Annotated in this window: 427 protein-coding genes, 8 tRNA genes, 1 other RNA gene, 3 pseudogenes and 1 riboswitch (2 of these 440 running past the window's edge); of the genes and pseudogenes, 209 read left to right on the top strand and 230 right to left on the bottom strand. The window is 63.4% G+C overall.

Features of this window, described 5'->3' with window-relative positions; all coding sequences use genetic code 11:
* From AVO45_RS01060 to secG, 13 genes are all read right to left on the bottom strand, one after another.
* Positions 1–504, bottom strand: the 5' end (the start) of a protein-coding gene (locus AVO45_RS01060) for a glutamine synthetase family protein (protein WP_068343510.1). The gene continues 855 nt to the left of window position 1, outside the view; 504 of the gene's 1,359 nt are visible here — the first part of the coding sequence; its start codon is at positions 502–504; the stop codon falls past the left edge of the window.
* Complete coding sequence (locus AVO45_RS01065; protein ID WP_068343512.1) at positions 504–1,184, bottom strand: type 1 glutamine amidotransferase; 681 nt, start codon at positions 1,182–1,184, stop codon at positions 504–506. Before AVO45_RS01065 ends, AVO45_RS01060 begins: the two co-directional genes overlap by 1 nt.
* Positions 1,185–1,243: 59 nt before the next feature.
* Positions 1,244–2,563 carry a glutamine synthetase family protein gene (locus tag AVO45_RS01070; RefSeq protein WP_068343516.1) on the bottom strand — a complete coding sequence of 440 codons (1,320 nt, stop codon included), beginning with the start codon at positions 2,561–2,563 and terminating at the stop codon, positions 1,244–1,246.
* Positions 2,564–2,775: 212 nt separating this feature from the next.
* On the bottom strand, positions 2,776–3,582 hold the full coding sequence (locus tag AVO45_RS01075) for an ABC transporter permease (RefSeq protein WP_068343518.1): 807 nt from the start codon (positions 3,580–3,582) through the stop codon (positions 2,776–2,778).
* Positions 3,579–4,466 (bottom strand): ABC transporter permease, encoded by an 888-nt coding sequence (locus tag AVO45_RS01080; RefSeq protein ID WP_068343520.1) that lies wholly within the window; start codon positions 4,464–4,466, stop codon positions 3,579–3,581. Before AVO45_RS01080 ends, AVO45_RS01075 begins: the two co-directional genes overlap by 4 nt.
* 87 nt (positions 4,467–4,553) lie before the next feature.
* Positions 4,554–5,279: a transporter substrate-binding domain-containing protein gene (locus AVO45_RS01085; protein ID WP_068343523.1), complete on the bottom strand. Its 726-nt coding sequence runs from the start codon at positions 5,277–5,279 to the stop codon at positions 4,554–4,556.
* Positions 5,280–5,311: 32 nt separating this feature from the next.
* Positions 5,312–6,088, bottom strand: coding sequence for an ABC transporter ATP-binding protein (locus AVO45_RS01090; RefSeq protein ID WP_068343525.1), 777 nt, complete (start codon positions 6,086–6,088; stop codon positions 5,312–5,314).
* A 128-nt stretch (positions 6,089–6,216) separates the two neighbouring features.
* On the bottom strand, positions 6,217–6,969 hold the full coding sequence (locus AVO45_RS01095; RefSeq protein ID WP_068343528.1) for a phosphate/phosphite/phosphonate ABC transporter substrate-binding protein: 753 nt from the start codon (positions 6,967–6,969) through the stop codon (positions 6,217–6,219).
* On the bottom strand, positions 6,966–7,403 hold the full coding sequence (locus AVO45_RS01100; RefSeq protein WP_068343531.1) for a tellurite resistance TerB family protein: 438 nt from the start codon (positions 7,401–7,403) through the stop codon (positions 6,966–6,968). Before AVO45_RS01100 ends, AVO45_RS01095 begins: the two co-directional genes overlap by 4 nt.
* A 20-nt stretch (positions 7,404–7,423) precedes the next feature.
* On the bottom strand, positions 7,424–7,873 hold the full coding sequence (locus tag AVO45_RS01105) for a tellurite resistance TerB family protein (RefSeq protein ID WP_068344662.1): 450 nt from the start codon (positions 7,871–7,873) through the stop codon (positions 7,424–7,426).
* 41 nt (positions 7,874–7,914) lie between these two features.
* Positions 7,915–8,208, bottom strand: coding sequence for a DUF1330 domain-containing protein (locus AVO45_RS01110; protein WP_068344663.1), 294 nt, complete (start codon positions 8,206–8,208; stop codon positions 7,915–7,917).
* A 254-nt stretch (positions 8,209–8,462) separates the two neighbouring features.
* Positions 8,463–10,106: a CTP synthase gene (locus AVO45_RS01115; protein ID WP_068343534.1), complete on the bottom strand. Its 1,644-nt coding sequence runs from the start codon at positions 10,104–10,106 to the stop codon at positions 8,463–8,465.
* Positions 10,107–10,264: 158 nt separating this feature from the next.
* Positions 10,265–10,630, bottom strand: coding sequence for a preprotein translocase subunit SecG (gene secG, locus AVO45_RS01120; protein ID WP_068343537.1), 366 nt, complete (start codon positions 10,628–10,630; stop codon positions 10,265–10,267).
* Between the two features lie 150 nt (positions 10,631–10,780).
* Here secG and nthA point away from each other — a divergent pair, with 150 nt between their 5' ends.
* From nthA to AVO45_RS01145, 5 genes are all read left to right on the top strand, one after another.
* Positions 10,781–11,395, top strand: a complete 615-nt coding sequence (gene nthA / locus AVO45_RS01125; RefSeq protein WP_068343539.1) for a nitrile hydratase subunit alpha — start codon at positions 10,781–10,783, stop codon at positions 11,393–11,395.
* A complete protein-coding gene (gene nthB, locus AVO45_RS01130) occupies positions 11,392–12,069 on the top strand; it encodes a nitrile hydratase subunit beta (protein WP_068343542.1) in 678 nt (225 codons plus the stop codon). Before nthA ends, nthB begins: the two co-directional genes overlap by 4 nt.
* Positions 12,066–12,401, top strand: coding sequence for a nitrile hydratase accessory protein (locus AVO45_RS01135; protein ID WP_068343543.1), 336 nt, complete (start codon positions 12,066–12,068; stop codon positions 12,399–12,401). Before nthB ends, AVO45_RS01135 begins: the two co-directional genes overlap by 4 nt.
* A gap of 229 nt (positions 12,402–12,630) precedes the next feature.
* Positions 12,631–13,926: an adenylosuccinate synthase gene (locus AVO45_RS01140; protein WP_068343546.1), complete on the top strand. Its 1,296-nt coding sequence runs from the start codon at positions 12,631–12,633 to the stop codon at positions 13,924–13,926.
* Complete coding sequence (locus tag AVO45_RS01145) at positions 13,926–14,165, top strand: DUF2842 domain-containing protein (RefSeq protein WP_068343549.1); 240 nt, start codon at positions 13,926–13,928, stop codon at positions 14,163–14,165. Before AVO45_RS01140 ends, AVO45_RS01145 begins: the two co-directional genes overlap by 1 nt.
* A gap of 55 nt (positions 14,166–14,220) precedes the next feature.
* On the opposite strand, the gene AVO45_RS01150 is transcribed toward AVO45_RS01145, so the two are convergent.
* Positions 14,221–16,122 carry a hypothetical protein gene (locus AVO45_RS01150; RefSeq protein WP_068343551.1) on the bottom strand — a complete coding sequence of 634 codons (1,902 nt, stop codon included), beginning with the start codon at positions 16,120–16,122 and terminating at the stop codon, positions 14,221–14,223.
* A gap of 102 nt (positions 16,123–16,224) precedes the next feature.
* On the opposite strand from AVO45_RS01150, the gene AVO45_RS01155 reads away from it, so the two are divergent.
* On the top strand, positions 16,225–16,953 hold the full coding sequence (locus tag AVO45_RS01155) for a thiamine diphosphokinase (protein WP_068343553.1): 729 nt from the start codon (positions 16,225–16,227) through the stop codon (positions 16,951–16,953).
* Here AVO45_RS01155 and AVO45_RS01160 read toward each other — a convergent pair.
* Positions 16,898–17,815 carry a DMT family transporter gene (locus tag AVO45_RS01160; RefSeq protein ID WP_068343555.1) on the bottom strand — a complete coding sequence of 306 codons (918 nt, stop codon included), beginning with the start codon at positions 17,813–17,815 and terminating at the stop codon, positions 16,898–16,900. The two genes, AVO45_RS01155 and AVO45_RS01160, sit on opposite strands and share 56 nt — an antisense overlap.
* Positions 17,816–17,928: 113 nt before the next feature.
* Between AVO45_RS01160 and AVO45_RS01165 the strand changes: the two genes are divergently transcribed.
* Positions 17,929–18,762, top strand: a complete 834-nt coding sequence (locus AVO45_RS01165; RefSeq protein WP_157770077.1) for a class I SAM-dependent methyltransferase — start codon at positions 17,929–17,931, stop codon at positions 18,760–18,762.
* Positions 18,763–18,769: 7 nt separating this feature from the next.
* On the opposite strand, the gene AVO45_RS01170 is transcribed toward AVO45_RS01165, so the two are convergent.
* Positions 18,770–20,143, bottom strand: coding sequence for an L-serine ammonia-lyase (locus AVO45_RS01170; RefSeq protein ID WP_068343560.1), 1,374 nt, complete (start codon positions 20,141–20,143; stop codon positions 18,770–18,772).
* Between the two features lie 151 nt (positions 20,144–20,294).
* Positions 20,295–21,071: a methyltransferase domain-containing protein gene (locus tag AVO45_RS01175; protein WP_068343563.1), complete on the bottom strand. Its 777-nt coding sequence runs from the start codon at positions 21,069–21,071 to the stop codon at positions 20,295–20,297.
* Between the two features lie 125 nt (positions 21,072–21,196).
* Here AVO45_RS01175 and rpiA point away from each other — a divergent pair, with 125 nt between their 5' ends.
* The 6 genes from rpiA to AVO45_RS01205 all read left to right on the top strand — a co-directional run bounded on the left by rpiA (position 21,197) and on the right by AVO45_RS01205 (position 27,289).
* Positions 21,197–21,985, top strand: coding sequence for a ribose-5-phosphate isomerase RpiA (gene rpiA, locus AVO45_RS01180; protein ID WP_068343566.1), 789 nt, complete (start codon positions 21,197–21,199; stop codon positions 21,983–21,985).
* An 11-nt stretch (positions 21,986–21,996) separates the two neighbouring features.
* Entirely contained in the window at positions 21,997–23,355 is a 1,359-nt protein-coding gene (gor, locus tag AVO45_RS01185) for a glutathione-disulfide reductase (RefSeq protein WP_068343570.1), read from the top strand.
* Between the two features lie 73 nt (positions 23,356–23,428).
* On the top strand, positions 23,429–24,568 hold the full coding sequence (gene hflK / locus AVO45_RS01190; protein WP_068343573.1) for an FtsH protease activity modulator HflK: 1,140 nt from the start codon (positions 23,429–23,431) through the stop codon (positions 24,566–24,568).
* Entirely contained in the window at positions 24,568–25,443 is an 876-nt protein-coding gene (hflC, locus tag AVO45_RS01195; RefSeq protein ID WP_068343576.1) for a protease modulator HflC, read from the top strand. Before hflK ends, hflC begins: the two co-directional genes overlap by 1 nt.
* Complete coding sequence (locus tag AVO45_RS01200; RefSeq protein WP_068344664.1) at positions 25,443–25,637, top strand: DUF2065 domain-containing protein; 195 nt, start codon at positions 25,443–25,445, stop codon at positions 25,635–25,637. Before hflC ends, AVO45_RS01200 begins: the two co-directional genes overlap by 1 nt.
* 215 nt (positions 25,638–25,852) lie before the next feature.
* The gene (locus AVO45_RS01205; RefSeq protein WP_082688616.1) at positions 25,853–27,289 is read left to right on the top strand and encodes a DegQ family serine endoprotease; all 1,437 of its coding nucleotides are present in this window, start codon (positions 25,853–25,855) and stop codon (positions 27,287–27,289) included.
* 257 nt (positions 27,290–27,546) lie between these two features.
* Here the strand turns inward: AVO45_RS01205 and AVO45_RS01210 are convergent, their stop codons facing one another.
* From AVO45_RS01210 to AVO45_RS01230, 5 genes are all read right to left on the bottom strand, one after another.
* Complete coding sequence (locus AVO45_RS01210) at positions 27,547–28,215, bottom strand: Crp/Fnr family transcriptional regulator (protein WP_068343581.1); 669 nt, start codon at positions 28,213–28,215, stop codon at positions 27,547–27,549.
* Positions 28,216–28,335: 120 nt separating this feature from the next.
* The gene (locus AVO45_RS01215) at positions 28,336–28,941 is read right to left on the bottom strand and encodes an inner membrane-spanning protein YciB (RefSeq protein WP_068343584.1); all 606 of its coding nucleotides are present in this window, start codon (positions 28,939–28,941) and stop codon (positions 28,336–28,338) included.
* Between the two features lie 15 nt (positions 28,942–28,956).
* A complete protein-coding gene (locus AVO45_RS01220) occupies positions 28,957–29,859 on the bottom strand; it encodes an EamA family transporter (protein WP_068343588.1) in 903 nt (300 codons plus the stop codon).
* 79 nt (positions 29,860–29,938) lie between these two features.
* The gene (gene ftsY, locus AVO45_RS01225; RefSeq protein ID WP_068343591.1) at positions 29,939–31,099 is read right to left on the bottom strand and encodes a signal recognition particle-docking protein FtsY; all 1,161 of its coding nucleotides are present in this window, start codon (positions 31,097–31,099) and stop codon (positions 29,939–29,941) included.
* Between the two features lie 58 nt (positions 31,100–31,157).
* Entirely contained in the window at positions 31,158–31,796 is a 639-nt protein-coding gene (locus AVO45_RS01230; RefSeq protein ID WP_068343594.1) for a lysoplasmalogenase, read from the bottom strand.
* Between the two features lie 153 nt (positions 31,797–31,949).
* Between AVO45_RS01230 and AVO45_RS01235 the strand changes: the two genes are divergently transcribed.
* Complete coding sequence (locus tag AVO45_RS01235; RefSeq protein WP_068343597.1) at positions 31,950–32,345, top strand: hypothetical protein; 396 nt, start codon at positions 31,950–31,952, stop codon at positions 32,343–32,345.
* A 12-nt stretch (positions 32,346–32,357) separates the two neighbouring features.
* Here the strand turns inward: AVO45_RS01235 and xseA are convergent, their stop codons facing one another.
* Positions 32,358–33,851 carry an exodeoxyribonuclease VII large subunit gene (gene xseA / locus AVO45_RS01240; protein ID WP_068343600.1) on the bottom strand — a complete coding sequence of 498 codons (1,494 nt, stop codon included), beginning with the start codon at positions 33,849–33,851 and terminating at the stop codon, positions 32,358–32,360.
* Between the two features lie 77 nt (positions 33,852–33,928).
* Here xseA and purD point away from each other — a divergent pair, with 77 nt between their 5' ends.
* Complete coding sequence (gene purD / locus AVO45_RS01245) at positions 33,929–35,191, top strand: phosphoribosylamine--glycine ligase (protein WP_068343603.1); 1,263 nt, start codon at positions 33,929–33,931, stop codon at positions 35,189–35,191.
* A gap of 161 nt (positions 35,192–35,352) precedes the next feature.
* On the top strand, positions 35,353–35,967 hold the full coding sequence (locus tag AVO45_RS01250; protein WP_082688653.1) for a LuxR C-terminal-related transcriptional regulator: 615 nt from the start codon (positions 35,353–35,355) through the stop codon (positions 35,965–35,967).
* A 12-nt stretch (positions 35,968–35,979) separates the two neighbouring features.
* Here AVO45_RS01250 and AVO45_RS01255 read toward each other — a convergent pair whose 3' ends face one another.
* Both AVO45_RS01255 and AVO45_RS01260 read right to left on the bottom strand, forming a co-directional pair.
* Entirely contained in the window at positions 35,980–36,768 is a 789-nt protein-coding gene (locus AVO45_RS01255) for an FG-GAP repeat domain-containing protein (RefSeq protein ID WP_338055940.1), read from the bottom strand.
* Positions 36,768–37,091, bottom strand: a complete 324-nt coding sequence (locus tag AVO45_RS01260; protein WP_068343609.1) for a 2Fe-2S iron-sulfur cluster-binding protein — start codon at positions 37,089–37,091, stop codon at positions 36,768–36,770. Before AVO45_RS01260 ends, AVO45_RS01255 begins: the two co-directional genes overlap by 1 nt.
* Before the next feature lie 126 nt (positions 37,092–37,217).
* Between AVO45_RS01260 and AVO45_RS01265 the strand changes: the two genes are divergently transcribed.
* Together AVO45_RS01265 and AVO45_RS01270 are read left to right on the top strand one after the other, a co-directional pair.
* Positions 37,218–37,604 carry an OB-fold nucleic acid binding domain-containing protein gene (locus tag AVO45_RS01265; protein ID WP_068343612.1) on the top strand — a complete coding sequence of 129 codons (387 nt, stop codon included), beginning with the start codon at positions 37,218–37,220 and terminating at the stop codon, positions 37,602–37,604.
* A gap of 40 nt (positions 37,605–37,644) precedes the next feature.
* Complete coding sequence (locus AVO45_RS01270) at positions 37,645–38,460, top strand: DUF2189 domain-containing protein (protein WP_068343615.1); 816 nt, start codon at positions 37,645–37,647, stop codon at positions 38,458–38,460.
* Positions 38,461–38,589: 129 nt separating this feature from the next.
* Here AVO45_RS01270 and AVO45_RS01275 read toward each other — a convergent pair whose 3' ends face one another.
* Entirely contained in the window at positions 38,590–39,471 is an 882-nt protein-coding gene (locus tag AVO45_RS01275) for a sulfurtransferase (RefSeq protein WP_082688617.1), read from the bottom strand.
* A 96-nt stretch (positions 39,472–39,567) separates the two neighbouring features.
* On the bottom strand, positions 39,568–40,266 hold the full coding sequence (locus AVO45_RS01280; RefSeq protein WP_068343623.1) for a glutathione S-transferase N-terminal domain-containing protein: 699 nt from the start codon (positions 40,264–40,266) through the stop codon (positions 39,568–39,570).
* 112 nt (positions 40,267–40,378) lie between these two features.
* A riboswitch (SAM riboswitch) is annotated at positions 40,379–40,456 on the top strand.
* A 64-nt stretch (positions 40,457–40,520) separates the two neighbouring features.
* On the opposite strand from AVO45_RS01280, the gene metZ reads away from it, so the two are divergent.
* On the top strand, positions 40,521–41,711 hold the full coding sequence (gene metZ / locus AVO45_RS01285) for an O-succinylhomoserine sulfhydrylase (RefSeq protein WP_068343626.1): 1,191 nt from the start codon (positions 40,521–40,523) through the stop codon (positions 41,709–41,711).
* Positions 41,712–41,768: 57 nt separating this feature from the next.
* On the opposite strand, the gene AVO45_RS01290 is transcribed toward metZ, so the two are convergent.
* On the bottom strand, positions 41,769–42,554 hold the full coding sequence (locus AVO45_RS01290; protein ID WP_068344666.1) for a HalD/BesD family halogenase: 786 nt from the start codon (positions 42,552–42,554) through the stop codon (positions 41,769–41,771).
* Positions 42,555–42,785: 231 nt separating this feature from the next.
* On the opposite strand from AVO45_RS01290, the gene folE2 reads away from it, so the two are divergent.
* The 4 genes from folE2 to AVO45_RS01310 all read left to right on the top strand — a co-directional run bounded on the left by folE2 (position 42,786) and on the right by AVO45_RS01310 (position 47,991).
* Entirely contained in the window at positions 42,786–43,889 is a 1,104-nt protein-coding gene (gene folE2 / locus AVO45_RS01295; RefSeq protein ID WP_068343629.1) for a GTP cyclohydrolase FolE2, read from the top strand.
* A gap of 322 nt (positions 43,890–44,211) precedes the next feature.
* The gene (locus AVO45_RS01300) at positions 44,212–44,916 is read left to right on the top strand and encodes a hypothetical protein (protein WP_068343632.1); all 705 of its coding nucleotides are present in this window, start codon (positions 44,212–44,214) and stop codon (positions 44,914–44,916) included.
* Between the two features lie 52 nt (positions 44,917–44,968).
* A complete protein-coding gene (locus AVO45_RS01305) occupies positions 44,969–46,417 on the top strand; it encodes a TrkH family potassium uptake protein (protein WP_068343635.1) in 1,449 nt (482 codons plus the stop codon).
* The gene (locus AVO45_RS01310) at positions 46,417–47,991 is read left to right on the top strand and encodes a 5-guanidino-2-oxopentanoate decarboxylase (protein ID WP_068343639.1); all 1,575 of its coding nucleotides are present in this window, start codon (positions 46,417–46,419) and stop codon (positions 47,989–47,991) included. The genes AVO45_RS01305 and AVO45_RS01310 overlap by 1 nt, the downstream gene beginning before the upstream one ends.
* A gap of 30 nt (positions 47,992–48,021) precedes the next feature.
* Here the strand turns inward: AVO45_RS01310 and AVO45_RS01315 are convergent, their stop codons facing one another.
* The gene (locus tag AVO45_RS01315; protein ID WP_068343642.1) at positions 48,022–49,767 is read right to left on the bottom strand and encodes a serine protease; all 1,746 of its coding nucleotides are present in this window, start codon (positions 49,765–49,767) and stop codon (positions 48,022–48,024) included.
* Positions 49,768–49,974: 207 nt separating this feature from the next.
* On the opposite strand from AVO45_RS01315, the gene AVO45_RS01320 reads away from it, so the two are divergent.
* Positions 49,975–50,904 carry a glycine--tRNA ligase subunit alpha gene (locus tag AVO45_RS01320; RefSeq protein WP_068343645.1) on the top strand — a complete coding sequence of 310 codons (930 nt, stop codon included), beginning with the start codon at positions 49,975–49,977 and terminating at the stop codon, positions 50,902–50,904.
* An 8-nt stretch (positions 50,905–50,912) separates the two neighbouring features.
* Here AVO45_RS01320 and AVO45_RS01325 read toward each other — a convergent pair whose 3' ends face one another.
* A complete protein-coding gene (locus tag AVO45_RS01325; RefSeq protein WP_068343647.1) occupies positions 50,913–51,545 on the bottom strand; it encodes a MarC family protein in 633 nt (210 codons plus the stop codon).
* Positions 51,546–51,639: 94 nt separating this feature from the next.
* Between AVO45_RS01325 and AVO45_RS01330 the strand changes: the two genes are divergently transcribed.
* The 9 genes from AVO45_RS01330 to glmM all read left to right on the top strand — a co-directional run bounded on the left by AVO45_RS01330 (position 51,640) and on the right by glmM (position 63,964).
* On the top strand, positions 51,640–52,164 hold the full coding sequence (locus AVO45_RS01330) for a DUF6446 family protein (protein WP_068344667.1): 525 nt from the start codon (positions 51,640–51,642) through the stop codon (positions 52,162–52,164).
* A 10-nt stretch (positions 52,165–52,174) separates the two neighbouring features.
* The gene (gene gltS, locus AVO45_RS01335; protein ID WP_068343650.1) at positions 52,175–53,389 is read left to right on the top strand and encodes a sodium/glutamate symporter; all 1,215 of its coding nucleotides are present in this window, start codon (positions 52,175–52,177) and stop codon (positions 53,387–53,389) included.
* Positions 53,390–53,398: 9 nt separating this feature from the next.
* On the top strand, positions 53,399–55,657 hold the full coding sequence (gene glyS / locus AVO45_RS01340) for a glycine--tRNA ligase subunit beta (protein ID WP_068343653.1): 2,259 nt from the start codon (positions 53,399–53,401) through the stop codon (positions 55,655–55,657).
* Between the two features lie 92 nt (positions 55,658–55,749).
* Positions 55,750–58,290, top strand: coding sequence for a putative PEP-binding protein (locus AVO45_RS01345; RefSeq protein ID WP_068343656.1), 2,541 nt, complete (start codon positions 55,750–55,752; stop codon positions 58,288–58,290).
* Positions 58,291–58,478: 188 nt separating this feature from the next.
* Positions 58,479–59,117: a cell wall hydrolase gene (locus tag AVO45_RS01350; RefSeq protein ID WP_068343659.1), complete on the top strand. Its 639-nt coding sequence runs from the start codon at positions 58,479–58,481 to the stop codon at positions 59,115–59,117.
* 72 nt (positions 59,118–59,189) lie between these two features.
* Positions 59,190–60,566, top strand: a complete 1,377-nt coding sequence (locus tag AVO45_RS01355) for a multicopper oxidase family protein (protein ID WP_068343662.1) — start codon at positions 59,190–59,192, stop codon at positions 60,564–60,566.
* A gap of 103 nt (positions 60,567–60,669) precedes the next feature.
* Positions 60,670–61,590, top strand: coding sequence for a dihydroneopterin aldolase (locus AVO45_RS01360; protein ID WP_068343665.1), 921 nt, complete (start codon positions 60,670–60,672; stop codon positions 61,588–61,590).
* Entirely contained in the window at positions 61,587–62,585 is a 999-nt protein-coding gene (folP, locus tag AVO45_RS01365) for a dihydropteroate synthase (RefSeq protein ID WP_068343669.1), read from the top strand. Before AVO45_RS01360 ends, folP begins: the two co-directional genes overlap by 4 nt.
* Positions 62,586–62,617: 32 nt before the next feature.
* A complete protein-coding gene (glmM, locus tag AVO45_RS01370; RefSeq protein ID WP_068343673.1) occupies positions 62,618–63,964 on the top strand; it encodes a phosphoglucosamine mutase in 1,347 nt (448 codons plus the stop codon).
* A gap of 7 nt (positions 63,965–63,971) precedes the next feature.
* On the opposite strand, the gene AVO45_RS01375 is transcribed toward glmM, so the two are convergent.
* Together AVO45_RS01375 and ilvC are read right to left on the bottom strand one after the other, a co-directional pair.
* The gene (locus tag AVO45_RS01375) at positions 63,972–64,892 is read right to left on the bottom strand and encodes a DMT family transporter (RefSeq protein ID WP_068343675.1); all 921 of its coding nucleotides are present in this window, start codon (positions 64,890–64,892) and stop codon (positions 63,972–63,974) included.
* A gap of 122 nt (positions 64,893–65,014) precedes the next feature.
* Positions 65,015–66,037: a ketol-acid reductoisomerase gene (ilvC, locus tag AVO45_RS01380; RefSeq protein WP_068343678.1), complete on the bottom strand. Its 1,023-nt coding sequence runs from the start codon at positions 66,035–66,037 to the stop codon at positions 65,015–65,017.
* A gap of 131 nt (positions 66,038–66,168) precedes the next feature.
* On the opposite strand from ilvC, the gene AVO45_RS01385 reads away from it, so the two are divergent.
* Entirely contained in the window at positions 66,169–66,624 is a 456-nt protein-coding gene (locus AVO45_RS01385) for an Lrp/AsnC family transcriptional regulator (RefSeq protein ID WP_068343682.1), read from the top strand.
* Positions 66,621–67,079, top strand: coding sequence for an Lrp/AsnC family transcriptional regulator (locus AVO45_RS01390; protein WP_068343685.1), 459 nt, complete (start codon positions 66,621–66,623; stop codon positions 67,077–67,079). The genes AVO45_RS01385 and AVO45_RS01390 overlap by 4 nt, the downstream gene beginning before the upstream one ends.
* Before the next feature lie 6 nt (positions 67,080–67,085).
* Here the strand turns inward: AVO45_RS01390 and AVO45_RS01395 are convergent, their stop codons facing one another.
* Complete coding sequence (locus AVO45_RS01395) at positions 67,086–67,769, bottom strand: GntR family transcriptional regulator (protein WP_068343687.1); 684 nt, start codon at positions 67,767–67,769, stop codon at positions 67,086–67,088.
* A 257-nt stretch (positions 67,770–68,026) separates the two neighbouring features.
* Between AVO45_RS01395 and AVO45_RS01400 the strand changes: the two genes are divergently transcribed.
* Positions 68,027–69,154 (top strand): aminotransferase class V-fold PLP-dependent enzyme, encoded by a 1,128-nt coding sequence (locus tag AVO45_RS01400; protein WP_068343690.1) that lies wholly within the window; start codon positions 68,027–68,029, stop codon positions 69,152–69,154.
* Between the two features lie 13 nt (positions 69,155–69,167).
* Here the strand turns inward: AVO45_RS01400 and AVO45_RS01405 are convergent, their stop codons facing one another.
* From AVO45_RS01405 to AVO45_RS01415, 3 genes are all read right to left on the bottom strand, one after another.
* Positions 69,168–70,364: a UbiH/UbiF family hydroxylase gene (locus AVO45_RS01405; protein ID WP_068343692.1), complete on the bottom strand. Its 1,197-nt coding sequence runs from the start codon at positions 70,362–70,364 to the stop codon at positions 69,168–69,170.
* 75 nt (positions 70,365–70,439) lie between these two features.
* Positions 70,440–70,688: a hypothetical protein gene (locus AVO45_RS01410; protein WP_068343695.1), complete on the bottom strand. Its 249-nt coding sequence runs from the start codon at positions 70,686–70,688 to the stop codon at positions 70,440–70,442.
* Between the two features lie 85 nt (positions 70,689–70,773).
* Entirely contained in the window at positions 70,774–71,418 is a 645-nt protein-coding gene (locus AVO45_RS01415; RefSeq protein WP_068343698.1) for a pyrimidine 5'-nucleotidase, read from the bottom strand.
* 100 nt (positions 71,419–71,518) lie between these two features.
* On the opposite strand from AVO45_RS01415, the gene AVO45_RS01420 reads away from it, so the two are divergent.
* Positions 71,519–72,169 carry a GntR family transcriptional regulator gene (locus tag AVO45_RS01420; RefSeq protein WP_068343700.1) on the top strand — a complete coding sequence of 217 codons (651 nt, stop codon included), beginning with the start codon at positions 71,519–71,521 and terminating at the stop codon, positions 72,167–72,169.
* A gap of 3 nt (positions 72,170–72,172) precedes the next feature.
* Here AVO45_RS01420 and AVO45_RS01425 read toward each other — a convergent pair whose 3' ends face one another.
* Positions 72,173–74,056: a glycosyltransferase gene (locus AVO45_RS01425; RefSeq protein ID WP_240482034.1), complete on the bottom strand. Its 1,884-nt coding sequence runs from the start codon at positions 74,054–74,056 to the stop codon at positions 72,173–72,175.
* Positions 74,057–74,138: 82 nt separating this feature from the next.
* Positions 74,139–75,305, bottom strand: coding sequence for a glutamine-hydrolyzing carbamoyl-phosphate synthase small subunit (carA, locus tag AVO45_RS01430; RefSeq protein ID WP_068343703.1), 1,167 nt, complete (start codon positions 75,303–75,305; stop codon positions 74,139–74,141).
* Between the two features lie 183 nt (positions 75,306–75,488).
* Here carA and AVO45_RS01435 point away from each other — a divergent pair, with 183 nt between their 5' ends.
* On the top strand, positions 75,489–75,974 hold the full coding sequence (locus tag AVO45_RS01435) for a GatB/YqeY domain-containing protein (protein ID WP_068343706.1): 486 nt from the start codon (positions 75,489–75,491) through the stop codon (positions 75,972–75,974).
* A 36-nt stretch (positions 75,975–76,010) separates the two neighbouring features.
* Here AVO45_RS01435 and AVO45_RS01440 read toward each other — a convergent pair whose 3' ends face one another.
* The 4 genes from AVO45_RS01440 to ctaD form a co-directional block, all read right to left on the bottom strand.
* The gene (locus tag AVO45_RS01440) at positions 76,011–77,117 is read right to left on the bottom strand and encodes an NADase-type glycan-binding domain-containing protein (RefSeq protein ID WP_068343709.1); all 1,107 of its coding nucleotides are present in this window, start codon (positions 77,115–77,117) and stop codon (positions 76,011–76,013) included.
* Between the two features lie 70 nt (positions 77,118–77,187).
* The gene (locus tag AVO45_RS01445) at positions 77,188–77,667 is read right to left on the bottom strand and encodes a DUF2244 domain-containing protein (RefSeq protein WP_068343712.1); all 480 of its coding nucleotides are present in this window, start codon (positions 77,665–77,667) and stop codon (positions 77,188–77,190) included.
* Positions 77,668–77,723: 56 nt separating this feature from the next.
* A complete protein-coding gene (locus AVO45_RS01450; protein WP_068343715.1) occupies positions 77,724–78,323 on the bottom strand; it encodes a 2-hydroxychromene-2-carboxylate isomerase in 600 nt (199 codons plus the stop codon).
* 157 nt (positions 78,324–78,480) lie between these two features.
* Positions 78,481–80,139, bottom strand: a complete 1,659-nt coding sequence (ctaD, locus tag AVO45_RS01455) for a cytochrome c oxidase subunit I (RefSeq protein ID WP_068343717.1) — start codon at positions 80,137–80,139, stop codon at positions 78,481–78,483.
* A 278-nt stretch (positions 80,140–80,417) separates the two neighbouring features.
* On the opposite strand from ctaD, the gene AVO45_RS01460 reads away from it, so the two are divergent.
* Positions 80,418–80,837, top strand: coding sequence for an HIT family protein (locus AVO45_RS01460; RefSeq protein WP_068343720.1), 420 nt, complete (start codon positions 80,418–80,420; stop codon positions 80,835–80,837).
* A 15-nt stretch (positions 80,838–80,852) separates the two neighbouring features.
* On the opposite strand, the gene AVO45_RS01465 is transcribed toward AVO45_RS01460, so the two are convergent.
* The gene (locus tag AVO45_RS01465; protein ID WP_068343723.1) at positions 80,853–81,266 is read right to left on the bottom strand and encodes a MerR family transcriptional regulator; all 414 of its coding nucleotides are present in this window, start codon (positions 81,264–81,266) and stop codon (positions 80,853–80,855) included.
* Positions 81,267–81,343: 77 nt separating this feature from the next.
* Between AVO45_RS01465 and AVO45_RS01470 the strand changes: the two genes are divergently transcribed.
* Positions 81,344–82,273 carry a cation diffusion facilitator family transporter gene (locus tag AVO45_RS01470; protein WP_068343726.1) on the top strand — a complete coding sequence of 310 codons (930 nt, stop codon included), beginning with the start codon at positions 81,344–81,346 and terminating at the stop codon, positions 82,271–82,273.
* A gap of 407 nt (positions 82,274–82,680) precedes the next feature.
* Here the strand turns inward: AVO45_RS01470 and lipB are convergent, their stop codons facing one another.
* Both lipB and AVO45_RS01480 read right to left on the bottom strand, forming a co-directional pair.
* Positions 82,681–83,382, bottom strand: a complete 702-nt coding sequence (gene lipB, locus AVO45_RS01475) for a lipoyl(octanoyl) transferase LipB (protein WP_276202389.1) — start codon at positions 83,380–83,382, stop codon at positions 82,681–82,683.
* Positions 83,379–84,038: a DsbA family oxidoreductase gene (locus tag AVO45_RS01480; RefSeq protein WP_068343731.1), complete on the bottom strand. Its 660-nt coding sequence runs from the start codon at positions 84,036–84,038 to the stop codon at positions 83,379–83,381. The genes lipB and AVO45_RS01480 overlap by 4 nt, the downstream gene beginning before the upstream one ends.
* 142 nt (positions 84,039–84,180) lie before the next feature.
* On the opposite strand from AVO45_RS01480, the gene AVO45_RS01485 reads away from it, so the two are divergent.
* Positions 84,181–84,267, top strand: a tRNA-Leu gene (locus tag AVO45_RS01485).
* A 693-nt stretch (positions 84,268–84,960) separates the two neighbouring features.
* Here AVO45_RS01485 and AVO45_RS01490 read toward each other — a convergent pair.
* The 8 genes from AVO45_RS01490 to AVO45_RS01525 all read right to left on the bottom strand — a co-directional run bounded on the left by AVO45_RS01490 (position 84,961) and on the right by AVO45_RS01525 (position 92,394).
* A complete protein-coding gene (locus AVO45_RS01490) occupies positions 84,961–85,602 on the bottom strand; it encodes a NapC/NirT family cytochrome c (RefSeq protein ID WP_068343735.1) in 642 nt (213 codons plus the stop codon).
* A 32-nt stretch (positions 85,603–85,634) separates the two neighbouring features.
* A complete protein-coding gene (locus AVO45_RS01495) occupies positions 85,635–86,078 on the bottom strand; it encodes a nitrate reductase cytochrome c-type subunit (RefSeq protein ID WP_082688618.1) in 444 nt (147 codons plus the stop codon).
* Between the two features lie 22 nt (positions 86,079–86,100).
* Complete coding sequence (napH, locus tag AVO45_RS01500; RefSeq protein WP_068343737.1) at positions 86,101–87,024, bottom strand: quinol dehydrogenase ferredoxin subunit NapH; 924 nt, start codon at positions 87,022–87,024, stop codon at positions 86,101–86,103.
* Positions 87,021–87,842 (bottom strand): ferredoxin-type protein NapG, encoded by an 822-nt coding sequence (napG, locus tag AVO45_RS01505; protein ID WP_240482035.1) that lies wholly within the window; start codon positions 87,840–87,842, stop codon positions 87,021–87,023. The genes napH and napG overlap by 4 nt, the downstream gene beginning before the upstream one ends.
* Before the next feature lie 25 nt (positions 87,843–87,867).
* Entirely contained in the window at positions 87,868–90,369 is a 2,502-nt protein-coding gene (napA, locus tag AVO45_RS01510) for a nitrate reductase catalytic subunit NapA (protein ID WP_068343743.1), read from the bottom strand.
* A gap of 15 nt (positions 90,370–90,384) precedes the next feature.
* On the bottom strand, positions 90,385–90,654 hold the full coding sequence (locus AVO45_RS01515; RefSeq protein WP_240482036.1) for a chaperone NapD: 270 nt from the start codon (positions 90,652–90,654) through the stop codon (positions 90,385–90,387).
* Positions 90,648–91,151, bottom strand: a complete 504-nt coding sequence (gene napF, locus AVO45_RS01520; RefSeq protein WP_068344671.1) for a ferredoxin-type protein NapF — start codon at positions 91,149–91,151, stop codon at positions 90,648–90,650. The genes AVO45_RS01515 and napF overlap by 7 nt, the downstream gene beginning before the upstream one ends.
* A gap of 316 nt (positions 91,152–91,467) precedes the next feature.
* The gene (locus AVO45_RS01525) at positions 91,468–92,394 is read right to left on the bottom strand and encodes a LysR family transcriptional regulator (protein WP_068343745.1); all 927 of its coding nucleotides are present in this window, start codon (positions 92,392–92,394) and stop codon (positions 91,468–91,470) included.
* A gap of 114 nt (positions 92,395–92,508) precedes the next feature.
* On the opposite strand from AVO45_RS01525, the gene AVO45_RS01530 reads away from it, so the two are divergent.
* The 6 genes from AVO45_RS01530 to AVO45_RS01555 all read left to right on the top strand — a co-directional run bounded on the left by AVO45_RS01530 (position 92,509) and on the right by AVO45_RS01555 (position 98,145).
* On the top strand, positions 92,509–92,979 hold the full coding sequence (locus tag AVO45_RS01530; protein ID WP_068343747.1) for a TRAP transporter small permease: 471 nt from the start codon (positions 92,509–92,511) through the stop codon (positions 92,977–92,979).
* Positions 92,976–94,274, top strand: coding sequence for a TRAP transporter large permease (locus tag AVO45_RS01535; RefSeq protein WP_068343750.1), 1,299 nt, complete (start codon positions 92,976–92,978; stop codon positions 94,272–94,274). The genes AVO45_RS01530 and AVO45_RS01535 overlap by 4 nt, the downstream gene beginning before the upstream one ends.
* Before the next feature lie 40 nt (positions 94,275–94,314).
* On the top strand, positions 94,315–95,307 hold the full coding sequence (dctP, locus tag AVO45_RS01540) for a TRAP transporter substrate-binding protein DctP (RefSeq protein WP_068343753.1): 993 nt from the start codon (positions 94,315–94,317) through the stop codon (positions 95,305–95,307).
* Positions 95,308–95,380: 73 nt separating this feature from the next.
* Complete coding sequence (locus AVO45_RS01545) at positions 95,381–96,481, top strand: NAD(P)/FAD-dependent oxidoreductase (protein WP_068343756.1); 1,101 nt, start codon at positions 95,381–95,383, stop codon at positions 96,479–96,481.
* On the top strand, positions 96,456–96,764 hold the full coding sequence (locus AVO45_RS01550; protein ID WP_068343759.1) for a (2Fe-2S)-binding protein: 309 nt from the start codon (positions 96,456–96,458) through the stop codon (positions 96,762–96,764). The genes AVO45_RS01545 and AVO45_RS01550 overlap by 26 nt, the downstream gene beginning before the upstream one ends.
* Positions 96,751–98,145 (top strand): FAD/NAD(P)-dependent oxidoreductase, encoded by a 1,395-nt coding sequence (locus tag AVO45_RS01555; RefSeq protein WP_068343761.1) that lies wholly within the window; start codon positions 96,751–96,753, stop codon positions 98,143–98,145. Before AVO45_RS01550 ends, AVO45_RS01555 begins: the two co-directional genes overlap by 14 nt.
* Positions 98,146–98,188: 43 nt before the next feature.
* Here the strand turns inward: AVO45_RS01555 and AVO45_RS01560 are convergent, their stop codons facing one another.
* The 3 genes from AVO45_RS01560 to AVO45_RS01570 all read right to left on the bottom strand — a co-directional run bounded on the left by AVO45_RS01560 (position 98,189) and on the right by AVO45_RS01570 (position 104,974).
* Positions 98,189–102,379 carry a response regulator gene (locus tag AVO45_RS01560; RefSeq protein WP_068343764.1) on the bottom strand — a complete coding sequence of 1,397 codons (4,191 nt, stop codon included), beginning with the start codon at positions 102,377–102,379 and terminating at the stop codon, positions 98,189–98,191.
* A 47-nt stretch (positions 102,380–102,426) separates the two neighbouring features.
* On the bottom strand, positions 102,427–104,076 hold the full coding sequence (locus AVO45_RS01565) for a Glu/Leu/Phe/Val dehydrogenase dimerization domain-containing protein (RefSeq protein ID WP_068343766.1): 1,650 nt from the start codon (positions 104,074–104,076) through the stop codon (positions 102,427–102,429).
* Between the two features lie 235 nt (positions 104,077–104,311).
* Positions 104,312–104,974 (bottom strand): TetR family transcriptional regulator C-terminal domain-containing protein, encoded by a 663-nt coding sequence (locus AVO45_RS01570; protein ID WP_068343769.1) that lies wholly within the window; start codon positions 104,972–104,974, stop codon positions 104,312–104,314.
* Between the two features lie 178 nt (positions 104,975–105,152).
* On the opposite strand from AVO45_RS01570, the gene AVO45_RS01575 reads away from it, so the two are divergent.
* The 6 genes from AVO45_RS01575 to AVO45_RS01600 all read left to right on the top strand — a co-directional run bounded on the left by AVO45_RS01575 (position 105,153) and on the right by AVO45_RS01600 (position 112,770).
* On the top strand, positions 105,153–106,016 hold the full coding sequence (locus AVO45_RS01575) for an ABC transporter permease (protein WP_068343809.1): 864 nt from the start codon (positions 105,153–105,155) through the stop codon (positions 106,014–106,016).
* Positions 106,013–106,807, top strand: coding sequence for an ABC transporter permease (locus AVO45_RS01580; protein WP_068343812.1), 795 nt, complete (start codon positions 106,013–106,015; stop codon positions 106,805–106,807). The genes AVO45_RS01575 and AVO45_RS01580 overlap by 4 nt, the downstream gene beginning before the upstream one ends.
* A 16-nt stretch (positions 106,808–106,823) precedes the next feature.
* On the top strand, positions 106,824–107,924 hold the full coding sequence (locus AVO45_RS01585) for an ABC transporter ATP-binding protein (RefSeq protein WP_068343815.1): 1,101 nt from the start codon (positions 106,824–106,826) through the stop codon (positions 107,922–107,924).
* A gap of 19 nt (positions 107,925–107,943) precedes the next feature.
* The gene (locus tag AVO45_RS01590) at positions 107,944–109,002 is read left to right on the top strand and encodes an ABC transporter substrate-binding protein (RefSeq protein ID WP_068343817.1); all 1,059 of its coding nucleotides are present in this window, start codon (positions 107,944–107,946) and stop codon (positions 109,000–109,002) included.
* Between the two features lie 86 nt (positions 109,003–109,088).
* A complete protein-coding gene (locus AVO45_RS01595) occupies positions 109,089–111,218 on the top strand; it encodes an oxidoreductase (RefSeq protein ID WP_082688619.1) in 2,130 nt (709 codons plus the stop codon).
* Positions 111,202–112,770 (top strand): trimethylamine methyltransferase family protein, encoded by a 1,569-nt coding sequence (locus AVO45_RS01600; protein WP_068343821.1) that lies wholly within the window; start codon positions 111,202–111,204, stop codon positions 112,768–112,770. Before AVO45_RS01595 ends, AVO45_RS01600 begins: the two co-directional genes overlap by 17 nt.
* A 117-nt stretch (positions 112,771–112,887) precedes the next feature.
* Here the strand turns inward: AVO45_RS01600 and AVO45_RS01605 are convergent, their stop codons facing one another.
* From AVO45_RS01605 to capB, 7 genes are read right to left on the bottom strand one after another with little or no spacing between them, the layout of a single operon-like run.
* On the bottom strand, positions 112,888–114,057 hold the full coding sequence (locus AVO45_RS01605; protein WP_068343823.1) for an ABC transporter substrate-binding protein: 1,170 nt from the start codon (positions 114,055–114,057) through the stop codon (positions 112,888–112,890).
* A gap of 12 nt (positions 114,058–114,069) precedes the next feature.
* Positions 114,070–115,134: a branched-chain amino acid ABC transporter permease gene (locus AVO45_RS01610; RefSeq protein WP_068343826.1), complete on the bottom strand. Its 1,065-nt coding sequence runs from the start codon at positions 115,132–115,134 to the stop codon at positions 114,070–114,072.
* A gap of 1 nt (position 115,135) precedes the next feature.
* Entirely contained in the window at positions 115,136–116,050 is a 915-nt protein-coding gene (locus AVO45_RS01615) for a branched-chain amino acid ABC transporter permease (RefSeq protein WP_068343829.1), read from the bottom strand.
* The gene (locus AVO45_RS01620; RefSeq protein WP_068343831.1) at positions 116,047–116,787 is read right to left on the bottom strand and encodes an ABC transporter ATP-binding protein; all 741 of its coding nucleotides are present in this window, start codon (positions 116,785–116,787) and stop codon (positions 116,047–116,049) included. Before AVO45_RS01620 ends, AVO45_RS01615 begins: the two co-directional genes overlap by 4 nt.
* Positions 116,787–117,536, bottom strand: a complete 750-nt coding sequence (locus tag AVO45_RS01625; RefSeq protein WP_068343834.1) for an ABC transporter ATP-binding protein — start codon at positions 117,534–117,536, stop codon at positions 116,787–116,789. Before AVO45_RS01625 ends, AVO45_RS01620 begins: the two co-directional genes overlap by 1 nt.
* Before the next feature lie 3 nt (positions 117,537–117,539).
* The gene (gene capA, locus AVO45_RS01630; RefSeq protein ID WP_068343837.1) at positions 117,540–119,660 is read right to left on the bottom strand and encodes a caprolactamase subunit alpha; all 2,121 of its coding nucleotides are present in this window, start codon (positions 119,658–119,660) and stop codon (positions 117,540–117,542) included.
* A 27-nt stretch (positions 119,661–119,687) separates the two neighbouring features.
* Complete coding sequence (capB, locus tag AVO45_RS01635; RefSeq protein ID WP_068343841.1) at positions 119,688–121,439, bottom strand: caprolactamase subunit beta; 1,752 nt, start codon at positions 121,437–121,439, stop codon at positions 119,688–119,690.
* A gap of 275 nt (positions 121,440–121,714) precedes the next feature.
* Here capB and AVO45_RS01640 point away from each other — a divergent pair, with 275 nt between their 5' ends.
* Positions 121,715–122,683 (top strand): AraC-like ligand-binding domain-containing protein, encoded by a 969-nt coding sequence (locus AVO45_RS01640; protein WP_068343843.1) that lies wholly within the window; start codon positions 121,715–121,717, stop codon positions 122,681–122,683.
* Here the strand turns inward: AVO45_RS01640 and AVO45_RS19615 are convergent.
* From AVO45_RS19615 to gabT, 5 genes are all read right to left on the bottom strand, one after another.
* Positions 122,631–122,870, bottom strand: a complete 240-nt coding sequence (locus AVO45_RS19615; protein ID WP_157770078.1) for a hypothetical protein — start codon at positions 122,868–122,870, stop codon at positions 122,631–122,633. The two genes, AVO45_RS01640 and AVO45_RS19615, sit on opposite strands and share 53 nt — an antisense overlap.
* Positions 122,871–122,967: 97 nt before the next feature.
* Positions 122,968–123,882 carry a phosphate acyltransferase gene (locus AVO45_RS01645; RefSeq protein WP_068343846.1) on the bottom strand — a complete coding sequence of 305 codons (915 nt, stop codon included), beginning with the start codon at positions 123,880–123,882 and terminating at the stop codon, positions 122,968–122,970.
* A complete protein-coding gene (gene buk, locus AVO45_RS01650) occupies positions 123,882–124,985 on the bottom strand; it encodes a butyrate kinase (RefSeq protein WP_068343848.1) in 1,104 nt (367 codons plus the stop codon). The genes AVO45_RS01645 and buk overlap by 1 nt, the downstream gene beginning before the upstream one ends.
* Before the next feature lie 4 nt (positions 124,986–124,989).
* Positions 124,990–126,420 (bottom strand): aldehyde dehydrogenase family protein, encoded by a 1,431-nt coding sequence (locus AVO45_RS01655; protein ID WP_068343859.1) that lies wholly within the window; start codon positions 126,418–126,420, stop codon positions 124,990–124,992.
* Between the two features lie 92 nt (positions 126,421–126,512).
* Positions 126,513–127,814, bottom strand: coding sequence for a 4-aminobutyrate--2-oxoglutarate transaminase (gabT, locus tag AVO45_RS01660; RefSeq protein ID WP_068343870.1), 1,302 nt, complete (start codon positions 127,812–127,814; stop codon positions 126,513–126,515).
* 128 nt (positions 127,815–127,942) lie between these two features.
* On the opposite strand from gabT, the pseudogene AVO45_RS20155 reads away from it, so the two are divergent.
* Both AVO45_RS20155 and AVO45_RS01665 read left to right on the top strand, forming a co-directional pair.
* Positions 127,943–128,122 (top strand): annotated as a pseudogene (locus tag AVO45_RS20155) (helix-turn-helix domain-containing protein); the annotation flags it as partial.
* Positions 128,123–128,521: a cupin domain-containing protein gene (locus AVO45_RS01665; protein WP_240482062.1), complete on the top strand. Its 399-nt coding sequence runs from the start codon at positions 128,123–128,125 to the stop codon at positions 128,519–128,521. It abuts the pseudogene before it with no gap.
* A 49-nt stretch (positions 128,522–128,570) separates the two neighbouring features.
* Here the strand turns inward: AVO45_RS01665 and AVO45_RS01670 are convergent, their stop codons facing one another.
* From AVO45_RS01670 to ubiT, 5 genes are read right to left on the bottom strand one after another with little or no spacing between them, the layout of a single operon-like run.
* On the bottom strand, positions 128,571–129,092 hold the full coding sequence (locus AVO45_RS01670) for a DUF2478 domain-containing protein (RefSeq protein WP_068343885.1): 522 nt from the start codon (positions 129,090–129,092) through the stop codon (positions 128,571–128,573).
* A gap of 12 nt (positions 129,093–129,104) precedes the next feature.
* Entirely contained in the window at positions 129,105–130,316 is a 1,212-nt protein-coding gene (locus AVO45_RS01675) for an NnrS family protein (protein WP_068343888.1), read from the bottom strand.
* Positions 130,289–131,194, bottom strand: a complete 906-nt coding sequence (gene ubiV, locus AVO45_RS01680) for a ubiquinone anaerobic biosynthesis protein UbiV (protein WP_068344672.1) — start codon at positions 131,192–131,194, stop codon at positions 130,289–130,291. Before ubiV ends, AVO45_RS01675 begins: the two co-directional genes overlap by 28 nt.
* A gap of 5 nt (positions 131,195–131,199) precedes the next feature.
* Positions 131,200–132,177, bottom strand: coding sequence for a ubiquinone anaerobic biosynthesis protein UbiU (gene ubiU / locus AVO45_RS01685; RefSeq protein WP_068343890.1), 978 nt, complete (start codon positions 132,175–132,177; stop codon positions 131,200–131,202).
* Positions 132,177–132,719 (bottom strand): ubiquinone anaerobic biosynthesis accessory factor UbiT, encoded by a 543-nt coding sequence (ubiT, locus tag AVO45_RS01690; RefSeq protein ID WP_240482037.1) that lies wholly within the window; start codon positions 132,717–132,719, stop codon positions 132,177–132,179. Before ubiT ends, ubiU begins: the two co-directional genes overlap by 1 nt.
* A gap of 133 nt (positions 132,720–132,852) precedes the next feature.
* Between ubiT and AVO45_RS01695 the strand changes: the two genes are divergently transcribed.
* On the top strand, positions 132,853–134,361 hold the full coding sequence (locus tag AVO45_RS01695) for a UbiD family decarboxylase (protein ID WP_068343892.1): 1,509 nt from the start codon (positions 132,853–132,855) through the stop codon (positions 134,359–134,361).
* Entirely contained in the window at positions 134,358–134,924 is a 567-nt protein-coding gene (locus AVO45_RS01700) for a UbiX family flavin prenyltransferase (protein WP_068343894.1), read from the top strand. The genes AVO45_RS01695 and AVO45_RS01700 overlap by 4 nt, the downstream gene beginning before the upstream one ends.
* 96 nt (positions 134,925–135,020) lie before the next feature.
* Here AVO45_RS01700 and AVO45_RS01705 read toward each other — a convergent pair whose 3' ends face one another.
* The 4 genes from AVO45_RS01705 to AVO45_RS01720 all read right to left on the bottom strand — a co-directional run bounded on the left by AVO45_RS01705 (position 135,021) and on the right by AVO45_RS01720 (position 140,085).
* The gene (locus tag AVO45_RS01705) at positions 135,021–136,841 is read right to left on the bottom strand and encodes a PQQ-dependent sugar dehydrogenase (RefSeq protein WP_082688621.1); all 1,821 of its coding nucleotides are present in this window, start codon (positions 136,839–136,841) and stop codon (positions 135,021–135,023) included.
* Between the two features lie 63 nt (positions 136,842–136,904).
* Entirely contained in the window at positions 136,905–138,308 is a 1,404-nt protein-coding gene (locus AVO45_RS01710; RefSeq protein ID WP_068343898.1) for an NAD(P)/FAD-dependent oxidoreductase, read from the bottom strand.
* On the bottom strand, positions 138,305–138,922 hold the full coding sequence (locus AVO45_RS01715; RefSeq protein WP_068343899.1) for a GtrA family protein: 618 nt from the start codon (positions 138,920–138,922) through the stop codon (positions 138,305–138,307). Before AVO45_RS01715 ends, AVO45_RS01710 begins: the two co-directional genes overlap by 4 nt.
* Positions 138,919–140,085, bottom strand: a complete 1,167-nt coding sequence (locus AVO45_RS01720) for a glycosyltransferase (RefSeq protein ID WP_068343902.1) — start codon at positions 140,083–140,085, stop codon at positions 138,919–138,921. Before AVO45_RS01720 ends, AVO45_RS01715 begins: the two co-directional genes overlap by 4 nt.
* A gap of 173 nt (positions 140,086–140,258) precedes the next feature.
* On the opposite strand from AVO45_RS01720, the gene AVO45_RS01725 reads away from it, so the two are divergent.
* On the top strand, positions 140,259–140,465 hold the full coding sequence (locus AVO45_RS01725; RefSeq protein WP_068343904.1) for a hypothetical protein: 207 nt from the start codon (positions 140,259–140,261) through the stop codon (positions 140,463–140,465).
* Between the two features lie 54 nt (positions 140,466–140,519).
* Here the strand turns inward: AVO45_RS01725 and AVO45_RS01730 are convergent, their stop codons facing one another.
* The gene (locus tag AVO45_RS01730; protein WP_157770079.1) at positions 140,520–142,355 is read right to left on the bottom strand and encodes a glycosyltransferase family 39 protein; all 1,836 of its coding nucleotides are present in this window, start codon (positions 142,353–142,355) and stop codon (positions 140,520–140,522) included.
* Positions 142,356–142,532: 177 nt separating this feature from the next.
* Between AVO45_RS01730 and AVO45_RS20170 the strand changes: the two genes are divergently transcribed.
* From AVO45_RS20170 to AVO45_RS01785, 11 genes are all read left to right on the top strand, one after another.
* Positions 142,533–142,886: a YgaP family membrane protein gene (locus AVO45_RS20170; RefSeq protein ID WP_420819923.1), complete on the top strand. Its 354-nt coding sequence runs from the start codon at positions 142,533–142,535 to the stop codon at positions 142,884–142,886.
* A 139-nt stretch (positions 142,887–143,025) separates the two neighbouring features.
* Positions 143,026–144,006: an efflux RND transporter periplasmic adaptor subunit gene (locus tag AVO45_RS01740; RefSeq protein ID WP_068343908.1), complete on the top strand. Its 981-nt coding sequence runs from the start codon at positions 143,026–143,028 to the stop codon at positions 144,004–144,006.
* On the top strand, positions 143,999–147,202 hold the full coding sequence (locus AVO45_RS01745) for an efflux RND transporter permease subunit (RefSeq protein WP_068343910.1): 3,204 nt from the start codon (positions 143,999–144,001) through the stop codon (positions 147,200–147,202). Before AVO45_RS01740 ends, AVO45_RS01745 begins: the two co-directional genes overlap by 8 nt.
* Positions 147,203–147,492: 290 nt before the next feature.
* A complete protein-coding gene (locus tag AVO45_RS01750; protein WP_068344675.1) occupies positions 147,493–148,200 on the top strand; it encodes an ABC transporter ATP-binding protein in 708 nt (235 codons plus the stop codon).
* 7 nt (positions 148,201–148,207) lie between these two features.
* The gene (locus AVO45_RS01755; protein ID WP_068343913.1) at positions 148,208–150,571 is read left to right on the top strand and encodes an ABC transporter permease; all 2,364 of its coding nucleotides are present in this window, start codon (positions 148,208–148,210) and stop codon (positions 150,569–150,571) included.
* Between the two features lie 32 nt (positions 150,572–150,603).
* Entirely contained in the window at positions 150,604–151,818 is a 1,215-nt protein-coding gene (locus AVO45_RS01760) for an efflux RND transporter periplasmic adaptor subunit (RefSeq protein ID WP_068344676.1), read from the top strand.
* A 150-nt stretch (positions 151,819–151,968) separates the two neighbouring features.
* Positions 151,969–152,952: a glycosyltransferase family 2 protein gene (locus AVO45_RS01765; RefSeq protein ID WP_068343915.1), complete on the top strand. Its 984-nt coding sequence runs from the start codon at positions 151,969–151,971 to the stop codon at positions 152,950–152,952.
* 5 nt (positions 152,953–152,957) lie between these two features.
* A complete protein-coding gene (locus tag AVO45_RS01770; RefSeq protein WP_157770080.1) occupies positions 152,958–153,914 on the top strand; it encodes a hypothetical protein in 957 nt (318 codons plus the stop codon).
* A 5-nt stretch (positions 153,915–153,919) separates the two neighbouring features.
* Positions 153,920–155,911 carry a hypothetical protein gene (locus tag AVO45_RS01775; RefSeq protein ID WP_240482063.1) on the top strand — a complete coding sequence of 664 codons (1,992 nt, stop codon included), beginning with the start codon at positions 153,920–153,922 and terminating at the stop codon, positions 155,909–155,911.
* 182 nt (positions 155,912–156,093) lie between these two features.
* Complete coding sequence (locus AVO45_RS01780; protein ID WP_240482038.1) at positions 156,094–157,119, top strand: glycosyltransferase family 2 protein; 1,026 nt, start codon at positions 156,094–156,096, stop codon at positions 157,117–157,119.
* Positions 157,119–158,051, top strand: coding sequence for an ATP-grasp domain-containing protein (locus AVO45_RS01785; RefSeq protein WP_068343923.1), 933 nt, complete (start codon positions 157,119–157,121; stop codon positions 158,049–158,051). Before AVO45_RS01780 ends, AVO45_RS01785 begins: the two co-directional genes overlap by 1 nt.
* 50 nt (positions 158,052–158,101) lie before the next feature.
* Here AVO45_RS01785 and AVO45_RS19620 read toward each other — a convergent pair whose 3' ends face one another.
* Positions 158,102–158,251, bottom strand: a complete 150-nt coding sequence (locus AVO45_RS19620) for a hypothetical protein (protein WP_157770081.1) — start codon at positions 158,249–158,251, stop codon at positions 158,102–158,104.
* Between the two features lie 75 nt (positions 158,252–158,326).
* Between AVO45_RS19620 and AVO45_RS01790 the strand changes: the two genes are divergently transcribed.
* Both AVO45_RS01790 and AVO45_RS01795 read left to right on the top strand, forming a co-directional pair.
* Positions 158,327–159,076, top strand: a complete 750-nt coding sequence (locus AVO45_RS01790) for a Rossmann-fold NAD(P)-binding domain-containing protein (RefSeq protein ID WP_068343925.1) — start codon at positions 158,327–158,329, stop codon at positions 159,074–159,076.
* 69 nt (positions 159,077–159,145) lie between these two features.
* The gene (locus tag AVO45_RS01795; protein ID WP_068343927.1) at positions 159,146–160,141 is read left to right on the top strand and encodes a hypothetical protein; all 996 of its coding nucleotides are present in this window, start codon (positions 159,146–159,148) and stop codon (positions 160,139–160,141) included.
* Between the two features lie 66 nt (positions 160,142–160,207).
* Here the strand turns inward: AVO45_RS01795 and AVO45_RS01800 are convergent, their stop codons facing one another.
* Positions 160,208–160,510 carry a DUF6476 family protein gene (locus AVO45_RS01800; protein WP_068343929.1) on the bottom strand — a complete coding sequence of 101 codons (303 nt, stop codon included), beginning with the start codon at positions 160,508–160,510 and terminating at the stop codon, positions 160,208–160,210.
* On the opposite strand from AVO45_RS01800, the gene AVO45_RS01805 reads away from it, so the two are divergent.
* Both AVO45_RS01805 and rpoH read left to right on the top strand, forming a co-directional pair.
* Entirely contained in the window at positions 160,509–161,543 is a 1,035-nt protein-coding gene (locus AVO45_RS01805; RefSeq protein WP_068343931.1) for an RluA family pseudouridine synthase, read from the top strand. The two genes, AVO45_RS01800 and AVO45_RS01805, sit on opposite strands and share 2 nt — an antisense overlap.
* Positions 161,544–161,690: 147 nt before the next feature.
* Positions 161,691–162,587 (top strand): RNA polymerase sigma factor RpoH, encoded by an 897-nt coding sequence (rpoH, locus tag AVO45_RS01810; RefSeq protein WP_068343932.1) that lies wholly within the window; start codon positions 161,691–161,693, stop codon positions 162,585–162,587.
* Between the two features lie 121 nt (positions 162,588–162,708).
* Here the strand turns inward: rpoH and AVO45_RS01815 are convergent, their stop codons facing one another.
* The gene (locus tag AVO45_RS01815) at positions 162,709–163,887 is read right to left on the bottom strand and encodes a dipeptidase (RefSeq protein ID WP_068344678.1); all 1,179 of its coding nucleotides are present in this window, start codon (positions 163,885–163,887) and stop codon (positions 162,709–162,711) included.
* Between the two features lie 136 nt (positions 163,888–164,023).
* Between AVO45_RS01815 and AVO45_RS01820 the strand changes: the two genes are divergently transcribed.
* Positions 164,024–164,293 (top strand): DksA/TraR family C4-type zinc finger protein, encoded by a 270-nt coding sequence (locus AVO45_RS01820; RefSeq protein WP_068343936.1) that lies wholly within the window; start codon positions 164,024–164,026, stop codon positions 164,291–164,293.
* A 3-nt stretch (positions 164,294–164,296) separates the two neighbouring features.
* Here the strand turns inward: AVO45_RS01820 and AVO45_RS01825 are convergent, their stop codons facing one another.
* From AVO45_RS01825 to AVO45_RS01840, 4 genes are all read right to left on the bottom strand, one after another.
* Positions 164,297–164,533, bottom strand: a complete 237-nt coding sequence (locus AVO45_RS01825; RefSeq protein ID WP_068343939.1) for a hypothetical protein — start codon at positions 164,531–164,533, stop codon at positions 164,297–164,299.
* A 9-nt stretch (positions 164,534–164,542) separates the two neighbouring features.
* A complete protein-coding gene (locus AVO45_RS01830) occupies positions 164,543–166,363 on the bottom strand; it encodes a M3 family oligoendopeptidase (protein ID WP_068343942.1) in 1,821 nt (606 codons plus the stop codon).
* Positions 166,364–166,467: 104 nt separating this feature from the next.
* The gene (locus AVO45_RS01835; protein ID WP_082688624.1) at positions 166,468–167,436 is read right to left on the bottom strand and encodes an alpha/beta hydrolase; all 969 of its coding nucleotides are present in this window, start codon (positions 167,434–167,436) and stop codon (positions 166,468–166,470) included.
* The gene (locus AVO45_RS01840; RefSeq protein ID WP_068343948.1) at positions 167,436–167,726 is read right to left on the bottom strand and encodes an SCP2 sterol-binding domain-containing protein; all 291 of its coding nucleotides are present in this window, start codon (positions 167,724–167,726) and stop codon (positions 167,436–167,438) included. The genes AVO45_RS01835 and AVO45_RS01840 overlap by 1 nt, the downstream gene beginning before the upstream one ends.
* Positions 167,727–167,795: 69 nt before the next feature.
* Here AVO45_RS01840 and AVO45_RS01845 point away from each other — a divergent pair, with 69 nt between their 5' ends.
* From AVO45_RS01845 to AVO45_RS01870, 6 genes are all read left to right on the top strand, one after another.
* Positions 167,796–168,365 (top strand): tetratricopeptide repeat protein, encoded by a 570-nt coding sequence (locus AVO45_RS01845; RefSeq protein ID WP_068343951.1) that lies wholly within the window; start codon positions 167,796–167,798, stop codon positions 168,363–168,365.
* Positions 168,366–168,394: 29 nt separating this feature from the next.
* Positions 168,395–171,211 (top strand): helicase-related protein, encoded by a 2,817-nt coding sequence (locus tag AVO45_RS01850; protein ID WP_068343952.1) that lies wholly within the window; start codon positions 168,395–168,397, stop codon positions 171,209–171,211.
* Positions 171,212–171,217: 6 nt separating this feature from the next.
* On the top strand, positions 171,218–171,589 hold the full coding sequence (locus AVO45_RS01855) for an RNA-binding S4 domain-containing protein (protein ID WP_068343954.1): 372 nt from the start codon (positions 171,218–171,220) through the stop codon (positions 171,587–171,589).
* 66 nt (positions 171,590–171,655) lie between these two features.
* The gene (gene fdxA / locus AVO45_RS01860) at positions 171,656–171,994 is read left to right on the top strand and encodes a ferredoxin FdxA (protein WP_068343956.1); all 339 of its coding nucleotides are present in this window, start codon (positions 171,656–171,658) and stop codon (positions 171,992–171,994) included.
* 280 nt (positions 171,995–172,274) lie between these two features.
* Positions 172,275–172,784: a CarD family transcriptional regulator gene (locus AVO45_RS01865; protein ID WP_068343957.1), complete on the top strand. Its 510-nt coding sequence runs from the start codon at positions 172,275–172,277 to the stop codon at positions 172,782–172,784.
* A gap of 120 nt (positions 172,785–172,904) precedes the next feature.
* The gene (locus tag AVO45_RS01870) at positions 172,905–173,675 is read left to right on the top strand and encodes an ion channel (protein ID WP_068343958.1); all 771 of its coding nucleotides are present in this window, start codon (positions 172,905–172,907) and stop codon (positions 173,673–173,675) included.
* Here the strand turns inward: AVO45_RS01870 and cobS are convergent.
* On the bottom strand, positions 173,672–174,436 hold the full coding sequence (gene cobS / locus AVO45_RS01875) for an adenosylcobinamide-GDP ribazoletransferase (protein ID WP_068343960.1): 765 nt from the start codon (positions 174,434–174,436) through the stop codon (positions 173,672–173,674). The genes AVO45_RS01870 and cobS overlap by 4 nt on opposite strands.
* Before the next feature lie 79 nt (positions 174,437–174,515).
* Here cobS and cobT point away from each other — a divergent pair, with 79 nt between their 5' ends.
* Positions 174,516–175,529: a nicotinate-nucleotide--dimethylbenzimidazole phosphoribosyltransferase gene (gene cobT / locus AVO45_RS01880; RefSeq protein ID WP_068343963.1), complete on the top strand. Its 1,014-nt coding sequence runs from the start codon at positions 174,516–174,518 to the stop codon at positions 175,527–175,529.
* Positions 175,530–175,581: 52 nt separating this feature from the next.
* On the opposite strand, the gene AVO45_RS01885 is transcribed toward cobT, so the two are convergent.
* Positions 175,582–177,465, bottom strand: coding sequence for a monovalent cation:proton antiporter-2 (CPA2) family protein (locus AVO45_RS01885; RefSeq protein WP_068343965.1), 1,884 nt, complete (start codon positions 177,463–177,465; stop codon positions 175,582–175,584).
* Between the two features lie 19 nt (positions 177,466–177,484).
* A complete protein-coding gene (locus tag AVO45_RS01890; RefSeq protein ID WP_068343967.1) occupies positions 177,485–177,940 on the bottom strand; it encodes an Lrp/AsnC family transcriptional regulator in 456 nt (151 codons plus the stop codon).
* 147 nt (positions 177,941–178,087) lie between these two features.
* Between AVO45_RS01890 and hppD the strand changes: the two genes are divergently transcribed.
* Positions 178,088–179,185: a 4-hydroxyphenylpyruvate dioxygenase gene (gene hppD, locus AVO45_RS01895; RefSeq protein ID WP_068343969.1), complete on the top strand. Its 1,098-nt coding sequence runs from the start codon at positions 178,088–178,090 to the stop codon at positions 179,183–179,185.
* A gap of 123 nt (positions 179,186–179,308) precedes the next feature.
* Here the strand turns inward: hppD and AVO45_RS01900 are convergent, their stop codons facing one another.
* Positions 179,309–181,366: a hypothetical protein gene (locus AVO45_RS01900; protein WP_068343972.1), complete on the bottom strand. Its 2,058-nt coding sequence runs from the start codon at positions 181,364–181,366 to the stop codon at positions 179,309–179,311.
* Positions 181,367–181,531: 165 nt separating this feature from the next.
* Here AVO45_RS01900 and AVO45_RS01905 point away from each other — a divergent pair, with 165 nt between their 5' ends.
* Positions 181,532–182,221, top strand: a complete 690-nt coding sequence (locus AVO45_RS01905; protein ID WP_068344679.1) for an SIMPL domain-containing protein — start codon at positions 181,532–181,534, stop codon at positions 182,219–182,221.
* A gap of 12 nt (positions 182,222–182,233) precedes the next feature.
* Here AVO45_RS01905 and AVO45_RS01910 read toward each other — a convergent pair whose 3' ends face one another.
* The 3 genes from AVO45_RS01910 to AVO45_RS01920 form a co-directional block, all read right to left on the bottom strand.
* Entirely contained in the window at positions 182,234–182,944 is a 711-nt protein-coding gene (locus AVO45_RS01910) for a GNAT family N-acetyltransferase (RefSeq protein ID WP_068343974.1), read from the bottom strand.
* A gap of 23 nt (positions 182,945–182,967) precedes the next feature.
* Positions 182,968–184,260, bottom strand: a complete 1,293-nt coding sequence (locus AVO45_RS01915) for an O-acetylhomoserine aminocarboxypropyltransferase/cysteine synthase family protein (RefSeq protein ID WP_068343976.1) — start codon at positions 184,258–184,260, stop codon at positions 182,968–182,970.
* 122 nt (positions 184,261–184,382) lie between these two features.
* Positions 184,383–185,378 (bottom strand): hypothetical protein, encoded by a 996-nt coding sequence (locus tag AVO45_RS01920; protein ID WP_068343978.1) that lies wholly within the window; start codon positions 185,376–185,378, stop codon positions 184,383–184,385.
* A 155-nt stretch (positions 185,379–185,533) separates the two neighbouring features.
* Here AVO45_RS01920 and AVO45_RS01925 point away from each other — a divergent pair, with 155 nt between their 5' ends.
* The 3 genes from AVO45_RS01925 to preA all read left to right on the top strand — a co-directional run bounded on the left by AVO45_RS01925 (position 185,534) and on the right by preA (position 189,032).
* Positions 185,534–186,166, top strand: coding sequence for a cupin domain-containing protein (locus AVO45_RS01925; RefSeq protein ID WP_068343980.1), 633 nt, complete (start codon positions 185,534–185,536; stop codon positions 186,164–186,166).
* Between the two features lie 157 nt (positions 186,167–186,323).
* Positions 186,324–187,658 carry an NAD(P)-dependent oxidoreductase gene (locus AVO45_RS01930; protein ID WP_068343982.1) on the top strand — a complete coding sequence of 445 codons (1,335 nt, stop codon included), beginning with the start codon at positions 186,324–186,326 and terminating at the stop codon, positions 187,656–187,658.
* Between the two features lie 69 nt (positions 187,659–187,727).
* The gene (gene preA / locus AVO45_RS01935) at positions 187,728–189,032 is read left to right on the top strand and encodes an NAD-dependent dihydropyrimidine dehydrogenase subunit PreA (protein WP_068343984.1); all 1,305 of its coding nucleotides are present in this window, start codon (positions 187,728–187,730) and stop codon (positions 189,030–189,032) included.
* A 54-nt stretch (positions 189,033–189,086) separates the two neighbouring features.
* Here the strand turns inward: preA and AVO45_RS01940 are convergent, their stop codons facing one another.
* Positions 189,087–189,680 carry a TetR family transcriptional regulator C-terminal domain-containing protein gene (locus AVO45_RS01940; protein ID WP_240482039.1) on the bottom strand — a complete coding sequence of 198 codons (594 nt, stop codon included), beginning with the start codon at positions 189,678–189,680 and terminating at the stop codon, positions 189,087–189,089.
* Between the two features lie 185 nt (positions 189,681–189,865).
* Between AVO45_RS01940 and AVO45_RS01945 the strand changes: the two genes are divergently transcribed.
* The 9 genes from AVO45_RS01945 (at position 189,866) to AVO45_RS01985 (ending at position 198,831) form a co-directional block, all read left to right on the top strand.
* Positions 189,866–191,116, top strand: a complete 1,251-nt coding sequence (locus tag AVO45_RS01945; RefSeq protein WP_068343988.1) for a Zn-dependent hydrolase — start codon at positions 189,866–189,868, stop codon at positions 191,114–191,116.
* A gap of 120 nt (positions 191,117–191,236) precedes the next feature.
* A complete protein-coding gene (hydA, locus tag AVO45_RS01950) occupies positions 191,237–192,691 on the top strand; it encodes a dihydropyrimidinase (RefSeq protein WP_068344680.1) in 1,455 nt (484 codons plus the stop codon).
* A 57-nt stretch (positions 192,692–192,748) separates the two neighbouring features.
* Positions 192,749–193,543: an ABC transporter ATP-binding protein gene (locus tag AVO45_RS01955; RefSeq protein WP_068343990.1), complete on the top strand. Its 795-nt coding sequence runs from the start codon at positions 192,749–192,751 to the stop codon at positions 193,541–193,543.
* Positions 193,544–193,570: 27 nt separating this feature from the next.
* Positions 193,571–194,488, top strand: coding sequence for an ABC transporter permease (locus AVO45_RS01960; protein ID WP_068343992.1), 918 nt, complete (start codon positions 193,571–193,573; stop codon positions 194,486–194,488).
* Positions 194,485–195,330: an ABC transporter permease gene (locus AVO45_RS01965; protein ID WP_068343994.1), complete on the top strand. Its 846-nt coding sequence runs from the start codon at positions 194,485–194,487 to the stop codon at positions 195,328–195,330. The genes AVO45_RS01960 and AVO45_RS01965 overlap by 4 nt, the downstream gene beginning before the upstream one ends.
* Positions 195,331–195,391: 61 nt before the next feature.
* Positions 195,392–196,381: an ABC transporter substrate-binding protein gene (locus AVO45_RS01970; RefSeq protein ID WP_068344681.1), complete on the top strand. Its 990-nt coding sequence runs from the start codon at positions 195,392–195,394 to the stop codon at positions 196,379–196,381.
* A gap of 175 nt (positions 196,382–196,556) precedes the next feature.
* Positions 196,557–197,270, top strand: coding sequence for an ABC transporter permease (locus tag AVO45_RS01975; protein ID WP_068343996.1), 714 nt, complete (start codon positions 196,557–196,559; stop codon positions 197,268–197,270).
* A complete protein-coding gene (locus AVO45_RS01980; protein ID WP_068343997.1) occupies positions 197,263–197,997 on the top strand; it encodes an ATP-binding cassette domain-containing protein in 735 nt (244 codons plus the stop codon). Before AVO45_RS01975 ends, AVO45_RS01980 begins: the two co-directional genes overlap by 8 nt.
* A 48-nt stretch (positions 197,998–198,045) precedes the next feature.
* Positions 198,046–198,831 (top strand): ABC transporter substrate-binding protein, encoded by a 786-nt coding sequence (locus AVO45_RS01985; RefSeq protein ID WP_240482040.1) that lies wholly within the window; start codon positions 198,046–198,048, stop codon positions 198,829–198,831.
* Positions 198,832–198,894: 63 nt separating this feature from the next.
* Here AVO45_RS01985 and AVO45_RS01990 read toward each other — a convergent pair whose 3' ends face one another.
* From AVO45_RS01990 to AVO45_RS02035, 11 genes are all read right to left on the bottom strand, one after another.
* Positions 198,895–199,767 carry a helix-turn-helix transcriptional regulator gene (locus AVO45_RS01990; RefSeq protein WP_068343999.1) on the bottom strand — a complete coding sequence of 291 codons (873 nt, stop codon included), beginning with the start codon at positions 199,765–199,767 and terminating at the stop codon, positions 198,895–198,897.
* The gene (locus AVO45_RS20100; RefSeq protein WP_276202384.1) at positions 199,768–199,890 is read right to left on the bottom strand and encodes a hypothetical protein; all 123 of its coding nucleotides are present in this window, start codon (positions 199,888–199,890) and stop codon (positions 199,768–199,770) included.
* Positions 199,887–201,158, bottom strand: coding sequence for a c-type cytochrome (locus AVO45_RS01995; protein ID WP_068344000.1), 1,272 nt, complete (start codon positions 201,156–201,158; stop codon positions 199,887–199,889). The genes AVO45_RS20100 and AVO45_RS01995 overlap by 4 nt, the downstream gene beginning before the upstream one ends.
* Positions 201,159–202,349 (bottom strand): formate dehydrogenase subunit gamma, encoded by a 1,191-nt coding sequence (locus AVO45_RS02000; protein ID WP_068344002.1) that lies wholly within the window; start codon positions 202,347–202,349, stop codon positions 201,159–201,161.
* 26 nt (positions 202,350–202,375) lie between these two features.
* Positions 202,376–202,726 carry a putative quinol monooxygenase gene (locus AVO45_RS02005; RefSeq protein WP_068344003.1) on the bottom strand — a complete coding sequence of 117 codons (351 nt, stop codon included), beginning with the start codon at positions 202,724–202,726 and terminating at the stop codon, positions 202,376–202,378.
* A gap of 72 nt (positions 202,727–202,798) precedes the next feature.
* Positions 202,799–203,392: a formate dehydrogenase FDH3 subunit beta gene (gene fdh3B, locus AVO45_RS02010; RefSeq protein WP_068344004.1), complete on the bottom strand. Its 594-nt coding sequence runs from the start codon at positions 203,390–203,392 to the stop codon at positions 202,799–202,801.
* A 12-nt stretch (positions 203,393–203,404) separates the two neighbouring features.
* Entirely contained in the window at positions 203,405–206,299 is a 2,895-nt protein-coding gene (locus AVO45_RS02015; RefSeq protein WP_068344005.1) for a formate dehydrogenase subunit alpha, read from the bottom strand.
* Positions 206,300–206,404: 105 nt separating this feature from the next.
* The gene (locus AVO45_RS02020; protein WP_068344682.1) at positions 206,405–206,593 is read right to left on the bottom strand and encodes a twin-arginine translocation signal domain-containing protein; all 189 of its coding nucleotides are present in this window, start codon (positions 206,591–206,593) and stop codon (positions 206,405–206,407) included.
* A 58-nt stretch (positions 206,594–206,651) separates the two neighbouring features.
* Complete coding sequence (locus AVO45_RS02025; protein ID WP_068344006.1) at positions 206,652–207,263, bottom strand: TorD/DmsD family molecular chaperone; 612 nt, start codon at positions 207,261–207,263, stop codon at positions 206,652–206,654.
* Positions 207,264–207,267: 4 nt separating this feature from the next.
* A complete protein-coding gene (locus AVO45_RS02030) occupies positions 207,268–207,849 on the bottom strand; it encodes a DUF3306 domain-containing protein (protein ID WP_068344007.1) in 582 nt (193 codons plus the stop codon).
* The gene (locus AVO45_RS02035; protein ID WP_082688627.1) at positions 207,846–208,400 is read right to left on the bottom strand and encodes a DUF3305 domain-containing protein; all 555 of its coding nucleotides are present in this window, start codon (positions 208,398–208,400) and stop codon (positions 207,846–207,848) included. Before AVO45_RS02035 ends, AVO45_RS02030 begins: the two co-directional genes overlap by 4 nt.
* Positions 208,401–208,655: 255 nt before the next feature.
* Between AVO45_RS02035 and AVO45_RS02040 the strand changes: the two genes are divergently transcribed.
* Complete coding sequence (locus AVO45_RS02040) at positions 208,656–210,611, top strand: 4Fe-4S binding protein (RefSeq protein WP_068344008.1); 1,956 nt, start codon at positions 208,656–208,658, stop codon at positions 210,609–210,611.
* Here the strand turns inward: AVO45_RS02040 and AVO45_RS02045 are convergent.
* Entirely contained in the window at positions 210,605–211,333 is a 729-nt protein-coding gene (locus AVO45_RS02045) for a cytochrome c family protein (protein WP_068344009.1), read from the bottom strand. The two genes, AVO45_RS02040 and AVO45_RS02045, sit on opposite strands and share 7 nt — an antisense overlap.
* A 64-nt stretch (positions 211,334–211,397) precedes the next feature.
* Here AVO45_RS02045 and AVO45_RS02050 point away from each other — a divergent pair, with 64 nt between their 5' ends.
* Genes AVO45_RS02050 through AVO45_RS02065 form a run of 4 tightly spaced genes read left to right on the top strand, consistent with a single transcriptional unit; the run spans position 211,398 to position 213,833 of the window.
* A complete protein-coding gene (locus tag AVO45_RS02050) occupies positions 211,398–211,595 on the top strand; it encodes a DUF6494 family protein (protein WP_068344010.1) in 198 nt (65 codons plus the stop codon).
* Positions 211,592–212,653, top strand: a complete 1,062-nt coding sequence (locus tag AVO45_RS02055; protein ID WP_068344011.1) for an Mrp/NBP35 family ATP-binding protein — start codon at positions 211,592–211,594, stop codon at positions 212,651–212,653. Before AVO45_RS02050 ends, AVO45_RS02055 begins: the two co-directional genes overlap by 4 nt.
* Complete coding sequence (locus AVO45_RS02060; RefSeq protein WP_068344013.1) at positions 212,650–213,357, top strand: biotin/lipoate--protein ligase family protein; 708 nt, start codon at positions 212,650–212,652, stop codon at positions 213,355–213,357. Before AVO45_RS02055 ends, AVO45_RS02060 begins: the two co-directional genes overlap by 4 nt.
* Complete coding sequence (locus tag AVO45_RS02065; RefSeq protein ID WP_068344015.1) at positions 213,354–213,833, top strand: DUF6505 family protein; 480 nt, start codon at positions 213,354–213,356, stop codon at positions 213,831–213,833. The genes AVO45_RS02060 and AVO45_RS02065 overlap by 4 nt, the downstream gene beginning before the upstream one ends.
* 15 nt (positions 213,834–213,848) lie before the next feature.
* On the opposite strand, the gene AVO45_RS02070 is transcribed toward AVO45_RS02065, so the two are convergent.
* The 8 genes from AVO45_RS02070 to acs form a co-directional block, all read right to left on the bottom strand.
* Entirely contained in the window at positions 213,849–214,349 is a 501-nt protein-coding gene (locus AVO45_RS02070; RefSeq protein WP_068344017.1) for a flavin reductase family protein, read from the bottom strand.
* A 127-nt stretch (positions 214,350–214,476) separates the two neighbouring features.
* Positions 214,477–215,892: a 3'-5' exonuclease gene (locus tag AVO45_RS02075; RefSeq protein WP_068344019.1), complete on the bottom strand. Its 1,416-nt coding sequence runs from the start codon at positions 215,890–215,892 to the stop codon at positions 214,477–214,479.
* Positions 215,889–216,413 carry a hypothetical protein gene (locus AVO45_RS02080; RefSeq protein WP_068344020.1) on the bottom strand — a complete coding sequence of 175 codons (525 nt, stop codon included), beginning with the start codon at positions 216,411–216,413 and terminating at the stop codon, positions 215,889–215,891. Before AVO45_RS02080 ends, AVO45_RS02075 begins: the two co-directional genes overlap by 4 nt.
* A gap of 83 nt (positions 216,414–216,496) precedes the next feature.
* Positions 216,497–218,320 carry a putative nucleotidyltransferase substrate binding domain-containing protein gene (locus AVO45_RS02085; RefSeq protein WP_068344023.1) on the bottom strand — a complete coding sequence of 608 codons (1,824 nt, stop codon included), beginning with the start codon at positions 218,318–218,320 and terminating at the stop codon, positions 216,497–216,499.
* A gap of 115 nt (positions 218,321–218,435) precedes the next feature.
* Complete coding sequence (locus AVO45_RS02090) at positions 218,436–220,220, bottom strand: sodium:solute symporter family protein (RefSeq protein WP_068344025.1); 1,785 nt, start codon at positions 220,218–220,220, stop codon at positions 218,436–218,438.
* Between the two features lie 6 nt (positions 220,221–220,226).
* Positions 220,227–220,508: a DUF4212 domain-containing protein gene (locus AVO45_RS02095; protein ID WP_068344027.1), complete on the bottom strand. Its 282-nt coding sequence runs from the start codon at positions 220,506–220,508 to the stop codon at positions 220,227–220,229.
* 183 nt (positions 220,509–220,691) lie between these two features.
* Complete coding sequence (locus AVO45_RS02100) at positions 220,692–221,375, bottom strand: adenylate kinase (RefSeq protein ID WP_068344029.1); 684 nt, start codon at positions 221,373–221,375, stop codon at positions 220,692–220,694.
* A 7-nt stretch (positions 221,376–221,382) separates the two neighbouring features.
* Complete coding sequence (gene acs, locus AVO45_RS02105) at positions 221,383–223,347, bottom strand: acetate--CoA ligase (RefSeq protein ID WP_068344031.1); 1,965 nt, start codon at positions 223,345–223,347, stop codon at positions 221,383–221,385.
* A 466-nt stretch (positions 223,348–223,813) separates the two neighbouring features.
* Here acs and AVO45_RS02110 point away from each other — a divergent pair, with 466 nt between their 5' ends.
* The 3 genes from AVO45_RS02110 to AVO45_RS02120 all read left to right on the top strand — a co-directional run bounded on the left by AVO45_RS02110 (position 223,814) and on the right by AVO45_RS02120 (position 226,939).
* Entirely contained in the window at positions 223,814–224,830 is a 1,017-nt protein-coding gene (locus AVO45_RS02110; RefSeq protein ID WP_068344033.1) for a C4-dicarboxylate TRAP transporter substrate-binding protein, read from the top strand.
* 71 nt (positions 224,831–224,901) lie between these two features.
* A complete protein-coding gene (locus AVO45_RS02115; protein ID WP_068344035.1) occupies positions 224,902–225,531 on the top strand; it encodes a TRAP transporter small permease in 630 nt (209 codons plus the stop codon).
* Positions 225,532–225,535: 4 nt separating this feature from the next.
* Positions 225,536–226,939, top strand: coding sequence for a TRAP transporter large permease (locus AVO45_RS02120; protein ID WP_068344038.1), 1,404 nt, complete (start codon positions 225,536–225,538; stop codon positions 226,937–226,939).
* Between the two features lie 221 nt (positions 226,940–227,160).
* Here AVO45_RS02120 and AVO45_RS02125 read toward each other — a convergent pair whose 3' ends face one another.
* From AVO45_RS02125 to rocF, 3 genes are read right to left on the bottom strand one after another with little or no spacing between them, the layout of a single operon-like run.
* Positions 227,161–228,201 (bottom strand): ornithine cyclodeaminase, encoded by a 1,041-nt coding sequence (locus tag AVO45_RS02125; protein ID WP_068344040.1) that lies wholly within the window; start codon positions 228,199–228,201, stop codon positions 227,161–227,163.
* 9 nt (positions 228,202–228,210) lie between these two features.
* Positions 228,211–229,131, bottom strand: a complete 921-nt coding sequence (gene ctlX / locus AVO45_RS02130; protein ID WP_068344042.1) for a citrulline utilization hydrolase CtlX — start codon at positions 229,129–229,131, stop codon at positions 228,211–228,213.
* Positions 229,131–230,051, bottom strand: coding sequence for an arginase (gene rocF, locus AVO45_RS02135; protein ID WP_068344044.1), 921 nt, complete (start codon positions 230,049–230,051; stop codon positions 229,131–229,133). Before rocF ends, ctlX begins: the two co-directional genes overlap by 1 nt.
* 87 nt (positions 230,052–230,138) lie before the next feature.
* Here rocF and AVO45_RS02140 point away from each other — a divergent pair, with 87 nt between their 5' ends.
* On the top strand, positions 230,139–230,567 hold the full coding sequence (locus tag AVO45_RS02140; RefSeq protein WP_068344046.1) for an Lrp/AsnC family transcriptional regulator: 429 nt from the start codon (positions 230,139–230,141) through the stop codon (positions 230,565–230,567).
* 59 nt (positions 230,568–230,626) lie between these two features.
* On the opposite strand, the gene AVO45_RS02145 is transcribed toward AVO45_RS02140, so the two are convergent.
* Positions 230,627–230,701, bottom strand: a tRNA-Val gene (locus AVO45_RS02145).
* 188 nt (positions 230,702–230,889) lie between these two features.
* Between AVO45_RS02145 and AVO45_RS02150 the strand changes: the two genes are divergently transcribed.
* From AVO45_RS02150 to AVO45_RS02180, 7 genes are all read left to right on the top strand, one after another.
* Complete coding sequence (locus tag AVO45_RS02150) at positions 230,890–231,564, top strand: phosphatidylserine decarboxylase (protein ID WP_068344048.1); 675 nt, start codon at positions 230,890–230,892, stop codon at positions 231,562–231,564.
* A gap of 14 nt (positions 231,565–231,578) precedes the next feature.
* On the top strand, positions 231,579–232,325 hold the full coding sequence (gene pssA / locus AVO45_RS02155) for a CDP-diacylglycerol--serine O-phosphatidyltransferase (RefSeq protein WP_068344050.1): 747 nt from the start codon (positions 231,579–231,581) through the stop codon (positions 232,323–232,325).
* Between the two features lie 7 nt (positions 232,326–232,332).
* On the top strand, positions 232,333–232,956 hold the full coding sequence (locus AVO45_RS02160; protein ID WP_068344052.1) for a class I SAM-dependent methyltransferase: 624 nt from the start codon (positions 232,333–232,335) through the stop codon (positions 232,954–232,956).
* 188 nt (positions 232,957–233,144) lie between these two features.
* A complete protein-coding gene (locus AVO45_RS02165) occupies positions 233,145–234,083 on the top strand; it encodes a pirin family protein (protein WP_068344054.1) in 939 nt (312 codons plus the stop codon).
* A gap of 21 nt (positions 234,084–234,104) precedes the next feature.
* Positions 234,105–234,602 carry a GNAT family N-acetyltransferase gene (locus AVO45_RS02170; RefSeq protein ID WP_068344056.1) on the top strand — a complete coding sequence of 166 codons (498 nt, stop codon included), beginning with the start codon at positions 234,105–234,107 and terminating at the stop codon, positions 234,600–234,602.
* A gap of 88 nt (positions 234,603–234,690) precedes the next feature.
* Positions 234,691–234,767: transfer RNA gene (locus AVO45_RS02175), tRNA-Asp, on the top strand.
* Between the two features lie 48 nt (positions 234,768–234,815).
* A tRNA-Asp gene (locus AVO45_RS02180) sits at positions 234,816–234,892 on the top strand.
* A gap of 148 nt (positions 234,893–235,040) precedes the next feature.
* Here AVO45_RS02180 and AVO45_RS02185 read toward each other — a convergent pair.
* Positions 235,041–235,400, bottom strand: a complete 360-nt coding sequence (locus tag AVO45_RS02185; protein ID WP_068344684.1) for a rhodanese-like domain-containing protein — start codon at positions 235,398–235,400, stop codon at positions 235,041–235,043.
* A gap of 167 nt (positions 235,401–235,567) precedes the next feature.
* Here AVO45_RS02185 and uvrA point away from each other — a divergent pair, with 167 nt between their 5' ends.
* The 3 genes from uvrA to AVO45_RS02200 all read left to right on the top strand — a co-directional run bounded on the left by uvrA (position 235,568) and on the right by AVO45_RS02200 (position 240,440).
* Positions 235,568–238,426, top strand: coding sequence for an excinuclease ABC subunit UvrA (gene uvrA, locus AVO45_RS02190; protein WP_068344685.1), 2,859 nt, complete (start codon positions 235,568–235,570; stop codon positions 238,424–238,426).
* A 79-nt stretch (positions 238,427–238,505) separates the two neighbouring features.
* On the top strand, positions 238,506–239,621 hold the full coding sequence (locus tag AVO45_RS02195; RefSeq protein WP_068344057.1) for a sugar-transfer associated ATP-grasp domain-containing protein: 1,116 nt from the start codon (positions 238,506–238,508) through the stop codon (positions 239,619–239,621).
* A 234-nt stretch (positions 239,622–239,855) separates the two neighbouring features.
* A complete protein-coding gene (locus AVO45_RS02200) occupies positions 239,856–240,440 on the top strand; it encodes a VOC family protein (protein WP_068344058.1) in 585 nt (194 codons plus the stop codon).
* 2 nt (positions 240,441–240,442) lie between these two features.
* On the opposite strand, the gene AVO45_RS02205 is transcribed toward AVO45_RS02200, so the two are convergent.
* The 4 genes from AVO45_RS02205 to AVO45_RS02220 form a co-directional block, all read right to left on the bottom strand.
* Complete coding sequence (locus tag AVO45_RS02205) at positions 240,443–240,847, bottom strand: hypothetical protein (protein ID WP_068344059.1); 405 nt, start codon at positions 240,845–240,847, stop codon at positions 240,443–240,445.
* 116 nt (positions 240,848–240,963) lie between these two features.
* Positions 240,964–241,836, bottom strand: a complete 873-nt coding sequence (gene mmsB, locus AVO45_RS02210) for a 3-hydroxyisobutyrate dehydrogenase (protein WP_068344061.1) — start codon at positions 241,834–241,836, stop codon at positions 240,964–240,966.
* 3 nt (positions 241,837–241,839) lie between these two features.
* Positions 241,840–242,880, bottom strand: coding sequence for an enoyl-CoA hydratase/isomerase family protein (locus tag AVO45_RS02215; protein WP_068344065.1), 1,041 nt, complete (start codon positions 242,878–242,880; stop codon positions 241,840–241,842).
* 8 nt (positions 242,881–242,888) lie between these two features.
* Positions 242,889–244,031, bottom strand: coding sequence for an acyl-CoA dehydrogenase family protein (locus AVO45_RS02220; protein ID WP_068344067.1), 1,143 nt, complete (start codon positions 244,029–244,031; stop codon positions 242,889–242,891).
* Positions 244,032–244,203: 172 nt separating this feature from the next.
* Between AVO45_RS02220 and AVO45_RS02225 the strand changes: the two genes are divergently transcribed.
* A complete protein-coding gene (locus tag AVO45_RS02225; RefSeq protein WP_068344068.1) occupies positions 244,204–245,061 on the top strand; it encodes an alpha/beta fold hydrolase in 858 nt (285 codons plus the stop codon).
* A 6-nt stretch (positions 245,062–245,067) separates the two neighbouring features.
* Here the strand turns inward: AVO45_RS02225 and AVO45_RS02230 are convergent, their stop codons facing one another.
* Positions 245,068–246,183, bottom strand: a complete 1,116-nt coding sequence (locus AVO45_RS02230; protein ID WP_068344069.1) for a carboxylate-amine ligase — start codon at positions 246,181–246,183, stop codon at positions 245,068–245,070.
* 139 nt (positions 246,184–246,322) lie between these two features.
* Between AVO45_RS02230 and AVO45_RS02235 the strand changes: the two genes are divergently transcribed.
* Positions 246,323–247,168, top strand: a complete 846-nt coding sequence (locus tag AVO45_RS02235) for a class I SAM-dependent methyltransferase (RefSeq protein ID WP_068344070.1) — start codon at positions 246,323–246,325, stop codon at positions 247,166–247,168.
* Positions 247,169–247,246: 78 nt separating this feature from the next.
* Positions 247,247–247,732, top strand: a complete 486-nt coding sequence (locus AVO45_RS02240; protein WP_068344071.1) for a fasciclin domain-containing protein — start codon at positions 247,247–247,249, stop codon at positions 247,730–247,732.
* A 54-nt stretch (positions 247,733–247,786) separates the two neighbouring features.
* Here the strand turns inward: AVO45_RS02240 and AVO45_RS02245 are convergent, their stop codons facing one another.
* Positions 247,787–248,389 (bottom strand): L,D-transpeptidase, encoded by a 603-nt coding sequence (locus tag AVO45_RS02245; protein ID WP_068344072.1) that lies wholly within the window; start codon positions 248,387–248,389, stop codon positions 247,787–247,789.
* A gap of 195 nt (positions 248,390–248,584) precedes the next feature.
* Positions 248,585–250,084, bottom strand: coding sequence for a CoA-acylating methylmalonate-semialdehyde dehydrogenase (locus tag AVO45_RS02250; protein ID WP_068344073.1), 1,500 nt, complete (start codon positions 250,082–250,084; stop codon positions 248,585–248,587).
* A 104-nt stretch (positions 250,085–250,188) separates the two neighbouring features.
* Here AVO45_RS02250 and AVO45_RS02255 point away from each other — a divergent pair, with 104 nt between their 5' ends.
* The 3 genes from AVO45_RS02255 (at position 250,189) to coaD (ending at position 252,189) form a co-directional block, all read left to right on the top strand.
* Complete coding sequence (locus AVO45_RS02255; RefSeq protein ID WP_068344074.1) at positions 250,189–251,091, top strand: LysR family transcriptional regulator; 903 nt, start codon at positions 250,189–250,191, stop codon at positions 251,089–251,091.
* Positions 251,092–251,151: 60 nt separating this feature from the next.
* Positions 251,152–251,589 carry a CBS domain-containing protein gene (locus tag AVO45_RS02260; RefSeq protein ID WP_068344075.1) on the top strand — a complete coding sequence of 146 codons (438 nt, stop codon included), beginning with the start codon at positions 251,152–251,154 and terminating at the stop codon, positions 251,587–251,589.
* Positions 251,590–251,691: 102 nt separating this feature from the next.
* Positions 251,692–252,189 carry a pantetheine-phosphate adenylyltransferase gene (gene coaD, locus AVO45_RS02265; protein ID WP_068344076.1) on the top strand — a complete coding sequence of 166 codons (498 nt, stop codon included), beginning with the start codon at positions 251,692–251,694 and terminating at the stop codon, positions 252,187–252,189.
* Positions 252,190–252,203: 14 nt separating this feature from the next.
* On the opposite strand, the gene AVO45_RS19855 is transcribed toward coaD, so the two are convergent.
* The 3 genes from AVO45_RS19855 to AVO45_RS02280 form a co-directional block, all read right to left on the bottom strand.
* Positions 252,204–252,347 (bottom strand): glyceraldehyde-3-phosphate dehydrogenase, encoded by a 144-nt coding sequence (locus AVO45_RS19855; protein ID WP_068344686.1) that lies wholly within the window; start codon positions 252,345–252,347, stop codon positions 252,204–252,206.
* A 76-nt stretch (positions 252,348–252,423) separates the two neighbouring features.
* Positions 252,424–253,425 carry a type I glyceraldehyde-3-phosphate dehydrogenase gene (gene gap, locus AVO45_RS02275; RefSeq protein WP_068344077.1) on the bottom strand — a complete coding sequence of 334 codons (1,002 nt, stop codon included), beginning with the start codon at positions 253,423–253,425 and terminating at the stop codon, positions 252,424–252,426.
* A gap of 163 nt (positions 253,426–253,588) precedes the next feature.
* The gene (locus AVO45_RS02280; protein ID WP_068344079.1) at positions 253,589–254,140 is read right to left on the bottom strand and encodes an HPF/RaiA family ribosome-associated protein; all 552 of its coding nucleotides are present in this window, start codon (positions 254,138–254,140) and stop codon (positions 253,589–253,591) included.
* Between the two features lie 156 nt (positions 254,141–254,296).
* Between AVO45_RS02280 and AVO45_RS02285 the strand changes: the two genes are divergently transcribed.
* Both AVO45_RS02285 and AVO45_RS02290 read left to right on the top strand, forming a co-directional pair.
* Complete coding sequence (locus tag AVO45_RS02285; RefSeq protein WP_068344081.1) at positions 254,297–254,722, top strand: DUF2267 domain-containing protein; 426 nt, start codon at positions 254,297–254,299, stop codon at positions 254,720–254,722.
* 82 nt (positions 254,723–254,804) lie between these two features.
* On the top strand, positions 254,805–255,776 hold the full coding sequence (locus AVO45_RS02290) for a DUF808 domain-containing protein (protein ID WP_068344083.1): 972 nt from the start codon (positions 254,805–254,807) through the stop codon (positions 255,774–255,776).
* A gap of 79 nt (positions 255,777–255,855) precedes the next feature.
* On the opposite strand, the gene tkt is transcribed toward AVO45_RS02290, so the two are convergent.
* A complete protein-coding gene (gene tkt, locus AVO45_RS02295; RefSeq protein WP_068344084.1) occupies positions 255,856–257,880 on the bottom strand; it encodes a transketolase in 2,025 nt (674 codons plus the stop codon).
* A gap of 238 nt (positions 257,881–258,118) precedes the next feature.
* Between tkt and AVO45_RS02300 the strand changes: the two genes are divergently transcribed.
* The 3 genes from AVO45_RS02300 to AVO45_RS02310 are packed head-to-tail and all read left to right on the top strand — an operon-like array spanning position 258,119 to position 259,601.
* On the top strand, positions 258,119–258,853 hold the full coding sequence (locus AVO45_RS02300; RefSeq protein WP_068344085.1) for a coiled-coil domain-containing protein: 735 nt from the start codon (positions 258,119–258,121) through the stop codon (positions 258,851–258,853).
* Entirely contained in the window at positions 258,853–259,248 is a 396-nt protein-coding gene (locus AVO45_RS02305; protein ID WP_068344086.1) for a cell division protein ZapA, read from the top strand. Before AVO45_RS02300 ends, AVO45_RS02305 begins: the two co-directional genes overlap by 1 nt.
* Positions 259,248–259,601: an MliC family protein gene (locus AVO45_RS02310; protein WP_068344088.1), complete on the top strand. Its 354-nt coding sequence runs from the start codon at positions 259,248–259,250 to the stop codon at positions 259,599–259,601. The genes AVO45_RS02305 and AVO45_RS02310 overlap by 1 nt, the downstream gene beginning before the upstream one ends.
* Positions 259,602–259,607: 6 nt before the next feature.
* Here the strand turns inward: AVO45_RS02310 and grxD are convergent, their stop codons facing one another.
* From grxD to AVO45_RS02345, 7 genes are all read right to left on the bottom strand, one after another.
* Complete coding sequence (gene grxD / locus AVO45_RS02315) at positions 259,608–259,970, bottom strand: Grx4 family monothiol glutaredoxin (RefSeq protein ID WP_068344089.1); 363 nt, start codon at positions 259,968–259,970, stop codon at positions 259,608–259,610.
* 37 nt (positions 259,971–260,007) lie between these two features.
* Positions 260,008–260,250: a hypothetical protein gene (locus AVO45_RS02320; RefSeq protein ID WP_068344091.1), complete on the bottom strand. Its 243-nt coding sequence runs from the start codon at positions 260,248–260,250 to the stop codon at positions 260,008–260,010.
* A gap of 49 nt (positions 260,251–260,299) precedes the next feature.
* A complete protein-coding gene (locus AVO45_RS02325; protein ID WP_068344093.1) occupies positions 260,300–260,536 on the bottom strand; it encodes a BolA/IbaG family iron-sulfur metabolism protein in 237 nt (78 codons plus the stop codon).
* 144 nt (positions 260,537–260,680) lie between these two features.
* Positions 260,681–262,840: a phosphoribosylformylglycinamidine synthase subunit PurL gene (gene purL / locus AVO45_RS02330; RefSeq protein ID WP_068344095.1), complete on the bottom strand. Its 2,160-nt coding sequence runs from the start codon at positions 262,838–262,840 to the stop codon at positions 260,681–260,683.
* Between the two features lie 88 nt (positions 262,841–262,928).
* Entirely contained in the window at positions 262,929–264,026 is a 1,098-nt protein-coding gene (locus AVO45_RS02335) for a BamA/TamA family outer membrane protein (protein ID WP_240482041.1), read from the bottom strand.
* 62 nt (positions 264,027–264,088) lie between these two features.
* On the bottom strand, positions 264,089–266,371 hold the full coding sequence (locus tag AVO45_RS02340; protein ID WP_068344097.1) for a mechanosensitive ion channel family protein: 2,283 nt from the start codon (positions 266,369–266,371) through the stop codon (positions 264,089–264,091).
* A 277-nt stretch (positions 266,372–266,648) separates the two neighbouring features.
* Complete coding sequence (locus AVO45_RS02345) at positions 266,649–267,557, bottom strand: LysR family transcriptional regulator (RefSeq protein WP_068344099.1); 909 nt, start codon at positions 267,555–267,557, stop codon at positions 266,649–266,651.
* A 149-nt stretch (positions 267,558–267,706) separates the two neighbouring features.
* On the opposite strand from AVO45_RS02345, the gene AVO45_RS02350 reads away from it, so the two are divergent.
* The 11 genes from AVO45_RS02350 (at position 267,707) to AVO45_RS02400 (ending at position 280,775) form a co-directional block, all read left to right on the top strand.
* Positions 267,707–271,150, top strand: coding sequence for an indolepyruvate ferredoxin oxidoreductase family protein (locus AVO45_RS02350; RefSeq protein WP_276202390.1), 3,444 nt, complete (start codon positions 267,707–267,709; stop codon positions 271,148–271,150).
* Positions 271,151–271,228: 78 nt separating this feature from the next.
* Positions 271,229–272,107: a lysophospholipid acyltransferase family protein gene (locus tag AVO45_RS02355; RefSeq protein ID WP_068344688.1), complete on the top strand. Its 879-nt coding sequence runs from the start codon at positions 271,229–271,231 to the stop codon at positions 272,105–272,107.
* An 8-nt stretch (positions 272,108–272,115) separates the two neighbouring features.
* Positions 272,116–272,925 (top strand): glutamate racemase, encoded by an 810-nt coding sequence (locus tag AVO45_RS02360; protein ID WP_068344102.1) that lies wholly within the window; start codon positions 272,116–272,118, stop codon positions 272,923–272,925.
* A 93-nt stretch (positions 272,926–273,018) separates the two neighbouring features.
* A complete protein-coding gene (gene argC, locus AVO45_RS02365; RefSeq protein ID WP_068344103.1) occupies positions 273,019–274,047 on the top strand; it encodes an N-acetyl-gamma-glutamyl-phosphate reductase in 1,029 nt (342 codons plus the stop codon).
* Positions 274,048–274,054: 7 nt separating this feature from the next.
* Positions 274,055–274,501: a cytochrome c maturation protein CcmE gene (gene ccmE / locus AVO45_RS02370; protein WP_068344105.1), complete on the top strand. Its 447-nt coding sequence runs from the start codon at positions 274,055–274,057 to the stop codon at positions 274,499–274,501.
* 149 nt (positions 274,502–274,650) lie between these two features.
* Entirely contained in the window at positions 274,651–275,262 is a 612-nt protein-coding gene (locus AVO45_RS02375; RefSeq protein ID WP_068344108.1) for a holin-associated N-acetylmuramidase, read from the top strand.
* A complete protein-coding gene (locus tag AVO45_RS02380; RefSeq protein WP_068344110.1) occupies positions 275,253–275,831 on the top strand; it encodes a holin family protein in 579 nt (192 codons plus the stop codon). Before AVO45_RS02375 ends, AVO45_RS02380 begins: the two co-directional genes overlap by 10 nt.
* A 75-nt stretch (positions 275,832–275,906) precedes the next feature.
* Positions 275,907–277,871, top strand: coding sequence for a heme lyase CcmF/NrfE family subunit (locus AVO45_RS02385; RefSeq protein WP_068344112.1), 1,965 nt, complete (start codon positions 275,907–275,909; stop codon positions 277,869–277,871).
* Positions 277,868–278,323 carry a cytochrome c-type biogenesis protein gene (locus tag AVO45_RS02390; protein WP_068344114.1) on the top strand — a complete coding sequence of 152 codons (456 nt, stop codon included), beginning with the start codon at positions 277,868–277,870 and terminating at the stop codon, positions 278,321–278,323. Before AVO45_RS02385 ends, AVO45_RS02390 begins: the two co-directional genes overlap by 4 nt.
* Before the next feature lie 74 nt (positions 278,324–278,397).
* The gene (locus tag AVO45_RS02395; RefSeq protein ID WP_068344116.1) at positions 278,398–279,174 is read left to right on the top strand and encodes an enoyl-CoA hydratase-related protein; all 777 of its coding nucleotides are present in this window, start codon (positions 278,398–278,400) and stop codon (positions 279,172–279,174) included.
* 41 nt (positions 279,175–279,215) lie between these two features.
* Positions 279,216–280,775 carry a S1 family peptidase gene (locus tag AVO45_RS02400; RefSeq protein WP_082688630.1) on the top strand — a complete coding sequence of 520 codons (1,560 nt, stop codon included), beginning with the start codon at positions 279,216–279,218 and terminating at the stop codon, positions 280,773–280,775.
* A gap of 80 nt (positions 280,776–280,855) precedes the next feature.
* Here the strand turns inward: AVO45_RS02400 and bmt are convergent, their stop codons facing one another.
* Both bmt and AVO45_RS02410 read right to left on the bottom strand, forming a co-directional pair.
* Positions 280,856–281,875, bottom strand: a complete 1,020-nt coding sequence (gene bmt, locus AVO45_RS02405) for a betaine--homocysteine S-methyltransferase (protein ID WP_068344120.1) — start codon at positions 281,873–281,875, stop codon at positions 280,856–280,858.
* Positions 281,876–282,023: 148 nt separating this feature from the next.
* Complete coding sequence (locus AVO45_RS02410; protein WP_068344126.1) at positions 282,024–282,344, bottom strand: DUF1476 domain-containing protein; 321 nt, start codon at positions 282,342–282,344, stop codon at positions 282,024–282,026.
* 160 nt (positions 282,345–282,504) lie between these two features.
* Between AVO45_RS02410 and purC the strand changes: the two genes are divergently transcribed.
* The 6 genes from purC (at position 282,505) to AVO45_RS02440 (ending at position 290,813) form a co-directional block, all read left to right on the top strand.
* Positions 282,505–283,260 (top strand): phosphoribosylaminoimidazolesuccinocarboxamide synthase, encoded by a 756-nt coding sequence (purC, locus tag AVO45_RS02415; RefSeq protein WP_068344127.1) that lies wholly within the window; start codon positions 282,505–282,507, stop codon positions 283,258–283,260.
* Positions 283,261–283,352: 92 nt separating this feature from the next.
* Positions 283,353–283,583 (top strand): phosphoribosylformylglycinamidine synthase subunit PurS, encoded by a 231-nt coding sequence (purS, locus tag AVO45_RS02420; protein WP_068344128.1) that lies wholly within the window; start codon positions 283,353–283,355, stop codon positions 283,581–283,583.
* A 59-nt stretch (positions 283,584–283,642) separates the two neighbouring features.
* Positions 283,643–284,311 (top strand): phosphoribosylformylglycinamidine synthase subunit PurQ, encoded by a 669-nt coding sequence (gene purQ / locus AVO45_RS02425; RefSeq protein WP_068344129.1) that lies wholly within the window; start codon positions 283,643–283,645, stop codon positions 284,309–284,311.
* 36 nt (positions 284,312–284,347) lie between these two features.
* Positions 284,348–286,126, top strand: a complete 1,779-nt coding sequence (locus AVO45_RS02430; protein ID WP_068344130.1) for a sensor histidine kinase — start codon at positions 284,348–284,350, stop codon at positions 286,124–286,126.
* Between the two features lie 12 nt (positions 286,127–286,138).
* Positions 286,139–287,473 carry a sigma-54-dependent transcriptional regulator gene (locus AVO45_RS02435; RefSeq protein WP_068344131.1) on the top strand — a complete coding sequence of 445 codons (1,335 nt, stop codon included), beginning with the start codon at positions 286,139–286,141 and terminating at the stop codon, positions 287,471–287,473.
* Positions 287,474–287,981: 508 nt separating this feature from the next.
* Positions 287,982–290,813, top strand: coding sequence for an Rne/Rng family ribonuclease (locus AVO45_RS02440; protein WP_068344132.1), 2,832 nt, complete (start codon positions 287,982–287,984; stop codon positions 290,811–290,813).
* A 37-nt stretch (positions 290,814–290,850) separates the two neighbouring features.
* Here the strand turns inward: AVO45_RS02440 and tusA are convergent, their stop codons facing one another.
* Entirely contained in the window at positions 290,851–291,084 is a 234-nt protein-coding gene (gene tusA / locus AVO45_RS02445; protein ID WP_068344133.1) for a sulfurtransferase TusA, read from the bottom strand.
* 105 nt (positions 291,085–291,189) lie between these two features.
* Between tusA and AVO45_RS02450 the strand changes: the two genes are divergently transcribed.
* From AVO45_RS02450 to AVO45_RS02465, 4 genes are all read left to right on the top strand, one after another.
* Positions 291,190–291,942 (top strand): cytochrome c biogenesis CcdA family protein, encoded by a 753-nt coding sequence (locus tag AVO45_RS02450; RefSeq protein WP_068344689.1) that lies wholly within the window; start codon positions 291,190–291,192, stop codon positions 291,940–291,942.
* 60 nt (positions 291,943–292,002) lie between these two features.
* A complete protein-coding gene (locus AVO45_RS02455; RefSeq protein ID WP_068344134.1) occupies positions 292,003–293,214 on the top strand; it encodes a hypothetical protein in 1,212 nt (403 codons plus the stop codon).
* Entirely contained in the window at positions 293,211–294,560 is a 1,350-nt protein-coding gene (locus AVO45_RS02460; RefSeq protein ID WP_068344135.1) for a cytochrome P450, read from the top strand. The genes AVO45_RS02455 and AVO45_RS02460 overlap by 4 nt, the downstream gene beginning before the upstream one ends.
* A 72-nt stretch (positions 294,561–294,632) precedes the next feature.
* Positions 294,633–295,520, top strand: a complete 888-nt coding sequence (locus AVO45_RS02465; protein ID WP_068344136.1) for a fructose bisphosphate aldolase — start codon at positions 294,633–294,635, stop codon at positions 295,518–295,520.
* A gap of 28 nt (positions 295,521–295,548) precedes the next feature.
* On the opposite strand, the gene AVO45_RS02470 is transcribed toward AVO45_RS02465, so the two are convergent.
* From AVO45_RS02470 to fumC, 4 genes are read right to left on the bottom strand one after another with little or no spacing between them, the layout of a single operon-like run.
* Positions 295,549–296,157, bottom strand: coding sequence for a DNA-3-methyladenine glycosylase I (locus AVO45_RS02470; protein ID WP_068344137.1), 609 nt, complete (start codon positions 296,155–296,157; stop codon positions 295,549–295,551).
* Positions 296,158–296,216: 59 nt separating this feature from the next.
* Positions 296,217–296,438 (bottom strand): ribbon-helix-helix domain-containing protein, encoded by a 222-nt coding sequence (locus AVO45_RS02475; RefSeq protein ID WP_068344138.1) that lies wholly within the window; start codon positions 296,436–296,438, stop codon positions 296,217–296,219.
* On the bottom strand, positions 296,435–296,611 hold the full coding sequence (locus AVO45_RS02480) for a DUF4169 family protein (RefSeq protein WP_068344139.1): 177 nt from the start codon (positions 296,609–296,611) through the stop codon (positions 296,435–296,437). The genes AVO45_RS02475 and AVO45_RS02480 overlap by 4 nt, the downstream gene beginning before the upstream one ends.
* Positions 296,611–298,005 carry a class II fumarate hydratase gene (gene fumC, locus AVO45_RS02485; protein WP_068344140.1) on the bottom strand — a complete coding sequence of 465 codons (1,395 nt, stop codon included), beginning with the start codon at positions 298,003–298,005 and terminating at the stop codon, positions 296,611–296,613. Before fumC ends, AVO45_RS02480 begins: the two co-directional genes overlap by 1 nt.
* Positions 298,006–298,212: 207 nt before the next feature.
* On the opposite strand from fumC, the gene AVO45_RS02490 reads away from it, so the two are divergent.
* A complete protein-coding gene (locus AVO45_RS02490) occupies positions 298,213–298,776 on the top strand; it encodes a hypothetical protein (RefSeq protein WP_240482042.1) in 564 nt (187 codons plus the stop codon).
* Positions 298,777–298,817: 41 nt separating this feature from the next.
* Here the strand turns inward: AVO45_RS02490 and AVO45_RS02495 are convergent, their stop codons facing one another.
* The 7 genes from AVO45_RS02495 to AVO45_RS02525 all read right to left on the bottom strand — a co-directional run bounded on the left by AVO45_RS02495 (position 298,818) and on the right by AVO45_RS02525 (position 304,770).
* Positions 298,818–299,288 (bottom strand): SspB family protein, encoded by a 471-nt coding sequence (locus AVO45_RS02495; RefSeq protein ID WP_068344142.1) that lies wholly within the window; start codon positions 299,286–299,288, stop codon positions 298,818–298,820.
* A 76-nt stretch (positions 299,289–299,364) separates the two neighbouring features.
* Positions 299,365–300,615: a chromate efflux transporter gene (gene chrA, locus AVO45_RS02500; RefSeq protein WP_068344143.1), complete on the bottom strand. Its 1,251-nt coding sequence runs from the start codon at positions 300,613–300,615 to the stop codon at positions 299,365–299,367.
* A gap of 190 nt (positions 300,616–300,805) precedes the next feature.
* Positions 300,806–301,222 (bottom strand): ester cyclase, encoded by a 417-nt coding sequence (locus AVO45_RS02505; protein WP_068344144.1) that lies wholly within the window; start codon positions 301,220–301,222, stop codon positions 300,806–300,808.
* A gap of 117 nt (positions 301,223–301,339) precedes the next feature.
* Positions 301,340–301,689: a transfer-messenger RNA gene (ssrA, locus tag AVO45_RS02510) on the bottom strand.
* A 154-nt stretch (positions 301,690–301,843) separates the two neighbouring features.
* On the bottom strand, positions 301,844–302,506 hold the full coding sequence (locus AVO45_RS02515) for a hypothetical protein (RefSeq protein WP_068344146.1): 663 nt from the start codon (positions 302,504–302,506) through the stop codon (positions 301,844–301,846).
* Position 302,507: 1 nt separating this feature from the next.
* Positions 302,508–303,908, bottom strand: coding sequence for a selenium-binding protein SBP56-related protein (locus AVO45_RS02520; protein ID WP_068344149.1), 1,401 nt, complete (start codon positions 303,906–303,908; stop codon positions 302,508–302,510).
* 127 nt (positions 303,909–304,035) lie between these two features.
* Positions 304,036–304,770, bottom strand: coding sequence for a FadR/GntR family transcriptional regulator (locus tag AVO45_RS02525; RefSeq protein WP_068344153.1), 735 nt, complete (start codon positions 304,768–304,770; stop codon positions 304,036–304,038).
* A gap of 100 nt (positions 304,771–304,870) precedes the next feature.
* On the opposite strand from AVO45_RS02525, the gene AVO45_RS02530 reads away from it, so the two are divergent.
* The 16 genes from AVO45_RS02530 (at position 304,871) to lpxB (ending at position 320,348) form a co-directional block, all read left to right on the top strand.
* Positions 304,871–305,608, top strand: coding sequence for a DUF2182 domain-containing protein (locus AVO45_RS02530; RefSeq protein WP_068344155.1), 738 nt, complete (start codon positions 304,871–304,873; stop codon positions 305,606–305,608).
* A gap of 17 nt (positions 305,609–305,625) precedes the next feature.
* On the top strand, positions 305,626–306,255 hold the full coding sequence (locus tag AVO45_RS02535) for a DUF1326 domain-containing protein (protein WP_068344156.1): 630 nt from the start codon (positions 305,626–305,628) through the stop codon (positions 306,253–306,255).
* Positions 306,255–306,761: a DinB family protein gene (locus AVO45_RS02540; protein ID WP_068344157.1), complete on the top strand. Its 507-nt coding sequence runs from the start codon at positions 306,255–306,257 to the stop codon at positions 306,759–306,761. The genes AVO45_RS02535 and AVO45_RS02540 overlap by 1 nt, the downstream gene beginning before the upstream one ends.
* Before the next feature lies 1 nt (position 306,762).
* A complete protein-coding gene (locus AVO45_RS02545; RefSeq protein ID WP_068344158.1) occupies positions 306,763–307,857 on the top strand; it encodes a dimethylsulfoniopropionate demethylase in 1,095 nt (364 codons plus the stop codon).
* Positions 307,858–307,952: 95 nt separating this feature from the next.
* Positions 307,953–308,948: an acryloyl-CoA reductase gene (acuI, locus tag AVO45_RS02550; protein ID WP_068344159.1), complete on the top strand. Its 996-nt coding sequence runs from the start codon at positions 307,953–307,955 to the stop codon at positions 308,946–308,948.
* Positions 308,949–309,138: 190 nt separating this feature from the next.
* Positions 309,139–309,702 carry a ribosome recycling factor gene (frr, locus tag AVO45_RS02555; protein ID WP_068344160.1) on the top strand — a complete coding sequence of 188 codons (564 nt, stop codon included), beginning with the start codon at positions 309,139–309,141 and terminating at the stop codon, positions 309,700–309,702.
* A 9-nt stretch (positions 309,703–309,711) separates the two neighbouring features.
* Complete coding sequence (locus AVO45_RS02560; RefSeq protein WP_068344161.1) at positions 309,712–310,443, top strand: isoprenyl transferase; 732 nt, start codon at positions 309,712–309,714, stop codon at positions 310,441–310,443.
* Positions 310,440–311,222 carry a phosphatidate cytidylyltransferase gene (locus AVO45_RS02565; protein ID WP_068344163.1) on the top strand — a complete coding sequence of 261 codons (783 nt, stop codon included), beginning with the start codon at positions 310,440–310,442 and terminating at the stop codon, positions 311,220–311,222. The genes AVO45_RS02560 and AVO45_RS02565 overlap by 4 nt, the downstream gene beginning before the upstream one ends.
* Positions 311,222–312,394: a 1-deoxy-D-xylulose-5-phosphate reductoisomerase gene (dxr, locus tag AVO45_RS02570; RefSeq protein ID WP_068344165.1), complete on the top strand. Its 1,173-nt coding sequence runs from the start codon at positions 311,222–311,224 to the stop codon at positions 312,392–312,394. The genes AVO45_RS02565 and dxr overlap by 1 nt, the downstream gene beginning before the upstream one ends.
* 4 nt (positions 312,395–312,398) lie before the next feature.
* The gene (gene rseP / locus AVO45_RS02575; protein WP_068344168.1) at positions 312,399–313,754 is read left to right on the top strand and encodes an RIP metalloprotease RseP; all 1,356 of its coding nucleotides are present in this window, start codon (positions 312,399–312,401) and stop codon (positions 313,752–313,754) included.
* Positions 313,755–314,160: 406 nt separating this feature from the next.
* A complete protein-coding gene (gene bamA, locus AVO45_RS02580; RefSeq protein ID WP_420819925.1) occupies positions 314,161–316,464 on the top strand; it encodes an outer membrane protein assembly factor BamA in 2,304 nt (767 codons plus the stop codon).
* Positions 316,465–316,470: 6 nt separating this feature from the next.
* Positions 316,471–317,058 carry an OmpH/Skp family outer membrane protein gene (locus AVO45_RS02585; RefSeq protein ID WP_082688631.1) on the top strand — a complete coding sequence of 196 codons (588 nt, stop codon included), beginning with the start codon at positions 316,471–316,473 and terminating at the stop codon, positions 317,056–317,058.
* Between the two features lie 72 nt (positions 317,059–317,130).
* A complete protein-coding gene (gene fabZ / locus AVO45_RS02590) occupies positions 317,131–317,604 on the top strand; it encodes a 3-hydroxyacyl-ACP dehydratase FabZ (protein WP_068344172.1) in 474 nt (157 codons plus the stop codon).
* Positions 317,601–318,386: an acyl-ACP--UDP-N-acetylglucosamine O-acyltransferase gene (gene lpxA / locus AVO45_RS02595; protein WP_068344174.1), complete on the top strand. Its 786-nt coding sequence runs from the start codon at positions 317,601–317,603 to the stop codon at positions 318,384–318,386. Before fabZ ends, lpxA begins: the two co-directional genes overlap by 4 nt.
* 4 nt (positions 318,387–318,390) lie before the next feature.
* Positions 318,391–319,185, top strand: coding sequence for an LpxI family protein (locus AVO45_RS02600; protein WP_068344177.1), 795 nt, complete (start codon positions 318,391–318,393; stop codon positions 319,183–319,185).
* Entirely contained in the window at positions 319,185–320,348 is a 1,164-nt protein-coding gene (lpxB, locus tag AVO45_RS02605; protein WP_068344179.1) for a lipid-A-disaccharide synthase, read from the top strand. The genes AVO45_RS02600 and lpxB overlap by 1 nt, the downstream gene beginning before the upstream one ends.
* Before the next feature lie 32 nt (positions 320,349–320,380).
* Here the strand turns inward: lpxB and mnmA are convergent, their stop codons facing one another.
* On the bottom strand, positions 320,381–321,526 hold the full coding sequence (gene mnmA / locus AVO45_RS02610; protein ID WP_068344182.1) for a tRNA 2-thiouridine(34) synthase MnmA: 1,146 nt from the start codon (positions 321,524–321,526) through the stop codon (positions 320,381–320,383).
* Between the two features lie 130 nt (positions 321,527–321,656).
* Here mnmA and sciP point away from each other — a divergent pair, with 130 nt between their 5' ends.
* The 5 genes from sciP (at position 321,657) to AVO45_RS20105 (ending at position 327,323) form a co-directional block, all read left to right on the top strand.
* Positions 321,657–321,950 (top strand): CtrA inhibitor SciP, encoded by a 294-nt coding sequence (gene sciP, locus AVO45_RS02615; RefSeq protein WP_068344184.1) that lies wholly within the window; start codon positions 321,657–321,659, stop codon positions 321,948–321,950.
* A gap of 84 nt (positions 321,951–322,034) precedes the next feature.
* The gene (gene ctrA / locus AVO45_RS02620; protein ID WP_068344186.1) at positions 322,035–322,751 is read left to right on the top strand and encodes a response regulator transcription factor CtrA; all 717 of its coding nucleotides are present in this window, start codon (positions 322,035–322,037) and stop codon (positions 322,749–322,751) included.
* Between the two features lie 122 nt (positions 322,752–322,873).
* Positions 322,874–325,000: an NAD-dependent DNA ligase LigA gene (gene ligA / locus AVO45_RS02625; RefSeq protein ID WP_068344188.1), complete on the top strand. Its 2,127-nt coding sequence runs from the start codon at positions 322,874–322,876 to the stop codon at positions 324,998–325,000.
* Complete coding sequence (recG, locus tag AVO45_RS02630; RefSeq protein WP_068344190.1) at positions 324,997–327,087, top strand: ATP-dependent DNA helicase RecG; 2,091 nt, start codon at positions 324,997–324,999, stop codon at positions 327,085–327,087. Before ligA ends, recG begins: the two co-directional genes overlap by 4 nt.
* A gap of 113 nt (positions 327,088–327,200) precedes the next feature.
* Complete coding sequence (locus AVO45_RS20105; RefSeq protein WP_276202385.1) at positions 327,201–327,323, top strand: hypothetical protein; 123 nt, start codon at positions 327,201–327,203, stop codon at positions 327,321–327,323.
* Between the two features lie 230 nt (positions 327,324–327,553).
* On the opposite strand, the gene AVO45_RS02635 is transcribed toward AVO45_RS20105, so the two are convergent.
* Positions 327,554–328,006: an iron-sulfur cluster assembly scaffold protein gene (locus tag AVO45_RS02635; RefSeq protein ID WP_068344193.1), complete on the bottom strand. Its 453-nt coding sequence runs from the start codon at positions 328,004–328,006 to the stop codon at positions 327,554–327,556.
* Between the two features lie 67 nt (positions 328,007–328,073).
* Here AVO45_RS02635 and hisI point away from each other — a divergent pair, with 67 nt between their 5' ends.
* Positions 328,074–328,433, top strand: coding sequence for a phosphoribosyl-AMP cyclohydrolase (hisI, locus tag AVO45_RS02640; RefSeq protein WP_068344196.1), 360 nt, complete (start codon positions 328,074–328,076; stop codon positions 328,431–328,433).
* Between the two features lie 60 nt (positions 328,434–328,493).
* Here hisI and gluQRS read toward each other — a convergent pair whose 3' ends face one another.
* The 3 genes from gluQRS to AVO45_RS02655 form a co-directional block, all read right to left on the bottom strand.
* Positions 328,494–329,339 carry a tRNA glutamyl-Q(34) synthetase GluQRS gene (gene gluQRS / locus AVO45_RS02645; protein WP_068344198.1) on the bottom strand — a complete coding sequence of 282 codons (846 nt, stop codon included), beginning with the start codon at positions 329,337–329,339 and terminating at the stop codon, positions 328,494–328,496.
* Positions 329,340–329,514: 175 nt separating this feature from the next.
* Positions 329,515–330,855, bottom strand: coding sequence for a methylenetetrahydrofolate--tRNA-(uracil(54)-C(5))-methyltransferase (FADH(2)-oxidizing) TrmFO (gene trmFO / locus AVO45_RS02650; RefSeq protein ID WP_068344691.1), 1,341 nt, complete (start codon positions 330,853–330,855; stop codon positions 329,515–329,517).
* Positions 330,856–331,152: 297 nt separating this feature from the next.
* Entirely contained in the window at positions 331,153–331,938 is a 786-nt protein-coding gene (locus tag AVO45_RS02655; RefSeq protein WP_068344199.1) for an enoyl-CoA hydratase, read from the bottom strand.
* A gap of 58 nt (positions 331,939–331,996) precedes the next feature.
* On the opposite strand from AVO45_RS02655, the gene AVO45_RS02660 reads away from it, so the two are divergent.
* Complete coding sequence (locus tag AVO45_RS02660; protein ID WP_068344202.1) at positions 331,997–332,440, top strand: PaaI family thioesterase; 444 nt, start codon at positions 331,997–331,999, stop codon at positions 332,438–332,440.
* Positions 332,441–332,506: 66 nt separating this feature from the next.
* Here the strand turns inward: AVO45_RS02660 and AVO45_RS02665 are convergent, their stop codons facing one another.
* A complete protein-coding gene (locus AVO45_RS02665; RefSeq protein WP_068344204.1) occupies positions 332,507–332,731 on the bottom strand; it encodes a DUF1127 domain-containing protein in 225 nt (74 codons plus the stop codon).
* 100 nt (positions 332,732–332,831) lie between these two features.
* Here AVO45_RS02665 and AVO45_RS02670 point away from each other — a divergent pair, with 100 nt between their 5' ends.
* The 3 genes from AVO45_RS02670 to rpsI all read left to right on the top strand — a co-directional run bounded on the left by AVO45_RS02670 (position 332,832) and on the right by rpsI (position 335,357).
* On the top strand, positions 332,832–334,235 hold the full coding sequence (locus AVO45_RS02670; protein WP_068344205.1) for an aminotransferase-like domain-containing protein: 1,404 nt from the start codon (positions 332,832–332,834) through the stop codon (positions 334,233–334,235).
* Between the two features lie 171 nt (positions 334,236–334,406).
* On the top strand, positions 334,407–334,865 hold the full coding sequence (rplM, locus tag AVO45_RS02675) for a 50S ribosomal protein L13 (RefSeq protein ID WP_068344207.1): 459 nt from the start codon (positions 334,407–334,409) through the stop codon (positions 334,863–334,865).
* A 6-nt stretch (positions 334,866–334,871) separates the two neighbouring features.
* The gene (rpsI, locus tag AVO45_RS02680; RefSeq protein ID WP_068344209.1) at positions 334,872–335,357 is read left to right on the top strand and encodes a 30S ribosomal protein S9; all 486 of its coding nucleotides are present in this window, start codon (positions 334,872–334,874) and stop codon (positions 335,355–335,357) included.
* Between the two features lie 90 nt (positions 335,358–335,447).
* On the opposite strand, the gene AVO45_RS02685 is transcribed toward rpsI, so the two are convergent.
* The 10 genes from AVO45_RS02685 to AVO45_RS02730 all read right to left on the bottom strand — a co-directional run bounded on the left by AVO45_RS02685 (position 335,448) and on the right by AVO45_RS02730 (position 345,239).
* The gene (locus AVO45_RS02685) at positions 335,448–336,608 is read right to left on the bottom strand and encodes an ABC transporter substrate-binding protein (RefSeq protein ID WP_068344211.1); all 1,161 of its coding nucleotides are present in this window, start codon (positions 336,606–336,608) and stop codon (positions 335,448–335,450) included.
* Positions 336,609–336,638: 30 nt separating this feature from the next.
* Complete coding sequence (locus AVO45_RS02690; protein ID WP_099045706.1) at positions 336,639–338,525, bottom strand: AMP-dependent synthetase/ligase; 1,887 nt, start codon at positions 338,523–338,525, stop codon at positions 336,639–336,641.
* Positions 338,526–338,530: 5 nt separating this feature from the next.
* Positions 338,531–339,304, bottom strand: a complete 774-nt coding sequence (locus AVO45_RS02695; protein WP_068344215.1) for an ABC transporter ATP-binding protein — start codon at positions 339,302–339,304, stop codon at positions 338,531–338,533.
* Positions 339,301–340,065, bottom strand: a complete 765-nt coding sequence (locus AVO45_RS02700; RefSeq protein WP_068344217.1) for an ABC transporter ATP-binding protein — start codon at positions 340,063–340,065, stop codon at positions 339,301–339,303. The genes AVO45_RS02695 and AVO45_RS02700 overlap by 4 nt, the downstream gene beginning before the upstream one ends.
* Positions 340,062–341,159, bottom strand: coding sequence for a branched-chain amino acid ABC transporter permease (locus tag AVO45_RS02705; RefSeq protein ID WP_068344219.1), 1,098 nt, complete (start codon positions 341,157–341,159; stop codon positions 340,062–340,064). Before AVO45_RS02705 ends, AVO45_RS02700 begins: the two co-directional genes overlap by 4 nt.
* Positions 341,160–341,163: 4 nt before the next feature.
* Positions 341,164–342,039, bottom strand: coding sequence for a branched-chain amino acid ABC transporter permease (locus tag AVO45_RS02710; protein ID WP_068344220.1), 876 nt, complete (start codon positions 342,037–342,039; stop codon positions 341,164–341,166).
* A gap of 77 nt (positions 342,040–342,116) precedes the next feature.
* Positions 342,117–343,145 (bottom strand): zinc-binding dehydrogenase, encoded by a 1,029-nt coding sequence (locus tag AVO45_RS02715; RefSeq protein ID WP_068344222.1) that lies wholly within the window; start codon positions 343,143–343,145, stop codon positions 342,117–342,119.
* 364 nt (positions 343,146–343,509) lie between these two features.
* Entirely contained in the window at positions 343,510–344,037 is a 528-nt protein-coding gene (locus tag AVO45_RS02720; RefSeq protein ID WP_157770082.1) for a hypothetical protein, read from the bottom strand.
* 138 nt (positions 344,038–344,175) lie between these two features.
* Positions 344,176–344,250 (bottom strand) — tRNA-Asn (locus AVO45_RS02725).
* Between the two features lie 74 nt (positions 344,251–344,324).
* Positions 344,325–345,239 carry an MBL fold metallo-hydrolase gene (locus tag AVO45_RS02730; RefSeq protein WP_068344228.1) on the bottom strand — a complete coding sequence of 305 codons (915 nt, stop codon included), beginning with the start codon at positions 345,237–345,239 and terminating at the stop codon, positions 344,325–344,327.
* A gap of 44 nt (positions 345,240–345,283) precedes the next feature.
* Here AVO45_RS02730 and AVO45_RS02735 point away from each other — a divergent pair, with 44 nt between their 5' ends.
* The gene (locus AVO45_RS02735; protein ID WP_068344229.1) at positions 345,284–346,603 is read left to right on the top strand and encodes an ATP-binding protein; all 1,320 of its coding nucleotides are present in this window, start codon (positions 345,284–345,286) and stop codon (positions 346,601–346,603) included.
* 4 nt (positions 346,604–346,607) lie between these two features.
* On the opposite strand, the gene AVO45_RS02740 is transcribed toward AVO45_RS02735, so the two are convergent.
* Positions 346,608–346,684, bottom strand: a tRNA-Ile gene (locus tag AVO45_RS02740).
* A 106-nt stretch (positions 346,685–346,790) separates the two neighbouring features.
* On the opposite strand from AVO45_RS02740, the gene purM reads away from it, so the two are divergent.
* The 3 genes from purM (at position 346,791) to rnd (ending at position 349,704) form a co-directional block, all read left to right on the top strand.
* Positions 346,791–347,837, top strand: a complete 1,047-nt coding sequence (gene purM / locus AVO45_RS02745; protein WP_068344231.1) for a phosphoribosylformylglycinamidine cyclo-ligase — start codon at positions 346,791–346,793, stop codon at positions 347,835–347,837.
* Positions 347,834–348,430 (top strand): phosphoribosylglycinamide formyltransferase, encoded by a 597-nt coding sequence (gene purN, locus AVO45_RS02750; RefSeq protein WP_068344233.1) that lies wholly within the window; start codon positions 347,834–347,836, stop codon positions 348,428–348,430. Before purM ends, purN begins: the two co-directional genes overlap by 4 nt.
* A gap of 116 nt (positions 348,431–348,546) precedes the next feature.
* On the top strand, positions 348,547–349,704 hold the full coding sequence (rnd, locus tag AVO45_RS02755; RefSeq protein WP_068344235.1) for a ribonuclease D: 1,158 nt from the start codon (positions 348,547–348,549) through the stop codon (positions 349,702–349,704).
* A 10-nt stretch (positions 349,705–349,714) separates the two neighbouring features.
* Here the strand turns inward: rnd and AVO45_RS02760 are convergent, their stop codons facing one another.
* Positions 349,715–350,098, bottom strand: a complete 384-nt coding sequence (locus AVO45_RS02760) for a hypothetical protein (RefSeq protein ID WP_338055946.1) — start codon at positions 350,096–350,098, stop codon at positions 349,715–349,717.
* 280 nt (positions 350,099–350,378) lie between these two features.
* Here AVO45_RS02760 and AVO45_RS02765 point away from each other — a divergent pair, with 280 nt between their 5' ends.
* Positions 350,379–350,789 (top strand): SufE family protein, encoded by a 411-nt coding sequence (locus AVO45_RS02765; protein ID WP_068344238.1) that lies wholly within the window; start codon positions 350,379–350,381, stop codon positions 350,787–350,789.
* 40 nt (positions 350,790–350,829) lie between these two features.
* Here AVO45_RS02765 and AVO45_RS02770 read toward each other — a convergent pair whose 3' ends face one another.
* Positions 350,830–351,483, bottom strand: a complete 654-nt coding sequence (locus AVO45_RS02770; RefSeq protein ID WP_068344240.1) for a DUF1638 domain-containing protein — start codon at positions 351,481–351,483, stop codon at positions 350,830–350,832.
* Between the two features lie 138 nt (positions 351,484–351,621).
* The gene (locus AVO45_RS02775; RefSeq protein WP_068344242.1) at positions 351,622–352,320 is read right to left on the bottom strand and encodes a corrinoid protein; all 699 of its coding nucleotides are present in this window, start codon (positions 352,318–352,320) and stop codon (positions 351,622–351,624) included.
* A 280-nt stretch (positions 352,321–352,600) separates the two neighbouring features.
* Between AVO45_RS02775 and AVO45_RS02780 the strand changes: the two genes are divergently transcribed.
* Entirely contained in the window at positions 352,601–353,689 is a 1,089-nt protein-coding gene (locus AVO45_RS02780) for a PA0069 family radical SAM protein (RefSeq protein WP_068344244.1), read from the top strand.
* Positions 353,690–353,739: 50 nt separating this feature from the next.
* On the opposite strand, the gene gltA is transcribed toward AVO45_RS02780, so the two are convergent.
* Both gltA and gltX read right to left on the bottom strand, forming a co-directional pair.
* The gene (gltA, locus tag AVO45_RS02785) at positions 353,740–355,035 is read right to left on the bottom strand and encodes a citrate synthase (protein ID WP_068344246.1); all 1,296 of its coding nucleotides are present in this window, start codon (positions 355,033–355,035) and stop codon (positions 353,740–353,742) included.
* Positions 355,036–355,155: 120 nt separating this feature from the next.
* A complete protein-coding gene (gene gltX / locus AVO45_RS02790; RefSeq protein ID WP_068344247.1) occupies positions 355,156–356,556 on the bottom strand; it encodes a glutamate--tRNA ligase in 1,401 nt (466 codons plus the stop codon).
* A 77-nt stretch (positions 356,557–356,633) separates the two neighbouring features.
* Here gltX and AVO45_RS02795 point away from each other — a divergent pair, with 77 nt between their 5' ends.
* Positions 356,634–358,682, top strand: coding sequence for a ComEC/Rec2 family competence protein (locus AVO45_RS02795; RefSeq protein WP_068344249.1), 2,049 nt, complete (start codon positions 356,634–356,636; stop codon positions 358,680–358,682).
* Here the strand turns inward: AVO45_RS02795 and lexA are convergent.
* The 6 genes from lexA to AVO45_RS02825 all read right to left on the bottom strand — a co-directional run bounded on the left by lexA (position 358,676) and on the right by AVO45_RS02825 (position 363,500).
* Entirely contained in the window at positions 358,676–359,374 is a 699-nt protein-coding gene (gene lexA, locus AVO45_RS02800) for a transcriptional repressor LexA (protein WP_068344251.1), read from the bottom strand. The genes AVO45_RS02795 and lexA overlap by 7 nt on opposite strands.
* 77 nt (positions 359,375–359,451) lie before the next feature.
* Entirely contained in the window at positions 359,452–360,624 is a 1,173-nt protein-coding gene (locus AVO45_RS02805; protein WP_068344252.1) for a molybdopterin molybdotransferase MoeA, read from the bottom strand.
* The gene (gene moaC, locus AVO45_RS02810; protein ID WP_068344254.1) at positions 360,621–361,094 is read right to left on the bottom strand and encodes a cyclic pyranopterin monophosphate synthase MoaC; all 474 of its coding nucleotides are present in this window, start codon (positions 361,092–361,094) and stop codon (positions 360,621–360,623) included. Before moaC ends, AVO45_RS02805 begins: the two co-directional genes overlap by 4 nt.
* A complete protein-coding gene (gene trpC / locus AVO45_RS02815; RefSeq protein WP_068344256.1) occupies positions 361,094–361,906 on the bottom strand; it encodes an indole-3-glycerol phosphate synthase TrpC in 813 nt (270 codons plus the stop codon). The genes moaC and trpC overlap by 1 nt, the downstream gene beginning before the upstream one ends.
* Entirely contained in the window at positions 361,903–362,922 is a 1,020-nt protein-coding gene (gene trpD, locus AVO45_RS02820) for an anthranilate phosphoribosyltransferase (protein WP_068344257.1), read from the bottom strand. Before trpD ends, trpC begins: the two co-directional genes overlap by 4 nt.
* The gene (locus AVO45_RS02825) at positions 362,919–363,500 is read right to left on the bottom strand and encodes an anthranilate synthase component II (protein ID WP_068344258.1); all 582 of its coding nucleotides are present in this window, start codon (positions 363,498–363,500) and stop codon (positions 362,919–362,921) included. Before AVO45_RS02825 ends, trpD begins: the two co-directional genes overlap by 4 nt.
* A gap of 195 nt (positions 363,501–363,695) precedes the next feature.
* Between AVO45_RS02825 and AVO45_RS02830 the strand changes: the two genes are divergently transcribed.
* Positions 363,696–365,165, top strand: a complete 1,470-nt coding sequence (locus AVO45_RS02830; protein WP_068344259.1) for a divergent polysaccharide deacetylase family protein — start codon at positions 363,696–363,698, stop codon at positions 365,163–365,165.
* An 86-nt stretch (positions 365,166–365,251) separates the two neighbouring features.
* On the opposite strand, the gene trpE is transcribed toward AVO45_RS02830, so the two are convergent.
* The 5 genes from trpE to fabI all read right to left on the bottom strand — a co-directional run bounded on the left by trpE (position 365,252) and on the right by fabI (position 371,274).
* Entirely contained in the window at positions 365,252–366,763 is a 1,512-nt protein-coding gene (trpE, locus tag AVO45_RS02835) for an anthranilate synthase component I (RefSeq protein WP_068344260.1), read from the bottom strand.
* Positions 366,764–366,773: 10 nt separating this feature from the next.
* Positions 366,774–368,618: a peptidyl-prolyl cis-trans isomerase gene (locus AVO45_RS02840; RefSeq protein ID WP_068344261.1), complete on the bottom strand. Its 1,845-nt coding sequence runs from the start codon at positions 368,616–368,618 to the stop codon at positions 366,774–366,776.
* An 80-nt stretch (positions 368,619–368,698) separates the two neighbouring features.
* On the bottom strand, positions 368,699–369,874 hold the full coding sequence (locus tag AVO45_RS02845; RefSeq protein WP_068344262.1) for an aminotransferase: 1,176 nt from the start codon (positions 369,872–369,874) through the stop codon (positions 368,699–368,701).
* A 79-nt stretch (positions 369,875–369,953) separates the two neighbouring features.
* Positions 369,954–370,463 (bottom strand): xanthine phosphoribosyltransferase, encoded by a 510-nt coding sequence (gene gpt, locus AVO45_RS02850; RefSeq protein WP_068344263.1) that lies wholly within the window; start codon positions 370,461–370,463, stop codon positions 369,954–369,956.
* Between the two features lie 4 nt (positions 370,464–370,467).
* Positions 370,468–371,274: an enoyl-ACP reductase FabI gene (fabI, locus tag AVO45_RS02855; RefSeq protein WP_068344264.1), complete on the bottom strand. Its 807-nt coding sequence runs from the start codon at positions 371,272–371,274 to the stop codon at positions 370,468–370,470.
* Between the two features lie 140 nt (positions 371,275–371,414).
* On the opposite strand from fabI, the gene pdxH reads away from it, so the two are divergent.
* From pdxH to AVO45_RS02875, 4 genes are all read left to right on the top strand, one after another.
* A complete protein-coding gene (gene pdxH, locus AVO45_RS02860; RefSeq protein WP_068344692.1) occupies positions 371,415–372,020 on the top strand; it encodes a pyridoxamine 5'-phosphate oxidase in 606 nt (201 codons plus the stop codon).
* A gap of 136 nt (positions 372,021–372,156) precedes the next feature.
* On the top strand, positions 372,157–372,666 hold the full coding sequence (locus AVO45_RS02865; protein ID WP_420819926.1) for a cold-shock protein: 510 nt from the start codon (positions 372,157–372,159) through the stop codon (positions 372,664–372,666).
* A 9-nt stretch (positions 372,667–372,675) separates the two neighbouring features.
* On the top strand, positions 372,676–373,143 hold the full coding sequence (locus AVO45_RS02870) for a DUF192 domain-containing protein (protein ID WP_068344265.1): 468 nt from the start codon (positions 372,676–372,678) through the stop codon (positions 373,141–373,143).
* Between the two features lie 43 nt (positions 373,144–373,186).
* Positions 373,187–373,263, top strand: a tRNA-Pro gene (locus tag AVO45_RS02875).
* 8 nt (positions 373,264–373,271) lie between these two features.
* On the opposite strand, the gene AVO45_RS02880 is transcribed toward AVO45_RS02875, so the two are convergent.
* A complete protein-coding gene (locus tag AVO45_RS02880; RefSeq protein WP_240482043.1) occupies positions 373,272–373,763 on the bottom strand; it encodes a hypothetical protein in 492 nt (163 codons plus the stop codon).
* Between the two features lie 497 nt (positions 373,764–374,260).
* Here AVO45_RS02880 and AVO45_RS02885 point away from each other — a divergent pair, with 497 nt between their 5' ends.
* Positions 374,261–377,899 (top strand): vitamin B12-dependent ribonucleotide reductase, encoded by a 3,639-nt coding sequence (locus AVO45_RS02885; protein ID WP_068344266.1) that lies wholly within the window; start codon positions 374,261–374,263, stop codon positions 377,897–377,899.
* A gap of 377 nt (positions 377,900–378,276) precedes the next feature.
* Entirely contained in the window at positions 378,277–378,969 is a 693-nt protein-coding gene (locus AVO45_RS02890; RefSeq protein WP_068344267.1) for a DsbA family oxidoreductase, read from the top strand.
* A 48-nt stretch (positions 378,970–379,017) separates the two neighbouring features.
* Here AVO45_RS02890 and AVO45_RS02895 read toward each other — a convergent pair whose 3' ends face one another.
* Positions 379,018–380,562 (bottom strand): trimethylamine methyltransferase family protein, encoded by a 1,545-nt coding sequence (locus AVO45_RS02895; RefSeq protein WP_068344268.1) that lies wholly within the window; start codon positions 380,560–380,562, stop codon positions 379,018–379,020.
* A gap of 322 nt (positions 380,563–380,884) precedes the next feature.
* Positions 380,885–382,072: a pyridoxal phosphate-dependent aminotransferase gene (locus tag AVO45_RS02900; protein ID WP_068344269.1), complete on the bottom strand. Its 1,188-nt coding sequence runs from the start codon at positions 382,070–382,072 to the stop codon at positions 380,885–380,887.
* Between the two features lie 277 nt (positions 382,073–382,349).
* Between AVO45_RS02900 and cysS the strand changes: the two genes are divergently transcribed.
* The 4 genes from cysS to AVO45_RS02920 are packed head-to-tail and all read left to right on the top strand — an operon-like array spanning position 382,350 to position 386,861.
* Complete coding sequence (cysS, locus tag AVO45_RS02905) at positions 382,350–383,723, top strand: cysteine--tRNA ligase (RefSeq protein WP_068344270.1); 1,374 nt, start codon at positions 382,350–382,352, stop codon at positions 383,721–383,723.
* Complete coding sequence (cimA, locus tag AVO45_RS02910) at positions 383,720–385,369, top strand: citramalate synthase (RefSeq protein WP_068344271.1); 1,650 nt, start codon at positions 383,720–383,722, stop codon at positions 385,367–385,369. The genes cysS and cimA overlap by 4 nt, the downstream gene beginning before the upstream one ends.
* The gene (locus tag AVO45_RS02915) at positions 385,369–386,088 is read left to right on the top strand and encodes a class I SAM-dependent methyltransferase (protein ID WP_068344272.1); all 720 of its coding nucleotides are present in this window, start codon (positions 385,369–385,371) and stop codon (positions 386,086–386,088) included. The genes cimA and AVO45_RS02915 overlap by 1 nt, the downstream gene beginning before the upstream one ends.
* Entirely contained in the window at positions 386,085–386,861 is a 777-nt protein-coding gene (locus AVO45_RS02920; protein ID WP_068344273.1) for a squalene/phytoene synthase family protein, read from the top strand. Before AVO45_RS02915 ends, AVO45_RS02920 begins: the two co-directional genes overlap by 4 nt.
* A 10-nt stretch (positions 386,862–386,871) precedes the next feature.
* On the opposite strand, the gene AVO45_RS02925 is transcribed toward AVO45_RS02920, so the two are convergent.
* The gene (locus AVO45_RS02925; protein WP_068344275.1) at positions 386,872–388,098 is read right to left on the bottom strand and encodes an MFS transporter; all 1,227 of its coding nucleotides are present in this window, start codon (positions 388,096–388,098) and stop codon (positions 386,872–386,874) included.
* A 102-nt stretch (positions 388,099–388,200) separates the two neighbouring features.
* Between AVO45_RS02925 and AVO45_RS02930 the strand changes: the two genes are divergently transcribed.
* Complete coding sequence (locus AVO45_RS02930; protein ID WP_068344277.1) at positions 388,201–388,833, top strand: DNA-3-methyladenine glycosylase family protein; 633 nt, start codon at positions 388,201–388,203, stop codon at positions 388,831–388,833.
* Positions 388,830–389,495 (top strand): alpha/beta hydrolase, encoded by a 666-nt coding sequence (locus tag AVO45_RS02935; protein ID WP_068344279.1) that lies wholly within the window; start codon positions 388,830–388,832, stop codon positions 389,493–389,495. The genes AVO45_RS02930 and AVO45_RS02935 overlap by 4 nt, the downstream gene beginning before the upstream one ends.
* A 27-nt stretch (positions 389,496–389,522) precedes the next feature.
* Here the strand turns inward: AVO45_RS02935 and AVO45_RS02940 are convergent, their stop codons facing one another.
* Positions 389,523–389,948, bottom strand: a complete 426-nt coding sequence (locus AVO45_RS02940) for a VOC family protein (RefSeq protein WP_068344281.1) — start codon at positions 389,946–389,948, stop codon at positions 389,523–389,525.
* A 32-nt stretch (positions 389,949–389,980) separates the two neighbouring features.
* Positions 389,981–390,580 carry a pseudouridine synthase gene (locus AVO45_RS02945; protein WP_068344283.1) on the bottom strand — a complete coding sequence of 200 codons (600 nt, stop codon included), beginning with the start codon at positions 390,578–390,580 and terminating at the stop codon, positions 389,981–389,983.
* Between the two features lie 214 nt (positions 390,581–390,794).
* Between AVO45_RS02945 and AVO45_RS02950 the strand changes: the two genes are divergently transcribed.
* Positions 390,795–391,379, top strand: a complete 585-nt coding sequence (locus AVO45_RS02950; RefSeq protein WP_068344284.1) for an HNH endonuclease — start codon at positions 390,795–390,797, stop codon at positions 391,377–391,379.
* A gap of 10 nt (positions 391,380–391,389) precedes the next feature.
* On the opposite strand, the gene AVO45_RS02955 is transcribed toward AVO45_RS02950, so the two are convergent.
* Together AVO45_RS02955 and AVO45_RS02960 are read right to left on the bottom strand one after the other, a co-directional pair.
* Positions 391,390–391,854, bottom strand: a complete 465-nt coding sequence (locus tag AVO45_RS02955) for a disulfide bond formation protein B (RefSeq protein WP_068344286.1) — start codon at positions 391,852–391,854, stop codon at positions 391,390–391,392.
* Positions 391,851–392,429, bottom strand: coding sequence for a YqaA family protein (locus tag AVO45_RS02960; protein WP_068344288.1), 579 nt, complete (start codon positions 392,427–392,429; stop codon positions 391,851–391,853). The genes AVO45_RS02955 and AVO45_RS02960 overlap by 4 nt, the downstream gene beginning before the upstream one ends.
* A gap of 143 nt (positions 392,430–392,572) precedes the next feature.
* On the opposite strand from AVO45_RS02960, the gene AVO45_RS02965 reads away from it, so the two are divergent.
* The 9 genes from AVO45_RS02965 (at position 392,573) to AVO45_RS19290 (ending at position 408,705) form a co-directional block, all read left to right on the top strand.
* A tRNA-Leu gene (locus AVO45_RS02965) sits at positions 392,573–392,658 on the top strand.
* 589 nt (positions 392,659–393,247) lie between these two features.
* Complete coding sequence (locus AVO45_RS19285; RefSeq protein ID WP_240482044.1) at positions 393,248–393,448, top strand: helix-turn-helix transcriptional regulator; 201 nt, start codon at positions 393,248–393,250, stop codon at positions 393,446–393,448.
* 477 nt (positions 393,449–393,925) lie between these two features.
* Entirely contained in the window at positions 393,926–394,792 is an 867-nt protein-coding gene (locus AVO45_RS02970) for a BrxR family helix-turn-helix transcriptional regulator (RefSeq protein ID WP_068344289.1), read from the top strand.
* Positions 394,793–394,820: 28 nt separating this feature from the next.
* Complete coding sequence (locus AVO45_RS02975) at positions 394,821–397,901, top strand: hypothetical protein (protein WP_068344291.1); 3,081 nt, start codon at positions 394,821–394,823, stop codon at positions 397,899–397,901.
* A gap of 88 nt (positions 397,902–397,989) precedes the next feature.
* A complete protein-coding gene (locus AVO45_RS02980) occupies positions 397,990–403,308 on the top strand; it encodes a DEAD/DEAH box helicase (protein ID WP_276202391.1) in 5,319 nt (1,772 codons plus the stop codon).
* Complete coding sequence (locus AVO45_RS02985; protein WP_068344294.1) at positions 403,308–405,266, top strand: DEAD/DEAH box helicase; 1,959 nt, start codon at positions 403,308–403,310, stop codon at positions 405,264–405,266. The genes AVO45_RS02980 and AVO45_RS02985 overlap by 1 nt, the downstream gene beginning before the upstream one ends.
* A 128-nt stretch (positions 405,267–405,394) precedes the next feature.
* Positions 405,395–406,843, top strand: a complete 1,449-nt coding sequence (locus tag AVO45_RS02990) for a DNA cytosine methyltransferase (protein WP_205627836.1) — start codon at positions 405,395–405,397, stop codon at positions 406,841–406,843.
* The gene (locus tag AVO45_RS02995; RefSeq protein ID WP_068344296.1) at positions 406,836–408,029 is read left to right on the top strand and encodes an MvaI/BcnI family restriction endonuclease; all 1,194 of its coding nucleotides are present in this window, start codon (positions 406,836–406,838) and stop codon (positions 408,027–408,029) included. Before AVO45_RS02990 ends, AVO45_RS02995 begins: the two co-directional genes overlap by 8 nt.
* Complete coding sequence (locus tag AVO45_RS19290; protein ID WP_082688634.1) at positions 408,016–408,705, top strand: HhH-GPD family protein; 690 nt, start codon at positions 408,016–408,018, stop codon at positions 408,703–408,705. Before AVO45_RS02995 ends, AVO45_RS19290 begins: the two co-directional genes overlap by 14 nt.
* Here the strand turns inward: AVO45_RS19290 and AVO45_RS03005 are convergent.
* The 18 genes and pseudogenes from AVO45_RS03005 to AVO45_RS03085 form a co-directional block, all read right to left on the bottom strand.
* Positions 408,656–409,258 carry a hypothetical protein gene (locus tag AVO45_RS03005; RefSeq protein ID WP_068344299.1) on the bottom strand — a complete coding sequence of 201 codons (603 nt, stop codon included), beginning with the start codon at positions 409,256–409,258 and terminating at the stop codon, positions 408,656–408,658. The genes AVO45_RS19290 and AVO45_RS03005 overlap by 50 nt on opposite strands.
* 23 nt (positions 409,259–409,281) lie before the next feature.
* The gene (locus tag AVO45_RS03010) at positions 409,282–410,085 is read right to left on the bottom strand and encodes a hypothetical protein (RefSeq protein ID WP_157770083.1); all 804 of its coding nucleotides are present in this window, start codon (positions 410,083–410,085) and stop codon (positions 409,282–409,284) included.
* 515 nt (positions 410,086–410,600) lie between these two features.
* Positions 410,601–411,677, bottom strand: a complete 1,077-nt coding sequence (locus AVO45_RS03015; protein ID WP_068344304.1) for a DUF2793 domain-containing protein — start codon at positions 411,675–411,677, stop codon at positions 410,601–410,603.
* An 8-nt stretch (positions 411,678–411,685) separates the two neighbouring features.
* Positions 411,686–413,722, bottom strand: a pseudogene (locus tag AVO45_RS20175) (baseplate megatron protein TIM-barrel domain-containing protein); the annotation flags it as partial.
* Between the two features lie 438 nt (positions 413,723–414,160).
* Positions 414,161–416,128: pseudogene (locus tag AVO45_RS20180) on the bottom strand (baseplate multidomain protein megatron); the annotation flags it as partial.
* Positions 416,129–416,131: 3 nt separating this feature from the next.
* A complete protein-coding gene (locus tag AVO45_RS03030) occupies positions 416,132–416,587 on the bottom strand; it encodes an NlpC/P60 family protein (protein ID WP_068344696.1) in 456 nt (151 codons plus the stop codon).
* Positions 416,588–416,625: 38 nt separating this feature from the next.
* Positions 416,626–417,510, bottom strand: a complete 885-nt coding sequence (locus AVO45_RS03035; protein WP_068344306.1) for a DUF2163 domain-containing protein — start codon at positions 417,508–417,510, stop codon at positions 416,626–416,628.
* Positions 417,511–417,636: 126 nt separating this feature from the next.
* Entirely contained in the window at positions 417,637–417,867 is a 231-nt protein-coding gene (locus tag AVO45_RS03040; RefSeq protein WP_068344307.1) for a hypothetical protein, read from the bottom strand.
* Positions 417,860–418,090, bottom strand: coding sequence for a hypothetical protein (locus AVO45_RS03045; protein ID WP_068344309.1), 231 nt, complete (start codon positions 418,088–418,090; stop codon positions 417,860–417,862). The genes AVO45_RS03040 and AVO45_RS03045 overlap by 8 nt, the downstream gene beginning before the upstream one ends.
* A 3-nt stretch (positions 418,091–418,093) precedes the next feature.
* Positions 418,094–418,741, bottom strand: coding sequence for a lysozyme (locus AVO45_RS03050; protein WP_068344311.1), 648 nt, complete (start codon positions 418,739–418,741; stop codon positions 418,094–418,096).
* Between the two features lie 4 nt (positions 418,742–418,745).
* Positions 418,746–418,877 carry a hypothetical protein gene (locus AVO45_RS20110; protein ID WP_276202386.1) on the bottom strand — a complete coding sequence of 44 codons (132 nt, stop codon included), beginning with the start codon at positions 418,875–418,877 and terminating at the stop codon, positions 418,746–418,748.
* On the bottom strand, positions 418,870–419,217 hold the full coding sequence (locus tag AVO45_RS03055) for a Clp protease/crotonase-like domain-containing protein (RefSeq protein ID WP_068344312.1): 348 nt from the start codon (positions 419,215–419,217) through the stop codon (positions 418,870–418,872). The genes AVO45_RS20110 and AVO45_RS03055 overlap by 8 nt, the downstream gene beginning before the upstream one ends.
* On the bottom strand, positions 419,214–419,840 hold the full coding sequence (locus AVO45_RS03060) for a DUF2460 domain-containing protein (protein ID WP_068344313.1): 627 nt from the start codon (positions 419,838–419,840) through the stop codon (positions 419,214–419,216). Before AVO45_RS03060 ends, AVO45_RS03055 begins: the two co-directional genes overlap by 4 nt.
* A 3-nt stretch (positions 419,841–419,843) precedes the next feature.
* Positions 419,844–421,988 (bottom strand): phage tail tape measure C-terminal domain-containing protein, encoded by a 2,145-nt coding sequence (locus AVO45_RS03065; protein WP_068344315.1) that lies wholly within the window; start codon positions 421,986–421,988, stop codon positions 419,844–419,846.
* Positions 421,969–422,139: a DUF7697 family protein gene (locus AVO45_RS03070; RefSeq protein ID WP_240482047.1), complete on the bottom strand. Its 171-nt coding sequence runs from the start codon at positions 422,137–422,139 to the stop codon at positions 421,969–421,971. The genes AVO45_RS03065 and AVO45_RS03070 overlap by 20 nt, the downstream gene beginning before the upstream one ends.
* A gap of 68 nt (positions 422,140–422,207) precedes the next feature.
* Positions 422,208–422,645, bottom strand: a complete 438-nt coding sequence (locus tag AVO45_RS03075) for a hypothetical protein (RefSeq protein ID WP_068344319.1) — start codon at positions 422,643–422,645, stop codon at positions 422,208–422,210.
* A gap of 2 nt (positions 422,646–422,647) precedes the next feature.
* On the bottom strand, positions 422,648–423,586 hold the full coding sequence (locus AVO45_RS03080) for a phage tail tube protein (RefSeq protein ID WP_068344322.1): 939 nt from the start codon (positions 423,584–423,586) through the stop codon (positions 422,648–422,650).
* 21 nt (positions 423,587–423,607) lie between these two features.
* Positions 423,608–424,027 carry an acyl-CoA transferase gene (locus tag AVO45_RS03085; RefSeq protein WP_068344324.1) on the bottom strand — a complete coding sequence of 140 codons (420 nt, stop codon included), beginning with the start codon at positions 424,025–424,027 and terminating at the stop codon, positions 423,608–423,610.
* A 71-nt stretch (positions 424,028–424,098) separates the two neighbouring features.
* Here AVO45_RS03085 and AVO45_RS03090 point away from each other — a divergent pair, with 71 nt between their 5' ends.
* Positions 424,099–424,275, top strand: coding sequence for a hypothetical protein (locus AVO45_RS03090; protein ID WP_157770084.1), 177 nt, complete (start codon positions 424,099–424,101; stop codon positions 424,273–424,275).
* Between the two features lie 98 nt (positions 424,276–424,373).
* On the top strand, positions 424,374–425,753 hold the full coding sequence (locus tag AVO45_RS03095) for a DUF3825 domain-containing protein (protein WP_068344328.1): 1,380 nt from the start codon (positions 424,374–424,376) through the stop codon (positions 425,751–425,753).
* An 18-nt stretch (positions 425,754–425,771) separates the two neighbouring features.
* Here AVO45_RS03095 and AVO45_RS03100 read toward each other — a convergent pair whose 3' ends face one another.
* From AVO45_RS03100 to AVO45_RS03115, 4 genes are all read right to left on the bottom strand, one after another.
* The gene (locus AVO45_RS03100; protein WP_068344329.1) at positions 425,772–426,401 is read right to left on the bottom strand and encodes a DUF6441 family protein; all 630 of its coding nucleotides are present in this window, start codon (positions 426,399–426,401) and stop codon (positions 425,772–425,774) included.
* Positions 426,398–426,709 (bottom strand): head-tail joining protein, encoded by a 312-nt coding sequence (locus tag AVO45_RS03105; RefSeq protein ID WP_068344331.1) that lies wholly within the window; start codon positions 426,707–426,709, stop codon positions 426,398–426,400. Before AVO45_RS03105 ends, AVO45_RS03100 begins: the two co-directional genes overlap by 4 nt.
* Positions 426,709–427,044, bottom strand: a complete 336-nt coding sequence (locus AVO45_RS03110) for a DUF2190 family protein (protein WP_068344333.1) — start codon at positions 427,042–427,044, stop codon at positions 426,709–426,711. The genes AVO45_RS03105 and AVO45_RS03110 overlap by 1 nt, the downstream gene beginning before the upstream one ends.
* Before the next feature lie 79 nt (positions 427,045–427,123).
* Complete coding sequence (locus AVO45_RS03115; RefSeq protein WP_068344697.1) at positions 427,124–429,190, bottom strand: prohead protease/major capsid protein fusion protein; 2,067 nt, start codon at positions 429,188–429,190, stop codon at positions 427,124–427,126.
* Between the two features lie 141 nt (positions 429,191–429,331).
* On the opposite strand from AVO45_RS03115, the gene AVO45_RS19625 reads away from it, so the two are divergent.
* Positions 429,332–429,673 (top strand): hypothetical protein, encoded by a 342-nt coding sequence (locus tag AVO45_RS19625; protein ID WP_157770085.1) that lies wholly within the window; start codon positions 429,332–429,334, stop codon positions 429,671–429,673.
* Here AVO45_RS19625 and AVO45_RS03120 read toward each other — a convergent pair.
* Genes AVO45_RS03120 through AVO45_RS03135 form a run of 4 tightly spaced genes read right to left on the bottom strand, consistent with a single transcriptional unit; the run spans position 429,670 to position 433,868 of the window.
* Positions 429,670–431,160, bottom strand: coding sequence for a phage portal protein (locus AVO45_RS03120; RefSeq protein WP_068344335.1), 1,491 nt, complete (start codon positions 431,158–431,160; stop codon positions 429,670–429,672). The two genes, AVO45_RS19625 and AVO45_RS03120, sit on opposite strands and share 4 nt — an antisense overlap.
* Positions 431,160–431,369 carry a phage head-tail joining protein gene (locus AVO45_RS03125; protein WP_068344336.1) on the bottom strand — a complete coding sequence of 70 codons (210 nt, stop codon included), beginning with the start codon at positions 431,367–431,369 and terminating at the stop codon, positions 431,160–431,162. Before AVO45_RS03125 ends, AVO45_RS03120 begins: the two co-directional genes overlap by 1 nt.
* Entirely contained in the window at positions 431,369–433,360 is a 1,992-nt protein-coding gene (locus AVO45_RS03130) for a phage terminase large subunit family protein (RefSeq protein WP_068344338.1), read from the bottom strand. Before AVO45_RS03130 ends, AVO45_RS03125 begins: the two co-directional genes overlap by 1 nt.
* Positions 433,308–433,868 carry a hypothetical protein gene (locus tag AVO45_RS03135; protein WP_068344340.1) on the bottom strand — a complete coding sequence of 187 codons (561 nt, stop codon included), beginning with the start codon at positions 433,866–433,868 and terminating at the stop codon, positions 433,308–433,310. The genes AVO45_RS03130 and AVO45_RS03135 overlap by 53 nt, the downstream gene beginning before the upstream one ends.
* 111 nt (positions 433,869–433,979) lie before the next feature.
* Between AVO45_RS03135 and AVO45_RS03140 the strand changes: the two genes are divergently transcribed.
* Both AVO45_RS03140 and AVO45_RS03145 read left to right on the top strand, forming a co-directional pair.
* A complete protein-coding gene (locus tag AVO45_RS03140; RefSeq protein WP_068344342.1) occupies positions 433,980–434,249 on the top strand; it encodes a hypothetical protein in 270 nt (89 codons plus the stop codon).
* A 138-nt stretch (positions 434,250–434,387) separates the two neighbouring features.
* The gene (locus tag AVO45_RS03145; RefSeq protein WP_068344344.1) at positions 434,388–434,975 is read left to right on the top strand and encodes a DUF3489 domain-containing protein; all 588 of its coding nucleotides are present in this window, start codon (positions 434,388–434,390) and stop codon (positions 434,973–434,975) included.
* Between the two features lie 66 nt (positions 434,976–435,041).
* On the opposite strand, the gene AVO45_RS03150 is transcribed toward AVO45_RS03145, so the two are convergent.
* The 13 genes from AVO45_RS03150 to AVO45_RS03210 form a co-directional block, all read right to left on the bottom strand.
* Positions 435,042–435,440, bottom strand: coding sequence for a hypothetical protein (locus AVO45_RS03150; RefSeq protein ID WP_068344346.1), 399 nt, complete (start codon positions 435,438–435,440; stop codon positions 435,042–435,044).
* Between the two features lie 49 nt (positions 435,441–435,489).
* On the bottom strand, positions 435,490–435,954 hold the full coding sequence (locus AVO45_RS03155; RefSeq protein ID WP_068344348.1) for a hypothetical protein: 465 nt from the start codon (positions 435,952–435,954) through the stop codon (positions 435,490–435,492).
* A gap of 87 nt (positions 435,955–436,041) precedes the next feature.
* The gene (locus AVO45_RS03160; protein ID WP_068344350.1) at positions 436,042–436,266 is read right to left on the bottom strand and encodes a DUF7220 family protein; all 225 of its coding nucleotides are present in this window, start codon (positions 436,264–436,266) and stop codon (positions 436,042–436,044) included.
* On the bottom strand, positions 436,263–437,600 hold the full coding sequence (locus tag AVO45_RS03165) for a site-specific DNA-methyltransferase (RefSeq protein ID WP_068344352.1): 1,338 nt from the start codon (positions 437,598–437,600) through the stop codon (positions 436,263–436,265). The genes AVO45_RS03160 and AVO45_RS03165 overlap by 4 nt, the downstream gene beginning before the upstream one ends.
* Before the next feature lie 412 nt (positions 437,601–438,012).
* Positions 438,013–438,441, bottom strand: coding sequence for a DUF6362 family protein (locus AVO45_RS03170; RefSeq protein ID WP_068344354.1), 429 nt, complete (start codon positions 438,439–438,441; stop codon positions 438,013–438,015).
* Positions 438,438–438,644, bottom strand: coding sequence for a hypothetical protein (locus tag AVO45_RS03175; protein WP_476707462.1), 207 nt, complete (start codon positions 438,642–438,644; stop codon positions 438,438–438,440). The genes AVO45_RS03170 and AVO45_RS03175 overlap by 4 nt, the downstream gene beginning before the upstream one ends.
* Positions 438,641–439,177: a crossover junction endodeoxyribonuclease RuvC gene (locus tag AVO45_RS03180; RefSeq protein ID WP_068344356.1), complete on the bottom strand. Its 537-nt coding sequence runs from the start codon at positions 439,175–439,177 to the stop codon at positions 438,641–438,643. The genes AVO45_RS03175 and AVO45_RS03180 overlap by 4 nt, the downstream gene beginning before the upstream one ends.
* A gap of 367 nt (positions 439,178–439,544) precedes the next feature.
* A complete protein-coding gene (locus tag AVO45_RS03185; protein ID WP_082688655.1) occupies positions 439,545–441,911 on the bottom strand; it encodes an AAA family ATPase in 2,367 nt (788 codons plus the stop codon).
* On the bottom strand, positions 441,908–442,666 hold the full coding sequence (locus AVO45_RS03190; protein ID WP_068344359.1) for a PD-(D/E)XK nuclease family protein: 759 nt from the start codon (positions 442,664–442,666) through the stop codon (positions 441,908–441,910). Before AVO45_RS03190 ends, AVO45_RS03185 begins: the two co-directional genes overlap by 4 nt.
* On the bottom strand, positions 442,666–443,094 hold the full coding sequence (locus AVO45_RS19940; RefSeq protein WP_205627837.1) for a DUF6511 domain-containing protein: 429 nt from the start codon (positions 443,092–443,094) through the stop codon (positions 442,666–442,668). Before AVO45_RS19940 ends, AVO45_RS03190 begins: the two co-directional genes overlap by 1 nt.
* The gene (locus AVO45_RS03200; RefSeq protein ID WP_068344363.1) at positions 443,091–444,767 is read right to left on the bottom strand and encodes a DEAD/DEAH box helicase; all 1,677 of its coding nucleotides are present in this window, start codon (positions 444,765–444,767) and stop codon (positions 443,091–443,093) included. The genes AVO45_RS19940 and AVO45_RS03200 overlap by 4 nt, the downstream gene beginning before the upstream one ends.
* Positions 444,768–444,777: 10 nt before the next feature.
* On the bottom strand, positions 444,778–445,377 hold the full coding sequence (locus AVO45_RS03205) for a hypothetical protein (RefSeq protein ID WP_068344365.1): 600 nt from the start codon (positions 445,375–445,377) through the stop codon (positions 444,778–444,780).
* Positions 445,378–445,390: 13 nt separating this feature from the next.
* On the bottom strand, positions 445,391–445,515 hold the final stretch of the coding sequence (locus AVO45_RS03210; RefSeq protein ID WP_068344368.1) for an ATP-binding protein. Its footprint extends 754 nt past the window's final position; only the last 125 of its 879 coding nucleotides appear in the window; its start codon lies beyond the right edge, outside the window; the stop codon is at positions 445,391–445,393.

Genomic DNA, 445,515 nt, shown 5'->3' on the forward strand with positions numbered 1-445,515 from the left:
GGCCGGGCGGCCCGAGCGGCCCATCATCGGCTCGATCTCCTTGGCGGGATCGACATTGCGGGCGACTAGATAGAACTCCATCTCGGGCGCCACGATCGGCTCCCACCCCTTGTCGCGATACAGCTGCACGACCCGCTTGAGCACGTTGCGCGGGCTGAAGGGGATCGGGACCTCGTCCCGGTCGTAGGCGTCGTGGATCACCTGCAGCGTCCAGTCGCCGGTCCACGGCGCGGCCGTGGCGGTCGAGAAATCGGGCTTCAGGATCATGTCCCGCTCGATGAACCCGTCCTCGCCGGCGGCCTCGCCCCAGTCGCCGGTGATGGTCTGATAGAAAATGCTGTCCGGAAGGTGGAAATAGGATTGCCGGGCGAATTTCGAGGCGGGCACGGCCTTGCCGCGGGCGATGCCGGGCAGGTCCGAGATGATACATTCCACCTCGTCCAGGCGGCGGTTCTCCAGATAGGCCTTGGCCGCCTCTGGCAGGTTGTCTTTCCAATCGGCCATCAGGCCCTCTCTTTCTTCAAAAAATCGGCCATGAAACGTGCGATTTCCGCGTTGTCATTGGGGCCGTCCTGTCGCTGTGCGGCTTCTTCCAGCAATGCGTCGGGGACCACGCCCTTGCCGCGCGTGCGCATCAGCTCGGTGAGGAATTCGTTCGAGAACTCCGGGTGCGCCTGCACGGTCCAGATGGTGTCGCCATAGGCCACCATGGCGTTGCGGCAGAAGTCGTTGCTGCCCTGCACAACGGCCCCCTCGGGGAGTTCGGTGACCTGATCCTGATGCCACGCGTTCAGCGTGACCGTCTTGCCGTTCAGATCGTATTCGGTGCGCCCGACGGACCACCCGCCGGGGAATTTCTCGACCTTGCCGCCGAGGGCCTGGGCGATGATCTGGTGGCCAAAGCAGACGCCGATCATCGGCTTGCCGCTGTCGCGGGTCTGGCGGATGAGGTCCTCCAGAGGGGGTATCCACGGGTGGTCCTCGTAGGCGCCATGGCGCGAGCCGGTGATCACCCAGCCGTCCGCGGCATCCGCGCTGTCGGGAAAGACTCCGTCAACCACCGAGTAGGTATCAAACGAAAACCCGTTGCCGTCCAGAAGGGAGCGGAACAGCTCGTGATATTCCCCGAATTTCTCGGTCATTGCCTCGGGGGCGTGGCCGGTTTGCAGAATTCCGATTTTCATGGGTCACCAAATTTGATCAAATTGAACCTAGCCGAGTCCGTCCTGACGGGCAAGGGGGGTCATACCGCTTCGAGATAGCTCAGCCAGTGGGTCTCGGGCGGGCGCTCGGCAAAGCGCGCGATTTCCTGCCGCTTGGTCATGGCCATGTAGCGGATCAGGTCGCCGGGCAGAATGCGCGCGATCAAGGGGTCGGTTTCGAAGGCGGTGATGGCCGCGGCCCAGTCGGGGGCCAGCTGGGGCAGCCCGTCGATCTCGTAGGCGTTGCCGCTGATCGGTGCGGGCGGTTGCATCGCGTCCTCAATGCCGACCAGGGCCGCGCCCAGGACGACCGCCAGCATCAGGTAGGGGTTGATGTCGCCGCCCGCGACACGGTGCTCGATCCGGCGCGCGGCGGGCGCGCCGCCGGGAATGCGGATTGCGGCGGTGCGGTTTTCGTAGGCCCAGCAGGCCCCCGTGGGTGCATGGGCGCTGGGAACCAGCCGTTCGTAGGAGTTGCCATGCGGCGCAAAGATCAAGGTGCTGCCCGGCATCGCCGCGAGGCACCCGGCAACGGCCGCGCGCAGCGTGTCGGTCCCCTCGGGGCCGCCATTGTCGAAGACGTTGTTTCCGTCCTTGTCCACGACCGAGAAATGCACATGCATCCCGTTGCCGGCATCGTTGGCATAGGGCTTGGCCATGAAGGTCGCGGCAAAGCCGTGCTTGCGCGCCAGCCCGCGCACCAAGGCCTTGAACAGCCAAGTATCATCGGCGCAGCGCATGGCGCTTTGGTGATTGAGGTTGATCTCGAACTGGCCGATGCCGGATTCGGAAATGGCCGTCTGGGCCGGGATGCCCATCGCGGCGCAGCCGTCGTAAAGCTCGGTGAAAAAGGCATCGAAGGCGTCCATTTCCGCCATGGACAGAACGGCCTCGCCCGCCAGTCGGCGCTTGGTGACCGGGTTCAGCGGCGGTTGCGGGTGGTCGCCCGAGGCGTCCATCAGGGTGAACTCCAGCTCGGTCGCGGCGATCACCGACCAGCCGCGCGCGGCGTAGCGGTCCAGCACTGCGGACAGGGCATGGCGCGGGTCGCCCGCAAAGGGCGTGCCGGCATCGTCATGCAGGGCCATGGGCACGAGCGCGGTCGGCGTTGCCAGCCAGGGCATCGGGACCGGACCCCGGTCGGTCGGCAGCAGAACGCCATCGGCGTCGCCGGATTCGAAGACCAGCGGACTGCCGTCGATATCCGCCCCCCAGAGGTCCACGTTCAGTGCCGAGAACGGCATCCGCACCGCGCCCTTGTCCAGCTTTTCCGCATAGGACGGCGGCACGCGCTTGCCGCGCATCTGGCCGTTGAGATCGCAGGCGGCGACGCGGAATGTGTGCAGGGTGCTGAGGTCCATGAGGGGTCTCCGTTGTTCCTGGAGATGAGATGTAGCCGAGGCGCAAAGACTTGTCATCATATTTGATCAAATTTTCTCGACGCCTGAGATCACATGGCAGGCAGGGAATTGACCGTTTTGTCATGGGTCCGGCGGCGGGTTCTTCCGTTTTGTACAAAAGAAAAAGCCTGCGCGGCCGGGGCCTGCGCAGGCGATTTTCCGGTGGGCGGACCTCAGCGCGCCAGGTTCAGGCGGAACCGCATCCTGGCGCGTCTGGCGGCGGGCAGGTGCCGGTTCAGCCGCTTGTTCACCAGCCCGAACACCCCCACGATCGCCAGCGTCAGCAGGATGAAGTAGAAGGCCAGGATCGGGTAGGGGATGAACGGGTTGAAGGTCTTGTCCGCGAAATAGCTGGCGTAATAGAGCGCATCGCCACGTTGCTGCCAGGCGGGGAAGGCCGAGAAGAAGACCAGCGTGGTGGCGTGGAACAGGAAGATCGCCTCGTTCGTGTAGGCGGGCCAAGCCAGCCGCAGCATGGTGGGCCAGACGATCCGGCGGAAGCGCGACCAGCCGGACATGCCATAGGCGTCCGCGGCCTCGAGGTCACCCTTGGGGATCGAGCGCAGCGCGCCGTAGAAGATCTCGCCCGAATAGGCCGCCGTGTTCAGGAACAGGACGATCAGCGCGCCCAGCCACGCGGCGGTGAAGGCGTCGAACATCGGGTAGGTCTTCTTGAGCGACAGGAAGAAGAAATAGGCGAAGAAGAACTGGATGAAGAGCGGCGAGCCCCGGAACACGAAGATGAACCACTCGGACGGCTTGCGCAGCAGCGGGTTGGCTGACGCCTTGCCCAGGGCCAGCGCGGTGGCCAGGAAAAAGCCGGTGGCCAGCGCCATGACGCCGAAATAGATGTTCCAGATCATCCCCGAGCCGATCAGGGTGAAATGCTCGCACAGGGTGTAGTCGCCCTTGGGCAGCAGCCGCTCGCCGATGCCGATGGAACGCAGGCCGTAGTCCTGGATGGTCTGCAAGCAGCTCATTGGGTGGTCTCCTTGCGCAGCAGTTCACCGGCGGCGGTGGCCTGGCCGTGCGACAGTTTCCGCATCAGCCGTTCCAGCCCGATTTCCGAAACGCGGGTCATGGCCAGGTAGAAGATCAGCAGGAACAGGAAATACCACATGCGCCAGTCGCCATGCGGATAGTCGGTGAAGCGCGAGGTCTTGGTGCCGCCCAGCTCGCGCGCCCAATAGACGATGTCCTCGATCCCCAGCAGGAACAGCAGCGGCGTGGCCTTGATCAGCACCATCCACAGGTTCGACAGGCCGGGCAGGGCATAGACCCACATCTGCGGCACGAGGATGCGCCAGAAGGTCTGGCGGCGGCTCATGCCATAGGCCTCGGCGGTTTCGAGCTGGGCGTGGGGCACGGCGCGCATGCCGCCGAACAGGACGTTGGCGGCAAAGGCGCCGAAGACGATGGAAAAGGTGATGACGGCCAGGAAGAAGCCATAGGTTTCGTGCACCCATTCGGGCGCGGTGCCCAGCGGCAGCTTGGCCTGAGGGCAGACCAGGAAATCGTTGCCCTGCCGGATCGGATCGGTCCAGTCGGGGCAGAACATCTGGTGGCGCGTCCATTCGAACGCCTGGTCCAGCGCGATCACGAAGAACAGGAAAAAGGCGATGTCGGGCACGCCGCGGACGATCGCGATATATCCCTTGCCCAGCCATCCCAGCGGCGGGAAATGCGACCGGGCCGCCATCGCTCCGGCAAAACCGAAGGCCAGGGCCACCGGCGCCGTGACGGCGAGCAGGACCAGGACCTTCACGAAGGACATGTAGAACGACATGTGGACGCCGTTGGTCAGGTAGCACGAGAACCAACGGAAGGTGCCGAGCGTGTCGGGATCAGCGCAGTAGGAGAACATTGGTGGGCCTTTGCGGGCGTCAGATCGGGCCGGATGCGGCGCTCTGATGGTGGGCCCGCCACGGGGGCGGGCCCACACGGGATGGTCTTATTCGTAAACCGGAACCTCGTCGCCGAACCACTTGCGGATCAGTTCGTTCAGCGAGCCGTCTTCCTTCATCGAGGTGATGGCCGCGTCGAACTTGGCGCGCAGTTCGCCGTCGGATTCACGCAGGCCCATGCCGACGCCGCCGCCCAGCGGAACGTCGTCACCCACGAACATCAGCTCGCCGTTCGATTCCTCGACGATCGGCACCAGGTAGTCCTTGTCGGCGAAGACGGCATCGGCCTCGCCGTTGCGGACGGCCGCGATGGTTTCCTCGGGGGTTGCGAATTCCACCAGGGTGGCGCCGCTCTCGGCGATGTAGCCGGCCTGGATGGTCGCGGTCTGGGCTGCGACCACGCCGCCTTTCAGGTCCACGTCCTCAGACGCCGCGGCATAGGCCGAGGCGGTCGGCGGGATGTAGTCCTGCGTGAAGTCGATGACCTCGTCGCGCTCGTCGGTGATCGACATGCCGGCGATGATGGTGTCGTAGTTGCCCGACACCAGGTTCGGAATGATCGAATCCCAGTCGTTCTTGACCCATTCGCAGGTCAGCTCGGCGCGCTTGCACAGCTCGTCGCCCAGTTCACGCTCGAAGCCGTCGATCTCGCCGGCGTCATTGATGAAGTTGTACGGAGGGTAGGCGCCCTCGGTGCCCATGCGCACGGTCTGGGCCATGGCCATGCCCGAGACGAGCGCCAGTGCCGCTGTGGTCAGAATCAGGTTCTTCATTTGTTACTCCCCTGTTTGGTTGTGTTCTGAGGTTATGCCGCCATCGTGGCGGAAAGAAAGCCCTGAAGTCGCTGGGATTCCGGGGCGGTGAAGATGTCTTCGGGCGCGCCTTCTTCTTCGATCAGGCCCTGGTGCAGGAACACGACGTGGCTGGAAATGTCGGCCGCCATCTTCATGTCGTGGGTCACGATGATCATGGTGCGGCCCTCGGCGGCCAGATCCTTGATCACCTTGATCACTTCCTGTTCCAGTTCCGGGTCGAGCGCCGAGGTCGGTTCGTCGAACAGCAGCGCCTCGGGCTCCATGCAGAGCGCGCGGGCGATGGCGGCGCGCTGTTGCTGGCCGCCCGACAGCTGCGCCGGGTAGTTGTCGCACTTGTCGCCGATGCCGACCTTGTCCAGGTAGCGGCGGGCGCTGTCCTCGACCTCGGCGCGGTCGCGGCCCAGCACGGTGACCGGCGCTTCCATCACGTTCTGCAGGATGGTCATGTGCGCCCACAGGTTGAACTGCTGGAACACCATCGACAGGTTGGTGCGGATGCGCAGCACCTGTTTCGGGTCGGCCGGGCGGCGGTTCAGCCCCGAGCCGGTCCAGCGCACCGGTTCGCCCTTGAACAGGATTTCGCCTTCCTGGCTGTCCTCGAGCAGGTTGCAGCAGCGCAGCAGCGTCGATTTGCCCGATCCGGACGAGCCGATCAGCGAGACGACGTCGCCGCGGTGGGCGGTGATGTCCACCCCCTTGAGGACTTCGAGCTGACCAAAGCTTTTGTGGAGGTTCTTGATCTCGATGACGGGTACGGTGTCGGTCACGGTCTGTCCGGGCGTTGTTGGCGTTGTTGGTCCGGTACTAGGACTGAAATTCGAGGTCAATGCAATGCGCAAATGAAAAGAACGGCCGGGGAATTGACCAAATCGGCCAGAGGCGGTGGCCGAAGTGGTCAAGGTTTGGGCAGAAACGCCTCGGGCCCGGGCGGGGTTGGAACGGCCAGGTAGGTTTCCGCAGGGATATCCACCAGTTGCCGGATATGGAGCCTGTCGCGGTGCTGTGGCGGCAGGTCGTCGATGGCCCGGCGGACGGCGTCGGCGACGGCTGTCGCGTCGCGCGCGGGTGACGTGACGTAGGGCAGGGTGGGCGTGGGCGTTGTGCGCCCGGCCTCGCGCAGTTGCGTGCCCAGATCCGTGTGTTCCTTGAGCAGTTCCCATGTCAGCGCGTCGAGCGCGGCCAGGTCGGCGCGGCCGTCGGCCACCGCCTGGGCCGAGCGGGCGTGGCCGCCGGACTGCAGCAGCGCGCGCGGTTTCAGCCCGAGCCCGGCAAGATGCGTGATCGGGGCGGCCCAGCCGGATTGGGACAGCGCCTCGTTATAGGCGAAACTGCCCTGGGCGAGGTCGTTCAGGTCGCGGTCGTCCCCGGCGCGGGCGACGAAGACCGAGCAGTAATAGCCGGGCGGGCAGCCGGGCAGGCCGTAGTCGGGGGTGCCGACCAGTTGCACCCTGCCGTGCAGCCGGGTGCGGTAGGGCATCCCGCAGGTCTGGGCAAAGACCAGATCCGGGTCCTGCCAGATGTCCCAGAAATCGCGGTCGCGGGTCAGGCGAGCGGGGCCGTCGCCCAGATGGGTGCGAATCAACTCCCAGAACCGGTCGTTCGAGGATTGCAGCGGCGGCATGTCATACATGCCCAGCATCGCCGTCATTCGCGGGCCGCCTTTTGCCGCGCCAGCGCCGAATCGCGGTCGTTCACGCCCAGCAGGCTGGCGACCAGCCGCAGCAGCGAATCCTCTTCCTTGGCGCGTTCGCCATCGGCTAGCACCACCGACCACAGAGCCTCGACCACCGCGCGGCGGTCTTCGTAGGGAACGGCGTCCTTGATCGCGCGGGTGAAACGGACCGTGTCGGGGGCCTCGGCCTCGAGTTCCTCGGCGCGGGCGCGCAGGGCGGTGGCCTCGAACGGGCTCAGGCCGTAGCGGCGGGCGGTGATGCGGTCGATCCGGGCCTTCTCGGCATCGGCATAGTCATTGTCCGACCGGGCGATCCGCACCAGCAGGGCGGTCAGGGCAAGCCGGGCGTCCTCGTCGGCCAGAGGCGCGGGCTGGGGCTGGGTCAGCCGGGATATGAAATCGCGAAACATATGAGGGATATAGACCGTGGTCAGCGGGCTTCCAAGCGGGCCTGCACCCGTTCGCGCGCGGCCTGGCTGTCATTGAAGCTGAGACCCATCGCGATGCGGGCCTCTTCGACGATCTTGATCTCGCCCTCGTCGAAATGGCCGTCGGCCAGCACGACCTCCCACAGCGCCTCCAGCGCGGCAAGCCGTTCCTGCAGGTCGGTGGTCTCGCGGATCAGCTTGCCGAAGGTGTCGGTGTCGGGCGCCGCGGCGTGCAGCTTTTCGCAGGTGGCGCGGACCTTGGCGGCCTCGATCGCGTTGTGCTGGTAGAGCCGGGACAGGATCTTGTCGATCAGGCTGATTTCCTCGACCTGGTAGTCGCGGTCGGCCTTGGCGACGCGCACCAGAAGCGCCCCGAGCGCCAGTTCCGCATCCGGGTCGGGCAGAGCGGTCTGCTCGGGCGGGCGGAAGGCCTGAAAGAACTTCTTCAGCAGGGGCATTGTCTGTTCCTCTTCTCGGGGTCCGCCAACCGGGTTTACCCGTCATAGCCTCGGATGATCACCAGATCGCCGGTCGAGACCGGATCGCGCAGGGCCTTGGCGTTCTGATACCCTACGCTGTCATAGCAGGCCAGCGCATCTTCGTAGGAGGGAAACTCGATGACGACGGTCCGTGCGCGGGCCTTGCCTTCCCTGACTTCGCGCTCGCCGCCGCGAACGAGGAATTTGGCACCGTATTCGGCGAAGGGCGCGGCGTTGGCCGCGATGTAGTTCTTGTAGGTGTCCATGTCGTCCACATCTACATGGGCGACCCAATATCCTTTGGCCATGGCATCCTCGTTGTTCGGGGTCCGCGTCAAGGTGACGCGAATTGCGAGAGGGCGCAACCCTGACGGCGGTTTTCCGGCGCTCGTTCGCCCGGCATCGCCCCGAACGGTCTGCGCTTGCGCGGCTACTGGTAGGTTCGGGGGCAGTCAAATCGCTTGAAGATTTGCCGGTAAGGTATTGAAAAAGAAAAAAATCCCGGCCCTTTCGGGCCGGGAGTCGGTCTTGCCGATATCGGCCGTGCCGCCGTAAGGCGGCCTCAGACCAGGCGCGAGGACTCTTTGGCCGCGCGCACGAAATCCTTGAACAGCGGGTGCGGGTCGAAGGGCTTGGACTTCAGTTCGGGGTGATACTGAACGCCGATGAACCACGGGTGGTCCGCCCATTCGACGATCTCGGGCAGGCGGCCGTCGGGGCTCATGCCCGAGAATTTCAGGCCCGCCTTTTCCAGTTGTTCGCGATACTTGATATCCACCTCGTAGCGGTGGCGGTGGCGTTCCTCGATTTCGCAGGTGCCATAGACCTTGGCCACTTTGGAGCCTTCGGTCAGAACCGCATTGTAGGAGCCAAGGCGCATGGTGCCGCCCTTGTCGTCGCCCACCTTGCGTTCGATCTTGGCGTTGCCCTGGACCCATTCCTTGAGGTGATAGACCACCGGTTCGAAGCGTTTCTTGCCGGCCTCGTGGTCAAACTCCTCGGAGCCCGCGCCGGCGATGCCGGCCACGTTGCGGGCGGCCTCGATCACCGCCATCTGCATGCCCAGGCAGATGCCCAGGTAGGGAACCTGATGTTCGCGCGCGTATTGCGCCGCCTTGATCTTGCCCTCGGTGCCGCGCTCGCCAAAGCCGCCGGGCACCAGGATGGCGTGGAAGCCTTCGAGATGCGGGCCGGGGTCCTCGGTGTCGAAGATCTCGGCATCGACCCATTCGACCTTGACCCGGACGCGGTTGGCCATGCCGCCATGGGTCAGCGCCTCGGCGATGGATTTGTAGGCGTCCTCGAGCTGGGTGTATTTGCCGACGATGGCCACCTTCACCTCGCCCTCGGCGTGGTGGATGCGGTCGCTGACGTCTTCCCATTTCGACAGGTCGGGCTTGGGGGCGGGGCTGATCTGGAAGGCGTCCAGAACCGCCTGATCCAGCCCTTCCTTGTGATAGGCCAGCGGCGCGTCATAGATGGTGGACAGGTCCTGCGCGGCGATCACCGCCTCGGGGCGCACGTTGCAGAACAGGGCCAGCTTGGCGCGTTCCTTTTCCGGGATCGGGCCCTCGGAGCGGCAGACCAGGATGTCGGGGGCCAGGCCGATCGATCGCAGTTCCTTGACCGAGTGCTGGGTCGGCTTGGTCTTAAGCTCGCCGGAGGCCTTGATGTAGGGCAGCAGGGTCAGGTGCATGAAGATGCACTGGCCGCGTGGCTTGTCCTGGCTGAACTGGCGGATCGCCTCGAAGAAGGGCAGGCCCTCGATGTCGCCCACGGTGCCGCCGATCTCGCACAGCATGAAATCGACCTCGTCCTCGCCGATGGCGATGAAATCCTTGATCTCGTTGGTGACGTGCGGGATCACCTGGATGGTCTTGCCCAGATAGTCGCCGCGGCGTTCCTTCTCGAGCACGTTCATGTAGATGCGGCCCGAGGAAATGGAATCGGTCTTGCGCGCCGGAACGCCGGTGAAACGCTCGTAGTGCCCAAGGTCCAGGTCGGTTTCCGCGCCGTCATCGGTGACGAAGACCTCGCCGTGCTCGAACGGCGACATGGTGCCGGGATCGACGTTCAGGTAGGGGTCGAGCTTGCGCAGGCGCACCGAATATCCGCGTGCCTGCAGCAACGCGCCCAGTGCGGCCGAGGCCAGCCCCTTGCCCAGCGACGAAACAACACCACCAGTGATGAAAATAAAACGCGCCATGTTTTTCGGCTGCTCCCGTGAGACGTCATTACCAACTGCCCGGCGGCCTGAAAAACCGCAGCATCACGGGACTTCACATATAAAGGATTCGCGCAAACAGCGCAAGAGAACCGCAAGATGCTGTTGCCGTTCTCTTTCAGGTTTCTAGGTTTTGTGGATCAGTCGGCCTGCGGAATCAGCGGCGCGTTGTCGCCCTGTGCCGGGGGCAGCAGGTCCTCTGCCGACGGAACCGCGGGCGTGGGCGCCTCGGTTTCTTCCGCTGCCGGAACGCCAAGCCGATCGATGACCGAGCTGCCGGCCGATTTCTTCGCCGCGATGATGGTCAACGACAGCGAGGTGATGATGAAGCAGATGGCCAGGATCCAGGTCAGCTTACCCAGCGCCGTTGCCGCCGCGCGACCGCTGACGACGCCGCCGCCACCGCCGCCCATGCCAAGCCCGCCTCCTTCGGACCGCTGCATCAGGACAACGGCAATCAGGCCAAGGGCCAGGAGAAGGTGGATGATGAGAACGACGTTTTCCATGGTCTTCCTGCGGAGCGTGGCGTGTACCGCGTGGTATCTATGCAAGTTTGCCCGCAGGGGCAAGGGAGGAGTTGGCGTGTCGCGTCAGGATGGCCGGGACCGCGTCAAAAAGGCTGGACAGGCGGGCCGGGGCTCGCGCAGGCTGGGGCCATGCCACATGACGATCCCGACCACCCGCACGCCCTGCTGCCGCCCGAACCCGCCCTGCGCGTGAAGGCGCTGGAAACGATTCTCACCCGCAAGGGGCTGATCGACCCGGCGGCACTGGACGAGATCATCGACACCTATCAGAACCGCATCGGGCCGCAGAACGGCGCGCGCGTCGTGGCAAAGGCGTGGGCCGATCCGGCGTTCAAGGCCGCGCTGCTGAAGGACGCGACGCCCTTGGTCGCCGATCTGGGCTATTACGGGCGGCAGGGCGAGCACATGGTGGTGGTCGAGAACACGCCGCAGCAGCACAACATGGTCGTCTGCACCCTGTGTAGCTGCTACCCGTGGCCGCTGCTGGGGATCCCGCCCGGCTGGTACAAGTCCGACGCCTATCGCGCCCGCGCGGTGCGCGAGCCGCGCAAGGTTCTGGCCGAGTTCGGCGTGCATCTGCCGCCTGAAACCGCGGTGCGCGTGTGGGATTCGACGGCCGAGATACGCTACCTCGTCCTGCCGATGCGGCCGGCGGGCACCGAGGGGATGAGCGAGGACGAACTGGCGGCGCTGGTCACCCGCGACAGCATGATCGGCACCGGGCTGCCCAAGGTGCCGGCATGACCCGCGTGCACGACATGGGCGGGCGCTTCGGGGATGGCCCGGTCCGGCCCGAGCCGGAAGGGGCCCCCGTCTTCGCCGAGGACTGGCACGCGCGGGCGCTTGCCGTGACACTGGCCGCAGGCGCGCTGGGGCAGTGGAACATCGACATGTCTCGCCATGCGCGCGAGCGCCTGTCACCAAAGGACTATGCGTGCTTTTCCTACTACGAGAAGTGGGTCTCGGCGCTGGCCGACCTGCTGGTCGAAACCGGCGTTCTGACCAAGGGCGATCTGCGCGGGTTTTCGGAAAACGGCGAACATCCCTTGGCGCAAAAGGCTCTGAAGGCCGAGGCCGTGCAGGCCGCGCTTGCCAAAGGCGGTCCCGCCGACCGCCCATCGAACCGGCCCGCCGCCTTCGAAATGGGGCAGGCGGTGCGGACCGTCCGGCCGTCCGCCAACCGGCTGGTCGATGGCGGCCACACGCGGCTGCCTGCCTATGCGGCCGGGGCGCGGGGGCGAATCCTGAAACGGCACGGCGCCCATGTTCTGCCGGACAGCAACGCGCATGGGTTGGGCGAGGCGCCCGAGCCGCTCTATGCCGTTGTCTTCCCGACCTCGGAACTGTGGGCCGCCCCCGAGAACCCGGCAGATGAAGTGGTGCTGGACCTCTGGCAAAGCTACCTGGAGCCCGCATGAGCAGCTGCGCGACACACTCGGCCCCCGAACCGGTCTTTGAACAGCCATGGCATGCGCAGGTCTTTGCCCTGACGGTGGCCCTCAACGAGGCCGGGCGATTTGACTGGCCCGACTGGACCCGGCGGTTTTCGCAAACGCTCAGGCGCAACGGGTTGAGCCGCGAACTTGATGGCGGCGACGACTATTTCAACGCCTGGCTTGAAACGCTGGAGGAGATTCTGGTTTCGGGTGGCACTGCGGAGCCGGCCGAAGTCGCGGCGATGCGCGACGCCTGGGAGGCTGCCTATCTGACAACTCCACATGGAGAGCCGGTGCGCCTGCCGCAAGGGTAGCATGGGGGCTCTGCCCCCGCCGCGCCAGGGCGCGACTCCCCCGGGATATTTCGGGCCAGATGAAGCAATGGGGCCGGTCTTCATCTGGCTGCAAATATCCCCGCCGGAGGCATCGCGCGCAGCGCGATTGAAGGCAGGCTGCCTCGGTGCGTCGAATTTGCGGTTTCCCTGCCTTGTGCTCCTCGTTATATGGGCCCGGGTTTGATGTTTCAGCGCAAAAGGACCGGATATGGCCAACGTGGTTGTTGTCGGCGCCCAATGGGGTGACGAGGGGAAAGGCAAGATCGTTGACTGGCTCAGCGAACGAGCGGATGTGATCGCGCGCTTTCAGGGCGGCCACAATGCCGGGCATACGCTGGTTGTCGAAGGCAAGGTCTACAAGTTGCACGCGCTGCCTTCGGGCGTGGTGCGCGGCGGCAAGCTGAGCGTCATCGGCAATGGCGTGGTGCTGGACCCGTGGCATCTGGTCAAAGAGATCGAGACCATCCGTTCGCAGGGGGTGGAGATCACGCCGGAAACGCTGATGATCGCGGAAAACACGCCGCTGATCCTGCCGATTCACGGTGAACTGGATCGCGCCCGGGAAGAGGCCGCCAGCAAGGGCACCAAGATCGGCACCACCGGACGGGGCATCGGACCGGCCTACGAGGACAAGGTGGGCCGGCGGTCGGTGCGGGTTGCGGATCTGGCGGATGACGCGACGCTGGAGGCGCGCGTGGACCGCGCATTGCAGCACCATGATCCGTTGCGCAAAGGCTTGGGCATCGAAGCGGTCGATCGCGATGCGCTGATTGCTCAGCTCAGGGAGATCGCTCCGCAGATCCTGCCCTATGCAGCGCCGGTCTGGAAGGTGCTGAACGAGAAGCGCAAGGCGGGCAAGCGCATCTTGTTCGAAGGTGCGCAGGGGGCGTTGCTGGACATCGATTTCGGCACCTATCCGTTCGTCACCTCTTCGAACGTGATCGCCGGGCAGGCGGCGACAGGCGTAGGCATCGGCCCGGGCAGCATCGACTATGTGCTGGGGATCGTGAAGGCCTATACCACCCGTGTCGGAGAAGGGCCGTTCCCGACCGAGCTTGACGATGCCGACGGGCAGCGTCTGGGCGAGCGGGGGCATGAATTCGGCACCACGACCGGGCGCAAGCGCCGCTGCGGCTGGTTCGACGCCGCGCTGGTGCGCCAGACCTGCGCCACCTCGGGCGTGAACGGCATTTCGCTGACCAAGCTGGACGTTCTGGACGGGTTCGAGACGCTGAAGATCTGTGTCGGCTACGAGTTGGACGGCGAGCGGCTCGACTACCTGCCGACTGCCGCCGAGCAGCAGGCGCGCTGCATCCCGATCTATGAGGAAATGCCGGGCTGGAGCGAATCCACCGAAGGTGCGCGCAGCTGGGCCGAGTTGCCGGCGAATGCCATCAAGTATGTACGTCGGGTCGAAGAACTGATCGAGTGCCCGGTGGCGCTGCTGTCCACCAGCCCGGAGCGGGACGACACCATCCTGGTGACCGACCCGTTCGCCGACTGATGAGCGGCGAAGGCAAGAAGGGCCTGAGCTACAAGGCCCGGCGCCGCTGGTCGCTGGTGATCCTGCTGGTCGGGCTGCCGGCTTATATCGTTGCGGTGGTGACGGTTCTGAACTGGTTGGACCGGCCGCCGATCTGGCTGGAGCTGCTGGTCTACGTGGTGCTGGGCATCCTGTGGGCCTTGCCGTTCAAGTTCGTGTTCAAGGGCGTGGGCAAGGAAGACCCGGATCAGGGCAAGTAGAACCTGATAGCAAAAGGAAAGGCCGGCGTGGAGCCGGCCTTTGTCATGGTTGGCGTCAGCCCGCCGCGCGCTCGTCGTCCGGGCGGAAACCGATCTCGCTGGAGGCCGCGAAGCGGCCGCCGCCTGCTTTCTCGATCTTGCCGTCGCGCAGAAGCTGGCCGAAGGAGCGCAGGCTTTCTTCGCGGTCGAACTCCTCGAGTTGCAGGGCGCGAACCTTGTTCATCAGCTGCGGGCGCGAGAACTGCTCCTGGCCCTCGACGAAGGACAGGTAGGCGGCGGCGGCCTCGAGCAGGTCGGAGAGCGAGTGGGCGCCCTGTTCTTCGGCAAAACGGGCGAACCCGCCTTCGCGCGCAGCCTTATCGGCATCGATTGCCGAGGACACGCGGCGCGGGTGCACCGGAGTTTTTTCCGTCTCTGCGTCGGAGGTGTCGATCCGCTGCTCGGCGACCAGACGCAGCGGTGCTATCCCCTCGGGCTCGGGGCGGCGGCTGGTGCCGCCCGCCTCGGGGCGGCGCGGGCTGACGACCGAGGCCAGATCTTCGCGGTATTCCTTGTCGGACGACTGCGACAGCTCGTGACTGCCGGCCTTTTTCTCGGCTGCGGCGGCGGCCGCGGCGGCGCGCAGATGCGAGTAGGTCTGGCGGCTGTCGCCGGCGCTGGGGTCGTCCATACGCTCGTCCGCCGCATCCATCAGCCGGGTCAGGTCATCTTTTTTGTCCGTGTCGGGCTGGCCTTCGGCGCGGGCATACAGCGCGGTCTCGACGGCGGCCAGCTTGCGGAGAAGATCGGCCTCGTCCCGAGCGGTGAGCGTGCCCTCCGGCGCATCCCTGTCGTCGGACGATTCCTCCTCTTGGGACAGGACCGCGTCATCGGCTTGCTGGAGCGGCGCCTCGGGTTCGTCGAATTCCTCTTCGAGTTCTGCCTGCGCCAGATCCACGGAGCCTGACTCGGCGTCAGTGGGCCGGAGATCGTCGTCACCGGCAGAGAGATCATTGGCGGCCTGGGCGGGGTGGTCGAGACCGGTGGCCAGCTCGGCCAGCGAAATGGCTTGCGGGCCTTCGGGCTTGGCTTCGGTCTGCAGATCCGATGCGGCGGGGGCCGGTGCTTCCTCTGCTTCGGCGTCCGAAACGGGTGCTTCGGCGCTGGGCTCATCCACGATGGGCTCATCCACGATGGGTTCATCCACGCTGGGCTCATCCACGATGGGTTCAACCGCGGCAGCGGCAGGCTCTTCTTCCTCGTCGGTCAGATCCGCGGCGGGCTCGGGCTGCGCCGGCGGTTGCGTGGCAAAGGCGGCCGAGATCGCGTCCTCGGGCTCTGCGGTCGCGTCGGTCGGAAAGCCGTTCTCTTCGTCCTCGGAGTACTGGCCGGCGCCGTCGTCGGCGCGCGACACGACGGCGCGGATGCGCTGCAGCTTGGCCGCGATGCTGTCGGCGGCAGGCGGGAGAGACTCCTGGGGCGCGGCTTCTTCCTCGTATTCTTCGAACTCGGGTTCGTGCCGGAGGGCGGCGGTGCTCGGGAGTTCATCGGCAGGCTCTGGGGTCAGCGCGGCGAGTTCCGGGGCGGACAGGTCTTCGGGTTCATCGCCTTCATCCTCGGGCATGGCGTTTGGATGGTTGGTGCGGTGTGTCGAGGCGACCGCGATGCCGGGGCGGAGCTCGTGGTGGGGCTGTTCGGGCGTGGGTGCCGGCTCGGCGGCCGTTTCGGTCGCGCGCAGAACGACGCCATCGTCATGCCGGTGCGCTTCGATCCGGCGCGACTGGTCGCGCTGTGCGATACGGGCAAGCATCTCGGCATCCAGCTGGGGCGGTTCCGAGCCGAAGTAGCGATCATCGGCAGCCAGGTCGCGGAAGTATTCGGCGATCGCCTTCATCGTCTCGAAGGAGTCATCGAACCCTTCCAAGGTGCAGGAAAAGGTTCCATAAGAGACCGTCAAAACCTTGTTGTTCTGTACCATGCGACGCTCGTCCTCTACAAACCAGTGCGTTCAGGTTAACCGGCGCCGGGCGTCAATTTCGGCGCGAAACTGTGTAATTCAGCGTATCATTTTGTGGTCGGAATGTGTCTAAAACCCGAGAATGTGACTAATGTGTCTAAAAACAATGTAATTGTCCGGTCCGAAAAGCCAATAACCTTGGTGGGAGGGGGCGAAATCGGCCCGGATGACCTGAATATGACGCTCAACAGCGCCAACCTGCTGGTTGCGGCGGACGGGGGCGCGCATGCGGTTCTGGCCTCGGGGCGGATGCCGGACGTGGTGATCGGCGACTTTGATTCGCTGCAGCCGGGCGAGATGCACCAGATCCCCCAGGAGCGTCTGTTTCCGATTCGGGAACAGGACACGACGGATTTCGACAAGGCGCTGCGCAACGTGGCGGCGCCGCTGGTGTTCGGGGTGGGTTTCACCGGGGCGCGGGTGGATCACCAGCTGGCGGTCTTCAGCTCGATGATCCGCTGGCGGGACCGGCCCTGTCTGATCCTGGGAGAGCGCGAGGTGATCTTTCACGCGCCGCCCTGGATCCGGCTGCCGGTCGAGCCTGGCAGCGTTGTGTCTCTGTTTCCGATGCGCCGCGTCACGGGGCGCAGCGAGGGGCTGGAATGGCCGATCGACGGGCTGGTGCTGGAGCCCGACGGGATGATCGGCACCTCGAACCGCGCCTTGGGAGAGATGGTTCTGGAGGTGGACGGGCCGGGGTTGCTGGTGATGGTGCCGCGCGAGGCGCTGGGCCTGGTCACGCAGGCGTTTCTGACGGGGCAGGCCGGGCGTTGGCCCGCTCGCGCAGAATGACGTAGAGCCCGGCGGCGATGGTGATGCAGATGCCCAGCGCGGCAAGCCCGTCGGGCAGGTCGCGGAAGATCATCCAGCCGATCAGCGTCGCCACGGGGATTTCCAGGTATTGCATCGGCGCCAGCGTGGCCGAGGGCGCATAGCGCAGCGACCATGTCATCAGCAGATGCGCGCCGGTGCCCAGCAGGCCGATGCCCAGCAGCAGCCATGCGGTCGCTGCGTCCTGCGGCGCCGCGAAGGACAGTTCGGGCAGGCCGGCGAAACTGCCGAGGGCCAGCAGGGGCACCAGCACGACCGAGGCCATCACGCCCGAGACGGCCTGCAGCGCGATCGGGTCGGTTTCCTTGGCCATCTGCCGCGTGACCAGCATGAACAGGGCAAAGACGACGGCGACCAGCAGGGGCAGGAGTGCGGGGTAGCCGACCTCGGCAAAGCTGGGCTTGATGACCAGCAGGGTGCCGATGAAACCCACCACGCAGGCGCCGAGGCGGCGGGGGCCGACCTCTTCGCCCAGAACGTATCTGCCCAGAAGAAGCATGATGAAGGGCATGACGAAGGCGATGGCCACCGCGTCTGCCAGCGGCAGGTATTGCAGGGCGGTGAACATGGCGCCGATGCCGATGATGTGCAGCCCGGTGCGGATCGCCGCCAGCCGCAGCATCCTGCCGCGCATCCGCCACGGCCGGTGGGTCAGCACGATCAGCGGGATCAGGGCCGCGGCCTGCACGGCAAAGCGGACCAGCAGAAGCAGTCCGATGGGCGTGGTCTGTCCCAACAGTTTCGCGACCGCGTCGCCCAGCGGGGCGAGCACGCAGAAGCCGAGCATCAGCATGATGCCGAGAACGGGGCGGTCCTGGGTCATTGCGGCAGGCTAGTGTGTCCTTGGGGCAGAGGAAAGCGGCTTTGTTGCCGAAACATATCGCAAAATTTCTATCCTACGATGCGTCTGCCGTGCTATCTGCTGAGGTGGTGAGAGTGAGTGTCGAGAAGAGTTACATGCCCAACGAAAACAGATTCCATCTGTCCGTCGCTGCTGCGCAAACCTACGAAGCCCAGAATGTTCCGGCCATGTTCGAACCGCTGGCAGAGCAGACCCTGGCCGCTGTTTCTCTGCCGCCTGCTGCCCGCGTGCTGGACGTGGCCTGTGGCACGGGCATCGTGGCGCGCAAGCTGGCCGAGCGGCTGGATGCGGCGAGCCGGATCGTCGGGGTGGACGTGAACCCGGCCATGATCGAGGTGGCGCGCAGCCTGTCCGACGTGAATGGTCGCAAGATCGAGTTCGTGACCGCCTCGGCCGAGGCGATGCCCTTTGGCGACGGCGAGTTCGATCTGGTCTTCTGCCAGCAGGGGTTGCAGTTCTTCCCCGATCGGTCTGCGGCGCTGGGCGAGATCCGGCGGGTCATGAGCGCGGGCGGCAAGCTGGTCGTGACATGCTGGGCCGGGGTTCCGCCCCTGTTCAGGATCGCCGCCGAGGCCCTGAACCGCCATCTCGGGCCGGCGGCCGCGGAAAAGGCGTTGGAGCCTTTCGTCTGGAACGACGCCGAGCGGATCCGGGGCCTGATCGTCGAGGCCGGGTTCCATTGCCCCGATCCCGTCAGGCTGGAGATCGAGCGAAGCCTGCCCGCCACGGCAGAGGCCATCCGCGCCGAGCTGCTGGCGACGCCGAACGAGGCGGCCTTGAAGATCGCCGGCGAGGAGGTCATCGGCTGGATGGCCGGCGAAATCCTGTCGGAACTGGCACCCTATGAGCAGGACGGAACGCTGAAGATTCCCCAGCCCGCGCACCTGTTCCAGGCCGTCGCGATCTGAGGTCGGCTCAGCAGTTCGGCACGTGTACCGCCAGCCCGCCCAGCGAGGTTTCCTTGTAGTGCTCGTGCATGTCCTGTCCGGTCTGGCGCATAGTCTCGATGCAGGCGTCGAGCGGCACGAAATGTTGCCCATCCCCGCGCAGCGCCAGTGAGGCCGCCGAAACGGCCTTGATCGCGGCCAGCGCGTTGCGCTCGATGCAGGGCACCTGCACCAGCCCCTTCACCGGATCGCAGGTCATGCCCAGGTGATGTTCCAGCGCGATCTCGGCGGCGTTTTCCACCTGCTCGGGGGTGCCGCCCATCACTGCGCAAAGACCCGCCGCCGCCATGGCCGAGGCGCTGCCCACCTCGGCCTGGCAGCCGGCCTCGGCGCCCGAGATCGAGGCGTTGTATTTCACCAGCCCGCCGATGGCGGCGGCGGTCAGCAGGAAATCCTCGACATGGGCCGGGGAGGCGCCCGGCACATGGTCGAGGTAATAGCGCAGCACCGCCGGCAGCACGCCCGCCGCGCCGTTGGTGGGGGCGGTGACGACCTGGCCCCCGGCGGCGTTTTCCTCGTTCACCGCCATCGCATAGACGCTCATCCAGTCGTTGATCGTGTGCGGGGCGTTCAGGTTCATGCCGCGTTCGGCCAGCAACTGTTCATGGATCGCCTTGGCGCGCCGGCGCACGTTGAGGCCGCCGGGCAAGATGCCGTCGGTGCTGAGGCCGCGCTCGATGCAGTTGTTCATCACCTCCCAGATCCGGGCGGTGCCCTTGGCAAAGCTCTGGGCGCAGCCACGGGCGATCTCGTTGGCGCGTTTCATGTCGGCGATGCTCTTGCCGCTGGTGCGGGCCATTTCCAGCATCTGCGCGGCGGATTCGAATGGAAAGGGCACCGGCGGGCCGTCATTGGTGTCCTTGCCCTCGGCCAGCTCCTGCTCGGTCAGGACGAAGCCGCCGCCCACCGAGTAATAGACCTGCTTGAGGATCACGTCGCCCTGCGCGTCGGTGGCCATCAGGATCATGCCGTTGGCGTGGCCCGGCAGCGCGTGGTCGTAGTCGAAGGTCAGGTCGGTCTTCGGGTCGAACCTGAGCGTCGGCAGACCGTCAGGCGTGACCGTGTGGGTATCGGCGATGGCGGCCAGCGCGGCCTCGGCCTTTTCGTGGTCGTAGGTGTCGGGGGTGAACCCGGCCAGCCCGAGGATGGTGGCCCGGTCCGTGGCGTGGCCGACGCCGGTAAAGGCCAGCGAGCCGTGCAGCGAGGCCCTGAGGCCCGAGAACTCGAAGGGCGAGGCCCGCATCAGGTCGAGAAACCGCGCCCCGGCCACCATCGGACCCATCGTGTGAGAGGAGGACGGGCCGACGCCCACTTTGAACATGTCGAAGACAGAGAGGAACATCTTGAGTAGCGGAGCCTTCAGCAGAGTTTGCGCGGGTTGTTGTCTTCCTATCTAGGACAGGTCTTGGGGTCGGAAATCTCCGATTGCGACGTTTCCTATGGGAAACGCGCATTTTTCCGGCATGTTTGGCGGCTGCGGCGCGCGCAGGGCCTCAGACCTTGTGGGAAATCCACACGAAATGGGTGATCGACATGAAGAAGCGGCCCTGTTCGGCGAGCTTTTCCTGTTCGTGCACCCAAGCTTTCACGTCGTTCGGCGGGAGGTCGGATTTCTGTCTGGCGTAGGCGGAGATCAGTCGAATCATCAGCGCGGCCAGCCCGTCGGCGCGCAGAACCGTGTCGCAGAAGGTTACCGGCTCGATCCGGTCGGCGGCAAAACCGCATTCCCTCAGCCGTTCGGGCAGGAGGGCGGGCACGCATCGCTCGGCGAGGTGCCCGTCCCATATCCGCAGCATATGCTCCATCCGGTCGGGGTGGTCGCTGTGCCAGCACAGCGTGCCCCAGTGCATGTCGCCGATGACGAGGCGGCCGCCGGGGCGAAGGACCCGATGCAACTCGCGCAGGGCCGGGCGCATGTCGTCGAAATACTCGAATACCTGCAGCGAGACGGCTTTGTCGAACTGCCCGGCATCGAATGGCAGGGCCTCGGCCGCGCCTTCCTCCAAGCGGATATTGTCCCGGCCCGCGCAGCGTTCGCGGGCCGAGGACAGCATGTCGTCGCTGGGGTCGATCCCGGTCACCTGACCCTCTGGCCCGACGGCGCGGGACAGTTCCAGCGCCAGCAAGCCGGTGCCGCATCCAAGATCGAGGATGGACTCTCCGGGAACCGGCGCAAGCGCGTCGAAACAGGCGCGGCGGCGGCGCGATATGTCGGCGCCGAGATAGGCATTGTCCAGCACCCGGGCCGTGGCTTCGTCAAACTCGAGCATTCGGGCATCCTTTGGCCAAGGATAGCAAAATACCGGAACTTGCGCGAGAAATGCCGCCCGTTCCCCCTCGCGCCGGTGGAACAGTTTGCCTATAAGGGCGCAAAACATGCATTGGAGATGCTGCCATGACCGGAGAGTTGTCGCCCATCGACCGGGCCAAGTTCGTCGCCGCAAAACGTGCCGCCGACATGGTCGAGGATGGAATGCGCGTGGGGCTGGGCACCGGGTCCACCGCGGCCTGGCTGGTGCGCTGCCTCGGCGAGATGGTCCGCGACGAGGGGCTGAAGATCCAGGGCGTGCCCACTTCGACGCGCACCGCGGCGCTGGCCCGCGAGGTGGGGATCGAGGTCGTCTCGCTGGATCAGGCGGGCTGGCTGGACATCACCATCGACGGGGCCGACGAGTTCGACGGAGACCTGAACCTGATCAAGGGCGGCGGCGGGGCGCTGTTGCAGGAAAAGATCGTGGCCACCGCCAGCGACCAGATGGTCGTGATCGCCGATGCCGGGAAAGAGGTCGAGACCCTGGGCGCCTACCCGTTGCCGGTCGAGGTGATTCCGTTCGGCTGGCAGACCACGCGCAAGCTGATCGAGGAAACGCTGGTGTCGATGGATGTGCTGGGCCGGTCGGCGGCGCTGCGGATGAATGGCGATGCGCCCTTCGTCACCGACGAGGGCAACCACATCTTGGATCTGCACCTTCAGCGCATCGGCAACCCGCGCCAGCTGGCGCTCGTGCTCAATCAGGTGCCGGGCGTGGTTGAAAACGGTCTGTTCATAGATATCTGTGACCGGGTCGTGATCGGGTTCGGCGATGGCCGGGTCGAGGTGCGCGACATCAACGAGGGAACGATTGAGCATGACCGGGTCGATATGGCGGAGAATGACAACCTGTTCACCGACCTGGCGGATTGAGGAAGACCTGCATGAGCTTTGATTATGATCTGTTCGTCATCGGCGGAGGCTCCGGCGGTGTCCGGGCGGCGCGCGTCGCGGCCGGAGAGACCGGCGCCAAGGTGGCGCTGGCCGAGGAGGACCGGTATGGCGGCACCTGCGTGATCCGGGGCTGCGTGCCGAAAAAGCTCATGGTCTTTGCCTCGGAATATTCCGGCATGGTCGAGGATGCGCGCTCTTACGGCTGGGACATCAAGCCGGGCGATTTCAACTGGGGCACGTTCAGGGGCAAGCTGCATGCCGAGCTGGACCGGCTGGAAGGTGTCTATCGCAACATCCTGAAGAACAACGGGGTCGAAAGCTTTGACCAGCGGGCGAAACTGGTCGATCCGCATACGGTCGAGCTGGCCGACGGCACCCGCAAGACGGCCAAGCACATCCTGATCGCCACCGGCGGGCGCCCGGTGGTGCCCGAGTTTCCGGGCTCGGACCTGGCGATCACCTCGAACGAGATCTTCCACTTGGAGAAGCTGCCCGAGACCATGCTGATCGTGGGCGGCGGCTACATCGCCTGCGAGTTTGCCGGGATCATGAACGGCATGGGCGTCAAGACCACCCAGTTCTATCGCGGCGCGCAGATCCTGCGCGGTTTCGACGACGAGGCGCGCGGGCTGATCTGCGAAGAGATGTGCCAGAACGGCGTCGACGTGCATCTGGGCACCAACGTGCTGGAGATGGCGCGCGAGGGCGACAGGATCCGGGTCAAGGCGACCAACGGCACCGAGCGGCTGTTCGACGTGGTGATGTATGCCACCGGCCGGGCGCCGAACGCGGATGATCTGGGGCTCGAGGCGCTGGGCGTCGAGCGGGGCCGCAAGGGCGAGATCATCGTGGATGAATACAGCCAGACGGCGGTGCCCTCGATCTATGCCATCGGCGACGTGACCGACCGGGTGAACCTGACGCCGGTCGCCATCCGCGAGGGAATGGCTTTCGTCGAGACCGTGTTCAAGGGCAACCCCACGCCGGTGGATCACGAGCTGATCCCGACCGCGATTTTCACCCAGCCCGAGATGGGCACCGTGGGGCTGAGCGAGGAAGCCGCCGCCGAGCAGGAGCCGATCGAGGTCTATGCGACCTCGTTCAAGCCGATGCAGCAGTCTTTTGCCGGGCGTTCGCAACGGGTGCTGATGAAGCTGATCGTCAGCAAGGCGACCCGCAAGGTCCTGGGCTGCCACATCGTGGCGCCGGGGGCGGGCGAGATGATCCAGCTGGCCGGAATCGCGGTCAAGATGGGCGCGACCAAGGAAGATTTCGACCGGACCGTGGCCGTGCATCCGGTGATGGCCGAGGAACTGGTCACCATGCGGCATCCCGTGCGCAGTGCTTGATTTGCACCGGCCGGGATACAGGTTAGAACTAACGCCGTGATCACACGGGCTGAATGAAAAGGAAAGAGAACATATGGCGGGCAACAGCGGTGGCCCCTGGGGGGGCGGAGGTTCTTCCGGAGGAGGAAACAAGGGCGGTGGCGGAGGCGGACGGCGTCCGCCCGAGGGTGACGGCCCGCAGATCCCCGAGATCGACGAGCTGGTGAAAAAGGGCCAGGAGCAGCTGCGCGTGCTGATGGGCGGGCGCGGCGGTGGCGGGCGCGGCGGTGATGGCCGCGGCGCCGGCGGCGGTGGCCCCATCTTTACCCGCGGAACCGTGACCTTGGGTCTGCTGGTGGCCGCGGGCCTGTGGGCGGCGGCCAGTTTCTATACCGTCAAACCCGAAGAACAGTCGGTCGAGTTGTTCCTGGGCGAGTTCTCGGCCATCGGGCAGCCGGGTCTGAACTTTGCCCCGTGGCCCTTCGTGACCGCCGAGGTGATCCCGGTCACCCGCGAACAGACCGAGGACATGGGCGGCAATCGCGGCACCCATGACGGCCTGATGCTGACCGGAGACGAGAACGTGGTCGATGTCGATTACCAGGTGGTATGGAACATCTCGGACCCGGCCAAGTTCCTGTTCAACCTGCGCGATCCGCGTCCGACCATCCGGGCGGTTTCGGAATCGGCCATGCGCGAGATCATCGCCCAGTCGGAACTGGCGCCGATCCTGAACCGTGACCGCGGCATCATCGCCGATCGGCTGCAGGAGCTGATCCAGCAGACACTGGACAGCTATGATTCCGGCGTGAACATCATCCGTGTGAACTTTGACAAGGCGGACCCGCCGCAGGAAGTCATCGCGGCCTTCCGCGACGTTCAGGCCGCCGCGCAGGAACGTGACCGTCTGCAGAACGTGGCCGATGCCTATGCCAACCGGGTGCTCGCCGAGGCGCGCGGTGAGGCAGCGCAGATCCTGGAAGAGGCCGAGGCCTACCGGGCGCAGCAGGTCAACGAGGCGCGCGGTGAGGCCAGCCGCTTCAACGCGGTTCTCGAGGAATATCTGAAAGCGCCCGACGTGACGCGCAAGCGTCTGTATCTGGAGCGGATGGAGCAGGTTCTGAGCGAAGTGGACAAGGTCATTCTGGACGAGAGCGGCGACTCCGGTCAGGGCGTCGTGCCTTACCTTCCGCTGAATGAGCTGCGCCGCAACACCACCGAAGGGAGCAACTGATGCGTAAAACGACATTTCTTCTGCCGGTGCTGGTGATCGCCATCGTCGTGGGCCTGTCGTCCATCTTCATCGTGGACGAGCGTGAAAAGGCGCTGGTGCTGCAATTCGGCCGTGTCGTGACCGTGAAGGAAGAGCCGGGTCTGGGCTTCAAGATCCCGCTGATCCAGGAAGTGGTGCGCTATGACGACCGCATCCTGTCCATAGACGTCGAGCCTCTGGAAGTCACGCCGCTGGATGACCGCCGCCTGGTGGTCGATGCCTTCGCCCGCTACCGCATCTCGGATGTGGAGCAGTTCCGTCAGGCCGTCGGCGTCGGCGGCATTCCGGTTGCCGAGGACCGTCTGGACCGGATCCTGCGCGCCGAAACGCGCGAGGTTCTGGGTTCGGTGTCGTCCAAGGACATTCTGAGTTCGGACCGGGCCGCGCTGATGCTGCGCATCCGCAACAGCGCCATCGCCGAGGCCCGTGCGCTGGGCGTCGATGTGATCGACGTGCGCCTGAAGGCGACCGACCTGCCGCAGGCCAACCTGGAAGCCACCTTTGCCCGGATGCAGGCCGAGCGTGAGCGCGAGGCGACGGACGAACGGGCCCGCGGCAACGAAGCCGCGCAGCGTGTGCGCGCGCAGGCCGACCGGACCGTGGTCGAGCTGGTCTCGGAGGCGCGCCGCGAGGCCGAGATCATCCGTGGTGAGGCCGATGCCGAGCGCAACGCCATCTTTGCCGAGGCCTTTGGCCGCGACCCGGAGTTCTTCGAGTTCTACCGGTCGCTGACCGCCTATGAGCGGGCGCTGGACGGCTCGAACAGCTCGCTGGTGATGAGCCCCGACTCGGAGTTCTTCAACTTCCTGAAGTCCTCCGGCGGCAAGGCCGAATGATGGGCCTGATCCTTCTGGCCTTCGGGCTGGTTCTGATCGTCGAGGGGCTGGCCTATGCGCTGGCCCCTTCGCTTGTCGAGCGCATGCTCGAAGCCCTGCGCGCGCTGCCCGAGAGCGCGCGGCGGAATGTCGGCCTGCTGTGCGTGGTGACGGGCCTGATCCTGTTGTGGGGCGCGTATCAGCTGGGGTTCTGACCGCGCGCAGGCCGGGCGGTCGCGGCGCGATAGCAGGCGTCGGCGCTGAATTCCTTGATGTCCCGAGTTGCGGGCTTGGCCAAACTGACTACATTGTTTCTTGAAATTGGCGGCGGGCACTGCGTCCGCCGGGTGGCGGGTTGGCGACAAGGAGATCTCAAGTGCAGGCAAAAGCGCGCAGTATTTCAATCGGGCAGGACGGAATCATCGTGGGAATGAGGCTGGCATGGCTGGCCTTTCTGACCACACTTTTCATGCTGATGCAGGTTCTGGCCGCGAAGGCCTCCCCGGAAAGCCTGGCGCCGCTGGCCGAGCGGATCAGCCCGGCCGTGGTCAACATCACGACCACGACCCTGATCGAAGGCCGCACGGATCTGCCGGGGATCGTGCCCGAGGGATCGCCCTTCGAGGATTTCTTTCGCGAGTTCCAGGACCGCAACGGGGATAACGAAAACCGGCCGCGCCGCAGCAACGCGCTGGGATCGGGCTTCGTCATCTCCGAGGACGGCTATATCGTCACCAACAACCACGTCATCGCCGAGGCCGACGAAATCCTGATAGAGTTCTTTCCAGGAGAGGGGCAGCCATCCAAGGAGTTGCCTGCGAAAGTGGTCGGCCGGGACGAAAAGACCGATATCGCCCTGCTGAAGGTCGAGGCCGAGGGGCCGCTGAAATTCGTCACCTTCGGCGACAGCGACACCGCGCGCGTCGGCGATTGGGTGATCGCCATGGGCAACCCGCTGGGGCAGGGGTTCTCGGTGTCGGCGGGCATCGTGTCGGCGCGCAATCGCGAGCTCAGCGGCACCTATGACGACTACATCCAGACCGACGCGGCGATCAATCGGGGCAACTCGGGCGGGCCGCTGTTCAACATGGATGGCGAGGTGATCGGCGTGAACACCGCGATCCTGTCGCCCAATGGCGGCTCGATCGGCATCGGGTTCTCGATGGCGTCGAACGTCGTGGTCAAGGTCGTGGATCAGCTGCGCGAATTCGGGGAAACCCGTCGTGGCTGGTTGGGCGTGCGCATCCAGGACGTGACCGAGGACATGGCCGAGGCCATGGGGCTGGACAAGCCCGGCGGAGCCCTGATCAGCGATGTCCCGGACGGCCCCGCGAAAGAGGCCGGGCTGCAGGCCGGGGACGTGATCCTGAGCTTTGACGGGGTCGAGGTGGCCGATACCCGTGCGCTGGTGCGTCAGGTCGGCGAGACGGCCGTGGGCAAATCGGTGCGCGTCGTGGTCTTTCGCGACGGGGGGACGCAGACCTTCCTCGTGACACTCGGCCGCCGCGAGGATGCCGAGCGCGCCGAGAATGGCCAGCCCTCTACTTCGCCGGCTCCGGCGGAGAGCGAAAAGGAACTGCTGGGCATGACGGTCGCGCCGTTGACGGACCGGGTACGTTCCGAGCTGGGGCTGGCAGAGGACGCAACCGGTCTGGTCGTTCTGGACCTGGATGAAACCTCGGAAGCCTTCGACAAGGGGCTGCGCGCCGGCGACGTGATCACCGAGGTGGGCCAGCAGAAGGTTATGACGCTGGCCGATCTCGAGGCCCGGATCGAAGAAGCCAGGGAAGCCGGTCGCAAATCTCTGCTGCTGCTGGTCCGGCGGGGCGGCGAGCCGCGTTTCGTGGCGCTGAGCCTGTCCGAGTAAGGCGGGCGCACCAAGATGTGTGAAACGACGGCCGGACCAGTTCCGGCCGTTTTTCCTTTCCGGTGGTTTCAGGCGCAGCCCCGGAAAAGGTAAAGAGCCACATGCCGAGGCATGTGACTCTGTTACGGGGTGAGGTCGGTACGGACAGATATCGGGGATGATCTCCCGGCCCCGCCCCTTTCGGTAACCTTTCGCAGGCTAGTCCCATTTCGAAACCTTGTCTGTGAACTGGGTCACAGACAGCAGCGAGGCCGGGCTCAGATCAGATCGGACGCCGCCAGCCGGCCCAGGGCATCGAAATCCCGGATGACCAGCCCGCCGCGCGACGCCTCGACCACGCCTTCGCGCCTCCAGGCGGACAGGGTCTTGGACACCGCTTCGCGGGTGGCGCCGACGAATTCCGCAAGTTCGCTCTGCGAAAGCCGGATCCGGTCGTTCGGGTCACCCTGCTTCCCCGAGAGAAGCAGAAGTTTCCGTGCCAGCCGGGTGGGCATGGGCAGAAAGACCTGCTCGTTGAGCTGCGACCCCATCCAGCGCATCCTGATGCCCGCCAGCCGGATCATGTCCACGGCCAGTTCCGGGTGCGCCCGGATCTGGGCCATCACATCACGTCTGCGCACCCTCAGGACGCGCGAGGGTTCGGCCGCCGACACGGTTGCCGTGCGCGGGCCACTGTCGAACAGGGCGATTTCGCCAAAGACCTCTCCGGGCCGCATCAAGGCCAGCGACAGCTTGCGTCCGCTGGAGGCGAGGAAGGAGACTTCGAGAGCGCCTTCGAGAAGGGCGTAGAGCGCGTCGCCTTCATCCCCCTGTTGGAACAGGGTTTCGCCGCGGTCGAGCGAGATCTCGGAAGCCTGCGCCGAAAGCATCGCCTTCAGCCGGTCCGAAGCCTCGGACAGGAAACCGGTGTCGGGAAAGGCCGTCATGCGCCTTGGCTTGCTCCTGCAGGAGGTTGAGAGGGTCAGCTATTGTTTCCACAGTCCGCGCCCGTTTCCAAGAGGCAACGGGTTCGGGGCAAACGGTTTTCCCGCATGAAGTGTGGCGGCTCAGTTGCCGTCGGGGTCGTCCATGTAGCCTTGCAGGAGGTTGAACTGCACCATCAGGAAGCCCATGAGGGCCAGGGGGAAGCCGAAGGTTTCGATCTTGACCCAGAGATCGGTCGACAGGGTGCGCCAGACCAGTTCGTTCGCGACGGCCAGCGCGGCAAAGCCGAAGCACAGGCGGCGGGTCAGGATCATCCAGCCCTCGTGGCGCATCGGCAGCATCTCGTCCAGCACGTAGGCCAGGTAGGATTTGCCCTGCAGCAGGCCGATGCCCAGCATGACCGCGAAGAAGCCGTAGACCAGCGTGGTCTTCATCTTGAAGAAGCTTTCGTCGTTGAACCAGGCGGTGAGGCCGCCGAAGAAGACCACCATGAAGGCGGTGAAGATCTGGATCCGGCTGAGCTTGCCGGTCAGGACCCACAGAACGCCCATCGCGGCCAGCATGAGCGGCACGAAGAGGATCGTGGCGACGATGAAGCCCGAATATTCGGTGCCGCCCCAGGTGAACATGTCGTCCCGCAGGTGCAGGTAGATGAAGAAGAAGGCCAAGGGTGGCCCCAGCTCGAGCACCTGTTTCAGGAAGGGGTTGATCTTTTTCGTCTCTGCCATGCCTTGTCCTGCCGACTATCCGCCCATTTCAACTATGACCGCGCCCGACGCAATCAAGGCCATCAGCGCGATTCGCCGCGGCCCCACGGTTTCTTTCAATACCAGCCAGCCGATCAGGGCTGCAAACACCGTGGATGTTTCGCGCAGAACCGCCGCTTCGCCCACCTTGTCCAGGCGGGTGGCCAGCATGATGGCGCCGAAGGAGAGGAAGGCCACGATGCCCCCGGTAAAGCCGCGCAGCATCAGGGGCCCGGGCGCGGGGCGGTGGATCATCGCGCGCCACCGCAGGAAGGCGTAGAAGGGCAGGGCGGCGCCGTCGATCATGAAGAACCACGCGAGGAAGGTGAACGGGTCGGCGGTGGCGCGGATCCCGTAGGCGTCATAGGTGGTGTAGAGCGCCACGAAGAGGCCGGTCGCCACAGCCAGCCCCAGCGCGATGACCAGCGTGTCTCGGTTGGTTTCGAGATGGCGCAGGTTGTAGGCGGCCAGTCCGAAGATGCCCGAGAGCAGCACGGCGACGCCGATCCATTGGGGTGCGGTGAAGACCTCGCCGAACAGAAGGTAGGCGCCGATCACGGTAAAGAGCGGCCCGGTGCCGCGCACCACCGGGTAGACGACGGTGTAGGAGCCCTTGGTGTAGGCCATGGCCTGAAGGCATTTGTAGAGGATGTGGATCACCCATGCGGTCGCAAAGATCGGCCACATATGCGGTTCGGGCCACGGCACCACGAAAAGCGCGAAGGGGGCGGCCATGAGCGCGTAGGAGGCGTCGATCGCGCCGCGCGACAGCCACGGGTCGTGGCGTCCCTTTTGCAGGGCGCCGAAGACCGCGTGCAGGAAGGCCGCCATGAGCGCGAGGCCGAGGGCGAGGGTGTGCCCGGCCTCGGTGCCTTCGAGGGAGATCAGCCAGTCGCTCAAGCTGAGGGTCTTTCGCTGGTGGAGAGGCTGGGGGTTTTCCACCCCCAGACCCCCGAGGATATTTGGGGCCAGATGAAGGTCAGTTGGAGTCGAGGCCGGTCAGGGCGGCGGCGAATTCCTCGGGGTCGAAGGGGGCCAGGTCGTCGATCTGTTCGCCGACGCCGATGGCGTGGATCGGCAGGCCGAACTTGTCGGCCAGCGCCACCAGCACGCCGCCCTTGGCGGTGCCGTCGAGCTTGGTCATCACGAGGCCCGAGACATCGGCCAGCTTGCGGAATGTCTCCACCTGGCTGAGCGCGTTCTGGCCGGTGGTGGCGTCGAGCACCAGGAGCGTGTTGTGCGGGGCGGTTTCGTCGATCTTGCGGATGACGCGGACGATCTTGGCCAATTCCTCCATCAGGTCGGCGCGGTTCTGCAGGCGGCCGGCGGTGTCGATCATCAGCAGGTCGGCGCCGTCTGCCTGCGCCTTGGTCAGGGCGTCGAAGGCCAGCGAGGCGGGGTCGGAGCCTTCGGGTGCGGTCAGGACCGGCACGCCGGCGCGGTCGCCCCAGACCTGCAGCTGTTCGACGGCAGCGGCGCGGAAGGTGTCGCCGGCGGCGATGACCACCTTTTTGCCGGCGGCCTTGAACTGGCTGGCGAGCTTGCCGATGGTCGTGGTCTTGCCCGAGCCGTTGACGCCCACCACCAGCACCACCTGCGGGCGTTTGGGGTAGAGCGGCATCGGTTTGGCGACCGGCTCCATGATGCGGGCGATTTCCTGGGCCAGGAGTTGCTTGATCTCTTCGGTCGACAGTTTCTTGCCGTAGCGCCCCTCGGCCATGTTGGCGGTGACGCGCAGGGCGGTGTCGACGCCCATGTCCGAGGCGATCAGCAGTTCCTCGAGCTGTTCGAGCATGTCGTCGTCCAGCGTGCGGCGAACAACCGTGCGGCCGTCGCCGCGCGCGAACAGGCGGCCCAGCAGGCCGGGGCGCTGCCCGGTTTCCGGCGCCGGTTCCTCGGGCGGCGGCGGAGCGGGCGTGGGATCGGAGGGCATGGGCGAGGGCGTTTCCACCGGCTCGGGCACCGGTGCGGGCTCGGGCAGTTCGGGGACCGGTTGTGGTTCGGGCTCGGGCTGGGGGATCACCGGATCGGGGGTGGGGGCGGTTTCCTCGCCGCCCTCTTCGACGATTGCCTCGAGCCCCTGTTCGAGCCGCGAGGAGGATTTGAACAGCCGGTCCTTGAGCTTTGAGAAAAACGCCATGTGAGGTCTCCGCAGGTATTCCCTTCACCTAATGCGGATTGGCGGCAGTTGCAAAGGGTCAGGCGAAGGCCGCGGCAAAGCCGGCCTGCGCGCCCCAGTAGAGTGGCCAGACGAGGTATGGCGTGACGCGCAGCGCGGGGTGACCTGCGGGCAGCAGGAATTTCTCGGTGGCCAGGATCAGGTCGGAGGCGATGAAGGCAAGAGCGGCCGGAAGGGCCAGGCGCATTGGGCCCGCTTCGGGCAGCGCGAGAACCGCGACACCCATGCCGAGGATGATCGGGATATAGGCCAGCACCGGACCCCTCAGATCACCCGCGCGGGGCCACAGGAGCAGGGCCATGACGACACCCAGCAGGGCAAGCGCGGCGATCGGGGCGGGGTGGGTTGCGATCGCGGATGGATCGCTTGCCTCGTGCGTCAGGAACAGCGCGACATAGGCCAGATGCCCGGCGGCGAAGGCGCCGATCCCGGCCATGAAGGTGGCCTCGGTCTCGCGCGACAGGAGGGCATCGCCGAGGGCGCAGAGCCCGAGGGCCACGGCCAGCAGCGCCGGCCCGCCGTGATATGCGGTCAGCAGGGCAAGCAGCGCGACCGAGCCGGTCTTGAGCAGGGTGCGGTGCGTGCTTGCGGGATGCGTGGTCAGGGGCAGGTAGGCCAGCGCACAGGCGGCTGCGGCCCAGAACAGGAGGTGCGGCATTCGGGTGTTCCTCGGGTGGTTTGCGTCAGGGAGGCAAAGTTTCGGTCTGATTTCAACTGGCCTGGCCTGTGGTTGGGGCGGGGTGACGCGATGTCATCCGCGGGCGGGAGATGACGCGTGGCGGGGAACGGCCCGATCTGACACAATCGGGCCATGCTGACGCGTTGGGTGATTCTTCTGTTGCTGTCGGGGCAGGTGGCCGCGGCCGAAGGGCCGATGACCGCCGAGGAATTCGACGCCTACACGCAGGGGAAAACCCTGTTCTACGGGTTCGACGGGGTGGCCTATGGGGTCGAGCGTTACCTGCCCAACCGGCGCGTGATCTGGTCGTTCCTGGATGGCGATTGCAAAGAGGGTGTCTGGTATGAGCGCGACGGGCAGATCTGTTTCATCTACGAAGACCGGCTGGACCCGCAATGCTGGGTCTTCATCGACTCGCCGACGGGGCTGATCGCCCGGTTCGAGGGAGACCCCGAGGCGACGGAGCTCTACGAGGCCGGGGATATCGACGAAGAGATGATCTGTTACGGGCCGGACGTGGGGGTCTGATCCCGCGAGGCCTCAGAACAGGGAACCCTGGTCCGGGGCGGGTGGCTTGGGCGCCTTTTTCGGAGCGGGCTTGGCCCCGGCGATGGGCCGGGTCGTCAGTTCTCCGTCAGCGAATTCGATCGTCAGAACCTCGTGCTTGCTGGCCTGTGCTTTCGTGGTGACCACGCCGCTGTCGGCACGCACCACGGCGTAGCCGCGTTGGAGGGTGGCCTTGTAGCCGAGGGTTTCTCGCAGCCGGTCGGTGGCGTCGAGCTGCTGCCGCAGCCGGTCCAGCCGCAGGGTCTGGGCGGCGGTCATGCGGTCCGAGAGCCGGTTGATCGCGTCGCGCTGCTGGTCGATCTCGCGCCGGATCGGGCGGACGGACAGGCGCGAGGACAGGTTGTGCAGCCGGTCCTTGCGGGCGGAGATGAGATTCCGAAGGGTCGAGGGGCGCAGGTGCCCCGACAGTTCCACCACTTGCAGGCGGCGGTTCTGGACGCCGCGTTGCAGGGCCGGGGCAAGCCGGTCGGCAATCAGGTCCAGCCGTTGCCGGGGGCTGTCGAGCAGGGTTTCGGGCCGTGGCAGGGCGCGCGAGAGGTCGCGCAGGCGCTGGGCGCGGCGCTGCACGGCGTCCGTGGCCGCGCGGGACAGGCGGGCGCCCTGTTCGCCGGTCCAGGCCAGCAGTTCGAGGCGCACGGGCACGGCCAGTTCGGCGGCGGCGGTGGGCGTGGGCGCGCGGCGGTCCGAGACATAGTCGATCAGCGTGGTGTCGGTTTCGTGCCCCACGGCCGAGATCAGCGGGATCTCGGACGCGGCGGCGGCGCGGGCGACGATTTCCTCGTTGAAACCCCACAGATCCTCGATCGAGCCGCCGCCGCGGGCGACGATGATCAGGTCGGGGCGGGGCAGCGCGCCGCCGGGTGTCAGGCGGTTAAAGCCCTGGATGGCGTTAGCGACCTCGAGCGCGCAGTTGGCGCCCTGCACGGCCACGGGCCAGATCAGCAACTTGCGCGGGAAACGGTCGCGCAGCCGGTGCAGGATGTCGCGGATCACCGCGCCCGAGGGCGAGGTGACGACGCCGATGATCTGCGGCAGGAATGGCAGGGGCTTCTTGCGCCCGGGCGCGAAGAGCCCTTCGGATTCGAGCTGTTTCTTGCGTTTTTCCAGCAGCGCCATCAGCGCGCCCTGACCGGCCACCACGACCTCGTCGACGTTCAGGTTGTATTTCGACTGCGCGCCAAAGGCGGTGAGGCGGCCGGTGACGACGACCTCGAGCCCTTCTTCGGGGATCACCGACAGGCCCGCGATCTGGCCCTTCCACGTGGTGCAGGCCAGCACGTTGCGGTCATCCTTGACGTCGTAATAGAGATGCCCCGAGCGGGCCTTGAACACGCGCCCGACCTCGCCGCGCACGCGGATTCGGCCGAAGGTGCCTTCGAGCGTGCGTTTCACCTCGCCCGAGATCTCCGAGACGGTGTATTCGGGGGTATTCTGGCCGGGAATCGGATCGTCAAGCAGGTCGGACATTTCATCGCCTTGTTTCGTCGGTCCGCGCAGCTTAGAACGCCGCGCAAGCGAGGCCAAGCAGATCGGAGACAGCCCCCATGAACATCCTCATTCTCGGCAGCGGTGGACGCGAGCACAGCCTGGCCTGGGCGGTGATGCAGAACCCCAAATGCGACCGCCTGATCGTGGCGCCGGGCAATGCCGGGATCGCGCAGATCGCCGACTGCGCGGCGCTGGATATCGAGAATGGCGGCGCGGTGGTCAGTTTCGCCGAGGAAAACGCCATCGACTTCGTGATCATCGGCCCCGAGGCACCGCTGGCCGCCGGCGTGGCCGACCGGCTGCGCGAGGCGGGCATCCTGGTGTTCGGCCCCTCGGCCGAGGCAGCGCGGCTGGAGGCCTCGAAAAGCTTTACCAAGGAAATCTGCGATGCGGCCGGGGCGCCCACCGCCGCCTATGCCCGGTTCACCGAGGCCGAGCCGGCCAAGGCCTATATCCGCCAGCAGGGCGCGCCGATCGTGGTCAAGGCCGATGGTTTGGCCGCGGGCAAGGGGGTGATCGTGGCGATGGACGAGGCGACCGCGCTGGAGGCCGTGGACGACATGTTCGGCGGCGCCTTTGGCGGGGCCGGGGCCGAGGTGGTGATCGAGGAGTTCATGGAGGGCGAGGAGGCCTCGCTGTTCGTGCTGTGCGATGGCGAGAACATCCTGTCGGTCGGCACCGCGCAGGACCACAAGCGCGTGGGCGAGGGCGATACCGGCCTGAACACCGGCGGCATGGGGGCCTATTCTCCGGCCCCGGTTCTGAGTCCCGAGGTCGAGGAGCGTGCGATGGAACAGATCGTGCGCCCGACGATGGCCGAGATGGCCCGGCGCGGCACGCCGTTTCAGGGGGTGCTCTATGCCGGGCTGATGATCAGGGACGGCCAGCCGCGGCTGGTGGAATACAACGTGCGCTTTGGCGACCCGGAGTGTCAGGTGCTGATGATGCGGCTGGGGGCGCAGGCGCTGGACCTGATGCATGCGGCGGCCGAGGGGCGGCTGGGCGAGGCGCGGGTGAACTGGGCCGACGATCACGCCATGACGGTGGTAATGGCCGCCAAGGGCTATCCCGGGGCCTATGAGAAGGGGTCCGAGATCAAGGGGCTGGACAAGCTGCCCGAGGACAGCCGGAACATGGTGTTCCACGCCGGCACGAAGGAAGAGGGCGGCGCCATTCTGGCCGTTGGCGGGCGGGTGCTGAACGTGACCGCGCGGGGCGACAGCCTGCAGGAAGCGCGGGACCGGGCCTATGAGATGGTCGAGGCCATCGACTGGCCCGAGGGGTTCTATCGCCGGGATATCGGCTGGCGGGCGCTCTGAGGGAGTGGGCCTCCCGCGCCCCGGCGCCGCATCGCGGATGCGACGCCAAGGGCCTTGGGCCGGGCAGCCCGCCCGTGGCGGGCTGCGGTCGGAAAAGCCCTCATGCGGCGGTTTTCATTTGCCATTCTGACGGACTATGATCGCCGCACAGGAGAAAGATGATGCCCGGACCGATAGACAAATCCGAACTGGATGCTGCCTATGCCGCGCGCGATCTGCGGGGGCTGGCCTTTGACTGGGTGCCGGTCGGGATCGTGGTGACCGAGTCGCGGGTGATCCGCGAGGTGAACCGGCGGTTCTGCCAGATGTTCGGTTATGACCGCGAAGAGCTGCTGGACCAGCTGTTTGCCTTTCTCTACCCCAGCCCCGAGGAGTTCTCGAACATCCTCCACCGCGGCGACAAGGAACTCAGCGAGGGCAACCTCTATTGGGACGAGCGGGTCATGCGGCGCAAGGATGGCGAGCTGTTCTGGTGCCGGGTGCGGGGGCAGACCTTTACGCCCGAAGACCCCTTGGCCCGCGCGGTCTGGAGCTTTGCCGACCTGTCGGCCATCCGGCCCTATCAGCCGCTCACCCGGCGCGAGCGCGAGATTTTCTCGCTGCTCAGCGAGGGGCGGACCAGCAAGGAGATCGCGCGCGAGCTGGATCTGAGCTATCGCACGGTCGAAGTGCACCGGGCGCGGCTGCTGAAGAAATTCGGCGTGAACAACACCGCCGCCCTGTTCCAGTCGCTGGGCGGGATCGAGGGCGACCACGTGGTCCGCTCGGCGCCGTAAGGCGGCTTTCGGTCATTCGCAGTTCAGCGCGCGCGCCATCGCCGAGGGCGAATAAGGGCCGAGTTCGGTTCTGACCCAGCCGTTGGCGTGGCGGACCGAGGTGACATGACGCCAGTCGCCGCTGGCAAGGATCAGCTCCGGCCCCGCGCCGCAGTCGCGCAGGCCGCCCGTGATGAAGTCGTCTCCGATCCGGTGGTTGGTCAGGCCGGGCAGGGTGGTGATCTCGGTCAGGTCACCATCCGCAAAGCGCCAGATGCGCAGGGTCTTGGCCAGGTGCGGGCGATCGACATAGGCGATTTCCATGCGGCCATCGCCGTCCAGGTCGGCTGCGCCCGCCGGTGCGAGCCAGCGAAAGCGGGTGCCGATATGGGGCGTGGCGGCGAGTTTACCTTGGGCAGTGTAGATGGCGAGGCTGGCCCCGGTGCGGGTGTCGCTTTCGACCACGATCACCTCGGGGTGGGTATCGCCGTCCAGATCCCCCAGCCGGGGGGCGAGGTCTTCGAACACGCGGGTGTCGGGCAGGGTGTGGGTGAGCACGCGGCCGTCGGAGAGCGTCAGTTCCAGCGCGCCCCATTCCAGATCGTCACCCAGAACGCCATGGGCATAGCGCGAGGTGGGGTCGGTGAAACGGGCCGAGGCGATGGTGTCGGCCCAAGCGGCAGAGCCGAGCCCGGCCAGCCACAGGCACATGGCCAGCCGCGCGCCGCGGGTGAGGCCGCGCCCAAGGTGCGACCGGTGGCGCGGCGCCTTGTCGGAGGGCCGCATTCCCTTGTCCGGGCAGAGGGGAATGCGGCGGGGCATCAGATCTGCTTTTCCGGCATCTGCACGATCAGCCCGTCCAGTTCGTCCGTCACCTTGATCTGGCAGGTCAGGCGCGAGCGGACCGGGTCGGGCTCGTAGGCGAAATCCAGCATGTCCTCTTCCATGTCGTCCTTGGCGGGCAGCTTCTCGACCCAGTCGGGGTGGATGTAGACATGGCAGGTCGAGCAGGCGCAGGCGCCGCCGCAATCGGCTTCGATGCCGGGAATGTTGTTGTCGCGGGCGCCTTCCATCACGGTCAGGCCGTTGGCGACTTCGACGGTGTGCTCGGTGCCGCCGTGCTCGATGTAAGTGATCTTTGCCATTGCTCGCGTCTTCCTCTTGCGATGTTCCGCATCTTCCTAATCAAGCCATCCAGGTGTTTCCACCCTCATTTGCGACTCGTCGTGGCGCGTCTGGACATTCCTGATACATGTTCTATTTTTGTTCCCATGATCGTCGCCTCGGCATCCCCCACGGTTTCAGGCCAGGACTGGCCGCGCCCGCCTGCCTGCCTGCCGGCCAACCGGCTGCAGGAGCCGCCCGAGGGCGCGCGGGTGACGGTGGCGGGGCTGGTGATCCTGCGGCAGAGGCCCGGGACCGCCAAGGGGGTGATCTTTGTCACGCTCGAGGACGAGACCGGCATCGTGAACGTGATCGTCTGGCGCAAGATCTATGAACGGTTCCGCCGCGCGGTGATCGCGGGGCGGCTGTTGCGTGTCACCGGGCGGATGCAGCGGGCGCATTCGGTGACCCATGTGATCGCGGAAGAGATCGAGGATATCTCGGGGATGCTGGACCTGCTGGTGCGAGGCGATGGGCAGGCCGGCTTGCCCTGATGCCTGACCTGATGCAAACTTTTCCGTGGAGGAGTTTGTCATGGCATCCAAAGCCGAAGGGTCCTCGCCGGGCAACCCGGCGCCGCAGCAAGGGACCGCGCCCAAGGTCAACACGGTCACGGTGGATGATATCAAGGCGTCGCTGAAAGCGGGGTTTTCCGACTTTCTGGCGCGGCCCGTCATGAGCGGCTTTTTCGGCCTGTTCTACGCGCTGTTCGGAATCATGTTCGTGTGGGCCCTGGTCTGGCTGGGCGCGGTCTGGATGGTCATTCCCGCCGCGGTCGGGTTTCCGCTGGTCGCGCCCTTTGCCGCCGCCGGGCTGTATGAAATGTCGCGCCGGATGCAGAAGGGCGAGAGCTTTGGCTGGCGTGACATCCTCACCGTCATGGCCCGTCAGCGCACGCGTGAAATGGGTTGGATGGCCTTTGTCACCCTGTTCATTTCCTGGGTGTGGTTCTACCAGTTCCGGACCGTGATGGTGATCGTCCTGCAGCATTCCTCCTTCTCGGATCTCGAAGGGTTCCTGCACACCGTGTTCTTCACGCCCGAGGGCTGGATCTTTCTTGCCATCGGCACCTGCGTCGGCGCGTTTCTGTCGGCGGTGCTGTTCTCGGTGACCGTCGTCGCCATGCCCCTGCTGCTTGACCGCGAGGTCGATTTCATCACCGCGATGATCACATCCGTTCGAGTCGTCCGGGAAAACCCGGTGGTCATGCTGGGCTGGGCGGCGATCATCGTGGTCACCATGCTGTTGTCGCTGGTTCCGGCATTCCTGGGCCTGATCTTTACCCTGCCGATCCTTGGGCATACCACGTGGCACCTCTATCAGCGGGCCGTGCAGCCGGTCGAGGGGTGAGTTCTGTCGCGCTCGAGGCCGAGGCTGCCGGATCTGTTGGTGCGCGGGAGGACCGGCTTTCACGGCCTTGCCCGGTGCCGATTGTTCGCGCAGCTCTGCCACGGTGGCGGGTAGGCAAGAAGACACGTTTCAGCCAGTTTCCATCGGCAGATCGGGGTCCGTGGCCCATTCACTCATCGAATTGTCGTAGACCGCAATGTTGTCGTGACCGAGTTGATAGAGCCAATAGGCAATGACAGTCGCAAAAATCCCCCCTCCACAATAGGTGAGGTATCTGTCGGCTTGCGTCGCACCCGCAGCGGAGAACAGCTTGTTGATCTCGTCTACCGGTTTGAATTTCATTGACTTGGGATCAACGAGCGAGACCTTGGGAACATTGATGCTGCCGGGCACCCGTCCCGGTCGGCCGTAACGGGGGTTTTCGCCGGAGAAAACGTCGGGCCCGAGCGCGTTTATTGTGCAGGACCTGTTGTCGCCAATGGCGGCAAGCACATCATCTTTGCCGACGAAAAGCCCGGGCCGAATGTTCACGGAAAGCTTGCCGGGGGGATAGGTGCAGGGCAGAGTCGATATCGGTCGACCATCGGCCTGCCACCGTTCAAATCCACCGTCCAGCACGGCGGCCTGATCGAACCCGATCCAACGCAGCATCCACCAGAAACGGGTTGCCCACGAAATGCTTCTGCGGCTGTAGAGAACCACAAAGGAACGGTCGTCTATGCCCGCGCGTTCGAACGACGATGCCACCTTGTCGGCAGTCGCAAGCGTCATTGCATAGGGGCTTTCCTGACGCGAGAAATCCTTTTGAAGGTCCAAATAGCCTGCGCCGGGTATGTGTCCCAAGTCGTGCTCTGCTCTGCAACTGACGACTCGATACGGGCGCTCATCGCCGGTTTGGAAATCAAGAATGGTCGAGCAGTCGAAAATCCGAAGGTTCGGATCACTCAGATTTTGCTCGAGCCAGCTTGCGTCCACAAGAGCTTTCGGATCGTGAAGTTCGACTGTGTTCAACGCGTGTTCCCCCGAGCGGCATGGTGTAGCTTAACACAGCTTCGACTTGGGCAGGCAGTTTTGTTGTTGACTGCCCCTGTTTCGATCAAACACACGTCACCTCTTGAACAAAACCCCCTGCGCCTCTTTGCTGCGATGATCGCCGCGCAGTTCGGCAAACAATGCCCGCCCCGCCTGCACGCCCGGACGCGCGGCCATCAGGTCAAGCCAGCGGGCCATGTGGGGTTTGTCCTCCAAGGTCTGCTGCTGGCCTTCCCACAGGCTGGCCCAGGGCCAGATCGCCATGTCGGCGATGGAGTAGAAATCTCCGGCGACGTATTCGTTTTCCGCCAGCCGCCGGTCCAGAACGCCGTAGAGGCGCGCGACCTCGGTGCGGTAGCGGTCCTTGGCATAGGGGATGTCCTGCGGCGGGTCGAAATGGGGCGCGTATTTCAGGAAATGATGCGCCTGTCCCGCCATCGGGCCGACGCCGCCCATCTGCCACATCAGCCATTCCTCGACCGCGATCCGTTGTCGCTCGGTCTGCCCATAGAACCGCCCGGTCTTGCGCGCCAAGTACATCAGGATCGCGCCGCTTTCGAAGACCGAGACCGGCGCGCCGTCAGGGCCGTCGGGGTCGATGATGGCGGGCATCTTGTTGTTGGGCGCGATTTTCAGGAATTCCGGGTCGTACTGGTCGCCCTTGCCGATGTCGATCAGGTTGACGGTGTAGGGCAGCCCCATCTCCTCGAGCGCGATGGAGATTTTCCAGCCGTTCGGCGTGGGCCAGTAGTAAAGCTCGATCGGGTCCGCCATGTGTCCTCCGTGTCTCGGAAGGAGATCATGAGGCATTTGCGGCGAACGGCAAGGGGCAGGCCGCGGGCCCGTTCAGGCTTGACGCAACGGGACACGAGGCGTATGGGCAAGGCAGGAACCACGTGGCGATTTGTTACCGGATTGCGGGCCACGCTAAACAACACCGCTAAAAGGTCAGGATGAAAGCCCCCTTTCGCTTGACCGCGATTGGGGTTTTTTCTTTGCCCTCGGGTTCCGGGGCGGAAAGGAACGAGATGAGCGACAGCTGGAGCAAGCGCACCAAGGCCGTGCATGGCGGCATCCGCCGCAGTCAATACAAAGAGGTGAGCGAGGCGATCTTCCTGACCCAAGGGTTCGTCTATGACACCGCCGAACAGGCCGAGGCGCGGTTCATCGAATCCGGCCCCGACGAGTTCATCTATGCCCGTTACGGCAACCCGACCGTGTCGATGTTCGAGCAGCGCATCGCGGCGCTGGAAGGGGCCGAGGATGCCTTTGCCACCGCATCCGGCATGGCGGCGGTGAACGGGGCGCTGACCTCGATGCTGAAGGCCGGGGACCATGTGGTTTCAGCCAAGGCGCTGTTCGGGTCGTGCCTGTATATCCTTGAAAACATCCTTGGCCGGTTCGGGGTCGAGGTGACTTTCGTCGACGGCACCGACCTGGAGCAGTGGAAGGCGGCGATCCGGCCCGACACCAAGGCGGTGTTCTTTGAATCCATGTCCAACCCGACGCTCGAGGTCATCGACATTCAGGCGGTGGCCGAGCTGGCCCACGCGGTCGGGGCCACGGTGATCGTGGACAACGTGTTCTCGACCCCGGTCTTTTCCAAGGCCATCGAGCAGGGCGCTGACGTGGTGGTCTATTCGGCGACGAAACATATCGACGGGCAGGGCCGTGCGCTGGGCGGGGTGATCCTCGGCAGCAAGGAGTTCATCCGTGGCACGGTGGAACCCTATCTGAAACATACCGGCGGCGCGCTGAGCCCCTTCAACGCGTGGATCATGCTCAAGGGGCTCGAGACGATGGCGCTGCGGGTCAACGCGCAGGCCGAGACGGCGCAGAGGCTGGCCGAGGCGCTGGAGGGGCACCCGGCGCTGGCGCGGATCCTGTATCCCGGCCTCAGGAGCCATGCGCAGAACGCGCTGGTGCAGCGGCAGTTGGGCGGCAAGGGCGGCACCGTTGTGTCGCTGGACATCAAGGGCGGGAAAGAGGCGGCCTTTGCCTTTCTCAACGCGATGACCGTTCCGGTGATCTCGAACAACCTGGGCGACGCCAAGTCGATCGCCACGCACCCGGCAACCACGACGCATCAGCGCCTGAGCGACGCGCAGCGCGAAGAGCTTGGGATCACGCCGGGGTTGATCCGGCTGTCGGTCGGTCTGGAAGACGCGGGTGACTTGATAAACGACATCAATAATGCCTTGGAAGCGTCTCAAAAATAAAGATTAATTTGCGTTGCGTGTCGCCCGGAAAGACGCCGGGCGTCCCCATGTCCGGGCTCACGAGGCCCGGCCGTAGAACCCCAGCCGTTCGCTTTCCGAGAAGCGGACACCGGGGTGTTCGTAGTAGGAAAACACCGCGATCACCCGTTCCTTGTCGCCCCTGACCGGCGTGACGCGGTGGGCGGTGTTCTTGCCCTTGAACACGTTCAGCGTTCCGGGCGTCAGCCTGATGGTCCTGCTTTCCGGGTCTTCACCCCGCAGCAGCCGCGCCACGCCGTCATGGTTGGGGTTGTCCTCGCTGCGCAGGTCGGTGCGGTATTCGAATTCGCCGCCCGCGTCGGGGGCCTGCAGCAGCAGGGTCGTGGTGAATTCGGACCGGTCGAAATGCCAGTTCAGCGCCTGACCCGGCCCGTAGGACATCACGTTCACCCGCGCCAGCGGATCGTCCATCACATGCAGCTGCGGCTTGCCCATCGTCGCGGCGAGGAAGGTGGCGAATTCCGGCCATTCATACAGGCGCAACAGGGCCGATCCCGCGATCTGGTCTGCGCAGAGCGTCCGGTTGGACGTATGGAACCGGGTCAGGGCCGGATGGTCCGGGGGTAGGTCATCGAGCGTCTTGAAATAGATGTTGTGCATCCGCTCGTGCAGAAAGGCATCCGAGGCGAAACGCGGCGCCATCCGTGACACCTCGGCCGCCGCCACGTGCGGGTGCATCAGGCCCTCGAGGTTGAACATGCCCTGCGCGGCCAGATCGGCACGGCAGCGATCGACCAGCGCCTGCCACTGGGGGCTGTGCGGGCGGTGCAAGGGAAATCGGTCCAGGTCCAGGATATCCTGCATATCACTCCTCTCTCGGCGCAAAGGCTGAAGGCAAACGAAACTGGCCTTCAGTTTCTTCCGTTCGCCGCCCGGAAACCGCCAGAAAACGGCAGAAAGGGCGTAGCCGTGCCGAAAATGACGGTTTTCAGCCACTTTTTTTCATCCGGAATGCTACTTGGCCCGTAATCACGCTAGATTGGAACTTGGGACGAAGTCGTCTATATACCGGCGACCAACCGAGGAAACGCGCCGATGAACTTTCTCTCTCGCAATATTGACGAGACCCCTGACCGAGAAGAAGCCGAAGCCGCGCTGGCGCTGCTGCGGAAATGGGCGGAAGCCGCAAGTGAGGTGGAGATCAGCCAGCTGGACCCGGCGATCGCGCGGCTGGTCCCCGGATTGGTTCCGACCAACTATCCGCCCCTGTCGCGGGACTATGCGGGAGATTTCGTGGTGGATGAGGCTTACAAGGCGTCTCTGCCCGACCTGCAGAACGGCCCGTCGAGCCTGATCCGGGGCGCGAAACAGCAGATCCAGCATGTGGGCATCTCGAATTTCCGCCTGCCGATCCGGTTCCACAGCAAGAACGGCCCCGACCTGACGCTGGAAACCTCGGTGACCGGGACCGTGAGCCTGGAGGCCGAGAAGAAGGGCATCAACATGTCCCGGATCATGCGGTCGTTCTACAAGCATGCCGAACGCACCTTCAGCTTCGAGGTGATGGAGGCGGCGCTGGACGACTACATGACCGATCTGGACAGTTTCGATGCGCGGATCCAGATGCGGTTTTCCTATCCTGTCCGGTTGAAGAGCCTGCGTTCCGGGCTGGAAGGCTACCAGTATTACGACATCGCGCTGGAACTGGTCGAACAGGGTGGGGTGCGCCAGAAGATCATCCACCTGGACTACGTCTATTCCTCGACCTGCCCCTGCTCGCTGGAACTGAGCGAACACGCGCGGTCGCAGCGCGGCCGGCTGGCGACGCCGCATTCGCAGCGGTCGGTGGCGCGGATCTCGGTGGTGGTCGACACCCATGCCGATTGCCTGTGGTTCGAGGATCTGATCGCGCTCTGCCGCCGGGCGGTGCCGACCGAAACGCAGGTGATGGTCAAGCGCGAGGACGAACAGGCCTTTGCCGAACTCAACGCCTCGAACCCGATCTTTGTCGAGGACGCCGCGCGCCTGTTCTGCGCCGAGTTGCAGGCCGATCATCACATCGGTGATTTCCGGGTGATCGCCAGCCATCAGGAAAGCCTGCACAGCCATGACGCGGTCTCGATCCTGACCGAAGGGCCGACCTTTGCGGCCTCCAGTCTGGATCCCAAGCTTTTCAACACGCTGTTCCACGTCGGCTGAAACCGCCCGGCACTCTTTCGGCGGTCACGCCGCGCGGTGGGGTGTGTCTGTAAGTTGACGTTACGTAAGGAAAAATCTGCGCTGCGGCGAAGTTTTGCCGCAGTGCAGAAAGTTTTGCTGCACCTGCGCCCCGATTCGCCCTATGCTTGCTGCAAAGGCAACAGTCGCAACTTGCCGCTTGGGGTGGCAAGGCACCGGACCGAAAGGGGGCCGAGATGCGCGAGGCACATGTCTGCAAGGCGATACCAGCCCGCCCAGCGCGTCGCGGGGGCTGTCTGCCGCACTGTCTTCAAGAAGTCGTTTTTCAAAGGAGCAAGTCGCAATGATTCCGATTTCCCAACCGCTTGAGATTCAGGCCGCAGCCGTCCGCGTCGCGGGCTACGCACTGGCCAACCAACTGAAGATCATGCAGATCATGACACGCTCGGCCATGGATCTGCCGATGTTGCAGGTCCACGCGCTGCACGTCGCGGCAGCGGGACCGTCGAGCGAGACCCGTGCGTTTGAGCCGGTCGAAGAGAAAGCCAAGGCCGTACCGGCAAGGAAAGCATCGGCTGCCCGCGCCAAACCCGCCAGCAGCCGCAGGAAAGCGGCACCGTCCAAGCCTGCACCCGCCAAGCCTGCGTCGGTCAAGGCAGCAGCGAAGTCCGTGAAAGAGGCGACGGTTGCGCCTGTTGCGGCAGAGCCCAAGGCGGTCTCGGTCAAGGCCAAGCCGGAGCCCGTCAAGAAGGTCGCACCGGCCGCCAAGGCCGCGCCGGTCAAAAAGCCTGAAGCCGTTGCCTCCGGGCCGGCCGCCGTTGAGACAAAGACCGTGAAAGTTCGGCCGACGAAGGAAGCCGCGCCCGAGGCGGCCAAACCCGCCCGCAAGGCGAAGGTCTCGGCAGCCGAACCGGCAAAGGCAACGAATCCGGCAGCGCCTCGCGCTTCGGCCAGCAGCAAGGCCGCGCCGAAACCGCGCGCGCGTCGCCCTCGGGCGCCGTCCAAGCCGCCGGCGATGCCGGAACGGAAACCGGAATCCGACAGCTGAGGCAACGCCTTCGGCTTGACAGGGCCTGATCGTCGCGCCAACCCTGCGCGTCATGATGGATCTGCGCCCTGTCGGATATGTGATCGGCCTGCTGGTCGCCCTGCTTGGCGCGACCATGCTGCTGCCGTTGGTCGCCGACCTGCTGGAAGGGCGCGGGGAATGGCCGGTTTTCCTTGAAAGCGCGATCATCACCGTCCTGACAGGCAGCGTTCTGGCGATGAGCTGTGCCAATGGCGTGGGCGAGGGGCTGAAGATCCGGCAGACCTTTCTGGTCACGACCGGCGTGTGGGTCGCCTTGCCGTTCTTTGGGGCGATTCCCTTTGTTTTCGGCGAAACCGAGCTGCGCTTTGTCGATGCCCTGTTCGAGGCGATGTCGGGGCTGACCACCACGGGTTCGACCGTGCTGGCCGGCCTCGACGGCCTGCCGCGCGGCCTGCTGTTGTGGCGCGGGTTGCTGCAATGGCTGGGCGGCATCGGCATCATCGTGTTCGCGATGGTGTTCCTGCCCGAACTGCGCGTGGGCGGGATGCAGATCTTCCGCTCGGAGGGTTTCGAAACCATGGGAAAAATCCTGCCGCGCGCGCAGGAGATCGCGGGCCAGATCGGCTTTATCTACGTTTTCCTGACCATGGTCTGCGCGCTTGTCTATGCAGGCTTGGGCATGAGCTTTTTCGATGCGCTGGTGCATTCGCTGACCACGATGTCCACCGGCGGGTTTTCCAACTATGACGCCTCTTTCGGGGCCTTTTCCGGAGCGCCGGAGTACGCGGCCACCGTCTTCATGATCCTCGCGGCGCTGCCCTTCGCCCGTTATGTCCAGTTCGTTCACGGCAATGCCCGCCCGATCCTGCAGGACAGCCAGATCCGGGTCTTCCTGGCGACCATCGCGGTGCTGGTTGTGGCGACGGCAACGGCGCTCGCGTCCTTTTCGTCTCTGCCCTGGGAGCAGGCCTTTCGCCAGTCGCTGTTCAACATCACCTCGATCATCTCGGGCACCGGTTATGCCAGCGTGGACTACATGGCATGGGGCAGTCTGGCCGTGATGATGTTCTTTTTCATCGGCCTGATCGGAGGCTGCGCCGGATCGACCGTGTGTTCCATCAAGATCTTCCGCTATCAGCTGCTTTTTGCCTCGATCAAGGTTCAGATCCGCCGTATCCGCGCGCCGCATGGGGTGTTCGTCCCGCAATATGACGGCCGCCCGATCGGCCCGGACGTGCTGAGCTCGGTGATGAGCTTTTTCATGTTCTTCGTCGTGACGCTGGGGATCGTATCCTGGGGGCTGGCGCTGACCGGGCTGGATTTCATCACGGCAGTGTCGGGGGCGGCGACCGCGTTGGCCAATGTCGGCCCCGGTTTGGGGCCGCAGATCGGGCCGGCTGGGAATTTTTCCGGTCTCAATGACGCTGCGAAGTGGATGCTGACCGCGGCCATGCTCATCGGCCGACTGGAGCTGATGGCGATCTACGCGCTCTTCACCCTCAAATTCTGGAGAAACTGATGAAAAGGCCGCTTGGCGCGCAGATATCGCACATGCTCAGGGACCGCGGGGTCGAGGTCATTTTCGGCATCCCCGGCGTGCATAACCAAGAGATGTATCGCGGCATCGAAGAGGCCGGCATCACCCATGTTCTGGCGCGTCATGAGCAGGGCGCGGGTTTCATGGCCGATGGCTATGCGCGGGCGACCGGCAAGCCTGGCGTGGCCTATGTGATCACCGGGCCGGGTCTGTGCAACATCATGACGCCGATGGGGCAGGCCTATTCGGATTCGGTGCCGATGCTGGTGATCTCTTCGTGCCTTGACGAGACCGAGGCGCGGCGCGGGCAGTTGCACCAGATGAAGGATCAGCGGGGCGCGGCCGAGACCGTGTGCGACTGGTCCTACCGGGCGGAAACCGCACAGGCGGCCTATGGGCTGGTCGAGCGCGCCTTTGAGGAGTTCGAGCTGTCGCGCCCGCGCCCCAAGCACATTCAGGTGCCGATCGCGCGGCTCGAGGCCGAGGCCGACCCGGCCCCGTTCCCGAACCAGCCCGCCTTGCGCACCAAGGCGTTGCAGCCCGATATCTCGCCCGTCCTGTCGCTGCTGAACACTGCGCGGCGGCCGCTGTTCATCCTGGGCGGCGGGGCGCGGTCGAACCTGTGGCGCCAGATCCTGACCCAGCTGGGCGCGGCCTGTTTCACCACCTATGCGGGACGCGGGCTGGTCGGCACGGGCTATCCGCTGGACTTCGGCGCCATGCTGCCCCGGCCGGGCAGCGCCGAGATCATCGGCTCGGCCGATCTGGTGATTGCCGTGGGCACGGAACTGGCCGAGGTCGATCTGTGGCGCAGCCAACTGGGCCACAAGGCGGTGCTGGTGCGGGTGGATCTCGACCCCGAAGTGCTGTCGGACGAGCATCGCGCCATGGTCAAGCTGCAGGCGGAGGCTGAGAGTTTCGCCTACGCGCTGTGGGAGGCCACCGAGACCGCCAGGCCCGCGACGGGCTGGAGCCCCGGCGAGGTGGCCGAGGCGCGGGCGCGCTGGCGGGCCGAGGTGGATGCTGAGCGCCCCGGCATCGTTCCGGTGATCGACGCCCTGCGCGCAGCGATGCCCGCGGACACGATGATCTATTCCGACATGACCCAGTTCGCCTATGTCGCGAAAGAGGTCTGGGACATGGCCTTTCCCCACCACTGGCATCACCCGACCGGGTTCGGCACGCTGGGCTATGCCCTGCCGGCGGGGATCGGCGGCGCGGTGGCCCGGCGCGGCAGGCCGACGGCGGTGATCGCGGGGGACTATGGCTTTCACTACACGATGCAGGAACTGGGCGTTGCCGTCGAGCTTGGGCTGCCGCTGCCGATCATCCTGTGGGACAATGGCAAGCTGAAAGAGATCGAGGACAGCATGGTGCGCGGCCAGATCGCGCCGAACGCGGTGGTCGCCCGCAACCCGGATTTCTGCAAGCTGGCCGAGGCGTTCGGAGCGGCCTCGGCGGCGCCCGCGACATTGGACGAGATGCAGCAGGTCGTTCGCGCGGCATTCAAGGCGTCGGGGCCGACGCTGATCCGCCTGACACCGGACATCGTGTGAGAAAAGAGCCGGGGTTTTCCCCGGCTCATCTCAATCCCAGCAGCTGACCAGAACGGTCATTTCCGAGGCCCGGTTGTTCAGTTCGTCGGGCGAAATCTCATGCTCGGCCTGGGCCGGTTCAGCGTGCAGGCCGGCATCTGCCAGCAACCCGGCAAGGGCTTCGGCATCGGCGGCAAGGCTGACGTTTTGCGGCAGCGACTTGCCCTTGGACGGCCGGGACAGAAGGATTCCCACCACGCTGCCATTTTCGTCCAGAACAGGCCCTCCCGCGTCACCGGCCTGTGCTTCGAGGTCCAGCCGGGACATGGCGTCCTCGCCATTCAGCCCGCGGACGTCCGAGACCTTGCCGAAGGTCAGGGTCGGAGCCCCCAGTGCGCCCTCGTAGGAGTATCCCGAAACCGCCACTTCGGACGAGATGCGGGGTTCGGCCGTGCCAAGCTGCGCGACGGACATGGGAACGAGGGCCTTAGTCGGACGCAAGAGGGCCACGCCCAGTTGGTCGTCCAGTTTCGCGACCTCGGCGTCGAACCGGTCGTCGATGGTGATCCGCGAGCAGCCCGTGGTCGCCTCGGCCACGGTCAGGACTGCCCCGTCCGGCGCGGCGAAAAAGCCCGAGCGGGACAGGCGCGGCTTGCGGATGCGCAGGCCGGCCAGCAGGTCGATCTGCTGCTCGGCCTGCGCCCCTGCCGTGTCGGGCAGGACGCCATCCAGCCGCCGGAAGCTGGCCTTCATCGCCGCCAAAACGCGGGCGCGCCTGGCCTCGTCGCCTTCGGGCCAGACCAGGGTAAAGCCCTTGATCTCGCCATTCTCAAGCCTGGCCTCGGTGTGGGACACGATGCCGTTGCCTTGTCCCTCGAGGACAAAGCCCGTCTTGCTGCGCGAGCGCGGCCCGTCGAGCGGCACGATTTCCAGAGACTGCATCACCTCGTAGAGGCCGCGCAGCGTGGCCTCGTCGCCCTTCTGGCTGATCAGCAGGACCCGGGCGCCCAGGTCAGACGTGCTTTCGAAATGCGCAAACGGCGCCTCGTGCCGGTCGAACCGGATCACGCCCATGGGCAGTTGCATCTCGATGCCGGCGTCACGGTCCGCGTAGCGCTCCATGCCGACGCTGGTGAGGGGTTCGTTGTAGTCGTCCATCAGGCGTTTGCGCTGCAACGTGGTCAGGACGCCGGTGGCCTCGTACCCGTTGTAGATCTGCCAGTCGGCCATCGAGCGGCGGGTGCCGGGGCCGAAAGCGCCATCGATGGCGGCGTTGTAAAAACCCGCAGCCTGCAGCGCCAGTTGCAGGGCCTTGCGTTCTTGCTGGGTCAGCAGCCGCTCGCTCTGGCGGGCTTCGGCGGGTGTTTCATCCTCGGGCTCGTCGCGATGCACGATCTCGGGTTGTTCCGGCTCGGCCGGTTGCGGCACCGGGGTCACGACGGCCGGCTGGTTCAGAACGTTCGCGCCGATCGGCCAGAACTGAGGCCCCAGCGACCGGGAAAAGGCAAGAAAGCTGTCGCGCGGGATCTGCCCCTCGGCCCGGTAGACGCGCAGGACCTGTTCGGCGTCCGACCGCAGGTAGGGGCCCAGCACGATCGCATACCAGCCGCTGCTCAGCCGGAACCCGTTCACATCGGCCAGCACGTCGGAATAGGCCTGCGCCCGGTCCTGCGCCTGGCGCAGCGTCGGTTGGGCCTCGATCTGGACCCAGACGCCTTCTTCTTGCCCCTGCTGGGCGACGGCGGCCTGCAGGCCGGTGAAGACAAGGAAAACAATTGCCGTGAATGCTCGTATCATCTTTTGTCCCGTAATCCGGAATGTCTTGGTCTTTTGGGAACCATAAGCAGGATTCCGGCGCGATTGCCATGCCCGGAAAGAGGGGACGGGCGGGTGTGGCGATGCGGCGACAGCCTGTGCCATTGGCCCGTTGACGCCCATTGGCCGCTTGCATAGGAAGAGCGCAACCGACCGAAACCGGGCCGGAAAGCGTCCAGAGGAAATGTCATGACCGAACAGTCCAGCGCCCCGCGCTCATTTCAGGAAATCATCCTGCGCCTTCAGACCTACTGGGCGTCCAAGGGCTGCGCCGTGCTGCAGCCCTATGACATGGAGGTCGGCGCGGGCACCTTCCACCCGGCCACGACCCTGCGCGCGCTGGGGTCGAAGCCCTGGGCCGCGGCCTATGTGCAGCCCTCGCGCCGCCCCACCGACGGGCGCTATGGCGAGAACCCCAACCGCCTGCAGCACTATTATCAATACCAGGTGCTGATCAAACCCAGCCCGCCGAACCTGCAGGAACTGTATCTGGGCAGCCTTCAGGCCATCGGCATCGACATGGACCTGCACGACATCCGTTTCGTCGAGGATGACTGGGAAAGCCCGACCCTGGGCGCATGGGGCCTGGGCTGGGAGGTCTGGTGTGACGGCATGGAAGTCAGCCAGTTCACCTATTTCCAGCAGGTCGGCGGCCATGACTGCGCGCCGGTTTCGGGCGAGCTGACCTATGGGCTGGAGCGTCTGGCGATGTACGTGCTGGGCATCGATCATGTGATGGACATGCCTTTCAACGATCCCGACGCGCCGATCCCGCTGACCTATGGCGACGTGTTCAAGCAGACCGAAGAGGAATACGCGCGCTGGAACTTTGACGTGGCCAACACCGAGATGCTGTTGCGCCATTTCGAAGAGGCCGAGGAGGAATGCGCGGCGATCCTCAGCCAGGAGCACGTGGACCCCAAGACCGGCAAGCGCATCATCATGGCGCATCCCGCCTATGACCAGTGCATCAAGGCCAGCCACATCTTCAACCTGCTGGACGCGCGCGGCGTGATCTCGGTGACCGAGCGGCAGGCCTATATCGGACGGGTGCGGGCGCTGGCCAAACGCTGCGCCGATGCCTTCGTGATGACCGAAGCCGGTGGAACCGCGGCCTGATGAGGCTGTCAGGCCAGCCCCGGCAACAGGGTCTTGAGCCCGTCGGTGATCATGCCGATTGCGATGGCGGCCAGGATCATGCCCATGAAGCGGCTCATGATGACGCGGGCGCTGGCCGACAGGTGACGGGCCAGGGTCGAGGCATTCCAGAAGGTCAGGGTGAGCAGGCCCAGCACCAGCGCGAACACGCCCGCGTAGCCGGCCAGGTGGGTCGCGTCGGTGATCTGGTGCGAATAGATGATGAGCGTCGTGATCGTGCCCGGCCCGACGAGGATCGGAAAGGCCAGCGGGTAGAAGGCGACCGTCTCGGGGGCGGGGTAGGCGCTTTTCTCGCCCTCGGTCCCGTGGTGAGAGCTGCTTTCGCTGCCGTTGAGCATGTTGAGCGCGATGAACAGGACAACAAGGCCGCCGGCGACGCGGAAATCGTCCACGCTGATGCCGAACAGGGAAAGGACCTGTGTGCCGACGGCGGCGAAGCCCGCGCCGAGGATCAGGCAGTAGAGGGCGGTCTTGAGCGCGATCTTGCGTTGGTCTTGGGGCGTGGCGCCTTCGGTGACGCTCAGGAAAATGGGCAGGTTCGTCACGGGGTTCATGATGGCGAACAGCGCGCCGAAAAATCCGATGACGAAACTCGTGTCCATTCCGCGCTCTCCGCTAAAACCCTTGCGGGAAAAGACAATGGCCGAATTTCGGTGCACTGGAAAGAGGCAGCATGATCCGGGGAGATCGCACATGATGGGAAGAATTCTGGTCATCGTTCTCGTGCTGTGCGCCACCGTGGCGGCGGCGGCCATGTATTACTTGCAGGTTTACGGGTTCTACTACGAGGTCGAAGCGAGGCCGGGGCAGGATGTCCGGCTCGTGCCGCTGGATGGAGGCGAGGCCCGGCCGATCACCTATTCCGGGTTCCGGGCCATCGACGCCGACAGCTCTCCGATCCGCTACCGGGCCTGTTTCGACACCGATCTGAGCCTGGACGAGCTGTCGGCCACATACACCCCCGCAAAACAGACCGAGCCGCGCACCGCGCCCGGCTGGTTCGACTGTTTCGATGCCGGGGAGATCGGACAGGCGCTGGCCGAGGGCCGCGCGCGCACCTTCATCGGTGAAAAGAACATTCACTACGGGGTGGACCGGATCGTAGCCGTGACGGAGTCCGGCAAGGGCTATGCCTGGCACGAATTGAACAATTGCGGCCAGAAGGCCTATGATGGGACGGTGATCGGGGAAGAGTGTCCGCCCCGTCCGACGGACCAGTAGGAAGTGGCCGATGCTAGCGGAATCCGTGGAAATCCCGGCCTTCTTTTCGATCACATTGGGATTCGCCGTCTATCTCATCGGTGCCGAGATCAACGGCAGGGTCGATGTGCTGCGGCGCTACAACATCCCCGAACCGGTGACCGGCGGGCTGTTGGCCTCGGCGCTGTTGCTGGTGGCCTATCTGTGGTTCGGCCTTGAACTGAACTTTGACCTGGTGCCGCGCGATTTTCTGCTGGTTCTGTTCTTTGCCGGCATCGGTCTCAATGCCCGGTTCTCGGACCTGATCGCCGGGGGCAAGCCGCTGCTGTTGCTTCTGGCGCTGACGATCGCCTGCATCATCCTGCAGAACCTGATCGGGGTCGTGGGCGCGGTGGTGTTCGGGTTTCCCGCCCAGGCCGGCGTTTTGTTCGGTTCGGCATCGCTGATCGGCGGGCATGGCACCGCGATCGCATGGGCGCCGCAGGTGGCCGAGGCGACCGGGCTGGAGGGCGCGCTGGAACTGGGCATAGCGGTCGCCACCCTGGGGCTGGTCCTGGCCGCATTGGTCGGCGGGCCGGTGGCGAAATACCTTGTTGAAAAGCACGACCTGACGCCGGCCCGCCCCGGGGAGGAGCTGACCATCGGCGTGGCCGAGGACGAGGACGAGCCGGACGGCGCGATAGACCACCGCTCGATCATGCGGGTTCTGCTGTATCTGAACATCTCGATCATCCTCGGCTATGGCGTGCATCAGGCCATCGCGGCGGCGGGGCTCATGCTGCCGCTGTTCGTGCCCTGCCTGATCATGGCCATCATCATTGCCAACCTGCGCGCGCTGCTCTTGCCCAAGGCGCCCCCGGTCACGCGCACCCCGGCGCTGGGGCTGATCTCCGAGTTCTCGCTGGGCACCTTTCTGGCCATGTCGCTGATGAGCCTGCAGTTGTGGACCATCGCAGGCGAGGGGGCGGCGATCGTGTCCATCATGGCGGCGCAGGTGGTGTTCACTGTGGTTTTCGTGATCGCGGTCCTTTTCGTCGTGATGGGGCGTGGCTACCGGGCCGCCGTGCTGGCCTCGGGCTTTGCGGGCTTTTCCCTTGGCGCGACACCGACGGCCATTGCCAATATGACCGCCGTGACCAAGCAATATGGTCCATCGCCTATTGCCTTTATCGTGCTCCCCCTTGTATCCGCCTTCTTCGTGGATATCGCCAATGCCATCGTCATCCAGACGATCGTCAATTTCTAAGGACCGACAATGCCCGACCTGCTGATCGAACTGTTTTCCGAGGAAATCCCCGCGCGCATGCAGACCCGCGCCGGCGAGGATCTGAAAAAGCGGATCACCGATGGTCTGGTCGAGGCCGGTCTGACCTATTCCGGCGCCGCCGTTTTCACCACGCCGCGCCGCCTGACGCTGGCGGTCGAGGGGTTGCTGGCTGAAAGCCCAACCATCCGCGAAGAGCGCAAGGGCCCCAAGGTCGGCGCGCCGGAGAAGGCCGTCGAAGGTTTCCTGCGTGGCGCGGGGATCAGCCGCGACCAGCTGGAAGAGCGCGAGACGCCCAAGGGCGCGGTCTATTTCGCCACCATCGAGAAACCGGGCCGCCCGGCCGCCGAGATCGTGGCCGAAGTGCTGGAAGCCACCATTCGCAACTTCCCCTGGCCCAAGTCGATGCGCTGGGGCAGCTCGTCGCTGCGCTGGGTGCGGCCGCTGCATTCGATCCTGTGCATCCTGAGCAACGAGGCGGGCGCCGAGGTCGTGCCGCTGGAGGTCGACGGCATCGTGTCGGGCGACAGCACCGAGGGGCATCGCTTCATGGCGCCGGGCCGGTTTTCGGTCACGTCCTTCGGGGATTACGAGGCCAAGCTCAAGCAGGCCAACGTGATGCTGTCGCCGCAGGAGCGGGCCGAGCATATCTGGAACGACGCGCAGAACCTGGCCTTTGCCGCCGGGCTGGAGGTCGTCGAGGACAAGGGGCTGCTGGCCGAGGTGGCCGGGCTGGTGGAATGGCCGGTGGTGCTGATGGGCGAGATCGGGGCCGAGTTCCTCGACCTGCCGCCCGAGGTGCTGCAGACCTCGATGAAGGAGCATCAGAAATTCTTCTCGGTCCGCAACCCGAAATCGGGGCGGATCGAGCGGTTCATCACCGTGGCCAACCGCGAGACCGCCGATCACGGGGCGACCATCCTGGCCGGCAACCAGAAGGTGCTGTCGGCCCGTCTGGCCGATGCCAAGTTCTTCTGGGAAAACGACCTGCGCGTCGCCCGCTCGGATATCGGCCAGTGGACACGGGCGCTGGAGAACGTGACTTTCCACAACAAGCTGGGATCGCAGGGCGACCGCATCCGCCGCATCGCTGCGCTGGCCCGTGAACTGGCCCCGGTGGCAGGGTCCGACGCCGATCAGGCCGAGAAGGCGGCGCAGCTGGCCAAGGCTGACCTGAGCTCGGAAATGGTCTATGAATTCCCCGAACTTCAGGGGCTTATGGGGCGTTATTACATCGAGGCCGCCGGCGAGGATGCCGCCGTGGCCGCCGTGGCCGAAGAGCATTACTCGCCGCTGGGGCCGTCGGATGACGTGCCGACCGCGCCGCTGTCGGTGACCGTGGCGCTGGCCGACAAGCTGGATACGCTGGCCGGGTTCTGGGCGATCGACGAAAAGCCGACCGGCTCGAAGGATCCGTTCGCGCTGCGCCGCGCGGCGCTGGGGGTGATCCGGTTGATACTGGAAAACGGCCTGCGGCTGGACTTGGAGGAAGCCTGTGCTTGGGCCTATTTCCCGCACGCGCTCAAACGCGACACCTCGGTCGGTGAAACCATCGAGGAAAAGCGTGCGGAATATGCCCGCATCATGGGGGTCGAGGTTGACAAGCTGCATGATCTGGGGATCGAGGCATTGGCGTCGATGATTGCCGAGCGTGGCATTTTCGGCGCGTTGTGGGACACGCTGAGCGACCGGAACTCCAGCTTCCGCGAAGACGCGGTGATCCTGGACGATCTGCTTGCTTTCGTCCACGACCGGCTCAAGGTCTTCCTGCGGGACGAGGGCGTGCGCCATGACGTGATCGACGCCTGCATCGCGATGGAGGGCAATGGCGATCTGAGCCTGCTGGTCAAGCGCGCCCGCGCCCTGAACACCGTGCTGGCGACCGAGGATGGCGAGAACCTGGTGCAGGGGTTCAAGCGCGCCAACAACATCCTGACCCAGGCCGAGGAAAAGGACGGGGTGGAGTATTCCTTTGGCGCCGACATGAAATTCGCCGAGACCGACAGCGAAAAGGCGCTGTTTGCCGCCCTTGAGGCTGCGCAGGCGAAAATCGCTCCGGCGCTGGAGGCCGAGGATTTCCCCGCCGCGATGTCCGCCATGGCCGACCTGCGGGGGCCGATCGACGCCTTCTTCGAAGAGGTTCAGGTGAACACCGACAACGAGGTCGTCCGCCGCAACCGGCTGAACCTGCTGAACCAGATCCGCCAGATCTGTTCGTCGGTCGCCGACCTGACCCGCATCGAGGGTTGATCGCGGCGCAGGCGCGCGCGAGCCGCGCGCCACATCGGTCTTGCGCGACCCGCACAGGCCCTTATGCTGCGGTGTAATCAAAAGGTGCCGCAGTGCAGAATAACCCGAACACGACCCTCATCACTCCAACCGCGCCGGTGGCGACAGCCACCCATGGAGGGCGCGCGAAATGCCTGCAACGGCTGGTCCGCCTGGACCTGCCGGTGCCGCGCACCGTGGCGCTGTCCTTCGAGGCCGTGCATGAGATCGCCGAGGGCCGCCTGCCCGATATCGAGGCCATTCTGAACCAGTTCGACGCCAGCGCGTTGCTGTGCGTGCGGCCCAGTTCCGAAGACCCCGACTGGGGCGGCCCCGGCGCGGTGCTGAACATCGGGATGAACGACGCCCGCTATGTCGAACTGTCCGACAAGATGGGGGCCGAAGCGGCGGCGGCGCTGTACCTGCGCTTCGTGCACAACTTTGCGATCCATGTCGCGCGGCTGGACCCGGATGTCTTTGACGATATCGAGGAAAGCGGGCGCGAAGGCCTGCGCCTGGCCCTGCGCGCCTACGAGGAAGAAACCGACGAGAGCTTTCCGCAGGACCGTGGTGAGCAGCTGAGCGCGGTGTTGCGGTCGATGGCCCGCGCGTGGGAAGGCACCTCGGCGCGGCTGTTGCGTCAGGCCAAGGGCGCGCCGGCTGATGCCGGGCTGGGCCTTGTCGTGCAAGAGATGATTCCCGGTGTCGGGCAGGGCGAATGCGGCTCGGGCGTGCTGCAACTGGTCGATCCGGTGACCGGGCAGCCGCAGATCACCGGGCGCTACCTCAGCCAGAGCCAGGGGCGCGATGCGCTGGGCGAGGGGGTTGCGGCGCTCTACCTGGAAAAGGACCCGCGGGGCAGGTCGCTGGAGGAGGTTGCGCCCGAGGCCTTTGCCGCGCTCAAGGACCATGCCGCGCTGATGCGGCGCAAGCTGCGCGAAGAGATGCAGGTGGAATTCGTGATCGAGAACGGTCACGTTCATATCCTGGACGGCGTGCGGGTGCCGCGCAGCGCCCGCGCCGCGGTGCGCATCGCCGTACGTCTGGCCGAGGACGGGATCATTCCGCCGCAGGAGGCGGTGATGCGGGTCGATCCGCATTCCCTGAACGAGTTGCTGCACCGCCAGGTTCACCCCGATGCCAAACGTGACGTTCTGACCACGGGCATCGCCGCCAGCCCGGGGGCCGCCACCGGCAAGATCGTCTTTACCTCGGCCGAGGCGCAGGCCAGCGCCGCCCGTGGCGAGGCCTGCATTCTGGTGCGCAGCGAAACCGCGCCCGAGGATGTGCGCGGCATGCATGCGGCCGTCGCCGTTCTGACGGAAAAGGGCGGCATGACCAGCCATGCGGCGGTGATCGGGCGCGGCATGGGCCTGCCTTGCATCGTCGGCGCTTCGGAGATGCGGTTCCAGACCAAGAAAGAGCATCTGGTCGCCCCGGACGGACGGGTGTTCAAGGCCGGTGATGTTCTGACCATCGACGGCACGTCGGGGCAGGTTCTGGCCGGAGAGCCGGAAATGCTGGAAGCGGCGCTGGATGATTGTTTCCAGACCCTCATGCGCTGGGCCGACGCGGAACGGGATATCGGCATCCGCGCCAACGCCGACACGCCCGCCGACGCGCAGGTCGCGCGCAATTTCGATGCGCAGGGCATCGGTCTGTGCCGGACCGAACACATGTTCTTTGAACCCGGCCGGCTGACGGTGATGCGCGAGATGATCTTTGCCCAGACCTCTTCGGGGCGCGCGGCCGTGCTGGCGCGTCTGCTGCCGATGCAGCGCGAGGATTTCGTGCAGCTGTTCCGGATCATGGAAGGGCAGCCGGTCTGCATCCGTCTGTTCGACCCGCCGTTGCACGAGTTCCTGCCGACCACGCGGTCCGGGCAGAGGGAGCTTGCCGAGGCGCTGGGTCTGCCGGTTTCGGACGTGGAGCGCCGGGTCGCGGCGATGAGGGAATACAACCCGATGCTGGGCCTGCGCGGCGTGCGTCTGGGCGTGACGGTGCCGGAGATCTATGACATGCAGGCCCGCGCCATTTTCGAGGCGACGCTGGAGGCCAGCGAAGAAGGCGCCCCGGTGGTTCCCGAAGTCATGATCCCGCTGGTCTCGGCAAAGCGTGAGGTCGAGCTGGTCAAGGCCCGGATCGACGCGGTGGCTTCGGCGGTCTCGTCGGAACGCGGCAAGACATTCGATTATCGTCTGGGCGTGATGGTGGAAACGCCCCGGGCCTGCCTGCGCGCCGACGAGATCGCGCCGCACACCGCGTTTCTGAGTTTCGGCACCAACGACCTGACGCAGATGACCTATGGGCTTTCGCGGGACGACGCCGGGCGGTTCATGTCGGCCTATGTGCAACAAGGCGTTTTCGCCGAAGACCCATTCCACGTCCTCGATGCCGACGGGGTGGGTGAGTTGTTGAAACTGGGCGCCGAGCGTGGCCGGCAGGCGAAACCCGGCCTGACCTTGTCGGTCTGCGGCGAACATGGCGGAAACCCCGAATCAATCGGCATCTGCCGGGCCCTGGGGTTCGACTATGTGTCCTGCTCGCCCTTCCGAGTGCCGGTCGCTCGGCTGTCTGCCGCTCAACTGGCGATTTCGGCCAAACTTGGGGGTTGACAAAGGGTCCGGGCCCAAGGTTTTGTATGAAAAACGGAAACCTGCAGTCCCGAAAAAGATCGGGTGCGGGCGGTTTTTTTCTTGCATTTCCAGAAAAACTGGACCTTTCAGCCTGTCTGAGCTATGTGCCTCGTCGCGCCCGCCGGGGGAGGGTAAGGCGCGAAACGTGCCTGTGCGAGGGACAGCTGATGAGACGCTATCTAGCGGCCGCCGCCATTGTGGTGGCAATTGTGTTGCCGAGTGTATCCTATTCAGAGAGGGAAACCGCCTACAATGGTGGGCGTGAGTTGGTGTCCAGATCGGAACTGCCAGGTCAGCGTTTCCGTGAATACATGAAACTTTTCCAGCCAAATCGGGAAAAGCCTCTCGAGGTTAAGTATACCCGCGAGTGGCTGGACCAACTGCCCGAGGCAACGGGTGACGAGGACTGGAAATGCCTGGCCGAAGCCCTGTATTTCGAGGCGCGTGGTGAAAGCGTCAAAGGCCAGTTCGCCGTGGCCGAGGTGATCCTCAACCGCGTGGCGACCAGCCGCTTTCCGGACACGCTGTGCGGCGTGATCAAGCAGGGAACCGGCAAGAAATACCAGTGCCAGTTCACCTATACCTGCGATGGGCTCAAGGAAGTGATCCGCGAGAAGAAAGCCTATGAGCGGGTCGCCAAGGTGGCCCGTCTGGCCATTGATGGTGCGGTGACTGACCTGACCGACGGTGCGACCCACTATCACACCAAGGCTGTGCGCCCGTCCTGGTCGCGGGTCTACAAGGAAACCGCGCGGATCGGTGTGCACATTTTCTATCGGCACAACTATCGGACGGCCAGCAACTGATTGGTGGTCCGGCGCCTTCGCCGGATGGCAATGCCGGGTTGCAGTGCTATGTTGCGGGCCAGGAGGCCCGCAATGGCTTTTACACGACGACAGGTTCTTGTGACTACGGCTGCAGCGGCCTTGCTGCCGACATCCGTGCGGGCCGCGCTGCCGCGTCTGGAAGCGCGCGAAGCGCTACAGCAGATTGCCCCGGAAAACTATGACCCGACCCCGATCTGGGGATATGACGGTGGCGCGCCCGGTCCCGAGATACGGATCGCCCAAGGTGCGCGCGTGCAGCGCCGGTTGGTCAACAACCTGCCCGAGCCGACCACGGTCCACTGGCACGGGATCCGCATCGACAACGCGATGGACGACGTTCCGGGGCTGACCCAGGATGCCGTGCCGCCAGGGCAGGGCTTTGACTATGATTTCGTTGCCCCGGATGCCGGAACCTTCTGGTATCACTCGCATAATCGCACGATGCGGCAGGTGGCGCAGGGCTTGTATGGTCCGTTGATCGTGGAAGAGGCCGCCCCGCCCGACGTGGATCACGACCTGGTGCTGATGCTGGACGATTGGCGTCTGGATCCGGAGACGCTGCGGATCACGCAGGATTTCGACAACAACCATGATCTCAGCCATGCCGGGCGCCTTGGCAATGTTCTGACGGTGAATGGCCGTTTCGATCCTGCCTATCAGGCCCGCCGCCATGACCGGCTGCGGTTGCGGCTGATCAATGCGGCGAATGCGCGGATATTCAATGTCGGGCTTGAGGGGCTGGCGGGCTGGATCGTGGCTTTGGACGGTATGCCGCTCGCGCAGCCCATGGCCGTCGATGGCCCCTTTCCGATTGCGCCCGCGCAGAGGGTTGACCTGATCGTCGATGTGACCGCCGAGGCCGGGCAGACCGCCAGCCTTGTCAGCGTCGAGCGCGACGGCGGCTGGGGGCTGGCCCGTTTCGAAGTGGGTGAGCCGAGTGCCTCTGGCCCGCGGGGTGCCACTTCAGCTTTGCTATCCAACCCCTTGCCGCAAATCGAAAATGCCGGCGATGCACCCCTGCACAGGATGGTCATGCAGGGCGGCGCAATGCGTTGGCTTGAAAAGGCCAGGATCGGGGATACCGAGCTGACCGGCCGGGAGCTGGCCGAGCTGGGCCGGTTCTGGGCGCTGAATGGCTATGCCGAGCGGCCACCCGAGCCGTTTCTGGACGTGCAGCGCGGCAGCCTGCACCGGATCGCATTCGTCAACGAAACGGCCTTTCCGCACGCCATGCATCTGCATGGCCACCATTTCCGCCTGATCCGGCCCGACGGTCAGCTTGGCCCGTGGCGGGATACGGTGCTGGTCGAGCGTGGCGAAACCCGCCAGATCGCGCTGGTTGCCGACAATCCCGGGGACTGGCTGTTGCATTGTCACATGCTTGGCCATGCCGCATCTGGCATGATGAGTTGGTTCCGCGTCGCCTGACGACGCTTTCGGTCACTGGTGTGGCGTTTGCGAAGCTGTTATAGGCCCGCGCAACGTCTAAATTGGGCAGACCCCCTAATTCGAGCCCGAAGAGGCCAATCGCATGAGCTCTGAAATCCGTCTTGCTTTCGCACATCCCTCGGAGAGGTCCGAGGCCACGGCCTCGCACGGTCCGCTGGACCGTATCTCGCTGAGGGACCATATCGTCGAGGTCGAGATCGGCGCCTTTCAGGCCGAACGGGGCACCACCCAGCGCGTCTGTTTCAACGTGGTGGTCGAGGTCCAGCCTCTGACCGGCCCGATCGACGATGACGTGGACCGGATCCTGTCCTATGACCGCGTGACCGAGGCCATCGCCATCGAACTTGCCGCCGAGCGGCTGAACCTGCTGGAAACGCTGGCCGAGCGCGTGGCCGAACGGATCCTGCTCGAGCCGCAGGCCGTGCGCGCCTTTGTCCGCATCGAAAAGCTGGATCGGGGGCCGGGGGCGCTGGGGGTCGAGATCGTGCGGTCCAAGGACGCGATCCATCACGATGTCGCCGCCGAGGAACGTCCGCATCCGCGTCTGGTGTTCCTGTCCAACGAGGCCATCGCCTCGGACAACCTGTCGGCGTGGCTGGATCAGTTGGAAAGCCGCAAGCGCCCGCTGATCCTGTGCGTCGGCGCGTCGGACCTGCCGGTGCCGCAGACGGGGCACGCAATGACCCAGAGGCGGATAGACCTGCTGGCCATCGAACAGAACGCCTGGGTTCTGGCGGCCAGGGATGATCGCTGCGTCGTGGTGTCCACCCGGACGGAACTGGACTGGGCGATGAAGCATCACCAGACCTGTGTCTGGGCGCCCTCGAAAATCGTGCTGGACGCGGTCGATGGCCCCTCGGCCAAGCCTGCGGATGCGGTGGCGCTGGCCGCGTGGTTCGCCGCGACCTTCGAGGCCAGCGAGATGATGGTGATCGGTGGCGATCTGCCGACTGACGCCAGCGTGCCGCTGCGCGCCGTGCCGGTGGAGCAGAGAGACCTGTGACAGAGTATTTCCGCCCGTTGGTTCAGAATGGCCGTGCCCGACCCGGCGGCGCGGTTTCGCTGGCGGGCTCGGGGCTGTGGTTCACCCATGTCGAAGTGCTGTCGCGCGACGCGCCGCCGCGCGTCGTTGAAGCTGGTGATGTTCCTGCTGCCGATCTTCTGCGGCTGACCTCGGCGCGCGCCTCCCTGGCCGGGCTCGACATGAGCCGGCCGCAGATCATGGGCATCCTCAACGCGACCCCTGACAGCTTTTCAGACGGCGGCCGCCACAACAGCGTCGAGGCCGCCCGTGCGGCGGCTGCACAGATGGTGGCGAATGGGGCGTCGATCCTCGACATCGGCGGTGAATCGACCCGTCCGGGCGCGCGGACCGTCCCCGAGGACGAAGAGATGTCCCGCACGGTGCCGGTGATCAAGGCGATCCGCGCGGAAACCAAGGCGCTCATCTCGATCGATACCCGAAAGGCTGCGGTGGCCAAGGCGGCCTTGTCGGCGGGTGCCCGACTTGTCAACGACGTTTCCGGTTTTACCCATGATCCGGCCTTGGCAACGCTGTGCGCCGAGATGCAGGTGCCGGTCTGCGTGATGCATATGCAGGGCGACCCCGAAACCATGCAGGACGACCCGCGATACGACAACGTGCTGCTGGACGTCTATGACTTTCTCGACGCCCAGATCGCCCTGCTCGAGGCGAGGGGCCTGGACCGGTCGAGGATCGTGGTCGATCCGGGCATCGGTTTCGGCAAGACCGAGGAACACAATCTGACCCTGCTGCGCAACATCAGTCTGTTCCACGGGTTGGGTTGCCCGATCCTGCTGGGCGTGTCGCGCAAGGGGTTCATCGGCCGGATCGGCCGGGAACCGCGGGCCGAGGCGCGCGCGCCGGGCTCGATCGCGGTCGCCCTGGCCGCGCTGGCGCAGGGCGTTCAGATCATTCGCGTGCATGACGTCCCGGAAACGGCACAGGCCTTGCGTCTTTGGTCCGCCGTCCGGTAATCGTGGCGCCGGAAAGCCAGTGGAGAGTCGACATGCGCAAACTGTTCGGAACCGACGGGGTGCGGGGAACCGCGAACACCCATCCGATGACCGCCGAGATGGCCTTGCGCATCGGCGCCGCCGTGGGGCGCTATTTCCGCCGCGACGCGACGGGCGTGCACCGCGTGGTGATCGGCAAGGATACCCGCCTGTCGGGCTATATGTTCGAGAATGCGCTGACTGCGGGTCTGACCTCGACCGGGATGAACGTTCTGCTTCTGGGCCCCGTGCCGACGCCGGCGGTAGGCCTGATGACCCGCTCGATGCGGGCCGATCTGGGCGTGATGATTTCGGCCAGTCACAACCCGGCCGATGACAACGGCATCAAGTTCTTCGGGCCGGACGGCTTCAAACTGTCGGATCAGGCCGAGTTGGAAATCGAAAAGCTGATCGAACAGGGCGTGAGCCCGGCGCAGGCGCACAACATCGGGCGCGCCAAGCGCGTTGACGATGCGCGTTTCCGCTATGGCGAGCGGGTCAAGTCGTCGTTGCCGCGCGATCTGCGGCTGGACGGGCTGAAGGTGGTGATCGACTGTGCCAACGGCGCCGCGCACCGGACCGCACCCGAGGTGCTGTGGGAACTCGGCGCGGACGTGATTCCCGTCGGTGTCTCGCCGGACGGCAAGAACATCAACCTGGGCTGCGGCTCGACCCAGCCGCGAGTGGCGGCCGAAACGGTGGTTGCGCATGGCGCCCATGTCGGGATCTGTCTGGATGGCGATGCCGACCGGGTGGTGGTGATCGACGAGAACGGCATGGTGGCAGATGGCGATCAGTTGATGGCGCTGCTGGCCTCACGCTGGGCCTCCGAGGGGCAGCTCAACGGCGGTGCGCTGGTCGCGACGGTCATGTCGAATCTCGGGCTGGAACGCCATCTGCAAGGGCAGGGGCTGCGGCTGGAGCGGACGGCGGTCGGCGACCGTTACGTCGTCGAACGGATGCGCAAGGGCGGCTTCAACCTGGGTGGCGAGCAATCGGGCCATATCGTCATGAGCGACTACGCCACCACGGGCGACGGGCTGATGGCGGGGCTGCATTTCCTGGCCGAGATGGTCTTGTCGGGCCGCAAGGCCTCGGAACTGGCGCGGCAGTTCGAGCCGGTGCCGCAGCTGTTGAGGAACGTGCGCTATGGCGCCGGGCAGGATCCTCTGGGCCTGCCCGAGGTGAAGGCGGCGATTGCGGATGCCGAAAGCGCGCTGAACGGCAAGGGGCGTCTGTTGATCCGCAAGTCCGGCACCGAACCGCTGGTCCGTGTGATGGCGGAATGCGAGGATGAGGGTCTGCTGGAACGCGCCGTGGAGTCGGTCGTCGATGCGGTAAAGGGGGCTGTGACGGCCTGACCAGCCCTTACATCCGGCCAAACAGGCGCCTGAGCGCGCCATATTGGCTGAGGCCCACCCCGCCCAAGATCAGCAAGAGCGCCCAGAGCAGCGCGGGGGGCAGTGGCTCGCCCAGGAAAACCGCGCCCAGAACCACGGACCAGACCGGAACCTGATAGTTGGTCAGGCTCATGAAGACCGGACCGGCCGTTCGCACCACCGTCACGCGCAGCAGATTGGCGGCGGCGGTGGGCACAAGGCCCAGGAAGGCGACCAGGAACAGGGTTCGGTTGTCGGGCAGGGGCGGTGGCCCTTCCACGATCCAGGCCATCGGAATCGCGGCGCAGGCCCCGATCAGCAGCAGAACCGAGGACAGCCCGATCGGATCGACCGGGGGCAGGCGGCGCATCAGGACCGAGGTGACCGCATAGCAGCCGGCGGCCGACAGGCAGGCAAGGCGCCCCGGCAGTTCGCGGACCTGGCCTGAGCTTTCGAATGCCTGTGATCCGATCAGGAGCGCAACGCCGGCAAAGCCCACAAGGAAACCGAAGGTGCGCCGCAGGGTCATGCGCTCGCCGGGCACCAGAAAATGCGAAAGCGGCAGGACCATCAGCGCGATCGAGGCCATCGAGACGCCGGTGAAGCCCGAGGTGACATATTGCTGCCCCCAGGAGATCAGCGCGAAGGGCACGGCCGAACTGAGCAGCGCGATGACGGTCAGCGACGTCAGGGCGCTGCGTGTTGGCGGGGTGACGAACAGGCGTCCGCCCAAGGCCAGCCAGACCGTGCAGCTGAGAAGCGCCCCGAAGCCGATCCGGAAGGCCGCCAGCCAGAACGGCGTCATGTTTTCCAGAACAAGTTCGATGATCAGAAAGGTGCCGCCCCAGACCAAGCCCAGCGTGGCCACCATGAGCCAGCTTTTCGCGGTGATGTCGGGCTGCTGTTCCATGGAACCTCTCGTGTTGCCGCGGCACTGAACAGGTGACGGTGGGGGGCGTCAATGCGGAAGGCTGCCACCCATGAAAAAGGGCGCCTTGGGGCGCCCTTTTCGCGAACCTGTCCCTATGGGGATCAGTTCTTTTCCTGATCGACCAGCTTGCCAGCCGAGATCCAGGGCATCATGGCGCGCAGCTTCTTGCCGACTTCCTCGATCTGGTGCTCGTCGTTGATGCGGCGCGTGCCCTTGAAGAAGGGTTGGCCGACCGCGTTTTCCTGCATGAAGTCACGCACGAACTTGCCGGTCTGGATGTCGGTCAGGATGGCCTTCATCTCTTTCTTGGTCTGCTCGTAGGGCAGAACGCGCGGACCCGAGACGTACTCGCCATATTCGGCGGTGTTCGAGATCGAGTAGTTCATGTTCGCGATGCCGCCTTCGTAGATCAGGTCGACGATCAGCTTCACCTCGTGCAGACATTCGAAATAGGCCATTTCCGGCGCATAGCCGGCCTCGACCAGGGTCTCGAAGCCGCAGCGGATCAGCTCGACCAGACCACCGCACAGAACCGCCTGTTCGCCGAACAGGTCGGTTTCGCATTCCTCGCGGAAATTGGTCTCGATGATGCCCGAGCGGCCGCCGCCGATGGCCGAGCAGTAGGACAGCGCGGTTTCCAGCGCCTTGCCGGTCGCGTCGGTGTGAACCGCCACCAGGCAGGGCACGCCGCCGCCCTTGACGTATTCGCCGCGCACGGTGTGGCCGGGGCCCTTGGGGGCCATCATGATGACGTCCACGCCCTCTTTCGGCTCGATCAGGCCGAAATGCACGTTCAGGCCGTGGGCAAAGGCGATGGCCGCGCCGGGCTTGATGTTGTCATGCACGTATTTCTTGTAGGTCTCGGCCTGAAGCTCGTCGGGCATGGTGAACATGATGACGTCGCACCATGCGGCGGCTTCGGCGATGCCCATCACCTGCAGGCCTTCGGCTTCGGCTTTTTTCGCCGAGGCGGAGCCTTCGCGCAGGGCGACCACGAGGTTCTTGGCGCCCGAGTCGCGCAGGTTCAGCGCGTGGGCGTGGCCCTGGGAACCGTAGCCCAGGATGGCCACTTTCTTGTCCTTGATCAGGTTGATGTCGCAATCGCGATCGTAATAGACGCGCATTTTGCCGGTCCTTTCTGTTTCGATTGATGCGTTTCTATCGGTGGCGTTTGCTATTGGCGAGAGCGTTGGGATTGAGTATTTGGGAAAAAGGTGAAGAGTAATTCTCGAAAATAACAAAAAGTGAAAAAATCATGCTCGATGATATAGACCGCCGCATTCTGCGCCATTTCCAGGCCGAACCGAGCCTGAGCACCGCCGAACTGGCCGAGCGTTGCCGGATCAGCAATGGCGTCTGCTGGCGGCGGATCGAGAAGATGCAGGCCGCCGGGATCATACTGGGACAGGAGGCGGTGATCGACTGGGCCGCCCTGGGCTATGCGGTCGAGGTGTCGTTGCGGGTGACGCTGGACAAGACGCAGGCGCGGGCCTTTGACGAGTTCACCGCGGCGGCCCGAAAGGTGCCCGAGGTGATCGAGATCCAGACCTTTCTGGGCCGCGTGGATGTCCGCCTGTCCGTCATCGCGCGGGACATGTCCCACTATCAGCAGGTGTATCGCGACCGCATACTGACCCTGCCGCATATCGCCGACATCGAGGCGTTGATGCTGATTTCGCGGGTCAAGCGGGACGAGGTGCTGCCGGTATGATCGAACTGGACGATCTTGACCGCAAGCTGCTGCGCGCTTTGGCCCAGGATGCCACGCAAAGCGCGGGTGCCCTGGGGCGGCGGTTCGGGCTGTCGCAACCGGCTACCTGGCGGCGCATAAAGCGGCTGGAGCAGGCCGGTATCATCAAGGGCCGGCGGTTGCGCCTGAATGCCGAGGCGCTTGGCTTTGGCGTGACCGTGTTTCTGGGCGTCAAATTGGCACGCAAGGGGCAGGTCAGCCTTGAGGACTTCGAGCGCGCGGTCAGCGCCATTCCCGAAGTGCAGACGGTTGAGCACGTTCTGGGGCTGTATGACTACCGGTTGCGTGTCGTGGCGCGGGACCTGTCGGATTTCGAAAGGGTGCTCAGGCGACGGATCATGACCCTGCCGGGGGCCGGCGATGTCGAGGCGAATGTTCTGCTCAGCGAAGAGCGCCTGCCCGGGCCGATCGGCTGAGACGGGTCAGTAGGAGGTTCGGATCCGATAGCCCGGGTGGTGGGTCATGCGCGCAAAGGTCACGGGCCGCCCGTTCAGCCGGGTCGTGCGCTCGGTCTGCATCACGGGGATGCCGCGCGTGGTGGCGAGGAACTCGGCCAGCCGACCGTCGGCAGCGGTTGCGAAAAAGGCCACTTCGGCCTCGGTGAATGGAGCCGCCTTCAACAGCCATTCGTGGGGGCTGGTTTGGGTGAGGTCAGCCTGTTCCACGTCCGGCACCACGTCGATGTTGATCCACCGCTCTTCGAGCTGAAAGGGGTGGTTGTTGGCGTAGTGCATGCACAGCACATGCAGGATCCGCGTTTCGGGGGAGACATCGAGTTGCGAGGCCAGCCAGGCCGGGCTGGTCACGACCTTGCGCTCGACCAGGGCGTAACGGTAGGCGGCGTTCTGTGCTTCGACCGTGTGGCGGGGCGGTGCGATCTCCAACCGGGCCTGCTTGGAAGGCGCCATTTTCACCCGCGTTCCGCTTTTCCGTTTGCGCTCGACGAAACCCTGTTCCGCCAGTTCCCGGAGAGCACGGTTGACCGTGGCCCGGGCGCAGTCGAATTCCTGCGCCAACTGAGTTTCGGTCGGCAGGACGGACCCCTGAGGCCAGACGCGACTTTCGATGCGTCGTTTTACTTCGTCGCGAACCACCTGAAAGCTCATCCGCTTTTGCGCTGTCACTGGCAAACCTGTTCTTTCTTGCTTTGGGTGTGTGTATGTGCCCTGAAACACGTCTGAGTGTAAAGGTGCTGCTGACACTGATTGGCGTCATTTCTTGTTTCTGTTGTGCCAGGGCACATATCACGACCGCGCCGGTTGCTCTGGTCATGTCGAACTGCCGGCAGATTTTGTCGGATTGACGCTTTACCAATGCCCCCGGCAGGTCCAAGAATTCGGCAACCAGACAGAAAGGACAGATCATGCCGGCACTGCTTGAAACCGTCGATCCCGGTGGCCTCGAAGAATTCTCGGTCGTTTTCACCGATCGTTCTCTCAACCACATGTCCGCCGCCTTCCAACAGGTGATGCGCGATATCTCGTCCATGCTGCGCGAGGTCTACAACGCGGATGGGGTGGCGGTGATTCCGGGCGGCGGCACCTACGGGATGGAGGCAGTGGCGCGCCAGTTCGCCCGTGGCGCCAACGTGCTGGTGGTTCGCAATGGATGGTTTTCCTACCGCTGGAGCCAGATTTTCGAAACCGGCGGACTGACGGCGAGTGCCACGGTGATGAAGGCGCGTCAGACCGGCAACACCAGCCCGTCGCCCTTTGCCCCGGCCCCGATCGAAGAGGTGGTGTCGGCGATCCGCGAGCAGCGCCCGGATATCGTCTTTGCCCCGCATGTGGAGACGGCCGCGGGGGTGATCCTGCCCGACGACTACGTCTCGGCGATGGCAGAGGCGGCGCATGAGGTGGGCGCGCTGATGGTGCTGGACTGCATCGCCTCGGGCTGTGTCTGGGTGGACATGAAGGCCACCGGCGTCGACGTCCTGATCTCGGCCCCGCAGAAGGGGTGGAGCGCCTCGCCCTGCGCCGGGCTGGTGATGCTGTCCGAGCGCGCCGAGAAGCGGCTGGAGGAGACCACGTCGGACAGTTTCGCGCTGGACCTGAAGAAATGGCGCCAGATCATGCAGGCCTATGAAAACGGTGGTCATGCCTATCACGCCACGATGCCCACCGATGCGCTGCGGATGTTCCGCGACACGATGCAGGAAACCCGCGACTACGGTTTTGATAAGCTGCGCGAGGCGCAATGGGCGCTGGGCAACGGCGTTCGGGCGATGCTCAGGGAAAAGGGTGTCGTATCGGTCGCCGCAGAAGGGTTCGGGGCGCCGGGTGTGGTGGTCAGCTATACCTCGGACCCCGAGATTCAGAACGGCAGGAAATTCGCCGCGCTGGGCATGCAGATCGCAGCCGGCGTGCCGCTGCAATGTGACGAGCCCGAAGGGTTCAGCACCTTCCGTCTGGGCCTGTTCGGGCTCGACAAGCTGTATGACGTGGAGGGCACCATCGCCCGGCTCAAGCGGGTCCTGGACCAGGTGCTGTGATCCAGGCAGGGCCTCAGCGGACGCCGAGGCCCATCTGCATCAGCGTTTTGCGCACCGGGGCCAGCGAGTAGAGCGCGTTCAGCCCCATCGCCCGCGCGTCCCTCAGCGGGCGGGCTTCGACCATCGAGGCGCGGTTCAGCAGGTCGATGCCCCTGACACGCAGTTCGATCTCGGTGTGACGGGCCTTGTGATAGGCGTCGAGCATCTGCGCGTCACCCAGCCCCTCGGGTCGGGCCTGCGCCAGATCCAGCAGGGAGCGCAGGTCGCCCAGCGACATGTTCAGCCCCTGCGCGCCGATGGGCGGGACCACATGCGCGGCCTCGGCCATCAGGGCGATGCGCTCGCCCGACAGGCGTTCGGCGCATTGGCTGATGATCGGCCAGATGGTGCGGCGCGAGGCGAGTTTCAGCGGCCCGAACAGCCCGCAGGAGCGTTCGGTCATCGCCGCCTCGAATTCCGCCTCGGGCAGGTTCAGCAATTCGACCGCGCGTGGCCCGCGCTCCATCCACACGATCGCCGACGAGGGCTGACCCTGCCAGTCGGGTAGGGGAACCAGCGTGAAGGGGCCGCCCGAGCGGTGGATCTCGGTCGAGACGTTGTCATGCGCGATCGGATGCGTGACCGCAAAGGCCAGCGCCTTTTGCCCGTAGCGGGTGGTATGCACGCGAATCCCCGCCGCCTCGCGCATGGGCGAGTTGCGCCCGTCCGCCGCAACGACCAGCTTGCAGCGGATGCGGCTGCCGTCGCCGAGGCCCACCCGCGCTTCGGCGGTGCGGGTGAACAGGCTGGTGGTCGCGGTGCCGGGGCGGAAATCCACGTTGGGCAGATCCGCCAGCCGGGCCACCATTTCACGCCGCAGCAGCCAGTTGGGCAGGTTCCAGCCAAAGGGCTGGTCCGAGATGTCGGCAGCATTGAAATCGCGCACCACGCGCGGTTCGGGCACGTCGCCGCCCGCATCGACGATGCGCATGATCTGCAAGGGGGCCGCGTGTTCGTCCAGTCGTTCCCACAGGCCGCATTGTTCCAGCAACCCGCGCGCAGGTTGCAGAAAGGCGGTGGTGCGCAGGTCGGAGCCTTCGGCGTCGCGCTCGGTCACCGGCGGGGCGGGATCGACGCAGATGACATCGAAGCCCGCCGAACCAAAGGCCGCGGCGGCGGTCAGGCCGGCGATTCCTCCGCCGGAAATCAGGATGTCACAACTGTCTTTCATCGCGTAAGCCTCTAATTCCGGGCAAAGCTTAGATGCCTGTCGCGTTAATCGCCAAGCGACATCCTGTCCCGCAAATTACCCCCGTGAGATCAGCAGCAGCACAAGGAACATCACCGGCACCATGGCCAGCGCCGGGATATAGAGCCCGGGCAGGCCGAACACCATGAACGCGCATCCCCACATGCTGACAAAGGCAATCAGCGCATACCACAGGTTCTCGGACCCGCGGTAGGTCACGTCATAGGCCATCCAGCCAAAGAGGGGGACGGCAAAGAAAAGGCGCTGCCAAAGCGGCAGGCGCCGCGGCATGTCGATCGCGCTCATGGGAATCTCCTACTGTTCGTCGCTGCGGGGCATATAGGGGTGAGGCGCCCGCTCTGGCAGGCGCGGATCGTCGCAGTTGGTGCGTTCAGATCAGGCGGGCCAGAAATCCGGCCAGATCGTCGGTGTGATGGTGGATGTGATCGGCGTCGTGAGGCTCGGGCGCGACATGCACGGTGCGCATGCCCATTTCGTGCGGGGCCGCAAGATTGCGTGGATCGTCTTCGAACATGGCCGCCTTTTTCGAGTCGATCCCGTCACGGCTGAACACCGCCTCGAAGGCGTCGCGTTGGGGTTTCGGGCGATAGCCGGCGTGCTCGACGCCATAGATGGCATCGAACAGCCCGCTCAGGCCGCGTGCTTCGAGAACCTGCTCGGCATAAGGCGCGCTGCCGTTCGTATAGACGATACGGCGTCCCGGCAGGGCGCGGATCTGCGCCGCCAACTCGGAATCCGGCTCCATGTGGGTCATGTCGACCTGATGCACCGCGTGCAGGTAAGGGTCTGGGTCAAGATCATGTTCCGCCATCAGACCGGCCAGTGTCGTGCCGTATTGCCGCCAGTAATGGGAACGCAGCCGATCCGCCTCGGGCCTGTCGACGCCGAGCGCGCGCATGACATAATCCGTCATCAGCACCTCGATCTGATCGAACAGCCGCATGTGCGGCGGGTAGAGGGTGTTGTCCAGATCGAACACCCATTGCGTGACGTGTGAGAAAGCCGGCTTCACCATGCCTCGGGTTTAGGTGCATGTGGCCGGGTTTTCAATGCCGGGCTTGATTGCAGGCCTTGCCGACGGATAGACAGGTTCGAACAGGGAGAAAACGAGAAACATGAGCCAGAGCCGCCAGAGCAACACGGACGCCTACAGCCTGATCCTCGAGGCGATCGACGTCGGCATCTACAAGCCGGGCGACCGCCTGGTGGAAAGCGAACTTGCCGAGCGTTTCGGCGTGTCGCGCACACCGATCCGCGAGGCGCTGCAGCGGCTCGAGACGCAATCCCTGTTGGAAAGGGACGGGCGGTCGCTGATCGTGGCCTCGTTGGATCACAACCAGATGGCCGAACTCTACGTGGTCCGCCGCGAGCTCGAGGGGCTGGCCGCCCGGCTGGCGGCGCGGCACGCCACCGAGGAGGAGATCCGGGTGCTGCGCGAGATGGTCGAGGCCGACGACAAGCTGGTCGGCGACCCCAACGCCCTGTCACGCGCAAACCGTCGGTTCCACGAACAGATTCACCTGGCTTCGCACAACCGCTATCTCGTGCAGCAGCTTGACCTGGTGCACCGGACGATGGCGTTGATGGCAACGACGTCGCTTGCAGCCCAAGGGCGCGGAGAGATCGCACAGAACGAACACAAGGGTATCGTTGACGCGATCGAGGCACGCGACGAGGAAAGGGCGGAAAAGGCGCTCAAGGATCATATCTCGATCGCGTTCATGACCCGCCTGAAACAGGATGCGGACAAGCGCGAGCGAAATTGAACGTCATGCCTCGGCGTGGTCCTCGGCGGCCTGACCGTGCCGGGTCTTGTCCCAGAAATAGGGCTTGATCGCCAGTTCCCACAGCGCCTTGTAGGCGGCAATGACGCCGAAGGGGAAATAGAGCATCATGGTCGGCACCCATGGTATCAGGAAGCGCCGTTGTTTCGATGCGACCGCGGTGAGGCCGACCGCGATGTTGATCAGTTCCGCCAACACGATCAGGCCGGCCAGCGCGGTCACCACCTGAGGGGGCAGCACGGAGCCCAGAGGATGCGGCAGGCCCAGGAACAGCAGCCAGAACGACCAGAGCACGGGCGCCAGCAGGAATTGTCCGAGCGTGCCCAGAAAAAAGGCCTGGAACCCGAGGAAACGCTTGAGGCCGAGATCGGCCAGCAGCCGCCGCGGAGACCGCATATGCACCAGGTAGGTCACCATGAAGCCCTTGAGCCAGCGTGACCGTTGTCGGATCCAGGGCCAGGCGCGGAAATTGGCCTCTTCATGGGTGACGGTATCGACCATTTCCGTCCGGTATCCCGCGCGGCACAGCCTGACGCCCAGATCGGCGTCCTCGGTCACGTTGTGCGCGTCCCAGCGCCCCAGTTCCTCAAGCACTTCGCGGCGAAAGAACAGGGTCGTTCCCCCCAGAGGCACCACGAGCCCCAGCCGGGCTATGCCCGGCAGAACGACCCGGAACCAGCTGCAATATTCGATGGTGAAGCAGCGCGCACGCCAGTTCGTGCGCGGATTGTAGTAGTCGAGTATCCCTTGCAGGCAGACAACCTCGGGCGGCGCCTCGGCAAAGCGGGCCGCGATCCGTTCCAACTGGTCGGGGGCGGGCGCATCCTCGGCGTCCCAGACGCCCACGATCTCGCCGCGGCAGAAGTTCATCGCGAAATTCATCGCGCGCGGTTTGGTGGTCAGCCGGTTCCGGTCCGGCACCCGGATCACCCTGATCCAATGCGGCAGCTTCACGCCGTCCAGTGCTGCGCGGGTTACGTCGTCTTTTTCTTCGAGGACGAGGATCACGTCGAGCAGCGCCTTGGGATAGGTCAGGCGGCAGAGACGGCGGACCAGTGCGCCAGCGATCTCGCGTTCCTTGTAGAGCGGCACGAGGATTGAAATGCTGGGCGACGGGGCGGGCCGGGGCGCGGCGCACGGGACTTGCTTTGCGCGCGGGCGGGGTTTGCGCGCCATATGCGCGGCGAAACCCGCGACCCGCAACGTCGCAAAAAGGAAGAGGGTGAACAGTGCGGCAAGAACCAGCGCCGCAAGACCCCAGCCCGGAAAAAAGGTGGCGAGCAGAATGGACAGGACTGCCAACAGGACGCCGGGCAGCCCCGAGGCGATCTTCCAGTCGCGGCAGCTCAGCCGTGAGGCGACGCAGGTCTCGGCGGCTTCGGCCAGCTGTGCCGAGAAAAGCCGGGCCAGCGCCGAGTGGATATGCTGCTCGGTGGCCAGAACCGGCACAGCGGTCACGTCCGCGGCGGACAATGCCGCCCGAATCGCGTCGAAGCGGTCGGGGCGGGGCGTAGCGACAAGAACGGTCTCTCCGACGCGCATCCAGGGAACGGCGTCGTTTTCCAGCCAGAAACCGACCGGCATCAGCCCGGCCAATTCGGGAGCGGGCGGGTCGGCGGCCAGGTCGGCGATCTGCACCCCCGTCTGTGCCGACATCGCCTTGAGCACGTCATCCGGCTGAGCCCACCCTTCGGCGACGATGATCCGCCCCAAGGGTATCTTGAGCCGCATCTGCAGTTGAAGGGCTTTGAGCCGTTGCGCATTGGTGATCGCGCCCTGCCGAACGAGAAGGCGCCCCAAGGGAAGCCTTGGCCGGACCGCGGGGACCGGCTGTGCTTCGGCAAAGTTCTGAACGATCCGGCGGTTCAATCCGCTGCCCCCGACACGCGTGACATGCGTCAGGGTGACGGACTGCAGTTAACGAAGCGTTAAGCCTGTTCCGAAAGCGCCCTCAGGCGGCCGTCTTGCGCGCCGCCATGGCAGCGGCAAAACGCTCGAACAGATAGAAGCTGTCCTGCGGCCCGGGCGAGGCTTCGGGGTGGTATTGCACCGAGAACACAGGGCGATCGGTCATGCGGATGCCGCAGTTCGAGCCGTCGAACAGCGAGCGGTGGGTCTCGATGACGCCCTCGGGCAGGGATTGGGCGTCCACGGCAAAGCCGTGGTTCATCGAGGTGATCTCGACCTTGCCGGTTTCCAGATCCTTGACCGGGTGGTTCGCGCCGTGGTGGCCGTGGTTCATCTTGACGGTCTGACCGCCAAGCGCCAGCGCCAGCATCTGGTGGCCGAGGCAGATGCCGAAGACCGGCAATTCGGTCGTGTCGAGAATCTCGCGGATCATCGGAACCGCGTATTCACCGGTGGCGGCCGGGTCTCCGGGGCCGTTCGACAGAAACACGCCGTCGGGCTCGTGCGCCAGAACCTCGGCTGCGGTCGCGGTTGCCGGCAAAACGGTGACGTCGCAGCCGGCCGAGGCGAGGCAGCGCAGGATGTTGCGCTTGGCGCCGTAGTCGAGGGCCACGACCTTGTGCGCCGGAGCCTCCTGGCGGGCGTAGCCGTCAGGCCAGGCCCAACGCATCTCGTCCCAGCGATAGCTTTGTGCACAGGTGACCTTCTTGGCCAGATCCATGCCCTCGAGCCCGGCAAAGCCGCGGGCGGCCGCGACCAGCGCCTCGATGTCGAAATTGCCTTCGGGGTCATGCGCCAGCGCCACGTGGGGCGCGCCCTGCTGACGGATGGCGCGGGTCAGGCGGCGGGTGTCGACGCCTCCGATCGCGATGCGGCCGCGCCGCGCCAGCCACTCCTTGAGGTTCTCGGCCGCGCGCCAGTTCGACGGGGCGGTCGGATCCCATTTGACCACCATCCCCTCGGCGACCGGGTCGGCGGTTTCGTCATCGTCGGGGTTCACCCCCACATTGCCCACATGCGGAAAGGTGAAGGTGACGATCTGTCCGGCATAGGAGGGATCGGTCATGATCTCCTGGTAGCCGGTCATCGCGGTGTTGAAGCATAGCTCGGCGACGGTCTGCCCTGTGGCCCCGAAACCCTGCCCGAAAAACAGCGTTCCATCGGCCAGGGCCAGACATGCGGTGGGCTTGGGTGTGGCGTTCTGGACCATGGCGCGACTCTCCTGCAGGGTAAATCGGCGCATACCTAAGAGGGTTGTGCCGCGTGGTCAAGTCTGATCGAATTTTGCACTATCGTTGTTTTTCAAATGGTTAGCTGTATAGCGCTGTTGTTGTATGATCCTTTCGCATTATATATTGTCTAGGTTCGAGTTCCATGGGGATGGGCAGAACAGATGGATATGCGAGCAAGGGTGAACGCAGCCCTAAAGCAAGCGATGAAGGACAAGGCGGCAGATCGCCTTTCGACGTTGCGGCTGATAAATGCGGCGATCAAGGACAGGGATATCGCGACACGCGGGTCCGGCGGCGAAGAAGCCAAGGGCTGCGGCGATGCGGAAGTTCTTGAAATTCTGGGTAAAATGACCAAGCAGCGCAAGGAAAGTGCGCGTGCCTATGAAGAAGGCGGGCGCCTGGATCTGGCCGAGCGCGAGCGTCAGGAAATTGCCGTCATCGAGGAATTCCTGCCCAAGCAGCTGGATGAGGACGAGGTGTCCGCGGCGATCGAGGCGGCGATCTCGGCGACCGGTGCAGAATCGATCCGCGACATGGGCAAGGTCATGGGCGAGCTAAAGTCGCGCTATACCGGGCAGATGGATTTCGGCAAGGTCGGGCCGATGGTCAAGGATCAGCTCTGCGCGGCGTCGAACGGCGGCTGCTGATCGGCCGTTCCCCGCAAACGGCATCCGCGCCGTCAGTCACTCAACGTAAAGTTCGGAAAGTGCCGTGTCGGTCCAGCGGCGCCCGGGATAGACGCTGTCGACGCGCAACATGATCCAGTCCAGCGCCTCGCGGTTGTCGAGGCGTATTTCCTGCCAGTCGGGCGTGTCCGACAGGGTGACCTGCTGCGACGTGCCGTCCGAGGCGAGGATGCCCAGCACCTGAACACGGGCATTGTCCCAATAGGATTTCGAGGACTTCGTGTAACCGTTGCGCAGCACGATGCGCGAGGGCCGAACCGGTTGGTCGAAGGTCAGGGCGACATATTCGCCCTCGCCGTTGCCCGGCACGCCTTCGACCCAGGCGGTGTTGCCGTTGCCGTCGAACAGATGCGTGATACCGTAGCTGTTCGAGCCTTGCGGCGCGAGGGCGGTCGAAGAGCAGGCCGTGGCCGGGCCAAGGTTCAGAAGCAGGCTGCGGCAGGTCTCGCCGGCGCGCACCGGGCGGGTGGCGCTGGCCTGCGGCGCGGGTTGGGCAGGCGACTTTGCCGTGCCTCCGCCCTGCCGGTCGATGTATCGGCTCCAGCCTCTCTCGACCGCGGCAAGCCGTTGGTGCCTTGGCGGATGGGTGGCCGATCCTTCGGCGCCCAAGGTGGACCAGAGCGATTGCGCCTGGCTGAGGGACGCGCCAAGCGCCGCCAGAACAAAGCCCGCATATTCATCCGCCTCCAGCTCGGTCGGAGGCCGCGAGCCATGCCCTGTCAGCGTGTGGCCCTGCAGGTGATGTCCTACCTCGTGGGCCATGATGCCGTATAGCTGCCAGGTGGCCAGCGGGTCGTCCTTGTAGCGGTCGATCCAGATCGGGTTGAAGGCGAGATAGCGTTCATCCTCGATGACCACGGCCGCCGCGTTGCCGACCTCGGTGGTTTCGACCACCTGGAAATTCGGGGCCAGACCGGAAACCGCGAGAATGTCGTTCACGACCGACCAGACCTCCTGCACGGAAAAGCTGTCGGCCGAGCTGAACTTGGGCACATCGATATTCACCGTTTCACACCCAATGACCGTGCAGGCGACCTGCTCGCTGGCCTGAAGCGGAAAGGCGGCAAAGATCGACAATGCGGCCGGAAGGGCAAAACGGAACATGATCTCACTCTTACTGGAACCCGAAGATGATCGAGTGTAGCCAGCCGCCCGAGCCGCGCTCAAGAAAAACCTACGACTTGAAGGCGCGGGTCAGTTCGTCGAACAGGGCAATGCGCTCGTCCTCGGACAGGAAAGAGCCGATCTCGACCTCGCGCCCACCGCCTTTCAGCGTGACGTAGTGCGGGACCGGGCCGCCCTTTTCGTGCATTTCCGCCTGCGCCCAGTAGCGGTTGCAATGCCATTCCTGAATGCGTCCGCCGGGCTCGTGGCGCACCAGCTGGGCCTGGTCGTCGGTCAGGGTCAGCACTTCGATCGTCCGCCGGTGGCGATAGTTCATTTCCAACGCAAGCCAAAGCCCCAGAACCGCCACCAGAAGAAAGGGCAGCAGTCCCCACAGAACGACAGACCCAAGAACCGCCAGAAGCGGAATGCTGCCCAGGGCGAACACGCCCAGCACCACCACCATCACACCTCGTGGCGGCAGAGAGTTGTGGGGCCACAGGTGCAACTCACGCACGGCGCCCGAATTGCGTTTCCAGTCATAGGGCATGTGTTTTCAATTAGCAGCCCGGTCGCTGGTGTCGAGCCGAATCCTGTCCGGGGCGGTCAGACCACATGGCCAACCTTGGCCCAGGACAGGGCGTCCTCCAGCCGGTCGTCGCCCCAGAACAATTCGCCGTTGACGACAAAGCTCGGTGCACCAAACACGCCCGCCGCCACGGCGGCCCTGGTTTCTTCCTCCAGCGCGCGCACGGCCTCGGGCTCGCGGGCGCGGGTCAATACGGGCAGGGGGTCTTGTTCGGTGCGGTGCAGGGCCTCGGACAGGGCCGTTTCACTGCCGGCCTCGACGCCGTCTTCGAACCAGATGCGGTAGAGGTTGCGGGTGAACAATTCGCCCCAACCTGCTCCCATGCCCAGAAGGGCGACCTGGTTGGCCAGGGCAAGATCGGAAATCGGGTAGGGCGCAGGCAGGTTCGCGTGGATCCCGTACTTGGCCGCGCGGCGCTCGATGTCGCGCCACATGTAGGCGGATTTTGCCGGCTTGCCCGCGAAGGGAATGTTGTTCTGCTCGGTCATTACCGTTCGCACGTTGAACGGGCGCCAGCGGACCGAGACGTCGCTTTCGCTGGCCAGATCGGGAAGCCGCATGATGCTGAGGAAGGAATAGGTGCTGCCGATGGAATACCAAAAATCAATCTCGGGCATCTGCGGGCCTCCGGAATATGCGAAACAAAGCCCGATCGAGAATAGCGGATTTTTGAGCCTCTGGCGATTCCCGGAGGCCGCGTCCTGTTGCCGAGCCTTCAAAGAAAAACCCCGCCGAAATCGGCGGGGTTTCATGTCAGTTGCCGTCAGGCCGGGATCAGTGCGCGTGGCCCTTGTCCCAGTCTTCCTGCTTGGGCAGCGTCTCGAACGTGTGTTCGGGCGGCGGCGAGGGCAGGGTCCATTCCAGCGTGTCCGCGTATTCGTTCCAGTAATTGTTCTGGGTCACGCGTGCGCCACGGAACAGGGCATAGAACACGATGCCGAAGAACAGCAGGAACGAGGCGAACGAGATGAACGCGCCGATCGACGAGACATAGTTCCACTGGGCGAAGGCCTCGGGGTAGTCGATGTAGCGGCGCGGCATGCCCTGACGGCCCAGGAAGTGCTGCGGGAAGAAGGTCAGGTTGGCGCCGATGAAGAAGGTCCAGAAGTGAACCTTGCCCCAGAACTCGGAATACTGACGCCCGGTCATCTTGCCGAAGTAGAAGTAGATACCGGCAAAGATCGCGAACACCGCACCCAAGCTCATTACGTAGTGGAAGTGTGCGACCACGTAGTAGGTGTCATGATAGGCACGGTCCACGCCGGCCTGGCTCAGCACCACGCCGGTCACGCCGCCGACGGTGAACAGGAACAGGAAGCCGAAGGCGAACATCATCGGCGTCTTGAACTCGATCGAGCCGCCCCACATGGTGGCGATCCACGAGAAGACCTTGACGCCGGTCGGAACCGCGATGACCATCGTGGCCAGCATGAAATAGGCCTGCTGACGCAGCGACATGCCGACGGTGTACATGTGGTGTGCCCACACGACGAAGCCCAGGAAACCGATCGCGATGATGGCCCAGACCATCGGCAGGTAGCCGAAGATCGGCTTGCGCGAGAAGGTGGCGATGACGTGGCTGATGATGCCGAAGCCCGGCAGGATCACGATGTACACTTCCGGGTGGCCGAAGAACCACAGGATGTGCTGATACAGGACCGGGTCACCGCCGCCTGCCGGATCAAAGAAGGTGAAGCCGAAGTTGCGGTCCATCAGCAGCATGGTGATGGCGCCGGCCAGAACCGGCAGCGACAGCAGGATCAGCCACGAGGTGACGAAGATCGACCACGAGAACAGTGGCACCTTGAACAGGGTCATGCCCGGGGCGCGCATGTTCAGGAAGGTCGTGATCATGTTGATCGCGCCGAGGATCGAGGAGGCGCCCGAAACGTGCACGGCAAAGATCGCAAGGTCCATCGACATGCCGCCTTCGGTCGTCGACAGCGGGGGATAGAGCACCCATCCCACGCCCGAACCCAGCTGGTCATTGCCGCCCGGCGACAGCATCGAGGCAACGCCCAGCGAGGTGCCGGCGACATACAGCCAGAAGGACAGGTTGTTCATCCGCGGGAACGCCATGTCCGGGGCACCGATCTGCAACGGCATGAAATAGTTGCCGAAACCGCCGAACAGGGCCGGGATGACCACGAAGAACATCATCAGGACGCCGTGATAGGTGATCATCACGTTCCAGACGTGCCCGTTGGGGGTGCAGGGGTCGGCCATGAAGCCTTCCATGCACATGTACTGGACGCCCGGATGCATAAGCTCGAGCCGCATGTAAACGGTCATCAGAACCGAGATCAGACCGGCGATTGCCGAGAATACCAGGTAAAGGATCCCGATGTCCTTGTGGTTGGTCGACATGAACCAGCGGGTGAAGAAGCCGCGCTGATCTTCATGCTCGTGACCATGAATGGCTGCGTCTGCCATTTAGGTGCCTCCTGTTGCAACTAAACCGCGCTGCCGGACCTCTCCGGCGCGCGGGGATTCCTGCCGGTTTTAGAATGTGAGGGGCATGCCTTCAATGGTGGAGTTTGATCTAGATCAAGAATTATTGTCGCGGGTGCCCTGAATCCCCTTCGTGGTTGTGGGTCGTGCCGTCGGGAAAAGGACGCCTGTCCGGTCTTTGGTGAGGGGTCTCCTCTGCCTGCTTGACCGCCTCGGCCAGGACGCGCAGAACGGGATCACGCAAGAATGGAGAGGACCCAATGCCCGCATACGATCCCGAAAACATCTTCGCCAAGATCCTCAGGGGCGAAATCCCCGCGACCCGCGTCTACGAGGACGACGAGACGCTGGCCTTCATGGACATCATGCCGCGCGCGGACGGGCATCTGCTGGTGATCCCCAAGACCCCGTGCCGAAACGTGCTGGACGCTTCGCCGGAACAACTGGCTGCGGTCATGAATACCGTTCAGAAACTGAGCCACGCGGTGATGAAGGCCTTTGGAGCCGAAGGCGTGACCATCCAGCAGTTCAACGAGGCCGCCGGCGGGCAGGAGGTGTTTCACATGCATTTCCACGTTCTGCCGCGCCACGAAGGCGACCGCCTGCGCCCGCCGGGTCAGATGGGCGACATGCAGGAAATCGCGGCCCATGCGGAAAAGATCCGGGCGGCGCTGGCCTGAGCGGCCCAGTCGCGTCTAGTGCGACCCTGAACAGGTATCGTGATCGCCAAAGGCGTGCAGCACGGCGCAGACATGGTCGTGCTGCCCGTCGCAAGCGGCGGCAATCCGGGCAAGTTCGGATTCCAGCCGTTGCAGACGGGAGATCCTGTCTCGCAGGTCGGCCAGCTGCCGTTCGGCGATCTCATGCGCACGATCCAACTCGTCGCCCCTTGCCCCCTCAAGAGACAACAGCGCCTCGACATCCGCCAGCGGCAGGCCCAGGTCGCGCGTGTGCTTGATGAATTGCAGCCGGTCCAGCGAGGGTTTGTCATAGCGCCTCTGGTTGCCGGCCGTGCGCTCCGGGGACGGCAGCAGACCCTTGTCCTCGTAGAACCGGATCGTGGGCACCTTGACGCCGGTGCGCCGGGACAGCTCTCCGATCGTGAACATTTTTCACAGACCCCCTTGAACCTCTAGTCACTAGAGGAATTAGGTGTTGGTCATGATCCAGACAAGGACTGCGTTTCATGCCGCATGATCATTCGCACGGGCATCACCACCATCCGATCGCCGCCGATGCCGGGGACGCCCGGGTGGCCTGGGCCATTGCGGTCAACATGTTTCTCACATTGGCGCAGGTGATCGGCGGGATATTCTCGGGCTCGCTGGCGCTGATCGCGGACGCGCTGCACAATTTCTCGGATGCAGTCTCGCTTATCATTGCCTTTGTCGCCCGAAAGATTGCCCGCCGTCTCGCCGACGAGCGGATGAGCTTTGGCTATGGCCGGGCCGAGGTCGTCGCGGCGCTGATCAATTACACCACGCTGGTCGTGCTGTCGCTTTACCTGCTTTACGAAGGTGTCACGCGGTTCTTCGAGCCGGAGACGATCAATGGCTGGCTGGTGGTCTGGGTTGCCGCGCTGGCTCTGGTCGTCGATCTGGTCACGGCGGCGCTGACCTATGCCATGGCCAAGGACAGCATGAACATCCGGGCGGCCTTTCTGCACAACCTGGCCGATGCCTTGGGGTCGGTTGCGGTGATCCTTGCCGGGGGTGCCGTCATCCTGTTCGGCTGGACATGGGTGGATCCGGTGGTGACGATCCTGATCGCCGCCTACATCCTGTGGCATGTCCGGGCAGAGATCGGAGAGGCGATCCGCGTGCTGATGCTGGGCACGCCGCCGGGTCTGGACCCCGAGCAGGTGGCCGGCGCGATCGAGGCCGTGGACGGCGTGCGCGAGGTGCACCATGTCCACCTGTGGAGCATGCAGGAACGCGAGGCGGCGCTGACGGCGCATCTGGTGATCGAGCCGGGCGCATGGGCACGGGCCGACGGGATCAAGGCAAGGGTCAAGGATGAGTTGGAGGAGCAGTTCAGCGTTTCCCACACGACATTGGAACTGGAATGTTCATCGCATGCCTGCGTCGGCCCGGCGCGGTTCGGGCAGGATCGCTAGGTCAGGCCGCCCCGAAAAAGAAAATGCCGTTCCGATATGGGGTCGGAACGGCAAACTCGTACTCAAAACACAATGTCGGGTCTCACGGGTGTGACCATGATGTCCGGCATTTAACCAACCACTCACTCTGGACTGGCAAGTTCAGTATAACCCGGCAGTCGTTTTCCTGTCCTCGGCGCATTCGGGGTTTTATTGAAAACAAAGGAAAATTTCCTGAAAACGCGATTTTCTTCGGCTCTCAAGGTGAAACATAGGGTTGGTTTCGCCGCGATTGTTGACAAAGCCGGAGGAAAGGAATGGGTTTTGGCTGCAAATTCCGAGTCGAAAACCCAAGAAAACTGCGGTTTCGAGAGTCCGCGGGAGCGGATCACCCGTAATCTGTCCCAGTGTCGGAACAGGGACAGGCGTCAGGCATCGAGTGGCTGGAATATCTGGTCGAACGTTTTGCGCAACGCCACGTCCACGTCCGCCATGGTGACGGGCAGGCCGAGATCGACGAGGGACGTCACGCCATAATCCGAAATGCCACAGGGCACGATTCCCGAAAAATGGTCCAGATCCGGTTCGACATTGATCGAGATGCCGTGAAAGCTCACCCATTTCCGCAGGCGGATGCCGATCGCCGCGATCTTGTCTTCGGCGGGCTTGCCGGCTGCGGTCAGCGGCTTGTCCTTGCGCTGCACCCAGACACCGACCCGTCCCTCGCGGATTTCGCCGCGCAGGTTGAATTCGGCCAGTGCCGCGATCACCCATTCCTCGAGTTGCTGCACGAAGCGGCGCACGTCATGGCCGCGCTTGCCCACGTCCAGCATGACATAGACGACGCGTTGCCCGGGGCCGTGATAGGTATATTGGCCGCCGCGCTTGCTTTCGTAGACGGGAAACCGGTCGGGGTCGGTCAGGTCCTCGCGGCGTGCCGAGGTGCCGGCCGTATAGAGCGGCGGATGCTCGAGCAGCCAGATGCATTCCTCGGCCTCGCCTGCCGCTATGGCGGCGACGCGCTCTTCCATGAAGGCAACCGCCTGGTCGTAGTCGGTCAAACCGTCTGTGATCTTCCATTCCATGCTGCGTGAATATCGCGAAGCAGGGGCGGGTGAAAGGGGGGTCAGGCGGCCTCGGACAGGCAGCGTTCGAGGAGTTGCCTGTAGACCTCGGTTCCCTGTGCGCCGGTCACCAGGTATTTGCCGCCGAACACCATGGATGGAACGCCCGAGACGCCGTGGCCGATCCAGAAACGCTGTTTTTCGCGAACCGGGGTGACGTGAGCGCCCGAGGCAAGCGCTTGCCTGGCCTCTTCCGGGTCGAGCCCGGCAGATTGCGCCGCTTCGATCAGGACATCTGTGTCCGAGACATCCTTTTGGTCCGTGAAATAGGCCTTGAACAGCGCCATCTTCAGCGGGTGCTGCCGGCCCTGGCCTTCGGCCCAGTCCAACAGCTGATGCGCCTTGAAGGTGTTCACGATCCGGCTGTCGTCGTCGAAGTTGAAGGTGAACCCCAGATCGGCACCGAGGGCCGTCAGGCGGTCGCGCGCCTGCTGGCTTTGCTCAGCTGTCGATCCGTATTTTTCCATGATGTGTTCACGCAGGTTCTGTCCCTCTGGTCCCATCTCGGGGTTCAGCTCGAACGGGTGCCACCTGAGTCGCGCCAGAACGCCCAGTTCGGCCAGCGCCTGGTCCAGTTGCCGAAAGCCGACGATGCACCAGGGGCAGACAACGTCCGAAACAATGTCGATCTGCACGATCGGGCGGTTGTCCGAGTCAGTCATCAAGGGCTCCTGCAACTCAAGTTTTCCACGCATTGGCACTAGAGATATGGGAGAGCTTGGGGAAATCAATCCAAAGCGATTTTTGCCTCTTCACATCCCCGGCACGAGCGTCTATACGCGCCTCTACCAAGTCACTGGCAGTGCGGTCGTGGCGGAATTGGTAGACGCGCAGCGTTGAGGTCGCTGTGGGGTAACACCCGTGGAAGTTCGAGTCTTCTCGACCGCACCAGATCCCAAGTTTCCAAATGGCTTCTTGGCCGGATGCAATGCTGCCCCATGAGTGCCCTTTGTGGGCGGGGCGCGCCGCCATGGTTGCAGTCCCGACTGAATTTCAGGCAATCATCGTCAGGAAAGATATCGTCGGCCCCCCGGGGTAGTCTGCTTGGATTCCTGCGTGAACGTAGATGACGAGCCCGGACCGGGGCCTTGCAATATCCTTGGCCTCTGCCCGGGATTGAGTACGCGAACATCAAGCTTTTGTTCAGATTGCACGATTCAAGGTGGCAGCCGGCAGATTGCCCAGAGTTTCGGTGTTTTCAGCCGCTCTGGAGAGTGACCGTGCTCCAAGACAACGGGCGATCCTTTTTTTGGCGGCTGGGCCAAGTGATGATTGGGGGACTGTTTGTGCGACGGTTGTTGCAGCAATGTGGGGAGGCGCTCTCTCTTCATCCTCCCCACATCCACGCCTCAAGGCTCTTGCGATTAACAAACCTTTCTCCGAGGGTATGCTGCAAGCGTACTACTTTAAGTAGAGTCAAGTCAACGATGGTGGCGCGGCCCGCCGTGGTTTGGTGAGGCATCCTGCTTCGCTCAAGACACTCACGGCTTTGCGGGGCTGACCGCCGATACCCACGATTGGAACGCAGAACGCCGCCACTTGAAATGGCGGCGTTTGCTGAGCGAGCTAGAAGGGGATCGCCTATTATTTGCCCTCGATCTCGGCCGCGACCTCCTTGTAGGCCTCCAGGTAACCCTCGGGCAGTTCGTGCGCGACGCCCTGGTGGCAGTCGATGCAGGTCTTGCCTTCGTCCAGAGCTTTCTGGTGGTTCTGGGCGGCGCGGTTTTCCTGCTCGGTGAAGTCCATGAACTCGAACTTGTGGCAGTTGCGGCACTCGCGCGAGTCGGTTTTTTTCATCGCCGTCCAGACGCGCGTGGCCAGGTAGAGGCGATGCTCGTCGAACTTCTCGGGCGTGTCCACGACACCGGTCACGAAGTGGCCGTAAAGCTCTCGTGTCGCCTGAATCTTGCGGATAACTTTCGGCCCCCAGGCTTTGGGAACGTGGCAATCCGGGCAGGTCGCGCGTACGCCAGACGAGTTGTTCTGGTGAACGGTGCCCTGATACTCGGCATAGACGTTGTCCCGCATCTCATGGCACGAGACGCAGAATTCCTCGTTGTTGGTCATTTCCATGGCCCAGTGGAAGCCACCCCAGAACAGGATACCGGCCACGAAGCAGATCACCACCAGGAAGCCGAGGCTTATCGCGCCGACCGGGGTTTTCAGCCAGTTCCACAGGCGACCAAAGAAACCGGGGCGCTTTTCTTCAATGTTGTTATCGGTCATCGTTCTGTTCCTCGCTCTCGGTCACACCCGCGTCAGTTGCCGCTGGAGGCCTGGAAGGTGTTGTCGACCAGAGCCGGGGCATCCGCCTGCGGCACGTGGCATTGGGTGCAGAACCAACGGGTTCCGGCGACGCGATCCAGCTGGTTGCCGTCGCGGTCCAGGTAGTGCGTCATCGACAGGGTAGGCGCGTTGCGCTCGCCGGCCGTGGTCCAGTCGTGGCAGCTGAGGCAGCGGTTCGCCTTCAGGTCAACCTGGTACTGGTCCACCGAATGCGGGATCAGCGGAGGCTGCTGGCGGTAATTGCGGGTAAAGCGCTTCTTTTCCTGCGTGAAGTTGTCCGGAACGTTGACCTGTTCGTCGACATCGGCTCCACGCAGCGACTGAACAGGGCCGCCGACGGTCTGGGCGATGGCAAAGCCGGCAAGGGCGAACAAGGCCGTTGCGGCGAGGGCGCTGGTGAAGGCTTGCTTTCTCATTTCTATTTACTCCGTTGCTTGCTCAGGCGGCGCGGCTGGCCCCGGATGCAGGTTGAGTTCTTGTTCGGGTTTCACGTCCCGGTGCGGGCGTGTCGTCGAAACGGTGGGTGAAGCGGAAGACGTCCATGGCGCAGACGTCGATGCAGCGACCGCAGTTCGTGCAGTCGGGGGAAAGGATGAGCGGCGTGTCACCGTCCTGGCCGCGCAGGGCAGGGGCGATCACGTGCATTTCGGGGCAGACGGCAAAGCAATCCATGCAGTCGTCGCATTCGGACCGTTTCGGCGCCGACACGCGCAGCACCGACTTGCTGCCCAGCAGGCCGTAGAACGCGCCCACCGGGCAAAGGTGGCCGCACCAGCCCCGGCGCGAGATGAACAGGTCGAACACGAAGACCGACAGGACGAAGGCCCAGGCAAAGCCCATGCCAAAGATCAGGCCCCGGTGCAGCATGCTGATCGGGTTCACGAATTCCCAGGCGATGGTTCCGGTCAGGGCCGAAACGGCCAGAACCATGGCCAGCACCCAGTAACGCGTCCCGCGTTTCGGTTGCCAGCCTTTCGGCATGCCCAGCTTTTCGTGCAGCCAATGGGCGCCGTCGGTTACCGGGTTGATCGGGCAAACCCAGGAACAATAGACGCGGCCGCCGATCAGGGCGTAGGCGACCCCGACGATGATCGCGCCGATCAGGGCGGTCAGTTCGGGCCAGTGCCCGGCGACCATCGACTGTATCGTGATGAACGGGTCGGTCAGCGGCAGAATGTCAAAGGTCAGCGACCCCGACAGGTTGCCCTTGACCCACCAGATGCCGAACCACGGACCCATCAGGAACAGGCCGAGGAACAGCAGTTGCGAGGCGCGGCGCAGCAGCAGGAACCGGTGCGCGCGCAGCCAGCCGAATTTCTCGATTGCCTCCTGGCCGACAGGGAGCTTTGTCTTGCCGCTCATTGGCCTGCTCCTTCGGTTCCGGGCAGTTTGAACGATGGTTCGAACCCACCCGGCGCCGCAAGATTGTCCGTGCCCGGTCCGGGCAGGCGGTCGGGCAGGTCGATGAGTTCATCGACCAGCGGGTTTCTGTCCTCCCAGCCAAGTTTGTAGTGCTCCGCGGCCTCGGCGCGGGCGATCCGCATCGGAAGAACCTTGATCGCGGACTCGCCTGGCAGAACGCAGGACTTCTCGCACTTGCCGCAGCCGGTGCATTTGTCGGCATGCACCGTGGGCATGAAAATCGCGTGATGGCCCGAGCGTTCGTTATGCGCCAGTTCCAGGGTGATCGCCGCGTCGATCACCGGGCAGACGCGGTAGCAGACGTCACAACGCAGGCCCAGGGCGTTCAGGCAGTTCTCTTCGTCGATCAGAACCGCCACGCCCATCTTGGCGTCGTCGATATTGTCGAGCGACTTGTCGAGCGCCCCCGTCGGGCAGGCGGCGACGCAGGGAATGTCCTCGCACATCTCGCAGGGGACGTCGCGGGCGGTGAAGAACGGCGTTCCGGTCGCCGGGCCGTCTTCGCCCAGTTCGGCCAGCTTCAGCGTGTCATAGGGGCAATCCCGAACGCACAGACCGCAGCGGATGCAGGCGGCGAGAAACTCGTCCTCTTCCAATGCTCCGGGCGGGCGCAGCGCCTGCGCCGGCAGGGCGCGGGCGTCGGAAATCAGGTGTGACAGTCCCATGCCCGCCACCGCGCAGCCCGCGATGCCGCGTGCCGAATCCTGCAGGAAACGGCGCCGATCCATCGACTTGGCTTTGGGTTTTGAGGCGGACACGGGTTTTCTCCTTGTTTACTTCAGCTTATGCGCGCTCGACCTTGCAGGCGCATTTCTTGAAGTCGGTCTCTTTCGAGATCGGGCAGGTCGCGTCGAGCGTCAGCTTGTTGGTCAGCTGACCCTCGTCGAACCACGGATGGAACACGACCCCGCGCGGCATCTTGTTGCGGCCGCGGGTTTCGACCCGGGTCAGAACCTCGCCACGACGGGTCGAGACCGTCACTTCCTGACCGCGGCGCAGACCCCGCTCCTTGGCGTCTTCGGGGTGCATGAACAGCACGGCGGCAGGGAACGACCGGTGGAGTTCCGGCACGCGGCGGGTCATCGAGCCCGAGTGCCAGTGTTCCAGCACGCGGCCGGTGACCAGCCACAGGTCGAATTCGTCATCCGGGCTTTCCGCCGGCGGCTCGTAGGGGGCAAAGATGATGTTCGCCTTGCCGTCCTTCTTGCCGTAGAACTTCACGCCCTCGCCGGGTTTGACATAGGGGTCATAGCCTTCGCGGAAGCGATAGAGCGTTTCCTTGCCGTCAACCACCGGCCAACGCAGCCCGCGCGCCTTGTGGTAGGTGTCGAAATCGGCCAGGTCGTGTGCTTTGCCGCGGCCGAACGAGGCATATTCTTCGAACAGACCCTTCTGGACGTAGAAGCCGAAGTGCTGGCTTTCGTCGTTGTCAAAGCCTTCGGCGGTTTCGCTCAGCGGGAACTTGTCCACGACACCGTTCTTGAACAGCACCTCGAACAGAGTCTTGCCGCGCAGTTCCGGTTTCTGGTCGAGCAGCTCGGCGGGCCAGACCTCGTCGGTGGTGAAGCGCTTGGAGAACTCCATCACCTGCCAGACGTCGGATTTCGCCTCGCCCGGTGCCTTGACCTGCTGGCGCCAGAACTGGGTGCGGCGTTCGGCGTTGCCGTAGGCGCCTTCCTTCTCGACCCACATGGCGGTGGGCAGGATCAGGTCCGCCGACATCGCCGTGACGGTCGGGTAGGGGTCGGAGACAACGATGAAGTTTTCGGGGTTGCGATAGCCCGGCAGGCCTTCCTCGTTGATGTTGGGTGCCGCCTGCATGTTGTTGGTGCACTGCACCCAATAGGCGTTCAGATCCCCGTCTTTCAGCTTGCGGTGCTGCAGCACGGCGTGGAAGCCGGGCTTGGCCGGGATGGTGCCGGCCGGGATGCCCCAGGCCGTTTCGCAGATCTCGCGGTGCTTGTCGTTCATCACGACCATGTCGGCCGGCAGGCGGTGGGCAAAGGTGCCTACCTCGCGCGCGGTGCCGCAGGCCGAAGGTTGACCCGTGAGCGAGAAGGGCGAGTTGCCCGGCTCGGAGATCTTGCCGGTCAGCAGGTGCACGTTGTAGAGCAGCCCGTTCACCCACGAACCGCGCGTGTGCTGGTTGAAGCCCATGGTCCACAGCGACATGACCTTGCGGTTCGGGTCCGCATATTGCTTGGCCAGACGCTCCAGCTGGTTGGCCGGGACGCCGGACATCTCGGACACCTTCTCGAGCGTGTATTCGGAGACCGCTTCGGCGTATTCCTCGAAGGTGATCGGGGTCAGCTTGCCGTGCTTGCCTTCGTGGGCCGGGTTCGCCGCGTTCTGCTCGCGCGGGTCGTTCGGGCGCAGGCCGTAACCGATGTCGGTGGCCGTCTTGGTGATGTTGACGTGGTTCTTGACGAACTCCTCGTTCACCGCGCCGTTCTGGATGATGTAGTTGGCGATGTAGTTGAGGATCGCCAAGTCGGTCTGCGGCGTGAAGATCATGCCGTTGTCGGCCAGTTCGAAACTGCGATGTTCGAAGGTCGAAAGAACGTGCACCTCGCAACCCGGTTTGGTCAGGCGGGTATCGGTCAGGCGCGACCACAGGATCGGGTGCATCTCTGCCATGTTCGAGCCCCAAAGAACGAAGGTGTCTGCGTGCTCGAGGTCGTCATAGCAGCCCATCGGCTCGTCGATGCCGAAGGCGCGGATGAATGCGGCCACGGCCGAGGCCATGCAGTGCCGCGCGTTGGGGTCGATGTTGTTCGAGCGCAGGCCGGCCTTCATGAACTTGGCGGCGGCGTAGCCTTCCCAGACGGTCCACTGGCCGGATCCGAACATGCCGACCGAGGTCGGGCCTTTCTTGGCGAGGGCCTCTTTCCACTTCTCGGCCATGATGTCGAAGGCTTCGTCCCAACTGACCGGCTCAAACTCGCCGTTCTTGTCATAGACGCCGTTCGACTTGCGCAGCAGCGGCGTGGTCAGGCGGTCCTTGCCGTACATGATCTTGGACAGGAAATAGCCCTTGATGCAGTTCAGGCCGCGGTTCACCGGGGCCTCGGGGTCGCCCTGGGTCGCCACGACGTGGCCGTCCTTGACGCCGACGAGGACCGAGCAGCCGGTGCCGCAGAAACGGCAGGCCGCCTTGTCCCAGCGAATGTCAGGTGCCGAGAGTTGGGCTTTGGCGCCGTTCGGCAGGGTGATCCCTGCGGCCGAGGCCGTCGCGGCGGCGGCCGTGGCCTTCAGGAAGGAGCGGCGGGAAGTTGGCAAGGTCATGGGCTGATCTCCCGTTCAGTGAAGAGGTTGGTCGAGGGCTTCGGCGCTTTCGTCCAGTTCCTCGAAATGGTGATAGGTGAGTGTGATCGTCAGCACGCCGGGGATCTGATGCATTTCCATGATCTGATCCGAGGCGCGTTGGGATGGCGTGTCCTCGACGGTGACAACAATGCGTCCGTCTTCGTGGGCGTGAACTTCGCCGCCTTCGGTCGCATTGATGGCCTCGATGACGCTTTCGGTCATTTCCGGCATCGTGTGGACGAGGCATCCGCAGATGTTCAGCATTTGCTGGTCTCCAGTTGCTGGCTTATTTCGGTGAACTCGATGGCGTTGACCGGGCAGGGGGCGGCACATGCTCCGCAGCCGGTACAGAGGTCGGCGTCGAACAGCGGCTGCGAGCTTCCACCCGGCTGCAGGCGGAAGCGAATCGCCTGGGATTCACAGTGGTCCTGACAGGCCCGGCACTGAACGCCGTTCCTGGACAGACAGGAAGCCTTTGCCCGAGCCCTCCAGGGCCAGGCGTTGCCAGCCACAAGGGCGCCGGTGTCGCAGGCGTCGGTGCAGGCGTTGCAGAAGGTGCATTCGCCGCGCCGCAGCTTGACCACTGGGAACCCTTCGCTGTCGCGGAAAATTATTCCTTCCGGGCAGGCGCGTGCGCAGTCCCCGCAACCGGTGCAGACATCCTCGAATTCCATGGCGGGAAGGGCCCCAACCGGCCGCATCGCCGCAGCCCTGTCGAAGGCACCTTTCAGAAAAGACCGCCTGGATGTCTTGTTGCTCACACGCGACTCCGTCTCGAGTGCCCAGCCTTTTGGCCCATTGCTGATACTGATGCGATAGACCAGCAAGCGATCGCGAAAATTGACTTTTGTCATTTGTGCACCAGAAAATTTTCAAACGCGAACGCTTTCAAATGGGTGAATGTTTACAACGTGGAACCCGTAGCCGATCCCGTCGGCCGCACGGCGTGGCAATCACAGGAGTTGCCGCCCCTTCGTGACCTGTGGCGATTAGAATGAGCAGGCTTCAAACCGGGCGAGGTCTTGGTCGTGCCGGGCAGGCACAGGCGCTGCTTGGGCGGTCAGTTCGTTCTGTGTGTCAAAGGGCTCTTTCGATCTCGTCGCGCATGGTCTGAATGGCGCTGGAGAGATGGGATGCAAAGGCCTGCGCCAACAGGGATTGCGTTGCATATCCCGGAGTCAGGATCGAAATGCTGTCGCTCAGGCGTGGGCGGAACCGCTTGATGACAAGCCCGCCGGATGTGTTGCGCTGCACCAGGTGGCTGTAGGCGGTGATCATGTCGCAGACCATATAGCACATCCCGGCGGCGACGAATTGCAGCCCGGGCAGAAATGTGCGCAGTTCCAGGCGTTTGTTCAGCCGGCATCCCTCCGAGCGAAACGCCTCTTCGATCTGGGTGGCGGCGGGATGCCCTGCGAACAGCGTCGCCATGGGCTTGCCGTTCAGATCATCGGGCGTGATCACTGGGGCGGATGCCAACGGGTCGCCGGCCGGAACGAGGCAGACGGATTCGAGATCGAAATCGGTCTGGTCGATCGAGGCGCGCGGCGCGGGGGTTTCGGCAAAGCCGAGATCGAATTGCTGCGAGGCGATCAGATCCTCGATCATCGCCGATGAGCGCATGATCAGCGCGACCTCGACCTCGTCCTTGCCCCTGAGAAACTCGGTCATCAGGCGGGGCATGAATACGCCCGATGCGGCCGGGTGACAGGCGACGCGGAGCTTGCCGGCCTCAAGCGACCTGATCCCGCTGAGCGTCTGCTTGGTGCGGTCGAGACGCGCGATGATGTCTTCGCATTCTTCAAGAAAATAGCGCGCCTCGGGCGTGGGCGTCAGCTTGCCGTGTTCGCGGATGAACAGCGCAAACCCCAACTCGTCCTCCAAGGTGCCGATCATCGTGCTGACGGCCGGTTGCGTTCGACCGACGGTCTTTGCCGCCTGTGAAATCGAGCCGCTTCGCATGACTTCGCGGAAGGTGATGATCTGACGGATCGAGAGGTTCATGGCAGAGTATAAAGTGAATTGATGGCTGCAAAGATATTTTGAAATTGATTTTATGCCGCCTGTCCAGCGATTTTTGCCGGAACTGATAGGGAAACTTCCCGGGCGAAAGGAAGCATGGACACGTTCTCGAAATATCTTCTGACTGGATTGATCAGCATCGTGGCCCTAGGCCAGTTCGTCCAGGTGATCACGCGCTATGTGCTTCAGGTTCCGGTCATGGGGCTGGAAGAGACGATGCTGTATCCGACGGTGTGGCTCTACATGCTGGGCGCGGTGAATGCCTCGCGCGAGAACACGCATATCCGGGCCAACGTGCTCGAGATCTTTCTGACCACCGAGCGCCAGCACATCGTGCTCGCCATCGTCGGCGAGATCATCAGCCTGATCGTCGGGTTGTGGCTGTGGAGCTGGGCATGGGACTACACGCGCTACGCCTGGCGCGTCTGGAAAGAGAGCCCGACGCTCTACATCCCGACCTTTTACTCTGACGTGGCGCTCATCGTGGGGGTGACTTTGATGATGATCTACACCGCCTGGCACCTCTGGGGCCACATCCGCAGCCTGTCGACCGGAGCGGCCAGATGATCGAGATCGCGCTTCTTGCCATTGCAATCCTCGTCATCACCCTGACCCTGGGCGTGCCGCTTCCCTACTGTTTCGGCGCGGCGCTGATGGTGATGTATTTCATCGGCGACGTGACGATGAAGGGCATGATGCTGTGGGGTTTCCAGCAACTCGGCAACCCCGTCCTGCTGGCCATCCCGCTGTTCGTTCTTGCCGGCACGATCATGTCGGAAAGCGGCATCGCGGCCTCGCTTCTGCGTTTCGTCAACGCCTTCATCGGCCATGTGCGCGGCGGCTTGGGTGTGGTGGCCGCGGTATCCTGCGCGGTGATCGGGGCGATCTCGGGCTCGGGCCTGACCGGTATCGCCGCCATCGGTCCGCTGCTGATCCCCGAGATGGAAAAACGCGGCTATCCGCGTGAATACGCCACCGCGCTGATTGCCAACTCTTCGATCCTCGGCCTGCTGATCCCGCCCTCGGTGACGATGATCGTCTATGGCTGGGTGACCGATACCTCGATCCTGGCCTGCTTCCTGGCCACGATGGGGCCGGGCCTGCTGATCATGTTCAACTTCTCGGTCGTGAACCTGATCATGGCCCGCCAGTTCAACCTGCATCTCGACGAGAAACCCAGCTTTGGCGAGCTGTCCAGCGAGGTGGCCAAGCGCGGCTTCAACGCGACGCCTGCATTGCTGATGCCGGTGATGATCCTCGGGGGCATCTACGGCGGGATCATGACCCCGACCGAGGCCGCCGCCCTGTCGGTGATCTATGCCATCCCGGTCGGGTTCTTCGTCTACAAGGGCCTGCGGTGGGACAAGTTCTTGGAAGCCGGGAAAGAGGCCGCGACCGCCGTCGGCGCGATCATGTTCATGATCCTGTTCTCGATGATCCTGGGCCAGATGTTCGTCTATGAAAGCATTCCGCAGCAGCTGGTCAGCGCCATCTTCGGCATCACCGAGAACAAGGTTCTGCTGCTGATCCTCATCAACATCCTGCTGTTCTTGGTCGGCATGGTGGTGAACGACGTGACCGCCATCATCCTGATCGCGCCGCTGCTGCTGCCGCTGATGAACGCGATCGGGGTCAGCCCGGTGCAGTTCGCCGCGATCATGGGCGTCAACACCGCCATGGGCGGCGTGACCCCGCCCTATGCCTCGATCCTGTATCTCGGGGCGCGGATCGGGAACGTGAAGGTCACCAAGGTGATCCCGCCCGCGATGATCCTGATCGTGACGGGTTACGTCCCGGTCGTGTTCCTGACCTCTCTCTGGCCCGACCTGTCGCTCTTCTTGCCGAGCCTGTTCGGCTACTGACCACCACCCTGACATTCCAACAAATCGGAGGAGACTACCCATGAAACACTTTCTGACCGGCACCGCCGCCGCTGCCCTGATGGCCCTGGCCGGCGTGGCATCCGCCGCGGACCTGAAGATGAGCCATGTGCGCCCGCAGGACACCACCATCGACGTCGAACTGCGCGCCTTTGCGGCGGATGTCGCCGAGGCCACCGGCGGTGACGTCAACATCGAGATCTTCCCGGCCTCGGCGCTGGGCGACTACACCACCGTGCAGGAACGCATCAGCGTGGGCGCCATCGACATGGCGACGCAGCCCGCCGCGTCTGCCGCCGACCGCCGCATGCAGATCAGCTCGTTCCCCTTCCTGGCCAGCAACTGGGAAGAAGCGCGCAAGATCTATGGCCCCGGCGGCGCCGTCCGCGAGGTGATGGCCGAGCTCTACGCCAAGCAGGACATCACCATGCTGGCCGCCTATCCGGTTTATTTCGGGGGCATTTCGCTGAACACCGACCCGGTGAATCCGGGCGATCCGTCGCAGTCGAACGGCATCAAGGTGCGCGTGCCGGGTATCAAGAGCTTCCAGTTGACCGGCGAGGCGCTGGGCTACATCCCGGCCCCGATCCCGTTCTCCGAGGCCTTCACCGCCGTTCAGACTGGCGTGGTCGACGGTGTGATCGGTTCGGGCGCCGAGGGCTACTATGCCTCCTTCCGCGACGTGACCAAGGCCTACATCCCGGCCAACACCCATTTCGAGGTGTGGTACATGATCATCTCGAACGGCTCGCTGGCCGAGCTTGACGCCGAGGATCAGGAGGCGCTCAAGGCCGCCGCGGCCGAGTTCGAGGCGCAGCGCTGGACCGTTGCCGAAGAGGATCAGGGCAAATGGGAGCAGCGTCTGGCCGACGAGCTTGGCACCAAGGTCGTCCAGCTGAACGCCGATGAACTCGGCGCAATGGCCGAGAAGGTGCGCGCCGAGGTCTGGCCCGTCGTTCTGGAAGATGTCGGCGTCGAGTGGGGACAGGGCATCCTCGACCAGATCGGCAAGTAAGCGTAACAATGCGCGGGGCGGCCGTCTGGTGCTGCCCCGGGCACCTTGGTTTCATCCCGGGAGAACGGACGACATGGATGCGGATTATGCCATCATCGGCGGCGGCGTCGTCGGTCTGTCGGTGGCCTGGGGGCTGTTGAAACGCGGCAGGCGGGTCATCGTTCTGGATGGCGACGACGGCGCGTTTCGCGCCAGCCGCGGCAATTTCGGCCTGGTCTGGGTGCAGTCCAAGGGGATGAAACAGCCGCGCTATGCGAAATGGTCGCAGCAATCGGCGGCCGCATGGGCGGAGTTCGCCAAGGAATTGGCAGAAAACACCGGCAGCGATGTCGCGCTGGAACAGAAGGGCGGCTATGACCTGCATTTCTCGGAAGAGACGCTGCACGAAACCGTTGCGCAGTACGAAGAACTGAAGGCCAAGCTCGACGGCGATTATCCTTATGACGTGCTGGGCCGGAACGCGTTGCGCAACGAAGAGCCGCATATCGGCCCCAAGGTCGTGGGCGCAATCCTCCATCATCAGGACGGGCACGCCAATCCGCTCAAGCTGCTCAGGGCGCTGGCCCATGATGTGCGGCGGCTGGGCGGACGGGTTCTGAACGGCAAGACGGTAACCGAGGTGACGAAACCCGACGGATTTCGCGTCCGCTGCGAGGACGGCACCGTCATCGGGGCAGACAGGGTGATCCTCTCGGCCGGTCTCGGCGCGACACAGCTTGGCCCGAAACTGGGGTTCAAGGCGCCGATCCGGCCGCAGCGGGGTCAGGTGCTGATTACCGAAAAACTGCCCAGGATGATCCACCGCCCGTCGCTGATCGCGCGTCAGGTGGACGAAGGCGGCATCCAGATCGGGGCCACGAACGAAGAGGTCGGGTTCGATGACCGGGTGACCCAGCCCGGCATCTCGGGGCTGGCGGCCGAGGCGATCGCCGCCTATCCGGCGCTGGCCCGGGCGCAGCTGGTGCGCAGCTGGGGCGCGCTGCGCGTTCTGTCGCCCGATGGCCTGCCGATCTATCAGGAAAGCCGCGACATGCCGGGCGCTTATCTGGTGACCTGCCACAGCGGCATCACGCTTGCCGCGGCCCATGCCCGCTTCCTGCCCGACTGGCTGGAACGGACCGAGGCCGCGCCGGATCTGGAGGTGTTCAGTGAAGACCGCTTCGCCGTTTCTTGAACTGGAAAGCGGCCCCAGGGTTCGGGTCTGGCTGGACGAGGCGCCGCTGGACCTGCCGGAAGGCGCCAACCTTGCCGCCGCCTTGCTGGCCGCGGGGGTCCGTGAGTTCCGCAACACGCCGGTATCCGGGGCCCCTCGCGCACCGTTCTGCATGATGGGCGCGTGTTTCGACTGCCTCGTGGACATTGATGGCGTCACCCGTCAGGCCTGCATGCTGGAGGTTGTCGAAGGCATGCGCATTGCCCGGCCCAATCAACCGGAGGCCGCCGATGAAGCACAGTGATCTCATCGTCATCGGAGCTGGTCCCGCCGGCATGGCCGCAGCGGCGACAGCCGCAGAGGCGGGGCTCAGCGTGACGCTGCTGGACGAACAGCAGCGACTGGGTGGGCAGATCTATCGCGATGTGGATCGTGTAGCGCCCAAACGCGGAGACATTCTGGGCGCGGACTACACGCATGGGGCGACACTGACGGCCGCCATACGCCGCCAGGGCATCGAGCATGTCGAGGGGGCGGTGGTCTGGGCCATCGAGGACGGGTTCCGCGTCTCTTTCACCAAAGACGGTCGCGGCGCGCAGGTGAGCGGCGACCGGGTGATCCTCGCCACCGGCGCGTTGGAGCGACCCATGCCGGTGCCGGGCTGGACCCTGCCGGGCGTGATTACGGCCGGTGCGGCGCAGATCCTGCTGAAACAGTCCGGGGTTCTGCCGCGCCGCGCAGTGTTGGTTGGAAGTGGGCCGCTGTTATACCTGATCGCGGCGCAGATGGTGCGGGCGGGCACGCCTCCACTGGCGCTGGTCGAAACGCAGACGCGGGGCGATCTGTTGGGGGCCGCAAGGCATCTTGGCGGGGCCTTGCGCGGCTGGAACTACCTTGCCAAAGGTCTGGCGATGCTGTCCGAGATCAGGCGCGCGGGCGTTTCGCGCTACGCCGGCGCGACCGCCGTCGCGGTCGAGGGCAGTGACCGGGCCGAGGCGGTTTCTTTCCAATGTGGCGGGACACGCCACAGGATCGACTGCGACACCGTTCTGCTGCACCACGGAGTCGTGCCCAACACGCAGGCCGCGCGGTCTCTGGGCGTGACCCACGAATGGGACGCGGGGCAGAGCTGTTTCTCGCCGGTGCGCGACCGCTGGGGCGCGACGAATGTTGAGGGCGTTTTCATCGCTGGCGACGGTGCCGGGATCGGCGGCGCGAAGGTGGCCGAGATCGCGGGCCGCATCGCTGCCCTGAAAGTTGCGGAAGAACTCGGCAAGCTGTCGGAATCCGAACGGGACCGCAAGGCCGCTCCGCTGCATCGTCAACGTGCCGGCGAATCCGCCGTGAGGCCGTTTCTGGACGCGGCCTATCCGCCGTTCCGCGAGGCGCTTGCGCCCGAAGATGCCACCATCGTCTGCCGGTGCGAGGAGGTCACGGCCGGCGATATCCGGCGCTATGCCAAGCTGGGCTGTCTCGGGCCGAACCAGACCAAGGCCTTTGGCCGGGCTGGAATGGGGCCTTGCCAGGGGAGGTATTGCGGTCTGACCGTGACGGCTCTGCTGGCCCAGGCCAATGGCCTATCCCCGGACGAGACGGGGTACTACCGCATCCGCCCTCCGCTCAAGCCGGTTACTCTGGGAGAGCTGGCGGCAATGGTCGATCATGCCGACGAGGCCGCCGAATGAGGTGATGCCGAGGTGCCGGCGGATGGCCCGCTGCCCTCGGGTTCTACCGGGAACGGGACAGAATTGTCTCCAAGACCGCCGTGCAGCGGTTCAGTTCCTCTTCCAGATCGCGCTGGGCTGGCGGAATCTCGTCAAGTTTGCCGTCGCGCCCGAGGTTTTCCAGGCGTAGCGCCGCCTGTGCCGCTGGAAATGCGCCGACGACGTTGGCGGAGCCTTTCAGCGTGTGCGCGGCGCGGCGCAATTCCTGCGCATCCCCGCTCTGACGGGCCGTTTCGATTGCATCGACCATTTTGGGAAGTTCGGCCAAGAACATTTCGGCCATTTCCCGCAAGAGGCCTTCGTCCCCCAGCCGATCCAGAGCTTCCCGCCAGTTGACGGGATCCGCTGCAGCATCCTCAGCGGTTTCTGGCGCCTTTTCTTCCGGCGCTCCGGCCGCTTCAGGTGGCGCCCGTGACGGTTCAGAGGGCGAGCGGGCGGGTTCAGGCGCCTCTGCGGTGGATTCGGGCGGCAATGGTGCATTCCGGCTGACGACCTCTTCGACCACGCGCAGAAGTTCTTCGGCGCGGAAGGGCTTGCCGACGAAATCATCCATGCCGGCTTTGGCGCAACGTTGTCTGTCCGCCGGCGTGACGCTGGCGGTGCAGGCCACGATGGGTATGCGGCGGCCGCCCTGGGCGCGTTCGCGGGCGCGGATCGCCTCGGTTGCCGTCACGCCATCCATGATCGGCATGTGCATGTCCATCAGGACGATGTCGTAGTCCCTGTGGGCGGTTGCATCGACGGCCTCCTGCCCATTCTCGGCGACCTCCACGGTGTGGCCGCGGCGGCTCAGAAGGTCGATGGCGACCTTCTGGTTGACCAGCCCGTCCTCTGCCAGAAGGATTTTCAGGGGGCGGCTGGTGATGCCTGCGGTCGCCGAGGCGGCAGGCGTCAGTTTGCGCGCGGCGGACCCGATTGCGTTCAACACGGCGTTCAACAGGTCGGACTGCTTGACCGGCTTGACCAGCAGCCGGTGAATGTCCAGTTCCCGAAGCCGGTCCTCCATTCCGCCATAGCCGGTGGACGACATCAGAAGGATGCGCGTGGCATCAAGGGCGGGGCGCTTTCGGATTTCCCGGGCCAGACCGACCCCGTCCATCTCGGGCATCATCATGTCAAGCAGGGCAAGCCGCGGCGGCGCCCCTTCGCGGATCATCGTATCCAGACGCTCGAGCGCGCTGGCGGCGTCCTTGGCGAGGATGGGCGCCATCCCCCAATTTTCGAGAACCTCGGCGAGGATCCGGCGGTTCGTTTCATTGTCATCGACCACCAGAACCGGCATGCCGCGCAATTCGCGGGGCACGGCGGCGCGGGGCAGGTCGTCTTCGCTGGCAAGGCCCAGTTCGACGGTGAACGAGAACTTGCTGCCTTTCCCGGGGGTGCTTTCGAGCGTCATCCCCGAGCCCATCTTTCGGGCCAGTTGAGAGGCGATCGCCAGACCCAGCCCAGTGCCGCCATAGCGTCGCGTCGTCGAGGTGTCGGCCTGTCCGAAGGCTTCGAAGATCCGTTCCTGTTGTTCCTTGGGAATGCCGATGCCGGTGTCGCGCACTTCGACTTCAAGAACGATGCCGCTGTCGTTTCGATCAACCAGCCGGGTGTCCACCACGACCTCGCCGTTGTCGGTGAACTTGATGGCGTTGCCGACGAGGTTGACGATGATCTGCCGCAGCCGCGTCGGATCGCCGACCACGCGGTCCGGGACCTCGGGTGGAATGTGGTGGGCCAGCTCCAGCCCCTTTTCCCCGGCGCGCATCGTCAGCGTCTGCAGCGTATCGCCCAGCAGGTCGCGCAGCCGGAAGGGAACGGACTCCAATTCCAGCCGACCGGCCTCGATCTTGGAGAAATCCAGGATGTCATTGATGAGATCGAGCAGCGTATCACCCGAGCGCATGATGATCTGGGCATACTCTCTCTGCTGCTGCGTGAGATCGGTTCCGCACAGCAATTCGGCCATGCCGATCACGCCATTGAGCGGGGTGCGGATTTCGTGGCTCATGTTGGCAAGGAATTCGCTTTTCGCCACGCTGGCCTGTAGCGCCGCGTCGCGGGCCTTTTCCAGCTCTTCATGAGATCGGCGCAGTTCTTCGGTCCGTTGCTCAAGCTCGGCGGTGCGTTCGGCCACCAGTTCCTCCAGATGGTTCCGGTGTTCCTGCAATTCGGTGATGTCGGTATAGGCGCAGACGGTGCCGCCATCGCGGGTCTTGCGCTCGCTGATCCAGATCCACCGGCCGGTCGTGTGCTCGATCGCGAATGGCTTGCCGGGGTTGCGGTGCAAGTCCAGACGTTTTTCGATCCAATCCTCTTCGGTCTCATCGCCGGTGGACAGCAGCCCGGCATCGAAGGCCGCATGCAGGACCTCGTCGAACGTCATCCCCGGTTCCAGCCTTGTGCCTTCGGGGTAGAACTTTTCCTTGAAGTTCGAGTTGAACAGAACCAGCCGGTCCTGCGCGTCGTACAGAACGAAGCCTTCTTCGACGGACTCGATGGCGTCGATCAGTTGAGTCCGGGCGAATTCGGCTCTTGCGCGGGCCTCCTGAACCTCGGCCTCGGCGCGCTGGCGCGCGACCACGACACCCAACTGCACCCCGATCTGGGCCATGACATCTAGAAGCTGGGGGTTTTCCTCTTCGACTTCGCTGGAGAAGAACTCCATCACCGCGACTACATGGCCGTCGGTCTTGACCGGGAAACCGGCGCCGGTCTTTACCCCGATTTCCTTGGCCATGCTGGCCCGTGGGAAATTCGGGTCGCGGTTCACGTCGGGAATCCAGGCGGGCTCACCGCTCTCAAAAACCCGGCCGGGCAAGCCCACACCGGCGGCGAAACGGGTCTTTTGCGTGACTTCGTGGAATACCCTGAACGCCTCAGGATCCTGCAGATGCCACACGTCCGAGGGGGCCAGATCGCCCTGTTCCTCGTCCAGAAGGTAGACATGGCCCACGGGCCAGCCGGTCAAGGTGCAGATTTCGTCCACGGCCACCCGAAAGGCCGCCTCGATGCTGTCCGCTTCGTTGGCCGCGCGGGTGATGGCCTGGTTGCATCTCAGGAAGGCCGTGCTTTCCCTGAGTGACGCCTCTGCTCGGGTCCGTTCGACGATCTGCCGTGTCAGCGAAGCGAGGAATGCGACCAGGATCACCGTGACCGCCATCCCGCCTGCCAGCGTGATCGTGGCATCCGATATCAGTTGAGGCCGGTAGTAGCCTTGGCCCGGAACCGCGAGGAACGTCCATTTCCGGCCAAGGATGTCGAAATCCTCCAAGTGGCTGATCTCGGACGAGGCCGCCAGTTCGTCCAGGACCTGCGGGGCGCGAGCAACTGCACCGTCTTGCGGCGCGCCCGAGGCCGCGAAACTCGTTCCGCTTTCCGTATCGAACAGGTGGATCTCGATTTTGTCCTGAGGAAAGTGTTCCAGAGTGTCGCTCAGGACATCGCCGACCCGCAAGGTGATCGCCACGATCCCTTTCAACTGCTTTTGCTGCAACGTTTGCCCGGCCCTGCCGAAATAGGGGGCAACGATTGCCACACGGGGTTGATCCCCGTCCATCCCCGGCATCCTGACCGGGGCGGTGACCGCGGCCGACCCGCCGTCGCGCGCATGCCTGATCGCCCTGAGCATGACGGGGTCCGAGGCCAGATCATACCCCAGCGCCTCGCGGGTGGAGCTTCGGCGGGATTCGACGAAGAAGACCGGGAAATGCATGTCTCTGACCTGCGGCGCTACGCGCTGTCCCTCCGCCGTCAATTCGTAAACTTCGTACCGGTCGTCCAGTTGGGCGCGTCCGAGATTTTCCCAAAAGGCAATCAGGTTGTTGGGCACGCTTGGCGCGTAAAGGGCGACCTCGACGTTGGGAAGATCGTTCAGGAAAGGCTGAGAGAAAACATGGAATTCGCTGCGTTCGACAGACCGCGAACTGGCATAGAGGCCGTTCAGCGCCTTGATCATCGACACGCCCTGCAGGATCTGTCGTTTCACGGCCTCGATGCGGCGTGCGGCAACACGATCAAACTCGGCGACGGCGGTGTCGTGCTCTTCCTTCAGCAGCGCCTGCCAGACGATCAGCGTCAGGGCCAGGCTGAGCAGGCCCACGGCGCAGATGAGCCACACCCGCCCGCGCAAAAGGATCCAGTTGACCAGAGACGTTCCCTTCCGCTCGGCAGAGCGGGGCAGTCTGGAGGTTTCACTCGGTCTCGCCATCGGGTCAGTCTCCCTGAACCGTGGGGGTCTTCAGCGGGTTGGCCTGCCTATGGGAACACACCCCGCAGCAACTTGGCCTCGGTCACGCGCTGCACGCCTTCGACCAGCGCCGCCGTGCGCATGTCGATCCCGTCCTTTGCTGCGCGCGCCACCGTGCGGTCGAACGCGTCGAGCATGATCTGCTTGAGGCGGCCGTTGATCTCGTCCAACGTCCAGGTCAGGTTCTGCGTGCCCTGAACCCACTCGAAATAGGATACCGTGACGCCCCCCGCGTTCCCCAGAACGTCGGGCACGATCATGATGCCCTTTTCGTTCAAGGTTTCGTCGGCTTCCAGAGATGTCGGGCCGTTGGCCCCCTCGGCCAGGATCTTGCAGTCGATCCGGTCCGCGTTCTCGGCGGTCACCTGGTTTTGCAACGCGGCCAGGGCCAGCACGTCGCATTTCGTTTCCAGCAGCTCGGCATTGGTCAGATGGTCGGCCTCGGGGTAGTCCTTGAGAACCCGGTTCTCCGCGACATAATCCATCAGCGACCGGATCGAGAGGCCGTTGGGATTGTAGAGACCGGTCGAGACATCGCTGACGGCGATGACCTTGGCGCCTGCCTCTTCCAGAAACTTCGCGGTGAAGCTGCCGACATTGCCGAACCCCTGTACCACGGCCGGCGCGCCGTTCAGGTCCAGTCCGGTGTGCCGCGCCGCGGCCTCGATCATGTAGACCAGCCCGCGGCCCGTCGCCTCGCGGCGTCCCAGCGATCCGCCCAGAACCACCGGCTTGCCGGTGACCACCGTGGGAACCGTGTAGCCGACCTGCTGGCTGTAGGTGTCCATCATCCACGCCATGACCTGTTCGTTGGTCCCCATGTCGGGGGCGGGGATGTCCTTGTCCGGGCCGATGAATTCAATGATTTCGGCAGTATAGCGCCGTGTCAGCCGCTGCAACTCGTTGCTGGACAACACGGTCGGATCGACGCGCACGCCGCCCTTGGCGCCGCCATAGGGCAGGTTCATCAGGGCGCATTTCCAGGTCATCCAGGTGGCCAGCGCCGCCACCTCGCCCAGATCCACGTCTTCGTGATAGCGCACGCCGCCCTTGGTCGGGCCCATCGTCAGCACATGCTGGACGCGGTAGCCGAACACGGTTTCCACCTGTGCCCGGTCGTCCCTGAAAAAGGGGAAGGTCACCACCTGTGTGCGCTGCGGGAACAGCAGCCGCTGGCGGATATTGTCGTCCAGACCCATGATCTGCGCCGCCTTGAGAAATTGCTGCTGCGCCAGGCGGAGCATCGGGGAATCCCACTCGGCCGTGTGGGCCCGCGCACGCGCCAGCGTGTAGCGGATGGCCCGCCCCAGGGCGACGGCGTTCAGGCTCGATTTGACCAGAAACGCGCTGGCCCCCGCTTCCACCGCGGTGGCCGCCAGTTTCAGGTCGTCCATGGCCGTCAGGATGACCACCGGAACCTCCGGAGCCGCCGTATGGACCCGGAAGAACGTCTCGAGTTCCTGGCTGTCGGGAAGCACCAGGTCGAGCAGCACCAGATCGATGCCCCCGGCGTGCAATATCGCAAGGCCGTCCGCCAGAGTCTCTGCGGACTGAAGCGTGCATCTCAGCTGCGGTTCACCCTCGATCAGACGAACGACAAGTTTGGCGTGAAGCGGGTTGTCCTCGATCAGGAGGATATTGACTGCTTGATCGGACATGTGACGTCCTTTCAGTGCGATAGCTGCTAAGCCCCTTCAATGCTGAAGCAATCTCGGGCGCCAGTCATGTGTTTCATGGTCCAATCGCCAAGTTGTGATCGAAACGGGAAGGAAAACTTGCCGCTGACGGCGCGGCGGGCAAATGGCCGACGGCGCGCCTTCAAAGCCCCGCACAGCCTTGCGGCACAGGAGTGCAAAGCTTCATGGTTTCCGAATGCCCCTCACGACCCTGAAGTCATCCATCAACCCGTTTGGATCGGCCATTGGCAATGGCGCCGTTGACGCCGAAATGCTTCGGAAAGAGCGCGCTCAGAAAGCGGAACACGACGCGAACCGACTCCTCGCGGTCGAAGATGTCGGGGTGCAACAGGTAATCCGTCCACATGCCTTCCAGCATCGCTAGCGTGCCATGGGTGGCATCCCGCGCGATATCCGCCGCCTCTGCCGCGCCGGCTTCCTGTGCGATCCTGGAAAAGGCGTCATGGACCATGTTCCGCAGCTTTGCATCGCGCGTATCGGAATAGGCGGCAATCGCGGCTCTGTTGCGGGCCTCGCCCCTGAACGCGTACCAGATGCTGACGTTCCTGCGGTTGAGAACCTCTTCGCTCAGATCCCCGCGAACGATCATCTCGATGCGCTCCTGACCGGTGTCGCCGGCCGCGTTCAGCAAGGCGTAGAGACCCTGGTAGTATTCTTCGGACGAGTGTTTCACGGCCTCGTTCAGCAGGTTGTCCTTGCCGCCGAAATGCAGGTGAATCATGCCGCGCGACAGCCCGGCGCGCTGGATGATTTCGCTGACGCTGGTTTCCGAGATTCCCTTTTCAGCCACGGAATCCAGCACCGCTTCGATCAGGGTCAGTCGATTTTTTTCTCGTGCCTGTTGGCGTTTTCCCGTCATGATGCAGGCTTTCCGTTTGAAAAATCGTTCTTTTCCGTCCGAACCACCAATCCAAAAGGCGCTTTTCCCAAGGCCGCCAAAATATGTGTTGACACAGCTTGGTGGAAAATTCCAGATTTAAATGGACGATTGTCCATTTTGGTGTGGGCGGCGATTGCAACCAGAACAGCGGTAACTCATGGCCACCATTCTCAAGTCAGAGGCCGGCAAGGGAATTGCGCTCAGCGCGCCGGCGTCGCTCTATGTCGGCTTGCTGGTGGCGGCGCCGTTGGGAATTCTGGTCGCCTACAGTTTCTGGACCCAGACCTATGTCGAGATCGACAGGACCTTCACCTGGGCGAACTACAGCGAGGCGGTAAACGACCCGCTGGTGCGGCACCTGCTGATCCGGTCGATCGCCATCGCCGGGGCGGTGACCTTTGCGACCGTGGCGCTGGCCTATCCGATCGCCTATTTCATCGCCTTCCGCACGCAGAAAAAGGCGCTGTGGCTGCTGCTGATCACGATCCCGTTCTGGAGCAGCTACCTGCTGCGGGTGTTCAGCTGGAAACTGATCCTCGGCTTCAACGGGGTGATGAACTCGGCGCTGATCTCGATCGGGGTGATCCAGGAGCCTTTGACCTTTCTGCTCTACAACGAATTCGCGGTGGTCCTGACGCTGGCCCACGCCTGGGCGCCCTTCGCGATCCTGCCGATCTATGTCTCGCTGCAAAAGATCGACCGGTCGCTGCTCGAGGCGGCGACCGATCTGGGGTGCAACCGCCTGGAGCGGTTCATTCGCGTGACGCTGCCGCTGACGGTTCCGGGCATCATCGCCTCCTGCCTGATCATCTTCATTCCGACCGTGGGTGACTATGTGACCCCGGCGCTGGTCGGCGGATCGCAGGGCAAGATGGTGGCCAACCTGATCCAGGTCCAGTTCGGGGCCGCCAACAACTGGCCGCTGGGGGCGACCCTGTCGCTGATGGCGATGGTTTCGGTCGGCATCGTCGCCATCCTGTTCGTTCTGCTCGCCACCGGCCTGGGCAGGAGGATCCGATGACCGCCGTTGCCCGCATCCCCTGGCTGCTGATCTATGCGACCGCGTATCTGATCTTTCTCTACCTGCCGGTGCTGCTGCTGCCGCTGTTTTCCTTCAACGACGGCACCATCGTGGCGTTTCCGATCAAGGGGTTCACCCTGAAATGGTACGCCCAGCTTGGCGAGCAGGAGACCCTGCTGAACGCCATGGTGAACTCTCTGATCGTGGGTTCGGTGACCGCGCTGGCGGCGACCTCACTGGGGCTGTTCGCCGCGCGCGCCTATGTGAGATACCGCTTTGCGGGGCGCGAGCTGTCCGAAGGGCTGGTGATGCTGCCGCTGGTCATTCCCGGCATCATCGTGGCCAGCTCGATGCTTGTTCTGTTCATCAGCATCGGCCTGAAGCCCTCGCTGACGACCGTGATCCTGGGCCATACCTTCGTCGCCCTGCCATTCGCTGTGTCGATCATGAAGTCGGCCTTCGACGACTTCGACCAGTCGCTCGAAGAAGCCGCCTATGACCTGGGAGAAACCGTGGTCGGCACCTTCCGCCGGGTGACCCTGCCGATCGTGGCGCCGGGTATCGTCTCAAGCCTGCTGGTGACCTTCACCGTGTCCTTCGACGAGTTCGTCCTGGCGTTTTTCCTGTCGGGCAACCAGCCGACCCTGCCGGTCTATATCTGGAGCCAGATCCGCTTTCCGGCCAAGCTGCCGAACACCCTGGCGCTGGGCTCGCTGTTGCTTATGTCCTCGGTGATCCTGCTGCTGATCGCCGAATATTTCCGCCGCCGATCCACGAAATCCACGAGCTGAGAAGAGTGCCCGAAAGATGAGCGATCAGAACATCATCGAAATCACCGGCGTCGAGAAACGCTTTGGCAGCTTCGTCGCCGTGTCCGATCTGAACCTGTCGCTGAAAGAGGGCGAGTTCTTTTCGCTGCTGGGGCCGTCGGGCTGCGGCAAAACCACGGCGCTGCGGATGATCGCGGGCTTTCAGGATTATGAAAAGGGCGAGATCCGCATCGGCGGCCAACTGATGGAGGACATTCCGGCCAACAAGCGGCCAACGAACATGGTGTTCCAGTCCTACGCGATCTTTCCGCATCTGGACGTGGGCGACAACGTGGGCTTTGGCCTGCGCAAGCTGGGCCTGTCGCGCAAGGAGATGCGCGAACGTGTGTCCGAGGCGCTGGAGATGGTCGAACTGGGCGGGCTGGAACGGCGCAAGGCCAGCGAGCTTTCGGGCGGCCAGCGGCAGCGGGTGGCACTGGCGCGGGCGCTGGTGATGCGGCCCAAGGTGCTGCTGTTGGACGAGCCGCTGTCGGCGCTCGACAAGAAGCTGCGTGAAAACATGCAGCTTGAAATGCGCCGGCTACAGCAGAAACTCGGCATCACCTTCGTGATGGTCACCCACGACCAGTACGAGGCGATGACGATGTCGGACCGGATCGGTGTGATGTTCGCGGGCCAACTCAAGCAGGTGGACCGGCCCGAGCAGCTCTATGCGCGGCCCTGCAACCGCGAGGTGGCGGCCTTCATCGGCGGCATGAATTTTCTCAACGCCAGGGTCACGGGCGAAAACGGCGACACCCTGTCCGTCGATGTGGACGGGTTCGGGCCGCTGGTCGTTCAGAAAAACCCGAATGTCCTGGCCAGTGGCACCGACATACTGGTCGGGATCCGGCCCGAACAGCTTGAGATCGGGGCGAAACAGCCGGACGGCTATGACGCCTATCTGCAGGGAACGATCTCGGACGTCGCCTTCTATGGCGAGAGCGTCCACTACTATGTCCGATGCGAGGGCCTGGACGATGCGATCGTCGTCGCGGTTCCCAACTATTTCCACACGGTCGATCACAAACCGGGTGAGCCGGTCTGGCTGGGGGTTCAGAACGCCTCGGTGATCGATCTGGGCGCGCGCGAGCAATAATTTTCAGGGAGGAAGGAAAATGAAACTCAAAACCAGCACGATACTCGGGGCACTTGCCATAACTGGCTTGGCGACCTCGGCGCTGGCCGATGCGGCCGACCTGCAGGTCTTTGACTGGTCCGGTTACGAGGATCCGGGCTTTTTCGGCGCGTATGTCGAGAAATACGGCGGCCCGCCCAGCTATACCTATTTCGGCAGCCAGGAAGAGGCCTTCACCAAGCTTCAGTCGGGCTTCGAGGCCGATCTGGCACACCCCTGCAGCGACGCGGTGCGCAAATGGGTCGCGGCGGACCTGTTGCAGCCGATCGACACCTCCAAGCTGACCAACTGGGACAAGCTGCTGCCGCAGATCAAGGAGGTGGACGGGATCACCATCGACGGCACCACCTACATGGTGCCCTTTGAATGGGGCAATACCGGCCTGATCTATCGCACCGACATGATCTCGGGCGATGACATTTCGCTGCAGTTGCTGGCCGATCCGGCCTATCAGGGCAAGATCGCCATTCCGGACGCGGCCTCCAGCGCCTATGCCCTGGCCGCGCTGGCGACCGGCGTGTCCAGCTACACCGACATGAGCGACGAGGAGTTCCAGAAGGCGTCGGACTTCCTGCGCGCGATCCATCCGAACGTGCGGTTCTACTGGTCGGATGCGGGTCAGCTGGATCAGGCCCTTGCAAGCGGCGAGGTCGAGATGGGCTGGGGCTGGAACCAGTCGGAACTGAACCTGATCTGGAATGAAACGCCGGCTGTGATGATGCGCGACGTGAACAAGGGCATTGCCACCTGGGTCTGCGGATACGTGCATCTGAAATCGTCCAAGCAGCCGGTCGAACAGGTCTATGACATGCTCAACGCCCTGACGTCCGAGGCCAGCGGCAAATACATCATCGAAAGCTGGGGCTACGCGCATTCCAACGCCGATGCGTTCAAGAGCGCGGATCAGGAGCTGATCGAAACCTATGGGTTTGCCGATGTGGACAGCTTTTTCGAAGGCAGCCTGTTCTTCGATGCGGTGAAGCCCGAGCTCGAGGCGAAAATGCTCAAGGAGTTCGAGCGCATCAAGGCCGGGTTCTGATCTGGCCGAGCGGGGGCGCCACTCACGCTAGACCCCCGCCCGAATTTCAAAAGGCGAAATGTCAATTTTCTGGAGGAAGCGCTGCCATGTCGGGCGCTAACGGGTATTCCATTCTCTTCGAGCCGGTCCGGATCGGCCCGGTGACGGCGCGCAACCGGTTCTACCAGGTGCCGCATTGCAACGGGCTGGGGCATCTGCGCCCGCAGGCCGAGGCGGCCATGCGCGCCATGAAGGCCGAGGGCGGCTGGGCCGTCGTGTCCACGCAGGAAACCGAGATCCACCCGACCTCCGACCTGTCGCCATACGCGGAGAACCGCATCTGGGACGAACGCGACCTGCCGGCGCTGCGCCTGATGACGGAGGGTGTCCATGAAAAGGGGGCGCTGGCGGCGATCCAGCTGGCCCATAACGGTCACCACGCGCAGAACCACCTGACCCGCGCGCCGGTGCTGGCGCCCTCGGACATGTCGCTCGAGACGCCTTACCCCAAGCAGGCCCGCGCGATGGACAAGTCCGACATCCGCGAGTTCCGGAAATGGCACCGTGACGCGGCCCTGCGCGCCCGCGATGCGGGGTTTGACATCATCTATGTCTATGCCGGCCACCACATGACCCTGCCGCAGCATTTCCTGCTGCCGCAGTTCAATGACCGCTCGGACGAGTATGGCGGCTCGCTGGAAAACCGCGCGCGGCTGATGCGCGAGCTGCTGGAGGAAACGAAAGAGGCCGTGGGCGATACCTGCGCGGTGGCGCTGCGCTTTGCGGTGGACGAGATGATGGGGGGCGACGGCATGCAGGCGCATGAGGAAGGCCGCGCCGTCGTCGAGATGCTGTCCGAGTTGCCCGATCTTTGGGACGTGAACGTCGCCGACTGGAGCAATGACAGCCAGACCACCCGGTTCCAGCCGCAGGACGGCTTTCAGACTGACTACATCAAATTCGTCAAGCAGGTGACCTCCAAGCCCGTGGTGGCCGTCGGGCGGCTCAACTCGCCCGACCTGATGGTGTCGATGGTCCGCAAGAGGATCGTGGATTTCATCGGTGCTGCCCGGCCCTCGATCGCCGACCCGTTCCTGCCGAAAAAGATCGAGGAGGGGCGCATCGACGAGATCCGAGAATGCATCGGCTGCAATATCTGCGTTTCGTCCGACACGCTGGGCATCCCGATCCGCTGCACCCAGAACCCCACCATGGGCGAGGAGTGGCGGCGCAAATGGCACCCCGAGATCATCGCACCGAAGGGCAGGGAAGAGGCGGCGCTGGTGGTCGGGGCAGGTCCGGCCGGGCTGGAATGCGCCATGCAGCTTGCGCGCCGTGGCTACGAGGTGACGCTGGCCGAGGCGTCCCCGGAGTTGGGCGGCCGTGTGCCGCGCGAGGCCTCGCTGCTGGGTCTTTCCGCGTGGAAGCGGGTCTCGGATCACCGCGTCTACGACCTTCAGCAGCGCGGCAATGTGCAAATGTTCACCGACAGCCGGTTGAGCGCCTCTGACGTTGTCGAGCTAGGTATCCCGAATGTCTTCGTCGCCACCGGCTCGCACTGGCGCCGCGACGGGCGCGGGCGGACGGCCAAGCGCGGGGTCGAGATCGCGGCCGGCATGACCGTCCTGACGCCGGATGACATCATGGACGGGACCGTGCCGCCGCAAGGGCCGGTTCTGATCTATGACGACGATCAGGGCTATATCGGCGGTGTGCTGGCCGAGCAGTTGGCCGAGGCAGGGCACGAGGTCATCTTCGCAACGCCTGCGGCGGTCGTCTCGCCCTTCACCGAACTGACGCTGGAACAATCCCGCGTTCAGCGCAGCCTGATCGAGCGTGGGGTGCGCATCGTTCCCCTGCATCGGTTGGCGCGCGTCGGTGCGGAACATGGCGAATTGTCCTGCGTTTACAGCGACAAGCCGCAGAGAGTTGACTGTGCCAGCGTCCTGATGGTGACCGAGCGCCAGCGCAATACCAGCCTTTTCGAAGACTTGCGGCAGTTGCCGGATGCGCCGCTGCGCACGTTGGAACTGATCGGGGATGCCGCCAATCCGGGTCTCATTGCCGATGCCGTTTACGCCGGGCACATGGCCGCCCGGAATTTCGAGCGCGACCCGGCCGAAGTCGCCCAGGACATCTATCGCCGGGAAATCATTTCCCTCGAAACCGCACCGGGCCAAGGGCGCGGCGCTCGCTACAACACCAGACCGGAGTTCGAACATGTCGGAAACAACTGAACGCAGAGTGCGGCGGCGGGGCGGCGGACGCGAGGCCCGGGCCGCGGTGCGCACCAGCAATGCCGCCTCGCAGGCGATCTGGCCTGGCATTCCGGGCGGACGCTACAAGCCGCTGTCCGACGTGGACATGGCGCGTATCCATGACGCTGCGTTGACGATCCTCGAACGTACAGGGGTCGGTGATCCGATCCCGGAACTGCTGGATCTGGTGCTGCCCAAGGGGGCGACGCTGAACGAACACGGGCGGCTGTGCTTTCCGCGCGCCCTGACCGAGGACATGCTGGCACAGGCCGCCAGCGAGTTCTACGTCCACGCCCGCGGCTCGCGCGCGGGCAAGGACGACATGCACTGCACCAAGGAAAAGGTCTATTACGCCAATTCTGGCACGGCGGTGACGACCTTTGATGCGGAAACCCGCAGCTATCGCCCCTCGACCCTCAAGGATATCTACGACTTCACCCGGCTGGTGGACAGGCTCGACAACATCCACATGCTGGGCGACACCGTGCTGGCGACTGACGTGCCCGAGGATTACCAGCACGACATGAGCATGGTCTATTCCATGCTGGCCGCCAGCGAGAAACCCGCCTGCCTGACCTTCCGCACGCGCGAGCACATCAAGCCCGCGATCGAGCTGTTCGACATGGCCTCGGGGGGCGAGGGCAGTTTCCTCAAGAAACCTTCGGTGATCTTCGGTGGCTGCCCCATCGTGTCGCCGCTGCGCTTCGGGCGTGAAAACCTGGAAATCCTGATCGACACCGCCAGGATGGGGCTGGTGGCCGATCTGGCGGTGCCGCCGCAGGCCGGGGCGACGTCTCCTGCGCCGCTGGCCGGCACGCTCGCGCAGGCGGTGGCGGAGACGCTGTCCTGCGTGGTGATAGCCAACCTCATCAATCCCGGCGTGCCCGTGGTGTTTGCCGCCTGGCCCTTCATCACCGACCTGCGCACCGGCTCGTTCACCGGCGGCAGCGGCGAGCAGGCCCTGATCTCGGCCGCCGCGATCCAGATGGGCAATTTCTACAACCTGCCCACCAGCGTCGGCTGCGGCATGACGGATTCGAAAATCCCCGACGCGCAATACGGGTTGGAAAAGGCGCTGACCTTTGCGCTGGCGGCCCATGCCGGGGCCAACAGGCTGTGCGAATTCGGCGGCATGATGGGCAGCCTGATGGGTTGCAGTTTTGAATCGATGGTGGTCGACAATGAGGCGGCGGGCATGATCTCGCGCACCCTGCGCGGTATCGAGGTCAGTGATGACACCCTGTCGGTGGACGTGATCCATGACTGCGCGGTCGATCCGGGGCACTTCCTTGGCAACCCTCAGACGCTGCAATACATGGAGACCGAGTATGTCTATCCCAACCTGATGGATCGGGAGTTGACCGACACCTGGGAAAAGGCGGGCAAGCAGGACCTGTTCGAGCGCAGCCGGGGCGTGGTGAAGGACATCCTTTCAAGCCATTATCCCAACTATTTCGGCAGCAAGCTGGACGAGGAAATCCGCCGCAAGTTCCCGATCATGCTGCCGAAAGAGGCGATGCGGGCTGCCTAGCGGCGTACCTTTCCCGACTGGTGGGACAAGAGCGGAGCGACCGCCACGCCGAAGGCAACGACAAGACGCCCTTCTTTCCAGAAGAAGGGCGTCGTGATGGTCAGTTTTGACGTGAAATCAGTTCAACAGCACGTCCAGCGGAACGGGCTGACTGATCGTCCAGCTGTCAACTGCCGCCGGTTTGCCGTCGGTGATCTCGATGATCTGCATTTCCGCCGCGTTCTGGTGATGAAGCTCTTGGGAAAAGCTGCGCGGGCCAAAGGCGGTGTTCTCGCCCTTCATCTTCTCGAGTTCGGCGGTGACAGCCGCGCCATCCAGCGTGCCGGCCCGCTCGACCGCCTTGGCCCACAGGTCCATCAGGACATAGCCCGGATAGGCGTAGGAACTGGCGGGGCGGGAACCGGTCGCCTTTTCGTAGGCCACGTTGAAGGTCTCGACCTCGGGGCGCGGGTCGTCGCCATAGATCGACCCTTGCACCGGCACCACGAACCCCGACAGGTCCGGCGTGGCATCCAGCCAATAGGACCCGTCCACAGCAGATCCGTTGAGGATCAAAGAGTTGATTCCGGCCGCGCGGATCTGCCGGACCGCCGAGGCGGCGCCGGGAATGTAGGAACACAGCATGATCACGTCCGGTTCTTCCGGCAGGGCCTTGATGCGGGTGATCTGGCTGGCGATCGAAGCGTCGTCATTCTTGAAGGTGTCGCGGCCGACGATCTCCGTGCCGTCGAGTTGCGGAAACATCCAGTCGAACCCGGTGCAGATGCCCTTGTTGTATTCGATCGTCGTATCCAGCAGCACATAGCCGGTCCGGGCCTCTCGCTTGGCGTGGCTCCATTCGGCCATGGTTGCGCCCTGCACTGCGGCCAGAACCGAACCCGAGAACGAGTGCGGCCCCACGCCCTGGATACCCGCCTTGACGTCCTCGGCGCAGAGGAAGAACGACACCATGCCCTCGGTCTCGGCCGACAGCGCGGCAGGCGCGCCGAAGTCGTAGTCGCAGCTCACCACCATCATGTCGGCGCCTTCGTCGATGACCTGCAGCCCGGCGCGTGCCGATTGCTGGCGATCGGTCTTGGTGTCGGCCTCGACCCATTTGATCTGCCGGCCCAGCAGCCCGCCATTGGCGTTGATCTCGTCGATGCGGATCTTCGCGGCGGTGGCGGCGGGGGTGTCATAGGCCTCCAGCCAGCCCGATTGCGCGATGGCGAATCCGACGGTGATGTCGCTTGCCAGGGCAGGCATGGCCAGTACAGAGATGGCTGACGCCAATGCCAGTCGTTTCATGGTTGTCTCTCCTCAGTTGGTTGAAGTTGGCTCTTGCGAGAGCGGGATGCGCGGCACTGACAGCCGCAGCTTGAATTCGCGTCCGCCGGTCAGACCCGCGGGGCGCAGGATCAGGACGACGATCATCGCGACACCGATCAGGATCTCCTGGCTGCCCGAGGGCAGGGCGAACTCGGCGCCGCCCACGGTGATGCCGCGTTCGGCGCGCACCAGCAGCTCGATCAGCAGCGACAACAACAGCACCCCGGTCACGGCGCCGGACAGGCTGCCGATTCCGCCCACGACCAGCATGGCCAGCGAGATGAAGGTGATGCCGAGGTAGAAGCTGTCGGGGTTCAGAACGCCGATGGAATGACCCAGAAGCGCCCCCGAAATGCCGGTGAAAAAGGCCGAGATGACCAGCGACCAAAGCCGGTGGCGGTACATGTCGATGCCCGAGGCACGGGCGGCGACTTCATCTTCACGAGTGGCGCGCAGCGCGAGACCCGAGGCGGAATTCGCGTAGAGATTGGCCGCGACGATCGCCGCTGTCGCCCAGGCCAGCGCCACCCAATGATCGACATAGCGCGCAAGCCCGACAACCGAAGACGTCGCGCCGGTCACGCCTTCCCAGTTGGAATAGACCGTGTTGACGATGGCGAGAAAGGCGAAGGTGGCGATCGAGGCGGCAATCCCGGACAGCCGCAGGATGGCCGCGCCGGACAGCAGCGCGACAAGGGCGGCGAGCAGCCCCGAGGCGATGGCGGCGGGAAAGACCGGCCACTGGGCGTCCATCAGCCAGGGCGGAAGATCGGGCAGGAACAGCGCCTTGCTTTGCGGCTTGAGCGTCAGCCAGGCCGAGCAATAGGCGCCGATCGCCATATAGCCCGCATGACCAAAGCTGATGACACCGGAATTGCCGACGAAGATCCAGAGCCCGACCACCAGCGTCACACGGACGAGGGCCTCGGCAGCGGTGCGGGCCAGCGCCTTGTCGTCGAGGACAACCACCAGCAGGACAAAGGCGAGCAGGACGGCCGACAGGATCAGCGGCGTCGAATAGGCGGCAAGGCGGTTTTGCGCGTGTTGGGATGGCATGTCAGACCCTCGGCTTGGCAGAGGCGGGAACGAACAGGCCCTGCGGGCGAACCAGCAGGCAGACGATCACCAGCGAATAGAGAAAGGCGTCGCGGAAGGGGCGCGCGTCGAGCGGCAGAAAGGCCTGCAACAGCACAGAGGCGGCTCCGATCAGGAACCCGGCGGCCACCGCACCGGGCAGCGAGCCCAGCCCGCCGATCACGGTTGCGATGAAGGCGACCAGCATGATCTGCCCGCCCATCCGCACGTCGGCCACGCCCGTTTGCGTGGCCATGATCAGTGCCACGGCGGCGGCCAGCGCGCCGGACAGGGCGAAGGCTCCGGTGATGACCACATTGGCCTTCACGCCCAGCAGTCGCGCCATGGTGAAGTTCTCGGCCGCCGCCCGCATCTCGAGCCCCAGCCGGGTTTTCTTCAGCAGTCCCGCCAGTCCCGCGACCACCAGGAGCGTGGTCAGAATGACGATGAGTTGCAGCAGCGGCACGTCGGCCCCCACGATCGCGACGGGGGTATTGAGTTCGGGCCAGAGGCTGATCGCCTTGGGGCGCCCGCCATAGATGGCCAGCAGCGCGTTGCGGATCACGAATCCCAGAGCGAAGGACGAGATCATCATCGCCACCGGGTCCGCCCGCCGCAAATGCCGGAACACGGCATATTCCGAAGCGATCGCGATTGCCGCGCCAAGTGAAAGCACCAGCGGCACGAGCAGCAGCGCCGGGGCACGGCCGAGGAGCATAACGGCCACGGCGTCGGTTGACGGGACGATCAGGGCAAAGACGCAGAAGGCGATGTATTCGCCATGAGCGAAATTCACCAGGTTCATCACACCGAAGATCAGCGCGATGCCGAGCGCGGCCATGGCGTAGAGACCGCCCAGCGAAGCCGCGTCGAAAAAGAGTTGGGCGAGATTGGTCATGCCACCTCCTCCGCTTCCGGTTGGGTGTTGCCGAAATAGGCCTGCGCCAGCGCATCGCGGTCAGCCATGTCGGCGGCATTGCCCTCGCCGACGATCCGGCCGCCCCGCATCAGCACCATGCGGCCGCCGACACGGGCCGCGCGCAACGAGCTCTGCTCGACGATGAGCAGGGTCAGGCCGCGTTCCTCCTGCAGCGCGACCAGCGTGTCATAGACCTGATCGACGATTTTCGGGGCCAGCCCCAGCGAAGGCTCGTCCACCATCATCAGTTTGGGATTGGTCATCAGCGCCCGCCCGATGGCGAGCATCTGCTGCTGGCCGCCCGACAGCGCCCCTGCGGCGGCGCGGCGGCGCTCGCCGAGGATCGGGAAGGCGGCAAAGATTTCCTCGATGTCGGTCTCAACGGCCTCGGCGTCCCGGCGGATGCCGGTGCCGACACGCAGGTTTTCCTCTACCGTCAGGCTGCCGAAGATCTCGCGCCCCTCGGGCACCATCGACAGGCCGAGCCGGGCGATGGCCTCGGGTGCGCGGCCGGTCAGCAGGTCGCCGTCCATCTCGATCCGGCCATGGGTGGTGGGCACCCTGCCGCAGATCGCATTGAGGAGGGAGGATTTGCCGGCGCCGTTCGGCCCCGCGATGAAGACCCGCTCGCCCTCTTCGAGGTGAAAGGTCAGGTCGGTGATCGCCGGCACCTTGCCATAGCGCACGGATATGTCGAAAACGCCAAGCTTGGACATCACGCGGCCTCCTGATCGGCGCCGAAATAGGCGTCGCGCACCCGCTGGCTTGCGGTTATGGCTGCGCGGTTGCCCTCTTCGATGAGTTGCCCTGCGTCGAGCACGTAGACATGGCTGGTGACCGACAGGACCAGCTCGACATTGTGCTCGATCAGCAGCACGCCGGTCCCCAGTTCCTCGGCGACCCGGCGGATGAGACCGGCCAGATCGGCGGCCTCGGTCTCGGACATGCCGGCGGCGGGTTCGTCGAGCAGCAGAAAGGCCGGCGCGAACATCAGCGCGCGGGCGATGCCGACGCGGCGCTCGTCGGTATAGGGCAGGCCAGCCGCGGGCTTCTCGGCCAGATGCGGCACTTCCATCCAGTCGAGGATGCGCAGCGCCTCGACCTCGGAAGCATGGCGGGAATGCCCCAGCCCGACACCGGTGACCGCAAGGTTGTCCAGCACGTCGAGCCCGGTGAAAAGCCGCCCGGCCTGAAAGGTGCGGGCGACCCCCTCGCGGCGCAGCGCATGCGCCGCGAGGTTGCCGATGTTGCGTTCACCCAGCTTCACGGTGCCGGTCGTCGGGGCCTGAAACCCGGTCAGCACGTTGACCATGGTGGTCTTTCCGGCACCGTTCGGCCCGATCAGCCCATGCACCGCGCCCGGGGTGATGGTGAGGGAGACATCGGTCAGCGCCTTGAAGCCGCCGAAAGCCACCGTCACCCCGGTCGCGGACAGGGAAGGCCCGTTATGCACCCTGGCGCGCATCTCTCACGCCTCGACCAGTTCTTTCGCCGGCTCCGCCTGCAGCGCAGGCTGATCGACGGTCAGGACATAGGTGCCGGTCTCGTGCAGGCTGACGGTCCAGCCCGGCTCGACGACGATGGTGGTGGTCACTTCTTCGATCACCGCCGGACCGTGCAGCGTGTCGCCCGCGCCCAGCACCGAGCCATCATAGACCGGCGTGTTCTGGGCGATGCCATCGGCGTTGAACACCATCTCGCGATGTCCCTTCAACGCGGCGGCGGCACCCCGGCCGGGGGCGATGTGCATGCGTTCAGGCTTGGCCACGTGGCCGGTGATCGCGCTTTCGACGTTCACCACCTCGACGGCGTTGTGCGGCTCGTCATAGGTGTAGAGTTCCTTGTGACGGGCATGGAACGCGGCCTTGATGTCCTCGAGCGACGCCTCAGTGACCTCGAACGGGCCGATTTCCACGGTGCATTCGTGCACCTGGCCGACATAACGCATATCCAGCGTGCGGCTGATCGAGATTTCCGCATCGGAAAATCCGTCGCCGGCAAGGTCCTCGCGGCCCCGCGCCTCGAGCCCGTTGAAAAGATCATCGAGGGTTTTGGCCGCCTCGGCGCCCTGCAGGCGCAGCGGGGCAGGAGCCATGTAGTTGTACTTCACGTCCGAGATGATCTGGCCGTAGGCGCATAGCCCCGAGGCGAGCTTGTTGATCAGCACCTTCGAGATGCCCATCTCGCGCGCCAGCGCGGTGATGTGCGCCCCCGTGGCGCCGCCTGCGCCCATCAGCACGAAATCGCGCGGGTCGTAGCCCCGTTCGACCGAAACCCGCCGGATCGCGTTCACCATGTTGTTGTTGACGATGGTGAACATGCCATAGGCGGCTTTCTCGACACTGATCCCCAGCGGGTCGGCGAGATGGGTCCTGATCGCCGCGCGGGCCTTTTCCAGATCCAGCGGCAGGCGGCCACCGACAAGGCCGTCGGCGTTGAGATAGCCCAGCACGAGGTTGGCGTCGGTGGTGGTCGGGCGTTCGCCGCCCTGCCCATAGCAGGCCGGGCCAGGCTCGGAGCCCGCCGATTGGGGCCCCATCTGCATCAGTCCCATGTCATCGATCCAGCCGATCGAGCCGCCCCCGGCGCCCAGCGTCTCCACCTGGATCATCGGGATGCCGATGCGATAGCGCAGGAAGTCGATGTTCTTGTTGACGTTGGCCTTGCCGTCCTTGGTCAGGGTGATGTCGAACGAGGTTCCGCCCATGTCGCAGGTGATGATGTTCTGCTCGCCCCAGGGCTTGCCCACGTCCAGCGCCGCCTGCGGCGCCGAGGCCGGGCCGGAGTTGATCGCATAGACGGACTGGTCGGTGACGACCTTGCCCAGCGCCAGACCACCATTCGACTGGAAGTAGCGGACGGGGTGTTTCGAGCCCAGTTCTCGGAAATAGGCGTCGATCGCCTCGACATAGCGTTGCAGGATCGGCGCCAGATAGGCGTTGACGATGGCGGTCGAGGTGCGGGTGTATTCGCGCACCTGCGGATAGAGCTGGCTGCCGATGGTCAGGCGCACATCCGGCATCATCTCGCGCACGATCTCGGCCGCGCGGTTCTCGTGTTCGGGGTGCAGCACCGACCAGACGAAACTGACGGCGACCGATTCGACGCCTTCGGCGATGAAATACCGGCAGGCCTCGCGCACGTCGTCCTCGTTGAGCGGCGCCTTGACCGAACCGTCCGAGATCACCCGCTCGCGGATTCCCTTGCGCAGGTGGCGCGGCACCAGCATGGTCGCGGGCGGATAGTCGGGGTCATAGCGATAGCCGTCTTCCTTGTGGCCCAGGCGGATCTCGATGCTGTCCTCGTGGCCCTTGGTGGCGATGAGGCCGGTCTTGGCCCCGGTATGGGTGATCAGCGCATTGAGGCCGACGGTGGTGCCGTTGATGCAGAGATCGGAGTTCGAGACGATTTCTTCCGCGCTCAGGCCGGTTTCCTCGGTGATCAGCTGCAGGCCGTTGCGGATGGCCTTGGTCGGCTCGGTCGGTGTCGAGAGCACCTTGAAGATCCGGACCGAGCCCTGCGCGTCGGCGAGGATGAAATCGGTAAAGGTGCCTCCGGCGTCGATGCCCAGACGATATTTGCTACGCATGGGGAAATTCCTTTCGTATCAGGTGGTTCAAGCGGCCGCGCGGGCCTTGGCCGTCGCGGCCTCGTCGACGGTGAGGGTTTCGGGGTCGGCAATGACGACGCCGTAATCGAGCCGCGCGCCTTCGATGGAAACGAGTCCGTTTCGGATGTCGGCCACCACCTTCTGCACGTCACGCTCGAACGGGTTGCCATAGCCGCCGCCGCCGGGGTTGATATTCGCCGCGCGCTCGCCCGGACGGATGGTCTCGATCACGTTGTCGGTGATGACCTGCGTCTCGCCATTGCGGGTGACTTCCAGGCGGCCGACCTTCTTCTCGACCATGGCCGACTGCGCGCCAGCCGCGCCCATTGCCGGAATGCGGCGGCCTTCGCCGAAGGTGACCAGCGTCATGTCACGATCCAGCGGCTCGACCTCCCAGCGGGTGCCCGAGCCGCCGCGGAACTTGCCGGCGCCGCCCGAGTCCGTCATCAGCCCGTATTCGTGGATGACGATCGGGTAGGAATGTTCCAGCATCTCGATGTCGCCCGAGGTCAGCGCGCCAAAACAGCATTCCGGGCCGCAGGCGTGCCAGCCATCCTGGCTGGCGGTGGCGCCGGCGCCCGAGATGATCGAGGCGAGCACCATGGTGACGTATTCCTCGTCGTGGCGCGTGTCCCAACCGGCGATGTTGCAGCCATTGGCATGCCCCCACGAGGCCGACACCTTGTGGGGCGCTGCCTGCTCGAAGGCCAGCCGCACGGCGTCGGTCAGCGTCTCCATCGGGGTGGTGGTGCAGTTCATGTGCGGGGCAGGGGGCTTGGCGTTGCACAGTGTGCCCTTGGGCCCCATGTCCACCGTCACGTTGCGATAGAGCCCTTCGTTGTAGGGCGGCGGCAACTGGGCGAACATCATCAGGCCGAGATAGACACCGGAATAGCTGTTGCCCTCGTAGGAGTTGATGAAATAGGGGATCTGCGGCGGGCTCTCGATCTCGATGTGGCAGCTCTCGCCTTTGATCGTGACCGTTGCGGTGATGTCGAAATCGCCAAATCCATGGCCGGCGTCTTCGAGCACCGCCGTGCCCCTGTAGCTGCCGTCGGGCACCTTGGCGATCAGGCTGTTCATGTGCCGGTTCGCCATCGACAGCAGTTCCTCGATGCAGTCCTGCACCGTGTCCTTGCCGTATTTGTCCATCAGCGCGATCAGGTTGCGGGCGCCGACCTGGCAGGCGCCGATCAGCGCGTTGAAGTCGCCCTCCTGATCGCGGCGGGCCCGCATGTTCGTGAGCAACAGGTTCAATACGTCATCGCGCGGCACGCCCTTGTCCCAGATCTTGACCGGCGGGATGCGCAGGCCCTCGGCAAAGATCTCCTTGGCCTCGGGGTTGTAGCCTGCGGGAACCGGGCCGCCGATATCGGTCAGGTGTCCCTTGCACACGGTCCAGAACACCAGCTCGCCCTCGTAGAACACCGGGTAGTACATGCAGGTGTCGATGATGTGGCTGCCCGCATAGTCGGGGTCGTTGTGCAGGATCAGGTCGCCCTCGTGGATGTCGCCTGCAAAGAACTTGTCCACCGCCTTCATCGCCGGGATCAGCGAGCCGAGGTGGATCGGAATGTCCTGCCCCTGCAGGATCATTTCGGGCGTGTGGTTGAACAGCGCGGTCGAATAGTCATGCGCCAGGTTGAAGACGGAACTGCGCGCGGTCTTTTCCAGCGCCAGCGTCATTTCACGTTGCGTTGTCTCCAGAACGCCTCTCACCACCGAAAGCGTGATCGGGTCGACTTGTCTTGCTGTCATCGGTTCTTGGTCCTCTGCTTGGGTGCAAAGGGCCCGCCGGCGGGGTGTTGGACTCTCCTCCCGATCCGGCGTGCTCCTCCTGCACGTCGATCTCGACAAACAGGATTGCCGAACGTCCGCGCAGCGGTCTTGACGATCCGTGCACAAGCGATTGACGGGCGGCGCAGGAAAATTTGTCGCTCAGCGCAGGAAGGTTTGACGGACAGCGCAGCACGGCTGAAATCCTTTGGCCTGCGTGTGGTTTGCAGTTAACCTTGGGTCAGGGAGGACGAGAAATGACCGCCGAGCTTCGCTTCTCGACGGCTGCGACAGAGCCGCAGCACCGTTCCAGTCGTTGGAACGCGGTGATCTGCGAGTCCTATTTTCCCCTGGAGTTGCAGTTCCACGACCCGATGCATTTCAATGGTCGGCTGACCCGGAAATCGCTGGGCCATGTGGGCATGTCGCGCCTGACATCCGATCCGGTGAACTACGAGCGCCGCCGCTCGCACATCCGCGAGGCGCGCGAAGAGGAATACCTGGTGACCCTGCCGCGCACGAGCTCGGTCGAGTTCCGGCAACTGGGCCGGGACGTGCGGTGCGACCCGGGCGGTTTCATCATCGAACGCGGCGACGAGCCCTACCGGTTCTTCTACGAACGGCCCAACGACCTGTTCGTTCTCAAGGTCAGCCGCAAGGCGCTGTCCGAGCGCGTCCGCCAGCCCGACCGGTTCTGCGCCCGGGTGATCGACGCAACGACCGGAACCGCCGGTCTGTTCGCGACGATGGTCAACCACGCGCAAAGCCAGATCGACACGTTGTCGGTCGCGTCCTGCGAGACGATCGGGCGGCAATTGCTGGAATTGCTGGGGTTGGCGCTGAACGATGCAGCCGACGCCGGGGACAGCGGGTTTTCCTCGGTGCGTGCGGCGCATCTGACGCGGGTCGAGCGTTTCATTCGTGAAAATCTGAAGAACCCGGAATTGTCGCCCGACCTGATTTCCGAGGCCTGCGGCATTTCCAAACGGTATCTTCATGACCTGTTCAAGGATGTGAACGGCACCGTCAGCCAGCAGATCCGCGATCAGCGCCTGATCGCGGCGCGCGACCGGCTTGAGGCCTCGCGCGATCTGCCGATCTCTGAGGTTGCCTATCGGTTCAGCTTTGCCGATCAGGCCCAGTTCTCGCGCCTGTTCAAGGCAAAGTTCGGGGTCACGCCGTCCGAGTTCCAGCGCAACCCCAATTGCATTCAACAGCGGGATTGACCGGCACGGTCTCGACCGGGGCCGAACCGCCTTCGCCGGCTGCGGCGGCAGAGCCATCGGCGGCCAGAAGGGTCACGTCGCCCAGGGCCTGGGACCGGGCCTCATCCGTCAACTGGCCCTTGGCGACCTGACGCGCGGTGTCGGGGTCGATCCGCGCCCGTGCCTTGGACGGCGCATCCTGGGACAAGTCGTCGAGGAGGTTCGTCGCCGGACGTCGCAAAGAAAAGACATGTGCGGTGCCATTGCCATCAGCCCGGCGCCGATCACGCCGACGGTCTGGATGGTCATGCCCGTTTTCCCGCCAGAACCGCTGTCGCCAGCAACAGCGCGTTGACCCGGCGCTGGGCCGAGTCCGAGCGGGAGTTCAAAAGAACCGGAACCCTGGCCCCCAGAACGATGGAGCCGGTCCGGGCGTCGCCGTGATATTTCCAGGCCTTGGCAACCGCATTGGCCGCGTCGATGGTCGGGAACAGCAGCAGATCCGCCGATCCGGCGGCGGGCATGTCCTGCAGCCCCTTGGTCCGCGCCGCATCGGGCGAGATGGCCACGTCATAGCCCATTGGCCCCCCGACCTGAAAACCGTTGAGGAGACCGGACCGGCTCTCTCGGGCCAGCGTTTCGGCATCCCGCGTGGCCGGCAGCGCATCCGAGGATTTTTCGGTCGCGCAGACTGCCGCGACCCTGACCGGTGAGACTCCGAGGCCGCGGAACAGCGCCTCGGTATTGAGAACGATCTGCCGTTTCTGGTCCAGATCCGGCACGGGCAGGATGCCGTTGTCAGTCGCGGCGATCAGCCGGTCCATCGAGGGCATCTCGGCCACGGTGACATTCGACAGCACCCCGCCGGTCCTCAGGCCGGTTTCGCGATCGACCACCGCGCGCAGATACGAGGTGCTGTCAACTTGCCCCTTCATCAGAACATCGCCCAGCCCCTCGCGAATTGCCGCGACGGCCTCGCGCGCGCAGGCTTGCGGGCCTTCGGCTCTGCGAAACGTGACGGTGTCGGGCAGCGGTGCGGGGAACAGTGGGGTCATGACATCGGGATCACCGGTGACAACGGCGCTGGCCACCAGCCCGTCGCCGATCAATGTCATGACCGCCGAGGCAATCTCGGGCGCCTCGCCGCCTGCCACCGCCAGACGCAGAGGCCCGCGTTTCAGCGCGGCGGCGCGCAGATCGTCAAAGCTGCGCAGGGTCATCACGCCACCTGCCTTTCTGTAACGACGGGCCATTTCAGAGGCGTTTCGACGCCGGTCACGGCCCGCGCCGCGCCTTCGGCCAGCGCGCGGCATTCATCGCTGCCCGGATAGACATGGATCGGAGCCAGACGCGACAGCTTGTCGGTCAGGTAGCCGGTGACGCGGGCGCTGTTGGACAGGCCGCCGGTCAGGATTATCCCGTCGAGATCGAAGGAGGCGACCGAGGCCATGGCTCCGACCGCCTTGGCGGTCTGATACAGCATGGCTTCGAAGACGAGCGCCGCCTTCTTGTCGCCGCCTTCGATCATCGCCTCGACCCGGCGGATGTCCTTGGTGCCGAGCAGCCCGAAAACACCGCCCCCGCCGTAGAGTTTCGAGAGCAGTTCCTCGCGACTGTACTTGCCCGAGTAGCACAGATCGATCAGAGGCAGAGGCGGCAACCCGCCAGCCCGTTCCGGCGTGAACGGAGAGATTTCCATCCGGTTGGAGCTGTCGACCAGCCGCCCGTTCAGCAGGGCCGCGATGGAAAAGCCCGCCCCGAGATGGGCGACGACCGCGCGCAATTCGTCGAAGGGTTTGTTCAGGTCCCGCGCCAGCCGGCGGCCACAGGCCCGGATGTTCAGCGCGTGAACGAAGGAGAAGCGCGGGATTTCCTCGAAACCCGACTCCCGCGCCACGGGGGACAGTTCATCGACGCTCACCGGGTCCACGACGAAGGCCGGCGCGCCGTGCTGGCTGGCGAGTGTGTAGGCCAGCGGCGCGCCCAGATTGCTGGCATGGTGGTAGACCGGGTTGTGCAGGGCGAACTCGACGAGGGCCGGGTTGACCTCGATGACACCCGCCGGAACCGGCGTCAACATACCGCCACGACCTGCGCAGGCCAGAAGTTCGTAGTTGCCAAGATGTTCTGCGAGGAACGCCTCGACTTGAGCTGCCCGGAACCCGAGTTGCGATGCGATGGTCGGGAAACCTGCCATCATGGATTCGTCATGGTCGAGCGTCTGTTCGGCGATCACCTCGACTTGGCTGCGCGATACCGCGTAGAGCGCGCAGCGGGTCGTTGTGGTGCCGGGATTGATGGCAAGAATGGCGTTCTGAGACATCGGTTCACCCCGCGAACTCGTAGGCCGTCTTGACGGCGGTGTAGAACTCGGCGGCATAGCGCCCCTGTTCGCGCTGGCCGTAGGACGAGCCCTTTCGGCCGCCGAAGGGCACGTGATAGTCCACACCCGCCGTCGGAAGGTTGACCATCACCATCCCCGCGGCGGACCGGCGGCGGAATTCCCGCGCGTGCCTGAGGCTTGTGGTGCAGATGCCCGAGCTCAGACCGAACTCGGTGTCGTTGGCCACCGTCAGGGCCTCGTCGAAATCCTCCACCTTGATGACGCTGGCGCAGGGGCCAAAGATTTCTTCTCGGCTCGACCGCATGGCGTTGGTGGCGTTCAGGAACAGGGCCGGGCGCTGGAAATAGCCCTCGGTTTCCCCGTTCAGACGTTCGCCGCCGATCACCTCGGCGCCTTCGGCGCGGGCGAGCTCGACATAGGCCAGGTTGTTTTGCAACTGGCCCTCGGACACCACCGGCCCGATCTGGGTGTTCGCATCCAGCGGGTTGCCCACCCGCAGGGCCTGCGAATGCGCGGTGAGCTGCTCGACAAAGGCGTCGTGGATGCCCGCCTGCACGATCAGGCGCGACGAGGCGGTGCAGCGCTGACCGGTCGAGTAGAAAGCACCATTCAGGCAGGCCTCGACAGCGACATCCAGATCGGCGTCATCCAGAACCACCATCGGGTTCTTGCCGCCCATTTCAAGCTGGACCTTCTTCAATCCCCTGGCCGCCTCGACCGCCAGCGCCCGCCCGACGGGAACCGAGCCGGTGAAGGAAATCGCGTCGATTTCGGGGTGTTTCACCATGGCGTCGCCGACCACCGATCCGCGGCCCATCACCAGGTTGAACACGCCATTGGGAACCCCGGCCGACTGCAGGATCTCGGCCAGCACATGCGCCGAGCCCGGTGTCAGCTCTGCCGGTTTCATGACGACGGTGTTGCCATAGGCCAGCGCCGGGGCCAGCTTCCAGGCCGGAATGGCGATGGGGAAGTTCCATGGGGTGATCAGGCCGACCACACCCACCGGTTCGCGGGTGACCTCGACCGAGATACCGGGGCGCACGGAATTGACTGCGTCACCGCTGATCCGCAGGGCTTCGCCGGCAAAGAACCGAAAGATCTGCGCCGCGCGGATCGTCTCTCCCCTGGCCTCGGCAAGGGTCTTGCCTTCTTCGCGGGCCAACAGGGTGCCGATCTCCTCGGCGCGGGCCAGCAGTTGCTGGGCGACCGTTTCCAGCAGGTCGGCCCGCACCTGGGGGCTGACCGCCGCCCATCCCGGCAGCGCCGCGCGCGCCGCGTTCGCTGCCTTGTCCACGTCGTCGGCGGTGCCGCGCGCGTAGAGCCCGATGAGATCCGAAATGTCGGACGGGTTGCGATTCTCGGTCACGTCGGACGCGCCAAGCCATTCACCGGCAATGAGGTTCTTCTTCATCACGGAGTCTCCGAAAGTGGGGCGGGGGAAGGTGAGAGCGGAGACCTTCCCCCTGAAGCCTCGCAGGGGCACGGACACCCTGCGGAGGCGTTTCAGGCGGCTTGCGCCGTCTTGGCAATCGCTGCCTCGAGCGAAGCGTCGAGGATATCCAGCGCCTCGTCGACCTGAGCCATGGGCGTGGTCAGCGGCGGCAGCAGACGCACGACATTGGCCCGAGTGCCGCAGGGCAGGATGATCAGGCCGCGCGCCTCGGCCTCGGCCACGATCGCCTGGGTGAGCGCCGGGTCGGGCGCCCGCGTGGCGCGGTCGGTCACCAGTTCGAAGGCAATCATCGCGCCAAGGCCGCGCACATCCCCGATGGCGCTCATGCCCGGACGATCCGCGATCGCGGTCAGGCGATCCTTGATGCGCTGGCCGATTTCCTGGGCGCGGGTGCACAGCCTCTCTTCTGCGATCACGTCAAGCACGGCGTTGGCTGCCGCGACGGCCAGGGGGTTGCCGGCATAGGTGCCGCCGATGCCGCCCACCGGCGCCGCGTCCACGATCTCGGCGCGGCCGGTGACGGCCGACAGCGGGAATCCTCCGGCCAGGCCTTTGGCCATGGTCACCAGATCGGCGGCGACCCCCGCGTGTTCCATCGCGAACAACTTGCCGGTCCGCGCCATGCCGGCCTGAACCTCGTCGGCGATCAGAACGATGCCGTGGTCATCGGCGATCTTGCGCAAGGCACGAAGGAATTCGGGCGGCGCGATGTTGAAGCCGCCTTCGCCCTGAACCGGCTCGATGATGATGGCCGCGACGCGCTCGGGGTCGATGCTGGATTTCAAGAGCTGATCCAGTTGCGCCAGGCTCATTTCCGGCGTGATGCCGTGATAGGCATTCGGGAAGACCGCGTGGTGGATTTCGGGTGGCATGGCGCCGAAGGACTTCTTGTAGGGTGCAACCTTGCCGCACAGCGCCATGCCCATCAGCGTGCGTCCGTGGAACGCACCCGAAAACGCGATGATGCCCGAGCGGCCGGTATGGGCGCGGGCCATCTTGACCGCGTTCTCCACCGCTTCGGCGCCGGTGGTGACCAGCATCGTCTTCTTGTCGAAATCGCCCGGTGTCGCGGCGTTCAGCCTTTCGGCCAGATCCAGATAGGCCTCGAAGGGGGCGACGTGAAAGCAGGTATGGGTAAAGGCCTCGGCCTGAGCGGCCACGGCGGCAACGACCTTGGGGTGCCGGTGCCCCGTGTTGTTGACCGCGATCCCGGCGGCAAAGTCGATGAACCGCCTGCCGTCGACATCCCACAATTCGGCATTCTCGGCCCGCGCCGCGTAAATGCCGCGCGTCGCCACGCCAGTTGCCACGGCAGAGGCCCGGCGTTGTTTGAGTTCATCAGTGCGAGACATTGGCGCCTCCCCCAGAGTTGCGTTGTTTTCTGAGCTTGAATAGCTCAAAATACTGAGCAACACAAAACTTTTATTTTGAGGCAAAGCAGCCTAAATTTGCCGCTGCATATATCAGGGAAGGATAACTGATGGATGAGTTCGACGTTGGGGCGAGGTTGAAAGAACTGCGTTTAAATCAAGGTCTTTCACAAAGGCAACTGGCCGAAGCGGCCGAGGTTCCCCACGGCCAGATCTCGATGGTCGAAACCAACAAGAGCAGTCCGTCGGTTGCGACATTGCGCAAGATTTTGGGCGGTCTTGGGATAACAATGTCCGAATTTTTTGAGCCGGAGGCGAATCAAGGGGGCGAGGTTTTCTTTACACCGGACCAGCTGAAAGACCTGACCTCGAGGATCTATTCGGACCGCGCCGGCACCATTGGGCGCCTGACTCTGAAACAGGTCGGGAATGCCCGCGACCTAGGTCTGCAGATCCTGCACGAAACCTATGAACCGGGCGCGGATACCGGCGCCGACATGCTGTCCCACCCGGCCACCGAAGGGGGGATCGTCATGTCCGGCGAACTGGAAGTAACGGTTGGCGACCAGGTCCGCGTTCTCAAGGCGGGTGACGCCTATCTGTTCAACTCGCTCGAGCCGCACCGGTTCCGCAACATCTCGGACCGCGTGGCAGTGGTGGTATCGGCCTGCACGCCACCTTATCTGTAGGCCCCGTTATCTGTAGGCCCCGTTCCGCAACGGCGCCGTTGGGCAGTGGTCACCGCTCGGCGTTCTCTTGCACGGTGTTCAGACACCAATCGCGGATGGCATCGGCCTCGGCGGGCAGGGTTTCGGCAAAACCGCCGGCGAAGGTGTCGAACTCGGCCCTGCTTGCGGGGCCGACACCCACCAGAACCGGGATGCCGAGTTCCAGCGCCTCACCGATCACGTTGCGGAATCCACGGCCTGCGACCTCTTCGGGGCCGAACTTGTTGAGAATGAAAATCTGGGCCTCGTGTAGCGCGCCGTTTTCGACCTGGGCCACGCTTTCGGCGATTGCGCCGGGGTCCAGCCGGCAGGCGCCCGATCCCTGGCCCAGCGACTGAGTGATCTTGATCACCGGCCCGGCAGGCAAAACGCGGACTTTCATGTCGCAGCCGTTTTCAAACTCGCTGACATGCTCCAGAACCTTGACGATGCCCGACGTGCGGACCCCCGCGGTTTCGAGCGCCTGAGCGGTTTTGCTCAGAAGCCGGTCGGTTTCTCCACGCTCAGGGGCGCTGACAACTCCGATTTTCATTTGTTCCCTCCTTCAGGATTCCGGGGCTTTCAGTGGTGTCTGTGAGCGGCGACCGCTCAGAACTGGTCTGTCGACAGGCCCAAACAGGGCGGGCAGCAGGCGCAGCGTGAAAACTAACCAACCCAGACACCAAAGCGCCCCCGACAGGGTGAGGTTCTCCGGCAGCGCGGCTCGAACACAGGTTGCAAGCCAGATCAATGCGAAACCGGAGGCGAATCCGGGGCCGGCCCGCAGACCTCCCGCTACTCGCCGGGCAGCCGCGCGGCCGGCGATGGCAAAGACCAGCCCGCCCATCGCGCCCACCGTGAGCATGTGCAGGGCATCGGTGTCTGAAATGGGCAGCGGCGCCAGTCGGGCGATGCCTGCCAGCCCAAGACCAAGGGGCAACCACAGGTAGCCCAGATGCAGCGCGACCAGCAGCGGCTCCGACAGGATCGTCGAACTGCGCCAACCGCGCATGTGCCACAGCAACAAGGCCGCGGTGATGACCGGAAGGCCGCCGGTCGGCAAGTCTAGGCCGGTGGCCTGTAATCCCATCGCAGCAACAAGTGCGATCGCGGCCGCAACCGGCAAGCGCGGGACAGGTCTTGCGCCGACATGCCCCGATTGCGCCAGCCAGCTTTCGGTGAAGGCCGGCACCAGCTTGCCGCCGACCAACGACATCAGCAGGGCGAAAACAAAGACGGCGGCATGGACGAACTCGCGCCCCACGGCCAACTCTCCCAAGGCGAGGGCCCGCAACAGCGCCGCGTCCGTGCCGGCCAGGACAATGATCGCTAAAACGAAGCCGAGTTTGGGCCAGCTTCGTGACGCCACGATCTGGCGCGTCAGCAGGGCCGCGAGACACAGGAAGTAGCTTGCCCCGGCGAGGGCCAGAACCGGCGGGGCGAGTTGCCCGGCATTGAAGGCGGCAATGCGCGCCAACAGCCACAGCAGGGTCAGGAACACGAGCGGCCTGCCGCTGACCGGCTGCTTCCCGGTCCAGCTTGGCAGGGCCGTCAACATATAGCCGCCGACAGCCGCGCCGCCGAAGCCGAACAACATCTCGTGGGCGTGCCACAATCCCGGCGATAGGACCTCTGGCGGCAGGCCCAGAGGCCATTGGGCGACGGTGGCGATGGCGCAAAGCGCGGCGGCCAGAAACAACGGTCTGAAGGGGGCGTCCCAGAACTGGCCGACCGCACCCATTTGGCGGCTCAGGCGCTGGCTTGCGCCCCGGACCATTCCGTGCCGCTTGCGCCGGTCAGGAAGCCGTCGCTCAGCCGAATGTCTGGTTGCGCCCGTTGCAGCGCCTCGGCCACGGCGCCTGCGGCCAGTTCCCCGTCCAGCCTCTTGCGCCAGAGCGCGCACAGCCCCGCAAAATCGCCGGTTTGCGGCGACAGGCGCAGGGCGGACACACCCGCATCACGCAGGGTCTCGACCTGATGATCGGCGCAGGCATGCGTATCCGACAGAGTCTGCACCCCGTTCATCGCCAGAAAACTGCGGTTCTCCAGCGTGCGCACATCCAGCCCATCGGGGTCCTCCTCGCAGGCGAACTGGCAATTGTCCTTGGTCCGGCCATGACGGCGCGCGTGATAGCAGCGCCCCGAAATCGCCAGCGGCACCCGGCCATAGCCCCAGACCTCGATCGCGACGCCCAGATCACGACCGGCCTGCGCCAATGTCCTGACTGCCTCCAACGGCAGTTCGGGAGGCAGGCAGACGCGGGTGGCGCCCATCCCCGCCAGCCAGGAAAGCGTGCTCTCGTTATAGACGTTGACCAGCGGTCCTACGGAAAACTTCGCGCCTTCGGGCAACAGGGCCAGAGCGGTCAGGTCGTTGATTTCGACTTCTACCCCCATCTCGGCCAGTTCCGCGGTCATCTTGCGCTCGCGTTTGAGTGTGACCAGCGCGAGGCTGGTCAGAACCGGCTGCTTGCCCGCCTTCTGCAGCGTGGTGATCGCCGCCGGAATGCGGTCCTGGTAGAAGGGCAGCCGTTTGGAACAGACAAGCTCGCCCAGAACGACGCGGTCCACGGGGGCCTGCGCCAGTTGGTCATAGAGAGCGGACCACGGCTCGGGTTTCCAGAAGAACTGGTTGGCTCCGACTGTCAGTTCCATGCCCATTACCTCCAGGTCTTCTTGTAGGCGCCGGTCGTGGTGGCCTGCCCCTCGGAGAGCGAGGCCAGCATGCCCTGCGGGATCGGCTGCCCTGCCGCCTGGGCATCAACCGCCGCGCGGAAATTGCGCACCACCTGCGCCACGTAGGACCGCGACCGCTGCCGACCCTCGATCTTGAGCGCGGTGACCCCCGCCTTGGCCAGTTGCGGGATCAGTTGCTCGGCGTTCAGGCTGACCGGATCCTCGAACAGGTGGCCGGTCTTGCCGCCAGCGGTAAAGCATCCCTTGCACAGGGTCGGGTAGGGGGCCGGTTCATCCCGACCGACCCGGTGGATCGTGTAGCCGCCCAGACGGGCGTCGAGCCCGTCGCCGGTCTCGCGATACTCCACATGGCTGGCCGGAGAGCAGACCCCGTTCATGTTCGGAGACTTGCCCGTCGCGTAGGAGGACAGCGAACACCGGCCTTCGGCCATCACGCACAACCCGCCGAACACGAACACCTCGGTCTCGACATCGGTCTCGGCATTGATCGCGGCGATCTCGGGCACCGACAGAACGCGCGGCAGAACCACCCGCTTCACGCCGAAGGCCCGGGCGTAGAAATTGATGATGTCGGCATTGGCCGCCGCCGCCTGCACCGAGAGGTGGCGACGCAGATCGGGGTGATTGCGCGCGGCATAGTCCAGCAGACCCGGATCGGCTAGGATGACCGCATCGGCCCCGGCAGTTTCCGAATCGGCGACCGCCTGCCGCCAGATCTCTTCCGCTCCGGCGCGCGGATAGGTGTTGATCGCCACCAGCACCTTGGCGCCATGGGCGTGGGCGAAACGCACGCCTTCCTGCATCTCTTCTCGGCTGAAGTTCAGGCCGGGAAAGTTCCGGGCGTTGGTTTCATCGGCGAAACCGCAATAGACGGTGTGCGCGCCTGCCTTGACAGCTGCGCGCAGGGCGGCCGGAGTGCCGGCCGGGCAAACGATCTCCATTACCATGCGAGTTCCTCGGGTGGACGGGACAGGCAGATGCCCATTCGGCGCTCCGTCAGGGTGATGATGCGCCGCAAGGGCGCGGCAAAGGGGCCAGAGAGGCGGGCGGCCTCTTCGGCGAAATCCAGTTCGGCATCGTCGATGGCGTTGCGCAGGGCCAGCGCGGCGGCGGTGTCGCCCTCGATGACCAGATCGCGGGAAAAGAACAGAGCGTCGCCGTCATAGGCGCCGTGAACCAGCCCCAGGAACGCGGCCAGCGGGCCGGCGATCCGGGCGTCGCCCTGCGCCGAGCGGCGCCGGACGGTGACCTTGGGCGCGCCGCCCCTCGGTTCCAGCAGGATGACGAAGGGCAGGTCGGTCGGGTCGAGAACGAATTTGGCGTGCGCGTGTTCCCCGAGACGGCGGAACAGGCCGGGATGGTTGCGCGCCACCGCCCGGGCAAAGGTGTTGAGGGACAGGGACAGCGGCGCCAGAGGCGCCAGCGCCATCGGCCGTGCCAGCAGCGGCGGAACCTCGGGAATGGAAACGTGTGTTTCGTTCAACAGGGGGGCCTTTCTGCCTGTTGGATGTGGTCTTTCCCGGACCTTCTAGGAAACCGTCGGCGGGTAGCACCTGACCAAAGTCAAACTCCCCCCCTCTTTTTACTGATACGCGCTGACAAAAAAGGAGGCGGCCATTCGCGCTTTTCCCCCATATCCCAACCTGCGTGGTTTTCTGGACTGGTGCGCCGGGACGGGGCAGTTCGTATCGATTGCCGAACCCGTCCCCGTTCGTCACCGCATGACCGCCGTGCACAGGGCCGTGCTCGAGCGCGGCGGCCCGGTGCTGCGTTTCGATCATCCGGTTCTGGGCGACGGCAGGCGGTCAGAGATGCCGGTCGTCACCAATCTGTTCGGAACCGCCGAGAGGGTGGCCGCCGGACTGGGCGTGTCAGAGGAGAGTCTAGAGGAATTGGGCGCGTTTCTGGCCGAGTTGCGCTCGCCCTCGCCGCCGGACGGGATGAAGGATGCCCTGTCGCGCTGGCCGATGCTCAAGGCGGCGCTGACCACGCGGCCCAAGGTCTGCCGGTCGGCCCCCGTCCAGCAGGAGGTTCAAGGCGGCGAGGATGTGGACCTGTCGCGCATCCCGGTTCAGACGCACTGGCCGGGGGATGCGGGGCCGCTGATCACATGGCCGGTCGTGCTGACACGGCCTTTCGGGTCCGATGCAGAGGATGCCGGGAAGTACAATGCAGGTGTTTACCGGGTGCAGGTGCTGGACCGCAGCCGGGCAATCATGCGCTGGCTGCCGCATCGGGGTGGTGCCGCGCATCACCGTGGTTGGGCAAGGGCAGGGGAGCCGACACCGGTGGCCATCGTTCTGGGTGCCGACCCGGCCACCTTGCTGTCATCCGCCCTGCCGTTGCCGGAAACCGTGTCGGAACTGACCTTCTCGGGTGTCCTCAGCGGATGCAGGCCGCGACTGGTGCCGGCGAAAACCGTTCCCTTGCTTGTTCCGGCCGAGGCTGAGATCGTGCTGGAGGGTTGGGTATCACCGACCGAGACCGCGCCCGAAGGGCCGTTCGGCGACCACACGGGATACTACAACCCCGCCGAGCCGTTCCCGGTTGTCACCATCACCGCGATCACCCATCGCCGCGACCCGCTGTATCTTTCGACCTATACCGGCCGCCCGCCGGACGAACCGGCAATCATCGGCGGCGTGTTCAACAAACTGGCCCTGCCCACGATCCGCGCGCAGATCCCCGAGATCCGAGACCTCTGGCTGCCGCCTGCGGCCTGCTCCTACCGCATGGCGGTCGTCAGCATCGACAAACGCTATCCTGGGCAGGCAAGGCGGGTAATGATGGCGCTGTGGGGGATGCTGCCACAGTTCAGCTACACCAAGATGATTGTCGTGGTCGATGACGACATCGACCCGTCGAACTGGGATGACATCGCCTGGGCCCTGTCCACGCGGATGGATCCGTCCCGCGACGTCATGATGATAGAGAATACGCCCATGGACTACCTCGATTTCGCCTCGCCGCAGGCCGGTCTGGCCGGGAAGATCGGTTTTGACGCGACTACCAAGATCGGCTCGGAAACCGCGCGGGAATGGGGCGAGGTCATGCGCACGGCCCCGGAGGATGCGGCATTTGCCGACGACCTGCTGAGACGGGTTCTGCCGGAGATGGCCCGATGACCGCGCCGCGGGTGGTGCTGGGGGTTGCCGGTGCTTCGGGTGCCGCGCTGGGCCTGTCCGTTGCGCGGCAACTCCGGGACTTGCAGATCGAAGTCGATCTGGTGGTCAGCCCTGCTGCGGAAAGGACACTGCGCGAGGAATGCGGTCCCGACGCGCCCGAACGGCTGCGTGCCATGGTCACCCGCTCGCACCCGGTCGGGGATATCGGCGCCACCATCGCCTCGGGCTCGGTTCCGGTGGCGGGCATGATCGTCGCGCCTTGCTCGATGCGCAGCCTTGCCTCGATTGCGAACGGTCTTGACGACAACCTCCTGACCCGCGCTGCGGGCGTCCAATTGAAAGAGCGCCGTCGTCTTGTCCTCCTGCCGCGCGAGGCTCCGCTGACACTGGCCCATCTGCGCAACATGACCGCCGTTACCGAGATGGGCGCGATCCTGCTGCCACCTGTTCCGGCATTTTACCTTTTGCCGAATACCGTTCAGGAGATCATCGACCAGATCGCCGCGCGCGCCATCGATCTGCTGGGGCTCTCCAGGCCCGTAGCGCGGCAGTGGTCCGGATGAAACACCGCCCTGACCCGGCCGCTTGCGGCCAAACCGGTTCGGGACCTGCAATGTGGAACAGCCGACGGTCGCTTTGCATTTCGGCGCGCCGCCGTGTCAGAATGCTTTGCTGACTTCTTCGAGATAGGACACAAGTTCTTGAATGACCGCTTCGTCGTGAATACCGGGATCGGGCATTGAGGTGCCCGCGGCAAAAGACTGCGGATCGCGCAGATACTGCGCCAGCTTTTCCTTGGTCCAGCTGCCGCCCCTGTCGAGGAGCGCGGTGGAATAGCCCTGGAAGCTGGTCGAGGCGATGTCCTCTTCAAATATCCTGGCAAGGCTCGGCGACCGCTCATGATCGCCGATCTCGAAGGAATGGCATTCCGCACAGGATTCAATTGCGGATGCCAACTGATCGGCCATTCGATCTGACAGGTTTTTCCGGATCACGAATTTATCAAATAAAACAGATGCATTCAGCCGGTCCCTGCCCGACAGGAAAATCAAGGTCCTGTCGTCGGTCCAGAGCACGATACGCCCGTCGTCGTGCTGATGGATGTCCCGTATCCGGGAGCCGACACGGATCCGTTCGGAATAGACCACGCGCCCCTGTGCGAGCCTGAGCCGGAACAGGCTACCATCCAGCAGCGTGGCGACGAGCAGATCACCATCCCACGCCGGGTGGAAGCCGTCGATCTGAATGACGGAGGACACCGCGATCGACGGCACCCAGGAAAAGAGCGGTCTATCGAAGTTTTCATGTCGCCCGAAGCTCAGTGAGCCGGGAATCGCGCTGGCGTCCCAGTAGGTCAAACCATATGACTCCAGTGGCCAACCGTAGTTGGCGCCATCGCGCACGAGGTTCAATTCGTCTCCGCCCCTTGGGCCGTGCTCGGTCGAGAACAGCCTCCCGTCGGAGGCTAGGGTCAGGCCTTGGGGGTTACGGTGCCCCATTGAAACGATCCTGGAATCGCCCGAGGCGGTGTCGATTGCCAGGATCTTTCCGTATTCCGCCGTGGGATCCTGCGCGATTCCCGGACCGGGTTCCGACCGCATTCCGTCAAAATGAAAATCTCCGCTTGTCATGTACAGCGTGGAGGGGGCCCGGAAGGCCAGTTTTCCTCCGGCCATGTGACCTTCGATCGCGAAATGCCGGCTCTTCAGCGGCAGGCATGGCTTGGTACGGTAGAGTATCCGCCAATCCGCCGGCCCGGCCCGTACCTCGTCGATCGACTGGACCGTCGCGTCCAGCCGCAGAAGTGCAACCGTGTTGGTCACGCATTTTTCTGCCGGATGATACTCGGAATAGGCAATGGCCAGAGCCGGCCCATCCGGGTCAGAGATATGAAGCAGATCGTTGTACCGCAGATACCCCTTTTCGATCCCGAAGTCTGCGAAGTCCGGGTCATCTGCGAGTGCCTCATAGGCTGCGCGGTTCGTGTCGGGGGCGGTGATGTTCGTTGCCCGGATATTCTTGCCCGAACTCGCGGCATAGATGCGTCCGTCATAGGGCAACAGAAGAACATCGCGGCCGAACGAGGCAAGACCTCCACCATTCTCGCTGACGGTGTGAAACGGGCCGGAGCGGTTCAGTGGGACGAGGCCGACATCCGCTTGCAGAATGATGAGGTGGGAATTCAGTTGTTCGAGGTCCAGAGTCCCGGCAGTCTTCGGCAACACGCCTGTCACGGCCTGTTCGAGCTTTCGGTCGACCTTGTCGAAGACCCGGTGTGGAAACCATTTGTGCTTGCCGATCTCAAATCCGGCAAAAACGGAAAGCCCGATGCAGGCGAGAACGACGAGGGCCACGGTGACACGGCCGAGCCACCGAGACAGGCCTGATGGCCGGCGGACCAGCCCAGTGGTTCCGGCTTCTGTGGTTCTGGGTTCCATCTGGTCCCGGCGGTTTGCTACCGTTTCCTGGCCGTGCGGCATGAGTTCCACCTATACATACGGCGGTCGATCAAATTCCCTTGGCCGATGGCGCGAGGCTGTTGCTCAGGCCACGGGCTTGGTTTCCATCAATAAATCAGTCGAATTGGCGCGCTGCTCTGCGTTCTCCGCGGATGCCGCTGTTGAAAGACTCTCCAACAGCATCTCGGCCATCCGGTTTCCATCGCGCACGGCGTAATTCGTACCTCTGTCCATCGGATAGATCTGCGAGAAATTGCACATCAGAACGCCCGGGCATGGTGTCTGATGCGGCACCAGCTTGTTTTCCTCGAAACCGATATCGACAATGTGTTGCGCATTTCGCAGGCGGAAGAGACCGTCGTCCACGACGCTGTTGCGGTCAAAGTCCGGAAAAATGCGCCGGATCTCTTCGTACCAGCGTTCTTTCAGATCGGCAGCTTCCATCGACATGTACTCGTGCTCGCGCGGGACATAGTCGCCGATATAGTAGATGTTCATGCCTCCGAACCTCTCGCTGCCGACAAGGTTGGTGAGACTGAGAAACACCACGAACGGAGCATTGGCCGAGTTGATGTTGTGCCAATAGTATTTCGTGAATTTCTGTGGCGTCGCAAAGACATGCACGACTGCGTCAAGGTAGTCCACGCTCTTGAGGCGCTGAAAGTATTCCGGATCACGCTCTTCGTACGGGGCGATCATCCGGGCCAGAACATGGCTGGGAACCGTCGCCAGCACCCGGTCGAAACGTTCCTGCCCGGCATCGGTTGTCACGATGACTTCGTCCGTCACCGGGTCATGGGCGATCTGCGAAACCGGGGTCCGGAAACGGATATCCGCGCCAGCCTCGCGGACCGGGCGTTCAAGGGCGTCGACGACGATACGGAAACCCCCGTCGAAATAGCCGAGAACCTCGCCGCCGGCCTGCTTGTCCCGACTCTCTACCCGTTGCAGCAGGCGCCCCCACAACCAGGACATCGTCACCTTGTCGTAGTAGCGGTCGAATTTCCCGCGAAGCAGAGGCTCCCAGATCACATCCGTCACCTGGCGACCGGCATATTTTCTCAGCCACTCCAAAGCGGTGGTTCCGCTCAACTTCCGCCAGTCCTTCTCTCGCTGCAGCCAGACTACGCTGACCCCGGCGCGGATGCGGTTGAAAAGGCTCAGCGGTTTGAACCGTATCAGGTCGATCGGCTTCTCCATCGGGTAGAGCGTGCCGTCGTAATAGGTGGACACCGAGGACTTGTGATAGGTGAGGTGGTCGCTCAGCCCGAGTTCCTCGACCAGGGAAAGAATATGGGCATCGGTCTTGTAGAGGAAATGATAGGCCTGCTCCACGCTGTGCCCGGCCAGTTCGAACCCCGCCGCAAGACCGCCCAGCCTGTCCGAGGCCTCGAATATCGTGACGTCCGCGCCTTTTTGCGTGAGCCGGTAAGCGGCGGTCAGACCGGTAAAGCCGCCTCCGATGATGCAGATTCTTGGACGTTTCATCCTGACAGTTCACCTTGTTCTTCGCGTGTGGCGGGTGACGCGGTTTTCTTTGTTTTCCGGAATGTGATGCGCGAATTCAGCAGGTACTGGACGACGAAGACGACCGGCAGAGACAGGATCTTGCCGATGTTCGCATCGAGGCCGACGACCTGCGCGCCATAGATGATCGCATACCCGGTGCCATAGCCGACGGCGCAGACCGCTATGAACGAAATCAACCTGAGGGCCACATAGTCGGTGGTCTTGAAGTTGTGTCTGGTATTGACGAAGAAGCTGAACAATACCGAGGTCGGAACCGAGATCGAGTGGGCCAGAAGGGCGCTTGTGCCGGCCAAGTTGTAGAGAACCAGGAAAAGCAGCACGTCAATCGCGCTCGCCACGCACCCGATCACGAAATACTTGACCAACGTCTCGTGGTTTCGAAGCAGCGCCATGAAGCCCGCCGGGGTGCTTTGTTCCCCGGAGGGGCGCTGCACGGCCGCGCCGGGGTCATTGGTTCTCGGCAAAGCGCCGGCACCATCACCGTGGTGCGCAACGTCCCGAGTGGCAGTGCGCCGTTGCTTGCCTTCGCGCATCGAATCCGTGGGGGCGCTGGTCAAGGAGACATCCGTCATGATTTTACCCTCTCGCTCTTTCGCGATACGAGATCGGGGTATCGCACCCGCCCCCAGACAAAGGCCTGTGTCGCCACATAGTTCCAGACGACCGTGATCAGGGCGCCTGCCATGGCTGGGGCAAGATCAATCAATTCTCCGTATTGGTGGTGCAGCATGGTCGCGACCCCGATATTGGCGAAGATGCCGACCGAGCAGAGCACCGCGAACATCACGAAGCCGACATAGAAATCGACGCCCCTGAGGCGGCGGTCATTGTAGGTGACGGCGTTGTTGACCGTATAGTTGAAGGTCAGAGCGGCCAATGTTGCCACCAGTTGAGCCACCGCGAAGGTGGCGCCGAATAGCCGTTCGACGAAAAGGAAAACCGCAAGGTGACAGAGGATGCCGATACTGTTGATCAATGCGAAGGAGATGAAGCGCGCCGGCAGGGGGACGTACCGGCTGATCTTCTTCTCGATGAAGAAAAGCAGAAATTCATACAGGACGCCGCTGTCCAGCTTTGACTCGCCGTGCAGCCGCTCGCGAAATCGGAACGGCAGTTCCACGACCTTCGGGCGTGGCCGCGAGGCGGCAATGATGTCGAGCAGAACCTTGAACCCGATTTCCGACAGTTCCGGCAGGGCGCGCAGCAAGACCTCTCGCCGCATCACGAAAAATCCCGTCAGCGGATCCGACATGTCGAGATCAAAGAGCCGGTTGGCCAGTTGGATGCCGGTATTGCTGATCTTGACGCGTTGATCGCTGGCCAGACCCTCCGGCCGGTCTTCGTCCAGGAAACGGCTGGCAGAGGCGATCGCCGCCTCGCCGCTGACGACTTTTTCATAGAGTTCGGGGAGGATGGACTCGTCGTGCTGCAGATCCCCATCCATCACCGCGATCACATCGGAAGCCGCAGCCAGGCCGCCCTCGACCACCGCCGAGGAGAGGCCGCGCCGGTTGTGGCGCGAAATCAGGCGAACGCGCTGGTCGGAACGGGCTAACTGCCGGACAGCGTCCGCGGTGCCGTCGGGCGACAGGTCATCGACGAAGATGACCTCCCAAGAGATGCCCGACAGCGCGCTGTCAAGCCTCTTCACGATCTCCGCAACATTGTGAACCTCGTTGAAGGTCGGAATGACGACGGAGAGTTCGATCGGTTTCGGGTCAGGGTCAGCGGGCATCGCTATGTGCCCCCCTTGCTCTCCCCGCCTTTCAACCGAACTGGAACAACGGCAGAAACGCCGGGCAAACCCTTGCGATTGGCAATATCAAGAAATCCATTCACGAATACACACCTCCGGCCCGCTCAAAGACACAAGCCGTACTTAAAAAAACGAGAACTAGGGTACCCGCTTTGCAGGATCAGGTCAAAGGAAATGGCGGGGAAAACACGCAAAGAGCCGATGGAAAAGCGTTGGTCGGGCATCTTGCTGTGGCGCTGGCGGTTCTGCCCTCGCAACAGCTGACCGCGCAGCGACATCTGGCCTGTCGCCAAGGGCCAGATTTTGCCGACCTGCCGACCGTGGTCCCGGCAGCAAGCCGTTTCGAGCCAGGACTTTGATCCGAGAGGATTCCGCCTTGATCCGCCAATCCTATCCCGGGCAGTTGGAAAGCCTCACCGGGGGGTCTGCAGGTCATACATTGTCACCGCCACGCACTCGCTGCGCGCGGGGTAGGAGGTGGTGGTCAGCGGCGCATACGCATCATCAACCGCAGCGCGCAGTTCCCAAACCCGCGAGTATCGCATTTGGCCCTTGTCCTCCAATTCCTTGCAGTTTCCCCCTTCGACCAGCGCCAGGCGCTCGAATCCTTCCCGCGACTTGGCGCGTATCAGTTCCAGCGTTTCTTCGACGGCCTCATCGCGATTCCACATTTCAGCGTAGTCCGCAGGCTTGAAGATGTGGGGGTCTTGCAACCGGGCAAAGCCGAACATGGGTACGTCCAGGTCGCGCGTGTAATAGCCAAAGGTGGGGGCAAGGAAATCCGGGTTGAAAAGGTACAAGGTGTCATCCGGGTCTACGCCGGCCTCGGCCACGAAGGCAGGGATCCCCGATTTCGGAAGGCGGTCCAACGTCGCGAAATCCCAAAGGTAAACCAGCGTCCAGACGAACAGGGCAGCAAGACCGGCGGGAAGCGGCTGAAGCCAACGCCAGCCGCGTTCCTCGGCCAACCGACCGGCCCGGGCCAGCCAGACGCCGAAAAAGGCGCTGGCGATCGGGATGAACGAGAACATGTAGCGACCGGTGAGCGAGAGCCAGGCCAGCAGCAGCACCGGCCCAAGGATGGCAGTGCCAAGAACGAAGGCCCCCCTGATCTCCCGGTCCTCCGCAACGGTGTTGCGGTCGCTTCGAAAGACGCGAAAAACCGAGAAGACGAGCACCGCCAAGGCGATGAGCGTCGCCATCCCGAGCGTAGCCTTTGCAAGAATCGATTTTTCGCCGGTCCAGGGCAACATATAGGCGACGTTCTTGATAACCGCGCGCGGCTGATCCAGCCATTCGTTCTCTGGCGTCCAAGGCGTGCCCGTGGCGAGATGGGCAAAGAAGACCGGGATCCAGGGCAGATAGAGGGCGAATATCGCGACTCCTGCAATCACGTAGGGCAGGGCCGGGATCTCTCGGCGACGCAGGATAACCAGCACGGCCGTAGCAAGCGCAAGAGAGACGAGCAGCATCAGCCCGGTGTACTGGACATAGATGAGCAGGCTGGCGCACAGAACGAAGGCCACGAGATATCCGCCGCGTTGCCGGCTGTCGAAACTCTTCAACAGGAAAAGCGTCACCAGACAAGATAGCAAAGCGGCCAACGTGTTGGGCCGTGCTTCCTGCGCATAGTAGATGCCGACCGGGGACAACGTGGTCAGCGCTGCGGCAAAAAGAGCCGCCGCTCGTGATCCTGCCACTCTGCCAAGCGCGTAGCTGGCCGGGATTGCCAACAGGCCGAAAAGGAAAGGAGCAATCTTGAGCGCAAGTTCCCCGGTGCCGAAGATACCGATCATGAAGTGGGTAATCAGGTAATAGGCGGGCGGGTTGAGTTCGGCGTATTTCACGATCTCGACGACACTTGCCGGGTCGGCGGCCGATGCTTCGAAGAATGTCGAGGCCTCATCCCGCCACAGCCCGAGGTTGAGACCCGGAAGCCGGAGAGCCACGGCTATGACCATGAGGACGGCAAGCAGCCACGCGTCGCGCAGTGCCGGAGACAGTTGGCGGGGTGTTGACCGGTCACCCCTCGCGATCCCGTCGCCGTGGCTGCGGAAAGCGAGGCTCACGAAAACGCAGAAGCCAGATATCAGGACGAGATAGGCAAGTGCGCGTTCGACCGCTCTGGCATAGAACTCCGGCGTCGGAACCGAACCGTTTTCCGAAAAGCCGTGTTTCAGGGAAGGCCAGAACTCCCACTCATGCAACGTCGCAACGATGTGCTCCCCAAAGAGCAGATACGAAATCACGAAAACCGTGCAGACCGCCGCAAATGACAAGGATATCGCGAGGGCGGTCGTAGATTGCGCCGAGCGCAGCGTCCTGAATGAGCCATACCTGTCATACATACTATACCCTGCAAGCTGAAATAGCTTTGGAACCGAAAAATGAATGGCCGCAATAAGTAGGTACTAGGATTATCATGAATGGCAATTTTTCTTCAAGCGTGGCATTCTCAGCCCGGTTCCGATGCCGGAATGACGGAAAAACATATTCTGACTATTGAATGTAAGCGTGACGAGGCGTATATGCGGCTCATGGCCATTCTTGGTTGGCCGGAGATTTTGGAGGAAACTGTCATGTCACTTGATCGAGTCGTAATGATGTTCGCCGGATTCATGGTGTTGCTGAGCGTGCTTCTGACAACGTTCGTTTCACCCTTGTTCGTGTGGTTCACCGTCTTCATTGGCGTGAACATGATCCAGTCATCGATTACCGGTTTCTGCCCCGCCGCAGCCTTCTTCAGAAAGCTCGGCTTCGAGCGCGGCACCGCGTTCTGATGCTTCACGGCAACGCCGGGCGGTAATTTTGCCCGGGTTGTCTGCACGTTCCGTCTGGTCGCACTTGCCGTTGCAGGGCTGAAGGCCGGAGACAGGGGGCGAATTGCTTACTGCCAATACAACAAGGCGAGTTCAGGATATGAAACGAACAGTCTTCGGCGCAATGTGCCTTGCGATACTTCCTGGCGTTGCGGCTTCGGCCGAGCTTTTCCCGGTCGAGGTCGGATCCGTTCCCGAATGGAAAGCGGTTTTCGGACAGATCGAGCCTCGCGACCAGGTCGCGGCGCGATCCCGTCTTGGCGGAACGATCACCCAATTGACGGTCAGCGAGGGCGACCCTGTCAAAAGCGGTCAACGGATCGGCATGGTCGAGGACCAAAAGCTGCTGTTCCAGATTCAGACCATCAACGGACGTATCGAGGCCCAGGAGGCGCAGCTCGAAAACGCGCGCGCCGAGTTGAAACGGGGCGAGGAACTGTTCCAACGCGGGGTGATGTCGAACCAGCAGCTGGACCTGTTGCGCACGAACGTCAACGTGCTGGAAAACCAGATCGCCGCGACCACGGCCGAAAAGCAGGTGATGGAGCAGCGCACGCAGGAGGGGGCCATCCTGGCGCCGCTCGATGGCGTTGTGCTCAGGGTGCCGGTGACCGAAGGGGCGGTCGTCCTTCCGGGCGAGGAAGTCGCCAGAATTGGTGGTGGTGGCCTTTACCTGCGCCTCTCGGTTCCTGAACGACACGCGGTTTCGCTGGAAGAGGGCGACGAGATCCGGATCGAGGGTGCCGAGGGTCCCGGTTCCGGCCGCATAGTCAAGCTCTATCCCGAAATCGAGAATGGCCGGGTGACGGCCGATGTCGAAGTCGAAGGCCTGCAAAGCAGGTACGTCAATGCGCGGGTTCTCATTCGGCTGCCGGTTGGCGAGCAGCCGGGTATTCTGGTTCCCGCCGATGCCGTCACCAGCCGCCGAGGTCTCGATTTCGTGCGGGTCCGGTTGGACAGTGGCGAAACGGTTGAGCGGACCGTGGTGACGGGGCGCGAGATCGCTTTCGAGAACAAGGAAATGGTCGAGGTTCTGAGCGGCCTTGCCGAAGGCGATACCGTGGTGATCGGCGATGAGTGACAAGGAAAACGTGCCGCTCGGGATCGCCGGGGGGCTGACCCGCACCTTCATCCAGTCTGCGCTGACGCCCTTGATGATCATCGTGGCCTTGGCGATGGGGCTTGTGTCCCTCAGTGCCCTGCCGCGCGAGGAAGAGCCGCAGATTTCCGTTCCGCTGGTCGATATCCATGTGCAGGCCCCCGGGCTGAAGGCCGAGGACGCGGTGAAACTGATCACCGAACCACTCGAGACGATCGTCAAGGGCATCAACGACGTCGAGCATATCTACTCGTCGACGAATGACGACCATGTGCTTGTGTCTGCCAGGTTCCTCGTCGGCACCTCGTCCGACGCGGCGATCCTGCGGGTTCACGACAAGGTGCGCGCCAACATGGATCGCATTCCGGTCGGTATTCGGGACCCGCTGATCGTCGGGCGCGGCATTGACGACGTGGCAATCATTTCGCTGACGCTGACCCCGGCCGAGGGCGACGAGACCGTCACCTCAAGCGACCTGACCCGCATCGCACGGGAACTGCAGGTGGAACTCGCCAAGATCGACGAGGTCGGGCTGACCTATATCGTCGGCGAGGCCAACGACGCGATCCGTATTGCGCCCGACCCGGACCGGTTGGCGCTCTATGGCGTGACGCTGCAACAGCTGGCCTACAAGGTGCAGGCGGCGAACCGCTCGTTCCCCACGGGTATGCTGCGCGAGGGCGCAGAGCAGATCAGGCTGGTTGCCGGGGAAACCCTGCAGGCGCCGAAAGAGATCGCGGATCTTCTGCTGACCACGCGGGACAACCGCCCGGTCTACGTCCGCGACGTGGCCGATGTCAGCTTTGTTCCAGACACCTCCGACCGGATCGTGGCGAACGTCACCCGCGGGGAGGATGGAGAAATCATCCGCACCCCGGCCGTCACGCTGGCCCTGGCCAAGCGGTCGGGGGCCAACGCGGTCGTCGTGGCCGAACATATCCTGCACCGTGTGCACCAGCTTGAGGGCGACCTGATCCCCGACAGCGTTCATGTCGAGGTCACCCGCGACTATGGCGAGACGGCGAACGAAAAGGCCAACGAGCTGCTGTTCCACCTGGGGCTGGCAACGGTGTCGATCGTGGGCCTCGTCCTGATCGCGATCGGCTGGCGGGAAAGCATCGTGGTGGCCATCGTCATCCCGGTGACGATCCTGCTGACGCTCTTTTCGGCATGGATCATGGGATACACGCTCAACCGGGTGTCGCTGTTCGCGCTGATCTTCTCGATCGGTATCCTCGTGGATGACGCCATCGTGGTGATCGAGAACATTGCCCGCCACTGGGCGCTGCCCGAGAAGGGAACCCGCGTCGCCAAGGCGATCCACGCGGTCGCCGAAGTGGGCAACCCGACCATCATCGCAACTCTGACCGTGGTTGCGGCGCTGCTGCCCATGCTGTTCGTCTCGGGCATGATGGGCCCCTACATGAGCCCGATCCCGGCCAATGCGTCGGCCGCCATGATCTTTTCCTTCTTCGTGGCCGTGATCATCACGCCCTGGCTGATGATCAAGGTCGCCGGCAAGGCGCCTGCCCATGGTGACGAAGGCGACAGCCAGGGCGGCGTGCTTGGGCGCATCTACAGGATGGTTGCCGTGCCCCTGTTGAAGACCAAGACAGGTTCGCTGCTGTTCCTTCTGGTCACGGCGGTGCTGTCCTTCGGCTCGCTGGGGCTGATCTATACCAAGGACGTGACGGTCAAGCTGCTTCCCTTTGACAACAAGTCGGAACTGGCCGTGGTCATCGACCTGCCCGAAGGGTCGTCGGTAGAGGCGACGGATGCGGTCGCGCAGGATGTGGCGCGCGCGGTTCTGGAACTGCCCGAAGTGATCTCGGTCCAGACCCATGCCGCGGATGCCGCACCGTTCAACTTCAACGGCCTCGTGCGTCACTACTACCTGCGCGAGATGCCGCATATGGGCGACGTGCAGATCAACCTGGCGCCCAAGCATGACCGCGACCGGACCAGCCACGAGATCGCGCTGGAAATCCGCGAGCTGGTCTCGCAACTGGATGTTCCTGCCGGCACCAGCCTCAAGACGGTCGAGCCGCCTCCGGGGCCGCCGGTGCTGTCGACGATGCTGGCCGAAATCTATGGCCCCGACGGGGAAACCCGGCGCGCGGTTGCGGCCAAGGTGCGACAGGCCTTCGAAGAGGTTCCCTTTGTCGTCGATGTCGATGATAGCTTCGGGGTTCAGCCTCGCCGTCTGCGGGCGACGCTCTCGACCGATCAGCTGGAGTATTTCGGCGTGCAGGAGCAGGACGTGCTGGACACGCTCGCCATCCTGGGGACCAGCAACACCGTGGGCTATTCGCACCGGGGCGAAGGGCGCCAGCCGCTGCCCATCGTGGTCGAGCGCGACAAGTCCGACCGGGTCATGGACGAGCGGTTCCTGTCCACGCCGGTTCCCGCCAACACCCTGCCGGGGTCGCGCGGCGTGATCGAGCTGGGCGACGTGGTCGAGATCACCGAGGAGAAGGCCTCGTATCCCGTCTTCCGTCGCAACGGTCGCGCCGCCGAGATGGTGCAGGCCGAACTGGCCGGGGAGTTCGAGTCGCCGGTCTATGGCATGCTGGCGGTTGCCGACCTGATCGAGCAGATGGAATGGGAAGAGGGCACCAAGCCCGAGATCCGTTTCAACGGCCAGCCCGACGACGACGCGCACCCCACCTTGCTGTGGGATGGCGAGTGGGAGGTGACCTGGGTCACGTTCCGCGACATGGGCGCGGCCTTTGCCGTGGCGCTGCTGGGGATCTACGCCCTCGTGGTCGGACAGTTCGGCTCGTTCAAACTGCCGCTGGTGGTCCTGACACCGGTGCCGCTGACCTTCATCGGCATCATGCTGGGCCACTGGTGGTGGGGCGCGCCGTTCTCGGCGCCGTCGATGATCGGCTTCATCGCCCTTGCGGGCATCATCGTGCGGAACTCGATCCTGCTGGTCGATTTCATCCGGCATGCGGACCCCGAGGGGAAATCCAAGGTGGACATCCTGATCGAGGCCGGCTCGATCCGCTTCAAGCCGATCCTGCTGACCGCGGTCGCGGCGATGATCGGCGCGGTGGTGATCCTGGCCGACCCGATCTTCCAGGGGCTGGCGCTGTCGCTGCTGTTCGGGCTTTTGTCCTCGACGCTGCTGACGGTGCTGGTGATCCCGGCGATCTATCGGGTCTTCCGCACCTAGAGGGCCGGATGACGGCTGCCGGGACGACCGGTGGCGATACTGACCTGCACGACCAACCGGGGCTTGTGGCCCCGGTTTTTGTGTCGGCGGCCCGAACCGGGCTGGGGGGGCGATCCGGCGGGCCTTCCAGATCCAGGACGCACCCCTTGGATGGGCTGCCCCGGGTGCCTGCAACCTTGCCGAAGGGTTCAGGATGCGCATAACCTAGGCCCCGGGGCGCGTTTCCGGGAATGCCGGTTTGCCGATGCCGGCGCTTGCCTGTTTGTTCGCATCGGCGCAAAGGTGCTTTGGTGACAGAAAACACGTTCACCACCAGGAACTTGCGCAAGGTCTATGGTGAGGGGGCTGCCGCCGTCCACGCCCTGCGCGGCGTCGATCTGGAAATTCCCGAGGGCGAGTTCGTGGTGTTGCTCGGCGCTTCGGGCAGCGGCAAGTCCACGCTGCTCAACATTCTCGGCGGGCTGGACCGGGCGAGCGAGGGCGAGGTCTTTTTCCGCGACCGGGAACTGTCTGCCATGACCGACACGGAACTGACCCGGTATCGGCGCGACCATGTCGGTTTCGTCTTTCAATTCTACAACCTGATGCCCAGCCTCACTGCGCGCGAGAATGTCGAACTGGTCACCGAGATCGCCCGGAACCCGATGGATCCCGACATGGCGTTGGATCTGGTCGGGCTGTCCAGCCGGGCCGACCATTTCCCCGCGCAGCTTTCCGGCGGCGAGCAGCAGCGTGTTGCCATCGCCCGCGCGGTGGCCAAGCAGCCCGAGGTGCTGTTCTGCGACGAGCCGACCGGCGCGCTGGACAGCGCCACGGGGCGATCCGTTCTGAAGGTCCTGAAGGATGTGAACGAGAAACTGGGGGCGACGGTCCTGATCGTGACCCATGCGGCGTCTCAGGCGGCGATGGCCGACCGGGTGATCCGGTTCGGTGACGGCGCGGTGATCGAGGTCAGGCTGAACGAAACCAAGCTGACGCCCGAGGACATCGAATGGTAGGTGCGCGATGTCTCCGCTGACGAAAAAGCTTGGCCGCGATCTGTGGCGCATCAAGGGGCAGGCCATCGCCATCGCGCTGGTCATCGCCGTCGGTGTGCTGATGCAGGTTATGCAGACCGGCCTTGTCGCCAGCCTGGATGAGACCCGTCGCGCCTATTACGAACGCTACCGCCTTGCCGATGTGTTCGCCCCCGTCACCCGCGCGCCCGAGTGGCTGGCCGCCGATCTGCGCGGGATCCCCGGCGTGGCGGCGGTGCAGACGCGGGTCGTCGGCAATGCCCTGGTGGACTTGCCGGGGATCGATCTTCCATTGCAGGCGCAGGCCGTGTCGCTGCCGGATTCCGGCCAGCCGCGCCTGAACGATGTCTTTCTCACCGACGGGCGCATGTTCGCGGGCGACCGGCCGGGCGAAGTGGTGATCCTGCAGAGTTTCGCCAAGGCGCATGGATTGAAACCCGGCGAAAGCCTCGAAGTCACGATGAACGGCGCAAGGCGCAGTTTCGATATCGTCGGCTTCGCCATGTCGCCCGAGTTTCTCTATACCACCGCCCCCGGCGAGGTCGTCCCGGATGACAGCCGGTTCGCCGTGCTGTGGATGAGCCGAACCGCGCTTTCGGCTGCGTTCGACATGGACGGCGCCTTCAACGAGGCGCTCATTTCGCTAAGCCGGGGCACTGAGCCCGCCGCCGTCATCTCGGCCGTGGATCGCCTGCTGGACCGGTTCGGCGGCATCGGCGCCTACGCGCTCGAGGATCTTCCCTCGGACAAATACATCGCGCAGGAGATCGAGGGGCTGAGACAGACCTCGGCCACGGTTCCCCCGGTGTTCATGGCGGTGGCGGCGTTCCTTCTCTACATCGTCATATCGCGCATGCTGCAGGCCGAGCGCGAAGAGATCGGCCTGATGAAGGCGTTCGGCTATACCAACTGGGAGGTTGGCTCTCACTACCTGCAGATGATCCTTGTCATCGCGGTGGGCGGGGCGGTGTTCGGGGCCTTGCTGGGGATCGCCGCAGGTCGGGCATTGGTCGATGTCTATCTTCTCTACTACAAGTTCCCGTTCCTGGTGTTCCGGCTGGCGCCGTCCAGTTTCGTCATCGGCATCGGCGCCAGCGTTCTGGCGGCCTCGGCGGGTGGTCTGTTCGTCCTGCGCGGCGTCTTTGCCCTGACGCCCGCCGTCGCGATGCGCGCGGCCCCGCCCCCGGATTACAGCCGGTCCCTGCATTTCGGGAAGAAACTGTCTGGCTTTCTCGATCAGCCGACCCGCATGGTTCTGCGCCGCATGACCCGGCAACCGGTCCGCATGTTCGGGGCCATCGTCGGAATAGCGGCGGGGGTGGCCCTGTCGGCGGCAATGGCCGCGATCCTGACAAGCTTTGACGAGATGATCGAACTGACATTCGACGTGACGGACCGCAGCGACGTGACCGTCAGCTTCATCCACCCGATCGAGCGGCAGAGCCTGCACGACATCGAAACCATGACCGGCGTGATCGAGGTCGAGCCGGTTCGCATCGTGCCCGCGATCCTCAGCCATGGCAGGAACAGCTACCGCGGGGCAATCACCGGCATGGTCGAACAGCCGCGCCTGAACCGCGCCGTCGACTCCGACACCCGGCCCATCCGGCTGCGCCGGGACGGGATCATCCTGTCCACGGGGCTTGCCCGCATTCTCGCCATAGCACCGGGTGACTGGCTGACGGTCGATGTTCGCGAAGGCCGCCGCCCAAAGGTGGAGTTGCCGGTGATCGCGGTGGCCGAAAGCCTGATGGGTTCGCCCGCCTACATGGAGATTTCCGCACTGAACCGCGCCCTTAAGGAACCTCTTCGGGTGTCCGGGGCCTTTTTGCGCATGGACCCGGAACATGCGGGGCAGATCTACCGGGAACTCAAGGACATGCCGATGGTTGCCGGGGTCGCGCCCAAAAACGACAGCCGCGAGGCGTTGCAGAGGATGACGGATCAGGGCGCTGGGGCCATGCGTTACATCATGGCGCTGATCGCCGGGGTCATTACCTTCGGCGTGATCTACAACGCCGCCCGGGTGGCCCAGGCCGAGCGTGCCCGGGATCTTGCCGGGCTCAGGGTGCTGGGGTTCACGCGCGGCGAGATCGCCTTTGTCCTGCTGGGGGAACTGGCGGTCGTCACCCTGCTGGCACTGCCGCTGGGCGCGTTGGGCGGGTTCGGCCTGACCTTCGCGATTTCGGCCGGGTTCAGCACAGATCTCTACCAGATTCCGGCCAGTTTCAGCTTTGCCAGTTTCGGGCAGGCGATGGTCGTCGTGCTCGTGGCCGCGCTGCTGTCGGGCTGGGCTGTGAAACGGGACATTGACAGGTCAGACCTGGTTCTGGCCCTGAAAACGAGGGAGTGATCCTCTTGCCGAACAACAAGAAAAATTCCCGGATGATCCTGACGGCAGCGGCGACGGTGCTGGTCGCCGGCGTTCTGGCGGCGGCGTTCTGGCCGCGCCCGGCGCTGGTGGACATGGCAGAGGTCCGCCAGGGAAAAATGATCGTGACGATCAACGAAGAAGGCCGGACGCGGGTCAAGGAACCCTATGTCGTCTCGTCGCCCGTCGCCGGAGAGTTGCAGCGCGTGACCGTTCTGCCGGGCGAAAAAGTGGTTGGCGGCGAAACCGTCGTCGCAAGGATGCGTCCGGCCAACCCCTCGGCGCTGGATGTGCGCACCCGCGAACAGGCCCTGGCGGCGGTGACCGCGGCCGAGGCCGCGCTGCAGGTGGCCCATGCTGATCTCAACGCAGCCGAGGCAAAGAACGAATTCGCGCAAAGCGATCTGGAGCGGGTCCGCAAGCTGGTCGAGCGGGGCGTCGCCAGCAAGGTCACCCTGGAACGGGCAGAACAGGCCGCGAAAGTGGCGCGGGCCAATCTCGACACCGTCCGGGCCGCCATCGCCATGCGCGAGGCCGAACTGGCAAGGGCGCGGGCACAACTGATCGGGTTCGACGACATGGCGCTGGCTGCCGCCTTGGCCGAAAGCGAAGGCCCGACGCACAGCATCCCGCTGTTTGCCCCGATCGACGGGACGATCCTCAAAGTCATCCAGAAAAGCGAAACGACGCTGCCGGCAGGTGAGCCGATACTCGAGATCGGGGATGTCGATGGCGATCTCGAAGTCGTGGCCGAACTGCTGTCCTCGGACGCGGTGCAGGTCAGCGAAGGCGACCGGGTGATCATCACCAACTGGGGCGGGCAGAAGGACCTGTCCGGCATCGTCAGCCGGATCGACCCCTACGGTTACACGAAATATTCGGCCTTGGGCGTCGAGGAGCAAAGGGTCGAAACCACGATCCAGTTCACCGGCCCCGAGGAGGACCGCAGCGAGCTGGGGCATGGCTACAGGGTCGAGGTGCGGATCATCGTCTGGGAGGCGGATGATGCGGTGGTGGTGCCCTCGGCCGCCCTGTTCCGGCAGGGAAGCGACTGGGCGGTTTTCGCGGTCGAAGACGGCCGCGCCGTCCTGCGCAGAATTGAGCTGGGCCGCAACAACGGGGTGGATGCCCAGGTGTTGAGCGGGTTGAAGCCCGGTGAAACGGTGGTTCTGTTTCCGTCCGCCAATCTCGTTGACGGAATGCGGGTCGCGCGACGCCAGCTGGAGTGACGGACAAGGCTGCAATCGTGCAAAACGTTGAAAAATCGACTTCGAAAGCGACGCTGAACAGAAGCTGCGCATCCCGCGCAGATCAAGTCTCGCGGGCCCGTGTCCAGTTGTGTATGAAGAGGTCGGAAAGAAGGCAGGGAAACTGCAGGCGTGACTGAAAAGATTACCGTTTTCACGACGATGAAGAACGAAGGGCCCTACATGCTCGAGTGGGTGGCCTTCCACAGGACACTCGGCGTCGACCACTTCATCATCTTCACCAACAGTTGCGAGGATGGCACCGACGACATCGCGCGGCGGCTGCAGGAACTCGGATTGGCCACGCACGTCACCAACGAGGTCGCCGAGGGCGGCAATCCGCAACACCAGATGCTGAGGCGCGCCCGGCGCCAGCCCAAGGTCAAAAGCGCGGACTGGCTGTTGTGCATGGATGTGGATGAGTTCTGGAACATCCGTTGCGGCGACGGCACCTTTCCGGCGCTGATTTCCGAGGTCGAGGCGCGCGCAGGCCGCCAGGTGGATGCCATCTCATTCGCCTGGAAGCTGTTCGGAAGCTCGGGCAATATCAGCTTCGAAGACCGCCCGGTTACCCAAGCCTTCACCATGGGCGACAATGATTTCCCCTATCACTCGGGGCGCGCGTCGGGGCTGAAGACCCTGTTTCGCAACAATGGCAGGTTCTCGCGGTTCGGCCCGCACCGTCCGAAAGGCATGGAAGAGGGCAAGGAACACGAAATCGCGTGGTCGGATGCCGGCGGCAACCTCTTTCCCGCGGCGGATGTCGGCTGGCGGGCATGGCGCGGCTTTGACCATTCGCTGGGGAGGCTGCATCACTATTCGGTCCGCTCTCTTGATGGCTTCCTGGTCAAGCGGGACCGGGGGCGGACCAACCATATCCGCGTGGATCAGGGCCAGTCCTATTGGCTCGACATGAACGTCAACAAGCAGGCCGATACCTCCATCCAGCCCATGGCCGAGCGGGCCGCGCCCTTGCTCGCCGAACTGAAAGCGGACCCGGAACTGGCGCGCCTTCACCAAGGCGCCTGCGACTGGCACCGCGCCAAGGTGGCCGAGATCAAGCTGCGCCCCGACTGGGTTGCGTTCCGCAGTTGGCTGGCCGACAATCTGATCTGATGGCGATGAGCAAGGATCTGTCCAAAACCCAACTCAAACCCGAGCATCCCGATCGCAAGACCGGGTATGAACGGATCCTGACGGACCCCGCGCCGCCGTGGTTCGTCGAGCTTTACCCAGGCGGTGATGGCCGGGGGTTTCTGCAAAAACTCGACCGCCACGCGGTCAGCTTTCACCATCGCTCGAACGACCGGCTGGTCATCAGCTTTGACAATATCGGCGTGGTCAACGACCTGTCATTCGCCCGCGAGCCCTGGGGGTGGAAGTTTTTCCGGGATCACAACTGGTCGCATATGGGGATTTTCGCGCGGACCAAGGCGTGGTTCCGTGACGAGGAAATCATCGACTACCTCGAAGCCAAGTCGCACGAGGGCTTCTTCGAACAATTCGGTCAGGTGGTGCTGACCGGCTCGTCGATGGGCGCGTTCGGCGCCTTGGCGTTCTCTCCTCTGATCCCGGGCGCGACGGTCATCGCCTTCAACCCACAATCGACGCTGGATGAAAGGCTGGTGCCTTGGGAAAGCCGGTACAATTTCGGCCGCATCCAGAATTGGGATCTGCCCTATGGGGACTGTGCCGAGTCGGTCGCCACGGTCGGTCGGCTTTATGTGCTTTTCGACCCGTTCTTCACCCCTGACAAACTGCACGCGCAGCGCCTTGCTGGGCCGAGCACGATATTTCTCAAGACCTGGTTTTCCAATCACTTCGCAGCACCGATGCTGCGCAAGCTGGGGCTGCTCAAGCCGCTGATGATCGGGGCGATGGACGGCACGCTGACCGAGGCCGAGTATTACCGGATGTTCCGGGCCCGGCGCACTCTGCCCTGGTACATGCGCGGGATCGACGAGCGGGGCCGTGAGGCGCACCCGGCGCTCGTCAAGGCGGCGCGCCGTCGGTTCAAGACCTTGCGGCGCGCGCGCATGCAACAGGCCGAGACCGAAACCGGCGGGTCGAAAACGTGAGCCAAATGCGCGGCGTTTTCATCGGGCAGCGGCGCGACCGTATGGGCGCGCGGCTGCTGATGATGCTGACCTGCATCCGGCTGGCCGAGGATTTCGGCACCGACTACCGGGTGAACTGGTTTCCGCAAGGGGCAGACGCGCCCGAACTGGACAAGCCCGAGGAACTCTTTTCGCAGGCGTGGATGGATCGGCATTTCCTGACCGACCCGGAATTCGAGGAACTCGCCAAAACCGCCGCGCCGATCTGGAGTTTTCAGAATGACAAGACCCCTGACCGCCTGAACGCGCACCTGGCCTCGGGCAAGGCCGTGATCGTCGAGGAAGGGTTCGAGGTGCTTGCCTTCCCGTGGGAGGATCTCGACGAGATCCGGCCGCGATACCGTGCCTTCATCGACCGGATCGGTTTCACGCCGACGCTGCGCGCGATCATGGACCGGGTGAACGACAGGCTTTCGGGGCAGGGGGTTTCGGCCTATCACATTCGCCGGGGCGACATTCTGAATGGGCTGCCCTGGAAACACACGACCTGGCCGGCCAAGATCGAGCCCGAGGAGTATTACGAACGCCACCTTGAGAAGATGGCGGGAAAACCCGCGATCATGTTTTCGGACCAGCCGGAATTGCTGCGGCGGTTTCAGGCCCGCTACCCGCAGCTGCTGCAGATGTCGGACATTGTGGACCTGTCGCAAATGACCCGGGCGCAGCGCGACTTTCTGGAGCTTTATGCCATGTCGCGGGCCGATCAGATCATCGCGCCCATCATCTCCGCATTCTCCATGGCGGCGGCACGGATCTCGGGTCGGCAAAGGTTGGTTTTCAGGGATGTGCTGACGGAACAAGAAATCCGCGAGGCAAACGACCGGGTGGTCGAGCGCGTGCGCGAAGGGCCGAAGGCGTTTCTCAATCCATCCGAAGCGGCGCATATCTATTCCAAGGCGGCTCAGTATCTCAATGCCGAAGGGCGCAGCGAGGATGCCCATGCGCTGGCCCAGCCGATTCTGGAAGCCGGCGCAGACAACGCGTTCCTGCCGTTGTTGCAGGCATTGAACGGTTTCTATCTGGGAAACTGGGGCGAGGCCGAGAAGTTCGCGCGGCAGGGGTTGGAAAACCCGCATCTCTGGCCCGAGGACCATGCCGCCCTGTGTGCCTTGTTCGCGGCCATACTAGGAGCACGACGCAAGCGGTGGGCCGCCGGTCGCTGGTTTCTGCGGGCGTTCTGGGCCAAGCCGATGCGCCCCGACGTGATCGTCTTCGGATCGCGGCTCCTGTATCGTGGCCAGCTGGCAGAACGCCTTTGCCCGCCTGTGGACTGGGATCTTCAGAAACAGCTGCGGCAACGGCGCTTCACGCCATTCAGCAATCTGCATCTGGTGCAATGGAAGGTGATCGCCCGACAACCCTGCAATTTCGACATGGTGCTTCTGGACTGGCATGAACTGGCGCTGGATCAGAAGGCGCGGCGCTTGTTGGAGAGCGGCGACCGCCTGGTCAGGCTGCGGGAAGGGCTTGAGCGCGTCGAGGAAATCGACCCCGAGCATCCCAGCTGCCGCAGCCTGTCGGCGTTGCTCGGCTTTCGGCAGGGCGAGATCTCTGCCGCGCGCGCCATTGACGAATGTCGGAACGTCATCGCAATGAGGCCGGAAAAGGCGCTGTATCACAAGAGATTGGCAGACCTTCTTGAAGCGGACGGCGATGTCGCGGCGGCGCGCTATGCACACGGGGATGCCTTGGCCCTGAGCCCGGACAACCCTTTCCTTACCTACGTGTCCGGGTGTTTCCTGCAACGGAACGGCGCGCAGGACCAGGGCGAGGCGCAGATCCTTCGGGCTGCGGATCTGGATGACGGAACCGCGGCCATACAGGGCGCGGCGGGGCAAATCCTTCTGCGCCGCGGCGAAAAGCAGAAAGCGCGCCCGTATCTGGAGCGCGCGAGACAACTTTGCCCAACATTCCGGCGATTCAGCAATCAGTTGGCCAGAATTGATCGGGCGCGCTAGCAGGGCAGCATTTGGAGTATTTGCTCGCTCGTGTTCCGCCCAAGCATTTCCGCAACGGCCGGCATCTGGAATGTGACCGGAAACGCCGTTTGACTTTCAAATCTTCGCGGTTTGGGGTTAGGCAGGTTCCAAGCGCCGCCTTCACATCACGACCCTTTCAGTGAGCGTGCCAAGGCAAGCACATGCTGAACGCAATCGAAAGCAAGGGAAACATGTCCGAAGAAGAGCCGTTGTTCGTCAGTATCACTCCGATGAAGAACGAGGGTCCGTTCGTTCTGGAATGGGTGGCCCACAATCTGGCGATCGGCATCGACAAGATGGTCGTCATGACCAACGATTGCACCGATGGCACCGATGCGCTGCTGGACAGGCTGGATGCGCGGGGCGTTCTGACCCATGTGAACAACACCTCGCGCCGCCAGAGCAGCCCACAGAAGCGCGCCTACAAACGGTTCCTGAAAATGGGCATGGCGCGTGAGCAGGACTGGGTCATCGTCATTGATGCCGACGAGCATATCAACGTGAAGTCCGGCGACCACACTCTGCGGGCGCTGACCCGTGCGATGCCTCAGGCGCAAATGATCTCGATGACCTGGCGCCTGTTCGGAAATGCCGGGATCGTTTCCTACGAGGATCGCTTCCTGTCCGAGCAGTTCCGGATGGCCGCCCCCGAACACTGCCCCCGCCCGCCACAGGCCTGGGGGCTCAAGACCATGTTCAAACGCCGATTGTGGAGCGCGTTGGGCGTGCACCGACCCAAGCGCCCTCTGGTCGACAGCATGGCCGAATGCCACTGGTACAACGGGTCCGGGCAACCGATGCCCGAGCGATATTTCACAGGCAGCTGGCGCTCGGCCAGGGATTCGGTCGGCTATGATCTGGTCCAGCTCAACCACTATGCGCTGAAATCCTGCGAAAGCTATCTGGTCAAGAAAATGCGCGGCCGCGCCCATCACCTGGGAGAGAGCCTGGGGCTGGAATACTGGAACATGATGAACCAGAACGCGGTCGAAGACAGTTCGATCGACGTGATCGCACCGCGCAAGAAATCCATCTTCGACGAGCTGATGGACGATGCCGAGACGGCCCGACTTCACCACGCCTGCTGCGCCAATCATCGCGCGCAGATCGAGGAGTTGCGCGCCAGGGCCGACATAGCGGAACTGTTCGCGCAGATGACATCCGAACCCACCAGGGAAGGCACCTGATGGCCCGGTTCCAGATCGTTGATTTTGATGAGCCGGGTGTTGTCGCGACCGGAAAGGGATCGCGCAACATTATCAGCCGACTGGCGCGCACCTTGACGAAACTCGGCGTGCCCTCCGAAATCCTGCATTTCTCGGAACTCATGGAGCAAGGCCCGACTGAAGATCCCCAAAGTTACGTTCTGCTTCACTACAACGAGCTTTTCGTCGTTCAGAACAACAAGGTCGGTTGGTTGCGCGCCCGTGAAAGAGAAATGCAAGCTTTGGGTCACAAGCTGCTGCACTCGGTCGAGCAGGGGCAAATCGTCGGCAACAAAGTCCGGCAGAACCAGGTTCTGACGGCGGCCGGCGTGCCCATGCCGACCCTCGTTCGGGTCGGCGACAGGTTCGACACCGTCTTTTCCAACGCAGTCAGCGACGCGCATGTTCCGGTGCAACTGATCAAGCGGGCCGACGAAATCGACACCTCGCGCTACAACACCGAGTATGTCGATTGTCGGCACGAATATGACGGGAAGCTCTGGCATGTTTGCATTCGCGCTCAGGCGATCGGCGGGCAGGTGTTGTTCTCTTGGGTGCGGGCCAGTGATGAGCCGAACGTGCGAACGCGCAACACTCCTGTGGATGCTGGTTTGATCCGGCACTTCCACGAAAGGCTTGTCAGGCCAAATCTGGCCCAGATCCAGGAAATCGCGTTGGGTGTCAAAAAGGCGTTGGGCGTGGGGCTGTTTGCGCATGATATTTTGCCCTGTGCCCAATCGGGGCGGCTGCTGCTGTGTGAGACAAACTTCAAGTTTTACGAGGGTTTCTATCGCTTCCACATGTCCCCCATACGCGCCCAGCATCCCGTGCCGGCCCTGTTTGACGGGCGCAAAGTTGGCCGGCGCATGGCGCGCGCGCTGATTGCCGAATTGGAGTTGAAGAGAAAGGAGTAGTCCTTGCAACGGTTGTGCGGTCGGCTGCCGGGATTTCGCGGGGAAAAGATTCACATCGACAGGCTGAGAAGTGAAACGGGAAGAGAATGACACGCGTAGTCTTTTTGCACCGCCCGGGTCACGCGAACTTCGGCGGCAAGATCATGCGATGCGACCAGCTTGCGGCAATAGCGCAGCGGCATTTGGGTGATCGCTACCATTTCGAGGTTTTGGCTCCGCCACCGAGGCGTTTCCCAGTACGACAACGCCGATTTGCACAGAGTCTGCAAGGCGCTGTGGTCATCCTGTTGAAAAATGCTGCGGCCTCGCTGACACCCCGTGCGCTTGAAATATTGCGCGCACGGGTTCGCGGCCTCTGTATTGATCACCTTGATGTTCCCGCGTCAAACGAAACCTTTGGCCTCGTTGATGTCCATATCGCCGCGTCGTTTCGGGGGAAGGAAATATTGGAGAAAACCCTGGCGGGGCACTCGGACCTGCCTGCCGGTATCGAAATCAAGCATTTGGCGCACCATGCGGATCCCCGCCTCAGCCCATTGGCGCGAGGAGCAGAGCGTTTCAGCATCGGATATTTCGGAAAGCCCTCGAACACGGTCCTGGCGTCTTCTTTGGCTACCAGAATACTTTCTCCGGACTATGGTCGGGACGAGAACTTTGCCTCTGTGGTCGAGGGGATGCAAAGATGCCCAATGCACTATTGCGTCCGGGCTCCGGCAGGTCGGCCAGCAGTAGCCGAGCGTCTGGCCAAACCTTTCACAAAGGGGTTCAACGCCGCAGCTGTGGGAGCCAATGTTTTGGTCAACCGACAAGTCGATGACGCCGTCGCCTATCTGGGAGAGGATTACCCATTCTTGATCGATGACCTGTCGGAAGCGTCAATCAACGAAGCCATTGAAAAGGCTCGTGAGCTTTTTGGCGGGCCGGAATGGGCGCGCGGACTGGATACAATGCGAGAAGTACGCGCTCGCACAGCGCCGGCTGAAATCGCCCGTCAGCTTGGCGACATCCTTGCTTTGTTTGACTGATACTGCGACAGAAAGGCTGCGGAAACGGGTGCTTGGCGAAGGATTTCCATGCTCTGGCTACACATAGGAATGCCCAAAACTGGGACCACGGCACTGCAGGGTTTCCTGCGCGGAAATCGACGGGTGCTGCCGGAGATCGGGTTGCGCTACATGGAGGCCGGACGCCGCCGCCCTGATGGTGCGGGCAATCTGCCCATCAGCCACAACCGGATCGTGTTCGGGATGAACCAAAGGCACGGCAATCTCGATGAGTTCCGGAAAGCCCTGGCCGAAGAATACGCCGCCCATCGCGACAAGACCTGTCTTGTCTCTTCCGAGATGTTCTACACGGTCGACATGGTACGCCTCGCGGAAGTCTTCGCCGACATTCCCGCAGATGAGGTGAAGATCACCTTCTATTGCCGCAGGTACTCGGACTTTTTCGAAGCGGACTACAAGCAACGGGCCAAGAACGGCCGGATACAGGGTGGCGCCACGGGATATGTCCGGCAGCGGCTGGAGGAGATCGAGGCGGCCCCTGAACGGCACAATTTCTCGGGGCGCGTGGAGCAGATCCGCGCGGCCTTTCCGGGGGCAGCCATCGAACCGCGCCTTTATGACCGGCGTCAGATGCGCAACGGCAATGTGATCGACGATTTCTTCGACAGGATGGGAGTGGCCATCCCTGATGGCGTTTCAACCGACATGCCTGCCAACCCGTCCTTGTCGCGTGTGGCGAGCGAAGCCTTCGGCATCGTGACGCGGGCCATGGGCAAGAAGGAAAGCCGCCGGTTGCGCCGGCAGGCCGTGACGGGCCCTGTCATGCTGCGCCGCCGTGACGTGCTGGAAGCTGATGAAAGGGCATGGCTGGACGACTATCTGGCGGCCTCGGATGCGGCCTTTGCGAATGAGTTCTTTCCTGACCGGGACACCCTGTTTCGGCCGGTTGCGCTTTCCGAGGAAGAACGCGCCTTCCGCCGCGACTCACCGGAAGAGGCCGAAGCCTTTCACCGCGCCTGCGAGATCGTGTTCCGGATGGCATTGCTCCGCCAGACGGCTCTGCGTTCGGCGGACGACTCTTCTTGAGTGGACGTCGATTCGGGCGGCGAAGATCTTTCGCGAACATCATGCCCGGCTCCGGGCTGGGTGAGATCACTCGACCTCGATCTCCTGCCGCAGCCGCCCCGTGGTCTTGTCGAAAATCAGGACGCGGTTGTCGTCGGTAACAACGGCATACCAGTTGTTGCCGATGGTCAGCGCCTGCGCCTTTGCGCCGCCCGGCAGCTCGATCTGGTCGGGCAGGGTGGGGGTGCGGTCCGACAGACGGATGACAATCAGTGCGAATGTCACTAGAACGCCGCCAATCATCACCGCGGTCAATGCCATGACCATGCGCCTGAGCAGCTTCAGCTGTGGCGTTTCCTGCGGTTCTTGGGGTTCGGAAGGGACAGTCATGGGCACTCGCCTGGTTGAGTTCGAAATCGCGGCCGCGCCGCCGCCCCGCCTTGATAAGGCGCTTTCGCGGGATGTGCCAGAAGAGGCGAGCCTGTCGCGCACCCGCCTGGCGCGGCTGATCGAAAGCGGTGCGGTCTCGATCGACGGTCAGGTCGTCACCGACGCCAAGGCGCGGGTGGCCGAGGGGGCGCAGGTCGTGATCTCGGTAGAAGAGGCCGAGGACAGCCATATCGGCGCCGAGGCGATTCCCTTGGATGTCGTCTTTGAAGACTCCGACCTGATCGTCATCAACAAGCCGGCCGGCATGGTGGTGCATCCGGCGCCGGGCTCTCCCAGCGGAACGCTGGTCAACGCGCTGCTGCACCATTGCGGGAACGACCTGTCGGGCGTCGGCGGCGTCAAGCGCCCTGGCATCGTGCACCGGATCGACAAGGATACCAGCGGCCTGCTGGTCGTGGCCAAATCAGACGCGGCGCATCAGGGCTTGGCGGAACAGTTTGAAGCGCATAGCGTCGAGCGATACTACCGCGCGGTCTGCTACGGCGTGCCGGATGCCAACGATCCGCGCCTGCGCGGGATCAGGGGGGTGAGTTTCGAGGCCGGCAATATCCTGCGCCTGACCACGCAACTGGCCCGTCACAAGACCGACCGGCAGCGGCAGGCGGTTCTGTTTCACGGCGGTCGCCACGCGGTGACGCGGGCGCGGGTGGTCGAGACCTTCGGCACTCCGGCGGTGCTGGCCCTGCTGGAATGCTGGCTGGAAACCGGGCGCACGCATCAGATCCGCGTGCACATGGCCCATGCCGGGCACGGGCTGGTGGGGGATCCGGTCTATGGCGGAAAGCGGAAGCTGCCGCAGCGGGCGATCAGCGGAGAGGCCGCCGAGGCCGTGCGCGCCTTTCCTCGGCAGGCGCTGCATGCGGCGGTGCTTGGGTTCGTTCACCCGATCAGCGGCGAACGCCTGCGGTTCGAGGCGCCGTTGCCCAAGGATATGGAAGACCTGATTTCCGCCTTGCGGAACCCGCTGTCATGAAATGCAATTCAGCGTGATGAATGCATTCTTACCTTTTCTTTATGAAAGCTTAATATCAGACTGTTACTCCCTGCCCTTGAAAGGGAAACATGGGTGACCCATATCCTATGTTAAAGGGATAAACATTTCACGGAGGTACTACGGTACATGGCAAACTATGCGAACCTCCCTGCACCGACGCCGGAAGGCGGATTGAACCGCTATATGCAGGAAATCCGCAAGTTTCCTCTGCTCGAGCCGGAAGAGGAATACATGCTGGCCAAGCGCTGGGTCGAAGAGCAGGACACCGAGGCGGCGCATAAGTTGGTGACGTCGCACCTGCGTCTGGCGGCCAAGATTGCCATGGGTTACCGCGGATACGGATTGCCGCAGGCCGAAGTGATCTCGGAAGCAAACGTTGGCCTGATGCAGGCCGTCAAGCGGTTCGACCCGGAAAAGGGTTTCCGTCTGGCGACTTATGCGATGTGGTGGATCCGCGCGTCGATCCAGGAATACATCCTGCGGTCGTGGTCGCTGGTGAAGCTGGGCACGACCTCGGCGCAGAAGAAGCTGTTCTTCAACCTGCGCAAGGCCAAGGCGCGTATCGGTGCTTTGGAAGAGGGCGACCTGCGCCCCGAGAACGTCAAGAAGATCGCCGAAGATCTGGGCGTGACCGAAGATGAAGTGATCAGCATGAACCGCCGCATGTCGGGTGGGGACGCGTCGCTCAACGCGACGGTCGGCTCGGACGGGGACAGCACGATGCAGTGGCAGGACTGGCTGGAGGATGAAGATGCCGACCAGGCCAGCGACTATGAAAAGCGCGACGAGTTGGAAGCGCGGCGGGAACTGCTGGCCGAGGCTCTGGACGTGCTCAACGACCGGGAGAAGGACATCCTGACCCAGCGGCGCCTGATGGATCAGCCTGTCACGCTGGAAGAGTTGAGCGGTCAATACAATGTCAGCCGGGAACGGATCCGCCAGATCGAGGTGCGGGCGTTCGAGAAGCTGCAGAAGAAGATGCGCGATCTGGCCCGCGAGAAGGGTATGCTGGCAACGGCGTGACCGGGAAAGCATCGATTTGATTGGCCCCGCTCGGTTTGGACCGGGCGGGGCTTTTTCATGGTGTATGCGAGGGGCCAGCCCCTCGCGCTCCCCGGAGTATTTTTGAAAAGATGAAGATGGCTCAGTTCAGCCTGGCGCGCAGGACGCGCACCATGTTCTCGCCCATGACCTTGCGGATCTGCGCCTCGGTCAGCCCTTCGTCGAGAAGCGCCGACGTCAGCGCGGCAAGTTCCGACGTGTCGAAGGCGGTTTCCACCGAGCCGTCATAGTCGGAACCGAGCGAGACGTGATCCTCGCCTACGGTCTCGATGGCGGCCTTGATCATTTTCGCGATTCCCTTGGGCGTGATGTCGCCGCAGGTCACGTCGGCCCAGTATCCCATGCCGATGACACCGCCGGTGGCCGCGATCTCCTGCATCAGGTCGTCGGGGAAGTTGCGCTTGACCGGGCAGTGGCCGTGCAGGCCGCCATGGCTGACGATCAGGGGAATGTCGGTCATGGCCAGAACGTCGCGGGCAACCTGAGGGCTGGAATGCGCGAGGTCGATCACGACGGGCTTTTTTGCCAGTTCCGCCACGACCGCGCGGCCGAATTCGGTCAGGCCGGAATTGGCCTGGCCATGCAGCGAGCCGCCCAGTTCGTTGTCGAAGAAGTGCTGCAGGCCGAAGACCCGGTGGCCTGCGTCGAAGATCGGGTCGAGATTGGCGATGTCGCCTTCCAGCGGGTGGCCGCCCTCGATACCGAGGATGCCGCCGACCACGTCTTCGCCGCGCGCCTTGGCCTGCAGCACCGTTTCGAGATCGGCCGCGGATTTGATGATCTTGAGGCGTCCGTTCGATTTGGCCTCGAAGTCGTGCAGTTTCTCCGCCTGATAGATCGCCCGTTCGCGCAGGCTGTTCCAGGTGCGTGGGGGCCAGAGTTGCCCGACCGCAAGCAGGGTGATGTTGTCGAAGGCGTCGGCCGAGTTGCTGTCATAGTTCTGGCCGGCCGGGGACTTGGTCACGGCGGTGAAGACCTGAAGAGCCACGTTGCCCTCGATCAGGCGCGGGATGTCCACCTGCCCGCGGGTGCCGCGTTCGGTCAGGTCGCGGCTCCACAGCAGCGGGTCGGCGTGCAGGTCTCCGACGATCAGGGTCTCGTGCAGGGCCGCGGCCTCATCCGAAACCGGGTAGGGTTCGTGATCGATCACGTTGTTGCGGGTGTCTTCGACATAAGGCGGCAGGAAGCCGAAGAAGACCACGGCGCCGACGACCAGTGCGATCAGCACCAGCCGGGTCAGCCAGATTAGAAGTCTGTACATGTTCATTCCTCCCCTTTTGCGTTGCAGACTACGAAATGTGTCAGCTGTGGGAAGGCTGACTTGGCGTCGTTTCGATTGCGGTTTGCAAGGTTTGTCGGGCGTATTATCCTGTGTCGCCTGAACAGGAGGATCAGAGATGGCCGGCGGCTGGGCGCGTGATGGCGCGGTGAGCGAACAGATAGAAGCGACGATCAATGATGAACTGGCGCGCCTGAAGGCAAACAAGCGCCAGGTGGGAGAGAGCCTGACCCATTGCGCCGAATGCGAAGAGCCGATCCCCGAGGCGCGGCGGGTGGCGCTGCCGGGCGTCAAACTGTGCATCGACTGTCAGCAGGAGAGGGATGCGGCCTTCAAACCGCGCGCGGGCATCAACCGGCGTGGGTCCAAGGACAGTCAGTTGAAATAGGCGCTACTTGGGTTTCTGGCGCCGCCGCCAGCGCCGATACAGTTCGATGTCGATGGCGGCGACCGCGATGCCCAGCGGAATCATCCAGAAGCCGAGAATGGGCAGGAACCCGAGGGTTCCGCCCAATATCAGCAGCAGCCCCAGCACCAGCCGCAACCCCGGCGGCACGCGCGTCCGCACCCGGTTCAGAAAGCCTTTGAACCGGTCTCGGACGGTGCGCGATTTCGGTGCCTCGGCCATGATGGGGTATTACTGCTCCATCGCCTCGAGCTCGTCGATGAAGCCCGAGATCATCGACAGGCCCTTGTCCCAGAACTTCGGGTCGCTGGCGTCCAGTCCGAAGGGGGCCAGCAGCTCTTTGTGGTGCTTGGAGCCACCCGCCTTGAGCATCTTGAAATACTTGTCCTCGAACCCTTCGGCGCCGCTGGCGTAGACCGAGTAGAGCGCGTTCACCAGCCCGTCGCCGAAGGCATAGGCATAGACGTAGAAGGGCGAATGCACGAAGTGGGGGATATAGGCCCAGAAGGTCTCGTAGCCCTCCATGAACTCGAATGCGGGGCCAAGCGACTCGGCCTGCACGCTCATCCACAGGGCGTTGATGTCGTCGGGGGTCAGTTCGCCCTCGCGGCGTGCGGTGTGCAGCTTGCATTCAAAGTCGTAGAAGGCGATCTGGCGGACCACCGTGTTGATCATGTCCTCGACCTTGCCGGCCAGCAGCACCTTGCGCTGTTCGGGCGTTTCGGCCTGATCCAGCATCTTGCGGAAGGTCAGCATCTCGCCGAAGACGCTGGCGGTCTCGGCCAGCGTCAGCGGGGTCGATGACAGCATCTCGCCCTGATCGGCGGCCAGAACCTGATGCACGCCGTGGCCGAGCTCGTGGGCCAGGGTCATCACGTCGCGCGGCTTGCCGAGATAGTTGAGCATGACATAGGGGTGTACCTCGGTCACCGTCGGGTGCGCAAAGGCGCCGGGGGCCTTGCCCGGTTTCACGGCGGCGTCGATCCAGCCTTTCGAGAAGAAGGGCGCGGCGACCTCGGCCATGCGCGGGTCAAAGGCTTCGTAGGCATCCATCACCGTCTTTTCGGCCTCGGCCCAGCTGACGATGCGGGTATCCTCCATCGGCAGCGGCGCGTTGCGGTCCCAGACCTGCATCTTGTCGAGACCCAGCCATTTCCGCTTGAGCTCGTAGTAACGGTGGCTGAGTTTCGGATAGGCGGCCACGACCGCCTCGCGCAGGGCTTCGACGACCTCGGGTTCCACGTCGTTGGACAGATGGCGGCCGGTCTGCGGTGTCGGCATCTTGCGCCAGCGGTCGATGATTTCCTTTTCCTTGGCCTGCGTGTTGTGGACGCGGGCGAAGATCTTGATGTTGTCCTGGAATACGCGGGCCAGTTCTCGGGCGGCGGCCTCGCGCTTGGCGCGGTCCTTGTCGGTCAGCAGGTTGAGCGTGCCCTCGATGTTCAGCTCTTCGCCATCGACGGTAAAGCTGAGGCCGGCGATGGTTTCGTCGAAGAGCCGCTCCCAGGCATCGCCCACGACGCCCAGATCGTGCAGGAACCGCTCCAACTCGTCGGACAACTGGTAGGGCTTCATCGCCCGGATGCGGCGGAACACCGAGTCATAGCGGGCCAGTTCGGCATTGGCGGCGAGATGCGCCTTGAGAACGTCATCCTCGATCCGGTTCAGTTCCAGCGTGAAGAACACCAAGGGCGTGGTGAAGACGGTGATCTTTTCCTGCATGTCCGACAGGAACTTGGCGCGCTCGGCATCCGTGGTCAGCTGGTAATAGCGCAGCCCGGCAAAGGACATGATGCGCCCGGCGACGGTGTTGATCTTTTCGTTGCGCTTGACGCAGGTCAGCAGGCCGTCGGCATCCAGATCGGCCAGCTTGCCCTCGTAATCCGCCGCGAAGGCCGCGCATTCCTTTTCCAGCCATTCCAGGTCGCGGGCCAGTTCGGGCGCGTCCTCGGACGTATAGAGATCGGTCAGATCCCACTCGGGCAGATCGCCCAGATCGCCGGGGCCGCTGCTTGCGTTGGCGTCACGAACGGGAAAGGGAAGACGGATCATCGAACACCTCGTGAAATTGCGTTTGCCAACATCTATGCGCGCGCAGAGGCGATCACAAGCTGCGACGCCCGTTTGCGCCGGTCATCCCTCGCTAAGCGGTGGTGTCAGGCGGACTTGAGTTGGCCGTTGGGATGGTTGGCCTGAAACAGGTCCGAGATCTGCAGGTAAACCTGACCTCTGACTTCCGGCCCTTCCATCAGGACTTCATGCTCGCCATCGGGGATTTCCACCAGTTGCCCCTTGGGCCAGTTGGCCATCCGCTTGCGGATCGCCTTGCGGTCGACGATCTGCTCGTGCCCGCCCATGAAGGTCAGGCAGGGCAGGTCGGGGGCAGGCTGGCTCATCAGCCATTTGCATTCGTCCAGGGCCTCGCGCAGCCATATCGTGGACGGGGCGCCAAGCGCCAGTTCGGGATGGGCGGCCAGTTGATCCTTCATCATCCGGTACATGTCCGGATCGCGGGTCAGGACGTTGCCCTCGAACGGCTGGGTGGCGACATAGCTGTCCAGAGACGTCGTGGGCGGCGTCTTGTGCCCGAACCCGAATCGCGGGCCCCAATAGGCGGTGATCTGGCTGAGCGGTTTCATGACCGGCGAGAAAAATATCCCCCACATCGGTCCGGTGAAGGCGCAGGCGCTGAAACCACCCCGTTCGATGACCGCGCGCAGTCCGATGGCTCCGCCCATCGAGTGCCCGATGACATACCAGGGTTTCGGCAGGTCCAGTTCTTCGGCCAGTTGCATGACCGCTGCCACGTCCTTCTGATAGTCGGGAAATTTCTCGACATGGCCGACGCGCGGGTCGGGCAGCAGGCGATCGGCCAGCCCCTGACCTCGCCAATCCACGGCCAGAAAGGCAAAACCGCGCCCGACGAACTCGCGCGCGGCATCGCCGTATTTCTCGACATATTCGGTGCGGCCGGGGAACATCATCACCGTGCCGCCCGTCGCATCCTCGGGGCGCCAATGGCCAACACGGATGCGGATCCCGTCCGCGGTCTGCACCCAATGGGCCTGACCACCGGCGGGGCCGCCGGCCACGTCTTCGAAGAATGGGGCCGGCGTCAGCGTCATCAGGCCAGCACCGATGCCAGTTTCATGGCGATGCCCATGTCACCGTCGATGGTCAGCTTGCCGGACATGAACGCGCCCGTGGGGTTCAGGTCGCCGCTGAGGATCTGTTCGAACGTGTCGGCATCGGCGCTCAGGGTCACGTCGGCGTCATCATCGCTCACGCGCGCGCCGTCGGCGTCCAGAACGATGGCGCCCAGATCGGCGATGGCGAACTTGGCCGAGGCGTCGAATGCTCCACCGGCCAGCTTTTCGTTCAGAGCGGCCGCGGCCTTTTCAAGAATGTCACTCATGGTATTCCTCGTGTTGTTAGGGCGCCGCGATTGGACATCTTTCGGCACCACGCTACAGTGACCCTTGTTATGAGCATTGCATACCCCGATCTCAAAGGTATCGTCGCGGCAATCGCGATGATAGTCACGTTTTCCGGAAGCGGCATCGCCCAAGAGGCGGATTCCCAGGATGAGGCGGCTTTGCTTGAGCAACTGGCGCAGGCCGATCCCGCACAGGCCCTGCGGATCGACCGGCAACTCAAGGCGCTTTGGGGGAAATCCGGCTCTGCCTCGGCGGACCTGCTGCTGGAGCGCGCGAGAAAGGCCATGGACAGCGGCGATATCGAGGCGGCGCTCGACCACCTCACGGCGCTGACGGACCATGCGCCTGATTTCGCCGAGGGCTGGCACGCGCGGGCATCGGTGTTTTTCGCGATCGAGCGTTATGGCATGGCGCTGGCCGATCTCGAACGCACCCTGGCGCTGAACCCGAACCACTATGATGCGATTTTCGGTCTGGGCGCGGTTTTCGAGGCGATGGAGAGGCCTGAACAGGCTTACGAGGCCTATTCCCGCGCGCTGGCTATACATCCCCACCACGAGGAAGTAACCAATGCCGTGAATCGGCTGAAGCCCCAGATCGAGGGCAAGGCACTCTAGGACCCCGAAAGGCGGGGCAGGGGGCAAAGGTGAGCGGGTCATCCCGAATCGTGGCCGTTCTCGGCCCAACCAACACAGGCAAAACCCATTACGCCGTCGAACGGATGCTGGGGCACCGGACCGGCGTCATCGGCCTGCCGCTGCGTCTGCTGGCGCGCGAGATCTATGACAAGATCGTCGCCATCCGCGGCCCCTCGGTCGTGGCGCTGGTGACGGGCGAAGAGCGAATCGTTCCGCCCCGCGCCCAGTATTGGGTCTGCACGGTCGAGGCGATGCCCGAGGGCATGGGCGCCGATTTCGTGGCGGTGGACGAGATCCAGCTTTGCGCCGACCCCGAGCGCGGCCATGTCTTCACCGACCGCCTGCTGCGGATGCGCGGCACGCACGAGACGCTGTTTCTGGGCGCCGACACGATGCGCGGCCCGATCGCGGCCCTTGTCCCCGAGGCGCAGTTCCTGCGCCGCGAGCGGATGTCGCAACTGGTCTATTCCGGCTCGAAAAAGATCAGCCGGATGCCCCCGCGCAGCGCCATCGTCGGGTTTTCTGTTGAAAACGTCTATGCCATCGCCGAACTGCTCCGCCGCCAGAAAGGTGGGGCCGCCGTGGTGATGGGGGCGCTGTCCCCGCGCACGCGCAACGCGCAGGTCGCGCTCTATCAGAATGGCGAGGTCGACTACCTCGTCGCCACCGACGCCATCGGCATGGGGCTGAACCTGGACGTGAACCACGTGGCCTTTTCCTCGCTGACCAAGTTCGACGGCCGGCGGATGCGACCTCTGGCGCCCAACGAACTGGCACAGATCGCTGGCCGCGCCGGCAGGGGCATGTCCGACGGCACCTTCGGCGTCACCGGCGAGGCTCCGCCCTTGGACGAAGGCGTCGCGCAGGCCATCATGGACAGCCGCTTCACCCCGCTGAAAAAGCTCAACTGGCGCAACGCCGCGCTGCGGTTCGGATCTGTCGATGCGCTGATCGACTCGCTCGAGGTCGGCCCCGACGGCGAACATCTGGTCAAGGCGCGCCCCGCCGATGACCTGAACGCGCTGAAATCGCTGGCGCAGGTGGCCGGCGTGGCGGCGCGCGCAAGCGATGGCGCCTCGGTGCGGCTGTTGTGGGATGTCTGCCGCATCCCCGACTTCCGCGGCATCAGCCATGCGGAACATGCCGGGCTGCTCGAAGTGATCTACGAGCATCTGCACGAGCGCGGCGCGATCCCCGAGGACTTCATGGCGCGGCAAATCCGCCGAATCGACCGCGTGGACGGGGATATTGATGCGCTTTCCAAACGCTTGGCCTATATTCGCACGTGGACATATGTCGCGCAGCGGAATGGCTGGGTTCGCGACGAATCCCATTGGCGGGCCGAAACCCGCGCTGTAGAAGACAGGGTGTCGGACGCTTTGCACGAGCGCCTGACGCAACGATTTGTGGACCGGCGCACCTCTGTGCTGTTGCGCCGGCTCAAACAGAAGGAGGCCCTTTTGGCCGAAGTGAACGACAAGGGTGAAGTGACCGTCGAAGGCGAATTCGTCGGTCGTCTGGAAGGGTTCCGGTTCATCCCGGACAAGAGCGCGCAGGGGGCCGAGGCGAAGGCGCTGAAATCGGCGTCTCTGCAGGCGCTGGCGCCGCAATTCCATCTGCGGGCCGACCGGTTCTACAACGCGCCCGATACCGAGATTGATTTTACCGAACAGGGCGGCTTGATGTGGGGCGAACACGCCGTCGGCAAGCTGGTTGCCGGGGCCGAGCCGCTCAAGCCACAGGTCGAGGTTTTCGTGGACGAGGCCGCTGGCCCGGACGTGCAGCAGAAGGTCCAGCGCCGCCTGCAGCATTTCATCGACCGCAAGATCGCCGCGCTGTTCGAACCGCTGCTGAACCTGTCGCGGGACGAGAGCCTGACCGGGTTGGCGCGCGGGTTCGCCTTCCGTCTCGTCGAGGCGATGGGCATTCTTCCCCGCGCCGAAGTGGCGCAGGAAGTGAAGGATCTGGATCAGGACGCCCGCGGCGCCCTGCGCAAGCACGGTGTCCGTTTCGGCCAGTTCACCATTTTCATGCCGCTGCTGCTGAAACCCGCGCCGACGCGCCTGCGTCTGGTGCTGTGGGCCTTGGCGCAGGGCTTGCAGGATTTCCCCGAGGCACCGCCTCCGGGTCTGGTGACCGTCCCGGTCGCCAATGACGCGCCCAAGGGCTATGACACGATGTGCGGCTACCGCAACGCCGGTGAACGTGCCATTCGCATCGACATGCTGGAACGTCTGGCTGACATGCTGCGCTCCGAGGACAGCCGCGGCGGGTTCGAGGCCAAGGCCGACATGCTGTCGATCACCGGCATGACGCTCGAGCAGTTCGCCGACCTGATGCAGGGGCTGGGCTACAACGCCGAGCGCGGCGAGCGCGTCAAGGTCAAGCAGGCCCCGGCGGCAACTGCCGCAGAGGCAGAAAAAGCCGCTACGGGCGAGGCAGAAGCAGCCGACCAACCCGCTGCCGAAACCGCCGCAGAGCCGGAAGCAACGCCCGAGGAGGCCGCCGAAGTCGCAAGCGAGGCAACCACCGAAGAGCCGGCCGCCGATGCGACCGCCGACGAAGCGGCATCCGACGAGCCCGAGATCGAGGTTTTCTATACTTTCACCTGGGGGCGCAACCGTCAGGCCAAGCGCGGCCCGCGCGGTGAACAGCGTCAGGGTCAGGGCAAGGGCAAGCCGCGCGGCAAGCCTCAGGGCAAGAAGCCCGGCAAGCCCAAGCCGCAAGGGGCCAAGACCTTCTCTGCCCGTCCGCCCAAGAAGGAAAAGGCCATCGACCCGGACAACCCCTTTGCCGCGCTGATGGCGTTGAAAGAGGGCAACTGACCGGCCATGGCCGAGGCTCAGGCCAAGCTGCGGATCGACAAATGGCTGTGGCAGGCGCGGTTCTTCAAGACCCGCAGCCTGGCCGCCAAGCAGGTCGGCGGCGGCCATGTGCGCGTGAACGGAAACCGGGTCCTCAAACCTGCTTTTGCGGTGGGGCCCGGTGACGTTCTGACCTTTGCGCAGGGCCGGGTCGTCAGGGTGGTTCGGATCGTGGCGCTGGGCGTTCGGCGAGGTCCGGCGACCGAGGCGCAAACGCTGTATGCCGACCTGACCGAAAAGCGGGAGGAAACTCCGCCAAACCCCAAATTCGAGGGAAAAGGTCGGCCAACCAAGCGCCAACGGCGCACCCTTGATCTTTCTCGCAGAAATGGGGGGTGATCCTCCCTTGAAGAAGAGGCAAGTCTGATTTAGCTAGTCGCCCAAACCGCAAACGGGAAAACGATCATGACCTACGTTGTCACCGAGAACTGCATCGCCTGCAAATACACCGATTGTGTCGAAGTATGCCCGGTGGATTGTTTCTATGAGGGCGAGAACACGCTGGTCATCCATCCCGACGAATGCATCGATTGCGGCGTCTGCGAGCCGGAATGCCCGGCAGACGCGATTCGCCCGGATACCGAGCCGGGGATGGAGCAGTGGGTCGAGTTCAACCGCAAGTATGCGGAGATCTGGCCGGTGATCGTCTCCAAGAAGGATCCTCTGCCCGGCGCCGAAGAGCGTGACGGCGAAGAGGGCAAGATGGAGAAGTATTTCTCCGAGGCGCCCGGCGAAGGTGGCTGAGCGATTCGGTCGCTGTTGAGCTAGCGGTCAAGAACGCTTTGGGCCAGAGTCCCAAGAGAATAGGGCGTTTCTTGCTCATTTACGCTGGGTCAACTTTCGGGCGGCCGTTTTTTGTGGTATTATCCAATCTATATGATGACAGAGATCGGGATGTGCTCCGTGAGTATGCTCACCGTGGGGCTGTAAGCTAGTGATAAATTGACCGCTTGACGGGGCCCGCTCGCCCCGTTGCGGTCGTTTTGGTGCCCGCATTCCGGTTCAAAGTGAAGGAAAGACCTGTATGACCAAGTCGAAAAAGCTTGAGTTCCGCCCGAATGACTACGTGGTTTACCCGGCGCATGGCGTGGGGCAGATCATCTCGATCGAAGAACAGGACGTCGCGGGATTCAAGCTCGAGCTGTTCGTGATTTCCTTTGAAAAGGACAAGATGACCCTGCGGGTCCCGACCAACAAGATCAACGAATCCGGCCTGCGCTCGCTCAGCTCGCCGGACGTGATCGAACAGGCCATGAAGACGCTGAAGGGCAAGGCCAAGGTCAAGCGCGCCATGTGGTCGCGCCGTGCGCAGGAATACGAACAAAAGATCAACTCGGGTGATCTGATCTCGATCGCCGAGGTTGTTCGCGACCTGCACCGCACCGACGACCAGCGGGAACAGAGCTATTCGGAACGTCAGCTGTACGAAGCTGCGCTCGAGCGTCTGACCCGCGAAGTTGCCGCCGTTTCGGGCGGCGACGAGATCTCGGCCGCCAAGCAGGTGGATGAGGTTCTGACCTCGCGCGCAGCCTGATCGAAGGTAGATCCGGACTGAGGCCGCTCCGCACCGGGGCGGCCTTTTTCGTTGCGCTAGCTGTTGCCTTCAAGCCCCCAACCGCGCTTAACTTTTCCGAAAGGGGCGTGGAGGCCGCGCATGTCCAGATTCAAGAAGAGGGTCAGGGTTCTCTACCTGGGGTTCGGCGAAGTGTCGGTTCGTTTCCGGTATGCGCTGATCATCTTCGACGCCGTGACGATCGCCTTCTTCGTCGGCACCGCGCATCTCGAGCATGGCCCCGTTCTGACCTTGGCCAGCATGATGATCGGCCTGATCATCCTGCTGGACTTCTCGGCCCGCATGTGGATCGCCAAGGACAGGTGGAAATTGTTCCGGCAGATTTACACGCTGGCGGATGTCGTCGTGATCGCGGTGCTGCTGCTGGATCCGTTCCTGACGCAAAGCCTGGCGTTTCTCAGGATCCTCAGGGCGCTGCGGCTGATCCACTCCTATCAACTGATGCGCGACCTGCGCCGGGACAGCAACTTTTTCCGCACGCATGAAGACGCGATCATCGCGACGGTCAACCTGATGGTCTTTGTCTTTGCCACGTCATCGGCCGTGCTGGTGTTCTTCGTCTCTGACGTCAGCGAGACGCCCTATATCGACGCGCTGTATTTCACCATGGCGACCCTGACCACGACCGGCTTCGGCGACATCACGCTGTCCACGCCTGCGGGAAAGCTGTTCTCGGTTTTCATCATGGTGGTGGGCGTGGCGCTGTTCGTGCGGCTGGCGCAGGCCATCTTCATGCCGCGCAAGATCCGCTACAAATGCCCGGGATGCGGCCTCTATCGCCATGATCCCGATGCCGTGCATTGCAAACATTGCGGCGGGCTGCTCAACATCGAGACCGGCGGCGCAAGCTAGAGCTGCGCGGCAAGCGCCAGCAGAAATGTGATTTCGCCAACCTGCTGCGTCGCCCCCAGAACGTCGCCTGTCTGACCGCCGATCTTGGCCTTGGCGACGGCGCCCAGGCAAATGGCGGCCAGCGCGGCGAACAGGGCCGATACCGCGCCTGCGGTGCCGGCCAGCAGCGCCACGAGAACCAGTGCCAGCGCCAGACCGGCGGCGCATGTCGTGACATCGGGTGTGCCGACACGATGGCTCAGCCCCGAGCCGCGCGGGTTGGGCAGGGCGGCCATCGTCACCGGCATCAGGGCGCGCGACCAGATCGCGGCGGCCAGAACCACCCACAGCGCGCCCGCGGCGGCCAGCGCGCCGATGGCTGAAATCCGCAGCATCTGCGACAGGATCAGGGCCAGCACGCCATAGGTGCCGATATGGCTGTCCTTCATGATCTCCAGCCTGCGTTCGGGCGTGAATCCGCCCCAGAACCCGTCCACCGTGTCGGCCAGCCCGTCTTCGTGCATGGCTCCGGTCGTTGCGATCAGGGTCGCCACCACCAGAGCCGCGCAGGCCCAGGTCGGAATTCCGGCCTGCAAGCCAAGCCAACCCACGACGCAGGCGACCGTCGCAACCGCCAGGCCGGCGAGGGGAAAGGCCCATGCGGCCCGAGCCTGGCGGGCAAAGGTTCCGTCGGGCAGGCGCGGCAGCGGCAGGCGCGTCAAAAGGACCAGCGCCAGCGGTATGTCCCAGAGGGAAAAGGGTTTTGTGTCGTTTTTGGTCACTCCCAGGCCTTTCCGGGTCTTGTCGCAACGGGTGCATTGGTTAAACACGCAGCACCACTCTGATGCAACGAGGCTTTCCATGCTGCCCGAACTCACAGACCTTTCCACATTCCGAGACCTGCTGGCCGGTGCGCCGGCGCCCGACACCGCCGCCTCTCAGGGCGCCGAAGAGCGCAACGGGCAACTGACCAAGCCGCCGGGGGCGCTGGGGCGTCTCGAGGATCTGGCGATCTGGTATGCCGGCTGGCGCGGCGATGCGCGCCCGCAGATTTCCGCGCCGCAGGTCATCGTGTTCGCGGGCAATCACGGGGTCACCGCGCAGGGCGTGTCCGCCTTTCCGGCAGAGGTCACCGAGCAGATGGTACTGAACTTCCAGCATGGCGGCGCGGCGATCAACCAGCTTGCCCGGTCCGCCGGCGCCAGGATGGACGTGCACGCGCTGGATCTGGACCGGCCCACGGCGGATTTCACCCAAGGCCCGGCGATGAGCGAAGAGGAACTGCTCGCCGCCCTGCAAACCGGCTGGAGCTCGGTCGACCCCGAGGCCGACCTGCTGGTCGTCGGCGAGATGGGGATCGGCAACACGACGCCCGCCGCCGCCATCGCCTGCGCCCTGTTCGGCGGTGAGGCCGCCGACTGGACCGGGCGCGGCACCGGCGTGGACGATGCCGGTCTGGCGAACAAGACCCGCGTCGTGGCCGAGGGCGTGGCCCTGCATGGCGGCAACGGGGACGGGCTGGAGATCCTCCGCCGTCTGGGCGGGCGCGAGATCGCGGCCATGGCCGGGGCCATCGCGGCCGCGCGGCTGCTGCGGATTCCGGTCATCCTCGACGGGTTCATCTGCTCGGCCGCTGCTGCCTGTCTGGAACGTTCCGTGGCCGGGGCGCTGGATCACGCCGTGGCCGGCCACCAGAGCGCCGAGGCCGCGCATCGGGCCGTTCTGGAGAGGCTGAACAAGGAGCCGCTTCTGTCGCTGGGCCTGCGGCTTGGCGAAGGTTCGGGCGCGGCGCTTGCGATCCACATCCTGAAAAGCGCGATCGCCTGCCATTCCGGCATGGCGACCTTTGCCGAGGCCGGGGTCTCGGACGGCTGACAACCGGCCGGGTGCGCAGCACAGACACACGACCTGATCCGTCTCATACGGGTCAGGCCGATTTCTTGGCGTTTTCCTCGGCCAGTTGCAGCAGGGCGGTTTCCAGATCTTTCTCCAGCTTTCGGGACCGCTCGATATATTCCTTGTTTTCCGCCGTCGGAACGCCCGGAATCCACAGTTCCGCCAGATCGCGGATCGTTTGCCGGTCATGGTGATAGAAGGTCTGCTCGGCCTGCGCGGCCTCGTATTCGCTCAGCCCGACATTCTCCAGCACATAGCGCCCGGCCCGCAGCGCGGCGTCGAACACCTCGCGCACGATGTCGTTTGCGCCGGCCTGGTAGAGTTCATAGACATGGTTGCGGTCATAGGCGCGCGCGATGATGTGCAGGTCGGGGCGCTGCCTGCGGGCATAGGCGACCAGCTTGGTGACCTGCTTGGGGTCATCCATGGCCGCCACCAGAACGTCCGCCTTTTCCAGCCCGGCGGCCCTCAGCAACTCGGGCCGTGTCGGATCCCCGAGGAACCCCTTGACGCCAAAGCGCCGCATCAGCTGGATGGTTTCGATATTGTTGTCCAGAACCACGGTCTTGAACCCGCTGGCCTGAACCAGCCGGTTCACGATCTGGCCGAAGCGCCCGATGCCGGCGATGATGACGGGCCCTTTTTCGTCGATCTTGTCCGGCTCGACAGGGGGCTGCTTTTCTCCGATGCGGCGGGACAGCAGGTCGTAGATGATGAAGAGCAGCGGCGTGATCAGCATCGTCAGGGCGATGATCATCAGCAGCTTTTGCGCCAGCGCGGGCGGGACCACGTTCTGCTGGGTCGAGAAAGCCAGCAGAACGAAGCCGAATTCGCCCGCCTGCGCCAGCCCCAGCGTGAACAGCCAGTGGTCGCGGCCCCTGAGGCCAAAGGCACGCCCCACCACGAACAGGATGATGCCCTTGACCAGGATCAGCAGCAGGGCCAGCCCAATCAGGTCCAACGGATCGCGGAGGAAAAACGCCACGTCGATATCTGCGCCGACGGTGATGAAAAAGAGGCCCAGCAACAGCCCCTTGAACGGCTCCAGATCGCTTTCCATCTCGTGGCGGAACTCGGAACTGGCCAGCACCACGCCAGCCAGGAAGGCGCCAAGCGCCGGCGAAAGCCCCACCAGCATCATCAGGAACGAGATGCCCACCACGATCATCAGGGCCAGCGCCGTATACATCTCGCGCAGCCGGGTGGCGTGGATGAAGCGGAACAGCGGCCGGGTCAGATATATGCCCGCCAGAATGACGAAGGCGATGGCGCCGATCGTCACCAGCGTCACCGCCCAGCCGGGCAAACCTTCGACCAGCGACAGGGTTTCGTGATGGCCCCCGACCTCGGTGACGCTGCTCTCGCGCATGATCGAGCCGTCATTGGAAAACTGCACCGGTGGCGCAGCTGCCAGAAGCGGCAACAGCGCCAGAATGGGAATGACCGCGATATCCTGGGTCAGAAGCACCGAAAAGGTCGCCCTGCCGCCATTGGTCTGCATCAACCCTTTTTCTGACAGGGTCTGCAGCACGATCGCCGTCGAGGACAGAGACAAGGAAAGGCCCACGGCCAGCGCGATCGTCCAGGGCTGGTTCGCCATGACCGCGACAAAGGCGATGGCCAGCGTCGACAGGCCGATCTGCAGGCCACCCAGCCCCAGCAGCTTGTCCCGCATGTCCCAAAGCGCCCGGGGCTCCAATTCCAGACCGATGAGAAACAGCATCATCACGACGCCGAATTCGGCCACATGCTGCAGGTTTTCCGTCTCGGCGCCGACCAGTCCCAGAACCGGCCCGATCACGATTCCGGCGGCCAGATACCCCAGAACCGATCCCAGCCCCAGGCGTGCCGACAGCGGTACCGCGATCACCGCAGCCGCCAGATAGATCGACGCCTGATACAGAAACTCTTCCATTTTGATCCTTTCCCGGGAGTCAGGTGGGCAGCGGGGCGTCGCGCTTGAGCTGATCCATCACGATCTGGCTTTGCACTCGTGCCACAGCAGGATGCGGCAGTATCACCTCGTGAAGCAAGCGGTTCAGTGCCGCCAAGTCGTCGCAATAGACATGCAGCAGGTAATCGGCCTCTCCGGTCATCGTCCAGGCGCTGGTGATCTCGGGGCGGGAATTGACCATGCGGGCAAAGCTGGCGGATTGCTCGGGGCCGTGGGTGCCCAGATGCACCTGAATGAATCCCTGCACGTGCAGCCCCAGCTTCAGCGGGTCCAGCTTGGCCGCGTAGCCGGTGATGTACCCCTCGGCCTCAAGCCTCTGCCGCCTGCGCCCGGCCTGGCTGGGCGACAGGTTCAGCAGCTCTCCCAACTGGTGGGCAGTCAGATGCGCGTCCTTCTGCAGCGCGGCCAGCAATCGTGTGTCTGTTGAATCCAGCATGTGCGGTGTTTCCTCGTTTTCTCGCGAAATAGTGCGGAATTCCCGCGTGTAAATAGAGGTTAGCCAAAAAGAACGCGCAGAAACAGCATCAGGTAACAGGTATTTTCGACTCAGCAAAAATTTTCCCTCTGAAACAGGAGACGCGCAATGGGTCCTTTCCCCCACAACGCCCCGAAATCCGTCATCAGCGACGAGAACCCCGCCGGCACCGACGGCTTCGAATTCGTCGAATTCGCCCATCCCGAGCCGCAGGAGCTGCGCGATCTTTTCGCGAAAATGGGTTTCGAAATGGTTGCGCGCCACAAGGACAAGCCCGGGATCGAGCTGTGGCAGCAGGGCGACATCACCTACATCCTGAACGCCGATCCGAACAGCTTTGCCGCGAAATTCGTGGACGAGCACGGCCCCTGTGCCCCGTCGATGGGCTGGCGCGTGGTGGATGCGCAAAAGGCCTATGAACACGCGGTGTCGAAAGGGGCCGAGCCCTATGACGCCGCCGACAAGACGATGGACGTGCCCGCCATCAAGGGCATCGGCGGCTCGCTGATCTATTTCATCGACCAGTATTACGAGACCTCGCCCTACAACGAGGAATTCGAGTGGCTGAAACAGTCCAAGCCGCGCGGCGACGGGTTCTATTACCTCGATCACCTGACCCACAATGTCTACAAGGGCAACATGGACAAGTGGTTCAAGTTCTACGGCGACCTGTTCAACTTCAAGGAAATCCGCTTCTTCGACATCCAGGGCAAGTATACCGGCCTGTTCAGCCGCGCGCTGACTTCGCCCTGCGGCCGGATCCGCATCCCGATCAATGAAGACCGGGGCGAGACCGGCCAGATCGTGTCATACCTGAAGAAATACAAGGGCGAGGGCATCCAGCACATCGCGGTCGGCACCGACGACATCTACGACTCGACCGACGCGATCGCTGAAAAGGGCCTGAAGTTCATGCCCGGCCCGAACGAGACCTACTACGACATGTCCTATGACCGCGTGAAAGGTCATGACGAGCCCAAGGACCGGATGATGAAGCACGGCATCCTGATCGACGGCGAAGGCGTGGTTGACGGCGGTGAAACCAAGATCCTGCTGCAGATCTTCTCGAAAACCGTGATCGGCCCGATCTTCTTCGAGTTCATCCAGCGCAAGGGCGACGACGGCTTTGGCGAGGGCAACTTCAAGGCCCTGTTCGAGTCGATCGAGCGCGAACAGATCGAAACCGGCGAAATCGACGCCGCCTGATCGTTTGATTGGGAGGCCGGCCCGGTTGCGAGCGGGCCGGAATAGGAAAGCGCCGCGCCCCCCTCGCGCGGCGCTTTTTGCGATCCGGGAAACGGGTTTTGAAATGCGCGGGGGTAAAACCCCTCAGCCCTTGGGCATCTTCAGGGTCAGGTTCCGCCCGCCTTTCTGATAGCGCAGCTCGCTGTCTCCGATGGCAATCACCTTGCCGCCGTCCAGCCGGTCGCCGACCGCCACCTTCTTGTAACGTCCGCTGGGCAGGCGGACCAGCGCGCGGCGGTTCGCCGGAGAGCCATACACCCCGATCAGGTTGACCCGCCTGAGGTTGATCGCGTTCTCCAGGGTCGCCTGCCGCGCCACCGATGCGGGCGAGGGGGCCTTGGGCTTGACCGTTCTGGCCGCGAAAGACCCGGGCTCGTCGGATTCGCTGTTGCGCCCCGATCCCGTGGCGGTCCGGCGCGAGCCGCTGCTTGCGGGCGGCTCCTTGACGACCTGAACGGCGATGTTGGCCGGGCGCGGTTTCGGCACCGGAACCCGAACCACGGCCAGGGCCGTCGGGGTCTCGTCCACCTCCGGCTTCGTCTCCAGAGTCGCCGGCCGCAGCTTGGGCCGGATACCCGCCAGTTCCTCGCGCGAGCGTCCGCCAAGGTTCTGCCGTTCATTCTGTTCGACCAGATCGTCAGGTCTGGGGCGCGGGCGCAGGCCGGCCAGCCTTTCCCGGGCCTCATCGACTTCCGGTTCCGGCTCCGTGCGGTCAGGCGTGGCGGGCGGCACCACCTTCGGGCGTCCCAGATAGACCAACACCCCGTCGGGGGTGAGTGTTCCCTCTGCGGTCGCCGCGACAAGGCCCCGATCGTCCAGTTCGAAACGCGCACCGGCGGATACGGGCAAGCTGATCTGGTCGACCGGCGTATCGGTCGCGAATTCCCCTGCCTCGGTCAGGGCGAGGGCGTCCATCGACAGATCCACATGGTCAATGGACGTCAAATAGATTTCGTCGGACGAATCCGCCTGCGGGACATGCGGCGCCTCTGGCGGTTCGGTCAGCACCAGCGCGGCCGAGAAGGCCCGTGGTAATTCCAGTTCGGCATCGGCGGCGCTGTCGGCAATTTCGACCTGCTTCGGTTCCATCCTCAGCGCGTCGAGAACCGCCGTGTCGGTTGCGGACAAGGCCGGCGCGCCGATGCCGTCCTGATCGACCTGTTCGGGCGGTGCGGGCAGAGCGGCCATTTCGCCCTCGACCTCGGCCGCGGGCAACACCGCTATTTGCTCGACAGGTGCCGGAGTGTCGTTGACGGCAGCAGGGCCTTCCTCCTGGGCGACAGTGACAGGGGCTTCGGGTTGGTCCCTCAGGAACCAGACCAGACCGGCCGCCACGGCCACTGCGCCAGCGACCGCGATCGGAACAAGATGGCGCCGCGAACCGGGCGCCTGATCGCGCGCGCCGAAGATGGTCAGCCGTTCGGCCTCGCTTGCCGGGGGCGTGCCGGGAAGTTTCTGTGGCGCAAAGGCGATGGGCGGAGCCTCGGCAATCGGATGTATCGCTGGCGAAGAGGTCTGGGCCGTCTCCTCTGGCTCGGCGGGCGAGGGCGCGTCCGCTTGGGCATCGGCCACGGCTTCTGCCGACTCGGTTTGGCCGTTTGCATCCGATTCCGCGGCGGCGAGGTCGCCTTCGGTTGCGCGGGTCGGCTGGCCTGCTGCCGGATCACCCTGAGGGCTCTGCTCGAACACGGCCACCCCGGGAAAGTCGGTCAGTTCGGGATGCGCCACGAATCCGACCGGCTGGAAACCATGTTCGAGCACAAATCCACGCGCTTCTTCCAGCGTATTCCGCGCGACCGCCGCGACATGGGTGACGTCACCGCTCCGTACGGTGTCGAAGGCGAGTTCCGACAGAGGGTAGGGGGTCGCGCCTGCCAGTTCGGATTCGACCGCCTTGCTCCATTCATCGTCGGAAAGCGTGCCGGTTTCGATCGTTATGCAGCGGATCTGATCGTTGGGAACGATCACCTCGCATCGCGTGTCGTCCGCCAGCGCAAGGGCGCGGTCCCGCAGTCCCCGCATCGCGCCCTTCAGATCGGGGTCATCCACCTGCACGGCGCCGACAGGCTGCCAGCCGCTGTCGCTACGATGCAGCAGCTCGATTCCTTCGATGGACAGGGACAGCGCAAACGCAGGATTCATGAATTCGAAGTAACCGTACTGCTCAGGGTCGGCGCGAACGTCTTGCCGCCCGCGCGGGAAATTTAAAGCAGTATCCGGCCAAGGGAAAGGCAAAGGGCAGTTTTCTGCTTGCCCGGCAAAGCTCCGCGCACTCATCTTGTCGGTGCAACAATGGGAGAAAGCGTTTTGAAGATATTTGCATTTTTCGCGGCCCTGTTCGTCGCGACGGCGACCGGAACGGCACATGCGCAAGATCGTCACATCACGGTCAACGGCACTGGTTCGGTCGAAGCGGCGCCGGACATGGCGACGCTTTCATTGGGCGTGACGACACAGGCGGATGAGGCCGCCGCGGCCATGCGCGCCAATTCACAGGCTGTCGCCGCCGTGCTGTCGCAGCTTGACCAAAAGGGAATTGAACCCCGCGACATCCAGACCCGCAACCTGTCGGTCGCGCCGATCTGGAGCGGCCGGCCGCAAAAAGAAGAAGAGCGCCGGATCACCGGGTTCGTGGCCTCCAACCGGGTGTTCGTCCGCGTTCGTGATCTGGATCATCTGGGCGAAATCCTGGATGCGGTCATCAGCAAGGGCGCCAATGATCTGGGCGGTCTGAGTTTCGCCCTGCAGGAACCAGAGCCGCTGGCCGCCGAGGCCCGCGCCAGGGCTGTTGCCGATGCGAGCGAGAAGGCGCGCCAACTGGCCGAGGCCGCCGGGGTGACGCTGGGCCGGGTGATCTCGATCGACGAGCACGGCGGCGCGCGTCCGGTGATGCGTCGGGCTGAAATGGCGATGGCCGACGCCGGAAACGTGCCGGTCGCGCCCGGTGAAATCAGTGTCGAGGTGTCGGTGTCGATGGTGTTCGAGATCGCCGATTGACGCGCTGGCGGGTCAATCCGTCTGTCGCGCCTTCAAGGGCGTGATCTGCCGGCCCTCCGCATCGAAATTGTCGGGCTTCAGCCAGTGCGTGAAGGCCTCGCGGATCCGGGGCCAGTCCTTGTCGATGATGGCGAACCAGGCGGTGTCGCGATTGCGTCCCTTGTAATGGGTCGCCTGACGGAACACGCCTTCAAAGGTGAACCCCAACCGTTCCGCAGCCCGGCAGGACGGGGCGTTCAGGGCGTCGCATTTCCACTCGTATCGGCGATAGCCCAACTCGTCGAACACCCGCCGCATCATCAGGAACATGGCTTCGGTGGCTTCGGGCCTGCGCTGAAGCAGCGGCGAAAAATGGATGTGCCCCACCTCGATCACGGCGCTGGCCGGGTCGATCCTGAGGTAGGAGGCCAACCCGACCGGAACGCCCCTGGCGTCGAGGATCGTGTGGAACAGCGGGTCGTCCTTCGGGCCGATCTCTCTCAGCCATTCCAGAAAGCCCGCCTCGGTGTCGAAGGGTCCGTAGGGCAGGTAGGTCCAGTTCCTGCCGTCCGCATCCCGGGCGAAGGCCCGGAAAAGCTCTGCCGCATGGGCTTCGACGTCGAGCGGCACCACGGAACAATAGTGACCGCGCATCGGCGTCCTTGGCGGAGCCGGGCGCGGGAAATCCCCCGAAACCGGCTCGCCTATGGGTTGTCCGAAGGCATTGGTTCTTTGGTCCGTCATGGTGCCGCTCGCTGTCATTCGCGTCAGGCGCAGGCCTTGGCGAGGGCCTGGTCCAGATCGGCGATCAGGTCGTCGGCATCCTCGATGCCGATCGAGACGCGCACCACGTTCGGGCCTGCGCCTGCGGCTTCCTGCTGTTCCGGGGTCAGCTGCCGGTGGGTGGTCGAGGCCGAGTGGATGATCAGCGAGCGCGTGTCGCCCAGGTTGGCCACATGGCTGAAGATCTCCAGCGAATTCACCAGCTTGACGCAGGCGTCGTAACCGCCCTTGACCGCAAAGGTGAACAGGGCGCCTGCGCCCTTGGGATACTGCGCCTTGACCCGCTCGTGATAGGGCGACGAGGGCAGGCCGGCATAGGTGACATATTCCACCCGGTCATCCGCCTCGAGCCATGCGGCGATCTTCTCGGCGTTTTCGACATGGCGCTGCATGCGCAGGCTCAGGGTTTCGATGCCCATCAGCGTGTAATGCGCACCCTGCGGGTTCATGGTCATGCCCAGATCGCGCAGGCCGACGGCGATCCCGTGAAAGGTGAATGCCAGCGGGCCGAAGGTCTCGTGGAACTTCAGGCCGTGATAGGCGGGCTCGGGCTCGCTGAGCGAGGGGAACTTGTCGCTGGCCGACCAGTCGAACTTGCCCGAGTCGACGATCGCGCCGCCGGTCACGGTGCCGTTGCCGGTCAGGTACTTGGTGGTCGAATGCACCACCAGCGTCGCGCCCTGCTCGATCGGGCGGCACAGATAGGGCGTGGCCGAGGTGTTGTCGACGATCAGCGGAATGCCGGCCGCATCGGCAATGTCGGCCATCGCGCGGATGTCGGTGACGTAACCGCCGGGGTTGGCGATGGACTCGCAGAAGATGGCGCGGGTGTCATCGTCGATGGCCGCCTTCACCGCCTCCAGGTCGTCGGTATCGACGAATTTCGCCGACCAGCCAAAGCGTTTGATGGTCTGGCTGAACTGCGTGACCGTGCCGCCATAGAGCCGGGTCGAGGCGACGATGTTGCGGCCCGGTGCCATCAGCGGGAACAGCGCCATGATCTGCGCCGCGTGGCCCGACGAACAGCAGACCGCGCCCACGCCACCCTCGAGCGTGGCGATCCGCTCTTGCAGAACGGCAACCGTCGGGTTGGTCAGGCGCGAATAGATGTATCCCACCTCTTGCAGGTTGAAGAGCGCCGCGGCGTGGTCGGCGTCGCGGAACACGTACGCGGTGGTCTGGTAGATCGGCGTCTGCCGCGCGCCGGTCGCCGGATCGGGGCGCGCGCCCGCGTGAATCTGCAACGTGTCAAAGCCGTAGGTGGGGCCGTCGGACATGGTGAAGTCTCCCTTTGGAAAAAGCTTGCGGGAATCTGTAGGACATCGCTCGCCGTCGCACAACGGAGCCCTGCAAAAAGGGAAATCGGACTGCAAGGACGGGGCGGACCGAAACCGGTGTTCTAGCGCAGCCACAATCCGGCGGACTTGATCCGCTTGCGGATGACCTGTTCGCGGCTGGGCAGGTCGTTCTGGTCGAACAGCGCGCGAACCTTGGCTCCCTTGCGCTGAAACACCAGCTTTTTCAGGGGCTCATAGCCTTTCAGCACCTTCTTGATCCGGTTCGGTGTCGCGACCGTTTCAAGCGTCTCGATCACCCGGTCGCTCTCGCGCGCGTAAAGCAGGGGGAACAGGCGATAGTGACAACTGACCGAACCATCCAGCAATCCCGGCGGCAAAGCGTCGCGCCCGCCTCCAAAAGAATGGATCACCAGCGGCAGCGCGACCTGGTCCAGCCAGGGGTCAAGGTTCTGCCCGATCAGTTCGGGGATGTTCTCGTCGCGGATCGCCGTGGCATACTCCAGAAAACGTCGCCCGAAGGCGCGGGGGCAGGCGTAAAAGAAAAACCCCGCATTGAAATAGAGATAGCGCCGCCAATAGTCCCTGGGCTGGCTCGGATCCAGCGAGGATTCGAAATCCAGTCCGAAGCGTTCGTAAAGCGCGCGCCAGATATCCTCGGTGCCCGGGCCATAGAGGGTCGGCTTGGGCCAGGTCCCCTCGACCCTGAGCGAGGCGCCCGGACGGTCGAAATCGAAGGGCACCGATGTCAGGTCGCCGGTGATCAGCGTGTCGGTGTCGAAAAAGACAAAGGGCTCGCCCTCGGGCATCGCCAGCAGCGCCTCGATCTTGTTCCCATAGGGATAGCTTTCGCCGAAAACCTCGTTCTGGAACGGCAGAATCTCGGCATCCAGCTGTTTCAGCGCCTTCAGCACGTCCTCGTTGCGGATGCCGGGGTCCTGGCTCCAGCGCGGCCCGGCCTGCGGGACGGCGACGAACAGTCGGCCTTGGAAATCCGGCGAGGAATGGCGCAGCGAGGCCGCGAACAGGATCGCCTCGTATTGCAGGCGATTGTTCTGCCCGACGATCATGATGTTGAAATTCTGCTGGCTCGCCTGCATCCGTGCTTTCCGGTCGAGGACCATGGATTGGTCCCTGTTTGCCTGTCCCGACCTATATCATCCGCCAATCTGCGTCAAAACCGTTGACGTCGCGTGTTGGAAAATCCGGTGCTGGGGGCCATCTGTCAAACTAACGGCATGTCAGGAGGGCGCGGATGCGGATCAACGCGGATTTCAGCAAAAGGGTGGCGGTTCATTTCGACGAGACGGACTGGGTGGCCTCTCCGTCGGCCGGGGTCGAGCGCAAGATGCTCGACCGCATCGGGGCCGAGGTCGCGCGGGCGACCACCATCGTGCGCTTCGCCCCGGGCAGCGCCTTTGCCCCGCATACCCATGACGGCGGCGAAGAGTTCCTGGTGCTCGACGGTGTGTTTCAGGATGAAACCGGCGACTTCCCGGTTGGCAGCTATGTGCGCAACCCTCCGACCACGTCGCACACGCCCTCGGCGAGCCTGGGGGCGACGATCCTGGTCAAGCTGCATCAGTTCGATCCCGACGACCGCACATCTGTGCGTCGCAGGATCGATGGGAAAGGCGATGTGCAGCTCTTCAAGGATACGAACGAGACGGTCGAGGTTCAGACATGGGCGCCCGGCGAAGAGGTCCTGCTGGACGCTACCGGTGGGCTGGAGCTGTTCGTGATCGAGGGCGGGTTCACCGAAGCCGGCGAAGGTTTCGGGAAATGGGACTGGCTGCGGCTGCCGCCAGGGACGCGCAGTTCGGCGCAAGCAGGCGAGCAGGGGGCTCTCGTCTGGATCAAATCCGGCCATTTGACCGGCATGGTCTGAGGCGTCTGCTCCGAAAATAGGCAGATTTTCGCGGAATCCGGGTCGGTCGGCCCGGATTCTTCAATTTTTGACCATTTGGCAAATTTTACCAATTGATAAAAATTTCGTTTGTGGCAAGCTGGAGGCAATAACAAACATATCTACAGGGAGTAGAGCGATGGCACAGGGCCAGATGGCACCCGGTATCGTGGCCGGGCGGCTTTCCAGCGACGAGTTGGCCTCGAATTTTGCGGATCTTCATCCCGCATTTGCCCCGCACGAGGCGGCGGTGGCGGCGGACAGATGCTATTTCTGCTATGACGCGCCGTGCGTGACGGCTTGTCCGACCGATATCGACATTCCGCTGTTCATCCGCCAGATCCAGACCGGTCAGCCCGAGGCGGCCGGCCGCACCATTCTGGAACAGAACATCCTGGGAGGCATGTGCGCGCGTGTCTGTCCGACTGAAACCCTCTGCGAAGAGGCCTGCGTGCGCGAAACCGCCGAGGGCAAGCCGGTCGAGATCGGCCGCCTGCAGCGCTATGCCACCGACAGCGTGATGGCGAAGAACGGGCATCCGTTCGAAAGGGCCGAGCCGACCGGCAAGACGGTGGCCGTGGTCGGGGCGGGTCCGGCCGGGCTGGCCTGCGCACACCGGCTGGCGATGCTGGGTCATGACGTGGTGATCCACGAGGCGCGCGAGAAATCCGGCGGTCTGAATGAATTCGGCATTGCCGCCTACAAATCCACCGACAACTTTGCCCAGGCCGAGGTGGACTGGCTGCTGCGGATCGGCGGCATCACCATCAAGACCGGGTCGGCGCTTGGCCGGGAATTCACGCTGGACGACCTGCGCGATCAGTATGACGCGGTGTTCCTGTCGATCGGGCTGACGGGCGTGAACGCGCTGCGCGCCGAGGGCGAGGACAAGGACGGCGTGCGCAACGCCGTGGACTTCATCGCCGAACTGCGGCAGGCCAGCGATCTGACCAAGATGCCGGTTGGCCGCAACGTGGTCGTGATCGGCGGCGGCATGACGGCCATCGACGCGGGCGTGCAGGCCAAGCTGCTGGGCGCCGAGAATGTCACGATCGCCTACCGGCGCGACCGCGAGGCGATGGGCGCCAGCCGGTTCGAGCAGGATCTCGCCGCGTCCAAGGGTGTCCGGATCCTGTTCAACCTCCAGCCGGTGGCGGTGCATGGCAACGGCGCGGTTCGGGAAATCGAGCTGGAATACACGACGAACGACAACGGCACCCTGGTCGGCACGGGCGAGACCATTCGCCTTGCGGCAGATCAGGTGTTCAAGGCGATCGGCCAGAGCCTGGAAGGTGCGCCCGAAGGGGTGAAGCTCGACGGGCGCAAGATCGCCGTGACCGGGCCGGGCCGCACGTCGGTGCCGGGTGTCTGGGCGGGTGGCGATTGTGCCGCCGGCGGTGATGACCTGACGGTGACCGCCGTGGCCGAGGGCCGGGATGCCGCGATGGACATCCACGCCAGCCTGAGCGCCTGAGGCCCGCGTCGGGACATGAGTATTTGTGAAAAGATGAAGATGCAGAACCGCATCAGGGAGGCCGGATAAATGGCTGATTTGAAAACGAACTTCCTCGGGATAGAAAGCCCCAACCCGTTCTGGCTGGCCTCGGCCCCGCCAACGGACAAGGAATACAACGTGCGCCGCGCCTTCGAGGCCGGATGGGGCGGCGTGGTCTGGAAGACGCTTGGGGCTGAAGGGCCGCCGGTGGTCAATGTGAACGGCCCGCGCTATGGCGCGATCTACGGGGCCGACCGGCGTCTGCTGGGGCTCAACAACATCGAGCTGATCACCGACCGGCCGCTGGAAGTGAACCTCGAGGAAATCGCGCGGGTGAAGTCGGACTATCCCGACCGCGCGGTGATCGTGTCGCTGATGGTGCCCTGCGAGGAAGCCGAGTGGAAAGCGATCCTCCCGCGGGTGGCCGAAACCGGGGCCGACGGGATCGAGCTCAATTTCGGCTGCCCGCACGGGATGAGCGAGCGCGGCATGGGCGCGGCCGTTGGGCAGGTGCCGGAATATATCGAGATGGTCACGCGCTGGTGCAAGGAGAACTACGACAAGCCGGTGATCGTGAAGCTGACCCCGAACATCACCGACATCCGCTATCCCGCCCGCGCGGCGAAGAATGGTGGCGCGGACGCGGTGTCGCTGATCAACACGATCAGTTCGATCACCGGCGTCGATCTCGACACGTTCAGCCCCGAGCCGTCGATCGACGGCAAGGGCAGCCATGGCGGCTATTGCGGGCCGGCGGTCAAGCCGATCGCCATGAACATGGTGGCGGAAATCGCGCGCGACCCGGAAACGCGCGGCCTGCCGATCTCGGGCATCGGGGGGGTGACCACCTGGCGCGACGCGGCCGAGTTCATGAGCCTTGGCTGCGGCACCGTGCAGGTCTGCACCGCCGCGATGACCTATGGCTTCCGCGTCGTCGAAGAGATGAAGGCCGGTCTGAGCAAGTGGATGGACGACAAGGGCTATGCCAGCATCGACGATTTCGTCGGCCGCGCCGTGCCCAACGTGACCGACTGGCAGTATCTGAACCTCAACTACGTCGCCAAGGCGAAGATCGACCAGGACCAGTGCATCAAGTGCGGCCGTTGCTACGCCGCCTGCGAAGATACCAGCCACCAGGCGATCTCGATGTCGGACGACCGGGTGTTCGAGGTGATCGACGAGGAATGCGTGGCCTGCAACCTCTGCGTCGATGTCTGCCCGATCGAGGGCTGCATCTCGATGGTGCCGATGAAGCCGGGCGAGGTGGACCCGCGCACCGGCAAGGTGGTCGAGGCGGAATACGCCAACTGGACCACGCACCCCAACAACCCGATGGCGAAAGCCGCCGAGTGATCGGGGCGATCTGATGTGAAAGCATTTCGGGCGGCGCGAAGGTGCCGCCCTTTTTCATGGCGCCAGCAGCTTGCGATAGACCGTGTCGATGAAGGGGCCGGCGCCCTCGAAGGGATCTTCGTCCCCCAGAACCGCGCGGACCTGGACGTCGAAATCGGCGTAATGCTGCGTCAGCGACCAGATCGAGAAGATCAGGTGATAGGGGTGGACCCGGGCGATCCTGCCCTGATCCATCCAGCGTTCCAGCAGGGCGGCCTTTTCATCCACCAGCGCCTTGAGGTCGCTGGACAGCGTGTCGTGGATGCGCGGCGCGCCCTGCACCAGCTCGTTGGCGAACAGGCGGCTTTCGCGCGGCAGCTCCTTGCTCATCTGCAACTTGCGGCGGACATAGGCCAGGATCTCTTCGAGCGGGTCGCCATTCTCATCCAGCGCCCGCAGCGGATCGAGCCAGGTGTCCAGCAGGCCCGACAGAAGGGCCGCGTGAATCGCCTCTTTCGAAGGGAAGTAGTACAGCAGGTTGGGTTTGCTCAGCCCCGCCTCGGCGGCGATCTGGTCGACCGTGGCCCCCCGGAATCCATGTGCCGAGAACACGTTCAGGGCCGCTTCAAGAATGGCGGCGCGGTTCTTTTTCTGGATTCGTGTCGGCATCCGCTCTTTCGCCTTGGGCTTCATTTGTCTCGTTCTTCGGGCACCGCGCGCGGAAATCGCGCAAATTTCCGGCGTCGTGATGCAATTTCTTGACTGATGTCTTGCCCGTGATAGCGTGAGTTTGACCAGATGGTCAAATCACCAGTGAACAAGCGGGCAAACTCGCGAAAAACAGGGGGAGAGACATGGCAGCTCCGGCGCAGAACCTCAGGATCAATTCAGACAGGCTGTGGGACAGCCTGATGGAGATGGCCAAGATCGGCCCCGGCGTGGCCGGGGGCAACAATCGCCAGACCTTGACGGACGAGGATGGCGAAGGCAGGGCGCTGTTCCAGAAATGGTGCGAAGAGGCCGGGTGCACGATGGGCCTCGACCAGATGGGCAACATGTTCGCCCGCCGCGAAGGCACCGACCCCGAGGCGCTGCCGGTCTATGTGGGATCGCACCTGGATACCCAGCCCACCGGCGGCAAATACGACGGGGTGCTGGGCGTGCTTGGCGGGCTCGAGATCATCCGCACGCTGAACGACCTGAACATCAAGACGAAACACCCGATCGTGGTGACCAACTGGACCAACGAGGAGGGCACGCGCTTTGCCCCCGCCATGCTGGCCTCGGGCGTGTTCGCGGGCATGCACACGCAGGACTGGGCCTATGACCGCGAGGATGCCGAGGGAAAGAAGTTCGGCGACGAGTTGCAGCGCATCGGCTGGCGCGGAGAAGAAGAAGTCGGGGCCCGCAAGATGCACGCGTTCTTTGAATTGCATATCGAACAGGGGCCGATCCTCGAGGCAGAAGGCAAGGATATCGGCGTCGTCACGCATGGGCAGGGTCTCAGCTGGACGCAGGTGACGATCACAGGCAAGGACGCGCATACCGGCTCGACCCCGATGCCGATGCGCAGGAACGCGGGCCTCGGCATGGCGCGGGTGCTGGAGAAGGTGGACGAGATCGCCTGGTCGCACGCGCCTCATGCGGTCGGTGCGGCGGGGCATATCGACGTCTATCCGAACTCGCGCAACGTGATCCCCGGCAAGGTGGTGTTCACGGTCGATTTCCGCTCGCCCGAGCTGTCGGTGATCGAGGACATGGAAAACCGCCTGCGCGTCGAGGGGCAAAAGATCGCCGATGCGATGGGGCTTGAAATCGAGTTCGAAAAGGTCGGCGGTTTCGATCCGGTGAAGTTCGACGAGGGCTGCGTCGAGGCGGTGCGGAGGGCGGCCGAGCGGCTGGGCTATTCGCATCGCGACATCATCTCGGGCGCCGGGCATGATGCCTGCTGGATCAACCGGGTGGCGCCGACGGCGATGGTGATGTGCCCCTGCGTGGACGGGCTGAGCCACAACGAGGCCGAGGAGATCAGCAAGGACTGGGCGGCGGCCGGGGCCGACGTTCTGTTCCATGCGGTCGTCGAGACGGCGGAGATCGTGGAGTGAGCGGGATTTCCGGAAACGCTCGGGTAGAGCGTTTCCGCCGGGGGCTCTGCCCCCGGACCCCCGGAGTATTTGGAAAAAGATGAAGAAAGGCGCGTGCGCCGCGTCCGCAGGGAGATGAAAATGAGCACAGTCATCAAGAACGGAACCATTGTGACCGCCGATTTGACCTACAAGGCGGATGTGCTGATCGAGGGCGGGGTGATCACCCAGATCGGCCCTGATCTGAAGGGGGACGAACAGTTGGATGCGACCGGCTGTTACGTGATGCCCGGCGGGATCGACCCGCATACCCATCTGGAGATGCCCTTCATGGGCACCTACAGTTCGGACGATTTCGAAAGCGGCACCCGGGCGGGGTTGGCCGGCGGCACCACGATGGTGGTGGATTTCGCGCTGCCCAATCCGGGCGAGAGCCTGCTGGACGCGCTCAAGCGGTGGGACAACAAGTCGACCCGCGCCAATTGCGACTATTCCTTCCACATGGCGGTGACCTGGTGGGGCGAGCAGGTGTTCGATGACATGAAGACCGTCATCGAGCAGCGCGGCATCAACACCTTCAAGCATTTCATGGCCTACAAGGGCGCGTTGATGGTGAATGACGACGAGATGTATGCCTCGTTCAAGCGGCTGGCCGAGCTGGGCGGCATCGCGCTGGTGCATGCCGAGAACGGCGACGTGGTGGCCGAGTTGCAGGCCAAGCTGATGGCCGAGGGCAATTGCGGCCCCGAGGCCCATGCCTATTCGCGTCCGCCGCAGGTGGAAGGCGAGGCCACCAACCGCGCCATCATGATCGCCGACATGGCGGGCGTGCCGCTCTATGTGGTGCATACCTCGTGCGAGGAGTCGCATGAGGCGATCCGCCGAGCCCGGATGCAGGGCAAGCGCGTCTGGGGCGAGCCGCTGATCCAGCACCTGACGCTGGACGAAAGCGAATATTTCAACCCCGACTGGGATCACGCCGCCCGGCGGGTGATGTCGCCGCCCTTCCGCAACAAGCAGCACCAGGACAGCCTGTGGGCCGGTTTGCAGTCTGGTTCGCTGTCGGTGGTGGCCACGGATCACTGCGCCTTCACCACCGAGCAGAAACGCTATGGCGTGGGCGATTTCACCAAGATCCCGAACGGCACCGGCGGGCTGGAGGACCGGATGCCGATGCTGTGGACGCATGGGGTGAATACCGGCCGTCTGACGCCGAACGAATTCGTGGCGGTCACGTCAACAAACATCGCCAAGATATTGAATTGCTATCCGAAAAAGGGCGCGGTTCTGGTCGGGGCGGATGCCGATCTGGTGGTCTGGGATCCGGAGAAGACCAAGACGATCACCGCCTCCACCCAGCAATCCTCGATCGACTACAACGTGTTCGAGGGGCACGAGGTCAAGGGCTTGCCGCGCTTTACCCTGACGCGCGGGCAAGTGGCGGTGCATGATGGTGAGATCCGCACGCAGGAGGGCCACGGCAAGTTCGTGGCGCGCGAGGCGAACACGGTCGTGAACAAGGCGCTCAGCACCTGGAAGGAACTGACCGCGCCGCGCCCGGTCGAGCGCAGCGGCATCCCGGCAACCGGCGTGTAACGCGAAGGCGGGTGGCCCGGTTGGCCGCCCGAAACTTCAGCTTTTCAAGGCGATAGAATGAACACTGAAAGCAATACCCAGCCCGTCATCGAGGCAAGGCAGTTGGATCTGGTGTTCCAGACCAATGACGGGCCGGTCCAGGCGCTACGGGACGTGAACCTGACGGTGAACAAGGGCGATTTCGTCAGCTTCATCGGCCCGTCGGGCTGCGGCAAGACGACCTTTCTGCGCTGTGTCGCGGCGCTGGAAACGCCGACGGGCGGCAGCCTGTCGGTCAATGGCATGACCCCTGACGAGGCGCGGCGCAACCGGGCCTATGGCTACGTTTTTCAGGCGGCGGGCCTTTATCCGTGGCGGACCATCGCAAAGAACATCAAGCTGCCGCTCGAGATCATGGGATATTCTCGGGACGAGCAGGAAGAGCGCGTCAGGAAGGTTTTGGAACTCGTTGATCTGAAAGGGTTTGGTGAGAAATTCCCCTGGCAGCTCTCGGGTGGGATGCAGCAGCGGGCCTCGATCGCTCGCGCGCTGGCCTTCGACGCCGACATCCTGCTGATGGACGAGCCCTTCGGCGCGCTGGACGAGATCGTGCGCGACCATCTGAACGAGCAGCTTCTGGCGCTGTGGGCGCGCACGGAAAAGACCATCGGCTTCGTCACGCACTCGATCCCCGAGGCGGTGTATCTCAGCACCAAGATCGTGGTGATGAGCCCGCGACCGGGGCGGATCACCGACGTGATCGACAGTCCGTTGCCCAAGGAAAGGCCGCTGGATATCCGCGACACGCCGGAGTTCATCGAGGTGGCGCACCGGGTGCGCGAGGGCCTGCGTGCGGGGCATCTCGATGACTGATCGCGGCACGAAAACCGGAGGGGTGGCATGAAGCAGGTTCTTGCCGTTCTGGCCGTCGTCGCGGCCATCGTCGCGATCTGGTATGCGGCCTGTATTCCCATGAATATCAAGGGCGTGCTGACCGAAGTTGAACGCGCCGGCGCCGAGGTGGTGCCGGCCGGCGCAAAGGAACGCCGGGACATGAACGAGTTCGCGCTGGCGGCCCGAAACAGCTTTGCCATTCCCGCCACCTGGGCGCAGGACCGGCCGCGTCTGCCCGCGCCGCATCAGGTGGTGGCCGAGCTGTGGGAAACCACCGTCAAAAAGAAGATCACCTCGAAACGCTCGCTGGTCTATCACGGCTGGGTGACGCTGAGTGCGACCATACTGGGTTTCGCCATCGGCACGGGCCTCGGCATCCTGCTGGCGGTGGGGATCGTGCACTCCAGGGTCATGGACATGTCGGTTATGCCCTGGGCCATCGTCAGCCAGACCATCCCGATCATCGCCCTGGCGCCGATGATCATCGTGGTGCTCTACTCGGTCGGCGTGCAGGGGATCATCCCCAAGGCGGTGATCTCGGCCTATCTCAGCTTCTTTCCGGTCGTCGTCGGCATGGTGAAGGGGCTGCGCAGCCCCGACATGATGCAGCTCGACCTGCTGCGCACCTACAACGCCACCAATGCGCAGCGGTTCTGGAAGCTGCGCCTGCCGGCCTCGATGCCCTACCTGTTCGCCTCTCTCAAGATCGGCATCGCCGCGTCTCTGGTGGGGGCGATCGTGGGCGAGTTGCCGACCGGTGCCGTGGCCGGGCTGGGCGCGCGCCTGCTGGCCGGCAGCTATTACGGGCAGACGGTGCAGATCTGGTCGGCGCTCTTTGCCGCGGCCATTCTGGCGGCCTGTCTCGTCGGTCTGCTGGGGCTGATCGAACGCGTGGTGTTGAAACGCATGGGGATGGCGCAATGATTATGGTCGGTCTTGCAATCCTTCTGTGGATATTCGGCTGGTGGCTGAACACGCGCCTTGCCGAGGGGCCCTATGCCGGAACGCGGGCGGTGCAGCTGGCGGTTCCGCTGATCTTTGGCCTCACGGTCATCGGCGTGTGGGAATTGCTGGTGCGGGGGCTGGAGGTGCCGCTGGTGATCCTGCCCGCGCCGTCGGCCATCGCCGTGCGGTTTTCCGAAAGCATCCCGATCCTCTGGGCGGATTTCGTGCAGACGATCCTCAAGGGCGCTCTCAGCGGATATGTGATCGGGTGCAGCGCCGCCTTCCTGATGGCGATCGCGGTGGACCGGTGGGATTTTCTGCGCATGGGGCTGTTGCCGGTGGGCAATTTCGTCGCCGCGCTTCCCATCGTCGGCACCGCGCCCATCCTGGTGATGTGGTTCGGCTTCGACTGGCAGTCCAAGGCTGCGGTCGTCGTGGTGATGGTGTTCTTTCCGATGCTGGTCAACACCGTGGCGGGGCTGCGCGAGGCCACGGCTATGCAGCGCGACCTGATGGAGACCTACGCGGCCTCGTACTGGCAGAGCTTTTTCAAGCTGCGCCTGCCGGCGGCGATGCCGTTCATCTTCAACGGGTTGAAAATTTCGACCACGCTGGCTCTGATCGGGGCGATCGTGGCCGAGTTCTTCGGCTCGCCCACGGTGGGCATGGGCTTCCGCATCTCGACCAGCGTCGGCCAGCTGTCGCTGGACATGGTCTGGGCCGAGATCGTGGTGGCGGCTCTGGCCGGAACCGCGTTTTATGGTCTGGTGGCGATGATCGAAAAGGCCGTCACCTTTTGGCACCCGTCCCAGCGCGGGTGAACAGGAAAAACATATAACAGACCCCGGCAGCGGGGCGCATTTGCAACAAGGAGAGAAGATGATGAAAAAGCTACTGAGTGGGGCGATCACGGCCTTCAGCCTGGCAGCCAGCAGCGTCTGGGCCGCCGATGATGTGACCTTGCAGCTGAAATGGGTCACGCAGGCCCAGTTCGCGGGCTACTACGTGGCCAAGGACAAGGGATTCTACGAGGAAGAAGGCCTGAACGTGACCATCCTGCCGGGCGGCCCGGACATCGCGCCGACGCAGGTGATCGCGGGCGGCGGAGCCGATGTGACCGTCGAATGGATGCCCGCCGCGCTGGCCGCGCGTGAAAAGGGCCTGCCGCTGGTCAACATCGCGCAGCCCTTCAAAAGCTCGGGCATGATGCTGACCTGCTGGAAGGATGCGGGCATTTCCTCGCCCGAGGATCTCAAGAACCGCACGCTGGGCGTCTGGTTCTTCGGCAACGAGTTCCCCTTCATGAGCTGGATGAGCCAGTTGGGCATCGACACCAGCGGCAAGAGCGAGAACGGCGTCGAAGTTCTGAAACAGGGCTTCAACGTCGATCCGTTGCTGCAGCGTCAGGCCGACTGCATCAGCACCATGACCTACAACGAATACTGGCAGGTCATCGACGCGGGCGTCAGCCCCGATGAGCTGGTCACCTTCAAGTATGAAGATCAGGGCGTGGCGACGCTCGAGGATGGCCTCTATGTGCTCGAGGACAATCTGAGCGATCCCGAGTTCGTCGACAAGATGGTCCGCTTCGTGCGCGCCTCGATGAAGGGCTGGAAATGGGCCGAGGAAAACCCGGACGAAGCCGCCATGATCGTGCTCGAAAACGACGCGACAGGCGCGCAGACCGAAGAGCACCAAAAGCGCATGATGGGCGAGATCGCCAAGCTGACCGCGGGTTCGAACGGCGCGCTTGACCCGGCCGACTATGAACGCACTGTCGCGACGCTGCTGGCCGGTGGCTCGGACCCGGTGATCACCAAGGAACCCGAAGGCGCCTGGACGCACGCGATCACGGATGCGGCGTTGAAGTAGGAACCGCTGCGCCCGGTGCGCCGGGGGACGGTTGGACAATGCGAAACGCGGTCCCGACGGGGCCGCGTTTTTTGCTGCGGTTGTCGGTTTTGACTAGGGAAAAATGCCCGTGTTGCGTTAGAATTAACGCGAAAAAAGGTGCAGTCTGTCCGCTTGGTGGGGAAGCATGTAAATAATGCATGATTTTGCATCGGAAATCAGGAATGCCTTGCTCTTGATACTGCAAGGAGATGCCGAACTTTGGGCGATCGTTCTGCTTTCGCTCAGGGTTTCGCTTATGGCGGTTCTGATTTCGGCCGTGATCGGGATGCCGCTGGGCGCCGCCTTGGCCGTCAGCCGCTTTCCCGGACGGCGCGGCGTGATTGTTCTGGTGAACGCGCTGATGGGGCTGCCGCCGGTGGTTGTGGGCCTGCTGGTTTACCTGATGCTGTCGCGCTCGGGGCCTCTGGGCGTGCTGCAACTGCTCTATACCCCGACGGCCATGATCATCGCCCAGGTGGTTCTGGTCACGCCCATCGTGGCGGCCCTGACCCGGCAGGTGATCGAGATGCTGGCCGAGGAATATTCCGAGCAGCTTCGCTCGCTGGGCGTGTCGCGGCTGGCGTCGGTTCCGACCCTGTTGTGGGACGCGCGGCTGGCGCTGGTCACCGCGCTTCTGGCCGGGTTCGGCCGGGCGATTGCCGAGGTCGGGGCGGTGATCATCGTGGGCGGCAACATCAATCACGTCACCCGCGTGATGACGACGACCATCGCGCTGGAAACCTCCAGGGGCAACCTCGCTCTGGCCCTGGCGCTCGGCGCGATCCTGATCGGCATCGCGGTGGCGGTGAACGCCCTTGTCAGCGCCGTCAGCCTGCGGGCCGAGCACGAGGGCTTGACCCATGCGTGACCTGTCTGCCGAAACCCGCATCGGGCTCGAGGCCCTGGGCCTGCGCATCGGGCGCAACGGGGGAACCCTGCTGGATGTGCCGCGGCTGGTCTTCGACGGGCCGGGGCCGACCCTGATCCTCGGGCCGAACGGAGCCGGCAAGAGCCTGCTGCTGCGCTGTCTGCACGGGCTGATCAAACCCGATGCCGGGCAGGTCCGGCAGGACGGCGCGCCGCTGGGGCCGGCCCAGAAGGCGCGCCAGGCGATGGTGTTTCAGCAGCCGGTGCTGCTGCGCCGGTCGGTGGCCGGGAACCTCGATTTCGTCCTCAGGCGCAGGGGCATGGTGCGCGCGACCCGCAAGGACCGGATCGCGGCCCTGCTGGCCGAGGGCGGGCTGTCGGACAAGGCCAGGCAATCGGCGCGGTCCCTGTCCGGGGGCGAGGCGCAGCGGCTGGCGATCCTGCGGGCGCTGGCGACCGAGCCGGACATCCTGTTCCTGGATGAACCGACCAGCGCACTGGACCCGGCCGCGACACTGGCGATCGAGCGCATGGTGCTGCGCGCCTCGGCTCAGGGCGTTCGGATCGTGATGGTCAGCCATGACATCGGCCAGGCAAGGCGGCTGGCGGCGGATGCGGCGATGATGCAGGGCGGTCGCGTGGTCGAGCATGGGCCGGCGAGCGAAGTGCTGGAAACCCCGAAAAGCGAGGCGGCGCGGCGCTACCTCGCGGGTGGTCTGATTCTGTAAAAGGCAAGGGAACTTTCAATGGTCGGAATTCGGATCCGAACGTTATTGATGGCGCTTGGCCTGATGGCGGGCGGTGCGCAGGCCGAGGAGGCCTACATCGTTCTGCAATCGACCACCTCGACGCAGAACTCGGGGCTTCTGGATCACATCCTTCCCGGTTTCGAGGCCGAGACGGGCATCGACGTTCGGGTCGTGGCCGTCGGCACCGGTCAGGCGATCAGGAATGCGAGGAACGGGGACGGCGACGTTCTTTTGGTCCACGCAAGGGAGGCGGAAGAGAAATTCGTTGCCGACGGCTGGGGCGTCGAGCGGTTCGACGTGATGTACAACGATTTCGTTCTGGTTGGTCCCAAGTCAGATCCCGCCAAAGTCGGGGGCGGGACGGATATCGTTGCCGCGCTGAAGGCGATTGCCCAAGCGACGGCTCCGTTCGTGTCCCGTGGCGATGACAGCGGCACGCACAAGGCAGAGCTGCGCCAGTGGAAAGAGGCAGACATCGACGTCGCGGCGGCCTCTGGCGGTTGGTATCGCGAGACGGGCTCGGGCATGGGGGCGACGCTGAATGTCGCGTCCGGCATGGAGGCCTATGTTCTGACCGACAGGGCGACCTGGATCGCATTCGGCAACAAGGGTAATCTGGAGATCCTTGTCGAAGGTGATCCAAGGCTGTTCAACCAGTATGGGGTCATTCTGGTCAATCCCGAGAAACATCCCGGCGTTCGCGCCGCGGCCGGGCAGCGGTTCATCGACTGGCTGCTGGGCGAGGTCGGGCAGGGGGCGATCGCGTCGTTCCGGCTGGACGGGCAGCAGCTGTTCTTTCCGAATGCGCGTTGAATTGGCCTGCGGCCAATGCCTCCGGCGGGAGTATTTTTGAAAAGATGAAGTGTTGGGCGGTGCCTAGCCGCTGGCGCCGTTGTGGTGAACGGTGCCTAGGCCTGACAGGTCATAGCCGCCCAGTTCCGCCGCGCGGGCGGTGAATGGGGCGGAGTGCAGGAAGGCCATCAGGCGCTGCATGGGCGGGTCGAAATAGGCGCGGCGCCAGATCGCCAGGTCGAAGCGTTCTTCGAGCAGGGGCACGAAGTCCAGCCCGTAGATCCCGGCCAGTGCGCCCAGGCCGAACCCCGCCTCGGCCTTGCCATCGTGAAGCGCGATCGCAAGCTCTTCTTCGGTGCGGGCGCAACCGGGCAGCGCGCGCAGGTCGTCGCGGTTCAGACCGTGGGCCTCAAGCTGTTCATCGAACAGGCGCTGGCTGGCGGCGCTGTCCTGACGCAGGATCACCCGGCGGCCGCGCAGGTCGGCGAAACCGGAAATGCCGGCGGTGCCCGGGGCGAGAAGCAGGCCGCGCTGCCGGCGCGCGATCTCCACCAGAACGATCGGGGCCTCTCCTACCATCTGGTGCAGCGTGGCGACGTTGAAGCCGTCTTCCTCGTGGATATGCAGGGCCGCGGCCTGCGCGCTGCGCGTCTTGAGACGGTCGAGCCCGTCAAACGAGCCGTCATAGTAGGTGGCTAGGCCCGAGCCGCTTTCGCGCAGCGCCCAGTCCAGCAGCGGGTCGTGGCTGCCGGCGACGATCGGGGGCAGGGGCGGCTCGGCCACCTGCGGCCCCGAGCGCGAGGCGTTGAGCCAGGCCAGGATCTCGGCGCGGGGAAACAGCAGCTTGCCCATCGCGCGCACGCAGGGGATTTCCCCCGATGAGGCCAGGTCATAGGCCTTGCGCTCGCCGATGCGCAGCAGATCGGCCAGTTCGCGGGTGGTCAGGAACTCGGCCATTCAGTCCAGCCGCACCGAAGAGCTGGTCGCGCCGGGCGCGGAAAACCCCAGTTGCTCCAGGATCAACGGCGCCGCGGCGGTGATGACGATCATGGTGGCCACGGCAGCCAGAAACGCTTTCATTTTTCCTCCTCCCGAGCTGAGGCGCGACGCAGAAAGGCGATCAGGTCGGCGCGGTCCTGCGCCTGTGTGATCCGTTGCATCGGCATCTTGGACCCCGGAATGTAATGATCCGGGCCAAGATCGAAAAGGGCATTGATCGTGTCGTCACGCCAGACGATGTCGGAGTTTTTCAGTGTCTCCGAATAGAGATAGCCCGGCAACGACCCTGCGGGGCGTCCGAAAATTCCGTACAGCGTCGGTCCGGCACGGCGCCCGCCATCGGGGGTCAGCGCGTGGCAGATCGAGCATTTGCGGGCAAACTGCCGCTCGCCATTGTCCATTTCGTCCGGGTCTTTCAGGAATGGGCGTTCCTCCGTCGCCATCTGCTGATGGTCGCCGAGGGCGGAAACGGGCCAGCTGTACATGGCGTCGTCGATGCCGCCCGCATGGATGTTCTCGCCATCGGGCGAATAGGCCAGCGCCCAGACCGGGCCGCGCAGCGTGGCGCGGAAGTCGCGGGCGATGCTCCAGCTCTGGGTGTCGATCACCATGATGTAGCCCTCGCCGTCGCCCACCGCCAGTTGACGGCGATCCGGGCTGAGCGCCAGGGCCAGGATCGGGCGGCGGTCCAGTGTGAAGTCATGCTCTTCGCCAGTGCTCAGGTCCAGAACGCGGGTCACGCCGTCAACCGCGCCGTAGGCGATCCAGCCATCGGTTTCGTTCAGAACCAGTTCGTTGATCCCGAAGCCATGCTCGATGACATGGCCGATCTCGTCGCCGCTTGCCACGTCCCACAGGCGCAGGGTTCCGTCGGCCCCGGCGGAATAGAGCTGCCGCCCATCCGAGGTGAATGCCACATCGTTGACGCCGCTGCCGGTGGGGCCAAGAACCTTGGGGTCCGACCCGTCCACCGGCCACAGCCCGATGGTTCCGTCCCAGCTGGCGGTCGCCACATGGGTTGCCGAGGCCGCCAGCCTGACGATCTTGCCCTTGTGGCGGCCCACCACCTCTCCGCCGGGCCAGCGGCGCAGGGTAAAGTCGTCGCCCGCCGAATAGATGCTGGTGCCGTTGAACATGACGGTATTGACGGCAGCCTCGTGACCGTCGAACCAGTTCGGCTTGCGGCCCAGCCACAGGCCGACCGAGTTGTCGAAGCTGGCCGTGGCGATGCGGCCGTCCGGTGCCGTGGCGATGTCCATGATCGGGCCGCCGTGGCCCTTGAGCGTATAGAACTCGGCCGCCCACAGGGGCAGCGGAAGCAGGGCCAGCGCAATTGCCAGCGCCCGCATTTATTCCGCCGGCGAGGCCGCGCCCCCGGAGGCTTCGGCCTCCTGGACCTCCTCCAGCCACAGCGAGTGATGCTCGCGCGCCCATTGCTCTTCGACTTCACCGGTGCCCATGGCGTCGAATGCGCCCTCCATGCCGATCGAGCCCAGGTAGATATGCGCGAAGATGATGGCGAGAAAGCCGTAGGCCACCATGACGTGCCAGATCTGGGCATATTGCATCTCTTCATGCGGCGACATCTGCTCGGGCAGGTTCAGGCCCAGCAACTCGGGCACCCCGGTCGCGTTGGCGATGACGAAGGTCTTGGTGAACATCGGCAATTCGAACGGAAACAGCAGGGACAGCCCCGACAGGCTGATCGAGATACCGAGGATGATGCAAAGCCAGAAGATGATCTTTTGGCCCGCGTTGAATTTCTTGGCCGGCGGATGGAGGCCCTTGGAGAACAGCCCGCCCGCCACGGCCAGCCATTTCAGGTCGTGCCGGTTCGGGATGTTGTGGGCCACCCAGTTGACGGTGATGATGACCAACCCCAGCATGAAGGCCCAGGCGATGTTGTTGTGGATCCATTTGCTGGCCAGCGCGATGGTGGCAAAGCCCTGCTTGCCGAACAGCGGAATCAGGAAATCCCGGCCATAAAGCGCGATCAGCCCGGTGGCGCCGAGGATCAGGAACGAACCACCAAACAGCCAGTGCCCGAACCGCTCGAAGCCGTTGAAGCGGGTGACGGTGCGCCCGGTCTTCTCTCCGTCGATCCGGATCTTGCCGCGGATCAGGTAGAACAGCAGCAACGCAACCAGCGTGCCCCCCAGAAGATAGCTGCCATAGGTGCGCAGCGGCCCGGTGCGGAAGGAAAGCCACCACATTCCGGCATCCTGAATGAGAACGCCCGCGCCGGGGCTGCGGGATGAGACGGTCACGTCGGCCGTGCCATAGCGCAAGGCACGATACAGATCGCTGTCCGAGGCCGTCCCGCGCGTTCCCAACTGGCCGATCAGGGCTTCGACATTGCCCTGACCGGTGTTGCCCGCGCGATAGCTGCTGTCCACCTTTTCACCGCGCTGGCGGGCCAGGATGTCCTCAAGCGTCGTCGCGCCGCCGGTGGCGGACCGGTCCGGGCCCTCGGGCGCCTCCTGCGCCCACGAGAATGCGCTCCAGGTCAGGAAAATGAGCATCGACAGCATCAGGCGCATCAAACGGTTCCTCTTGAAATTCGCGGTCAGCGGCCGAAGCCGCCCACATGGTCGTAGAATTGCGCGCCCATGGCCGACAGGGCCTTGCGCAGTTCGTCGTTGACGGCGCCATAGACATCCATCCCGGTGGGTTCCAGGATCGCCGTGAAACGGCTGGCGAAATTGCTCCGGAAATGGCCCAGGTGGATCAGGGCGTCATCGGCGCTGCCATAGCGTTCATAGATATGCACCGCGGACCCGGATCTGTGCCATTCATAGGCCTTGGCGCCGCTCTCTTTCAGGGTCGCGGCAACCATCTCACCCATCAGGGTCTCAAAAACCTTGTCCTGCCCGTCCTTCAGGGTCAGGCGCAGGATCCAATAGACATCCTCGGTCATCGAGCAACTCCGCAAGCGCGTGATGAGGCGCGGCGACGCAATGGCCGCCGCGCGTCAATCTTTCAGGCCGGATCAGCCGCCCTTCTGGTCATAGGCGGTGCCCCAGCCCCAGGCGCCGGAACCGAAGCCGCGCGCCACGACGCGTTCGCGGTAGACGGCCGACACCACGTCGCCATCGCCCGCCAACAGTGCCTTGGTCGAGCACATCTCGGCGCACAAGGGCAGCTTGCCCTCGGCGATCCGGTTGCGGCCGTATTTCGAGAACTCGGCGTTCGAGTGGGTCTCTTCCGGGCCGCCGGCGCAGAAGGTGCACTTGTCCATCTTGCCGCGGGATCCGAAATTGCCCGCCTGCGGATATTGCGGCGCGCCGAAGGGGCACGCGTAGAAGCAATAGCCGCAGCCGATGCACAGATCCTTGGAGTGCAGCACGATGCCATCCTCGGTCTGATAGAAGCAATCGACCGGGCACACCGCCATGCAGGGCGCATCCGAACAATGCATGCACGCGACCGAGATCGACCGTTCGCCCGGCTTGCCGTCATTGATCGTCACCACCCTGCGGCGGTTGATGCCCCAGGGCACCTCGTGCTCGTTCTTGCACGCGGTCACGCAGGCATTGCACTCGATGCAGCGTTCGGCGTCGCATAGAAATTTAGCTCTAGCCATCTGTCTTCCTCCTTACGCTGCCGAGATCTTGCAGAGAGTCACCTTGGTCTCCTGCATCTGGGTCACAGAGTCATAGCCATAGGTCTGTGCCGTGTTCGAGCTTTCGCCCAGCACATAGGGGTCGGCCCCTGCGGGATACTTGTGCCGCAGATCCTCGCCCTGGAAATGGCCGCCGAAATGGAATGGCATGAAGGCCACCCCGGCACCGACCCTTTCGGTCAGCATCGCCATCACCTTGACCTTGCCGCGCTCGGGGCCTTCGACCCAGACCTGCTGTCCGTCACGGATGCCAAGGTTGTTGGCGTCGCGCGGGTTGATCTCGACGAACATGTCCTGCTGCAGCTCGGCCAGCCACGGGTTCGACCGCGTCTCTTCGCCGCCGCCCTCGTATTCGACCAGACGACCGGACGTCAGGATCATCGGGTAATCCTTTGAAAAGTCTTTCTTCTGGATCGAAGCGTAGAGCGTCGGCAGACGATAGGCATGCCGGTCCTCGTAGGTGGGATAGTCGGCCACCAGGTCGCGCCGCGGCGTGTATAGCGGCTCGCGGTGCAGCGGGATCGGATCCGGGAAGGTCCAGACCACCGTGCGCGCCTTGGCATTGCCGAAGGGGGCGCAGCCATGCTTGATGGCGACCCGCTGGATGCCGCCCGACAGGTCGGTCTTCCAGTTGGTCTTGGGGCCCGCCACGGCGTCGATCGCGGCGCGCTCCTCGTCGGTCAGATCGCCATCCCAGCCCAGGTCCATCAGCATCTGCATGGTGAACTCGGGGTATCCGTCCTGGATCTCCGAACCCACGCTGTAGACGCCTTCGGCCAGCAGGTTCTGACCGTCCCGCTCGACGCCGAAACGCGCGCGGAAGGTCAGGCCGCCCTCGGCCACCGGCTTGGACATGTCATACAGGTTCGGCGTGCCCGGATGACCCATCTCGGCGGTGCCCCAGCAGGGCCACGGCAGACCGTAGTATTCGCCGTCGTTCGGGCCGCCGATGGCCTGCAGCGTCGTCTTGTCGAACGTGTGCTGGTTGGCCATGTGGCTCTTGAGCCGCTCGGGCGACTGCCCCGTGTAGCCGATCGTCCACAGGCCCGAGTTGAACTCGCGCGTGATGCTCTCGACATTCGGGGTTTCGGGGTCTTCCATCTCGATATTGCGGAAGAACCGGTCGGCCCAGCCGAACTTGTTGGCGAACTTGGCCATGATGACCTCGTCCGGCAGGCTTTCGAACAGCGGATCGACCACCTTGTCACGCCACTGCAACGAGCGGTTCGAGGCCGTGACCGAGCCACGGGTTTCGAACTGCGTACAGGCCGGCAGCAGATAGACGCCATCGGTCCGGTCATGCAGAACGGCGGAAACGGTGGGATACGGGTCGATCACGACCAGCATGTCCAGCTTTTCCATCGCCGTCTTCATCTCCGGCCCGCGGGTCTGCGAGTTGGGTGCGTGGCCCCACAGAACCATCGCCCGCACGTTGTTGGGCTGGTCCATGTTGGCGGGGTCTTCCAACACGCCATCGATCCAGCGCGACACCGGAATGCCGCGTTCGTTCATCAGTGGCTTGTCCTTGCCTTCCTTGTCCTTGATCGAGTCGAACTGTCCTTTCAGCCAGTCCAGATCCTCGCCCCAGACACGCGCCCAATGCGCCCAGGCCCCGGCCGACAGGCCGTAATAGCCGGGCAGGGTATGGGACAGCACGCCAAGGTCAGTCGCGCCCTGCACGTTGTCATGGCCGCGGAAGATGTTGGTTCCGCCACCCGAGGTGCCCATGTTGCCCAGGGCAAGCTGCAGGATGCAGTAGGCGCGGGTGTTGTTGTTGCCATTGGTGTGCTGGGTGCCGCCCATGCACCAGATCACGGTGCCGGGACGGTTGTTCGCCAGGGTGCGGGCGACGCGCTGCAACTGAGACCCCGGCACGCCGGTCACGCGCTCGGTCTCCTCGGGCGTCCACTTCTTCACCTCGGCCCGGATCTGGTCCATGCCCCAGACGCGGGTGCGGATGAACTCCTTGTCCTCCCAGCCGTTTTCAAAGATGTGCCACAGGATGCCCCAGATCAGCGCCACGTCGGTGCCGGGGCGGAAGCGGACATATTCATCGGCATGGGCGGCCGTGCGGGTGAACCGCGGGTCGCACACGATCAGCGGCGCATTGTTCTGCTCTTTCGCGCGCAGAACATGCAGCAGCGAGACGGGGTGCGCCTCGGCCGGGTTACCGCCGATGATGAAGATGGCGCGGCTGTTGTGGATGTCGTTGTAGCTGTTGGTCATGGCGCCGTAGCCCCATGTGTTCGCAACACCCGCAACGGTGGTCGAGTGGCAGATGCGGGCCTGGTGGTCCACGTTGTTCGTGCCCCAGTAGGCGGCGAACTTGCGGAACAGGTAGGCCTGTTCGTTGTTGTGCTTGGCCGAGCCCAGCCAATAGACGCTGTCAGGGCCCGATTCCTCGCGGATCTTCATCATGCCGTCGCCGATCTCGTTGATCGCCTCTTCCCAGCTGATGCGTTTCCACTCACCGCCCTCTTTCTTCATCGGGTATTTCAGGCGGCGTTCGCCATGGGCATGTTCGCGCACGGATGCGCCCTTGGCGCAATGGGCGCCCAGGTTGAACGGGCTGTCCCAGCCGGGCTCCTGGCCGATCCAGACGCCGTTCTGCACCTCGGCGATGACGGTGCATCCGACCGAGCAGTGCGTGCATACGGATTTCACGTTCTCGACGGCGGTCGCCGCCGCTTGCTGGGCCGATGCGGGCGTCACGGTGCCGCCCGTGGCGCTGATCGCGGCAAGGCCGCCGATCGTCAGGCCCGATCCGCGCAGGAACGCGCGGCGATCAACGGTTTTTTCGCCGATCGCAGACAGGATCGAAGTCCGCTGGGGGCGTCTCGCAACCCCGTTGGTCTTTTTCCTAAGCATGTCTTCCCTCCCTTGCTCGCCATGCGCGAGGCATGACTGGCTTGGTGCTCCCAAAACCGGCGTCAGGGCCAATCGCAACCGTCAACCGGGGTGACGGCGTCCGGTTCAGAACCGGGCGCTGTCGATGTATGCGCGGGTATGCGCGGTGTCCTGGATGCGGGTATCCTCGGCAGGCGTCTCCGCCGCTTCGGCCTTTCCGCTCAGGCTGGCGGCCGCCACGGCCGCCGGGGCCGCCGTTCCGGCCAGTTTCAGGAAATCGCGGCGGGATGCGCCGGTCTCCTTGGTCTTGCTCATGGGATCCTCCTTTCCCATTTGCGGTTTGACGCCCCACCGGGCGTCGGCGAGGGGCGGATCACTCCGCCATCATCCGGAAGGCCTCGCGCTCGATCTCCATGAAGACCCGGCCGGCGGTGCCGACCGAGGCATAGAGAACCGAGTTCTCGGCTGCTTCCAAATCCGAAAAGAAATGCCCCGCCCAGGGGCTGATATGCCGGCTCCAGAAGGTCTTCTGATCCTCCAGCGAGGCCGGGGCGCCGAAGCGTCCGACGATCATGCCGCCCATCATCTCCATCAGCGAGGCGATGTTGTCCTCGGGTTCGAACACGTTGGGGGCCCGCGTGATCCCGCGCGCGGCCATGTCGGCGCGCAGCTGGGCCAGCGGCTTTTCGTTCAGGAAACCCGTCAGGTAGAAACTGGCATAGGGCAGCAGTTCGCCGCGGCCCAGGCCGATGAACAGCGCGGTGAACTCGCGCTCGGCCCCGGCGGGGTTGGTCACCTTGGCCACCCGGGCGAGGGCCTTTATCGCCTGGCCCAGATCGCTGTCGTCGCCGCTCAGCCCGGCGATCTGGTCCAGCAGCATCTGCGACGGCGGGGCCGCCAGCAGCAGGCCCAGGAAATTGTAGAAATCGGCGCGCAGCCGATCCTCTTCCGATACGTCCAGTATTTGCGGGTCGCCTGCGGCCATGTGGTTATCCTTCGAATTCAAATCTCATCCGGCGCGGGGCCGGGGGCATTTCGGGCTCATCGTGTTCATCGACCGGAGCAGACTGCGCCACCGCTGCCGCGGGCGGCATGTCCGGCTCCGGCGCGGCCTCTGCCACCGGTGCCTCATCCTCGGCGTCGGTGGTCTCTTCGTCGGGCGCATCCTCCGCAGCGGCCAGCGCCTCGACATGCGCCAACATGCCCTTGCCAACCTGGTAGGCGGTTTGGAGTGTTTCCACCACGCAGGCCGCGTCAGTGTAGTCCTCGCCGTAATCGACCAGCCCATCGACATTGGCCAGCACCGGGTTCAGCCGCCACAGGCGGCGCAGGGCGCGTTGCCGGATGCGCTCGGGCACCGCACGCGCCATGAAGCCCGAGACATCGTCGCCGGGCTTCAGGTCGTCCGGATCGGGCAGGTCGAGTTCCGCCAGGATCTCGGCGTCGGTCTTGTCCTCCAGCTCTGCCTGTTGCTGCGCGATTTCCTGTGCCTCCAGCGCGGCGTGTTCCGCCTCGGTCTCGGCCTGAACGGCAGCCTTGCGGCGAGACCAGAAATCGCGCGGCTTGTTCATTGCGCGGCCCTCCGCGGGGCGCGATACACGTCCGAGTCCTGCCGGATGCGCGCATCCCCCTTGCCGTCCTCGACAAGATCCACCCGTGACTTGTCGCGGCGACGCTTGACGAAAACCTCTTCGCGATGATGCTTGAGCGTGAAATCCCGGACCCAGGCGATCAGCCCCTCGGTCATCGGGATCTTCTCGACGATGTCCTCGCCGGAATCCGCATAATCCTGCCCCTCGAAGGGGGAGGCGGTGACCAGGGCCGCGTGCAGAGGTCCATCCCCCTCGACCTCTTCGCGCAGGACCAGGTAGATCGACGGCTGAGCGTCGGCCAGATTGACCCGGTAGGCCTCGGTATCGGATGCCCAGAGCGTCAGCGGCAAGGTTGCCGCGTGATACTCGACCGCATCGCCCTCGCGGCGCAGCTCGACCCAGTCGGCCGGCCCGGCACCTGGCAGCACGGCAACGGCCCGCCAGTTCCATTTCGCCCAACGGGTGACGCCGGGCGTTTTCCGGACGACGACGCCCAGAGGCATTTCGATGTGGATCGCGGCCTTGGCCACCAGTTCCTCCCCAGAAGGCTCTCCCCCAGTGCCTTCTCTAATGTGAACTATGGTACACAAGCAGGTCTCATGCCAAGACTGCAATTGGCAAAAAGTAGGAAATTGACCGTTTTCCAATCAATTCTCCGAAAGTCGGACTTACCGCGCAGTCGAAAACATGTGAACTATAGTGCAATTTTCGCGGGTGCGGCTTTACCGCTGCCGCGCCTTGTGCCTAGTCTGTGATGCGGGCACCACTTCGCCCGAGGGGAGGACATGGTCAAGAAACTTATACTGTGCGACTGTGGCGGGTCCCAGTCACTGGACTCGGACGGGTTGGCCGCGGCATGCGGCGTTGCCTGTTCCAGGGTTCATCATGCTCTTTGCACCAGCGAATTGGGCAAGGCAGCGGAACTGCTGCAACAGGGCGGGCAGGCCGTGATCGCCTGCGGGCAGGAGCAGGTCACATTCCGCGAACTGGCCGAGGAACTGGACGTCGACGCGCCCGGTTTCGTCGATCTGCGCGACCGGGCGGGCTGGTCCGAACAGGGGGCCGACGCCATGCCCAAGATGGCGGCGCTGGCGGCCGAGGCGCTCTTGCCGGTGCCAGCGACCCCCAGCGCGGACGTGGTCAGCGAAGGCGTGTGTTTCATCCTCGGGCCGGGCGAGGTGGCCTTCGGGCTGGCCGAGCGTCTGTCCGACCTGCTTGCCGTGACCGTGCTGGTCACCGACGACGCGCAGCCCCTGACCCGTGACTTTGACGTTGTAAAGGGCCGGGTCCGGCAGGTCCGCGGCGCTCTGGGCGGGTTCGAGATCAGGCTCGACGCGGTGCCGCAGATCGAGCCGGGTGGCCGTGGCGCGTTCGGCTGGACCGCGCCGCGCGACGGGGCGTCCTCGCGATGCGACATCATCATCGACCTGACCGGCGGCACCCCTCTGGTGCCGGCACCGCACAAACGCGAGGGCTATCTCAGGGCCGATCCCCGCGACCCGCTCGCCGTGGAACGGCTGGCGCTCGAGGCGTCGCAATTGGTGGGCACTTTCGAAAAGCCGCTCTATGTCCGGCTCGAGGAAACGCTCTGCGCCCATTCGCGGGCCGGGCAGGTGGGGTGCAGCAACTGCCTCGACATCTGTCCGACCGGGGCCATCACGCCTGCGGGCGAACATGTGGCGATCGACCCGATGGTCTGCGCGGGCTGCGGTGAATGCGCGGCCCTGTGCCCCTCGACCGCGATCACCTACGAGGATCCCTCGGTCGGCACCCTGCTGTCGCGGATGCAGGTTCTGGTGCGCACCTACCGCCAGGCCGGTGGCAAATCGCCCCGGCTGCTGGTCCACGACGCACACGGGGCCGCGATGATCCGCATGGCCGCGCGGTTCGGGCGCGGGCTGCCGGCGGATGTGATCCCGCTGGAACTGGGGGTCGTGTCCGGCTTCGGTCATGCCGAGATGCTGGCCGCGCTGGCGCATGGCTTTGCCCGCGTGGATATCCTGCTCGCGCCCACCACCGAGCGCGACGCGCTGACCCGCGAGTTGGAACTGGCACAGGCCATTGCCGGGGCAGGGCGGCTGGGCCTCATCGACGAGCGAGACCCCGACCTGCTGGCCGACCTGCTTTACGCGCACGAGGCGCCAGAGCCCCTGGCCGATCCGGTCCTGCCGATGGGCAACCGCCGCCAGATCGCGCGCCTGTCCGCCAAGGCGCTGAACCCCGGCGCCGGGCAGCCTCTGCCCCTGCCGGAAAACGCCCCCTATGGCGCGATCGACGTGGATACCGGCGCCTGCACCCTGTGCCTGAGCTGCGTGTCGCTCTGCCCGTCGGGGGCGTTGATCGACAACCCCGACAAGCCGCAGCTGAACTTCCAGGAGGACGCCTGCCTGCAATGCGGGCTGTGCCGCACGATCTGCCCGGAAAACGCGATCACCCTGATCCCGCAGCTCGACCTTGACGATGCGGCCCTGTCGCAGCGCGTTTTGAACGAGGAAGAGCCCTTTGCCTGCATCGAATGCGGCGCGCCCTTCGGGGTGAAATCCACGGTCGAGCGGATCATGGAGAAGCTGGCGGGCAACCATCCGATGTTCGCCTCGTCAGATCAGGCGCGGATGATCCAGATGTGCGACGATTGCCGGGTCAAGGCGCAGTTTCACAGCGAAAACAATCCATTCGCGTCCAAACCTAAACCGCGCGTCGTGACCACGGATGACTATTTCTCCAAGCGCAAGGATCACTGAAATTGCAAGGGCGCGCCCAGATCGGCCGCCTGCATGGCGGTCACGAAGGCCACGATCGCCTCAAGATCGCCAAGCGTGATCGACACCGGATGGATCGGCGGCGGCCGCTCGGGGTTGAAGGGCGGGGTCACGCCCTCGACCTGCGTGAAGGCGGGGTGCGGGTTCAGCGCGTAGAACTGCTGAAACCGGTTGTTCCAGTCGGGCAGCGACCGCAGCACGGGAAAGGACGGGGTCGAGCCCAGCCCGTTCATCCGGTTCTGCGGCCCGATCACGTGGCACCGGCCGCAATGGGCCAGCGACAGTTTCTCGCCAAGCGCGGCGTTGCCGGAAACGACAGGCGCGACCGAGGCGGCGGCAACCTCGAAACTGGCGCTGAAGGGCGCGCCCTCGGGTGGCTGAAAGCTTTCCACCGTACGCTTGCCGATCTCGGACAGTAGCCAGTCGCGGAACCGCTGCTGGCGCGGGTCGTCCTCGGTGCGCAACAGATAGATGGTGCCGTCGCGCTGGAAAACCGGCTCTCCCGGTGCATCCGTGACGATCTGCATCGGCCCGGCGTCATCTGCGACAACGCGTATCCCGGTCTTGAGAGAGAAGCGCGGAAGGATATGTTTCAAGAGGCCGGACCGTGCCACCTCGTCCGGGCTCGCCAGCCCAAGCGCCTCCTGCCCCCACGAGGGGCTGGCGGAAAGGGCCAGGCTCAGGCACAAAAGGGCAAAACGCATGGCCCAGCCTAATGCGGGCAGGGTAGATGCGTCAAACGAAGCGAATGAAACGGAGACTCATGCGATGAGCGGCGACTACAACATGTCGATGCGCAAATTCCTCAAGCAGGTTGGCGTGACCAGCCAGCAGGCGATCGAGGAAGGGCTGCGCAAGGCCGGCAACCCGGCGGGCAAGACCTTCGAGGCCAAAATGGTGCTGACCATCGACGGGCTGGATGTCGAGCATGTGGTGACCGGCCAGATCAAGGACGGCGACGCATGAGCATCCGCGACGCGGTTCTTGCGAACCTCAAGAAGATCACCGACCCGGTTTCCGGGCAGGACATCGTGAGCGCGGGCATCGTGCGCGCCCTCAATGTCGAGGACGGCACGGTGCGCTTCGTGCTCGAGATCGACCCGAAACAGGCCGAGCGGATGGAGCCGGTGCGCGCCACCGCCGAAAAGGCCGCGCAGATGGTCGAGGGCGTCGAAAAGGTCTCGGCCATGATGACGGCCCATTCCGACAAGGCGCCGCCGGAACTCAAGCCGAAGCCCAAGCCCGCGCAGACCGGCCCGCAGGCCGTTCCGGGGGTGGACCGGATCATCGCCATCGCCAGCGGCAAGGGCGGGGTCGGCAAATCCACCGTGGCCGCCAACCTCGCCTGCGCGCTGGCCGCCGAAGGCCGCCGCGTCGGCCTGCTGGATGCCGACGTCTATGGCCCGTCCCAGCCCCGGATGCTGGGTGTCTCGGGCCGTCCGGCCAGCCCCGACGGCAAGACCATCCTGCCCCTGCGCAACCACGGCGTCACCATGATGTCGATGGGCCTGATGGTGAACGAGGGGCAGGCGATCGTCTGGCGCGGCCCGATGCTGATGGGGGCGCTGCAACAGATGATGGGGCAGGTGCAGTGGGGCGCGCTCGACGTGCTGATCGTGGATCTGCCGCCAGGCACCGGCGACGTGCAGCTGACGCTCAGCCAAAAGTTCAAGGTGGACGGCGCCATCGTGGTCTCGACCCCGCAGGACGTGGCGCTGATCGACGCGCGCAAGGGCATCGACATGTTCCGCCAGCTCAAGACGCCGATCCACGGCATGATCGAGAACATGTCCACCCATATCTGCTCGAATTGCGGGCACGAAGAGCATGTCTTCGGTCACGGGGGCGTCGCCGCCGAGGCCGAGGCGCTCGGCGTGCCGCTGCTGGGAGAGATCCCGCTGCATCTGGACATCCGGGTCGCGGCGGACGGGGGCGCGCCGGTGGTGGTCAGCAAGCCCGACAGCCCGCAAGCCGAGGCGTTCCGCAAGATCGCCCGCGATCTGGTCGCCAAGGGGCTCGCATGAACCAGCCGGTCTTTCCCCCCTTGCTGCAGGGCCGCCCCGTGCAGGGCGGGGAAGACCCGTTCGGCCGCGCGCAGGCGATGGCCGCGCTCGGCTGCGACGCGGGGACGGTGGTCTACAACATCCAGGCCGACCGTCTGCGCGCGGCCATCGTCTTTGCCCCCGAAATGGCCCTGCAGGACGCGATGGCGATGCTGCCGCTCTGCGCGGTGGGGTTCCAGAACGCGCTGGGGGCGCTGGCCCCGCCCGAGGTCGCCGTGCATCTGGACTGGGACGGACCGATCTACGTGAACGGCGCGAAATGCGGCCAGCTCCGGGCCGCCGCCTCGACGTCCGAGCCCGAGGCCATCCCCGACTGGCTCGTGGTCGGGTGGGAGCTTGCCCTGATGCAGACCGGCGACGCGCCGGGCATCACGCCGGACGTGACCTCGCTCTATGACGAGGGCTGCGCCGAGGTGTCCCCGGTGCAGCTGGTCGAAAGCTGGTCGCGCCACATGCTGACATGGCTCCACCGCTGGGAGCAGGAGGGCAACGCCCCCCTGCACGGCGAATGGATGGGGCTGCTGCGCGGCGTCGGCGAGCCGGCCGAGCAGGGCGGGCACAAGGGCGTGTTCCTAGGCACGGACGAACGGTTCGGCATGCTGATCCGCGACGATGACAAAACCCATCTGGTGCCGATGAGCGCCTTGCTGGAGGGACAGGCATGAAACTGGCGCGGGCCATCCATTTCGACGAAAGCGACCTCAACGTCTTCCACTCGCCGGCGCGCACCGGCGAATGGTGCATCTCGGGCGGGTTCGAATTCTCGAACTGGGGTGAGGGCGATCTGGAAGGCAAGTCGCGTCAGGCCTTTGCCAATGGCTGGCTTGGGCTAGAAACCTTCGGCCGCGTGACCTTCGTGGCCGTGACCCGGATCGAAGAGGCCGAGATCGCGGCGCTGACACAGGGCCTGGCCGAACATTTCGTGCAGTATTACGGCGCCCCGTCAGCCGAGGCCGCGCTGGGTGTCGCGCGCGACGAAATCGCCCATATGGCCGAGCTGTGCGAGGACCACGCTCCCAACACGCTGCTGACCGTGGCGCGCTCGCTGACCGACGCCGGCGTACACGAAGCCTACCGGGTGATCACGCCGCAGGACGCCGAGCTCGAGGCGCTGGCGGTTCACGGCTCGCTCGACGAATGACCGCTCGACGCGGCCTCAGATCAGGTCGCTGAAACTGCCATACTGGCCGCGCTTGAACATCAGTCCCTTGCCGGTGCGATACATCACACGCTCGACCTCGCCGATCAGGATCAGGTGATCCCCGGCCTCGTGCTGCGCCGACAGGCGGCAGTCGAACCGGGCAAGGCAGCCGGACAGCAGCGGCGTGCCGTGTTCGTCCGGGCGCCACTCCGCGTGCGAGAAATCCCAGCCGTTGCGGGCGAATTGCAATGTCTCTTCCTGCTGATCCTCGGACATCACGTGGATGGCATAGCGTTGCGCGGTGCTGAAGGCGTCAAATCGGTTCGAGTCCTTGCCCAGGCACCACAGCACCAGCGGCGGGTCCAGCGACACCGACGAAAAGGAATTGACCGTGATGGCGGCCGGTCCGTCCTTGGTCCCGGTGGTGACAACCGTGACTCCGGTGCCGAAACATCCCAGCGCCTCGCGAAAGGCGAGTGTCGACTGGGGGCCGGGTGTGAAAGTCTTTTCGGTCATCGCGCGCTCGGTTCCGTGGATTCGCCCCAACTGCCACGACCTGCGACATTTGTCCATGAAAAGCAAACCGCTTACACGAGAGCGTTACGCGGGCGCGCACCCCGCGCAAGGCCCCGGCGGGCGGATCTCAGTTGAGATCTTCCAGCAGGCGGCCATGCTTGCGCGTTTCGGCAATCACGTCGCCGAAGGTTTTGAAACCGCGCGCCTCAAGCATCGGCAGCATCCGCACCAGCACTTCGGCCGTCGCGTGGGCATCCCCCAGCGCGGTGTGGCGCAGCGCGGGCGGGATGACGACGCCCAATCGCTCGCAGAGCGCATCCAGCGTATGGGTCTCTCCGGCGCCGAACAGCACCGCCGACAGCAGCACCGTGTCCAGAATGGCGTGGCTGTTCCAGTCCACGTCCATCTTGTCGGAATGCCGCCGCAGAAAGGCCATGTCGAAGGGGGCGTTATGGGCCACGATCACCGCGTCGCGCGAGAAATGGTGCAGTTTGCGCCCCGCCTCGGCGATACCGGGCGCGCCCTTGACCATCTCGTCGGAGATTCCATGCACCCGCGTGGACGAGCGCGGAATCGGCACTCCCGGATCGACGAGCATGTCCAGGGTTTCGCCTTCGACGATGCGGCCGCGCACCACGCGCACCGCGCCGATCTGGACGATCTCGTCCTTGTGCGGCAGCAGGCCGGTGGTTTCCGTGTCGAAGACGACAAAGACCAGATCGCCGATCCTGGTGGTTTCGAACTCGTCGTCGGCCGGCACGTCCAGCAGGTCGAAATCATAGGTCAGGGGGCGCTCGGCCTGGGGTGCGATATGCGCCTCGCTGTCCTCGAAGATCAGCATGTAACCCGGGGCATCGCCCAAAGGTTTCATCCGCACCGAAAGCCCGATTGCCCCGTCGAAACTGTCGAGATGGGCCGAGACCTCCTTGCCGGTCTTGACCAGCCGGGCATAGGCCTTGCGCACCGCCTCGGGCTTGAAATAGTCGAACAGCGAGGCGTTCAGGCGCGGGTGCCCGACCTGCGCCAGCACCGTGGCGGCCTGCCCGTCGTACAGGACGATCTGATGCGCCGGGTTCACCAGCGCGATCGCCATCGGAACCTCGGTGAGCAGGCGGGTCAGCCGTTTCTTTTCCTCCGCCAGCCGCTCGGTTTCCGAGGCGACGGCGGCGGCCATTCCGACGGCCGCCTCGCTCAACTGCCCCGAAAGCTCGGCCGCGGCGGGCGCAAGTTCCCCCAGAAACCGGGCGGCCTTGGGGTCCATCTTCATGGCGACGCCGGAATGCGCATGGGTGCGCATCTCGGCAGCCAGCCGTTCGGCCGGTCTGGCAATCTTTTCGTCAAAGAACAACCAGGCGCCCACCAGCATGGCGACCATTCCGAAGGCAATGAGCATGCCGCCCTGGACGAAGGCGTCGTACAGGCCCGGCGCCTCGGCGCGCGCATAGGCGAAATACAGCGACAATCCGGTGATCCCGAGCGCCCCGGCGGCCAGCAGCGCGAAGAACAGCAGAATGCCTTTGCGGAACGTGAGATCCGGTATCATGACGCACCTCCGCAGGTGGTGGCGACAATCGGGTCATCGGCGGGCACCTCGATCCAATCGGCACTGCGCACGCTGCCATCGTCGGCAAACTCCACCCCATCGGCCAGGTTGGCCCGGCGCAGACCGTCGCAATCCACCGCGACGGGCAGCTTGGAAACCGGCGCCCAGCGACCGAAGAAATATAGATCGACAAGGCGCTGTCCCGGCACGTTCTCGTTGGTCCGAACCGACGCCATGTCGAGTGCGGCAAAGCGATCGACATACGGAGCGACATAGGTCCAAGGCCGGTAAAAGGCGCGCTTTTCGACCTCCTGAACCACGCTCAGGCCCTCGGGCAGCGCGGCGCGGGTGCGCTCGTACCAGGAATATTCGCTGGCGATGGTGACACCGATCATCCCCAGACCCGCCGCCACCGGCGCCAGCCAGCGCGGCAGACGCCCACCGGTGGTCCGGTTCACCAGCATCACCACGCCCGCGATCGCGAAGCCGGCAAAGATCGTCCCGATCAACTCCAGAAACATGGTTTTCCTCCCGGTCCCCAGATCTTCATCTTTTCAAAAATACTCCCGCCGGAGGCGTTCTCCGCCCGGCGCGCGGCCTGACGTCACCCCAGCATCCCCTTGCCGTGCCCGACCGCCGACTGCATCGTCTTGACCACGACGAAGGCGTCACGCAGATGGCTGCGCTCGAAATCCGACAGGTCGCTCGGCGCCAGATAGTTGTCGGGCTCCTTGCCCTGCCGCACCTGTGCCACCTGGTGCTCCAGCCGGGTCTCGGCGATCAGGTCATAGGCGTCCAGCAGATCCCGTGCGCCCGAAGGGCTCAGAACACCCGCCGCCTCGGCGGCCTTCAGGCGCGCGCGGGTGTTCACCTCGGTCAACTGCCCCTGCAGGGCATAGATCCGCGCCAGATCCACCACGGGCACCACGCCGTTGTGCTTCAGGTCCAGCGTGTTGCGGTGCTCGCCCGACCGGATCGTGGCAAAGCCGCGCAGCAGCCCCAGCGGCGGGGTATGTTTCAGCGAGTTCGAGATCATGTGCGCCACGAAGATCGAGTTGGCGCTGGCCGCCCTCAGCGTCTCGGCCTGCAGATCCTCGAACAGGTCAAAGGCTCCGCCGATCGGGCGCAGGTCGAACATGACCGAGGCCAGCATCTGCGCCTCGGGGTTCGGCTTGGCGATCCAGCCCGCGAAATACTCGCGCCAGATCCGCACCGGCTGACACCAGCGCGGGTTGGTCGCCATCATGTCCCCGGGGCAGTAGAAATAGCCGCAGGCGTCCAGCCCGTCGGACACGAATTTCGCCAGCGCCGCGAAATAGGCCATGTCGGCCTCGCTGACCGAATCGTCCAGCATCAGGCAGTTGTCCTGATCCGAAACGCCGGTCTGCTCCTGCCGGCCCTGCGAGCCGCAGGCCAGCCACAGATAGGGCACCGGCGGCGGACCCAGCTTTGCCTCGGCCAGCGCCAACAGGCGGCGCGTGGCGGTGTCGGCGATGTCGGTGATCAGCCGGGTCACCACCTCGTGCCGGTTGCCGCCGGCGACCAGCTGCGCCAGCAGGCGGGGGATCTCGGCCGTGACCTTGGCCATCTCCCCGGCGTCAGAGGCGCGGGCGACCGCGCTGACCAGTTCGGCCGAGTTGACGGCCTGGTACCGCGTCATGTCGGTCCGGGTGACCATGCCCACCAGCCGACCGCCCTCGGTGATCGGGATATGGCCGATATGGCGCTCCATCATGGTGTGCAACACGTCGCTGCCGATATCGCCCGGCGACAGGGTGATCGGGCCGGGCGTCATGATCTGCGACACCGGCGTCGAGGCGGGCAGGGCCTCGGCCACGACCTTGCCCGACAGGTCGCGCAGGGTGACGATCCCCTTCAGCGCGTTGCCGTCGGTGACGCAGAGCGAGGAAATGCCGCGCTCGCGCATCTGCCGGGCGGCTTCCTGCACCGACGTGTCCAGAGCGCATGTCTCCGGGTTTCGCGCCATCAGGGCATCGACGGTGCTCGTGGCCAGCGATTCCTGCTGCGGTCGCGGGGCACGGGCCCGATCGAAGAACCTGGCCACGACCTCATGCGTCGCACACAGGTCCTGGAACAGGTCGGCCGGCAGCATCAGCAGAACGGAATCCGCCTCGGTCCGGGCGCTCGAAGCCGCCTTGCCGCCACGCAGCAGCCCCCGTTCGCCAAAAGAGTTGCGCAGGCTCAGATGCGAAACGACGACGCCGTTCTCGTCGGTGATCTCGATCTGGCCTTCATGGATGATGAACAGTCCCGGCAGCGGATCGCCGTGCCGGAACACCGTTTTGCCTTTTGCCAGCGCGCGAACCTCGATCCGGGCGGAAATCGAGTCCAGCACAGCGGCGGGCAGGGCGTCATAGGGGTGAACGGATTTCAGAAAGTGGGCGATCTGTTCGGCGGTCAGGGGCATCGTGTCATTCGCAACATCTGAAATGAAAATGCCCCGCCCGGTCGAATGCCGGGCGGGAACGGTAGCGTGTCAAGGGCGGGCCCCCCTCGGGAGGGAATGAGGGAGGCCGCGCATCTCAGTGGTCATGCGCCGCGCCCGCGCCACGCGGGATGCGGACGCTTTCCACCAGGTCCTTGATCTCCTGCGGGGTCTCCTTGGTCATGCCCGAGACCACGTAGGCCACGGCAAAGTTGACCGCCGCACCGATGGCGCCGAACGAGGTCGACTTGATGGTGCCCAGCAGCGGGTCGGCATCGGTGAACGAGTTGGTGCCCGGAATGAACAGCCAGCCCTTGTGCAGGAAGATGTAGACCAGCGTCACGATCAGACCAGCCAGCATGCCGGCCACGGCGCCCGAGTTGTTGATGCGGGTCGAGAAGATCCCCATCATCAGCGCCGGGAAGATCGAGGCGGCAGCCAGGCCGAAGGCCAGCGCCACGGTTTGCGCCGCAAAGCCCGGCGGGTTCAGACCCAGGTAGGTTGCCACCGCGATGGCCACGGCCATTGCGATCCGTGCCGACAGCAGCTCACCCTTTTCCGAGATCGACGGGTTGATCGCACCCTTGATCAGGTCGTGGCTGACGGCCGACGAGATCGCCAGCAGCAGGCCCGCAGCGGTCGACAGGGCAGCAGCCAGACCACCGGCGGCGACCAGACCGATCACCCAACCCGGCAGGTTGGCGATCTCGGGGTTGGCCAGAACCAGGATGTCACGGTTGAACTTGGTCAGTTCGTTGCCGGTCCAGCCGTTTTCGGTGGCCTTGGCCTGCATGGCCTCGGACTTGTCGTTGTAGTACTGGATCTTGCCGTCGCCGTTCTTGTCTTCCCAGTCCAGCAGACCGGTCTTCTGCCAGGTCGCCATCCAGTCATAACGCGCGTCGTTCTCGATCATCTCGACCGAAACGGCTTCGCCATCGGTGCCGTTGGGCCACATCATGTCGGTGATGTTCAGGCGGGCCATGGCGCCAACTGCCGGAGCGGTCAGGTAGAGCAGCGCGATGAAGACCAGCGCCCAGCCGGCCGACCAGCGGGCGTCCGCCACTTTCGGCACGGTGAAGAAGCGCATGATGACGTGCGGCAGACCCGCGGTGCCGATCATCAGCGACAGGGTGAAGAGCACCATGTTGAACGTGTCGGCGTGGTGCATCGTGTATTCCTTGAAACCGATCTCGGTCACGATGGCATCCAGCTTGGTCAGCAGCGGCTCGCCCGAGGCGACGTGATCGCCGAACAGGCCCAGGGCCGGGATCGGGTTGCCGGTCAGCTGCAACGAGATGAAGATCGCCGGAATGGTGTAGGCGGTGATCAGAACGCAGTACTGCGCCACCTGGGTGTAGGTCACGCCCTTCATGCCGCCGAACACGGCATAGGCGAACACGACGCCCGCACCGATCAGCAGGCCGGCGGTGTTCGACACCTCGAGAAAGCGGCCAAAGGCCACGCCCACGCCGGTCATCTGGCCGATCACGTAGGTCACCGAGGCGACGATCAGGCAGATCACGGCCACGATGCGCGCGGTCTGGCTGTAGAAACGGTCGCCGATGAACTCGGACACGGTGAACTTGCCGAACTTGCGCAGGTAGGGCGCCAGCAGCAGCGCCAGTAGCACGTAGCCGCCGGTCCAGCCCATCAGGAACGAGCTGTTGTCATAGCCGGTAAAGGCAATCAGGCCCGCCATCGAGATGAACGAGGCCGCCGACATCCAGTCAGCCGCCGTCGCCATGCCGTTGGTGACCGGGTGGACGCCGCGGCCGGCGGCGTAGAATTCCGACGTGGACCCCGCGCGGGCCCAGATCGCGATGCCGATGTAGAGCGCGAACGACGCGCCCACGAACAGCAGGTTGATGGTAAACTGATCCATGGCGATTTACTCCTCCACGCCGAATTCACGGTCGAGCTTGTTCATCCGCCAGGCGTAGAAAAAGATCAGGGCCAGGAAGACCAGGATCGAGCCTTGCTGGGCGAACCAGAAGCCCAGGTCGGTTCCGCCGACGGCGATGCCCGACAGCATGGGGCGCAGCAGGATGCCGAACCCGAAGGATACCAGTGCCCATATGACAAGGCTGATTGCGATAAGCCGCACATTGGCTTGCCAGTAGGCCTTGTCGGTCTCTGACCCCTGTGCGGAGTTGTTGTTTTGATCCGCCATAGCGGTTCCTCCTTGCTTCCTCCTGAGCGGCCCGTTTCGCGGTCTCCGCGTGGTCGCCGGGCCGGCTCTGCGATATACCGGCCGCCGTCATGGCGGCAGGCAAGACTCCAGCGGTCCGCCAGGGCGGTTCCTCCGGGGTATTCCTCTGCGGGAACGAGGCCCGGGCCGGGCCTCAGTCCTTGCTCAGCCCATCGCTCCTTTCACGATGGTTTCAAGGTTTCGTGCGATCTCGTCGATTTCTCCCATCGCGTCGATCCGTTTCAACACGCCCTTGCCTTCGTAGTAGTCGATCAGCGGCGCGGTCTGCTCGTGATAGGCCGCCAGACGGCTCGCCACGGTCTCGGCATTGTCGTCGGCGCGGCGCTTGAACTCGGTGCCGCCGCACTTGTCGCAGACGCCCTCGCGTTCGGGTTTCTTGAACGTGTCGTGATACCCCTCGCCGCACTTGGCGCAGGAGTAGCGGCCCGAAATGCGCGTGACCATTTCGGAATCCTGCACCTCGAGGCTGACGGCGGCGTTGATCTTCTGACCGTTCTCGGCCAGCAGCGCGTCCAGCGCCTCGGCCTGCACGGTGGTGCGGGGGAACCCGTCCAGGATCACGCCACGGGCGCAGTCGGGCTGGGCCATGCGGTCGCGCAGAATGGCGATCACGATGTCATCGCTCACCAGTTCTCCGGCTTCCATGACCGCTTTCGCGGCCTTGCCCGCCTCGGTCCCGGCGGCCACGGCTTCGCGCAGCAGGTCGCCGGTGCTCAGTTGAACCAGACCGAACTTTTCCTCGAGCATCCGCGCCTGGGTGCCCTTCCCGGCGCCCGGAGGGCCGAGAAGGATCAGAACGGCAGGGGTGGTAGTCACGGCAGCGTCCATCTCACCCTCACTTGTTGGCGCGGTTCTGGATCAGGTCCTCGACGACCGAGGGATCGGCCAGCGTCGAGGTGTCGCCCAGCGAGCCAAAGTCGTTCTCGGCGATCTTGCGCAGGATGCGGCGCATGATCTTGCCCGAGCGCGTCTTGGGCAGGCCCGGCGCCCACTGGATCACGTCCGGGCTGGCGATCGGGCCGATCTCGGTGCGGACCCACTGGCGCAGCTCCTTGCGCAGCTCTTCCGTGGGCTCGCGGTCGTTCATCAGGGTGACGTAGCAATAGATGCCCTGACCCTTGATCTCGTGCGGGTAGCCCACCACGGCGGCCTCGGCCACGGCCGGGTGCGCCACCAGCGCGCTTTCGACCTCGGCGGTGCCCATGCGGTGACCCGAGACGTTGATCACGTCATCGACGCGACCGGTGATCCAGTAATCGCCGTCCTCGTCGCGGCGGCAGCCGTCGCCGGTGAAGTAATAGCCCTTGTAGTCGGCGAAATAGGTCTTCTCGAACCGCTCATGGTCGCCCCAGACGGTGCGCATCTGCCCCGGCCAGCTGTCCTTGATGCACAGCACGCCCTCGACCCCGTTGCCGGCTATCTCGACGCCCGACTGCGGGTCCAGCACGACGGGCTGGATGCCGAAGAACGGTTTCATCGCCGAGCCGGGCTTGAGCGCATGGGCGCCGGGCAGCGGCGTCATCAGGTGGCCGCCGGTTTCGGTCTGCCACCAGGTGTCCACGATCGGGCATTTCCCCTTGCCGACGACCTCGTGATACCAGGTCCAGGCCTCGGGGTTGATGGGCTCGCCCACGGTGCCCAGAATGCGCAGGCTGGACAGGTCGCATTTCTCGACGAACTCGTTGCCCTGACCCATCAGCGCGCGGATCGCGGTGGGGGCGGTGTAGAACTGGTTGACCTTGTGCTTTTCGCATACCTGCCAAAAGCGTGACGCGTCCGGATAGGTCGGCACGCCTTCGAACATCAGCGTGGTCGCGCCATTGGCCAGCGGGCCATAGACGATATAGCTGTGCCCGGTGACCCAGCCCACGTCCGCGGTGCACCAGTAGATGTCGCCGTCGTGATAGTCGAAGGTGATCTCGTGCGTCAGCGACGCATAGACCAGGTAACCGCCGGTGGTATGCACCACGCCCTTGGGCTGACCGGTCGAACCCGAGGTGTAGAGGATGAACAGCGGATCTTCGGCGTTCATCTCGGCGGGGGCGCAGTAATCGTCGGCCTCCAGCGCCATTTCGTTGTAGTCGAAATCGCGCCCGTCGATCCAGGTGGTCTGGCCACCGGTGCGCTTGACCACCAGGCATTTCACCGTGTCCTTGCAGTGCAGCAGGGCGGCGTCGGCATTCGACTTCAGCGGGGTCTTGCGGCCACCGCGCGGCGCTTCGTCTGCGGTAATGATGACCTTGGCGTCGCAGCCGTTGATCCGGGCGGCCAGCGCGTCGGGCGAGAACCCGGCGAACACGATCGAGTGGATGGCGCCGATACGGGCGCAGGCCAGCATCGCATAGGCGGCCTCGGGGATCATCGGCAGATAGATCACCACCCGGTCGCCCTTGCGCACGCCCATCGACTCCAGGATGTTGGCCATCCGGCAGGTGCGGCGGTGCAGCTCGGCATAGGTGATGTGCTGGGCTTCGTCATTCGGATCGTCCGGCTCCCAGATGATCGCGGTCTGGTCGCCGCGGGTCTTCAGGTGACGGTCCAGGCAGTTGGCCGAGACGTTCAGCGTGCCGTCGGCATACCAGTTGATGCGGACCTCGCCGAAATTGTAGTTGACGTCCTTCACCTGGCTGTAGGGCTTGATCCAGTCGATCCGCTTGCCCTGTTCCCCCCAGAACGCGACGGGGTCGGCGATGGAGGCGGCATACATTTCCTCGTATTTGGCGGCGTCCACATGCGCACGCGCAACGGTTTCGGCGGATGGCGGAAATGTTCTGGTTTCTGCGACAGCAGCGGATGTCATGCTGAGGCTCCTCCCTCTGACTGAAATTTGTGCAACCGTTTTCGCCCCTGGGTGGGGTTTTGTCGATCCGGTTCCTACCCTGCGTCGGATAATACGCAGTTCTGAAAATAAGGAAATAAAATGCTGTAATTCAAAGGCTTGTCTGTAAATTGTTTTCTTAAAATCAGTCAAAACAGTAAATCGAGCTGCGGATAAGCCTGTGAAAACCGTTCAATTTCAACATGAAAAGAGTCAACGAAATTTCCGGTTCGTGCCTTGGTTGATGAAAATGAGGGCGCGAAACAGAACTTTCCCGCACCGGTCGGCCCGCGACATTTTGTTGCTGGCGGGGGCTCGGCTCCGCAACTCCCGTTCGGGGTGACGCTCGGGCAACGGCGTTTCGTCGGGGGTTGGCAGGTTCCGATGTTGGCGCTAGCTTGGCCGGCAAGCGACCAGTCAGAGGTTCGCAGAATAGGGAGAGAACAATATGAACAAGATGTTGAGCGGAGCGGCCGTGGCCGCACTGAGCCTTGCGTTTGCAGTCGAGGCAGCGGCGACGGAATGGAACGTGTCCGTCTGGGGCAAGCGCCGCGCCTTTACGGAACACATCGAGAAGCTCGCCGAGCTGGTCAGCGAAAAGACCGGCGGCGAATTCACCATGAACGTCAGCTATGGCGGCCTGTCCAAGCCCAAGGAGAACCTCGACGGCATTTCGATCGGCGCCTTCGAGATGGCGCAGTTCTGTGCCGGCTATCACCGCGACAAGAACCGGGCGATCACGGTTCTGGAACTGCCCTTCCTCGGCGTGAACACGCTGGAGGAGGAGGTGGCCGTCAGCCACGCGGTCTATGACCACCCCGCGGTCAAGGACGAGATGGCGCAGTGGAACGCCCGGATCATCATGACCTCGCCCATGCCGCAGTACAACCTTGTCGGCACCGGCGAGCCGCGCGACGAGCTGGCCGAGTTCGAAGGCATGCGCGTGCGCGCCACCGGCGGTCTGGGCCAGGCCTTCGAGGCGGTCGGCGCGGTGCCGACCTCGGTGCCCGCGACCGAGGCCTACAACGCGATGGAATCGGGTGTCGTCGATACCGTCGCCTTCGCCCAGCACGCGCATCTGTCCTTCGGTACCATCAACAAGGCCGACTGGTGGACCGCGAACCTCAACCCCGGCACGGTGAACTGCCCGGTCGTGGTGAACATCGACGCCTACGAGGCGCTGCCGGATGCCCATCGCGAGGCGCTGGACAGCTCGATCGACGAGGCCATCGCCCACTATCTCGCCAATTACGGAGAGCTGCTCAAGAAGTGGGACAGCGTTCTGGAGGAGAAGGGCGTTCAGAAGGTGATGATCGACGACGCGGTGCTCGAGGAATTCCGCGCCAAGGCGGCCGATCCGATCCGCGAGAAATGGATTGCCGACATGTCCGCACAGGGGCTGCCGGCTCAGGAACTCTATGATCTGGTCCAGGCCACGCTGAAACAGCAGCGCGGCGGCAACTGATGGCAAAGGGCCGGGCGCCGAACCGCGCCCGGCCTTTCCGCCCCGAATTCATCTGACAGGAGAAGTCTGGAATGGCAGGACATTCCACGGTGCTCGAGGACGGCAGCCTTCTGAGCCGACTCGACAGGTCGCTCTTGGGTCTTGAGCGTTTCCTGGCGCTTCTGAGCGGGCTGGCCGTTTTCGCGCTGATGGTGCTGGCGGTGATCTCGGTCGGCGGGCGCAATACGATGAACGCGCCGCTTCCGGGCTATGTGGACTGGATCGAACAGGCCATGCCGCTGATCGCCTTTCTGGGCATTTCCTTCGTGCAGCGCGACGGCGGCCATATCCGCATGGACATTTTGATCTCACGGCTGCACGGACGGGCGCTGTGGCTGTTCGAACTGATCTCGGTCCTGCTGATCCTGCTTCTGATGCTGGCGCTCGTCTGGGGCAGCTGGGCGCATTTCGATCGCTCCTTCGACTGGTCCGCACCGCTCTGGAGTCGCGACAGCTCGATCGACATCGGCATCCCGCTCTGGCCCGCCAAGCTGTTGGCGCCGGTGGCGTTCTCGGTCCTGTGCCTGCGGCTGGTCCTGCAGATCTGGGGCTATGGCCGCGCCTTCCTGCTCGGGCTGGAAACCCCGGTGGCGGTGCCGCTGATCCAGGGGGCGGCCGAGCAGGCGGCGGCCGAGGCAGAGCAGCTCGAGGGGCAGGAGTAGCATCATGGAAACCATCGACATCGGCCTGTGGGTCACCGGTGGCCTGCTGGTCATGGTTCTGGCGGGCATGCGCGTGGCCTTTGCCGCCGGGCTTGCGGGTCTGATCGGCCTCGTCTGGATCTTCTGGGCCAAGTTCGGCTATGACCCCGACCGGTTCGGCAAGGCGCTGACCGTGGCCGTCAAGACGGCGGGGCAGGTGCCGCACTCCAAGGTCGCCTCGCACACGCTCAGCCTGATCCCGACCTTCATCCTGATCGGCTATCTCGCCTATTACGCGGGCCTCACCCGCGCCCTGTTCGAGGCCGCAAAACGCTGGATCGCCTGGGTGCCGGGTGGGCTGGCGGTCTCGACCGTCTTTGCAACGGCCGGGTTCGCGGCCGTGTCAGGGGCGTCGGTGGCGACCTCGGCGGTGTTCGCCCGCATCGCCATCCCCGAGATGCTCGACGTGGGCTACAACAAGCGCTTCGCCGCCGGCGTGGTGGCCGCGGGCGGCACGCTGGCTTCGCTGATCCCGCCTTCGGCCATCCTGGTGATCTACGCCATCATCGTCGAACAGGACGTGGGCAAGCTGCTGCTGGCCGGTTTCATCCCCGGCGCCTTCTCGGCAGTGATCTACGGCGCACTGATCGTGGGAATCGCGGTGGTGTTCAAAACCGTCGGCCCACCGGTGACCGGTTTCACCTGGCGCCAGCGTTTCGCGGCCGTGCCGGCTGCACTGCCGATCGTCGCCGTGATCCTCATCATCATCGGCTTCGTCTACAACCCCTTCGGCGAACAGGCCTGGGGCACCCCGACCGAGGGCGGCGCCATCGGGGCCTTCATCGTCTTCTGCTTCGCCATCATTCACGGCATGCGGTGGGGCGAGCTGAAATCGGCGCTGCTGGAAACCGCCAAGCTGACCGCCATGATCTTCTCGATCATCTGGGGCGTGCTGATCTATGTGCGGTTCTTGGGCTTCGCCGATCTGCCCGGCGCGTTCTCCGACTGGATCACCGGCCTCAGCATGTCGCCGATGCTGATCCTCATCTGCATCCTGCTGGCCTACGCGGTGCTGGGCATGTTCATGGACGCCATCGGCATGCTGCTGCTGACGCTCCCCGTGGTCTACCCGGCGGTGATGGCCCTGAACGGGGGCGAAGCGGTCAGCGCGGCCGACAGCACCTTCGGAATGTCCGGAACGATGTGCGCGATCTGGTTCGGCATTCTCGTGGTGAAGATGGCCGAGTTCTGCCTGATCACACCCCCCATCGGACTGAACTGCTTCGTGGTCGCCGGCGTTCGCCCGGACCTGAGCGTTCAGGACGTGTTCCGGGGCGTAGCACCGTTTTTCGTGGCTGATGCCGTGACGATCGCACTGCTCGTGGCGTTTCCGGGGATCGTGCTCTACCTGCCGTCACTTGCCGGCTAGCCAAAACCACTGCCCATCGCGGAAGATTCGGGATTTTTTGCGAGGCTCTGCCTCGCGCTCCGGGATATTTGAGGCCAGATGAAGAAATGAGGTCTTCGCCAACTCTTCATCTGGCAAAAAATATCCCGGGGGAGTCGCCGCAGGCGACGGGGGCAGAGCCCCCTTCGGGCCGCCTGACAAGCAAAATCAATTGGTATTGGTATTGGTATTGCGTCCGCGCGTTACTTCGCCCGCATCAGCATGCCGAACAGGTCCCGCGGATCGTCCGGGTCGGCCAGCATGTCGAGCGGCTCGAAGAACGCGGTGCCTTCGATCGCCTTCTTGATGTAGCGCAGGGCCGAGAAATCTTCGATCGCAAAGCCCACGCTGTCGAACAGGGTGATCTGCTGGGCGTCGCGACGACCTTGCGCCTTGCCGGTGATCACCTGCCACATCTCGGTCACCGGGTGATCGGGCTCCAGCGCCTGGATCTCGCCCTCGATGCGGGTTTGTTCGGGATATTCCACGAAGATGTCCGAGCGCAGCAGGATGTCGCGGTGCAGTTCGGTCTTGCCGGGGCAGTCGCCGCCGATGGCGTTGATATGTACGCCCGGCCCGACCATGTTGTCGGTCAGGATCGTCGCGTATTTCTTGTCGGCGGTGCAGGTGGTGATGATCTGCGCGCCCTCGATGGCCTCTTCAGCGGTCTTGCATGACACCACCGTCAGCCCCTTGCCCGCCAGGTTCGTGGCACATTTCCCGGTTGCGCGGGGGTCGAGGTCATAGAGCCGGACCGTGTCGATGCCGCAGAGCGCCTTGAAGGCGAGGCACTGGAACTCGGACTGTGCGCCATTGCCGATCATCGCCATGGTCGTGGCGCCTTTCGGGGCCAGGTATTTGCCCACCAGTGCCGAGGTGGCCGCCGTGCGCAGCGCGGTCAGCATGGTCATTTCGGTCAGCAGCGTCGGATAGCCCGTATACACATCCGCCAGCAGGCCGAAGGCGGTCACGGTCTGCAGCCCTTCGGTAGTGTTCTTGGGGTGGCCGTTGACGTATTTGAACCCGTAGGCCTCGCCATCCGAGGTGGGCATCAGCTCGATCACGCCATGCGGGGAATGGGCGGCGACGCGCGGGGTCTTGTCGAACAGTTCCCAGCGTTTGAAATCCGCCTCGATCTCGGCGGCCAGTTCCGTGATCATCTGCTCGATGCCGACATGATGGATCAGGCGCATCATGTTGTCGACGGATACGAAGGGAACGAGGGCTTTGTCTGAGGGCTGCATCTGGCGCTCCTATCGGCGGGAAAGTTGGATGCCGGCGATCATGCAACGGACGGATCCGCCGGCGGTTTCAATGGTCGGGACCGAGATCGGCAACGGCGTGGCGCTGCGCTCGATCACCGCGATCTGGTCGGGGGTGAGGGCGGCGAGGGCCCGGCTGGACAGGGCGAGGATCAGCCCGTCGCGCCCGCTGAGCTCGATGGCGTTGCCCGCGAACTCTCCGATCTGGGCATGGGTCAGGTCGATCACCTCGCGCCCGGTCTCCTTGAGCCGCGCGCACACGGTGGCGCGGCGTTCGGGATCGGTGATCATGTCGAGACAGACCAGCGCGTAATGCGTGCCGATCCCCATGAGCACGTTGGTGTGATACACGTCGCGGCCCTGCGCGTCGCGTGCCTCGAAGGCGATGGGCTCGTAGTTGAAATGGGTGCAGAAGCGCTCCAGCAGGATCGGGTCGGCGCGGTGCGATTTCACCGTGTAGACGATGCGCCCGATATGATCCAGCACCATCGCCCCGGTGCCTTCCAGGGCAAGACCGTCCTGCTCGAGGCCGGAATAGTCGATCACGTCCTGAACCCGGTATTCCTGCTTGAGCATCTCGATCACGTCGGCCCTGCGCTCGCGTCGTCGCGAGGGCACGAACATTGGATAGACCGCCACGTGCCCGCCGGGATGGGTCGAGAACCAGTTGTTGGGAAAGACGCTGTCGGGCGTGTCGCGGTCGCCGAAATCGTCGAACACATGCACCGTCACGCCCGCCTCGCGCAGCTGTTCCACCGCGCGGTCATGTTCGTCGCGCGCGGCGGCCGAGGTGGCCTCGGCCGAGCGGTTCGCCAGCGTCTGAAAGGCGTTGTCGTCGCGGGTTTCAGGGTTCGAGGTGAAGGCGTGCGGCCGGATCATCACCACCGCCGCGGGGGCTTGCAACGAAGTCATCAGAAGCTCCGGGTCGGGCGGTCGAAGATGCGGCGGCCCATCAGCGAGGCGGCCAGATCGACCATCAGTTTCGCGGTGCGCCCGCGTTCGTCGAGAAACGGGTTCAACTCCACCAGGTCCAGAGAGCAGACCAGCCCGCTTTCGTGCAGCAGTTCCATCGCCAGATGTGCCTCGCGCTCGGTGGCGCCGCCCGGAACGGTGGTGCCGACCGCGGGTGCGATGGCGGGCTCCAGGAAATCCACGTCCAGCGAGACATGCAGCATCCCGTCCGTCGCCCGCACCTTGTCGAGAAAGGCCATCAGCGGCGCCTTGATGCCGTGTTCGTCGATGCTGCGCATGTCGGCCAGCATGGCCTTGTCCTTTTCCAGCGCCGCGCGCTCGTGCGGATCGACCGAGCGCAGACCGATCATCCCGACGCGATCGGTGGGCACCGGCGCGGCCAGGGGCGGGAAAGCCTCGAATCCCGGCTGGCCGGTGAAATAGGCGACCGGCGTGCCGTGGAGGTTGCCGCTGCCGGTGCTGTTGGGGGTGTGGAAATCGCTGTGCGCATCCAGCCACAGCACGAAAAGCGGGCGTCCCTGGTCCTGCGCATGGGCGGCCATGCCCGCGACCGTGCCCATCGACAGGGCGTGATCGCCCCCCATGAAGATGGGAATGCCGCGCCCGGCCGTGTCCCGGGCGACGCGCGCCAGGGCCCGGGTCCAGCCCACGCATTCCGGCAGCGCGAACAGGTGGTCATGCTCGGCCATGTCAACCGGGTCCGGGGCCACGTCGCCCAGATCGGCCACGGAATATCCCAGATCCGACAGGGCCTTTTCCAGCCCGGCCACGCGATAGGCGTCAGGACCCATCCGGCATCCCTGACGCCGCTTGCCCGCATCCATCGGGGCACCGACAAGTAGAAGGTCACGTTTTTCCATTGCGCTATTTTGCGGCCGCGCCGCTCTTGCCGGAAGAGATCAAAGTGCTCAAAATGGAAGTGAATTTACCCGGAACGGAATCCTGATATGGACGAACTGGACAACCAACTGCTCAGCGCCCTGCATCGTGACGCGCGGGCCTCCCTTTCGGAACTGGCCGAGCAGCTGGGGGTGACTCGCACCACGATTCGAACCCGGCTGCAAAGGCTCAAGCAATCGGGCGAAATCGTCGGCTTCACCGTCACCACCCGGCAGGACGTGGCGCAAAGCCCGGTACGCGGCCTGATGATGCTGGGAATCGAGGGGCGCGGAACCGAGCGGATCATGTCCCGGATCGCGGCGATGCCGCAGGTGCGGGCGGTGCATTCGACCAATGGCGCGTGGGATCTGATCGCCGAGATCGGCACGCAGACGCTCGAGGAACTGGACGAGGTTCTGTTCACGATCCGCCGCATGGAAGGGGTGACGCGGTCCGAGACGAATCTGCTGCTGTCCACCCGCAAGGGCAGGGTGTGAAATCCTCGACCGCGCCGGCGGGCGTGCCCGGCGACTGTTCGGACCTTTCAGAGAGGGAATGGTGGGTGATAAGAGATTCGAACTCCTGACATCTTCGATGTGAACGAAGCGCTCTACCACTGAGCTAATCACCCGTCGGCAGGGGTATTACAGCGACTCAAATCGCTCCGCAAGGGGTGTTCGTCATCCGCCGCAACCTTTGTCGCACGGCCCGGCGGGGCCTGCCCGAGGCCCGGAAAAGGACAGGCGGCACCGAACGCCCTTGCGCCCCAAGTCAATCCGTCTATGAGTGATCGCCAACTGACCAAGGGAGACGTCCGCGATGAGGATGCGTGACACGTTCATCAAACCGATGCACCGCGAAGGCATCAAGTTCGTGGCGATCTTTGCCGCGATCACCGTCGTCCTGTTCCTGCTGTGGGAGCCGCTGGGCTGGATCGGCGTCGGCCTGACGGTCTGGTGCTACTACTTCTTCCGCGACCCGCAGCGCGTGACGCCCGACCGGAAAGGGGTGATCGTCAGTCCGGCGGATGGGATCGTGTCGCTGATCGAACCGGCCGTTCCTCCGAAAGAGCTGGGGATGCCCGACGAACCGCTGACCCGCGTCAGCGTGTTCATGAGCGTGTTCAACTGCCATGTGAACCGCGCGCCCATCGCCGGCGAGGTCAAGGCCGTCGCCTATCGTCCGGGCAAGTTCTTCAACGCCTCGCTGGACAAGGCGAGCGCCGACAATGAACGCAACAGCCTGTGCATCCGGATGCAGGACGGGCGCGACCTGGCCGTGGTCCAGATCGCGGGTCTGGTCGCCCGGCGCATCGTGTGCTTCGTCAAGCCGGGCCAGATGCTGGGAACCGGCGAACGGTTCGGGCTGATCCGCTTCGGCTCGCGGCTCGATGTGTATCTGCCCCACGGCGTGACGCCTTTGGTGCGCGTCGGGCAGACGATGGTTGCCGGTGAAACCGTGATCGCGCAGCTGAACGCGCCGGAAGCAGGATAGGCAGAAGGATCCCGATGGCTGAGCCCTCCGACAGATCCGAGTCCGGCTACGCTCTCATCCAGTTGCTGCCGAACGTCCTGACGATCACGGCGATCTGCGCCGGGCTGTCGGCCATCCGGTTCGGAGTTCAGGGGAACTACACGCTGGCGGTGCAGCTCATCGTGGCCGCCTGTGTGCTGGATGGGTTGGACGGTCGCATCGCGCGGCTTCTCAAAAGCACCAGCAAGATGGGCGCCGAGCTGGATTCGCTGGCCGATTTCCTCAATTTCGGGGTGGCGCCGCCACTCATCGTCTATTTCTGGGGCCTGCAGGATTTCAGCAGCTTCGGCTGGATCGCCGTCCTGATCTATGCCGTATGCTGCGTCACTCGGCTGGCCCGTTTCAACGTGACCAGCAAGTCCGAGGAAGCCAGCCAGGACAGCGCCTATTTCGTCGGGGTGCCATCGCCCGCGGGCGCGTTGCTGGTCATGCTGCCCATGTATCTTTCCTTTGCCTTCACGGACCTGCCGCAGGTGCCGGGTATGGTGACCTGTGTCTACATTGTCCTGATCGGTCTTCTGATGATCAGCCGCATCCCGACCTGGTCCTTCAAGACCACGCGGATTTCGCGCGAAAACGTGAAGTTCGTCCTCGTGGGGGTGGCCATTGCGGGGGCGGCCGTCCTGACTTTTGCATGGACGACCCTGATTGTGCTTTGCATCGGCTACGCGTCGATGGTTATCTGGGCTTGGTTCAGAAAACAGTTTCATTCAGACCGCTAGACGTGAAATGGATATAAAGGCCGTTCAATCCTCCTACGCCCGCTGGGCGCCCGTTTATGACAAGACTTTCGGAGTTCTGACCGATGCCGGCCGGCGGCGGGCCGTCGAATATGTCAACACCCGCTCCGGCAGCGTTCTCGAGGTCGGCGTCGGCACCGGGCTCTCGCTTGAACTCTACCGGCCCGAGTTGCAGGTGACCGGCATCGACTTCAGCGAGGACATGTTGCGCAAGGCCCGCGAAAAGGTGCGCGAATTGAACCTGCGCCAGGTCACGGAATTGCGGCAGATGGATGCTCGCACGCTCGACTTCCCGGACAACCATTTCGATACGGTGGTGGCGATGCATGTGCTGTCGGTGGTGCCGGAACCGGAAAAGGTGATGTCCGAGATCGCGCGGGTCTGCAAACCGGGCGGCAAGGTGGTGATCACCAACCACTTCGTGCGCTCGCAGGGGATTCTCTCGGTCCTGGGCAAGGGATTCGCCCCCTTGGCGAACATCATCGGCTGGCACTCGGATTTCGAGATCGAAACCGTTCTGCAGGAAGAGACCCTCAAGCTGGAACAGAGGGAACTGCTGCCGCCGATCGGGATGATGACCTTTCTCGTCCTCGGCAAATCCCCTACGCAATAGCAACAGCGTCCAGCGACGCCGTCCAGGTCGCAAAGGCGCTGTAGGTTCGTTGATTTCGGACTGTGCATTTTTGCACTTGGGTCGCGCTCTCGGCGCTATACCTTTTTTCTCCGAACGCTCTAGTTTTGTACAAACCGGACAAACCGCCGTTCGGAACCTGTACGAAACGGAACAAACCGGAGCCCGTCATGAGTTGGAACCCCGCCCTGGATCCGCACTGCCCGACCGGCGATGCCGTCGATTCCATCGAGACCGTCATCGTTCCCCGCGCCCGCGACCTCGGCGGATTCGAGGTGCGCCGGGCGCTTCCGGCCCCCCGCCGGCGCATGGTCGGGCCCTTCATTTTCTTCGACCAGATGGGGCCGGCCGAATTCGTGACGGGGCAGGGGATCGACGTCCGGCCGCACCCTCATATCGGCCTCGCCACGGTCACCTATCTCTACAAGGGTCGCCTGCATCACCGCGATTCCCTGGGCACCGATCAATGGATCACACCGGGCGCGGTGAACTGGATGATCGCTGGAAATGGCGTCACCCATTCCGAGCGCACGGACGGAGAGGCGCGCAGGCAACCTCTTGAAATGTTTGGAATACAGACCTGGGTGGCCCTGCCGGAAGAGCTGGAGGACAGCCCCGCCGCCTTCGAGCATGTGGGCGCTGCCGACCTGCCGTTCCTCGAGGCCGAGGGCAAGGAGGTCCGTTTGATCCTCGGCGATGCCTATGGCGAACGGTCGCCGGTTTCGGCCACGTCCGAGATGTTCTACGCCGACGCGGTTCTGGGGCCGGGCGCGGCGATTCCCTTGCCCGACAATCACGAGGACCGCGGGGTTCACGTGGTCGAGGGATCGGTCACCGTCGCGGGACAGACATTCGAGGCCGGGCAGATGATGGTCTTCCGCCCCGGCGACAAGCTCAGCCTGGCTGCAGGTGAACAGGGCGCGCGCCTGATGCTGCTGGGCGGCGCAACACTGAATGGCCCCCGCCACATCTGGTGGAACTTCGTGGCTTCCTCCAAAGACCGGATCGACGCCGCCAAGGAGGCCTGGCGCGCCGGTGACTGGACTCATGGCCGGTTCCGCTTGCCTCCGGGAGACGATCAGGAATTCACCCCCTTGCCCGAGCGTTGAGGCTCTGGCACCGATGGCAGCATGACCATTCGCCCTGCCACACCCTCGGATCTGCCCGCGATTCAGGCGCTGCACCTTGCCAGCTGGCGCGATTCCTATGCCGGGATGCTGCCCGACGATTTCCTGGGCGAGCCGGTCACGCGCGAGATGGCGCGGCTCTGGTCGGGCAGGCCGGGTCCGGGCGATCTGCTACTCGTGGCTTGGGAAGATGACCTTCTGGGCTTTGCCTACGTGAAGGTGAACCACGCCGACGGGCCACTGTTGGACAATCTGCATGTATCGCCGAAAGCCAGAGGGCGGGGCATCGGGGAAAGGTTGCTGCGGGCCGTCGCTGGCGAGTTGCAGGCGAGCGGGCGGGACCGGTTGTGGTTGGAAGTCCTGGATGAAAATTCCGGGGCGCGGCGGTTCTATCGCCGCATGGGCGGGGTGGAAGGCCCTGTTTTTATGGACGAAATATTCGGCCTTCCCGTCCCGTCGAGAAAAGTGGTTTTTCACGGCCTCGGCAATTTTTTCGATTGAGGGAAAAAAAGTGCAGATGGCCGCTTGACGATGCCCGAGCGTAGCCATAATACACCGCAACGCTCAGCAATGATTGAGCGGGCAGCGAGCGGTTGTAGCTCAGTTGGTTAGAGTACCGGCCTGTCACGCCGGGGGTCGCGGGTTCGAGCCCCGTCAACCGCGCCACCGCTGTCCAGCCCCGGATCCGGGCCAAGGGATCCAGAACATAGATGCGCGGTTGTAGCTCAGTTGGTTAGAGTACCGGCCTGTCACGCCGGGGGTCGCGGGTTCGAGCCCCGTCAACCGCGCCACTTTTCCCCTCACTGTCAAACTGTATGCCATCTTGGATGGGTTCGTCCGCGTGCCTGTCGTGGGGACTTGGTTGAAGCCATGAAAAAAGCCCGGAGCGGGTGTTGTTTCCGCGGTCCGGGCCTTTGTTTCTCGTATGTCTGACTCGTGTCAGGCGCGTTCCAGCTTTCCGCCGGCCTGAACCCAGTGGCCCAGCCCGCCTATGTTGTGAACGTCCTGATAGCCCAGTTGCTTGAGGATTCGCTTGCCCGCCATGCTGCGCGCGCCCGAGGCGCAATAGACGGCGATGCAGCCATCGGTTTTCAGGCCCTTCTGGAAGTCGGGGTGAGAGGGGTTGGCCATGTCCTGCAGGCGCATGAGCGGGATGTGCAGCGCGCCCTTGGCCTTTCCGGTGCTGCGCACCTCGGTGTGATCGCGGACGTCGATGACCGTCACCGTCCCCTTGGCGGCGCCTTCGATGGCTTCGGCGGCACTCATGCCGCGGCTCAACAGGTTGCCAAAATTGAACATGCTTGTGTCCCGCTCCGATGTCTGGTTGGTGTCAGGCATATAACATTCAAGAAATGGAATACAAGAGATTTCGGCATTGTTGCGCCTGTTCTCATTTTGTTCACCATTTTGGCTTGGAGACTCGCGGCGGCTCGCCTATTTCTATGGAGGTTGGAACCGGGGGCGTCATGGCTGAGCTGAAATCCATCGAGGTGCGCGGGGCGCGCGAACACAATCTCAAGGGCATCGACGTGGATATTCCACGCGATCAGCTTGTGGTCATCACCGGCCTGTCGGGGTCGGGCAAGTCCAGCCTTGCCTTCGACACGATCTATGCCGAGGGGCAGAGGCGGTATGTCGAAAGCCTCAGCGCCTATGCGCGCCAGTTCCTCGACATGATGGAAAAGCCCGACGTGGATCACATCAGCGGGCTGTCCCCGGCGATCTCGATCGAACAGAAAACCACGTCCAAGAACCCGCGCTCGACCGTGGGAACCGTCACCGAGATCTATGACTACCTGCGCCTGTTGTTCGCGCGGGCCGGAACGCCCTACAGCCCGGCCACGGGCCTGCCGATCGAGGCGCAGCAGGTGCAGGACATGGTCGACCGGATCATGGCGATGGAGGAGGGCACGCGCGGCTACCTTCTGGCCCCCATCGTCCGCGACCGGAAGGGGGAATACAAAAAGGAATTCCTGGAACTGCGCAAGCAGGGGTTCCAGCGGGTCAAGGTCGATGGCGCGTTCTATGAATTGGATGAGCCGCCTATACTGGACAAGAAGTTCCGCCACGACATCGACGTGGTCGTGGACCGCCTTGTCATCCGCGAAGGCATGGAAACACGTCTGGCCGACAGTCTGCGCACGGCGCTGGATCTGGCGGACGGCATCGCCATCCTGGAAACCGCGCCGAAAGAGGGCGAGCCCGAACGCATCACGTTCTCCGAGAATTTCGCCTGCCCGGTCAGCGGCTTCACCATCCCCGAGATCGAGCCGCGGCTGTTTTCCTTCAACGCGCCTTATGGCGCGTGCCCCGACTGTGACGGGCTTGGGGTCGAGCTGTTCTTTGACGAACGGCTGGTGGTGCCGGACCAGTCGCTGAGGCTTTATGACGGCGCGCTGGCGCCGTGGCGCAAGGGCAAGTCGCCCTATTTCCTGCAAACCATCGAGGCCATCGCACGGCATTACGAGTTCGACAAGAATACCCCGTGGAAAGACCTGCCGCCCCATGTGCAGCAGGTGTTCCTGTATGGCTCGGGCGACGAGGAGATTCCGTTCCGCTATGACGAGGGCGGGCGGGTCTACCAGGTCACCCGCACCTTCGAAGGCGTGATCCCGAACATGGAGCGGCGCTATCGCGAGACCGACAGCGCCTGGATCCGCGAGGAATTCGAGCGCTATCAGAACAACCGCCCCTGTCATACCTGCCGCGGCCACCGCCTGCGCGAAGAGGCCTTGGCGGTCAGGATCGCCGGCCTGCATATTGGCAATGTGGTGCAGATGTCGATCCGCGAGGCGCTGGCCTGGGTCGAGGATGCTCCGAACCACCTGAGCCAGCAGAAGAACGAAATCGCGCGAGCCATTTTCAAGGAAATCCGCGAGCGCCTCGGATTCCTGAATAACGTTGGATTGGAATACCTTACGCTGTCACGTTCAAGTGGAACCCTTTCGGGCGGCGAGAGCCAGCGCATCCGTCTGGCCAGCCAGATCGGCTCGGGCCTGACCGGGGTTCTCTATGTGCTGGACGAACCGTCGATCGGCCTGCACCAGCGCGACAATGACAGGCTGCTGGGCACGCTCAAGAACCTGCGCGATCAGGGCAATACCGTGATCGTGGTCGAGCACGACGAAGAGGCCATCCGCGAGGCCGACTATGTGTTCGACATCGGTCCGGGCGCGGGGGTGCATGGCGGGCAGGTTGTCAGCCAGGGAACGCCCGAGGAGATCGCGGCCGATGCCGCCTCGATCACCGGGCAATACCTGTCCGGTGCGCGCAAGATCCCGATCCCGGCGGTGCGCCGCGAGGGCAACGGCAAGGCGGTCACGGTGGTTGGCGCCTCGGGCAACAACCTGCGGGATGTCACGGTGGATTTCCCGCTTGGGAAATTCGTCTGCGTCACCGGTGTATCCGGCGGCGGCAAGTCCACCCTGACCATCGAGACACTGTTCAAGACCGCCTCGATGCGCCTGAATGGTGCGCGGCAGACGCCCGCGCCCTGCGAAACCATCAAGGGGCTCGAGCATCTGGACAAGGTGATCGACATCGACCAGCGCCCCATCGGGAGAACTCCGCGTTCAAATCCAGCGACTTACACCGGGGCCTTCACCCCGATCCGTGACTGGTTCGCCGGGCTGCCCGAGGCCAAGGCGCGCGGCTACAAGCCGGGGCGGTTCAGCTTCAACGTCAAGGGCGGGCGCTGCGAGGCCTGTCAGGGCGACGGTGTCATCAAGATCGAGATGCATTTTCTGCCCGATGTCTATGTTACTTGCGAAACCTGCAAGGGCGCGCGCTACAACCGCGAAACGCTGGAGATCAAGTTCAAGGGCAAGTCCATCGCCGACGTGCTGGACATGACGGTCGAGGACGCGCAGGAGTTCTTCAAGGCGGTCCCGGCGATCCGCGACAAGATGGACGCGCTGGCCCGCGTGGGGCTGGGCTACATCAAGGTTGGCCAGCAGGCGACGACGCTTTCGGGCGGCGAGGCGCAGCGGGTGAAACTGTCAAAGGAGCTGTCCAAGCGATCTACCGGGCGCACGCTGTATATCCTCGACGAGCCAACTACGGGTCTGCATTTCGAAGACGTGCGCAAGCTGTTGGAAGTGCTGCATGAGCTGGTCGATCAGGGCAACACGGTGGTGGTGATCGAACACAACCTCGACGTGGTCAAGACGGCCGATCACATCATCGACATCGGCCCCGAAGGCGGTGACGGCGGCGGCCAGATCGTGGCCGAGGGCACACCCGAAGAGGTGGCGGCGGTCGAGCGCAGCCACACCGGACGTTACCTCAAGCCGATGCTGGACGCACAGCGCGTGGCGGCGGAGTAGGCAAAAAAAACGAAAGTCTCCAAAGTTTCGGCCAATTCTTGTGTTATCGATCAGACGTGCACAATGAGGTGAAAAGCGGATGCATGTCTTGTCGCGTTATTCTGAAGATCTGAAAAAAATCGAAGCCAAGGGGAAAGTCGATATTGCCGAACAACTGGTCGAGGCGTCGCGGAACTCCGACCGGAGACCGATAGGCATCATGCTTGACTATCTGAAGCTTCGTCGACGCGGCAAGCTGAGATTATATGAATATTTTCAGTATGAACTGTATGACCGATCCAAGTGGTCGGAAGAGGAACGGGAACGGTTTATTTCCGCTCATATTCATTGGCCGTTGGTCAATCAGTGCAATGATCGAAGCTGGTGGGCGGTTACGGAGGACAAATGGCTGTCTACCGTGGTGTTGAAACATTGCGGGATCGCCATTCCGGAAAACGTTGCCGTTTTTGATCGGGGGACGCGTGAGTATCCGGGCATTGCCAAGTTGAGCGACGCAAGAGACGTCGAGACCCTGTTGAAAAATTGCGACGTATTCCCGCTATTCGCCAAGACCATGGACGGGATGTGGAGCGCCGGCGCGTTTCGAATTTTGGGGTGCACGGAAACTCATGCTTTGCTCGATGGGCACGAAGCCGTGACGTTCGAAGAGTTGGCCGACGGAGTGCTGGGCGAGAAGAGCTATTTGATCCAGCGTTGCCTGCAACCGCACAGGTTTTTCGAGGGCGTTACGGACGCGACGGCAACGGTTCGCTGTTTGAACCTGATCCGCAATGATGGGCTGAGTGTTCCATTTACTCTGCTCAAGCTGCCGCAGGCAGGGAATGTAGCGGACAATTTCTGGAGGGGTGGCAACCTGGTTTGTGATGTCGATCCCGAATCCGGTGAAATCCGCTCGATAGTCGCAAAGGACAAAGGGAAATTTCAGCGGTTGGACACATTGCCCGACAGTGACCGGAAGTTTCTGGGCGAAAAATTGCCGGACTGGGAGGCGTTGCTGGAGATGAATGCCAAGGTCGCGATGGTTCACAGCAAGAACCGTTTCGGTTCGACCGATATCGCGTTGACCGACAACGGGCCAGTCATCGTTGAGGTCAACAACGGTTGCGCTTTTGAACTTATCCAAATTGCGACCGGGAAGGGTTTTCTGACCGACGAAATCCTGGCCTTCTTTGAAAGCTGCGATGCAAAATTCTAGGGCGCATGGCGCCATCCACTGATCCGATTTGCACCTTTGGCGGGCAGGGGTACGTCACTCCGGCACCAAAACTGACCCGGCGGCAGGAGGCGCAGCTTGTGACTGCGCCCCTCGGGCTTGCCTGAAGAAGCTAAGACATCTCGGGGCACCTCCTGGCCATGGCCCTGCCGGTCACGGGATGACTTGCGCGCCCGACCGTGGCAGGCTGGCGCGCATTCAAAGGGGAGGACCGAGATGCGCAAGCTCCAGACCCAGGGGGTTCACCACATCACGCTGACGGGCGCCGACCGGCAGAGCACCATTGATTTCTGGGAGGGGGTTCTGGGCATGCCGTTCGTCTTTGAACAGCCCAATCTCGACAACCCGGACGAAGGCCATGTCTATTTCGATCCGGGCGATGGCAGGCTGATCACGGTATTCACCAACGAGACCCGCAAGGGAACGCCCGACCGCACACCAACCGATCCCGGCTGCGTGCATCACCTGGCCTTCAATGTCTCGCAGGCGACGTTCTGGCAGGCGGTCGAGCGGCTGGACGAGCGCGGCATCAGCCACTCCGGCCCCCGTGATCGGGGCTTCATGGACTCGATCTATTTCACCGACCCGCTGGGATTGCTGATCGAACTGGCCAGTTACCGCTTTGATCCGCCGACGGGCTGCACCCATGCCGACGTGCTGATCCGGGCGCATCGGATTCGGGTGACGCGTGGGGATTACAATATAGATCGGGCCCATCTGGCCGACGCGATCGAAGAACTGATCCTGCAGCGGCAGGACAGCCTGTCAGACGATCGCGGGCCGAAGAACCCGTACGGCTGACATCAGTCCAGGATATCAGCCACGGCCCCGATGAGGTTCAGAACCTCGTGGGTCTCCTTGTCGATCTGGTAAACGTAGTCCCCGGCGCGGACGTAATACCCGCCGCGACGCAGACCGTAGCGGTAGGGATCGTCGATCCAGTCGTAGCCGCCGTTGATGTAATCACCGACCCGATACCGGTTCTTGACCTGTCCGGGGGGGACGCAAGGCACGGCCTTTTTCGCAAGGCCGGGCGGGCAGTGTTTGGCATAACGGCCGGGCTTGACGCCGTATCCGGGGTCAACACGTTCAACCTTGAACTCGCTTTTGTCCCGGCCCTTTCCTTTTCCGTTCCCGTTTCCGGCCATGGCGGCAGCGGGGGACAAAACCAGCGCCAGGATGATGGCGGTGCAGGTGGGTCGTTTCATCGTTTCACGCCCTTTCATGCGGTATCGCCGAAACTATACGCTTCGACGATGCCACATGTAATCGGCTTTTGCCTAGCTTTCAGGGCGATGCGCGAAAAGATGCTGCTGCGCCTGTGTCAGTCGCGCCCGCGTTTTTCGAAGCGCGGGAGCATCGCCGAGAAGTCCATGCCCTGACCGCCTTCGTGTTCCACGAACTGCTCGTACAGCGCGGTGGCGGCCTTGCCCATCGGGGTGTCGGCATCGGCGCTTTCGGCGGCCTGCTGGCTGAGGCGCAGGTCCTTGAGCATCAGTTCGGCGGCAAAGCCGGGCTGGTAGTCGTTGTCGGCGGGTGATTGCGGCCCGACGCCGGGAGCGGGGCAGTAGGCGTTCATGCTCCAGCTGTAGCCCGAAGAGGTGCTGACCACGTCGAACATCTTTTGCCGGTCCAGCCCCAGCTTGTCGGCCAGCGCGAAGGCCTCACAGGTGGCGATCATGGTGACGCCGAGGATCATGTTGTTGCAGATCTTGGCAGCCTGGCCTGCGCCGGCCTCGCCGCAATGCACGGCTTTCTGGCCCATGATCTCGAACAGCGGGGCGGCCTTGGCAAAGGCTTCGTCCGAGCCGCCGGCCATGAAGGTCAGCGTTCCGGCCGTGGCACCGCCGACGCCGCCCGAAACCGGCGCATCCACCGGCAGAAGGCCGGCGGCCGCCGCCTTTTCAGCAACCGCGCGGGCGCTGTCCACGTCAACGGTCGAGCAATCGACGAAGGCCGCGCCCTTTTTCATGACGGGGATGATCTCGTCGGCCACGGCCCGGAGGATCTGGCCGTTGGGCAGCATGGTGATGACCACATCGGCATCCTTGGCCGCCTCGGCCCCGCTGGCGGCCATCGTGACGCCCTCGACCGAGACATCGGCCATGTCAAAGCCCACGACCTCGTGGCCTGCCTTTGTCAGGTTGGCGGCCATCGGCGCGCCCATGTTGCCCAGGCCAATGAACCCGATTTTCATCTTTCACTCCTCCTCGAAAGTCAGTGCATCCGCGCCAAGCGGTTGCAGCATCCTGGAAACCGCCACCGCGGGCACGTTCATGTCGGCATATTGCCACTGCGGATTGCGGTCCTTGTCAATGATCTGGGCCCGGATCCCCTCGAGGAAATCGCCATGTTCCATCGACCGATAGGTAAAGCGGTATTCCATCTCGAGCGCCTTGCGGATGGTCAGGGACGGCCCGCGCAGGCGGTGCAGCATCTCGACCGTGCAGGCCATCGAGATCGGGCTGTTGCGACCCAGCGCCTTGAGCGTGTCGCGGGCGAAATCGCTGTCTGCATTGCGCAGCGAGGTGAGGATGTCGCCCAGCGCCTCGCCGCCGAAATGGGCGTCGATTTCGGGTTGCATCTCCCTCAATGTGCCCTTGGGTGGCTCCGCCGCGTGGGTTTCCACATGGCTGGCGTCGCCCGAGGCCTCGAGCATCTCGATCAATGCCTCCCAGTGTTCCTGGGGAATGTAGTGATCGGCGAAACCGGCGAATATCGCGTCGTCCGGCCCCATCCGGCCCGCGGTCAGGCCCAGGTATTCGCCGACGCGGCCGGGGGCCAGGGCCAGCATCAGGGTGCCGCCGACATCGGGGATCAGGCCGATGCCGCATTCGGGCATGGCGATTTTCGAGCTTTCGCCGACGATGCGGTGGGTTCCGTGGCAGCCGATGCCAACACCGCCGCCCATGGTGAAACCCTGCATGAAGCTGATCACCGGCTTGGGATATTCGAAGATCATCGCGTTCATGCGGTATTCGTCGCGCCAGAAGGTGCGGCCGTAGTCGAAATCGCCCTTGGTGCCGGTCTCGTACAACTCGGCGATGTCGCCGCCGGCGCAAAAGGCCTTTTCGCCTTCGGCGTCGAGGATGACCAGATCCACGTCGTCATCCTCGCGCCAGTTGCGCAGCGCGGCGTCGATCGCCATGCACATGTCATAGCTCAGCGCATTCAGAGCATGGGGCCGGGTCAGGGTGATGCGGCCCGCGCGGCCGGTGACGCGGATGTCGATATCGGACATGGCCCCTCTCAGCGGTTGGCAAGCATGTGGCGCGAGATGATGACGCGCATGATTTCGTTGGTGCCTTCGAGGATCTGGTGGACGCGCAGATCGCGGACGATCTTTTCGACCCCGTAATCCGCCAGATAGCCGTAGCCGCCGAACAGTTGCAGACACCCGTTGGCCACGTCGAACGCGGTGTCTGTCACCATCAGCTTGGCCATGGCGCAGAACTTGCTGGCATCCGGCGCGCCCTGATCCAGCTTCCACGCCGCCTGACGCAGGAAGGTGCGGGCGGCCTGCAGGCGGGTCTCGTATTCGGCCAGACGGAACTGCAGCCCCTGGAACTGGTCGATGGTCTTGCCGAAGGCCTTGCGCTCGGACATGTAGGTCAGGGTGGCGTCCAGCGCCGCCTGCGCGCCGCCCAGCGCACCGGCCGAGATGTTCAGCCGCCCGCCGTCCAGACCGGCCATCGCGTAGACGAAACCGCGGCCTTCCTCGCCGATCAGGTTGTCATGCGGCACGAGGCAATCGTCGAACTGCACCTGCGCGGTGGGCTGCGCCTTCCAGCCCATCTTCTGCTCCAGCGCGCCAAAGCTGAGGCCCGGTGTGCCGTCCTCGACCACCACGGTCGAAATGCCCTTGGGGCTGTCGTCGCCGGTGCGCACCATCGTCACATAGGCATCCGAGTAGGAACCGCCCGAGATGAAGGCCTTGGTGCCGTTCAGCTTGTAGCCCTCGTTGGTCTTTTCGGCGCGGGTCTTGAGCGCGGCCGCGTCCGAGCCCGAGCCCGGCTCGGTCAGGCAGTAGCTGAACACCTTTTCCAGCGTGCAGAGCTGCGGCAGCCATTTCTGTTTGGTTTCCTCGCTGCCGAACTTGTCGATCATGCCGCCGCACATGTTGTGGATCGACAGGAACGAGCCGACGGCGGGGCAGGACATGGCCAGCGCCTCGAAAACAAGGGTCGCGTCCAGACGGCTGAGGCCGGTGCCGCCATATTCCTCGGACACGTAGAGCCCGCCAAAACCCAGTTCGCCGATGCGTGGCCACAGATCCTTGGGAATCGTGCCTTCGGCCTCCCACTGGCGGGCAAATGGCGCGATGTTTTCCTGCCCGAAGGCATAAGCCATGTCGAAAATGGCGTTTTGTTCCTCGGTCAGTGCGAAATCCATGGCCTTCTCCCCTTGGCGTGATGAATTGAACGACTGTTTATTTCCGAATTCTTACAGAAGTTTTTCACGCGCAGCAATCGTGCAGGCGATTTCCGGCATGTTTGGGATCGGGACGGGGCTTGGGCTATATTCGCCGGATGTTTGCATGTCCATTTTACAAGGGAGTATCGCAATGTCGAATTTCAAGATGGCGGTCGTCGTCATACACGGCATGGGCAGTCAGTTTTCGGGGGCGCAGCAGCCTTCCTCGGTGCTGACCTTCTCGAAGGAGTTGCGCAAGCGCGTGGCGCGTTTCGTCGGCTCGGACATGGGAGAGGTCGCATGGCGTGAAATCGTTTGGGCGCATGTGCTGCAGGGGCGTCAGGGCGAATACTTGCGAAGGATCAAACGGCGTACCGGGTATGATGACGTGCGCAGCTTCGTGGTGCGTAACCTGTCGGATGCCGCGTCCTATCGGCAGACGCCGGATGGAACGGACCAGACCTACGAGGACATTCACGCCGAGGTCGATCGCGTGATGGAAGATGTGCGAAGACAGGTCGGGAATGATGCCCCCGTTTTGCTTTTGGCGCATTCGCTGGGCGGGCATATCATGTCCAACTACATCTATGACCTGCAGCGCCACGAGGCGCGGACCGGGCAGACCATGTACGCCAGCCCCGTTCGGAACATGCAGACGGTCGCAGGGATCATGACCTTTGGCTGCAACATTCCGATCTTTCTGTTTGCCTATCCCGAGGACAGCATCAAACCGATCGACCCGCCGAATTCCGCACTGCCGGCAGGGCTGAAATTCCGGACCTGGTGGTACAACTTTTTCGACAAGCACGACGTGCTGGGATATCCGATGCGCGATTCCGCGCCGGCCTATGATCAACTGGTGGCCAGCCAGCAATTGCGAGATGTTTCAATCAACTCAGGCAATATTTTCACGTCTTGGAACCCGTTTTCGCATAACGGTTACTGGAAGGACCCGGACCTGTATGAACCTGTGGGGCGCATGATCCGGAACATGCTGCGGGCGTTGTGAGCCGCTTCACAAATCGGCGTGGAATTCCTCGATCAGGTGGCGCACCACCGCCTGTCCGGGGTCCTCGCCCTTGGCCTCGGCCTCGGCGTGGACCCGCCGTTGGCGCGTGGCAGAGGTTCCGGTTTCGGCGATCTGGCGCAGGCGTGCGATTTCGGTGAGGGTGCCCAGGGCCTCGGCGTCCTCGGCCAGAATGCCCATCAGTTCGTCCATCAACTCGGTCATCGGCTTGATCGACCGCGTTCCGAAGTCGATCAGCCCTTCGCCCACGCCATAACGCTGCGCCCGCCAGCGGTTCTCGGCGATGAGGAAGCGGTCATACTGCCGCCAGCGCAGGTTGCGCGCCTTGAGGCGGCAGAGCATGCGCACCAGCGCCTGAACCATAGCGGCCAGTGACAGCGTGTGCTCCAGTCGCGGCTGAACATCCATGATCCGGGTTTCCAGCGTCGGGAACCGGTGCGAGGGGCGCAGGTCCCACCAGATTTTCGTGGTGTCCTCGATGATGCCCAGTTCGACCAGCACGTGGGTCGTGCGTTCGTATTCCGACCAACTGCCAAAGACCGGGGGTAGGCCGGTGCGCGGCAGATTGTCGAAAATGGTCAGGCGGTAGGAGGACAGGTTCGTGTCGTCGCCCTCCCAGAACGGCGAGGAGGTGGACAGCGCCAGCAGGTGCGGCAGGAAATAGCAAAGCTGCGGCATCAGGTCGGTGCGCAGGGAGGGGTCTTCGACCCCCACATGGACATGCATCCCGCAGATCAGCATCCGCCGGGCCACGCCGCCAAGGGCATGATGCAGGGCGTCATAGCGTTCTTTGCGGGTGTGGTGCTGGTCTTTCCAGCTGGCGAAAGGGTGGCAGGAGACGGCGATCGGGGCCAGGTTGTGTTCGGCGGCGCGTTTCGAGACGCCAGAGCGCAGGCGCTTCAGATCCTCGCGCGCCCCGGCGATCGTGGCGTAGGGGTGGGTTCCCACCTCGATCTGGCATTGCAGGAATTCCGGGCTGACCTGGCCTTCGAAATCGCTCTGACAGGCCTTCATCAAGGCTTCGGGGGCGACGGCCAGTTGCAGGCTGTCCTTGTCGACCAGCAGGTATTCCTCCTCGATCCCAAGCGTGAAGTCCTGCTGCATTCCGTTCCTCCCTCCGGCTTTTGGGATCAGTGAATACGGATTGATGCGTTTTGCCAAGGGGTTCGCGCGGGTTCTTGCGCAGGTGCGACCTGGGCGGCTAAGGAGGTGCAGAGGCAAAGACGCAGCAGGAACGCACCCCATGAAACCCAGAAAATTCCCCCGAGCCAACGCATTTCTGGGTCGCTTCGGGGTCAAGGTGGTCGACCGGGCCATCGAAGAGGACGAGCAGGCACGGCTGGAAGCGTTCGAAAGGGCCGGCGGGTTGGCCGGCCCGGCTTATGCGCTGTCGCCCGGGATGGAAGGGTTCGACATATCGGGATTGGCAGAGGAATACCGGACTCATGCCGAGGCATTGGCGGCGCTGAAGGACCCGGCGAAGAACCAGACCGGTTATCGGCCCGGCAACGGGTATTACGACAGCCCGGATGCGGATGCGCTCTACCTGATGATCCGCCGCTACCGGCCCAAGCGGGTGATCGAGGTCGGATGCGGCAACTCGACCCGGGTCACGCGGCAGGCGGTGATCGACGGCGGGCTGGCGACGAGGATCACGGCGATCGACCCTTACCCGCGCGCAGACATCGCGCATGTCGTCGACCATTTCGAGCAGAAAAGGCTCGAGCAGGTGGAGCCGGAGATTTTCGCAGAGCTCGAGGCCGGTGATGTGCTGTTCATCGACTCGAGCCACGTCGTGCGCATGAGCAATGACGTGGCGCATCTGTTCTGCCGGATCATTCCCGCGCTGAAGCCGGGCGTCGTGATCCATGTGCATGACGTGTTCCTGCCCTACGAATATCCCAAACGCTTTTTCTACGACTGCCCCGGCTGGGGCGAGCAATACGTGCTCCATGCGATGCTGCAGTCGGGGGGCTACGAGATGCTCTGGCCCGGCTATTACCTGCAGCAGGCGCGGCCCGGCGCCGTCGAGGCTTTGCCGTTCCTGAAAGACGGGCGGGCGCAAAGCCTTTGGGTGCGCAAAAAGTAGAGCCGAAAAAAATTGTGATCCACTTCCGAGGCGCCGCCGTAATCCTTTCCATCACATGCAGGAGAGGAGAAAGCTGCAATGTTTCGTCGTACATTCATGGGAGTCGCCGCGGCCGTGGCAATGGTTGGTGCAATGCCGCTCAAGGCGAGTGCCGGTCAGGATATCGTGGACACCGCGGTTTCGGCAGGGTCCTTCACCACGCTGGTCGCCGCCGTTCAGGCCGCCGGGCTGGTGGATACGCTGAAGGGCGATGGGCCTTTCACCGTGTTCGCCCCCACCGATGAGGCGTTCGCGGCTTTGCCCGAAGGCACGGTGGAAACCCTGCTCAAGCCCGAGAACAAGGATCAACTGGTTGCGATCCTGACCTACCATGTCGTCCCGGCCAAGATTACGTCTGGTGAAATTGCCGGCAAGAAGGCCCAGGTGCTGACCGTTCAGGGCGACCGGCTGAGCGTCAACGCACGCAACGGCGTCAAGGTCGATGGCGCCGAGGTGATCTCGGCCGACATCATGGCAAGCAACGGCGTGATTCACGTCGTGGACAAGGTGCTGCTGCCGAATTGATCCTTCCGTCTTTCGGCACGCACGCCCCGGTCCGAAAGGGCCGGGGCTTTTCGTTCAGACCAGCCGCACCTGCGTTCCGATCTTGACCAGTTCGTACAACTCTTCGACGTGGTGATTGTACAGCCCGATGCAGCCCGAAGAGCTCTGCCGCCCGATCTTGCGGGTGTCATGCGTTCCGTGGACCAGGTAGGCCGGCCAGTCGAAATACATTGCGCGCGTGCCCAGCGGGTTGCCGGGATCGCCTCCTTCGACGCGCTCGGGCAGGGACGGGTCGCGTTCCCGCATCGAGGAGGTCGGCGTCCAGCTGGGGTTTTCCGCCTTGCGGACAATCTTGGTATAGCCGCGCTTGGTCAGCTCCTCGGACATGGGAACGGACGAGGGGTAGAGGCGATAGGTCATGCCGTCGCCTCCCCAGTAATGCACGGCGCGGCTGGTGATGTCGGCCAGCAGGCATCCGACGCCAAGCTCATCGAAATGGTCCTGCCAGTTCTGCTTTGAAAATGACGAGATGTTGCGGCGAACCGGCACCTGGGTTTCGATCGGCGGTTCGTTCGTGGGGATCGGAGTGAGCGATTGCGCACGGACGATGGCAGGCGCGGCCAGCGTGCCTGCAATGCCAAGAAGGGCGCTGCGGCGGGTCAATCTGGTCTGGGACAATGAAGCCTCCGAAACTGCTCGATAGCTGTTGGTTTTGGCGGCGAAACTAGGCGTTGAACTCGAGATTTTCCAGACGTCGGAATTGAAAATTTCGTGAGTCGCAAAGCGCCGCCGCATGTCGGCATGTCCTTGCCCAAAGAAGAAACCCCGGCGCGAGGGCCGGGGCTTCGGTTGTTTGGCGGACAGAACCGGAAATCAGTCCATCGGCTTGAAGTGGAACTCGCCGCCTTCTTTCAGGCCCGAGGGCCAGCGTGCGGTGACGGTCTTGGTGCGCGTGTAGAACTTGAACGCGTCCGGTCCGTGCTGGTTCAGGTCGCCGAAGGCCGATTTCTTCCATCCGCCGAAGGTGTGATAGGCCAGCGGCACCGGGATCGGGACGTTGATGCCGACCATGCCGATGTTCACCCGGTTGGCAAAGTCACGGGCGGTATCACCGTCGCGGGTGAAGATCGCGGTGCCGTTGCCGTATTCGTGATCCATCGCGTAGGACAGCGCCTCTTCGTAGGTCTTGGCGCGGACGGTGGACAGGACCGGGCCAAAGATCTCTTTCTTGTAGATGTCCATGTCGGTGGTCACATGGTCAAACAGGTGCGGGCCCACGAAAAAGCCGTTTTCATAGCCCTGCAGGCTGAAGTCGCGGCCATCGACCACGAGTTTCGCGCCCTGATCGACACCCGACTGAACCAGGCGCAGGATGTTTTCCTTGGCGGCGGCTGTCACGACCGGGCCGTAATCCACGTCGTCGCCTGCGGTGTAGGGGCCGACCTTCAGCTTTTCGATGCGCGGCACCAGCTTTTCGATCAGGCGGTCGGCGGTTTCCTCGCCCACCGGCACGGCAACCGAGATGGCCATGCAGCGTTCGCCCGCAGCACCGTAGCCGGCACCCACCAGCGCGTCGGCAGCCTGATCCATGTCTGCGTCGGGCATGACGATCATGTGGTTCTTGGCGCCGCCAAAGCACTGCACGCGCTTGCCGTTGGCGCAGCCGGTCGCATAGATGTATTCCGCGATCGGGGTCGAGCCGACGAAGCCGATCGACTGGATCACCGGGTTGTGCAGGATCGCATCCACGGCTTCCTTGTCGCCGTTCACCACCTGCAGGATGCCTTTGGGCAGACCGGCCTCTTCCAGCAGTTCGGCCAGCATCAGCGGAACGGACGGGTCACGCTCGGACGGCTTGAGGATGAAGGCGTTGCCGCAGGCGATGGCGGGCGCGAACATCCACATCGGGATCATGGCCGGGAAGTTGAACGGGGTGATCCCGGCGGTGACGCCCAGCGGCTGGCGCATCGAGTAGATGTCGATGCCGGGGCCGGCGCTGTCGGTGAACTCGCCTTTCAGCATCTGCGGCGCGCCGATGCAGTATTCGACCACTTCGAGGCCACGCTGCACGTCGCCCTTGGCATCGGGGAAGGTCTTGCCGTGTTCGCGGCTCAGCGCCTCGGCCAGCTTGTCCATGTCGCGGTTCAGCAGGTCCACGAACTTCATCAGCACACGCGCGCGGCGCTGCGGGTTGACGGCGGCCCAGGCGGGTTGCGCGGCGGCTGCGATTTCCACCGCCTTGTTGACCTCTTCGGTCGTGGCCAGCGGGCACTTGGCCTGAACTTCGCCGGTCGCGGGGTTGTAGACATCGCCGAAGCGGCCGGACGTTCCGGCAACGTGCTCGCCGTTGATGTAGTGGGTCAGTTCCTGCATCTCAGACTCCTCCGAATGAATTTGGGCGCACCATAGGCTTGCAGAAATCCCCTGAACAGAGGCAATGTTCCAAAGTAGCTTTGCAAAAATGCAGAGGAAGGGTGATGGAACCGAACTGGGACGACATGAAGATCTTCCTGGCCGTGGCGCGCGAGGAAAGCCTGTCGGCGGCGGGGCGGCTGCTGAAGCTGGACCCGGCGACCGTGGGGCGGCGGGTGGCGCGGCTGGAGCAGGCGCTGGACGCGCCACTGTTTGCCAAGTCGCCGCAGGGATATGTTCTGACGGAGGCTGGCGAGCGGTTGATGGCGCACGCGCAGAAAGCCGAAGAGGCGGTGCGGGCCGCATCCGGCGCGATGGCGGGGCTGGCGGGGACGCTCAGCGGCCAGATCCGTATCGGCGCGCCTGACGGCTGCGCAAACTATCTGCTGCCGCAGGTCTGCGCCAGGATCTGCGACGCCAACCCCGATCTCGATATCCAGATTCTGGCCTTGCCCCGGATCATCAACCTGTCGCGGCGCGAGGCGGATATGGCGGTGACGGTCAGCGCCCCGACGGCCGGGCAACTGCTGGTGCAGAAGATCAGTGATTACAAGCTGCACATGGTCGCCACGCGCAACTACCTGGAAAGTCACCCACCGATCAAAACCGTTGCCGGTCTGAAGGGACACAGGATGATCGGCTACATCCCCGACATGATTTTTGACCGCGAACTGGACTACCTGAACGATTTGGGGATCGAGCGTGTCGCTCTTGCATCAAACTCGGTGTCCGTTCAGCTGCGGCAGGTAACCTTGGGAACAGGTGTCTGCGTTGCCCATGACTTCACCTTGCCGTTCCACCCGGAACTGCGGAAAATACTGACGGATCAGGTCAGTCTGACGCGCAGTTTCCACTTGGTGCGGCATCAGGGAGACCAGCGAAACGAGCGCCTGAATCGTTTTGCCGAAGCCCTGACGCGGGGGATTCGCGAGGAGATTGCCAGACTGGAAGCGGCAGCTGCGTCTTGACAGGATAAGGCAATGCGGCAACGCTTTGGAAAACGTGACTTTATTTCGGAGGTGTTGCACATGCTGGTTCAGGCCATTTTGAAGACCAAGGCGACCGAGGGCGTCGTTTCGGTTCCTTCCTCCACGACGATTTCCGATGTGGCCAAGATCCTGGCTGAAAAGCGGATCGGGACCGTGGTCATTTCGGACGACGACGGGGCAACGGCTTTGGGCATTCTGTCCGAACGCGACATCGTCCGAGAGCTTGCGGTCAGTGGCAGCGGTTGTCTGTTCGGGACGGCGGGCACCTACATGACCAAGAATGTCGTCACCTGCGGCAGGAACGACAAGGTGCAGGACATCCTCCAGAAAATGACCGAAGGCCGCTTTCGCCATGTTCCGGTGCTGGAGGAAGGAAAGATGATCGGCCTGATCTCGATCGGGGACTTGGTCAAGGCGCAGCTTGCCGAACTGGCGATGGAAAAGGACGCTTTGCAAGGGATGATCATGGGGCACTGAGTCTGAACTGCGAAAGGGGGGCGCGTAACATCACGCGGCCTCTTGCACCCGCAGCGAAGTTGTGTTTGCTTCCGCAGAAATAATCTTACGCAGGAGAGCGTCATGCGGGTTGCATTATATCCCGGCACCTTCGATCCGATCACCTTGGGGCATATCGACATCATCCGTCGGGCCGCTGCATTGGTGGACAAGCTGGTGATCGGTGTCGCGATCAACCGGGACAAGGGGCCGATGTTCTCGCTGGAAGAGCGCGTGGCCATGATCGAGGCGGAATGCGCGCATCTGACTGCCGAGACAGGTACCGAGATCGTGGCCCATCCCTTTGAAAACCTGCTGATCGACTGCGCGCATGACGTTGGCGCGCAGATCATCATCCGAGGGCTGCGCGCGGTGGCCGATTTCGAGTATGAATTCCAGATGGTCGGCATGAACCGGGCGCTCGACGACTCGGTCGAGACTGTTTTTCTTATGGCCGATGCCCGCCGTCAGGCCATTGCCAGCAAGCTGGTGAAGGAGATCGCCCGCTTGGGTGGCGACGTGTCGAAATTCGTCACTCCGATGGTCGATGCGGCCTTGAAAGAGCGCTTGGGGCGCTGCTGAGCCGCTCGTCGCCCTTAGCGCCAGAAGGCCAGCCAATCGAGGAATTCGTAGAGTTTCTTGCCCAGAAACAGCAGATGCTCGGTGCCGAAGAGCGCGTAGTCGAGCAGGATCGCGCCCAGAATGAGCACCCCCAGCCATATGGCGATCCGGTTGGTCATGTCGGTCCCGCTGCAACAAAAAACGCCCGCCCAGATAATCTGAGCGGGCATTGCATAACAAGAGGTTAAGCGGCGATCAGCCCAGCTTGCCCATTGCCACGGCTACGTCGGCCATGCGCACTGAGAACCCCCATTCGTTGTCATACCACGCCAGCACGCGGACCATCCGGTCCTCGACCACGCGGGTCTGATCGGGGGCAAAGATCGAGCTTTCGTCGGTGTGGTTGAAGTCGGTGGAAACCAGCGGCGCGGGCTCGTAACCCAGAACGCGCTTCATCGGGCCCTCGGCGGCTTCCTTGACGATGGCGTTGATCTCTTCGGCGGTGACGTCACGGCTGGCGCGGAAGGTCAGGTCGACGGCCGAGACATTCGGGGTCGGCACGCGGATCGCCGAGCCGTCCAGACGCCCCTTGAGGCGCGGCAGAACCTCGCCCAGGGCCTTGGCGGCGCCGGTGCTGGTCGGGATCATCGACATGGCCGCGGCGCGGGCACGGTAGAGATCCTTGTGACGGCGGTCCAGCGTCGGTTGGTCGCCGGTATAGGCGTGGATCGTGGTCATGATGCCGTGCTCGATGCCCACGCCCTCGTCCAGCACCTTGGCCAGCGGCGCTAGGCAGTTGGTGGTGCAGGAGCCGTTCGAGATCATCTTGTCGCTGGCATCGAGCTGGTCATCGTTCACGCCGAAGACGATGGTCTTGTCCACGTTCTTGCCGGGGGCCGACAGCAGCACCTTCTTGGCGCCGCGCTCGAGGTGCACATTGGCCTTGGTGCCGTCGTTGAACTTGCCGGTGCATTCCAGCACCACGTCGCAGCCGTCCCAGCCCAGCTCATTCAGGTCGTAGGTCGAGAACATCTGCATGTCGCCGCGACCCAGGTTCATGGTGCCGTCACCGATGGTCACGTCGCCCGGGAAACGGCCATGAACGCTGTCATACTTGATCAGGTGGGCGGCGGTTTCCAGCGGGCCGGTGGCGTTGACCTTGATCACCTCAATATCGTCGCGGCCCGAAGCAGCGATGTGGGACAGGGTGCAGCGGCCGATGCGGCCAAAACCGTTGATGCCAACCTTGATGGTCATTTTGCGACTCCGAATGATGTGAAGCTTCGGGGCCGTATAACCGGGGGCGCGGGCTTTCAAAAGGGCGGAAAGCGGCACATCTGCAAGGTGTTAGCGAAAACATCCGCAGTTAGCGCAAAACCAACAGGGCATGCGCGGTTCCGGCGCCGTGCTTCGAGCCCGCTCAGGACCGGACCGTGACATTCGCCGCGTAATAGCCCTTGTCGCCGTCCATCAGAGTGAAGGTGACAGATGATCCCAGATCAAGGGTGTCCCAACCGGCTCCGGTGACGCTGTCGCGGTGAAAGAACGCCTCTTCGTCATTGGACAGTCGGATAAACCCATAGCCCTCATCCGGGAACAAGCGCACGATCTCGCCATGTACGCGCTCAGGGTGGCGTTTGACGTGGACGCGACCGGATTTGCGGGCCAGATCCTCCAGCTGGCCGCGGGCCGCATCGAAACTGTCGCGCAAGGCCACGCGGACATCCTCGTGGGCATCGATGTCGCCAGGCTTGCCGCTTACCACGACGGTTCCGATCGGCAGTTCCAAGGTGATCGAAACACGAAACAAGTGCCCCTGCTGGCCCTTGCGGGTGTCTTTTTCGATCCGGACCAAACAAGAGGTCGCCCGGCCGTAGAACTGTTCAAGCTTGGCGATCTTCTCCTTCACCAGCGTTGTCAGTGCCGGCGAAGAGTCCAGCCCGTGAAACGTGATTTGTGGTTCGTTCTGCATTGCCGCCTCCCATGATACAGGCTTGTCCATTTTCTCCGATATCCGGCTGCATATGACCATGACCTCGATCAACCCAAGGGATACATGCGGCAGATCAAGGGCGTGTCCGGTGCGCTGTGATATCATTCAACACTCCACAAGCGAGGAGTGAGAAAGATGAGCGCCTTGGGATTGAAAGTCATCGACGAAGCGGCGCATCAGACGAATATCTGGGTGAATGCCGTGAATGACGCGATCGGTTGGGATCACAAGCAACGCGCCTACCGTCTGCTGCGCGGCGTATTGCATGTGTTGCGGGACCATCTGAGCGTCGACGAGGCCGCGCAGTTCGGAGCGCAGTTGCCGGTGCTCATTCGTGGAATCTACTATGAGGGTTGGAATCCGTCGAAGACACCGGTCAAGATACGGAAAGCGGACGAGTTCATCGCGCAGCTTCAACGCTATTTCGATCCTGATCCGCTGGGCGATGCGCCACAGGCCGTGGCGGCGGTTCTGAAGGTCCTGCGCGAGCATGTCTCCGGTGGCGAAATGCAGGATGTCGAGAGCGCCTTCACGACGGATGTGCGCAAGCTGTTCGGCTGAAACGATTTGACCGTCATGGTTTCTGGTTGCGTCGCGCCGACCGGTCGATACGGTATGTCCGAGCGAACAGGAGTAACTTTTCATGAGTGGTCTACTTGCCCTGCTCGACGATGTGGCCGGAATAGCAAAGGTTGCGGCTGCGTCGGTCGACGATGTTGCCGCCAATGCCACCAAGGCAGGCGCAAAGGCGGCCGGTGCCGTGATCGACGATGCAGCAGTGACCCCGAAATATGTGCACGGGTTCGAGGCCAGCCGCGAGTTGCCGGTCATCTGGAAAATCGCCAAGGGATCGTTTCGGAACAAGTTGATCTTTCTTTTGCCCGCGGCGCTGCTGCTGTCCAGCTTTGCCCCATGGCTCATTTCCCCGTTGCTGATGCTGGGCGGGGGCTATCTGTGCTTTGAGGGGGCAGAGAAGATCTATCACGTGCTGGCGCCCCATGAGCAGCATCACGTCTTCAAGGAGGACGAGCCGGGCGATCCCGCGCATCTGGAAGAGCAGAAGGCGGCCGGGGCCATCAAGACCGACTTCATCCTGTCTGCCGAGATCATGACGATCGCGCTGGCGGCGATTCCGCCCGGCAACATCTGGATGGAGGCCGCAACCCTGGCCATGGTGGGGATTGGCATCACGATTGCCGTTTATGGCGCGGTGGCACTCATCGTGAAGGCCGACGATTTCGGTCTGTTCGTCGCCCAGAGCGGCAATTTCGCGCTGACCCGTTCGTTGGGGCGGGCGCTGGTGCGCGCGATGCCCGGTTTCATGAAGCTGCTGACCATCGTGGGCACTGCCGCGATGCTGTGGGTTGGTGGGTCAATCGTGATTCACGGCATGGAAGAGTTGGGCTTTGGCTGGCTGGGGCATCACATCCACGACTGGGCCTATGCAATCGGCCACGCGGTTCCCGAGCAATGGGCCGGCGTGACGGAATGGCTGGCCAAGGCGACGATGGATGGCGTTTTCGGGCTGTTGCTGGGCTTTGCCCTGATTCCGGTCGCCAGCAAGATAATAGCACCGGCGGTGGCCGCCATGTCCGGAGAAAAAGGCGGTCACTGAGAGAAAGACTCCGGCGGGACCGGAGAAGAAAAAAGGGCGGCCATTGCCGCCCTTGTTTTGTCTTGTCGCGAGAGTTGGCTCAAAGGCCCAGCAGTTCCTTGACCTTTGCCACGGTGGCCTCGGCAGTGATGCCGAAATGCTTGTAAAGCTCACCGGCTGGGGCCGAGGCGCCAAAGCTGGACATGCCGATGAAGCCGGCCTTGGCCTCGCGTCCGCGCTCGCCCAGCAGCCAGCGATCCCAGCCGCCCGCGCGAACCGCAGCTTCGATGCCGACGCGGACCGGACCTGCCGGCAGGACGCGCTTGCGATAGGCCTCGTCCTGTTCGGCGAACAGTTCCATGCAGGGCATCGAGACCACGCGGGTGCCGATGCCTTCGGCCTCGAGCATCGCCTTGGCCTCGAGCGCGATCGAAACCTCGGAACCGGTGGCAATCAGGATCGCCTGGCGCTTGCCTTCCGCCTCGGCCAGCACATAGGCGCCCTGTGCAGTCAGGTTCCTAGTCTTGTGCTGGGTGCGCACGGTCGGCAGGCCCTGGCGGGTCAGCGACAGCACCGATGGGCTGGTCTTGAAGGTCAAGGCCATTTCCCACGATTCGGCGGTTTCCACCGCGTCGGCTGGTCGGAACACATAGGTGTTCGGGGTCGCCCGGCTGATCGCCAGATGTTCGACCGGCTGGTGGGTGGGGCCGTCTTCGCCCAGCCCGATCGAGTCATGGGTCATGACGAACACGCTGGGGATCTTCATCAGCGCGGCTAGGCGCATAGCGGGGCGGGCATAGTCGGTGAAGGCCATGAAGGTGCCGCCATAGGGGCGGATGCCTCCGTGCAGCGCCATGCCGTTCATGGCGGCGGCCATGCCGTGTTCTCGGATGCCGTAGTAGATGTAGCGGCCCTTGCGGTTTTCGGGGTCAAAGACACCCAGATCCGCTGTTTTGGTGTTGTTCGAACCGGTCAAGTCGGCCGACCCGCCGACGGTCTCGGACATCACCGGGTTCACCACGCTCAGAACCTTTTCCGAGGCGGCGCGGGTGGCCAGTTTGGGCTGGTCCTCGGAAACCTGCTTTTTCAGCGCGCGGACGACGCTGGCCAGTTTCTTGGGCGTCTCGAATGCATAGGCGCGCTTGAACTCGGCCTGCTTGCGTTCCGACAGGGAGGCGAAACGCGCTTCCCATGCCTCGCGCTCGGCCGCGCCGCGGGCGCCGATGGCTTCCCAGGCGACCTTGACGTCGGCCGGGACTTCGAAGGCGCCCAGCGGGCAACCATAGGCTTCTTTCGCGGCCTTCAGCTGTTCGGCATCGGTCAGCGCGCCGTGACCCTTCGAGGTGTCCTGCGCGGCGTGGCCCAGGGCGATATGCGTCTTGCAGGCGATCATAGTGGGCTTTTTCGAAGCCTTGGCCTGAGTGAGGGCCGCGTCGATGGCCTTGGGGTCGTGACCGTCGATTTCGATCACATGCCAGCCCGAGGCGGCGAAACGGCGAACCTGGTCAGTGCGGTCCGACAGGTCTACGGTGCCATCGATGGTGATGTTGTTGTTGTCCCACAGGACGATCAGCTTGGACAGCTCATGACGGCCGGCCAGGCCGATGGCCTCTTGGCTGACCCCTTCCATCAAGCAGCCGTCTCCGGCAATCACATAGGTGTAGTGATCGACGACCTTCTTGCCATAGTGGGCGCGCTGGATTTCCTCGGCGATGGCAAAGCCGACGGCATTCGAGATGCCCTGACCCAGCGGGCCGGTGGTGGTCTCGATGCCTTGGGCCAGGAAGTTTTCAGGGTGACCTGCCGTCTTGGCGCCCAGCTGGCGGAAGTTCTTGATCTCGTCCAGCGTGATCTCGGGGTTCCCGGTCAGATAGAGCAGCGAATACAGCAGCATCGAACCGTGCCCAGCCGAGAGGATGAAGCGGTCGCGGTCCGGCCAGCTGGGGTTGGCGGCGTCGAATTTCAGGTGCTTTTCAAACAGCACGGTCGCGACATCGGCCATGCCCATGGGCATGCCGGAATGGCCGGAATTGGCGGCGGCCACCGCATCCAGGGTCAGCGAGCGGATGGCCGAAGCCTTGGCCAAGTGTTCGGGGTTCGCATTGCGCAGCGCAGTCAGGTCCACGGGACTTGTTCCTTTGGGTTACGGGCGAATTGCGCGCTCAATAGCATCCAGCCCTCAAAGTGCAAGCGGAACACGGCGGAACGGCGATTGCCCGCTTCAGGAGTGTTACGCAAGTGTTTGAAAGCAAATGGGGGGTATTTTCCGCACCATTTCGTTAGACTAGGGCTATTCAAGGCCGGTTCCGATTCGGGAAAGCCCCGGCGAGAAAACGAACCTTGGCAACAAAGGCGACACGGGCATGAGCCAGATCGAGGAATTACATAACCGCATTGTTTCAGCGATGGAGCGGATCAGTTCGGGCGTCGAAGTTCTGAGCCGTCAGGCGGCCGCTGCTGTTGGTGACGACCAGGCGCTGAGGGAGGCCTTGGAAGAGGAAAAGCTTGCCAATGCGCAGCTCGAGGAGCGGCTGAAGGCTCTCAAGGACCGTCACGCGGCCGAGATCGATGCGCTGCGGGCCGAGGCTGGAAACCAGGATGAGGTCCGCGCCTTGAAGGCCGAGATCGAAGAGCTGCGGCTTCAGGTCGAGGACAATTCCGAAGTGGAGGAGCTCAGGGCCCAGTTGGCAGAGGCGCGGGCGAAACTGGAAAACAGTGACGAAACCACGCGCTTGAAGGAAGAGATCGCTTCGCTGAAGACCGAATTGTCCGACAGTGAGCGAGTGGCCGAGTTGAGCGCGGAGCTTGAGATGCTGCGGGCCGAACGCGCCAGCCATGGGTCGGCGATGTCGCGGCTGGAACACGAATTGCGTCAATTGCAGAAGGCCAACGAGCAACTCCGAGACACGATCGCCGAATTGCGTGCATCGGCAGAGGCTGGCGTGACCAATCCTGAACTGCTGAACCGCGCCGCCGAGGCGGAACTCGAAGCGTTGCGTGCGGCGCGTGCAACCGATGCGGCCGAAGCTCACGCGGTTTTGGCAAGGCTTGAGCCATTGCTGGCCCAGGCCAATCTGGCGGAAGGAGAGGTGGAGTAATGCCCGAAGTAACCATTCAGATCGGCGGTCGCGGATTCCAGGTCGCCTGTCAGGAAGGCGAAGAGTCCTATCTCTATGCGGCCGCCAAGCTGCTGGATGACGAGGCACAGGTCTTGTCCGACCAGATCGGTCGAATGCCCGAGTCGCGCATGTTGCTGATGGCGGGGCTGATGCTTGCCGACAAGTCGGCTGCAACCGAGGAAAGGATCAGAGCCCTCGAAACGCAACTGGCCGAGCGCGAAGCCGAGATCGAGCAGCTTCGAAATGCCCCGCCTCCGCAACCGGAAAGGGTAGAGGTTGCCGTTGTCCCGCCCATGGTCACTGACACGCTGGCAGAACTGGCCGCCCGGGCCGAATCTCTGGCGGCGGCAATCGAGGAAAAGAGTAAATCCTGATGAGTCGTCTGCGTTGTCTGTTTTCCGGCGTGGCGGTGGCCGCTCTGGCGACCGCGGGCGCGGCTGAGACCAGTTTGCACACGGTGACTTATGTCTGTGAGCGGGGGGTGCAGGTCCCTGTGACCTTCATCAACCAGGACGAAGGGCAAAGCTATGCCGTCATGATGTTCGAGGGCAAGATGATCCCGATGCGTATTGCGCCGATGGGATCAGGCGCTCGCTATGTCGCATTGGATGAGCAGGACGGATACCGCCTGTGGACCAAGGGCGATGAGGCGATGATCGGCTATCTGGCGGCAGATCACACCGCCAGCGAGCAGATTTTCATGAAAGAATGCCGTATCGGCGAGTGAACCCGGTCAGGAGTTCGCTTCGCGGATCTTGTCGGCGGCTTCCTTGTTGTAGGCAACGCCGTTCTCGTCGAACAGGCTGTCCAACTCGCCCGAGAGGGTCATTTCGGTGATGATGTCGCAGCCGCCGACGAACTCGCCCTTGACGTAGAGCTGCGGGATGGTCGGCCAGTCGGAATAGTCCTTGATACCCTGGCGGACCTCGTCATCGGCCAGAACGTTGATGTCGGTGTATTCGACGCCCATGTAGTTCAGAACGCCTGCCACGCGCGACGAAAACCCGCACTGCGGCATTTCCTTGGTGCCTTTCATGTACAGCACCACGTCGTTGGCTTTGACGGTTTCGTCGATCCGGGTCTTGATGTCGCTCATTCTGTGTGTCCTTGTCTCTTCCTGCCCTGACAGCCAGTCATTTACGATGGCGGCTGAGCCTGCGGTTGCGATCTTCCAGACTTGGTTCGTCGGCGTCGGGCGCTTCGACCGGGTTGGGGTCTGACCGCTCTACCGCCGCGACCCGTTTCACTTCGGCCGGGTCGGGGCGCATTTCCGACAAACGTCGTCTGGTATTTCGTTTCAAATAGGCTTCAACGAGCGCCGAGGCAACCACCAGAACGGCGATTGCGGCAGCTATCCATATCAGCCAGTTGCTCATACTTTGCGGTCCCGGGCTTGTTTATCTGTCCCCGAGGCGCGGGGGCACCTTAGTCGGGCGCCTTTGTCGTCAGCGCCAGCGCGTGCAGCTTGCCGCTGTCGATTTCGGATTTCACCGCGGCATTGACGGCACGCTGCTGCTGGATGCGGCTTTTGCCCCGAAAGCTTTCGTCGATGACTTCGGCCGCCCAGTGGTTTCCGTCGCCCGCCAGATCGGTGATCGTGATTTTCGCCTCGGGAAAGCTTGCGCGGATCAGTGCTTCGATTTCATGGGCTTCCATGGCCATGTGGGGTTTCTCCTGATGTCTTGGTCAAGATGTAGAGTGATGCGCAGGGGCGCGCAAGAGTGGGGGAGCTCGTGAAAAAAGGAAAACCCGCGTCCGGGGGCGGATGCGGGTTCTCGTTTCTGGCTCTGGTTGAACCGACCGGTGTCAGGCGACAGCTGCGGCAAAGCTGGAACGGTAAACCTCCGCCAGTTCGCCCAGCGGCGCTTCAGAGTTGCCGATGCGCACGGTGTCGCCGGTAAAGCGACCCACCGAGGCGATCGGAACGCCGGCCTGACCGGCCGCGATCATCAGGGCCTCGGCCTGGTCAAAGTTGCAGGCGACCAGATAGCGGGCCTGATCCTCTCCGAACAGGATTTCGGTGGGGGCGTCGTCAACGTGAACGCCCACGCCCGAGGCCTCGGCCAGTTCGAAGGCCGCCAGCGCAAGGCCACCATCACTCAGGTCAGTGCAGGCCTTGATCATCTCGCGGTTGGCGCGGATGAAGTCGCCGTTGCGCTTCTCGGCCTCCAGATCGACATGGGGTGCGTCGCCGTCCTCGCGGTTGAAGACCTCAGCCAGCAGCGCGGACTGCCCCAGATGGCCGGTGGTTTCTCCGATCACCAGAGCAACGTGGCCTTCGCGCACCTCGCTGCCGATGATTTCGTCGGTGTGCTGCAACAGCCCGACGGCACCGATCGTCGGAGTGGGCAGGATCGCCTGACCGTCGGTTTCGTTGTAGAGCGACACGTTCCCGGACACGATCGGCATGTCGAGTGCGGAACAGGCCGCGCCGATACCTTTGATGGCGCCGACGAACTGGCCCATGATCTCGGGCTTTTCAGGGTTGCCGAAATTCAGGTTGTCGGTGGTTGCCAGCGGCTTGGCGCCCACGGCCGACAGGTTGCGATAGGCCTCGGCCACCGCCTGCTTGCCGCCTTCCTCGGGGTTGGCGCGCACATAGCGCGGGGTCACGTCCGAGGTGAAGGCCAGCACCTTGTCGGTGCCGTGCACGCGGACCATGCCCGCACCCAGCCCGGGGGTTCGGGCGGTATCGGCCATGACCATGGTGTCGTACTGTTCATAGACCCATTGCTTGGCCGCATAGTTGGGCGAGGAGATGAGCGCGCGCAGACCGTCGATCGGGTCGATCTGCGGCACTTCGGCCATCTCTTCGGCTGCCGGGGTTGGAACCCACGGCCGGTCATATTCCGGGGCGCGGCCGGACAGCGGCGACAACGGCAAGTCGGCCTTGACCTCGTTTCCGTGCATGATCAGGAAACGGTCCTCGGCGATTGTTTCGCCGACGATGGCAAAATCCAGATCCCATTTCTCGAACACGGCACGGGCCTCGGCCTCTTTCTCGGGCTTGAGCACCATGAGCATGCGTTCCTGCGACTCGGACAGCATCATCTCGTAGGCGGTCATGTTTTCTTCGCGCTGGGGCACGCGGTCGAGGTCGAGCTTGATGCCCAGCTTGCCCTTGTCGCCCATCTCGACGGCCGAGCAGGTCAGGCCCGCCGCGCCCATGTCCTGGATCGAGATCACGGCACCGGTCTGCATCAGTTCGAGGCAGGCTTCCATCAGGCGTTTTTCGGTGAAGGGGTCGCCGACCTGAACCGTGGGGCGTTTTTCCTCGATGGTGTCGTCGAACTCGGCCGAGGCCATCGTGGCGCCGCCAACGCCGTCGCGACCAGTCTTGGCGCCCAGGTACACGACGGGCATTCCGACGCCGGACGCGGCCGAGTAGAAGATCTTGTCGCTGTCGGCCAGACCTGCGGCAAAGGCGTTCACAAGGCAGTTGCCGTTGTAGGCCGGGTGGAACCGCACCTCGCCGCCGACGCAAGGAACGCCGAAGCAGTTGCCATAGCCGCCGATGCCTTCGACGACGCCGTGGACCAGCTGGCGCGTCTTGGGGTGGTCGGGTTCACCGAAGGACAGCGAGTTCATCGAAGCGATCGGGCGCGCGCCCATGGTGAAGACATCACGCAAGATGCCGCCGACACCCGTGGCCGCGCCTTGATAGGGCTCGATGTAGGAGGGGTGGTTGTGGCTTTCCATCTTGAAGACCACGGCCTGACCGTCGCCGATATCCACGACGCCGGCGTTTTCGCCGGGGCCGCAGATCACCTGCGGGCCGTCGGTGGGCAGGGTGCGCAGCCATTTCTTGGAAGATTTGTAGGAACAATGCTCGTTCCACATGGCTGAGAAGATGCCAAGCTCGGTAAAGGTGGGCTCGCGGCCGATGATCTCGAGGATCATGTCGTATTCTTCGGGCTTCAACCCGTGCGCGGCAATCAGTTCCGGTGTGATGGCGGGCTCTTGCATCGTCTGTCCTGTCCCCAAGCTGGCCGATATTGCGCGCCTTTTAGGGCAAGGGCGCGCCGGGGGAAAGGGCCAAGAACGCGCAGCCGTGTCAGAACCGCTGTCCGACGTAGATGTAGAGGTTGTCTTCCTGCTGATCGTTGCGGCTTAGGTCGATCGAGAAGTCGAGCGGAAATTTCTTGGAAACCCTGTAGCGCGCACCGACCCCATAAGCAGAATGTGTGCCGCCAGCCTCCAGATCGCTGAAACTCTGGCCGGTCTGCCCTGCGCCGGCAAAGGCGATGAGGCCGATGCGCTCGCCCAGCCGTTGGCGAAGCTCGACCTGCAGAGAAGCCGATCGAAAATCGAGAAGTTGGGTTGCCGAAAACCCCCGGAAGGAATCCACGGTTCCGATGCCGCATTGATCGAAGAACGGGGTCTCGGACGAAGCGGCGCAAACCGATAGCCGGCTGGCGATGACACCTTCGGCCCAGGGGCTCAGGTAAAAGGTGTAGTTGACGTAGGACTTGGAATAGTCCCGCACCAGCCCGCTGAGCCCGTAGCCCTGGAACGCTTCGAAATGCAGGACTTGGCCGCTGGTGGGGTAGATCGTGTCATCCCGTGTATCCCAGTCGGATACCACGCCCACATTCGCGACCTCGACATTCAGAAACTGGTCGAAAGGAGGGGGAATCGGCGGCAGCCCGGCAAAGGCGGGCGTGATCGTCGTATCGAGATACCGGAATGTCGCCCCGAAGGAGAAGTCAGGCGTTACACCGTACGAGAGGCTCAGTCTTCCCAGGATGCCGTCCTGCCGAATGGGAATGACGCCGATCCCGGTGAACAGGTCGTACTGAACATCGGCCTGCCCATAGAGCGCCTCGATGATCCATCGGTTGTTGTCCAGTTTGAGTTTGAATGCGCCGGCGGCGGCCGTGCTGCCATTGTCGGACCGCAACCCGCCGGCACCTATCACCGAAGGATCCGACCCTTCGTCCAGTTGGAACAGGTACCCCGCGCCCAGAACGAGCCCGGAACCGATCGTCGGGTTCGAAAAGGGGATCGGGGCGACGACGACCGATCCTTGCCGGAATCCGACGGTTTCGTCTTCGGCGTAGTCATCCAAGGCCTCAACGTGCTTTTCGATAACGCCGTTTGCATCCTGAGCGGCTGCAACGCTTGCCAAAGAGGTGATCACCGCTGCAAGCACCGGTCCTGTCGCATTTTCAAACACAGTAAGGTTCCACCGCTCCGGCAATTGGGTACGCCGCCCTATTTCTTTTCCTGCTGCTGCTGCTCGGCCTGTTGTTCGGCCTGCTGTGTTGCGATTTCACCGGCTGCCGCACTGATGGCCGCTTTCTGTTCATCTGAAAGATGCTCGACCTCCTCCAGGCCCGGGATCGCAACGCGGACCTCGCGGCGGGCGAACTCGATACCATTTTCCTTGAAGGCGGCCTTCACACGGTTGAAGATCTCCTTTCGCAGGGTGAACTGCTTGCCCGGTTTGGCCATGAACTTGCCCCGGATGATCATGCCGACGTCATCGAAATCGAAAACGCCCTGCGATTTGAACGGCTGCAGAAAGCCGTCCTTGTGGACCGGATCCTCCATCATCTCGGCGCCGATCTTCTTGAAGATCTTCTTGACCTTGTTCGGGTCGGTGTCGAAGGGGACCGTGAACTTCAGCTTCATGATGACCCAGTCGCGGCTGTAGTTGGTCAGCTTCTGGATCTCGCCGTAGGGGATGGTGTGCACCGGGCCGCGATGGTGGCGCAATTGCATCGACCGGATCGAGATCTTTTCGACCGTACCGGTGGTGCCGCCCACATCGACGTATTCGCCGACGCGGAAGGCGTCGTCGATCAGGAAGAAGATCCCGCCCACGATGTCGGCGACAAGTTTCTGGGCCCCGAAACCGATGGCAAGGCCCAGAATGCCGGCACCGGCCAGAAGCGGCGTGATGTCCAGCCCTAGCGCGCCCAGCGCAAGAAGGGCGAAGATCACGGCAATCGCGACCTGCGCCGTGACGCGCAACAGCGGCAGCACGGTGGCCAGACGCGAACCGCCTGCGCCGCCACCTTCACCTGCTTCCTCGTCGGGACTCTGCTCCGCGGCGGTCTGTTCCATGGCCAGCCGGCGATTGATCCAGAGCGATACCACTTCGTTCAGGATGTAGCCGATGGCGATGATCATGAAGAACTGGATGACCCGGCCTCCGGTGTCGGTACCCACGCCCGCGACATTGCGCAGGTCGATATCCCAGGCATTGGCGATCATCAGGATCACGAAAACACCGGCCAGAACGCGGCCAATGCGGATGTAGCTACGCTTGGTCGATTTGTGGGCGCGTTCGGCAATCGGCCCGCTGCCGATCATCGGCGGTTGCAGGTGCCGGACGAGGCCGCGGATCAACGTATCGATGGCAGGCGCCATGAGCAGCCAGAACATGGTCGTGAAATGCGCCCCGGCGGCGGCGTTTGCCATCGCCGGACTGTTCGAGGCTCCGAGATACTCGACGATGAGCCACATCGCGCCCGAGACCCCGATCGCGAAATAGGGGTAGTAGTCGGCAACCCTCTCATCGAATTCGGTGCGGTCCGGGTCGGATCCGCGCATCATGTCGCTAAGACCCTCGCGCGCGGTCCAGGCAATTACGGCGATGTAGATGTGAATCGAGGAATTCAGCCAGAAACCCAACCGCATCTCGGCCATCGGAACGCCGTTCTGTTGGTTGAAGATCAGGATGAACAGCGTGAAACCGATCAGCAGGAACAGCCCGATCAGGTTGCGGTGAAGATAGGTCGCCCAGTGGTCGTTCACGTTGACAAGGCGCAGAGAGGACTTCTCGGGGGCCAGCACGAAGCGCGATATGGCCGCACCCAGACGCGGGAACCAGATCAGGTAAAAGACGAATGGCGCCGCGAAGGATATTTGCTGCTCGTCCAGCAACCGCCGGCCGATGAAAACAAGGACATAGTAGAACACCACGAGGCCCAGGATTTCCCGGCAGAAGCGCTTGACCAGAAAAGTGACCGCACCGCGCAGATCGCTTTCGGCGTCGCTTGGCACCACCTTGATCCAGCGTCTGGTCCAGAGCCCCACGGCCTTTTCTGCGGCAAAGCCGATTGCCAGCGCCAGAGCGGTGAAGCCAAACAGCTTGGCCAATCCTTCGGTCCCGAATGTTGCACCGAAATTGGCGAAGGCCTGGATCTGGTTGGACAGCAAAGAGGGAACTTTTTGCAGCACGTCAAGCCATGACGCGACCATCGCGCCGCCGACTTCGGCCAGCGAGGCAATCAGCCCCTTTTTGTTTGTGGCTGCTTCCGTTTGTTTGGCCGCCACGGCGTCCAGACGTTCAAGCAACAGGGCGCGAACCTGATCGTCGGACATGCGAGCCACGAGATCATCGACCTGTTCGGGGGTCAGATCTTCGGGAATGACGACGCCCTGGGGTGCGCCAGCCGCCTCGGACCCCACGGAATCGGCGGCAGAAACCGGAAACGACAAAACAAGAATCGATACCAGCGCAATCAAAAGTCGGTTGAGGTGAAACATCAAAGAACCCTCGACATATTAAATCTGTTGTTTTTCGGGATCATAGGAAAAGGGGATTTCATTTCCCAGCCTCTTTGAGGCGAAATGTGAGAAACGTCGTCGGTGTGGCAAAAAAAAGGCCGAGCTCTAAGCTCGGCCGAAGTCCAACAGGGAGGTATGAAGAAGATGAGCGTTTCAGCATCATCGCCTTCGAGTGCTCATTTAGGGAGCGCATCGCCTCTGTTCAAGGAAATTCACGGTGCAAATGCCTCATGCCCGTTATGCTGCATGTGCATAGCTAAAGTTTTCCCATCTGTTTCAGTTGCTTGCGGTGCGCGATGATCTCATCCTGCACGAAGTCTCGAAACGCCGCGACGCGCTGCGAGTGCCGCAATTCCTCGGGGTAGGCCAGGTAGACCGGCACGTCGGCGCTTTCGATATCGGGAAGGACGCGCACGAGGTCGGGGAAGTCGTCGGTCACATAGTCGGGCAGAACGCCGATGCCCAGATTGTTCAGCACGCCTTGAAGCACCCCGAAATAGTTGTTCACATGCAGCAGGGAGGACGGATTGTAGGTCATTAGGTGCTGGACCAGCATCGCGCCTGCGCTGACCTGAGCCGCGGTTGGGTTCTGGCAGATGAGTCTGTGATGCTCCATATCGGCCAGCGTTTCCAATGGGTGTCCGCTGGCCGTCAGATATTCCCGCGTTGCGTAAAGCTGAATCTGCACGGTCATCAGGCGTTTCCTGACCAAATCGGCCTGGCTGGGCTCTTTCATGCGGATCGCCACGTCGGCCTCGCGCATCGGCAAGTCGAGGACGCGCTCTTCCAGCATCAGGTCGATGTTGAGTTCGGGATATTTCTCGTAAAGCTTGGGCAGGCGCGGGGCGAGCCAGAGGGTGCCAAAGCCGAAAGTGGTCGTGACGCGCAGTTCGCCGAACACTTCTTCTTCGCTGTCGCGGATGCGCGCGGCTGCCGCGTCCAGGCGCTTTGACATGGCGCTTGTGGCGTCGAAAAGAAGCTCACCCTGCTCGGTGAGAATCAGGCCGCGCGCATGGCGGTGAAACAGGGTCGCATTCAGCGATTCCTCAAGCGCGCGGATCTGCCGGCTGACCGCCGATTGCGACAGATTCAGCTTGTCGCCCGCATGGGTAAGGCTGCCCGCATCGGCAACCGCGTGAAATATTCTAAGCTTGTCCCAATCCATCGCCGCAACTTTCGTTATGAACCCGAAGCCCTATATGAAAGAGGTAACAAATTCCACAAGCAAACAAGGACGTTGAAACGGAAAGAGGAAAAAATCGCCTATACAGGTCAGAAATTATGACCTAATATGGGTGCAGCATAACGCACTCTATTCCGGCGAAGGGGAGACGTCAGATGAGTCAGGCGAAAATATCGCTCAATGACCGGTTCGATTTGGAAAAAAGCCCAGTTCTGTTGAACGGGACGCAGGCCTTGGTGCGCCTGATGCTGATGCAGAAGGAACGCGACCGGCAGGCGGGGCTGAACACTGCGGGGCTTGTGACCGGGTATCGAGGGTCTCCGCTGGGGGCTGTGGACCTGCAGATGGAGCGGGCGCGCAAGCACCTGACTGCACATGACGTCCTTTTCCAATACGGGCTGAACGAAGACCTGGCCGCCACCGCGCTGTGGGGCAGCCAGCAGGCTGGTCTGCGGGGCGATGGCAAGTTCGATGGCGTCTTTGGCCTGTGGTACGGCAAGGGGCCGGGGGTTGACCGTTCAGGTGACGTGATGCGGCACGCCAACATGGCCGGCACGTCCAGGCACGGCGGCGTTCTGATGGCGATGGGCGATGACCACACGGGCGAAAGCTCGACGGTCTTGCACCAGTCGGAATGGTCGCTGGTTGACATGTACATGCCCGTGGTCAGTCCGGCCGGGGTGCAGGAAATCCTCGACTACGGTATCTATGGTTTCGCATTGAGCCGGTTCGCGGGTGTCTGGGTCGGTCTCAAGACCATGAAGGACACGATCGAGGTGACCTCGGTCGTCGATGGCCGCCCGGATCGCATGAGCCTTGTGACGCCCGAGTTCGACATGCCCGAAGGTGGGCTGAACATCCGGCTGGGTGACACGCCGCATCTGCAGGAAGCCCGGATCATCGACTACAAGCGTTTTGCCGCCGAGACGTTCTCGCATGCCAACAAGATGGACAGGCGCATGTGGGGCAAGCCCGGCGCCAAGATCGGTATCGCGGCTGCGGGCAAGAACTGGCTGGATCTCGTCCATGCGATGACGCTGCTGAACATCGACGAGAACGAGGCCGAGCGGCTGGGGATCACCACCTACAAGATCGGCCAGACCTTCCCGCTGGACATGAAAGGCTTCCACGACTGGGCCGAAGGGCTGGACCTGATCATCATCGTCGAGGAAAAGCGCAAGCTGATCGAGGTGCAGGTCAAGGAGGCGATCTTTGACGATCGTCGCGGACGCCGGGTCTATGGCTGGTACAAGGGCGGTGCCGGGACCATGCACCGCGAGGAACTGTTCCCCACGCGCGGTGCGCTCGACCCGGTGATGATCGCCGAAAAGCTGGGCGACATCCTGATCGAAGAGGGGCGCGACACGGATGGAATCCGCGCGGGTCTCGCCAAGCTGGCCGAAGCACGCCGGGCCGACAATGCGCAGGAGATCGCGACGCGCCTGCCCTATTTCTGCTCGGGCTGTCCGCACAACACCTCGACCAAGCTGCCCGATGGCAGCCGCGCCTATGCCGGGATCGGGTGCCACTACATGGTGCAATGGATGGACCGGAACACCACCGGTTTCACGCAGATGGGCGGCGAAGGCGCCAACTGGATCGGCGAGGCGCCGTTCTCGACCACCAAGCATGTGTTCCAGAACCTGGGCGACGGCACCTACAACCACTCGGGCGTGCAGGCGATCCGGGCTGCCTTGGCGGCAAAGACCAACATCACCTTCAAGATTCTGTTCAACGATGCCGTCGCCATGACCGGCGGCCAGCACAACGAGGGGGATCTGACCGCCGAGCAGATCGTCAACGAGTTGAACGCGATGGGGGTCAAGCACATCGCCGTTGTCTATGACGAGAAGGAAGAGGTGAACTTCGCGGCCCTGCCCAAGGGTGTCGAGACCCATGAACGGGCCGAGTTGATGAACGTGCAGGAACGTTTCCGCGAGATCGAGGGCGTCTCGGCCATCGTCTATGTCCAGACCTGTGCCGCCGAAAAACGTCGTCGCCGCAAGAAGGGCGAGTTCCCCGATCCCGACAAGCGTGTGTTCATCAATACCGATATCTGCGAGGGCTGCGGCGATTGCGGCGTTCAGTCGAACTGTGTTTCGATCGTGCCGGTCGATACCGAACTGGGGCGCAAGCGGGCGATCGACCAGTCGAGCTGCAACAAGGACTATTCGTGCCTCAACGGGTTCTGCCCGTCCTTCGTGACGCTGGAGGGCGCCAAGATCCGCAAGGAAGCCACGACCGAGATCGACATTCCGCACCTGCCGATGCCTGAACTGCCGCAGATCGACGGCACGCATAACGTGGTCATCACCGGTGTCGGCGGCACCGGGGTCGTGACCATCGGGGCCATTCTGGCGCAGGCGGCGCAGATCGACGGCAAGGGCGCGGGCATGATGGAGATGGCAGGCCTGGCCCAGAAGGGTGGGGCGGTGCATATCCACTGCCGTCTGGCCAACCGGCCCGAGGACATCAGCGCGATCCGCGTCGCCACCGGCGAGGCGCACGCGCTGATCGGCGGCGATCTGGTCGTGTCGGCGGGGGCCAAGACATTGGGCCTGACGCAGTCAGGCAAGACCGGCGCGGTGGTCAACAGCCACGAGATCATCACCGGCGACTTCACCCGGAACACCGAGTTCCATATTCCGACCGAGCAGCTTTCGCTGGCGCTCGAGGCCAGGCTGAGGGATCGGCTGGACCTGTTCGATGCCTCGGAACTGGCGCGGGCTGTGATGGGCGACTCGATCTTTTCGAACATGATGGTGTTTGGCGCCGCATGGCAGCGCGGTCTGCTGCCGATCAGCCACGATGCGATCATCGGGGCGATCGAGCTGAACGGTGCGGCAGTCGAACGCAACAAGCGTGCCTTTGAAATCGGTCGCTGGGCCGTGCTGCATCCGCAGGAGGTCGAAAAGATCCTCAAGCCGACCGTGGTCGAACTGCCCAAGACGCTCGAGGAAAAGATCGATTTCCGAGCCGACCACCTTGTCGCCTATCAGGGCAAGCGTCTGGCAAAGCGGTATCGCGCCATGGTGGACGGTATCGAAGATGCGGCGCTGAAAGAGGCGGTCGCCAAGGGATACCACAAGCTGCTGTCCTACAAGGACGAGTACGAAGTGGCCCGGATGTTGCTGACCACCCGCGAAAAGGTGGAAAGCGAGTTCGACGGTGAGCCGAAGATGACCCTGCATCTCGCACCGCCGATCCTGGGTGGAAAGGGCCCGGATGGCCGCCCGAAAAAGCGGGAATACGGCGAATGGATGCTGGGGCCGCTCAAGCTGCTGGCCAAGATGAAATGGACGCGGGGAACCCCGCTCGACATCTTTGGCTACAGCGCGGACCGCAGGATGGAGCGGGCATTGATCCGACAGTATGAGAAGGACATGAAAGAGGTTCTGCCCAAGCTGACGCCGCAGACCCGTGACGCGATCATTGCCTTGGCGGAGCTGCCGCTCAAGATCCGGGGCTTTGGTCCGGTCATGAAGGAAAACGAGGCCAAGGCGGCCAAACGGCGCGAAGAACTGCTGGCGGTGATCCGTCAGGGCGGTCCGGAAATGAAGAAGGCGGCGGAATAAACCGTCGCACTTCTGTTGCAAGAGCTATGCAAGATTGCTGCCTGCCCTTATTTGGCGGGCAGCAATTCGGAGCAGCGCATGGCCTCGCGAAAACATATCGCCCGCGACATCTCTTACGCCCATTCCGCCTCGACCAGGGGCGGGCGGGTCGTGATCCGCCTGATGGAGAACTCGACCGGGCGGCTGCGCCTGATCAAGCGCGCAGAAGGTTACGAGAAAGAGGTGGCGAACGGCCGTGACTTCTGGTCGGTGATGGTCGAACGTTACGGGCTCACGTTGAGCGTCACAGGCGGGGCCTTGTCGAACATTCCCAAGGACGGCCCGCTGATCCTGATCGCCAACCATCCCTATGGCATTCTGGATGGGTTGATGATGGGGCACATCCTGTCGGAAACCAGGGGCGATTTTCGCATCCTCGCGAACCGCGTATTCCGCAAGGCCGAGGATCTGAACCAGACCATCCTGCCGATCGCATTCGATGAAACGAAGGAGGCGACGAGGCTGAACCTCGAGACGCGCAAGGCCGCATTGAGCTATCTTTCAGAGGGGGGAGCGATCGGGGTTTTCCCCGGCGGCACAGTCAGCACGGCGGTCCGGCCGTTCTCGCATCCGATGGACCCGGGCTGGCGCGGATTTACCGCGCGGATGGTGTCGAAGTCGAACGCCGTTGTGGTGCCGGTTTTCTTCGATGGGCATACTTCGCGTCTGTTCCAGATCGCAAGCCATCTGCACAGCACGCTGCGCATGGGGCTTTTGATCAAGGAGTTCAAGAAGCGCGTCGATACCCCGGTGGACGTGGTCATCGGCAAACCCATCGGGCGCGACATTCTCGACCCCTTGGCAGGTGACATGCGCAAGATGATGGATTTTCTGCGCAAAGCCACGTATGAGCTTTCCCCGACGCCGCTGAAGTCTTACGACTACGGCTATGAATTCGAGGAACGGCATCGCGCCTGAAGGGGCAAATGGCAGTAGGCATCTTTGATTCCGGGTTGGGCGGGCTGACCGTCCTGAATGCCGCGCAGAAACGTCTGCCGGAGGTGGATTTCCTGTATTTCGCCGACAGCGCCCACGCGCCCTATGGCGTGCGGGATTCGGAGGATATCTATCAACTCACCCGCAAGGCCGTGCATGACCTGTGGGACCGGGGTTGCAACCTTGTGATTCTGGCCTGCAACACCGCCAGCGCTGCGGCGCTGCGCCGGATGCAGGAGGAAGGCGTGCCCCCCGGCAAGCGTGTTCTGGGCGTCTTCGTGCCGCTGATCGAGGCCCTGACCGAGCGGCACTGGGGTGACAATTCGCCTCCGCGTGAGGTTGAGGTCAAACATGTGGCGCTCTTCGCGACCCCGGCGACCGTGGCCAGCCGGGCGTTCCAGCGCGAATTGGCCTTCCGGGCCATCGGCGTCGATGTCGAGGCGCAGAGCTGCGGCGGTGTGGTCGATGCGATCGAGGAGGGCGACCTGATCCTGGCCGAGGCGTTGGTGCGGTCCCATGTGGACGCGTTGAAACGCAAGATGCCCCATCCGCAGGCGGCCGTTCTGGGCTGCACCCATTACCCTCTGATGGAGACGACTTTCCAGGAGGCGCTGGGGCCCGAGGTCAAGGTTTTCAGCCAGGGGGCGCTGGTTGCCGAAAGCCTGGCGGACTATCTGCAACGGCACCCCGATATGTTGGGCACGGGAGAAGGTGGATTCCTGACCACCGGTCGTCCGGATTTCGTCAGCGACCGCGCGACGCAGTTTCTCCGACGACCGATCACCTTTCAGGCTGCCTGACTTCGGTCAAGGACGGCCCCGTTCCCTTTTCCTATTTCCGGGACCGTCGCATCGACGGTCGTGACATGTGACATCGAAGACGAGAGGTCTGCCATGACCCACAAAATCGCAATCCTTGGCGCCAGCGGCTATACCGGTGCAGAGCTTGTTCGGCTGATCTCCGAGCATCCGAACATGCAGATCACTGCGTTGGCCGCCGAACGCAAGGCCGGGCAGAGCATGGCGCAGGTCTTTCCGCATCTGCGGCACCTCGACCTGCCGGTGCTGTGCAAGATTTCCGAAATCGACTTCGGCCAGATCGACCTGTGCTTTTGCGCACTGCCGCACAAGACGTCGCAAGAGGTTATTCGCGAGCTTCCCAAGACCCTTAAGATTGTTGATCTGTCAGCGGATTTCCGGCTGCGCGATCCTGCGGAATACGAAAAGTGGTATGGCAATCCGCATGTGGCGCTGGAACAGCAGGCCGAGGCTGTCTATGGCCTGACCGAGTTCTACCGTGAGGAAATCCGCACTGCGCGGCTGGTGGCCGGCACCGGCTGCAATGCAGCAACCGGGCAATATGTGCTGCGGCCGCTGATCGCGGCCGGGGTGATTGATCTGGATGACATCATTCTTGACCTCAAATGCGCGGTGTCCGGGGCGGGGCGGTCGCTCAAGGAAAACCTGCTGCATGCCGAGTTGAGCGAAGGCTACAACGCCTATGCCATCGGTGGCACTCACCGGCATCTGGGCGAGTTCGATCAGGAGTTTTCGAAGATCGCCGGTCGTCCCGTGCAGGTTCAGTTCACCCCGCACTTGATTCCGGCGAACAGGGGCATTCTGGCTACGACCTATGTGCATGGCGATCCGCAGAGCGTCTACGAGACGTTGTGCCGTGCCTACGAGAACGAACCGTTCATCAAGATGCTGCCCTTTGGAGAAGCTCCTTCCACCCACCATGTGCGGGGTTCGAACTTCTGCCATATCGGCGTCACCGCCGACCGGATCGAGCGGCGCGCCATCGTCATCGGCGCGCTGGACAACCTGACGAAAGGTAGCAGTGGGCAGGCCTTGCAGAACGCCAACCTGATGCTAGGTGAGAATGAGACCACGGGCCTGATGATGGCCCCGCTTTTCCCGTGAGGACGAGATGAAATCGCTGAAGAAACAACGCCGTATTCAAGTCATCCTCTTGGCTGTCGTGGCCTTGGTGCTGGCCACGGGGCTGATCGGCTATGCAATGCGGGACGGCATCAATTTTTTCCGCGCGCCCAGCCAGGTCATCGCAGAACCGCCTGAACCGACGGAGGTTTTCCGTATGGGCGGCTTGGTCGAGGAAGGAACCCTGGTGCGTGACCAGGGCGAGACGGTGCGGTTCTCGGTCACTGATGGTGGTGCGAGCGTTCCGGTGGTCTACACCGGCGTTCTGCCCGATCTCTTTGCCGAAAACCAGGGGATGATCGGCACCGGGCGTTACGTTGACGGTGTCTTTGAAGCCACTGAAATTCTTGCGAAACACGACGAAACCTACATGCCTAAAGAGGTGATGGACGCGCTCAAGGAGCAAGGAGTCTATCAGGAGCCCGGCGAAAGCTGAACGCGGCTGCGCCGCGTGCCTCCGGCGGGAGTATTTTGGAATAGATGAAGGATGGGCGTTGCGCGGTCTGACCGGGTAGCGCCCTTTTCGGTTTTTGGGCGTTAAGTTTTCTGCCTGAGGCTTCCGGCAAAGGCGTGGAGGTTCGGAAGATGCTGACTGCTAGGCAGATTGCGGAAGAGATCGTCAGTCGGGAGGGTGGTTTCGTGAATGACCCGGACGATCCCGGCGGGGCGACCAAACATGGCGTGACACTTGGGACGCTGCGCCGGTTGGGGCTGGACCTGACAGAGGACGGAGAAATTGGACTGGAGGACGTCCACGCGGTGACCTGTGCACAGGCGGTGGAAATCTTTCTGACCCATTATTACCGGAGGCCACGAATTCACGAAGTTCGAGAGGAATTGAGGGCGTCCTTGTTCGACATGTACGTGAATGCCGGCTCTCACGCGGTTCGCATCCTGCAGCGGTTGCTTCGCGAGATGGGCCAATCGGTTGCGGTTGATGGAGTGATCGGGCCCAGGACTTTGCGCGCGGTAAATGAGGTTGCAGAGCCGGACCCCGTCCTGTTGCGCGATGCTTATGGGGTGGCGCGAAGAAACTATTATTTTCGGCTTGCGGACACGCGGCCTGGCTTGCGGAAATTTGTCCGCAGTCGAAGGGGGGGGAAGGGGGGGTGGATCAGGCGTGCCGAAGAATTCATGTCGCCGCGCTATCGTTTGAGCGAAACCGAGTTTCAGAAAAGGATTGCGGGATGGGGCTGATTTCCACTGTTCTGACGCTTTTGTTTGGCGGCGAGCGCAATGTGCTGCGCGAAACGGCCGAGGTATTCCGGGAGAATGCAGAGTCGGGGGCGGATCGGGCTGCGGTGGTGAAGGGGCAGGCGATGGCGCAATTCGCCGCCGAATTCGCGACGCCAGAAAAGGGCCGTTTTGACCGCTTCATGGACGGGGTGAACAGGTTGCCACGTCCCGCCCTGGCCCTGGGAACTTTAGGACTGTTCGTTGCGGCCATGGTGAATCCACTTTGGTTCGCAGAGCATATGCAGGGGCTGGCGCTGGTTCCTGAACCGTTGTGGTGGCTGTTGGGGGTGGTCGTGTCCTTTTACTTTGGCGCGCGCCATCAGGCCAAGGCGCAGGAGCTGCAGCGCGAGGTCGCGGGGGCCATGTTCAAAGCTCCGCAGGTGGTGGCAAACATCGCAGCGTTGCGGGCCATGCGGGCAGGCGATGTCGGCGCAGCCAACCCGGGGACGGACTCGGTGGTCGCTCAGTCATCGGTTGAACCCGATGCGAATCCGGCGCTCGACGACTGGCGCAGGCTTCGGCAGATATGAAGCGCGACACTATGTGCGCTGTCGGGGGGCTAAAGTGATTGGCACTCGTCGGAGCGAGAGACTATATGTCGGCCCATGATTACCGAACTTGGTCACTTCGCCCTCATCCTCGCCTTCCTCGTCGCGATCGTTCAAACCGTCGTGCCATTGGTGGGTGCCCAGAAACGCTGGTCCGGCTGGATGGCCATGGCCGAGCCCGCAGCCACCGCGCAGTTCCTGCTGACGGCCTTTGCATTCGGAGCATTGGTCTGGGCCTTCGTCGTTTCGGACTTTTCGTTGCGCGTGGTCGTATCTAACAGTCATTCGGCCAAGCCGATGCTCTACAAGATCAGCGGAACCTGGGGGAACCACGAAGGCTCGATGCTGCTGTGGGTGCTGATCGTGACCTTGTTTGGCGCCATGGCCGCCTGGTTCGGTGGGGGGCTGCCGCCGACGCTCAAGGCGCGGGTCCTGTCGGTGCAGGCGGCGATCGCTGTCGCCTTCTTTGCCTTCATTCTGTTCACCTCCAACCCGTTCGAGCGACTTGCGGTGCCGCCATTCGATGGTCGGGACCTGAACCCGCTGCTGCAGGATCCGGGCCTCGCCTTCCACCCGCCGTTTCTGTATCTCGGCTATGTGGGCCTGAGCATGGCGTTCAGCTTCGCCGTCGCGGCGCTGATCGAGGGGCGTGTGGACGCTGCCTGGGCGCGTTGGGTGCGGCCGTGGACGTTGGCGGCCTGGGTGTTCCTGACCATCGGGATCGCGTTGGGATCATGGTGGGCGTATTACGAGCTTGGCTGGGGCGGTTTCTGGTTCTGGGATCCGGTCGAGAATGCCTCGTTCATGCCCTGGCTGCTGGCGGCGGCGCTGCTGCATTCGGCCATCGTGGTGGAAAAGCGCGAGGCGCTGAAAAGCTGGACCATCCTGCTGGCGATCATTGCCTTCGGCTTCTCGCTGATTGGCACCTTCATCGTGCGCTCGGGCATCTTGACCTCGGTACATGCCTTCGCCAACGACCCGGAACGCGGCGTGTTCATCCTGGCGATTCTCGCGTTCTTCATCGGGGGCGCGCTGACCCTTTTTGCCGCGCGGGCGCAGGCGATGGAGGCCAAGGGCGTCTTTGGCATGGTCAGCCGGGAAAGCGCGCTGGTGGTGAACAACATACTTCTGGCCGTGAGCTGCTTCGTCGTGTTCTTCGGCACGCTGTGGCCGATCGTGGCCGAGATGGGGTTTGGCCGGAAGCTGTCGGTCGGCGCGCCGTTTTTCAACGCGGCCTTCACGCCCTTCATGGTGGCCTTGGGCCTGATCCTGCCGCTGGGGTCGATGTTGCCCTGGAAACGCGGCAAGCTGGGTAAGGTCGCGTGGTCGCTGCGCTATGCTTTCGGGCTGGCCTTGGCGCTGGCCATCATCGTCTGGGTCATGCAGACCGGACGCAGCGCGTTGGCACCTGTGGGCCTGTTCCTGGGGGCCTGGATCACTTTCGGTGCGGCGGTCGACCTGTGGAGTCGAACCGGGCGAAAGGGAAGCCTGTCACGATTGATGCGGCTGCCTCGCGCCGACTGGGGCAAGGCGGTGGCACATTCCGGTCTGGGGATCACCATGTTCGCCATTGCCGGGCTGATGGCTTGGGAGGTCGAGGACATCCGCGTGGCGCGAATCGGCGAGCCCTTTGAGGTCGGCGGGTTTACCCTGACGCTCGAGGACGTGCGGCGCGTAGAGGGCCCGAACTACCTTTCGACGATGGGTACGGTGACGCTGGAGCGGAACGGCCGTTTCATCACGACGCTGCACCCCGAAAAGAGGGATTACCCAGTGGCGCGGATGCCAACGACAGAGGCGGCGATCGACTATCGCTTTACCCGTGACGTCTATGTTGTGATCGGGGACCAGCAGGCCGACGGCAACTGGACCATGCGGACCTACATCAAGCCCTTTGCAAACTGGATCTGGGGTGGATCCATTTTGATGGCGCTTGGCGGTGTGCTGAGCCTGTCCGACCGCCGCTTCCGCGTTGCGGCCGGCGCCCGCAAGACCCCCAGCACAGGAGTGCCGGCGGAATGAAACGCCTTGTTTTGATCTTCATGTTGATGGCCGGGCCGCTGTTCGCGGTTCAGCCTGACGAGGTTCTGGACGATCCGGTTCTGGAGGAGCGCGCGCGGGAGCTCAGCAAGGGGTTGCGCTGTCTGGTGTGCCGGAATGAAAGCATCGACGACAGCAACGCCGAACTGGCCCGCGACCTGCGGTTGCTGGTGCGCGAACGGCTGGTGGCAGGAGACAGCGACGAAGAGGCGATTGCCTATATCGTTGACCGCTATGGCGAATATGTCCTGCTGAAGCCGACGACCTCGGGCGCCAATTGGGTGCTCTGGCTGGCCGGGCCGGCGATGATGCTGGTGGCTGCGTTCATGGGGTGGAGATTCGTGCGCAACCGTTCCACGGCCCGAGCAGCCCCGGTCGAGGCCAAGCTCACGGAAAGCGAAAAGGAACGCCTGCGCCAGATTCTCGAAGAGTGACGCGCGGTTTTGCTTTTCCCCAAGGGGCGCTTGCGTCAGTTTGCTGACAAACGGAACGCAGGCGAGGACCCCCGATGCAATATGAAACCATCACGTTCGAAATCAGTGACGATCTGGCCGTTCTGACGTTGAACCGGCCGGACAAGATGAATGCGCTGACCACACGGATGCGGGCGGAAATCACGCATGCGATGAAAGAGGGGGCAAAAAACGCGCGCGCCATCGTTCTGACCGGAGCGGGGGGTGCTTTCTGCACCGGGCAGGACCTGGGCGACGCCTCCAGCGCGGGAGAGATCGACCTCGAACGGTCTCTGCGGGACGAATATGAGCCGATGCTCGAAGCGGTCTATGACTGCCCGGTTCCGACGATCGCCGCAGTAAACGGCCCGGCGGCCGGGGCCGGCGCAAACCTGGCGCTTTGCGCGGACGTGGTGATTGCCACCGAAAGCGCCTATTTCCTGCAGGCCTTTGCGCGGATCGGTCTGATGCCGGACGCCGGCGGCACATGGTTCATGCCCCGGCAGATGGGGCTGGCCAAGGCGATGGGCGCGGCACTTTTCGCCGACAAGATCAGCGCACGACAGGCCGATGATTGGGGCCTGATCTGGGAGGCCGTGGCCGACGACGAGTTCGAGGCCCACTGGCGCAAGCGCGCGATGTATCTTGCCAAAGGCCCGACGGCGGGCTTCGCCGCGATCAAGAAGGCAATCCGGGGGTCCTTCGACCGGACCCTGCCCGAGCAGTTGGAGACCGAAGCGCATTTGCAGGGCGAATGCGGTCGGACGCGTGACTTCACCGAGGGCGTGGTTGCGTTCCTCGAAAAACGCCCGGCGAAGTTCGAAGGGCGCTAAAGCATTGACAAATTGGGGTGAAGGCGCGTCATGTAAAGGACATGACCGCTCCGACACCCAGCCCCTGCGCTGCGGTTCTTGAGCATCTGACGGGTCGGAACCGCGGCCACTATTCCTGGATAACAGCCGATGCCATGGACATCTGGCTGGACGGCAGGGGCAGCCTGCGCGTCGTTGTGCCGGGCGCCCAATTGCTGGAAGGCCAGCATGTGGCGCGCGTACTGCGGGACGGAACGGAGTTTTCTGTCCTGGCCGCCGAGGGCGCAGACATCTGGGTCAACCGGAAGAAGGTGGAACAGGCCCGCCTGTCACAAGGGGACATGATCGAATTCGGCGAGATCGGCCCACTGTCGCGGTTCCGCGTCTATGACGAAGAGCACAGGCCAGAACCCACTCTGCCCGAAATCCTGAGCGACGCATGGTCCTACATGCGCACCAGTCGAAGGCCGTTCCTGCAAAGGCTGGGGCGGGCCATGTGGGGCGTTTGCGGTCGGGTCTGCACCGATGCGACCCTTGTGTTTCGCGTCAGTGTTCTGGTGGCGCTGGTTGCCCTGAGCATCGCCGTCATCCTGCAATTCAGAGAAGACCGCAGCCTCCGCGCCCAGATCGAGAGCGGGCGGTTCCAAGTCGAGGCGGTCGCGGCGGCGCTGTCCGAGGCGCAGCGCGAGGCCATTCGGCCCGGTGACTTGGCTGCGCTCGAAGAAGAGCTGAGCGCGCGGGTGTCCGTGCAGGCCGAGCGGCTGAAGACGCTCGAGGCGCGCTCGGGGGCGGCCATGCGTGTCGTCGGTCAGGCGGCGGGCTCGGTCGCTTTCATCCAGGGAGGGTATGGGCTGCGGCACCGCGAGACCGGTCAGATGCTGCGGCATGTCATGGGGCCGGGCGGCATGCCTCTGCGGCTGCCGAACGGGCAGCCGATGCTGTCGTTGCAGGGTGACGGGCCGGTCGCCGAGGTGCAGTTCAACGGCACGGGCTTCGTTTTGCGGGACACCGGCCTGATCGTGACAAACAGGCATGTGGCCGTGCCGTGGGCGAACAAGCCGGGTGTGCAAATGGGCGGAGAGGCGATGGAGCCGGTGATGACCCGCTTCGTGGCCTACTTTCCGGGCGGTATCGGGCCTTTGGACCTGTCCCTGGTCGCAGCCAGCGATACCGCCGATCTCGCCCTGCTGATCCCAGGCGAAGGGGTGGAGTTGCCACCCGGCCTGCCATTGGCGGAACAGGCACCTGTTCCCGGGCAGGAGATTCTGGTGATGGGCTTCCCGACCGGGCTCATGTCACTGCTGGCGCAGTCCGGCGAGGAATTCGTCAAGGAACTGCGTGAACGCGGCGAGACCGGTTTCTGGCAGGTGGCCGAGAGGTTGTCCGAGGCAGGTCTGATGTCACCGCTGTCGAGCCGGGGAATCGTCGGGCAGGTGACAGGTGCCGCAGTGGTCTATGACGCTGAAACCACCCATGGTGGCAGCGGTGGCCCGGTTCTGAACCTGAAAGGCGAGGTCGTGGCGGTGAACGCGGCGATCATACCGGAATTCGGCGGGTCGAATTTTGGCGTTCCGGTAGAGCAGGTGCGCCGCTTGCTGGAAACCATTTCCGCAAGCCAGTAGGCGCAGGGGCCGGTCAAAACCAAGCCGCCCGCAGGCGGCTCGGTGCCCGGATCAATGGTCTGTTGCGCGGCCCGAAAGGGTCAGGCGCGGCGGCGGCCCCGGCGGCCCCGACGCTCTTCGCCGGACGTGTTTTCGCCGGTTCCGTCAGAGGCCGAGGTGAACGGGCCCAGGGCGGCCGTGATCTGATCCAACGTCGGTCGGTCGCCGCGCGGGATGCTGTCCAACGCCTCGCGCATCTTGCGCAGGTGGTCGGGCATCGTTCCGCAGCAGCCACCGATGATCTTTGCGCCCGCATCCCGTGCCATGGCGGCATACTGGCCCATCAGTTCCGGCGTGCCGTCATAGTGGATGTGGCCGTCCACGTATTTCGGAATTCCGGCATTGCCCTTGGAAATGATCGGGCGTTCGGTGCCCTGGGCCATGAACCCGAGAACGGTGCGCAGGATGTCCGACGCGCCGGTGCCGCAATTGGCGCCGAAAGCCAGCGGCGGATTCGGGAAGGTTTCCACCATCTGAGCGAGATCCGCCGAGGTCACGCCCATCATGGTCCGGCCCGCGGTGTCAAAGCTCATCGTTCCGCACCAGGGCATGTCGGCCAGCGCAAAGGCCTCGGCCGCGGCGCGGAACTCTTCCGGTGCGCTGATGGTTTCCAGCCACAGGACATCGACGCCGCCTTCCTTCAAGGCTTCGGCCTGTTCATGGAACATCTCGACCGCGATTGCATGGGACAGGGTGCCGACGGGCTCCATGATTTCGCCGGTCGGGCCGACCGATCCGCCAACGATCACCGGGCGTCCTGCCTTGTCTGCCACTTCGCGCCCCAGTTCGGCGCCGACCCGGTTCAACTCGCGCACGCGGTTCTGCGCGTCGTGCAGTTTCAGGCGGGCGGCGGTGCCGCCGAAGGTGTTGGTCAGAAACAGGTCGCTGCCGGCATCGACCGAGCCTTGATATAGCGCCGTGATCTTGTCCGGCGCGTCGGTGTTCCACAGCTCGGGCGCGTCGCCCGATTGCAGGCCCATGTTGAACAGGTTGGTGCCGGTGGCGCCATCGGCGAGGATGACGTCAAAATCGGCGAGCATGTCGGCAAATGCATTGGTCATGTTCGTGGATCCGTTGTCGTGGCATCGCGCGGATGCCTGAAATCGAGACGCCCCGTGTCTCATGAACGGGGCGTCAAATCAAACTCATAAAACTCATGAAGATCATGAGTCCCGCGTCGGGAGACCGCCGGCGGCCGCGACGTCTGCCTTACCGGTTGGATTCGGTCAGAAGCTGTTCCTTGGCTTCAGCCAGAAGTTCCGCCATTTTTCCTCGGATCGTCTGTTCGTCGGCGAGATCGCCCAGATAGGATTTGACGGCATTGACGACGTCGTCCTCGCTGACGTTCTGAATGTCCGTGTGAATCAGCTCATTGCCATATTTGCGGGCCTGTTCGACGGTCTCGCCCTTGAGAGCCGAGGCCCAGACGGCCATGAACCGGTTGCGGCGCATCCGGGCAAGGAACTGCATCTGTTCGTCATGGGCAAATTTGGCTTCAAACGCGGCTTCGCGATCGTCGAAAGTCGTCATGGGTGCGTTCCCCTGGATAATTTTTCTTCGATTCAGGTATGACGCCGCTATGCCGCATCTGCAAGAGGGCGCGGCCAGCTTGCGACACAACGGCGCTTGCCTTATGAGGGCGCCAACGCGAAGGGACTCATTCCCTCGCCCCAGACTGGAAAGGTCGCTCATGGCGCGTCGCAAGAAGATTTACGAAGGCAAGGCCAAGATCCTGTATGAAGGCCCCGAGCCGGGAACCATCGTTCAGTATTTCAAGGATGATGCCACCGCCTTCAACGCTGAAAAGAAGGACGTGATCGAAGGGAAGGGCGTGCTGAACAACCGCCTGAGCGAGTTCTTCATGAGCGGGCTGAACCAGATCGGAGTTCCGACCCACTTCATCCGACGCCTGAACATGCGCGAACAGCTGGTGCGCAGCTGCGAGATCATCCCGCTCGAGGTGATCGTGCGCAACTATGCGGCCGGTTCCATCAGCAAGCGCCTCGGGATCGCCGAGGGCACGCAGCTGCCGCGCCCGATCGTCGAATACTGCTACAAGGATGACTCGCTGGGTGATCCGCTGGTGACCGAAGAGCACATTGCCGCCTTTGGTTGGGCCAGCCAGCAGGACATGGACGACATCCTCAGCCTGGCGCTGCGGGTGAACGACTTTCTCAGCGGTGTGATGCTGGCCGTTGGCATCCGCCTGATCGATTTCAAGATCGAGATCGGCCGGGTGTACGAAGGTGACTACCAGCGCCTGATCGTGGCCGACGAGATCAGCCCCGACAGCTGCCGCCTGTGGGACATCGAAACCGGGCAGAAGCTGGACAAGGATGTGTTCCGCCGCGATCTGGGGAACTTGGCCGATGCGTATTCCGAAGTGGCGCGCCGCCTTGGCGTAATGCCCAAGAGCGCGGTGTCGAAGCCCACTCTGATCAACTGACGGCACCGCCCGGTTGGTCGGGCGGTGCAATTGAGTATTTGGAAAAAGGTGAAGCCCGCGGGTTTCGCAAGCGAACCAGAGGACGACGTGAGATGAAGGCACGTGTGCATGTGATGCTGAAAAACGGGGTTCTGGACCCGCAGGGCGAGGCGGTTCGCCATGCACTGGGCGCGATGGGTTTCGACAAGGTCGAAGGCGTGCGGCAGGGCAAGGTGATCGACCTCGAACTGGCAGAGGGCGCGACCGAGTCGGATGTGGCCGAGATGTGCGAAAAGCTGTTGGCCAACACCGTGATCGAACGCTACGAAATCGAGATGCTCTGATCCTGTCGGCCGCTCGGCCGCCGTTCCCCTACCGATACCGAGACCCAGGAGGTTCTGCCATGCGTGCAGCCGTTGTCGTTTTCCCCGGATCGAACTGCGACCGTGATCTGGCTGTCGCGTTCGAACAGGCCGGCTTCCAGGTGGAGATGGTCTGGCACAAGGATGCCGCCCTGCCGAAGGGCGTGGACATCGTTGGTGTGCCGGGAGGTTTCTCTTATGGCGACTATCTGCGCTGCGGCGCAATCGCGGCTCAGTCGCCGATCTGCAAGGCCGTGGTGGAGCATACCGAAAAAGGTGGTTACGCCATCGGGATCTGCAACGGTTTCCAGATCCTGACCGAGACCGGTATCCTGCCGGGCGCGTTGCTGCGCAATGCGAACCTCAAATATATTTGCCGCACCGTCGGACTGAAGGTGGAAACCGCCGACAGCGCGTTCACCGAGGGCTATGAAGCCGGTAGCGTGATCCAGATTCCGATCGCGCATCACGACGGGAACTATTTCGCAGATGATGAAACCCTGGCGGCGCTGCGCGATCAGGACCGTATCGCTTTCACCTATACCGAGAATCCTAACGGATCGCGTGGCGATATCGCCGGTATCCTGTCGGCGAACCGGCGGGTTTTGGGGATGATGCCGCACCCCGAACGGGCTGCCGATGCTGGGCATGGTGGCACGGATGGGGCGGCGCTCTTCCGCGCATTGGCGGGTGTATTGACGCCGGCGTGACTTGAGCACATGGCCCGGGAGGACTAGCTTCGGGCCATGAGTTCCGAAGAAGATCCGACGCAGGAAAGCTGGCGGTCCCGATTTGGCGGTGGATCGCTGGGGTGGCGGTTGCGCACCGCGGTGATCATTCTATTGGTGATCGCCGCCGCGACGGTCTGGGTCACCAATCGGTTGCTGACCGACAGGTTCACCGAAAGTACGCGCAACCGGGCGGAACTGCGTCTGGCGCTGTATTCCGGCAACCTTATCAGCGAACTTCGCCGAAACGCCATCGTTCCACAATTGCTGGCCCGCGATCCGACGCTGATCGCTGCCTTGCATTCGAGTGATTACTCGCTGTCGACGCAGCGCCTGATTTCTTTCGTCGATGAGATCGGGGCCGCCTCGCTGATGCTGCTCGACCGGGATGGGCGGTCGGTGGCGGCCACGGACAGGAACCGGTTGGGCGAAGCGCACAGGAATTCGCCATTTTTCGTTGATGCGATTCGTTCAAATTCCACCGTTTTCTCGGTAATCCAGCGCGAGGCGGGTGATTACAGTTTCTACTATGCGCGGCGTCTGGAGGCGGGGGCAGAAATTCTCGGGGTCATCGCCGTCGAGGTCGATCTGCGGAAATTCGAGCGCGCCTGGGCGGGGATTTCGGATGCGGTGATGGTGACAGACAGCACCGGCACCATCATCCTTTCCACCGAGCCTCAGTGGCGCGGAGTGGACGAGAGCGCGGCCTTGCTGCGGCAGCCGCCGGAAAATGCCATCGAGCGCGCGATCCGGGCAACGACGGATTGGACTGCTCTGCCACCCGACGCCTATGTGCAGGGTGAGGCGGTGATGCGCACGGAGAACCGCATACCGTTTCGCGGATGGAAGATGACGTCCTTCACTACCTATGCGTCGATTCGCGAGCGGGTGAATGGCGTGTTGGCGTTGGAAATCATGGGCTTCGCGATTCTGTTGGCGCTGGTTTTCTATGCGCTGAGTCGCAGAACGGCCTTGCGCATGGCGCTATTCCAGCGCGAGTCGGCGGAGCTTCGCGCATTGAACGCCCGGCTGCAGCGGGAAATTGCTGAGCGCAAACGGGTGGAAAAAACCCTGGAGGTGGCCGAGCAGACTCTGGCGCAGAGCTCGAAACTGGCCGCATTGGGCGAGATGTCGGCGGCGGTAAGCCACGAGTTGAACCAGCCACTTGCGGCCATGAAGACCTATCTCGCCGGGGCGCGTCTGTTGTTGCGACGCAATCGGCCTGAAGAGGCGCTTGCAAGCTTTGGGCGCATCGACGGCCTGATCGAGCGCATGGGGGCGATCACCCGACAGCTGAAATCCTATGCGCGCAAAGGAGCGGATGCGTTTTCGCCCGTGAATCTGGGCGATGCGCTGGCCTCGGCGCTGTCGATGATGGAGCCGCAATTGCGTCAGAGGCATGTCAAGATCACGCAGATCCTGCCTGAAGAGCCGGTCATGGTGATGGGTGACCGCATGCGTCTGGAGCAGGTTATGGTGAACCTCTTGAGAAATGCCTTGGATGCCACCAAATCTGTATCAGACCCGGATGTGGAAATCATCCTGGCGGCGGGGGATACCGCCATCTTGACGGTGCGTGACAACGGGCATGGTATCGAGAATATCGAGAACCTGTTCGAACCGTTCTATACCACCAAGCAACCGGGCGACGGGGTCGGGCTGGGGCTTGCCATCTCGTCGGGGATCGTGAACGACCATGGAGGACGGCTGACTGCGCGCAACGGTCAGCATGGCGGAGCGGTTTTCGAGATGCGCCTGCCAATACTGGACAAAGACGGCCTCGAGGCCGCCGAATGACGAGGAATGACTATGGCACAGGCCATGAAAATCGCCATCGTGGATGACGAACAAGACATGCGCCAGTCGATCAGCCAATGGCTGGCGCTGTCGGGCTATGACACCGAAACCTTCGCCAGCGCCGAAGACGCGCTCAAGGTGTTGGGACCGGACTATCCGGGAATCGTGATCTCGGACATCAAGATGCCGGGCATGGACGGTATCCAATTGCTGAAGAAACTCATGGGGGTGGACAGCGCCCTGCCGGTCATCATGATTACGGGGCATGGGGACGTGCCGATGGCGGTCGAGGCGATGCGGGTCGGGGCCTTTGATTTCCTGGAAAAGCCGTTCAATCCCGATCGGATGTCGGAACTGGCCAAACGCGCCAGCAACGCGCGGCGCCTGACGCTCGACAACCGCGCTTTGCGGCGCGAATTGTCTGGCGGGACTCAGATCATGGAAAAGCTGATCGGCGCCAGCCCGGTGATGGAACGTCTGCGAGAGGACATCCTCGATCTGGGGCAGGCCGACGGCCATGTTCTGATCGACGGCGAAACCGGCACCGGCAAGACGTTGGTGGCGCACGCGCTGCACGCGGTGGGAAGCCGGGCAGGCAAGAAATTCGTGCTGATCTCTTGTGCCGCCCTGGAGGAAGAGGCGCTGTCCAAGCGTCTGTTCGGCCCGATGATGCCCGAGGACTCGCAATTGCCTGCAATCGAAGAGGCGCGAGGCGGTACACTGGTGCTGGAGGATATCGAGGCGCTGAGCGACACGTTGCAGGCCAAGCTGTTGAGCGTGATGAACGAGCAGGGAACCCCGGCGGAAACCCGGATCGTCGCCATCTCGAACCTGCAGGAGGCCGGCAAGACCTGCGAGGATGTGCTGCGGCCGGACCTGTTCTATCGGCTGGCCGCGTTGCGCATCACCATGCCGCCGCTGCGCCAGCGGGGCGAGGACATCCTGACACTCTTTACCCGCCTCAGCGAACAGTTCGCCGAGGAATACGGCTGCGATGCGCCGCAGGTATCCGCCCAGGAAGCCGCGCAGCTGTTGCAGGCGCCTTGGCCGGGAAATGTGCGGCAACTGATCAACATCGCCGAACGCGCTGTGCTGCAGTCGCGCAGGGGATCGGGCACGATCGCCTCGTTGCTGATGTCGGATCATGACGAAATGCAGCCGGTGATGACGACGGAGGGCAAGCCGCTCAAGGAATATGTCGAGGCGTTCGAACGGATGCTGATTGACAACACGATGCGCCGCCACAAGGGGTCGATTGCCTCTGTGATGGAGGAGTTGTGCCTGCCGCGCCGGACTCTGAACGAGAAGATGGCGAAATACGGGTTGCAACGCTCGGATTATCTGTAGCGTGAAGGGGGCCAGCCCCCTCTTGGCCTTACAGGCCAATTCACCCCCGGGATATTTGTGGCCAGATGAAGGGGATGGGCGCATGCGTCGGGGGCGTCGTGCAGTTTGCCCATTGTCTTTTCCACAGGAGTGCTTTTATTGTGGCAGAACGGGCAGGGCCGTGATGTGCCTTGGTACCCAGAATCTTAGAGTTTCGCTGCTTTGCCTCGGATGGCGATGAACCCCGCAGGGCAAAGCAGACCGATTGTGCCCCAGCAAGGGGCAGTGGAATGCTTTCGCCCGGGCTTTCGGGGGAAAGGAATTAGTGGGCAGGTGAGCGGCCTAGCCGTGCCTGTCGGAGAAGAACCGCGATGACGCGCGCGCAACGATTGAGACACCGGGCAGGGGGCGAAAACGCCAGACCCTGCTGCGCGCCGTCCGAAATCGCCCTGACAAGACACCACCCCAAGAGCGCCCGCCCGCCCGGCCAGGGTAGGGTGACGCCTTCGGATCGGTGCACCAAGGAAACATGGCAAAGAAAATGCTTATCGATGCCACCCACGCGGAAGAGACCCGCGTCGTGGTGGTGGACGGCAACAAGGTCGAGGAGTTCGACTTTGAATCCGAAAACAAGCGCCAGCTTGCAGGCAACATCTATCTCGCAAAGGTAACTCGGGTCGAACCCTCGCTTCAGGCGGCTTTCGTCGATTATGGCGGGAACCGGCACGGTTTCCTCGCGTTTTCCGAAATCCATCCGGACTATTACCAGATCCCCGTCGCCGACCGCGAGGCGCTGATGGAGGAAGAGCGCGCCTATGCCGAGGCGATGAAGGCGCGCGACGAGGCGGAAGAAACCAAGCCGAAGCCCAGGCGGCGGTCGCGCTCGAAGACGCAGGCCGAGGATGTGAAATCCGAGGATCCGATCGAAACCAGGGAAGTGGCCTCGGAGCCGACTGGCATGGAGACCATCGACCTGGGTGAGAACGAGGACCATCTGGATGTGCCTGAAGCCACATCGCCGATGGAACGGGTCGCGGAAACGCCGGTCGAAGAGCCTGAGGATGCGCCTGCCGAGGAATACGGCGAGGGCGAGAAGGGGCAGGAGGCCCCGGCTCAAGCCGAAGCAACTGAAGAAAGCGCGGAGGGCACGGCGGAAGAGGTGCCCGAAGACGACGCAAGCGCTGAGTCGCAGCAAGAGGCGACCGGTGCCGAGGCCGAGGAAGCTGGCGAGGCCGCAGAAGGCGAGCAAGAGGCGGAGCGAGAAGAAAAAGAGGAAGCCGAGTCCGACGAGGATGAGGAAAGCCGGCCTTCGGCAGCTTCGGAGAAGGACGAAACCATCGAGTCCGTTGCCGAAGAGGACGACATCGAGGATATCCGTCCGCCGCGCAAGCCCCGTCCGCGCCGCTACAAGATCCAGGAAGTCATCAAGGTGCGGCAGGTCCTGCTGGTGCAGGTTGTCAAGGAAGAGCGCGGCAACAAGGGTGCTGCGCTGACCACCTATCTGTCTCTGGCCGGTCGCTATTGCGTGTTGATGCCCAACACCGCGCGTGGCGGTGGCATCAGCCGCAAGATCACCAATGCCGCCGACCGCAAGAAGCTCAAGGAAATCGCGGCCGAGATCGACGTGCCCAGTGGCGCCGGCCTGATCATTCGGACTGCGGGCGCCAAGCGGACAAAGTCCGAGATCAAGCGCGACTATGAGTATTTGCAGCGTCTGTGGGAGCAGATCCGCGAGTTGACCCTGAAATCCATCGCGCCGGCCAAGATCTACGAAGAGGGCGACCTGATCAAACGCTCGATCCGCGATCTTTACAGCCGCGATATCGACGAGGTGCTCGTCGAGGGCGAGAGCGGTTATCGCATCGCCAAGGACTTCATGAAGATGATCATGCCGTCGCACGCCAAGAACGTGAAACGGTACGAAGATCCGCTGCCGCTGTTCGCCCGCTACCAGGTGGAAAGCTACCTGAGTTCGATGTTCAACCCGACGGTTCAGCTGAAGTCGGGCGGCTATATCGTGATCGGCGTGACCGAGGCGCTGGTGGCAATCGACGTGAACTCGGGCCGGGCCACCAAGGAAGGCTCGATCGAGGAAACCGCGCTCAAGACCAACCTTGAGGCCGCCGAGGAGGTGGCGCGCCAGCTGCGCCTGCGTGACCTTGCGGGTCTGATCGTCATCGATTTCATAGACATGGACGAGCGCAAGAACAACCTGGCGGTCGAAAAACGGCTGAAGGACAAGCTGAAGACCGACCGGGCCCGCATCCAGGTGGGACGTATCTCGGGCTTTGGCTTGCTGGAGATGAGCCGTCAGAGATTGCGCCCGGGGATGATCGAGGCAACCACGCAGCCTTGCCCGTCCTGCCATGGCACCGGGTTGATCCGGTCGGACGACAACATGGCCTTGGCGATCCTGCGTCAGATTGAAGAGGAAGGCACCCGCCGCCGCTCGCGCGAGGTTCTGGTGCGGTGCCCGGTCAGCATCGCCAACTACCTGATGAACCAAAAGCGCGAGCATATCGCTCAGATCGAGGCGCGCTATGGCATGTCGGTGCGGGTCGAAGGCGACGTTCATCTGGTGAGCCCGGATTTCTCGATGGAGAAATTCAAGACCGCCAGCCGCATGGTGCCCGAAGCGACAGCTCCGGTCGTGTCCGTGGATGCCAAACTGATGGACGAGATCGATTCTTCCGAAGCGGAGGAAGAAACCGTCGTCGGGACGGAAGAGGAACCCAAAGCAAAGCCCAAGCGCAAGCGCCGCCGCCGCAGCCGCCGCAAGAAGGGTGCCGGCAACGGCGATGTCGCTGAGGAGACCAGGGTGCAGGACGAAGAGGCATCATCCTCCGAACAAGTTGCCGGAGAGCAGGCTTCGGAAACGCCGGTCGAAACTGCGCCCGAAGCGGTAGCGGAAGAAGAGGCTCCCAAACCCAAGAAGCGCCGTGCGCCGCGCCGGAAGAAGAAACAAGAAGAGACTTCCGAGGAAAGCGTGGATGCGGTTGAAACCGCCGAGATCTCGCCGAGCGAAGAGCTTGCTGTTTCCGACGCGGCTGCTGAGGCCGGGGAAGCTGCGGGTGCTCCGGCGGAAACTGCCGAGGAAGCCGTTGAAATCGTCGCGGCTGCGCCGGAGCAAGCGGAAGAGCCTCAGGCCGTGGCGGAGCCTGCTGATGCAGTTGACGAGGCTGAACCTGCCACCGCAGAGGCCGAAATCGAAGCGGAACAGCCAGAGCCTGTTGCGGAACTTGCCGAGGAGCCCAAGGCGGCACAGAGCGAGCCGGTGCTGGAGAGCGTTTCCGAAGACGCACCTGCCCCGGAGAAAAAGGACAAGCCCAAGCGCCGAGGTTGGTGGTCTTTGGGAACCTGATCGAGGAAAGGGCGGGTCATTGAGGCCCGCCTTTTTCTTATCCGCCCTTGCGGATCAGATAGCTGCGATAGCCCTGTTCCTCGGTCTGGGAAACCAGCGCATGGCCTGCCTCGGCGCAGAAATGCGGCACGTCGATGACGGCCGCCGGATCGTCCGCCAATATTCGCAGCAGCGCGCCATCGGGCATGGTTTTCAGCCGCTTTCGGGCCTTGAGGACGGGCAGGGGGCAGAGCAACCCCAGTGCGTCCAATGTCTCGGTTGCGTCGGTCATGTATGCCAGATATTCCGCCTTGCGTGATCTGTCCAGCGTCCGGGGCACGGGGATGTGACCGCATGGCCTCGTGACGCCGCCGCAATGATGGCATATGTGCAGGATATGTTTGGAATCGATATCATCGACGCGGGCCTTCTGCCTGCGATGCTCGTTGCAATGCTGGGTGGGATAATCAGCTTTCTCTCGCCCTGCGTTCTGCCTATCGTGCCGCCTTACCTGGCCTATATGAGCGGTGTGACCATTCACGAGATGCAGGATCAGGCGCAAGCGCGACGCAGGGCAACCCTGGCTGCGCTATTCTTTGTGCTGGGTCTTTCGACCGTGTTTCTACTGCTTGGGTTCACGGCTTCGGCGTTCGGCGCGTTTTTTCTGTCGAATCAGGAGCTTTTCGCAAAGATTTCAGGTGGAATCGTCATCATATTCGGCCTGCATTTTCTAAACGTTTTCCGCATTCCGATTCTGGACCGCGAAGCGCGGATGGAAACCGGAGATGCCGGCGGGTCGGTCTTTGGGGCCTATCTTCTGGGGCTGGCCTTTGCCTTTGGCTGGACCCCCTGCATCGGCCCGCAATTGGGGGCGATCCTGTCACTGGCGGCTTCCGAGGCCTCTGTGGCGCGTGGCACTTTCCTGCTTGGGGTCTATGCGGCCGGCTTGGGCATTCCCTTCCTGCTGGCGGCGATGTTCCTCAACCGCTCGATGTCGGTGATGAACCGGATCAAGCCACACATGGACAAGATCGAAAAGGCGATGGGGGCCTTGCTGCTGCTTGTCGGAATCATGTTGGTGACCGGGTTGTTTTCCTCGTTCAGCTGGTGGCTGCTGGAAACTTTCCCAGGCCTTGCGACGCTTGGCTAGCGCTGCATGGCTGACACTGACCCCGTTGCTGCGATAGGCTGCGCGGCAGAGGTAAGGGACATGAGCAGCCAGTCGCCGCAAAACAAGGTTTGCCGCCGCCGGGTTTTCTATATTCCCGGCTATGACCCGTTTCCACCGCGCAGGTATCGAGAGCTGTACCGCCGCGAGGCGGCCGAGCAGGCGCGGATTTCTGGTTACGTTGTCGAACTCAGACCGGGAAATGGCGATGGCCCTTATGGATGGGAAGTGACATCCAGACAGGATGGTTGCCTTGTGCATTCGGATATCCGCGTGCTGGTCTGGTCGGATGTCGTGCAGGCCAGCATGTCGAAATCCATTCCCGCGACCTACCTGCAACTGGTGCGAACCGCATGGATCTACATCTCGTCGGGCACCTTGTGGCGGCTCATGCGGATGCGCAAGGGGCCAGTCCTTGCCGTTCTCTATCCGGTCGGGATGTTGGTGCTGCAGTTGCTCTTTGCCGTCGGAGCAGGGTGGCTGGCGCTCTCGGTTGCACCTCTGGCGCCATGGGCCGGGCTGGTCTTGGCAGTCTTGGTGGCCGTTTTGATCCTGATGGGGTTCCGGAGTCTCAATCACCGGTTCCTCGTCTACTACCTGATGCAGGATTACGCGTTTTCCGCTCGGTTTTGGGGGCGGTATCCGCCGGAACTGGAAGCCAAAATATCGGAATTCTCGGATCTGGTCGGTGCTGCGATGCAGGATGACGTGGACGAGGTTCTTGTCGTCGGCCACAGCTGTGGGGCGCATATGGGCGTATCGGTTCTGGCTGATGTGATCCGTCGGGGGAACTTGTCCGGCAAAAGGCCTGCGTTAGGGTTTTTGTCACTGGGGCAGGTGGTGCCCATGGTCTCCTTCCTGCCTGAGGCGCACCGGTTGCGCGCCGACCTGAAACTCCTCAGCACCAGCGATGATTTGGCCTGGGTCGATGTTTCCGCCCCCGGTGACGGCTGTTCGTTTGCGCTCTGCGACCCGGTGGCGGTAAGCGGTGTCGCCATGCCCGAAAAACGCTGGCCTCTGGTTCTGTCAGCGGCCTTCACCCAGACGCTCTCACCGGCTCGCTGGGCCCAGCTGCGCTGGAAGTTCTTCAGGCTGCACTTCCAGTATCTGTGCGCCTTCGACCGGCCCGGCGACTACGACTATTTCCGGATCACTGCCGGCCCGATGACGCTGGCCGCTCGGTTCGAGGGTCGGGCACCGTCGCGGTCGCGTCTGGAGGTGGCCGTGTCGAAATACAGGTCGGTGGCCGCATGACACCGCCGAAACCGCCCGCGCGCGCCGACAAGGTTTCACTGTGGCGGTATCTGAAATTGTTCCGGCGGGACCTTCTGTCGGCGCAGCCACAACGGCTCTACCGTGCGTGGATGGCCGAGTTTCGCACGCCGTTCTTCAAGTCATTCCTGATCAACCAGCCACAGTTGATCGACACCGTCCTCAAGCAACGTCCCGATGACTTTCCCAAGTCCGATCGTATTCGCGAGGGGCTGAGGCCGCTGCTGGGCGAGTCGGTCTTTCTGACCAATGGAGAGGTCTGGAAACGCCAGCGCCGCATCATAGACCCGGCATTCGAAGGTGGCAGGCTGCGCGACACTTTCCCGGCGATGAAGGCCGCCGCCGATGCCTGCGTGACCCGTTTGCAGGATCATTTGGGGCAGGAAACGGAATTCGAAGAGGTCACCAGCCACGTTGCCGCGGATGTGATCTTTCGCACGTTGTTCTCCATTCCGATCGAGAACGAGATCGCTGCGCGGGTGTTCGACCGGTTCCGCGCCTACCAGCGTGCCCAGCCCCTGCTGAACCTCGCGGCCTTCATCCGGGTGCCGGGCTGGGTCCCGCGGTTTCATTCCCGTGCGACCCGGGCGAATGCCGCTGAAATACGGGGGCTGATCCGCCAGTTGACCCATCAGCGCATGGCCGAGATCAAGGCGGGAACCGCCCCCAATGATCTGGCCACCAAGATCATGACCACCGCCGATCCGATCACGGGCGAGACGTTCGACACGCAGGAAATGATCGACCAGGTGGCGATCTTTTTCCTCGCCGGCCACGAAACCAGCGCGTCCGCCCTGGCATGGACCTTGTATCTGATGGCGCTGTATCCCGAGTGGCAGGAGAAAGTGGCCCAAGAGGCAAGCGCACTTGATGACCAGAGTTTCGCGGTCATGTCCCGCCTCAAGCTCAGCCGCGACGTGTTCCGTGAGGCGCTGCGGCTCTACCCGCCTGTGCCGATGATGGTGCGCGAGGTGACGGGCCCAGAGCGGTTCCGGGACCGCGACGTTCCCAAGGGGGCGCAGATCGTGCTCAGCCCCTGGCACCTGCATCGTCATGAACGCGTGTGGGAGCGTCCCGACGAATTTGACCCGGCGCGCTGGCAAACGGAAAATGGCAAGTCATGCCAACGCAATGCCTACATCCCGTTCTCTGCCGGGCCACGGGTCTGCACCGGAGCGGGGTTTGCCATGGTCGAGGGGCCGCTGGTCCTTTCAACGCTCCTGCGCCGGTTTCGTTTCGAGCGTATCGAGGGGCGCGATCCGGTGCCGGTCGCGCATCTGACCGTAAGGGCAAAGGACGGCATCTGGTTGCGGATCCTTGAGCGCTAACACGCTACCATCCGCCCAAGCCTTGCTGTATGCGAAAGCGGAAGTCGGAATCAGATTGAACGGGAAAGTGATATGTCCAAGGCAGACCAGCGCGAACAGATGACCAACGGTGCGGGCTTCATTGCGGCTCTGGACCAGAGCGGCGGCTCGACCCCCAAGGCGTTGGCGCTTTATGGCGTGGATGCCTCGCAGTACGGGTCCGAAGAAGAGATGTTCGCCGAGATCCAGAACATGCGGGCGCGGATCATTCTTGCGGATGACTTCACCAAGGAAAAAGTGATCGGCGCGATCCTGTTCGAACGCACGCTGGGCGAAGAGATCGAGGGCCGCAAGGTGGCGGATTACTTGTGGTCTGTCAAAGGCATCGTGCCGTTTCTGAAGATCGACAAGGGGCTGGAGGAACAAGCCAACGGCGTGCAGATGATGAAGCCGATCCCGGGGCTGTCTGAAACGCTGGCAAAAGCCGCCTCGATGGGTGTATTCGGCACCAAGGAGCGTTCGGTGATCCACGAGGCCAACGCCGAGGGCATCGCCGCCGTGGTTGCGCAGCAATTCGACGTGGCGCGCGAGGTGATCGCGGCCGGCATGGTTCCGATCGTCGAGCCCGAGGTGAACATCCATTCGGAAACCAAGGCCGAGGCCGAGGACATCCTCAAGGCCGAGATCCTCAAACAGCTCGACACGCTGGAAGAGGGGCAGGACATCATGCTCAAGCTCACCCTGCCGACCAAGGCCAACCTCTATGACGAGCTGGCCGACCATCCGCGCGTGCTGCGTGTGGTGGCGTTGTCGGGAGGGTATTCGACCGAAGAGGCCTGCGACCTGCTGAGCAAGAACGACAAGATGATCGCATCCTTCTCGCGCGCCCTGACCGAGGGCCTCTCCAAGCAGATGTCGGATTCAGAGTTCAACGCCGCGCTTGGCAGCAACATCGACAAGATCTACCGCGCATCGGTGTGACGGTTCAGGCGCCCTACGGGGCGCCTTTTCATTCGGGCTTGGTGAATTCCCGCCGTAGCTTTGCGGCCTTTTCCCGCATCACGCAGCCCTCGGCGTGGTCGTTGACCAGACCCATCGCCTGCATGAAGGCGAAAACGGTGGTTGGGCCCACGAATTTCCAGCCGCGTTTCTTGAGATCCTTGGACATGGCGACTGATTCTGGCGAGGTCGAGGCGGACTGCGGCGGAGGAAGATCCTCGGGCCGCGCCTCGTATCGCCAGACATAGGCGGCCAGTGAACCCGTTTCGGCCACGAGTTCCTGCGCCCTGCGCGCGTTGTTGATGACTGCCTCGATCTTGCCGCGGTGGCGGATGATGCCTTGGTCCTGCAGCAGGCGCTCGACATCGTGATCGGTGAAATCGGCCATCTTGTGGAAGTCGAACCCGTGGAACGCCCTGCGAAAGTTCTCGCGCTTGGCCAGAATCGTCCGCCAACTCAGGCCCGACTGAAAGCTTTCGAGGCAGAGTTTCTCGAACAGGCGCTGATCGTCGCCGACGGGATAGCCCCATTCGTTGTCATGATAGTCAAAGAACTTGGGCGCGGCTTGGCACCAACGGCAGCGGGGGTGCCCGTCGGGGCCGAGAATCGTGTCGGTCATCTAATGATCCTGTTTTGTTCCACTTGTATTGGGCCAGCAATCCAGCCGCATATCAAGGGTCATTCGCGGTTGCGATACCAGTTCAGGATGAAAACCCGCATTGCCGACGCAAGGCCGGTTTCCGGGTCTCGCGCCGCATCAATTTCGGATGCCAACACGTTGATCGGCATTGATTTCGCCTTGGCGATCTCTCGGAAGGCCTGCCAGAATTCGTCTTCCAGGGAGACCGAGGTCCGGTGCCCCTTTAGGGTCAGCGAGCGTTTGACGGGCGGTCCGCTCATTCATCCAGCTCGTGATTGTCCAGATCGCGGCGGGCCTTGTCGGCGCGGGCCTTGTCCAGTTGTTTGTCCGCCTTGCTGCGCCCGAACGCCGCCGCGTTCCGGTCGGCGCGGGCCTTTTTCTCGGCCCGCGCCTTTTCCTTGCGATACCGGTTCAGGTTGACCGGCTTGCCCATCAGTCCTTGGGCCCGATCATCTGCTCGGGGCGCACGACGGCGTCAAAGGTCGCCTCGTCGACGAAGCCCAGCTTGATGGCCTCTTCCTTCAGCGTGGTGCCGTTCTTGTGCGCGGTCTTGGCGACCGTGGTGGCGTTGTCATAGCCGATGGTGGGCGCCAGAGCGGTGACCAGCATCAGCGATTCCTTCATCAGCTTGTCGATGCGCTCTTCGTTGGCCTTGATGCCCAGCAGCATGCGCTCGGTAAAGCTGTCGGTCGCGTCGCCCAGCAGCTGGATCGACTGCAGCAGGTTGTAGGCCATCATCGGGTTGTAGACGTTCAGCTCGAAATGACCCTGGCTGCCGGCGAACTTGATCGCGGCGTCGTTGCCCATGACGTGGGCCGCGACCTGGGTCAGTGCCTCGGCCTGGGTCGGGTTGACCTTGCCGGGCATGATCGACGAGCCGGGCTCGTTCTCCGGCAGGATCAGTTCGCCCAGACCCGAGCGCGGCCCCGAGCCGAGGAAGCGGATGTCGTTGGCGATCTTGTAGCAGCTGCCCGCGACCGTGGCCAAGGCGCCCGACAGGAACACCATCGCGTCATGGGCGGCCAGCGCCTCGAACTTGTTGGGCGCGGTGACGAAGGGCAGGCCGGTGATTTCGGCCATGTTGGCGGCGACGGCCTCGGCCCAGCCCTTCTGGGTGTTCAGCCCGGTGCCGACGGCGGTGCCGCCCTGCGCCAGCTCGTAGATGCCCGGCATGGCGGCGTTCACGCGGGCGATGCCCTGACGAATCTGATGGGCATAGCCGCTGAATTCCTGGCCCAGCGTCAGCGGAGTTGCGTCCTGCGTGTGGGTGCGCCCGATCTTGATGATGTCCTTGAATTCCTCGGACTTCTGCTCGAGCCCGGCGGCCAGCTTCTCCAGCCCCGGCAGCAGAACGTCGCGCACGCTCATCGCAGTGGCGATGTGCATGGCGGTGGGGAAAGTGTCGTTCGACGATTGCCCCATGTTGCAGTGATCGTTCGGGTGCACCGGGTCTTTCGAGCCGATGACGCCGCCCAGGATCTCGATGGCGCGGTTGGCGATCACCTCGTTGGCATTCATGTTCGACTGGGTGCCCGAGCCGGTCTGCCAGACGACCAGCGGGAAGTTGTCGTCGAACTTGCCTTCGAACACTTCACCGGCGGCCTGGATGATTGCGTCGGCAATCCTTGCGTCCAGCTTGCCCGTTGCCTTGTTCTGCATCGCGCAGGCTTTCTTGATCACGCCCAGCGCGCGGATGATGGCCACGGGCTGCTTCTCCCAGCCGATGGGGAAGTTCATGATCGAACGCTGTGTTTGCGCTCCCCAATACTTGTCGGCGGGCACTTCCAGCGGGCCAAAACTGTCGGTTTCAGTGCGGGTCTGAGACATCTGTCACTCCGTCAGGTATGCAGTTGTATGCCGTTTAGCCGGAGCGCCGTCAGGGCGCAATCGGCCAGTTGGGCGCACCATAGGGGCAAGCGCGCAAGAGGTATAGGCGCAAAGGCCGCGTCAAATTTTCGTGGTCGGGCAATTCGCGCCATTGTGCGCGACCGGCGCCCCTGTAGAATGGCGCAAGACAGACAAACGGAGGCGGCCATGCAGGGATCTATGAAGAACCGACGGACGCTGCGCCCGTGGTGGGTGGTGTTCAGCCTGTTCTGCCTTCTGTTCATGGCCGCTCCGGGGCAAGCCTCGGAGATCACGCCTTTCGTCGGGTCTTACAAGGGGTCGGCCGAGATCGTCGATGCCGACGGCACGACAACGCCGCGCGACATGAGCGTGACCATCACCGAGACCAAAAAAGGCTTCAACGTCAGTTGGACGACGACGACCTACAAGCCGGATGGTCGCATCAAGGAGGGGAGGTATTCCGTTGATTTCGTGCCATCAGACCGGCCGAATGTCTATGCTGCCGCGATGGCCCGGAATGTTTTCGGGCACGAGGTTCAACTCAACCCCATGAAGGGTGAGCCCTATGTGTGGGGACGCATCGAAGGCAATACGTTGACCGTATATTCGCTGTTCATCGATGACCACGGCGGCTACGAGATGCAACAGTTCGACCGCACGCTGGCGGAGGGCGGGCTGAACCTGTCATTTTCCCGTTTCCGAAACGGAACAAAATCCCGCTCGGTCGAAACCTTTCTCGAAAAGCAGTAGCGCTGCGCACGACGGGTTGGCGCCGTGCCCACCTTGCCCGATCACTTTCTGAAACTGTCGAGCGAAACCACGTCGGCGTCATGTTGTTCTTCGCCCGGGTCGTGGTCTTCCGCTTCGACGGTGTCGGGGATCTCCGAGAACTCTTCTTCTTCGCCCTCGTCACTGCTTTCGAACCTCAGGCCAAATTCGACTGACGGGTCCACGAAAGTCTTGATGGCAGTGTAGGGAATGTAGAGAGGTTCGGGGGTGTCTCCAAAGTTCAGCGTGATCGAAAATCCATCGTCATCAACGATCAGATTTTCGAACCAGTGCTGCATGACGATTGTCATGTCACCGGGATATCTCTGGCGCAGCCAGTCAGCGAGTTCCACGCCGTCGTGCCGGGTGTCGAATGTAATGAAAAAATGATGTGAACCGGGCAGTCCCTGTTCCGATACCTGGGCTAGAACGGTTTTGATCAGCCCCCGCATGGCGGTGTGCATCAGGTTCCCGTAATTGATGTCTCGCGACATTTCCAATCCTCAATAAACTTTCTCTCCAGCATAGGGGATTCCGACGGAAACAAAAGCCCATCTCTCGCAATATTGGTTAGAAGAAATGGCTTGTTGCCCCTACGGCCGCCATCACCGCCAAGGTTCTCGCCAAACCGGTTTTCGCGCCAAAAACAAGGGTTGCGGCCAGCAACGTGAAGGCCACCGCGAGCGGATCGACAGAGTCCGTCACGGGGCTCGGGATCGATACCGGCCCCAGACTGTATACGTGAACCGTTTCAAAGAGTACGTTCAAGCCAAACCACACAGAGAGGTTGAGAATCACACCGACCACGGCGGCAGTAATTGCGCGCAAGGCCGAAGACAGACGCGGGCGCGCGGCAATCTGCTCCAGATACGGTGCGGCAAGAAATATCCAAAGAAAACAGGGCACAAAAGTGGCCCAAAGCGCGACCGCCCCCGCAGCCAGCGCCAGCGGGGCACCGCCGGCGATCTGCCCGGTCAGCATGGCGACGAACTGCGTGACAAGGATGAGTGGCCCCGGTGTGGTTTCAGCCAGACCGAGCGCGTCGATCATCTGTTCGGTGGTGATCCAATGGTAGTGATCAACCACGGTCTGGGTCATATAGGCGAGAACCGCATAGGCGCCGCCAAAGGTGACAACGGCGAGTCGGGCAAAGAACCATCCCAGATCGCTGAGCAGTTCCTGCTCGGAAAATGTGAGCGTGATCAGGGGGGCCAGCCACAAGGTCATCCATAGCGCCGCCGTGGACAGCGGGCGAGGTTCGGCCGAAAGCGGTGGCATGATGGTTTCGCCTTTCTGATCCCCGGTCACGAACCCCAACAGTGCCGCGGCAAGAACGATCAGGGGAAATGGCAGGTCGAATGCAAAGATTGCCAGGAAGGCGCAGACCGCAATCAGGAAAGGCTTGGTGCCGTTCAGCGCCTTTCCGGAAAGTTTCAACAAGGCTTGCAGGACGATGACGATGACTGTTGCCTTGATGCCCAGAAAGGCGGACTGCACCACCGGCACGTCCCCGAATGCCGCGTAGAGGACGGCGAGAACGGCAATGACGACGGCGCCGGGCAAGACGAACAGGGTGCCGGCGATCAGGCCACCTGCGACGCCGCGCAGACGCCAGCCCGCATAGGTCGCCAGCTGCATGGCCTCGGGGCCGGGAAGAAGCATGCACAGCGACAGTGCCCGCAGGTAGGTCTGCTCGTCCAGCCAGGGGCGGTCTTCGACAAGTTCGCGATGCATCAGCGAGATCTGCGCAGCAGGCCCGCCAAAGGACAAGATGCCTATGCGCCCAAAGACGTGAAAGAGTTCGCCAATCGTCGGGGTCATGTCTGGCCGCGCGCTGTTCCATGCCCCAGCGGCAGAAATTTGTGGTGCGCCTTCTGGTGCCGTGCAGTCGTGTCGGTCATGGGGCCCGCCATCTTGGTTGGTGTCGTGCGCCCCGTTGAACAGCGGTGGGACGTTGTAAGACGGTATCGGTGTCCCACCGCGCATTGGCAAGCGATTTCAGGCCTTGCCGCTATGCCCAGTCCAGCCGTTGGCCGGTCATGCAGACGGGCAGGGTATCCTTTGGGAACTGTCCCAGCTGTTCGAAGAGTGAGATGAAGTCGAACTGATTGTAGGTCTCCACCATCTTGCCGTCGCGAAACCGCGCCATAACCTGACCAGTGACCTCGATCGGCGCCCCGTTGTCCGCGCGCGAAGTGTGAACGTGCAGAATTGCCGACAGCCAGTTGCCATCTTCGATGATCTTGGGAAGCTCGACGCGGATCTCGCCGAGAATGTGCCGGAATGCAGCCACCAGATCACGAAAATCATCCGGACCAACCTGCATTTCGGGAATCAGCCCCTCGGCCATCGTGTCGGGAGAAAAATATTTCTGGATCGCATCCGCGTTGCCCTGTTCCCAAACCTCGGCATACCACGCCTTCAGCACTTCTGATTTCGTCTTTTCGGGTCTCCGTACTGTTTGGCGGAACCCTGCCCGAAAAGGATGAACGAAGCCTGAACGGGCTCAGTCCAAATAGGGGACTTGTATGCACATGAAAGGTGAAATGCAGGTTTCTGTTGCCAGGTACCTGCGAACCCCGCCTTACGCGGCTAGGCGCAAGGGCTTAAGTTTTCGGTCTTGTTACCGCTTACGCAGCAACTGCAACCGGAGCACGATTGTCATTGGCAATTATGCTTTACGGACCGATAACGGTGGTACCTCACCGGGACAAAGCAAACCCCTTTACACGTTCGTCGATCCTGTTTCGGCCCCGCTGTCCCGCCAATGATGGGATTTTGGTGGAGCCGCCGGGTACCGCCCCCGGGTCCGATCCGCTTATTACGAGCGCGTTTATGTCCATAGTTCTTGCGAACGATCGAAATATAGTAAGCGCCTGTGGCCATTGCAAGCGGATGAGGCGTATTTGCCGGACTGACTTTGGTGCTGGAGTTTGCGATTCCAAAAACCAGAAAAAGCCATTAATATCAGATAATAATGGTGATATCTTGACGTCAGGGAGTCGCGGCTTGCGAACAGTGGCACGACTTTTCGTTGCGGTTGCAGGTCTCATATTGCCGCCCACAGACCGATGCCTCCGACCAGCAGCAGGCTGAACGCCCAGACAAGCTCCAGATCGAACCAGCTGCGGGACAGAAAGCGCAGGCCGAGCCATCGGAAAACCGCATAGGCCAGCGCCGCGCCCGCGCCGATCATCGCAAGCGTATGGATCACCGACACGGCAAGGGCGAGCCTGACGTTTTCCCCCATGATCTCGGCGGCCGCGCGATGGCCGGCGTCGCTCTCTTCCACGCTGCACAGGCCAAGATAGATCGGCAGAATCATCAGGGCCGCGCCATGCGCAAGTGCCACGAGGAAAGACCACAGGGCCAGGCGGGAAGGCGGCACGCGGGCCAGAAATCGCGGGTGTCGTCGCGTCACGGCGATGTAGAGACCCATGCCGATCACCAGAAGCGAGGCGGCGATGCGAATCTCGCGCTGCCATTCGATGAGTGTTGTCATCGCGGTAAACGGCAGCAGGATGGCCAACATTGCGACGAAATGGCCGGCGGCAAGGGCGGCCAGAGCGGCCCACAAGGCCGACGTCCGTCGCTCCATCATCGCGGCGGAGACCGCCAGGGGCCAGCCCATGCCAGGGTTGATGCCGTGATACAGACCGCTCAAAACGACGGCCAGCCAGAGGCCCGCCGTCGTGGTCGTCAGGTCGCCCAACTCAGACCGACGGGTAGCAGAAACTGTCGGTCGAGCAGTCGCCGCCCTCAAGCCGGATCTGGTGCGTGCGGTAGCCCTTGGGGAAATCGATCCAGAACTTCGGATCGAGCGCCAGGCCGCCATCCTCTCCGACATCTGCCTTGACCATCGCGGCCCCGCGGTCGCCGGGATAGAACTGGTCATCCCAAGTGGAATACAGCGAGTTGGTCCAGTAGACCCGCTTGCCGTCGCGGCTGATCTCGACCATCTGCGGGCCATAGCCGAAATCCTTGCCGTTGGGGTGCTTGGTCTTCTTGACGATGCCGCCGATCTCGACCTTGCCGGCGAGTTTCGGGTTCATCGGATCCGAGACGTCGTATTGATGCATTTCTCCGGTGCCCCAGCAAGATACATAGAGGAACCTGTCGTCCATGCTCAGGTCGATATCCGTCACCAGAGGCGGCACGGCCGAGAACCCCTTGAGCAGGTCGGGAAGGTCGTCCGGATCAGCGGGTTGCGGGTCGATGGTTATGGTTTTCCTAGCCTCGAAACTGCCGTCTTCGTTGCGCCACCAGGTGAAGACGGCCCCCTGCAAGTTGGTCGTGTCCACCACGACCCCGCAGAAGCCGTGCTGCTTGACCGGATCGTGCGCCGGCCTGATTTCCAGCGCCATCTGGTGGTTCTCGCCCAGGTCGATGGTCTGGATGTTGGTTCGGTTGCGCAGGTTCCAGAAATGGATGCGGTGCCCGTATTTGTTGGACAGAAGATCCTCGGGCACGAGCCCGTTCTCGAACTGCGGCGGCAGCGCCCATTCAGAACTGACCATGTAGTCGCGCGGCAGGTTCCACCAGAAGTCATAATGCTTGTCCTGCACGCCCCTCTCGATCTCGTAGCGGCCGATGATGTCGAATGTCTCGCAATCCATGATGAAGATGCCCGGCGGTCCATCCGTGCCATCGGGGCCACCGCCGCCAAGCGTGCTGACATAGATCCCCTCGGGGCCGCAATGGATGGTATGCGGGCGGGAATAGCCCGTTTTCGCAAAGACTTCCTCGGGTTCGATGATCTTGTGGATCTTGGCGTTCAACGGCTCCTTGACGTCGACGACATAGATGCGGCTGGACCGGATGCCGGGGATGATCAAGTACCTGCGTTCCAGAAACGCGTGCCCCGTCAGAGGCGACAGCGAAGACGAACAGGCGTTCCAGCCGAAATGGTGAAACTCGTCGCCCTTTTCGGGCATGATGACCGTGTGGACGATCTTGCAGTAATCGTCCGAACTGGGGTCCACATTCACCACGGCCAAACCATCGGGCTGCGAGAAGTCTGGGCTGAGCATCAGGGTGAAGGCCAGCTTTTCGACTGGTCCCTCCATCGCGAGCTTGGGTGACGGATAGAAGGTCGGGTCCGGTCTAAGGTTCATAACTTCCTCCCGTAACGATTTGATGTTTAATTATTTTGATGAGAACCGGTCTTGGTGCCGGCGAAATGCTGCCTGGCCAAGTGTCCGCCCAGCGGCCTTGGTCCGTCAAGAATCTTTTGAAATTGGGTCAGTCTGCCTGTTTTCGCCGACGTTCCGCGACGTCGCGGGCCAACTGGCGGGTATAGGCTTCGAGCTCGACCAGGGCCTCGTCGATCGCCTCAGCATTCCGGGCTTCGAGCGCATCTGCGATCCGGGTGTGCAGAGCTATGATCGCCTCGCGCGACCGCGCGGTAAAGGTGATCATGTTCATCAAGGGCTGCATTGCCTCGACCGCGCCGGCAAGTTGATAGGACAGGACCGGATTGCCCGCGCCATCGACGAGGGCGCGGTGAAAGGCGACGTCCGAGGCGCAGAAGGATTCATCGCTAAGGCCCGGTTGCGCCTGACGGAAAATCTCGGCCCTCATGGTGGCCAGTTGGTCCGGTGTCCGGCGCTCGGCCGCGAGCGGCGCACAGGCCCGCTCCAGCGCATAGCGCGCCTCGCAGGCGGTGTCGAAGCTGACCGCGTTCATCGACAGCAACAGCGTCGAGGTGGTAATCTGCTGCGAGTAGGCGTCCTCGAAACTCAGCCGGTTCACGAAGGCGCCACCGCTCGCGCCGCGCTGGGTTCGGATTAACGACTGCGCCGCCAGCCGTTTCAGGGCCTCGCGCACGGTGGGGCGGGACACTTGGAACTGATCCGCCAGTTCCGCCTCGGACGGCAGCCGGGCGTCAACGATCAACTCGCCCGACACGATCGCCTGCTTGATGGCTTGGGCGATCTGGGCGGACAGGTCGGCGGGATTTTGCGGGTCGATTTTCATGGCCGTGCATTTTTTATTTGTCTGACATTTAAAAGTCTGACATTTGAAAAGCAAGAGTTGAGTCGCAGGGAGGGTCGTGACCGTGCAACGGATAAGAGCCATGGCAGCGCCGCACTGGCTGGCCCTGTTCGCGGCCATCCTGCTTGCGTGGGGCGCGTTGTACCTGATGGCGGTTCCCGCCGAGATGCGCGCCTTGGGCGCCATCTATGGCGAGGATTTCTGGCGCAGCCTGTGCACGGTGACACCGGACGCGGCGGGGTTGTCAAAGATGGTGGCCATGTGGGCGCTGATGTCGGCGGCGATGATGGCGCCGACCGCGCTGCCGGCCTTTGCCACCTATGACGACCTGTCCCACGCCGCGCCGGGCACCCGGTTCGGACACCTGCTGGCGGGGTATCTGGCGGTCTGGCTGGGCTTTTCCGTTCTGGCCGCGCTGGCGCAGATGGCACTGTACCGGGCGGGCGCGGTGAACGGGCTGGGCGAAAGCGTCTCGGGGCTGTTGTCCGCGAGCCTTCTGGCGGTGGCCGGCCTGTACCAGTTTTCGGCCATCAAAGAGGCCTGCCTGAGCAAGTGCCGCCATCCGCTGACCTTCTTCATCCAGCATTGGGAGGAAGGCCCGTGGCGCAACGGGCTGCGGCTGGGGCTGGTCTGCCTGGGCTGCTGCTGGGCGCTGATGCTGCTGGCCTTCGTGGGCGGCGTGATGAACCTGGCTTTCATGGGGCTGGCCACGCTGCTGATGGTTTTCGAAAAATTGCCCGACCTGGGCCGACTTGTGACCCGCCCGCTGGGCGTGGCTTTGCTGGTCGGGGCCGCCTGGGTCGTGATTACGACAGTCTGACAAGAGGAGAGACAGACATGGCTTTGGATACGGTGGGCACGGTGCCCTGGACCATCAAGGGCGAGTTGATCCTGAACTGCAACTGCACGGTGTTCTGTCCCTGCGTGGTCAGCCTGGGCAAGCATCCGCCGACCGAGGGCTATTGCCAGGCCTGGGCGGGCATCCGCATCGACGAGGGCCAATACGGCGACGAGGACCTGTCGGGTCTGAACGTGGGCCTGTTCCTGGAAATTCCGGGCAACATGGGGCGCGGCAACTGGAAGGCCGCGGCCTTCATCGACGACCGAGCATCCGAGGCGGCCTATGAGGGGCTGGTCAACATCTTCTCGGGCGCGGCGCGGGGTACGACCGGGCTGTTCTCGGTTCTGGTCAGCGAGTTCCTGGGGGCCGAGCGGTCTCCGGTGCATTTCGAGACCGTGGGCAAGGAACGGCGTCTGATGGTCGGCAAGAAGATCCAAGGCTCAGTTGTTCCGGTCGAAGGCAAGGACGGCAAGGATATCGTCGTCACCAATACCGAATACTGGATGGGCCCTGACATCACCGTGGCCACCGCGACCAAGGGCAAGGTGCGCGCCTTTGGCCGGGTCTGGGATTTCGACGGCCGCTCGGCCGAGATCTGCCAGATCGACTGGCACGGGCCGAAGTGATGATCTCGGCCGAGTTCGCCCGACAGATGGCCCGCTACAATGCCTGGCAAAACAGGCAGTTGGCGGGCTGTCTCGCGGCGCTCGATCCCAAAGAGTTGACGAAAGATCGGGGGGCTTTCTTCGGGTCCATCCTGGGGACGGCCAACCATTTGCTGTGGGCCGATTGGCTTTGGGTATCCCGGTTCGATGGAGGACCGGAACCCGGCGGCGGCATCCCCGAGAGCGTGTCGATCTGCGCCGATCTGGAGGAATGGCGGCCAACGCGTCTTCAGACCGATGCCCGTATCGCCGACTGGGTGGACAAGCTGGAGGATGCGGCGTTGACCGGCGAGCTTACCTGGCATTCCGCCGTGCTTGGGCAGGATGTCACCAGGCCCTACGCGCTGTGCGTCGTCCATTTCTTCAACCATCAAACCCATCACCGGGGCCAGTTGCACCAAATGCTGACCGAAGCAGGAGCAGAAGCACCGGTGAGTGATCTGGTGTTCATGCCTGAGGAGCCTTGACATGGCGGTGATTACTCCGTCGCGCCGTGTGCGCAAAACCCCGTTCACGCCCGGAGTGGAGGCTGCGGGGGTTGGTGGATATACGGTCTACAACCACATGCTTTTGGCGACGTTTTTCGAAAGCGTCGAGGCCGATGCCGCGCATCTGAAACAACATGTCCAGGTGTGGGACGTGGCCTGTGAACGGCAGGTTCAGATCAAGGGGCCGGACGCCCTGCGGCTGATGAAGATGCTCAGCCCGCGCGACATGGACCGGATGCAGGCCGATCAGTGTTACTACGTGCCGACAGTGGACCACCGGGGGGGGATGCTGAACGATCCGGTGGCGGTGAAGCTGGCCGACGATCATTACTGGCTGTCCGTTGCGGACGGGGATCTGTGGCAGTTCGCTCTGGGGATCGCTATTGCGCATGGGCTGGATGTCGAAATCGACGAGCCGGATGTGTCGCCCCTGGCGGTTCAGGGACCCAAGGTCGACGATTTGATGGCACGCGTTTTCGGCGAGGAGGTGCGAGAGATCAGGTTCTTCCGCTACAAACGGCTCCCCTTCCAAGGACGTAAGTTCGTGGTGGCCCGGTCGGGATGGTCCAAGCAGGGCGGTTTTGAAATCTATGTGGAAGGCTCGGAATACGGCATGCCGCTTTGGGATGCCCTGTTCGCGGCCGGGGAGGATCTGAACGTGCGGGCCGGTTGTCCGAACAACATTGAACGGATCGAAAGCGGGCTTCTGAGCTTTGGCAGCGACATGAGGCGGGACAACACGCCTTATGAATGTGGCCTTGGGCGTTTCTGCAATTCGCCCGAGGAATACATCGGCAAGGCCGCGCTGGCCGAGCAGGCCAAAAACGGGCCGCCACGTCAGATTCGCCCGTTGGTGATCGAAGGCGAGATCGGGCTCTGCACCGGGTCATGGCCGCTGTTGGCTGAGGGGCGTCAGGTGGGGCAGGTTGCCTCGGCCGTCTTCTCTCCGGAGTTCGGGGTGAACGTGGCCATCGGCATGGTGGACCGCTCTCACTGGGCGCCGGGAACGCGAATCGAGATCGAAACGGAACACGGAATGCGGTGGGCCGTGGTGCAGGAGAAGTTCTGGAGGTAGGCGCGACGAGGTCGCGCCGCCTCCGGCGGGAGTATTTGGGAAAAGATGAAGATGTGGGGTGCGCACGGGCGGCCTCGACGAAAAGGAGAGAGATCATGTTCAACGCGTTGGTGGTTGAAAAAGATGAAGAAAGCGGTCAGGTGACCGCGTCGGTCAAGCAGCTTTCGGAAGACGTTTTGCCGAATGGTGAGGTGACCGTGGCGGTCGAGTATTCGACCGTGAACTACAAGGATGGCCTGTGCCTGAGTCCCAATGGCGGCGGGCTGGTTCGGAAGTACCCACATGTCCCGGGCATCGACTTTGCCGGAACGGTCGAGGCCTCTTCCGACGACCGCTACAAGCCGGGTGACAAGGTGGTTCTGACCGGTTGGCGCGTGGGTGAGGCGCATTGGGGCGGATATTCGCAGAAGGCCAACGTGCTGGCGGATTGGCTGGTGCCGTTGCCCGAGGGGCTGACCACCCGGCAGGCCATGGCGGTGGGCACCGCAGGCTTTACCGCGATGCTGGCGGTGATGGCGCTTGAGGATCACGGGTTGCAACCGGGGCAGGGTCCGGTCCTGGTAACCGGCGCCGCTGGTGGCGTGGGTTCGGTGGCGACGGCCATTCTGGCCAATCTCGGTTACGAGGTGGCGGCTGTCACCGGGCGCCCCGAGACCGGCGATTACCTGAAATCCCTCGGTGCTGCGACCATCGTGCCGCGCGAGGAACTGAACGAGACCACCAAGCGGCCGCTGGAGAGCGAAACCTGGGCTGGTTGCGTGGACGCCGTCGGCGGCGCGATGCTGGCGCGGGTGCTGGGGCAGATGAAATATGGCGCCTCGGTTGCCGCCGTTGGTCTGGCTGGCGGCGCGGCCTTGCCCGCGACCGTGATACCCTTTTTGTTGCGCGGGGTGAACCTGCTGGGCATCGACAGCGTCATGCAGCCCTACGAAAATCGCGTCCGCGCATGGAAGCGCATCGCGACTGACCTGCCGATGGACAAGCTCGAGGCGATGGTGCAGCCCGCCACGCTGGGTGATCTGCCGCAGCTGGGCGCAGACATTCTGAAGGGCAAGGTCAAAGGGCGCGTCGTCGTCGACGTGAACGCCTGAACCGATGCCTTGACCTGATGGCTGTCCGGCGACCCGTCGGGCAGCCGCTGCTGTTTTTTCGGAAGAAAACAAAAAAAGCCGCGAAACTGTTCTCGCCATTGCCACATTTCCCCGGCTAGATTGCTATACATCCCATTTCCGATGGCTTATGACCCATCCGAACAGCACCTGAATACGGGGAGTGAGCAGCATGTCTGACGATTTCGAACTGGACACCGATGACCTGAAACGCCGCATGGAAGGCGCGATGGCGAACCTGCGGACCGAATTCGCCTCGTTGCGAACGGGGCGGGCGTCGGCCTCGATGCTGGATCCGATCATGGTCGACGCTTACGGCTCGATGACCCCGATCAACCAGGTCGGCACGGTGAATGTGCCCGAACCTCGGATGGTCACCATTAATGTCTGGGACAAGTCCTTGGTCGGAAAGGTCGAAAAGGCGATCCGGGAAAGCGGTCTGGGCATCAATCCGCAGCTCAACGGCACCATCATCATGCTGCCGATTCCCGAACTGAACGAAGAGCGCCGCCGCGAGTTGACCAAGGTGGCCGGCCAATATGCGGAGCATGCGCGCGTGGCCATCCGCAATGTGCGCCGTGACGGTATGGATCAGATCAAGAAGGCCAAGGCTGACGGTATGTCCGAGGATGACCAGAAATTCTGGGAAAGCGAAGTCCAGGATCTGACCGACGAGATGATCAAGGCCGTGGATGCTGCGCTTGAGACCAAGCAAGCCGAGATCATGCAGGTCTGAACCGAGGTCATGTCCAGGGATCCCAAAATCGAATCTCCTGTTGGTCCGCGCCACGTCGCCATCATCATGGATGGCAATGGCCGCTGGGCGCAGGCACGGGGTCGGCCGCGGCTGTTCGGGCACCACGCTGGTGCCCGGCGCGTGCGCGAAGTGGTCGAGGCCTGTCCGCGATTGGGAATCGAATACCTGACGATCTTTGCTTTCTCGACCGAGAACTGGAAGCGTACGCAGGTCGAGGTGGCCGGGCTGATGAGCCTGTTCCGGCGCTATATCGCCAAGGAAACGCGGGCGCTAGCGGCGAACAACGTGCGAGTGCGCTTTATCGGCGATCGGGTGCGCCTCGACACGAAACTGGTGGAACTGATGGATGCGCTCGAGGCGCAGACCTGCGGCAATACCGGTGTCAACCTGACGGTGGCGCTGAACTATGGCGGGCGGGACGAGGTGGCCCGGGCCACCAAGAGGCTTGCGCAGGATGTTGCGGAAGGCAAGCTCAGGCCCGAAGACGTTGATGAAGAAACGCTGCCAAAATACTTGGATACCTGCGTTTTGCCGGATCCGGATCTGGTGATCCGCACGAGCGGCGAGGCCCGGATTTCGAACTTCCTGCTCTGGCAGTCGGCCTATGCCGAATACGAATTCATCGACACGTTGTGGCCGGATTTCACCGCCGCCGAACTGGAGCGTCTCTGTCGGAGTTTTGGAACCCGCGAACGAAGGTTCGGGAAGGTCCCAGCATGAACGAGGGCCGTTGGTCTGACCTCGCAGCCCGAACCGGGTCCGCCTTGGTTCTGATCGCCGTGGGCGCGGTCGAAGTCTGGCTGGGCGGGATTTGGTTCGAGGCATTCATCGCTATAGTCTGTGCGCTGATGATCTGGGAACTCGTCCGAATGGTCGAACCGGAGCGGTTCGGCGTTGCCGTCCAACTGGGACTTTTGACCGCGTTTGCGGTCGTGTTGAGCTACCACATGCCCTCCGTTTTCACGCTGCCCCTGCTTCTGGCGCCCGCTCTGGTCGGGGCAGGGCAGGTCGGCGCATATCGGGGGCTCTACGCTGTCTTTGCAATCTGGATTACGGCGGCGGGGCTCGGCTTCATCTCGATACGCGAGTCCATGGGGTTCGGCTGGATGGTGTGGCTTATCTCGGTCGTCGTGGTGACTGATGTGGCCGGGTATTTCGCTGGCAAGGCACTGGGCGGCCCCAAATTCTGGCCCAGGGTGAGCCCGAAAAAGACATGGTCGGGCACTGCAGGCGGATGGGTTGCGGCGGCGCTCGTGGGCGTGGGCTTTGCAGCTTACTACGAACTGGGCTTCGGGCTGGTGGTCGTCTCGGTTCTGACTTCCATGGCAAGCCAGGCCGGCGACATTGCCGAAAGCGCGATCAAGCGCACGGTCGGGGTGAAGGACAGCTCAAACCTCATTCCCGGCCATGGAGGATTCATGGACCGGTTTGACGGCATGATGGGGGCGGCGGTGTTCGTTCTGATTGCAGGGCTGATTTACTCGCCCGGAGCCATGTAATGCGAAAGGTTTCAATATTCGGCGCGACCGGATCGATCGGTCAGAACACCATCGACCTGATCGCTCGCGAGCCGGAGCGCTATGACGTGGTGGCGCTGACCGGCGGCGCGAATGTAAGCCAGTTGGCCAAGGACGCGATCCGTTTGGGCGCCGACGTGGCCGTGACGGCCTATGACGAAAATCTGGACGATCTGCGGGCGGCCTTGGCCGGCAGCGGGATCGAGGCCGCGTCGGGGCAAACCGCGCTGGTCGAGGTCGCGTCGCGCCCGGCTGACTGGGTGATGTCGGCCATCGTGGGATCGGCCGGGTTGGCGCCCGGGATCGAAGCGTTGAAGCAAGGCGCAACGCTCGCGTTGGCCAACAAGGAAACCTTGGTTTGCGCCGGCCGGCTTGTGCTGGAGACCGCGCGCCGGCATGGGGCCGGATTGCTACCGGTCGACAGCGAGCATTCCGCCGTTTTCCAGGCCCTCGTCGGCGAGGACATGTCCGCGGTCGAGCGCATCATCATCACTGCGAGCGGCGGTGCTTTTCGTGACTGGCCGATCGAGGATCTGGCCCGCGCGACGGTCGAACAGGCGTCGTGCCATCCGAACTGGAACATGGGGCAACGGATCACGATCGACAGCGCATCGATGTTCAACAAGGCGTTGGAAGTCATAGAAACACATGAATTTTTCGGGGTAGAACCGGACCGGATCGAGGTTCTGGTGCATCCTGAATCCATGGTGCACGCGCTGGTCGGGTTCCGTGACGGAGCCCTGATGGCGCATCTGGGCGCGCCGGACATGCGCCATGCCATCGGCTATGCTCTGCACTGGCCGGAAAGGCGCGACCTGCCCGTCGAGCGGCTGGATCTGGCCAAATTGGGACAGTTGCATTTCAGGACGCCGGACGAGAGCAGGTATCCCGCACTTCGCCTCGCCCGTGAGGTTATGGAACGTGGCGGCCTTGCCGGAGCAGCCTTCAATGCGGCCAAGGAGCGCGCGCTGGATCTGTTCATTGACCGCAAGATCGGGTTTCTGGAGATGGCCGATCGCGTAGAGGCGGTCCTGAGCCGCTTTGAAATGGACAATGGTTTGCTTGATCTCCCCATGACACTTGATAACGTTCTTGAAACGGACCATCTGGCACGTAGGTGGTTGGACGAGGCCGTGGTTACGCGAGCAGGTTAGGAATTTGGATATTTTTTCTTTGATCCCCCAATTTGGCGGTTTTGTTTACACGGTGGTTGCCTTCGTGGTGGCGCTTTCGGTCATCGTCGCGGTGCATGAATTTGGCCACTATATCGTCGGAAGATGGTCGGGCATTCACGCCGAGGTGTTTTCCGTGGGTATGGGCCCGGCGCTGTGGAGTCGTACCGACAAGCGCGGAACGCGATGGCAAATCGCAGCCTTTCCGTTTGGGGGCTATGTCAAGTTCCTCGGCGATTCCAACGCCGCCTCGGGCAAGGATAGCGAAACGATTGCCGAGATCTACCTGCGCGATCCAGAAGAATTGCGGCGGACAATGCATGGTGCGCCCTTGTGGGCGCGCACGGCAACGGTTGCTGCGGGCCCGGTGTTCAACTTCATCCTCTCCGTTCTGGTTTTCGGCCTGGTCTTCTGGAGCCAGGGGCAACCCAAGGACCCGCTGACCGTCGGCACGCTTTACCCGTTGCCGGGGGCGGTTCAGGAACTGCAGGTCGGGGATGAAATTGTCGCGATCGAAGAGATTCCGGTGCCGGGTTTCGGCGGCGAGGACGGCAGTTGGTCGAAATTCGTGAAAGCGCTGCCTGTCCAGCCGACTCTGGAATACAAGGTGCTGCGCGATGGTCAGGAACTGACGGTAAATGGTCCTTGGCTGTTCCCGCCTCGAATCCAGCAACTGGCTCCGCAAAGCGCCGCCATGGATAGCGGTCTGGCGGTCGGCGACGTCATTGTAGCAGTGGATGGAGAGCCGATATTCGCCTTTGAACAACTAAAGGAGAAGGCCGAAGGTTCGGATGGGCGCCCGTTGTTGCTGACTGTCTGGAGAGACGGTGCGGAACTCGAGTTTGCGCTGGCGCCGAGACGCACGGATGAGCCCAAACCCGGCGGCGGATTCGTCACGCGGTGGAGGATCGGAATTGTTGGCGGTATGGCACTGGAGCCGGCGACAGAGCCGACAGGGTTCGGCACTGCTCTGGTTGGCGGTGCATTGCAGACGTTGCAGGTCATCGAAGGATCGCTGTCGGGAATCTGGCACATGGTCACCGGCGCGATCAGCACCTGCAACATTTCCGGACCCATCGGGATTGCGGAAACTTCGGGCGAAATGGCGAGCCAAGGCGCGCAGAGCTTTGTATTTTTCATTGCGGTGCTTTCTACCGCAGTGGGGCTACTGAATCTCTTTCCCATTCCGGCGCTGGATGGCGGCCATCTGCTGTTTTACGCCTACGAGGCGGTGTCGGGACGTCCGCCCAGCGACGCGGCCTTGCGGGTGCTGATGGCGATCGGGATTACGATAATCCTGTCATTGATGGTGTTCGCCCTGAGCAACGACATTTTCTGCTGAGCAAGGTACACTGCGCCAAACTCTGGCCATATTCGCTGGATAGAATGCCGGAAAACAGGAACTATCCATGCGAACGCAGGCGGGCGAGACATGCCAAAAACTCTTGAGAATTCCTATCGTGGCCTGAGCCTATTGATGACCTTGAACTGGGACCGTTTCCTTAGCTTTGGTGCAATTGTCCTGGCTCTTGCATTGGGGGCCTATGTGGCGTCCCTGTGATTCCCTCCAGCAGGTGTAAGACAACGAAACGCGGCCCGACGGGCCGCGTTGTTGCTTTGTGCTTTTGACAACCTTTGGCAATGTGGGTACTCAGCTTTTAACGTCTCAAAAGAGCTGGGTAGTGATAACAATGACTGACGGGCGAGGCGCGGGCACATCCTGCGGTTGCGATGCGGCAAAGGTCCACATGTTGTGGCGGGTTGCAGCAGTTTTTTCCTTCGTTTTTGCAACGGTATTTCTGGTTCTGCCCCTGCCGGCAGATGCTCAGACCTACACCTTCAATTCGGTGCGGGTTGAAGGAAACCAACGCATAGAAACCGCTACCATCGTGGCGCGTACGGGAATCGAGCGCGGCAAGCCGGTGTCGGCGGGGCAAGTAAATGACGCATACCAGCGACTGCTTGACAGTGGCGTTTTTGAAACAGTCGAGCTGACGCCGAAAGGCGATACCCTGGTCATTTCGGTGACCGAGTATCCGACGATCAACCGGATCAGTTTCGAGGGCAATCGCCGGGTCAAGGACGAGGTGTTGCAGGACGCCATCGGCTCGCAGTCGCGCAAGGTGTTCACACCCGAGCAGGCCGAAAAGGACGCCAACACCGTCGCCGAGATCTACTCGGCTCAGGGCCGCGTCTCGGCCACCGTCGTGCCGCGCATCATCCGCCGCAGCGACAACCGCGTCGATCTGGTGTTCGAGATTTCCGAAGGCACCACGATCGAGATCGAACGGGTGAGCTTTGTCGGAAACCGTGCCTACTCGGACCGCCGTCTGCGCCAGGTGCTGGCAACCAAGCAGGCCAACCTGCTGCGGACCTTCCTGCGCTCGGATACCTTCATTGCCGACCGGATCGAATTCGACAAACAGGTGCTGCGTGATTTCTACCTGTCCCGCGGCTATGTCGATTTCCGCGTCAACAGCGCGAATGTTGAATTCACCCGCGAGCGCGATGCTTTCTACCTAGTGATGAACGTGACCGAGGGTCAGCAGTTCTCATTCGGAAAGATCACGACTGTCAGCGAGATCCCCGGCGTTGACCCCGCCGCCTATCAAAAGGCGTTGAAGATCAAGCCGGGCGTCACCTACTCGCCGTCGCTGGTGGAAAACTCCATCGCGCGCATGGAGCGGCTGGGCCTCAAGCAGGGCGTTGATTTCCTGCGGGTCGAGCCGCGCATCAAGCGCAACAACCGCGACCTGACGCTGGACGTAGAATTCGCGCTGACCAAGGGGCCGCGCATCTTTGTCGAACGGATCGACATCGAGGGCAACACCACGACCCTCGATCGCGTGATCCGCCGTCAGTTCAACTCGGTCGAGGGTGACCCCTTCAACCCGCGTGAGATCCGGCAAAGCGCCGAAAGGATCCGTGCGCTCGGGTTCTTCGCGACCGCAGACGTGGAAACCCGCGAAGGCTCGTCGCCAAGCCAAGTCATCATCGATGTCGATGTGGAAGAGCAGCCGACAGGCTCGCTCAGCCTCGGCGGTAGTTACTCGGTTTCGGATGGCTTCGGTGTCGCCATCGGCCTGCAGGAAACCAACTTCCTCGGTCGGGGACAGACTCTGGGCCTGACATTGTCGACGGCGCAGGACTCCGAGCAGTACGTTGTCAACTTTTCCGAGCCCTATCTTCTGGGCCGCAAGCTGCGCTTCGACCTCGGAACCGGACTGTCGACGCAGAACTCGAGCTTTGCGTCCTATGACGTCAAGCGCGTATTCTTCAATCCCGCTCTGACGTTCGATACCGGCGAGCTGTCCTCGGTTCAGTTCCGCTACAGCTGGCAGGACAGCGAGATGGAAGCCCGGGATGACGAAGTGAACGGGGCCGTCATCAGCTCCGAAATCGCGCAAGGCAAGCTGACCACGAGCCTGTTCGGAGTCAAGTATACCTATGACAGCCGTCTGGGTGGCCTGAATCCTAACTCCGGCATCCTGTTCTCGGTAGGTGTCGATGCCGCCGGTCTTGGCGGAGACAACGAGTTCATCAAGACCTCGGGCCGCGTCATTGCCCAGACCAAGGTGCTGAACGAAGAGGTGACTCTGCGGGCGACCCTGGAGGCGGGCGCCCTGTCCTGGAGTGGCAACAACTTCAGCCGGACGATTGACCGTTTCATCCTCGGGCCCAACACCTTCCGTGGTTTCGAACCGGCCGGTATCGGCCCGCGCGACCTGTCGAACGGGCAGGATGATGCCATCGGCGGCAACTACTACTGGGTCACCCGCCTGGAAGCCGAATTCCCGCTGGGTCTGCCCGAAGAGCTGGGGCTGCGCGGCGGCGTTTTCTACGACGTCGGAAACCTGTGGGATCTGTCGGATGTAAACACTGCCGGTGCGAACGTCGTCGGTGCCGACGGCTCCGTGCGGCATGTGGTCGGCCTGTCCTTCCTGTGGACCACCGGGTTCGGACCGCTCCAGTTCAACTTCTCGAAGGCGCTCAAGAAAGAAGATTTCGACAAGGAACAGAGTTTCGACCTGACCATTCAGGCCAGGTTCTGACGCCTGATGGACATAGGTCTGCTGAAATTTTTGCGACAGGGCCCCTTGCGGGCCCTGTGCGTCTTTCTGGCTCTGATGGGGCCCGTGGCGGGGCATGCGCAGCAGCTTGGTTTGCCCGAGGCACCGATCCTGACGATCTCAAGCGATCGCCTTTTTTCTGAATCGGCTTTCGGGCAGCGGGTCATCCGGGAAATCGAAGCCGAAGGAGCGGCGCTTGCTGCCGAAAACGAACGTATCGTCGCGGAACTGAGCCGGGAAGAGAAGGAACTGACGCAAAAGCGCGCCGAGATGGATCCTGACGCTTTCCGCGAATTGGCCGATGCCTTCGATCGCAAGGTGCAAAGCCACCGGGACGGCCAGCGCGCCAAGCTGGAGGCTCTTGGCGCGCGAGGCGAAGAGGCTCGCGGAACGTTTCTGCAACTGGCCCGCCCGATTCTCGTCGCGCTGCTACACGACTCGGGCGCTGGTGTCATTCTCGAACGGTCGAGCGTATTTCTCAGTTCCGATGCCACCGATATCACCGATATCGCAATCGCCCGCATAGATGCGGCGATTGGCGACGGCAGGGATCTGGAAAAGCCCAAGGGTAAATAGGCACGCTTGCTCTTGGAGAGCGGGATTGCTAACCACGCACGAAACACCAGTCCAGAACAGGAAAACTGCACGATGACCACGGAAACCAAGAGTGCCGACATTCAGCTGATTCAGCGGATCCTGCCGCACCGCTACCCGTTTCTGCTGGTCGACAAGGTCGTCGACATCAACGGCTACAAATCCGCTGTCGGAATCAAGAACGTCACGATGAACGAGCCGCACTTCCAGGGGCATTTTCCGGGAACGCCGATCATGCCCGGCGTCACAATCGTCGAAGCGATGGCGCAGACCGCCGGCGTGATGCTGGGTGTCGGATTCGACGTGGTCGATACCGAGCTGCTGATCTATTTCATGTCCATCGACAAGTGCAAGTTCCGCCGCAAGGTGGTGCCCGGAGATGTCATGAAAATGCATGTGACCACCGTGCGCGGCAAGCCGGGCGGCAAGCTGTTCAAGTTCAGCGGCGTCGCCTCGGTCGATGGAGAGGTTGCCGCCGAAGCCGAGTTCTCGGCCTATGTGGACTGGACCATGGAAAAAACCGCATGAGCCAGATTCATCCCAGCGCAATCATCGAAGACGGCGCCGAGATCGGACAGGATTGCGTTATCGGTCCGTTCTGCTTTGTCGGAGCCCAAGTGAAGCTGGGCGACCGGGTCGAGTTGAAATCGCATGTGGTGGTCACCGGCGATACGACCATCGGTGACGACAGCGTGATCTTCAATTTCGCGGTGATCGGAGAGATTCCGCAGGACCTGAAGTTCAAGGGTGAAAACACCCGTCTGGAAATCGGCAAGCGCAACCGCATTCGCGAGCATGTGACGGTCAATGCCGGCACCGAGGGTGGCGGCGGTGTCACTCGGATCGGCGATGACTGCCTGTTGATGGCCGGGGCGCATGTGGCCCATGACGTGCAGATCGGCAACCGGGTGATCATGGTGAACCATTCAGGCGCCGCAGGTCACTGCATCATCGAGGATGACGTTATCGTCGGCGGCCTCTCTGGTCTGCACCAGTGGGTGCGTGTCGGGCGCGGGGCCATCATAGGGGCGCTGACCATGGTGCCCAGCGATGTGATTCCCTATGGGCTGGTGCAGGCACCGCGCGGCAAGCTGGATGGTCTGAACCTGGTCGGCCTCAAGCGCCGTGGCGTTCCTCGGGCGGACATCTCGGCATTGCGGGCCGCGTTCCGCGAACTGTCCGAAGGTGACGGCACCTTCATGGAGCGCGCCAAGCGCCTGGGCGAGGGAGCCGACAGCGAATACGTCCAGCGGATCGTCGATTTCGTTACGGGCGAGAGCGACCGGTCCTTCCTGACGCCGGGGAAGTAGCACGATGCTGGCCCTGATCGCCGGAACCGGCGCATTGCCGGACGAGTTGGTGGCCCGGTTGCCCGAGCGCCCTTTGATCTGTGCGATGGAAGGGTTCGAGCCGGATCGCCTGACGGTGGACCGACACTTTCGTCTGGAAAAACTGGGCAGCTTCATCGCTGATTTGAAAGCGCGGGGCGTGACCGAGGTTTGCATGGCGGGCGCGGTGCGCCGTCCGGTCATCGACCCCAAACAGATCGACGCGGAAACCGCGCCCTTGGTGCCGATCCTGCAAAAGGCCGTCATGTCGGGCGATGACGGCGCTTTGCGGGCCGCCATCGGGATTTTCGAAAACGCCGGCCTGACGGTTCGGGCGGCGCATGAACTGGCCCCCGACATATTACCTCCGCTTGGTTGCCTGACCGAGGCGCAGCCTTCCGAGCAGGATCTTGAGGACGCGCATCGCGGCGCGGGCATCCTGCGCGCGATGAGTGCGGCCGATGTGGGGCAGGCCTGTGTGGTTCTGCGCGGGCAGGCTCTGGCGATCGAAGGTGTGTTCGGAACCGCCTGGATGCTGGAGACGCTGACACAGCGACCGGACGCAGGCGGCGGAGTGCTGTTCAAGGCGCCTAAACCCGATCAGGATCGTCGCGTGGATCTGCCCACCATAGGGCCTGACACGGTGACCGGAGCGGTGGCGGCCGGTCTGTCCGGTATCGTCATCGAAAAGGGTGGTGTCATCGTGCTGGACCGCGAACGGGTAATTGACGAGTGCGACCGCCTCGGCCTGTTCCTGCTGGTGCGGGAGCGCGCGGCCTGATGCGGGTGTTCCTGGTCGCCGGCGAACCATCGGGAGACCGGCTGGGCGGGGCACTGATGGAAGGGCTGAAAACGCTGGTTCCCGATGTCGAGTTCGATGGCGTCGGTGGCCCGCTGATGCAGGCACAGGGGCTGGACAGCCGCTTTCCGATGTCCGAACTCAGCGTCATGGGGCTGGTCGAGGTCCTGCCCAAGTTCTTTCACCTCAAGCGCCGCATCGCCGAGACGGCCCAGGCCGTTCTTGATACGCAGCCCGACGTCTTGATCACCATCGACAGCCCCGATTTCGGGCTGCGCGTGGCCAAGCTGGTCAAGGCGCAAGGCACGATCCGCACGGTGCACTACGTGGCGCCCAGCGTCTGGGCCTGGCGACCGGGGCGGGCGGACAAGATGGCCAAGGTCATCGACCATGTTCTGGCCCTGCTGCCGTTCGAGCCGCCCTACATGGAACGCGCCGGTATGGAGTGCGATTTCGTCGGCCACCCGGTGACGACCGAACCGGTCGCGACCGAAGAGGAAAAGGCCCGTTTCCGAGCGGAACATGGCCTTGGAGACGCTCCGATCCTTTTGGCCTTGCCCGGTTCCCGAAGGGGAGAGGTCGAGCGTCTCGCGCCGGTTTTCGGCGAGGCATTGAACTTGCACCTTGCTCGGAACCCCGAGATGCGGGTCGTGGTTCCGGCCGTTGCGCATATCGCGGATCAAGTGGCACAGCATGTGAGCGCGTGGCCAGGTGATCCCGTCGTCGTCGATCCGCGCGGTATGGAACCGCCTCTGGCTGCCACGCAAAAGCGAGCCGCATTCGGCGCGGCCGATCTGGCGCTGGCCGCCTCGGGAACCGTATCGCTGGAACTCGCGGCGCAGGCCACGCCCATGGTGATCGCCTACAAGCTGAACTGGCTGACCCAGAAGATGGCGGAACGGCTGGTCAAACTGGATACTGTGACGCTGGTCAATCTGGTCAGTGAAACACGCGCGGTTCCAGAGTGTCTTGGGCCGGACTGCCTACCGGAAAAGATCGCGGCACGGCTGGCCGAGGTTCAGGCGGACCCGCAGGCTCAGGCCGAGGCCATGCGCGTCACCATGGAGCGGCTGGGGCGCGGAGGAGAGGCGCCGGGTCTGCGCGCCGCACGCGCCGTGTTGTCAAGGATGGAAGCCTCCGCCTGATTTCTGGCCGTGTGGGACGGGGAAAGACGGGTCTATTCGCCTTTCCAGATCCACCCGCCGCCAAAGATGCGGCTGCCACCGGTTTCGTAGAACACGCAGGCCTGCCCGGGTGAGACGCCCTCCTCAGGCGTCAGCAGTTCGACCTCGGCGGTGGTGTCCGACAGGGGGCGAATGATCGCCTCGCGCGGGGGGCGGGTCGAACGGACCTTGACCGAGACATGCCACTCCTTCTGCGAGGTGAAGGGCGCATCGCCCAGCCAGTTGATCTCGCGCACTGGGATGGTGCGGGTGGCCAGCATCTCTTTGGGGCCGACGACGACCTGCTTGCGGTCCACGTCCAGCTTGACGACATAGAGCGGCTCGCTGAGCCCGCCGATGCCAAGGCCGCGCCTCTGGCCGATCGTGTAGTGGATCACGCCGTTGTGCTGGCCCAGAACGCGGCCATCGGTGTGAACGATCTCGCCGGGTTCGACCGCGCCGGGGCGCAGTTTCTCGATCACGCTGGCATAGTTGCCGTTGGGCACGAAACAGATGTCCTGGCTGTCGGGCTTGTCGGCCACGCTCAGCCCGTATTGCGCGGCCATCTGGCGGGTCGCGTCCTTGGACGGCAGGTGGCCCAGCGGGAAGCGCAGGAACTCCAGCTGCTCGGGCGTGGTCGAGAACAGGAAATAGGACTGGTCGCGGTTTGCATCCTCGGCGCAGTGCAACTCGGGGCCATTGGGGCCCATCTTGCGCTGGATGTAGTGGCCGGTCGCCATACAGTCAGCCTCGAGATCCTTTGCCGTTTCCAGCAGATCCTTGAACTTGACGCGCTCGTTGCAGCGGATGCAGGGAACAGGCGTAGCGCCCGCGAGGTAGCTGTCGGCGAACTCGTCGATCACCGCATCCTTGAAGATGTTTTCATAGTCCAAAACGTAGTGGGGAAACCCACGCTCCTCGGCCACGCGGCGGGCGTCGTGGATGTCGATCCCGGCGCAGCAGGCGCCTTTTTTGGCCAGCGCCGCCCCGTGGTCGTAGAGCTGCAGCGTGACACCCACCACGTCATAGCCCTGATCGGCCAGGTAGGCCGCCACGACCGAGCTGTCCACGCCACCAGACATGGCAACGACCACCCGTGTTTCCGACGGGGGTTTGGCAAAGCCAAGCGAGTTCACTGGGGTCTCGGTATCGAGGGCCATTTGCGTGGATCCTGTCCGGGTTAAGGAAGACCGGCAGAATATAGGAAAATCCTAGACACTCTCAAGGGGCGGTTTCACGCGGCATTAAGCACCGGCGGTCAGCGTAGCGGCACCAAGAAAGGAGCTGACAATGTTTTTGCACAAGGTGAATGGCCCCCGGTCGATCACCCTGCCGGATGGATCAATCCTGTCGCGGGCGGATCTGCCGCCTGAGGATACCAGACGATGGGTCGCGTCCCGAAAGGCAATTGTCGTGAAAGCCGTGGTTCACGGACTGCTTTCCGCGTCCGAGGCAAAGCAGAGATACGGGTTGAGCGATGAGGAATTCAATTCCTGGGTTGCCGCAATGGCCGATCACGGAATTGACGCCCTGAAGGTGACTTCGATGAAAAAATATCGACAACCAAGGGTTGATAAGGAATAACGGAACTATCGGTAACGTCAGATTAACCAATCATGGTCAAGGCTCGATACGAAACCGGAACATTGAGCGAGATGGAGAGATTTGATGCGCATTCTTCTTGTCGAGGACGATCCGACAACTTCCAAGAGCATCGAGTTGATGCTGACCCACGCCAATCTGAATGTCTATGCCACCGACCTCGGGGAAGAAGGCATCGATCTGGCGAAGCTTTATGATTACGACCTCATTCTTCTCGACCTGAATCTGCCCGACATGACGGGGCACGAGGTTTTGCGGCAGCTGCGGATTGCGCGGATCGATACGCCCATTCTGATCCTGTCCGGCGCGGATGACACGGAAAGCAAGATCAAGGGTTTTGGATACGGCGCCGACGACTACTTGACCAAACCCTTCCATCGCGAAGAACTGGTGGCGCGCATTCACGCCATCGTTCGTCGGTCGAAAGGACATTCGCAGTCGATCATCAAGACCGGCCGCATCGCGGTCAATCTGGACGCCAAGACGGTCGAGGCGGATGGAAAGCCGGTTCATCTGACCGGAAAGGAATACCAGATGCTCGAACTGCTGAGCCTGCGCAAGGGGACCACGCTGACCAAGGAGATGTTCCTCAATCACCTCTACGGCGGCATGGACGAGCCGGAACTCAAGATCATCGACGTTTTCATCTGCAAGCTGCGTAAGAAACTGAGCAACGCGACGGGCGGTGACAACTACATCGAAACGGTCTGGGGGCGGGGGTATGTCCTGCGTGAGCCCGAACCGGCGGCGGAGGATTCACCGCAAATTGCCGTAGGTGCCTGAACGGAAAGAATGCGTCGCCAAGGGTCCGGGGCGGCACCGCCACTCACGACACTGGAATATCTGGACCTGCTCATGGCCTCGCCCTATCACTGGGTTTCAAGATCGAGCGACAGGGCGAGGCCATGAACGACACGATTCCGGCAGACAAGCTGACCGAAGAGCAAGCGCGCGAAGAACTGGCCCGGCTTGCGTCTTTGATTTCCAGGGCCAACGAAAAGTATTACATTGAAGACGCTCCCGAGATCTCGGACGCGGAATACGATGCCCTCAAGCGCCGCAATGCCGAGATCGAGGCGCGCTTTCCGCACCTGAAACGCAGCGACAGTCCTACCGAACTGATCGGAGCGCAACCCGGCGAGGGATTCGCCAAGGTCACCCACGCGGTTCGCATGATGTCGCTGGGAAATGCCTTTGATGACGAGGACGTGGCCGATTTCGACCGGTCCGTCCGCAAGTATCTGGGGTTGGGACCAGAGGTGCCGCTGGCCTATACGGCGGAGCCCAAGATCGACGGGCTGTCGCTGTCGTTGCGCTATGAAAGGGGCGTGCTGGTTCAGGCCGCGACGCGCGGCGACGGCGAAGTGGGCGAGAACGTGACCGCCAATGCGCGCACCGTTCCCGATATTCCCAAGCGGATCGAAGACGCCCCGGAAGTTCTGGAGGTGCGCGGCGAAGTTTACATGTCTCATGCCGATTTCGACGCGCTCAATGCCCGGCAGGCCGAGGCGGGCGGCAAATTGTTCGCCAACCCACGCAACGCGGCGGCCGGGTCGCTGCGGCAGCTCGATGCCGAAATCACCCGCTCGCGGCCGCTGCGCTTTTTCGCATACTCCTGGGGCGAGATCTCGGAACCTCTGGGAGAGACCCAGATCGAGGCGATTGCCCGTTTGCAGGAATATGGCTTTCAGACCAACCCCTTGACCCGCCTGTGCGAGACGCTGGACGAAATGCTGGCGCATTACCGCGAGATCGAGGCGCAGCGGGCCACGCTCGGCTATGACATCGATGGCGTGGTCTACAAGGTCAACGACCTGGCCCTGCAGGCGCGGCTGGGCTTCCGCTCGACCACGCCCCGCTGGGCGATCGCGCACAAATTCCCGGCGGAACTGGCCTGGACCCGGCTCGAGGCCATCGACATTCAGGTCGGCCGCACTGGCGCGCTCAGCCCGGTCGCAAGGCTAAAGCCCGTGACGGTCGGTGGCGTTGTGGTCTCGAACGCCACCCTGCACAACGAGGACTACATAGCCGGTCGCGACGCAAAGGGAGGGCGGATCCGAGGCGGCAAGGACATCCGTGTCGGCGACTGGGTGCAGGTCTATCGGGCTGGCGACGTCATTCCCAAAGTGGCCGATGTTGACCTGTCGAAACGGCCGCCGGATGCGGTGCCTTTCGTCTTTCCCACCAAATGCCCGGAATGCGGCAGCGACGCGATCCGCGAAGAGGGCGACGCCGTCCGACGCTGCACCGGAGGCGTGATTTGTCCGGCGCAGGCCGTTGAAAAGCTGAAGCATTTCGTGTCGCGCAAGGCCTTCGACATCGAAGGCTTGGGCGCCAAGCAGATCGAGATGTTCTACAACGACCCTGACCTTCCGGTGAAAACCCCGGTGGACATCTTCACGCTCGAGGAACGGGACAAGGCCAACCTGAACAAGCTGGCCAACCGCAAGGGCTGGGGGCCGCAGAGTGTCTCCAAGCTCTGGGCCGCCATCAATGAAAAACGCACCATTCCCTTCGGGCGTTTGCTGTTTGCTTTGGGCATCCGGCATGTCGGAGAGGCGGCCTCGAACCTGATCGCCAACTATTATGGTACCTGGGAAGAGTTCGAGCGCAGCATCACCGCGGCTGCCGGCTGTGAGGGCCCGGAATGGGAGAGGTTGATCGGCATCGACGGCGTCGGAGAGGTCATGGCGCGGGCGCTGGTTTCCGCCTTTGCGCAAGAGGCCGAGCGGGCCAGCATCGACGCGCTGGTCGAGCAATTGACCGTCTTGCCAGCCCAACGCCCCGACACCACCGGCAGCCCGGTTGCCGGCAAGACCGTGGTGTTCACGGGCACGTTGGAAAAGATGACCCGGGCCGAGGCCAAGGCACGGGCCGAGGCGCTGGGGGCCAAGGTGTCGGGCTCGGTCAGCAAGAAGACCGATCTGGTGGTGGCTGGCCCTGGCGCTGGTTCCAAGGCCAAGAAGGCGGCTGAACTGGGAATCGAAACGCTGGACGAGGATGGCTGGTTGCAGCTGATCGGTCAGGCATGACGGGACGACCGGAGATACTGTTTCCACTCTTTGCCGAGCTCGAAACGCTTGAGGGCGTCGGGCCGAAAACGGCGCAGTTGTTTCGTCAGGTCGAGATCGAGACGCCCCGCGACGTGCTGTTCTGGCTGCCCTATGCGGTGGTGGACCGTCGCCGCCGCGACACGATCAAGGGGGCCGAGATCCCATCGACCCTCACGGTCGAGGTGACCATTGGGGCCCACAGCCCGCCGCGCAACAAGGGTGGCGCATACCGTGTACATGTCGAGGATGCGCAGACCGCGTTTCAGCTGGTGTTTTTTCATGCCCGCGGCGATTATCTGAAACGGGTCTTGCCGCAGGGCGCGCGCCGCGTGGTTTCGGGCAAGCTGGAGCTTTTCGATGGCATGGCCCAGATGGTCCATCCCGACCACATGCTGCCGGTCGAGCAGGCGGGTGAGATCCCCGAATTTGAACCCGTTTACCACCTGACGCAGGGCGTGACCCAAAAGACCGCATACAAGGCGGCGCAAAGCGCGTTGGCGCGCGCACCGAAACTGGCAGAATGGATCGACCCGGCACAAATCACGAAAGAGCGATGGCCGGACTGGTTGTCGGCAATAAAGGCGGCGCATGCGCCGCGCGGCCTCGATGACGTGGTTCCGACCGCTCCGGCGCGTGCGCGACTGGCCTATGACGAGCTTTTCGCGCACCAGCTGACCCTTGCGCTGGCACGACAACGTGAACGCAAGGCGCGCGGCATCGTCAGTGTCGGAACCGGCGCGCTGCAGTCGAAGGTTCTGGAAAATCTGCCGTATCGGCCGACCGGGGCCCAGACCCGCGCGATCGAGGAGATCGCCGCCGACATGGCCTCGGAGGCGAGGATGAACCGCCTGCTGCAAGGCGATGTGGGAGCGGGAAAAACACTGGTGGCCTTCATGGCGCTGCTGGTCGCGGTCGAGGCAGGCGGGCAAGGCGTGATGATGGCACCGACGGAAATCCTCGCACGCCAGCATCTCGAAGGGCTGCGCCCGCTGGCCGAAGAGGCGGGGGTTGTGCTGGAGATCCTGACCGGACGCGACAAGGGGGCAGAGCGAAAGGCGAAGCTGGCCGCGTTGAAACGCGGTGACATTCAGGTTCTTGTCGGCACTCATGCGGTGTTCCAAAGTGATGTGGAATTCCACGATCTGCGCCTTGCCGTCGTGGACGAGCAGCACCGCTTCGGTGTGCGGCAGCGGATGGAACTGGCCGACAAGGGTGTGGCCGCCGATGTGCTGGTGATGACCGCCACGCCGATCCCGCGCAGCCTGGCGCTGGCGCAATATGGGGATATGGACGTTTCGGTGTTGGACGAGAAGCCGCCGGGGCGCAAGCCGATCAAGACCGCCATTGTCAGCACGCAACGCATGGACGAAGTCGTCGCGCATCTGCGCAACGCGATCGAGAAGGGGCGCCAGTGCTATTGGGTCTGCCCGTTGGTGGACGAGTCCGAGGTTTCCGACCTGACCGCAGCAGAGGAGCGTTTCAAACGTCTGCGGGCGGTTCTGGGCGAAGGGGTCGTGGGGCTGGTTCATGGGCAGATGCCCCCGGCCGAAAAGGATGCGGCGATGGCTGCGTTTCAGGCTGGCGAGACCAAAGTGCTGGTCGCCACCACGGTGATCGAAGTGGGAGTCAACGTGCCCAACGCCACCATCATGGTGATCGAGCGGGCCGAGATTTTCGGGCTGGCGCAATTGCACCAGCTTCGAGGTCGGGTAGGGCGCGGTGATGCGGACTCGACCTGCTTGCTGATGTATCAGCCGCCCCTGAGCGAGGGCGGGCGCAGGCGGTTGGAGGTCTTGCGCGAAACCGAAGACGGTTTCCGTATTGCCGAAACGGATCTGGAGATGCGGGGGGCGGGTGATTTGATTGGAACCGCGCAATCCGGCCTGCCCAAGTTCCGCATTGCCGACCTGGAACGACAGGCTGGGCTGATGGCGGTCGCACAATCCGATGCGCGGGCCTTGCTTGCCGCCGACCCCACGCTGACATCCGACCGAGGCAAGGCGGCGCGTGTTCTGCTGTGGCTGATGAAACAGGACCAGGCGATCCGTTTGATTTCAGTGGGTTAAGCGATCGGATCACAAAAAGTTCGCAAATGTTCTCAAAAAGTTCTTTACAGACTCGGTCAGAAGTGAGAACAAAAGGTCAACAAAAGCTTAATTTGATGACCGGAGGTGAGACCATGCTGACCCAGATCAAGACCGCGTTGATCCGTTCCCAGAGCACTCTGTTGCAGGACGCCGTCGGGGTGGTGTCGCTCGTGGTCATGCTGATGGTTGCCCTGCACCTGCCGGGAAGTTTCTGACCTCATCTGCCTGCGATCTCGCGCCGGTCTGCCAGCATCGCCTGTCCCTATCTGATGCAAGGGTGACCTGCCCATCCCAAGACCCTTGAGGGGCCCTGCCTCGGCCCCGCCTGGCTGTTCCGAACCCTCGCGAGAACCGCACAACCTGCCGCCGCCCTCTCTGCCCGGGAGAGGCGGCGGTTTTTTGTCGGGGGCGCCGAAGCTCTAACTCGGCAAATGGGAGTGGTGGATCAGGCGCAGTTGGCCTGTTCTGCCTGTTCCATCGCCTCGGCGGTCGCTTCGAGGGCCAGCAGGATCGAGGCATGGCGGTTCTTGTACTCGCGGGCCGGCATCAGCACCTCGAGCCCGTCGAATGGCGCGTCGGGTGCGGGGCCGTTCTCTTTCAGCATTGCCTTGAGCTGATCGCGCGCCTTTTCCACCTGTTCGCGCGTGGCACCGATCACGGCGGCCCCCACCACAGCGGCTGACGCCTGACCAAGCGCGCAGGCTTTGACGTCCTGCCCGAACTCGGAGATTCGGCCATCTTTCACTTTGACATCGACCGTTACTGTCGAGCCGCACAGCGGCGAACGCTTTTTGACCGTCGCATCCGGGTTTTCCAACCGCTCGAGGTGCGGAATGTCGGCCGCAAGCGCCAGTATGCGGCTGGAATAGAGCTTGATCAGGTCAGTCTCGCCGGACATGGCTTCCCCTCGTTGGCTGTTCCCCATACATAGTGACCGTGTTCCGGGATGCAAAAGGTTTTTGCCCATGAAGTTCGACCCATCGACCTTGAAATTCAACGAGGCCGGCCTGATCCCGGCGATTGCCCAGGACGAGCGTTCGGGCGAGGTGCTGATGATGGCGTGGATGACCGCCGAAGCCGTCGAGAAAACGCTGTCATCGGGGCGGGTCACGTATTGGTCGCGCTCGCGGCAGTCTTTCTGGGTCAAGGGCGAAAGCTCTGGCCATGTGCAGGAACTGGTGGATTTCCGGGTGGACTGCGACCGGGATTGCCTGCTGGTGGTGGTGCGTCAGACTGGGCCGGCCTGTCACACCAACCGGCGGAGCTGTTTTTACACCGCGGTGCGAGATGGCCGTGAGGTCGAATTGATGGCGCCAGAAGAATGAATGGCCCGTTCCGGGCCATGCCTTCGACGAGAGTATTTTTGAAAAGATGAAGGTTTTAGGTCAGAGGCCGACCATTTCGCGAATGTCTTGCGGGGTCAGGCCATCCTGGCGGTAGCGTGCGATGGCCCGGGCGTCGTCGCGCTTGGCAAGACGTTTGCCGTTCTCGTCGCGGATCAGCTTGTGATGGTGGTAGATGGGGGTGGGCAGGCCGAGAAGCGCCTGCAGCAGGACGTGGATATGGGTGGCCTCTAACAGGTCTTCGCCGCGAACGACGTTGGTTATGTTCTGATCGGCGTCATCCACGACCACCGATAGGTGATAGGAGCTGTGCATGTTGCGGCGCACCAGAACGATGTCGCCGACTCTATCGATCAGATCGCCCGGTGAAAGTTCGTGCATGCCGGCATGAGCTGGACCGGTTTCGTGGAACCGCAGGGCAGGGGCCGCGGCCAGCGCCTTGCGGATATTGAGGCGCAGAACGTCATTGGAGCCCGTTTCGTCAAGTGGCCGGTGACGGCAAGTGCCGGGGTATATGCGCCCGTCAGGGCCGAACTGAGGCACGCCTTCCTGCGGGGCGCCGGCGGCGGCCTCGATGTCGGCGCGGTTGCACTTGCAGGGATAGACGAGACCCATTGCGATGAGCCGATTCAGGGCCTGCCGATAGCGTGGCAGGCGTTCGGACTGGCGCATGACCGGTTCCGGCCATGCGAGGCCAAGCCAATGCAGGTCGTCGTAGATCTGCGCTTCCCAATGGGGGCGGGCGCGACTCTGGTCGATATCCTCGATCCTGAGAAGGAATACTCCGCCCTCAGCCCGTGCCATGTCATGGGCCAGCAGCACCGAATAGGCGTGGCCGAGATGCAGGGGGCCGGTCGGGGATGGGGCGAATCGAGTGGTGAACGTCACGGTCTATCGACAATATTGCGCCGGGAGACAGGCTCGCCCCGGACGGTTGTTGTCCCTGCTGCCCAAGTAACAGTTGTGCCGCGTTCGAGTCCAGCCGCAGGAGGCGGAACCCTGTCCGCCTTGTCGTCCCACCGTTGGAAATACGGGCGTTCCTGAGCGAAAAAAAACCGCGGGTTCAGTCTTTCCCGAGCCAGCCCAGCCAGGCCGCCTTGGCGCGGTCGGTATAGGCCTTGTAGCGATCCTTGCGGCCGCGGCGTCCGCCCTTCAGTCCTTCAACAGGGCGGAACAGTCCGAAATTGACGTTCATCGGCTGGAAGGTTTTGGCCTCGGCACCGCCGGTGATGTGGTGGATGAGCGCACCCATCGCGCTGTCCTGCGGCACCTCGGGCAGCGGTTTGCCTTTCATCTCGGCCGCAGCCATCCGACCCGCCAACAGCCCCATCGCCGCGCTTTCGACGTAGCCCTCGACACCGGTGATCTGCCCGGCAAAGCGGATGTTCGGACGCGACTTGAGCCGCATTTGGCTGTCGAGAAGGGTGGGGGAATTGATGAAGGTGTTCCGATGAATGCCACCCAGACGCGCGAAGCTGGCGTTTTCCAGCCCCGGGATCATGCGAAAGACCTCGGTCTGCGCCCCGTATTTCATCTTGGTCTGGAAACCCACGATGTTGAACAGCGTTCCCAGCGCATTGTCGCGGCGCAGCTGAACCACGGCGTAGGGTTTGACATCGGGCTGATGCGGATTGGTCAGTCCCACAGGTTTCATCGGGCCATGGCGCAGGGTTTCGCGGCCGCGCTCGGCCATCACCTCGATGGGCAGACAGCCGTCGAAGTACCCGGCCGTTTCACCTTCGTGGAATTCGGTCTTGTCGGCGGCCAGCAGCGCGTCGATGAAAGCCTCGTACTGGTCACGATCCATCGGACAGTTGAGGTAGGCGGTGCGCTCTTCCTCGGTTTCGCCCTTGTCATAGCGCGACTGCATCCAGGCCTTGCTCATGTCGATCGTTTCGGCATAGACGATCGGGGCGATGGCGTCGAAAAAGGCCAGCGACTCGGCCCCGGTCACCTTGCGGATGGCTTCGCCCAATTTCGGCGAGGTCAGCGGCCCCGTTGCAAAGATCCAGTGGCCGTTTTCGGGCAATTCCGTGACTTCTTCGGCGGTGACCGAGACGCGCGGATGCGCGCGCAGCTTTGCGGTGACCGTTTCGGCAAAAGGTTCCCGATCAACCGCCAATGCGCCCCCAGCGGGCAGGCGGTGGGCATCCGCCGTCGTCATGATCAGCCCGTTGGCGGCCCGCATCTCCCAATGCAGCAATCCGACCGCGTTCTGTTCGTCATCGTCGGACCGGAAAGAGTTCGAGCACACCATTTCGGCCAGGTTGCCGGTCTGGTGCGCGAATGTGCCGACCTTGGGGCGCATTTCATGGATGACCACGTCAACGCCTGCCTCGGCGGCCTGCCAAGCAGCCTCGGATCCGGCCATGCCGCCGCCTACGATATGCAATCTTTCGCTCATGTGGTGCCACATAGGGTAGCAAGCCGAGCTGTGCAACGGCTTGCTGACGTGGGGCGCCCGCGCCTTTCAGGGCGCGACGGCCGCTTGTCGTCGAATTGGGAGCATCTTGGGGTCGCCGCTGCGGGAATGTCAGTGCCGGTGAGAGAAACCGGCCGGAGGGACCTTCCGTCCGCGGCGACCCAAAAGCTTGGATAAGGCAAGGCCTTGTCAAACCTTTGTCACAGTGTTGCCGTTATGGAAAGATTCAAGATGTCAACAATCCCGCCCGGATCGCGAAACAATTAACCAGTTGGCAACTTATTGGCTCCAATCCGGGTCCCGTTTTTCTATGAAGGCAGAGATTCCTTCCTCGGTGTCACGATAGAGCATGTTTTCGACCATCACGTCACCTGTATAGGCATAGGCCTGATCCAGTGGCATCTGGATCTGCTGATAAAAGGCCTGTTTCCCGATCTTTACGGCCGCGCCGAGTTTCGAGGCCAGCGTTTCGGCCAATGCGCGGGTTTCTTCCTCAAGCGCCTCAACGGGTACGGCCCGGTTCACCAAGCCCAGCTCGACTGCGCGGCCGGCTTCAATGAACTGACCGGTGGTGAGCATCTCGAAGGCGTGTTTCCTAGGAATGTTGCGGCTGAGCGCCACCATGGGGGTCGAACAGAATAGTCCGATATTCACCCCGTTGACGCCAAAGCGTGTTCCTTCGGCGGCGACAGCCAGATCGCAGCTCGCCACCAGCTGACAGCCTGCCGCGGTGGCGATGCCATGCACCTGCGCGATGACCGGTTGCGGCAGCAACTGGATCGACATCATCATGCGCGCACAGCGGTCGAAGAGATCCTTGAAATAGGCGCGGCCCCCGTCCTCGGCTTGGCGTCCGGCCGTCATCTGCTTCAGGTCGTGCCCGGCGCAGAACGCCTTTCCGGCACCCGACAGAATCACCGCCCGGATCGAACGATCCTCGCGCAACTCGTCGAACTGGGCCTGGAGCGCCGCCAGCATCTCGTCGCTGAGCGCGTTCAGCCGTTCGGGCGCGTTCATCTTCAAATGCGCAATCGCGCCGGTGTCGTTACGTTCCAGAATTGCCATCTTGCCCTCCGCGAGAAAGTCAGGGCAACTCTAAGGCCAGCAGACGAGGAGGGGAAGAATGTCATTGGCAATGAGCAAGGAAGAATTGGCGGATTATCTTGCGGCCGTATTTCCTCAGGTCAAAGAAGACTTTGCCATAGACGATCTGACCGAGGACACGATCACCATGCGCCTGCTGACGGCCGAGCGGCATCTGAGGCCGGGTGGAACGGTGTCCGGCCCCTCGATGTTCGCGCTTGCCGATGTCTGCGTCTACGCGATGGTTCTGGCAAGGCTTGGGCCGATGGCGCTGGCCGTGACGACGAACTGTTCGATGGATTTTATGCGCAAGCCCGAAGGCGGCGCTCAGATGGTCGCGAAATGCCGGCTGCTCAAGCTTGGGCGTTCGCTGGCCGTGGGGGACATCCTGATGTTCTCGGAAGGATCCAGCAAGCCGGTCGCCCGTGCTACTATGACTTATTCCATTCCGCCGATCGGGTCGGCAGCAGCTTCGGCGGGCTGACAAAAAGGGCCGGGGGCAAGCCCCGGCCAGGGAAGAGGCCCCTTTTCAGGGACTGGGGATTCCTGATTACTGCCAGAAGCGGCGGTCGTATTCCTGTTGCGCCGTCATGCGTGTCAGCCCAACATCCTTGAGCATCCTGTCATCCAGGCGGCTGAGATTGACTCGGGTTCGGCGCCGTTGTTCCCACCTTGTCACGGTCGCGGCAAAGCGCACGGCCACTGCGGCGATCAGCTGCAGCCGGGGGCTGGCGTTCAGCAGCGTCAGGGCGGGGCTATGCATTGCGCGTGTCATGACTGGGGTCCTTTCCGAATTGTATTGACACAAAATATATCACCTTGATACGCACAGTTGATACATTTGGCATTGTGCCGAAAACAAGGGAAAGATTGTAATGGATACAATTTGGCCGGAGAAGCTGCCGCAGACCAAGGGGCCGAAATATGTCCTGGTGGCCGAAACAATTCGAAATGCTATTGAAAACAAAGTATTGGGGGTTGGCGCCAAGCTGCCCCCGGTGCGAGAGCTGGCCTACAGGCTGCAGATCACGCCCGGAACCGTGGCGCGTGCCTATTCGATTCTGACCAACGAGGGATTGTTACAAGCCGAGGTCGGGCGTGGTACATTCGTGGCGCCTCCCAAACTTCCGGTCCTCGATGATGTCTGGTCGCGGCAGTTGCATCTCAGGGATGACAAATACGGCGCGGATGTCAGCCTGTTCAGCCCAAGGCTGGCGGATGTCGGACAGGTGGCGCTGATCCGGGAGTGTCTGATGAAGGTGGCGCAGGCCGAGCCCGAGATGTTCCTGAACTATCCGACTCGCGACGCCTATCAGCCGGCCCGGCAGGCGGTAGTGGAGTGGTTATCGGATGTTCCCTTGGGGCCGCTGACATCCGAGGATATTGTTCTGACCCACGGGGGGCAGAACGGCATCTGCGTCGTGTTCCAGACGGTGCTGAAAGGCCCCAGGCCCGTCATTCTGGTCGAGGATCTGTCCTATGCCGGTTTCCGCCGCGCGGCCGAGTTGATGCGCGCCGAGGTGGTGGGCATCAGAATGGACAAATGGGGGATCTGCCCCGAGGCGCTGGATCAAACCTTGCGGCAGACGCAGGCGCAAGCTGTCTGCGTGTCGCCCGAGGTGCAGAATCCGACCGGAAGCCATGCCCCGCTGGAGCGCCGGAAAGAGGTGGTCGAGGTCGCGCGACGGCACGATCTGCAGATCATCGAGGATGACTGCTATCGCATGGGCGATGCGCGGGCGCCCAGCTATCGCGCGCTGGCGCCTGAGCGGGGATGGCACGTGTCGTCGATCTCGAAAACGCTCACGCCGGCGCTGAGGGTCGGGTTCGCCATTGCGCCGCTGGAACGCAGCGCCGATTTGCGCCGCTCGGCGGAATATGGGTATTTTGGCCTGGCGCAACCTCTTGCCGAGTTGACCCGGTTGCTGCTCAGTGATCCGCGTTCACGCGAAATCGCGACGAAGGTCCGCGAGCGTATGGGGGAATATGTGCGTATCGCTGTGAATGCTCTTGGGGGGTTCGATCTGGTCTGGGATCCGCAGGTGCCCTTTGTCTGGCTGAAACTGCCCTCCGGCTGGCGCTCGGCCGCTTTCAGCAGGGCGGCAGAGCGCGAAGGGATACAGGTTCGCTCGGCGGATGAGTTCGCGCTGCGGGATGGCCGCGCTCCGAACGCGGTTCGCATCGCCATGAACGGGCACGTGTCGCTGGAGCGGTTCGAAGAGGCCATGCTGCGTCTTCGCAGTTTGCTGGACAACCCGCCGGAACAGATCAGCGTATAGGTGAATTGAGTGGGGTAAATAGATACCTATTTTGTAACGCGTTGAAAAAGCGAATGAAATAGTGGAATAGTGCGCTTGACGTGAACACGCCTTGCCCATAGAAACCGTCCATCGAATTCGGGCCGGTCTTGGTCGAGGCCGGTCTTTCACATCAAACAGGATTGTCCTGACATGAAAACCTTCTCTGCAACTCCTGCAGACATCGACAAGAAGTGGATCCTGATCGACGCCGAGGGCGTTGTTCTGGGCCGTCTTGCCTCGATCGTCGCCATGCGTCTGCGTGGCAAGCACAAGCCGTCGTTCACTCCGAACATGGACATGGGCGACAACGTCATCGTCATCAACGCCGACAAGGTGCAGATGACCGGCAAGAAGCGTGACGAGCACTTCTACTGGCACACCGGCCATCCGGGTGGCATCAAGTCGCGCACCAAGCAGCAGATCCTGGAAGGCGCGCACCCTGAGCGCGTGGTCTACCAGGCCGTCAAGCGCATGCTGCCGGGCAACCGGCTGTCGCGCAAGCAGATGACCAACCTGCGCATCTATGCCGGTGCCGAGCACCCGCACGAAGCCCAGGCCCCCGAAGTTCTGGATGTCAAATCCATGAACAAGAAAAACACCCGGAGCTAATGACCGATGGCTGATCAGATCAATACTCTCGAAGAGCTGAGCGCCGTCGCAGGCGTTGAAACCGTGGCCGAAGAAGCTGTCGTGCGCGAGCCTGTGCGTGACGAGCTGGGCCGTTCCTACGCAACCGGCAAGCGCAAAGACGCCGTGGCCCGCGTGTGGATCAAGCCGGGCTCCGGCAAGGTCACCGTGAACGGCAAGGATCAGGACGTGTACTTTGCGCGCCCCGTTCTGCAGCTGATCCTGCGCCAGCCGTTCCAGGTTGCCGGTGTCGAAGGTGAATTCGACGTGGTCGCAACCGTCAAGGGCGGTGGCCTGACCGGTCAGGCCGGTGCGGTCAAGCACGGCATCTCGAAGGCGCTGCAACTGTACGATCCGTCGCTGCGTCCGGCTCTGAAAGCCGCAGGTTTCCTGACCCGTGACAGCCGCGTCGTGGAACGTAAGAAATACGGTAAGCGCAAGGCTCGCCGCTCGTTCCAGTTCTCGAAGCGCTAATCGCCAGAGAGCATTACGCCGAAAAGCGAAAGGGCTCGCAAATGCGAGCCCTTTTTTGTTGCCACATCGTGGCGCGAAATCCGTAAAGGATTACTCCTCGTAGATTTTCTTCCACGCGCCGTTTTCGACCACGTTGACATAGACCGAATCCGCGCCCTGGTGATCATCGGGGCCATAGGTCATGTGGTTGCCGACCAGATCATCCTGATAGTCGAGCGATTCCATCGCAGCGATGAAGCTTTCATGGGTCAGGTCGGGCCCGGCCGCCTCCAGGGCCTTGACCATCATCTCGGCGGCCGCATAGCCCAGCATCGCAAAGCCCACCGGATCTTCGCCTGTTGCCGCCTTGTATTCCTCGATGAAGGCCTTGGGGGCAGGCTCGTCCGCGCGGGCCCACAGATCCTGCCAAGAGGCTGCGGCATAGAAGCCCTCGGTCACGCCGCCCGGAACCTGAGCAACCACGGTCAGGAAGCTGGCTGACGTGCCCAGGAACTTCATGTCGTTCAGGCCCATCTTTTTGGCGGTGCCGACGATGGTGATGGCCTGACGCACACCAAGCGCGATCGAGACGATGTCACAGCCTTCTTCCTTGAGCTTGCTGAGCGAGCCCACGAAATCGGTTTCATCCGGCTTGTGCGTCGTCTCGGCGGCAAAGGTGATGCCAGCTTCTTCGGCGCCTGCCTTGGTGCCCTCGAGGATCTCCTTGCCGAAATCGGTGGGCAGATACATCGAGCAGACCTTGTCGGCGCCAAACTCCTGCGCCAGATACTTCACCCCGACCCGGCTCTGGTCATAATAGCTGGAGAACGAGGTGAACTTGTTCTTCATCGGCTCCTGCAGCATCTGCCGCGCGGCCGACAGCGGTGCTACGTTCGGGATGCCCTTCGGATCGAGCAGCTTGAAACCCGCCAGGTTCATCGGCGTGCCGAGGCTCTGCAGCATTGCGAAGGCCTGATCGCGGTTCAGCAGCTTGTTGTAGCCCTGCATCGCGCGCGGCATCTGATAGCCGTGGTCCTCGACCACATAGCGGATCTTGCGACCATGCACGCCGCCGGCCGCGTTCACGCGATCGAAGACCACGTTCGCGCCCTTGGTCGCGGGCACGCCCACGGCGGCGAAGATGCCTGACAGATCGTTGACCGAACCGATCACGATCTCATCATCGGTGACGCCTTGGGTCTCCGCGCTGGCCAGCGTCGCCGCCGCTGTCAGAGCGGTGGCCGCAGCAAGGCTTGTTAGCATTTTCTTCATGTTTCTCCTCCCTTTGGGTAATCCCGGTTTCTATTTGTACATATCTTCGATGAGATGTGCGTGTTTCTTTTCAACAAAACTCCGTTTCAGTTTCATCGTGGCCGTCAATTCCTCGTCCTCGGCGGTCAGAAGCACGTCGATCAGGCGGAAATCCTTGATCTGCTCGACCCGCGCGAATTCCTTGTTCACGGCCTTCACTTCCTCGGCGATCAGGTCCTTCACCTCTTGCGCGGCGCAGAGCGAGGCGAAGTTCGAGAAGGGCACCTTGCGGTCCTGAGCGTATTTCTCGACGTTTTCCTGATCAATCATGATCAGAGCCGTCAGATACTTGCGCTTGTCGCCGATGATCACCGCGTCCGAGATATAGTGGCTGAACTTCAGCCGGCTTTCGATCTCGGCCGGGGTGATGTTCTTGCCGCCCGCGGTGATGATGATGTCCTTGAGGCGGCCAGTGATGGTGACATAGCCTTCTTCGTCCATGCGGCCGATATCGCCCGTACGCAGCCAGCCATCGTCGGTAAATGTTTCGGCGGTCTTCTCGTTGTTGCGCCAGTAGCCCTGAAAGATGTTCAGGCCGTGGACCTGGATTTCTCCGTTGTCTGCAATGCGGACGTCGATGCCGGGAACTGCCTTGCCGATCGTGCCGATCTTGTTTTCCTCAAGAGTGTTGATCGTGGCGATCCCGGCGGTCTCGGTCATGCCATAGCCCTCGACCAGCGGCACGCCGATGGCCCAGTACCATTTCAGCAGTTCCGGCGAGATCGGCGCTGCGCCGGTGCCACCGCGCCGCATCCTGTCCATGCCCAACATGCGCCGCAGGTTGCGTAGAACCAGACGATCCCAGAGCCAGAAACTGGCGGCCACTCCGGCGGGAACCGGTTTGTTGTCAATAAGGTATTCGGCCCGCTTCATCCCCGCCTTCAGTGCCATGCCAAAGGCGGCGCGGCCCGAGGGCGTGGCCTCCTGCGCCATGATCAGAACCTGCGAGTAGATTTTCTCCCAGACCCTCGGCACGGCCGTAAAGGTGTCGGGTGAGACTTCCTGCAGGTTTGCGAAAACCGTCTCGGGGCTTTCGGCAAAGTTCACCGTGCATTTCGACGCCAGCGGGAAATAGATCGACACGTCCCGTTCAAGGATGTGGCAGAGCGGCAGAAAGCAGAGCTGCTCGTCGGTCGGTTTCGTCGGCAGGCGATGCGCCCCGGCCTCGATCGCGGCCATGATGTTTTCATGGCTCAGCATCGCGCCTTTTGGCATGCCAGTCGTGCCCGAGGTGTAGATCAGCAGCGCGGTGTCCTGCGGGCTGGCCTTGGCGATCTCCGCTTCGAAGGCGTCCGGCTCTTCCTTTTCAGCCTGCCTGCCGATCTCGTAGAGGTCGTCGATCATCAGGCAGCGGTGGTGTTCGAGATCATGCAGCCCTTCGTCCTCGAGGATGATGACGTTCAGCAGGCCGGGCACTTCGCCTTCGACCTGAAGATACTTGTCCAGCTGTTCCTCGTCCTCGACGATCAGAAACCGGCTGTCGCTGTCATTGATGAGATAGGCGAGCTGGCTGGCCGAGTCGGTGGTGTAGACGCCCGAGGCGATGCCGCCCACGCATTGGATACCCATGTCGAAATAGGCCCATTCCTTGCGGTCCTCGCTGAGGATCGAGACGACCTCGCCGCGCTGCAGCCCGAGCTTGCGCAGGGCAAGGCCGATCCATTTGGCATGTTGCCAGTAGTCCGCCCAGGAATAGGATTTCCAGATCCCGAAATCCTTTTCCCGGTGCGCGGTTCGGTCCCCAAGCTCGGCGCAGCGTTTCTGGAACAGGCTGACGATGGTCGTGGTGCCATCGACCAGAACGGGGCGCTGGCCAGGCGTGGCGTTGAACGAAACGCCGTTGATTACGGTCTGGGCGGGCAGGGTGCTTGCATCCATCTTGCTCACCTCCATGTCTTCTTGCGTTTCCAGCGGCGGTTCTCGCGCGCGCCTTCCTCTTGAACCCCCAGATAGAAGTTCTGGATGTCCTCGGATTTCATCAATTCTTCGGCCGTGCCATCCATCACGATCCGGCCGACCTCCATGACATAGCCGTCATGCGCCAGTTCCAGTGCTGCGGCGGCGTTCTGCTCGACCAGCATCATGGTCATGTTCTGCTCTTCGTTCAGGCGCTTGAGGATGGCAAAGATCTCCTGCACGAGGATCGGCGACAGGCCGAGCGATGGCTCGTCCAGCAGCATGATCTTGGGGTTCCCCATCAGCCCCCGGCCGATGGCAAGCATCTGCTGCTGCCCGCCCGAGAGCGTTCCGGCCTCCTGGTCGCGGCGCTCGGCGAGGATCGGGAAATAGTTGAACACAAGATCCCGGTCGCGCTCGATCTGTGCCTTGTCATGAAGGGTATAGGCCCCGAGGCTGAGGTTTTCGTCCACCGTCAGCAGGGGAAAGACCTCGCGGCCTTCGGGGACATGCACGATGCCCTTCTGTACCACCTTGTGCGGTTCCCATCCCTGAATCTCTTCGCCATCAAAAGTAATCGTGCCCTTTTCCGGGTCCATCACGCCCGAGATGGTCTTCATCAGCGTCGTCTTGCCCGCGCCGTTGGCCCCCAGGATCGAGACGATGCGGCCGGGATGCACGTCCAGAGACACGCCGCGGATGGCCATGATGGGGCCGTAGAAGCTTTCGATGTTGCGGATCTTGAGTATGGGTTCGCTCATGATGCTTTCCCCAGATATGCTTCGATCACCGCCGGATGCGATTGCACCTCGGCCGGGGTTCCAAGGGCCAGCTTGGCGCCGTCGGCCATTGCCAGAACCCGGTCGGACACGCCCGAGACCAGGCCCATGTCGTGTTCGACCATGAGAACGGTGATCCCCATCTGCCGCCGGATGTCGTCGATCCACCAGCGCATGTCGGTGGTTTCCTCGACCGACAGCCCCGAGGCGGGTTCGTCCAGCAGCAGCAGTTTCGGGTCGGTCGCCAGCGCGCGGGCCACCTCGACCACCTTGCGAACGCCATAGGGCAGCCCCGCGATCATCTTGTCGCGATAGGCCTGCAGGTCGAGAAAATCGATGATCTCTTCGACCTTTTCCCGGTTCTCCAGTTCCTGCCGCTTGACCGATGGGGTAAAGAACAACTCCGAGACCAGGTTGCTTTTCCGGTGCCGATGCCGCCCGACCAGCAGGTTCTGCAAGACGGTTGCGTGTTCGAACAGTTCGATGTTCTGGAACGTCCGGGCCACGCCATAGGCGGCCACGCCCGACGGCTTGACCTTGAGCAGGTCGTGGCCGTCAAACCGGATCGAGCCTTCGTATGGATCATAAAAGCGCGATATCAGGTTGAAAACCGTGGATTTTCCCGCTCCGTTGGGGCCGACGATGGCAAAGACCTCGCCTTCTTCGACCGAGAATGACAGCCGGTCCACGGCCGTCAGGCCGCCGAATTTCAGCGTCACGTTTTCAAGCTCAAGCAGGCTCATCTCAGACGCTCTGTTTTCAGGTAGGATTTCTGCCGCTTGAACATGTCCTTGCGGTAGAAGGGGAAGAGTTCAAAGAAGGTGCGGATCTTGAGCCAGCGCCCGTAGATACCCATCGGTTCGAACAGGATGAAGGCGATCAGGATCATGCCGAAGACGCCGAATTCCAGCCCCGGAATGGCAACGGTGTCGCCGCCGAACAGGGCGCCGACATATTCCTTCGAGATGGAAAGGAACTGCGGCAGAAATCCGATCACGATGGCGCCGAAGAACGCTCCGTGGATCGAGCCCAGGCCGCCGATCACGATCATCATCAGCAACTGGATCGAGATCACGACGCTGAAGGTTTCGTTGTTGAACGCCCCGGCATAAAGCCCCATCAGCGCCCCGGCCCAGCCCGTGACGGCGCAGGAGATGCCAAACGAGATCGTCTTGGTCCGGGCGATGTCCACACCCATGGCCTGTGCCGAAACCTCGCTGTCGCGGACAGCGATGAAGCTGCGGCCGAGTGGCGCCCTCAGCAGGTTGATATAGCCCAGCGTGACAAGAACCGTCACCACCAGCACCAGCCAGTAGAAGTATGTCGGCGTGCCCCAGCGGTCGATCGTCAGGCCAAAGATGTCAACTCCGCTGATGAACTTGCCGGCAACCCCGCCGGTAATCGGCTCGGCCAGAACGATGATGTCGTCCATCAGGATCGAAAGGGCCAGCGTGAAGATCGCCAGGTAGATGCCGTGCAGTCGCAGGGCAGGGATGGCGATGGTCGCGCCGATGACACCCGTCAGGATGCCCGCCAGCGGGAAGGCCAGCAGAAACGGAACCCCCGCTTCCAGCAGGATCACGTTGGCATAGCAGCCAATCGCCAGAAAGGCCGCGTGGCCCAGGCTGGCCTGACCCGTGTGCCCGGTCAAGATCATCAGGCCCAGCCCGGCGATCGCCCAGACCAGCACGTTGGTCAATTCGCCCAGATAAAACATGTCCAGCCACCAAGGTGCGGCGATCATCACGGCTAGCAGAATCAGGTAGAGGCTCAGCTGATACCCGTCCTTCCAGGGGCGGATATCCTGCATGTAGTCGGTTTTGAAAATGATTCGCATGGGCCTAGACCTTCTTGACGCGCACTTGGCTGAACAGCCCGTGCGGGCGGAAAATCAGCACCGCAAGCAGCAGGGCGTATGGTGCGACCTGACTGTAGCCGGCCGCGATATAGCGGCTGGCGAAGGGTTCGATCACGCCGACGATCAGGCCGCCGGCCAACGCGCCCGGCAGGCTGCCAAAACCGCCGATCACCGCGGCCGCAAAGGCCTTGATGCCCATGAGGCCCGTGTTCGGGTCGACCGAGCCCTTGGCGGCGAACAGTATGCCTGCGACTGCGGCAACGGCTCCGGCCAGCGCCCAGATGAAACCCTGCACGCGCTTGACCGGGATGCCCATGTAGTAGGCCGCCAGCTGGTTCTGCGAGGCCCCCTGCATGGCAAGCCCCAGCTTGGTCTTGCTGAAGAAGACATAGAGCGCCCAGGTCAACAGCAGGGTGACGACGATGACGGCGACGTCCTCCATGCCCAGCACCAGCCCGCCAAAGCGAACCTCCTTGCCCGCCAGCGGGTTCTGCAGCGTCTGCGGTTCATGGCCCCAGATCAGGCCGGCCACGAACCGGATCACGAATCCCAGAGCGATGGTCAGGATCACCACCGATGTCTGGCTTTCGCCGAACATGCGCCGGATGATCAGCCGGTCGAGCAAATAGCCCAACCCGGCCATCAGCCCCAGCGAGATCGGCAGGGCCAGCCAGAAAGGCAGGCCCATGTATTCGGTGTTGGTCAACCCGATGGTCACGAAAGCACCGAGCATCATGAAATCGCCCTGGGCGAAGTTCACGGCCTCGGTCGCCTTGTAGATCAGAACGAAGCCAAGCGCGATCAGGCCGTAGACACAGCCATTCGCCAGCCCGCTGATCAGCAGCTGTATGTTATCCAAATTTTCCTCCCTGCGCCGGTATGCCCGGCGTCCTTTTTCATGACGGGCGCTCCTCACTTCGCCCGGGCATGTCTCTACTATGGCGTGATCATGACCTTTCCGTCAGTCTTTTTCAGCGCGTCTGGCAAACCTGACACAACGTCACGAAGCGGCAGGCGCGCGGAAACGTCGGTTTTCCAGCGCCCGTCGGCGAAACGCGCCTGCACCTCCTGCACGACACGCATCTGGTCTTCGGTCGGCGTGGACATCATCCATTGCGTCAGCCAGAACCCCTCGATCCGTTTGCCCATGAAAATCAGCTGCCCCATCTGGGTCAGCTTGGGCGGCTCGGCGCTGAGTTTGCCGTAGCTGACCCAGCGCGCCTTGTTGGGCATCGCGACAAAGATCTGTTCCGACAGCTGGTCCGACACCGCATCCAGGAAAACGCGCGGTTTCAACTCCTTGGAAATGGCCGCGAATTTCTTGAGCAGGTCAGGGTCCGTGGTGACCAGCACTTCTTCGGCGCCGAGTTTTTTCAGAGAATCCACGGCTTCGGCCCGGCGCACGAGCGCGATGGGCTTCAGCCCAAGATCACGCCCGAGGCTGCACATCAGCTTTCCAAGCTGGCTGGTGGCGGCGGAAATGACAAAGGCGTCGCCCTCGGACCGGGCGATGTCGACCATCGCCATGGCGGTCATCGGGTTGACGATCTGTGCCGCGCCGTCCTCGTCCGATATCTCGGGGCGTAGCGGAATGCACATCTGGGCCTGCGTCACGACATATTCGGCCCAAGCCCCGGACCCCGCCGCGACAAAGGCGACGCGTTGCCCTTGCAGGGCCTCGGCGCCGGCCCCGGTGGCCACGACATCCCCGCAACCTTCGAACCCGGCCGGGGCGCCCTTGACCCGGGGCTGCCCATACTCACCCTTGATGAAGTGGAGGTCGGACGGGTTGACCGACGCCATGCGCAGACGGATCAGAACCTGGCCCGGACCGGGTTGAGGCACGGGCAGTTCCGCCTCGGCGAGCCATTCCGAGGCGTCCTCGATGGCGGGGCCGGTCGCCTTGCCGGAAAATCCATCCTGGGTCTGAACGACCGCGAACATGGTGGCGGGTAGATCACTCATCTCAAATCCCTCTCGAAACTTCTGAGACTGGAAAATACGAACCCTCGAGGCCAAGCTGGCCTTTGCCCCGTCTCGGGGTTGAAGCGATGCAGCCAGTGGAATATTTCCGTTTGAAATCAGAAAGCTGCCGCGCCGCTCTCGGCAAAGTGTCCGTGGCGCGATCGTTTCTGAAATTCAGTCGATCGGCTGGTATCGGCTGATTATGTTGCAGGGCTGTCGTCAGGATCACTGGCGGGTCCGATTGGTGCGTTTGTGCACCGAGGCAATCACGCCCGCCGGTGTTCCGTCAATTCTCGGGTTCGATGACGTGGCGGAAAACGAGGATGAACCGGCCGGCGCAAGTCCTTTCGCCGGCCGGGGCAGTTCATTGCGCCATCAACTTGCGAAATTCTTCGATCTTGGCGGCGACAGTCTCGGGCGATGCCTTGATTTCGGCAAGGATCTGGATCAATTGGACCTTGGCCTCGTCCGAAAGCGTGCTGTCCTCGATGGCTTTGACCATCTTGTCATAATTGAACCCTTCTTCCGTCAGCGCGCCTTGCTCTTCCCAGGACTTGACCAGACCCTCGGCCTGTTTCTGAAGCGCTGCCAGTTGTTCACTGGTCAGTTCGGCGGCATCGTTCAGGGATTTTTCGGCTTGTTTCGCCATTTCGGCAGCCTTGTCAGTGGCTTGTTCAACGGCGTTGGTCGTTGCGTCGGCTGCAGCCTCGGCCGCTTCGCTCAAGGCATCTCCGGCATCCTGCACCGCGGCCTCGAAGCGCTCTGCCGGCGTTGGCTCGGGCTTGTTGAGAAAGTAAAATGCTCCGGCGGCAATCGCGATGATGACAACGACGGACACAATAATTCGGGACATTCTGGTCTCCTTTGGAATATGCGTCACTTGGGCGCTCAAATTTTTCCCGTTGGGCTCAATCTACTGAAGATGAGTTATTTCCGCTGGAAAAACGCCTGACAGGGTAGCCGCAAAACATGCCCATCGCCAAAGCAAAAAGGGGTTCGACAAATTTGTCGAACCCCTTTCCGTATCTTCTGGCTCCGGCGGTAGGGATCGAACCTACGACCAATTGATTAACAGTCAACTGCTCTACCGCTGAGCTACGCCGGAACTGCGCGCCATATAGCAATCCGGAATCCGGCCGTCCAGAGGGGATCGAAACAAAATTGGCAGAATTTTTCAGATCAACTCAACCGTTCAAACAGAGCGCTGGCGGACAACGCGCCTCGCGGCGCGATTCGCGATCTTCCAGTAAGATCAACGAGGTGAGCAAAGACGTTGCGTTCTGCCGCAGGCAGAAGCGCCGGCGGAGTTTCGGTATAGATACGTTCGGCCAGTTGCCGTGCGGTTGCCGGGCCGACTGCCAGCGCATCCAGTATCGCCGTCTCGCGGCCGAGTCGATGAGTCATCAGCCATTCAAGACGCTGGGCCGGCGACGACACCGGTGCGCCGTGCCCAGGGTGAAAAACGCTCCATTCACGTTCTGCAAGCCGGCGACAGGACGCCATGAAATCCGTCAAGTCTCCGTCCGGCGGGGACACGAGCGAACTGGCCCACCCCATGACGTGGTCGGCAGTGAAACACATGCTCCCCCAAGCCAGCGCGATGTGGTTCCCAAGATGCCCTGGGGTGTGAATGACCTCGAGAGACCAGCCATCGCCCTCAATCCGTTCTCCGTCTGCCACTTCGACATCAGGGCGAAAATCGCGATCGATGCCCTCACCGCCGCCTGCCAGCCCTTCTCGTGCCAGCCGCGCCATCACCGGGCTGCGTCCCGCCTCCGGCCCGCCAAAGGCATGGATGGGGGCTCCGGTCCGTTCGGCCAGTGGAGCGGCCAGTGGTGAGTGGTCCAGATGCGTGTGGGTCGCAATGATGTGGCTGACTCTCTGCCTTGGCCCCAACGCCGACAGAATCGCGTCCATATGCGCCGAATCCAGCGGTCCCGGATCGATGACCGCCACGTCCCTCTCGCCCAGAAGATAGGTATTGGTGCCGCGATAGGTCATCGGCGAAGGGTTGGGCGCCAGCACACGCCGCAGCCCCGGCGCCAGTTCGATGGGAACGCCTGCGGGCGGGTTGAAATCATCGGGCGGCTGCATCCTGTCCTCTTTCGCTTTTTCGTGTGGCTCGTTAGGCTTATCCCATGTCTCTCCCCTTGCTCAAACCCTATGTTCCGCGAAGCCTTTATGCCCGGGCGGCCATAATCCTCATTCTTCCGGTGGTCGTGGTCCTGCTGGTCGTGGCGGTGGCTTTTCTGCAGCGCCATCTTGAGGACGTGACGACGCAGATGACGCGGACCGTCTCTCGGGAAATCAAGCTTGTCATGAGCGAGATGAAAGACGCCGAAACGCAAGAGGAAGCGATCGCCCTGGCAGGTTCCGAGCTCGATGCCCTGCAAATGAAAGCGCGGTTCTTGAACCCCGGCGAGGTCCCGCCCGCAGCCACCCGGCGGTGGTATGACTTCACTGCCCCGATGGTGGTCGCGAACCTGACCAGGCTGGTCCCCGAAGTGCAGGTGGTATCGATTCCCGATAGCCGAAACACGATGGTTTATCTGGAAACCGATTTGGGGTTTCTGGAACTGACGCTGGATCCCAGACGCCTGTCCCCGGCTGCACCTCACCAACTTATCGTCACGATGGTGTTCTTCGCGGTTCTGATGACGTCGATTTCATTCCTCTACATGCGCAACCAGTTGCGGCCTATCACGCGTCTGGCCGATGCGGCGCAGGCCTTTGGGCGGGGCAGGGTGGTTCCGTATAGTCCCGGTGGCGCGATCGAAGTGCGCGCGGCGGGGAACGCCTTTCTGGACATGCGCGCCCGGATCGAACGTCAGATCGAACAGCGCACGCTCATGCTGTCGGGGGTAAGTCACGATCTGCGGACACCCCTGACTCGTCTCAAGCTGGGGTTGTCGATGCTGCCCGAAGAAGAGGCCGCTCCGCTGCTCCAGGATGTGAATGAGATGCAGGAGCTTCTCGACACTTTCCTCGAATTTTCCCGTGGGGCCTCGGAGGGAACACCCGAGGCGGTGGACCCAGCCGAGCTTCTGCAACAGATCGTCGAAGATGCCAGGCGTGCCGGGCGCGAGGTTGCACTGACGCAATGCGAAGGAAACGGCAAGGTCATGTTGCGGCCCACCGCGATTCGCCGGGCGGTCGAGAACTTGATCGGAAACGCGGTGCGCTATGGCACTCGCGCCGAGATCAGCATGGCTCTGACGCCAAGGACCTTGCGGATCAGGGTCGAGGATGACGGACCGGGCATCCCGCCCGAGCAGCGCAACGAAGCGGTGAAACCCTTCGCCCGCCTCGATCCTGCGCGCAACCAGAACCGCGGCAGCGGCGTCGGGCTGGGGCTGGCCATCGTGGCCGATGTGGCGCGGGCCCATGGCGGCGCGCTGAGACTTGGAAAAAGCGAACAGCTGGGTGGGTTGCGTGCCGATATCGTCATTGCGCGGTGAATTCTGGTAGGCCCGGAGGGACTCGAACCCCCAACCAAAGCGTTATGAGCGCTCTGCTCTAACCAATTGAGCTACAGGCCCGCCTTGCGCCTTGCGTATCACGAACATCGCCCGCGTCAAGCCTGACCGTTGCAAGAGCGGGCACAATCGACTAACCCGCCCGGAAAGCACTCATGAGGGATTTGCCATGACAGCGGGCAAGAGCGGCATGACCTATGCCGATGCGGGCGTGGATATCGATGCGGGCAACGCGCTTGTCGACCGGATCAAGCCTGCCGCAAAGCGGACGAACCGTCCGGGCGTGATGAGCGGTCTGGGCGGGTTCGGCGCGCTCTTCGATCTCCAGGCGGCCGGATACAGCGACCCGATTCTGGTGGGCGCGACCGATGGGGTCGGGACCAAGCTGCGGATCGCCATTGATACCGGCGTCGTGGACGGCGTGGGGATCGACCTTGTTGCCATGTGCGTCAATGACCTGATCTGCCAGGGTGCCGAGCCGCTGTTTTTCCTCGACTATTTCGCCACCGGCAAGCTGGAAACGGAAACCGCGGCGCGGATCATCGAAGGTATCGCCGAAGGCTGCGCGCGGTCGGGCTGCGCCCTGATCGGCGGCGAGACGGCAGAGATGCCGGGCATGTATCCCGAGGGCGATTTCGACCTTGCCGGCTTCGCCGTCGGCGCGATGGAGCGGGGCGCGGCTCTGCCAGCCGGTGTGCGGGAAGGCGACGTTCTGCTGGGGCTGGCCTCGGACGGTGTGCATTCCAACGGCTATTCGCTGGTCCGCCGCCTTGTCGAGCATTCCGGACTGGGCTGGGAATCGGACTGCCCCTTTGGCGAGGGCAAGCTGGGCGAGGTGCTGCTCACCCCGACCCGTCTTTATGTGAAACCGGCGCTGAGCGCGATCCGCGCAGGCGGGGTGAATGCCCTGGCCCACATCACCGGCGGCGGGCTGACCGAGAACCTGCCACGGGTTCTGCCCGAAGGCATGGGCGCGGCGATCGACCTGGGCACTTGGGAGCTGCCGCCGGTGTTCCGCTGGATGGCCGAAACCGGCGACATTGCCGAAGAGGAAATGCTCAAGACCTTCAACTGTGGCATCGGCATGATCGTGGTGTGCAAGGCAGACCGCGCCGACCAACTCGCTGGACTTCTGGCCGCCGAGGGCGAAACCGTGGCCCGTCTGGGCACCGTCACCGGCACATCCGGCGTAGCCTACGAGGGCGCGCTGCTGTGAGCCACAAGCGAGTCGCGATCCTGATTTCGGGCGGCGGGTCCAACATGGTGTCGCTGGTCGACAGCATGACCGGCGATCATCCGGCGCGGCCCTGTCTGGTTCTGTCGAATGACCCACAGGCAGGTGGTTTGAAAAAGGCGGCCGCGCGCGGTATCCCGACGGCCGTGGTCGATCACCGACCCTTTGCCGGGGACCGCGCCGCGTTCGAGGCGGAGCTGCTGAAACCGCTGCTGGCTGCCGAGCCGGACATCGTGTGTCTGGCGGGGTTCATGCGGGTTCTGACGGCCGATTTCGTCTCGCGGTTTCAGGGGCGCATGCTCAACATCCACCCCTCGCTTTTGCCCAAGTACAAGGGACTGCACACCCATGCCCGTGCGCTCGAGGCCGGGGACAAGGAACATGGATGCACCGTGCACGAGGTGACGGCGGCCCTGGACGACGGGCCGATCCTTGGGCAGGCGCGCGTTCCGGTCGAACCCGGCGATACGCCGGAAACGCTGGCCGCGCGGGTTCTGGAATGGGAGCACAAGCTGTATCCGGCCGTTCTGCGCCGGTTTGCTTTGGGCAACACTGAACCGGTTCTCTTGCCCTGATGGCTTGACTGCGATTTACACGCGCTTGCCGTTTGGCCTATGGTCCCGCGAGGTCCTGACACGATACGAATTTCGCCGGGAAGCCCAAGTAATACGAGCAAGAAACAGCATCGCGCATGAGAACTCTTACAACCACGCAAGAACTGGCCGAATTCTGCAAGGCGGCGGCCGCACATCCCTATGTCACCGTCGATACCGAGTTCCTGCGCGAAAGAACCTACTACTCCAAGCTCTGCCTGATTCAGCTGGCCTATCCCTCTGACGAAGAGGATAGCGCGGTCTTGGTGGACCCTCTGGCGGACAGTCTTTCACTGGAACCACTCCTTGACCTGTTTCGCGACGAAAACGTGGTCAAAGTCTTTCACGCTGCCCGTCAGGATCTCGAGATTTTCTGGGTCGAGGCGGGCGTCTTTCCGCAACCGCTGTTCGACACCCAGGTTGCGGCCATGGTCTGCGGCTTTGGCGAGCAGGTCGGGTATGAAACGCTGGTGCGCAAGATCTGCAAGCAGGGGCTGGACAAGACCTCGCGCTTCACCGACTGGTCGCGCCGGCCGCTGACCGATGCGCAAAAGACTTACGCTTTGGCGGACGTAACCCATTTGCGCAGGATCTATGAATATCTTGCAGCCGAGCTGAAAAAGACGAAACGAACCCATTGGGTGGCCGAAGAACTGCGGACGCTCACCGACTCCGCGACCTATGACATTCGCCCCGAAGAAGCATGGCGGCGCGTCAAGACGCGAACCAACTCACCCAAATTCCTGGCAGTGGTCAAGGAACTGGCCCAGTTCCGCGAGGCCTATGCGCAGGAAAAGAACATTCCGCGGAACCGCGTGTTCAAGGATGATGCGCTGATCGAACTGGCTTCGACCAAGCCCCGGACACATGCGGATCTGGGTGGGTCGCGCCTGTTGCTGCGCGAGGCCCGCAAGGGAGCGATCGCAGATGGAATCCTTGAGGCGGTCAAGCGGGGGGTGAACTGTCCGCCAGACAAGATGCCAAAGGCGGACAACAGCCGCGACAAGCTCAGGGTGAACCCGGCCTTGGCGGATCTTCTGCGGGTGCTGCTGAAATCCAAGACCGAAAGCTCCGGTGTGGCCGCGAAACTGATCGCGACCAGCTCTGAACTTGACCTGATCGCCGCCGGCGAGCGTGAAGTGCCCTCGATGAAGGGATGGCGCTACGAAGTGTTCGGAGAGGACGCTCTGCGCCTGTGCGAAGGCAAGATCGCGCTGGCGGCCAAGGGGCAGTCCGTCAAGGTCGTATCGCTCTGACGGTTTGGGATCAGCGTCTGCGGACTTCGCGCGCGTTTTGTTGACCTGATACGCGGATCAGGCGAACGCCCTCCAAGTCCTGCGACGACAAGGTGACCGCCTGGGTAACGGTGCGCGACCGTTCCGGACCTTGGGGGGTCGGATCCTCGGGATAGATCACCCGAAATGTGTAGGCCAGAACACCGTTTTGCGCATTTTCTTCGGAAACGATCGGCCGCAGCTGCGCACCGTAAGCACCCTGCCGGGTCGCAATTCCGGTTGCGGTCACGATTGCACCCGTAGTGGTCGGATCAACGCGCAACTCCGATATGACGGCGATTGGGAGGCTGCGGTCCGGCTGGTCGGGGCGCTCAAAAAGACCTTTGCCGGTTTTCTGCGGAACCAGCGGGTTCACCTGCTCGGCCTGAACCGAAGCGTCGGCGGTCGTCGATGTGCTGTCCCCGAACCAGTTCGATGGGTTCATCCGCGATTCCCGCCAACTGCTGCAAGCTGAAAGGGAAAGAGAGGCGACCAGAAGAACGGCAAGGGATTTTCGCATGGTACTCAGCACTTGGACATAATTTGCCCGAAACGGTTAGCCTATCTTTCGACACTTGAAAAGCCATCGCAGGGCTGGACAGTGCGGCCGAGGCGACTTAGGTCACTCCCGACAACCGCATCAAAAGGATCAGAACATGGCGACCCCTGCCTTTGAAGAAATCGTCGAAGATTTCGAATTTCTCGAAGATTGGGAAGATCGGTATCGCCATGTGATCGAGCAGGGCAAGGCGATGGAGCCGCTGGACGAGGCGCTCAAGGTGCCCGCAACCAAGGTCCATGGCTGCGCCAGCCAGGTATGGCTGCATCCCGTGATCGAGAACGGCATTTTCCGGTTCGACGGCGACAGTGATGCCCTGATCGTGCGCGGGCTGATCGCGGTGCTGAGGGCGCTTTACAACGGGTTGCCCGTTGCCGAAGTGCCAAAGGTCGATGCGCGTGCTGAAATGGCGCGGTTGGGTCTCAACGAGCATCTTTCGGCGCAAAGGTCGAATGGTTTGCGGGCGATGATCGAACGGATTCGCGAAGTGGCCACGGAAAGCGCCTGACTGAGGAAATGGGGCCGTGATCTCGGCCCCGTGACACGGGTCATCTGGACCAGTCGGACAGCGTGGTCTCCAGATCGCCGTAGCCGGTGAAGCGCCGCTCGAATGCCAGCCCCATGCGTTCCGCGCATTCGCGGGCACGTTCGGTCAATGCCGGGTCGTCCGTCTGGGCCTGATAGACCAGCTTGGTGTAGTTTCCGAAATACATGTCGCGCAATTCGGGGTGCCGGTCCAGGCCCAACGGCTTCCATACGAAGGCATCGAACTGACGCGCCAGAAAATCCGTCAGGAAAAACGCCGTGGCATCACTTTCACCATGCTCGGCAAACTTCTGATTTCCCTCAAAAAACGAGTAACAGTGAGGGCCTTCGACCATTTCAACACCCAGCCGTTCGCAAGTTTGCTGCAAAAGACCGCCAGTGCCACAATCGGCATAGACGACAAAGATCCGGTCGTAGGTCTCGCGATTTTTCTCAACGGCCTGCTCGACCGCATCGGGGATCCTTTCCGGATGCACGTGCAGGATCGCCGGAAGGCAGGTCAGATCCATGTGATCCCAGCCGTTTTTGGTCTTGATATCCAGAATTTCCCGCGCAAGGGCACCGCAGGCAATCAGCAGAATGCGCCCGGTCGGGCGCGTGACGGCCAAACCCTCCGTGGTCAGACGTTCGTCGCTTGGCAGGTTCTGGTCGGTCATGACGTGGCTTTGCCCTTGTGTCCATACAGTTAAGCACCAATCCTCATGTCGGCAAGCAGAGGCCCGATCTCGCCCGAGGCGACGCGGACAAAAAAGGCCGCCGGAACCGGCGGCCCTTCAATCGACTATTCAGCCTCTTCAGCCCGCCAGCTGGTTGTGCTTACGCGACACGAAGTCCTTGGCGGTCTCCACCGCCACGGCGGCATCGCGGCAATAGGCGTCGGCGCCGATGGCCTTGCCGAATTCCTCGTTGAGCGGCGCGCCACCCACCAGGACGATGTAGTCATCGCGCACGCCTTGCTCGACCATCGTGTCGATCACCACTTTCATGTAGGGCATGGTGGTGGTCAGCAGGGCCGACATGCCGAGGATGTCCGGCTGTTCGGTTTCCAGCGCTTCGAGATAGTTCTCGACCGGGTTGTTGATGCCGATATCGACAACCTCGAAACCTGCGCCTTCCATCATCATCGACACGAGGTTCTTTCCGATGTCGTGGATGTCGCCTTTGACGGTGCCGATCACCATCTTGCCGACACGCGGCGCGCCGGTTTCGGCCAGCAGCGGCTTGAGGATGGCCATGCCGCCCTTCATGGCGTTGGCGGCCAAAAGCACCTCGGGAACGAACAGGATGCCGTCGCGGAAGTCGGCGCCAACGATGGTCATGCCGCCCACCAAGGCCTTGGTGAGGATGTCATAGGGCGCCCATCCCCGCTCAAGCAGGATGTTCACGCCTTCTTCAATCTCTTCCTTGAGACCGTCATAGAGGTCATCAAACATCTGTTCGACGAGTTCGTCGTCGTTCAGTTCCGACAGGACGATGTCTTCTTCACCCGACATGAGCCGTTTCCCTGAGCTGATGGGGGGCGTGCCCCACTGTGGCAATTTGGTCCGTTTTTGCCATTTTGCCGCAGTTCGACTGCGTTGATTGCGACATTGGCGGTTCTGCTACCGACCTTTAGTCGAGAATCTGGCCGATCACGAACGAATTCTTCACAAGAAGAAGGTGAGCGGGATGCATGTTTAGGGTGTTTTGGTTCCTGATCGGGTGCTGTTGCCAGGCAGATCGGGCAAGATGTTGATTCTTGAAGGTGTTCGCTTTGTGTTCTAAATTGGGGAAATGGAACATAGAGGGAACAACGCGCCTTTTCGATACGCTACGCCGGGGCGGGGTGCCGCGTCGAACATGGCCGGTCGATTCGAGCGTTTCGCGACAGCGGCCGTTTCCGATGGGTGGAGCGCGGATGACGACCTGCCAGTGCTCAGAACGGTGGTAAGGGATGAGGTCGCCCGCAGCCTGATCACCTACAACCGTTCGCCCGACCTGCCTTTCGACCGCTCGATCAATCCGTACCGGGGGTGCGAGCATGGCTGCGTCTATTGTTTCGCGCGCCCGACCCACGCCTATCTGGGCATGTCGCCAGGGCTGGACTTCGAAACACGGCTGGTGGCTCGGCCCAATGCGGCCGAGATCCTGCGCAAGGAACTCTCGGCGCGGTCTTACAAGGTTGCCCCCATTGCCATCGGCACCAATACCGACCCATATCAGCCGATCGAGAAAGACCGCGGCATCACGCGGGCCTGTCTTGAGGTTCTCGAATCGTTTCATCATCCAGTCGCCATCGTCACCAAGGGCACATTGGTCGAGCGTGACCTGGACATTCTGGCCCGGATGGCGCGCGATGGATTGGTGCGGGTGGGAATTTCCGTGACCACGCTGGATGCCGACCTTTCACGCCGGATGGAGCCCCGTGCTCCGGCCCCGAAAAGGCGCCTGCGTACGATCGAGCGCCTGACCGGGGCAGGGGTTCCGGTGCGCCTGATGACATCGCCCCTGATCCCGGGCCTGACGGATCATGAACTGGAATCCTTGCTGGCTGCGGGCAAGAAGGCTGGCGCGGATGCCGCCAGCTGGATCATGCTGCGCCTGCCGCGCGAAGTCTCGCAGCTCTGGCAAGAGTGGCTGGCCGACCACGAGCCGGGGCGCGCGACCAAGGTGATGTCTCGGCTGCGCGAGATGCATGGAGGGCGAGACTATGACCCACGTTGGGGCCACCGTATGCGCGGCGAAGGGGAATATGCCCAGATGATCGGGCAGAGGTTCAGGGCCTGCGTGAAACGGCTTGGCCTGGCAATCGAAACGCCGCCGTTGCGGACCGATCTTTTCGCACGTCCCGTTCAGGCTGGCGACCAATTGTCATTGTTCTGAACGAAAAACGCCCCGGAAAGCCGGGGCGTTTCGAAAGCAGCGATGGCGACTTAGCGGTTTTCGATATCCACGTAGTCGCGCATGGTTTCGCCGAGATACAGCTGGCGCGGACGGCCGATCTTGTGCTGCGGGTCTGCCAGCTGTTCCTTCCACTGCGACACCCAGCCCACGGTCCGGGACACGGCGAAGATCGGAGTGAACATCGAGGTCGGGAAGCCCATCGCCTCGAGGATGATGCCCGAGTAGAAGTCCACATTCGGGAACAGCTTCTTCTCGATGAAGTAATCGTCGTGCAGCGCGATCTTCTCGAGCTCTTTTGCCACCTGCAACAGCGGGTTGTTGTCGATGCCCAGAAGGTCCAGAACCTCGTCGGCCGACTGTTTCATCACGGTCGCGCGCGGGTCCATGTTCTTGTAGACGCGGTGGCCAAAGCCCATCAGGCGGAACGGATCGTTCTTGTCCTTGGCGCGGGCGATGTATTCGGGGATGCGATCGACGGTGCCGATTTCCTTGAGCATCTCGAGGCAGGCCTGGTTGGCGCCGCCATGCGCCGGCCCCCAAAGACACGCGATGCCTGCCGCGATACAAGCGAACGGGTTCGCGCCCGAGGACGAAGCCAAGCGCACGGTCGAGGTCGAGGCGTTCTGCTCGTGGTCGGCGTGCAGGGTAAAGATGCGGTCCATGGCGCGCGCCAGGATCGGGTCGACATGGTATTCCTCGGCCGGCACGGCAAAGCACATGTGCAGGAAGTTGGCCGCGTAATCCAGGTCGTTGCGCGGATACACGAAAGGCTGACCCACCGAATACTTGTAGGCCATCGCGGCGATGGTCGGCATCTTGGCGATCAGGCGGTGGCTGGCGATTTCGCGCTGGCGTTCGTCCGAGACATCCGTCGAGTCATGGTAGAAGGCCGACATCGCGCCGACCACGCCCACCATGGTCGCCATCGGGTGACTATCCCGCCGGAAGCCCCGGAAGAAATAGTGCATCTGCTCGTGGATCATGGTGTGACGGGTGATCGTCGTCTCGAATTCCTCGAGTTGGGCCGCCGACGGCAGTTCGCCATAAAGCAGCAGATAGCAGACTTCGAGATAGTGCGATTTTGCCGCCAGTTGGTCGATCGGGTAACCACGATGCAGAAGTTCGCCCTTTTCCCCATCGATATAGGTGATGGTGCTGTCGCAGCTGGCCGTCGAAGTGAAGCCCGGATCATAGGTGAACACGCCTGCCTGACCATAGAGCTTGCGGATGTCGATCACGTCAGGCCCGACGGTGGGCGAAAAGACCGGCAGCTCATAGGTCTCGCCATGGACAGTCAGTGTGGCTGTTTTTTGGCTCTTAGTCATGGTTGTCCCTTCCTCAATCTTGCGCATGCCGGATTGATGTCCGGCTATGCGAGCGACGACCGCGCGGCGTGCGTGGGCCGTGTGTTAGCGGAGCAGCGTTACATGACCATGAAACCAGGTCTATTTCACTGCATCAGAAAGCCGCGCCAGGGTTTCTTCCCGCCCAAGCACGAGCATCATGTCAAAAACCGAAGGCGTCACGGCCCGGCCAGCCAGAACCGCCCGTAGAGGCCCCGCCAGCTTGCCGAACTTCATCCCCTGAGCTTCGGCAAACGCGTTCAGGGCTTCCTCCAGTCCGTCGCGTGTCCAGCTAGCATTTTGCACGTGCGGCGTCAATTCGTTCAGTATACCGTCGGATACCGAGGCAAGAGCCTTGGCGGCCTTCTCGTCAGGCACGATAGGTCTCGATTGCAGGACAAAATGCGCTTTTTCAAGCAGTTCCGGGAAGGTGCGGGCCCGATCCTTGAGGCAATACATCGCACGTTGCAGATCGTCACCCTGTTTTTCGGTCAAGGGCGGCAAATTCGCCGCAGCCAGGTAGGCTTCGATTTCATGCCGCAGCGCAGCAACATCCATGATCGCGATATGCTGACCACAGAGATTTTCCAGTTTTTTCAAGTCGAAGCGGGCCGGGCTCTTGCCGATCCCATCCAGGTCGAACCACTCCAGCGCCTGTTCATCGGTAAAGAACTCGTCATCGCCGTGGCTCCAGCCCAGCCGGGCCAGATAGTTCCTCATTCCCGCGGCCGGATAGCCCATGGCCTGGTATTCCTGGGCACCCAGAGCGCCGTGGCGCTTGCTGAGTTTCTTGCCATCGGGGCCATGAATCAACGGGATATGCGCCCAGACGGGCACGTCCCAGCCCATAGCTTCGTAAATCATCATCTGTCGCGCGGCATTGTTCAGATGGTCGTCACCGCGGATCACATGGGTCACGCCCATGTCGTGGTCGTCCACCACCACGGCCAGCATGTAGACCGGCGTGCCGTCCGACCGCAGCAGGATCATGTCATCCAATTGATCGTTGCGGATGGTCACGTCGCCCTGCACCCGATCCCGGATCACGGTCACGCCGTCCTGCGGCGCCTTGATTCGGATCACGAAAGGCGCGTCGGGATGGGTGGCCGGGTCGGCGTCGCGCCACGGGCTGCGGAACAGGGTCGATTTGCCCTCGGCCCGCGCCTGATCGCGGAAGGCTGCGATTTCTTCTTGTGTCGAAAAGCACTTGTAGGCCTTGCCCTCGGCCAGCAGCTGATGCGCCACTTCGGCATGGCGGTCTGCCCGGGCGAACTGGCTGATGACCTCGCCGTCATGGTCCAGCCCCAGCCATTCCATGCCCTTCAGTATGGCCTCGGTCGCCTCCGGGGTCGAACGCTCGCGGTCCGTATCCTCGATCCGCAGCAGGAACTTGCCCCCGCGCCCGCGCGCGTAGAGCCAGTTGAACAGCGCGGTCCGGGCTCCGCCGATATGCAGAAACCCGGTGGGAGATGGGGCAAAACGAGTAACGACCTGATCGGACATGGCTGCGGTTAACCTTTCGGTAACGGTGAAGGGATAGGTTGGCGCCTGTCTAACGAGCCGGGCCGACGGGGGCAACCATGCGCGTTCTGGCCAGGATAGAGGCCACCTTGCTGGCGCAGAGCGGGCATCTGTTTCCCTGGTTGCCGGTTTGGCTGGCGCTGGGAATCGGACTCTATTTCTCGCTGGGCCATGAGCCGTCTGCGCATGCCTATCTCGGCATCGCGCTGTTCGTCATTGGCCTTGTCTGGTTCAGCCGACACCTGCCGTCGGCATGGACACCGCTTGTTTGGGCGCTGAGCCTTGCCGCAGCCGGCTTCATGGTGGCTGGCGCGCGCGCCCATAGGGTGGCGGAACCGGTCCTTGAGTGGCGTTACTACGGCCCGATAGAGGGGAGGGTCGTGGCGCTGGACCGGTCCGCGTCGGATGCGCTGCGGGTCACGCTGGACCGGGTTCGCCTGAAAGGCGTTCCGACCGAGCGGAGACCGGCGCGCATCCGACTTTCTGTGCATGGCGACAGGGTGCCTCTGGCGCCGGGACAGAAGATCATGACAACTGGCCACCTCTCTCCGCCTCGAGGGCCAGTGGAGCCCGGCGGCTTCGACTTCCGCCGTCACGCCTGGTTCCAGAAGCTGGGAGCAGTCGGCTACACTCGAAATCCGGTTCTGACCGTCGCGCCGCCGGAGGAAGCGCTTGCCGGACTGCGAATTGCTGTTATCCGGGCCAGAATTTCTGCAAGGGTTCAGATGGTTTTGGGGGGTGAAGTCGGGGGATTCGCAGCTGCCGTAACCACCGGCGACCGCAGCGCCATCAGCAAGAAAACCGTCGAAAATCTGCGAGCGTCGAACCTTGCGCACTTGCTGGCAATCTCGGGGCTGCACATGGGGCTGCTTGTCGGGTTTGTCTATTCCGCCTTCAGAATTGGCCTTTCTTTCATCCCCGCGCTGGCGCTTCGCTTGCCGGTTCGAAAGATCGCGGCGATCGGGGCGCTGGTGGTCGCCTCGGGATATCTTGCGCTTTCGGGCAACAGCGTCGCTACCGAACGGGCCTTTGTAATGGTGGCGGTTATGCTTGGTGCGGTTCTGTTGGATCGCCGGGCCATCTCGCTCAGGGCCGTGGCCGTTGCGGCGCTGATCGTCCTCGTTCTTCGGCCCGAGTCGCTGCTCAGCCCGGGGTTCCAGATGTCCTTCGCGGCAACGACCGCGCTGGTCGCCGTCTTCGGCGGGTTGCGTGATGTTGAGATTGCGGTGCGACCGGCGTGGCTGCGCCCAGCGGGGGCGTTGTTCCTGTCGTCAGCGGTTGCCGGGCTGGCGACCGCGCCGGTAGCCGCGGCGCATTTCAACACGCTGGCACATTACGGGCTGCTCGCCAACCTGCTGTCCGTTCCGGTGATGGGAACGGTCGTGATTCCCGCCGCCGTACTGGCAGCCATTTTCGCTCCGCTTGGGCTGGAGGAGGTCGGGCTGTGGATCATGGGACTGGGTTTGAGCTGGATCCTCGGCGTTGCGGATTGGGTTGCAGGTCTGGACGGGGCGCGCGGTTTCGTGCCCAATCCTCCGACATATGTGCTCCCGGCCATGACGGTGGGCGTTCTCTGGGTGATCCTGTGGCAAGGCAGGTGGCGCTGGGGGGGCGTGGTGCCGGCGATCGTTGCCTTGGCGCTCTGGGGGCAGGGGCAGAGACCCGAAATCCTTATTGCCGATACCGGTGGGCTTGTCGGGGTCCTGACAGAGCAGGGGCGGGCGCTCAGCAAGAAGCGCGGGGGTCGTTTCATCGCCACTGTCTGGCTGGAAAATGACGGCGACGGAGCCGATCAGGCAGCCGCTGCCGCGCGCTGGCCCTTGAGTGACGGACCACGCCGCATTCAACTGCCGGGCAAAGAGTTGGTCCATATTGCGGGAAAGCGGCAAGCGAAAGACTTCACGCGCTGCAACGCCGGTCAGATCGTCGTATCTCAGGTGCCGCTGGCACCGCTCGGAGACTGTCAGGTCTTCGACCCCGAAAGGCTGAAACTGACCGGCAGCCTCGCCATCTCAGGCGAAAAGATTCTGAGCAGCGCGGAACTCTCTGGCACGCGCCTCTGGTCTCCGGCGCACAGCACGGATCGGCGCTTGGCGCAGACTCAATAGGTGCGGATCAGGCCCACCAGCCGGCCCTGCACCTTGACCTTGTCTTCCGGCAGCACGCGGGTTTCATAGGCCGGGTTCGCCGCTTCGAGCGCGATTGCGTTGCCGCGCCGGAAGAACCGCTTCAGCGTAGCCTCCTGATCCTCGACCAGTGCCACGACGATGTCTCCGTTGTCAGCGACAGAGGTTTCGCGGATCACCACCACGTCGCCATCATTGATCCCGGCGTCGATCATCGAGTCGCCGCGAACCTCCAGCGCATAATGCTCTCCCTGGCCCGAAACCATGCTTCCAGGAACCGCCACATGGTGCGAGGCATGGCTGATCGCCTCGATCGGAACACCGGCGGCGATCCGCCCCATTACGGGCAGTTCCATGGCATGTACGGTGACCGGCTCGACATTGGCCGGGCGGGGGCCAGAAGGTTTGTCGCCCTGGATCACGCGGGGCTTGAAACCGGCCGTCGGCTCTCCGCCTAGGCTTTCCGGCAGCTTTACGATCTCGATGGCGCGGGCGCGATGGGCAAGGCGGCGGATGAATCCCCTTTCTTCCAGCGCGGTGATCAGCCGGTGGATGCCCGATTTCGACCGCAGATCCAGCGCGACCTTCATTTCATCGAAGCTGGGCGGCACGCCATCGGCCTGCACGCGCTTGTGGATGAATTCCAGCAGATCCAACTGCTTTTTCGTCAGCATTGCTCGTACCTCGTCGCTCATGCGTTTGCATTTGTTCTACGCATGTTCACGTTTTGTGTCAACGAGTTTAGGCCAGCTTACAAGGGCAGGTAGAGCACTTCTTCCCCGGCTTCGCGCGCAGGATCTTCCGGTGGGCGCATCAAAAGGGCGTCTGCGCGCGCCAGAACACTCAGCAGAGAACTGTCCTGATTTTCAAAGGCCCGGATGCCACCGTCTTCGAGTTTCGCCCGCATGTAATGCTCGCGCATGCCGTTCCTTGGGATCGGGGCAACCAGCTTTGCGCGGCGGAAGGCGGGTACGGTGTCCTTCAGGCCCAGCATGTGCCGCACCAGGGGCGTCAGGAACAGGTATCCGCAGACCATTGCCGAAACCGGATTGCCCGGCAGCCCGACCATGGCCGCGTCGCCCATGCGTCCCGCCATCAGCGGTTTTCCGGGCTGCATCAGAACCTTGTAGAAAGACCGCTCCATGCCCAGCCCGGCGGCGACTGCGCCGACCAGATCGTGGTCTCCGACCGAGGCGCCGCCGATGGTAACGACCAGATCGGCCCCCGCGGCCAGACCGAACGCGGTTTCGAGCGAGGAAACGGTGTCGCGGGCGATGGGAAGCACGCGGACTTCAGCCCCCAGACCTTCCAGCAAGGCCTTCAGGCCGAAGGTGTTCGAGGCGATGATCTGGTTCGGGCCGGGCACTTCGCCGGGCATCACCAACTCGTCGCCGGTCGAGATCAGGGCGATCTGCGGCTTGCGGCTGACCGGAACCGTCGGGATGTTCATGGCCGCCATCAAGGCAACGTCCTCCGCGCTCAGCACACGCGGAGCTTCGACCTGGGTTCCCTTGCTGAAATCCACGCCGGCCGGGCGGATATTCGACTTTTCTCCCGGCTGATCGACGATGGTGATGATGTCTCCACGCCGTTCGACATTTTCCTGGATGACGATGAAATCAGCACCTTCCGGCACCGGCGCACCGGTAAAGATGCGAACGGCCTGACCCGCGCCGACGCGTCCGTCAAACCCATGCCCGGCTGCCGCCTCGCCGATGACCTTGAACATGGCGTGCAGTTCGACCTCGGCGGCCTTGACCGCGTATCCGTCCATCGAAGAGGCGGAAAAGGGCGGCTGGTCGAGTTGGGCCGTCACATCCCTGGCCAGAACCCGGCCCGCCGCCTCGATCAGCGGAACCTCCTCGGCCGGCAACGGCTGGACCAGATCGAACAACAGGCTGCGGGCTTCGTTGACCGTGATCATTTCGCTTCGTAACGTCCTGACTTGCCGCCATCTTTCAGGGTAACGCGGATGCCGCCGATCTCCATGGCCTTGTCCACGGCCTTGGCCATGTCATAGACGGTCAGGGCAGCGGTCGATACGGCCGTCAGCGCCTCCATCTCGACGCCGGTCTGGCCCGAGGTCTTTACCGTCGCCTCGATGCGGACGCCGGGCAGATCCGGGTCCAGCGTGAGTTCTACAGCCACCTTGGTCACCGGCAACGGATGGCAGAGGGGAATGAGGTCGGACGCCTTCTTGGCGCCCATGATCCCGGCAAGACGGGCGACACCAAGAACGTCGCCTTTCTTGGCCCGGCCTTCGCTGATGATGTCGAAGGTTTCCCGCGCCATACGGATATGTCCCTCGGCAACGGCAACCCGATCGGTTACCGCCTTGTCCGAGACATCGACCATATGCGCGTCGCCCTTATTGTCGAAATGTGTCAACGGCATCACATCGCCCCCGGAACAAGCGGGTTGGCCAGCAGCGCGCGGGTCGCTTCTGCAACGTCATCCTGCCGCATCAGGCTTTCTCCGATCAGGAAACGCCGCGCGCCATAGCGCGCCATGTCGGCCAGATCGGCAGGGGTGTTCAGGCCACTTTCGCTGACGATTGCGCGCCCGGCCGGAACCAGCTTGGACAGGCGACGTGTCGTATCAAGACTGGTCTCGAAGGTTTTGAGATTGCGGTTGTTTATGCCGATCAGAGGGCTTTTCAGATTGGTGGCGCGTTCAAGTTCGGTCTCGTCATGCACCTCGATCAGAACATCCATACCCCAGTCCAAGGCGGTCTGCTCAAGTTCGGCGGCCTGGGCATCCTCGACCGAGGCCATGATGATCAGGATGCAGTCTGCGCCGAGCGCGCGGGCCTCGACCACCTGGTAGGGGTCATACATGAAATCCTTGCGCAGCGCCGGCAGCGAACAGGCCTCGCGCGCGGCGGTCAGATACTCCTTGGCGCCCTGGAAACTGGGCGTGTCGGTCAGAACCGACAGGCAGGCCGCGCCGCCGTCCTCATAGGCCTGCGCCAGTGCCGGAGGATCAAAATCCGGGCGGATCAGACCCTTGGAGGGGCTTGCTTTCTTGATTTCCGCAATCAGGCCATAGCCGCGCCGGGCGGCGTCCTGCAGGGCCTTGCCGAACCCGCGCACCGGTCCGGCCTCGCGGGCCTCGAACTCAACTTCTGCCAGCGATTTCCGTTCCTTGTCGGCCGCAACTTCCTCCAGTTTGTAGGCCTTGATCTTGTCGAGGATTGTTTCGGTCATGCAGCGTCCTGTGTAATGCGGGCCAGAGTGGCGATCTTTTCCTTGGCTTTGCCGCTGTCGATGCTTTCGGCGGCCATGGCGACACCCTCGCGCAGGTCGCTGGCGGCATCAGCGACCACCAGCGCGGCGGCGGCGTTCAGCAGAACCGCGTCGCGATAGGCCGAGGCGGCGCCTCCCAGCAAGGCGCGGAAGGCAACGGCGTTTTCTTCGGGCGTGCCGCCCAGAATATCCTCGAAGGGATGCACGGGCAGCCCAGCGTCCTCGGGGTGCAGTTCGACTTCCTTGACGGCTTCGCCTTCCAGCGCGGCCACCCAGCTGACGCCGGAAATGCTCAGCTCGTCGGTGCCGTCCGAGCCGTGAACCAGCCAGGCGCGATCCGAGCCGAGCACACCCAGGGTTTCGGCCATGGGCCGGATCAGGTCGCGGCTGAACGCACCGGTCAGCTGGCGCTTGACCCCGGCGGGGTTCGTCAGCGGGCCGAGAATGTTGAAGATCGTGCGGGTCCCCAACTCTTGCCGGGTCGGCATCACATGCGCGATGGCCGGGTGGTGCATCGGCGCCATCATGAAGCCGATACCGGCCTCTTCCAGTGCTTTTTCAACGGTTTTCGGGCCGACCATCACGTTAATGCCCATCTGTCCCAGCGCATCCGCAGCACCGGATTTCGAGCTGAGATTGCGGTTGCCATGCTTGGCGACCACGACACCGGCGCCAGCCACCACAAAGGCGGTCGCCGTCGAGATGTTCAGCGTTCCCTTGCCGTCGCCGCCGGTGCCGACGATATCCATCGCGCCCTCGGGGGCCTTTACCGCGTTGCACTTGGCGCGCATCACGGCAGCGGCCGCGGCGTATTCGTCCACGGTTTCGCCGCGGGTCCGCATCGCCATCAACAGCCCCCCCATCTGGCTGGGCGTGGCTTCGCCCTCGAAAAGAAGCGTAAAGGCGGTTTCCGCCTCGGCGCGGGTCAGGGGCCTGTCGGCGGCGGCTCCGATCAGCGGTTTGAGTGCTTCACTCATGCGGGGACTTTCATTTCGTTCAGGAAATTCTTGAGCAGGGCATGGCCATGCTCCGAGGCGATGGACTCCGGGTGGAACTGCACGCCGTGAATGGGCAGCTCCCTGTGCTGCAGCCCCATGATCGTGCCATCCTCCAGCTCGGCCGTGATCTCAAGGCAGTCCGGCAGGCTTTCGCGCTCGACCACCAGCGAATGATAACGCGTCGCCTCGAAGGGCGAGGGGAGGCCGGCAAAGACACCTTTGCCGGTGTGTCGAATGGTGCCCATCTTGCCATGCACGATCTCATGGCAGCGCACCACCTTGCCGCCAAAGGACTGCCCGATGGTTTGGTGGCCCAGGCAGACGCCCAACAGAGGGGTCCGCGTTTCGGCGGCGGCCTGTGTCAGGGCCAGGCAGATGCCGGCCTGATCGGGGTCGCAGGGACCGGGGCTCAGCAGGATGCCGGCCGGGTTCATCGCCATCGCCTCTTGCACATCCAGCGCGTCATTGCGGCGCACGACCATTTCGGCGCCGAGCTCTCCGAGATAGTGGACGAGGTTGTAGGTAAACGAATCGTAGTTGTCGATCAGCAGCAGCATCTTGGCACAGGTCCCGGCAGGGCATTTGGGACTGGCGGTGCGGTCCCGGCCCAAGGTATAGTGTTCGGGACATACATGCTCAGGCTTGCGTGGCAGCGTCAAGGGCGCATCCGCACAGTTTTCGGGGCAAATCAACGCCGCAACAGACGGTACGCAACCGAGCGGGGCAGGAAACAAAAATAGGGGCAAGCAGAAATGGTCCGTTTTCTCGGAGGAATGATTGCCGGCACGGTCGTGGTAGTTGCCATTGGCGCGGTGCTGTCGCTGACCACGCCGCTGGTGCGCAGCCCGGATGTCGCCAGCAGCGTTCCGGAAACAACCTCGCTGGGACAGGACGTTACCGACAGTCAGGTGAAAGAGCCCGGCGCGGATGCCGATCTGGTCGAACTTGCGCCGCATGGCCCGCAAGACGACAAAACCGAGGCGGACAGTCTGACCGCCCTTGATGAATCGGCGACTCGACCTTCCGGCCGCCCTGCAGTCGGGACCATGACGGGCGATCTGGAAAGCCCGGAAACGGCAGTGGAAACGGGCGTGGATGTGGCGACGATTGCTCCGGTGGCGCCAACTGCTCCCACGTCACTGCCCAACTCGCCGCTTGAGGATGTTCAGCCGGTTGTCGTGGATAGTGCACCGGCGCTGCCATCGGTCATTGCAACGGAATCGGAAGCGGAAGCGTCGCCGGAAAGCGGCTCCGAGACGGAACCGGAGAGCGGAAAGCCGGTCGGGACGGAAACGGTGGATGAAGAGGCTGCAGAGGCCGCGCCCGTACAGCCGCCGCAGACGGAAACTGCGCCTGCCGCCGAACCTGCCCCAGAGCAAGAACCGGAAGTTCAGGAAACACAGCAGGCATCGCCATCTCTGCCGCGACTGGCCCCGTTGCCTCAAATCGGCGGGGATTCAGCACCCGCAGACGGGACGACGCCCGGCAACCGGGTTCTGCCGCTGACCGATCGTGACACGCAGCCCGAGGTCGAGACGCAACCGTTCATCGAACCCATCAAGGTCTACTCCGCTTCGTTTTCCAATCCGGACGCCAAGCCGCTCATGGCCATTGTGCTGTTCGATGAGATAGGGTCGTTCGGGGCCGAGGCGCTTCAGGGTTTGGCCTTTCCCGTGAGTATTGCCGTCAACCCGGCCGATCCCCAAGCCGAGGAAAAGCTGGCCCGTTACCGCGCCTTGGGGTTCGAAGTGCTGATGATTGCGGACCTGCCCAAGACGGCCAGCGCGCAGGACGCCGAGGTGTCGCTGTCCGTCTGGTTCGAGAAGCTGCCGGAAACCGTCGGCATCATCGAAGGAACCGAAACCGGCATTCACGGAAGCCGGAAGCTTGCGGAACACGTCGCGGCCATTGCTGGCGCGACCGGGCGCGGCCTGGTCACGCAGGACAGCGGTTTGAACACCGTGCAAAAGATGGCCGCCCGCAGAGGCATTCCCTCGGCCGTGGTGTTCCGCGATTTCGATGGCGCCGGGCAGGGTGCGCAGAAGATGCGGCGGTTCCTGGATCAGGCGGCATTCCGCGCCGGACAGGAGGGTGCCGTCGTCATGCTGGGCCGGGTGCGCCCCGAGACCATTTCTGCGCTGGTCCAGTGGGGCTTTGATGACAGTTCCGACCGGGTGGCGTTGGCGCCGATCTCGGCGGTGCTTCTGAAAGATCAGCAGTGACAAATGAACCCGCGCCGGTAGGGCGCGGGTCAAACCCCGCATTCATTATGCCCCGAGGTTCCGGGCGACAGGCTGTCAACAGGCTGTCAACGATTGCCCGACCCGGTGAACCGGGCCGCGTCGGCCGCCGCGCGACGGATGGCGTTCGACTTGTGCACCGTTTCCATGTATTCCGCCTCGGGGTCGCTGTCATAAACGACGCCGCCGCCCGCTTGGATATACAGCTTGCGGTCCTTCACGATGGCGGTGCGCAGCGCGATGCACATGTCCATGTCGCCGCCGGCGCTGAAATACCCCACGCCGCCGCCATAGATGCCGCGCTTTTCCGGCTCCAACTCGTCGATGATCTCCATCGCCCGCACCTTGGGGGCGCCGGACACCGTGCCCGCTGGCATGCCGGCGCAGAAGGCGTCCAGCGCGTCCTTGCCCTCGGCCAGTTCGCCCACGACGTTCGAGACGATGTGCATCACATGGCTGTAACGCTCGATGATGAATTTCTCGGTCGGACGAACCGTGCCAATCTTGGAAACCCGCCCGGCATCGTTGCGCCCCAGGTCCAGCAGCATGAGATGCTCGGCCAGTTCCTTCTGATCGGCCAGCAGATCGGCCTCCAGCGCGCGGTCCTCCTCGGGCGTGGCGCCGCGGGGGCGGGTGCCCGCGATCGGGCGGATGGTGACCTCTTTGCCGAACACACGCACGAGAATCTCGGGCGAGGCGCCGATCACCTGGAAGCCGCCGAAGTTGAAATAGAACATGAAGGGCGACGGGTTGGTGCGCCGCAGGCTGCGATACAGCGCGAAAGGCGGCAGGGGAAACTCCTGCGTCCAGCGCTGTGCCGGAACCACCTGAAAGATGTCGCCGGCGCGGATGTATTCCTTGGCCTTCTCGACCGCCTCCATGTAGCCCGACTTGGTAAAGTTCGACACCGGCGGAGCGACCTCGTGCGCCTCGCCCAGATCGCGGGTTTCGGCGGGCATGGCGCGTTCCAGATCGCGCACCGCGTCCATGACCCGTTCGGCCGCCTGGGCATAGGCCGCCTTGGCGGTCTGGCCTTCGCTGACCCATGCGGGGGAGACCACGGTGACCTCGCCCTTGACCCCGTCCAGCACCGCCACGACCGACGGGCGCATCATCACCGCATCCGGCAGCCCCAGAGGGTCGGGGTTGACGTTGGGCAGGTGCTCCACCAGCCGCACCATGTCATAGCCCAGATATCCGAACAGCCCCGCGGCGGCCTGAGGCAGGTCATCGGGCAGGTCAATGCGGCTTTCGGCCAGCAATGCCCGCAGATTGTCCAGCGGGTTGCCCTCCTGCGGCTCGAACGCATCGGCATCGAACCGGGCCGAGCGGTTGAGCGAGGATTTTTCCCTGTGGCAGCGCCAGATCAGATCCGGCTTCATCCCGATGATCGAATAACGTCCGCGCACCTCGCCGCCGGTGACCGATTCCAGCATGAAGGCATCCTTCTGCGCCCCCGTCAGCTTCAGCATCAGCGACACCGGCGTGTCCAGATCGGCGGCCAGGCGCGTATAGACGACCTGGTTTTCGCCAGCCTCGTAGGCGCGGGCGAAAGTGTCGAAATCGGGGGTCAGGGCCATGGTCGGTCTCTTACTGGAAATTGGCCTGCACGGCGTTCAGCGCACGCTGATCCAGCGTCGGTTGCGCGCGGATCTGAGTATCGCGGACATAGATGTTGAAGATGTTCTGCGCCAGCGCCTGATCCAACTGCGCCGACAGCGCCTCGCGCATCTGGGTCAATTCCTCGGTTTCCGCAGGCGGCAGCACTTCGTCCAGACGCACGATCAACGCGGTGCCGGGGCCGGGGATCACCTTCATGTCGCCGGGCTGCATCTTGAAGACCTGCTCCATGAAATCCGCCGGAACGCCGTCGATGAAGGCAGTGCGGGTCAGTCCGTTCTCGACCCGGAAGGGCAGGCCGGTCGCCGTAAAGTCGCCATCGGTCGCCAGTTTCGCGAGAACGCCATTGGCCTGCTCCAGCAGCGCCTGCGCGGTTTTCTCCTGCATCCACGCCGCGATCACACGGTTTTTCGCGCTCTCCAGCGGTTCGGGGCGGGGGGCCAGTTCTTCGTCAAGACGCAGAGCAAAGATCGAGCCGTCCTCGAGGAACGCGATTTCGGGGAAGTCGCCTTCGGTGACGGCTTCGGCGGCCGCGCGGAACCCGTCATAGGCGGCGATGCCTTCCGAGGATTCGGCGGTCCAGTCGATCTGCCCAAGCTCCATTTGGGTCTCATTGGCCAGTTCTTCCAAGGTTGCACCGCCGGCCAGCAGGTCGTTGATGTCCTCGGATTGCGCCTCGATTAGGCGGCGCGCGCGTTCGGCGGCCAGTTCGTCGCGCAGATCAGCTTCGGCTTCTTCGAAAGTGGTGATGTCTTCGGCAAGCGCACCGTTGACGCGGAAAAGGGCAGGGCCAAGGTCAGAGGGCAGGGGACCCAAGACTTCGCCGACTTCGGCGGCAAAGACTGCTTCGGCGGCCTCGCCCAGTTCGTCGGCCGTGATGTCGCCAAGGTCGATGTCACGCAGCTCAAGACCCCGGTCCTGCACCAGCTGCTCAAAGGTGGTGCCGCCGACCTCAAGCTGCGCAAGGGCGGTTTCCGCCGCCTCCTGGTCTGCAAAGACCAGTCGTTCGACAAGGCGGCGCTCGGGCTGCTTGAACTCGGCTTCGCGCTGTTCATACAGGCGACGGACCGACTCGTCGTCAACCTGCACCTCGTCCAGCAGCATCTCGGGCGAGAGCAGCGCATAGGTCAGCCGCTTGGTGCGCGGCAACTGGAACCGGTCGGTATGCTCTTCGTAATAGGCCTGGATCTGCTCCTCGGTCGGGGCGGCCACCGGGGCTTCCAGATGCTCGCTGGACAATGTGGCAACCGTGAAGCTGCGGCGGGCACCGACATAATCGGCCAGCGTCGACGCCATGGTGTCGGGCATGGAAACCCCGCCCATGATCGCGCCCTGCACCAAGGTGCGGGCAGCTTCCTTGCGCAGATCCTCTTCGAACTCAGCCTCGCTTACGCCGATCTGTTCCAGCTGAAAGCGGTAGGCCTCGCGGTCGAATTTCCCGTCAACGCCCTGAAAGGCCTGGATCGAAACGATTTCCTTTTGCAGGTTCTCGTCTCCGATCGAGACACCCAGTTGCGCTACTTCGTTGTCCAGCGAGGCGAGGGCGATCAGGCGCGCCAGCGCTGCCTGATCCAGGCCCATTTCGCGCGCCTGCGCCATTTGCAGGGGCTGCCCGGTCTGAGCCTCGACGGCCCGGATCTCGCGCTGCAATTCGCGGGCATACTGATCGACCGTCACGGTTTCGTCGCCGACCTGTGCCACGGTCCGCACCGTACCGCTCAGATTGACCGCGCCAAAGCCGGCAAGGCCGAGCATCAGCAGGCCCATGAGGATCCAGACGAAAGTTTTCGAAAAGCTCTTGATGCCCGCGGCCATGGTGCCCCCTTGGATTGTGGCGCGTTTGTCGCCCTGTTGATTGCGGCCCTGAATACGACGCGCGGTGCCGGGGGGCAAGCTCAGAAGGCCAGCGCCTGCAACCGCTGGAACAACTGCCCGATTCCCGCCCGGTCCAGATTGGCGAAGGCGATGCGCAGATGCCGTTTGCCGGCCTCGTCGCCTTCGGGCATGAACATCGTCCCCGGCAGCACGAGAATGCCGGCCTCGGAGACCAGCCGCCGGGCCAGTTCGTCCGATGCCATGTCGAAGGGATGTTCGAAATAGGCGAAATAGGCGCCCAGCCCCAGCAGCTTCCAGCCCTTCTCCTCCAGCGCCGGCATGCCTTCGGCAATGGCCGCGCGGCGATCGAGGATTTCGGCCCGTTCTCCGGCAACCCACTGGCTGAGGTTCTGCATCCCCCACAGGGCCGCGAATTGCCCGACCTGACCCGGGCAGATCGCAACGGTGTCGAGGAACTTCTCGATTTCCCCCAGCAGGGCCGGGCTGGTGGCCAGTGCGCCGACGCGGTGCCCGGTCAGCCGGTAGGCCTTGGAGAAGGAATAGAGGTGAACCAGCGTCTCGTCCCAGTCGGGCTGCGCGAACAGATCGTGGGGCGCGCCTTCGCGGCTGTCGAAATCGCGATAGGTTTCATCGACCAACAGCTTGATCCCATGCTCCTTCGCGAGATCGTAAAAGGCGTGGACCAGCTCGGCGGGGTATTCGACCCCTCCGGGATTGTTGGGCGTTACCAGCGTGATGGCGCGGGTTCTTTCGGCGATCAGAGACCGGGCTTTTTCGGGGTCGGGCAGCAGGTCGTCGCCCGTGCGCAGGTCAACAGCCCGCACGCCTGACATGTCCAGCCACATTTTGTGATTGAAATACCACGGCGTCGGCAGGATGACCTCGTCGCCCTCGCCGGTGATGGCCGAGATCGCCGCCGCGAAGGCCTGGTTGCAGCCCGAAGTGATCGCCACCTGCCACGCCTCGACCGGGGCGCGGTAATGCGCACTGATCTGCTTGGCCAGTTCCAGCCGCAGATTGTCATTTCCCAGAACGGGGCCGTAAAGATGGGCGCTGTCCTCGGTCGTCACGAAATCGGCCATGGCCTTGCGCAGGTTCGCCGGGGGCGGTTCGACTGGTGCGGCCTGGCTCACGTTGATCAGAGGACGGTTCTCCGCGAAGGTTACGCCTTCGATCCAGCGGCGCGCCTCCATGACCGGCGGGGCGAATGTTGCGGCGGTGCGGGTGATGCTCATGCGTCGCTCCAACAGGGCGTTTTGTCGGGAATTCGTGTCCTGGCCGAAAAAGAAAGCGCCCCGGAGGGACGCTTTCGGGTCAGTCGGTGCCGCGGTAGGGCTCTACGTACTGCAGGGCCATGTCCCACGGGAAAAAGATCCAGGTGTCCTGGCTGACCTCGGTGATGAAGGTGTCCACCATCGGCCGCCCCTTGGGCTTGGCATAGACCGTGGCGAAATGCGCCTTGGGATACATGTTGCGCACCAGTTCCAGCGTTTTGCCGCTGTCCACCAGGTCGTCGATGATCAGAACGCCTTCGCCGTCGCCCATCAGATCGGCATCGGGCGATTTCAGCACCTGCGCCTCGCCCTGAGCCTGATGGTGGTAGGACTTCACGCTGATCGTGTCGACCGTGCGGATGTCCAACTCGCGGCTGACGATCATCGCCGGCGCCATGCCGCCACGCGTGATTGCCACCACGGCCCGCCAGGCGCCTTCGTCGGGACCTTGCCCATCCAGGCGCCACGCCAGCGCCCGTGCGTCGCGATGGATCTGATCCCAGCTGATGTGAAATCCCTTTTCGTGGGGCAGGCGATCCTTGCCGGTCATGGTGTTATCCTTTTTCGATGTCCGGCGCGTCGACGGCCTTCATGCCGACGATGTGATAGCCCGAATCCACATGCAGGTTCTCGCCGGTCACGCCGCTGCTGAGATCCGACAGCAGATACAGCGCCGATTTGCCAACGTCGTCGATGGTCACGTTGCGACGCAGGGGCGAGTTGTATTCGTTCCATTTCATGATGTAGCGGAAATCGCCGATGCCGCTGGCGGCCAGCGTCTTGATCGGGCCGGCCGAGATCGCGTTCACGCGGATGCCGTCCTTGCCCAGATCCTCGGCCAGGTATTTCACCGACGCCTCCAGCGCGGCCTTGGCCACGCCCATGACATTGTAATGCGGCATGACCTGCTCGGCACCGTAATAGGTCAGCGTGATGGCGCTGCCGCCTTCGGTCATCAGTTTTTCCGCGCGCTGCATGACGGCAGTGAACGAGTAGACCGAGATATCCATCGTCAGCTTGAAGTTCGCGCGGCTGGTATCGACATAGCGGCCGCGCAGCTCGTTCTTGTCAGAGAACCCGATGGCGTGGACGACGAAATCCAGCCGGCCCCATTTCTTTTCCAGCTCGGCGAACAGGGCGTCGATCGAGTCCTCGTCGCCGACGTCGCAGGGAAGAACGATGTCGCTGCCCAGTTGCGCGGCCAGCGGATCGACACGCTTCTTCAACGCCTCGCCCTGGTATGAAAAAGCAAGCTCTGCCCCGGCTTCGGACAAGGCGCGGGCGATACCCCACGCGATGGACTTATCATTGGCCAGTCCCATGATGAGGCCGCGTTTGCCGGCCATCAACTGATTTGACATGTTCGGTTCTCCGCCTGTCGTCGCGTTGTGTTGCGTTGCGTTGGTTTATGCCATTGGTCTGGTTGCTTCAAGGCCGAGCGCCCTTGCTCGCGGCGAGTTCTCGCCGTAGGGTCAACCCAGAGGCGTTCCAGGGGATGGAAATGAGTGAACGAGCGGGCATTTTTGCCGGCGCCGATCCGTTCGAGATCGCGGGCCGGTGGCTGAAACAAGCTGAAGAATCGGAACCCAACGACCCCAACGCCATTGCCTTGGCAACCGTTGACCAGCAGGGCATGCCGAATGTCCGGATGGTGCTGCTGAAGGAAGTCGAACCCGACGCTTTTCTCTTTTATACCAACTATGAAAGCGCCAAGGCGGCCGAATTGGACAGCGCCGGAAAGGCGGCTTTCGTGATGCATTGGAAATCTTTGCGGCGTCAGATTCGTGTTCGTGGTACAATTACCCGTGAAGACGGCCCAAAGGCCGACGCGTATTTTGCCTCTCGCTCTTTGAAAAGCAGGCTGGGGGCGTGGGCATCGCGTCAGTCGCGGCCGCTTTCGAGCCGCGCGGCGCTCGTGGCCGAAGTGACCAAGTTGGCCGCGAAACTCGGGGCCAATCCGCCTCGCCCGCCATTCTGGGGTGGCTACAGGCTTGTGCCTGTCGAGATCGAATTCTGGGCGGACGGCGCGTTTCGCCTGCATGACCGGTTCGTGTGGCGGCGGGAAGTGCCAGGAGGTGAATGGAACGTGCAAAGACTGAATCCGTGACGTGAGGGCGTCTGGAATTGCAGTCCAGGAAACGGGGTTTTCAGGCTTGAAATTGCGGGCAGGAAGCCTAAACAACAGACCCTTAATGAACAAACATATCGGTGATGAGAAAGACGTGCCTGAAGATCTGAACGACATGTACCGAGTCCGTGGACACGTAAAATGGTTCGACCCTGCGAAAGGGTACGGGTTCGTCGTGTCCGAGACCGGAGGCCCGGATATCCTGCTGCATGTGAACGTTCTTCGGAACTTTGGCCAAAGCTCGGTCGCCGACGGCGCAGGCATCGAGATCATGACCCACCGCACCGAACGTGGGGTGCAGGCGGTCGAGGTTCTCAGCATAGAACCGCCGGCGCGCACCGATACGATGATGCTGGCTGATTTCGCCGATCTGGATCCCGAGGTCATCGCGCATGCGCCTTTGGAAGCGGCCCGCGTGAAATGGTTCGACAAGGGCAAGGGATTCGGGTTTGCCAACGTGTTCGGCCGCAGCGAGGACGTGTTCGTGCATATAGAAGTGCTGCGCCGCTCGGGGTTGGCCGATCTGCAACCCGGCGAAGCCTTGGCTCTGCGCGTGATTGACGGCAAACGGGGGCGGATGGCGGCGCAGGTTCTGGCTTGGGAAGCTGCACTCAACGACGACTGATGTGATCGCATGAGGGGTTTTCTTGCTGTTCTGGCCGTGCTGTCGGCGTTCCGGGCCGGAACGGCCGAAGCAGGCTGTTCAGCGGGCGTCGTGGATCTGAAAAACGACCGCGCCCAAGTGCGTTTCAATATCGAACTGGCCGTCACGCCCAGGGAAAGGGCGAAGGGCCTCATGTTCCGGACAGAACTGCCCCAACGCTCGGGGATGCTGTTTGTGTTCGACCCTCCGCAACCGGCGGTCTTCTGGATGAAGAACACCCTGATTCCGCTCGACATCATTTTTGCCGATCGGTCGGGTGTGGTGACGCGGGTGCATGAGGGGGCGATTCCCGGCGATGAAACCGTTATCGAGGGCGGAGACGCGGTTTTTGCCGTTCTTGAGGTCAACGCCGGCCAGGCTCGGCGCTTTGCCATCGGCCCGGGTACGGTGATGCGGCACGAAATTTTTTCGAAAGGTCCGCCTATCTGGCCGTGTTAGGGGTTTTCAAATCAGTTGCTCGCCGCTAGGAAAGCTCTCGGTCCGGGGCGTGGCGCAGTCTGGTAGCGCACCTGTTTTGGGTACAGGGGGTCGTAGGTTCGAATCCTGCCGCCCCGACCACTTTCCAGTCAGATCGGAGTTCCACCCGCCACGCGGTATAGGCGCGCGAGCTTTCTGTCCAATGTCGGGCTTTTGACCGCGATCTTCAGGATTCTGCCGCTTTTCTGCGGAACGAGAAGGAACATGTCGGCATCGACCTGGTAGCCCTGCGCAGTCTGAGTCGAGCTCAACTGTATGACGCTTTCGGGCAGTTTCTGGGGATACCCGTCGAAATTCAGTATGAGATAGGCAGTGGTTTCTGGGGGCAGCAACTGCCTGCATTCGAAGGTTCCCTTTTCCACGCGCCTGAATTCCTGGCCGGGATCGGCGCAGGCCGCTTCGAACGCTGCAAACAGATTCTCTGGAAATTCAGGGAACGCAGCACTGCGGGCAGGGCCGCCCACGTCCTGGGATGTGCAGGCCGCCAACACGGCCATGACGGAAAGACTCCACAGCGCGCGCATGGCCGGAAAATCCAAACAGTTGGTGTCACCTGCATCCGACTGTAGGGCATTGGCCATCCCCGCGCGACAGTGATTCTGCGAGCCTGCAGGGAATTTGCCATTTTCGATGGTGCTTCACTTTGTTCTGTAAACATGCCGGAGCTAAAGAGAAAATCCCGAATGCTCCGTCTCGATCCGAAAGCAGGGGGGCAGAGGAAAACCCTGTGGAGGAATCGCGAACAGCCGATTGCGGGGTTCCGAACCGATCGCGGTCAACAGAAAAGATTGTCTCTGAGACGTAAAAATGCCGTTGACCTGATATGGGAAGATACGCCAGATTGTGGAGGCCGGATGCGCTGCTACTAAATCTGGTAGGTAATAACCGGAAACGGCAGCGGGCGAGGGACGGAAAGCACATAAAGGTTACGTGCGGCCGATGGTCGTTGTTGCGCTGCGTTCAGCGGCGAGGGGCTTTCTTTTTCTTTGGCAAGCCGGCGACCGGATCGAAGAGCGTATCCCGGTTTTGATAGGTCGATTGACCGGGAATTGAGTTGGTTGAAGCTAGGGCGGCGGAAATGAAGATTGAAAGAAAATTCACCAAGGCAGGGCAGGATGCATACGCGGAGTTGGAGTTCGTCTCCACCACTTCCGAGATTCGCAATCCGGACGGAACCATCGTTTTCCGCCTTGACGATATCGAGGTGCCCGCACGCTGGAGCCAAGTCGCCAGCGACGTGATCGCCCAGAAATATTTCCGCAAGGCCGGCGTTCCCAGCAAGCTCAAGAAGGTCCGCGAAAAGGACGTGCCCGAATTCCTGTGGCGCTCGGTTCCGGCCGAGGACGCCGAGTTTGGTGGTGAAACCTCTTCCAAGCAGGTGTTCGACCGTCTGGCCGGCGCCTGGGCCTATTGGGGCTGGAAGGGTGGCTATTTCTCCACCGAGGAAGACGCGCGCGCCTATTTCGACGAGATGCGCTACATGCTGGCAACCCAACGCGCCGCACCCAACTCGCCGCAGTGGTTCAACACCGGTCTGCACTGGGCCTACGGGATCGATGGCCCGGCGCAGGGGCATTATTACGTCGACTACAAGACAGGCAAGCTGACCAAGTCGAAATCGGCCTACGAACATCCCCAGCCGCATGCATGCTTCATCCAGTCCGTCGATGACGACCTGGTGAACGAAGGCGGCATCATGGACCTTTGGGTGCGCGAGGCGCGCCTGTTCAAATACGGCTCGGGCACCGGGACCAACTTCAGCCATCTGCGCGCCGAAGGCGAGGCGCTGTCGGGTGGCGGCAAGTCCTCGGGGCTGATGGGCTTTCTCAAGATCGGCGACCGCGCCGCTGGCGCGATCAAATCAGGCGGGACAACCCGTCGAGCAGCAAAGATGGTGATCGTCGATGCAGATCATCCCGACATCGAGCAATTCATCGAATGGAAGGTGATCGAAGAGCAGAAGGTGGCCTCGATCGTTGCCGGATCGAAAATGCACGAAAAGATGCTGAACGGCATTTTCGAGGCCATCCGCACTTGGGACGGCGCACAGGACGACGCCTATGATCCCAAGAAGAACGACGCGCTGAAAGCGGCGATCCGCGAGGCGAAAAAGGTCGCGATCCCCGAGACTTACATCAAGCGCGTGCTGGACTATGCCAAGCAGGGCCATGACAGCATCGAGTTCCCGACCTACGACACCGACTGGGATTCCGAGGCCTACAATTCGGTCTCGGGGCAGAACTCGAACAACTCGATCCGCGTGACCAACGCCTTCCTCAAGGCTGTCGAAAAGGATGCCGACTGGCAGCTGATCAACCGCACCGACGGCAAGGTGGCCAAGGTGGTCAAGGCGCGCGACCTGTGGGAAAAAGTCGGCCACGCCGCCTGGGCCTGCGCCGATCCGGGCATTCAGTATCATGACACCGTGAACGAGTGGCACACCTGCCCCGAAGACGGCCCGATCCGCGGCTCGAACCCGTGCTCGGAGTACATGTTCCTCGATGACACGGCCTGCAACCTGGCCTCGATGAACCTGCTGACCTTCCTCAAGGATGGCGAGTTCCAGGCGGCCGACTACATGCACGCGGCCCGTCTGTGGACGCTGACGCTGGAAATCTCGGTGATGATGGCGCAGTTCCCGTCCAAGGAAATCGCGCAGCTTTCCTACGATTTCCGCACCCTGGGTCTGGGCTATGCCAATATCGGCGGTCTGCTGATGAACATGGGCTATGGCTATGACTCGCCCGAGGGCCGCGCCATCTGCGGTGCCCTGACCGCGATCATGACCGGCGTAGCTTATGCCACCTCGGCCGAGATTGCCGGAGAGTTGGGACCGTTCGCGGGCTACGAGCGTAACGCCGACCACATGCTGCGCGTCATCCGCAACCACCGCCGCGCCGCACAGGGCGTGACCGAGGGTTATGAGAAACTGTCGGTCAAGCCGGTGCCGCTGGATCACGCCAATTGCCCGGACAAACGCCTTGTCGATCTGGCCATGAGCGCATGGGACGAGGCGCTGAGCCTTGGCGAGAAGAACGGCTATCGCAACGCCCAGGCCACCGTGATCGCGCCGACCGGTACGATCGGTCTGGTGATGGATTGCGACACCACCGGGATCGAGCCCGACTTTGCGCTGGTCAAGTTCAAGAAGCTGGCCGGGGGCGGTTATTTCAAGATCATCAACCGCTCGGTTCCCGCCGCGCTTGAGAAGCTGGGCTATTCCTCGGCACAGATCGAGGAAATCGTGTCCTACGCGGTGGGCCACGGCACCATCGGCAACGCGCCGGGCATCAACCACACCTCGCTGACCGGCCACGGCTTTGGCCCCAACGAGCTGCGCAAGATCGACGAGGCGCTGGAAACGGCGTTCGACATCCGTTTCGTGTTCAACCAGTGGACCCTGGGCGAAGAGTTCTGCACCGGCGTTCTGGGCATCCCGGCCGCCAAGCTGAACGACCCGACCTTCGACCTGCTGCGGCACCTGGGCTTTACCAAGGCGGATATCGAGGCGGCCAACGACCATGTCTGCGGCACCATGACCCTCGAAGGTGCGCCGCACCTGAAGCCCGAGCATTACGCGATCTTCGATTGCGCCAACCCCTGCGGCAAGAAGGGCAAGCGCTTCCTCAGCGTTGACAGCCACATCACCATGATGGCCGCCGCGCAAAGCTTCATCTCGGGCGCGATCTCCAAGACGATCAACATGCCCAATGACGCGACCATCGAGGATTGCCAGAAGGCCTATGAACTGTCCTGGAGCCTCGGCATCAAGGCCAACGCGCTCTATCGCGACGGTTCGAAACTCAGTCAGCCTCTGGCAGCGGCGCTGGTCGAGGATGACGACGAGGCGGCGGAAGTGCTGGAAAGCGGCACCCCGCAGGAAAAGGCAGCGACCCTGGCCGAAAAGGTCATCGAGAAGGTCGTGGTCAAAGAGGTCATCCGCAGCCACCGCGAAAAGCTGCCGCATCGTCGCAAGGGCTATACCCAAAAGGCGGTCGTGGGCGGGCACAAGGTGTATCTGCGCACCGGCGAGTTCGAGGACGGAAAGCTGGGCGAGATCTTCATCGACATGCACAAGGAAGGCGCCGGCTTCCGCGCGATGATGAACAACTTCGCCATCGCCGTCTCGGTCGGCCTGCAATACGGTGTGCCGCTGGAAGAGTTCGTCGATGCCTTCACCTTCACCAAGTTCGAACCGGCGGGCATGGTGCAGGGCAACGACTCGATCAAGAACGCCACCTCGATCCTCGACTACATCTTCCGCGAACTGGCGGTCAGCTATCTCGACCGCACCGACCTGGCCCATGTGAAGCCCGAAGGTGCGACCTTCGACGATCTGGGCCGCGGCGAGGAAGAGGGCGTCTCGAACGTCTCGGAAATCAGTGAAACTTCGGCTTCCAAGTCACTGGAAGTGCTGAAGCAAATCAGCTCCACAGGCTATCTGCGCAAGCGGCTGCCGCAGGAACTGGCGGTGTTCAATCCGGCGCCGAACGGCTTTGGCGGCATGGCCGAGACGGCAACCACTTTCGAGGCCCGTTCCTCCGAAACCGTCATCGCCACCGAAACGGTCACCTCATCGGGCATGGATGCCCGCACCAAGGCGAAGATGCAGGGATACGAGGGCGATCCCTGCGGCGAATGCGGCAACTACACGCTGGTGCGCAACGGCACCTGCATGAAGTGCAACACCTGCGGGGCGACGAGCGGCTGCTCGTAACCCGCACGCGACGGAATCGCACCGGCGACGGTGCGTAGGGGCTTGGGTCTCCCTCGGTGATCCGGTCCCGACGAACAGGGGGCAAGGCAAAGCCTGAGACTTACCCAAAGGCGCCTTGCCCCACTCGGCGGAACATGCCCGTGTTCCGTCGGCGACAGGGTGGGACGGAATATCAGTCCTTCCCACTCGTACCGGGGGCGGGTGCGCCCGCCCTGAACGGCGTCCAGGCCGCAGGCAAAAAACCACCGGGCGGTAAACTAGATGAGCCTGGATGGCGAAACTTTCAGGAGGTCCCGAAACGGACCTCCTTTTTCTTTTTTGTGGCTGACGCCCGCAAAACCGGCCATATTTCGGGCAATCATTCAAAGGGTTTGCCAATGTCCGCGGTTCGCATCCTCTATTTCACCGACATACTGTGCGTCTGGGCCTATATCGCCGAACGGCGCGTTGCCGAACTGGACAAGGTATTCGGTGACCGTATCGAGATCGAGCCACGGTTCTGCAGCGTGTTTCCCGATGCCTGGACCAAGATCGAAACCACATGGCGCGACCGGGGCGGTTATGCCGCCTTCAACCGCCATCTCTGCGAGGTGGCCGAGCGATTTCCGCATATCGAACTGAGCGACAGGTTGTGGCTCGATGTTCGCCCGCGCACCTCGGCCAGTGCGCATCTCTACATCAAGGCGGTCGAGATCGCCGAGCGCAAGGCGCATGGTGACGACTTGCCGCCATATGCACAACGCGACTCGGTTCGCGCTGCGGCGGCCATGCGGCGCGCGTTTTTCGCGCAGGCCCGCGACATCTCGGAAATCGCCATTCAGCGCGAGATCTCCGAGGAGTTGGGCATAGATCATGACGCGGTGCGGGCGGCCGTCGCCTCGTCCGAGGCGGTCGCGGCGCTGGCGGCGGATATGGGCATGGCCCAGCAGAGCAACGTGACCGGCAGCCCCACATTCATCATGAACGAAGGGCGGCAGAGGCTGTTCGGCAATGTCGGCTATCGCCTGCTCGAGGCGAATGTGCAGGAGCTGCTGCGCAACCCCGACGAGGGCGCGGCCAGTTGGTGCTGATGGTTTCGGCGCAGGAGTGATGCGCCGAAACCGATGCATTGCAAGTGCTTACGATGACAAGTGAATGTTGAATCGGGCGCGGATTTCCGCGTCGAGGGTAGCATCGAACCGGGCCGGCGATCGCTCGGACAGGATCTGGTTCTTCCGCGCCACGGCCTTTTCGATCAGGTCCGGCTTGTCGCGTTCCGCCCATTCCTTGGGCGAGGTGCGGTCGCCAAACGTAGGATAGACATAGTCCACCTGCATCCGCCCCAAGGTCTGGCCGGTGCCCAGATAGTGACCGCTGCCGCCGAGGCAGACCTCGGCGATCTGGTCCAGCGCCAGCGTTTCCTCCGTCACCTCGATCCCGCGGACACAGCGCAGCGCCTGTCCGATCAGGTCATCGCCGAGGATCAGCGACTCATGGCAGAACCCCAGCAGCGAGGCGTGCATCCCGGCGGCCTCATAGACCATGTTGAGCCCGGACAGCCCCGCCATGACGTTCGAGCACATCTGCTCCCACCCGGCCTGCATGTCGGGCAGTTTCGAATCCGAAGCCCCGGCCGCGGCACCGCCCGGCAGCCCGTAGAAATGGTGCATCTGCGCGCAACCCGCCGTCAGCAGGGCCTGTTCACCCGAACCCACGCTCATCGCCCCGGTGCGCAGGTCCAGACCAAAGGGCCAGGTGCCTACGATGGCCGGGGCTCCGGGTTTGACGGCGTTAACGTAGACCAGACCAGCCAGGCATTCCGCCACGGCCTGCACGATGGCGCCCGCGATGGAGGAGGGGGCAGTCGCGCCAGCCATTCCCGCCGACAGCAGCAGCACGGGCATCCCGGCCTTGATGCACTCCTCCATGACCTGACAGCTTTCGGTGGCGAATTTCATCGGCGGAACGACGAAACAGTTCGAGTTCGACACGAAAGGCCGCTCGCGCCACTTGTCCTCGCCACCGGCGATCAGGTGCAGCATTTGCATCGCCGGGGCCACATAGCTGGGATCGGTGAAGGACGTCCCGATATGTTTGAACGTGCCCGAACAGCAGGCGTAGATCGTGTTCAGGTCCATTTCCAGATTGTCCGAAATGTCACGACAGACCATCGGACGTTGTACAAAATGGATGTTTTCCAGCTTTTCGCAGATACGCGCCGCGTCGTGCAGGTCCTGCACGGTGGAATCGCGATACTCACGGCCTTCGACATCCACCATGCTGACGGCAGCACCTGCGGTGCCGTAATGCACCCGGTTGCCCGAAAGCTGCAGATCCGTCTTGCCGTCACGGCTGTGGAGAGTGACCGAGCGGTTGGCGTTGGCCAGCGTGTCCTCGACCAGCGCGCGGGGGAAGCGGATGCGCCCGTCATCGCCCAAGGTGCAGCCGGCCGCTGTCAGATAGTCGATGCCGCTCTGCGGGGCATCGGCAAGGCCGATCTGCTCGAGCGCGTCGAGGGCCGCGCGGTGAATGCTTTCCATCCCTTCCTGTGTCAGAGGCTTCAGCCAGCCACCTTCCTGGCCGGGGCGCACGGGGCGCAGATGTTCGGGAAGTGATGTCGCGCGGGCAGCACGACGCGCGGCACGGCCTCCACCACGGGAGGAGCTGCGGGATTGATCGTTCATTTGGGTGTCCGTATTGAATTGGAGAATTGGGCTCAGCGGCAACCCATCTCCGGACGTCCACGTGCCGCACGCCCGCGATCCGCGCCGATCGTGCGGCTGACCAAGCAGATTTTCGACAGCTCACCCTGCATGCGGCTCCTCCACCCTTGAAGCAGGATATGCAGTTGCGACCGACAGGTTCTGTCCCATTTGCGACTATAAAACATGTCGATTTGAGGCGTTTTTCATGCCCAGGCAGGCCGGTTGAACCGAAAAAGGGCAACCGCCGGTAGACGATTGCCCAGTTGATTAAACGCTGCTGCGTCGTAAATGCGCGCGCGTGTCAGGCGTTTTCGCGCTGGTCGCTGAGAACCGCAGCAAAGCTGCACAACGTCCTGAGCGCGTTGGCAAAAGCGTCATCGTCGATCGTCATCGCCACGCGGACATGGCCTGCGGCTGCCTTGCCGAAACTTTCCCCGGGCATGACGGCGATGTGGTGCGTGTCGAGCAGGGCGTTGGCGAAAGCCTCACCAGTCAGGCCCGTGGCGCGGACGTCCAGCATCAGATACATCGCGCCTTGCGAGGGGATCATGGTGACCGCGTTCTGGGCACCCAGTATTTCCGTGGCCAGCGCGCGCCTGCGGCGGAACGGTTCCGAGATTTCGTCTTCAAGCTCGCGCCCTGCGCTGAGCGCAAAACTCGCCGCGTCCTGAATGAATCCGGGGACGCCATAGGTCGTGTGCGTTGCGAGGTTGATCAGGTGCTCGGTCACCTCAGCAGGCGCGACGATCCAGCCGCAGCGGGAGCCTGTCATGGCGTGGGACTTGGACATCGAACCGACGACCAGCGTGCGTTCGGCCATGTCCGGCAGGGCGCGGGGCGAGATGTGTTCGCCCTCCCAGACCTGCGTGTCATAGACCTCGTCCGAGATCAGCCACAGGTCGCGTTTTTTGCAGACCTCGGCGATCCCTTCCAGCGTTTCGCGGGAATAGACCACGCCGGTCGGGTTGTTGGGCGAGTTTATCAGCAGCGAAACCGCGCCTTCGGCGGCGGCGTCGATCTCCGAGGCGCGCGGCTGAAACGCGTCCCCAGCATGGGTCTGAACCGCCTTGGCAACGGCACCCACGCCGCGAATCGTTCCGGGATAGGTGGCGTAGTAGGGATCGAGATATAGAGCGGTGTCGCCGGCATTGCAGGCCGCTGCATGTGCCGCGAACAGCGCAGCCTGACCGCCGGGCGTTATCAGCACATTGTCACGGGTCGTGGGAACGCCGGTGCGGGTCTGCACCCGCGCGGCAACGGTATCGCGCAACAGGGCCGTGCCCGGAACCATCGCATATCCGGTGTGGCCGCCCACGGCCGAGTCGTTCATCGCTGCCAGGATCGACGGGTGGGTCGGGATGTCGTGCTCGCCGATCGTCAACTCGACGACGGCGATCCCCTCGGAGATCATGCGCCGCGCCCGATAGAACACGCCCCAGCCGTCGGAACCGCCGCCGGTCAGGTGGGTAATGCGATGCGACAGCTTCATGGCCTCTCTCCCTGAGTGTTTCAGCCGGAGAGGGGCAGAGGCAAAGGGCTTTGTCAACCGGGCGCGGGGCAATCGTCGGCGTCCTCTGATGGAAAGGAGGCTTGGCGGATCGTCGCGGTCATGCTATCCGGGGCGCATGAACCGGACCATTTGCATCATTATTGGCTGCATTCCCTGCTGAACTTTCACGCGGGCCGGTTTCTTTCGTTTTCATCTCCGAGACAAGTTGCTATGCCCGCGCCAACGCGCAAGCGCATGCTGTTGAGGACATGACCCGATGACGACGATCAAGCTGCACAACACGAGGACGCGGAAGAAGGAGGAATTCGTTCCGATCGATCCGAAGAATGTCCGGATGTATGTTTGCGGGCCGACCGTCTATGACCGGGCGCATCTGGGCAACGCGCGGCCGGTGGTGGTCTTTGACGTGCTCTACCGGTTGCTGCGCGAGGTTTATGGCGCAGAGCACGTGACTTACGTGCGGAACTTCACGGATGTGGACGACAAGATCAACGCCCGCGCCGCCGAGACGGGCCGGCCCATCGGCGAAATCACGGCCGAGACGACCCAGTGGTTCCTGGACGACATGGGCCAGTTGGGCGCTCTGGAGCCCGATCACATGCCGCGCGCGACCCAGTATATCGGTCAGATGATCGCGATGATCGAGGTGCTGATCGAAAAGGGTCATGCCTATGAGGCGGACGGGCATGTGCTGTTCGCGGTCGACTCGTGGAAAGAGGAGTATGGCAAGCTCTCGGGCCGGTCGGTCGATGACATGACCGCCGGAGCGCGGGTCGAGGTGGCGCCTTACAAGAAGAACCCGATGGATTTCGTGCTGTGGAAGCCTTCGACCGATGACCTGCCGGGGTGGGATTCGCCCTGGGGCCGGGGTCGCCCGGGCTGGCACATCGAATGCTCGGCCATGTCCTATGAACTGCTGGGCGCGAGTTTCGACATTCACGGCGGCGGCAACGACCTGATGTTCCCGCACCACGAGAACGAGATCGCGCAAAGTTGCTGCGCGCACCCCGAGGGGCGCTTTGCGAATTACTGGCTGCACAACGAGATGTTGCAGGTCGAGGGCAGAAAGATGTCCAAGTCTCTGGGCAACTTTTTTACCGTGCACGACCTGCTGGAAAAAGGCGTGCCGGGCGAGGTGATCCGCTTTGTTTTCCTGCAGACCCATTATCGCAAGCCGATGGACTGGACCGAGAAAAAGGCGCGCGAGGCCGAGGGCGTCCTGCGCAAGTGGCGGGCGCTGACGGCGGGCATCGAACCCGCCGCCAGCGCGGCGCCCGCGGTTGTCGATGCGCTTGCGGATGACCTGAACACGGCGGGCGCCATCGCCGAACTGCACCGTCTCGCTGCCGACGGAGATGCGGCCGGGCTGCTGGCCTCGGCGCAGCTGCTGGGCCTGTTGACCGAGGAAATCGGGGCTTGGGCCGAAGGCCCGAAACTGGATCTTTCCTCGCACGAGGCGCGTCTGGCTGCGGCAAGGGCAGAGGCGATGGAGAGCAAGGACTTTGCCGAGGTCGACAGGCTGAAGGCAGCCTATCTGGCGGCCGGGCTGGAGGTGCGCATGAGCAAGGCGGGCGTCGAGCTTGTTCCGGGGCCGGAGTTCGATGCGGCAAAGCTGGAGGGCGTGGGATGAGTGATCGGGTCACCGAGGCGCCAGAACGCCTGTATCTCTATGATACGACCCTTCGCGACGGGCAGCAGACGCAGGGCGTGCAGTTTTCGACCTCGGAAAAAGCGCAGATCGCCAAGGCTTTGGACGAGTTGGGCGTCGATTACATCGAAGGCGGCTGGCCCGGCGCGAACCCGACCGACAGCGCGTTTTTCAATGCGGCTCCGGCGACCCGGGCACGGCTGACAGCCTTTGGCATGACCAAGCGTTCGGGCCGATCTGCCGAAAATGACGACGTTCTGGCCGCGGTAATGAACGCAGGCACCCAGACCGTTTGTCTGGTCGGCAAGGCGCATGACTATCATGTGACCCACGCGCTCGGCATCCCGCTTGAGGAGAATGTCGAGAACATCCGGGCCTCGATGGCGCATATCGTGGCGCAGGGGCGCGAGGCGCTGTTCGACGCCGAGCATTTCTTTGACGGCTACAAGGACAACCCGGCCTATGCGGTCGAGGTTTGCCGCGCGGCGCTGGACGCAGGCGCGCGATGGGTGGTGCTGTGCGACACCAATGGCGGGGCGCTGCCGTCCGAGGTCGGGCGTATCGTGGGCGAGGTCATCGCGGCGGGTCTGCCTGGTGACCGGCTGGGAATTCACACTCACAATGACACCGAGAACGCGGTGGCCTGTTCTCTGGCTGCCGTCGATGCGGGCGCACGCCAGATACAGGGCACGTTGAACGGTCTGGGCGAGCGTTGCGGCAATGCGAACCTGACGGCATTGATCCCGACGTTGCTGCTCAAGGAACCCTATGCGTCGAGGTTCGAGACCGGCATCAGCCGTGAGGCCTTGGCGGGCCTGACGCGGGTCAGCCGGATGCTGGATGACATCCTGAACCGTGTGCCGACCAAACAGGCGGCTTACGTGGGCGCTTCGGCCTTTGCGCACAAGGCTGGGCTGCACGCGAGCGCCATTCTAAAGGACCCGTCGACCTATGAACACGTCGATCCGGCCAGTGTCGGCAACACGCGCATCATTCCGATGTCAAACCAGGCGGGGCAGTCGAACCTGCGCAAGCGTCTGACCGAGGCGGGGCTGGTGGTCGAGCCGGGGGATCCGGCGCTGGGACGCATTCTCGAACGGATCAAGGCGCGCGAGGCCGAGGGCTATTCCTACGACACCGCGCAGGCCTCGTTCGAGTTGCTGGCGCGGGAAGAGTTGGGACAGCTGCCGCAGTTCTTCGAGGTCAAGCGCTACAAGGTCACCGTCGAGCGCCGCAAGAACAAATACAACAAGATGGTCAGCCTGTCAGAGGCGGTCGTCGTGGTGAAGGTGGACGGTGAAAAGAAGCTGTCGGTCAGCGAGTCGCTGGATGAAAGCGGCAATGACCGGGGGCCAGTGAACGCGCTGGCCAAGGCTCTGGCCAAGGATCTGGGGCGCTATTCCGAAGTGCTCGACGACATGCACCTGGTCGATTTCAAGGTGCGCATCACGCAAGGTGGCACCGAGGCCGTGACCCGTGTCATCATCGACAGCGAGGACGGGCAGGGGCGGCGCTGGTCCACGGTGGGCGTCAGCGCCAACATAGTCGATGCCTCGTTCGAGGCGCTGCTGGAAGCGATCCAGTGGAAACTGGTCCGCGACTGCGGCACGAAAGAGACGGCGGCGTAATGGATTGGGATGCGTTCTTTACCCTGCACAAGGACCTGCCCCGCGAGGGGCCGGGCTGCGCCGAAGATGTGCTCTGGGCCTTGGAACGGGCCGGTCTGTCGGGTGAGGTGACTGTCTGCGACGCGGGATGCGGGCCGGGCGCCGATCTGGAAGTTCTTGCCGAAGCACTGCCGTTGGCGCGTCTGACCGGGATCGAAAAACCGCCGCAGTTCGTCAAAGAGGCGCGCGCACGCTGTGCCCGCTTTGGTGACCGTGTGCGCGTGATCGAAGGCGACATGGCAGAACCCGGCGGACCGTATGACCTGATCTGGTCCGCGGGCGCAATCTATTTCCTGGGGGTGACCGAAGGGTTGCAGGCATGGCGCGACGCGCTGACGCCCAGCGGCTGGGTGGCTTTCTCGGAGCCTGTCCGGATACCGGGGCCGCAGTCGGAAGCCGCGCGGGAGTTTTGGGCGGAATATCCTGCCTTGACCGATCTGGAGGGGGTAACAGCCCGGATCTCGCAGGCCGGGTATGAGGTGGTGGACCACCGTCTGATCATCGGAGAGCCGTGGGAGACCTATTATGCCCCGCTGCGGCAGCGGATTTTGGAACTGAGGGCGCAAGGCCCGGATGACGCGCTCGTAGAGGTATTGGACGCCCATGAGCGCGAGATTTCCTTGTGGGAGGCGGCGCGGGAACAAATCGCCTATGCGTTGTTCCTTGTGCGTCCGGCATGACGTTCGACGACGATCTTAAGGCCTGTGCCGCATTGGTTCACCGGGCTGATCCCGACCGGTTCATGGCCGCCATGGCCGCACCGGTCAAGGCGCGTGCGGTGCTGTTTCCCCTGTATGCGCTGAATGTCGAAGTCTCTCGCGCGCCCTGGGTCACGCAGGAGCCGATGATCGCCGAGATGCGGCTGCAATGGTGGCGGGATGCGCTGGAGGAAATCGCGGCAGGCGGGCAGGTCCGGCGGCACGAGGTCGTCACGCCTCTGGCAGCCGTTCTTTCGCCCGAGGCGGCGTCGGAAATGGATGAATACGTCGCCGTAAGGCGTTGGGACATCTATCGCGATCCGTTCGAGGATGCCGAGCACTTTGCCAACTACATAAACCAGAGCGCGGGAACCTTGATGTGGGCTGCAGCGCAAGCACTGGGTGAGGCTGACGAAAGCGTGGTCCGGGACCTTGGCTTTGCCTCGGGTGTTGCCAACTGGTTCCGGGCCATCCCGGAATTGGAATCCCGGGGCCGGGTTCCGTTGCTTGATGGCACGCCCGAAGGCGTTCGGCGGCTGGCGCAAGAGGCGCTGGACCGTCTGGCCCGAGCACGCGCCAACCGGGGCGCAGTGTCGAAGGAAGCGCGTCCGGCGATGCTGGCCGGTTGGCAGGCCGAGGCAATACTCGGACAAGCGTTGAAGGAACCGGCCCGTGTTGCCGTCGGTGCATTGGGGCAGAGCGAGTTTCGTCGCAGAGCCTCTTTGATACGGGCGGTCGTGACGGGGCGCTGGTAGCGGCCGTCGGTCAGACCGTCTCGGAATCGGCGGGCCGCAGCACGAGCCACAGCAGCGCACCGCCCGCCAGCGTCAGCAGCGGAATCATCGCCAGGTTGACGGCGGTCCAGCCCTCGATCGGGGAGCCGCCGGAACAGTTCATCAACCCGCCGGAGGCCAGCGACGCCAAGGTCACGCCGCCGAACACCAGAAGGTCATTGAGGCCCTGCATGCGCCCGCGCTCGTGCGGTGCGTGTGCGCCCGCCAGCATGGTCGTGGCGCCGATGAAGCCGAAGTTCCAGCCAACGCCCAGCAGGATCAGGGCGACAAAGAAATTGCCCAGATCCACGCCCTGCAACGCGACAAGCCCGGCGCCGGCCAGAATGGCCAGGCCCGACGCCACGATCTTTTCGACGCCGAACCGCGCGATCAGGTGGCCGGTGAAGAAGCTGGGGACATACATGGCCAGCACGTGGCTGGTGACCACGTCGGCGGCGTTGCCCTCGGTATAACCGCAGCCCACGACGGCCAGAGGGGTCGAGGTCATCACCAGGTTCATCAGCGCATAGGACACCATGGCGCAGATCACGGCGACGGCGATGCGCGGGTCGCTCAGAAGCTCGCGCCGGGTGCGCCCGCGCGGGCTGTCTTCGGTGAGACGCGGCGGTTTGGGGATGTCGAGGAAGAAGAACAGCCCCGAGCCGATAACGTTCACCGCGATGACGGCCAGATAGGTGCCCAGAAACGGGATGACATAGGCCTGAGAGGTCAGCTTGACGATCTGCGGGCCGATGATTGCGGCGGCCAGACCGCCCGCCATGACATAGGAAATCGCCTTGGGACGATAGTCGTCCGACGCGGTGTCGGCGGCGGCAAAGCGATAGAAACCGTGCGCGCTCATGTAAATGCCGGTCAGCAGGCTGCCGAGCAGAAAGATCGGAAACGACCCGAGGTAGAGGCCATAGGCTCCGACGACACCGCCAGCAGCCCCGGCCGTTGCGCCAACCAGAAACCCGACGCGCCGGCCCCATCTCTGCATGATCGACGAAATCGGCGTGGCGGCCAGCATCGAGCCCAGAACGATCAGAGAAATCGGCAGGGTGGCAAGGCAGGGGTTGGTCGCCAACGATTGCCCCGCAAGCCCGCCGACGGTAAAGATCATCGGCATCTGTGCGCCGAGAATGGCCTGCGCGGCCACCAGAACGGCGACATTGCGTTTGGCCTGGCTGTTGCCCGGATCGGTGGCGGTCTGTGTCATGCGGGCATGCCTATCGGCATTCGGAGAACACCTCAAGCGGATTGAATATGTATTGAAACAATCCAATCTGGTTTACGAAACGTCGAGCAGGTCGGAGGAACAGTGACAGTCGGTCGGATCATCGAAACCCCGGATTGCGTTGCCGAGGGAGCGGAATGGCTTGCAGGCCAATGCCAACGCATGGCCCATGCGATGGATCAGACCGGACCGTTGCCGCTGCGCCGCCGCCCGGACGGGTTTGCGCAGCTGCTCAGCGCCATCGTCAGTCAGCAGGTCAGCGTGGCCTCTGCCAACGCGATCTGGGGGCGGCTCAAGGAGGCCGGGCTGACAGGCCCGCGCAAGATCATGTGGGCCACGGACGAGGATTTGCGGGCTGCAGGTTTGAGCCGCCAGAAGATTCGCTATGCCCGGGCACTGGCAGAGGCGCGGATCGACTATCGGGCTTTGCGGGAGACACCCACTGAAGAGGTCGTTGCCATCCTGACGCAGGTGCCGGGGATCGGCGTCTGGACGGCCGAAATCTATGCGATGTTCTCTCTGGGCCGCGCCGATGTCTTTGCGCCGGGCGATCTGGCGCTGCAGGAAGCGGCACGGATGCTCTATGACCTGCCCGAGCGCCCCAGGGAAAAACACCTGCGGCAAATGGCCGAGGCCTGGTCGCCGTGGCGCTCGGTTGCGGCGCGCGTGCTGTGGGCCTATTACCGCGTGGCCAAGGACAGGGAAGGGATCAGATGACTCGGGTATTGAATGCGGGCCGCAAGGGGCCGGTCTCGGGCACCACGCGCTCGGTTGTGGTTTTCGTGCATGGGTATGGCGCCAATGGCGCGGATCTGCTGGGGCTGGCCGATGTTCTGGGGGAGCATCTGCCCGACACGCTGTTCGTGGCCCCTGATGCGCCTGAAAGCATCCCCGGCATGCCCTTCGGTTATCAGTGGTTCCCGATTCCGTGGATCGACGGCTCTTCCGAGGAGGAGGCGCGGCGCGGGATGGAAATGGCGGTCGAAGATTTCAACGCCTTTCTTGACGCTCTGATGGTGGATGAAGACGTCCTGCCCGAGCAGGTCGTGCTGTTCGGATTCTCGCAGGGCACCATGATGAGCCTGCATGTCGCTCCGCGCCGCGAGGATCCCGTGGCGGGGATCGTTGCATTCTCGGGTCGTCTGCTGGAACCCGATCTGCTGGCCGAAGAAGTGGTCAGCCGGATGCCGGTGCTGCTGGTGCATGGCGACCAAGACGACCTGGTGCCGCCGCAGTCGCTGCCAGAGGCGGCCGAAGCCCTGCAACGTGCCGGGTTCAAAGAGGTCTATGCCCATGTGATGAAAGGCACCGGCCACGGGATTTCGCCGGATGGCCTGAGCGTGGCGCTGGCCTTCATGCGGGACAAGCTGAGCCTGTAAGGTCCGCCCCCGGGCGGGCGGTCAGGGTCAATCCCACAACCAGCCTTCGGCAAACTCTACCGAGTTTCCGGCCGGGTCACGGAAATAGAGTGACCGCGCCCCGTTGGGCCAATCGAATTCCGCGTCGATGGGGGTGCCGGCCTCTTCCAGCCGGCGGCGCATTTGTCGGAACTGGTCCCGTTCCAGCACCAGACAGACATGGCCCGGCCCGCGCGCACCGTGTGGCGGCACCGGAAGGCGCGGATTGCTGGGCGGTAGCTCTGTCTTGTCCGGGTTGAAGATCAGCAGCACCGATGGGCCGACGCGGAAAAAGACATGCCGGTCCTGAACGCGCTGGATCTGCTCCAATCCCAACACCACGCCATAGAACACCTCGGCCTTGTCGAGGTCATCGACGTAAAGCGCCGCTTCGAGAATCCCGGTCGGGGCAGGGGGCTTGGTTGCTTCGCTCATGAACGCAGATTAGCAGGCCAGCAGCAACGCTGTCACCGGCGGCGCATTTTGTGCTTTGGTTTCGGCGCTGGCAGTTGCGGCATTGGCAAGGTTTCCCATTTGCCGGGGTCCAACCCGTCCAAGGTCCACTCCCCGATCCTGTAACGGATCAGGCGCAGCGTCGGGTGCCCGACCGCAGCGGTCATGCGGCGCACCTGTCGATTGCGCCCCTCGCGGATTGTCAGTTCGATCCAGCTGTCGGGCACCGACTTGCGCACCCGGATCGGGGGTGTGCGCGGCCAGAGCCCGGCGGGTTCGTCGATCCGCCGGGCCTTGGCCGGTCGGGTCAGCCCGTCTTTCAGTTCCACCCCGTCGCACAGGGCTTTGAGCCCCACCGCATCCGGCACGCCTTCAACCTGAACCCAATAGGTCTTGGCCATCTTGTGCTTTGGGTCCGAGATGCGCGCCTGCAGTCGCCCGTTGTCTGTCAGCAGCATCAACCCCTCGCTGTCGCGGTCCAGTCGGCCAGCCGGATAGACGCCGGGCAGGTCGATGAAGTCGGACAGCGTGCGGCGCGGCGAGACCGCGCTGCCGCGATCGGTGAATTGCGGCAATACGTCGAAAGGTTTGTTGAAGCGGATGAACCAGGACATGGAACCACCCCTTATCCTGTGCAGCCCGGTGGCGGCAAGCTGTGGATAACTGTCACGGGTATGTTACTCTCGCCAAGTAAACACACTGCGACATGTTGTGGAAACTCAGGGCTTGCCTGAGTTTATACACGATATATAGTCGTATTTAGGCCGGGGCGGGTGCTCCCCGCTCTGATGTCGAAACGGGCAGTGCAGGGCGAGGAGAGAGTCTGACATGGACGGAGACTTCAGGAGCGAGTTCGTCAGGGAACCGGGGGCGTTGAAACACCATCCAGCCTTGGTTCTGAATGCCGACTATCGTCCACTGTCCTATTACCCTCTGTCCCTTTGGCCCTGGCAGGAGGCAATCAAGGCCGCCTGGTTGGACAGGGTGGTCATCGTGGCCGAATATGACGAGGTCGTGCGCAGCCCGAGCACCGAGATACGAATACCGTCGGTCGTTGTTTTGAAAGACTACGTTAGACCCCAAAAGCGCGTGGCCTTCACGCGCTTTAATTTGTTTTTGAGGGACGAATTCCGCTGTCAGTATTGCGGCAGCAGGGGCGAGTTGACCTTTGATCACGTGGTGCCTCGTGCAGCGGGTGGTGTGACCAGTTGGCAGAACGTGGTGGCGGCCTGCAGCCCCTGCAATCTGCGCAAGGGCTCCAAGTCATTGCGGCAGGCAGGCATGACGTTGCGAAAGCCGCCACGCCAGCCGCAGGCCGAGGAACTTCAGAACATCGGGCGCAAGTTTCCCCCCAACCACCTGCATGCCAGCTGGATGGACTTCCTCTATTGGGATGCCGAATTGGAGGCGTGACCCGGCCCCATCACCGGGCGCGTGCAGCGGCGAGCCAGATCAGCGCGAACCCGAAAGACACGATCGCGTTCCAGCTGGCCATCGACAGGCCGAACATCTCCCACGGAACTTCGTCGCAACGCACCAGCGGCGCCGACATGATCTGCTCCATGAGCTGTTGCGTGCTCAGACCGCCGATATCGCCCGAAGTGCAGGTCGATGGGCCTTCCCACCAGCCACGCTCGACACCGGTGTGATATACCCCGATCCCCGAAGTCGTCAGCGCGGCAAGGGCACCTGCCACGGGCAGGTATCTTATGGCGGGCAGAGCCAGCGCCAGCCCTCCGATCAGAACTGCCGCCCCGTGCGGGTATCGCTGCCAGATGCACAGTTTGCAGGGCGCCATGCCGCCTAGATACTGAAAGCCCCAGGCCCCAAGCAGCATCGCCGCGGAGCCCAGTGCCGCGGCAAGGACAAGTGTTTTTCTGTCGATCATAGGTATCTCACCAGAAAGAAGCCCCCGATCAGGAGCGCAATGAACACGGTAAAGACCAAACCCAGCCGCTTTTCAATGAAACCCCGGATTGGTTCGCCGAAGCCCCAGAGCAGCCCGGCAACAACAAAAAAGCGCAAGGCCCGGGCAAGGATAGACGTGGCGATGAACGTTCCCAGTGGCATACCGGTCCAACCGGACATGATGGTGATGACCTTGTAGGGAAACGGAGTCACGCCGGCCGTCAGGACCGCCCAGAAGCCGAAGTCGTTGAACCGCGTGTTGAATGCCTCCATCGCCTCGGCCTTGCCCATGGCCTGCAGGATGGGTTGCCCGACGCTTTCATAGAAAAACGCCCCGATCGCATAACCCAGCAACCCGCCAAGGACAGAGGCGAGCAGTGCCACGGTCGCGATCAGCCATGCCTTTGACGGACGGGCCAGAACCATGGGAATCATCAGAACATCCGGGGGGATCGGAAAAAACGAGCTCTCCACGAAAGCTACAATTGCCAATGCCCACATGGCATGAGGGTGTTCGGCCAGACTGATTGTCCGGTCATAAAGCGATCGCAACATCGGGTGCGGTATCCAAATATCTGTTGCCCCAATGCCAAATCATGCGACCCGCGAGAGGTCAACCGCCTATGGGGCGAACGAGGCAGCATCAGTGATTTTTGCCTCTGGACCTTCCCGGCTTGCGACGCTAATTGAAACCCGTGGCCCAAGTGGCGGAATGGTAGACGCAGGGGATTCAAAATCCCCCGCCTTCACGGGCGTGTGAGTTCGAGTCTCACCTTGGGCACCACTTTGAACTCATTGAGCAAAACTGCTGGCGCGGCATTTGCGCTGCTCTGTGGCTGACAAGTTGGCAAAATGGTTTTCGGCTTCGAGGCAGGCACTTGCGCCTTTTTCCTGGTCTTTGCCCGTGCGGCCAAATCTTTCTCCTGAAAACGCCCCGTCTGAATTCGGCGCTATGGAAACGGAGCGCCGCCCGATTTTCGATTCCGAGCACCTCTAAAGCCATCCACGGCTTGCGCTTGCAACAAACGGCCAGCAGCCCGCAAAGGGGCCGAGAACTTCATGGAATGGATGCGGGCAGCGTTTCCGTTGCGCATCTGCACAAAACTGCGAGGGTCCGAGTGGTTTTCTGGAATTCCATAAATGGCGGAGGGAGAGGAATACAGAAAATCCTGTCTCAACGTAGCCACCAGTGGCTGATCACAGATCGAGGAATCGAGGCGGGTGTTGTCTGATACTCGCGAACTCTCCGGAGGTTTGGGACGCATGCGCAATTCGCGCAAACTTCTGACTTTACTCGTTTTTCCATTCACGCCTTGGTTTGCGAGCAACCAAACAGAGTTGTACGTAAGGAGTAACACATGCAACCGACTTGCTTGAACCAGAAGGAATTGGCGGCGCGTTGGAGGATCAGCCATCGAACGCTCGAGCGCTGGCGGTGGGCCTGCGAGGGACCAGTTTACATGAAAATCGGCGGCCGCGTGGTGTATCGGCTGGAAGACATCCTGGCGTTCGAACGCGCCATGCTTTTGGGCAAAACACGAGATCAGGTAGCGTATCTTGATCTGGTGGATTGAATCCCGATTAACTCAAGAAAAATTCTCCCGCTGTCTCCACAGTCGAGACTGCGGGAGGTTGCCATCATTGGCGCTCCTCCTCCGGATCAATGCTGACAATTCCAGTTCTCGGGCTTGGATCTTTGGCGCGAGATCGAAAAGCTTTGTCCTAAAATACCATCTCGCATGGCCGAGGTGGCACTATATCCGCTCCACGAAAAAACTCGGACGGAGTAAAGCAATTTGTGGCGCCCACTTGTCAAAGAAGCCGGTCGTGCAAAGAGACTAGATGAGCTTTGCCTTCTGCTTCCTTCCGCACGGGACAAACAGTTTTGCGCGACGGTGCGTGGCACGGCGGAAAGCCAAGACTTGAAAAAAATCGATCTCCTTTTGCGAAGCTCTGATTGCACAAGCTCAACCATTCCGCTAGCATCGCCTCAAGCACAGAAAATGTGCGCGCATAGTTACAATGCGCATCGGCCAAGCCGGGAGAGTGATGTGGAAGACAGCAAGGCGGAGCTTCGCTGGGGCGTCGAGCAACGGCTCGAGTTCATCGAGTTCCGCCTGTTTTGGGAGGGGCGCGTGAACCGCAGCGACCTGATGGATCAGTTCGGAGTTTCGGTGAACCAGGCGTCCGCCGACCTGAACCGCTACATCGGCCTGGCGCCCGACAACATGGTCTATGATAAAAGCGCCCGGACCTATGTGCGCACGCCAGACTTCAAAGCCCATTTCAGCGAACCCGACGCAAGCAAGTATCTGGCCCAGCTGCGTTCGGTCGCCGATGGTATCCTTGACCGAGAAGAAACCTGGATCACGGAGCTTCCTCCGTTTGCATCCGCACCGACGCCGGTTCGTGGCGTCAATCCCGCGACGCTCCGATCGGTCGTCGGCGCCATTCGCCGGTCGGAAGCGATCGAGGTGAAGTATCAAAGCCTGTCCCGCCCGGAGCCAAGCTGGCGCTGGATCGCGCCCCACGCCATCGCCTTCGACGGGTTCCGCTGGCACGCCCGGGCGTTTTGCGAGACTGATGAGCGCTTCAAGGACTTCCTGCTATCGCGAATGCTCAAAATCCGTGGCTCGCGAGAAGCCGAAGTCTCCCCCGGCGATGATCACGATTGGCATTCCGAGGTCACGCTGGAAGTCGGCCCCCACCCTGACCTCTCGGAAACTCAGGCAAAGGTCATAGCGCTCGACTACGGCATGCGCGGTGGCAAGGCGAAAATCAAGGTCCGGCGCGCGCTGCTCTATTACGCGCTCAGGCGGCTTGGGCTTGATACCGACCCGGGCGCGCGAAAGGCCCAGGATCAGCAAATCGTGCTCCTTAACAGGGAGCAATTAGCCATCTCATCACTTCTAGATTGAAAAGTATAGTTCTTCGGAAAGCTTGGCCATGGAAGAAAAAGCTTACTGGTCTGTCGAAATCGACACCGAGTATGCGGCGGCAAACTCCGCGCTTAACAACTATTTTTTTCGCGGGCGATTTGAAATGCTGCCAGTCTATCTTGATCTGGAGGGAGACGCAGAAACGGAAGTAGCCGAGGCTCTCGAGATTGAGCCTGATGAACTCGGGGATTTCGTAGGGTTATGCGTTTCACGATCACTTCGGTTCGATCGTGCGGACCCTTATGTAGATCATACCAGCTGGTTGAAGGACTGGAGCAAGGCTGGCCGGCGATCCCCGCCTCCCTTCACGGCACTTCTATGCGCTTTGTCCATCGCCGCCGAGAGAATGGGTGCCGATGAGAACTTCTCACCTAACAACTACTACGAGCGCTATTTCGAGTTGCTTGGGGTAAAGGGCGCGACAAACCAACAAAAACTTAAGCAGTACGCGAAAAGCACACGCCAGTTTTGGCGAGCATTGAACCTTTGGCTTTCTGAGAACGACTACTTGCTCGGAAGGCCAACCGCCAAACCGCTACTTAGCCATTGGCAGTACGCCAGCTATGCTCTCTCGCAAGCTCTTGTTAGAGACGCAGACCGCAGGCGATTTGAAGGTCTCTTTCTGGCGTACGATTTGACGCCTGGCGACCCAATTGGGGAGGCGGAGATGGCGCTCCTCGTGAATGACTGGATGACCTCGCATGGGTCATCCGGTCCAACTGCTTGGCTCAAGAAACTGTGGACCGCGAACGAGTTGAGAGAGCGCGTTGTCGCCGCCGCGCTTGACATGTTCGAAAGCTGGGAGCCGTCAGCGGCCGTAACGCCAGGGCAAGCGAAGAAGGCGCGGCTTCAGTGGCAACTAGGCTTCCCCGGGTTTCCTAGAAAGAGGGTAACTCTGGCGCTCTCGGTGACACGTGGTGGTAACGCCGAACCACTTCGCCCAATCAAACCGGAGAGCATTCTTGAGGATGAGTTCGTTCTGGAAGAAGGCGAGCCGGGCGTCCAATTCCTCGGACCGATCGGTTCGATAAACCTCGACCTTCTACTGCTACAATCGCAAACTTTCATGGGGCAACAAAGCGGCGTCACCTACAACTACATTGCTAAGCCCATCGTCGTGTTTTCGCGCTCTGCGGAAGGCACCATGTTCAGGGAGGTTACCCGTGCAAGCCTCTTCGAGGAGCACGCGATCCTGTGCCACGAAGCATGGCTCGAAAAAGTCGAAGGCCACCTCGCCAAGTGCGCGCGACCCGGGCATGCCGTGTTGCAATCGTCCGACATGCCGGGGATTCCAAGGGGTTGGTGCATCCTGAGAGGGGTCGAAATCGTGCGCTCCGTGGACAACGCACACGATAATTTCCATGCCCTGAATCCGCTTGATAGCACTGCTGCGATCGCTTGCGTTGGAGGCCTGAAACTCGGCCACGGAACGTGGCATGTTGATGCAAAACCGCACGTCGAAGCAAAATCCGAAAAAAGCGATGGTAAGCTCGAGATCCTGCATGAGCGATTCGGCCAAGACGACGAGATCGTGGCCTCATCGAAAGCAGTGGGTGACTTCATCGAACTCGATCTAGATCAAGTCGAGGTCGCACCGGGAACCAACCTGCGGGCCGTGGTGAAAGCCGGCAAAGCTGAATTGGCGGAAACGGATTTTTCGTTAAGAAGTGCAGACGTACCACGCCCGCTCGGTGGAAAACGCTTTTACCATCCGTTTGCCAGCGGCCAAGGGCTCTCCCTGAATTCAGAAACCATCTCCTTGAGTCCAGGAAACGGACTGGAGGGATGCACCATCGTGGGAAGGCTTAATGTTGAGCCAGATCAAAGCGTTTCGCCTCAACCAGAAACTTCCTCGAACAAGATTCCCGAGGGGATGGCAGAGGCCACTCCCGAGGTCGATTGGAATCATTCGCAGGACGCGGTCCACCAAGCCGCTGGGAGTTGCGTGATCCGCGGATATCACTACTGGGTCTACGAGCCGTTCGAGAAGGGGGACGATCGGTTCGAAGCCAAGATGGCCGAGTGCAAAGACTGCCACGTTCGCGCACTGTCTCGGTCGCGGGCGGTGGCGAAGAAAAACTGGAAAAAGAGCAAACAGGCACGATATGGGACACCGGTTCGGAGGCAAACGGCCACGCAAGGCGCGATACAGCAAGAGCACGGCGGAAGCTTACCTCAGACTAACTCCGTTTCGCTTGACACGGTTTTCGATGCTCTCTGCTACCTCGGTCAAGGCAGTTGGCATGCATTTCAGCGGCTAGTGGCATCCGTTTCAGAAGAACCGTGGTTTCCACGAACGTTGGCCGCTGACCTTTTCGCCCTCGGCCATCTTGAAATGAAGGACTCGATCCTTTCTGACGCATCTGATTGGTCGGTGCCTCCACCCGTTATGGTGGTGGGTCTCGACAAGAAGGCCCGTCTCGCCGGCTTCCACTCGAAGCTCTTACTTGGAAAGATCCGTGATGCGCTGGAGAGCGCAGGTGCAATCTACGAAGTGGTCTCGCAGCCAGGGCGCGTTACGCTGCATCGGTGGTCTGGGCTCGCTGGCCTGCCCTTAGACGCGCTGCTTGAAGGTATCACGGATCCGCACGGCCGCTCGGTGACAGTTGCCCACGACCTCGGCTTGGCGATTGCCAGAAACTTGCCGTCTATCGAAATGGCTTGGATGCTGGGGACACCAATGCATGTCGAAAGAGCGGACGCACTGGCCAAGTTCGACGTCAGAGACGCGCGCTGGATTAGAGCAGAGACCATTGAAGGCACTGGGGCTTACCGGGTTGGGCTGCACGGAACCCGTTACGTGTTCCGCGATCATAGTGGAGACACGCGCCAAGTTGGCCATCGGGTCGCCAAGATCTTGGCCGCAAAGAGCGAAGGTACACGGCTCCATGCCTACGACATTTCCACCGGCCGCTTCATCGCCGCTCTCGGGGCTGAGCCTCCAGGGTTGTTTGCCCGCGCTCTCGTCGCTTCTAGCGGTGCATTGCCATTAATTGAAGGGGGGCGCCTCATTTACGAGCGAGTCGCTCCCATGATCGCAACCATTATCTTGAAAAAACTTTACGAGGGAGACCGGACCGTTGCCTAACGCCACCCCGAACGAGGTGCTCAAGTACATCCAGGAAGCATATCACAAATACTATGACAGCGCGTTCTGGATGCGAGACGGGGCGCTAATGGCGGAGCGCCGTGAACTACTCGCGGAACCCGGCCTTACCGCTCAAGAAATCCTTCTCGAGGCTGTATTAGCGTATCCATCGGCGGTGCCTGTCGAAAAGGCTTGCGAGGAAGCGGGCCTACCTCCGAGCGTGGCGGAGCATCTTGGGAGAGTGGTATTTGGTGCGAACTACTCCCTCAGGAAGCACCAAGCCCAGTCACTAGTCACTTCATTGGCACCGAACGATGCGCCGACCAGGAACGTCGTGGTTACATCTGGGACGGGTTCCGGGAAGACCGAGAGTTTCCTCGTGCCCGTTATTGCGAGGCTCTTGGCTGAGAGGCTGGGCGGTGTCGGAAGCGGAACCTTGAACCAATGGTGGGAACGACCTTGGTCCCAAGAGACGCATTGGAACGGGATCCGGTCGGGGATTAGCGGGGGCCCCACGCCAGCTGTTCGTGCTTTGCTGCTCTATCCCACCAACGCGCTCGTCGAGGACCAGGTTGCCAGGCTTCGGCGCGCTGCTTTCCGCGCGAAGGCCATCCACGGCCAGCCGCTCTTCTACTTCGGCCGGTACACTGGGGCGACGCCTGGCGGAACGTTTTTCCCTAGCGGGCAACTCAAAGCAGGCGACCGGCAAAGGATCCGCGAGGTTGCGAAGGACCTTCGAAAGATTGCTGAAGAAGCAGAGCGGCTCCGCGACCGGGACGAGGAGATCCGCGGACAATTCCAAGATCCGACCTGCGGCGAAATGCTTACGCGGTGGGACATGATAGACGCGCCGCCGGACATCATGATCACCAACGTCTCGATGCTCAATGTCATGTTGATGCGGGACCACGAGGCGCCGATCTTCGAGGCGACAAAGAACTGGCTGCGCTCCTCTCCGAACAACCATTTTTCCCTGGTCGTCGACGAGCTTCACGGCTACCGCGGCACCGCGGGCACGGAAGTTGCACTCGTAATACGCAACTTGCTCCTGAGGCTTGGGATGGAACCGGGGTCACCGCAGCTCAGGTGCCTGGGGACCAGCGCCTCGCTGGATGGAGAAGAAGGTCGCGAATACCTCCAGCAGTTCTTCGGGGTGGATAAGTCGACGTTCGCCGTCTTCCCCGGAGAGCCACGCAAACCCAGCGTCGAGCTTCCCATCGACGAATCCCATGTCGCGGACAAGGCCGACGACATCATGAGGGGTGATCGCTCAGCTATCGACCAAGTGTTGTCGCGGTTTTCGGCACGCGATGCCCTCGGCTCGGCTTGCATTGCCGCCGGACGGAAAGACGACGGCGGCGTTGCGCCGGCAAGGGTCTCCAAGGTCAAGGAGAAGCTTTTCGGTCAGGGCGCAGCGGATACGTCGTTCGCTGCTCTTCTTCATGCGGCTGCAACAGAACAGTCGGTTTCTTTCACAGAACCGAAACCTTCTTTCCGAGCGCACATGTTCCTCCGGCAGATACAGGGCATGTGGGCATGCTCGAACCCCGCATGCAGCGAAGTGGAGGAGCGATTTCGCTACGAAGGACGGCAGATTGGAAAGATTTTCAAGCAGCCCGCTATCAAGTGTCCATGCGGTGGCCAGGTACTGGAGCTTCTCTATTGCTATGATTGCGGAGAGGCATACCTTGGGGGCTACGTTACCCCCAAGGTTGACGAGGACGAGGAAGGCGAAGTCTTCTTGGAGTCCGGTCCAACGGACCTTTCGTCTACCGTACCGGGCCTGGTCAACGAAAGGCCACATAGCCGCTTCCGTTGGTATTGGCCTGGAAAGTTGGTTCCTTCCGGCGTCACGACAAGTTGGCAACACAAGAACCCGGCGACAGGCAAGTCGGTTACCTTCGGCTTCGCGCCCGCCGTATACCGCCCGCTCTACGGCCACCTAGCCAAGGCGCAACCCGGCGAAACTCCCACTGGTACGCTTTTCCAAGTTCCAAAAGGCGTCGATGTGCCCGGGTTGCCAGGGCGCTGCCCAGCGTGCCAGTCATCGAAGAGCCAGAGCCGCATCCTAAAAGCCTTTTTCTCCGGCAGCCGTGTGAATAGCCCGATCCGGGGGCTCCGGACAGGTTTAAACGTGACAACGCAGGTTATCGCGGATCGCGCTACGTCGATCTTGGGCTCAGAGGATGTTGCCGCTCCAATGATCGCCTTTACCGATAGCCGAGACGACGCGGCAGACGTGGCGGCCGGCTTGGAGTTGAACCATTTTCGATCGCTCGTCAGACAACTCGTCTTTGCCGAGCTGGAGCCGAAGCAGGTGTTCTCGATAGACGACGCGAAAGAAGTAGCCAAGAAAGTACAGGCAGAAAACGATCTAGATGCTCGCGAGAAGGAAATAGCTGCGGCCATCAACGCGTTTCACCCCGACCTGATGCAATCCTTGCTGCTAGACAGCCTGCGCATGGCAAACGAGAGCCAGCGCGCCCGCATCAGGGAGTTTTCCGAGAAAGCGCTGGGAAACCCTGCTGTTGCCTGGAGTCAACTCGTTTCAGGCGTTCTTGCCCGCCTACTGGAGCTTGGTGAAAACCCGCAAGGAACCGATGCGTCGCGGCAAACTGTCGACAACGAGCCTTGGTGGCGCTTTTTCGACGAAACGCGGCCCAGCGGTGTCGCGCGCTTGGACGCCTCGGTCGAAGAAGCTGGCCGCCGCACTATCCGCGAAAACCTCTCTTCCCTCGTGGCCGCCGCGTTGTTTGACGGGGGCGGTCGCGACCTCGAAACCTTAGGCATTGCGTACGTCCGGCCGATTGGAGAATTCTCCGCAAAGCTGGGCTTGGAGCGTAGCGAAGCTGAGTGCATCCTTTCGAACGTTGTTCGCCTCCTCGGACAAGCTCGCCTCTACAGTGGTAGTGGCAGTAGCCAGTCGAGCACGAATACCCCGGCAGGGGTACGAAAATACTTGGAAAAAGCGGCACCCCGCCTCAACCGCGACCCAGTCGTACTAGCAGACGCGATTGGTGACCTCTTGAAAACCGAGGGCATCGCGAACGAGAACTGGGTTCTCCAGGTAACACGCTACGGGAGCCTGAAACTAGAGCTTGTCCCAATAGAATCTGGGCTGGCGCGCTGCGATCGCTGCTCGAGGATCTCGGCCAATACCACCGTGAAAGCGTGCACCTCGCTAAACTGCGAGTCGGAGAGCTTTTCCCCGATCGATCAACCCGAAGACGACTACTACCGCTGGTTGTCCGGTGAAAAAGCCCACCGTCTGCACGTTGAGGAACTTACCGGACAGACCAAGCCGCTATCGGAACAACGCAGGCGCCAAAGACTGTTCAAGGAAGCCTTCCTCGAAGGCGAAGAGCCACGAGTTCACGGCATCGACGTGCTGAGCGTAACCACCACCATGGAAGTGGGGGTCGACATCGGCTCCCTAGAACTCGTCATGATGGCCAACATGCCCCCGCAACGCTTTAACTACCAGCAGAGGGTCGGGCGCGCGGGTCGCGCAGGACAGAGCTTCTCGTATGCCCTCACTATTTGTCGCGGCGGCTCCCACGACGACTTTTACTACTCGAATCCCGAACGGATCACCGGTGACACCCCACCACAACCCTACCTTGACTTGTCGCGCCCGGAGATCGTCAGGCGCGTGGCAGCTGCCGAGACACTCCGAAGGGCATTCAATGCTCTTGCCGAACCGCCAAGCCGCAGCGCAAGTACCCATGGATCATTTGGTGCTACCAGTAGCTGGGAGTCAAAATACAAGGCGCCGGTTTCCGAGTGGCTGGCAACATCACCTGAGGTTACCGAGGTCGTCGATGCGCTATGCCTAAACGCCCCTCTTTCGACGGGTAAACGCGATTCAATAGAGGCCTACTGCCGCGAAAAGCTCGCCGACCATGTATCCGAGATCGTGAAGAGTGATCGTTATATCCAAGAAGAACTGAGCGAACGGCTCGCGACGGCGGGAATCCTGCCGATGTTTGGTTTTCCGACCCAAACGCGGAGCTTGTTCGGATTCAAACATGGCGCATCTGTTGACGAGATGGTCATTTCGGACCGTCCCCTTGACCACGCGGTATGGGCCTTCTCACCTGGCTCCGAGATCCCCAAGGACAAGCAGATCCACGTCGCGTGTGGTTTCGAGTACAAGCGGCAGGTCGGCGGCAGGATCATTTCAGACCCTGATCCGCTGGGAGACCCTCTAGTCTTTTCCAAGTGCGAGGAGGAAACCTGCGGAAACATCATGCAAGGCGCGTCCGAAACTTGCGATGTCTGTCAGTCAATGGCATCGCCCTTCAATCTCTACCAGCCAAAGGGATTCACGACGACCGGCAGGCCAAGGGATTACGACGGGCAACGTCAAAGGGGACCCGCGCTTAATCCACCTGTTTTGGCATTCAAGCCGGACTACTCGGCCGGCTTCGACGTTGGACCGATGAAAGTAGCTTTGACATCGGACGAACCGATTGCGCTCGTGAACGACGCAAGCGGCGAGATGTTCAACTTCCGGCGCAAGGTAAATTCGATCATCGTCAACGAAGAGCACTTCTACAGGGATGATCCACCCTACCGGGATCTCCAAGGCGAGCCCGAAACCACTGGCGCAATCGGGGCGGTATTCAACACAGACGTTATGACGCTTTTGCTCGGAAGCTTGCCCAACGTCGGATACAACGGCGTTCTCGACATCGATAACCAACCTGCGGCCAGGGCAGCCTTGGTCTCGTTCGGCGAATTCGTAAAGCTTGCCGCCGCTGTCGAGCTCGACGTGGATCCTTCCGAGCTTCGCGTCGGTACCCAGCGATGGCGAACGCCGCATTGCGTGACGATGCAAATCTACGTCGCCGATGCCCTGGAAAACGGTGCCGGCTACACGCGGCATATCTGCAACCCGAAGCGTCTCCGTGCCTTGCTGCAGCGACACTACGACGTGCGAAGAGTGGAGTGGGAGGCCGCAGATCATGCCCTTTGCGATCGATCCTGTCCAGACTGCCTGAGAAATTACAACAATCGTTTCTTGCACGCTGCGCTAGACTGGCGACTCGCCCTGGACGTCGCGGAGCTCGTACTTGGCCATCCCCTCGACACGGATCGCTGGCTTGCATCCTCTCAGAAAATCGGGAGTCGCGTAGTCGAACTCTGCAATTCGGAGGACGGCGACGTCTTCTTGGAACAAGCGGACAGCCTCTTCGCAGTCACACGTTTGAACCCAGGTCGATCCCTCGTTCTTTCGCACCCGCTTTGGTACACAACCAAGGATGGACCCGCGCAGGACCGCCAGCACGATGCCAAGCTAACGCTGCAGGCGAACTATGGGCCAGCCCATCAAGTCGACTTCGTTGATATCCGGGATCTCGCGGCATCCCCGCAGACCTACGTCGTCAAGCTACTGGAGGCGTGATGATTGAAATCGTAGGTACAGAAGGCACGAGCGAGTATAGAGCCGCAATCATGGTGCGGGACGCACTGGAGGCTATCTGGCCTGGCGTCGCCACGTCTCCAATTGAACAGGAAGACATCAAGATCGCCGTCAGCGTGAAGATCTCCGGCTATAGGGTGCAGGATATCGATATCGTTTTGGCGGGACAGCTTGTCCGTCCCCGCCAAATCCGCCCCATGCGCGTGATCCGGGGACACTCTGGAAGTAGACTGAACAATCGTCCCCTGTTGGTTGAAAGCTTTGTCGCGGCAATCGAAGTAAAAGACCACGACGAACGAAACGTGAGAGTGAACGGTGACCAAGTAGAGGTTCGATATTCGCGCTCCGGCAGAATAGAGAGGAAGAGCGCGACAGACCAAAATGTAAACCAAATGCATTCGCTCAAGGCCTATCTTTCGGATCAACATGCCGACGTCTTCGTCCGACGATGCCTGATTTTCCCGAGCCTTCAAAACATCTCCGCTCCTAGCGCCGTCGCGTCCGGGTTCAATGGCCACCAACTTATGAGCGCTATCGCGAGTTCATCACCTGTGCTGGAGCGAAAGGGTCAGGGATATCTTTCCGCGGGAAGCTCACAGTCCGTCGAGAAGGTATTGGCCTCTCCCCTCTTTCGCCCGATGATCCCGACCCGCCTCGACCGGGAGCGGATGGAACGGCTCGCCGTAAAGAACCCGGCAGTCGATGAAGTCCTGCAAACACTTGGCTCCGGAACGGTGTTCCTGAGAGGTTACGGCGGCACTGGAAAAACAGTCCTTCTACTCCAAACGGCGTGGAAGCAGTACAAAGTCGAAGGGAAGCGTACGCTGATCTTGACATACAACTTGGCGCTCGCCGCCGACATGCGCCGCCTAATGGCACTAGCCGGTATTCCTTCTTCCCCAGAAGATGGTGGAATCGAAATCTCGACGGTGATGTCGTTTCTTTACCGATGGTTCGCGAGATTCCATCTACTCGAGGAAGAGGCCCTCGACTTTTCTCGCTATCCCGAGCTCTGCGCCGCTGCACTCGAAATGGTTGAAAGTGGCGCTGTTGGGGTCGCAGACATCGAAGGCATCGTATCTGCGGAGCCCGATAGGTTCGATTTCGACCAAGTATTCGTCGACGAGGGGCAAGATTGGCCCTCGGGAGAAACGGCTCTTTTAAAGGTCCTCTACAGCCCTCGCCGGCTTTGCATAGCAGATGGCATCGACCAGTTCACCCGTGGCCAGCGGGCAGACTGGCGGAAAGGAATACCGCGCGAAGAACGGAAGACGCACAGCTTGACAACGTGCCTTCGGCTTAAGCGCAACCTTTCTCTTTTTGTCGGGGAGGTCGCAAGATCTACTGGTATGGGCTGGGAAGCCGAAGCCAACCCGGCCGCAGGCGGCGGACGCTTGATTGTCCTATGCAAACCTTACGAGACTGCGCAGGAGCTACACGAGCAGCTGGTACGCGAGTTGCGCGATGACGGGAACGCTCCGATTGACATGCTGTTCTGCGTGCCGCCGGACGGCGTGGAGCGCGACGGAAACGTCGTCCGAAGCTCGATGTCAACTGTCCTCTCTGAATGGGGCACCGAGACATGGGACGGGGTCGACCCGCACGCACGCCTAGACTTCCCACGGTCAAGCAATCAAGCGAGGATCGTCCAATATGCGTCCTGTCGTGGGCTCGAAGGGTGGACGGTGGTACTTGATCGCTTCGATAGTTTTCTCGCGCAGATAGCCTCGTGGAAAGACCATTCGGAGGAGACTGCGATGGAAGGATTCGTAGACCCAGAGATAGCCCGAAACAGGGAGGCGTGGCGTTGGGGCATGATTGCCCTCACGCGCCCTATCGACACGCTTGTCATCCAGCTTCAGGATGAGCACAGCGGGTATGGTAAGCAAGTGCTTGATATTGCCGCCAAGATGGAAGATTTCGCGGAAATCATCCGCTGACTCACTCGTTCCGAGGTTCCCAAGCAGGCCTTTTCACCAGACGTTACAACATCTGGTTTTCGCCTGGACTTCCCTAGCTACATGTGCTAGTTGGAATTGAAAGGTGTCCGGAGCGCGAGAGGTGAAGAATGCTGGAGATTACGACCATGCAAGAAGAGATGTTGAAAGCAGGCGAACTGGCTGCGACGAGCATGGTTTCGAGGCCTCGCGTCTACAGCATGGTCGATTTGTTTGCCGGGTGTGGCGGTCTGTCACTTGGCTTCGAGAATGCAGCCTTCACGCCTGTATTCGTCAACGAACTCCACGACGATGCCCTCAAGACCTACCTTCTAAATCGTCACCACGAGCTAGGCGGGATGCGTTTTTCGGACAACCCGGCGCTCCGGTGCAATGATGCCCACGACCTGAAAGATGAGCGATTAGAGCAGATGGTGGCGGACTTGAGCAGTATCCGCGAGATCGACTTCCGCTTCGACCGGACAGCGAACGAGGAGAGCGGCGGTGGAAGCACGCTCGACGTGCTCACCGGTGGACCGCCGTGCCAAGGCTATTCCGGGATCGGCATCCGCCGCTCCTACGCCGTGGATCGTAAGGTCATCCCGTCCAACCACCTCTACGGCCGGATGGCGGAGATCATTCGCCGGCTTCGCCCGCGCATCTTCCTTTTCGAGAACGTGCGCGGCCTACTCAACGCCAAGTGGACCCGCGAAGGAGGCGAGCCGATTTGGCCGGAGGTTCTTCGTGAATTCAAGGAGCATATCCCTGGCTACGAGGTGCGCTGGTCACTCGTCCATGCCAAGGACTACGGGGTGCCGCAGAACCGGCCACGCGTGCTGATCGTTGGTATCCGCAAGGACATCCTCGCCGATGCCAAGAAGAAGGGCGTTGAGAATCTAGATGATACGGCTGACACCGAAGACGCTGTAAAATGTGGCTTTCTGCCGGCAGGTTGTCCTGGCGAATACCCTGATCTAGGAGAACTTCTTGGCGACCTCCTCGACGATGACGTGGAAGATATTCTATTGAACCAGTCCTACGCGCCGGGGCCGTTCGAGACCAAGAGTTACCCCCGGGCAGCGAAAAAGGGCACGATCCAAGAGAGGCTGAGAAAGGCGCCGGATTGGTACCCGCACCGAGGAGTCCGACTGACCGAGCAGGAATATAGCAAGCACAAGTGGGCCGTGGTCGATAAGTTTCGATACATGCTCGGCCACAACGGCGAGATTCCGGAGAAGTACAAGACGCGCAAATTCTCGCAGCGCGTCTTGAAGGAAAAGTGGGGCAACGCCGAACCCAACATCACCGCGACTTCCCTGCCGGACGATTACGTCCACTACCGCCAGCCGCGCATCCTGACGGTGCGCGAATGGGCGCGGCTGCAGCTTTTTCCCGATTGGTACCAGTTTGCCGGCAAGCGCACGACGGGAGGCCTGCGTCGGGCCGGTAAGCCCACCGAGGGCATTTTTGACCGCGAAGTGCCCAAGTACACGCAGATCGGGAACGCCGTTCCCGTAGGCCTCGCCGAGCGTGTCGGCAAACACTTCAAGATGATCCTCGACGCGGCAGTCGATGCTTGAGAAAAGCGACACGAGCATTGCCGAGACCCTCGCGGTCTTCACACGTTACGATCTCGACGTGGGGCTCTTGGTTCCCACCGAGACCGGCATGCGGAAATCCATCATGGATGCCACGGCCGGCTTGCGGGAGTACTTCCAAGACACCGGTTTTCACGACTACGATATGCAGGAGCAGGGTCCCGACGCCAAGGTGATCCGCGAGGCCTTCTTCGTTCGACCGGACGGGCTGCAGCCCACCACGGCCTCTCTTTACCGCCCGGTGACGAAATCCGGCGATCCCCGGGTGTGGTTCGGTCGCCTCAAGGGGTACGCCGAGCCCTACAACCTCCTCGCGGTGCTAGTGCGTGACGACAAGGCGTACATCGTCAACTGCAGCGACCCGCGCATCCTGGCTTCCATCCATGATCCGTCGACCCCCTTGGGGGCCATCGCTGCCGCGCAGCGGCCGACTAGAGACCCCGTGGTCGAGGAATTGCTCGACATGATCCGCGACGTGTCTTCGCGTGGCTTCGTGCGAACCTTGAGACCCGGGGATACCGGCGTCGGCATGACGCTGGAGACGTTGCTGGGGATTAACGCGAACACTCGCAAGGCCCCGGACTACAAGGGCATCGAGCTGAAGGCTAAGCGCCTGCGAAAAGGCAAGGCAAACCGGGTAACTTTGTTCTCCCAAGCGCCGGATTGGAAATTGAGTCCGATCGGTTCCGCGTGGAACCTGTTGTCTACCTATGGCTACGAGCGCGACGGCAAGCTACGCCTGAACCACGAGATGAATGCCACGGCGCCCAACTCGATCGGGTTCTTCTTGGAGGTGGACGCCGCCCACGACTGGCTCCAGCAAAATTATCAAGACCCGGACATGGCGGCCACGCGCCACGTCACCACATGGGAACTGGAAAAGCTGCGTAATCGCCTGAAGGAAAAGCATCCGCAAACCTTTTGGGTCAGCGCTCGCTGTCGCGGGAAAGGAGCAAGCGAGGAGTTCCACTATGTCCAAGTCGAGCATACGCGCCAACCAAAGGTGCGGAACTTCGACGCTCTGCTCGAGGGCGGCGTAATTTCAGTCGATTACCTGATGTCACAGAAAGGGCATCAGCGGGTGCGCGACCACGGATACCTGTTCAAGATGCATGCAGCTGATTTCCCAGCGCTATTCCCACCGTCCGAGACGCATGTCCTCGCGTGACGAACTGACACGCAGCAACAAGCTCCGGCTCACCAAGCTCCGAAACCACCTTCTCGCTTGGTACGAGGCCGAGGGCCGCACCCTGCCCTGGCGGTCGCCTGCCGCTTCGACCTTCGAACGCATTTGCGTGGAGGTGCTGTTGCAACGCACCCGAGCAGAAACCGTTGCCGCGATCTACGCTTTTTTCTTCGCGCGGTTCCCGAGCTGGTCTTCGTTGGCCGACGCAGACATCCCAGAACTGGAAGAGGCCTTCAAGCCAATCGGGCTGTGGCGGCGACGTGCAAAGTCGATGAAATCACTTGCCGAGTATGCAGCGGCCCGCGCCGGGTGTTTCCCAGATGACCCCGCTGAGCTGGCACAGGTTCCTGGAGTGGGCCAATACGTTGCCAACGCGATCCTGCTTTTTCAACACGGCCAACCGCGCCCCCTGGTCGATGTCAACATGGCCCGCGTGATCGAGCGCTTCGTGCGCCCTCGCGTGCTCGCGGACATCCGCCACGATCCGTGGCTGCAAGCAGCGGCGCACTGGCTCGTTAGGGAGCGCCCGATCAAAACAAACTGGGCGACGCTAGACTTCGCGGCAAAGGTCTGCACAGCGCGCACGCCCCGCTGCCATTGCTGTCCCGTTAGCTCACGGTGCGATTGGCTGCGCCGCCGGGCTTTGCTGCAGCCCTGAATATGGAAAGCATCTCCTTGTTCGAAAGAAGGTCCGCCATCGAGACGTTGATGCACGATGTCCAGAAAGTGGTACCGTTGTCAGGGTCTGTCTCGTTTGCCTCCCATACCCTTCCCTTCGCCTCCAACGTCGCAATGTCGATGCCGCCCACTATGAACGCGTGGGAGAAGCGAAAGATGTCGGAAGCTGGTCGCTTCCTGTCCCTGAGAAGGGACACGAAGTAGTAGTAGTCCGGTCGCTGATGCTCGTGATTGTACAGCGGTACCGAGTTGTCATAGTTCCGCCGCGGCCTAACAGTCCTATCCTTTGTCTTAACGTCAAGCGTGATGCAGTTGGAGACGAGAAAGTCGTGCGTGGTATGGTGGCGATCGTCCGTGAACTGGATGCCATTCCGCCGAAGAAAATCCCCCATCACGAGTTCGCCAATGCAGCCCACGAAATTCGCCTGTAGTTTCCGATGAGAATATTCGTACTCGGGCAACGCGTTCGCCCGTTCGTAGGCCGCGCGAAGCATCTCTTTCGTCAATGGATAGCTCGCGTAAGTCTCCGCCAATGCGTGTTTCTCCCCTGCGCCTGCTAGAGATCGAAAGCTGACCGTCCGACAACGCGCCTCATGTCCGAGGTGAAAACCGAGTGGGGACGGTAGAGCCGCGTGCCGTAGATGTTCTGCACGTCGGCGATATCCTCTCCTCGTCGCGCTAGCTCGGCTTCAATCTGGCGCAACATGTCATCAGGCATGGAAATCGCGGAGAATCCCATTCTCTTGAACAATTGAATTCTTCTCCTGGTCACGAACTCGTCGGCCTGGTTGAAGAATCCGAAACCGATTCCCTCGATCGAGTTTGCCGAGTAGAGCAAGCGCTCCCGGGCGCTCTCGGTCTTTACTGAGATCAGGAGGTTGGTCGGTGCGCAGGGGATAAGGATATCTCCAAGGGCGCGAAGATCCCGCAGCGCACCCTTGTTCATTAGGGCGTGGCCGGGGACTTGCCAATCTGGCCACTTGTCGTGCTTCAATTCCATCCGTGGAACGCCCTCGTTCGTCAAGAGATCGCTACAGAGCAGCTCGGAGATATCGCCAACGCCGGCCTTGGGAACGCGGAAGGGCGGATACCGCCACTTTCGGCGACTCGGGCGCTGGATGGCGAAGGCCTGACCGATATTGGCCGACGAGATGCGAGCTCCGAGCGTTAGCTCGCACAAATGGACAACGGCCCTTGCGCTGACCGGCGCATCCATCTGGTTCACGAGGCAGGGGCATAGATCCAGCAGCGTTTCGAGGTGCGATTTCACGGTTGTAGGCGCCGGACGGCGGGTTGCGCCCGCTGCCGGAGGTTGGTTGAAGTCCCGTTTCAGCGCGTTCGCAAGGCCGGTGACTGCCAATGCCCTCCGCGGAGCTCGAGGTGGCACCACGATCTCGGCGACCTCATCCCAACTTCCGGCTCCTGTGCCCATGGGACAGTAAGGGTGAAGACAATCCATCCAGATCTTTTCCGTGCTCAATCGTCTTTCTAAGCCCCTGTCTATAAATTGCTTTTCCCTTGCACAAGCTGCGGCTTCGCATCAGAAGGCGAAGAGAACTTGGAATGGTATGGGTAATGGCCGCGGGCATGCCCGGTAACGCGCGGTTAACCTTTATCTAACATGATTTCGGCCATGGTTTGGAAAGTAGTCATTCGACCAAGACCTGATGCGCCAGATATGCGCCAGGGCTATGTGCGGGCCGAGAGCGAAGACGAAGCGCTCGCGCTTGTGAACAACAGGTTTGCCTTGCTTTGGCCTTGCCCTGGGAAGCTTTGGCCGGGAACACCGCGGTCTAACCTGTGCTGGTCAAACTGAAGCCGTTTTTTTGAGGTCCGCTGCAACCCACGATCTCACCGCTACTTCAAGCCGCTACTTCACCCCACCTTCGCCCCCCACAGTAAGGTCTTATCAGCGGCGAAATACCCGTCCGCCGTGCGGAAATACCCCTGCAGCTCCACAGTGTCGCCCGCCGTCAGCGGCACCATCGTCTGCAGCCAGAGGGCCGTGGCTTCCGAGACATGCGCGCCGCTGATCTCACCATAGGAGCCCCGGATTTCGGTCGTGCCGTTCAGGACAAGCCGTCCGCTCATGCGCGCGGAGGTGCTGGAATTGACCTTGTAGAGCAGCGTCGCGCCGAAGAGGTAGGTACCGTCGGCGGGCGCCACGAAGCGGTTGTTCGCGGCGTCGAAAGCGCCTTGGTCGTTGTAGTCGGTGTTGTTGATGGCGATCTTCGTCCAGGCGCCTACGCCGACATAGTTGTCATAGTTGGTATAGGCCTTGAAGCGGGGGAGCCGGGGCTGGTCGACGATGCCGCTCACGTTGTCGACGCTGAGCCCGTCGAAGAAGGTGCTGCCGTCGGCCGAGACCGCCAGCCGGAAGCGGTCGGAGCCGAACAGCCCGACCAGTGCCTTCGTCACGAAGCCGGTCTGCAGAGTGAGCCCGAGATCGTCGCCAGCCGCCTCCTTGTTTAGCTGCAAGAACAGATCGCCGGTGCCGCCCTCGGCCACGGTCTTGGCGGTCCAGAGTGCCGTGTTCAGCTTGGCCGAGAACGGGTTCGACGCATCCGCCGTCGTGCCGACCCCGAGCAGCGCCACGTTCTGCAGCGTCGTGGGCGTGGTGTCGACCCAGCCCGCGCCATCGTAGACCAGCAGCAAGCCCTCGTCCTCGACCCATGCGCGCCACCCCGTCCGCGGCGGCATTCGCAGCCAGGCGCCGTCGGTCCAGAGCGCCACGTTCAGGTCCCAGCCTGCCCAGTCGCCCGTCGCGCCGGAGCCGACGATGTAACGGTCGCCGTCGGCGGGGCTGCCAGGCGGCGCGGTCAGATCCCGGTCGAGGACGGAGAGCTGGACGAGCCCGTCGAGCAGCCGCAGTGCCTCGTTGTGGGTGACATGCTTCTGGGCCTGCGCCGCAAGGATGTAGGGCAACAGGAGATGGGTGGTGGCGTCGGACATGTGCAATCTCAGAATGTTAGCGTGACGGTCTTGGACGCGCCCCGCCCGACAAGGGCGGAGAGCTGGTAGATGCGGATGTCGACCGTGTCGCCGGGGGCGAGCGGCGTACCCCAGTCGGCGGCCTGCTGGGCGGCGGTGTAGACGACGCTGGTGGTGGCCGTGCTCAGCACCCGCTTCATGGTCGCGCCGTCGAGGATTTCGACCTCGTAGGCCTCGGTTTCCTCGCCGACCGGCACCTCAATCCCACCCCAACTGTCGGCGGAAAGCGCGCGGGAGCGACGCATCCAGCGGATGGTCAGGTCGCCGGGTGTGCGCGGCCTGCGCCAAGGCTGCTCGACGTGGGTGACGGAGAACGGCCGCAGCCCGACGCCCGCGGGCGTGAAGGCCTGCGCGACATAGGTCTCGTCGCTGACCGGACGGCTGGCAGGGCCAATGCGCCAGTTCCACGGGATACCGAGATCGGCTGCGGCGATCGGAAGCGAAGTGAGGCTGTCGTCGAGCATTACCACCCGCGCGCCCGAGGGCGCCGGGTTGCCCATAGCGCCCTCCGTCCCGCGTTGTCCGCGAAGGAGCCGGGTCAGGCGATACCGGCCCGGCGCGATCAGTTCGGCCACGCCCGCCTGGACGATCTCCCAGACGCCCGGAGCGCTCTCGATGGCCAGCGCATTGGCCCCGCCAAAGAGGGTCAGGTCGGTGACGCTTTCCAGCGTACCGGTGAGCAGATCGACGACCAGCACATTGCCGAGATCAAAGCGCGACGTCGGCCCGGCGTAGAAGTCTGAGGCCAGTGTCCCGATCCGGGCGCGTGACTGAGACGTTGTCAGAAGATCGAAGCCATCCGTCGACGGGCTGCGGAAGACCGCGATCTCTCCCGGCCACGGCATTGCATGCGCCGCGGCGAAAGGGCGGTGCGCTGGCTGGGCCTCGGTCAGCTGCGGCAGGTCGAGCAGCACTGTATCGGGCGCGCCGAAGACGACCGCCTGCGAGAGCGCCGAAGGCCGCGGCGCGCCGGGCGGCAGGTCGTAGGCGTCGCGATCCTGGCGAACGGCTTCGATCCCGCGGGCATCCGCATCGGCGATGGAGACGAGCCGCAGCGGGACGGCCCGGCCGTCATGAGTGAACGACACGACATCGGCGGGGTCGAGCGCGAGCCGCGATGGCGGCAGGCGGAAGGCGGCGCTCTCACGGCCGGTCCAGGCTTCCATGAGGGCGCGGCGGCAGCGGCGCTCGGCTTCCTCAGGCGGCACCGCAATCGGGAAAGACTCGGACGCGATCCGCGTCGTGTCGACGGTGATGCGCCGGGCCTCGACCTGCGCCGCCTCGTAATCCTCGTCGGCGCGAGCCACCTGCCACTTCAGGGCCTGGGGCAACTCCGTCTCCTGGCCGCGCGTCAGTTCCAGCACGTCACCCTCGCGCGCGGCGATCAGGTGGTCCGGAGAGACGCTCGCCGCCGCGGCCCGGCCGCGCATCACGAAGCGGATCACGCCCTCGGTCTCGACGGCGTCGAAACCGAAGTGGCGCGCCAGCGTGGTGATCGACGCGCGCGGGCTTTCCAACGCACCGATGGCATAGCCCTCCACCGCGCCCCAGAGGCCGGTGACGTCGATCCGGGACTCGGGCAGCCCGGCGCGCAGGCAGAGGTGCCGGACGAGTGCGGACAGCGATACTGCGCCGAGCCGCCCGGTCAGCCAGTGGCCGAGCCGCCAGTTCGCGCCATCGGTCCAGACGTCAGTCAGCGCCGGAAAGAACGGATAGGGGCGCGCGTCCCAGGTCCAGGCGGCGCATTCCGGCACATGCACCATCCGGCCGCCATAGACCGAGGACAGAGGGTTGTTCGCGGCCTCCCTCCAGAAGAGATAGGTCGCTTCGAGATAGGAGCGCTGGATCGCGTCGTCGCGCCAGCCGCGGGAGAAGTACGGCGTGAAGCTCTCCGATGACTTCGGATCGAAGAAGACGTTCGGCTGGTTCGTGCCGCGGTCAATCGCCGGGCAGCCCAGTTCGGTGAAGCGGATCGGTTTTGACTGCGGAAGCCACGGGGTGGTGCCACGGTCGCGGGAGGTGATCCAGCCAGCCAGCACATGCACGTCCTCGCCCGGCACGGACGAATATGGCCCGACGCGCAGTTGCACGGTCGTGTCGGTGATCGGCGCGACCCAGCTGAATGTCAGCCGCCAGATCCCGCCGCCGATGTCGGTAAGGGCGAGATCGAAGATATCCGGATCCGAGGTATACGGCGCCGCGCTGGAGAAATCGTCGATCCGGACCTCCTTGTTCGGCGCCCCGGTCAGGTTGACATAGATCCGGGCCTTGCCCGACGTCCCCGGCTTGAGGAGGACGCCGGTCTCATAGGTCTCGCCCGCCACCACAAGATCCTGCGCCGAGGCCGATTGCGCGAAATCGTTGGGCCCGTCGATGGCCGCGATCCTGGCGGCCGAGGTGAACGGGCCGAAACCTTCCGGGCTCGGCGACACGGTGGCTGTCGTCGGTGACCAGGTCGCGGGGGCATCGCCGTCGGGGATGGGATTGGCGCGCAGACCGCCGGGGCGATCGTGATGCGGCCGCGACCACCAGTTCCACAAGTTCTTGTAGCGAAACACCCATGGTTCGCCGTAAACGCCATCGGTGATCGGCGTGCGGACCTGCGCGGCGCGGTCGGCAGCGCTGGCATAGAACCAGTCGAAGCCCTCGCCGCCCGCGACGTTGGCCTGCAGATAGGCCCGGTCGTAGATCGCGGGCCAACCCTCTTGCGCATCGGCGTGCTCGAAGCCATCGCGCCAGTCGGAGAGCGGCAGGTAATTGTCGATGCCGATGAAATCGATCTCGGCATCGGCCCAGAGCGGGTCGAGGTGAAAGAACACGTCGCCGCTGCCGTCCTGCGGATGGTGGCCGAAATACTCCGACCAGTCGGCAGCATAGCTGATCGGCGTCCCCACCCCGAGTATGGAGCGCACATCGGCCGCCAGATCGCGGAAGGCCTGCACCGCCGGATAGCTGGACGCGCCCGAACGGATGGTCGTCAGCCCGCGCATCTCGGAGCCGATCAGGAAGGCGTCGACCCCGCCCGCAGCCGCACAGAGATGAGCGTAGTGCAGCACCATGCGCCGCAGGCCCCAGTCGGCGGCCGCGCCGGTCCAGGAGACCGTCTCGCCCGAGACCGCGAAGTCGGACGGACTGGCGCTGCCGAAGAAGGCCGACACCTGGCTTGCCGCTGTCGCGGTCTTGTCGACGCTGCCGGCATAGCCCGCCGCGGGCGAACAGGTGATCCGACCGCGCCAGGGGAAAGCCGGCTGGCCGGTCTCGGCGGCGTTGTCGCTGTAGGGGTTTGGCAGCGTGTTGCCGGGCGGGACGTCCATCAGGATGAACGGATAGAAGGTGACACGCAGCCCTCGGGCTTTCATCTCCTTGATCGCCTGCACGACCGCGAAGTCCGCCGGCGTGCCGCCATAGACCGGGCGGTCCTGGTCGTCGCGACTGACGAGATGGGCGGCGGACCGGCTCACGCCGTTCACCGACCACGTCTGCGGGCTCGTGGTCTTTTCCGAGACCTCGACGCCCGGCCGGATCGCACACTCGCCCACGCGCAGGTCGTTGCCGAACCAGGCGACCACGAGGCTCACGCTTTCCACCTTCGGCGCCATGGCCTGTAGCCGGTCCAGCGCCACCACCATGTCGGCGGTATCCGAGAGCGCGTTCAGGTTCTCTGAGGTCTGCGCGCCACCGCTGCCTTTGCGGATGCCGGTCGTGGCATAGGTGAACTCGCCCGAGGCCGGGATCATGGTGACGGCCTGCGTCAGCCCCTCGGCGGTGTCGGGATCGGCGAGTGGCCGGAACACCTCGAAGGAGAGCTGCGGAATACGGTTGCCGTAAGTGCCGAGCGGCAGGTCCTCGAAGACCACATAGGCCGTGCCGCGATAGGCGGGGGTATTCGCCGCACCCATCTTCGCCGCGATGAACGGGTCCGCCGTCTGCGCATCGTCGCCGGGATACCAGCGCCAGGTGATCCCGGCGGTGTCGAGCAGCTTGCCGTCTGCCCAGATGCGCCCGATGCCGGTGATCGGCCCCTCGCAGAGCGCGACCGCGAAGGAGGCGTAGTACAGATACTCGGTCGTCTTGACCTTGCCGCCCCCGCCACCCTTGCCGCTGCCCTGCGTGGTGGTCTTGGTCTCCTCGCGGAAATCGGTCGCCCAGATCACGTTCCCGCCCATGCGCATCCGGCCGTAGACGCGCGGGACGACGGCCCCCTCGGTGGACGACGTGATCCGAAGGCTGTCGAGCCGCGGGCCCTCGATCCGCTGCGTCGGCGCGAGCGACGACACGATCCAGCTGTCGACCACCGAGCCGATGGTCGAGCCGACGAAGCCGCCGATGGTGGCGGCGCTCACGCCGAGGATCGCGCCGCCGATGCTGCCGCCAATGGCGGCGCCAGCTGCGCCGAGGACAAGCGTTGCCAAGGGTCAGACCTCGTCAGGAAACAGGAAGGCGAAGGCGATGCGCCGCCGCCACGATTGGGTGAGCGGTTCCTCTATGACGCCAAGCCGCTCATAGGCGTGGAGGAATGTACCGGGCCCGGTGAGGATCCCGACATGCTTGGCGATGGCGCGCGGCATCATCCGGAACAACACGAGCGCGCCGGGGCCGGCGTCGGAGGGCGACACCTCGATCATCATGCTCCGCGCCCCCTCGGCCAGAACCTCGCGCGGGCCGGTCTCGCCCCAGTCTCGGCTGTAAGGCGGGATCGGGAACGGCTCTTGCCCGACCACCTCGCGCCAGACGCCGCGCGCGAGCCCGAGACAGTCGCAGCCCGCCCCGCGCAGGCTCGCCTGGTCGTGGTACGGCGTGCCGAGCCACGCGCGCGCCGCGGCAATGACTTGATCCGGATCGGCGGTGGCTCTCGTGCATCGCGAAGCGATGCACTGCCGCCCGTCGTTTCCGCTGGAAACGACGTTGGTCACAGAACGCCTCCGTCGTGGCCGCCGTCCTTGGTCGCGTAGCGCAGTATCGTGTCCTGGCCCGGTATATGCGGGAAGCCGCGGAAGTTGACGGTGTTGGCGAACTTCGCCCCGCAGGTCTCGATCCGCTTGTCGCAGCCCGCGCGGATGGTGAACGCGTCGCCCTCGGCGAGCGCGCGCACCGGCGCTTCGAGCAGAGTCAGAATGGCGACGCCATCCGCAACGTCATGGCCCAGCACCTCGGTGCGCCGCCCCGCATTCGCCCCGCTCGTCCATTCGACGGTGCCAAACGTGAACCAGCCGGCTTCGAAGCCGCTGAGCCCCGAGGCGGTGAAGGCCCGATCCCGCAGAAGGTCGATCACGGCGCCCAGGCCCTTGTAGACCGGATCATCGTGATCGACGCCGCAGCGCGCATCACCGAGCGCGGCGTCACATGTCGCCTGGAAGGTCCGCCCGACCGTCTGGCCCAGCACGTGCGCGAGGGAGCGGACCTCGGCGACGAAGGCCAGACGTCCACGCCGGATCTGGCCGATGGCGCCGCGCCGCATCAGCACGCGCTGGCTCGTGTCGGCCCAGTTCACGCGCCAGACCTCGACCTCGGCGTTGTCCCAGCGGCCGTCGAGGATATCGGTCTCGGTGATCCGGTCCGAGGTCAGCACGCCCTCGGCGTCCTGCGCGTCGACCGACAGGTCCGAACCGGAGCGAACCTCGGACGCAGTAAGGCCGCTTTCCGGCTCGAAGACCGTCCCTTCGAAGGTGAGCGTCCGGTCGTGGTCCGTGAAGCCGAAGGTGACGCCATCGGCGCGGCTGATCCGCCAGCACCAGGCGAGCGTGGTCGTCCCCTCTTCGAGATGGGTCTGCAGCGAGGGCGAGAGGGATTTCATCGGCAGGTCCCCGTCATGCGATCATCGAGATCGGCGATCCAGTCCGCCCACGCGGGCGGTACGTCGGCGACACTCGCCGCAGGTGGCCGTGCCAGCCGGGACTCGGCATAGGAAATGCAGCCTGCATTACCACCGGCCGTCGTTGCGGCGCAGCCGCTGAGCAGGATCGCCAGCGCCGCGGCCGTCGCGAACCGCATCGCGCCCGCGCTCAACGCGTCCAATCGTGTCTTCCAATGCATCGCGTTCCGCCTCCCGTTTGCCCGCGCGCTTCCCTTCCACACGACCCCAGATGCGGCCGAGGACGACGCCACCGACCACGCCCAGAGCGGCCACCACCCAGATCAGGAACTCAACCATCGCCGCGGAACCCGCGCTCGATCCGGTCGCGCAGACCGATCAGGCCGAGACCGAGGAACATCAGCCCTGCAGGCGAGGCATCGCCAGAGCCGGCCAGCAGCGCGACGAGCCGGGACAGTTCCCCGAGTGGCCCCTTGGCGGGCAGCGCGAGGGAGGCGATGCCCGTGAGCATGGCGAGAAGTCCCGCCCACCAGGTGAGCGAGTCAGGACGAAAGTAGCGCATGGGTTAGGCCCTCCGGATCAGGGTGGAGAAGAAGGTGGCCAGCCGGGCGAGCCAGCCTGTGGGCGCATCGGGCGTGGCTGGGTTGGCGGGCCTGGCTGGCCGCAGCAGTGCCAGCGCCTGTTCTTCGGTCAGGCGGCGGATCGGCCGCGAGAAGTCCACGCGGCCCGCGCGGTCCACGGACCAGACAGGGATCGTGCCGTTGGGATAGCGGCCATGGCGAAACAGGTCGCGCTCGATTTCCCGGCGCGGAATGATCGAGGCGGGCTTGCGCCAGTTCAGGAACGCGTCGGCGGCTGCGACGCGATTGCCGGCATTGAGATGCCGGGACAGCGCGGCGCGGGCGATGCCGCCGGTGTTGTAGTGGAACGAGACCAGCGCATCGAACTCGTGCAGTGCAAGCGGGACTGTCACCGCGGCCAGCACCTCGGCCTCGTAGCGCGCGAGGTCGGCCCGGAAGACCCGGAAAGCCTCGCGGATCCCGGCATCGAGATCGCCGGGCATGCCGCGGGCCATGGTCGCCGGATCGGGCGGCCCCGCGGCGGCCGTGTGGCCGATCCCGAAGGTCCAGGTGCCAGTGGAATCGCGGTAGGGCCCGGGCACGATACCCTCGTGCCGGGCAAGGGCCATGAGGCCCCGGTCTGTCATCTGCATGGGGTTACCTCATAAGCGAGAGGATCAGGATGAGCGCGGCGACCATCAGGCCGATACGCAGGCGGTGCGCGAAAGCGTCACGCGGGTCGTCGGCGCGACGCCGCAGGCCGCGCAGGACACGGACGAGCTCAGTCATCGTCGCCCTCCCGCGCCTGGCGCAGCCGCGCGAGCAGCATCTCGATCACGGCCGGGCCGAACACGCCGACGAGATAGGCGGCTGAACCGGCGGCGCCCCCGGCCGGGATCGCCTGCGGCGGCAGGCCGAGCCAGCTGGTGATGACGGCCATCGACAGGCTGCCCATCCCGGCGGCGATCAGCCCGCCGAGCAGGATGTGGCGCAGCGCATCGCGCAGGCGCATCTTCGTGGTCAGCGCGTTGGTCGCGCCGCCTAGCGCGCCCCAGGCGGCGAGGATCACCGCCGTCGAGGCCGCAAGGTCGCGCAGCACCGTTGCCACGAAGCCGGAATTGTCGTTCATCGCCGGATCTCCATTAGCGGGATGGAAGTGATGGAGCCGAGCCGCTCGATATCCAGCGTCACGTCGAGCGTGTCGGTGTCGAAGCGCACCGACACGTCGAACGCGAACCCGGCGGTGATGGCGGCGCCGGAGGCCGGGGCGGTGGTGAAGCTGACGATGCCGGTGGTGGTGTCGACGGACCAGCCGGTGGCCTGCTCAACACCGTCGATCGCAACCGTTACGGTTCCCGCCACCGGCTTGGTGATCGTCCGCACCCATGTCTGGCTGCCCGAGGTGTAACGCTTCACCAGTTGGAATGCCGTCGTCGTGCCATCCCCGGTGCCGATGACCTGATCGGTCGCAGATGGCGTCTGCGATGGTGCGCACGACTTGTAATCCGCCCAGTCCTTGAAGCGGAATCCGTAGAGCCGCCCGTTGCGAGCTTCGAAGAAGGCAACCACCGCCGCCAGATCGTCGGCGCGGCGGATGCCGTAGGCGACATCGTAGCGTCGGCGGCTGTTCGCCCAGCTCGCGTTGCGCTCCTCGTCGCCCGAGGCGAGTTCGACGATCTGCGTGCGCCGTTCCGGCCCGCCGCGAGCGCCGCGGCTGATGTTGTCGGGAAACCGCACCTCGTGAAACGCCATCGCCTAAAGTCCCCTGCGGCCCAGCGATACCGCCCGGGCAATGTCGGCCGCGACCTGTGTGCGGGATTGCCGGAAACTCTCGGCGTCACGGGTGTTGATGTTGATCGTGACGCCACCTGCAGCGCCAAAAGCTTGGGCCTCGCGGCGCGAGAGCACGCGCTCGCCCCGCTGCAGGATTGCGGGCACTTCGTCATGACGCAGGCCGGCCCAGCCTCCCGAATGCATCCGGGGCGCGCAAGCAAAGGCCATGGCCGGGACCATGCGCGACGGCGCTGGCCCGCCGACCACACCGCCCGCATGGAACACCCCCGCAAAGAGCCCACCCGCGCCGCCGAGGATGCCACCGAGGGCGCCTGCGAGCGGGCCAAGGATGAACCGCCTTGCCGCGAGCCGCGCCAGATCGGCAATGAGCGAGGTCACCAGATCGCGGAAATCCAGCTTGCCGGACTTCACGAACGCGGCCACGGCGTCCTCAGCGCTGCGAAACGCACCCACGAGCGCCTGGCCGATATCCGCACCGATGTCGCGGGCCTTGACGGCATAGTCGGCTAGTGTCGCGGTGACGGCCGCCCAGCCGGTGGCTGCCTGGTCCGCGCCGTCGGCATTGGCCGCCCCGGCCGCGCGTCCTGCCTGACCCGCTGTGTCCAGGGCGCCTGATACCCGATCCGCCGAGGCGGCGGCGGCGTCCAACGCATCCTCGCCCTCTTCTCCGCTTGCGCGCATCGCGGCCCGGAGCGCGTCGACGGCTTCGCGCACTCCGTCGAACGCGTGGGCGCGGGCCTCAGTGGCGCGGGCCCGCAATGCATCAGCCTGATGGCCTGCATTGCTGGCGGCGTGTTCGAGATAGGACGCGTAGCTCTGCGCCCCGAAGACGTCGATCCGGGCATCCGCCCCGATCCGCTCCGAGACCGCGTTGAAGGTCGGCCCGATCTGGCCGAGGAAGTCCGCCCACTTCTGCGACAGAAAGGCCATGAGGCGCAGCCAGATCGCCTCGATGTCGGCGCGCATGGCGCGGAAGTCATCGACGAAGGAGGTGACGGTAACCTTGATCCCGTCCCAGACCGCTTTCGCGACATTGCCCATGAGTTCCAGCGCCTCGCCGAAGCCGCCGGCGCCGCGCACGAGCCTGGTGAACTGGTAGATCAACTCGCCCGCGCCAACGATCAGTGCGCCGATGCCGGTGCGGATGAGCGCCCCGCGCAGGACCACGAGCGCAGTAGCGAGGCCACGCACGGACAAGGCAACAGCGGCAAGGCCGGCCACCCAGCGGCCCGCGAGGAAACCCGCGAAGGTCGCGGCATAGTTGGTCAGTCGGCCGATGTTCTCGAAGAGGCCGGTGATGGCCTGTCCGAGCGGTCCCGTGCGGCTCGCGACCGCCGCCATGGCATCGGCCACCGCTTCCAGCGCCGGTGCGGCGGCGACAGCCAACTGGTTCGAGAGCCCCCGCCAGACCAGCCCCAGCCGGGAGATCGCATCGTTCGTCCGCTCGATCTGGTCGGCGTCCTGCTCGGAGACCACGACCCCGAAGGCACGCACGTCCTCCGTCGCCTGGCGCAGCGTCGCGGTGTCGATCCGGCTCATGGCAATGGAGCCTTCCTCGCCAAAGAGCTGGCCCGAGACGGCCGCGCGCTCGGCGGCGGGCACGAAGTCCTCGATGGCCGCATTGATCGCGCCCACGCGCTCGTCGAGCGGCAGGGCCAGCAGGTCGGCGGCCGAAAGCCCGAGCCGTTCCAGCGCCTGCGCGGCAGGGCCGGTTCCCGCAGCTGCCTGGCTGAGACGGCGGGTCAGATCCTTCGTCGCCTGCTCGATGCCGGACATGGACACGCCCGCCAATTCGCCCGCGCGCTCGAGCGTCTGGATCGAGGCAACCGTGGTGCCGAGCGACTGCGCCAGCTTCGCCTGCGCATCGACCGTTTGCAGGCCCGAGCGCACCATGGCGACACCGGCAGCCGTGGCAGCGGCGACGGCGGCGGCAGCGGCGACCCGCACGCGTCGCGCAAAGCCCGCGAGCCGGGCGTTGGCCGCCTCCATCTCGCGGCTGAGGCGCCCGAAGCCTCGGGCACCGGCTTCGCCGACGCCTTCCAGTTCGGCGCGCACCTGCCGGCCGCCGACCGCGGCGAGGCGGACGCTAACCCTCTTCTCGACCATGCGCGTGTTCCATCTGTTCGTTGAGCTTGGTCACCATCACCGCTTCCATGACGGGCACGAGTTCGGCCATGGCGGCGGGCGGTATGCCGAGTGCATGCCCAAGCGCCAGAGCGGCGGAGAGGTCCCAGCCGATCACGGCACCAGGCAGCACGCGCAATTGACCGCCGAGCCGGCCGATAAGATCCCAGACCTGCCAGCCCTCATGGGTGAGCGGCCGGTTCAGCCGCGCCGGGCAGTCCGAGCAGGCTTGCTCGCAGCCCTCGCAGTATCGCTCGCCCCCGCCGAAGGACCATTCGGCGAGAGCGCGGAGGCGTTTTTTTCCTGCTCCAGCAGCAGACCCTTCGAGACATACGTCAACTGGAAGGCTTCGAAGATCGGCCAGATGTCGAGCAGGGCGTCGATGGACTCGGGGCTCGGGTCGATGGGATTGCCGTCGACATCACCCACGCCGTCCCAGACAAGCACCGCGCGGCGCGCCAGCGCCTTGGCGAAGGCGACCGCGCGTTCCTCGTCCGATGCGCCTTCGGGCACCGCCTCGACCTCCGGGTCGCTCCGGGTCGCCACCATCAGCGCGGTGGTCAGCGGGCGCAGTTGCACGCGGACGCCGGGCGCCAGCTCGAGCCAGCGCGGTTCGTTGGAAAGATCGAGGGTCAGCATGATCAGTAACTCGCAACTGCGTTCTTGAGAACGATTGTGCACATCTGCCCGGCCACGGAATCGTAGGCCGCCTGCCAGTCGAAGCTGGCCTGGATGCCCTGCGGGCCCTGAATTTCCACCCGGGGGCGCGGCAGGTAGACGGCGTGGGCGGTGATGGTCAGGCTCACATTCGCCGAGATCACCCACGAGAACTCGAGGCTGGCGGCCGTCCCGTTCAGCGCTTGGTCCATCAGGGTCGTGTCGGCAAAGCGCACGTCGATCTTGCCGGTGAGCGCGGCAATGGAGGGGTCCGCGCCGTCGATGCGGCCATCGTTGCGGATGGTCTCGATGCGCTCGACATTGTTTGCATAGGTCAGATCGGCCGAGACGATGTTGCCGAGTGCCGTGCCATTGCGCTTGATCGCCCCGTTGAAGTGCCCGAACCGCTGCAGGGCGTAGGCCGTGGGCGTGCCCGCCGCCGTGGCCGTGGCGACATTTTCACCCTGCGCCACCAGCTTGATATCGGCGGTCAGCAGGCCAGAGCGCTGCATGGCAATCCTCAACTGGTCCAGCACGCAGCCGGTATACATGGCAAAGCGCGGGATCTCCGGCATGGCCACCTCGATGGCCATGCTGGGCAGCGCCCACGAGCCGGACTTGAAGGTGTGGGTCTTGTTCGTGGTGCCGGTCGTCGTTGGCGTTCCGAAGGCCGCCTTCAGCCAGAAGCCGAAGGCCTCGGCATCGAGCGGCACGGTGATGTCGCCATCGGCCGTCACCGCGTCCTTGATCGGGGCCAGCGGATCGCGGCCGTAGCCGAGAAGCTCCGAGGCCAAGAGCGGCTGCTCGGCCCCGAGCGAGGCGCTGGCAAAGGGCATCTGCATGAAGCCCGAGGCCGGCGCGGTGCCATAAGTCGTCTCGAACGCGGCCGCGAGCTGCGACCGCGCCCCCTGGGCGCGTGCCATGGTGTTCTCCTTGAGTTGGGATCAGGCCAGCGGATCGGCCGTGGTGTAGTGAAGGATCACCGGGATGACGGCCGCCTTCAGACTCGCCGCGCCCTCGACCGGCAGATCCACGGGCTGCGGCGCTTCCGCCTCGCCCCAGTCGCAGAGCCCGCCCAGCGTCCGGTCGGCGGAGAGCGCCGCGCCGATGCTTGCGACGAGCGTGTCGAAGGCGGCGTCACGGTCGGTGCCCTGCACAACGGCCTCGATCTCGGCGCGGTGCTGGTAGTGGTAGGCGAGCGGCGAGAGCGTCACCTCCGGCTCCCCCGGCTCGCCGTCGCGAAGGATCAATAGCCCGTCGGCCGGTACGCGCTCGGGCAGCACCTCGCCGCGCAGGGCCGTGGCGGGCAGCGCCGAGAGCCGCGCGTGCAGCGCGGCGAGGATGGTTTCGCGAGGGGTGGGCATTTCTCATCGGGTCTTGAACTATCTAGAACCTCTCCTACCTTAAGATGTTGGCGATTTTTCAGGAGGGTCCGATGGGACTGTTTAGCAAGAAGTCTAGCGGTGGCGGCTACGAGAAATCCGGCTCCAAGGGCAAGCCTGGGCGGGGCTATGGCAAGGGGAAGGCGTATTCCAACCCAGACAAGTATAAGCCCCGCACTGAGGCTCAGGCCCGCCGCGAGGAGCGCAAGGTCGACCGCTTCTGGAAGTGAGTCCGACCTATCGCTAGCGTAGCAAGTAAGGTGCCACGACGATTCGGGGTGCCAATACACCAAGATTGCAAAAACGCATACACGACTGAGGGAGACAGATGCAGGGGCGGATCAAAGCGTACGTTCACGAAAAGGGGTTCGGCTTCATCAAGGTCGACGGGCAGTCCAATGATGTTTTTTTCCATATTTCAAGTGTTAAGGACACGTCCGTTCGTTGCGTCATTGACGAGCTTGTGGAGTTCGACGCGAGCGAAAGCAAGCGCAAGCCAGGCACGCTGGAAGCTTCAAACGTCAGGCTGGCGGCAGGCTATGAACACGCTGCATTCCGACCCACGGGACATCCGTCTTCGTACTTGCTCCAATGGGGGTTCACACAGCTTGACGACGTCGATCCTCGTGGGAACAAATGCCGCGGCGTCTTGCACGATCTAGCTAAAATCGCACTCGACGAGGATTGGGCCTACGGAGACACACATAATCCGCGAACCCCGTTTCCGATACTGCGAAATTACCTGATCAATACCTTCTACAAGCAGTACCGCGACGGACGAGTTGCCGAGGTCGCACACGGCGGAAAGAGTTGGGCAGCGTTCAACACTGGCCTAGTCGACGACCGATATGACCCGATCTTTGCTCTCTACGAGCAGAATGATCGCCCTCCGCGCCCATGGAAGTTCCATTCATTCTGTCGGCCGAACATCGGGCGCGACGGTCAGATATTGGCCCGTAACTTCAATCCCTTGCCCGCTGCCCCAAAGTACTTCGAGAAAGCAGAGGACGTCATTTTTGATCCGGATACCCCGATCCAGCCTCGCTACGATCACATCGTTTATGACAGTATCGAAAAGGGTCGGTATCCTGCCGAATTCTTGAAGAAGCATGTGCCCAATGGTCTAGAATGGACGGATCCGGCAAGTCTGGAAAAGCCGGATCGAGAGGCGTTTCTCCGCAGCTTTCGGGTGGCCCTTGAAGCCGACGCACGGACTGATCGCGACATTCGAAATCGGATCGACGATGCGATAGCTCTCGCTGTTAAACGAGCCCGATGGAACTTCAAAACCGCGATACCCCTCTATTACCCGAAGGCGAACGCGATAAGTCTTCTATTGCCAATCGCACTTGTTGATGACGACAAAGTTGACCTTGCACTTGTGGCAACCCGGACTGCCGCAGGCGGATACAGTGGCGAGACGGTCTATAAGCTTAAGTGGGCGTACGATCACGCCCGACTTGTATGCAGACCGGACAGCGACTGGCTGACTCCCAGCGCCGGCGACGGAGTTGAAGAGGATGATGAGCAGGTAGAAGAAGCCGCTGCGGAAGCCGCCGTTGAAGACTCGATTGCGGAAGAATACACCACTTCGGGTGAAGCTGAGATGGCAATGCATCGGGACGAAGGCCCATGGAGAAAGCCGTCAACCGATCCGGAGACGACGCGAAAGGAAAGCCTATTCAGCGGTCTCTTCGGTCGCCGTTAGCGAGTATGTAAGAGAACCTCACACCTGCCCCTCCATCCAGTTCGCCACGATCAGCCCCGGCACGCTGTCGCGCGCCCGCCCGGCATCACGGTTGAGGTCGAGCCGCTTCGGCAGCTTAACCTGCGGCACCAGCAGGAAGATCGGCACGGTGGCGCGGCCCCGGCCAGTCTTGGAGCGGGAGACGACACCGAGGCCCTTGGTGTTCAGCCGCCCGTCGGCCACCAGCAGGCTCGGCCCGCGCCGGCGATAGACGAAGCGCAGGCGCAGGCCTCGGCGGCGTTCCCATTCGCCCGGTGTCAGCTTTGCCCCACGCCGCCCCTTGCCGGCGGCGGGCAGCGGGATCGCCAGCCAGAAGCCGTCTTTCGAGCGGATCAGCGGGCCGGTGTCGTGGGCGCCGACGATGACCGGGGCCTTGGACCAGACCAGCGCGGCAGCGTTCAGGCTCTCGCCAGCCTTCGGGTAGGTCTGGTTCCGGATGGAGTTCGCGAGCCGCCGGCCGAGCCCCGCGCCGGTGATCTGGCCGCGCCAGGCGGTCTTGAGTCCGGTGCCGGCCTCGCGCATGGCGGCGGTGACGGCCTTCTCGCCCGCCTTCACCTCGGCGGCCATCGCGGCGACGAGGTCGGGGGTGACGTCCAGTTTCAGCTTCATGCTGGCCGCAGGTCCACGGTCCAGACGAGCCGCTCGCGGTCGCGGACCGGCTCGCCTTGAATGAGGAAGGCCTCGCCGTCGATCTCGATCCGGTCGCCGGGACGCGGGGTCGGAACTTCAGCAACGCGCAGGTCCACTCTTGTCGTTTCCGACCAGAGGCGCGCCTGGCCGAAGTCGGTGATGGCATCCGCCTGCCGGGAGACGACACGCACCAGAGCGGGCGCGCCCCCAGCGGAGGTGTAGATCGCCTCGCGCCCGATGTTGGGGTCATTGAACAGGGCATCCACGACGGCGGAGAACGCCGTCATCAGAAGCTCGCGTTCAGGCGCACCCGGCCGATCACGTCGCCCGCGCCGCCCGCGACGGCTTCGGTGGCGACGCCGATCAGGGTATTCGCCGTGGTGGTCTTGGTCGCCTCCTTGTTGGTGTTGTCCCAATAGACCTTGTCACCGGCCGACCAGGCCTGGGACGCGACCTTCTTCAGATCGAAGACACCGACAAGCGCGACCTCGAGGGTCTCGCCATTGACGGCGTCCCCGGCGGCCACGCCGAAGATGGAGCCGACAAGCAGGCCGTCGCCGGAGGTCACCGCATAGGGCGCGGTGAGCGTGATGGTGTTACCGGGCTGGACGTAGTTTTTCATGAGCGGGATCCTTTGCAAAAGGAAACGGGCGGCCCGATTGGACCGCCCGTCAGGGTTCAGATGTCAGGGATGGCCGGGTTTATGCCCCCGGATTCTTGTAAAGGCCGCGCCAGTCGATCGCCTTGGCGCCGAAATCAAGGCGGCACTTGATCTCGACGCCGTCGACGTCGAAGCCGTTGCGCGTCTCGATATAGGCGCCCTGCTGGCCCTCGAGATAGGCGTATTCGATGGTGTCGATCTGGTTCGGGCTGGCGGCCAAATACCAGGCGGTCTCGCTGGCGGCGTCGAGCCGCGGCTCGCTGATCGGCGTGAGCGTGCGGATCGATTGCGGCACGACGCTGGCGCTTGCGGCGGGCACGAGGTTCTGGGCGACCAGCTGCTCGGCCTTCAGCTCCAACGCCGCCGGCACGATCAGGTAGGCGGGGCGGACATTCAGCACCGTCTTCTTGTCGAGCCCGGTCTGCTTCGCCATCGCCGCGCGGGCCGCGCCGACGCTGGTCACGTCCAGCGCCGCGCCCGTGCCGGCGAGGTTCTTGTGGGTGGCGTGGAACAGCGCGTTGCCATCGGCCATGGCCGGGTTGGCGGTGATGATGCCCCAGACCACGTCCGACTCCAACTGCGCGATGGAATTGCCATACATCGCCGGGATCCGGGTGAAAGCGTCGAGATCGTCGTTGATCAGCGTCTGGCGGGTGATGGCAACCACCCGGCCATAGGTCTTGACCTTGTAGCTTTCCTTGCTCTCGCCCAGCGTGCCGCGCTTGAACTCGCCGCTTTCACTCACCTCGAGCAGCTGCGGCGCTTCGCCGAGTTGCACCCGGTGCATCGCCTTGAAGTCGGTGGCGAGCACCTGGCGGCAGAACAGCATGAAGGTGCGGGGATAGGCCTCATAGGCCTGCCGGAGCGTCTTGTTGGTGACGGCCGACAGGATCTCGGGGAAGTCCGAGGTCGAGTGCAGCGCCCGCGTCGCCACCTCGTCCCGCGACAGGCCGCGCGTGTTCACCCCCGCATTGCCGAGGCTCTCGCGTGCCAATTCCAGGAGCGTCATGCCGCGATATTGCCGCGCGGCATCTTCCAGTTCGAAGAGCGTCGGGCTGTAGCGGTGCAGCAGCGCGTTGACCACGGCCTCGCGCCGGGTGATCGCCTCGTCGCGTCCACCGAGCGGGATCGAGACCTGGCTGAAGGTGCGGGTTTCTTCGGATTTGGCGGCCACCTGGTCGAGGATCAGCCGGCGCGCCTCGTCGATATCGGTACCGCGTTTCACCAGATCCTCGGCAAAGCTGCGCTCGAGGTTCAGGCGGCCGGCGAGATCGTAGATCGTGGAGACGCGGTCGCGTTCCGCTTCCCGGGCGCGGGTGGCGGCTGCTTCGGCGTCAGGCGCCGGAGAGACCTCAGGCTTTTGCTGGCTCGGTTGCGCTCGGGTCTCGCTGACGGGCGCGTGCGGTTCCGTCGCGGGGGTCTTCGACGCGGGCATGGCAGTGTCCTCGGTCGCGACCGGTTCGGTCGGTTGGGTGATGGTGCGGAGTGCGGCGTCGGTGGCCGGGGTGTCGGTCTTGTCGCTCATCGGGATGGCTCCTGTGGTGGTGGGTTGCACGTCCCGGCGATGAAGGACGCAATCGTGAAGTTGGGATCCGGCGCGGAAGCCGGCGGCGGGGTCGGCGCCCACGGGCACGGCGGAGATCTCGAACGGGGTCCAGTCCACCGCCCGCCAGAGCTCCCGCTGGCCGTCCGGCTTCGAGATCTCGAAGCGGTGGATCTGGTAGCCGATGGAGACGGCGCGGATGTGCCCGGCCTCGATGTCGCGCCAGATGTCGCCCACGGCGTCGCGCTCCGAGAGCCGGATGCGGGCGATGCCCAGTCCGTTCTCGATCCGTGCCGAGCCCGGCACCACCGAGCCGATCACCGCGTCGAGATCGTGCGCCTTGTGCACCTTCAGGAACGGCGCGCCCGCGTTCAGCCGCTCGAGCCGCACATGCTCGGGCGCCATGCTGAGCTCCTCGTCATGCGGCTCGCCGAAGAGCGCGGCACGCCGCACCCGGGCGCCGGTCGACCAGATCACCTCGATGCTGCGCGTCTCCGGGTCGATGCTGGCAGGCCGCAGCTCCGCCGACCGGCGGAACGCCGGCAGTTCGATCGTCTGCTCCATGTTGATCAATCCTTTTCGTTTGGCCCGCGCCCGCGCCGAGTCAGTGGGGCGGATTCAGAAGCAAAGCTGCTTTTTCCGATCTTTCCCCTGAAGTAGACTGAAGCTGAAAGCACCTGCTCATGCCGGAAGGACCGAAATCCCATGCCCTCTAGCCTCGAAGCCGTACTCGCTGAATTGCCCGCTTCAGTCGCACAGCTGTTTCGCGAACTTCACGATCATCCAGATTTCACCTGTGCCGCCTTGAAGATTCAGCTGACGGTTCATTTCCGCGGGCAAAAGGTCGGCGGGTTGAATCGCCACACCAGCGAGTGGTATTTCTCAAAGATCTTCGTCGCTGATCACGGTGGCGAAACGATCCCTGAGAAACATGGATTCACCAAAATCCTGAAGAAACCGGACCACACATATTGGGGCCGGAGCGGCGCGGGTGCCTGCGAAGCTTTTCGATCCGCACTAAGCGAAATGACAGGTGTTTCACTTTAGCCAGTATTCTGATCGTTCACGGGGTCACTGGCTTGCGCGCTGCCGGTCTTGGTGACACGGCGCGGATCGCTGTCGAGCACGAGGCCCAGCTCGTCGAGCTTGGCGTTCGTGGCCGCGATCTCGGCCAGCACCGCGTCGGGGTTGCGGCCCTGCCGGGCGATGGCCTCGGCGAGCGTCATGGTGCCGGAGCGGATCGACAAGAGGTTCGCCATCGCGTCCTTCTGCGGGTCGACCGCCTCGAACTTCGGCGGCGACCATTCCACGGGCACGTCCGGCGTGGGGATGCGGCCCGCCGCCCACGCGGCCTCGGTGAACCAGCGCCACACGGGTGCGCAGAACATCGGAATGAAAAGCTGCCACTGCACAGCGTCGATCATCCGGCGGAACTCCACGAGCCCCGCCCGGATCGAGGAATAGTTGACCTGGCTCAAGTCCCCGGTCAGCAATTCGTAGGGCACCCGGAACCCGGCCGAGATCGTGTGCAGGCTCGCCCTCTTGTATTCGCCGTAGCCGCCGGTGGCGGCGGGCTGGTTGAAGCGGATGTCCTTGCCGCCGCGGGCATAGGCGATCAGCCCCGGCTCGAACTGCTCCACCCGGTTGCCGTCGGCGTCGACCACCGCGGGCGCGATGCCCTGCTGTGCCTCGTCATCGCCAAAGACGATGGCAGTGACGCAGGCCTCGGTTTTCTTGCGCACGATCTCTGCCACCTCGTAGTCGTCGAGATCGCGCAAGGTCCGGATCACCGGCGCGCCCCAGGGCACGCCACGCGCCTGCGTGCGCTGCTTCTCGTAGACATGGGCAATGTCGGTCGCAGGCACCGGGCGGCTCTGCAACCCGTTCTGCAGTGCCCCCCAAGCATCGCCGGGATGCTCGGCATGCAGCCAATAGGCCCGGCGCTTTCCGACCGGGTCGAACTCGATGCCCTGCACGAGGCGGCCATTGCCGATCGCCCCGGATTTCGTGGCGTCGAGGAAGTCGGCCTCAAGCACCTGCAATTGCAGCGGCACCGGTAGACCGTCACTTGCGCGGCGCAGACGTCGGCGCACCAGGACCTCGCCCGCCTCAACCATCTCGCGACAGATCAGGGTTTGAAGCCCATAGAAATCGAGCTGGCCGTCGGCATCGGCGGCGTCCGACCACCGCGCAAAGAGTGCATCTACCTTTCGATCCAGTTTGTTATTGCCGCTGGCGGCGCGCGGCATGATGCCCGCGCCGACGATGTTGTTTACCAGCACTGCCACGGCCTTGGCCGCATGCGGATTGTTTCGCACCAGATCGCGCATCCGATCCCGCAAGAGCGCCCCGGCAACGCCCACCTCGGTATCGGAGGAAGTGCCTGGGGCCCGCCACCCATCGGTTCGCCGCCCTTTGGCCGCGCCATCATATCCCCGCGTAAGGGTTTCGAAGGCCTGCCTGGCAAGGACTCGACGGGCCGCCGTGCGCGGTGCCACCGTGGCAATCGCGTGGTCAAACCAGTTCGCCGACATCAGCGATCCCCGCGCGAGAAGCCCGCGCGCCCGGCGATTGGCAACGGTTGCGCGGTGCCCGCGATAGCGCGCTCAATAGTCCGGATGCGGGCGAGCAGGTCTTCCGCCGAGCCGTAATCCACCGACTTGCCGTCATAGCTGACCCGGGTCGTGCCGCTGGCATAGGCACGGCGCAGCGCCGAAAGCTCGGCTTCCGTCCAGTTCGTCATCAAAACCATCCTCCACGCCGCCCGAGCCAGTCGGAGCGGCGCTTGCTCTGCGGGGCCTGTCCCTGCCTGTTGATCTGCCCTGCGGGATCCGCGGAGGCGTCGGCAACACCGAGTTGATCCTCGAGGTCGCGCCATTTTTCGTCCGTCCAACGATCCGCGCCCGCGATCCAGGCGGCGGCGCGGGCATAGACCCGGCAGTCCAGCGCCTCGTTCCGCTCTCGCAGCTTCTGCCATTCCAGCCGCGCAAAGCCGCGCTTCGTGCGCACCGTCACCAGTTGTTCGGCCACAAACTGCTTCAGCCATTCGTTCTCGACCCAATGCGGCAGGTGGACTGTGCCGGGGGCAAAGGCCGCACCGCCCACCATGTCCTCCTCGGTCGGCCGTTCGAGCCTCAGGAAGCGATAGGTCTCGGCCTTGAAGGTCGACACCGCCACGGTCCAGAGCCGTGCGCCCCGGCGCAGACGTTTGCCGCCCTCGGTTGCATCCACATAGGTGGGGCCCGACACCGGGCTCGCCCGGTTGAACCCCTCCACGCCCTTTACTGGCGAGACCTGCGCAAAACCTTGAGCCCGCGACCAGCCATAGACCGCTGGGGCCTCATAGCCCGTGTCGATGGCGAGCCGCGCGATCTTCAGATGTGCGCCGCGCTCATGCGGCCACGTTCGACCCAGCAGTTCCGTGAGTTCGCCCCAAGCTTCATGCCGGTCGGGCCCGCCTTCGATGACGATGTGATCGACCAGCCAGCTTTCCAGCCCTCGGCCCCAAGCCCAGACATCGACCTCGATGCGGTCCTTTTGGACATCGGCCCCGGCGGTCAGGAACAACCCGCCCGCCGGGACAATGCCCGGTTTCCAGCGTTCGCGCTGGTCGTAGAGCCGCTGCCAGTCCGGCGCTTCGCCCGTTTCAACCCATGTCTCGCCAAGGATTGTGTTGCGAAACGCCTTGATCGCCTCGTCCGATCCTTGAGCCGCGTCCCACGCCCGCACGATCCGCTCCCAGCTCAGCCAGCCGATCGGCGAATAGAGCGCCGAGAGGTGGTATCCCACAGTGTTCGGATCTGCCGCCGTAGCGGTTGCCCGCCATTCGCCAGCTTCCAGCATGGCCGTCTTGTGATGTTCCGCGATGGGCGTCTCGCAGCTCTCGCAGTGATATTCCGCCGTCTCCGGCTGTCCTTTTTCCCAGCGAAGCCGTTCGAACTTCAGCCACTGCATCGCGCCACAATGCGGACAGGGCACGAAGAACCGGCGTTGGTCACTGGCCTCGTAGTCCCGTTCGATCCGGCTCATCCCCCGAATGGTCGGCGTCGAGACCAGGAACACCTTGCGCCTGTGGGCAAAGGTCAGCGACCGCGCCTCAGCCAGCGTGACCGGATCGCCTTCCTCGTCGGCCGAGGCCGGATAGGCGTCAACCTCATCCAGAAAGATGTAGCGCGCCGGAGTCGAGCGGAGACCTACCGCCGAATTCGCCCCGGTCATGATCAGGATGCCGCCTGCGAATTCCTTCGACAGCATGGTGTTGCCGGCGTCGCGAGACCGGGCCGGTTTGACCCGCTCGCGCAGGACCGGGCTTTCGTCGATCAACGGATCGATCCGCTGCCGCGAGTTCCGTTTCGCCAGTTCCACCGTTGGCTGGACCGCAAGCATTGGCCCTGGCGCCTGGTGGATTGCAAAGCCGATCCAGTTGTTCCCGGCTTCCGTCGCACCGACCTGTGCCGCCTTCATGAACACGATCCGCTGCGTTGGATCGCCGGGCGACAGCCGATCCATGATCTCGCCCATGTAGGGCGTGCGCGCGGTGCGATACCGCCCCGGTTCGGCCGAGGCACGCCCCGAGAGCATCCGGTGCCGGTCCGCCCATTGCGAGACCGTCAGGTCCGGGTCCGGCGTGAGGCCTTCACTCCAGGCGCGCAGGATCTCGGCCGCGCCATCAAAGTCGTCCTCACCGGAGATCGGGTTTGACCTCGGCGAGATCGTCGAGCTGGGCACGGACATGTTTCTCCAGGACCTTTTGCATCGCGGCAGGCTCAACGCCCAGATCGGCCGCCATCAGCGCCGCTGCCCGAGCGGGCCAATTGACCCAGACATCGCGTTCCTGCCGCGCCAGCCGAAACACCAGCGACAGGGCTCGGGCCCGATCGATCAATTCGCCTTTCAGTTTTTGCAGCCGGAGGCGGCGCTCTTGCGCCTTCAGAACCTCGTTGGCCGTCTTGGCCTGCAGGAACGTCGTGCCGCTGCCCACAGGTGGGGCGGACATCCCTTGTTCGCGGAGCGTTTCGCCCACGGCCGAAACCGCGGCCTCAGAGACGGGTTTGAGCTTCGGCTTCGGTGCTTTGCGGGTTTTCGACGGATCGGTCGCCTGCGCGCGCAATGCGTCACTGGCCTCCGCATCGATGCTGCCATCGGCATGCAACACCAGCCGTCCCGTGGCCTTGGCCTTCTGGATCGCCCCGCGTGAGAGGCCGACGCGGGCGGCGTATTGGCGCTCGCTCAGACCCTCCATGGCGCGCTCCGGTTGTCATTAAAAATCATGTGCTTATGTGGTTGATAAGCCTCCCCACCAGAGCGAACGTGGTCTCACGAAAACGATGCAACTCACCTCGGAGCCGCCACGATGACCCGCCTGAACCCGATCACCACCCCGCGCTTTGAGGCCCGCGTCGAGAAGGCCCGGCGCAACCGCGAGGCAGCCCTGAGCGCCTTCATCGGCAAGAAGGCGGAGATCGACGAGATGCTGGCCCGACTGCAGGCGCTCAGCGGTGACCACTTCAACACCCACCCCGACGAAGTGAACTGGGGCCACGTCGGCACCCTCGAACACTACGCTAGCCTCCTGAAGCGCATCACCGACAGCGCCTTCGGCGAGGGCGAACACGCCGAGTGATCTCGGGCCCAGCCGGAACTCCCGCCGCGCGCCCTGCGCGGTGAGCCCGAACCGTGGCCCCAGTGGGGCCGCGCAAGTCGGGCGAACGGGTCGCAGAAGGCGCCGCATGTTGCGGGCCTCGAACACGGAGACGATCCCATGACCAAGCTTTCCGACGCGCAAGCGATCATCCTCAGCGCCGCCGCGCAGCGCGAGGACCGCAATGTTCTGCCGCTGCCCGGCTCGCTCCGCGGCGGCGCCGCCGCCAAGGTGGTCGGCGCGCTCCTCTCCCGCGGGCTGATCGCCGAGACCACGACCGACAGCCAGACCAAGGCCGACGCCGCGCTCAACCGGATCTGGCGCAACGACGAGGACGGCCACGCCATCCTCCTGCACATCACGGACGCGGGCCTCGCCGCCATCGGCGTCGAGCCGGTGAGCGGCGACAGAGCGCCCATGGGCGCCGACGAAGCGCCGAGTGCGGAGCCCCCGAAGGACGCTCCAGCCGAGGCCGACCCCGCACCCAAGGCGCGCACACCGAGCACGGGCACGAAACAGGCCAAGCTGATCGAGATGCTTCGCGCCGAGGGCGGCGCCACCATCGACGAGATCGTCGCCGTAACGGGGTGGCAAGCTCACACCGTGAGAGGAGCCATGTCCGGCGCGCTCAAGAAGAAACTGGGCCTGACGATCACATCCGAGAAGGTCGAGGGACGCGGCCGGGTCTACAGCCTGCCCCGCGTCTGACGCCGCACGCGACTTCGGTCTAGATTATGCCGCCCCGACAGGGGCGGCGGAGACCACTCGGTCTTCTCAGAAAGGCATCTCATCATCATATTCTGACGGCTTCGAATCCCCTACGGAATTTCTATCTGAGCTAGGCGCTATGTACGGCTGGCCATCTGTAAAAAACACGTCGTAACCATAATAAGTGGGGCGACGAATATGCGGGCGCGTGTTCTGGCGATCCCACTCGTTCAGCTCCTGATAGGAGTCGAAATGTGGCCCCCGAACATATCCCTTCGCTTTCATCGACGCCATCCAAGCGTCGTCCTCGTCCCACTGCGAGGCAGCCTCATATTCCTCGTCGCTGGGCTTACCCCACCAGCTTACCTTATCTTTCCAGTTTGATCTGTTGTACGATTCCGCGTAGCCATCGATTATTTCAGCAGCGTCAGCGCCGGCCCCAAATACATCCTCGAAGTCACCCATCGCTAAACCTGCGACCTACAAATCCAGTTTCGGATCGACACGACATTCGTTACTTCTCGATCAGCCGGCCATCTGAAGTCATCCACATTCCGTCACTGAGATAGGTATCTTCGCCAGAGTCGTCGATTGCGAACTCGTTGTAGATCGCCATCATCTCGCGAAGGGCCAAGACCGAAATGTCCTCAAAACCAATTCGATTAAGAATGGTCGAGGCGAGGTGGAGGAGATCCTCTGAGTCTGGATATACAGAAGTTTCAATATAGGGTCGATTAGCGTGGTCCCGCTTCGTCACAAAGTCCATTTCACGATCTGAAAGCACCTGTGCGGTTGCACTGATCAATGCCCCCTGGTCTTCATAGGCACGATAATCTCCAGTGTCCTCCGAGGCGGTTGCCGTCATAAGCCGAACGCCATTGGCATCAGAAATCAGTCGGTAGAAAACGTAGGGCTCGGAGCAGATCCGATATTCTTCTTGCCGCAACGAGAGTTTGGTAGACCTCTGGATAATCGCCATGATTCCGATCCGCGCACTTTTCGCTAACCTACACCTTACCGGCGCTCGGACAATAGCCATCCAACAAGGGCAAGGCGGACCTTTGGCTCACTCCTTTCGGTGCACCCGGATCGCCTCGAAAAGCCGGCGTAGGGCAAAAGAGCGCGCCATGCTCACGACCGTGAACACCGCGCCCATCTTCAGGTTTTGCTCGAGCGTCGTGTGCAGTCCGAAGACCGGGAAGATCAGGATCTGCGTCACGACCGCGACGCCGTAGCCGACCGACACGTTGGCGACGGCCTCGACCAGCGACATGGCCTGGCTCTGTTTCATGCGGCTGCATCCTCGTCCTTCGAAGCCGGGGTGTTGTCCAGCCGCTCGGCCTTCACCTCAGCGAAGGTCCGACCGTCGCCATCGAGGATCGCCTCGCGGCCGGTCTCGGCCTGCCAGCGCTCCACGGCGACATCTACGTAAGCCGTGCTGATCTCCATGGCGTAGACGCGGCGGCCGTTGGCCTCGCCTGCCATGATCTGCGAACCCGAGCCCGAGAACGGCTCGTAGCAAAGCCCGCCGCGGGAGACGTGCTGGCGCATCGGGATGCCGAAGGCGTCGAGCGGCTTCGGCGTCGGATGGTCGGGCCGCTCGTCCTTCGCGAAGGACGGCATCTCCCAGGTGGACGGCAACGTTTCCTCGGCCACCTTCGGCGGGCGGTTCGGGCGACGCCAACCCATGAAGCAGGGCTCGTGCTTCCAGAGGTAGTGCGACCGGGTCAGGACACCGCGGTCCTTCACCCAGATGATCTGCTGATGGACGAAGGCGCCGGCCTTTTCCCAGCAGGCTTCCAGCATCGCCTGGCGGCGGGAGGCGTGCCAGCAGTACCAGGCGGCATCCTCGGTGATGGCCTCGGAGACGGCGGCGGCGATGAACCCGTCGTAGAGCTCCGCACCCTGAGAACTGTCGTCCCAGGTCGTGCCATAGGACGCAGACCAATCCTTGTTCCGGGTCGGGTGGTTCGAGCCGTCGTAATCGACGAGGTACGGCGGATCGGTCGCGAACAGAACCGCCCGCTCGCCGTTCATCAGGCGGCGGACATCGTTGTGCGAGGTCGAGTCGCCACAGAGCAGCCGGTGATCGCCGAGAATCCAGAGATCGCCCGTCCGCGAGGCGGGATTGCGCGGCGGTTCGGGGATGGTCACCGGAGGCATCGAGCCCCCTGCGCCACCTTCTTCTTCACCGCACCCGTCCGGATCGAAAGCCAGGAGCTTGTCCAACTCGCCATCGGAGAAGCCGACCAGCGACAGGTCGTAGTCCTCGGCCAGAAGGTCATTCAGTTCGGCCGACAGCAGCGCCTCGTCCCAGGTGCCGAGTTCCGTGAGCTTGTTGTCCGCGATCCGGTAGGCCCGCCGCTGCGCCTCGCTCAGGTGGCCGAGCACGATCACCGGTGCCTCGGTCAGCCCGAGCTGCGTCGCAGCCAGCACGCGGCCGTGGCCGGCGATCAGCTCCCCGTCCTCGCCCACAAGACACGGCACGGTCCAGCCGAACTCGGCCATGCTGGCGGCGATCTTCGCGACCTGGTCCGCGCCGTGCGCCTTCGCGTTCTTCGCATAAGGCTGGAGCTTGGCCAGCGGCCAGGTCTCGATCCGCTCAGGGGCGAAGCTCAGCGTCATGGGCGATGTTCCGTGAGTGGTGGTGGATCCCGGCCGGTGTCCGGACTCCGGATGCCGCGCTGGACTCCTCGCGGGGTCCAGCGGCATCCGGGGGTATCCGGCCGGAAGGCCAGTGTTTATTGGGGTTTGCGCGGGGTGCGGGTGGATCCGGATTCCGGGTGGCTTCCCAAAAATCCGGTCCTGTCGCTGGCGAAATTCCGCGCCAAGCCCGCCAGCATAGGATTTCGGCCCGGAAGGAACCAAGTTTGCAAAGGGTTGGCGGGTTGGATCCCAGCTGGACCCTTCGGTGGACTCTCGGAAGCCAGCGGCTCAGGCCGTCCCGCGCGCGCCTCTCCCGAGGATACCTGATTTCTACCCCGGAAGAGCCGTTTTTGTCTCATCGAAAACTGTCTGCCAGACAATTTTCCATCCGCTACGCGCCGCGTGCGAGGCGGATCAGCTTGCGCTTGGAAAGCTGTCGGTTGACCGGTTGCCGGTTCAACGTCAGCGCGATGACCGAGAGCCCGTAGGCCCAATGCTGATGTGCCGCCGCCCTTTGCAGGCCCACGGCGTAGCAGATCTCCTTCCAGCGTTCGCCATGCGCTTTCATCCAGACGATCTTGCCGTCGATGGGATCCAGGCAGCCGGTCCAGGTCAGCGTCTCCTCCATCCGGCTGATCGCTTGCGGCGAAGGCAGCACGCGCATCTGCTTCGGCTCCTGGCACACCTTGTCGGCAAAGCTGTGGACGATCTCGGGCCAGGTCGAGAAATAGCCACGCCTGCGCGGGTCCGGGAGTCTGCGCAGGATCAGGGCCGCTTCCGCGAGCCGTTCCTCCACGAGGGCGGGTGTCCAATGGGTCATCGTTTGTCCTCCGTCTTGTCGGGACGCGCGCCGTAAAGACGCTCGCCGAGTTGCCGCACCAGTTCACGCTCAGGCCAAGTAAGCCGTTGGTCGTCAAGGGAAACTGCCAGCAGGCCTTGCTCCCGCCAGCCGTCACGTTTGACCTCATCGGGATCGCGTCGCCGTCCGCCATAGCCCGGCGGTGTGAAGCGCATCGCCTTCATGCCAGCCCTCCATTGGTTTCGATCGCCCAAAGCAGGATCGCGATGGCGTCAGCCTCGTTGTCGTCAGCCGGGCTGAAGCCGCGGACCCGGGCGGCCGCGATCATGGCGTCCTTGTTGGCGTTGCCCTTGCCGGTCGCGAAGCGCTTGATCGTGCCGACTGGGACGCCCTCGTAGGGAACGCCGCGCAGTTCGGCCCAGGAGGTCAGCGTCGCCATCAGCCCGCCGTAGACATGCGCAGCGTCCGTGCCGGCGTGGCGGCGGACCTCCTCGAACCAGATTGCCGCAATCGGCCCGGAGAGCCGATCCAGTTCGGCCAGCCAGTTGGTGAAGCGCAGGTAGCGCATGCCGCCGCCATCGAAGCGACCTGGACGGAAGGACACGGAGCCGGAGGTGATCAGCCCGTCGGCTCCATGCAGTGCCCATCCTGTGGTGGTACCGAGATCGAGCGCGAGCAAGGTGCGATCGGCGCGGTGCGCGACAGGCAGATCGGGGATTGCCTCGCGAGCGGAGGTGGCGAGAGTCAGGTCAGCCATGGGTGGTCTCCTTTTCTGGTTGGCTGCTCGGGTGGAAGACGACGGCGGCCTGGTGCTTGGCGGTACGGGGCCGCCGTCGTCGGATCGGGTTGTACAGGGAGCGTCGGAGCCCGCGCGCGCGGATACCCATCGACGTATGGGAGGAGAGGCCAAACCTGCCGGTTGGCCTCCCCATACGTAGTATGGGGGCTTCCCCACTCGCCTCATGTTTTGGGCGTAGAGCTCTGTTTTCATTGCGCTTTCACGGGGCGGGCAATGAGAGAGGCCGATGAGGAAGACCTTTCTCATCTTCATGCACAACCCATTGATTTCATTGGGCCATGAGGAAGGGATGAGAATGAGGAAGGCCGCGCTCATGATGAGGAAGTCAGTCATGGGCCTCCTCCGGATAGACCCAGACGGAGGGGTTCTCGACCTCGCGCGCGCGGCCGGAATGGGGGCATTTGTAATGGGTCGGTAGGACCGCTACGCCCTCTTCGAGAACCTCGCCAGTCTCGGCGTCGATGACGGGATCGCGGCCGAAGCGCATGTCCCGGACGACGAGATACCCGAAATGCGATTGCGTGCCGGGGAAACCGTGCTCCGTGAAATTTCGGCGGAACTTGATCTGCCCCTTGGTGGCGAGGACCGAGAGCCGTTCGCGGATGCTGTAGCGCCCGCCAAGATCGAGCTGGTTCTCGAACGCTTCGGCAAACTGGGTGGCGGTGTAGAGCCGTCCCTCGGCCGCCTCGTCGAAGATCAGCCCGAGCACGACCAGGTTCTTGCGATCCCGCTCCGCGTCATGCCTGGCACCCAGATCCTTGCGCACCAGCCGCTCGCTGCTCGGGGTGAGCTCGGCCCAGGTGCCATTCACCTTGTCGACCACCTTGGCAGGCAGCGCGGGGCCGTTGCGCAGCTCGATCTCCAGCCGGCGCTCGCTGGCCTCTTCGTCGGGCCGGTGCAGGATGAGACCGGTGGTGTAGAAGCCCCGGAGCGCGCTGGCGCCGGAAAGCGCGAGGAAAGGGTCCTCCTTCACCTGGTGCTTCGAGAGCTTCTTGGTGTGGTGGACGAGGATCACGCCGCAGTCGGGATTGACGTGGTCGCGCAGCACCTCGACCCGATCCTTCAGGAAGAACATCATGGCGGCGTTGTCGTTCTCGCCGCCGCCGTCGGGCCCGCCGTCGAAGAGGTTCCGGATCGGGTCGATGCAGAGGATGTCGAGCGGATCGTCGGGGAACGCGGACCTGATCGCCTCGGCCACGCGCGCGCTGCCCTCGGCATCGAGCAGCATCCGCAGCTTCGGCGTGACGATGAGGTTGTCGCGCGCGGCGACGATCAGCTCGGGCGGCAGGCCGATCTGCTGCATGCGCTCGCGCAGGTAGTGGTACTGGATCTCAGCCTGCAGGTAGAAGATCCGCAGCGGCCGTGGCGGGGTGAAGCCGAGGAAGGGCACGCCCGCCGCCAAATGCACCAGCAACGCGATCAGCAGGTCGCTCTTGCCGACCTTCGGCGCGCCGCCCAGCACCAGGAGCCCGCCCGGCGTCAGCACACGCGGGCCGATCAGGTCGGCGGGCATCGGGCTCTTGTCGTCGAGCAGCTGCCCCAGAGTGAAGCTGGGTATCTCGTCGGGCACCGGCGCGGCGCTGTCGAGCCGCACGAGCGGCGGGCCGTGGCGTTCGACATGGCGTGCCCAGAGGCGTTCGGATTCGCGCTTGAGCCGTTCCACCGGCCACTGGGGCCGCAGCATGGCGGCGTTGTAGCCGCAGATCGCTTCCCAGCCCTCGGCCTTCGAGAGGCGCCCCTCATGGACCAGCCGGATGAAATAGCCGATGGCGGCAGACGCCCCCTCGAAGCGCGACCAGTCGTCGGCGCCGCCCTCGCGCACCGGGGTGACCAGCACATCCTCCACGGCGGGTTTGTCGAGCGTGGCGAAGTCCGGCGTCAGGCTCACGCCCGGCGCGGGCGGCATGTCGACCACGGCCTCGGCGAACTCGTCTAGATCGCGCTCCAGCCGCGCGTTCAGTTCGACGATGCGCACCAGCGTCTTGAGGCCGTTCTTGTAATAGACCGAACCCGCCACGCGGATCGGCTGATGGGCCGAGCGGAAATGCATGTCGCCCCCGACCTTGGCGGCAATGTCGCCGCGCAGCCGGCAGAGGCGGGCAATGTCGTCGCCCTCGGCGGGTTCTGTGAGCTTCCACCAGACGTGCGCCTTGTGCTGCCCCTCGGGCGTAATCCCGCCGCTTTCCACCACCATGGTGGGCGGGCCGAGATGGCGTTCGAGATGGGCGCGCCTCGCGGCGATGTCCCCGCTGTCGATGTCCACGACCACGGCCTGCATCTGCGCCACGTCGGCGGCCTTGGCCCGGCCGGATTCTGTCACCGTGCCGGGGATGACGTAGACCGCGGCGCCCTCGCGCGCGGCCCAGCCCGCGAAGGTCGCCATCTTCTCGGGCGCCGTCTCGTCGGCCGCGATCCAGATGTTGTGCGGCCGTCCATCGATCCCCTGTCCCTTGTCGATGAAGCTGCGCACCGGGATCAGCCCGTCGCAGTAGCCAAAGACCACCTCCATGAAGGAGGCGATCTGCTCAGGATCCGGTTCGTCGCCGAACGGGTCGATCTGCGGCGCCGCGTCGTTGAAATCACGCCAGGGGTTGAAATGGACGAGGTTTTCCCCGGGTTGGTCGGTCGTGCTGTCGTCGCGCATGTTGGTGTCCTCGGGAGGCTCGGGCGGGTCTTTGGGCGTGTCGGTCATCCGGGCAGGCCCCAGCAGCGCTCGGCCCATGGGCAGAACCGGCATTCGAAGAAGTCGCGGATCCGGGCCACGCGCGGCAGCAACTCGCGCGCGTCGGTGGCCCGAAGGATCCTCACAGCGCGATCCGACATCCGCTGGGCGAGCTCGGCGTCGAAGGGCACGAGCTCGTGGTGCAGCTCGGCCGTGTCCTTGTTGATCGCGGTAAAGAGCGCCGGGTTGGTCGAGAGGCCCGTCACGCTCGCCTCCATGTAGGCCTGGTAGAGCGCGATCTGGGCGGCATAGACGGGCTTGGCGACGGTCACCCCTTTGGCCACCGTCTCACGCCAGTTCTTCGCGTTCATGGTCTTGCATTCCCAGAGGGCGGGTGTGCGCAGACCCATGGCGGTGGGGGCGCCCATGACAATCCCGTCGACATGGCCACGGATGCGCCCACCGGCGACCGAAAAGCCGAACTGGCCGCCATCTCGCTTCCGGGTGACCAGATCGAGCCCCGCCGCCCGCAGCCAGCGGATGGCGAGATCCTCGAGCGCGTGACCTATGGTGAAGATCCGGAGCGACCGACCCGAAAACTCCTGGCCGTCATCCTTGGGCGCATGGGCGAAATCGAACTGCAGCGCCCGCTCGCAGGCGTGGCCGAGACGCGAGGCGCCGAGATAGTCGCGCGGAGGCGTGGCTGCGCGCTCGGCCTCGAGGGCCGCGTCCACGGCCCCGTTGATGCGCTCCGCGATGCCGGGGCGGTGATTGTAGTCCAGCATCAAAACGGGATCTCCGACTCGGCGGCGATCTCGGCCATCTCGGCGCGGAACGCCTCGATGGTGGTAACGATCAAGCGGTGCATGTCGTTTTGGGTCAGCAGCCCCAGTTGCCGATCCCAGCCGATCCGCTCCATCTCTGGCGCGAGCGCGCGCATGACGGCGGGCAGCGCCTGGGTTTCCTCTTCAGTGAAATCGACCATGCTCAGTCCTCTCTTTGCTTTGCGGGTGAAGGCCGCTTGGCAGCCCATGGAACAGAACCAGCGGCGGTTTCGGTGGGGCCGCGGCCTGTGGGGATCGAACCAGCCGAAGCCGCGGGTGCGCGCGGTGCAGACGGCGCAGAGCGCCGGGCGCGGATGCCAGAGGCGATCAACGCCCGGTCGATCCGCAGCCTCTGCGGGCGGGGATGGGATTTCCGCGAAATGGCTCACGCCGCCCTCCGTTCCGGCGTGGCGGCGTCCTGGACCAACTGCCGGATCGCGCGTCTGTTGAACCGGAAGGAGATCAGCGCCGAGGCGTGGTAGCGGGTGATCCCGTAGTCGTGCCGCGCGCTCGGGGGCAGGTATTGCAGCTGCTTCTCGGTCGGCGCCTGCCGCAGCCAGCCGCGGGTCTTGAAGGCGCTCTCGTCGCTCTCATGCGCGTTCAGCCAGTCATCGGCCTGCGCAAGGCAGACGGCGCGCTCGCCGAGGCCGAGAAGCCGGGGCTGGACCCCGCGCCGGCCACCGACCGCATGCCAGAGCCCGCCCAGCCAGAAGATGCCGGCCCAGGCGGTGAAGCCCGTGGCCATCAGCGCCGCCTTGTCGCCGAAGAGATCTACCCACTGGAAACTCGACCGCTTCAAGAGGTCGATCTCGGTCATGACGAAGCTCTCGAGCGCTTCGGCGCCGGTCTCGTCCTTGGGTTCGACCAGCAGCGCGCCGCAGAGCGGGCATTCGCGGGCCGTCAGCGGGATCTCGGCCTCGCATTCCGGGCATGTCTTCGTGGGCGCCATGCCGCTCGCTTGGCGGCCATCGAGGTCCACGTCCTGCTCCAGCGTGCCGTGCATCAGGCTCGACGTTCCGAAATCCAGCACCACGCAATCGGTCTTGACGACGCCGGGATGTTCCTCGGGATCGATGGTGCGCAGGCCGCGCCCGACCATCTGGATCATGGTGGACTTGCAGGATGAGGGCCGTAGCAGGATGACGCAGGACGTGGGCGGGTGATCGAAGCCCTCCGTGAGCACGGAGACGTTGACCAGAACGGCGATCTCGCCCGTGGCATAGGCCGCGAGGATGTTGCGGCGTGCGTCGGCGGAAAGCTCGCCATGGATCAACCCCGCCGGAATGCCGGCCGCGTTGAAGGCCTCGGCGACGTGAGCGGCATGGGCGACGGTGGAGCAGAAAACGATGGTCGGCCGCCCTGCGGCCTTCTCGCGCCAGTGGCGGATCACCTCGTCGGTGACGGGGGCGCGGTCCATGATGCCGGCGACCTCGGTCATGTCGAAGTCGAGGGAGGTCTTGCGCACCTTCTGCAGTTGCGCGCGCACGCCCACGTCGATCACGAAGGTGCGCGGCGGCACGAGATGGCCCGAGGCGATCAACTCGCCCAGCCGGACCTGGTCGGCCACGTTGTCGAAGACCTCGCGCAGCCCCTTCCTGTCGCCCCGGTTCGGCGTGGCAGTGACACCGAAGATGCGGGCCTCGGGATTGGCGTCGTGGACCCGGTCGACGATGCGGCGGTAGCTGTCGGCAATGGCGTGATGCGCCTCGTCGATCACCAGCAGGTCGAGCCGCGGCATGGCCTTGAGATTGGCCGAGCGGCTCAGGGTCGGCGCCATGGCGAAGGTGACCTGGCCCGACCAGTCCTTCGTGGCGGCATCGACCACCGAGGTGGAGATATCGGGATTGACCCGGCCGAACTTCGCCCGGTTCTGGGCCGTCAACTCGTCGCGATGGGCCAGAACGCAGGCCCTGGCGCCGTCGCCGACGAACGATCCGGCAACCGCCGACAATGCGATCGACTTCCCGAATCCGGTGCTGGCGATGCTCAGCGTATTGCCGTGGGTCGAGAGCGCAGCGAGGCTGCGCTCCACGAAGAGTTTCTGGCGGGGACGAAGGCGCATGGGCGTGCCCTCACTCGGCCCAGGACGGGCGGCCCGGAGTTGCCGGGGCCGCCGGAGTTGGTGCCGACCTGACTGGAGCCGCCGGGGCCGTTGGCGCCATCGGCGCAGATGCCGTTCCCATGATCTGCGCGTAGTCCCGATGATCCGGCGTCACGGCCGCGCGGATCTCGTTCTTTTCCTCGCCCATGGCGTCGGTGCCGACATCGATCCTGGCGACGAACTCGAGCCCGTCGAGATCGGCAAAGCCGCCGATGCGCCGCGCCGCCTGCGCCTGGGGCGAGGTGTCCTTGTCGGAAATCCCCCGTGCCGAGTTCAGCATGCCCCGGATCAGGCTGCGGCCCATGTTGGCCCAGTCCGGCCCCTTGGGGCTCATGAGCCCGATCAGGGTGAAGATCTTGCGCCGGGCGTATTGCCCCTCGAGCACGGTGAACTCGCCGTTCAGGTAAACCGCCCCGGTGGAGCCGCGGGTGGCATAGCCCCCGGTCCAGCCCTGCGACGGGTCGTCGAAGCCGCCGGGGCGGATGGTGAGGCGCACCTTGGCGAGCGTGCCCTTGGGGATGAGGTTGGCGTTGGATTGCGCGTCGTTGAAGTCATTCCACAGGCCAGACATGGCATTGGTCCTTTCAGTTGGAGGGATCGGGTTCGGGGGTGGCGGCAGGCGCCGGGATCGCCGGCGGATCGATCACCAGCGGGCGCGCATCGAGCGGCAGTGGCTGGTGGATCTTGTCGATCAGGCGGCCCAGATCGG

Origin of the sequence: Ruegeria marisrubri (genome assembly GCF_001507595.1) — a bacterium.
GTDB classification, from domain to species: Bacteria; Pseudomonadota; Alphaproteobacteria; order Rhodobacterales; family Rhodobacteraceae; genus Ruegeria; species Ruegeria marisrubri.

What these genes read in the sequence shown, in the direction of transcription:
- AVO45_RS01065 (WP_068343512.1), bottom strand. Translation starts at nt 1,184, where the DNA reads ATGAAAATCGGAATTCTGCAAACCGGCCACGCCCCCGAGGCAATGACC.
- AVO45_RS01070 (WP_068343516.1), bottom strand. Translation starts at nt 2,563, where the DNA reads ATGGACCTCAGCACCCTGCACACATTCCGCGTCGCCGCCTGCGATCTC.
- AVO45_RS01075 (WP_068343518.1), bottom strand. Translation starts at nt 3,582, where the DNA reads ATGAGCTGCTTGCAGACCATCCAGGACTACGGCCTGCGTTCCATCGGC.
- AVO45_RS01080 (WP_068343520.1), bottom strand. Translation starts at nt 4,466, where the DNA reads ATGTTCTCCTACTGCGCTGATCCCGACACGCTCGGCACCTTCCGTTGG.
- AVO45_RS01085 (WP_068343523.1), bottom strand. Translation starts at nt 5,279, where the DNA reads ATGAAGAACCTGATTCTGACCACAGCGGCACTGGCGCTCGTCTCGGGC.
- AVO45_RS01095 (WP_068343528.1), bottom strand. Translation starts at nt 6,969, where the DNA reads ATGACGGCGATGCTGGGCATGTATGACATGCCGCCGCTGCAATCCTCG.
- AVO45_RS01100 (WP_068343531.1), bottom strand. Translation starts at nt 7,403, where the DNA reads ATGTTTCGCGATTTCATATCCCGGCTGACCCAGCCCCAGCCCGCGCCT.
- AVO45_RS01110 (WP_068344663.1), bottom strand. Translation starts at nt 8,208, where the DNA reads ATGGCCAAAGGATATTGGGTCGCCCATGTAGATGTGGACGACATGGAC.
- AVO45_RS01115 (WP_068343534.1), bottom strand. Translation starts at nt 10,106, where the DNA reads ATGGCGCGTTTTATTTTCATCACTGGTGGTGTTGTTTCGTCGCTGGGC.
- secG (WP_068343537.1), bottom strand. Translation starts at nt 10,630, where the DNA reads ATGGAAAACGTCGTTCTCATCATCCACCTTCTCCTGGCCCTTGGCCTG.
- nthA (WP_068343539.1), top strand. Translation starts at nt 10,781, where the DNA reads ATGCCACATGACGATCCCGACCACCCGCACGCCCTGCTGCCGCCCGAA.
- nthB (WP_068343542.1), top strand. Translation starts at nt 11,392, where the DNA reads ATGACCCGCGTGCACGACATGGGCGGGCGCTTCGGGGATGGCCCGGTC.
- AVO45_RS01135 (WP_068343543.1), top strand. Translation starts at nt 12,066, where the DNA reads ATGAGCAGCTGCGCGACACACTCGGCCCCCGAACCGGTCTTTGAACAG.
- AVO45_RS01140 (WP_068343546.1), top strand. Translation starts at nt 12,631, where the DNA reads ATGGCCAACGTGGTTGTTGTCGGCGCCCAATGGGGTGACGAGGGGAAA.
- AVO45_RS01145 (WP_068343549.1), top strand. Translation starts at nt 13,926, where the DNA reads ATGAGCGGCGAAGGCAAGAAGGGCCTGAGCTACAAGGCCCGGCGCCGC.
- AVO45_RS01150 (WP_068343551.1), bottom strand. Translation starts at nt 16,122, where the DNA reads ATGGTACAGAACAACAAGGTTTTGACGGTCTCTTATGGAACCTTTTCC.
- AVO45_RS01155 (WP_068343553.1), top strand. Translation starts at nt 16,225, where the DNA reads ATGTGTCTAAAACCCGAGAATGTGACTAATGTGTCTAAAAACAATGTA.
- AVO45_RS01160 (WP_068343555.1), bottom strand. Translation starts at nt 17,815, where the DNA reads ATGACCCAGGACCGCCCCGTTCTCGGCATCATGCTGATGCTCGGCTTC.
- AVO45_RS01170 (WP_068343560.1), bottom strand. Translation starts at nt 20,143, where the DNA reads ATGTTCCTCTCTGTCTTCGACATGTTCAAAGTGGGCGTCGGCCCGTCC.
- AVO45_RS01175 (WP_068343563.1), bottom strand. Translation starts at nt 21,071, where the DNA reads ATGCTCGAGTTTGACGAAGCCACGGCCCGGGTGCTGGACAATGCCTAT.
- rpiA (WP_068343566.1), top strand. Translation starts at nt 21,197, where the DNA reads ATGACCGGAGAGTTGTCGCCCATCGACCGGGCCAAGTTCGTCGCCGCA.
- gor (WP_068343570.1), top strand. Translation starts at nt 21,997, where the DNA reads ATGAGCTTTGATTATGATCTGTTCGTCATCGGCGGAGGCTCCGGCGGT.
- hflK (WP_068343573.1), top strand. Translation starts at nt 23,429, where the DNA reads ATGGCGGGCAACAGCGGTGGCCCCTGGGGGGGCGGAGGTTCTTCCGGA.
- hflC (WP_068343576.1), top strand. Translation starts at nt 24,568, where the DNA reads ATGCGTAAAACGACATTTCTTCTGCCGGTGCTGGTGATCGCCATCGTC.
- AVO45_RS01200 (WP_068344664.1), top strand. Translation starts at nt 25,443, where the DNA reads ATGGGCCTGATCCTTCTGGCCTTCGGGCTGGTTCTGATCGTCGAGGGG.
- AVO45_RS01205 (WP_082688616.1), top strand. Translation starts at nt 25,853, where the DNA reads ATGAGGCTGGCATGGCTGGCCTTTCTGACCACACTTTTCATGCTGATG.
- AVO45_RS01210 (WP_068343581.1), bottom strand. Translation starts at nt 28,215, where the DNA reads ATGACGGCCTTTCCCGACACCGGTTTCCTGTCCGAGGCTTCGGACCGG.
- AVO45_RS01215 (WP_068343584.1), bottom strand. Translation starts at nt 28,941, where the DNA reads ATGGCAGAGACGAAAAAGATCAACCCCTTCCTGAAACAGGTGCTCGAG.
- ftsY (WP_068343591.1), bottom strand. Translation starts at nt 31,099, where the DNA reads ATGGCGTTTTTCTCAAAGCTCAAGGACCGGCTGTTCAAATCCTCCTCG.
- AVO45_RS01230 (WP_068343594.1), bottom strand. Translation starts at nt 31,796, where the DNA reads ATGCCGCACCTCCTGTTCTGGGCCGCAGCCGCCTGTGCGCTGGCCTAC.
- AVO45_RS01235 (WP_068343597.1), top strand. Translation starts at nt 31,950, where the DNA reads ATGCTGACGCGTTGGGTGATTCTTCTGTTGCTGTCGGGGCAGGTGGCC.
- xseA (WP_068343600.1), bottom strand. Translation starts at nt 33,851, where the DNA reads ATGTCCGACCTGCTTGACGATCCGATTCCCGGCCAGAATACCCCCGAA.
- purD (WP_068343603.1), top strand. Translation starts at nt 33,929, where the DNA reads ATGAACATCCTCATTCTCGGCAGCGGTGGACGCGAGCACAGCCTGGCC.
- AVO45_RS01250 (WP_082688653.1), top strand. Translation starts at nt 35,353, where the DNA reads ATGCCCGGACCGATAGACAAATCCGAACTGGATGCTGCCTATGCCGCG.
- AVO45_RS01255 (WP_338055940.1), bottom strand. Translation starts at nt 36,768, where the DNA reads ATGCCCCGCCGCATTCCCCTCTGCCCGGACAAGGGAATGCGGCCCTCC.
- AVO45_RS01260 (WP_068343609.1), bottom strand. Translation starts at nt 37,091, where the DNA reads ATGGCAAAGATCACTTACATCGAGCACGGCGGCACCGAGCACACCGTC.
- AVO45_RS01265 (WP_068343612.1), top strand. Translation starts at nt 37,218, where the DNA reads ATGATCGTCGCCTCGGCATCCCCCACGGTTTCAGGCCAGGACTGGCCG.
- AVO45_RS01270 (WP_068343615.1), top strand. Translation starts at nt 37,645, where the DNA reads ATGGCATCCAAAGCCGAAGGGTCCTCGCCGGGCAACCCGGCGCCGCAG.
- AVO45_RS01280 (WP_068343623.1), bottom strand. Translation starts at nt 40,266, where the DNA reads ATGGCGGACCCGATCGAGCTTTACTACTGGCCCACGCCGAACGGCTGG.
- metZ (WP_068343626.1), top strand. Translation starts at nt 40,521, where the DNA reads ATGAGCGACAGCTGGAGCAAGCGCACCAAGGCCGTGCATGGCGGCATC.
- AVO45_RS01290 (WP_068344666.1), bottom strand. Translation starts at nt 42,554, where the DNA reads ATGCAGGATATCCTGGACCTGGACCGATTTCCCTTGCACCGCCCGCAC.
- folE2 (WP_068343629.1), top strand. Translation starts at nt 42,786, where the DNA reads ATGAACTTTCTCTCTCGCAATATTGACGAGACCCCTGACCGAGAAGAA.
- AVO45_RS01300 (WP_068343632.1), top strand. Translation starts at nt 44,212, where the DNA reads ATGATTCCGATTTCCCAACCGCTTGAGATTCAGGCCGCAGCCGTCCGC.
- AVO45_RS01305 (WP_068343635.1), top strand. Translation starts at nt 44,969, where the DNA reads ATGATGGATCTGCGCCCTGTCGGATATGTGATCGGCCTGCTGGTCGCC.
- AVO45_RS01310 (WP_068343639.1), top strand. Translation starts at nt 46,417, where the DNA reads ATGAAAAGGCCGCTTGGCGCGCAGATATCGCACATGCTCAGGGACCGC.
- AVO45_RS01315 (WP_068343642.1), bottom strand. Translation starts at nt 49,767, where the DNA reads ATGATACGAGCATTCACGGCAATTGTTTTCCTTGTCTTCACCGGCCTG.
- AVO45_RS01320 (WP_068343645.1), top strand. Translation starts at nt 49,975, where the DNA reads ATGACCGAACAGTCCAGCGCCCCGCGCTCATTTCAGGAAATCATCCTG.
- AVO45_RS01325 (WP_068343647.1), bottom strand. Translation starts at nt 51,545, where the DNA reads ATGGACACGAGTTTCGTCATCGGATTTTTCGGCGCGCTGTTCGCCATC.
- AVO45_RS01330 (WP_068344667.1), top strand. Translation starts at nt 51,640, where the DNA reads ATGGGAAGAATTCTGGTCATCGTTCTCGTGCTGTGCGCCACCGTGGCG.
- gltS (WP_068343650.1), top strand. Translation starts at nt 52,175, where the DNA reads ATGCTAGCGGAATCCGTGGAAATCCCGGCCTTCTTTTCGATCACATTG.
- glyS (WP_068343653.1), top strand. Translation starts at nt 53,399, where the DNA reads ATGCCCGACCTGCTGATCGAACTGTTTTCCGAGGAAATCCCCGCGCGC.
- AVO45_RS01350 (WP_068343659.1), top strand. Translation starts at nt 58,479, where the DNA reads ATGAGACGCTATCTAGCGGCCGCCGCCATTGTGGTGGCAATTGTGTTG.
- AVO45_RS01355 (WP_068343662.1), top strand. Translation starts at nt 59,190, where the DNA reads ATGGCTTTTACACGACGACAGGTTCTTGTGACTACGGCTGCAGCGGCC.
- AVO45_RS01360 (WP_068343665.1), top strand. Translation starts at nt 60,670, where the DNA reads ATGAGCTCTGAAATCCGTCTTGCTTTCGCACATCCCTCGGAGAGGTCC.
- glmM (WP_068343673.1), top strand. Translation starts at nt 62,618, where the DNA reads ATGCGCAAACTGTTCGGAACCGACGGGGTGCGGGGAACCGCGAACACC.
- AVO45_RS01375 (WP_068343675.1), bottom strand. Translation starts at nt 64,892, where the DNA reads ATGGAACAGCAGCCCGACATCACCGCGAAAAGCTGGCTCATGGTGGCC.
- ilvC (WP_068343678.1), bottom strand. Translation starts at nt 66,037, where the DNA reads ATGCGCGTCTATTACGATCGCGATTGCGACATCAACCTGATCAAGGAC.
- AVO45_RS01385 (WP_068343682.1), top strand. Translation starts at nt 66,169, where the DNA reads ATGCTCGATGATATAGACCGCCGCATTCTGCGCCATTTCCAGGCCGAA.
- AVO45_RS01390 (WP_068343685.1), top strand. Translation starts at nt 66,621, where the DNA reads ATGATCGAACTGGACGATCTTGACCGCAAGCTGCTGCGCGCTTTGGCC.
- AVO45_RS01395 (WP_068343687.1), bottom strand. Translation starts at nt 67,769, where the DNA reads ATGAGCTTTCAGGTGGTTCGCGACGAAGTAAAACGACGCATCGAAAGT.
- AVO45_RS01400 (WP_068343690.1), top strand. Translation starts at nt 68,027, where the DNA reads ATGCCGGCACTGCTTGAAACCGTCGATCCCGGTGGCCTCGAAGAATTC.
- AVO45_RS01405 (WP_068343692.1), bottom strand. Translation starts at nt 70,364, where the DNA reads ATGAAAGACAGTTGTGACATCCTGATTTCCGGCGGAGGAATCGCCGGC.
- AVO45_RS01410 (WP_068343695.1), bottom strand. Translation starts at nt 70,688, where the DNA reads ATGAGCGCGATCGACATGCCGCGGCGCCTGCCGCTTTGGCAGCGCCTT.
- AVO45_RS01415 (WP_068343698.1), bottom strand. Translation starts at nt 71,418, where the DNA reads ATGGTGAAGCCGGCTTTCTCACACGTCACGCAATGGGTGTTCGATCTG.
- AVO45_RS01420 (WP_068343700.1), top strand. Translation starts at nt 71,519, where the DNA reads ATGAGCCAGAGCCGCCAGAGCAACACGGACGCCTACAGCCTGATCCTC.
- carA (WP_068343703.1), bottom strand. Translation starts at nt 75,305, where the DNA reads ATGGTCCAGAACGCCACACCCAAGCCCACCGCATGTCTGGCCCTGGCC.
- AVO45_RS01435 (WP_068343706.1), top strand. Translation starts at nt 75,489, where the DNA reads ATGGATATGCGAGCAAGGGTGAACGCAGCCCTAAAGCAAGCGATGAAG.
- AVO45_RS01440 (WP_068343709.1), bottom strand. Translation starts at nt 77,117, where the DNA reads ATGTTCCGTTTTGCCCTTCCGGCCGCATTGTCGATCTTTGCCGCCTTT.
- AVO45_RS01445 (WP_068343712.1), bottom strand. Translation starts at nt 77,667, where the DNA reads ATGCCCTATGACTGGAAACGCAATTCGGGCGCCGTGCGTGAGTTGCAC.
- AVO45_RS01450 (WP_068343715.1), bottom strand. Translation starts at nt 78,323, where the DNA reads ATGCCCGAGATTGATTTTTGGTATTCCATCGGCAGCACCTATTCCTTC.
- ctaD (WP_068343717.1), bottom strand. Translation starts at nt 80,139, where the DNA reads ATGGCAGACGCAGCCATTCATGGTCACGAGCATGAAGATCAGCGCGGC.
- AVO45_RS01460 (WP_068343720.1), top strand. Translation starts at nt 80,418, where the DNA reads ATGCCCGCATACGATCCCGAAAACATCTTCGCCAAGATCCTCAGGGGC.
- AVO45_RS01465 (WP_068343723.1), bottom strand. Translation starts at nt 81,266, where the DNA reads ATGTTCACGATCGGAGAGCTGTCCCGGCGCACCGGCGTCAAGGTGCCC.
- AVO45_RS01470 (WP_068343726.1), top strand. Translation starts at nt 81,344, where the DNA reads ATGCCGCATGATCATTCGCACGGGCATCACCACCATCCGATCGCCGCC.
- AVO45_RS01480 (WP_068343731.1), bottom strand. Translation starts at nt 84,038, where the DNA reads ATGACTGACTCGGACAACCGCCCGATCGTGCAGATCGACATTGTTTCG.
- AVO45_RS01490 (WP_068343735.1), bottom strand. Translation starts at nt 85,602, where the DNA reads ATGACCGATAACAACATTGAAGAAAAGCGCCCCGGTTTCTTTGGTCGC.
- AVO45_RS01495 (WP_082688618.1), bottom strand. Translation starts at nt 86,078, where the DNA reads ATGAGAAAGCAAGCCTTCACCAGCGCCCTCGCCGCAACGGCCTTGTTC.
- napH (WP_068343737.1), bottom strand. Translation starts at nt 87,024, where the DNA reads ATGAGCGGCAAGACAAAGCTCCCTGTCGGCCAGGAGGCAATCGAGAAA.
- napA (WP_068343743.1), bottom strand. Translation starts at nt 90,369, where the DNA reads ATGACCTTGCCAACTTCCCGCCGCTCCTTCCTGAAGGCCACGGCCGCC.
- AVO45_RS01515 (WP_240482036.1), bottom strand. Translation starts at nt 90,654, where the DNA reads ATGCTGAACATCTGCGGATGCCTCGTCCACACGATGCCGGAAATGACC.
- AVO45_RS01525 (WP_068343745.1), bottom strand. Translation starts at nt 92,394, where the DNA reads ATGAACCTCTCGATCCGTCAGATCATCACCTTCCGCGAAGTCATGCGA.
- AVO45_RS01530 (WP_068343747.1), top strand. Translation starts at nt 92,509, where the DNA reads ATGGACACGTTCTCGAAATATCTTCTGACTGGATTGATCAGCATCGTG.
- AVO45_RS01535 (WP_068343750.1), top strand. Translation starts at nt 92,976, where the DNA reads ATGATCGAGATCGCGCTTCTTGCCATTGCAATCCTCGTCATCACCCTG.
- dctP (WP_068343753.1), top strand. Translation starts at nt 94,315, where the DNA reads ATGAAACACTTTCTGACCGGCACCGCCGCCGCTGCCCTGATGGCCCTG.
- AVO45_RS01545 (WP_068343756.1), top strand. Translation starts at nt 95,381, where the DNA reads ATGGATGCGGATTATGCCATCATCGGCGGCGGCGTCGTCGGTCTGTCG.
- AVO45_RS01555 (WP_068343761.1), top strand. Translation starts at nt 96,751, where the DNA reads ATGAAGCACAGTGATCTCATCGTCATCGGAGCTGGTCCCGCCGGCATG.
- AVO45_RS01560 (WP_068343764.1), bottom strand. Translation starts at nt 102,379, where the DNA reads ATGGCGAGACCGAGTGAAACCTCCAGACTGCCCCGCTCTGCCGAGCGG.
- AVO45_RS01565 (WP_068343766.1), bottom strand. Translation starts at nt 104,076, where the DNA reads ATGTCCGATCAAGCAGTCAATATCCTCCTGATCGAGGACAACCCGCTT.
- AVO45_RS01570 (WP_068343769.1), bottom strand. Translation starts at nt 104,974, where the DNA reads ATGACGGGAAAACGCCAACAGGCACGAGAAAAAAATCGACTGACCCTG.
- AVO45_RS01575 (WP_068343809.1), top strand. Translation starts at nt 105,153, where the DNA reads ATGGCCACCATTCTCAAGTCAGAGGCCGGCAAGGGAATTGCGCTCAGC.
- AVO45_RS01580 (WP_068343812.1), top strand. Translation starts at nt 106,013, where the DNA reads ATGACCGCCGTTGCCCGCATCCCCTGGCTGCTGATCTATGCGACCGCG.
- AVO45_RS01585 (WP_068343815.1), top strand. Translation starts at nt 106,824, where the DNA reads ATGAGCGATCAGAACATCATCGAAATCACCGGCGTCGAGAAACGCTTT.
- AVO45_RS01590 (WP_068343817.1), top strand. Translation starts at nt 107,944, where the DNA reads ATGAAACTCAAAACCAGCACGATACTCGGGGCACTTGCCATAACTGGC.
- AVO45_RS01595 (WP_082688619.1), top strand. Translation starts at nt 109,089, where the DNA reads ATGTCGGGCGCTAACGGGTATTCCATTCTCTTCGAGCCGGTCCGGATC.
- AVO45_RS01600 (WP_068343821.1), top strand. Translation starts at nt 111,202, where the DNA reads ATGTCGGAAACAACTGAACGCAGAGTGCGGCGGCGGGGCGGCGGACGC.
- AVO45_RS01605 (WP_068343823.1), bottom strand. Translation starts at nt 114,057, where the DNA reads ATGAAACGACTGGCATTGGCGTCAGCCATCTCTGTACTGGCCATGCCT.
- AVO45_RS01610 (WP_068343826.1), bottom strand. Translation starts at nt 115,134, where the DNA reads ATGCCATCCCAACACGCGCAAAACCGCCTTGCCGCCTATTCGACGCCG.
- AVO45_RS01615 (WP_068343829.1), bottom strand. Translation starts at nt 116,050, where the DNA reads ATGACCAATCTCGCCCAACTCTTTTTCGACGCGGCTTCGCTGGGCGGT.
- AVO45_RS01620 (WP_068343831.1), bottom strand. Translation starts at nt 116,787, where the DNA reads ATGTCCAAGCTTGGCGTTTTCGACATATCCGTGCGCTATGGCAAGGTG.
- AVO45_RS01625 (WP_068343834.1), bottom strand. Translation starts at nt 117,536, where the DNA reads ATGCGCGCCAGGGTGCATAACGGGCCTTCCCTGTCCGCGACCGGGGTG.
- capA (WP_068343837.1), bottom strand. Translation starts at nt 119,660, where the DNA reads ATGCGTAGCAAATATCGTCTGGGCATCGACGCCGGAGGCACCTTTACC.
- capB (WP_068343841.1), bottom strand. Translation starts at nt 121,439, where the DNA reads ATGACAGCAAGACAAGTCGACCCGATCACGCTTTCGGTGGTGAGAGGC.
- AVO45_RS01640 (WP_068343843.1), top strand. Translation starts at nt 121,715, where the DNA reads ATGACCGCCGAGCTTCGCTTCTCGACGGCTGCGACAGAGCCGCAGCAC.
- AVO45_RS01645 (WP_068343846.1), bottom strand. Translation starts at nt 123,882, where the DNA reads ATGACCCTGCGCAGCTTTGACGATCTGCGCGCCGCCGCGCTGAAACGC.
- buk (WP_068343848.1), bottom strand. Translation starts at nt 124,985, where the DNA reads ATGTCTCAGAACGCCATTCTTGCCATCAATCCCGGCACCACAACGACC.
- AVO45_RS01655 (WP_068343859.1), bottom strand. Translation starts at nt 126,420, where the DNA reads ATGAAGAAGAACCTCATTGCCGGTGAATGGCTTGGCGCGTCCGACGTG.
- gabT (WP_068343870.1), bottom strand. Translation starts at nt 127,814, where the DNA reads ATGTCTCGCACTGATGAACTCAAACAACGCCGGGCCTCTGCCGTGGCA.
- AVO45_RS01665 (WP_240482062.1), top strand. Translation starts at nt 128,123, where the DNA reads ATGTCCGAATTTTTTGAGCCGGAGGCGAATCAAGGGGGCGAGGTTTTC.
- AVO45_RS01670 (WP_068343885.1), bottom strand. Translation starts at nt 129,092, where the DNA reads ATGAAAATCGGAGTTGTCAGCGCCCCTGAGCGTGGAGAAACCGACCGG.
- AVO45_RS01675 (WP_068343888.1), bottom strand. Translation starts at nt 130,316, where the DNA reads ATGGTCCGGGGCGCAAGCCAGCGCCTGAGCCGCCAAATGGGTGCGGTC.
- ubiV (WP_068344672.1), bottom strand. Translation starts at nt 131,194, where the DNA reads ATGGAACTGACAGTCGGAGCCAACCAGTTCTTCTGGAAACCCGAGCCG.
- ubiU (WP_068343890.1), bottom strand. Translation starts at nt 132,177, where the DNA reads ATGGAGATCGTTTGCCCGGCCGGCACTCCGGCCGCCCTGCGCGCAGCT.
- AVO45_RS01700 (WP_068343894.1), top strand. Translation starts at nt 134,358, where the DNA reads ATGACCGCGCCGCGGGTGGTGCTGGGGGTTGCCGGTGCTTCGGGTGCC.
- AVO45_RS01705 (WP_082688621.1), bottom strand. Translation starts at nt 136,841, where the DNA reads ATGCCGCACGGCCAGGAAACGGTAGCAAACCGCCGGGACCAGATGGAA.
- AVO45_RS01710 (WP_068343898.1), bottom strand. Translation starts at nt 138,308, where the DNA reads ATGAAACGTCCAAGAATCTGCATCATCGGAGGCGGCTTTACCGGTCTG.
- AVO45_RS01715 (WP_068343899.1), bottom strand. Translation starts at nt 138,922, where the DNA reads ATGACGGATGTCTCCTTGACCAGCGCCCCCACGGATTCGATGCGCGAA.
- AVO45_RS01720 (WP_068343902.1), bottom strand. Translation starts at nt 140,085, where the DNA reads ATGCCCGCTGACCCTGACCCGAAACCGATCGAACTCTCCGTCGTCATT.
- AVO45_RS20170 (WP_420819923.1), top strand. Translation starts at nt 142,533, where the DNA reads ATGGCAATTTTTCTTCAAGCGTGGCATTCTCAGCCCGGTTCCGATGCC.
- AVO45_RS01740 (WP_068343908.1), top strand. Translation starts at nt 143,026, where the DNA reads ATGAAACGAACAGTCTTCGGCGCAATGTGCCTTGCGATACTTCCTGGC.
- AVO45_RS01745 (WP_068343910.1), top strand. Translation starts at nt 143,999, where the DNA reads ATGAGTGACAAGGAAAACGTGCCGCTCGGGATCGCCGGGGGGCTGACC.
- AVO45_RS01755 (WP_068343913.1), top strand. Translation starts at nt 148,208, where the DNA reads ATGTCTCCGCTGACGAAAAAGCTTGGCCGCGATCTGTGGCGCATCAAG.
- AVO45_RS01760 (WP_068344676.1), top strand. Translation starts at nt 150,604, where the DNA reads ATGATCCTGACGGCAGCGGCGACGGTGCTGGTCGCCGGCGTTCTGGCG.
- AVO45_RS01770 (WP_157770080.1), top strand. Translation starts at nt 152,958, where the DNA reads ATGAGCAAGGATCTGTCCAAAACCCAACTCAAACCCGAGCATCCCGAT.
- AVO45_RS01775 (WP_240482063.1), top strand. Translation starts at nt 153,920, where the DNA reads ATGCGCGGCGTTTTCATCGGGCAGCGGCGCGACCGTATGGGCGCGCGG.
- AVO45_RS01780 (WP_240482038.1), top strand. Translation starts at nt 156,094, where the DNA reads ATGCTGAACGCAATCGAAAGCAAGGGAAACATGTCCGAAGAAGAGCCG.
- AVO45_RS01785 (WP_068343923.1), top strand. Translation starts at nt 157,119, where the DNA reads ATGGCCCGGTTCCAGATCGTTGATTTTGATGAGCCGGGTGTTGTCGCG.
- AVO45_RS19620 (WP_157770081.1), bottom strand. Translation starts at nt 158,251, where the DNA reads ATGGTAGCGATCACCCAAATGCCGCTGCGCTATTGCCGCAAGCTGGTC.
- AVO45_RS01795 (WP_068343927.1), top strand. Translation starts at nt 159,146, where the DNA reads ATGCCCAAAACTGGGACCACGGCACTGCAGGGTTTCCTGCGCGGAAAT.
- AVO45_RS01805 (WP_068343931.1), top strand. Translation starts at nt 160,509, where the DNA reads ATGGGCACTCGCCTGGTTGAGTTCGAAATCGCGGCCGCGCCGCCGCCC.
- AVO45_RS01800 (WP_068343929.1), bottom strand. Translation starts at nt 160,510, where the DNA reads ATGACTGTCCCTTCCGAACCCCAAGAACCGCAGGAAACGCCACAGCTG.
- rpoH (WP_068343932.1), top strand. Translation starts at nt 161,691, where the DNA reads ATGGCAAACTATGCGAACCTCCCTGCACCGACGCCGGAAGGCGGATTG.
- AVO45_RS01815 (WP_068344678.1), bottom strand. Translation starts at nt 163,887, where the DNA reads ATGTACAGACTTCTAATCTGGCTGACCCGGCTGGTGCTGATCGCACTG.
- AVO45_RS01820 (WP_068343936.1), top strand. Translation starts at nt 164,024, where the DNA reads ATGGCCGGCGGCTGGGCGCGTGATGGCGCGGTGAGCGAACAGATAGAA.
- AVO45_RS01825 (WP_068343939.1), bottom strand. Translation starts at nt 164,533, where the DNA reads ATGGCCGAGGCACCGAAATCGCGCACCGTCCGAGACCGGTTCAAAGGC.
- AVO45_RS01830 (WP_068343942.1), bottom strand. Translation starts at nt 166,363, where the DNA reads ATGATCCGTCTTCCCTTTCCCGTTCGTGACGCCAACGCAAGCAGCGGC.
- AVO45_RS01835 (WP_082688624.1), bottom strand. Translation starts at nt 167,436, where the DNA reads ATGACGCTGACGCCGGCCCCATTCTTCGAAGACGTGGCCGGCGGCCCC.
- AVO45_RS01840 (WP_068343948.1), bottom strand. Translation starts at nt 167,726, where the DNA reads ATGAGTGACATTCTTGAAAAGGCCGCGGCCGCTCTGAACGAAAAGCTG.
- AVO45_RS01845 (WP_068343951.1), top strand. Translation starts at nt 167,796, where the DNA reads ATGAGCATTGCATACCCCGATCTCAAAGGTATCGTCGCGGCAATCGCG.
- AVO45_RS01855 (WP_068343954.1), top strand. Translation starts at nt 171,218, where the DNA reads ATGGCCGAGGCTCAGGCCAAGCTGCGGATCGACAAATGGCTGTGGCAG.
- fdxA (WP_068343956.1), top strand. Translation starts at nt 171,656, where the DNA reads ATGACCTACGTTGTCACCGAGAACTGCATCGCCTGCAAATACACCGAT.
- AVO45_RS01865 (WP_068343957.1), top strand. Translation starts at nt 172,275, where the DNA reads ATGACCAAGTCGAAAAAGCTTGAGTTCCGCCCGAATGACTACGTGGTT.
- AVO45_RS01870 (WP_068343958.1), top strand. Translation starts at nt 172,905, where the DNA reads ATGTCCAGATTCAAGAAGAGGGTCAGGGTTCTCTACCTGGGGTTCGGC.
- cobT (WP_068343963.1), top strand. Translation starts at nt 174,516, where the DNA reads ATGCTGCCCGAACTCACAGACCTTTCCACATTCCGAGACCTGCTGGCC.
- AVO45_RS01885 (WP_068343965.1), bottom strand. Translation starts at nt 177,465, where the DNA reads ATGGAAGAGTTTCTGTATCAGGCGTCGATCTATCTGGCGGCTGCGGTG.
- AVO45_RS01890 (WP_068343967.1), bottom strand. Translation starts at nt 177,940, where the DNA reads ATGCTGGATTCAACAGACACACGATTGCTGGCCGCGCTGCAGAAGGAC.
- hppD (WP_068343969.1), top strand. Translation starts at nt 178,088, where the DNA reads ATGGGTCCTTTCCCCCACAACGCCCCGAAATCCGTCATCAGCGACGAG.
- AVO45_RS01900 (WP_068343972.1), bottom strand. Translation starts at nt 181,366, where the DNA reads ATGAATCCTGCGTTTGCGCTGTCCCTGTCCATCGAAGGAATCGAGCTG.
- AVO45_RS01910 (WP_068343974.1), bottom strand. Translation starts at nt 182,944, where the DNA reads ATGACGGACCAAAGAACCAATGCCTTCGGACAACCCATAGGCGAGCCG.
- AVO45_RS01915 (WP_068343976.1), bottom strand. Translation starts at nt 184,260, where the DNA reads ATGTCCGACGGCCCCACCTACGGCTTTGACACGTTGCAGATTCACGCG.
- AVO45_RS01920 (WP_068343978.1), bottom strand. Translation starts at nt 185,378, where the DNA reads ATGCAGGCGAGCCAGCAGAATTTCAACATCATGATCGTCGGGCAGAAC.
- AVO45_RS01925 (WP_068343980.1), top strand. Translation starts at nt 185,534, where the DNA reads ATGCGGATCAACGCGGATTTCAGCAAAAGGGTGGCGGTTCATTTCGAC.
- AVO45_RS01930 (WP_068343982.1), top strand. Translation starts at nt 186,324, where the DNA reads ATGGCACAGGGCCAGATGGCACCCGGTATCGTGGCCGGGCGGCTTTCC.
- preA (WP_068343984.1), top strand. Translation starts at nt 187,728, where the DNA reads ATGGCTGATTTGAAAACGAACTTCCTCGGGATAGAAAGCCCCAACCCG.
- AVO45_RS01940 (WP_240482039.1), bottom strand. Translation starts at nt 189,680, where the DNA reads ATGCCGACACGAATCCAGAAAAAGAACCGCGCCGCCATTCTTGAAGCG.
- AVO45_RS01945 (WP_068343988.1), top strand. Translation starts at nt 189,866, where the DNA reads ATGGCAGCTCCGGCGCAGAACCTCAGGATCAATTCAGACAGGCTGTGG.
- hydA (WP_068344680.1), top strand. Translation starts at nt 191,237, where the DNA reads ATGAGCACAGTCATCAAGAACGGAACCATTGTGACCGCCGATTTGACC.
- AVO45_RS01955 (WP_068343990.1), top strand. Translation starts at nt 192,749, where the DNA reads ATGAACACTGAAAGCAATACCCAGCCCGTCATCGAGGCAAGGCAGTTG.
- AVO45_RS01960 (WP_068343992.1), top strand. Translation starts at nt 193,571, where the DNA reads ATGAAGCAGGTTCTTGCCGTTCTGGCCGTCGTCGCGGCCATCGTCGCG.
- AVO45_RS01965 (WP_068343994.1), top strand. Translation starts at nt 194,485, where the DNA reads ATGATTATGGTCGGTCTTGCAATCCTTCTGTGGATATTCGGCTGGTGG.
- AVO45_RS01970 (WP_068344681.1), top strand. Translation starts at nt 195,392, where the DNA reads ATGAAAAAGCTACTGAGTGGGGCGATCACGGCCTTCAGCCTGGCAGCC.
- AVO45_RS01975 (WP_068343996.1), top strand. Translation starts at nt 196,557, where the DNA reads ATGCATGATTTTGCATCGGAAATCAGGAATGCCTTGCTCTTGATACTG.
- AVO45_RS01980 (WP_068343997.1), top strand. Translation starts at nt 197,263, where the DNA reads ATGCGTGACCTGTCTGCCGAAACCCGCATCGGGCTCGAGGCCCTGGGC.
- AVO45_RS01985 (WP_240482040.1), top strand. Translation starts at nt 198,046, where the DNA reads ATGGCGCTTGGCCTGATGGCGGGCGGTGCGCAGGCCGAGGAGGCCTAC.
- AVO45_RS01990 (WP_068343999.1), bottom strand. Translation starts at nt 199,767, where the DNA reads ATGGCCGAGTTCCTGACCACCCGCGAACTGGCCGATCTGCTGCGCATC.
- AVO45_RS20100 (WP_276202384.1), bottom strand. Translation starts at nt 199,890, where the DNA reads ATGAAAGCGTTTCTGGCTGCCGTGGCCACCATGATCGTCATCACCGCC.
- AVO45_RS01995 (WP_068344000.1), bottom strand. Translation starts at nt 201,158, where the DNA reads ATGCGGGCGCTGGCAATTGCGCTGGCCCTGCTTCCGCTGCCCCTGTGG.
- AVO45_RS02000 (WP_068344002.1), bottom strand. Translation starts at nt 202,349, where the DNA reads ATGCGCCTGATGCTGTCGATGCTCATTTTCCTGACCTGGAGCGCATTC.
- AVO45_RS02005 (WP_068344003.1), bottom strand. Translation starts at nt 202,726, where the DNA reads ATGACCGAGGATGTCTATTGGATCCTGCGCCTGACCCTGAAGGACGGG.
- fdh3B (WP_068344004.1), bottom strand. Translation starts at nt 203,392, where the DNA reads ATGGCTAGAGCTAAATTTCTATGCGACGCCGAACGCTGCATCGAGTGC.
- AVO45_RS02015 (WP_068344005.1), bottom strand. Translation starts at nt 206,299, where the DNA reads ATGCTTAGGAAAAAGACCAACGGGGTTGCGAGACGCCCCCAGCGGACT.
- AVO45_RS02020 (WP_068344682.1), bottom strand. Translation starts at nt 206,593, where the DNA reads ATGAGCAAGACCAAGGAGACCGGCGCATCCCGCCGCGATTTCCTGAAA.
- AVO45_RS02025 (WP_068344006.1), bottom strand. Translation starts at nt 207,263, where the DNA reads ATGGCCGCAGGCGACCCGCAAATACTGGACGTATCGGAAGAGGATCGG.
- AVO45_RS02030 (WP_068344007.1), bottom strand. Translation starts at nt 207,849, where the DNA reads ATGAACAAGCCGCGCGATTTCTGGTCTCGCCGCAAGGCTGCCGTTCAG.
- AVO45_RS02040 (WP_068344008.1), top strand. Translation starts at nt 208,656, where the DNA reads ATGGTCAAGAAACTTATACTGTGCGACTGTGGCGGGTCCCAGTCACTG.
- AVO45_RS02045 (WP_068344009.1), bottom strand. Translation starts at nt 211,333, where the DNA reads ATGCGTTTTGCCCTTTTGTGCCTGAGCCTGGCCCTTTCCGCCAGCCCC.
- AVO45_RS02050 (WP_068344010.1), top strand. Translation starts at nt 211,398, where the DNA reads ATGAGCGGCGACTACAACATGTCGATGCGCAAATTCCTCAAGCAGGTT.
- AVO45_RS02055 (WP_068344011.1), top strand. Translation starts at nt 211,592, where the DNA reads ATGAGCATCCGCGACGCGGTTCTTGCGAACCTCAAGAAGATCACCGAC.
- AVO45_RS02060 (WP_068344013.1), top strand. Translation starts at nt 212,650, where the DNA reads ATGAACCAGCCGGTCTTTCCCCCCTTGCTGCAGGGCCGCCCCGTGCAG.
- AVO45_RS02065 (WP_068344015.1), top strand. Translation starts at nt 213,354, where the DNA reads ATGAAACTGGCGCGGGCCATCCATTTCGACGAAAGCGACCTCAACGTC.
- AVO45_RS02070 (WP_068344017.1), bottom strand. Translation starts at nt 214,349, where the DNA reads ATGACCGAAAAGACTTTCACACCCGGCCCCCAGTCGACACTCGCCTTT.
- AVO45_RS02075 (WP_068344019.1), bottom strand. Translation starts at nt 215,892, where the DNA reads ATGATACCGGATCTCACGTTCCGCAAAGGCATTCTGCTGTTCTTCGCG.
- AVO45_RS02080 (WP_068344020.1), bottom strand. Translation starts at nt 216,413, where the DNA reads ATGTTTCTGGAGTTGATCGGGACGATCTTTGCCGGCTTCGCGATCGCG.
- AVO45_RS02085 (WP_068344023.1), bottom strand. Translation starts at nt 218,320, where the DNA reads ATGCCCCTGACCGCCGAACAGATCGCCCACTTTCTGAAATCCGTTCAC.
- AVO45_RS02090 (WP_068344025.1), bottom strand. Translation starts at nt 220,220, where the DNA reads ATGGATCAGTTTACCATCAACCTGCTGTTCGTGGGCGCGTCGTTCGCG.
- AVO45_RS02095 (WP_068344027.1), bottom strand. Translation starts at nt 220,508, where the DNA reads ATGGCGGATCAAAACAACAACTCCGCACAGGGGTCAGAGACCGACAAG.
- AVO45_RS02100 (WP_068344029.1), bottom strand. Translation starts at nt 221,375, where the DNA reads ATGGACGCTGCCGTGACTACCACCCCTGCCGTTCTGATCCTTCTCGGC.
- acs (WP_068344031.1), bottom strand. Translation starts at nt 223,347, where the DNA reads ATGACATCCGCTGCTGTCGCAGAAACCAGAACATTTCCGCCATCCGCC.
- AVO45_RS02110 (WP_068344033.1), top strand. Translation starts at nt 223,814, where the DNA reads ATGAACAAGATGTTGAGCGGAGCGGCCGTGGCCGCACTGAGCCTTGCG.
- AVO45_RS02115 (WP_068344035.1), top strand. Translation starts at nt 224,902, where the DNA reads ATGGCAGGACATTCCACGGTGCTCGAGGACGGCAGCCTTCTGAGCCGA.
- AVO45_RS02120 (WP_068344038.1), top strand. Translation starts at nt 225,536, where the DNA reads ATGGAAACCATCGACATCGGCCTGTGGGTCACCGGTGGCCTGCTGGTC.
- AVO45_RS02125 (WP_068344040.1), bottom strand. Translation starts at nt 228,201, where the DNA reads ATGCAGCCCTCAGACAAAGCCCTCGTTCCCTTCGTATCCGTCGACAAC.
- ctlX (WP_068344042.1), bottom strand. Translation starts at nt 229,131, where the DNA reads ATGACTTCGTTGCAAGCCCCCGCGGCGGTGGTGATGATCCGGCCGCAC.
- rocF (WP_068344044.1), bottom strand. Translation starts at nt 230,051, where the DNA reads ATGGAAAAACGTGACCTTCTACTTGTCGGTGCCCCGATGGATGCGGGC.
- AVO45_RS02140 (WP_068344046.1), top strand. Translation starts at nt 230,139, where the DNA reads ATGGACGAACTGGACAACCAACTGCTCAGCGCCCTGCATCGTGACGCG.
- AVO45_RS02150 (WP_068344048.1), top strand. Translation starts at nt 230,890, where the DNA reads ATGAGGATGCGTGACACGTTCATCAAACCGATGCACCGCGAAGGCATC.
- pssA (WP_068344050.1), top strand. Translation starts at nt 231,579, where the DNA reads ATGGCTGAGCCCTCCGACAGATCCGAGTCCGGCTACGCTCTCATCCAG.
- AVO45_RS02160 (WP_068344052.1), top strand. Translation starts at nt 232,333, where the DNA reads ATGGATATAAAGGCCGTTCAATCCTCCTACGCCCGCTGGGCGCCCGTT.
- AVO45_RS02165 (WP_068344054.1), top strand. Translation starts at nt 233,145, where the DNA reads ATGAGTTGGAACCCCGCCCTGGATCCGCACTGCCCGACCGGCGATGCC.
- AVO45_RS02170 (WP_068344056.1), top strand. Translation starts at nt 234,105, where the DNA reads ATGACCATTCGCCCTGCCACACCCTCGGATCTGCCCGCGATTCAGGCG.
- AVO45_RS02185 (WP_068344684.1), bottom strand. Translation starts at nt 235,400, where the DNA reads ATGTTCAATTTTGGCAACCTGTTGAGCCGCGGCATGAGTGCCGCCGAA.
- uvrA (WP_068344685.1), top strand. Translation starts at nt 235,568, where the DNA reads ATGGCTGAGCTGAAATCCATCGAGGTGCGCGGGGCGCGCGAACACAAT.
- AVO45_RS02195 (WP_068344057.1), top strand. Translation starts at nt 238,506, where the DNA reads ATGCATGTCTTGTCGCGTTATTCTGAAGATCTGAAAAAAATCGAAGCC.
- AVO45_RS02200 (WP_068344058.1), top strand. Translation starts at nt 239,856, where the DNA reads ATGCGCAAGCTCCAGACCCAGGGGGTTCACCACATCACGCTGACGGGC.
- AVO45_RS02205 (WP_068344059.1), bottom strand. Translation starts at nt 240,847, where the DNA reads ATGAAACGACCCACCTGCACCGCCATCATCCTGGCGCTGGTTTTGTCC.
- mmsB (WP_068344061.1), bottom strand. Translation starts at nt 241,836, where the DNA reads ATGAAAATCGGGTTCATTGGCCTGGGCAACATGGGCGCGCCGATGGCC.
- AVO45_RS02215 (WP_068344065.1), bottom strand. Translation starts at nt 242,880, where the DNA reads ATGTCCGATATCGACATCCGCGTCACCGGCCGCGCGGGCCGCATCACC.
- AVO45_RS02220 (WP_068344067.1), bottom strand. Translation starts at nt 244,031, where the DNA reads ATGGATTTCGCACTGACCGAGGAACAAAACGCCATTTTCGACATGGCT.
- AVO45_RS02225 (WP_068344068.1), top strand. Translation starts at nt 244,204, where the DNA reads ATGTCGAATTTCAAGATGGCGGTCGTCGTCATACACGGCATGGGCAGT.
- AVO45_RS02230 (WP_068344069.1), bottom strand. Translation starts at nt 246,183, where the DNA reads ATGCAGCAGGACTTCACGCTTGGGATCGAGGAGGAATACCTGCTGGTC.
- AVO45_RS02235 (WP_068344070.1), top strand. Translation starts at nt 246,323, where the DNA reads ATGAAACCCAGAAAATTCCCCCGAGCCAACGCATTTCTGGGTCGCTTC.
- AVO45_RS02240 (WP_068344071.1), top strand. Translation starts at nt 247,247, where the DNA reads ATGTTTCGTCGTACATTCATGGGAGTCGCCGCGGCCGTGGCAATGGTT.
- AVO45_RS02250 (WP_068344073.1), bottom strand. Translation starts at nt 250,084, where the DNA reads ATGCAGGAACTGACCCACTACATCAACGGCGAGCACGTTGCCGGAACG.
- AVO45_RS02255 (WP_068344074.1), top strand. Translation starts at nt 250,189, where the DNA reads ATGGAACCGAACTGGGACGACATGAAGATCTTCCTGGCCGTGGCGCGC.
- AVO45_RS02260 (WP_068344075.1), top strand. Translation starts at nt 251,152, where the DNA reads ATGCTGGTTCAGGCCATTTTGAAGACCAAGGCGACCGAGGGCGTCGTT.
- coaD (WP_068344076.1), top strand. Translation starts at nt 251,692, where the DNA reads ATGCGGGTTGCATTATATCCCGGCACCTTCGATCCGATCACCTTGGGG.
- AVO45_RS19855 (WP_068344686.1), bottom strand. Translation starts at nt 252,347, where the DNA reads ATGACCAACCGGATCGCCATATGGCTGGGGGTGCTCATTCTGGGCGCG.
- gap (WP_068344077.1), bottom strand. Translation starts at nt 253,425, where the DNA reads ATGACCATCAAGGTTGGCATCAACGGTTTTGGCCGCATCGGCCGCTGC.
- AVO45_RS02280 (WP_068344079.1), bottom strand. Translation starts at nt 254,140, where the DNA reads ATGCAGAACGAACCACAAATCACGTTTCACGGGCTGGACTCTTCGCCG.
- AVO45_RS02285 (WP_068344081.1), top strand. Translation starts at nt 254,297, where the DNA reads ATGAGCGCCTTGGGATTGAAAGTCATCGACGAAGCGGCGCATCAGACG.
- AVO45_RS02290 (WP_068344083.1), top strand. Translation starts at nt 254,805, where the DNA reads ATGAGTGGTCTACTTGCCCTGCTCGACGATGTGGCCGGAATAGCAAAG.
- AVO45_RS02300 (WP_068344085.1), top strand. Translation starts at nt 258,119, where the DNA reads ATGAGCCAGATCGAGGAATTACATAACCGCATTGTTTCAGCGATGGAG.
- AVO45_RS02305 (WP_068344086.1), top strand. Translation starts at nt 258,853, where the DNA reads ATGCCCGAAGTAACCATTCAGATCGGCGGTCGCGGATTCCAGGTCGCC.
- AVO45_RS02310 (WP_068344088.1), top strand. Translation starts at nt 259,248, where the DNA reads ATGAGTCGTCTGCGTTGTCTGTTTTCCGGCGTGGCGGTGGCCGCTCTG.
- grxD (WP_068344089.1), bottom strand. Translation starts at nt 259,970, where the DNA reads ATGAGCGACATCAAGACCCGGATCGACGAAACCGTCAAAGCCAACGAC.
- AVO45_RS02320 (WP_068344091.1), bottom strand. Translation starts at nt 260,250, where the DNA reads ATGAGCAACTGGCTGATATGGATAGCTGCCGCAATCGCCGTTCTGGTG.
- AVO45_RS02325 (WP_068344093.1), bottom strand. Translation starts at nt 260,536, where the DNA reads ATGGCCATGGAAGCCCATGAAATCGAAGCACTGATCCGCGCAAGCTTT.
- purL (WP_068344095.1), bottom strand. Translation starts at nt 262,840, where the DNA reads ATGCAAGAGCCCGCCATCACACCGGAACTGATTGCCGCGCACGGGTTG.
- AVO45_RS02340 (WP_068344097.1), bottom strand. Translation starts at nt 266,371, where the DNA reads ATGTTTCACCTCAACCGACTTTTGATTGCGCTGGTATCGATTCTTGTT.
- AVO45_RS02345 (WP_068344099.1), bottom strand. Translation starts at nt 267,557, where the DNA reads ATGGATTGGGACAAGCTTAGAATATTTCACGCGGTTGCCGATGCGGGC.
- AVO45_RS02355 (WP_068344688.1), top strand. Translation starts at nt 271,229, where the DNA reads ATGGCCTCGCGAAAACATATCGCCCGCGACATCTCTTACGCCCATTCC.
- AVO45_RS02360 (WP_068344102.1), top strand. Translation starts at nt 272,116, where the DNA reads ATGGCAGTAGGCATCTTTGATTCCGGGTTGGGCGGGCTGACCGTCCTG.
- argC (WP_068344103.1), top strand. Translation starts at nt 273,019, where the DNA reads ATGACCCACAAAATCGCAATCCTTGGCGCCAGCGGCTATACCGGTGCA.
- ccmE (WP_068344105.1), top strand. Translation starts at nt 274,055, where the DNA reads ATGAAATCGCTGAAGAAACAACGCCGTATTCAAGTCATCCTCTTGGCT.
- AVO45_RS02375 (WP_068344108.1), top strand. Translation starts at nt 274,651, where the DNA reads ATGCTGACTGCTAGGCAGATTGCGGAAGAGATCGTCAGTCGGGAGGGT.
- AVO45_RS02380 (WP_068344110.1), top strand. Translation starts at nt 275,253, where the DNA reads ATGGGGCTGATTTCCACTGTTCTGACGCTTTTGTTTGGCGGCGAGCGC.
- AVO45_RS02385 (WP_068344112.1), top strand. Translation starts at nt 275,907, where the DNA reads ATGATTACCGAACTTGGTCACTTCGCCCTCATCCTCGCCTTCCTCGTC.
- AVO45_RS02390 (WP_068344114.1), top strand. Translation starts at nt 277,868, where the DNA reads ATGAAACGCCTTGTTTTGATCTTCATGTTGATGGCCGGGCCGCTGTTC.
- AVO45_RS02395 (WP_068344116.1), top strand. Translation starts at nt 278,398, where the DNA reads ATGCAATATGAAACCATCACGTTCGAAATCAGTGACGATCTGGCCGTT.
- AVO45_RS02400 (WP_082688630.1), top strand. Translation starts at nt 279,216, where the DNA reads ATGACCGCTCCGACACCCAGCCCCTGCGCTGCGGTTCTTGAGCATCTG.
- bmt (WP_068344120.1), bottom strand. Translation starts at nt 281,875, where the DNA reads ATGACCAATGCATTTGCCGACATGCTCGCCGATTTTGACGTCATCCTC.
- AVO45_RS02410 (WP_068344126.1), bottom strand. Translation starts at nt 282,344, where the DNA reads ATGACGACTTTCGACGATCGCGAAGCCGCGTTTGAAGCCAAATTTGCC.
- purC (WP_068344127.1), top strand. Translation starts at nt 282,505, where the DNA reads ATGGCGCGTCGCAAGAAGATTTACGAAGGCAAGGCCAAGATCCTGTAT.
- purS (WP_068344128.1), top strand. Translation starts at nt 283,353, where the DNA reads ATGAAGGCACGTGTGCATGTGATGCTGAAAAACGGGGTTCTGGACCCG.
- purQ (WP_068344129.1), top strand. Translation starts at nt 283,643, where the DNA reads ATGCGTGCAGCCGTTGTCGTTTTCCCCGGATCGAACTGCGACCGTGAT.
- AVO45_RS02430 (WP_068344130.1), top strand. Translation starts at nt 284,348, where the DNA reads ATGAGTTCCGAAGAAGATCCGACGCAGGAAAGCTGGCGGTCCCGATTT.
- AVO45_RS02435 (WP_068344131.1), top strand. Translation starts at nt 286,139, where the DNA reads ATGGCACAGGCCATGAAAATCGCCATCGTGGATGACGAACAAGACATG.
- AVO45_RS02440 (WP_068344132.1), top strand. Translation starts at nt 287,982, where the DNA reads ATGGCAAAGAAAATGCTTATCGATGCCACCCACGCGGAAGAGACCCGC.
- tusA (WP_068344133.1), bottom strand. Translation starts at nt 291,084, where the DNA reads ATGACCGACGCAACCGAGACATTGGACGCACTGGGGTTGCTCTGCCCC.
- AVO45_RS02450 (WP_068344689.1), top strand. Translation starts at nt 291,190, where the DNA reads ATGTTTGGAATCGATATCATCGACGCGGGCCTTCTGCCTGCGATGCTC.
- AVO45_RS02455 (WP_068344134.1), top strand. Translation starts at nt 292,003, where the DNA reads ATGAGCAGCCAGTCGCCGCAAAACAAGGTTTGCCGCCGCCGGGTTTTC.
- AVO45_RS02460 (WP_068344135.1), top strand. Translation starts at nt 293,211, where the DNA reads ATGACACCGCCGAAACCGCCCGCGCGCGCCGACAAGGTTTCACTGTGG.
- AVO45_RS02465 (WP_068344136.1), top strand. Translation starts at nt 294,633, where the DNA reads ATGTCCAAGGCAGACCAGCGCGAACAGATGACCAACGGTGCGGGCTTC.
- AVO45_RS02470 (WP_068344137.1), bottom strand. Translation starts at nt 296,157, where the DNA reads ATGACCGACACGATTCTCGGCCCCGACGGGCACCCCCGCTGCCGTTGG.
- AVO45_RS02475 (WP_068344138.1), bottom strand. Translation starts at nt 296,438, where the DNA reads ATGAGCGGACCGCCCGTCAAACGCTCGCTGACCCTAAAGGGGCACCGG.
- AVO45_RS02480 (WP_068344139.1), bottom strand. Translation starts at nt 296,611, where the DNA reads ATGGGCAAGCCGGTCAACCTGAACCGGTATCGCAAGGAAAAGGCGCGG.
- fumC (WP_068344140.1), bottom strand. Translation starts at nt 298,005, where the DNA reads ATGTCTCAGACCCGCACTGAAACCGACAGTTTTGGCCCGCTGGAAGTG.
- AVO45_RS02490 (WP_240482042.1), top strand. Translation starts at nt 298,213, where the DNA reads ATGCAGGGATCTATGAAGAACCGACGGACGCTGCGCCCGTGGTGGGTG.
- AVO45_RS02495 (WP_068344142.1), bottom strand. Translation starts at nt 299,288, where the DNA reads ATGTCGCGAGACATCAATTACGGGAACCTGATGCACACCGCCATGCGG.
- chrA (WP_068344143.1), bottom strand. Translation starts at nt 300,615, where the DNA reads ATGACCCCGACGATTGGCGAACTCTTTCACGTCTTTGGGCGCATAGGC.
- AVO45_RS02520 (WP_068344149.1), bottom strand. Translation starts at nt 303,908, where the DNA reads ATGAACCTTAGACCGGACCCGACCTTCTATCCGTCACCCAAGCTCGCG.
- AVO45_RS02525 (WP_068344153.1), bottom strand. Translation starts at nt 304,770, where the DNA reads ATGAAAATCGACCCGCAAAATCCCGCCGACCTGTCCGCCCAGATCGCC.
- AVO45_RS02530 (WP_068344155.1), top strand. Translation starts at nt 304,871, where the DNA reads ATGGCAGCGCCGCACTGGCTGGCCCTGTTCGCGGCCATCCTGCTTGCG.
- AVO45_RS02535 (WP_068344156.1), top strand. Translation starts at nt 305,626, where the DNA reads ATGGCTTTGGATACGGTGGGCACGGTGCCCTGGACCATCAAGGGCGAG.
- AVO45_RS02540 (WP_068344157.1), top strand. Translation starts at nt 306,255, where the DNA reads ATGATCTCGGCCGAGTTCGCCCGACAGATGGCCCGCTACAATGCCTGG.
- AVO45_RS02545 (WP_068344158.1), top strand. Translation starts at nt 306,763, where the DNA reads ATGGCGGTGATTACTCCGTCGCGCCGTGTGCGCAAAACCCCGTTCACG.
- acuI (WP_068344159.1), top strand. Translation starts at nt 307,953, where the DNA reads ATGTTCAACGCGTTGGTGGTTGAAAAAGATGAAGAAAGCGGTCAGGTG.
- frr (WP_068344160.1), top strand. Translation starts at nt 309,139, where the DNA reads ATGTCTGACGATTTCGAACTGGACACCGATGACCTGAAACGCCGCATG.
- AVO45_RS02560 (WP_068344161.1), top strand. Translation starts at nt 309,712, where the DNA reads ATGTCCAGGGATCCCAAAATCGAATCTCCTGTTGGTCCGCGCCACGTC.
- AVO45_RS02565 (WP_068344163.1), top strand. Translation starts at nt 310,440, where the DNA reads ATGAACGAGGGCCGTTGGTCTGACCTCGCAGCCCGAACCGGGTCCGCC.
- dxr (WP_068344165.1), top strand. Translation starts at nt 311,222, where the DNA reads ATGCGAAAGGTTTCAATATTCGGCGCGACCGGATCGATCGGTCAGAAC.
- bamA (WP_420819925.1), top strand. Translation starts at nt 314,161, where the DNA reads ATGTTGTGGCGGGTTGCAGCAGTTTTTTCCTTCGTTTTTGCAACGGTA.
- AVO45_RS02585 (WP_082688631.1), top strand. Translation starts at nt 316,471, where the DNA reads ATGGACATAGGTCTGCTGAAATTTTTGCGACAGGGCCCCTTGCGGGCC.
- fabZ (WP_068344172.1), top strand. Translation starts at nt 317,131, where the DNA reads ATGACCACGGAAACCAAGAGTGCCGACATTCAGCTGATTCAGCGGATC.
- lpxA (WP_068344174.1), top strand. Translation starts at nt 317,601, where the DNA reads ATGAGCCAGATTCATCCCAGCGCAATCATCGAAGACGGCGCCGAGATC.
- AVO45_RS02600 (WP_068344177.1), top strand. Translation starts at nt 318,391, where the DNA reads ATGCTGGCCCTGATCGCCGGAACCGGCGCATTGCCGGACGAGTTGGTG.
- lpxB (WP_068344179.1), top strand. Translation starts at nt 319,185, where the DNA reads ATGCGGGTGTTCCTGGTCGCCGGCGAACCATCGGGAGACCGGCTGGGC.
- mnmA (WP_068344182.1), bottom strand. Translation starts at nt 321,526, where the DNA reads ATGGCCCTCGATACCGAGACCCCAGTGAACTCGCTTGGCTTTGCCAAA.
- sciP (WP_068344184.1), top strand. Translation starts at nt 321,657, where the DNA reads ATGTTTTTGCACAAGGTGAATGGCCCCCGGTCGATCACCCTGCCGGAT.
- ctrA (WP_068344186.1), top strand. Translation starts at nt 322,035, where the DNA reads ATGCGCATTCTTCTTGTCGAGGACGATCCGACAACTTCCAAGAGCATC.
- ligA (WP_068344188.1), top strand. Translation starts at nt 322,874, where the DNA reads ATGAACGACACGATTCCGGCAGACAAGCTGACCGAAGAGCAAGCGCGC.
- recG (WP_068344190.1), top strand. Translation starts at nt 324,997, where the DNA reads ATGACGGGACGACCGGAGATACTGTTTCCACTCTTTGCCGAGCTCGAA.
- AVO45_RS20105 (WP_276202385.1), top strand. Translation starts at nt 327,201, where the DNA reads ATGCTGACCCAGATCAAGACCGCGTTGATCCGTTCCCAGAGCACTCTG.
- AVO45_RS02635 (WP_068344193.1), bottom strand. Translation starts at nt 328,006, where the DNA reads ATGTCCGGCGAGACTGACCTGATCAAGCTCTATTCCAGCCGCATACTG.
- hisI (WP_068344196.1), top strand. Translation starts at nt 328,074, where the DNA reads ATGAAGTTCGACCCATCGACCTTGAAATTCAACGAGGCCGGCCTGATC.
- trmFO (WP_068344691.1), bottom strand. Translation starts at nt 330,855, where the DNA reads ATGAGCGAAAGATTGCATATCGTAGGCGGCGGCATGGCCGGATCCGAG.
- AVO45_RS02655 (WP_068344199.1), bottom strand. Translation starts at nt 331,938, where the DNA reads ATGGCAATTCTGGAACGTAACGACACCGGCGCGATTGCGCATTTGAAG.
- AVO45_RS02660 (WP_068344202.1), top strand. Translation starts at nt 331,997, where the DNA reads ATGTCATTGGCAATGAGCAAGGAAGAATTGGCGGATTATCTTGCGGCC.
- AVO45_RS02665 (WP_068344204.1), bottom strand. Translation starts at nt 332,731, where the DNA reads ATGACACGCGCAATGCATAGCCCCGCCCTGACGCTGCTGAACGCCAGC.
- AVO45_RS02670 (WP_068344205.1), top strand. Translation starts at nt 332,832, where the DNA reads ATGGATACAATTTGGCCGGAGAAGCTGCCGCAGACCAAGGGGCCGAAA.
- rplM (WP_068344207.1), top strand. Translation starts at nt 334,407, where the DNA reads ATGAAAACCTTCTCTGCAACTCCTGCAGACATCGACAAGAAGTGGATC.
- rpsI (WP_068344209.1), top strand. Translation starts at nt 334,872, where the DNA reads ATGGCTGATCAGATCAATACTCTCGAAGAGCTGAGCGCCGTCGCAGGC.
- AVO45_RS02685 (WP_068344211.1), bottom strand. Translation starts at nt 336,608, where the DNA reads ATGAAGAAAATGCTAACAAGCCTTGCTGCGGCCACCGCTCTGACAGCG.
- AVO45_RS02690 (WP_099045706.1), bottom strand. Translation starts at nt 338,525, where the DNA reads ATGGATGCAAGCACCCTGCCCGCCCAGACCGTAATCAACGGCGTTTCG.
- AVO45_RS02695 (WP_068344215.1), bottom strand. Translation starts at nt 339,304, where the DNA reads ATGAGCGAACCCATACTCAAGATCCGCAACATCGAAAGCTTCTACGGC.
- AVO45_RS02700 (WP_068344217.1), bottom strand. Translation starts at nt 340,065, where the DNA reads ATGAGCCTGCTTGAGCTTGAAAACGTGACGCTGAAATTCGGCGGCCTG.
- AVO45_RS02705 (WP_068344219.1), bottom strand. Translation starts at nt 341,159, where the DNA reads ATGCGAATCATTTTCAAAACCGACTACATGCAGGATATCCGCCCCTGG.
- AVO45_RS02715 (WP_068344222.1), bottom strand. Translation starts at nt 343,145, where the DNA reads ATGAGTGATCTACCCGCCACCATGTTCGCGGTCGTTCAGACCCAGGAT.
- AVO45_RS02730 (WP_068344228.1), bottom strand. Translation starts at nt 345,239, where the DNA reads ATGCAGCCGCCCGATGATTTCAACCCGCCCGCAGGCGTTCCCATCGAA.
- AVO45_RS02735 (WP_068344229.1), top strand. Translation starts at nt 345,284, where the DNA reads ATGTCTCTCCCCTTGCTCAAACCCTATGTTCCGCGAAGCCTTTATGCC.
- purM (WP_068344231.1), top strand. Translation starts at nt 346,791, where the DNA reads ATGACAGCGGGCAAGAGCGGCATGACCTATGCCGATGCGGGCGTGGAT.
- rnd (WP_068344235.1), top strand. Translation starts at nt 348,547, where the DNA reads ATGAGAACTCTTACAACCACGCAAGAACTGGCCGAATTCTGCAAGGCG.
- AVO45_RS02765 (WP_068344238.1), top strand. Translation starts at nt 350,379, where the DNA reads ATGGCGACCCCTGCCTTTGAAGAAATCGTCGAAGATTTCGAATTTCTC.
- AVO45_RS02770 (WP_068344240.1), bottom strand. Translation starts at nt 351,483, where the DNA reads ATGACCGACCAGAACCTGCCAAGCGACGAACGTCTGACCACGGAGGGT.
- AVO45_RS02775 (WP_068344242.1), bottom strand. Translation starts at nt 352,320, where the DNA reads ATGTCGGGTGAAGAAGACATCGTCCTGTCGGAACTGAACGACGACGAA.
- AVO45_RS02780 (WP_068344244.1), top strand. Translation starts at nt 352,601, where the DNA reads ATGGAACATAGAGGGAACAACGCGCCTTTTCGATACGCTACGCCGGGG.
- gltA (WP_068344246.1), bottom strand. Translation starts at nt 355,035, where the DNA reads ATGACTAAGAGCCAAAAAACAGCCACACTGACTGTCCATGGCGAGACC.
- gltX (WP_068344247.1), bottom strand. Translation starts at nt 356,556, where the DNA reads ATGTCCGATCAGGTCGTTACTCGTTTTGCCCCATCTCCCACCGGGTTT.
- AVO45_RS02795 (WP_068344249.1), top strand. Translation starts at nt 356,634, where the DNA reads ATGCGCGTTCTGGCCAGGATAGAGGCCACCTTGCTGGCGCAGAGCGGG.
- lexA (WP_068344251.1), bottom strand. Translation starts at nt 359,374, where the DNA reads ATGCTGACGAAAAAGCAGTTGGATCTGCTGGAATTCATCCACAAGCGC.
- AVO45_RS02805 (WP_068344252.1), bottom strand. Translation starts at nt 360,624, where the DNA reads ATGATCACGGTCAACGAAGCCCGCAGCCTGTTGTTCGATCTGGTCCAG.
- moaC (WP_068344254.1), bottom strand. Translation starts at nt 361,094, where the DNA reads ATGCCGTTGACACATTTCGACAATAAGGGCGACGCGCATATGGTCGAT.
- trpC (WP_068344256.1), bottom strand. Translation starts at nt 361,906, where the DNA reads ATGACCGAAACAATCCTCGACAAGATCAAGGCCTACAAACTGGAGGAA.
- trpD (WP_068344257.1), bottom strand. Translation starts at nt 362,922, where the DNA reads ATGAGTGAAGCACTCAAACCGCTGATCGGAGCCGCCGCCGACAGGCCC.
- AVO45_RS02825 (WP_068344258.1), bottom strand. Translation starts at nt 363,500, where the DNA reads ATGCTGCTGCTGATCGACAACTACGATTCGTTTACCTACAACCTCGTC.
- AVO45_RS02830 (WP_068344259.1), top strand. Translation starts at nt 363,696, where the DNA reads ATGGTCCGTTTTCTCGGAGGAATGATTGCCGGCACGGTCGTGGTAGTT.
- trpE (WP_068344260.1), bottom strand. Translation starts at nt 366,763, where the DNA reads ATGGCCCTGACCCCCGATTTCGACACTTTCGCCCGCGCCTACGAGGCT.
- AVO45_RS02840 (WP_068344261.1), bottom strand. Translation starts at nt 368,618, where the DNA reads ATGGCCGCGGGCATCAAGAGCTTTTCGAAAACTTTCGTCTGGATCCTC.
- AVO45_RS02845 (WP_068344262.1), bottom strand. Translation starts at nt 369,874, where the DNA reads ATGAGCATCACCCGCACCGCCGCAACATTCGCCCCGCCGGTCATGGAG.
- gpt (WP_068344263.1), bottom strand. Translation starts at nt 370,463, where the DNA reads ATGACCGGCAAGGATCGCCTGCCCCACGAAAAGGGATTTCACATCAGC.
- fabI (WP_068344264.1), bottom strand. Translation starts at nt 371,274, where the DNA reads ATGTCAAATCAGTTGATGGCCGGCAAACGCGGCCTCATCATGGGACTG.
- pdxH (WP_068344692.1), top strand. Translation starts at nt 371,415, where the DNA reads ATGAGTGAACGAGCGGGCATTTTTGCCGGCGCCGATCCGTTCGAGATC.
- AVO45_RS02865 (WP_420819926.1), top strand. Translation starts at nt 372,157, where the DNA reads ATGTACCGAGTCCGTGGACACGTAAAATGGTTCGACCCTGCGAAAGGG.
- AVO45_RS02870 (WP_068344265.1), top strand. Translation starts at nt 372,676, where the DNA reads ATGAGGGGTTTTCTTGCTGTTCTGGCCGTGCTGTCGGCGTTCCGGGCC.
- AVO45_RS02880 (WP_240482043.1), bottom strand. Translation starts at nt 373,763, where the DNA reads ATGGCCAATGCCCTACAGTCGGATGCAGGTGACACCAACTGTTTGGAT.
- AVO45_RS02885 (WP_068344266.1), top strand. Translation starts at nt 374,261, where the DNA reads ATGAAGATTGAAAGAAAATTCACCAAGGCAGGGCAGGATGCATACGCG.
- AVO45_RS02890 (WP_068344267.1), top strand. Translation starts at nt 378,277, where the DNA reads ATGTCCGCGGTTCGCATCCTCTATTTCACCGACATACTGTGCGTCTGG.
- AVO45_RS02895 (WP_068344268.1), bottom strand. Translation starts at nt 380,562, where the DNA reads ATGAACGATCAATCCCGCAGCTCCTCCCGTGGTGGAGGCCGTGCCGCG.
- AVO45_RS02900 (WP_068344269.1), bottom strand. Translation starts at nt 382,072, where the DNA reads ATGAAGCTGTCGCATCGCATTACCCACCTGACCGGCGGCGGTTCCGAC.
- cysS (WP_068344270.1), top strand. Translation starts at nt 382,350, where the DNA reads ATGACGACGATCAAGCTGCACAACACGAGGACGCGGAAGAAGGAGGAA.
- cimA (WP_068344271.1), top strand. Translation starts at nt 383,720, where the DNA reads ATGAGTGATCGGGTCACCGAGGCGCCAGAACGCCTGTATCTCTATGAT.
- AVO45_RS02915 (WP_068344272.1), top strand. Translation starts at nt 385,369, where the DNA reads ATGGATTGGGATGCGTTCTTTACCCTGCACAAGGACCTGCCCCGCGAG.
- AVO45_RS02920 (WP_068344273.1), top strand. Translation starts at nt 386,085, where the DNA reads ATGACGTTCGACGACGATCTTAAGGCCTGTGCCGCATTGGTTCACCGG.
- AVO45_RS02925 (WP_068344275.1), bottom strand. Translation starts at nt 388,098, where the DNA reads ATGACACAGACCGCCACCGATCCGGGCAACAGCCAGGCCAAACGCAAT.
- AVO45_RS02935 (WP_068344279.1), top strand. Translation starts at nt 388,830, where the DNA reads ATGACTCGGGTATTGAATGCGGGCCGCAAGGGGCCGGTCTCGGGCACC.
- AVO45_RS02940 (WP_068344281.1), bottom strand. Translation starts at nt 389,948, where the DNA reads ATGAGCGAAGCAACCAAGCCCCCTGCCCCGACCGGGATTCTCGAAGCG.
- AVO45_RS02945 (WP_068344283.1), bottom strand. Translation starts at nt 390,580, where the DNA reads ATGTCCTGGTTCATCCGCTTCAACAAACCTTTCGACGTATTGCCGCAA.
- AVO45_RS02950 (WP_068344284.1), top strand. Translation starts at nt 390,795, where the DNA reads ATGGACGGAGACTTCAGGAGCGAGTTCGTCAGGGAACCGGGGGCGTTG.
- AVO45_RS02955 (WP_068344286.1), bottom strand. Translation starts at nt 391,854, where the DNA reads ATGATCGACAGAAAAACACTTGTCCTTGCCGCGGCACTGGGCTCCGCG.
- AVO45_RS02960 (WP_068344288.1), bottom strand. Translation starts at nt 392,429, where the DNA reads ATGTTGCGATCGCTTTATGACCGGACAATCAGTCTGGCCGAACACCCT.
- AVO45_RS02975 (WP_068344291.1), top strand. Translation starts at nt 394,821, where the DNA reads ATGGAAGAAAAAGCTTACTGGTCTGTCGAAATCGACACCGAGTATGCG.
- AVO45_RS02980 (WP_276202391.1), top strand. Translation starts at nt 397,990, where the DNA reads ATGGCGGAGCGCCGTGAACTACTCGCGGAACCCGGCCTTACCGCTCAA.
- AVO45_RS02985 (WP_068344294.1), top strand. Translation starts at nt 403,308, where the DNA reads ATGATTGAAATCGTAGGTACAGAAGGCACGAGCGAGTATAGAGCCGCA.
- AVO45_RS02990 (WP_205627836.1), top strand. Translation starts at nt 405,395, where the DNA reads ATGCTGGAGATTACGACCATGCAAGAAGAGATGTTGAAAGCAGGCGAA.
- AVO45_RS02995 (WP_068344296.1), top strand. Translation starts at nt 406,836, where the DNA reads ATGCTTGAGAAAAGCGACACGAGCATTGCCGAGACCCTCGCGGTCTTC.
- AVO45_RS19290 (WP_082688634.1), top strand. Translation starts at nt 408,016, where the DNA reads ATGTCCTCGCGTGACGAACTGACACGCAGCAACAAGCTCCGGCTCACC.
- AVO45_RS03015 (WP_068344304.1), bottom strand. Translation starts at nt 411,677, where the DNA reads ATGTCCGACGCCACCACCCATCTCCTGTTGCCCTACATCCTTGCGGCG.
- AVO45_RS03035 (WP_068344306.1), bottom strand. Translation starts at nt 417,510, where the DNA reads ATGAAATCCCTCTCGCCCTCGCTGCAGACCCATCTCGAAGAGGGGACG.
- AVO45_RS03040 (WP_068344307.1), bottom strand. Translation starts at nt 417,867, where the DNA reads ATGGTTGAGTTCCTGATCTGGGTGGTGGCCGCTCTGGGCGTGGTCGGT.
- AVO45_RS03045 (WP_068344309.1), bottom strand. Translation starts at nt 418,090, where the DNA reads ATGCGCTACTTTCGTCCTGACTCGCTCACCTGGTGGGCGGGACTTCTC.
- AVO45_RS03050 (WP_068344311.1), bottom strand. Translation starts at nt 418,741, where the DNA reads ATGCAGATGACAGACCGGGGCCTCATGGCCCTTGCCCGGCACGAGGGT.
- AVO45_RS20110 (WP_276202386.1), bottom strand. Translation starts at nt 418,877, where the DNA reads ATGACTGAGCTCGTCCGTGTCCTGCGCGGCCTGCGGCGTCGCGCCGAC.
- AVO45_RS03055 (WP_068344312.1), bottom strand. Translation starts at nt 419,217, where the DNA reads ATGAACGACAATTCCGGCTTCGTGGCAACGGTGCTGCGCGACCTTGCG.
- AVO45_RS03060 (WP_068344313.1), bottom strand. Translation starts at nt 419,840, where the DNA reads ATGGCGTTTCACGAGGTGCGGTTTCCCGACAACATCAGCCGCGGCGCT.
- AVO45_RS03065 (WP_068344315.1), bottom strand. Translation starts at nt 421,988, where the DNA reads ATGGTCGAGAAGAGGGTTAGCGTCCGCCTCGCCGCGGTCGGCGGCCGG.
- AVO45_RS03075 (WP_068344319.1), bottom strand. Translation starts at nt 422,645, where the DNA reads ATGCTGACCCTCGATCTTTCCAACGAACCGCGCTGGCTCGAGCTGGCG.
- AVO45_RS03080 (WP_068344322.1), bottom strand. Translation starts at nt 423,586, where the DNA reads ATGGCACGCGCCCAGGGGGCGCGGTCGCAGCTCGCGGCCGCGTTCGAG.
- AVO45_RS03085 (WP_068344324.1), bottom strand. Translation starts at nt 424,027, where the DNA reads ATGCCCACCCCTCGCGAAACCATCCTCGCCGCGCTGCACGCGCGGCTC.
- AVO45_RS03090 (WP_157770084.1), top strand. Translation starts at nt 424,099, where the DNA reads ATGGGACTGTTTAGCAAGAAGTCTAGCGGTGGCGGCTACGAGAAATCC.
- AVO45_RS03095 (WP_068344328.1), top strand. Translation starts at nt 424,374, where the DNA reads ATGCAGGGGCGGATCAAAGCGTACGTTCACGAAAAGGGGTTCGGCTTC.
- AVO45_RS03100 (WP_068344329.1), bottom strand. Translation starts at nt 426,401, where the DNA reads ATGAAGCTGAAACTGGACGTCACCCCCGACCTCGTCGCCGCGATGGCC.
- AVO45_RS03105 (WP_068344331.1), bottom strand. Translation starts at nt 426,709, where the DNA reads ATGACGGCGTTCTCCGCCGTCGTGGATGCCCTGTTCAATGACCCCAAC.
- AVO45_RS03110 (WP_068344333.1), bottom strand. Translation starts at nt 427,044, where the DNA reads ATGAAAAACTACGTCCAGCCCGGTAACACCATCACGCTCACCGCGCCC.
- AVO45_RS03115 (WP_068344697.1), bottom strand. Translation starts at nt 429,190, where the DNA reads ATGGAGCAGACGATCGAACTGCCGGCGTTCCGCCGGTCGGCGGAGCTG.
- AVO45_RS19625 (WP_157770085.1), top strand. Translation starts at nt 429,332, where the DNA reads ATGCCCTCTAGCCTCGAAGCCGTACTCGCTGAATTGCCCGCTTCAGTC.
- AVO45_RS03120 (WP_068344335.1), bottom strand. Translation starts at nt 431,160, where the DNA reads ATGTCGGCGAACTGGTTTGACCACGCGATTGCCACGGTGGCACCGCGC.
- AVO45_RS03125 (WP_068344336.1), bottom strand. Translation starts at nt 431,369, where the DNA reads ATGACGAACTGGACGGAAGCCGAGCTTTCGGCGCTGCGCCGTGCCTAT.
- AVO45_RS03130 (WP_068344338.1), bottom strand. Translation starts at nt 433,360, where the DNA reads ATGTCCGTGCCCAGCTCGACGATCTCGCCGAGGTCAAACCCGATCTCC.
- AVO45_RS03135 (WP_068344340.1), bottom strand. Translation starts at nt 433,868, where the DNA reads ATGGAGGGTCTGAGCGAGCGCCAATACGCCGCCCGCGTCGGCCTCTCA.
- AVO45_RS03140 (WP_068344342.1), top strand. Translation starts at nt 433,980, where the DNA reads ATGACCCGCCTGAACCCGATCACCACCCCGCGCTTTGAGGCCCGCGTC.
- AVO45_RS03145 (WP_068344344.1), top strand. Translation starts at nt 434,388, where the DNA reads ATGACCAAGCTTTCCGACGCGCAAGCGATCATCCTCAGCGCCGCCGCG.
- AVO45_RS03150 (WP_068344346.1), bottom strand. Translation starts at nt 435,440, where the DNA reads ATGGGTGACTTCGAGGATGTATTTGGGGCCGGCGCTGACGCTGCTGAA.
- AVO45_RS03155 (WP_068344348.1), bottom strand. Translation starts at nt 435,954, where the DNA reads ATGGCGATTATCCAGAGGTCTACCAAACTCTCGTTGCGGCAAGAAGAA.
- AVO45_RS03160 (WP_068344350.1), bottom strand. Translation starts at nt 436,266, where the DNA reads ATGAAACAGAGCCAGGCCATGTCGCTGGTCGAGGCCGTCGCCAACGTG.
- AVO45_RS03165 (WP_068344352.1), bottom strand. Translation starts at nt 437,600, where the DNA reads ATGACGCTGAGCTTCGCCCCTGAGCGGATCGAGACCTGGCCGCTGGCC.
- AVO45_RS03170 (WP_068344354.1), bottom strand. Translation starts at nt 438,441, where the DNA reads ATGACCCATTGGACACCCGCCCTCGTGGAGGAACGGCTCGCGGAAGCG.
- AVO45_RS03175 (WP_476707462.1), bottom strand. Translation starts at nt 438,644, where the DNA reads ATGAAGGCGATGCGCTTCACACCGCCGGGCTATGGCGGACGGCGACGC.
- AVO45_RS03180 (WP_068344356.1), bottom strand. Translation starts at nt 439,177, where the DNA reads ATGGCTGACCTGACTCTCGCCACCTCCGCTCGCGAGGCAATCCCCGAT.
- AVO45_RS03185 (WP_082688655.1), bottom strand. Translation starts at nt 441,911, where the DNA reads ATGACCGACACGCCCAAAGACCCGCCCGAGCCTCCCGAGGACACCAAC.
- AVO45_RS03190 (WP_068344359.1), bottom strand. Translation starts at nt 442,666, where the DNA reads ATGCTGGACTACAATCACCGCCCCGGCATCGCGGAGCGCATCAACGGG.
- AVO45_RS03200 (WP_068344363.1), bottom strand. Translation starts at nt 444,767, where the DNA reads ATGCGCCTTCGTCCCCGCCAGAAACTCTTCGTGGAGCGCAGCCTCGCT.
- AVO45_RS03205 (WP_068344365.1), bottom strand. Translation starts at nt 445,377, where the DNA reads ATGTCTGGCCTGTGGAATGACTTCAACGACGCGCAATCCAACGCCAAC.